The organism is Mesorhizobium sp. WSM3868 (assembly GCF_002294785.1).
Taxonomy (GTDB): Bacteria; Pseudomonadota; Alphaproteobacteria; order Rhizobiales; family Rhizobiaceae; genus Mesorhizobium.
Map to the genome: position 1 here is coordinate 1 of NZ_NSGB01000003.1, position 418714 is coordinate 418714.

Annotated in this window: 389 protein-coding genes, 3 tRNA genes and 1 pseudogene; 178 read left to right on the forward strand and 215 right to left on the reverse strand. The window is 63.8% G+C overall.

Annotation, left to right across the window (positions count from 1 at the left end; all coding sequences use genetic code 11):
• Positions 1-180: 180 nt before the first annotated feature.
• The 9 genes from CK221_RS06245 to CK221_RS06285 form a co-directional block, all read right to left on the reverse strand.
• Complete coding sequence (locus CK221_RS06245) at positions 181-1296, reverse strand: ABC transporter ATP-binding protein (RefSeq protein ID WP_067325879.1); 1116 nt, start codon at positions 1294-1296, stop codon at positions 181-183.
• A 22-nt stretch (positions 1297-1318) separates the two neighbouring features.
• Positions 1319-2263 carry a carbohydrate ABC transporter permease gene (locus CK221_RS06250; RefSeq protein WP_067002549.1) on the reverse strand — a complete coding sequence of 315 codons (945 nt, stop codon included), beginning with the start codon at positions 2261-2263 and terminating at the stop codon, positions 1319-1321.
• Positions 2260-3219: a sugar ABC transporter permease gene (locus CK221_RS06255; protein ID WP_067002547.1), complete on the reverse strand. Its 960-nt coding sequence runs from the start codon at positions 3217-3219 to the stop codon at positions 2260-2262. The genes CK221_RS06250 and CK221_RS06255 overlap by 4 nt, the downstream gene beginning before the upstream one ends.
• Positions 3220-3406: 187 nt before the next feature.
• Entirely contained in the window at positions 3407-4660 is a 1254-nt protein-coding gene (locus tag CK221_RS06260; RefSeq protein ID WP_067002546.1) for an ABC transporter substrate-binding protein, read from the reverse strand.
• A gap of 59 nt (positions 4661-4719) precedes the next feature.
• A complete protein-coding gene (locus CK221_RS06265) occupies positions 4720-6231 on the reverse strand; it encodes an aldehyde dehydrogenase family protein (RefSeq protein WP_095777114.1) in 1512 nt (503 codons plus the stop codon).
• 10 nt (positions 6232-6241) lie between these two features.
• Positions 6242-7018: an enoyl-CoA hydratase/isomerase family protein gene (locus CK221_RS06270; protein WP_067327025.1), complete on the reverse strand. Its 777-nt coding sequence runs from the start codon at positions 7016-7018 to the stop codon at positions 6242-6244.
• Positions 7011-8612 carry an acyl CoA:acetate/3-ketoacid CoA transferase gene (locus tag CK221_RS06275; RefSeq protein ID WP_095777115.1) on the reverse strand — a complete coding sequence of 534 codons (1602 nt, stop codon included), beginning with the start codon at positions 8610-8612 and terminating at the stop codon, positions 7011-7013. The genes CK221_RS06270 and CK221_RS06275 overlap by 8 nt, the downstream gene beginning before the upstream one ends.
• On the reverse strand, positions 8609-9625 hold the full coding sequence (locus CK221_RS06280) for a Gfo/Idh/MocA family oxidoreductase (RefSeq protein ID WP_095777116.1): 1017 nt from the start codon (positions 9623-9625) through the stop codon (positions 8609-8611). Before CK221_RS06280 ends, CK221_RS06275 begins: the two co-directional genes overlap by 4 nt.
• Positions 9622-10674 (reverse strand): LacI family DNA-binding transcriptional regulator, encoded by a 1053-nt coding sequence (locus CK221_RS06285; RefSeq protein ID WP_067002537.1) that lies wholly within the window; start codon positions 10672-10674, stop codon positions 9622-9624. Before CK221_RS06285 ends, CK221_RS06280 begins: the two co-directional genes overlap by 4 nt.
• 230 nt (positions 10675-10904) lie before the next feature.
• On the opposite strand from CK221_RS06285, the gene CK221_RS06290 reads away from it, so the two are divergent.
• Positions 10905-12059 carry a dihydrodipicolinate synthase family protein gene (locus tag CK221_RS06290; RefSeq protein ID WP_067002534.1) on the forward strand — a complete coding sequence of 385 codons (1155 nt, stop codon included), beginning with the start codon at positions 10905-10907 and terminating at the stop codon, positions 12057-12059.
• Between the two features lie 772 nt (positions 12060-12831).
• On the opposite strand, the gene CK221_RS06295 is transcribed toward CK221_RS06290, so the two are convergent.
• Positions 12832-12906 (reverse strand) — tRNA-Val (locus CK221_RS06295).
• A gap of 215 nt (positions 12907-13121) precedes the next feature.
• On the reverse strand, positions 13122-13484 hold the full coding sequence (locus CK221_RS06300) for a response regulator (protein WP_006199474.1): 363 nt from the start codon (positions 13482-13484) through the stop codon (positions 13122-13124).
• Positions 13485-13649: 165 nt separating this feature from the next.
• Between CK221_RS06300 and CK221_RS06305 the strand changes: the two genes are divergently transcribed.
• The gene (locus tag CK221_RS06305; protein WP_095777117.1) at positions 13650-14591 is read left to right on the forward strand and encodes an N-formylglutamate amidohydrolase; all 942 of its coding nucleotides are present in this window, start codon (positions 13650-13652) and stop codon (positions 14589-14591) included.
• Positions 14592-14894: 303 nt separating this feature from the next.
• Positions 14895-15668 carry a histidinol-phosphatase gene (hisN, locus tag CK221_RS06310; protein ID WP_095777118.1) on the forward strand — a complete coding sequence of 258 codons (774 nt, stop codon included), beginning with the start codon at positions 14895-14897 and terminating at the stop codon, positions 15666-15668.
• A gap of 20 nt (positions 15669-15688) precedes the next feature.
• Here the strand turns inward: hisN and CK221_RS06315 are convergent, their stop codons facing one another.
• Positions 15689-16645, reverse strand: coding sequence for an alpha/beta hydrolase (locus CK221_RS06315; protein ID WP_095777119.1), 957 nt, complete (start codon positions 16643-16645; stop codon positions 15689-15691).
• 465 nt (positions 16646-17110) lie between these two features.
• On the opposite strand from CK221_RS06315, the gene CK221_RS06320 reads away from it, so the two are divergent.
• On the forward strand, positions 17111-17578 hold the full coding sequence (locus CK221_RS06320) for an Hsp20 family protein (protein ID WP_067002526.1): 468 nt from the start codon (positions 17111-17113) through the stop codon (positions 17576-17578).
• 181 nt (positions 17579-17759) lie between these two features.
• Here CK221_RS06320 and CK221_RS06325 read toward each other — a convergent pair whose 3' ends face one another.
• Positions 17760-18812: a low specificity L-threonine aldolase gene (locus tag CK221_RS06325; RefSeq protein WP_095777352.1), complete on the reverse strand. Its 1053-nt coding sequence runs from the start codon at positions 18810-18812 to the stop codon at positions 17760-17762.
• A 490-nt stretch (positions 18813-19302) separates the two neighbouring features.
• Between CK221_RS06325 and gltB the strand changes: the two genes are divergently transcribed.
• Complete coding sequence (gene gltB, locus CK221_RS06330; protein ID WP_095777120.1) at positions 19303-24021, forward strand: glutamate synthase large subunit; 4719 nt, start codon at positions 19303-19305, stop codon at positions 24019-24021.
• Positions 24022-24175: 154 nt separating this feature from the next.
• Positions 24176-25630: a glutamate synthase subunit beta gene (locus CK221_RS06335; RefSeq protein ID WP_095777121.1), complete on the forward strand. Its 1455-nt coding sequence runs from the start codon at positions 24176-24178 to the stop codon at positions 25628-25630.
• A 38-nt stretch (positions 25631-25668) separates the two neighbouring features.
• Here CK221_RS06335 and CK221_RS06340 read toward each other — a convergent pair whose 3' ends face one another.
• Both CK221_RS06340 and CK221_RS06345 read right to left on the reverse strand, forming a co-directional pair.
• Positions 25669-26883: a DUF459 domain-containing protein gene (locus CK221_RS06340; protein ID WP_095777122.1), complete on the reverse strand. Its 1215-nt coding sequence runs from the start codon at positions 26881-26883 to the stop codon at positions 25669-25671.
• Between the two features lie 116 nt (positions 26884-26999).
• On the reverse strand, positions 27000-28220 hold the full coding sequence (locus CK221_RS06345; protein WP_095777123.1) for a lytic murein transglycosylase: 1221 nt from the start codon (positions 28218-28220) through the stop codon (positions 27000-27002).
• Between the two features lie 224 nt (positions 28221-28444).
• Between CK221_RS06345 and galU the strand changes: the two genes are divergently transcribed.
• The gene (galU, locus tag CK221_RS06350) at positions 28445-29350 is read left to right on the forward strand and encodes a UTP--glucose-1-phosphate uridylyltransferase GalU (RefSeq protein ID WP_095777124.1); all 906 of its coding nucleotides are present in this window, start codon (positions 28445-28447) and stop codon (positions 29348-29350) included.
• Between the two features lie 69 nt (positions 29351-29419).
• On the opposite strand, the gene CK221_RS06355 is transcribed toward galU, so the two are convergent.
• Entirely contained in the window at positions 29420-31210 is a 1791-nt protein-coding gene (locus CK221_RS06355) for an outer membrane beta-barrel protein (protein ID WP_095777353.1), read from the reverse strand.
• Between the two features lie 161 nt (positions 31211-31371).
• Between CK221_RS06355 and CK221_RS06360 the strand changes: the two genes are divergently transcribed.
• On the forward strand, positions 31372-32373 hold the full coding sequence (locus CK221_RS06360) for a KpsF/GutQ family sugar-phosphate isomerase (protein WP_095777354.1): 1002 nt from the start codon (positions 31372-31374) through the stop codon (positions 32371-32373).
• 71 nt (positions 32374-32444) lie between these two features.
• Here the strand turns inward: CK221_RS06360 and CK221_RS06365 are convergent, their stop codons facing one another.
• The 12 genes from CK221_RS06365 to CK221_RS06420 all read right to left on the reverse strand — a co-directional run bounded on the left by CK221_RS06365 (position 32445) and on the right by CK221_RS06420 (position 45660).
• Positions 32445-32909, reverse strand: coding sequence for an NfeD family protein (locus tag CK221_RS06365; RefSeq protein ID WP_095777125.1), 465 nt, complete (start codon positions 32907-32909; stop codon positions 32445-32447).
• 28 nt (positions 32910-32937) lie between these two features.
• The gene (locus CK221_RS06370) at positions 32938-33888 is read right to left on the reverse strand and encodes an SPFH domain-containing protein (RefSeq protein ID WP_067002512.1); all 951 of its coding nucleotides are present in this window, start codon (positions 33886-33888) and stop codon (positions 32938-32940) included.
• Positions 33889-34021: 133 nt separating this feature from the next.
• Complete coding sequence (gene hemH / locus CK221_RS06375) at positions 34022-35086, reverse strand: ferrochelatase (protein WP_095777126.1); 1065 nt, start codon at positions 35084-35086, stop codon at positions 34022-34024.
• Positions 35087-35233: 147 nt separating this feature from the next.
• Complete coding sequence (locus CK221_RS06380) at positions 35234-37321, reverse strand: 5'-nucleotidase C-terminal domain-containing protein (protein ID WP_095777127.1); 2088 nt, start codon at positions 37319-37321, stop codon at positions 35234-35236.
• A gap of 190 nt (positions 37322-37511) precedes the next feature.
• Positions 37512-37883 carry a hypothetical protein gene (locus CK221_RS06385; protein ID WP_095777128.1) on the reverse strand — a complete coding sequence of 124 codons (372 nt, stop codon included), beginning with the start codon at positions 37881-37883 and terminating at the stop codon, positions 37512-37514.
• Between the two features lie 186 nt (positions 37884-38069).
• The gene (locus tag CK221_RS06390) at positions 38070-39515 is read right to left on the reverse strand and encodes a homospermidine synthase (RefSeq protein ID WP_095777129.1); all 1446 of its coding nucleotides are present in this window, start codon (positions 39513-39515) and stop codon (positions 38070-38072) included.
• Between the two features lie 125 nt (positions 39516-39640).
• On the reverse strand, positions 39641-40561 hold the full coding sequence (locus tag CK221_RS06395) for a DUF3445 domain-containing protein (RefSeq protein ID WP_095777130.1): 921 nt from the start codon (positions 40559-40561) through the stop codon (positions 39641-39643).
• On the reverse strand, positions 40558-40845 hold the full coding sequence (locus tag CK221_RS06400) for a YciI family protein (RefSeq protein ID WP_067002501.1): 288 nt from the start codon (positions 40843-40845) through the stop codon (positions 40558-40560). The genes CK221_RS06395 and CK221_RS06400 overlap by 4 nt, the downstream gene beginning before the upstream one ends.
• A 19-nt stretch (positions 40846-40864) precedes the next feature.
• Positions 40865-41527, reverse strand: a complete 663-nt coding sequence (locus CK221_RS06405; protein WP_095777131.1) for an aminotransferase class IV family protein — start codon at positions 41525-41527, stop codon at positions 40865-40867.
• Positions 41476-42621 (reverse strand): aminodeoxychorismate synthase component I, encoded by a 1146-nt coding sequence (locus tag CK221_RS06410; RefSeq protein ID WP_095777132.1) that lies wholly within the window; start codon positions 42619-42621, stop codon positions 41476-41478. Before CK221_RS06410 ends, CK221_RS06405 begins: the two co-directional genes overlap by 52 nt.
• A 153-nt stretch (positions 42622-42774) precedes the next feature.
• Positions 42775-43494, reverse strand: a complete 720-nt coding sequence (locus CK221_RS06415) for a proton-conducting membrane transporter (RefSeq protein ID WP_095777133.1) — start codon at positions 43492-43494, stop codon at positions 42775-42777.
• Positions 43495-43821: 327 nt separating this feature from the next.
• Positions 43822-45660 (reverse strand): M3 family oligoendopeptidase, encoded by a 1839-nt coding sequence (locus CK221_RS06420; protein WP_179295088.1) that lies wholly within the window; start codon positions 45658-45660, stop codon positions 43822-43824.
• Between the two features lie 144 nt (positions 45661-45804).
• Here CK221_RS06420 and CK221_RS06425 point away from each other — a divergent pair, with 144 nt between their 5' ends.
• The 4 genes from CK221_RS06425 to CK221_RS30160 all read left to right on the forward strand — a co-directional run bounded on the left by CK221_RS06425 (position 45805) and on the right by CK221_RS30160 (position 50044).
• Positions 45805-47346, forward strand: coding sequence for a sigma-54 dependent transcriptional regulator (locus CK221_RS06425; RefSeq protein WP_067002495.1), 1542 nt, complete (start codon positions 45805-45807; stop codon positions 47344-47346).
• A gap of 378 nt (positions 47347-47724) precedes the next feature.
• A complete protein-coding gene (locus CK221_RS06430) occupies positions 47725-49569 on the forward strand; it encodes a DUF882 domain-containing protein (protein WP_095777134.1) in 1845 nt (614 codons plus the stop codon).
• Positions 49570-49672: 103 nt separating this feature from the next.
• Positions 49673-49746: transfer RNA gene (locus tag CK221_RS06435), tRNA-Gln, on the forward strand.
• 121 nt (positions 49747-49867) lie between these two features.
• Positions 49868-50044 carry a hypothetical protein gene (locus CK221_RS30160; protein WP_082980697.1) on the forward strand — a complete coding sequence of 59 codons (177 nt, stop codon included), beginning with the start codon at positions 49868-49870 and terminating at the stop codon, positions 50042-50044.
• Positions 50045-50156: 112 nt separating this feature from the next.
• On the opposite strand, the gene CK221_RS06445 is transcribed toward CK221_RS30160, so the two are convergent.
• Positions 50157-50792, reverse strand: a complete 636-nt coding sequence (locus CK221_RS06445; RefSeq protein ID WP_067002491.1) for a 2-dehydro-3-deoxy-phosphogluconate aldolase — start codon at positions 50790-50792, stop codon at positions 50157-50159.
• 142 nt (positions 50793-50934) lie between these two features.
• Between CK221_RS06445 and CK221_RS06450 the strand changes: the two genes are divergently transcribed.
• The 3 genes from CK221_RS06450 (at position 50935) to CK221_RS06460 (ending at position 53725) form a co-directional block, all read left to right on the forward strand.
• Complete coding sequence (locus tag CK221_RS06450) at positions 50935-51864, forward strand: rhodanese-related sulfurtransferase (protein ID WP_095777356.1); 930 nt, start codon at positions 50935-50937, stop codon at positions 51862-51864.
• Between the two features lie 121 nt (positions 51865-51985).
• Positions 51986-52693: a tellurite resistance TerB family protein gene (locus CK221_RS06455; protein WP_067002750.1), complete on the forward strand. Its 708-nt coding sequence runs from the start codon at positions 51986-51988 to the stop codon at positions 52691-52693.
• Positions 52694-52972: 279 nt separating this feature from the next.
• Positions 52973-53725, forward strand: a complete 753-nt coding sequence (locus tag CK221_RS06460) for an SDR family oxidoreductase (protein WP_082953977.1) — start codon at positions 52973-52975, stop codon at positions 53723-53725.
• 13 nt (positions 53726-53738) lie between these two features.
• On the opposite strand, the gene CK221_RS06465 is transcribed toward CK221_RS06460, so the two are convergent.
• Positions 53739-54923, reverse strand: a complete 1185-nt coding sequence (locus tag CK221_RS06465; protein ID WP_095777135.1) for a pyridoxal phosphate-dependent aminotransferase — start codon at positions 54921-54923, stop codon at positions 53739-53741.
• Between the two features lie 83 nt (positions 54924-55006).
• Between CK221_RS06465 and CK221_RS06470 the strand changes: the two genes are divergently transcribed.
• The 4 genes from CK221_RS06470 to denD are packed head-to-tail and all read left to right on the forward strand — an operon-like array spanning position 55007 to position 57913.
• On the forward strand, positions 55007-55693 hold the full coding sequence (locus tag CK221_RS06470; protein ID WP_095777357.1) for a GNAT family protein: 687 nt from the start codon (positions 55007-55009) through the stop codon (positions 55691-55693).
• 13 nt (positions 55694-55706) lie between these two features.
• Positions 55707-56687: a cation diffusion facilitator family transporter gene (locus CK221_RS06475; protein ID WP_095777136.1), complete on the forward strand. Its 981-nt coding sequence runs from the start codon at positions 55707-55709 to the stop codon at positions 56685-56687.
• A gap of 43 nt (positions 56688-56730) precedes the next feature.
• On the forward strand, positions 56731-56937 hold the full coding sequence (locus CK221_RS06480) for a hypothetical protein (RefSeq protein WP_095777137.1): 207 nt from the start codon (positions 56731-56733) through the stop codon (positions 56935-56937).
• 1 nt (position 56938) lies between these two features.
• The gene (denD, locus tag CK221_RS06485; RefSeq protein WP_095777138.1) at positions 56939-57913 is read left to right on the forward strand and encodes a D-erythronate dehydrogenase; all 975 of its coding nucleotides are present in this window, start codon (positions 56939-56941) and stop codon (positions 57911-57913) included.
• A 15-nt stretch (positions 57914-57928) separates the two neighbouring features.
• Here the strand turns inward: denD and CK221_RS06490 are convergent, their stop codons facing one another.
• From CK221_RS06490 to CK221_RS06505, 4 genes are all read right to left on the reverse strand, one after another.
• Positions 57929-59146, reverse strand: coding sequence for a nickel/cobalt transporter (locus tag CK221_RS06490; RefSeq protein ID WP_095777139.1), 1218 nt, complete (start codon positions 59144-59146; stop codon positions 57929-57931).
• Between the two features lie 6 nt (positions 59147-59152).
• On the reverse strand, positions 59153-59821 hold the full coding sequence (locus tag CK221_RS06495; protein WP_095777358.1) for a DUF1007 family protein: 669 nt from the start codon (positions 59819-59821) through the stop codon (positions 59153-59155).
• A 181-nt stretch (positions 59822-60002) separates the two neighbouring features.
• Entirely contained in the window at positions 60003-60902 is a 900-nt protein-coding gene (locus tag CK221_RS06500; protein ID WP_067002475.1) for a LysR family transcriptional regulator, read from the reverse strand.
• Between the two features lie 2 nt (positions 60903-60904).
• Positions 60905-62104: an amidase gene (locus CK221_RS06505; protein WP_095777140.1), complete on the reverse strand. Its 1200-nt coding sequence runs from the start codon at positions 62102-62104 to the stop codon at positions 60905-60907.
• 539 nt (positions 62105-62643) lie between these two features.
• Here CK221_RS06505 and odc2 point away from each other — a divergent pair.
• Together odc2 and CK221_RS06515 are read left to right on the forward strand one after the other, a co-directional pair.
• The gene (odc2, locus tag CK221_RS06510; RefSeq protein WP_067002471.1) at positions 62644-63777 is read left to right on the forward strand and encodes an ornithine/lysine decarboxylase; all 1134 of its coding nucleotides are present in this window, start codon (positions 62644-62646) and stop codon (positions 63775-63777) included.
• Positions 63778-64108: 331 nt separating this feature from the next.
• Complete coding sequence (locus CK221_RS06515) at positions 64109-64603, forward strand: N-acetyltransferase (RefSeq protein ID WP_095777359.1); 495 nt, start codon at positions 64109-64111, stop codon at positions 64601-64603.
• Positions 64604-64687: 84 nt separating this feature from the next.
• On the opposite strand, the gene CK221_RS06520 is transcribed toward CK221_RS06515, so the two are convergent.
• From CK221_RS06520 to CK221_RS06535, 4 genes are all read right to left on the reverse strand, one after another.
• The gene (locus CK221_RS06520) at positions 64688-64972 is read right to left on the reverse strand and encodes an SCP2 sterol-binding domain-containing protein (RefSeq protein ID WP_067002744.1); all 285 of its coding nucleotides are present in this window, start codon (positions 64970-64972) and stop codon (positions 64688-64690) included.
• Between the two features lie 203 nt (positions 64973-65175).
• Positions 65176-65700 carry a hypothetical protein gene (locus tag CK221_RS06525; protein ID WP_095777141.1) on the reverse strand — a complete coding sequence of 175 codons (525 nt, stop codon included), beginning with the start codon at positions 65698-65700 and terminating at the stop codon, positions 65176-65178.
• Between the two features lie 31 nt (positions 65701-65731).
• On the reverse strand, positions 65732-66154 hold the full coding sequence (locus CK221_RS06530; RefSeq protein WP_095777142.1) for a hypothetical protein: 423 nt from the start codon (positions 66152-66154) through the stop codon (positions 65732-65734).
• An 8-nt stretch (positions 66155-66162) separates the two neighbouring features.
• Entirely contained in the window at positions 66163-66732 is a 570-nt protein-coding gene (locus tag CK221_RS06535; protein ID WP_245430581.1) for a rod-binding protein, read from the reverse strand.
• Between the two features lie 222 nt (positions 66733-66954).
• On the opposite strand from CK221_RS06535, the gene CK221_RS06540 reads away from it, so the two are divergent.
• Positions 66955-67542, forward strand: coding sequence for a transglutaminase-like cysteine peptidase (locus CK221_RS06540; RefSeq protein WP_245418651.1), 588 nt, complete (start codon positions 66955-66957; stop codon positions 67540-67542).
• Between the two features lie 118 nt (positions 67543-67660).
• Here CK221_RS06540 and CK221_RS06545 read toward each other — a convergent pair whose 3' ends face one another.
• From CK221_RS06545 to flhA, 3 genes are read right to left on the reverse strand one after another with little or no spacing between them, the layout of a single operon-like run.
• Positions 67661-68044: a hypothetical protein gene (locus CK221_RS06545; RefSeq protein ID WP_095777144.1), complete on the reverse strand. Its 384-nt coding sequence runs from the start codon at positions 68042-68044 to the stop codon at positions 67661-67663.
• A 5-nt stretch (positions 68045-68049) separates the two neighbouring features.
• Positions 68050-68802 (reverse strand): flagellar biosynthetic protein FliR, encoded by a 753-nt coding sequence (gene fliR, locus CK221_RS06550; protein WP_067326000.1) that lies wholly within the window; start codon positions 68800-68802, stop codon positions 68050-68052.
• The gene (flhA, locus tag CK221_RS06555; RefSeq protein ID WP_095777145.1) at positions 68799-70886 is read right to left on the reverse strand and encodes a flagellar biosynthesis protein FlhA; all 2088 of its coding nucleotides are present in this window, start codon (positions 70884-70886) and stop codon (positions 68799-68801) included. Before flhA ends, fliR begins: the two co-directional genes overlap by 4 nt.
• A gap of 121 nt (positions 70887-71007) precedes the next feature.
• On the opposite strand from flhA, the gene CK221_RS06560 reads away from it, so the two are divergent.
• Positions 71008-71307 (forward strand): putative quinol monooxygenase, encoded by a 300-nt coding sequence (locus CK221_RS06560; protein WP_095777146.1) that lies wholly within the window; start codon positions 71008-71010, stop codon positions 71305-71307.
• Here the strand turns inward: CK221_RS06560 and CK221_RS06565 are convergent.
• Complete coding sequence (locus CK221_RS06565; RefSeq protein ID WP_095777147.1) at positions 71304-71774, reverse strand: MarR family transcriptional regulator; 471 nt, start codon at positions 71772-71774, stop codon at positions 71304-71306. The genes CK221_RS06560 and CK221_RS06565 overlap by 4 nt on opposite strands.
• Positions 71775-71821: 47 nt before the next feature.
• Here CK221_RS06565 and CK221_RS06570 point away from each other — a divergent pair, with 47 nt between their 5' ends.
• Positions 71822-72565, forward strand: a complete 744-nt coding sequence (locus tag CK221_RS06570; protein WP_245430582.1) for an NAD(P)-dependent oxidoreductase — start codon at positions 71822-71824, stop codon at positions 72563-72565.
• Positions 72566-72887: 322 nt separating this feature from the next.
• The gene (locus CK221_RS06575) at positions 72888-74669 is read left to right on the forward strand and encodes a chloride channel protein (protein ID WP_067002454.1); all 1782 of its coding nucleotides are present in this window, start codon (positions 72888-72890) and stop codon (positions 74667-74669) included.
• Between the two features lie 8 nt (positions 74670-74677).
• Here CK221_RS06575 and CK221_RS06580 read toward each other — a convergent pair whose 3' ends face one another.
• Both CK221_RS06580 and CK221_RS06585 read right to left on the reverse strand, forming a co-directional pair.
• Positions 74678-76756, reverse strand: a complete 2079-nt coding sequence (locus CK221_RS06580) for a bifunctional diguanylate cyclase/phosphodiesterase (protein ID WP_095777149.1) — start codon at positions 76754-76756, stop codon at positions 74678-74680.
• The gene (locus CK221_RS06585) at positions 76717-77217 is read right to left on the reverse strand and encodes a molybdopterin-dependent oxidoreductase (RefSeq protein WP_067002450.1); all 501 of its coding nucleotides are present in this window, start codon (positions 77215-77217) and stop codon (positions 76717-76719) included. The genes CK221_RS06580 and CK221_RS06585 overlap by 40 nt, the downstream gene beginning before the upstream one ends.
• A gap of 230 nt (positions 77218-77447) precedes the next feature.
• On the opposite strand from CK221_RS06585, the gene CK221_RS06590 reads away from it, so the two are divergent.
• From CK221_RS06590 to CK221_RS06620, 7 genes are all read left to right on the forward strand, one after another.
• Positions 77448-78113 carry an XRE family transcriptional regulator gene (locus CK221_RS06590; RefSeq protein ID WP_095777362.1) on the forward strand — a complete coding sequence of 222 codons (666 nt, stop codon included), beginning with the start codon at positions 77448-77450 and terminating at the stop codon, positions 78111-78113.
• 37 nt (positions 78114-78150) lie between these two features.
• Positions 78151-79227: an extracellular solute-binding protein gene (locus CK221_RS06595; RefSeq protein ID WP_067326018.1), complete on the forward strand. Its 1077-nt coding sequence runs from the start codon at positions 78151-78153 to the stop codon at positions 79225-79227.
• Between the two features lie 19 nt (positions 79228-79246).
• Positions 79247-80116: an ABC transporter permease gene (locus tag CK221_RS06600; RefSeq protein WP_095777150.1), complete on the forward strand. Its 870-nt coding sequence runs from the start codon at positions 79247-79249 to the stop codon at positions 80114-80116.
• Positions 80116-80913, forward strand: coding sequence for an ABC transporter permease (locus tag CK221_RS06605; protein ID WP_067002444.1), 798 nt, complete (start codon positions 80116-80118; stop codon positions 80911-80913). Before CK221_RS06600 ends, CK221_RS06605 begins: the two co-directional genes overlap by 1 nt.
• Entirely contained in the window at positions 80910-82019 is a 1110-nt protein-coding gene (locus CK221_RS06610; protein ID WP_095777151.1) for an ABC transporter ATP-binding protein, read from the forward strand. The genes CK221_RS06605 and CK221_RS06610 overlap by 4 nt, the downstream gene beginning before the upstream one ends.
• A 31-nt stretch (positions 82020-82050) precedes the next feature.
• A complete protein-coding gene (locus CK221_RS06615) occupies positions 82051-83436 on the forward strand; it encodes an FAD-binding oxidoreductase (protein WP_095777152.1) in 1386 nt (461 codons plus the stop codon).
• A gap of 85 nt (positions 83437-83521) precedes the next feature.
• Positions 83522-83878, forward strand: a complete 357-nt coding sequence (locus tag CK221_RS06620; RefSeq protein WP_067002437.1) for a cupin domain-containing protein — start codon at positions 83522-83524, stop codon at positions 83876-83878.
• 34 nt (positions 83879-83912) lie between these two features.
• On the opposite strand, the gene CK221_RS06625 is transcribed toward CK221_RS06620, so the two are convergent.
• The 31 genes from CK221_RS06625 to CK221_RS06775 form a co-directional block, all read right to left on the reverse strand.
• Positions 83913-85556, reverse strand: a complete 1644-nt coding sequence (locus CK221_RS06625) for an MFS transporter (RefSeq protein WP_095777153.1) — start codon at positions 85554-85556, stop codon at positions 83913-83915.
• A 197-nt stretch (positions 85557-85753) separates the two neighbouring features.
• Entirely contained in the window at positions 85754-86020 is a 267-nt protein-coding gene (gene fliQ / locus CK221_RS06630; RefSeq protein WP_027165133.1) for a flagellar biosynthesis protein FliQ, read from the reverse strand.
• 21 nt (positions 86021-86041) lie between these two features.
• Positions 86042-86452: a flagellar hook assembly protein FlgD gene (gene flgD / locus CK221_RS06635; RefSeq protein ID WP_067326039.1), complete on the reverse strand. Its 411-nt coding sequence runs from the start codon at positions 86450-86452 to the stop codon at positions 86042-86044.
• 2 nt (positions 86453-86454) lie between these two features.
• Positions 86455-86892 carry a flagellar biosynthesis repressor FlbT gene (gene flbT / locus CK221_RS06640; protein ID WP_095777154.1) on the reverse strand — a complete coding sequence of 146 codons (438 nt, stop codon included), beginning with the start codon at positions 86890-86892 and terminating at the stop codon, positions 86455-86457.
• Positions 86889-87236 (reverse strand): flagellar biosynthesis regulator FlaF, encoded by a 348-nt coding sequence (flaF, locus tag CK221_RS06645; protein WP_067002429.1) that lies wholly within the window; start codon positions 87234-87236, stop codon positions 86889-86891. The genes flbT and flaF overlap by 4 nt, the downstream gene beginning before the upstream one ends.
• 31 nt (positions 87237-87267) lie before the next feature.
• Positions 87268-88317, reverse strand: a complete 1050-nt coding sequence (locus CK221_RS06650) for a flagellar hook-associated family protein (protein ID WP_095777155.1) — start codon at positions 88315-88317, stop codon at positions 87268-87270.
• A 3-nt stretch (positions 88318-88320) separates the two neighbouring features.
• Positions 88321-89775, reverse strand: a complete 1455-nt coding sequence (flgK, locus tag CK221_RS06655; RefSeq protein WP_095777156.1) for a flagellar hook-associated protein FlgK — start codon at positions 89773-89775, stop codon at positions 88321-88323.
• Positions 89776-89807: 32 nt separating this feature from the next.
• A complete protein-coding gene (locus tag CK221_RS06660; protein ID WP_095777157.1) occupies positions 89808-91064 on the reverse strand; it encodes a flagellar hook protein FlgE in 1257 nt (418 codons plus the stop codon).
• Between the two features lie 90 nt (positions 91065-91154).
• Positions 91155-91823 carry a response regulator transcription factor gene (locus CK221_RS06665; protein WP_067002421.1) on the reverse strand — a complete coding sequence of 223 codons (669 nt, stop codon included), beginning with the start codon at positions 91821-91823 and terminating at the stop codon, positions 91155-91157.
• A gap of 221 nt (positions 91824-92044) precedes the next feature.
• On the reverse strand, positions 92045-92638 hold the full coding sequence (locus CK221_RS06670; RefSeq protein ID WP_095777158.1) for a lytic transglycosylase domain-containing protein: 594 nt from the start codon (positions 92636-92638) through the stop codon (positions 92045-92047).
• The gene (locus CK221_RS06675) at positions 92568-93848 is read right to left on the reverse strand and encodes a flagellar hook-length control protein FliK (RefSeq protein WP_179295089.1); all 1281 of its coding nucleotides are present in this window, start codon (positions 93846-93848) and stop codon (positions 92568-92570) included. The genes CK221_RS06670 and CK221_RS06675 overlap by 71 nt, the downstream gene beginning before the upstream one ends.
• A 113-nt stretch (positions 93849-93961) precedes the next feature.
• Positions 93962-95389 carry a chemotaxis protein MotC gene (locus tag CK221_RS06680; RefSeq protein WP_095777160.1) on the reverse strand — a complete coding sequence of 476 codons (1428 nt, stop codon included), beginning with the start codon at positions 95387-95389 and terminating at the stop codon, positions 93962-93964.
• A complete protein-coding gene (locus tag CK221_RS06685) occupies positions 95386-96831 on the reverse strand; it encodes a MotB family protein (protein ID WP_095777161.1) in 1446 nt (481 codons plus the stop codon). Before CK221_RS06685 ends, CK221_RS06680 begins: the two co-directional genes overlap by 4 nt.
• Positions 96828-97454: a hypothetical protein gene (locus tag CK221_RS06690; RefSeq protein ID WP_095777162.1), complete on the reverse strand. Its 627-nt coding sequence runs from the start codon at positions 97452-97454 to the stop codon at positions 96828-96830. The genes CK221_RS06685 and CK221_RS06690 overlap by 4 nt, the downstream gene beginning before the upstream one ends.
• A gap of 3 nt (positions 97455-97457) precedes the next feature.
• Positions 97458-99116 carry a flagellar basal-body MS-ring/collar protein FliF gene (gene fliF, locus CK221_RS06695; protein ID WP_095777163.1) on the reverse strand — a complete coding sequence of 553 codons (1659 nt, stop codon included), beginning with the start codon at positions 99114-99116 and terminating at the stop codon, positions 97458-97460.
• Positions 99117-99303: 187 nt separating this feature from the next.
• Positions 99304-100188, reverse strand: coding sequence for a flagellin (locus tag CK221_RS06700; protein ID WP_067002412.1), 885 nt, complete (start codon positions 100186-100188; stop codon positions 99304-99306).
• Between the two features lie 282 nt (positions 100189-100470).
• Positions 100471-101355 (reverse strand): flagellin, encoded by an 885-nt coding sequence (locus CK221_RS06705; RefSeq protein ID WP_067002410.1) that lies wholly within the window; start codon positions 101353-101355, stop codon positions 100471-100473.
• Between the two features lie 235 nt (positions 101356-101590).
• Entirely contained in the window at positions 101591-102322 is a 732-nt protein-coding gene (gene fliP / locus CK221_RS06710) for a flagellar type III secretion system pore protein FliP (protein WP_095777164.1), read from the reverse strand.
• Positions 102319-102813 (reverse strand): flagellar basal body-associated FliL family protein, encoded by a 495-nt coding sequence (locus CK221_RS06715; RefSeq protein WP_095777165.1) that lies wholly within the window; start codon positions 102811-102813, stop codon positions 102319-102321. Before CK221_RS06715 ends, fliP begins: the two co-directional genes overlap by 4 nt.
• A gap of 18 nt (positions 102814-102831) precedes the next feature.
• The gene (flgH, locus tag CK221_RS06720) at positions 102832-103536 is read right to left on the reverse strand and encodes a flagellar basal body L-ring protein FlgH (protein ID WP_095777166.1); all 705 of its coding nucleotides are present in this window, start codon (positions 103534-103536) and stop codon (positions 102832-102834) included.
• Complete coding sequence (locus CK221_RS06725) at positions 103533-104066, reverse strand: MotE family protein (RefSeq protein WP_179295090.1); 534 nt, start codon at positions 104064-104066, stop codon at positions 103533-103535. The genes flgH and CK221_RS06725 overlap by 4 nt, the downstream gene beginning before the upstream one ends.
• Before the next feature lie 62 nt (positions 104067-104128).
• The gene (locus CK221_RS06730) at positions 104129-105217 is read right to left on the reverse strand and encodes a flagellar basal body P-ring protein FlgI (protein WP_245430588.1); all 1089 of its coding nucleotides are present in this window, start codon (positions 105215-105217) and stop codon (positions 104129-104131) included.
• Positions 105218-105366: 149 nt separating this feature from the next.
• Entirely contained in the window at positions 105367-105909 is a 543-nt protein-coding gene (gene flgA / locus CK221_RS06735) for a flagellar basal body P-ring formation chaperone FlgA (protein WP_095777169.1), read from the reverse strand.
• 7 nt (positions 105910-105916) lie between these two features.
• Positions 105917-106705, reverse strand: a complete 789-nt coding sequence (gene flgG, locus CK221_RS06740) for a flagellar basal-body rod protein FlgG (RefSeq protein ID WP_095777170.1) — start codon at positions 106703-106705, stop codon at positions 105917-105919.
• Positions 106706-106714: 9 nt separating this feature from the next.
• Positions 106715-107044: a flagellar hook-basal body complex protein FliE gene (locus tag CK221_RS06745; protein ID WP_095777171.1), complete on the reverse strand. Its 330-nt coding sequence runs from the start codon at positions 107042-107044 to the stop codon at positions 106715-106717.
• Positions 107044-107460, reverse strand: coding sequence for a flagellar basal body rod protein FlgC (gene flgC / locus CK221_RS06750; protein WP_095777172.1), 417 nt, complete (start codon positions 107458-107460; stop codon positions 107044-107046). The genes CK221_RS06745 and flgC overlap by 1 nt, the downstream gene beginning before the upstream one ends.
• A 2-nt stretch (positions 107461-107462) precedes the next feature.
• Positions 107463-107843, reverse strand: a complete 381-nt coding sequence (gene flgB / locus CK221_RS06755) for a flagellar basal body rod protein FlgB (protein ID WP_067002392.1) — start codon at positions 107841-107843, stop codon at positions 107463-107465.
• Between the two features lie 89 nt (positions 107844-107932).
• Positions 107933-108592 (reverse strand): hypothetical protein, encoded by a 660-nt coding sequence (locus CK221_RS06760; protein ID WP_067002390.1) that lies wholly within the window; start codon positions 108590-108592, stop codon positions 107933-107935.
• Entirely contained in the window at positions 108573-109979 is a 1407-nt protein-coding gene (fliI, locus tag CK221_RS06765) for a flagellar protein export ATPase FliI (protein WP_095777173.1), read from the reverse strand. Before fliI ends, CK221_RS06760 begins: the two co-directional genes overlap by 20 nt.
• 4 nt (positions 109980-109983) lie before the next feature.
• The gene (gene flgF / locus CK221_RS06770; protein ID WP_067002386.1) at positions 109984-110706 is read right to left on the reverse strand and encodes a flagellar basal-body rod protein FlgF; all 723 of its coding nucleotides are present in this window, start codon (positions 110704-110706) and stop codon (positions 109984-109986) included.
• Positions 110707-110713: 7 nt separating this feature from the next.
• A complete protein-coding gene (locus tag CK221_RS06775; RefSeq protein ID WP_067002383.1) occupies positions 110714-111490 on the reverse strand; it encodes a DUF1217 domain-containing protein in 777 nt (258 codons plus the stop codon).
• Positions 111491-111634: 144 nt separating this feature from the next.
• Here CK221_RS06775 and motA point away from each other — a divergent pair, with 144 nt between their 5' ends.
• The 6 genes from motA to CK221_RS06805 are packed head-to-tail and all read left to right on the forward strand — an operon-like array spanning position 111635 to position 116518.
• Complete coding sequence (gene motA, locus CK221_RS06780) at positions 111635-112510, forward strand: flagellar motor stator protein MotA (RefSeq protein ID WP_067002381.1); 876 nt, start codon at positions 111635-111637, stop codon at positions 112508-112510.
• Between the two features lie 34 nt (positions 112511-112544).
• Positions 112545-113477, forward strand: coding sequence for a FliM/FliN family flagellar motor switch protein (locus CK221_RS06785; RefSeq protein ID WP_067002379.1), 933 nt, complete (start codon positions 112545-112547; stop codon positions 113475-113477).
• Between the two features lie 30 nt (positions 113478-113507).
• Positions 113508-113894: a flagellar motor switch protein FliN gene (gene fliN, locus CK221_RS06790; protein ID WP_067002376.1), complete on the forward strand. Its 387-nt coding sequence runs from the start codon at positions 113508-113510 to the stop codon at positions 113892-113894.
• A 43-nt stretch (positions 113895-113937) separates the two neighbouring features.
• Entirely contained in the window at positions 113938-114954 is a 1017-nt protein-coding gene (locus tag CK221_RS06795) for a flagellar motor switch protein FliG (protein WP_095777174.1), read from the forward strand.
• A gap of 24 nt (positions 114955-114978) precedes the next feature.
• Positions 114979-116061 (forward strand): flagellar biosynthesis protein FlhB, encoded by a 1083-nt coding sequence (gene flhB, locus CK221_RS06800; RefSeq protein WP_095777175.1) that lies wholly within the window; start codon positions 114979-114981, stop codon positions 116059-116061.
• A 19-nt stretch (positions 116062-116080) separates the two neighbouring features.
• Entirely contained in the window at positions 116081-116518 is a 438-nt protein-coding gene (locus CK221_RS06805) for a hypothetical protein (RefSeq protein ID WP_095777176.1), read from the forward strand.
• Positions 116519-116553: 35 nt separating this feature from the next.
• On the opposite strand, the gene CK221_RS06810 is transcribed toward CK221_RS06805, so the two are convergent.
• From CK221_RS06810 to CK221_RS06820, 3 genes are all read right to left on the reverse strand, one after another.
• Entirely contained in the window at positions 116554-117324 is a 771-nt protein-coding gene (locus CK221_RS06810; protein WP_067326107.1) for a helix-turn-helix transcriptional regulator, read from the reverse strand.
• Entirely contained in the window at positions 117321-118031 is a 711-nt protein-coding gene (locus tag CK221_RS06815) for a helix-turn-helix transcriptional regulator (RefSeq protein WP_095777177.1), read from the reverse strand. The genes CK221_RS06810 and CK221_RS06815 overlap by 4 nt, the downstream gene beginning before the upstream one ends.
• A 429-nt stretch (positions 118032-118460) precedes the next feature.
• Complete coding sequence (locus CK221_RS06820; RefSeq protein WP_095777178.1) at positions 118461-119492, reverse strand: histone deacetylase family protein; 1032 nt, start codon at positions 119490-119492, stop codon at positions 118461-118463.
• Positions 119493-119660: 168 nt separating this feature from the next.
• On the opposite strand from CK221_RS06820, the gene CK221_RS06825 reads away from it, so the two are divergent.
• The 8 genes from CK221_RS06825 (at position 119661) to CK221_RS06860 (ending at position 130307) form a co-directional block, all read left to right on the forward strand.
• On the forward strand, positions 119661-121319 hold the full coding sequence (locus CK221_RS06825; protein WP_067002731.1) for an amidohydrolase: 1659 nt from the start codon (positions 119661-119663) through the stop codon (positions 121317-121319).
• Between the two features lie 143 nt (positions 121320-121462).
• Positions 121463-122563, forward strand: coding sequence for an ABC transporter ATP-binding protein (locus tag CK221_RS06830; RefSeq protein ID WP_095777179.1), 1101 nt, complete (start codon positions 121463-121465; stop codon positions 122561-122563).
• Positions 122563-123510 (forward strand): ABC transporter permease, encoded by a 948-nt coding sequence (locus CK221_RS06835; RefSeq protein ID WP_082953946.1) that lies wholly within the window; start codon positions 122563-122565, stop codon positions 123508-123510. Before CK221_RS06830 ends, CK221_RS06835 begins: the two co-directional genes overlap by 1 nt.
• Positions 123503-124315 carry an ABC transporter permease gene (locus CK221_RS06840; RefSeq protein WP_095777180.1) on the forward strand — a complete coding sequence of 271 codons (813 nt, stop codon included), beginning with the start codon at positions 123503-123505 and terminating at the stop codon, positions 124313-124315. Before CK221_RS06835 ends, CK221_RS06840 begins: the two co-directional genes overlap by 8 nt.
• Positions 124316-124362: 47 nt before the next feature.
• Positions 124363-125391 (forward strand): extracellular solute-binding protein, encoded by a 1029-nt coding sequence (locus CK221_RS06845; protein ID WP_176477866.1) that lies wholly within the window; start codon positions 124363-124365, stop codon positions 125389-125391.
• Positions 125392-125456: 65 nt separating this feature from the next.
• Positions 125457-126653: a serine hydrolase gene (locus tag CK221_RS06850; RefSeq protein ID WP_095777182.1), complete on the forward strand. Its 1197-nt coding sequence runs from the start codon at positions 125457-125459 to the stop codon at positions 126651-126653.
• 30 nt (positions 126654-126683) lie between these two features.
• Positions 126684-127862 carry a serine hydrolase gene (locus tag CK221_RS06855; RefSeq protein WP_095777363.1) on the forward strand — a complete coding sequence of 393 codons (1179 nt, stop codon included), beginning with the start codon at positions 126684-126686 and terminating at the stop codon, positions 127860-127862.
• Between the two features lie 123 nt (positions 127863-127985).
• Entirely contained in the window at positions 127986-130307 is a 2322-nt protein-coding gene (locus CK221_RS06860; protein WP_095777183.1) for a Tex family protein, read from the forward strand.
• Here the strand turns inward: CK221_RS06860 and CK221_RS06865 are convergent, their stop codons facing one another.
• Positions 130308-131219 carry a LysR family transcriptional regulator gene (locus CK221_RS06865; RefSeq protein ID WP_095777184.1) on the reverse strand — a complete coding sequence of 304 codons (912 nt, stop codon included), beginning with the start codon at positions 131217-131219 and terminating at the stop codon, positions 130308-130310.
• A gap of 106 nt (positions 131220-131325) precedes the next feature.
• Here CK221_RS06865 and CK221_RS06870 point away from each other — a divergent pair, with 106 nt between their 5' ends.
• The 11 genes from CK221_RS06870 (at position 131326) to CK221_RS06920 (ending at position 146546) form a co-directional block, all read left to right on the forward strand.
• Entirely contained in the window at positions 131326-132516 is a 1191-nt protein-coding gene (locus tag CK221_RS06870) for an acyl-CoA dehydrogenase (RefSeq protein WP_067002729.1), read from the forward strand.
• A 105-nt stretch (positions 132517-132621) separates the two neighbouring features.
• Complete coding sequence (locus tag CK221_RS06875; RefSeq protein WP_095777185.1) at positions 132622-135981, forward strand: transglutaminase family protein; 3360 nt, start codon at positions 132622-132624, stop codon at positions 135979-135981.
• 6 nt (positions 135982-135987) lie between these two features.
• Positions 135988-138399: a circularly permuted type 2 ATP-grasp protein gene (locus CK221_RS06880; protein ID WP_095777186.1), complete on the forward strand. Its 2412-nt coding sequence runs from the start codon at positions 135988-135990 to the stop codon at positions 138397-138399.
• Positions 138400-139275: a transglutaminase family protein gene (locus CK221_RS06885; RefSeq protein ID WP_095777187.1), complete on the forward strand. Its 876-nt coding sequence runs from the start codon at positions 138400-138402 to the stop codon at positions 139273-139275.
• Between the two features lie 105 nt (positions 139276-139380).
• Positions 139381-140316: a glycosyltransferase family 2 protein gene (locus tag CK221_RS06890; protein ID WP_095777364.1), complete on the forward strand. Its 936-nt coding sequence runs from the start codon at positions 139381-139383 to the stop codon at positions 140314-140316.
• A complete protein-coding gene (locus CK221_RS06895) occupies positions 140316-141155 on the forward strand; it encodes a glycosyltransferase (RefSeq protein ID WP_095777188.1) in 840 nt (279 codons plus the stop codon). The genes CK221_RS06890 and CK221_RS06895 overlap by 1 nt, the downstream gene beginning before the upstream one ends.
• A 28-nt stretch (positions 141156-141183) precedes the next feature.
• Positions 141184-141927, forward strand: coding sequence for a hypothetical protein (locus tag CK221_RS06900; RefSeq protein WP_095777189.1), 744 nt, complete (start codon positions 141184-141186; stop codon positions 141925-141927).
• A gap of 75 nt (positions 141928-142002) precedes the next feature.
• Positions 142003-143094: a DNA topoisomerase IB gene (locus CK221_RS06905; protein ID WP_095777190.1), complete on the forward strand. Its 1092-nt coding sequence runs from the start codon at positions 142003-142005 to the stop codon at positions 143092-143094.
• A gap of 108 nt (positions 143095-143202) precedes the next feature.
• Positions 143203-143577, forward strand: a complete 375-nt coding sequence (locus tag CK221_RS06910) for a YciI family protein (protein WP_095777191.1) — start codon at positions 143203-143205, stop codon at positions 143575-143577.
• Positions 143574-144848: an RNA polymerase sigma factor gene (locus tag CK221_RS06915; RefSeq protein ID WP_095777192.1), complete on the forward strand. Its 1275-nt coding sequence runs from the start codon at positions 143574-143576 to the stop codon at positions 144846-144848. The genes CK221_RS06910 and CK221_RS06915 overlap by 4 nt, the downstream gene beginning before the upstream one ends.
• A gap of 183 nt (positions 144849-145031) precedes the next feature.
• Positions 145032-146546 (forward strand): aldehyde dehydrogenase family protein, encoded by a 1515-nt coding sequence (locus CK221_RS06920; protein ID WP_095777193.1) that lies wholly within the window; start codon positions 145032-145034, stop codon positions 146544-146546.
• 189 nt (positions 146547-146735) lie between these two features.
• Here the strand turns inward: CK221_RS06920 and CK221_RS06925 are convergent, their stop codons facing one another.
• A complete protein-coding gene (locus CK221_RS06925) occupies positions 146736-147602 on the reverse strand; it encodes a hypothetical protein (protein ID WP_095777194.1) in 867 nt (288 codons plus the stop codon).
• 335 nt (positions 147603-147937) lie between these two features.
• Here CK221_RS06925 and CK221_RS06930 point away from each other — a divergent pair, with 335 nt between their 5' ends.
• The 3 genes from CK221_RS06930 to CK221_RS06940 all read left to right on the forward strand — a co-directional run bounded on the left by CK221_RS06930 (position 147938) and on the right by CK221_RS06940 (position 150470).
• Positions 147938-148771 carry a GNAT family N-acetyltransferase gene (locus CK221_RS06930; protein ID WP_095777195.1) on the forward strand — a complete coding sequence of 278 codons (834 nt, stop codon included), beginning with the start codon at positions 147938-147940 and terminating at the stop codon, positions 148769-148771.
• Between the two features lie 132 nt (positions 148772-148903).
• Positions 148904-149674, forward strand: a complete 771-nt coding sequence (locus tag CK221_RS06935; RefSeq protein ID WP_095777196.1) for an SDR family oxidoreductase — start codon at positions 148904-148906, stop codon at positions 149672-149674.
• A 34-nt stretch (positions 149675-149708) separates the two neighbouring features.
• Complete coding sequence (locus CK221_RS06940; protein WP_095777197.1) at positions 149709-150470, forward strand: SDR family NAD(P)-dependent oxidoreductase; 762 nt, start codon at positions 149709-149711, stop codon at positions 150468-150470.
• Positions 150471-150507: 37 nt separating this feature from the next.
• On the opposite strand, the gene CK221_RS06945 is transcribed toward CK221_RS06940, so the two are convergent.
• The 4 genes from CK221_RS06945 to CK221_RS06960 form a co-directional block, all read right to left on the reverse strand.
• Entirely contained in the window at positions 150508-151611 is a 1104-nt protein-coding gene (locus CK221_RS06945; RefSeq protein WP_095777365.1) for an alcohol dehydrogenase family protein, read from the reverse strand.
• A 67-nt stretch (positions 151612-151678) separates the two neighbouring features.
• Positions 151679-153058 carry an aspartate aminotransferase family protein gene (locus CK221_RS06950; RefSeq protein WP_095777198.1) on the reverse strand — a complete coding sequence of 460 codons (1380 nt, stop codon included), beginning with the start codon at positions 153056-153058 and terminating at the stop codon, positions 151679-151681.
• A gap of 36 nt (positions 153059-153094) precedes the next feature.
• The gene (locus CK221_RS06955; RefSeq protein WP_095777199.1) at positions 153095-154588 is read right to left on the reverse strand and encodes an NAD-dependent succinate-semialdehyde dehydrogenase; all 1494 of its coding nucleotides are present in this window, start codon (positions 154586-154588) and stop codon (positions 153095-153097) included.
• 128 nt (positions 154589-154716) lie between these two features.
• A complete protein-coding gene (locus CK221_RS06960) occupies positions 154717-155202 on the reverse strand; it encodes an Lrp/AsnC family transcriptional regulator (RefSeq protein ID WP_095777200.1) in 486 nt (161 codons plus the stop codon).
• An 81-nt stretch (positions 155203-155283) separates the two neighbouring features.
• On the opposite strand from CK221_RS06960, the gene CK221_RS06965 reads away from it, so the two are divergent.
• The 10 genes from CK221_RS06965 (at position 155284) to doeB (ending at position 165064) form a co-directional block, all read left to right on the forward strand.
• Positions 155284-156669, forward strand: a complete 1386-nt coding sequence (locus tag CK221_RS06965; protein ID WP_095777201.1) for a PLP-dependent aminotransferase family protein — start codon at positions 155284-155286, stop codon at positions 156667-156669.
• A gap of 134 nt (positions 156670-156803) precedes the next feature.
• Positions 156804-157589, forward strand: a complete 786-nt coding sequence (ehuA, locus tag CK221_RS06970; RefSeq protein ID WP_095777202.1) for an ectoine/hydroxyectoine ABC transporter ATP-binding protein EhuA — start codon at positions 156804-156806, stop codon at positions 157587-157589.
• A 154-nt stretch (positions 157590-157743) separates the two neighbouring features.
• Complete coding sequence (ehuB, locus tag CK221_RS06975; protein WP_245307596.1) at positions 157744-158544, forward strand: ectoine/hydroxyectoine ABC transporter substrate-binding protein EhuB; 801 nt, start codon at positions 157744-157746, stop codon at positions 158542-158544.
• 183 nt (positions 158545-158727) lie between these two features.
• The gene (ehuC, locus tag CK221_RS06980; RefSeq protein WP_095777203.1) at positions 158728-159387 is read left to right on the forward strand and encodes an ectoine/hydroxyectoine ABC transporter permease subunit EhuC; all 660 of its coding nucleotides are present in this window, start codon (positions 158728-158730) and stop codon (positions 159385-159387) included.
• A 16-nt stretch (positions 159388-159403) separates the two neighbouring features.
• Positions 159404-160063 (forward strand): ectoine/hydroxyectoine ABC transporter permease subunit EhuD, encoded by a 660-nt coding sequence (ehuD, locus tag CK221_RS06985; protein WP_067002307.1) that lies wholly within the window; start codon positions 159404-159406, stop codon positions 160061-160063.
• A 5-nt stretch (positions 160064-160068) separates the two neighbouring features.
• Positions 160069-160845: an ectoine utilization protein EutA gene (eutA, locus tag CK221_RS06990; protein WP_095777366.1), complete on the forward strand. Its 777-nt coding sequence runs from the start codon at positions 160069-160071 to the stop codon at positions 160843-160845.
• Between the two features lie 11 nt (positions 160846-160856).
• Entirely contained in the window at positions 160857-161852 is a 996-nt protein-coding gene (gene eutB / locus CK221_RS06995) for a hydroxyectoine utilization dehydratase EutB (RefSeq protein WP_095777204.1), read from the forward strand.
• Complete coding sequence (locus CK221_RS07000; protein ID WP_095777205.1) at positions 161849-162841, forward strand: cyclodeaminase; 993 nt, start codon at positions 161849-161851, stop codon at positions 162839-162841. Before eutB ends, CK221_RS07000 begins: the two co-directional genes overlap by 4 nt.
• 37 nt (positions 162842-162878) lie before the next feature.
• Positions 162879-164057, forward strand: a complete 1179-nt coding sequence (gene doeA, locus CK221_RS07005) for an ectoine hydrolase DoeA (RefSeq protein WP_095777206.1) — start codon at positions 162879-162881, stop codon at positions 164055-164057.
• 5 nt (positions 164058-164062) lie between these two features.
• Entirely contained in the window at positions 164063-165064 is a 1002-nt protein-coding gene (gene doeB, locus CK221_RS07010) for a N(2)-acetyl-L-2,4-diaminobutanoate deacetylase DoeB (RefSeq protein WP_095777207.1), read from the forward strand.
• Positions 165065-165125: 61 nt separating this feature from the next.
• Here doeB and CK221_RS07015 read toward each other — a convergent pair whose 3' ends face one another.
• From CK221_RS07015 to CK221_RS07060, 10 genes are all read right to left on the reverse strand, one after another.
• Positions 165126-166403, reverse strand: coding sequence for an L-fuconate dehydratase (locus CK221_RS07015; protein WP_095777208.1), 1278 nt, complete (start codon positions 166401-166403; stop codon positions 165126-165128).
• Positions 166404-166416: 13 nt separating this feature from the next.
• Complete coding sequence (locus CK221_RS07020; protein ID WP_095777209.1) at positions 166417-167148, reverse strand: SDR family oxidoreductase; 732 nt, start codon at positions 167146-167148, stop codon at positions 166417-166419.
• A gap of 18 nt (positions 167149-167166) precedes the next feature.
• On the reverse strand, positions 167167-167619 hold the full coding sequence (locus tag CK221_RS07025; protein WP_095777210.1) for a MaoC/PaaZ C-terminal domain-containing protein: 453 nt from the start codon (positions 167617-167619) through the stop codon (positions 167167-167169).
• A gap of 8 nt (positions 167620-167627) precedes the next feature.
• Positions 167628-168701 carry a Gfo/Idh/MocA family oxidoreductase gene (locus CK221_RS07030; RefSeq protein WP_095777211.1) on the reverse strand — a complete coding sequence of 358 codons (1074 nt, stop codon included), beginning with the start codon at positions 168699-168701 and terminating at the stop codon, positions 167628-167630.
• Positions 168694-169023 carry an L-rhamnose mutarotase gene (locus CK221_RS07035; protein WP_095777212.1) on the reverse strand — a complete coding sequence of 110 codons (330 nt, stop codon included), beginning with the start codon at positions 169021-169023 and terminating at the stop codon, positions 168694-168696. The genes CK221_RS07030 and CK221_RS07035 overlap by 8 nt, the downstream gene beginning before the upstream one ends.
• A 2-nt stretch (positions 169024-169025) precedes the next feature.
• Positions 169026-170147: a mandelate racemase/muconate lactonizing enzyme family protein gene (locus CK221_RS07040; protein WP_095777213.1), complete on the reverse strand. Its 1122-nt coding sequence runs from the start codon at positions 170145-170147 to the stop codon at positions 169026-169028.
• Between the two features lie 2 nt (positions 170148-170149).
• On the reverse strand, positions 170150-171247 hold the full coding sequence (gene ugpC, locus CK221_RS07045) for a sn-glycerol-3-phosphate ABC transporter ATP-binding protein UgpC (RefSeq protein ID WP_095777214.1): 1098 nt from the start codon (positions 171245-171247) through the stop codon (positions 170150-170152).
• Positions 171248-171251: 4 nt separating this feature from the next.
• On the reverse strand, positions 171252-172118 hold the full coding sequence (locus CK221_RS07050) for a carbohydrate ABC transporter permease (RefSeq protein WP_095777215.1): 867 nt from the start codon (positions 172116-172118) through the stop codon (positions 171252-171254).
• Between the two features lie 2 nt (positions 172119-172120).
• Positions 172121-173017 (reverse strand): sugar ABC transporter permease, encoded by an 897-nt coding sequence (locus CK221_RS07055; RefSeq protein ID WP_095777216.1) that lies wholly within the window; start codon positions 173015-173017, stop codon positions 172121-172123.
• Positions 173018-173114: 97 nt separating this feature from the next.
• A complete protein-coding gene (locus tag CK221_RS07060; RefSeq protein ID WP_067002278.1) occupies positions 173115-174428 on the reverse strand; it encodes an extracellular solute-binding protein in 1314 nt (437 codons plus the stop codon).
• Positions 174429-174584: 156 nt separating this feature from the next.
• Between CK221_RS07060 and CK221_RS07065 the strand changes: the two genes are divergently transcribed.
• Both CK221_RS07065 and CK221_RS07070 read left to right on the forward strand, forming a co-directional pair.
• Positions 174585-175364 carry an IclR family transcriptional regulator gene (locus CK221_RS07065; protein ID WP_095777217.1) on the forward strand — a complete coding sequence of 260 codons (780 nt, stop codon included), beginning with the start codon at positions 174585-174587 and terminating at the stop codon, positions 175362-175364.
• 125 nt (positions 175365-175489) lie between these two features.
• A complete protein-coding gene (locus CK221_RS07070) occupies positions 175490-176326 on the forward strand; it encodes an amidohydrolase (protein ID WP_067002721.1) in 837 nt (278 codons plus the stop codon).
• A 25-nt stretch (positions 176327-176351) separates the two neighbouring features.
• Here the strand turns inward: CK221_RS07070 and CK221_RS07075 are convergent, their stop codons facing one another.
• The 3 genes from CK221_RS07075 to CK221_RS07085 are packed head-to-tail and all read right to left on the reverse strand — an operon-like array spanning position 176352 to position 179196.
• On the reverse strand, positions 176352-177473 hold the full coding sequence (locus tag CK221_RS07075; RefSeq protein ID WP_067002719.1) for an extracellular solute-binding protein: 1122 nt from the start codon (positions 177471-177473) through the stop codon (positions 176352-176354).
• A gap of 14 nt (positions 177474-177487) precedes the next feature.
• On the reverse strand, positions 177488-178645 hold the full coding sequence (locus CK221_RS07080; protein ID WP_095777218.1) for a CaiB/BaiF CoA-transferase family protein: 1158 nt from the start codon (positions 178643-178645) through the stop codon (positions 177488-177490).
• Positions 178642-179196 (reverse strand): MaoC family dehydratase, encoded by a 555-nt coding sequence (locus tag CK221_RS07085; protein WP_095777219.1) that lies wholly within the window; start codon positions 179194-179196, stop codon positions 178642-178644. The genes CK221_RS07080 and CK221_RS07085 overlap by 4 nt, the downstream gene beginning before the upstream one ends.
• 499 nt (positions 179197-179695) lie before the next feature.
• On the opposite strand from CK221_RS07085, the gene CK221_RS07090 reads away from it, so the two are divergent.
• Positions 179696-180580 carry a hypothetical protein gene (locus CK221_RS07090; RefSeq protein ID WP_245430583.1) on the forward strand — a complete coding sequence of 295 codons (885 nt, stop codon included), beginning with the start codon at positions 179696-179698 and terminating at the stop codon, positions 180578-180580.
• A gap of 40 nt (positions 180581-180620) precedes the next feature.
• Here the strand turns inward: CK221_RS07090 and CK221_RS07095 are convergent, their stop codons facing one another.
• The 3 genes from CK221_RS07095 to CK221_RS07105 all read right to left on the reverse strand — a co-directional run bounded on the left by CK221_RS07095 (position 180621) and on the right by CK221_RS07105 (position 185488).
• Positions 180621-182144: a hypothetical protein gene (locus CK221_RS07095; protein WP_095777221.1), complete on the reverse strand. Its 1524-nt coding sequence runs from the start codon at positions 182142-182144 to the stop codon at positions 180621-180623.
• A gap of 66 nt (positions 182145-182210) precedes the next feature.
• A complete protein-coding gene (locus CK221_RS07100; RefSeq protein ID WP_095777222.1) occupies positions 182211-183317 on the reverse strand; it encodes a cellulase family glycosylhydrolase in 1107 nt (368 codons plus the stop codon).
• Positions 183318-183337: 20 nt separating this feature from the next.
• The gene (locus CK221_RS07105; protein WP_095777223.1) at positions 183338-185488 is read right to left on the reverse strand and encodes a GumC family protein; all 2151 of its coding nucleotides are present in this window, start codon (positions 185486-185488) and stop codon (positions 183338-183340) included.
• A gap of 238 nt (positions 185489-185726) precedes the next feature.
• On the opposite strand from CK221_RS07105, the gene CK221_RS07110 reads away from it, so the two are divergent.
• Together CK221_RS07110 and CK221_RS07115 are read left to right on the forward strand one after the other, a co-directional pair.
• Positions 185727-187139: a lipopolysaccharide biosynthesis protein gene (locus tag CK221_RS07110; protein ID WP_245418647.1), complete on the forward strand. Its 1413-nt coding sequence runs from the start codon at positions 185727-185729 to the stop codon at positions 187137-187139.
• Positions 187136-188230 (forward strand): glycosyltransferase family 4 protein, encoded by a 1095-nt coding sequence (locus CK221_RS07115; RefSeq protein ID WP_095777224.1) that lies wholly within the window; start codon positions 187136-187138, stop codon positions 188228-188230. The genes CK221_RS07110 and CK221_RS07115 overlap by 4 nt, the downstream gene beginning before the upstream one ends.
• Here CK221_RS07115 and CK221_RS07120 read toward each other — a convergent pair.
• The gene (locus CK221_RS07120; RefSeq protein WP_095777225.1) at positions 188216-189691 is read right to left on the reverse strand and encodes a hypothetical protein; all 1476 of its coding nucleotides are present in this window, start codon (positions 189689-189691) and stop codon (positions 188216-188218) included. The two genes, CK221_RS07115 and CK221_RS07120, sit on opposite strands and share 15 nt — an antisense overlap.
• A gap of 280 nt (positions 189692-189971) precedes the next feature.
• Between CK221_RS07120 and CK221_RS07125 the strand changes: the two genes are divergently transcribed.
• Positions 189972-191129 carry a GNAT family N-acetyltransferase gene (locus CK221_RS07125; RefSeq protein ID WP_095777226.1) on the forward strand — a complete coding sequence of 386 codons (1158 nt, stop codon included), beginning with the start codon at positions 189972-189974 and terminating at the stop codon, positions 191127-191129.
• A gap of 99 nt (positions 191130-191228) precedes the next feature.
• On the opposite strand, the gene CK221_RS07130 is transcribed toward CK221_RS07125, so the two are convergent.
• From CK221_RS07130 to CK221_RS07145, 4 genes are all read right to left on the reverse strand, one after another.
• Positions 191229-192455: an NAD(P)/FAD-dependent oxidoreductase gene (locus CK221_RS07130; protein WP_095777227.1), complete on the reverse strand. Its 1227-nt coding sequence runs from the start codon at positions 192453-192455 to the stop codon at positions 191229-191231.
• A complete protein-coding gene (locus tag CK221_RS07135; protein ID WP_245425805.1) occupies positions 192452-193132 on the reverse strand; it encodes a WecB/TagA/CpsF family glycosyltransferase in 681 nt (226 codons plus the stop codon). Before CK221_RS07135 ends, CK221_RS07130 begins: the two co-directional genes overlap by 4 nt.
• 670 nt (positions 193133-193802) lie before the next feature.
• A complete protein-coding gene (locus CK221_RS07140) occupies positions 193803-194588 on the reverse strand; it encodes an SDR family oxidoreductase (protein ID WP_095777229.1) in 786 nt (261 codons plus the stop codon).
• 17 nt (positions 194589-194605) lie between these two features.
• Positions 194606-195337 carry an FCD domain-containing protein gene (locus CK221_RS07145; RefSeq protein ID WP_245430584.1) on the reverse strand — a complete coding sequence of 244 codons (732 nt, stop codon included), beginning with the start codon at positions 195335-195337 and terminating at the stop codon, positions 194606-194608.
• A 189-nt stretch (positions 195338-195526) separates the two neighbouring features.
• Between CK221_RS07145 and uxuA the strand changes: the two genes are divergently transcribed.
• The 4 genes from uxuA (at position 195527) to CK221_RS07165 (ending at position 200728) form a co-directional block, all read left to right on the forward strand.
• Positions 195527-196711 (forward strand): mannonate dehydratase, encoded by a 1185-nt coding sequence (gene uxuA / locus CK221_RS07150; RefSeq protein WP_095777231.1) that lies wholly within the window; start codon positions 195527-195529, stop codon positions 196709-196711.
• A gap of 57 nt (positions 196712-196768) precedes the next feature.
• A complete protein-coding gene (locus CK221_RS07155; protein WP_245430585.1) occupies positions 196769-197044 on the forward strand; it encodes a hypothetical protein in 276 nt (91 codons plus the stop codon).
• A gap of 19 nt (positions 197045-197063) precedes the next feature.
• On the forward strand, positions 197064-198308 hold the full coding sequence (locus CK221_RS07160; protein WP_095777232.1) for an MFS transporter: 1245 nt from the start codon (positions 197064-197066) through the stop codon (positions 198306-198308).
• A gap of 215 nt (positions 198309-198523) precedes the next feature.
• Positions 198524-200728 carry an adenylate/guanylate cyclase domain-containing protein gene (locus CK221_RS07165; protein ID WP_095777233.1) on the forward strand — a complete coding sequence of 735 codons (2205 nt, stop codon included), beginning with the start codon at positions 198524-198526 and terminating at the stop codon, positions 200726-200728.
• Between the two features lie 178 nt (positions 200729-200906).
• On the opposite strand, the gene CK221_RS07170 is transcribed toward CK221_RS07165, so the two are convergent.
• Complete coding sequence (locus CK221_RS07170) at positions 200907-201767, reverse strand: FecR domain-containing protein (protein ID WP_095777234.1); 861 nt, start codon at positions 201765-201767, stop codon at positions 200907-200909.
• A 672-nt stretch (positions 201768-202439) separates the two neighbouring features.
• On the opposite strand from CK221_RS07170, the gene CK221_RS07175 reads away from it, so the two are divergent.
• The 3 genes from CK221_RS07175 to CK221_RS07185 are packed head-to-tail and all read left to right on the forward strand — an operon-like array spanning position 202440 to position 206054.
• The gene (locus tag CK221_RS07175) at positions 202440-203654 is read left to right on the forward strand and encodes a glycosyltransferase family protein (RefSeq protein ID WP_066994049.1); all 1215 of its coding nucleotides are present in this window, start codon (positions 202440-202442) and stop codon (positions 203652-203654) included.
• A 1-nt stretch (position 203655) separates the two neighbouring features.
• Positions 203656-204900, forward strand: a complete 1245-nt coding sequence (locus CK221_RS07180; protein ID WP_095777235.1) for a glycosyltransferase family 4 protein — start codon at positions 203656-203658, stop codon at positions 204898-204900.
• Positions 204897-206054 (forward strand): glycosyltransferase family protein, encoded by a 1158-nt coding sequence (locus CK221_RS07185; RefSeq protein WP_066994055.1) that lies wholly within the window; start codon positions 204897-204899, stop codon positions 206052-206054. The genes CK221_RS07180 and CK221_RS07185 overlap by 4 nt, the downstream gene beginning before the upstream one ends.
• 73 nt (positions 206055-206127) lie before the next feature.
• On the opposite strand, the gene CK221_RS07190 is transcribed toward CK221_RS07185, so the two are convergent.
• Entirely contained in the window at positions 206128-206799 is a 672-nt protein-coding gene (locus CK221_RS07190; protein WP_082980460.1) for a class I SAM-dependent methyltransferase, read from the reverse strand.
• Positions 206800-206882: 83 nt separating this feature from the next.
• Between CK221_RS07190 and CK221_RS07195 the strand changes: the two genes are divergently transcribed.
• From CK221_RS07195 to CK221_RS07210, 4 genes are all read left to right on the forward strand, one after another.
• Positions 206883-207236, forward strand: a complete 354-nt coding sequence (locus tag CK221_RS07195) for a hypothetical protein (protein ID WP_095800379.1) — start codon at positions 206883-206885, stop codon at positions 207234-207236.
• A gap of 15 nt (positions 207237-207251) precedes the next feature.
• Positions 207252-209966 (forward strand): ABC transporter ATP-binding protein, encoded by a 2715-nt coding sequence (locus CK221_RS07200; RefSeq protein WP_095777237.1) that lies wholly within the window; start codon positions 207252-207254, stop codon positions 209964-209966.
• Between the two features lie 102 nt (positions 209967-210068).
• On the forward strand, positions 210069-210515 hold the full coding sequence (locus CK221_RS07205; protein ID WP_095777238.1) for a cyclic nucleotide-binding domain-containing protein: 447 nt from the start codon (positions 210069-210071) through the stop codon (positions 210513-210515).
• Between the two features lie 36 nt (positions 210516-210551).
• Positions 210552-211397, forward strand: coding sequence for an MBL fold metallo-hydrolase (locus tag CK221_RS07210; RefSeq protein ID WP_095777239.1), 846 nt, complete (start codon positions 210552-210554; stop codon positions 211395-211397).
• Positions 211398-211448: 51 nt separating this feature from the next.
• Here the strand turns inward: CK221_RS07210 and CK221_RS07215 are convergent, their stop codons facing one another.
• Both CK221_RS07215 and CK221_RS07220 read right to left on the reverse strand, forming a co-directional pair.
• A complete protein-coding gene (locus CK221_RS07215; protein ID WP_095777240.1) occupies positions 211449-212225 on the reverse strand; it encodes a polysaccharide deacetylase family protein in 777 nt (258 codons plus the stop codon).
• Positions 212222-213310: a glycosyltransferase family 4 protein gene (locus CK221_RS07220; protein WP_095777241.1), complete on the reverse strand. Its 1089-nt coding sequence runs from the start codon at positions 213308-213310 to the stop codon at positions 212222-212224. Before CK221_RS07220 ends, CK221_RS07215 begins: the two co-directional genes overlap by 4 nt.
• Positions 213311-213385: 75 nt before the next feature.
• Between CK221_RS07220 and CK221_RS07225 the strand changes: the two genes are divergently transcribed.
• The 8 genes from CK221_RS07225 (at position 213386) to CK221_RS07260 (ending at position 224404) form a co-directional block, all read left to right on the forward strand.
• The gene (locus CK221_RS07225; RefSeq protein ID WP_066994080.1) at positions 213386-214564 is read left to right on the forward strand and encodes a DUF3095 domain-containing protein; all 1179 of its coding nucleotides are present in this window, start codon (positions 213386-213388) and stop codon (positions 214562-214564) included.
• A gap of 108 nt (positions 214565-214672) precedes the next feature.
• Complete coding sequence (locus tag CK221_RS07230) at positions 214673-216016, forward strand: nucleotide sugar dehydrogenase (RefSeq protein ID WP_095777242.1); 1344 nt, start codon at positions 214673-214675, stop codon at positions 216014-216016.
• A gap of 267 nt (positions 216017-216283) precedes the next feature.
• Complete coding sequence (locus CK221_RS07235; RefSeq protein ID WP_067326319.1) at positions 216284-217624, forward strand: adenylate/guanylate cyclase domain-containing protein; 1341 nt, start codon at positions 216284-216286, stop codon at positions 217622-217624.
• 142 nt (positions 217625-217766) lie between these two features.
• Positions 217767-219662: an ABC transporter ATP-binding protein gene (locus CK221_RS07240; RefSeq protein ID WP_095777243.1), complete on the forward strand. Its 1896-nt coding sequence runs from the start codon at positions 217767-217769 to the stop codon at positions 219660-219662.
• Entirely contained in the window at positions 219659-221557 is a 1899-nt protein-coding gene (locus tag CK221_RS07245) for an ABC transporter substrate-binding protein (RefSeq protein ID WP_095777244.1), read from the forward strand. Before CK221_RS07240 ends, CK221_RS07245 begins: the two co-directional genes overlap by 4 nt.
• A gap of 2 nt (positions 221558-221559) precedes the next feature.
• Positions 221560-222558, forward strand: a complete 999-nt coding sequence (locus CK221_RS07250; protein ID WP_066994096.1) for an ABC transporter permease — start codon at positions 221560-221562, stop codon at positions 222556-222558.
• Positions 222555-223736, forward strand: a complete 1182-nt coding sequence (locus CK221_RS07255; RefSeq protein WP_095777245.1) for an ABC transporter permease — start codon at positions 222555-222557, stop codon at positions 223734-223736. Before CK221_RS07250 ends, CK221_RS07255 begins: the two co-directional genes overlap by 4 nt.
• Before the next feature lie 188 nt (positions 223737-223924).
• A complete protein-coding gene (locus CK221_RS07260) occupies positions 223925-224404 on the forward strand; it encodes a class I SAM-dependent methyltransferase (RefSeq protein WP_067326330.1) in 480 nt (159 codons plus the stop codon).
• Positions 224405-224425: 21 nt separating this feature from the next.
• Here the strand turns inward: CK221_RS07260 and CK221_RS07265 are convergent, their stop codons facing one another.
• Positions 224426-225841, reverse strand: coding sequence for an adenylate/guanylate cyclase domain-containing protein (locus tag CK221_RS07265; RefSeq protein WP_066994105.1), 1416 nt, complete (start codon positions 225839-225841; stop codon positions 224426-224428).
• A gap of 203 nt (positions 225842-226044) precedes the next feature.
• Between CK221_RS07265 and CK221_RS07270 the strand changes: the two genes are divergently transcribed.
• The 3 genes from CK221_RS07270 (at position 226045) to CK221_RS07280 (ending at position 229053) form a co-directional block, all read left to right on the forward strand.
• On the forward strand, positions 226045-226869 hold the full coding sequence (locus tag CK221_RS07270) for a hypothetical protein (protein ID WP_095777246.1): 825 nt from the start codon (positions 226045-226047) through the stop codon (positions 226867-226869).
• 74 nt (positions 226870-226943) lie between these two features.
• Positions 226944-227468 carry a GNAT family N-acetyltransferase gene (locus tag CK221_RS07275; RefSeq protein ID WP_095777247.1) on the forward strand — a complete coding sequence of 175 codons (525 nt, stop codon included), beginning with the start codon at positions 226944-226946 and terminating at the stop codon, positions 227466-227468.
• A gap of 199 nt (positions 227469-227667) precedes the next feature.
• Positions 227668-229053 carry a hypothetical protein gene (locus CK221_RS07280; RefSeq protein ID WP_095777248.1) on the forward strand — a complete coding sequence of 462 codons (1386 nt, stop codon included), beginning with the start codon at positions 227668-227670 and terminating at the stop codon, positions 229051-229053.
• An 81-nt stretch (positions 229054-229134) separates the two neighbouring features.
• Here the strand turns inward: CK221_RS07280 and CK221_RS07285 are convergent, their stop codons facing one another.
• Positions 229135-230907: an adenylate/guanylate cyclase domain-containing protein gene (locus tag CK221_RS07285; protein ID WP_095777249.1), complete on the reverse strand. Its 1773-nt coding sequence runs from the start codon at positions 230905-230907 to the stop codon at positions 229135-229137.
• A gap of 243 nt (positions 230908-231150) precedes the next feature.
• Between CK221_RS07285 and CK221_RS07295 the strand changes: the two genes are divergently transcribed.
• Positions 231151-234453, forward strand: a complete 3303-nt coding sequence (locus tag CK221_RS07295) for an adenylate/guanylate cyclase domain-containing protein (RefSeq protein WP_143749028.1) — start codon at positions 231151-231153, stop codon at positions 234451-234453.
• 19 nt (positions 234454-234472) lie between these two features.
• A complete protein-coding gene (locus CK221_RS07300) occupies positions 234473-235153 on the forward strand; it encodes a redoxin domain-containing protein (protein ID WP_095777250.1) in 681 nt (226 codons plus the stop codon).
• 62 nt (positions 235154-235215) lie between these two features.
• On the opposite strand, the gene CK221_RS07305 is transcribed toward CK221_RS07300, so the two are convergent.
• Complete coding sequence (locus CK221_RS07305; RefSeq protein ID WP_095777251.1) at positions 235216-238113, reverse strand: trifunctional glycosyltransferase/class I SAM-dependent methyltransferase/polysaccharide deacetylase; 2898 nt, start codon at positions 238111-238113, stop codon at positions 235216-235218.
• Positions 238114-238368: 255 nt separating this feature from the next.
• Here CK221_RS07305 and CK221_RS07310 point away from each other — a divergent pair, with 255 nt between their 5' ends.
• On the forward strand, positions 238369-239463 hold the full coding sequence (locus CK221_RS07310) for a branched-chain amino acid ABC transporter substrate-binding protein (protein ID WP_066994132.1): 1095 nt from the start codon (positions 238369-238371) through the stop codon (positions 239461-239463).
• An 80-nt stretch (positions 239464-239543) separates the two neighbouring features.
• On the forward strand, positions 239544-242009 hold the full coding sequence (locus CK221_RS07315; protein ID WP_095777252.1) for an adenylate/guanylate cyclase domain-containing protein: 2466 nt from the start codon (positions 239544-239546) through the stop codon (positions 242007-242009).
• Positions 242010-242097: 88 nt separating this feature from the next.
• On the opposite strand, the gene CK221_RS07320 is transcribed toward CK221_RS07315, so the two are convergent.
• A tRNA-Met gene (locus CK221_RS07320) sits at positions 242098-242174 on the reverse strand.
• 229 nt (positions 242175-242403) lie between these two features.
• Between CK221_RS07320 and CK221_RS07325 the strand changes: the two genes are divergently transcribed.
• On the forward strand, positions 242404-243369 hold the full coding sequence (locus CK221_RS07325; protein ID WP_095777253.1) for a Gfo/Idh/MocA family oxidoreductase: 966 nt from the start codon (positions 242404-242406) through the stop codon (positions 243367-243369).
• A 53-nt stretch (positions 243370-243422) separates the two neighbouring features.
• Here the strand turns inward: CK221_RS07325 and mnmA are convergent, their stop codons facing one another.
• Positions 243423-244613 carry a tRNA 2-thiouridine(34) synthase MnmA gene (mnmA, locus tag CK221_RS07330; RefSeq protein ID WP_095777254.1) on the reverse strand — a complete coding sequence of 397 codons (1191 nt, stop codon included), beginning with the start codon at positions 244611-244613 and terminating at the stop codon, positions 243423-243425.
• Positions 244614-244870: 257 nt separating this feature from the next.
• On the opposite strand from mnmA, the gene CK221_RS07335 reads away from it, so the two are divergent.
• Entirely contained in the window at positions 244871-245146 is a 276-nt protein-coding gene (locus CK221_RS07335) for a DUF1153 domain-containing protein (RefSeq protein ID WP_006203587.1), read from the forward strand.
• A 69-nt stretch (positions 245147-245215) separates the two neighbouring features.
• Here CK221_RS07335 and CK221_RS07340 read toward each other — a convergent pair whose 3' ends face one another.
• Positions 245216-246142 (reverse strand): NADP-dependent oxidoreductase, encoded by a 927-nt coding sequence (locus CK221_RS07340; RefSeq protein ID WP_095777255.1) that lies wholly within the window; start codon positions 246140-246142, stop codon positions 245216-245218.
• 90 nt (positions 246143-246232) lie between these two features.
• Between CK221_RS07340 and CK221_RS07345 the strand changes: the two genes are divergently transcribed.
• The gene (locus tag CK221_RS07345) at positions 246233-246640 is read left to right on the forward strand and encodes a helix-turn-helix domain-containing protein (protein ID WP_095777256.1); all 408 of its coding nucleotides are present in this window, start codon (positions 246233-246235) and stop codon (positions 246638-246640) included.
• 79 nt (positions 246641-246719) lie between these two features.
• Here CK221_RS07345 and CK221_RS07350 read toward each other — a convergent pair whose 3' ends face one another.
• Complete coding sequence (locus CK221_RS07350; RefSeq protein ID WP_095777257.1) at positions 246720-247097, reverse strand: flagellar export protein FliJ; 378 nt, start codon at positions 247095-247097, stop codon at positions 246720-246722.
• Positions 247098-247546: 449 nt separating this feature from the next.
• Here CK221_RS07350 and ctrA point away from each other — a divergent pair, with 449 nt between their 5' ends.
• Positions 247547-248242, forward strand: a complete 696-nt coding sequence (gene ctrA, locus CK221_RS07355) for a cell cycle two-component system response regulator CtrA (protein WP_006203583.1) — start codon at positions 247547-247549, stop codon at positions 248240-248242.
• 63 nt (positions 248243-248305) lie between these two features.
• On the opposite strand, the gene CK221_RS07360 is transcribed toward ctrA, so the two are convergent.
• The gene (locus tag CK221_RS07360) at positions 248306-248674 is read right to left on the reverse strand and encodes a response regulator (RefSeq protein ID WP_095777258.1); all 369 of its coding nucleotides are present in this window, start codon (positions 248672-248674) and stop codon (positions 248306-248308) included.
• A gap of 232 nt (positions 248675-248906) precedes the next feature.
• Positions 248907-249536 (reverse strand): histidine phosphotransferase family protein, encoded by a 630-nt coding sequence (locus CK221_RS07365; RefSeq protein WP_067326376.1) that lies wholly within the window; start codon positions 249534-249536, stop codon positions 248907-248909.
• 386 nt (positions 249537-249922) lie between these two features.
• Between CK221_RS07365 and CK221_RS07370 the strand changes: the two genes are divergently transcribed.
• Positions 249923-250459 (forward strand): EipA family protein, encoded by a 537-nt coding sequence (locus CK221_RS07370; protein WP_245299591.1) that lies wholly within the window; start codon positions 249923-249925, stop codon positions 250457-250459.
• A 137-nt stretch (positions 250460-250596) separates the two neighbouring features.
• On the forward strand, positions 250597-251742 hold the full coding sequence (locus tag CK221_RS07375; protein WP_095777259.1) for a hypothetical protein: 1146 nt from the start codon (positions 250597-250599) through the stop codon (positions 251740-251742).
• Between the two features lie 42 nt (positions 251743-251784).
• Here CK221_RS07375 and CK221_RS07380 read toward each other — a convergent pair whose 3' ends face one another.
• The 6 genes from CK221_RS07380 to CK221_RS07405 all read right to left on the reverse strand — a co-directional run bounded on the left by CK221_RS07380 (position 251785) and on the right by CK221_RS07405 (position 256529).
• Entirely contained in the window at positions 251785-252582 is a 798-nt protein-coding gene (locus CK221_RS07380; RefSeq protein ID WP_095777260.1) for an RNA methyltransferase, read from the reverse strand.
• A 56-nt stretch (positions 252583-252638) separates the two neighbouring features.
• The gene (locus CK221_RS07385; RefSeq protein WP_066994170.1) at positions 252639-252977 is read right to left on the reverse strand and encodes a metalloregulator ArsR/SmtB family transcription factor; all 339 of its coding nucleotides are present in this window, start codon (positions 252975-252977) and stop codon (positions 252639-252641) included.
• Positions 252978-253142: 165 nt separating this feature from the next.
• A complete protein-coding gene (locus CK221_RS07390; protein ID WP_095777261.1) occupies positions 253143-253913 on the reverse strand; it encodes a HugZ family protein in 771 nt (256 codons plus the stop codon).
• 36 nt (positions 253914-253949) lie between these two features.
• On the reverse strand, positions 253950-255125 hold the full coding sequence (locus tag CK221_RS07395; protein ID WP_095777262.1) for a CaiB/BaiF CoA-transferase family protein: 1176 nt from the start codon (positions 255123-255125) through the stop codon (positions 253950-253952).
• Between the two features lie 6 nt (positions 255126-255131).
• The gene (locus CK221_RS07400; RefSeq protein WP_095777263.1) at positions 255132-255893 is read right to left on the reverse strand and encodes a 3-hydroxyacyl-CoA dehydrogenase; all 762 of its coding nucleotides are present in this window, start codon (positions 255891-255893) and stop codon (positions 255132-255134) included.
• Positions 255894-255923: 30 nt separating this feature from the next.
• Positions 255924-256529 (reverse strand): N-acetyltransferase, encoded by a 606-nt coding sequence (locus CK221_RS07405; RefSeq protein ID WP_095777264.1) that lies wholly within the window; start codon positions 256527-256529, stop codon positions 255924-255926.
• A 273-nt stretch (positions 256530-256802) separates the two neighbouring features.
• On the opposite strand from CK221_RS07405, the gene CK221_RS07410 reads away from it, so the two are divergent.
• Complete coding sequence (locus tag CK221_RS07410; RefSeq protein ID WP_095777265.1) at positions 256803-257789, forward strand: glutathione S-transferase family protein; 987 nt, start codon at positions 256803-256805, stop codon at positions 257787-257789.
• A gap of 1 nt (position 257790) precedes the next feature.
• Here CK221_RS07410 and CK221_RS07415 read toward each other — a convergent pair whose 3' ends face one another.
• Positions 257791-258291: an NUDIX domain-containing protein gene (locus tag CK221_RS07415; RefSeq protein ID WP_095777266.1), complete on the reverse strand. Its 501-nt coding sequence runs from the start codon at positions 258289-258291 to the stop codon at positions 257791-257793.
• A gap of 68 nt (positions 258292-258359) precedes the next feature.
• Between CK221_RS07415 and CK221_RS07420 the strand changes: the two genes are divergently transcribed.
• Positions 258360-259298, forward strand: a complete 939-nt coding sequence (locus CK221_RS07420) for a metallophosphoesterase (RefSeq protein ID WP_095777267.1) — start codon at positions 258360-258362, stop codon at positions 259296-259298.
• Here CK221_RS07420 and CK221_RS07425 read toward each other — a convergent pair.
• From CK221_RS07425 to leuA, 4 genes are all read right to left on the reverse strand, one after another.
• Positions 259288-259905 carry a hypothetical protein gene (locus CK221_RS07425; protein ID WP_066994190.1) on the reverse strand — a complete coding sequence of 206 codons (618 nt, stop codon included), beginning with the start codon at positions 259903-259905 and terminating at the stop codon, positions 259288-259290. The two genes, CK221_RS07420 and CK221_RS07425, sit on opposite strands and share 11 nt — an antisense overlap.
• A 68-nt stretch (positions 259906-259973) precedes the next feature.
• The gene (locus CK221_RS07430; RefSeq protein ID WP_095777268.1) at positions 259974-260774 is read right to left on the reverse strand and encodes an alpha/beta fold hydrolase; all 801 of its coding nucleotides are present in this window, start codon (positions 260772-260774) and stop codon (positions 259974-259976) included.
• A 227-nt stretch (positions 260775-261001) separates the two neighbouring features.
• Positions 261002-262786: a tetratricopeptide repeat protein gene (locus CK221_RS07435; protein WP_066994195.1), complete on the reverse strand. Its 1785-nt coding sequence runs from the start codon at positions 262784-262786 to the stop codon at positions 261002-261004.
• A gap of 197 nt (positions 262787-262983) precedes the next feature.
• Positions 262984-264660, reverse strand: coding sequence for a 2-isopropylmalate synthase (gene leuA, locus CK221_RS07440; protein WP_066994872.1), 1677 nt, complete (start codon positions 264658-264660; stop codon positions 262984-262986).
• A 528-nt stretch (positions 264661-265188) separates the two neighbouring features.
• On the opposite strand from leuA, the gene CK221_RS07450 reads away from it, so the two are divergent.
• Positions 265189-266355 carry an ATP-grasp domain-containing protein gene (locus tag CK221_RS07450; protein WP_095777269.1) on the forward strand — a complete coding sequence of 389 codons (1167 nt, stop codon included), beginning with the start codon at positions 265189-265191 and terminating at the stop codon, positions 266353-266355.
• Between the two features lie 4 nt (positions 266356-266359).
• Positions 266360-267136, forward strand: coding sequence for an alpha/beta hydrolase-fold protein (locus tag CK221_RS07455; protein ID WP_095777270.1), 777 nt, complete (start codon positions 266360-266362; stop codon positions 267134-267136).
• Between the two features lie 249 nt (positions 267137-267385).
• Here CK221_RS07455 and CK221_RS07460 read toward each other — a convergent pair whose 3' ends face one another.
• From CK221_RS07460 to CK221_RS07480, 5 genes are all read right to left on the reverse strand, one after another.
• Positions 267386-268138 (reverse strand): SDR family NAD(P)-dependent oxidoreductase, encoded by a 753-nt coding sequence (locus CK221_RS07460; RefSeq protein ID WP_066994875.1) that lies wholly within the window; start codon positions 268136-268138, stop codon positions 267386-267388.
• A gap of 53 nt (positions 268139-268191) precedes the next feature.
• Entirely contained in the window at positions 268192-269295 is a 1104-nt protein-coding gene (locus tag CK221_RS07465) for an AbrB family transcriptional regulator (protein WP_066994203.1), read from the reverse strand.
• Between the two features lie 76 nt (positions 269296-269371).
• The gene (locus CK221_RS07470; RefSeq protein ID WP_066994206.1) at positions 269372-269683 is read right to left on the reverse strand and encodes a putative quinol monooxygenase; all 312 of its coding nucleotides are present in this window, start codon (positions 269681-269683) and stop codon (positions 269372-269374) included.
• 52 nt (positions 269684-269735) lie between these two features.
• A complete protein-coding gene (locus CK221_RS07475) occupies positions 269736-270521 on the reverse strand; it encodes an SDR family oxidoreductase (RefSeq protein WP_082980440.1) in 786 nt (261 codons plus the stop codon).
• Positions 270522-270604: 83 nt separating this feature from the next.
• Complete coding sequence (locus CK221_RS07480; protein ID WP_095777271.1) at positions 270605-271039, reverse strand: DsrE family protein; 435 nt, start codon at positions 271037-271039, stop codon at positions 270605-270607.
• Positions 271040-271146: 107 nt separating this feature from the next.
• Between CK221_RS07480 and CK221_RS07485 the strand changes: the two genes are divergently transcribed.
• On the forward strand, positions 271147-272229 hold the full coding sequence (locus tag CK221_RS07485) for a hypothetical protein (protein ID WP_066994215.1): 1083 nt from the start codon (positions 271147-271149) through the stop codon (positions 272227-272229).
• Positions 272230-272491: 262 nt separating this feature from the next.
• Here the strand turns inward: CK221_RS07485 and CK221_RS07490 are convergent, their stop codons facing one another.
• The 5 genes from CK221_RS07490 to CK221_RS07510 all read right to left on the reverse strand — a co-directional run bounded on the left by CK221_RS07490 (position 272492) and on the right by CK221_RS07510 (position 278913).
• Positions 272492-273439: a cation diffusion facilitator family transporter gene (locus CK221_RS07490; protein WP_066994218.1), complete on the reverse strand. Its 948-nt coding sequence runs from the start codon at positions 273437-273439 to the stop codon at positions 272492-272494.
• A gap of 5 nt (positions 273440-273444) precedes the next feature.
• Entirely contained in the window at positions 273445-275634 is a 2190-nt protein-coding gene (locus CK221_RS07495; protein WP_066994221.1) for an anthranilate synthase, read from the reverse strand.
• Positions 275635-275869: 235 nt separating this feature from the next.
• Positions 275870-276925, reverse strand: a complete 1056-nt coding sequence (locus CK221_RS07500) for a succinylglutamate desuccinylase/aspartoacylase family protein (protein WP_095777272.1) — start codon at positions 276923-276925, stop codon at positions 275870-275872.
• Between the two features lie 153 nt (positions 276926-277078).
• The gene (locus tag CK221_RS07505; RefSeq protein ID WP_095777273.1) at positions 277079-278455 is read right to left on the reverse strand and encodes an FAD-containing oxidoreductase; all 1377 of its coding nucleotides are present in this window, start codon (positions 278453-278455) and stop codon (positions 277079-277081) included.
• On the reverse strand, positions 278452-278913 hold the full coding sequence (locus CK221_RS07510; RefSeq protein ID WP_095777368.1) for a DUF4126 family protein: 462 nt from the start codon (positions 278911-278913) through the stop codon (positions 278452-278454). Before CK221_RS07510 ends, CK221_RS07505 begins: the two co-directional genes overlap by 4 nt.
• 133 nt (positions 278914-279046) lie before the next feature.
• Between CK221_RS07510 and CK221_RS07515 the strand changes: the two genes are divergently transcribed.
• The gene (locus CK221_RS07515) at positions 279047-279604 is read left to right on the forward strand and encodes a sugar O-acetyltransferase (protein WP_066994230.1); all 558 of its coding nucleotides are present in this window, start codon (positions 279047-279049) and stop codon (positions 279602-279604) included.
• On the opposite strand, the gene CK221_RS07520 is transcribed toward CK221_RS07515, so the two are convergent.
• On the reverse strand, positions 279591-280574 hold the full coding sequence (locus CK221_RS07520; protein WP_095777274.1) for a helix-turn-helix domain-containing protein: 984 nt from the start codon (positions 280572-280574) through the stop codon (positions 279591-279593). The two genes, CK221_RS07515 and CK221_RS07520, sit on opposite strands and share 14 nt — an antisense overlap.
• 127 nt (positions 280575-280701) lie before the next feature.
• Here CK221_RS07520 and CK221_RS07525 point away from each other — a divergent pair, with 127 nt between their 5' ends.
• On the forward strand, positions 280702-281343 hold the full coding sequence (locus CK221_RS07525) for a cysteine hydrolase family protein (RefSeq protein WP_095777275.1): 642 nt from the start codon (positions 280702-280704) through the stop codon (positions 281341-281343).
• A gap of 174 nt (positions 281344-281517) precedes the next feature.
• On the opposite strand, the gene CK221_RS07530 is transcribed toward CK221_RS07525, so the two are convergent.
• The 7 genes from CK221_RS07530 to CK221_RS07560 form a co-directional block, all read right to left on the reverse strand.
• Positions 281518-283197, reverse strand: a complete 1680-nt coding sequence (locus CK221_RS07530) for a formate--tetrahydrofolate ligase (RefSeq protein WP_067326468.1) — start codon at positions 283195-283197, stop codon at positions 281518-281520.
• Positions 283198-283574: 377 nt separating this feature from the next.
• On the reverse strand, positions 283575-284699 hold the full coding sequence (locus CK221_RS07535; RefSeq protein ID WP_095777276.1) for a DUF2333 family protein: 1125 nt from the start codon (positions 284697-284699) through the stop codon (positions 283575-283577).
• A gap of 15 nt (positions 284700-284714) precedes the next feature.
• Complete coding sequence (locus CK221_RS07540) at positions 284715-286022, reverse strand: DUF6638 family protein (RefSeq protein WP_095777277.1); 1308 nt, start codon at positions 286020-286022, stop codon at positions 284715-284717.
• Between the two features lie 138 nt (positions 286023-286160).
• Positions 286161-288071 carry an ATP-binding protein gene (locus tag CK221_RS07545; protein ID WP_095777278.1) on the reverse strand — a complete coding sequence of 637 codons (1911 nt, stop codon included), beginning with the start codon at positions 288069-288071 and terminating at the stop codon, positions 286161-286163.
• 24 nt (positions 288072-288095) lie between these two features.
• A complete protein-coding gene (locus tag CK221_RS07550; RefSeq protein ID WP_095777279.1) occupies positions 288096-289241 on the reverse strand; it encodes a hypothetical protein in 1146 nt (381 codons plus the stop codon).
• A 34-nt stretch (positions 289242-289275) separates the two neighbouring features.
• Positions 289276-290364, reverse strand: a complete 1089-nt coding sequence (locus tag CK221_RS07555) for a hypothetical protein (protein ID WP_066994250.1) — start codon at positions 290362-290364, stop codon at positions 289276-289278.
• Between the two features lie 324 nt (positions 290365-290688).
• Positions 290689-291300, reverse strand: coding sequence for a thymidine kinase (locus CK221_RS07560; protein ID WP_066994253.1), 612 nt, complete (start codon positions 291298-291300; stop codon positions 290689-290691).
• Between the two features lie 87 nt (positions 291301-291387).
• Between CK221_RS07560 and CK221_RS31050 the strand changes: the two genes are divergently transcribed.
• The 5 genes from CK221_RS31050 (at position 291388) to CK221_RS07580 (ending at position 295768) form a co-directional block, all read left to right on the forward strand.
• Positions 291388-291510 carry a hypothetical protein gene (locus CK221_RS31050; RefSeq protein ID WP_259979959.1) on the forward strand — a complete coding sequence of 41 codons (123 nt, stop codon included), beginning with the start codon at positions 291388-291390 and terminating at the stop codon, positions 291508-291510.
• A gap of 23 nt (positions 291511-291533) precedes the next feature.
• Positions 291534-292469, forward strand: coding sequence for a choline ABC transporter substrate-binding protein (locus tag CK221_RS07565; RefSeq protein WP_066994256.1), 936 nt, complete (start codon positions 291534-291536; stop codon positions 292467-292469).
• Positions 292470-292590: 121 nt separating this feature from the next.
• A complete protein-coding gene (gene choW, locus CK221_RS07570) occupies positions 292591-293445 on the forward strand; it encodes a choline ABC transporter permease subunit (RefSeq protein WP_066994259.1) in 855 nt (284 codons plus the stop codon).
• Positions 293442-294623, forward strand: a complete 1182-nt coding sequence (gene choV / locus CK221_RS07575; protein ID WP_095777280.1) for a choline ABC transporter ATP-binding protein — start codon at positions 293442-293444, stop codon at positions 294621-294623. The genes choW and choV overlap by 4 nt, the downstream gene beginning before the upstream one ends.
• Positions 294624-294730: 107 nt before the next feature.
• Positions 294731-295768, forward strand: a complete 1038-nt coding sequence (locus CK221_RS07580; RefSeq protein WP_095777281.1) for an MBL fold metallo-hydrolase — start codon at positions 294731-294733, stop codon at positions 295766-295768.
• 78 nt (positions 295769-295846) lie between these two features.
• On the opposite strand, the gene CK221_RS07585 is transcribed toward CK221_RS07580, so the two are convergent.
• Entirely contained in the window at positions 295847-297913 is a 2067-nt protein-coding gene (locus tag CK221_RS07585; protein WP_095777282.1) for a BTAD domain-containing putative transcriptional regulator, read from the reverse strand.
• 171 nt (positions 297914-298084) lie between these two features.
• Here CK221_RS07585 and CK221_RS07590 point away from each other — a divergent pair, with 171 nt between their 5' ends.
• The gene (locus CK221_RS07590; protein ID WP_095777283.1) at positions 298085-299170 is read left to right on the forward strand and encodes a pyridoxal-phosphate dependent enzyme; all 1086 of its coding nucleotides are present in this window, start codon (positions 298085-298087) and stop codon (positions 299168-299170) included.
• Positions 299171-299248: 78 nt separating this feature from the next.
• A complete protein-coding gene (locus tag CK221_RS07595) occupies positions 299249-300730 on the forward strand; it encodes an aspartate aminotransferase family protein (protein WP_095777369.1) in 1482 nt (493 codons plus the stop codon).
• A gap of 19 nt (positions 300731-300749) precedes the next feature.
• On the opposite strand, the gene CK221_RS07600 is transcribed toward CK221_RS07595, so the two are convergent.
• Positions 300750-302762, reverse strand: coding sequence for a BTAD domain-containing putative transcriptional regulator (locus CK221_RS07600; protein WP_095777284.1), 2013 nt, complete (start codon positions 302760-302762; stop codon positions 300750-300752).
• 160 nt (positions 302763-302922) lie between these two features.
• On the opposite strand from CK221_RS07600, the gene CK221_RS07605 reads away from it, so the two are divergent.
• On the forward strand, positions 302923-303159 hold the full coding sequence (locus CK221_RS07605; RefSeq protein ID WP_040996927.1) for a hypothetical protein: 237 nt from the start codon (positions 302923-302925) through the stop codon (positions 303157-303159).
• A 21-nt stretch (positions 303160-303180) separates the two neighbouring features.
• On the opposite strand, the gene CK221_RS07610 is transcribed toward CK221_RS07605, so the two are convergent.
• From CK221_RS07610 to CK221_RS07620, 3 genes are all read right to left on the reverse strand, one after another.
• Positions 303181-303549: a YciI family protein gene (locus CK221_RS07610; protein ID WP_066994274.1), complete on the reverse strand. Its 369-nt coding sequence runs from the start codon at positions 303547-303549 to the stop codon at positions 303181-303183.
• Between the two features lie 206 nt (positions 303550-303755).
• Positions 303756-305165, reverse strand: a complete 1410-nt coding sequence (locus CK221_RS07615) for an ATP-binding protein (protein ID WP_095777285.1) — start codon at positions 305163-305165, stop codon at positions 303756-303758.
• Positions 305162-305878 (reverse strand): response regulator transcription factor, encoded by a 717-nt coding sequence (locus tag CK221_RS07620; RefSeq protein WP_066994281.1) that lies wholly within the window; start codon positions 305876-305878, stop codon positions 305162-305164. The genes CK221_RS07615 and CK221_RS07620 overlap by 4 nt, the downstream gene beginning before the upstream one ends.
• Positions 305879-306116: 238 nt before the next feature.
• Here CK221_RS07620 and CK221_RS07625 point away from each other — a divergent pair, with 238 nt between their 5' ends.
• The 4 genes from CK221_RS07625 (at position 306117) to clpS (ending at position 307604) form a co-directional block, all read left to right on the forward strand.
• Positions 306117-306419 carry a hypothetical protein gene (locus CK221_RS07625; protein ID WP_066994286.1) on the forward strand — a complete coding sequence of 101 codons (303 nt, stop codon included), beginning with the start codon at positions 306117-306119 and terminating at the stop codon, positions 306417-306419.
• 40 nt (positions 306420-306459) lie between these two features.
• The gene (locus CK221_RS07630) at positions 306460-306708 is read left to right on the forward strand and encodes a hypothetical protein (RefSeq protein ID WP_066994288.1); all 249 of its coding nucleotides are present in this window, start codon (positions 306460-306462) and stop codon (positions 306706-306708) included.
• 144 nt (positions 306709-306852) lie between these two features.
• Entirely contained in the window at positions 306853-307194 is a 342-nt protein-coding gene (locus tag CK221_RS07635; RefSeq protein WP_245430586.1) for a hypothetical protein, read from the forward strand.
• Positions 307195-307298: 104 nt separating this feature from the next.
• Positions 307299-307604, forward strand: a complete 306-nt coding sequence (gene clpS / locus CK221_RS07640) for an ATP-dependent Clp protease adapter ClpS (RefSeq protein ID WP_095777286.1) — start codon at positions 307299-307301, stop codon at positions 307602-307604.
• Positions 307605-307757: 153 nt separating this feature from the next.
• On the opposite strand, the gene CK221_RS07645 is transcribed toward clpS, so the two are convergent.
• From CK221_RS07645 to CK221_RS07660, 4 genes are read right to left on the reverse strand one after another with little or no spacing between them, the layout of a single operon-like run.
• Positions 307758-309845 (reverse strand): hypothetical protein, encoded by a 2088-nt coding sequence (locus CK221_RS07645; protein WP_095777287.1) that lies wholly within the window; start codon positions 309843-309845, stop codon positions 307758-307760.
• 3 nt (positions 309846-309848) lie between these two features.
• Positions 309849-312665 (reverse strand): DUF4159 domain-containing protein, encoded by a 2817-nt coding sequence (locus tag CK221_RS07650; protein ID WP_095777288.1) that lies wholly within the window; start codon positions 312663-312665, stop codon positions 309849-309851.
• A complete protein-coding gene (locus tag CK221_RS07655; RefSeq protein ID WP_095777289.1) occupies positions 312662-313621 on the reverse strand; it encodes a DUF58 domain-containing protein in 960 nt (319 codons plus the stop codon). The genes CK221_RS07650 and CK221_RS07655 overlap by 4 nt, the downstream gene beginning before the upstream one ends.
• The gene (locus CK221_RS07660; protein WP_066994299.1) at positions 313621-314625 is read right to left on the reverse strand and encodes a MoxR family ATPase; all 1005 of its coding nucleotides are present in this window, start codon (positions 314623-314625) and stop codon (positions 313621-313623) included. The genes CK221_RS07655 and CK221_RS07660 overlap by 1 nt, the downstream gene beginning before the upstream one ends.
• 153 nt (positions 314626-314778) lie before the next feature.
• Here CK221_RS07660 and CK221_RS07665 point away from each other — a divergent pair, with 153 nt between their 5' ends.
• Genes CK221_RS07665 through CK221_RS07675 form a run of 3 tightly spaced genes read left to right on the forward strand, consistent with a single transcriptional unit; the run spans position 314779 to position 317305 of the window.
• Positions 314779-315408 (forward strand): DUF1285 domain-containing protein, encoded by a 630-nt coding sequence (locus CK221_RS07665; RefSeq protein ID WP_095777290.1) that lies wholly within the window; start codon positions 314779-314781, stop codon positions 315406-315408.
• Positions 315408-316040, forward strand: coding sequence for a CoA pyrophosphatase (locus CK221_RS07670; protein WP_066994302.1), 633 nt, complete (start codon positions 315408-315410; stop codon positions 316038-316040). Before CK221_RS07665 ends, CK221_RS07670 begins: the two co-directional genes overlap by 1 nt.
• Positions 316037-317305, forward strand: coding sequence for a CCA tRNA nucleotidyltransferase (locus CK221_RS07675; protein ID WP_095777291.1), 1269 nt, complete (start codon positions 316037-316039; stop codon positions 317303-317305). Before CK221_RS07670 ends, CK221_RS07675 begins: the two co-directional genes overlap by 4 nt.
• Before the next feature lie 24 nt (positions 317306-317329).
• On the opposite strand, the gene CK221_RS30720 is transcribed toward CK221_RS07675, so the two are convergent.
• The 5 genes from CK221_RS30720 to hemF all read right to left on the reverse strand — a co-directional run bounded on the left by CK221_RS30720 (position 317330) and on the right by hemF (position 321152).
• Positions 317330-318310: a S8/S53 family peptidase gene (locus CK221_RS30720; protein WP_095777292.1), complete on the reverse strand. Its 981-nt coding sequence runs from the start codon at positions 318308-318310 to the stop codon at positions 317330-317332.
• Between the two features lie 88 nt (positions 318311-318398).
• Positions 318399-318977, reverse strand: coding sequence for a hypothetical protein (locus CK221_RS07685; protein WP_066994307.1), 579 nt, complete (start codon positions 318975-318977; stop codon positions 318399-318401).
• 267 nt (positions 318978-319244) lie between these two features.
• Complete coding sequence (locus CK221_RS07690) at positions 319245-319430, reverse strand: DUF1059 domain-containing protein (RefSeq protein WP_066994310.1); 186 nt, start codon at positions 319428-319430, stop codon at positions 319245-319247.
• Between the two features lie 304 nt (positions 319431-319734).
• The gene (locus CK221_RS07695; RefSeq protein WP_066994313.1) at positions 319735-319995 is read right to left on the reverse strand and encodes a DUF1344 domain-containing protein; all 261 of its coding nucleotides are present in this window, start codon (positions 319993-319995) and stop codon (positions 319735-319737) included.
• Positions 319996-320237: 242 nt separating this feature from the next.
• Positions 320238-321152 carry an oxygen-dependent coproporphyrinogen oxidase gene (gene hemF / locus CK221_RS07700; RefSeq protein WP_095777370.1) on the reverse strand — a complete coding sequence of 305 codons (915 nt, stop codon included), beginning with the start codon at positions 321150-321152 and terminating at the stop codon, positions 320238-320240.
• A 118-nt stretch (positions 321153-321270) separates the two neighbouring features.
• Between hemF and CK221_RS07705 the strand changes: the two genes are divergently transcribed.
• A complete protein-coding gene (locus CK221_RS07705) occupies positions 321271-321528 on the forward strand; it encodes a hypothetical protein (RefSeq protein WP_066994316.1) in 258 nt (85 codons plus the stop codon).
• A 7-nt stretch (positions 321529-321535) separates the two neighbouring features.
• Here the strand turns inward: CK221_RS07705 and soxR are convergent, their stop codons facing one another.
• On the reverse strand, positions 321536-321979 hold the full coding sequence (gene soxR, locus CK221_RS07710) for a redox-sensitive transcriptional activator SoxR (protein WP_095777293.1): 444 nt from the start codon (positions 321977-321979) through the stop codon (positions 321536-321538).
• A gap of 148 nt (positions 321980-322127) precedes the next feature.
• Entirely contained in the window at positions 322128-322586 is a 459-nt protein-coding gene (locus CK221_RS07715; RefSeq protein WP_066994322.1) for a tRNA (cytidine(34)-2'-O)-methyltransferase, read from the reverse strand.
• Between the two features lie 482 nt (positions 322587-323068).
• Here CK221_RS07715 and CK221_RS07720 point away from each other — a divergent pair, with 482 nt between their 5' ends.
• The 5 genes from CK221_RS07720 (at position 323069) to CK221_RS07740 (ending at position 329594) form a co-directional block, all read left to right on the forward strand.
• Positions 323069-323464: a hypothetical protein gene (locus CK221_RS07720; protein WP_082980461.1), complete on the forward strand. Its 396-nt coding sequence runs from the start codon at positions 323069-323071 to the stop codon at positions 323462-323464.
• A 25-nt stretch (positions 323465-323489) separates the two neighbouring features.
• Entirely contained in the window at positions 323490-325370 is a 1881-nt protein-coding gene (locus CK221_RS07725) for an ABC transporter ATP-binding protein (protein WP_066994328.1), read from the forward strand.
• Positions 325371-325499: 129 nt separating this feature from the next.
• A complete protein-coding gene (locus CK221_RS07730) occupies positions 325500-327392 on the forward strand; it encodes an ABC transporter ATP-binding protein (protein WP_095777294.1) in 1893 nt (630 codons plus the stop codon).
• The gene (locus tag CK221_RS07735) at positions 327389-329272 is read left to right on the forward strand and encodes an ABC transporter ATP-binding protein (RefSeq protein ID WP_095777295.1); all 1884 of its coding nucleotides are present in this window, start codon (positions 327389-327391) and stop codon (positions 329270-329272) included. Before CK221_RS07730 ends, CK221_RS07735 begins: the two co-directional genes overlap by 4 nt.
• 10 nt (positions 329273-329282) lie before the next feature.
• On the forward strand, positions 329283-329594 hold the full coding sequence (locus tag CK221_RS07740; protein ID WP_095777296.1) for a DUF6665 family protein: 312 nt from the start codon (positions 329283-329285) through the stop codon (positions 329592-329594).
• On the opposite strand, the gene CK221_RS07745 is transcribed toward CK221_RS07740, so the two are convergent.
• A complete protein-coding gene (locus tag CK221_RS07745) occupies positions 329591-330445 on the reverse strand; it encodes an alpha/beta hydrolase (protein WP_095777297.1) in 855 nt (284 codons plus the stop codon). The two genes, CK221_RS07740 and CK221_RS07745, sit on opposite strands and share 4 nt — an antisense overlap.
• 91 nt (positions 330446-330536) lie before the next feature.
• Positions 330537-330881: a cupin domain-containing protein gene (locus tag CK221_RS07750; protein ID WP_095777298.1), complete on the reverse strand. Its 345-nt coding sequence runs from the start codon at positions 330879-330881 to the stop codon at positions 330537-330539.
• 313 nt (positions 330882-331194) lie between these two features.
• Here CK221_RS07750 and petA point away from each other — a divergent pair, with 313 nt between their 5' ends.
• The 5 genes from petA (at position 331195) to CK221_RS07775 (ending at position 335541) form a co-directional block, all read left to right on the forward strand.
• Complete coding sequence (petA, locus tag CK221_RS07755; protein WP_066994342.1) at positions 331195-331755, forward strand: ubiquinol-cytochrome c reductase iron-sulfur subunit; 561 nt, start codon at positions 331195-331197, stop codon at positions 331753-331755.
• A gap of 17 nt (positions 331756-331772) precedes the next feature.
• The gene (locus CK221_RS07760) at positions 331773-333077 is read left to right on the forward strand and encodes a cytochrome b N-terminal domain-containing protein (RefSeq protein ID WP_066994345.1); all 1305 of its coding nucleotides are present in this window, start codon (positions 331773-331775) and stop codon (positions 333075-333077) included.
• A 19-nt stretch (positions 333078-333096) separates the two neighbouring features.
• Positions 333097-333954 carry a cytochrome c1 gene (locus CK221_RS07765; RefSeq protein ID WP_066994348.1) on the forward strand — a complete coding sequence of 286 codons (858 nt, stop codon included), beginning with the start codon at positions 333097-333099 and terminating at the stop codon, positions 333952-333954.
• Between the two features lie 140 nt (positions 333955-334094).
• A complete protein-coding gene (locus CK221_RS07770) occupies positions 334095-334790 on the forward strand; it encodes a phosphatase PAP2 family protein (protein ID WP_095777299.1) in 696 nt (231 codons plus the stop codon).
• A 205-nt stretch (positions 334791-334995) separates the two neighbouring features.
• Positions 334996-335541 (forward strand): adenine phosphoribosyltransferase, encoded by a 546-nt coding sequence (locus CK221_RS07775; RefSeq protein ID WP_066994354.1) that lies wholly within the window; start codon positions 334996-334998, stop codon positions 335539-335541.
• 57 nt (positions 335542-335598) lie between these two features.
• On the opposite strand, the gene CK221_RS07780 is transcribed toward CK221_RS07775, so the two are convergent.
• From CK221_RS07780 to CK221_RS07800, 5 genes are all read right to left on the reverse strand, one after another.
• Positions 335599-336069, reverse strand: coding sequence for a MaoC family dehydratase (locus CK221_RS07780; protein WP_095777300.1), 471 nt, complete (start codon positions 336067-336069; stop codon positions 335599-335601).
• Complete coding sequence (locus tag CK221_RS07785; RefSeq protein WP_066994904.1) at positions 336066-336527, reverse strand: MaoC family dehydratase; 462 nt, start codon at positions 336525-336527, stop codon at positions 336066-336068. The genes CK221_RS07780 and CK221_RS07785 overlap by 4 nt, the downstream gene beginning before the upstream one ends.
• Positions 336528-336630: 103 nt before the next feature.
• Positions 336631-337734, reverse strand: coding sequence for a redox-regulated ATPase YchF (gene ychF, locus CK221_RS07790; protein ID WP_095777301.1), 1104 nt, complete (start codon positions 337732-337734; stop codon positions 336631-336633).
• Positions 337735-337828: 94 nt separating this feature from the next.
• A complete protein-coding gene (gene pth / locus CK221_RS07795) occupies positions 337829-338551 on the reverse strand; it encodes an aminoacyl-tRNA hydrolase (RefSeq protein ID WP_095777302.1) in 723 nt (240 codons plus the stop codon).
• A 24-nt stretch (positions 338552-338575) separates the two neighbouring features.
• Positions 338576-339220 (reverse strand): 50S ribosomal protein L25/general stress protein Ctc, encoded by a 645-nt coding sequence (locus CK221_RS07800; protein ID WP_066994365.1) that lies wholly within the window; start codon positions 339218-339220, stop codon positions 338576-338578.
• 457 nt (positions 339221-339677) lie between these two features.
• On the opposite strand from CK221_RS07800, the gene CK221_RS07805 reads away from it, so the two are divergent.
• The gene (locus CK221_RS07805) at positions 339678-340349 is read left to right on the forward strand and encodes a glutathione S-transferase family protein (RefSeq protein ID WP_095777303.1); all 672 of its coding nucleotides are present in this window, start codon (positions 339678-339680) and stop codon (positions 340347-340349) included.
• A gap of 109 nt (positions 340350-340458) precedes the next feature.
• Here CK221_RS07805 and CK221_RS07810 read toward each other — a convergent pair whose 3' ends face one another.
• Positions 340459-340902, reverse strand: coding sequence for a MarR family transcriptional regulator (locus CK221_RS07810; protein WP_066994371.1), 444 nt, complete (start codon positions 340900-340902; stop codon positions 340459-340461).
• 150 nt (positions 340903-341052) lie between these two features.
• Between CK221_RS07810 and CK221_RS07815 the strand changes: the two genes are divergently transcribed.
• Complete coding sequence (locus CK221_RS07815) at positions 341053-341916, forward strand: alpha/beta hydrolase (protein WP_095777304.1); 864 nt, start codon at positions 341053-341055, stop codon at positions 341914-341916.
• 72 nt (positions 341917-341988) lie between these two features.
• Here CK221_RS07815 and CK221_RS07820 read toward each other — a convergent pair whose 3' ends face one another.
• Positions 341989-343218, reverse strand: a complete 1230-nt coding sequence (locus CK221_RS07820) for an MFS transporter (protein WP_067327132.1) — start codon at positions 343216-343218, stop codon at positions 341989-341991.
• Positions 343219-343350: 132 nt separating this feature from the next.
• Between CK221_RS07820 and CK221_RS07825 the strand changes: the two genes are divergently transcribed.
• Positions 343351-344235 carry a helix-turn-helix transcriptional regulator gene (locus CK221_RS07825; RefSeq protein WP_095777306.1) on the forward strand — a complete coding sequence of 295 codons (885 nt, stop codon included), beginning with the start codon at positions 343351-343353 and terminating at the stop codon, positions 344233-344235.
• Here the strand turns inward: CK221_RS07825 and CK221_RS07830 are convergent.
• The 6 genes from CK221_RS07830 to lgt form a co-directional block, all read right to left on the reverse strand.
• On the reverse strand, positions 344232-345167 hold the full coding sequence (locus CK221_RS07830; RefSeq protein ID WP_066994382.1) for a ribose-phosphate pyrophosphokinase: 936 nt from the start codon (positions 345165-345167) through the stop codon (positions 344232-344234). The two genes, CK221_RS07825 and CK221_RS07830, sit on opposite strands and share 4 nt — an antisense overlap.
• Positions 345168-345330: 163 nt before the next feature.
• Positions 345331-345945, reverse strand: coding sequence for a hypothetical protein (locus tag CK221_RS07835; protein WP_066994385.1), 615 nt, complete (start codon positions 345943-345945; stop codon positions 345331-345333).
• Positions 345946-346000: 55 nt separating this feature from the next.
• Positions 346001-347152 carry a Xaa-Pro peptidase family protein gene (locus CK221_RS07840; RefSeq protein WP_066994388.1) on the reverse strand — a complete coding sequence of 384 codons (1152 nt, stop codon included), beginning with the start codon at positions 347150-347152 and terminating at the stop codon, positions 346001-346003.
• The gene (gene pgeF / locus CK221_RS07845; RefSeq protein WP_095777307.1) at positions 347153-347941 is read right to left on the reverse strand and encodes a peptidoglycan editing factor PgeF; all 789 of its coding nucleotides are present in this window, start codon (positions 347939-347941) and stop codon (positions 347153-347155) included.
• Between the two features lie 106 nt (positions 347942-348047).
• The gene (locus CK221_RS07850) at positions 348048-349115 is read right to left on the reverse strand and encodes a class I SAM-dependent methyltransferase (RefSeq protein WP_095777308.1); all 1068 of its coding nucleotides are present in this window, start codon (positions 349113-349115) and stop codon (positions 348048-348050) included.
• Positions 349112-349966 carry a prolipoprotein diacylglyceryl transferase gene (gene lgt, locus CK221_RS07855; protein ID WP_095777309.1) on the reverse strand — a complete coding sequence of 285 codons (855 nt, stop codon included), beginning with the start codon at positions 349964-349966 and terminating at the stop codon, positions 349112-349114. Before lgt ends, CK221_RS07850 begins: the two co-directional genes overlap by 4 nt.
• Before the next feature lie 132 nt (positions 349967-350098).
• On the opposite strand from lgt, the gene CK221_RS07860 reads away from it, so the two are divergent.
• The 3 genes from CK221_RS07860 (at position 350099) to CK221_RS07870 (ending at position 351601) form a co-directional block, all read left to right on the forward strand.
• A complete protein-coding gene (locus CK221_RS07860; protein ID WP_095777310.1) occupies positions 350099-350401 on the forward strand; it encodes an accessory factor UbiK family protein in 303 nt (100 codons plus the stop codon).
• A 321-nt stretch (positions 350402-350722) separates the two neighbouring features.
• Positions 350723-351223 (forward strand): YbjN domain-containing protein, encoded by a 501-nt coding sequence (locus CK221_RS07865; RefSeq protein ID WP_066994911.1) that lies wholly within the window; start codon positions 350723-350725, stop codon positions 351221-351223.
• 18 nt (positions 351224-351241) lie between these two features.
• Positions 351242-351601: a tRNA-binding protein gene (locus tag CK221_RS07870; protein ID WP_066994400.1), complete on the forward strand. Its 360-nt coding sequence runs from the start codon at positions 351242-351244 to the stop codon at positions 351599-351601.
• Here the strand turns inward: CK221_RS07870 and CK221_RS07875 are convergent.
• The 4 genes from CK221_RS07875 to CK221_RS07890 all read right to left on the reverse strand — a co-directional run bounded on the left by CK221_RS07875 (position 351593) and on the right by CK221_RS07890 (position 355567).
• Positions 351593-352657, reverse strand: coding sequence for a glycosyltransferase family 1 protein (locus CK221_RS07875; RefSeq protein WP_095777311.1), 1065 nt, complete (start codon positions 352655-352657; stop codon positions 351593-351595). The genes CK221_RS07870 and CK221_RS07875 overlap by 9 nt on opposite strands.
• 203 nt (positions 352658-352860) lie before the next feature.
• Complete coding sequence (locus CK221_RS07880; RefSeq protein WP_067327137.1) at positions 352861-354204, reverse strand: ATP-binding protein; 1344 nt, start codon at positions 354202-354204, stop codon at positions 352861-352863.
• Between the two features lie 123 nt (positions 354205-354327).
• A complete protein-coding gene (locus CK221_RS07885; protein ID WP_059188911.1) occupies positions 354328-355047 on the reverse strand; it encodes a response regulator transcription factor in 720 nt (239 codons plus the stop codon).
• Positions 355034-355567, reverse strand: a complete 534-nt coding sequence (locus CK221_RS07890; RefSeq protein WP_095777371.1) for a MarR family transcriptional regulator — start codon at positions 355565-355567, stop codon at positions 355034-355036. The genes CK221_RS07885 and CK221_RS07890 overlap by 14 nt, the downstream gene beginning before the upstream one ends.
• Positions 355568-355829: 262 nt before the next feature.
• On the opposite strand from CK221_RS07890, the gene CK221_RS07895 reads away from it, so the two are divergent.
• Both CK221_RS07895 and CK221_RS07900 read left to right on the forward strand, forming a co-directional pair.
• Positions 355830-356723, forward strand: a complete 894-nt coding sequence (locus tag CK221_RS07895) for a branched-chain amino acid aminotransferase (protein WP_095777313.1) — start codon at positions 355830-355832, stop codon at positions 356721-356723.
• 344 nt (positions 356724-357067) lie between these two features.
• Positions 357068-357709 carry an MBL fold metallo-hydrolase gene (locus tag CK221_RS07900; RefSeq protein ID WP_095777314.1) on the forward strand — a complete coding sequence of 214 codons (642 nt, stop codon included), beginning with the start codon at positions 357068-357070 and terminating at the stop codon, positions 357707-357709.
• Positions 357710-357775: 66 nt separating this feature from the next.
• Here the strand turns inward: CK221_RS07900 and CK221_RS07905 are convergent, their stop codons facing one another.
• The 3 genes from CK221_RS07905 to CK221_RS07915 all read right to left on the reverse strand — a co-directional run bounded on the left by CK221_RS07905 (position 357776) and on the right by CK221_RS07915 (position 359040).
• A complete protein-coding gene (locus CK221_RS07905; protein ID WP_066994411.1) occupies positions 357776-358186 on the reverse strand; it encodes a BA14K family protein in 411 nt (136 codons plus the stop codon).
• 189 nt (positions 358187-358375) lie between these two features.
• On the reverse strand, positions 358376-358588 hold the full coding sequence (locus CK221_RS07910; RefSeq protein ID WP_006202521.1) for a cold-shock protein: 213 nt from the start codon (positions 358586-358588) through the stop codon (positions 358376-358378).
• 239 nt (positions 358589-358827) lie between these two features.
• Positions 358828-359040 (reverse strand): cold-shock protein, encoded by a 213-nt coding sequence (locus tag CK221_RS07915; RefSeq protein ID WP_006202520.1) that lies wholly within the window; start codon positions 359038-359040, stop codon positions 358828-358830.
• Between the two features lie 457 nt (positions 359041-359497).
• Between CK221_RS07915 and CK221_RS07920 the strand changes: the two genes are divergently transcribed.
• Complete coding sequence (locus CK221_RS07920) at positions 359498-359893, forward strand: Kazal-type serine protease inhibitor domain-containing protein (protein ID WP_066994414.1); 396 nt, start codon at positions 359498-359500, stop codon at positions 359891-359893.
• Positions 359894-360063: 170 nt separating this feature from the next.
• Entirely contained in the window at positions 360064-361704 is a 1641-nt protein-coding gene (locus tag CK221_RS07925; RefSeq protein WP_095777315.1) for a tetratricopeptide repeat-containing sulfotransferase family protein, read from the forward strand.
• A gap of 143 nt (positions 361705-361847) precedes the next feature.
• Here CK221_RS07925 and CK221_RS07930 read toward each other — a convergent pair whose 3' ends face one another.
• The 6 genes and pseudogenes from CK221_RS07930 to CK221_RS07960 all read right to left on the reverse strand — a co-directional run bounded on the left by CK221_RS07930 (position 361848) and on the right by CK221_RS07960 (position 369595).
• The gene (locus CK221_RS07930; RefSeq protein WP_095777316.1) at positions 361848-362201 is read right to left on the reverse strand and encodes a DUF1428 family protein; all 354 of its coding nucleotides are present in this window, start codon (positions 362199-362201) and stop codon (positions 361848-361850) included.
• Positions 362202-362310: 109 nt separating this feature from the next.
• The gene (locus CK221_RS07935) at positions 362311-362727 is read right to left on the reverse strand and encodes a glyoxalase/bleomycin resistance/extradiol dioxygenase family protein (protein ID WP_066994423.1); all 417 of its coding nucleotides are present in this window, start codon (positions 362725-362727) and stop codon (positions 362311-362313) included.
• Between the two features lie 163 nt (positions 362728-362890).
• A complete protein-coding gene (locus CK221_RS07940; RefSeq protein ID WP_066994426.1) occupies positions 362891-363073 on the reverse strand; it encodes a hypothetical protein in 183 nt (60 codons plus the stop codon).
• A gap of 158 nt (positions 363074-363231) precedes the next feature.
• A pseudogene (locus CK221_RS07945) lies at positions 363232-364757 on the reverse strand (ABC-F family ATP-binding cassette domain-containing protein).
• A 391-nt stretch (positions 364758-365148) separates the two neighbouring features.
• Positions 365149-368226 (reverse strand): excinuclease ABC subunit UvrB, encoded by a 3078-nt coding sequence (gene uvrB, locus CK221_RS07955; RefSeq protein WP_095777317.1) that lies wholly within the window; start codon positions 368224-368226, stop codon positions 365149-365151.
• Between the two features lie 118 nt (positions 368227-368344).
• Complete coding sequence (locus CK221_RS07960) at positions 368345-369595, reverse strand: hypothetical protein (protein WP_095777318.1); 1251 nt, start codon at positions 369593-369595, stop codon at positions 368345-368347.
• A 118-nt stretch (positions 369596-369713) separates the two neighbouring features.
• Here CK221_RS07960 and CK221_RS07965 point away from each other — a divergent pair, with 118 nt between their 5' ends.
• Positions 369714-370757 carry a CapA family protein gene (locus CK221_RS07965; protein ID WP_095777319.1) on the forward strand — a complete coding sequence of 348 codons (1044 nt, stop codon included), beginning with the start codon at positions 369714-369716 and terminating at the stop codon, positions 370755-370757.
• Positions 370758-370831: 74 nt separating this feature from the next.
• Here the strand turns inward: CK221_RS07965 and CK221_RS07970 are convergent, their stop codons facing one another.
• Positions 370832-371356, reverse strand: a complete 525-nt coding sequence (locus CK221_RS07970) for a DUF2314 domain-containing protein (protein ID WP_348628426.1) — start codon at positions 371354-371356, stop codon at positions 370832-370834.
• A gap of 250 nt (positions 371357-371606) precedes the next feature.
• Between CK221_RS07970 and CK221_RS07975 the strand changes: the two genes are divergently transcribed.
• Positions 371607-372095, forward strand: coding sequence for a hypothetical protein (locus tag CK221_RS07975; protein ID WP_245430587.1), 489 nt, complete (start codon positions 371607-371609; stop codon positions 372093-372095).
• A gap of 56 nt (positions 372096-372151) precedes the next feature.
• Here the strand turns inward: CK221_RS07975 and CK221_RS07980 are convergent, their stop codons facing one another.
• Positions 372152-372673, reverse strand: a complete 522-nt coding sequence (locus tag CK221_RS07980) for a hypothetical protein (protein ID WP_095777320.1) — start codon at positions 372671-372673, stop codon at positions 372152-372154.
• An 829-nt stretch (positions 372674-373502) separates the two neighbouring features.
• On the opposite strand from CK221_RS07980, the gene CK221_RS07985 reads away from it, so the two are divergent.
• Entirely contained in the window at positions 373503-374441 is a 939-nt protein-coding gene (locus tag CK221_RS07985; RefSeq protein ID WP_095777321.1) for a diacylglycerol kinase family protein, read from the forward strand.
• Between the two features lie 72 nt (positions 374442-374513).
• Here the strand turns inward: CK221_RS07985 and CK221_RS07990 are convergent, their stop codons facing one another.
• Genes CK221_RS07990 through CK221_RS08000 form a run of 3 tightly spaced genes read right to left on the reverse strand, consistent with a single transcriptional unit; the run spans position 374514 to position 378258 of the window.
• Entirely contained in the window at positions 374514-375437 is a 924-nt protein-coding gene (locus CK221_RS07990) for an NAD(P)-dependent oxidoreductase (protein WP_095777322.1), read from the reverse strand.
• Positions 375434-376645, reverse strand: a complete 1212-nt coding sequence (locus CK221_RS07995) for a mandelate racemase/muconate lactonizing enzyme family protein (RefSeq protein ID WP_095777323.1) — start codon at positions 376643-376645, stop codon at positions 375434-375436. Before CK221_RS07995 ends, CK221_RS07990 begins: the two co-directional genes overlap by 4 nt.
• Positions 376642-378258, reverse strand: a complete 1617-nt coding sequence (locus CK221_RS08000; RefSeq protein ID WP_095777324.1) for a GMC family oxidoreductase N-terminal domain-containing protein — start codon at positions 378256-378258, stop codon at positions 376642-376644. The genes CK221_RS07995 and CK221_RS08000 overlap by 4 nt, the downstream gene beginning before the upstream one ends.
• Positions 378259-378446: 188 nt before the next feature.
• Here CK221_RS08000 and CK221_RS08005 point away from each other — a divergent pair, with 188 nt between their 5' ends.
• Positions 378447-378842: an acyl-CoA thioesterase gene (locus CK221_RS08005; RefSeq protein WP_066994459.1), complete on the forward strand. Its 396-nt coding sequence runs from the start codon at positions 378447-378449 to the stop codon at positions 378840-378842.
• A 481-nt stretch (positions 378843-379323) separates the two neighbouring features.
• Here CK221_RS08005 and CK221_RS08015 read toward each other — a convergent pair whose 3' ends face one another.
• Positions 379324-379692, reverse strand: a complete 369-nt coding sequence (locus CK221_RS08015) for a helix-turn-helix domain-containing protein (protein WP_066994462.1) — start codon at positions 379690-379692, stop codon at positions 379324-379326.
• A 92-nt stretch (positions 379693-379784) separates the two neighbouring features.
• Between CK221_RS08015 and CK221_RS08020 the strand changes: the two genes are divergently transcribed.
• Positions 379785-380390 carry an NADPH-dependent FMN reductase gene (locus CK221_RS08020; protein ID WP_067326641.1) on the forward strand — a complete coding sequence of 202 codons (606 nt, stop codon included), beginning with the start codon at positions 379785-379787 and terminating at the stop codon, positions 380388-380390.
• Positions 380391-380564: 174 nt separating this feature from the next.
• Here CK221_RS08020 and CK221_RS08025 read toward each other — a convergent pair whose 3' ends face one another.
• Positions 380565-381008, reverse strand: coding sequence for a gamma-glutamylcyclotransferase family protein (locus CK221_RS08025; RefSeq protein ID WP_095777325.1), 444 nt, complete (start codon positions 381006-381008; stop codon positions 380565-380567).
• A gap of 36 nt (positions 381009-381044) precedes the next feature.
• On the opposite strand from CK221_RS08025, the gene CK221_RS08030 reads away from it, so the two are divergent.
• Positions 381045-381467 (forward strand): GNAT family N-acetyltransferase, encoded by a 423-nt coding sequence (locus CK221_RS08030; RefSeq protein ID WP_095777326.1) that lies wholly within the window; start codon positions 381045-381047, stop codon positions 381465-381467.
• 35 nt (positions 381468-381502) lie between these two features.
• Here CK221_RS08030 and CK221_RS08035 read toward each other — a convergent pair whose 3' ends face one another.
• From CK221_RS08035 to CK221_RS08055, 5 genes are all read right to left on the reverse strand, one after another.
• Positions 381503-382816 carry a hemolysin family protein gene (locus CK221_RS08035; protein ID WP_095777327.1) on the reverse strand — a complete coding sequence of 438 codons (1314 nt, stop codon included), beginning with the start codon at positions 382814-382816 and terminating at the stop codon, positions 381503-381505.
• A 94-nt stretch (positions 382817-382910) separates the two neighbouring features.
• Positions 382911-383618 carry an LssY C-terminal domain-containing protein gene (locus CK221_RS08040; protein ID WP_095777328.1) on the reverse strand — a complete coding sequence of 236 codons (708 nt, stop codon included), beginning with the start codon at positions 383616-383618 and terminating at the stop codon, positions 382911-382913.
• 72 nt (positions 383619-383690) lie between these two features.
• Positions 383691-384443, reverse strand: coding sequence for an extensin family protein (locus CK221_RS08045; protein WP_245430589.1), 753 nt, complete (start codon positions 384441-384443; stop codon positions 383691-383693).
• A 185-nt stretch (positions 384444-384628) separates the two neighbouring features.
• Positions 384629-385663, reverse strand: coding sequence for an extensin family protein (locus CK221_RS08050; protein WP_095777373.1), 1035 nt, complete (start codon positions 385661-385663; stop codon positions 384629-384631).
• Between the two features lie 193 nt (positions 385664-385856).
• Complete coding sequence (locus CK221_RS08055; RefSeq protein WP_095777330.1) at positions 385857-386282, reverse strand: DUF3775 domain-containing protein; 426 nt, start codon at positions 386280-386282, stop codon at positions 385857-385859.
• Positions 386283-386460: 178 nt separating this feature from the next.
• Between CK221_RS08055 and CK221_RS08060 the strand changes: the two genes are divergently transcribed.
• On the forward strand, positions 386461-387000 hold the full coding sequence (locus CK221_RS08060) for a tetratricopeptide repeat protein (RefSeq protein ID WP_095777331.1): 540 nt from the start codon (positions 386461-386463) through the stop codon (positions 386998-387000).
• A gap of 276 nt (positions 387001-387276) precedes the next feature.
• Positions 387277-387750, forward strand: coding sequence for a transcription elongation factor GreA (gene greA, locus CK221_RS08065; RefSeq protein ID WP_027168132.1), 474 nt, complete (start codon positions 387277-387279; stop codon positions 387748-387750).
• Between the two features lie 3 nt (positions 387751-387753).
• Here the strand turns inward: greA and waaC are convergent, their stop codons facing one another.
• From waaC to CK221_RS30170, 4 genes are all read right to left on the reverse strand, one after another.
• Entirely contained in the window at positions 387754-388728 is a 975-nt protein-coding gene (gene waaC, locus CK221_RS08070; RefSeq protein ID WP_095777332.1) for a lipopolysaccharide heptosyltransferase I, read from the reverse strand.
• Positions 388725-389732, reverse strand: coding sequence for a lipopolysaccharide heptosyltransferase II (gene waaF, locus CK221_RS08075; RefSeq protein WP_095777333.1), 1008 nt, complete (start codon positions 389730-389732; stop codon positions 388725-388727). Before waaF ends, waaC begins: the two co-directional genes overlap by 4 nt.
• Complete coding sequence (rfaD, locus tag CK221_RS08080; RefSeq protein WP_095777334.1) at positions 389705-390655, reverse strand: ADP-glyceromanno-heptose 6-epimerase; 951 nt, start codon at positions 390653-390655, stop codon at positions 389705-389707. Before rfaD ends, waaF begins: the two co-directional genes overlap by 28 nt.
• A 252-nt stretch (positions 390656-390907) precedes the next feature.
• The gene (locus CK221_RS30170) at positions 390908-391270 is read right to left on the reverse strand and encodes a hypothetical protein (RefSeq protein WP_179295092.1); all 363 of its coding nucleotides are present in this window, start codon (positions 391268-391270) and stop codon (positions 390908-390910) included.
• A gap of 106 nt (positions 391271-391376) precedes the next feature.
• Here CK221_RS30170 and CK221_RS08090 point away from each other — a divergent pair, with 106 nt between their 5' ends.
• The 4 genes from CK221_RS08090 (at position 391377) to CK221_RS08105 (ending at position 394852) form a co-directional block, all read left to right on the forward strand.
• Positions 391377-392009: a LysE family translocator gene (locus tag CK221_RS08090; protein ID WP_095777335.1), complete on the forward strand. Its 633-nt coding sequence runs from the start codon at positions 391377-391379 to the stop codon at positions 392007-392009.
• Positions 392010-392156: 147 nt separating this feature from the next.
• Entirely contained in the window at positions 392157-393647 is a 1491-nt protein-coding gene (gene rfaE1, locus CK221_RS08095; RefSeq protein ID WP_095777374.1) for a D-glycero-beta-D-manno-heptose-7-phosphate kinase, read from the forward strand.
• Between the two features lie 7 nt (positions 393648-393654).
• Positions 393655-394227: an SIS domain-containing protein gene (locus tag CK221_RS08100; RefSeq protein ID WP_066994501.1), complete on the forward strand. Its 573-nt coding sequence runs from the start codon at positions 393655-393657 to the stop codon at positions 394225-394227.
• Entirely contained in the window at positions 394220-394852 is a 633-nt protein-coding gene (locus tag CK221_RS08105; RefSeq protein ID WP_095777336.1) for an HAD family hydrolase, read from the forward strand. The genes CK221_RS08100 and CK221_RS08105 overlap by 8 nt, the downstream gene beginning before the upstream one ends.
• A 68-nt stretch (positions 394853-394920) precedes the next feature.
• Here the strand turns inward: CK221_RS08105 and CK221_RS08110 are convergent, their stop codons facing one another.
• Positions 394921-395397, reverse strand: a complete 477-nt coding sequence (locus CK221_RS08110) for an Lrp/AsnC family transcriptional regulator (protein ID WP_095777337.1) — start codon at positions 395395-395397, stop codon at positions 394921-394923.
• Between the two features lie 220 nt (positions 395398-395617).
• On the opposite strand from CK221_RS08110, the gene trxB reads away from it, so the two are divergent.
• A complete protein-coding gene (trxB, locus tag CK221_RS08115) occupies positions 395618-396592 on the forward strand; it encodes a thioredoxin-disulfide reductase (protein WP_095777338.1) in 975 nt (324 codons plus the stop codon).
• Positions 396593-396664: 72 nt separating this feature from the next.
• Positions 396665-397561 (forward strand): LysR family transcriptional regulator, encoded by an 897-nt coding sequence (locus tag CK221_RS08120; protein ID WP_095777339.1) that lies wholly within the window; start codon positions 396665-396667, stop codon positions 397559-397561.
• 821 nt (positions 397562-398382) lie between these two features.
• Here the strand turns inward: CK221_RS08120 and CK221_RS08125 are convergent.
• Positions 398383-400434 carry an elongation factor G gene (locus CK221_RS08125; RefSeq protein WP_095777340.1) on the reverse strand — a complete coding sequence of 684 codons (2052 nt, stop codon included), beginning with the start codon at positions 400432-400434 and terminating at the stop codon, positions 398383-398385.
• Between the two features lie 273 nt (positions 400435-400707).
• Here CK221_RS08125 and CK221_RS08130 point away from each other — a divergent pair, with 273 nt between their 5' ends.
• Entirely contained in the window at positions 400708-401103 is a 396-nt protein-coding gene (locus CK221_RS08130; RefSeq protein ID WP_095777341.1) for a cupin domain-containing protein, read from the forward strand.
• 59 nt (positions 401104-401162) lie between these two features.
• On the opposite strand, the gene CK221_RS08135 is transcribed toward CK221_RS08130, so the two are convergent.
• The gene (locus tag CK221_RS08135) at positions 401163-402365 is read right to left on the reverse strand and encodes a pyridoxal phosphate-dependent aminotransferase (protein WP_095777342.1); all 1203 of its coding nucleotides are present in this window, start codon (positions 402363-402365) and stop codon (positions 401163-401165) included.
• Between the two features lie 205 nt (positions 402366-402570).
• Between CK221_RS08135 and CK221_RS08140 the strand changes: the two genes are divergently transcribed.
• From CK221_RS08140 to CK221_RS08150, 3 genes are all read left to right on the forward strand, one after another.
• Positions 402571-403470: an EAL domain-containing protein gene (locus CK221_RS08140; RefSeq protein ID WP_066994525.1), complete on the forward strand. Its 900-nt coding sequence runs from the start codon at positions 402571-402573 to the stop codon at positions 403468-403470.
• A complete protein-coding gene (locus CK221_RS08145; protein ID WP_095777343.1) occupies positions 403467-404342 on the forward strand; it encodes an EAL domain-containing protein in 876 nt (291 codons plus the stop codon). The genes CK221_RS08140 and CK221_RS08145 overlap by 4 nt, the downstream gene beginning before the upstream one ends.
• Before the next feature lie 86 nt (positions 404343-404428).
• Positions 404429-405043, forward strand: a complete 615-nt coding sequence (locus CK221_RS08150) for a glutathione S-transferase family protein (protein ID WP_095777344.1) — start codon at positions 404429-404431, stop codon at positions 405041-405043.
• Positions 405044-405319: 276 nt separating this feature from the next.
• Here CK221_RS08150 and CK221_RS08155 read toward each other — a convergent pair whose 3' ends face one another.
• Positions 405320-405532, reverse strand: coding sequence for a cold-shock protein (locus CK221_RS08155; protein ID WP_066994534.1), 213 nt, complete (start codon positions 405530-405532; stop codon positions 405320-405322).
• 273 nt (positions 405533-405805) lie between these two features.
• Between CK221_RS08155 and CK221_RS08160 the strand changes: the two genes are divergently transcribed.
• Positions 405806-406135, forward strand: coding sequence for a hypothetical protein (locus tag CK221_RS08160; protein ID WP_095777375.1), 330 nt, complete (start codon positions 405806-405808; stop codon positions 406133-406135).
• Between the two features lie 20 nt (positions 406136-406155).
• Here CK221_RS08160 and CK221_RS08165 read toward each other — a convergent pair whose 3' ends face one another.
• Positions 406156-406725 carry a methylated-DNA--[protein]-cysteine S-methyltransferase gene (locus tag CK221_RS08165; RefSeq protein ID WP_095777376.1) on the reverse strand — a complete coding sequence of 190 codons (570 nt, stop codon included), beginning with the start codon at positions 406723-406725 and terminating at the stop codon, positions 406156-406158.
• Between the two features lie 175 nt (positions 406726-406900).
• Between CK221_RS08165 and CK221_RS08170 the strand changes: the two genes are divergently transcribed.
• From CK221_RS08170 to CK221_RS08195, 6 genes are all read left to right on the forward strand, one after another.
• The gene (locus tag CK221_RS08170) at positions 406901-407878 is read left to right on the forward strand and encodes a lytic transglycosylase domain-containing protein (protein ID WP_095777345.1); all 978 of its coding nucleotides are present in this window, start codon (positions 406901-406903) and stop codon (positions 407876-407878) included.
• A 44-nt stretch (positions 407879-407922) separates the two neighbouring features.
• Positions 407923-408420, forward strand: a complete 498-nt coding sequence (locus tag CK221_RS08175; RefSeq protein ID WP_095777346.1) for an N-acetyltransferase — start codon at positions 407923-407925, stop codon at positions 408418-408420.
• A gap of 401 nt (positions 408421-408821) precedes the next feature.
• Positions 408822-410090, forward strand: a complete 1269-nt coding sequence (locus tag CK221_RS08180; RefSeq protein ID WP_095777347.1) for an ABC transporter substrate-binding protein — start codon at positions 408822-408824, stop codon at positions 410088-410090.
• 5 nt (positions 410091-410095) lie between these two features.
• Positions 410096-411034 carry a sugar ABC transporter permease gene (locus CK221_RS08185; RefSeq protein WP_095777377.1) on the forward strand — a complete coding sequence of 313 codons (939 nt, stop codon included), beginning with the start codon at positions 410096-410098 and terminating at the stop codon, positions 411032-411034.
• Between the two features lies 1 nt (position 411035).
• Positions 411036-411860 (forward strand): carbohydrate ABC transporter permease, encoded by an 825-nt coding sequence (locus CK221_RS08190; RefSeq protein ID WP_095777348.1) that lies wholly within the window; start codon positions 411036-411038, stop codon positions 411858-411860.
• 209 nt (positions 411861-412069) lie between these two features.
• A complete protein-coding gene (locus CK221_RS08195; RefSeq protein ID WP_095777349.1) occupies positions 412070-412627 on the forward strand; it encodes a DUF4142 domain-containing protein in 558 nt (185 codons plus the stop codon).
• A 28-nt stretch (positions 412628-412655) separates the two neighbouring features.
• On the opposite strand, the gene CK221_RS08200 is transcribed toward CK221_RS08195, so the two are convergent.
• Positions 412656-412976, reverse strand: coding sequence for a DUF1476 domain-containing protein (locus CK221_RS08200; protein ID WP_066994550.1), 321 nt, complete (start codon positions 412974-412976; stop codon positions 412656-412658).
• Positions 412977-413202: 226 nt separating this feature from the next.
• Between CK221_RS08200 and CK221_RS08205 the strand changes: the two genes are divergently transcribed.
• Together CK221_RS08205 and CK221_RS08210 are read left to right on the forward strand one after the other, a co-directional pair.
• Positions 413203-413586, forward strand: coding sequence for a DUF6152 family protein (locus CK221_RS08205; RefSeq protein WP_066994553.1), 384 nt, complete (start codon positions 413203-413205; stop codon positions 413584-413586).
• Positions 413587-414054 carry a hypothetical protein gene (locus CK221_RS08210; RefSeq protein ID WP_095777350.1) on the forward strand — a complete coding sequence of 156 codons (468 nt, stop codon included), beginning with the start codon at positions 413587-413589 and terminating at the stop codon, positions 414052-414054. It begins immediately after the preceding gene.
• Positions 414055-414082: 28 nt separating this feature from the next.
• Here CK221_RS08210 and CK221_RS08215 read toward each other — a convergent pair whose 3' ends face one another.
• Positions 414083-414418 (reverse strand): hypothetical protein, encoded by a 336-nt coding sequence (locus CK221_RS08215; protein WP_095777378.1) that lies wholly within the window; start codon positions 414416-414418, stop codon positions 414083-414085.
• Positions 414419-414865: 447 nt separating this feature from the next.
• Positions 414866-418357, reverse strand: a complete 3492-nt coding sequence (carB, locus tag CK221_RS08225; RefSeq protein WP_095777351.1) for a carbamoyl-phosphate synthase large subunit — start codon at positions 418355-418357, stop codon at positions 414866-414868.
• Positions 418358-418714: the final 357 nt, after the last annotated feature.

The window sequence follows — 418714 nt, forward strand, 5'->3', positions numbered from 1 at the left end:
TCCACGGTCCCCAAATCATCAGGGCAACCAGTGAATCACGCTCCAAACAACCGCGCCAGAACTTCTTCAACAGCCTGCTAAAGCGCGTCGTGTTTGAACTGACGGGGACCACGCGCTTTAGATCTTTGTCTTGACGCATGTCGCTGCCCCAAAACCGGATCCACTTTTGGGCGACATGCATCAGAGAATGCGCTTCTCGGTCGCCGGATCGAAGAACACCGCCTTGCTGAGATTGAAGGCCAGCGGCGTGCTGGTGCCGGGCTGGATCCTGGCGTCGGCGCGCAGCCGCGCCACCACGCCCTTGCCGCCGAGATTGGTGACCGCGAAGGTGTCCGATCCCGCCGGCTCGACCACTTCGATGTGGCAGTCGGCGGTGGCGATTTCGGATCCGTTGCGTTCGGCGCCTTCTGGATCGGTCAGCGCTTCCGGCCGCACGCCGAAGATGACCGGCTTGTCCTTGAAGGCCGCAAGGCCGGTCGGCGCGCCGGGCAGCGACAGCGTGATCGGCTGGCGCGCCTCACGATCGAGAACGACCGAGAGCCCGCTGCCATTGGCGCCAATCTTGGCCGGGATCAGGTTCATCGCCGGCGAGCCCATGAAGTCGGCGACGAAGATATTGGTGGGGTTGTTGTAGACTTCGGCCGGCGTGCCGAACTGCTGTACCTCGCCGTCGCGCATCACGGCGATCTTGGTCGCCAGCGTCATCGCCTCGATCTGGTCGTGGGTGACATAGACGATCGTGGTGCCGGTCGTGGCGTGCAGGCGCTTGATCTCGATGCGCATGTCGACGCGCAGCTTGGCGTCGAGGTTGGAAAGCGGCTCGTCAAACAGGAAGAGTTTCGGGTCGCGCACCAGCGCCCGGCCCATGGCGACGCGCTGGCGCTGGCCGCCGGAAAGCTGGCTGGGCTTGCGGTTGAGCAGGTGACCGATCTGCAGGATCTTTGCCACCTTGTCGATCGCCGCCTGGCGCTCCGCCGCCGGCACGCCGCGCATCTCCATGCCGAAGGCGATGTTTCCGGCAACCGTCATGTTCGGATAGAGCGCGTAGCTCTGGAAAACCATGGCGATGTCGCGCTTCGAGGGATGCAAATCGTTGATCGCGCGGCCGTCGACGCGGATCTGGCCCTCGGTGATGGTTTCCAGCCCGGCAATGGTGTTGAGCAGCGTGGACTTGCCGCAGCCGGACGGGCCGACCAGCACCAGGAAGCCGCCCTTTTCGAGCTCGACATCGATGCCCTTCAGGATCTCGACATTCCCGAAGCGCTTCTTCAGCCCATCAATTTCCAGAAAAGCCATGGTCGTTCCTTCAGAGATAGGGTCAGCCCTTGACCGCGCCGGCCATCAGCCCGCGCACGAAATAGCGGCCGGCGACGACATAGACGATCAGGGTGGGGAGCGCGGCAATCATCGCCGCGGCCATGTTGACGTTGTATTCGACGACGCCGGTCGAGGTGTTGACGACATTGTTGAGCGCCACCGTCATCGGCATCACGTCGCCGGTGCCGGCGTAAGCGGAAGCGAACAGGAAGTCGTTCCAGATGTTGGTGAACTGGTAGATAACGGTGACGACGAAGATCGGCATCGAGTTGGGCAGCATGATGCGGCGGAAGATCTGGAAGAACGAGGCGCCGTCGACCTGCGCCGCCTTCACCAGTTCGGTCGGAAAGGCCTCGTAATAGTTGCGGAAGAACAGCGTGGTGAAGCCGAGGCCGTAGACCACATGGACGAAGGCCAGGTTGACCGTCGAGTTGCCGAGGCCGAAGTTGAACCCCGTCGCGTTCTGCAGGCTGGCGCCGAAGCGGCCGATGCTGCCGAGGATGGTCGCCATTGGCAAGAGCACCGACTGGAACGGAATGAAGCAGGCAAACAGCATCATCGCGAAGACCAGCGTGTGGCCGCGGAAGCGCCATTTGGTCAGCACATACCCGTTGAGAGCGCCGAGCAGCGTCGAGATCAGCACCGCCGGCACCACCATCTTGATGGAGTTCCAGAAGTAGCCCTTGATGCCGGCACAAGTCAGGCCGACGCAGGTTTCGCCCCAGGCCTTGAACCATGGCGCGATGGTCGGCGACTGCGGCAGCGCCAGCATGTTGCCGTTCTGGATCTCGTCCATGGTCTTGAACGAGGTGACCAGCATGACGAAGAGCGGCATCAGGTAGAACAGCGCGAACAGCGCAAGCAGTCCGTAGATGACGATGCGGTTGATCGTCCTGGCGCTGACGCCGCTCGATGCCTGGCGGGCCGGTGAGGTGACGGCACTCATCGCGGCTTCTCCCTGAGCTCGGAATAGAGATAAGGCACGATGATCGCGGTCAGCGTCATCAGCATGATCACCGCGCTCGCCGAGCCGACCGCCATCTCGTTGCGCTTGAAGGTGAACTCATACATGAAGTTGGAGGGAAGCCAGGCCGAGCCGCCCGGTCCGCCGCTGGTCAGCGCCACGACAAGGTCATAGGACTTGATGGCCAGATGCGCGAGCACGATGAAGGCCGACAGGAACACCGGCCTGAGCAGCGGAATGACGATGCGGCGGTAGAGCTGGAAGGTGGTGGCGCCGTCGATCTGCGCGGCTTTCATGATCTCACCGTCGATGCCGCGAAGCCCGGCCAGGAACATCGCCATGATGAAGCCGGAAGCCTGCCAGACGCCGGCGATCACCACTGTGTAGATGACGAAATCCTTGTTCTTGATCCAGTCGAAATGGAAGCTCGTCCAGCCCCATTGGTGTAGCGTCTGCTCGAGACCGAGGCCGGGGTCGAGGAACCATTTCCAGGCGACGCCGGTGACGATGAAGGAGAGCGCCATCGGATAGAGATAGATCGGCCGCAGCATGCCTTCGCCGCGGATCTTCTGGTCGAGCAGGATGGCCAGGAACAGGCCGAGCGCCAGGCAGATCAGGATGTAGAGGAAGCCGAAAATCCCCATGTTGGTGATCGAGGTGTACCAGCTCGACGGCGGGTCGCTCTCGAAGGTCCAGCGCCACAGCCGCTGATAGGCGCGGGCGCCGGTGATGTCGTAGGATGGGAAGGTCTTGGAATTGGTGAACGACAGATAGATCGTCCACAGGATGAAGCCATAGACGAAGACGATCGTCGCCGCGAAGCTCGGCGCCAGGACGATCTTCGGCAACAGGTCCTGCAATCGCGAGCGGACGGAGGCGCCGGGACGGGCGTCATGTTCCGGCGTCAGCTTGATTTGGGTTTCGGCGACTGTGCTCATCGGCTCATCCAGTACCGGTTATTGGGGACCAGCCAGCGTGCGGCGCACACCAGGCAGCAATCCCGTATATCGTCTCGACAGGAGACCTCCCCCGCCGGAGCGGGGGAGACTCGAGTGGTTTTGTTTATGCAATTCCGAACGGAAAACCGCTATGCACTTTTCCTGGAATTGCTCCAGCAAAAACGCCTTACTTGGCGTCGTCGATCGCCTTGACCAATTCGGTCACGGCTTCGTCCGAGGTCTTGATCTGGCCATGGACGAACTTCGAGATGACGTCCTTGTAGGCGTTGGCGACAGCCGGGGGCGCGCCATAGCCCTGGGCCAACGAGCCGAACAGCTTGCCGCCTTCGTTAGCAGCCTTAAGGTCGGCGATGCCCTTCTTGCCGCAAGCATCGAAGTCGGTGTCCGGCACGTCGGTACGAGCGGGGACCGAGCCCTTCACGACGTTGAAAGCCGACTGGAAGCTCTTCGACAGGGTGGCGGTGGCCAGAGCGACCTGGGCGGCCTTGCGGTCGTCCGGAACGTTGAACATGCCGAACATGTCGGAGTTGTAGATCACCGAGCCGTCGGTGCCCGGGAAGCGGTAGCAGAGGAAGTCCGTGCCCGGGGTCTTGTTGGCGGCGTGGAACTCGCCCTTGGCCCAGTCGCCCATGACCTGAACCAGCGCATCGCCTTTGATGACCATGGCGGTGGCGAGGTTCCAGTCGCGGCCCGAGAAGTTCGGGTCGACATAGGTGACGAGCTTGGCGAGGTTGTCGAACGACTTCTTCATCGTGTCGGACTTGAGCGACTCCTCATCGAGGTCGTTCATCGCCTTCTTGTAGAATTCCGGTCCGCCGGTCGACAGCACGACGGAGTCGAACATGGTCGCTTCCTGCCAGTTCTGGCCGCCAAGCGCCAGCGGGATGACGCCAGCAGCCTTGGCCTTGTCGAGCAGGGCGATGAAGTCGTCGAAGGTCTTTGGCTCGGTGCCGCCGATCTTGTCCATCACGGCCTTGTTGATCCACAGCCAGTTAACCGAGTGGACGTTGACCGGAGCCGCGACCCACTTGCCGTCATAGACGGAGAACTTCTGCAGGGCGGCCGGAACGCTCTTGTCCCAGCCTTCCTTCTTGGCGGTCTCGGTGAGGTCGCCCATGACGCCAGCAGCGGCATAGTCGAGCACGGTGTAGCCCAGCATCTGCGAGGCAGTCGGATAGTTGCCGGCCGCGACCATCGCCTTCAGAGCGGTCATGGCGGCGTCGCCGCCGCCGCCGGCCACCGGCACGTCCTTCCAGGCATAGCCTTCCTTGGCCAGATCCTGCTTCAGCACGTTCAGAGCAGCCGCTTCGCCGCCCGACGTCCACCAATGCAGCATCTGCACTTCCTTGACGTCCGCGGCATGCGCCGAGAACGCAAAGCTCGTCGCAAGAGCCGTTCCGATAAGCAGTTTGCGCAACATGTACTACCTCCCTTGTTGCATTCACATAACCGGCGGGGTGACCGCCGGGGTCTCCCAACTCAGCCGAGCCACCATCCGGTGCGCTGGCCGCGATGAAACTGGATTGTCTTTTCCTCGGTATAGTCCTCGACGGCGCGTTTGCCGAGTTCGCGTCCGAGACCGGATTGCTTGTAGCCGCCGAAGGGCAGTTCGGGATAACCCTCCATGAACGTATTCACCCAAACCGTCCCCGAACGCACACCGCGCGCCACCGACATGCATGTGTCGATGCTCGCGCTCCACACTCCCGCAGACAGACCATAGGGCGTGTTGTTGGCGATGTGCAATGCCCTTTCAATCGTTTCAAAAGTGAGCACGGACAGCACCGGCCCGAAGACTTCCTCGCGCGCGATTTCCATGTCCTCGGTAACGTTGCGGACAATGGTCGGATCGAGATACTGGCCGGCGTTGGAGGCGAGCTGTCCGCCGCCGCTGAAGACGCTGCCGCCGCCGGTTTTGGCCGCCTTCACATAGCCGGCTACCTTCGCCATGTGGTCGGCCGAGATCATCGCGCCGACCTTGGTGCGGTCGTCAAGCGGATCGCCGACTTTCACCCTCTCGGCCAGCGCCTTGACTGCGCCGAGAAAGTCGTCCGCGATCGCCTCATGCACGATCAGCCGACTGCCGGCATTGCAGCATTCGCCGGCGTTGAAGAAGCCGCCGAAGACTGCGGCATCCGCCGCTGCTTCGAGATCGGCGTCGGGAAAGACGATCTGGCCGTTCTTGCCGCCGAGCTCCATCGACACCTTCTTCAGCGAACTGGACGCCGCCGCCATGGTCATCTTGCCGACGCGGGTCGAGCCGGTGAAGGACACCATCTCAACCAGCGGATGGCTGACCATTGGCGCGCCGACATCGCTACCCAGGCCAGCGAGGATGTTGACGACACCCGTCGGCAGGCCGGCCTGCAGCAGGATATCGCCGAGCACGAAGGTCGACGCCGAGGTCATCTCGCTCGGCTTGACCACGGCAGTGCAGCCGGCGGCGAGCGCGAAGGGCAGTTTCTGGCTGACGATCAGGAAGGGAAAATTCCACGGCGTGATGATCGAGACGACGCCGATCGGCTCGCGCAGCACCACGCCCAGCATGTCATCGCCGAGATTGGCATAGCTCTCGCCATGGAGCGTGCGAGCAAGCGAAGCGGCATAGCGCCAGATGTCGACGGCGCCGCCGATCTCGCCGCGCGCCTGCGCGATCGGCTTGCCGGATTCCAACGCGTCGAGCCTGGCAATCTCTTCCAGTCGGCCCTCGATCAGATCGGCCGCTTTGAGCAGCACCGCGGCGCGTTCCGACGCCTTCATGCGCGGCCATGCGCCGGCCTCGAAGGCCTTGTGAGCTGCCTGCACCGCAGCGTCGACTTCCGCAGCACCCGCCTGCGCATAGCGTGAAACCGCAAAACCGTGGCCGGGACTGTTGCGTTCGATCGTGCGGCCGTCCCGGGCATCGACATGTTTGCCGTCGATCAGAAGCTTGTAGCTCTTCGGCGCCTGAGACGCTTCGACCGGCATGGAAATGTTAAGCGGTGCGTTCATCGTATCTTCTCTAGGATCTCGAAAAGTCCGGCTTGTGCCTGGCCTTGAAGGCGCCGACACCGGCCTTGAGATCGCCGGTGAGCGCAATGAAGCCGCTGGCCAGCGCTTCCGTGGCGGCGGCGTCTTCCTCGCCTTCGGCAATGCCGATCATCAGCTTGGCGGCCTCGGTTGCGAGCGGACCACGCTCGGCGATCTTTTCTCCCCAGGCTTTTGCTTCATCCAAGGCCTTGCCGGTTTCGACGACGCGGTCGACGACGCCGAGGGCGAGCGCCTCGTTCGCCAGAAAAATCTCGCCGCCAAGCGCCATGCGCCGCACGATCTGTGCACCGAAGCGGCGCACAGCGCGCTGCGTACCAGACCAGCCGGGCACGACGCCGATCGAGGTCTCGGGAAAGCCGAGCTTGATCTGGGTTTCGGCGACGCGAAAATCGCAGGCGGCGGCCAATTCCAAGCCGCCGCCCAGCGCATGGCCGGACAGCACGGCGATTGTCGGTTGCCGAAGCCGCGCCAGCCGGTCGAAGACACGATGGCCGTAGCGCACCCATTGAACCTGGAAATCGGCGGCGCTTAATTGTGCCCAGGCCTCGACGTCGCCGCCGGCGCAGAAACCCTTGCCTTCGCCGCTGATGAGCACGACACGGACACCCTCGGCCAGTTCGGCCTTGTCGAGTGCGGCTTCGAGCGCGCGCAGCATCGGAATGTCGAGCGCGTTGAACTTTTCCGGCCGCCTGAGCGTCACGGTACCGATCACGCCATCCTGCTCGAAGGTGACGAGGCGCTCAGCCATGCGCTCCTCCAAGCGAAGCGCCGCCGTTGAGCGACAGGCCGATCGGCCGGTCCTGATAGAGCGACGCCGGCGTGATCTTGAGGTCGTTTGCGACGGCGAGCGGAGTGTCGGCCTGCGCCAGCACATCGCGTTCGAGATCGATGCCGGGCGCCAGCTCGGTCACCATCAGCCCGTCCTGGGTCAGCTTCATCACACAGCGTTCGGTGACATAGGTGATGTCCTGGCCTTGCGCGACCGCGCGCTTGCCGGAGAAGGAGATGTGCTCGACCTCGTCGACGATCTTTTTCACCTTGCCTTCCTGGTCGATGCGGATGGCGCCGCTCGCCAGCGAAAGCTTGGCGCCGGCGTTGAAGAAGCCGGAGAAGACGATCTTCTTCGCCCGCGCGGTGATGTCGACGAAGCCGCCGGCACCGGCCGTCACATGCGGTCGCGCCGAAAGCTTCGACACGTTGACCGAGCCGTGGCGGTCGATCTGCAGGAAGGACAGGAGCGAGGCGTCAAAGCCGCCGGCCTGGAAATAGATGAACTGGTGCGGCGAGGGCATGATCGCCTCGGCATTCGAGGCGCAGCCGAACTTGAAGTCGAGCAGCGGCACGCCGCCGACCGCGCCCTGCTCGATCACCCAGGTGACCTTGCCGTGCTGGCCTTCCTCGAGAAGAATGCGCGGCACGTTGGCGGAGATGCCGAAGCCGATATTGACGGCCATGCCGTCGCGCAACTCCATGGCGACGCGGCGCGCGATCACCTTCTGGATGTTCATCTCCGGGGTGCGGAAGGTGGAGAGCGGCCGGAAGATCTCGCCCGAGATCGCCGGGTCGTAAGCCGTCTGCGTCGTCTGCAGCTGATTGGGCGCGACCACGATATGGTCGACCAAGACGCCGGGCACGCGCACATCGTGCGGCTTGAGGGTGCCGTTCTCGACGATGCGCTTCACCTGCGCAATGACGATGCCGCCATTGTTGCGCGCAGCCAATGCCTGTTCGAGACCGCCGAGATAGGCGCCCTCATGCTCGTAGGTGAGATTGCCGCGCTCGTCGGCGGAGGTGGCGCGGATGATCGAGACGTTGGGGACGATGGCGCGGAAATAGAGCCACTCCTCGCCGTCGAACTGCTGCACCGAGACGATCGGCTCGCTGGCGGCGGCGTTCATGGCGCAGCCCTGGTGGCGCGGGTCGGCGAAGGTGTCGAGGCCGACCTTGGTCAGCACGCCGGGACGCTTGGCGGCCGCCTCGCGATGCATGTCGAAGAGGATGCCGGAGGGCACGTTGTAGGCCGCGACCGAGTTGTCGCCGATCATCTGCCAGATCCGAGGCGGCTCGGCGGAGGAGGGGCCGGATGGATACGAGCCGCAGAGCGTGCGCTTGAGCAGGCCAGGCTTGGCGAGATGGTCGATGCCCTTGATGCCGTACATGTCGCCGGCGGCGATCGGGTGCAGCGTGGTGATCGCTCTCGGATGCCCTTCCGCATCGAAGCGCTCGCCGATGGCGGCGAGCACGGCGTCGGGGCAGCCGAGGCCGCTCGAGGACGACACCGAGACAATCATGCCGTCCTTGATCAGGCTGGCGGCATGCGCTGCCGTGACGAGCTTGCTCACGCGAGGCTCCCGAGTTGCGGATCGATGATCACGGCCTTGCCGGTCTTCGAGGATTGCAGCGCTGCTTCGGCGGATGCCAGCGACCAGATGCCGTCCTCGCCGGTGGCCGAAGGCTGGCCTTCGCCGCGGATCGCGGCATGGAACTGGCGTAGCGAGCGGGTGTAGAGGTCCTCGCGATCGAAGCTCAGCTCTTCCTCGCCATTTGCAGTGCGCAGCAGCACCGAGCCGACCGGCTTCTGCGTCATCACATCAGTGGCGATCAGCGAGCCCTCCGACCCATGCACTTCGAAACCGATGCCGGCGAATTTGGTCGTGAAGCCTTCATGCGATTGCGCAATGACGCCGGACTTGAAGCGCCAGATGCACATCGCGCCGTCCTCCAGCCCGCCGCCGGCCATGCCGGCCGACTGTGTGAAGGCCGAGATCTCGACCGGATCGTCGCCGAGCACGAAGCGCAGCGTGTCGGCATCATGCACCGTGATGTCGAGCACCACGCCGCCCCCGGCTTCGGGCCTGGTGATGCGCCAGCCCTGCAGGCTTTCAGGCAGATAGACGGAATGGAAGACACGCGCGGCGATCGGCTTACCGATACGGCCGGTTGCGATCGCCTCGCGCATCGCCCGGTGCGCGCCGGCATTGCGCAGATGATGGTTGGTGCCGAACACGATGCCGGCTTTCCTGGCCGCCGCCACCATCTTGCGCGCATCGGCGCTGGTCAGCGCCAGCGGCTTTTCGCAGAGCACATGCTTGCCGGCCTTGATGGCGGCCAGCCCCTGTTCGAGATGCAGCTCATTGGTGGTCGAGATGTAGACGGCATCAATGTCCGAGCCAAGCAGCGCATCGAGCGTCGAGACGGCTTTAGGAATGCCGTTTTCCTTGGCGTAGCCTTGAGCCCGCTCTGCGCTGGAGCTCATCACGGCGGCAACCGCGCCGTCGGCCTGCGCGCGAATGGCGTTGACCATGAACTGCCTGGCGATCGTGCTCGCGCCGATCAGGCCCCATCTCACGCTCATGCCGCGTCTCCCATTCCAGTGCCGTGCGCGCTGCGGCTCGGGCCGCAGCTTTCCCTGACGACGAGGCTGACCGCGCCGATATGGTCCTCGGCGCGCGTCGTGCGCGACTGGATCATCTTCAGCATGACGTGCGCGGCGCGCTCGCCAAGGCCTGGGGTGTCGACGGCGACGCTGGTCAGCGCCGGCATGTAGTGCTCGGCTTCGGCCACGTCGTCGAAACCGACCACGGCGAAGTCGGCCCCGGCCTCCAGGCCGCGCTTGCGCAGCGCGAGCATGACGCCGAAAGCGACGGCGTCGTTGAAGCAAAGCGCGGCTGTCGGCGGCTCGGCTGCCGCAAGCGCGGTCTCCAGGCAGGCCATGCCGCCTCTGCGGCTGGTCTCGCCTTCGACAATCGTTCGGTTGGCGGTCGGGATGCCAAGCGCCTCGCAGGCCTCGATGAAGCCGCCGAGCCTGTCGTGATAGACAACGAGGTCGGACGAACCGCCGAAGAAAGCCAGCCGGCGGTGGCCCTTGCCGATCAGATGCTGAGTGGCGAGATAGGCGCCGCGATGGTTGTCGGGCGCGATTGCCGGGATGCGGCTCTCGGGCAGGCGGCGCATGGCGAAGACGACCGGCACGCCGGCAGCCTCGATGCGGCGGAAGGCGCCGGGCGTGGTGCCGCGCGCCGGCGAGACGATCAGACCGGCGACGCCTTGTTCCAGCAGCGACTTCAGCACTTCTTCCTGGCGGACCGGATTTTCCGCGGTGTTGGCGATGAAGGGCACGATGCCGGCGGCCTGAAAGACGCGCTCCATGCTGACAGCCAGCTCGGCGAAGAAGGGATTGGTGAGATCGTTGATCACCATGCCGATGACGTTGGAATGCGCCTTGCGCAGGTTGGCGGCGCCGCGGTTGTAGACATAGCCGACATCCTCGATCGCCTTGCGGACCTTGAGCGCGGTCTCAGGCCGGATCAGCCCGCTGCCTTGCAGCACGAGCGATACCGTCGATTTGGACACGCCGGCCTCACGGGCGATATCCAGGATCGTCGCCTTGGCCCGGCTGGCCATATCCGTGCTTCCCCCGTGTCCGGTGTTAGAATTTATTGGAACGTTCTAAACATTGCGTCAAACCGGAGTCAACTGGGAATCATGTTGATTTCGAAAAATTGATCGGCCTCCAGAGAACGCATGGGCTTAGGACCGCGATGCTGCGTTGGATCGCTTCAGCCGCGGGGATCATAAAGGTTCTTGATTTATTGGAACGTTCCATCTATAGGCTGCCGCAAAGGGAGAGTTCGATGGACATCATCCTGCCTGCGAAGAATGGCGATCGTGTCGGCTACCGGCTGGTCGGCCAACCGGCGCAGCCCATCATCGGCGCGGATTTCCCGCGCGTCGCCTATGCCGCTGCCCATGTCGTCGCCAACCCCTTCGCCATGACCGATCCCTGGTCGCGGCCGGCGGTCGACTGGGACAAGACCATGGCGTTCCGTCATCACCTGTGGCGGCTCGGCTTCCGCATCGCCGAGGCGATGGACACCTCGCAGCGCGGCATGGGTTTCGACTGGGCGAGCGCGAAAGAACTGATCCGGCGCTCGATCGCCGAGGCGCGCACGGTGAAAGGCGCCGATCTCGCTTCCGGCGCCGGCACCGACCATCTGGCGCCGGCCGCGGCAAAGTCGCTGGACGATGTGATCCGAGCCTATGAGGAGCAGTTCGCCTTTATCGAAGGCGGGGGCGGCAAGGCGATCATGATGGCAAGCCGCGCGTTGGCGGCCGTGGCCAAAGGCCCGGACGACTATGCCCGCGTCTACGACCGCATCCTCGGCCAAGCCTCCGGCAAGGTGATCCTGCACTGGCTGGGCGACATGTTCGATCCGGCGCTCAAGGGCTATTGGGGCAGCAATGATTTCGATACCGCCCTGGACACCGTGGTCGCCATCATCGAGCGGCACGCCGACAAGGTCGAAGGCATAAAGATATCGCTGCTCGACGCCCATAAGGAGGTGCTGCTGCGCGACCGCTTGCCTGAAGGCGTGGTGATGTTCACGGGTGACGATTTCAACTATCCGGAGCTGATCGCGGGGGACGGCAAGAGGCACTCGCATGCGCTGCTCGGCATTTTCGATGCCATCGCCCCGGTGGCCAACGCCGCGTTGGCCAGGCTCGCCGAGGGCGACCGGGCCGGCTATGACGCGCTGATGGCGCCGACCGTGCCGCTGTCGCGCAAGATCTTCGAAGCCCCGACGGAATTTTACAAGGCAGGCATCGTCTTCATGGCCTGGCTGAATGGCCACCAGGATCATTTCACTATGGTCGGCGGCATGCAGTCGGCGCGCGGCATCTGCCACTACGCCGATGTCTTCCGTCTCGCCGATCAGGCGGGATTGCTGGCCGATCCAGATCTCGCCGTCGCCAGGATGAAAGCGCTTTGCGCCGTCTCGGGCGTCTGAGAGGGTCGCCTCTCGCTTCCCTGCCGCTGGCGAAAATTGTAACCCTGATATCGGGCTTGGACCGGCAGCAGTCGAACTTCAACTGGAGGAGGTTGGCACCGCGGTCGTGGACCATCATTAGGCCGGCCGATCGGCAGTAGCGGCATGTTCCCGCAGGCCGAGGTCTAGACCCCAGTGGCTTTGCGAGAAATCCGCTTCAACCGGTGCGGATCGATCTGCGGTTCTGTGTCGATGAGCTTCTGCCTCGAACGATTGATCACATCTCGCGTTTGGGCGAGGAGTTTCCTGTCGCTCTCGGCTTGAAGAGGGCGCGGACGCGGATTGTCGGGAAATCGGTCTCGCATGGCGCGTCTCCGGTCTTGGTTCAGACGGGAGCGCGGTCGCTGTCTCTCAGCCGCCGGCGTCCTTTGCTAGTTGCCGACGATGAAGGTGAACTCGCGAGCGTCAGATCAGTTGCACGGTGCGTTAGAGATCTTCTGGGCCTTGCCGGAATATCCAGGCTCGCTCTCGGGCCGATTGCAGTTCGCTGCGGATCCGTCGCGCTTGTTACCGTTCGGCATCGACTTCGGCTCGAAGCCGATACCGCTCGGCGCGCAATTTGATGGAATCTATATAGACCTTCCAGAAACGGTCGTCGTCTTCGGCCATTGCAGCCAGTCCCCATTTGGGGTGCAACGGAACGCGTCCGCTTTGGTTCCGGGTCGCGGTTGGAAATCTTCGACCGGAGTTTCTGTGCAATCGGCACAACGGCTTAGCTAAGTTGTTGAAAGGATGGTGGGCGTGACAAGGATTGAACTTGTGACCCCTGCAATGTCAATGCAGTGCTCTCCCGCTGAGCTACACGCCCATCCGAAGCCGCGCATACACCATTTTTGGTCCGGCGCGTCAATAGCAGGAACAAGAAAAGAAAGCTCCGTTTGCCGCAGCGGCGGAAGCGCCGATGCCTAAAGCGCGTCGCGTCGAAACGGGTTCGAGTGACGCGCTTAGATCTTTGTTTCTGTGGATGTCGTTTTCCCAGCCGCTGCGCCGTTTTGGACGACATGCGTCGGCCGGAAAAACCCTTTAGGCGGCCTGAAGCATCTTCTCGACCTCGTTGACGAGATCGCGCAGATGGAACGGCTTCGACAGCACCTTGGCGTCCTTGGGCGCCTTGGAATCCGGATTGAGTGCGACGGCGGCGAAGCCGGTGATGAACATGACCTTCAGATCCGGATCGATCTCGGTGGCGCGGCGGGCAAGCTCGATGCCGTCCATCTCCGGCATGACGATGTCGGTCAGAAGCAGCGAAAAAGGCTCTTCGCGCAGCCGCTCATAGGCGCTGGCGCCGTTGTCGAAATCGCTCACCTGGTAGCCGGCGCGTTCCAGCGCCTTGACGAGGAACCGGCGCATATCGTCGTCGTCTTCCGCCAGAAGAATGCGTGCCATCGTATCCCGTCCGAATCACCCGCCCCAAGCCTGCCGCCGGGCAAGCCCGTTAACCATCCTGTATATGAGGAGGAGACGGTAAACATCAAGTGAACGTTGGCCTTGTCTCGACCACTTCGACTGTGCGTTTCGCGGGGCTGAAATGCTGGACATGCCGGACGCAAGATGGCAGTTTCGCATCATGATGCAGTGCTTCGTCCTGGTTCGTTCAAATTGAAGACGGCAGCCGAGGATTTTTCGGTCACACCACCCTTCGAAATCCGATCGGGCGCCGAGCAACGCGTAGCTTTCCTGTTCAACTCGCCGCATAGCGGCCGCCATTATCCCCAGCGCTTCCTGGCCATGGTGCGGCTCGATCGCAACGCCATACGCCGCTCGGAGGATTGCTATGTCGATGAACTGTTCGGCGGCGCCGTCGCGCTCGGCGCGCCGATGCTGGCGGCAAATTTCCCGCGCGCCTATCTCGACGTCAACCGCGAACCGTGGGAACTCGATCCGCGCATGTTCGCGGAGCCGGTGCCGTCCTTCTGCAATATCCGTTCGGCCCGCGTCGCGGGCGGGCTGGGCACCGTGCCGAAGCTGGTGGGAGAGGGGCTCGACATCTATCCCGGGCGTCTGCCGCTCTCCGAGGCCGTGGGACGCATAGAGGCCGTCTACAAGCCCTATCACGAGACGCTGAAGCGGCTATTGACCAGGACCCACGCCAGGTTCGGCTATGCCGTGCTGATCGACTGCCATTCGATGCCGGCCAGCGTCCGGGTCGGCGACAATGGCGCGCGGCCGGACTTCATCATCGGCGATCGTTTCGGCATTTCCGCCAGCGCGGCTCTAACCGAGAGGGCGATCGGCCTGCTCACCGGAATGGGCTACGCTGTCGCGCATAACAAGCCTTATGCCGGCGGCTTCATAACCGAGCATTACGGGCGGCCGGCGCGTCATCTCCACGCGCTGCAGATCGAGGTCAATCGCGGGCTCTACATGAACGAGCGGACATTCCAGAAATCGGCCGGCTTCGACGCTTTAGCCGACGACCTGACGCGGTTTTCGGCCGAACTGATTTCGATGCCCGGCCATCATTTCCTCGACCTGCCGCTCGCCGCCGAATGACGGCGGCGCTGGGAACCGCAGCTAAAAAAAGACCGCATCGTTTTCACGACACGGTCGAAGTCTAGGGAGGAAACGCCCAAGGAGGGCATGGACAGGATAAGCTGTCCGAGAACAAAAGTATTGTGCGATGCACAAATGTCAATCGACTTCAGGCTTTTTTAATTCAATATGATGTGCAAATCCGGTTTCGGCGCCTGACGTGTGACTTTGAGGCAACAGGCGAGGGCGCCTGACCCGGTTTTACGCTCCGGTCCGACAAGAAGACAGCGGCTGCGAGATGGTTGCCGCAACGGGGAGAGTGGTTTGGATATCAGCATCGACTTCATGAGGCGCATCGCGCGTGCCGCCGCCGCCGAAACCTTGCCTCGCTTCCGCAGCCAGGCCGCAGTCGCCAATAAGCTGGCGGAGAGCTTCGATCCGGTGACGGAGGCCGATCGCGAGGCCGAGCGGGCGATTCGGGCGCTTATCTCGGCGGAATATCCCGATCACGGCATCCTCGGCGAGGAGCATGGCAGCGAGAACATTTCGAGCCGGCATGTCTGGGTCATCGACCCGATCGACGGCACACGCGCCTTCATTTCCGGCCTGCCGGTCTGGGGAACGCTGGTCGGACTGACGATCGACGGCGATGCCGTAGCCGGCCTGATGTCGCAGCCCTTCACCGGCGAGCTGTTCTATGCCAATGCCTCCGGCTCGCATTACGAAGGCCCGGGTGGCCCGCGCAGGCTCGCGACGCGCAAGACGACGCAGCTTTCGCAGGCGACCCTGTTCACCACCACGCCGGCGCTGTTCAAGGGCGCGGCGCGCAACCGCTATGACGCGTTCGAGAAACAGGTGCAGCTCGCCCGCTACGGCACCGACTGCTACGCCTTCGCCATGGTGGCGGCGGGCAGCGTCGATATCGTCGCCGATCCGGGTTTGAAATCCTACGACATCGTGGCGCTGATCCCGATCATCGAGAAGGCGGGCGGCGTCGTCACCACCTTCGAAGGCGGGCCGGCGGAAAACGGCGGCGACATATTGGCGGCGGCGACGCCGGAGTTGCACGCCGCGGCAATGGCGGCGCTGAGCGGCTGATCCGCGGCGTCGTTCCGTGATCAGGCAGCGTCGCCGGTTCCCGGAACAAAAGCATCGAAGGCCGCCAGGAGCTGCTCGCGAAAGAGATCCCTCTCCTGCAGGATCTCATGATGCGCGCCGTCGATCATCAACAACGAGCCGACGCGCAGCCGTCTGGCATAGGATTCGACCGCCTTGGTCGAGACCACCTGGTCGGCGCCGGCGCCGACGATCAGCGTCGGTACCTGGATCCTTGCCATGAAATCGGGGTCGCTGACCGCCTCCGCGGCTGCGGCTGCGGCCTTCAGCCAGCGGATGGTCGGACCACCGAGTCCAAGGTGGGGCCAGGCCCTGTAAATGTCGGTATTGCGCCGGTAGCGCTCCGGGTCGGACGTCACCTTGTTCATTTCGAAGGGCGTCGGCAATTTCGGGCGCGGCCCCCAGGCGGCATAGAGGCGGCCGAGGCCCAGCGCGCAGAACACCGCGCAGACGCGCCTTATGGTGGCGATCGAAACCCGCAAGTCGGGCACGGCCAGGAAAGGCGCGATCAGCACCATGCGTCGCACCCGGTTGACCATCGACGGCGAGGCAAGCAGCGCGATCACCGCTCCCGTCGAATGGGCGAGGATGTAATAGGGGCCGCGGCAATCGGGCAGCACGATCTCCTCGAAGAACTGCTCGAGATCACGGGTGTAGTCGCGGAAGCTGCGGACATAGCCGCGCTGCCGGTCGCGCAGCAGGCGGCTGGAATCGCCCTGGCCGCGCCAGTCGAGGGTGGCGACGCCGAATCCGCGGTCGGCGAGATCGCGGATGGTCTCGAAATATTTCTCGATGCACTCGTTGCGGCCGGTCAGCAGCACCACCGTGCCCTGGAGCGGGCGGGCGACGGCGGCGAAAACGCCGTAGCGGATCTTCCTGCCGTCGCGGGTGGTGAAGAAGCCGCCGGCAGCGTTCTGCGGCGGCGGATTGCCCTCAGTCAGATAGAAAAGGTCCGTCATTCGGCGCTTCGTTGATTGCTTCTTGCCCGAGCGGGCCAGGCGTCGCCACGGTGATAGACGGCCATGCGCCAAAAGCAAAGGGTCCGGGTTGGCGCGCTTCCCTGTAAGGGAAGGCCGGAAGCGCCTGCGGCGCGCTTCCGGCCTCTGTCGACCCGGGAGGAAGGGACGTTGCACCCGGTTCGGCCTCGTCGCGGCGCACCGATCGAGGCGCCGCATGTCCGTATTGTCGACTGCAGCCTAGCGAGCCCAGGCTGAACGGATGCCGAAGCCTCGGTTCATCTGGCGTTCATCGAGCGAAAAAATCGAACGGAAAGTTGGTGCGCGAAGTTCTTGAAATGGGCTTTTCCGCTTCCCAAATGGAGGTTGCGGCCGCTGATGTCGGGGCCGCTGGCCTATCCGGAACGCCTTTCGAGGGTTTCGTACCGGGTCAAACGCAAACCATGTTGCTCAACAGGAGAACACATCATGCGTCACGTTGATTTTTCCCCGCTTTATCGTTCGACCGTCGGTTTCGACCGGCTGTTCACCATGCTCGATACGCTCGGCCAGCCCGAGAGCGCGCAGACCTATCCGCCCTATAACATCGAGCGCACCGGCGAGAACGCCTATCGCATCTCGATGGCGGTTGCCGGCTTCTCGGAAGACGAGATCTCGATCGAGGCGCACCGCAATGTGCTCACCGTCAAGGGTGAGCGCAAGGAAGAGAACAATGGCGAGGGTTCGGAGCTGCTCTATCGCGGCATCGCTTCGCGCGCCTTCGAGCGTCGCTTCCAGCTCGCCGACCACGTTGAGGTCGAGGGCGCCACGCTGAAGAACGGCCTGCTCTTCGTCGACCTCAAGCGCAACATTCCGGAAGAGCTGAAGCCGCGCAAGATCGCGATCACCTCGTCTTCGGACAAGGCCAAGCAGATCGAGGCCAAGGCCGCCGCGTAAGCCGCGGGCTCCATGTTAAGAAACGTCTCCCTCCCGAGACGAAAGCGGCGCCGAAGGGCGCCGCTTGTTTGTGACATTAATCCTGCGCCAGAAAATCAACGCGGCGACATTTCGCCGATGCTTTCTGGCTTTTTTGATCCTGCTTGGCCTCGAACTGTCGCTGGGGCCTTTGCTCACCTGATCATTGCGAGAGGAGTTGGCCGAGACGGTCGATCTCTTGTGCGGTGGTGACGAAGCTGGCGACGAAACGGTAGATCGCTTCCTTGTCGCCGAGATGGCCATCGAAACCCTGCGGAACGCCCCATTCATAGAATTTGGCGCCGGCGGTCTGCAGCTTTTCGGCAAGAGCGCGGTCGAAGATTGCGAACACTTCGTTGGCCTGCGGCAGCCAGGCGAGCCTGCCGGCCGGCGCGTCCTCGATCGTCTCGGCGAGATGTGCCGCCATCGCATTGGCATGCCGCGCCATCCTCAGCCAAAGGTCGTCGGTGAAATAGGCTTCGAATTGCGCCGAGATGAAGCGCGCCTTGGAAAAGGTCTGTCCGGCGCGCTGGCGAAGCAGGCGCAGATCCCGGCCGACTTCCGGGTTGAAGATCACCACCGCGTCGGCCATCCAGCAACCGTTCTTGGTGCCGCCGAAGGAGATAAGGTCGACGCCGCTCCTCCAGGTCATTTCCGCCGGCGTGACGTCGGTCGCGGCAATCGCATTGGCAAAGCGCGCGCCATCCATATGCAGCGGCAGCTTGTGCCTACGGCTGACCTCGGCGATCGCCTTGACGTCGTCGACGGTGTAGACGGTGCCCACCTCGGTCGCCTGGGTGATCGTCACGGCCATCGGCTGGCCGGCCGGCGCAAGATCCTGCGAATAGCGCTTGATGGCATTGTCGAGCGCCTGCGGGTTGATGCGCCCCAGGGGGCCCGCAACCGGCGCCGTACGAGCGCCGCCGGTGTAGAAGCCCATCGCGCCGAACTCGTCGACATTCATATGCGCTTCGGAATGACAAAGGGCGATGCCGCCGATACGGTTCAACGCCGCCATCGAAAGGGCGTTGGCCGCGGTGCCGGTGGCGACGAAGAACACCTGAACTTCCCGCTCGAAGATCTCGCTGAAGCGATGGTAGACGGCCCGGTCCAGGTCGCCGTCGCCATACGCGGTCGCGATGCCGGCCGCGTGGCGGGAGAGGTTCGCCGAAATGTCGGGATGAACGCCCGCCCAGTTGTCGGATGCAAAGAACATCGAGAGGTCCGTATTGTGATTGGCAGAAAGCGGCGCGACTTGACTGCTTTGGCGCGCGAAGCGCAAGGGCCAATCTTTCGCAAAACGGTGAAGCCAGCCGGGCCGTAACGACTGACCAGAGGTTGCGTTTTCCGATCCCTTCGCGAAATTTTGTGTCGCGGCACGCCCAAGAATTTTGTGAATCGGTCTTGTGCAGGTGCGGGATTTCTGCCATAAAAAATTTAGGACAGTAGTGCTGTCTTATTTTGTCGCACAAAACAGGCTGGACTGGCATATCATCGCTGCCATTCCGGCCATTGTCGCGAGCGGCGGGTAGACGGCTCCGCTCTGGCCTGTACGATACCGGATGCGAACCGGGCGTAAGGCCGCATAGTTCGGCAAGAATTTCGCGAGACGTGCAGCAAGGACGAAGGGAAGCATCGTGCTTCCCAAGGCAAACCAGCGCCCCGAGGGAAATCACCGCCAAGGGTGCGGAACGGAGGATAGGACGATGACGGAACTGACGCCATCTGCGATCAACGGCCAGGCCGCGCAGACGAAAGCGGCAGCCGTCAAAACTGGTACCACCGCCAATGGTTTGATCGCGCAGGGCCTCTACGATCCGCGCAACGAGCATGACGCCTGCGGCGTCGGCTTCATCGCCAACATGAAGGGCGTAAAGTCGCACCAGATCGTCGAGGACGGTCTGGCGATGCTGGAAAACCTCACCCATCGCGGCGCTGTCGGCGCCGATCCGCTGGTCGGCGACGGCGCCGGCGTGCTGGTGCAGATTCCGGATCGGTTCTTCCGCGATGAGATGGCCGCAAACGGCGTCGAACTGCCGCCGGCAGGCCAATATGGCGTCGGCCACTGGTTCATGCCGCAGGACGCAGCACTTCGCGCCCATATCGAGGACATCATCGCCGAATCGGCCCAGTCCGAAGGGCTGCCGCTGATCGGCTTCCGCGACGTGCCGGTCGATAATTCGTCGCTGTCGAAGGCGCCGGAGATTGTCGCCTCCGAGCCGTTCCATCGCCAGGTGTTCATCGGCCGCACGGCCGAGATTCCGGACGACGAGGAGTACGAGGCGAGGCTCTACCTGCTGCGCAAGGTGATCTCGGGCCGCATTTATGCCGAGAACGACAACAAGGATGTCGGCGCCTATTGCGTGTCGCTGTCGGCGCGCACCATCGTCTACAAGGGCATGTTCCTCGCCTACCAAGTCGGCGCCTATTACAAGGACCTCAAGGATCCGCGCTTCGACACGGCGCTGATCCTCGTCCACCAGCGCTTCTCGACCAACACCTTCCCGTCGTGGAAGCTGGCGCATCCCTATCGCATGGTCGCGCATAACGGCGAGATCAACACGGTGCGCGGCAACAACAACTGGATGGCGGCGCGTCAGGCCTCGGTCGATTCCGAGCTGTTCGGCAACAACATCTCGAAGCTGTGGCCGATATCCTATGAAGGCCAGTCCGACACGGCGTGCTTCGACAATGCGCTCGAATTCCTGTTTCAGGGCGGCTATAGCCTAAGCCACGCCATGATGATGCTGATCCCGGAAGCCTGGGCCGGCAACAAGCTCATGGATTCCGACCGCAAGGCGTTCTACGAGTATCACGCCGCGCTGATGGAGCCGTGGGACGGGCCGGCGGCGGTCGTCTTCACCGACGGGCGCCAGATCGGCGCGACGCTCGATCGCAACGGCCTGCGTCCGGCTCGCTACATCGTCACCGACGACGACCGCGTCATCATGGCTTCGGAAGCCGGCGTGCTGCCGGTGCCGGAGGAAAAGATCGTGCAGAAGTGGCGGCTGCAGCCCGGCCGCATGCTTTTGATCGATTTGGCCAAGGGCCGCATCATCTCCGACGAGGAGATCAAGTCGGAGATCGCGACCAGGCACCCTTACAAGACCTGGCTCGCCAACACGCAGTTGATTCTTGAAGAGCTGAAGCCGGTCGAGCCGCGGGCGCTGCGCAAGGATGTCAGCCTGCTCGATCGCCAGCAGGCCTTCGGCTACACACAGGAAGACACGAAGCTTCTGATGGCGCCGATGGCCACTACCGGCCAGGAAGCGGTCGGCTCGATGGGCACCGACACGCCGATCTCGGCGATGTCGGACAAGTCGAAGCTGCTCTACACCTATTTCAAGCAGAACTTCGCTCAGGTCACCAATCCGCCGATCGACCCGATCCGTGAGGAACTGGTGATGAGCCTGGTGTCCTTCATCGGGCCGCGGCCGAACATCTTCGACCTGATCGGCACATCGCGCCGCAAGCGGCTTGAAGTGCGCCAGCCGATTCTCACCAACGGCGATCTCGAGAAGATCCGCTCCATCGGACACACCGAGGACCGCTTCGACACCAAGACGATCGACATCACCTACGGTTCGAACGAGGGCGCTGCCGGCATGCAAGGCGCCATCGACCGGCTCTGCGAGCGCGCCGAGGCGGCGGTCGCGGGCGGCTACAACATCATCATCCTGTCCGACCGCCAGGTCGGGCCGGACCGCATCGCCATTCCGGTTTTGCTGGCGACGGCGGCGGTGCACCATAACCTGATCCGCAAGGGCCTGCGCACCGCGGTCGGACTGGTCGTCGAATCCGGCGAGCCCCGCGAGGTGCATCATTTCTGCTGCCTGGCCGGCTATGGCGCCGAGGCGATCAACCCCTATCTCGCCTTCGACACGCTGCTCGACATGCACAGGCGCGGCGAGCTGCCGGAGGAGGTCGACGCATACGAGGTCGTCTCCCGCTACATCAAGTCGATCGGCAAGGGCATCCTCAAGGTGATGTCCAAGATGGGCATCTCGACTTACCAGTCCTATTGCGGTGCGCAGATCTTCGACGCCATCGGGCTCAAGTCGGACTTCGTCGAGAAGTACTTCACCGGCACCGCGACGCTGATCGAAGGCGTCGGGCTGGACGAGATCGCGACCGAGACTCTCAGCCGCCATACCGATGCCTTCGGCAACGACCCGGTGCTGCGCAACAATCTCGAGGTCGGCGGCGAATACATGTTCCGCATGCGCGGCGAGGCGCATATGTGGTCGCCGGATGCGGTCGCCAGCCTGCAGCATGCCGTGCGCCAGGGCTCCTGGGACACGTTCAAGGAGTATTCGGCGCAGATCGACAGCGCGACGGCGCGCGCCCAGACCATCCGCGGCCTGTTCGAGATCAAGCTGGCGGAAGAGACCGGCCGCAACAAGGTGGCGATCGAAGACGTCATGCCGGCGGCCGAGATCGTCAAGCGCTTCTCGACCGGGGCGATGTCCTTCGGCTCGATCTCCCGGGAAGCGCACACCACGCTGGCGCGCGCGATGAACGCCATCGGCGGCAAGTCGAACACCGGCGAGGGCGGCGAAGAGGCCGACCGCTATCTGCCGCTGCCCGGCGGTGGCAAGAATCCGGAACGCTCGGCGATCAAGCAGGTCGCGTCGGGGCGGTTCGGCGTGACGGCGGAATATCTGGTCAATTCCGACGTCATGCAGATCAAGGTGGCGCAAGGCGCCAAGCCCGGCGAGGGCGGTCAGTTGCCCGGACACAAGGTCGACGCCACCATCGCCAAGGTCAGGCATTCGACCCCCGGCGTGGGCCTGATCTCGCCGCCGCCGCATCACGACATCTATTCGATCGAGGATCTGGCGCAGCTGATCTACGACCTGAAGAACGTCAACCCGGCGGCCGATGTGTCGGTCAAGCTGGTGTCGGAGGTCGGCGTCGGCACGGTTGCGGCGGGCGTCGCCAAGGCGCGTGCCGATCACATCACGATCTCCGGCTACGACGGCGGCACCGGCGCTTCGCCGCTGACCTCGCTCAAGCATGCCGGCAGCCCGTGGGAAATGGGCCTCGCCGAGACGCATCAGACCCTGGTGCTCAACGGCCTGCGCTCCCGCGTGGCGCTGCAGGTCGACGGCGGGTTGCGCACCGGCCGTGACGTCATCATCGGCGCGCTGCTTGGCGCCGACGAGTTCGGCTTCTCGACCGCGCCGCTGATCGCGGCCGGCTGCATCATGATGCGCAAGTGCCACCTGAACACCTGTCCGGTCGGGGTGGCGACGCAGGACCCGGTGCTGCGCAAGCGCTTCAAGGGCACGCCGGAGCATGTCATCAACTTCTTCTTCTATGTGGCGGAGGAGGTGCGCGCGCTGCTTGCCGAAATGGGCTTCACCCATCTCGACCAGATCATCGGCGACACCGACCTTCTGGAGAAGCGCGAGGTGATCCAGCATTGGAAGGCGCGCGGGCTCGACTTCTCCAAGATGTTCTTCAAGCCGGAGGCGCCCGCTGAGGCACTGCACTGGACCGAGCGGCAGAAGCATCCGATCGACGACGTGCTCGACCGCAAGCTGATCGAGCTGGCAAAGCCGGCGCTGGAAGCCAAGCAGCCGGTCAGCATCGAGCTGCCGATCCGCAATGTCGACCGCTCTGCCGGCGCGATGCTGTCGGGCGAAGTCGCCAAGCGCTTCAAGCACAAAGGCCTGCGCGAGGACACGATCCAGGTCAAGCTCACCGGCACGGCTGGCCAGTCTTTCGGTGCGTTTCTCGCGCGCGGCGTTTCCTTCGAGCTGGTCGGCGCCGGCAACGATTATGTCGGCAAAGGCCTGTCGGGCGGCCGCATCGTCATCCGGCCGCCGGAAGAGGCCAAGATCGTCGCGGCCGACTCGATCATCGTCGGCAACACGGTGCTCTACGGTGCGACCGAGGGCGAGGCCTATTTCGCCGGCGTCGCCGGCGAGCGCTTCGCGGTGCGCAATTCCGGCGTCGTTGCCGTCGTCGAAGGCGTCGGCGACCATGGCTGCGAATACATGACCGGCGGCATAGTAGTGGTCATCGGCAAAACGGGCCGCAACTTCGCCGCCGGCATGTCGGGCGGCGTCGCCTATGTGCTCGACGAGAAGGGCGATTTCGCCGAACGCTGCAACATGGCGATGGTCGAGCTGGAGCCCGTTCCGGAAGAGGACGACCTGATGGAGAAGCTGCTCCATCATGGCGGTGACCTCGACCATAAGGGCCGCGTCGACGTCTCCGGTGACATGACAAGCCATGACGAGGAGCGGCTCTATCAGCTGATCTCGAACCACGTCCATTACACGGGCTCGGTGCGCGGCCGCGAGATCCTCGACAATTGGGCAAGCTTCCGGCCGAAATTCCGGAAAATCATGCCGGTCGAGTATCGCCGCGCGCTGATCGAGATGGAGCGCATGCGCATGAGCGTGGCGGCGGAATAGGCTTTGGGCACGGCCGGGGAGGCAATCGCCGGGCCGGCATCCTCACCAACAATCCTGACCTCGGACCAAGGTTGCCACGGCGGCCTTATGAGGTTAACGGGTGCGCCGACAAGCTAGGCTTGCGAGCGCGCCTTCGGACAGCAGGGACTGGACTATGGGCAAGGTAACAGGGTTTCTCGAAATCGACCGGCAGGTGCAGAAGTACCAGCCTGCCTCGGATCGCATCCGGCATTTCCGCGAATTCACGCTGGCGATGTCGGACAAGGAGGTCGAGAAACAGGCCGCGCGCTGCATGGATTGCGGCATCCCGTTCTGCCATGGACCGACCGGCTGCCCGATCCACAACCAGATCCCGGACTGGAACGACCTCGTCTACAATGGCGACTGGGACAGCGCCATCCGCAACCTGCATTCGACCAACAATTTCCCGGAGTTCACCGGCCGCATCTGCCCGGCGCCCTGCGAGGAAGCCTGCACGCTGAACCTCGAGGACATTCCGGTCGCCATCAAGACGGTCGAGCAGGCGATCGCCGACAAGGCCTATGAGACCGGCCACATCCGGCCCTACCCGCCGGAAAAGAAGACCGGCAAGCGGGTTGCCGTCATCGGCTCCGGGCCGGCCGGCATGGCCGCCGCCCAGCAGCTCGGCCGCGCCGGCCACGATGTGCATGTCTATGAGCGCGAGAGCCGGCCGGGCGGGCTGATGCGCTACGGCATTCCCGACTTCAAGATCGAGAAGCATTACATCGATCGCCGCATCGAGCAGATGCAGGGCGAGGGCGTGAGTTTCCATTGCGGCGTCAATGTCGGCGTCGACAAGCCGGTTGCCGAGCTCCTCGCCGAGCACGACGCCGTGCTCTATTGCGGCGGCTCGGAAACGCCGCGCCCGGCCAACATCCCGGGCGACGATCTCAGCGGCGTCTATGACGCCATGCCGTATCTGGTGCAGCAGAACCGCCGCGTCGGCGGCGAGCCGATCCAATCGGTGGCCTGGCCGTCACATCCGATCATCGCCGGCGGCCAGCATGTCGTCGTCGTCGGCGGCGGCGACACCGCGTCCGACTGCATCGGCACCGCCTTCCGGCAAGGCGCGGTGCGCGTGACGCAGCTCGACATCCGTCCGCAGCCGCCGGAGAAGGAAGACAAGCTCGCCGTTTGGCCTTACTGGGCGACGAAGATGCGCACGTCTTCCTCGCAGGCCGAGGGCGCGGAGCGCGAATTTCAGGTGGCGACCCTCGAATTCATCGGCGAGGACGGACAGCTGACCGGCGTCCGCTGCTGCGAGGTCGATGAGAAGCGCAAGCCGATCGCCGGCACCGAGTTCGTCATCCGCGCCGATCTCGCCTTCATCGCCATCGGCTTTGCCGGTCCGGCGAACGACAGCGTGATGAAGGAGCTGGACGGCGAGATAAAAATGGTCACCGACAGCCGCCGCTCGCGCAACGTCGAGGCCGACGACCGCGACTACAGAACCAGCATAGACAGGTTCTATGCCGCGGGCGACGTCCGTCGCGGCCAGTCGCTGGTGGTGTGGGCGATCCGCGAAGGCCGCCAGGCAGCGCGCGCGATCGACGAGGCGCTGATGGGGTCTAGCGTACTCCCCCGCTGAGTCTACCTGCAGCCACGATGTGCTCTTCCGTTGCGGCCCTACCGACGCACCGCTGTCGAGGTCTCCGATGAAGCGGTCGGCGTCTTCGGCGGCCAGGAAAAATCGTCGGCTCGGCCGGGCGAGGCGACGGGCGCCTTGCCCTCGACGGTCAGCTTTTCGCCTGGAAGATTCGGATCGGCCTTGGCTGGCGGTGCGGCACCCAGCAGCTCGGTCCCGCCGTCGAGCGCGGGGTCGCTGAGCAGCATCGGCGCGGTGCGGTCGACGATGACAGGGGCCGCGGCAGGCTTCGACGCCTCGACCGGAGCGCCCGCCGGCGCGGAAACCGTGGTGACGCTTCCGGGTGCCGCCAGCCCGAGGATCTTGGCCAGCGGCTTTTCGGTGTAGAAGGCAAGCTTGCGCTTGCCGGCCTTGGTCACGTTGATGCCGTCGTCGGAGCGCAGGCGCACCGGCTGGCCGTTGATGTCCGGACCGGAGGTGACGAAGGCGCCGTTCTCGTCGACGAAGCCGTCCCAGACATCGACGAACTCGCCGCCATGGGTCTGTGCGGCTGAATGATAGATGTCGTTGAAGGCGAGCATGTCCGAGGTCATTTTTGCCGCCCCGAACGCCGGCATGCCGACCCACAGGAACGGCACCTTTGCATCTTGAATGGCCTTGCCCAGCGCATCGGTGCGGTGCTCGTATTCCTTGGTCCAGTTCTCGGAGCGCGGCTGCTCGCGCACGTCGCCGACGCGCATCTGCTGGCGGTCGTTGGAGCCAAGCATGACCACCACGACGGACGGCTTCTCCGTCTCGATCAGAGACTTGATCTCGACCGGCCAATTGTAGAAATCGTCACGCACGAAGCCCGACGAGCCGTTGCTGCGCGAAACGATCCTGACCGCCGGATTGTCGGCAAAGGCGACCTCCAGACCCTCGGCGAGCCCGCCCGCCAGGAAATCGCCGACCACCAGCACGACGCGCGCATCCGGCGCCTTTTCGACGACCGGCGCCTCCGGCTCGGCCGGCGGGCGCGGCTTGGGTTTTCTGGCCTTCGGCTTCGGCCTCACCGGCTGGACATTGGCAGGGGGTTCAATGCGCTCGCTGCGGCGCGGGAAAAGAAGATCGCGCAGCGACCAGCCGCGGTTTCCGTCTTCCTGCGCGAAAGCCGGGGAATGAAAGGCGCTTGAGCCGGCGACGGCAAGCACAGCGATGGCCAGGACGAGAATCGGCAGGCGGCGAACGATCAGCCAGACACGCGCGACCGTAACCAATGAAAGTCTCCCATCCTTGGCGCATGACAACGTAAAAAGCCGGCAAGTCATGCGCAGGCCGCAGCGCTACAGCATCCTTTCCGCTTTTGAAAGGATGCTTGACGCCATGGGCGGCTCTATTGCTTCCGGAGCCATTTCAGCACTTCCAGGCTCGGATAGCCATCCTGGCTCAAGCCTACCTTCGCCTGGTAGGCCATGATGGCGGCCTTCGAACCCTCGCCGATCTTGCCGTCGAACTTGCCGTCATAATAACCGTGCTCGGAAAGCCGCTTCTGCAGTTCCTGCCGTTGCTCGAAGCTGAGCTTGGTGAAAGGCCGCTGCCAGTCCTGCACCAGGCCGGTGCCACCGGCGATTTCGTCGGCGAGCAGGCCGACAGCCAAAGCATATTTGTCGGCATTGTTGTAAGCCTTGATGACCGAGAAATTCCTGATCATCAGGAAGGCCGGTCCGCCCCTGCCGTCCGGCACTTTGAGCGTCGCCTTGTCGCTCAGGTTCCTGAACGGCTTCCCGTTGGCCCTGGCGACCCCGAGCGCCTGCCACTGCGCCAGCGTCTTCGATCCGGCGGGCAGCTTGCCCGGCGGCAAGGTCACTTCATAGCCCCAGGTCTTGCCGGCCTGCCAGCCGTTCTTCCTGAGCAGGTTGGCGGCAGTCGCCAACGCGTCGGGTATCGAATTCCAGATGTCGCGCCGGCCATTGCCGTCCATGTCCACCGCGTAGTGCTGATAGCTGGTCGGGATGAACTGGGTCTGACCCATCGCGCCCGCCCAGGAACCCATGAGATGGCTTTCGTCGATGTCGCCGGTCTGCAGGATCTTCAGCGCCGCGATCAGCTGGGTTCGGGCATATTTCGACCGCTTCGGGTCGCCATAGGCAAGGGTCGCCAGCGAACGGATGACATTGCGCATGATGTCGTCGCGCTTGAGGATCTCGCCATAGTTCGATTCCATCGACCAGATGGCGAGAAGGATATGGCGATCGACGCCGAACCGCGCCTCGATCCGATCCAGCCATGGCTTCCATTTGCGCGCCATTGCCTGACCGTTGGTCACCGACTGGTCATGCACGCGGTTGTCGAAATAATCCCAGGCGGGGGCGGTGAATTCCGGCTGGGTGCGGGCCTTTTCCAGCACGACCGGGTCGGGCTCGATGCCCCTCATGGCCTTGTCATAGACTGCGCCGGAAACGCCGCCCGAAACCGCGGTGGCACGAAAGCCCGCGACCCACTGGCGGAAACCCGCATCGGCGAAAGCGGGTCCGGCGGGCATCAACAAGGCAAGCGTGAGGCTCGCGGCCGTCACAAATGCCGTCAGGCGCCTTGCGCTGTTGCGAACGGACATCCTTTTCCTCCTTCATCAAAATTAGGAAGGATCATTCAACGCCGAACCCGGTTAGTATTTAGTTTACCATAGGTGCCATTAGGAACGAAAAGAGAGGTCGGTGCTTTAACTTTCGATTTTCAGGCCAGCCGCTCGGGTAATTCAACATTCCGGCGCGAAAATGTTCGGGGGGATTGCGGAGCGGATGGCCGCGCGGATAATGGGCTTAAACGTATGGGTGGAGCATGAAGCGAGTTCGCAAGGCAGTTTTCCCGGTCGCCGGTCTCGGCACACGGTTTCTTCCGGCCACCAAGGCCATTCCGAAGGAGATGCTGACAGTCGTCGACCGTCCGGTCATTCAATATGTGGTCGACGAGGCGCGCGACGCCGGCATCGAGCATTTCATTTTCGTGACCGGGCGCAACAAGGCGGTCATCGAGGATCACTTCGACGTCCAGTTCGAGCTCTACGATACGCTCGCCCAGCGCGGGAAGGACGACCAGCTCGCCCGCCTGCAGCGGCTGCAGCCAGCGCCTGGCCAGACCAGCTTCACCCGCCAGCAGGTGCCGATGGGCCTTGGCCATGCCGTCTGGTGCGCGCGTGAACTGGTCGGTGACGAACCGTTCGCGCTGCTTTTGCCCGACATGATCATGCAGTCGGAAAAAAGCTGCATGAAGGATATGGTCGAACTCTATGCCGAGACCGGGAACAACATCATCGCCGTACAGGAATGCGACCCGGCCGAGGCCCATAAATACGGCATCGTCGGCCGTGGCGAGGACACCCATCACGGTTTTCGCATCACCGGCATGGTGGAGAAGCCGAAGGCGGGCACGGCGCCCTCCAATCTCTTCATCAACGGGCGCTACATCCTGCAACCGGAGATTTTCGGCATCCTCGAAAGCCAGGAGCGCGGCGCCGGCAACGAGATCCAGCTGACGGATGCGATGCTGAAGCTGGAGAAGCAGCAGGCCTTCTACGGCTATCACTATAAGGGGCGCACCTTCGACTGCGGCTCGCCGGAAGGCTTCGTCGAGGCCAATGTCGCCTTCGCGCTCTGGCGCAGCGACATGAATGCGAGCATGGCCGGGGTCATCCGCACGCTGCTGGATGAGGTGCGGCCGGCGGAGCGGATCGGCGCCGCTTCCTAGGTGCTGGCTAAGCGGAGCGGATCCTTCGGATCTCCGCGTCCGCATCGCTGGCGCGAGGATGACGAAGTGTCAGCGCTGCACCTTCAGGCCGAGATAGACGCTGTTGGCGACATAGTCGCGACCGGGAAGGTTGCTGGTGAGCTTCTCCGTCCTGATTCTTGTGGTGAGGCCGGCATAGCGGTTCAGCCACCAGGTCAGGCCGGCCTCGGCGCTCAGGATCAGATCGTGGCCATCGGAGCCGGTGTAGTCGCGCCAATCGAGCCCCAGCGCTGTATTCGCCGTCAGGTTGGCGCGGACCTGCCGCTCGCCGGTGAGCCGGCCCGAATAGAGGAGGTCGCCGCTCTCGTTAGCGATGGTCGTGGTCTCGACCGTGGTTCTTCCGGTCAGCCCGATGATGGTGCCGCGCTCGGGCGACCATTTGAGGTCGGCGCTGACATAGGGCCCCGCAATAGCCGGCAGACGGTCGTCATCGATGCCTTCGCGCAGCCAGCCGACGGAGAACTCGCCGGAGAGCTTCTCGCGCATGTCGAGCTCGAGGCCGGCGCGCGCACTGAGCCGCGTCGAGGAGCGCTCGAAATCGTTGCTGTCGAGGCGCAGATCGTAAATCCGCCGGCCGGCTTCCACCTCAACGAATGGCGTCATGGCCGGTGAGACCTGATAGCCGGTACGCAAGGTCGCAGAGTAGAGTGTCGAGTCGCGATCCTTCAGCGACAAGACGGTGCCGTCCGAGAGCTTGGCGTCGCCGTAGAAGTCATGCGAGACCGCGCCGGTCAGCGCGTAGCGCATCTTGCCGACATCCTTCTCGATGCCGAGGCTGCCGTCGACCGTCTGCCGCAGCGGCTGTGAGGTGACGCCGGCAATCGCATCCGGCGAGGACGCCGATTCCGGCACCGCTTCATACCCGAGCTTGGCGATGGCGCGCAGTTCATTGTCGAGGTCGACATTGAGCTGGCCTTCGATCCGGCCCTGCGCATCGTTGATCTTCTGGCCCGAAAGCGTGTTGCGAAAAAGGCCGTAGCCGTCGACGACGGCCGAATTCTCGCGCCAGTCGGAGGTGGCGGAGAAACGCAGCGCGGTTTCGGACAGCACAGCCGACCTGCCGCCGGCGCTGGCATCGGCATTGGAAGTCGCGGTGAGGCCTTGCTCGAGTGTCGGACGGAAGACAAAGGTTCCGAGCTTGATGCCGGGCGCGGCGAAGGGATCGTCCTCCAGCTTCGCTTTCTGGCCGTCAATCGAGCCTGTGCGCTCCGCGCCGGGATCGAGCTTCTGCCGGTCGACGCTGTCGATAGTGACGGCGCGGCGGTTCGCGCCGTCATCCTCGGTGGCCGCCGTTTCGGCCTGATCGCGGGTGGCGGCCTTGGCCGTGCTGTCGGTCGTCTGGCCAGGCTTCTTCTTGGCGTTTTTCTTGTCAGCCGCCTTGGCATCGCTTTTCGCGTTGGCACCCGCCGAGCCCTGCCTGGCAGTCGAAGGCCGGCGTGGCGCGGCAATTGTCTGATTGTCGGCGAAGGGGTCGTTGGTGGCTTGCGGCTGGTCGAAGATGCTGCCCGCCGCGCCCCCCGCCTGGTCGTCGTCGGGCACCGCGCCTGGGCTTGCCGGCTCATAAGGGTTTGCGGGCGTCTGGTCCTCAGCCGTCTGGGTCGCTGGAACCGCTTGATCCAGCGATCCCTGCGCGCGCAATTGTCTCGCCTTGCGTTGCTGGTCGGCCAGGATTGCCGATTCGGAGACCTCGCCGCGCAACTCGGTTTCCTGCGAAAATGCCGGCACTGTGCGCAGCAAGGCGACGATGCTTGCCGTCAGCAAAAGCGCTGCAACGGCAATGCACTTCCGGCCCTTTTTCGTATCTGGCTCGCCGCCGAACATCATCACCACTGCTTGCGCGGCGCAGGCGCGCCATACTTACCGGACCGTAAATGCGGATGGTTAACGGAGGGTTGAAACAGGCCAAGGCCCCTTGTCCGCGACGCACGCGAGACGGGAATTCCGTTGGACAGGCGGGCGACATGGCGCTAATGGCATCTGCCATGCACGCGGGGTCCTCAGAAAGAAAGCAGCCGGACAGGCAGGCAGCGATTGAATCGGCGCTGAGAACGGTGGCGACGGAGCAGGCCGGCATGGCCGCGCTTGCAGCCGCTCTCGGCAACGGCTTGTCCGAACCATTAGCAGCCGCAGTGGATGCCATCGCGCGGATCGAGGGCCGTGTCATCGTCACCGGCGTTGGCAAGAGCGGGCATATCGGCTCAAAGATCGCGGCGACGCTCGCCTCGACCGGCACGCCTGCCTTCTTCGTCCATCCGGCCGAGGCCAATCATGGCGATCTCGGCATGATCGCCAGGGACGACGCCATCATCGCCATGTCGTGGTCGGGCGAGAGCAAGGAACTGATGGGCATCGTCGCCTATTCCAGACGCTTTTCGATCCCGCTGATCGCCATCACCTCGGGCGAGAATTCGGCGCTGGCGCGCGCCGCCGACGTCGTGCTGTTGCTGCCGGCCGCGCCGGAGGCCTGTCCGCACGGGCTGGCGCCGACGACATCGGCGCTGCTGCAGCTGGTCATGGGCGACGCGCTGGCGATCGCGCTGCTCGAGGCGCGCGGCTTCACGCCGGACCATTTCCGCACCTTCCATCCCGGCGGTCAGCTCGGCGCCAACCTGGCCCTAGTGTCGGAGATAATGCGGACCGGCGATCAGGTTCCGCTTGCCCTTCTCGGCACCAAGATGCCGGAAGCGGTGATGACGCTGTCGCAGAAGAAGGTCGGTTGCGTCTGCATCGTCGATGCGGACGGCAAACTGGTCGGCATCGTCACCGACGGCGATGTTGCGCGCAATCTGCACCGCAATCTGGCCGACGTCACCGTTGACGAGGTCATGACGCGTACGCCGAAGACCATCGATCCGCAAACGCTCGCCGGCACGGCGATCGCCATGCTCAACGAGTACAATATCGGCGCCCTGGTGGTGACCAAGAACGACACGCCGATCGGCGTGGTTCACTTCCACGATCTGTTGCGCATCGGCGCTGCTTGACCGGCTAACTGATCACAGAACCGCCGCCAAACACGGGATGCCTGATACTTTGGAGCATCCCGCTCCAAACGTCAGACGGCCTCCACCGTCAGCTCCAGATCGGTGTCGGCGGCGCCGGTCACACGCACCTGGGTGCCGACGGGCAGGTCCGGGCCGGAGACACGCCACAGCGTGTCGCCGAGGCGGATGCGGCCGCGGCCATTCTTGATGGGCTCGGCCAATGTCGCCGTGCGGCCGACCATCTGAGCGCCGCGGCGGTTGAGCAGCGGCTGGTCCGCATTGACGGCACGATCGCCCACCAGCTTCTTGCCGACGAAGGCTGAGGCCAGGGAGAGCACGAGGAAGGCGAGCACCTGGAGCTGCCAGGTCCAGAAGGCAGCGTCCCAAACCAGCAGCGATACCGCGCCGATGATCAGCGCGGCGATGCCGATCCACAGCATGAACACGCCAGGCGCCACGATTTCCATCACCAGCAGCACGAAGCCGAGGACCATCCAGTTCCACGGGCCGAGTTCCGAGACGATGCGATCGATCATTGACGTTCTCCCACCCAGATGGCGTGACTCAATTGTCCGACGGTCGCACGAGCGGCGTGCGCGCGCCCTGACGTTGCGGGCCGGAAGGGCCGTCGGCCTTGAACACTTCGCGGGCGATCTCGCCGATGCCGCCGAGCGAACCGATCAGCGATGAGGCTTCGAACGGCATGAGCACGATCTTGTTGTTGCTGGACGAGCCGATCCTGGCCAGCGCCTCGGTGTATTTCTGCGCGATGAAGTAGTTGATCGCCTGCACGTCGCCCTTGGCGATGGCTTCCGACACCACCTGGGTCGCCTTGGCCTCCGCCTCGGCGGAACGCTCGCGCGCCTCGGCATCGCGGAAAGCGGCTTCCCTGCGGCCTTCGGCCTCGAGGATCTGCGACTGCTTCATGCCTTCGGCGGCCAGGATCTGGGCGCGCTTGTCGCGCTCGGCGATCATCTGGCGGCTCATCGAATCCACCAGATTGGCCGGCGGGTTGATGTCCTTGATCTCGACGCGGGTGATCTTGATGCCCCACGGGTGCGCGGCCTCATCGACGACGCGCAGCAGCCGTTCGTTGATCGCATCGCGGTTGGACAGCAATTCGTCGAGATCCATCGAGCCCATGACGGTACGAATGTTGGTCATGGTGAGGTTGAGGATGGCGTTCTGCAGCCCGGAGACCTGATAGGCGGCCTGCGGGGCATTCAGCACCTGGTAGAAGGCGACGCCGTCGACGCCGACGATTGCATTGTCGCGGGTGATGATCTCCTGCGTCGGGACATCGAGCACCTGCTCCATCATGTTCATCTTGGCGCCTACGCGCTCGAAGATCGGGTTGATGATGTTCAGGCCGGGCGTCAGCGTCTTGGTGTAGCGGCCAAAACGCTCCACCGTGTAGTTGTAGCCCTGCGGCACCGTTCTGATGCCTTTGAAAAGAAGGATGATGACGAGGAATACAAGAACAATGATGGCAATATCGAAACCGCTAAACCCCATTTCGTTTCTCCCTCAAAAGGCGGCGACGTCGCGGAATCACTTAAGTGTGTTTCCGAAGCGTTACAATCAGGTGATCGCGAATATTGGTTAGCGAAGGCTGTTGCGAACCGGTTCCGACGCCTATTATTGGACGTCAGACCCAGCCTGACAGTTCCCGCCGCACCAGCGCCTCGATCACCGCCATGCCCTCGGCGCTGTCGTTGAGGCAAGGGATGTGGGCGAAGTTCTTGCCGCCGGCATGGTGGAATGTCTCGGCGGCCTCGCGGCCGATCTCGTCCAGCGTCTCGATACAGTCGACGGAAAAACCCGGATTGACGACCGCGATCGATTGGACGCCGTCCTTCGCCAGCTTCTCGACAGTGACGTCGGTGTAGGGCTGGAGCCATTCCTGGGCGCCGAAGCGCGACTGGAAGGTGGTGATGAGCTTCTTCTCGTCCCAGCCGAGCCTTGCCCTGAGCAGCCGCGTCGTCTCGAGGCAATGCGCCTGGTAAGGGTCACCCTTGTCGGAATAGGGTTTTGGGATGCCGTGGTAGGAGGTGATCACTACCTCCGGCGCGACATCGAGCGTCGCCAGATTTTGCTCGATCGAACGGGCGAGGGCGTCGATATAGACCGGCTCGTCATAATAGGGCGGCACGCTGCGGATCGCCGGCGCTCGCCTGATCTTCATCAGCGCCCGGAACAGCTGGTCGTTCGCGGTCGCCGTGGTCGTCGCCGAATATTGCGGATAGAGCGGAAAAGTGAGGATGCGCTCGCAGCCCTGCTCGACCAGCCGTCGGAGGACGCTGCCGGTCGAGGGATTGCCGTAGCGCATGGCCCAGTCGACCACGACGTCCGGCAAATCAGCAAGCGCAACCGCGAGCTTCTCCGCCTGCGAGCGGGTGAAGGTGCGCAACGGCGACTCGTTCTTCTCCCGGTTCCAGATCCTGGCGTAGTTGGCGCCGGACTTTTTCGGTCGCGTTGTGAGAACCAGCCCATAGAGGATCGGATACCAGATCGCCTTGTTGAGCTCGATGACGCGCGGATCGGAGAGGAATTCTCTGAGATAGCGCCACATCGGCTTGAAATCGGTGCCGTCGGGCGTGCCGAGATTGATCAGCATGATGCCGATCTTGCCCGCTTTCACCAGCGCGGCACCCGCCGGCGCCGGACCGGCGGTCTTGGCGGCTTTCGCATCGGCAGGATTGGCAAGCGTCATCGACGGTCTCCGGTTGTCGGTGCGAAAACTAGCGATGCCATGCCGGTTTTGGAATGCTGCGTCTGGACGCACCTTACCGCGTTTGCGTCTGAAAACGGAACACCCGTCCGGTCTCCCGGACGGGCGCCATGAACTTCCGGCGCAAGATTACTTTGCGGCCGGCGGAATGGTCAGCGTTGCTCCGAGCGGCAGACGGCGCGGCCTGTAGTCCTTGTTGGCCTCGGAGATCAGCTTCCATTTGCTGCCGTCGCCATAGTTTTTCTTGGCCAGATCCCAATAGGTGTCGCCGGCGGCGATCACATGGCTGGTCTCTGGGCTGGCCTCCGGACCGGTCGCGGCCGGCTTGGCCTCGGCGGGCGCTGTTTCGGCCGGCTTGGCGGATCCGGTCGCAGGAGCGGCGGTCGCCGGGGCAGTCTCGGCAGGTTTTGCTGTCTCCGACGTTGCCGGTGCCGTCTCGGTCGGAACGGCCGGCGGCGTCCCGGCGATGTCGCCGGAATTGGACGGCAAAGCCGGCATGGCAGGCTCGGTGGCCGCCGGCGCCGTCTCGGCCGGCTTCGCGGGTTGGGCGGCAGGCGGCGTCGTGGCGGTCTCGGCAGGTTTTGCCGGCTCCGCGGCCGCTGTCGTGGCGCCGATCTCGGTGATGCGGCCGTCGAGCTTCGGTGTGTAGGGGCGGTGCGCGCCGAGATAGTCGGCCACCACCTGCTCCAGGCCCGGGCCGTAGTCATAGGCGTCCGTGGCCTTTTCGGCGAAGACCTTGTAGCCGTCGCCGCCCTGGCGGACGTAGTTGTTGGTGGCGACGAGATACTGCTTGTCCGGATTGATCGGCACCCAGGCGCCGTTCTCCATCACCTCGACCGATTTGACGCGGCCGGCATTGGGCGCGACCGACTTGTCGAAGGCATATTTCAAGCCGGCCACCTGCGGGAAGCGGCCGGCGCCGTCCTCGACCTGGCTGACGCCGCTTTCGAGACCGGCGACCAGGTCCTTGCCGGAGATCTTGAAGGTCGCCAGCGTGTTCTGGAACGGCAGCACCGTCAGCACTTCGCCCATGGTCACGGTGCCCTGGTCGATCGAGGCGCGCAGTCCGCCGCCATTCGAGATGACGATCTCGACGCCCTGACCCTTGACCCGATCGAGGACAGCGTCGGAGACGAGATTGCCCATTTCGCATTCGCGGGCGCGGCAGCTTTCACGACTGCCATCGATCGGTTTGGTGGTCTCCGCCACCTCCTTGTTCTTCAGCGCCTCGATCGGCGCGCCAAGCTCCTTGATGCGGGCGAGCACCGCCGGATCAGGGGTGATCGACTTGTCGAGAAAGATCGGGTCGCCGCTGGCCGACTTGACGACGCCGTTGTCGTCGAACACGACCTTGAATTCACCGAGATATTTCGAATAGGACGCCGCCTGCACCACCGGCACCTTATAGCCGTCGGGGTTGTCGACCATCGTCGGGTACGGGCCTGCCGCCTTCGGATCAGTGTTCGACAAAAGCGTGTGGCTGTGACCGCCGACCACCACGTCGACGCCGGGGATTTTCGCGATGACGTCGCGCTCGCGGTTGTAGCCGATATGGGTGACGGCGATGATCTTGTTGATGCCCTGCGCCTTCAGTTTCTCGACCTCGGCGGTGATCGACTTGACGTCGTCCGCGATGGCAATGTTGGGGCCGGGCGAGGCGAGTTCCGGAGTGTCGTTGGTGACAGCGCCGATGATGCCGATCTTCTGGCCGCCGACCTCGACCACGATGGACGGCTTGATCTTGCCGTGGGCGCCGGACTTGTCGTTGGGCACGACGTTGGCGCTGACCACCGGGAACTTCGCCTTGTCGAGATAAGGCACAAGCGCGCTTTCGCCGTCGTCGAACTCATGGTTGCCGAGCGTCACCGCGTCGGGCTTGAGCTGATTGAGGAATTCCTCCTCCGCTGCTCCCTTGTAGGTGATGTAGAACAGCGATCCCTGGAAGCTGTCGCCTGCATTGAGCAGCAGCACGTTCTGACCTTCGAGCTTCTTGCGCTCCTGCGCGATCGCAGTGACCAGCCGGCCGGCGCCGCCAATGCACTCGCCTTTGGTCTCCTCCTCCGCTGAACAGGTCGACTCGTATTTGTTGTTGCCTTCGATGCGGCTATGCCAATCGTTGAAATGCAGGATGTTGAGCGTGTAGTCGGCAAAAGACGCTCCGGCCGAGAGGCCAAGTGCTGATGCGGAAAGGGCGGCAATGGCGGCAAATTTCTTCATTCTCGTCTCCCGGATGAGCTGACTTGAAGTGCTTAAAGCCCTCGCTTGGCTGGAAGGTAACAGTCAGCTTCGGGTCATGTTCACATCGCGTTTTGGCCGATGCAAGCGGAAATCGGGAGGGGATTTGCCGGCACAAAAAAGGACGGCGGCTCGCGCCGCCATCCTCGACAAAGTCGATCTCTGCCTGAGCTCAGGCCCGGCGCGTCAGCACGAAATTCTGACCACTGGAGCTGGTGCAGTTGAGCTGGCTGGTAGAGACCATCAGGCAGTTGAAGCTGACCGGCGTCTGGCGGATCAGCGAGGTGCCGTGGATCTCGACCGAGGTCGCGCCGGTCATGGTGTAGCTGCCCTCGGACAGCTTCTGGCCGGTATCGGTCGCGACGGTGGTGAAGCTGCCGGCCGCGAAAGTCGAGAGGCCGGTGCCCTTGGCGTCGATCCAGTTGCCCTCGACGCCCTTGGGCGCCGCTGCAATCGGCTGCGAAGGGCCGGTGGTGGTGCAGGCGGCCGCGGCCAGAAGGCTTGCCGCGGCGCCTGCCGAAAGCAATTTGCGCGCAATGGTCATTTAGAATCCTCTCCTCTCGCGTCGGCCCGAAAACCGATCTCCGATCTTCGGAAAAGCACGATGCGTGCATTCAAAGTGCTAGAGTACTTTGTGCGTCCGAAGGAACGCCCGTTTCTCTAGGCCGCCCGTCTTCAATCGCCCGATTTCCGGGCGATTGCAAGGTGGAGACGCGGGTAGGCTTGGCTGCTATCGCACCAGGATGTTGCGGAACTGCCACGGATCGTCCTTGTCCAGATCCTCGGGGAAAAGCCCCGGGCGATTATCAAGCGGCGTCCAGTCGGTGTAGTAGCCCCTGACCGGCCCGAGATAGGGAAGCTGCACTTCCAGGCAGCGCCGGTAGTCCATCTCGTCGGCCTCCACGATGCCGGCCATCGGATTTTCCAAGGCCCAGACCATGCCGGCGAGCACCGCCGAGGTGACCTGCAGGCCGGTGGCGTTCTGGTAAGGTGCCAGCTTGCGCGCCTCGGCCAGCGACAGCTGTGAGCCGTACCAATAGGCGTTCTTGGCATGGCCGTAGAGCAGCACGCCGAGCTCGTCGACGCCGTCGACCAGCTCGTTCTCGTCGAGCACGTGATGCACCGGTTGCGCCTTGCCGGCGGCGCCGAACATCTCGTGCAGCGACAGCACGGCATCGTTGCAGGGGTGATAGGCATAATGGCAGGTCGGGCGATACTGAACCTTGCCCTTCTTGCCGCGCACGGTGAAGAAATCGGCGATCGAGATCGCCTCGTTGTGGGTCACCAGGAAGCCGTATTGCGGGCCGGGCGTCGGGCACCAGGAGCGCACGCGCGTGTTGGCGCCCGGCTGCTCCAGGTAGATCGCCGCCTGCGAGCCGTGCTTGTGCTTCTTGCCGTTCTTCGGCATCCAGGTCTCATGCGTGCCCCAGCCGAGCTCGGCCGGCTGCAGGCCTTCCGAGATGAAGCCCTCGACCGACCAGGTGTTCCAGAATACATCCATCGGCTTCGGCTTCTTGGTGCGCTGGGTATCGCGCTCGGCGATGTGGATGCCCTTGACTCCGGCCTTCTTCATCAGCTTCGCCCAGCCCTCGCGGTCGTGCTCCGCCGGGACCACAAACTCGAGCCCGAGATCGGTGGCGAGGTTGACCAGTGCCTGCTTGACGAACCAGGAGACCATGCCGGGATTGGCGCCGCAGCAGGAGATCGCCGTAGTGCCGCCGGGAGCCTTCTCCTTCTCCTGGCGCACGCTCTCGCGCAGCGCGTAATTGGTGCGCGAGGCATTGTCGGCCTTGTCGTCGAAATAGAAGCCGAGCCACGGCTCGACCACCGTATCGATATAGAGCACGCCGAGCTTGCGGCAGAGCTTCATCAACTCGAGCGAGGAGGTGTCGACCGACAGGTTGACGCACATGCCCTGACCGCTGCCATTGGTGAGAAGCGGGGTCAGAAGCTTCTTGTAGTTCTTCCTGGTCACCGCGTCCTGAACGAAGGCGATGCCGCGCTCGTCGAGCAGCATGCGGTCGCTGTCGCGCGGGTCGATGACCACCATGCGCGACTTGTCGAACTTGAAATGGCGTTCGATCAGCGGCAGCGTTCCCCGTCCGATCGAGCCGAAGCCGATCATCACGACAGGGCCGGTGATTTCACCGTAAACGGGCCAGTTCTCGTTCGCCATTTTTTCGCATACTCCTTCAAACACGGGAAAGTCCGGCATTTTTCGCCGGTAGCCCTACATCACAGATCATTGTCACAAACCAGCAAAAACCGCCAACCGACGGCCAAACCGGCCTGGCGGTTTGGTTAAGCCACCATGGCCATGCCGGCGAGGTACGAAACCAGCCGGTCGCGGTCCGCGCTCAAACCCTTGTAGTCGAGCTGCGCCTGATCGAGAGCATCGAGCTGGTCGGCGAAGGAGGCCGCAAGCGCGACCTTGTCGGGGTGTCGGGCAAGCACCGCCAGCGGGTCGAGATGGATGCGGATGGTGAAAAGGATGTCGCGCGACACCGGCAGCTTGCGCAAGGTCTGACGCTCGACGCGAATGAAGGCATGGGCGTTGATGTCACCATCCGGAAAACGAGTCGGACGGTTCGTGGCACGGTCGATCCGCTCCCCGTTGGAAAGTGGATGATAGAGCGCGTCGCCCGCCTGGATCGACCAGTTGAAGCGCTCGACCGCCTGGCCCTGCAGGCCGTCGAACATGCGGTTGATGAGGTCCGCAGGCCGTGTGCCGGGGCCGAAGCCGGGCACCGGCGCGTGGATCTGTTGCAGCGGTTTGCCGAATTTCTCCTGGAGCGACCAGGACGACGGAAAGCAGAGCGAGCCGGCGGCGAGCCGCCAGCCGCTGTCGTCGCGGCGCATCAGGATCAGGTCTTCCTGGATTAGCAGCGAGGCTGCGACCAGCGGGGCGTCGGGGCCCACATTGCTGCCTTCGGGGCCGGCTACCTCGATCCCGGCACCCTTGCGGCGGTAGGTTTCGGGATGTTTCGCCAGCAGGTGCGCTCCAAGCAGATCCAGCACCTCCTGCTGCGCCTCACGCGTGCCCTCCTCCTCGACAAAAACCCGGCTTGGGATTTCCGCGTAGAGACGGCGCTTTTCGGCGAGATGCGGCAAAAGAAACTCGTCGAGCTCGATCCATCGATCGAGATCGAGCGGTTTCAGCCCGATGGTGAAAAGCCTTGACGATCCGTCATAGGGCGTATGGGTCGGCGGGCGAACACTCATGCTTCCTTGAAGGCGTCCAGTTCGGTGGCGGTCAACCGCGCCGCGAATTCGGTGATTTCGTAGTCGGCCGCGCCTGCCTCGGAGAAAGGGTCGGCCGCCAGTCTGGCGTCAAGCACGTCGCGGGAACCGCGCGCGACGATGATGCCGCCGGTCCTTGGCCGTTTCGGTCCAGACGCAACAAAAATGCCTTCCGCGTAGCAGGCCTTCAGCCATTCGACATGCGCCGGCGCCAGCCGATCGATCTCGGTCAGCGGCACCTTGTAGTTCAGCGAAACGATGAACATTGCATTCTCCTGCTTGGCGTCATGCCAGCCTCGCCGGGATCAACCCACGTAGCGAATTGCCGACGTGAAGCGCCCTCGCCGACTTCAGATCGTCAAAGCTGTAGATCGCTTCGCGGGCGCGGCCATCGTCCAGCAGCTCGCCTCGCAATACGCCAGGCAAAAGGCCGCAGTCGAGCCGGGGCGTGGCCAACACGCCGTCGCCGAAATCGGCGAACACATTGGTAATGGTTCCTTCGCAGATTTCTCCGCGCTCATTGGCCAGCAGCACCTCGTCGGCCTGGGTGACGAGATATTCGGCGCGGGCACGCGTGTACAGATGTCGCCGGCTGGTCTTGTGGCGCAGCAGCATGTCGGCGGAATCAAGCCTGACCCGGGCCATTTGCAGCCGCCAGACCTTGTCGGCGACGAGCGGCTCATAGGGCTGCACGGATGCGGTCGCCTCGCCATTGCGCTGCAGGGCGAGGCGGGTACGCAGGATGCCCTGCTGTCCCCCGACCGCGCTCATCAGCACTTCGCCGATCCGATGCGGATCGCAAGCAAAGCCGAGCTCCGCGGCCGAGGCATAAAGCCGCGCAAGGTGGCGCTCGAAGCGCAGGAAGCCCGAGCCAGGCTCCCAGCGCATGGTCTCGATCAGCTCGAAGTCGGCACGGTTCCCGTCGCGAAGCGCGCTTTCAGAAGACACTCCCGGTACTCCTCTTCGGCGGTGGAATCGAAGACGACGCCGCCGCCGACATTGTAGACAGCCTCGCCGTCGGCAAAGAGCGAGATGGTGCGGATCGCCACCGAGAACCGCATCGTGCCGCCGGGCGCGACCCAGCCGATGGCGCCGCAATAGACGTCGCGCGGCACGCCCTCCAGATCGTGCAGGATCTCCATGGCGCGGATCTTCGGCGCGCCGGTGATCGAGCCGCAGGGAAAGAGCGCTGCGAAGACTTGGCGAATACCGATATCAGGCAGGAGCTTCGCCCGCACCCGGCTCACCATCTGGTGCACCGTCGGGTAGGTCTCGATGCGGAATAGCTCCGGCACTTCCAGCGTGCCGACCTCGCTGATCAGCGAGATGTCGTTGCGCAGGAGATCGACGATCATCCGGTTCTCGGCCTGGTTCTTCTCGTCGTTGCGCAGGAACGTCTTCAGCCGCGCGTCCTCGGCCTTGGTGGCGCCGCGCGGCGCCGTGCCCTTCATCGGGTGCGTCTCGATCATACCGTCCGCGTCGATCTCGAAGAAGAGTTCCGGCGAGCGCGACAGCACGATCGGATCGCCGAACGAGATCAGCGCGCCGTATTTCACCGGCTGGCGCCCGGTCAGCGCCTCGAAGGCGGCAAGCGGATCGCCCGACCATTGCGCATGGACCGGAAAGGTCAGATTGCCCTGATAACAGTCGCCCTTGCGGATATGGTGGTGGAGGCGCGCGAAGCGGACGGCGTAGTCCTCGGCGGACCAGGATGCGCGGGCGTCGAAGATCGGTCCGTTGCTGGCGGGGCCTTCATTCCGCGGCACAGCCTGTTCGAGCGGCGCATCGAAGACACCGAGACAGATCAGCGGCGCGCGGCGGCCCTCTGGCAGCAACGGCACCAGTTTCGGCTCCAGCAGGTAGCCTGCCTCATAGGAGAAATAGCCTGCCAGCCATTTGCCCGCGTCGGAGGCGGCCTGAGCCGCTTCCAGCGCCGGCGTGAATTCGTCCGCGGTTCGCGCCGTGATGACCTCATGCGGCCCGTCAAAGACGAGCTGGCGGCCGGTCTCGTCATTGCGGAATATTGCTGAGGGCAGGGACATAAGCCTCGGATGGGGTCGATTAAGTCGATCGCTCTACATGGGGGCGCGGCGAGGCGCAATCGAGAGAACGGCGTCGGAGGACGTAAAGGCATCTGGTCCAAAGCAAAAACGGCGCCCAATGGACGCCGCCTGCGCTGGGAAGGCACAGCGAGATCAGTTGTTGTTCGAGGTCGCCGCCGTGGGGAACCGGCTAGCGAATTCGGCCTCGTCGCCCGCGGCCAGCAGTTTCGCCTGCTCGATCCATTTCTCGCGCGCGATCCGGCCGTCGAAATTGAGCACCTCCTCGACGCGCTTGACGTCGGCATCGGTCCAAGCGGCGATCTGGGCATAGGACGTGACGCCCTGCGCCTTGAGCAGCTTTTCATTGACCGGGCCGATGCCGATCAGGCGGCGCAGATTGTCCGCCTTGCCGGTGGTCGCCTTCGGGGCGGCGGCTTTCTTCGGAGCCGGCGCCTTCTTTGGCGCCGCGCCGGCCGTCTTTGCCGCTGCCGTTTTTGCCGCTTCCGGCTTGGCCGCGGCGGATTTGGTCGAAGCCGATTTTGCCGCTGACGGTCTTGCAGATGAGGATCTGGCTGGGGTCGGGGTCGACATCAGCGCCGCCGGCGCAGGCGCGGAGGCTTTGTCGGTTTCCGCCTTGGCGGAAGAGGTCGGCGTTTCGCGCAGCTTGCGTTCGAGATCGGCGCGGCTGCGGCCGCATGCGTCGAGCTCGCCGCTCAGGCGGTAGGTATCGGCGCTAAACCGGTCGCGTTCGCTCTTGGCGCGACCGAGTTCGCCGCGCAGGCTGTCGAGCTCGCCACGCAGGCGGCCCCAGATGAACCAGCCAACCAGGACACCGACAACGAACGCCAGGAGCATATAGAAGAAAGTGCTCATTTCCCTCTCCAGTTCGATCGGGCCGCGGCCGCAAACGGCGGCCTTGCCGCAGGGATCGTCAATCGTTCCGCGCTGGGCGGAACCGCCCCTCCAATCGCTGGCGGCGGGCCCTCCTCCGGCTGCGGCCCGACGGCCGCTATCGCTCTCGCTGAAGCAACACTAGGGCCGCCTCCGGCCTTGCTGTCGCGTCCGGTTGAGCTTGGGGTCTGACGCTAGCACACGGCCTGCGCAAAGCTAATTGAAAAGTGCGGGCAGAGTTATTGAAGAACAGCACAAGTATGCGTTCCGGCCAAACTGTTCCGGTCTATGCCGCCAGGCGAGCACCCGTCATTTGTCGAGCGCCTCCAGCTCGTCGATCAGCGCGCCGATCACACCCAGGCCGATCTGCCAGAAGGCCGGATCCGTGGCGTCGAGGCCGAAGGGCGCCAGCAGTTCCGAATGATGCTTGGTGCCGCCGGCGCGCAGCATCTCGAAATACTTCTCCTGAAAGCCGCGCTCGGCGTTCTGGTAGACGGCGTAGAGCGAGTTGACCAGGCAGTCGCCGAAGGCATAGGCGTAGACGTAGAAGGGCGAGTGGATGAAGTGCGGGATATAAGTCCAGAAGACCTCGTAGCCATCGCGCAACTTGATCGCCGGCCCCAGGCTTTCAGCCTGAACCTCAAGCCAGAACTGGCCCAGCCTGTCCGAGGTCAGCTCGCCGTTGCGGCGCTCGGCATGCACCTTGCGCTCGAACTCGTAGAAGGCGATCTGGCGCACGACGGTATTGATCATGTCCTCGACCTTCTGGGCGAGCATGGCCTTGCGCTCGCGCTTGTCGGAGGTCTGGTCGAGCAGCGAGCGGAAGGTCAGCATCTCTCCGAAGACGGAGGCCGTCTCGGCCAGCGTCAGCGGGGTGGACGCCATCAGCGCGCCCTGGTCGGCGGCCAGCACCTGGTGAACGCCGTGGCCCAGCTCATGCGCCAGCGTCATCACATCGCGCGGCTTGCCCATGTAGTTGAGGAGCACGTAGGGATGCGCCGATGGCACAGTCGGGTGGGCGAAGGCGCCGGGCGATTTGCCCGGCCTGACCGGCGCATCGATCCATTTGCGATCGAAGAATGTCCGCGCGATTTCCGCCATCTTCGGCGAGAAACGCTGATAGGCTGACAGCACCGTGTCCCTGGCGTCGTCCCACCGGATCACCGACTGCGGGGTCTCGGGCAGCGGCGCGTTGCGGTCCCAGTGGTTCATGACGTCCATGCCGAGCCAGCGCGCCTTCATCTGATAGTAGCGGTGCGACAGGCGCGGATAGGCTTCGCGCACGGCCGCGGCCAAAGCATCGACCACGCCGCGTTCGACGCGGTTGGCGAGATGGCGTGAATCGGCGATGTCCTCGAAGCCGCGCCAGCGGTCGGAAATTTCCTTGTCCTTGGCCAGCGTGTTGGTGATGAGCGTGAAGGTGCGCAGGTTCTTGCGGAAGGTCGCGGCGAGTGCCTCGGAGGCGCGGCGGCGCACTTCGCCATCCGCGTCCTGCAGCCGGTTCAGCGCCGGCTCCAGCGTCAGCTCCTCGCCATCGACGTCGAAGCGCAGATCGGTCATCGTCTCGTCGAACAGGCGGTTCCAGGCGCCGCGTCCGGTGACCGACTTCTCATGGAACAACTGCTCGACCCGATCCTCGAGCTGGTACGGCTTGTCCTTCCTGAGATCGAGCACCCACGGGCGATAGTGGGCGAAGGCCGGGTCGGCCACGAGTGCTGCTTCGATCACCGAGTCGTCGATCAGGTTGAGCTCCAGCGCGAAGAACAAAAGATGCGCGCTGGCGTCCGTCATCTTCTCCTGGATGTCGCCATAGAGCTTGGCGCGCTGCGGATCGGCGGTGTTGCCGGCATAGACAAGTCCGGCATAGGAGACGATGCGGCCGATCAGTTCCTCCAGCGCCTCGTAGGCCCTCAGCGCCTCGCCGAGCCGGCCGGCGGCGCCACGCTCGGCTTCGGCGGCCAACGTGCCCTTCCAACGGACCTCGAAGGCAATGGCGTCGCTTGCCGCCCGGGCGATGTCACGCTTCAGCTCCGGCGCTTCCATGCCGGAATAGAGATCGGCGAGATTCCACTCCGGCAGATCGCCGAGCTCCGCCGCGGACTGGCCAGACGCCGTCGCCGCAAGCCGCTGACCAAACATCATGCGCATCGAGAATACCTTCTTCGAATCAACGGGAAAGGAGAAGCCGGTCAAATCCTAAGGAATTCGTTCACCGGGTTTTTTGAAACCTTATTTAGAACCCTGTGCCAAGATGATCCATGGGGATTTATCGGGCGGATAATTCAAAGAGTCATGACAGGTTCCGTACTCATAGTCGATGACGATCCCGTGCAGCGCAGGCTGCTCGAGGCGGCGGTGACGAAATTCGGCCACAGCGCCATCGTCACCGACGGCGGCGAGGCGGGCCTCGATGTGCTGGACGGACCGAACGCGCGCGATGTGTCGGTCGTCATCCTCGACCTGGTCATGCCCGGTCTCGACGGCATCGGCGTGCTGAAGGCGATGCGCGAGCGCGCCATCAATCTCCCGGTCATCGTGCAGACCGCGCAGGGCGGCATCGAAACCGTTGTCTCGGCCATGCGCCACGGCGCTTTCGATTTCGTCGTCAAGCCGGCCTCGCCCGACCGGCTGCAGACCTCGATTTCCAATGCTTTGAAGGTGGAAGCGGTCGAGGACGAGGTGAAGCGCTCGTCGCGGCGTCGCGGCGGCCATCTCACCTTCAAGGATCTGATCACCCGCAGCCCGGCGATGGACCGGGTGATCCGGCTCGGGCAAAAGGCGGCGGCCTCCAATATTCCGATCCTTATCGAAGGTGAATCGGGCGTGGGCAAGGAATTGGTGGCGCGCGCCATCCAGGGCAGCGGCGACCGCCGCTCGAAACCCTTCGTTACCGTCAATTGCGGCGCCATCCCCGACAATCTGGTGGAATCGATCCTGTTCGGCCATGAGAAGGGTTCCTTCACCGGCGCCACGGACAAGCACACCGGCAAATTCGTCGAGGCGCATTCGGGCACGCTGTTCCTGGACGAGATCGGCGACCTGCCGCTCGACGTCCAGGTCAAGCTGCTGCGCGCCGTGCAGGAGGGCGAGGTCGACCCGGTCGGCGGCCGTTCGACCGTCAAGGTCGACATCCGGCTGATCTCGGCGACGCATCGGAATCTTTTGCAGCAGGTCAAGGACGGCAAATTCCGCGAGGACCTATTTTATCGCCTGAACGTCTATCCGATCTTCGTGCCGCCGCTGCGCGACCGGCGCGAGGACATCCCCCATCTGGTCAGGCATTTCATGGAGAAGGTGGCGCCGGCCGATCCGCGTCATCGTCTCACCGGCATATCGGCCAAAGCGCTGGCGATGCTGCAGGCCTACGATTGGCCGGGCAACATCCGCCAGCTCGAAAATGCGGTGTTCAGGGCGTCGGTGCTCGCCGAAGGCGAGTTGCTGACCGAAGAGGAATTCCCGCAAATCCGCGCGCAGGTCGAAGGCACGGTGAAGCTCGATGCCGAGCCCGCGCCTGCCGTGGCACCGGTCGCGGACGAGCTGCAGTCGGGCGATCAGGCCGCCTCCGGCGGAGTGGCGTCAGGCTCGCACGAGGCCGAGGCGCCGGCGCGGCTGCAGCCGCGATTCGGCACGCTGAGGGCCTTGGACGAGCGCGGCAATGTGCGGGCGCTGGCCGATGTCGAGTTCGAGATGATCAAGCTTGCGATCGACCACTATAACGGCCAGATGAGCGAGGTGGCGCGCCGCCTCGGCATCGGGCGCTCTACGCTCTACCGCAAGTTGAAGGAATATGGCATTGACCCCGAAGCGGGTCGGCTTGATCGACTTGCCTCTTGAGACGCAAGCCCAGCCCAGCCTACCGGTTTATACTCCGACTTAAATCGTCGCTTTTTCGTTTCTGAAGGCGCTTTTTCAGTCGCTTGCGTGTTCGCGATCACGCATTTAACGCAATCGGTAACAGATTGTGTTTGGGCCAAAGCCGAATTCTCGATCTAAACCAGCGATTTACCACGAAACGTGGTGCATCATTTTTGACGGGATATCGCCACGGTGTTACCGCATTTCGGCTCCAATAAGCGATGATTAACCATTAGGATCGATATTCGGATGTGAGAACCACGCATCCGTTTGGGCAAATCCGGGGACAAACGGCAGCCTGCAAGGCCTTTTGATTTGAACCAAGTCGAACGACACACGAACGGGCGGCATTTTCACATGAGCGTCTGGCCACGGTGGCTGACGTTTGTGATTTTGGCCGTAGGGTTCCTTTCGGCAGCCGCCTCTGGCGCGAAAGCCGAAGTCCGTTCGCTGAAGCTCTATCACCTGCACACACACGAAAAGGCCGAGATCGTCTACAAGCGTAACGGCCGCTACGTTCCCGAAGGCCTGCGCAAGATCAACATCATCCTGCGCGACTGGCGCCGCAACGAGCCGACCAAGATGGATCCGCGGCTGCTCGATCTGGTGTGGGAGGCCTACCGGCAGAGCGGAGCGACCGACTACATCCAGGTCGTCTGCGGCTATCGCTCGCCATCTACCAATTCGATGCTGCGCAGCCGCAGCCGCGGTGTCGCCGAGAAAAGCCAGCACATGCTTGGCAAGGCGATGGACTTCTACATCCCCGGCGTGCCGCTGAAGAAGCTGCGCAACATCGGCCTCAAGATGCAGGGCGGCGGCGTCGGCTACTATCCGAATTCCGGTTCTCCGTTCGTCCACATGGATGTCGGCAATGTCCGCCACTGGCCGGGTATCAGCCGTCAGGAACTGGTCAGCCTGTTCCCGAACGGCAAGACGCTGCACGTGCCGAGCGACGGCCGGCCGCTGCCTGGCTATGAGCAGGCTCTGGCCGCCTACAAGGCGCGCAAGGGCGCCGGCACCCCCAATATCGAGCTGGCCAGCGCCGGCGGCTCGACCAAGCGGTCCGGCGGACTGTTTGCGGCCTGGTTCGGCGGCGGCGACGACGAGGCCGACGACAGCGCCGATGTCGCGAGCGCCCAACCCGCACCCCAGCCGAAAGCTGTGAAGCAGGTGGCGGCCGCCAAGAGCGGCAACAGCGGCAGCCTGCCGGGCATCGCGATCGTCTCGCCGCAGGATGCCAAGCGCGCCAACATCCCGCAGATCGCCGATGACAGCTCGGACGATTCGCAACCGCAGCAGGACACGCCCGAAACCATCATTGCCGCGCTGCCGCCGAAGGAGGTTCCTCTGCCCGCCTTCGCGCCGAGGCCCAAGGCCGATGTCGGCCAGCAGACGGCTGAAAACGTGCCGTTCGCCGTGGCGGACGCCTCGGCCACGGCTGAGCAGGCGGTGGCGACGGCGCATGCTCCGGCCAACGTACCGTTCGGCATGGCCGCCGGCGCGGCGCAGGCCGCAGCCGATCCCGCGCAGGGGGCGTTCAACAATGTTCCGCTGCCGACGAGGCGGCCCGATCTGCCGAGGGAACTTGCGCCCAAGGACAAGGGCGTGCTTCTGGCGCTGGCGGAAACCGCCTCGCAGGACAAGAGCGCGACCGATGCCTTCTCGGTGCTGCCGACCGCGAGGCCCGACACGGGCAAGCCGGATGAGATCAAAGCGGTGCTCGAGCAGGCCAGCGCGACCACCGTGGCCGGCTCGAGTGGGGCCGAATACGAAGTCGCTTCGCTGACTGCGCCGGAGCCACGCTCGGCATTCAACGATCCGTCGGGTCTCGATGCAGCTTCGCCGCGTCAAGCCATTGCCGCACGCCCCGCCGGCACCGATCCGGCGCAGGCGATCGGCGCCGGCGTGAAGACGACGCGCAAGGAGGCCAGGGCGTCCGCCAACGACCTGAAGCCCGGCCCGAAGGCAATGGTGGTGGCAACGCCGCCGCAGGCAGCGCGCTGGGCGCTGGGCAGCGGCGACAACATCGCCACCGTTTCCGATCCGACCACGGCACCGCGCTATGCCTACAATATCGTGCACACGCCGCCGAGCGAGGTCTACACGGCCGGCTTCCAGACGGATGCGCAATTGCCGGACGCCAGCCGGTTCACCGGCAACGCGGTGAAGTTCCTTTCGGTCGCCCGCTTCCAGACGAAATAACGAGCCTGCCAGTGCCGCAACAGCCGCGTTGAACAACAGCGCGGCTTTTGCTTTTTATCACGGCGGCATAGTTTGAACGGCGCGGGTTTCCCGCGTGGTCTTTTCCCGCTTCGTCTAACGGTAGGACAGCGCCCTTTGAAGGCGTGAATCGTGGTTCGAATCCATGAGCGGGAACCAGCCGGCGGCTGGTTTTCGGCCCGCACCGGCATGCCATCACGCACGCTTAAACTTCTCGTGAGACCGGAACGGGCCGCGCTTTTTCGGGTTAGGATGCGTTCGTTCCAAACTGGGGATATTCATGAAGAAGATTCTATTGGCGTCAGTTCTCGCTTTGGCCGCGGCATCGGCTGCCGTGGCTCCAACGCAGGCCGAAACCGTTATCGTCAAGACCGGCAAGCATCACTGCAGAACCAAGGTGGTCACCCATTGGGTTCACCACCGCAAGGTCGTCGAGAAGGTCAAGGTCTGCCACTGACCGCATGTCCAGCCCTGGAGCGGTTCAGCGTTTGATAGACCGCTGAACCGCTCCAGGTGTTCTTTACACGATCCGCACGGAAGAACCGGTGCCCACTCTTCCTGGAATTGCGTTAGGCGAGCTTGCTCGCCTCGCGCGCCAGGGCTTCGATCTCATCCCATTTGCCGGCCTTGATGAATTCGTCGGGCGCCACCCACGAGCCGCCGACGCAGATGACGTTGGGGAGGCTCAGATAGTCGGCGGCGTTCTTGGCCGTTATGCCGCCGGTCGGGCAGAATTTCACGTCGGCGAGCGGCGAGGCGAAGGCCTTCAGCGATGCGATGCCGCCCGACTGTTCGGCCGGGAAGAATTTCAGGAAGCGCAGGCCGGCTTCGCGCGCAGCCATGATCTCCCCGGGGGTGATGGCGCCGGGCAGCAGCGGCACGGGGCTGTCCTTGGCCGCGTCGAGAAGCTGGCCCGTAATGCCGGGGCTGACGATGAATTTCGAGCCGGCGCGTGCCGCCTCGTCGAACTGCTTGGCATCGAGAATGGTGCCGGCACCGACAACCGCATCCTCGACTTCGGCCGCGACGCGGCGGATCGCTTCCAGCGCATCGGCGGTGCGCAGCGTGATCTCGATCGCCCTCAAGCCGCCGCGCGACAGAGCGCGGGCGAGCGGCACGGCGTCGGCGACATTGGCGATCTTGAGCACCGGGATGACCGGCTGGCCGTTGAGGAGCGACAGGAGCTTTTCGGTCTTGCTGGTCATTGGCTTGTCTCTCCGTTTCGGTCGATTTCAACCGATTAGCAGAAGGGGTATTCCGAGTCCACGAAGGCGGGCGTGTCGCAATGTCACGCGGCCCGTCCGCTCCGCCTTGAAACGGCTTTCAGCACGGTCTAGTGGCATGGGCATGACAACAACCAAGGAAACTCAGCCGGTCCGCGTTGCCGCGCTCTACAAGTTTGCGCGGCTCGACAATTACCAAGCGCTGCGCGCGCCGCTCGCCGCCTTCTGCTGCGGACGCGGCATCAAGGGCACTCTGCTTTTGGCGCATGAGGGCATCAACGGCACGGTCGCCGGCAGCGAGGCAGCGATCGCCGCGCTTATCGATCACCTAGAGGCGATCGAAGCGCTTGCCGACCTGGAAGTGAAATACAGCATTGCTGCTGACATGCCGTTCCATCGCATGAAGGTGCGGCTGAAGCGCGAGATCGTCACCATGGGCGTCGACGATCTCGATCCGGCGAGCAGCGCCGGCACCTATGTCGCGCCAGTCGATTGGAACGCGCTGATCTCGGACGCCGACACGTTGGTCATCGACACGCGCAACGCCTACGAGGTGTCGATCGGCACCTTCAAGGGCGCGGTCGATCCCAAGACCGCCAGCTTTCGCGAGTTCCCGGCCTGGGTCGAAGAGCACCGCGAGGAGCTCGAAGGCCGCAAGGTGGCGATGTTCTGCACCGGCGGCATTCGCTGCGAGAAGGCGACCGCTTACGTGAAGTCGCTGGGCTTCAGGCAGGTCTTCCATCTCAAGGGCGGCATCCTGAAATATCTCGCAGAGGTGCCGGCCGAAGAGAGCCTATGGCAGGGCGAATGCTTCGTCTTCGACGAGCGGGTATCGGTGTCGCATGGCCTGGCCGAGGGCGAAGCCGAACTCTGCCGCGCCTGCCGCCATCCGCTCACCGTCGAGGACCGGCTCTCGCCGAAATATACGGTCGGCGTCTCATGCCCGCGTTGCTTCGAAGCGCGCTCGGACGAGGACCGCGCGCGCTACGCCGAGCGCCATCGCCAGGTGGAACTCGCGCATGCGCGGGGCGCCAAGCGCCACATCGGAAGCTGAGCAGCCCAGGTTTCGTCAAATCATCCGCCCGTTCATTGTAATGTCAATGCGCGGGGCCTACGTCTTGCCGATCCGAAACCCCGCCCGGGCGCATTCGGCCGGGCCAATTCTGGAGGCATTGATGCTCGACCCCAAGAAGCTGCTCGACGACCTTTTCGGCTCGCAAATTCCCGGCACGGGATCGACCGTTCGCGACAAGGCGGGGCAGGCGGTGCAGATGGCGAAGGACAATCCGCTCGCCGCCGGCGCGCTGGCGGCGGTGCTGCTCGGCACCGGCCCCGGTCGACAGGTGACGGGCGCTGCCATGAAGCTCGGCGGCCTGGCAGCCATTGGCGGCCTCGCCTACAAGGCCTACCAGAACTACAAGGCCGGCAATGTGCCGGCACAAGAACCCGTGGCCGGCGAGCCCGAGTTGCTGCCGCCGCCCAAGGACACCGCCTTCCATCCCTCGCAGGCGCCGCAGGGCGAGGCCGAATTCACGCTGACCCTGGTGCGGGCGATGATCTCCGCAGCCAAGGCGGACGGTCATGTCGATGACGAGGAGCGGCAGAAAATCGCCGACAAGCTCAAGCTCGCCGGCATCGGTGCCGAAGCGGAAAAATTTCTGCTGGATGAGCTTGAACGCCCGCTCGATCTCGACGTCCTGATCACCGGCGCCAAGACCGATGCGCAGAAGGTTGAGCTCTACACCGCCTCGCGCCTTACCATCGATCCCGACACCCGCACGGAGCGCGGCTATCTCGACCTGCTAGCCGGCCGCCTCGGCCTGCCGGACGCGCTGGTCGACCATGTCGAGGCGACGGTCTCGGCGGCGAAGGCGCCGGCTTGAACCGCGCCCGATCCGCGCCAGCAAATTGCCGGTTGGTAAACGGGCATGGGACGTGCTGCTGGCCGTTAATCTTTCGTTAACCCAGCAAGCGCATCATTCTAACCAGTCGGACCGGCTTATCCTCCTCCCAAGCGCGGTTCAGATGAGGGGCGGTCGCCAATGACCGCCCTTTTTGTCGGCTCCGCTTTCTTGCCGACAATAGCCGCTTGCCACGCCCTCTGTCATTTGCGATGCCACGTCTTCTTCCAGCAGTGACGGGGAGCGAGGACGATGACCGCCATGACAGAGAAAACAGCCATCGTAACCGGCGCGGGCACCGGCATCGGCAAGAGCGTCGCCACCACGCTGCTCAAGGCAGGCTGGAACACCGTGTTCTGCGGCCGCCGCAAGACGCTGCTCGAGGAGGCGATCGCCGAGGCCGGGAAGACCAGCGCCAGGGCGCTTGCCGTTGCATGCGACATCAGCAAGGCCGGCGAAGTCGACGACATGTTCGAGACAGTGGTGGAGGCGTTCGGGCGCGTCGACCTGCTCTTCAACAATGCCGGCATGGGCTACAAGTCGACGCTGATCGACGAGATCCCGGTCGAGGTCTGGAACGATGTCGTCGGCGTCAACCTGACCGGCTCGTTCCTATGCGCCCGTGCCGCCTTCGGCGTCATGCGCCGGCAAAAGCCGATGGGTGGGCGCATCATCAACAATGGCTCGGTGTCGGCCTATGCGCCGCGGCCGGGCTCAGCGCCCTACACGGCGACCAAGCATGCCATCACCGGCCTGACCAAGACCCTGGCGCTCGACGGCCGGCCCTATGACATTGCCTGCGGCCAGATCGACATCGGCAATGCGCTGACCGAGATGGCGCAGGCGATGACCGTCGGCGTGCCGCAGGCCAACGGCTCCATCGCCGCCGAAGCGGTGATGGATGTCCAGCGCGTCGCCGACGCGGTGCTTCACATGGCGAGCCTGCCGCTCGACGCCAATGTGCTGTTCATGACGGTGATGGCGACGAAGATGCCGTTCGTCGGCCGCGGGTGAGGGGGCTGAGGCTCTATTTCGTCAAGAACCCTTCGATCCGCTCCAGCGCGCGCAATATGTTCTCCTCGGAATTGGCGTAGGAAAGCCGGACATAGCCTTCGCCGAGCACGCCGAAATCGGGGCCGCCGATCAGCGCTACGCCGGCATCCTCCAACAGCGCCGAGGCAAGCTTCTTGGCCTTCCAGCCGGTCTTCGAAACATTGGGGAAGGCGTAGAAGGCGCCCTTCGGCGTGATGCAGGAAATGCCGGGGAGCGCGTTCAGCCCTTCGACCACGATCTTCCTGCGGTTGTCGAAGGCGAGCATCATCTTTTCGACATCGTCCTGCGGGCCATCTATCGCGGCGATGCCGGCATACTGGCTCGGCGCGTTGACGCAGGACCAGCAGTTGACCGCAAGCTTGCGCACCTTGTCGTAGAGATAGGCGCCCTTTTCGCCGTTTGGCCAGATCGACCAGCCCATGCGCCAGCCGGTCATCGCCCAGGTCTTGGACCAGCCGTTGAGCACGATCAGCCTGTCGCGGAGTTCCGGAAAGTTGAGCAGCGAGCAGTGGGTCTCGCCGTCATAGGTCATGACATCGTAGATTTCGTCGGAGAGGATCGCGACCTCAGGGTGCTTCTCCAAGCCCTTCACGAGTTTGGCGATCTCGTCCCGCGCGGTCACGCCGCCGGTCGGATTGGCGGGCGAGTTTAGGATCAGCAGCCTCGTCTTCGGCGTGATCAGCGCCAGCGTCTCTTCCGCCGAGAAGGCAAAGCCGTTCTCCTCGCGGATCGGCACCGGGATTGGAGCAGCACCCGTGAACTCGATCATCGAGCGATAAATCGGAAAGCCGGGATCGGGATAAAGAATCTCCGCCCCCGGCTCGCCGAACATCAGGATCGCGGCGAACATGGTCGGCTTGCCGCCGGGCAAGATCATCACGCTCTCGGGCGATACTTCGACCCCGGTGGTGGTCAGCGTTCGGCGCACGACCGCCTCGCGCGTGGCCAGAAGGCCGTTGGCAGGCGTGTAGCCGTGGTGGCCGTCGCGCAGCGCCTTGATCGCCGCCTCGACGATATGCTGCGGCGTCTTGAAGTCGGGCTGGCCGATGCCGAGGTTGATGATGTCGCGGCCCTGATGGGCAAGCGCCGTTGCCCGCGCGAGCACCGCAAAGGCATTTTCCTCGCCGAGACGATCGAAGGCCGCGATGGTGTGGAGCATTTTTCCCGTCCCTGTGGTTCTTTCTGTGGGCGAGCGTTTTTGTGAGCGTGCGCCAGGAAAAGTCAAACGGATTGGAGCGGTCGGTGTCGGAAAATCTGAAGAATTGGCAGGCACGCCCGCGCCCCGAACGCAAGGCGCTGGAAGGTCGCTATGTCCGGCTCGAACCGCTGAGCGCGTCAAAGCACGGCGACGGGCTCTTTGAAGCGTCGTCGGTGCCGGATGCCGGTGGCCGCTTCGCCTGGCTGCCGGACTATCCGCCCGAGAACCGCGCCGCCTTCCAGCCATGGCTGGACAAAGTCGAGGCGAGCGAGGATCCGCTGTTCTTCGCCGTCATCGATAAGGCGAGCGGCAAGGTCGCCGGACGTCAGACGCTGATGCGGATTGATGCCGCCAACGGCGTCATCGAGATCGGCAACATCTATTGGGGGCCGCTGATTTCGCGCAGGCCGCAGGCGACCGAAGCACAGTTCCTGTTCACCAAATATGCCTTCGACGAGCTCGGCTATCGCCGCTACGAATGGAAATGCAACAACCGCAACGAGCCGTCGAAACGTGCGGCGGAACGTTTCGGTTTCAAGTTCGAAGGCATTTTCCGCCAGCATCTTGTGGTGAAGGGCGAAAACCGCGATACGGCGTGGTATTCGATCATCGACAAGGAGTGGCCGGCGCTGCGCAAGGCCTATGAGGCCTGGCTCGATCCGGCGAATTTCGATGGCGAGGGCCGCCAAAAGCGACGGCTCGAGGATTTCCGCGCCGAGTCCGGCGCGTAGCAGGAGTTGCGCGATGGCGCATGATCACGGCTCACACGGCCACAGGCACGGCGCCGATCACGTGCACGGGTCGACCGACAAGAAGCGCGTTCTCGTCGCGGGCTGCCTGACAGCGGGCTTCATGATCGCGGAGGCGCTCGGCGGCTTGCTCACCGGCTCGCTGGCGCTGCTTGCGGATGCCGGCCATATGCTGGCGGACGCGATCGCGCTCGGTCTCGCCTGGTATGCCTTCCACCTCACCGGACGTCCCGCCACCGGGCGTCTCACCTACGGCTTCGCTCGCGTGAAGACGCTGGTCGCATACACCAACGGCATCGCAATTTTCGTCATCGCGCTTTGGATCGTCTACGAGGCCTGGGGGCGGCTGATGCACCCGGCGCCGGTGCTGGGCGGGCCGATGCTGGTGGTGGCGGTCGCCGGCCTGCTGGTCAACGTCGCCTCCTTCTTCGCGCTGCATGGCGGCGACCGCGAGAGCCTCAACATGCGCGGCGCCATACTGCATGTGCTGGGCGACCTGCTTGGCTCGGCCGCGGCAATCGCTGCGGCCCTCATCATCCTCGCCACCGGCTGGACGCCAATCGATCCGATCCTCTCCGTGCTGGTGGCGCTGCTGATCCTGTCGACGGCGTGGTCGCTGATGCGCGAGGCCGCCCATGTGCTGCTCGAAGGCGTGCCGGCAAGCCTCGACCGCGATCTCATCGCCAAGGATCTGGAAGCCGCGGTCAAGGGCGTGCGGGAGGTGCATCACATGCATGTCTGGTCGCTCGACGGCACCAGCAACATGGCGACGCTGCATGCCTGCCTGAATGACGGCGTCGATGCGCATGCTGCGGTGAGCGCCATCAAGAAGCGGCTTGCGGCGAAGCACGGGATCGATCATGCAACGGTGGAGCCCGAGTTCGGCCTGTGCGCCGACAGCCATGACGAGCACGATCATCACCATGATCACGACCATGCGCATGATGCGCCTCGCGATCGCCGCCACTATCACTGAGCCGGGCGATGCCTTTGAGTTGCCTCGGAGCGAAGGGTGAATAATGGACCGCGAGACGCGCAACGCGGCGATCGCCGCGGCCTGGATACTGCTCCTGTTCGGCCTCGCCGCCTATTTCCTGCCGACCATCATGCTGGCCGCCGGCAAGGTCTCGACGGTCCTTGCGGTCGTCATCGCCGCGCTCTTCATGGTGGGGCTGTTCGTCGTCCTGTGGCTGCGCGGACGCAGCCAACGCAAGAAGGGTCTATGAGATGAGAGTTCTGATTACCGGCGCCGCCGGCATGGTTGGCCGCAAGCTGATCGCAAGGCTGGCCAAGGACGGTGTGCTGCGCGGGCGCAAAATAACCGCGCTCGATCTGCATGATATCGTGCCGCCGCAGGCGCCGACGCTCGCCGGAGTCGATGTCTCGATCCACACCGGCGATCTTTCCACGCCCGGTGCGACGGCCAAGCTCGTTGCTTCCCGCCCGGACGTGATTTTCCATCTCGCCGGCATCGTTTCCGGCGAGGCGGAGGCCAATTTCGACCTCGGCTACCGTGTCAATCTCGACGGCACACGCGCTTTGTTCGACGCGGTGCGGGTGGCGGGCTTCGCGCCGCGCCTTGTCTTCACCTCGTCGATCGCGGTGTTCGGCGCGCCGTTCCCGGATGTCATCCCGGACGAGTTCCATCCGACGCCGCTCACCTCCTACGGCACGCAGAAGCTGATCAGTGAGGCGCTGCTTGCCGACTACTCACGGCGCGGATTCTTCGACGGCATCGGCATCCGGTTGCCCACCATCTGCGTGCGGCCGGGCAGGCCGAACAAGGCGGCGTCGAGCTTCTTCTCAGGGATTATCCGCGAGCCGCTCAGCCGCCAGGAGGCGATCCTGCCGGTGCCGCGCTCGGTGCTGCACACGCATGCCAGCCCGCGATCGGCGGTGAATTTCCTGATCCATGCGGCCGAAATCGATGGCGATAAGGTCGGGCCGCGGCGCAATCTCACCATGCCCGGCGTGGCGGTCACGGTTGGCGAGCAGATCGAAGCGCTCGGGCGCATAGCCGGCGCCGAGGTGGTCAAACGGATCCGCGAGCAGCCCGACGAAACGATCTGGGCGATCGTCAGAGGCTGGCCGACGCGCTTCGAGGCGCGCCGCTCGCGGGAACTGGGTTTTGTCGCCGAGAAGAATTTTGACGAGATCATCCGCGCCCATATCGAGGACGAACTCGACGGAAGGATCGGATGACAGTTTCGGTCGGCTTCAGACGCCGCCCGTCAGGCTGGCCGACAAGAGCAGCAGGCCAACGAGGAAGATGAAGGCGGCGCCGCCGATCTCGACGATCGAATGGATGCGGTTGCCGATGCGTCCGTCGCCGGCGAAATAGACAGCCCAGTTCTTGGCCGTCACCGCGATCGTCGCCAGCGCGGAGACGGTGATCGCGGTGCCGATCGACATGGCGAGCACCGAGAGGAGGCCGCCGAGCCAGAGGCCGTTGAGGAGCGCGAAGCTCAGCACGATCAGCGCGCCGGAGCAGGGGCGGATGCCGACGGCGGCCACCGCCGACCAGGCGGTCTTCCAGTCGAAGCGATCGCCCGAAAGCAGCGCCGGATCCGGCGCGTGCGAATGGCCGCAGGTGTCGCAGACTTCGCCCGGGCCGTGGTGATGTTGCCCAGCATGAGCATGGTCGTGCGCCGCGTGGTCGTGATCATGCGCCTTGTGATCAGTCGCCTCATCGCTGTGCGCATGCGAATGCGCGGCATGATCATGGTCGTGATGCGCGTGCGAGTGCGTCGAGTGGGCATGCGCGGAATGCGAATGGGAGTGGGAATGACCGGCATGGGAATGCGCGTGAGCATGCGAGTGCCCGCCACGCGAGTGGCCGGCATGGGCCGCCGACAGGCTGTAGGCCGGACCGGCGCCGAACCGCCGAAGAATGGCCGGGCCCGCCTTGCGCCACAGTAGCCAGGCGCCGAACAGCGTCACCAGCACATAACTGGAGATCTCAAGAAACCATGCCGCGTCGGTCATCGACACCGCCGTGCCGCGCAGCACGAAATAGGCAAGCATCATGACGACGACCGCGGTCAGCCCCTGCAGCAGCGCCGAGACGAAGGACAGCATGATCCCGCGCTTCAGCGCCACTTCGTTGGCGACCATGTAGGATGAAATCACCGCCTTGCCGTGGCCGGGCCCGGCGGCGTGGAAAATGCCGTAGGCGAAGGACAGGCCGACCAGCAGCCAGAGCTTGCTGCCGTCCTGGCGCATGGCTTTCATCGCGGCCGCCAGCGAATGGTAGAATTCCTGCTGCCTGAGATTGATCCACATCAGGATATGGGCGAACGGACCCGTCGTGCTCGGCGCCATGCCGTCATTGGTGCCGATGCCGAGCGAGCTCTGGGCATGAGCGACGCCGGGTAGATGCGTCATGACCAAAGTGGCGGCCGCGAGGCCGAGCGCCAGGCGCAGCGACGGTTTCATCACCGATTATCCTTCCGGCGGACAGTTCAGTTCGAGCTTGGTGGCGAAGATCTTGCTCATGTCGGTGCCCGTCGGATCGTTGAAGAACGCTTCCGTTAGGGTCTTCTGGTTTTCCTTGATCGCTTCGTCCGGATCGGGACGGATCACCTTCTTGGTGCAATTCGCGGGCAATCCCTCAACGGTGAGGTTGGCGTCGTCGGTGAAGTCGATCGCCGTGTAGAAGGTCGGATCGTAGACGCCGATGTCGATCTTGCCGGCGAGCTTGATCGGCGTCTTCGGCTGCGACTCGAACAGAATGATCAGCTGGTCGTTGTCGAAGCTCGCCATCAGATGCGGCGGAGGGACCATGGGCACGTCCTTGCCGTCCTGCGTGACCAGCTGGAAATAGTTGAACTCGGCCAGCGAGGAATGGACGGTGTCGGCCACTTCCTTGAGCTCTTTGTCGTCAAGCTTCAGATCGGAGTTCTTGTCGAACTCCATCATCACTGTACTCGAAAACAGATCGTCGAAGCGCCAAAGGTGGCGCAGCGCCGTCACACTTTGGTGATCCGCGCTGAGGATGACGTCGAGGCGAGCCTCGGCGAAGACGTGCGGGTGCACCTGGGCGGGCTCTACCGCGGCAAAGGTGGCCGCAATTGCCGAAGCCAGTACGATTGCTTGCCGTTTCAGGTGCATTCCGGGCCGCGATTCCATCGACTTTGGGAGTGGGCTCCGAGAGTTAACAGAAAGGGGGCGAAATTGGGACGCGCTCTCGGAGAGCGTTGCGCTCTTTCCAGATTCGCTCGATGCGCTTTTAGGCTCTGATTCTGCGCATGTCCTTGTGCCGAAAACGGTTCCCACCTTCGGGGGACGTGCTTCACGCAGCGTCGCGCGTCCTGAACCAGTGCACCAGGAAATCGACGAAGACACGGACCTTGGCGGGCAAATAGCGGCGATGCGGATAGACCGCGAAGATGCCGCTGCCCGATAGGATGCGGTCGTCGAGCACCGTCACCAGCTTGCCCGACGCGACTTCGGGCGCAGCGATGAAATCCGGCAGGATGGTGAAGCCCAGGCCCGACACGGCGGCTGCTCTCGCCGCCATCGGACTGTTGACCTCGATCGGCCCCGACACGGTGACGCTCACCGAATCCTCGCCGTCTCCCTTGAAGCGCCAGTTGGCTAAAGAGCGGCCGTTGGTGTCGACGATGCAGGGCATGTTGGAAAGATCCTGCGGGCGGGTCGGGGTGCCATGCTTTGCGAGCAGGTCCGGCGACGCGCAGAGCTTGATGGAAAACGGCCCGAGGCGCCGCGCGATCAGCGACGAGTTCTCCAGCCGAGAAATGCGCACGGCGACATCGAAGCCTTCCTCGACCAGATCGACGAAGCGGTCGTCGAGATGGATGTCCAGAACGATGTCCGGATGTTGCTTGGCAAAATCGATCAGCGACTGGCCAATCGGCGCGTCGGCGAAGGTGCGCGCAGCCGAGAGCTTGATGCGGCCGCGCACGTCGCCGGAAGATTCGCGCACGGCATCGGCCAGGCTGTCGACCTCGCGCACGATTTCGGAGGCGCGCTGATAATAGGTGTGACCGGCTTCGGTCAGCGAGAACTGCCGCGTGGTACGGTTCAACAACAGCGCGCCGAGTTCGTCCTCCAGCTCGCGCACATATTTCGACAGCAGCGCCTTGGAACGGCCGATCTTGCGCGCGGCGGCCGAGAAGCCTTCGGCCTCGACCACGTCGATGAAGGCGCGCATGCGGGTCAATGTATCCATGATCAGACCTTTCGGGCCGCATCCAGAATCGTGCGGCCGAGCCCTATCAGGGCGACGTCGCTGCCGAAAGGGCCGAGCAGCGACAGGCCGAAGGGCGCGCCGTCGACGGAACCGAGCGGCAAGGTGATCTGCGGGAAGCCCGACAACCCGGCCAGGCACAAAAGATGCAGCGCCCTTTCGCGATAGGCCTGGAACTGCTCCGGCGTGCTGGTCTTAAGTGGCGCTGCGCCCGGCACCGTCGGCAGAACAAGAAAGCCTTCGTTGCCGAGCAGCTTGCCGAACTCGGAACGGAAGGCTGCCCGACGCGCCGTTTCGGCTTCGACCGTCTTTGCATCGATCGTGCGGCCGAAGCCGAAACGCTCGTCGACACCCGGACCCAGCCCGTGATCGCCTGCCGAAATCCAGCCGCCATGCACCTGCCAGGCCTCAAAGGCCTGCAGCCGACGAAAGCACCAGTAGAGATCATCCGGGGAGGAGGCGAAGGCGTGTTCGGTTTCGGTCGGCTCGCCGAGGACGGCTGCTGCCTGTGCCTTCATCCGCGCATATTCGGCGGCTTCCGTCGGCCCGGAAACAAAGGCATCGAGCCAGCCGATCGACAGCGGACGGTTGAGCGGATGCTGGTGTGGATCGCGTCCGAGCAGAAGCTTGCCGGCCATTTCGTAAGCTTCTATGTCGCCGGCGAACCAGCCGAAGGTGTCGAAGCTCGGCGCGAGCTTCATGGCGCCCTCGAGCGATACCCGGCCGTGACTGGTGCGCAGCCCGATCAACCCGCAGAAGCTCGCCGGCGCGCGGATCGAGCCGCCGGTGTCGGAGCCGACGGCGATGTCGGCAAGGCCGCCGGCGACCGCTGCCGCCGAACCTGACGAGGAGCCGCCGGTCACGCGATCCGGAGCGGCTGCGTTCACCGGAAACGGGAAATGCGAATTCTGGCCGAACAGCGAGAAGGCGAGCTCGTCGGTTTGCGTCTTGCCGACGAATCGCGCACCGGCATCGAGAATCAACTGCACAGCCTCGGCCGTCCGCGAGGCGGCGTGAGCCTGTTCGAACTTGCGCGGGTTGCCGCAGCCGGTGCGATAGCCGGCGACGTCATAGATGTCCTTCACGGCTAGGCGCAGGCCGGCCAACGGGCCAAATTCCGCATTGGCCACGGGCATTTGACGCAGATCGAGGAAGGCGTTGAGAGGGCCGTGGGTGCCTGGCATTGTTCGATTTCCGAATACGGTCCACAAACATTGTTCGATGCTGCAATTTTTACAACCGGCGCTGACGATTTTTATTGATTGTGAAACCCTTCGCTCTTATATCGCGCTTGCCCAAAGTCGCACGTGCCTGTGGGTGTCCGCCGATCCTCGAATGGTGAGGGCAATCGGTAAGGTAACTGGAGCCAACCCCTCCAGTCGGTCAGTGGCCAACCACAAGACCGAGGACACCTTGAAGCAACGACGGTGCGGGCCTTTCTGGTGTCTGCCGGTCGTCCAAAGACCGGGGTTACTGAAGAGGCACACCTTCATTGCCGGCAGTGCGGACGGGTCCTCCCATCCAAGCCAAGGCAGACAAAGCGAACCGAGGCCGGGCAAGGCCAGGTTCACCGCCGCGAGACGGCGATCCGTGGTTCCGGGGTCTCCACCGGCTGGTTCCATGGATTTTCCGTCCCGCCTTTGTCCACCGCGAGTTCGCGAGGCCGAGCGCCCGCGTCCCGCAGCCTTTGTGCGCGCCGAAAGGCGCAGATGGAGAGACCTCGATGGCCACCCAGCGCATCCTTGACTTTCTCGCCACCCGACGTCCGAACGGTCCCTGCCTCGTCGTCGACCTCGATGTCGTGCGCGACAATTTCCGCGCCTTCGAGAAGGCGTTGCCCGATTCCAAGATCTACTATGCGGTGAAAGCAAACCCGGCGCCGGAGATCCTGCGCCTGCTTGCTGCGATGGGCTCGTCCTTCGACACCGCATCGGTTGCCGAGGTCGAGATGGCGATGGATGCCGGCGCGCCGGCGGATCGCATTTCCTTCGGCAACACCATCAAGAAGGAGCGCGACATTGCGCGCGCCTACCAGCTCGGCATCCGCCTCTACGCGGTGGATTGCGTCGAGGAGGTCGAGAAGATTGCCCGCGCCGCTCCGGGCTCGCGCGTGTTCTGCCGCGTGCTGACCGACGGCGAGGGTGCCGAATGGCCGCTGTCGCGCAAGTTCGGCTGCGTGCCGGCGATGGCCGTCGACGTGCTGCGTCACGCCAAGAGCCTCGGCCTCGACGCCTATGGCGTGTCGTTCCATGTCGGCTCGCAGCAGACCGATCTCTCGGCCTGGGACCGCGCGCTGGGCGATGCCAAGAAGGTGTTCGCCACGCTCGCCGAGGAAGGCATCGTCTTGAAAATGGTCAACATGGGCGGCGGTTTCCCGACCCGTTACCTGAAGGACGTACCGGCGGCGCAGGCCTATGGCCAGGCGATCTTCTCGGCGCTGCGCAGGCATTTCGGCAACGCGCTGCCCGAGACGATCATCGAGCCGGGCCGCGGCATGGTCGGCAATGCCGGCGTCATCAAGTCGGAAGTCGTGCTGATCTCGAAGAAGGCCGACAATGACAATGTGCGCTGGGTGTTCCTCGACATCGGCAAGTTCGGCGGCCTAGCGGAAACCATGGATGAGGCGATCCGCTATCCGATCGTGACGCCGCGCGACGGATCGGAGACCGCACCCTGCGTGCTCGCCGGCCCGACCTGCGATTCGGCCGATGTGCTCTACGAGAAGACGCCTTATCCCCTGCCTCTGTCGCTCACCATCGGCGACGAGGTGCTGATCGAAGGTACTGGCGCCTACACGACCACCTATTCGTCGGTCGCCTTCAACGGCTTCGAGCCTCTCCGATCCTACGTGATCTGAAGGCGCGAGCCTTCAGATCAACTGGCGTGGGTGACATCGCCCGCCCGGGCTCGCTTGTGGAACAGATCTCCGCTCGTGAAGGATCGCGGAAATGGACTTTGCAGATTTCATCATCGAGGGCGCTGCGCGCCGGGTCTTCCCCCTCGAGGGGGAGATGGCCGTGCAGCGGTCAGAGGGGGGCGTCGCGCGTGGAGCGCCAGCGCCGCTTCTCGTCACGCTGGGCGCCGGTATTACATGCGCAACGACCCCCTCTGTCGCCTTTGGCGACATCTCCCGCTCGAGGGGGGAGATTGCGCCGGGCTTCGTCATCGTTGCCGAAGGCATCGGTGATATGCAGGCGCGCGAAGCGCTGCTCGACCGCGCCATGGGGCCGAAGCGCAGGAAGAAGTCGTCCGAGAGACTGCGGCGTGGCCGCCGGCCGTCGGAAGGCCTGGCCTTTGTCGCGCGCGACCCGTCGGGCGCGCTCGTCGGCACGGTTCGGCTGTGGGACGTGACGCTGGGCGAGGGTGGTCCGGCAGCGCTCCTGCTTGGGCCGCTGGCAGTCGAGCCCGGCCTGAAGAGCGGCGGCATCGGCTCAGCGCTGATGCGGCACGCGACCGCCGAGGCCGCGCGGCTCGGTCATGGCGCGATCCTGCTCGTCGGGGATGCGCCATATTACGGGCGGTTCGGTTTTTCGGCCGATCGCACCGGCTCGCTCGCCATGCCTGGTCCCTATGAGCGGCACCGCCTGCTGGCGCTCGAGCTGAAGGAGGGCTCGCTCGACGGGACCGCGGGCACGATCAAGGCCGCCGGCCGCAAGGTCAAGGCCTTGGACTTCGTGGCCTGAACACCGCGGAGAGGCGCAGTCGCGGCGTCGCGCGTTCAAAGAAGCGCGGTGCCGAATCGCGTGGTAATTGCGTCTCGACGCCAATCAGCCGAGCAACTGGCTGAGCGCCATGGCGACCGTCATGTCGCCCTCGACCTTCAGCTTGCCGGCCATGAAGGCCATGGTCGGGTTGAGATCGCCGGCGATCAGTGAATCGAGATCGTCGAGCGAGAGCTTGATCGTGCAGTCGGTCGGGGCATCGGCGGTCGAAACGGTCGCGCCGTCGATAACGATGACGCCGTCGCTGCCGGTGTCGAACTTGACCGAGTGCTCGAAGCCGGCGCTTGCCACGCGCGACCTGATCTTGTCGGCAATCTCCTGAACGCCCATGGCGGTTCTCCTCGTTTGGTTGCGTTTGACGCGCACCGGCCTTGGCCGCTGGGCGAGGCGCCGCGTCGCGCGGGAGCGCGGCGACAGCCACCGGCGCATATAGCTTCGGGTTGACGTTTACGTCAACGTGGCCGCCATGCGGCATGTCGCATCACCGGACAAGCATGTGAACCCCTGGCGGTGCCAAGTCGATCCAGAGCCGATCAATGCTCCGGCTGGAACGGCTTGGTCATCGCTTGCGCGGTCTCGCCGGCTGTCTTGCGGCGGCGGATGGCGTTGTCGCGGATTTCGTCCTTGGACAGGAAGTTGACCTGGTCGATCAGCACGTCATGCACCAGCTCGACGCCGACGCGGGCGTTGACGGTCTCGCGGATCGCTTTGCGGAAAGCCTCGAGATCGATCGTGTCCTTCTTGGTGAAATCGATCTGCGGATTGGAATAGAGGTAGGAATAGACCTGATCGGTGATGATCGCCGGCGCCGGGATCGACAGTTTCTTTATCTGATCCGGCTCCACCGTGTAGACGAGTTTGGTGAGAAAATAGCCGTCGATCTTGGCATCGCGGACGAGCGGTACCGAAATGATGTCGGTCTTGACGTAGTCGAGACCGCCCAGCATCGGCTTCGGCGGCTCACCGACGCCGCGCTCGCCCGCCGCCTGGAACGAATAAAACACCGCGCCGAGGGTTACGGCGCAGATCCAAAGCGCTGCGGCGAAGAATTTGATCACCGGATCCTACCTTGCTCCGCAGTCATCTCGTTCAAGCCCGGGCATATCCGAATTCGCCTGCCGAATAGGTGCCGTCGGCATCGGCGCGCTGGATGGCGTTCTTCAACAGCGTGGCGATCTCGTTGACGGCATTGAGATGGGCAAGAATAGCCGCCTCGTTCTTTGCCAGCTTCTGGCGCAACCGCGCCAGCCCTTCGCGATGCTGCTCGAGGAACTCGATCTCATTGGCGCCCTTCAGCGCGCGGGTCAGTTCGTAGAGATAGCGGCTTTTGCGGGCATTCGAGGCCTTGAGGTCGTAGCTGGTGCCGCTGCGGATACCCGCCGTCTCCTCGTCCACCGCCTCCTCGATCCGGCCAATGATGGCGGCGAGGTTGCCAGGCCGTGCAGCTGCGATCGGTGCTTCCGCGGCGGTGGTTCGTGCAGGCAGGTTGGAAAGGTCCGTTTGGTCGGCCATGTAGGTCCCTAGATCTTGATGTCCGTTTTTATGGTTGTGTCGTCACCGGTCATAGACCGGGCGGCCTTACGCTCGAGCTCGTCGACCAGGGAGGTCGAAAGCCTGGTCTGCTGGTCGATCTCGGCTTTCTCCGGTCCGCCCCCAACGGGCCCGACCGGCACCTTGTGTTTGCCGTCCAGATAATGGTCGGCAAGCATCGATCTCGCGATGCCGATCCCGCCATGCGCGGCCATGACATCGGCTACCTTTTCGGCAAGCTGCGATTTCCACATGTCGCCGGCCAGACCCTTGCCGTAAACGCCCTCGGTGTCCTTAGACATCATGTTCTGGATGAAAGTGGTCAGCACCATCGCCTCGAAGCGCTGGAACTTTTTGGCTGGATTTGCCGCCTCGGCCTTGTCGGCAGCGGCGCGCGAGAGCACCGAGCCCGCCTCGACCGAGGCAGTCTGGTCGATCGAGAAGGTCTCCCCGGCACCGCCAGCCCGCCTCGCGAGTGCTGCCCGCGCGGCCTCGACGTCGGCCGGCTCCGCCGCACGGGCGACGTCCATCACGATGTCGCTGGGAGGTGAAATCGCCAAGAAAGCACTGCCTTTTACCGGTTTTGTCCGTTGCACAATGACGCAACAAGCTTGTGGCAGGCTTGCGGGGGCGGCGAGGTGCAGTGCAGCGCTCAAATCTTATTTTAGCAGGTATTAATATTTTAACGGTGTTGCCCCGCCGCCGGCGCAATTCGGGGTTTTGAAAACGACTAATTAACCCCGCCCCCTCATCCTCGAGACCACGCCTTGGAGACGTTGATCGTGAAAAGCGATGTCGTGCTGATCGCATTTCTGCTGTCGGTTGCCAGCCCATTTGCCGCCCAAGCCGGAACGGCGATGCAAACCAAAGGCAAGGCGTTCGCACCGCCGGCCTTCTATTCGTTCTGCAGCCGCCAACCCAGCCTCTGCAGCACGGCCGGCGGAACAAAGGTCGTCGCCCTGCGGCCTCAGCTCAGCGCGCAATTGAACGAGATCAACCTTTCGGTCAATTCACGCATTACCGAGGTCAGTGATCGAGCCGTTGTCGGCAAGAACGACGACTGGCGCGTGCCGACCGTGTCCGGCGATTGCGAGGATATCGCGATACTGAAGAAGCTCGAACTGATGAAGCGCGGCTGGCCGGCCTCGGCGCTGCTGTTGACCGTGGCAAGCTATCACGGCGAGGGACACACGGTGCTGACGGTGCGCACCAACGAGGGCGACCTGGTGCTCGACAACCTCACCAGCGCGGTCCGTGATTGGTCCAGCACGCCCTACAACTATTTCGCCCGGCAGGCGCAGGGCAATGGCAGGCGTTGGGAGCGGATCGGGGCGGCCAAGTCGGTCGGCACGACGGCGACCGGCACCTGACAGCCTCGCTCGCCGCCCGCCGGATCCACCGCTCTATCTCCTTGGTTTGACGCAAGTCCGGACGGGAGGCCACGGCGAAGTCGCCGAGCCCAACCGTTTCATGCTTTTCCTGATTGCCCTAGTCATGTCCCCGCTTCTGGGCAATGAGGTCCAGCCGCTCGCGGTCTGAGCGTTCGCGGTCGTCGCGGCGGCGAGCGTCCCTATAGGCGCGCTCGACCATGTTGGTCCGCGCGGTCGCGGCGGCGATCAACGTCGCCTCCTCCCGGGCGCTTTCAAGATTCTGTTTTTGTTGGCCGAGCGCGTTCGCAATCCGGCGATGGTAAAGTTCCGGGAACAGGCCGGCCAGCGAGCTATCAGCGTCGAAATGCCCGATGAGTTCCTTTGCTTCCGATTCGGCCGCCGCGGCCGCGGAGAGGAAGCCGGCATGACGGGTTTCGTGCACCGCCTTCAACTGCTCCTGCACCTTGACCAACTTCTTCAGTCTGTCCTTGCGCGAGGCCATCGCGGCTACCTCGCTAGCGTCAGGTCGACAAAGCCGTCGACGAACAACGACAGCAAGGTGCCGATGGCAAAGTAGAAGATGATCAGCCCGCCGGCGATGACGAAGGGCAGCGAGATGAAGTACACCGGGATCTGCGGCGTCAGCTTGTTGACGAAGCCGATCGTCAAATTGACCAGAATGGCGTAGGCGACGAAGGGACTGCCGAGCCGGATGACCAGGAAGAAGGCGTCCGACACCGTGTCGGTGACGTCGACCAGCGCCGCCTGCGGGTTGAAGAATACATTGACCGGAGCAACCGTGTAGGAGGCGACCAGCGCGCGCACGATCTCGTGGTCGAAGTCGAAGACGAAAAGCAGGAGCAGCGCCGAGAACGAGATGATGGCGGCGAGTGCAGCCTGCGGCTCCGGCTCCTCGATCGCCGGGCCGCCTGAGCCGCCATAGCCGATCATCATGGCGATGGCCGAGCCCATGAACCGCAGCGCTTCCATATAGAGCCTGGTCATGGCGCCGATCAGCCCGCCGACCAGAAGCTCGGAAACGATCATCGGCACCAGAACCTGCGGGCGCGGGTCGACATAGGGATAGATGCGGTCCCAGAGGAAGGCGAGCAGGCCGCCGGTGGCGGCGATCGACACGAACAGCCGGACCTGGAGAGGCACGCGGGCGCTCGATAGGCCGGGCATCAGCATGAAACAGGCGCCGATGCGGCAGAAGGCGAGGAAGGCGGCGATGACGACGCCTTGCGAAAGCGCGTTCACGAGATCGTTCCGAGCACCTTGATTTCGACGCCCTTGGCGATCTCGACGTGGCTGAGCACGGGCAGCGTGGTGAACAGCCGCTCGATGATCATGCGCACATAAGGCCGCGCGTCCGGCGCGGTGACCAGCACGAAGCGCTCGCCGGCTTCGAGATGCTTGCGGATCGCCTTGGTGGCGTCCTGGCCGAATTCCTCGAGCTGGCGCGGATCGATGTCGAACTCGCGCACCTCGCCCTTGGCGTCCCGCTTGAGGCTCTGGTGAAAGGCGAGGTCCCATCGGTTGCCGAGGCGCAGCACCTTGAGCATGCCGCCCTCGGAGAGATCGCCGCAGATCTGCTGCGCCATGCGGATGCGGACATGCTCGACGATCTGCTCGGTGCGGCGCACATGCGGCGCGATCTCGGCGATGGCTTCGATGATCAGGTGCAGGTTGCGGATCGAGACGCGCTCGGCAAGCAGAAGCTTCAGCACCGCCTGCAGGCCGGGATAGGAGATGTGCGAGGTGCAGATCTCGTCGGCGAGCTTGCGGTATTCGGGGTCGAGCCGCTCGAGCAGCGCCTTCATGTCCTTGTAGGACAGAAGCTGCGGCAGGTTGTTGCGGATCACCTCGGAGAGGTGGGTGAGCAGCACCGACATGTTGTCGGCAAAGGTGTAGTTCTCGCGCTTCAGATCTTCGGCGAAGGTTTCCAGCACCGAATAGGCGCGCATGCCGAAAGCCGGCTCGCGGATTTCCTCACCGGGGATGTCCGGCACGCCGCGGGTGCCAAGCAGCACCATGATTTCGCCCACGCGCATCTGGTATTCGGCAACGACGGTGCCGTGGACCTTGATCTGATAGCTCTTCGGCGGGATGGCGAAGTCGTCGGCAACGCGCACCTCCGGCACCACGAACCCATATTGCTGGGCGAATTTCTTGCGCATCTTCGACATGCGGAACACCAGCTCCTGATGTGCGACCAGCAGCCTGGTCGAGAGCTGCTTGCCGATCAGCAGCTCGATCTCGGCAGTCGCAAGCGAGGCCTTGACCGAATTCTTCTCCTCCTCGACCTTGTCGGCCTTCTCCTTGTTCTTCTGCGCTTCGGCTGCCGCCAGCGCGCGGTTGTGGCGCAGCGGGATGACGTAGCCGAGGCCGGCCATGGCGCCGGCAAGGGCAAAGAACGGGAATAGCGGCAGACCGGGCATAAGGCCGAGGATGACGAGCAGCGAGGCCGCGACATAGAGCGCGCGCGGATGCGCGCCGAGCTGGCCGAACACCGCCTGATTGGCGGAGCCCCGCGTGCCGCCCTTGGAGACGAGCATGCCGGCGGCGAGCGAGACGATGAGGGCCGGGATCTGGGTGACGAGGCCGTCGCCGACCGACAGCTTGATGAAGACGTCGGCCGCCTGGCCGAGGCCCATGCTGTGGCGCAGATAGCCGATGGCGATGCCGCCGACGATGTTGATGGCGGTGATGATGAGGCCGGCGATGGCGTCGCCGCGCACGAATTTCGACGCGCCGTCCATCGAGCCGAAGAAGGAGGATTCTTCTTCCAATTCGCGGCGGCGAAGCTGCGCCGTCTTCTCGTCGATCATTCCGGCGGAAAGGTCGGCGTCGATCGACATCTGCTTGCCGGGGATGGCGTCGAGGGTGAAGCGCGCACCGACTTCGGCGATGCGGGTGGCGCCCTTGGTGATGACGATGAAGTTCACCACGATCAGGATCATGAAGACGATGAGGCCGATGACGAAGTCGCTCGACATCACCAGCTTCGAGAAACCCGAGATGACGTAACCGGCGGCATGCGTACCCTCATTGCCATGCGACAGGATCATGCGCGTGGTGGCGATGTTGAGCGAGAGCCTGAGCATCGTGGCGATGAGCAGCACGGTCGGGAAGGAGGAGAAATCCAGCGGCCGCTGGATCCAGAGCGCCACCATCAGGATCAGCACCGAGAGCGCGATCGAGAAGGCAAGGCCGATGTCGATGAGGAAGGCCGGGATCGGCAGGAACAGCACCGCCAGGATGACGACGATGCCGAGCGCGAAGAAAACGTCGCGGCCGTTCTTGGCCGCCAGGCCGGACGGGATTGTTTCGCTGATCGCCATATCGTCCTCGAATCCAGACTTGCCCAGCGCAAAGGCAGGCTCCCGACCTTAACCGGTCAAGCTTGCGCGAAGGTGGGAGAGAGGCTACGGGATTTGAGCCGGCTGGCGAAAGGAAAGGCGCATGCTCCTCATCATCGGCACGATTCGGCTGCCACCCGACAGGCTCGAGCAGGCAAGGCCGGCGATGGAACGAATGATTTCAGCGAGTCGCGCCGAAGCCGGCTGCCTGGCATATTCGTATGCGCAGGATGTTCTCGATCCCGGCCTGATCCATGTCTCGGAAGCGTGGCGGGATCGTGCGGCGCTCGAGTTGCATTTCAAGTCAGCGCATATAGCCGAATGGCGCGCGAGCTGGGCGGAGCTCGGCATTGGGGATCGGAAGCTGACGCTCTATGAAGCGGGTGGGGGTGCTGCGATCTAACCGGCCGCGCCCGCGATCGCGACGGCGACCAGCCAGCGCCGGACGGCGCGCTCGTCGTTGGCCGAAAGTCCGGCGGTCAGCTGGCGTTCAAGCCGCTGCACGCGCTCGCGACATTTCTTCAGCAAGGCACGGCCGCTGTCGCTGAGATCGAGGTGCTGGATGCGCCCGTGCACCGCATGCGGCTTGCGGACCACGGAACCGGCCTTTTCCAGATTGCCGACGATCACGCTCACCGTCTGCGGCGTCAGCACCGCGAGCCGGGCGAGGTCGGCATTGGAGATGCCTGGATAGGCCGACAGCATGGTCAGCGTCGCGAATTGCGGCTGCGTGACGCCGAACTCATCCAGCGCCCGCTCGACCCGCAGCCTGTAGGCGCCGGCGGCCTGGCGCAGCAGGTAGCCGAGATAACCTTCCTCGCCGCGCTTGCCTTTGCCAGGGGGTGGAATTTCCGGTTTCTGCTTGCGCATGATGTAAGAGCTCTTATATGTTGTTCGAACTCTGATATTATCGCAAGATGGAATGGAAGACGATGGGCTATCGCATCTTTCTTGCCGGCGGTTCCGGCGCGATCGGCCGCCGCCTGATCCCGCAACTGGTCGCTGCCGGCCATCGGGTGACTGCGACAACGCGTCGGGCCGAGAAGGCCGAGAAGCTCCGCGCGATCGGGGCCAGCCCGGTGGTGATCGATGTGTTCGATGCCGGCGGCCTGCTTGCGGCGGTCGCCGCGGCGAGGCCAGAGGTCGTGATCCATCAGCTTACCGATCTGCCGGCCGGACTCGATCCCAATAGGATGGGCGAGTCCATCATCGGAAACGCGCGCGTCCGCGACGAGGGGACCCGCAATCTGGTCGAGGCCGCGACGTCGGCCGGCGCCCGTCGCCTGATCGCGCAGAGCATCGCCTGGGCCTATGCGCCCGGACCCGAGCCGCATGCCGAAACCGATCCGCTCGACAGCGGCGCCGAAGGCGGCCGCGGCATCAGCGTCGGCGGCGTGATCGCGCTCGAACGCCAGGTTCTCGAGGGCTCGAGCATGACAGGCATCGTGCTGCGCTATGGACATCTCTATGGTCCCGGCACCGGAGCTGAGATTGCGGCCGATCCGGCCGTGCATGTCGATGCCGCTGCTTATGCGGCGCTGCTTGCCGTCGAGCGCGGCGCGCCGGGCGCCTTCAACATCGCCGAGCCGAACGGCCATGCCGCGACCGACAAGGCCGTCAGCGAACTCGGCTGGCGGCCCGACTTCCGCCTGGCTATGTGAGGGACGAAGGAATTGCCGCCAAAGGACGAACCTGGTTCGAGCCGCCGGGCACCGGGTCATCTGTTCGCGGAGAAGGCGAGCGCAACGGGAGCCGGGGGACATGCTGGCGACCTTCGTCGCGGGGGACGATTGCGGGCCGCTGACCATCTTCGATCAGTGACATTTTCCCGTTCTCGCAGCGAGGGTAGCCAGCCCAACCGTCGCTAATCGACGCAACGCCAAAATGGCGCCACAAGCGGTCGGCATTGCGGTTGCCACTCCATGCCGTCGGGCGTATCAGGCGCGGCAGCATCCATCCTCCGCATACCGGCGAGCCGCTCCGTTGCCTGCCATAAACGAACCGCAAGTCTACGCCCGCCGGCTTCGGGCGGTGCTGATCAATTCCATTCCCGTGCTCGAGGCGCGCGGCATCGTCATTGTGCTGATGGCGGGGATGGTCGGCATGATCGCGGGCGCCCTGGTCACCGGCATGAGCGCGCTGGTGCAAGCCATGCACTTCCTGCTCTTTGACGTGCAGCCGGGCGGGCGCCTTTCGGCGATGTTTTCGCTGGCCAGTCCGGTGCAGGCGATGTTTCCGGCGATCGGGGGACTGCTGCTCGGCCTTTCGGTGATCTGGCTGAGGAGGCGGAAGTTCAGAACGCCTGTCGACCCGATCGAAGCCAACGCGCTCTACGGTGGGCGCATGTCGCTCACCGATACGTTCATCATCGTCGGCCAGACCATGATCTCCAGCGGCTTCGGCGCCTCGGTCGGTCTCGAAGCCGGCTACACGCAGGTTGGTTCGGGCATCGCCTCGCGGCTGGCGCGCGCCTTCCGGCTGCGCCGCAATGACGTGCGCATCCTGGTCGGCTGCGGCGCCGCCGGCGCGATCGCTGCCGCTTTCGACGCGCCGTTGACCGGTGCCTTCTACGGCTTCGAACTGGTCATCGGCATCTACTCGGTGGCCAATGTGGCGCCGGTCATGACGGCGGCGATCGCCGCCTCGCTGACGGCTGAGATGTTCGGCGGCGTGCCGTTTCCGCTCGAACTTTCCGGCCTGCCGACGCTGACCGCCAGCCAGTATGTGCCGTTCCTGCTGCTGGGACTGCTCGGTGGGGCGGCGTCCATCGCAATCATGCATCTGGTAAGCCTTATCGAGCGCGTCTTTGTGCGGCTGGCGATCGACGCTTCCGTCAGACCTTTCATCGGCGGCATCGTTGTCGGGCTGCTCGGGCTGGTCACGCCGCAGGTGCTGTCCAGCGGACACGGCGCGCTCCACCGCGAGTTCGCCATGAACTACGCGCTTCCCGTGGTGGCCAGCGTCTTCGTGCTGAAGCTTGCTGCCTCGGCGATCTCGCTCGGCTCCGGTTTCCGCGGCGGTCTGTTCTTCGCCTCGCTGTTTCTGGGGGCGCTGCTCGGCAAGGTCTTTGCCGGCGTCATGGCGATGGCCGCGCCCTCAACCGCGCTCGATCCGGCGGTCGCCGCCGTCGTCGGCATGACCTCGCTTGCCGTCGGTGTCGTCGGCGGCCCGCTGACCATGACTTTTCTCGCGCTGGAATCGACGCGGGACCTGACGCTCACCGGCGTGGTGCTGGCAGCGTCGATCATGTCGGCCATCCTGGTGCGCGAGACCTTCGGCTACTCCTTCTCGACCTGGCGCTTCCATCTGCGCGGCGAGACGATCCGCAGCGCCCACGACGTCGGCTGGATGCGCAGCCTCAATGTCGGGTCGATGATGCGCAAGGACGTCCGCACCATCGATGCCTCGATCACCTTGGCCGAGTTCCGCAAGGAGATTCCGCTCGGCTCGGCGCAGCGCGTCATCGCCGTCGAAGAGGGCCGGCATTATGTCGGCGTGCTGCTCGTGGCCGAACTGCACAGCGACCTCTCAGACGGCGAGACTCCGGTGCAGGCGCTCGCGCAGTTCAAGGATGCGGTGCTGGTGCCGTCGATGAACGTCCAGTCCGCCGCCGAGACCTTTCAGCGCGCCGGCGCTGAAGAGCTGGCGGTCGTTGAGGATTTCGACGACCGCATCGTGCTTGGCCTGCTCACTGAAAGCCATCTGATGCGGCGCTACGCCGAGGAGCTGGACAAGGCGCGGCGGGATCTTTCCGGCGAGGGCTGAGCCCTGATTTAATCGGCGGTCTTGCGGCCCTGCTTGGCGACTTTCCGCAGCATGGATGGGCTCAAGCGAAGAGACTCGGCCCGAACTTTTCCATCTGTTTTGCCACCCTGCCTTGCGACGAGATAGTTGGTCATCAATCTTGCCTCAACAGGCTCCGACATAAAGAACCCTTGTGCGCCGTGACAGTGTTCGTGGATCAGGAAGTCGAGTTGGGCTTCGTTCTCCACCCCTTCCGCGACAACGGTCAGACTTAGCGAATTGGCCAGCGCGATGATGCCTCGGACCACGTTCTGTTTCTTCGTGGAGGAAGCCAGATCGCTGAGGAACGAGCGATCGATCTTCAATTGGTTCAAGTCGAAATCGGCAAGGTATCCGAAGCTCGCATAACCTGACCCAAAATCGTCGAGTGCCAGGCTCACTCCGAGGTTTCTAATCTTGCCGATACTCTCCAGGGCATTGCGGCTGTTCTGGATGAATATCCCTTCAGTGATCTCCAACTGCAGACGCGATGGCAGCAACCCCGTTTGCCGCAGCGTCTCGGTGAGATGCGTCAGATAGGCATCGGTCTGGAGGCTTCTTCCGGAGACGTTGACCGAGCAGATGAACTCCTCGGTGGAAATAGGCATCCATCGGGCGGCTTGCTCGCAAGCCTTGCCCAGAACCATCTTGTCGAGTTCCAGGATCAGCTCACTTCGTTCCGCGATCGGAATGAACGATGCCGGCGCACGAACCGCTCCCGAGACCGGGTCGTGCCAGCGGACCAGCGCCTCGGCCCCGATCATGCGGCCGGTCGCCAGCTCGAACTGGGATTGCCAGACCAGGAAGAACTCGTCGCAATTGAGGGCCCGCTTGATGGCCGCTTCTTCACCGAGCTGCATGTCGATTTGACTGAGGATCGCGGGCGAAAACGTCACGAAACCGGACCGCCCTTCAGCCTTTGCCGTGTAGAGAGCGCTATCGGCACTGTGCAGCAACGTGGAAATGTCGGAACCGTGCTGAGGGAAACAAGCCATGCCGATGCTGGCGCCAATGCGCACCTGATGGCCATCCAACTCTGCGAACCTGTTCAGCCGTTCGCGCAGACGTTGCCCCAAATCGTCATGATCATTCCGATCGGCAATAGCCATGATGGCGAATTCGTCTCCGCCCAATCGCACGGCGGCTACGTCGCCGGGCCGCTCGACCGACTGAAGGACCTCGGCAACCGCCTTCAGCAGCAGATCGCCGACGTGATGGCCGAAGGTGTCGTTCACGCTCTTGAAATGGTCGAGATCGATCAGAAGCAGCTGAAGCTGCTTACCGGTCTCCCTCGCCCGGTCCAGCATGGCGTCCCTGTTGGCTGCCATCCAGGCGCGATTCTTCAGTCCGGTGGTCGCGTCGCGCCAGGCGAGAAATTCCAGCTTCTTTATCGTTTCCCGGCGCCCGATGAACAGAACCGCCGTCCCGATTGCCAGCAGCGACAGGATTGTCAGAGCAAAGGCTATCTGATAGTTGAACCGATTCAGGCTGACTTCCGACGCATAGAGATCGGCGTTAACGCCCTCGCCGTATTTGTAGTACTCGTCGTTCATCCGGCCAACGATCTGCTCGAGCTCCAGACCCAGTTCCTTCAAGCGCTGCTGATCGAACGGGAGTCCCGCCGCGATTACGGCGTCAAGCCGCGTTACCGCGTCGTTCACGCGCGGCACGATACCTGCATATGCGGGAATTGCGCTGATCGTTTCGCCGCCGTCGATCCGCTTGAAGCGGATGTAAACCAGGTCGTTTGCAGCGGCCAGATGATCTAGGCTCGCCTGAGAGTTGGGCGCGACCTCAGCGAGCGAGATCATATCCCTCAGGTGGGTCACGTCGCGTATGGCGATATGGAATTCGCGGATGGCGAAGAACCCGAACCGGGGCAGCGAAGACTCGATCTTGCTGATACTGACAAACAGCATGACGATGAGGATCGCGGAACCGACCGCCGCTAGCCCTATGGCACCGCCATAGGTAAGCGGAATTCGCCAGCCTCTCAGTCGAGATCCCACCATGGAGGCCTGCCAGCCGATCAGTTGTCGGACTCGATCGTCTTGATCAGCCAAATCCATCGCGGTTTGCGGATCGGCGTGTCGAAGGCGGGATAGTCCTTGAGAGGATAGACCAAGCGGGTCGGACCTTGTGTTCGTCGGGTGAGCAACTCCCCGTCCTGGCGCGTCGCGAGAAGCAGAGGACCTTCCGTCCAATCCTCGTGCGGAATCACCTGCACGTAATCGTCCGCGGCCCTTAGAGTGACGGAATCCCTATCCGCCAATCCCACGGACTTGAGCACGTCTCGGAACAGGACACCTTCAAACGTCAATTGCCCTTGCTCGAAAGGACTTGTGGTGATGACCTTATAGAGGCCGAGCTTTTCCAACTGCCGCAGCGTGAGCGGGATCTGCTTGCCGTCCTTTTGAACGGTGAAAGCTACGGAGTCCGGCGGCTCCGGATAGCTGGCCGGTTCCAACGCCCCTGCAGTCAGAGTGCCGATCGCCAAGACAGCCAGCATCAGCAGGCTGCGCATGAGCATCAACGGTCCGTTTCTTAGCCAGGATGACATATCGCGATCCCTTCCCGCTCAGCTGACCGACAATGGCCCTTGCTGTACGACATCTTGCCGGCCGACATTCGATACTGCCGTTGAATGCTTAATTTTTTGGTCGGCTTCCGTTTCGAGTCATGGGACAGCGGAAATGGCATCCGCCCCTATTGCCAGCTGTACAGTGGTACTGTACAAGGTGTTAAGTGGAGGAAAACGGGATGCGCGAGGCTTCGGAGGACGGCCAGGCTCCGGCGGCGAACGGTGCCGGCACGGCTGCAGCTCATGCGCAGCAGGTGCTGGGCGTGCGGCTCAAGGCCCTGCGCCTCGCTCGCCGCCTGTCATTGCGTGACCTCGCGGAAGCGACCGGGACCAGCGCCAGCTTCATCAGCCAGCTTGAACGCGGGCTGACCGGCGCCAGTACTGCCTCGCTCAACCAGATGGCTTCGGCGTTGGGCGTGAGCGTCGCGATGCTGTTCGAGGAAAGCGCGACACAGAACCATGGCGTGCTCCGGCGCAGCGAGCGGCCAAGTCTTCCGCCCAGCAACGGCTGCCGTAAGATGCTGCTTTCCCGCCCGCCGCTGAGCGACATGGAGGTCTATGTCGGCGAGTTCGATATCGGCGGCTCGACCGGCTCCGCGCTTTACACGCATGGCGACGCGCAGGAGATGCTGATCGTCCTTCGCGGTGTCGTCGAGGTCTCTCTTGGCGACGCCCGCCACGTCCTCGAAGAAGGCGACAGCATCGAATACGCGACATCGACACCACATCGCAGCGAGAACATCGGCAGTGGCCGGGCCGAGGTGATGTGGATCATCGCACCGCCGACCTCGGCACGCGCCGAACTCGATCAATACAAGCCCTGGAAACCGCTCGCGGCCAGGTAGTCCGATTAAACGCGGGCATAATGGGAGAGTCAGAGTTATGTTGAAGTCGAAACTTGCAGGTCTTGGCGCCGTGCTGGCGCTCGGAATGCTGACAACCACCGCTTTCGCACAGGAAAAGCCTGTCGCGGGCGAGGTGAAGGAAGGCTCGCTCAAGGGCAAGACCCTGACCTTCGTCTCCTATGGCGGCATCTATCAGGATGGCCAGGTGGCGGCGCTGAAGGAGTTCGTCGAGAAGTCCGGCGTCAAGCTGCTCAATGACGGGCCGACCGAGATCGCCAAGCTGCAGGCCCAGGTCGAATCCGGCAACGTCACCTGGGACGTGGTCGATACCGGCGATCTGCCGCCTTACGTCCATTGCGGAAAGCTGTTCCAGAAGCTCGATCTCTCGAAGCTCGACGTCTCGAAGATACCCGAAGGACAGGTCGGCGAGTGCTCGGTTCCGGCGATGAACTACGGCGTCGTGCTGATGTACAATAAGGAGAAGTACAAAGATAACCCGCCCAAGAACTGGGCCGACTTCTTCGACACCGAAAAATTCCCCGGCGTGCGCGCCCTGGACGGATCCGGCGATCCGACCGGTGGCCTGCTCGAACAGGCCTTCAAGGTGGCGGGCGGCGATCCGAAGGCGATGACTGCTGCCGACATCGACAAAGCCATCGACGTGATTCGCAAGCTCGGCCCGGACACGATCTACTGGAAGACGGGCGCTGAATCGCAGCAGCTCGCGGAGTCCGGCGAAGCCGACATGCTGATGATGTGGACCGGCCGCGCCATGACGGCGGTCAAGAACGGCGCCAAATACGCGCCCGCCTGGCAGGACTGGCTGGTGGTGATGGACCAGATGACGATCCCCGTCGGCGTCAAGGATACGGATGCCGCCTATGCGCTGCTGAATGCCTATCTCGGCAAGCAGGCGCAGGAGATTCTCACGCAGCAGACCTCCTACACGCCGATCAACAACGATGCGAAGCCGAAGGTTGACGAGTCGGTCGCAGCTTTCCTGACCAACACGCCCGAGCGCCAGAAGCAAGGCTACAAGCAGAACATCAAGTTCTGGGTCGAGAACTTCCCGGTGGCGCAGGAGAAGTGGTCCGCGCTGATGGCCGGCAACTGAGCTGACGGAGGCAAGGCCCGTGAGCGCGCTCGAACCGACGATCCAGACTGCCGAAAAGCGGGCAGGATGGACCTGGCGACCGTTCGCGCTCACGCTGCCGGCACTGGTTCTGCTCGCAGCTGTGATCGGCTATCCGCTGCTCACCATCGTGCTGCGCAGCCTCTCGGAGCCGGAATGGGGCGTGCAGAACTATGCCTGGTTCTTTGGCGCGCCCGTCAATCTCGCGGTGCTCCAGCGCACCTTCACCATCTCGGCATGGGTGACGCTGGTCTGCGGGGTTTGCGCTTATCCTTATGCTTACCTCATGACCGCGGTGGGGCCGCGCGTGCGGCTCGTCCTGGTTCTCTGCGTGCTGATCCCATTCTGGGTGAGTGGCGTGGTGCGCACACTCTCCTGGGTGATCCTGCTGCAGGATTCCGGCGTCATCAACTCGCTGCTCAGATCAGCCGGCTTCGCGGGCGTCCGGCTGATCCGCACCCAGACGGGCGTGGTGATCGGCATGGCGCAGGTGCTTTTGCCCTTCATGATCCTGCCGCTCTATTCGGTGATGAAAGGCATCGACCTCAGGCTGGTGCAGGCGGCGCGAAGCCTTGGCGCCCGGCCGTCCCGCGCTTTCTTCACAGTCTACCTGCCGCTGTCGCTGCCGGGCGTCTATGCCGGCGCAATCATCGTCTTCATCCTGGCGCTGGGCTTCTACATCACGCCGGCACTGCTCGGCGGGCCGCGCTCGACGATGCTGTCGACACTGGTGCAGACCCAGGTGCTCAGCCTGCTGCAATGGGGACGCGGCGGCGCGATGGGCGTGGTGCTGCTGGTCACGACCTTCCTGTTGCTGGCGCTTGCAGCGCCGGTGATGCGGTCGCGGCACCGGGAAGCGGGGCGGCGCTGATGGAAATGAAGACGCTCACCCGTGTCGTTCTCGGCCTTGTCAGCCTGCTGGTGGCGATCTGGCTGGTGGCGCCGACGCTGGTCGTCGTGCCGATGTCGTTCAACGGCAACAAGTCGCTCTCTTTCCCACCGCAAGGCTTCTCCTGGCAGTGGTACGAGAATTTCGTCACGAATCCAGAATGGTCGACCAGCTTCCTCAATTCCCTGAAGGTCGCCTCGATCGTGGCGGTGCTGGCAACGGTGCTCGGCACGCTGGCCGCCTTCGGCCTCGACCGTATGAAGGCGCGGCCTGCCAATCTGCTGCGGATGCTGATGCTGACGCCGATGGTTGTGCCGGGCGTGGTGCTGGCCATCGGCATCTATGCCGTCTATCTCGATGCGCGACTCGTCGGCACGCTGCCCGGCTTCGTGCTCGCCCACACCATCCTGGCGCTGCCCTTCGTGCTGATCGCCGTCTCGGCCAATCTCGAAGTGTTCGACAAGCGGCTGGAGACGGCTGCGGCGAGCCTCGGCGCCGGCGCGCTCACCACGTTCCGGACGGTGACGCTGCCGCTGATCCTGCCCGGCATCCTGTCGGGCCTGCTGTTCGCCTTCGCGACGTCCTTCGACGAGATCATCGTCTCGCTGTTCATCACCAACCCCTATCTCAAGACGCTGCCGGTGCAGATCTTCTCTTCGATCACGCGCGACGCCGACCCGACGGTCGCGGCCGTCGGCACGATCCTTTTGTGCGCCACGACCATCCTGATCGGCGGCGGCATGCTTCTTCTTGGCCGCGAGCGGAAGGGACGCTTATGAACCCAAGACCGGACAATCGCGGCGCGGCGATCGACCTCGAATCCGTCACCAAGGCCTATGGCGCGTTCAAGGCGCTGGACGGCGTGTCGCTCAGGATCGAGCCCGGCGAGTTCATGACGCTGCTTGGGCCGAGCGGCTCCGGCAAGACGACGACGCTCAATGTGATCGCCGGCTTCACGGATGTGTCGAGCGGCAAGCTGCTGGTCGGAGGACAAAGCGTCGTCGGCGTGCCGGCGCACAAGCGCAACATCGGCGTCGTCTTCCAGCACTACGCACTGTTCCCGCATATGACGGTAGGCCGCAACGTCGCCTATCCACTGACGCTGCGCGGCGTTGGGCAGGACGATCGGAAGCGGCGCGTGGCCAAGGCGCTCGACATGGTCAAGATGGGCGACTTCGCGCATCGCTATCCGAGCGAATTGTCGGGCGGCCAGCAGCAGCGCGTGGCGCTGGCGCGGGCCATCGTCTTCGACCCGCCGCTGCTCCTCATGGACGAGCCGCTCGGCGCGCTCGACAAGAAGCTGCGCGAATGGCTGCAACTCGAGATCAAGCGCATCCATCGCGAGCTCGGTACCACCTTCGTCTATGTCACGCACGACCAGGAGGAGGCATTGGTGCTGTCGGACCGCATCGCCGTGTTCAACCGTGGCCGGATCGAGCAGGTCGGCACCGGACGGCAGCTCTATGACGAGCCGGCAACGCTGTTCGTCGGCCGCTTCATCGGCGACTCCACGGTGCTGCGCGGCGAAGCCAGAAGTGACGGCACCGGCACTGCGCTGACCATCGCCGGCGAGACGGTCGCCGCGCCGCGCCGGCTTGCCGGAGAAGCCAGCCCGGTGATGCTGCTGCGGCCCGAGAAACTTGCCATTCGCCGGCCGGGGCAAGCCGACGGCAGGAACCGCCTGGCGGGAACGATCGCCGAGGCGATCTATCTTGGCTCGGGATCGAAATACGAAGTGAAGCTCGGCGACGGCTCCACCGCGATCGTGCGGTCGCCGCTGACTGGCGAGAATTTCGCCCTCGGCGAGAAGGTCGAGCTTTGCTTCGACGGCGCTGACGCCAAGCTTCTGCCCGACGACAGCACGGCAGACACGACGCTCACCTGATCCCTCTCTCCGGTCTCCTGGAAGCCATCCCATGCAAGTCAAGCGCAACGGCGACATCTCGTTCTGGTATGCGGATCTGGGCGCGGTCCCAAGCCCGCGTCCGCCCTTGCCCGGCGACATCGAAGCCGATGTTGCGATCGTCGGCGCCGGCTACACCGGGCTCTGGACCGCCTATTATCTGAAGAAGGCGAAGCCCTCGCTTCGCATAGTCCTGCTCGAACGCGAATTCGCCGGCTTCGGTGCCTCGGGGCGCAATGGCGGCTGGCTTTCGGGCGGCTTTGGCTGGTCGCGCGAAAAATATCTGAAGACCTCGACTCGGCAAGGCGTGACCGCCATGCAAAAGGCGATGGCCGGCTGCGTCGACGAGGTGATCCGGGTGGCGGCGGCCGAAGACATCGACGCCGACATCCGCCGCGTCGACAATCTGACGGTCGCCACCAATGCCGCACAGCTCCAACGTGTGCGCGAGGCGTGCGAGACGACCCGCTCCTGGGACGCCGACCCCGAGCGCATCGAATTGCTCGACGCTGCAGCCACACGCGCGCGCATCAATATCGCGAATGTCATGGGCAGCTTCGTCATCCACGGCCAGGCGCGGGTGCAGCCGGCCAAGCTGGTGCGCGGGCTGGCGGAAGCGGTCGAGCGGCTCGGCGTGCCGATCTACGAAAAGACCACCGTGACCTCGATCGCCAAGGGCAGGGTGGCCACCGACCGTGGCACGGTGCGGGCCGAAACGATAATTCGCGCGACGGAGGGGTTCACGGCCGGCATTCCCGGGGAAGAGCGGACATGGCTGGCGCTCAACAGCGCGCAGATCGTGACCGAGCCGCTGCCACAAGAACTCTGGCGCGAGATCGGCTGGGACGGGCATGAGCTCCTCGGCAATGCGGCGCACGCCTATTGCTACGCCCAGCGCACGCGCGAGGGCCGTATCACCATGGGCGGTCGCGGCGTGCCCTACCGCTATGGCTCGCGCACCGACGTCGACGGCCGGACGCAGCAGGCGACAATCGACCAGCTGCACACGATCCTGACGACGCTGTTGCCGCAGACGGCCGGGTGCCGCATCGACCACGCCTGGTGCGGCGTGCTCGGCGTGCCGCGCGACTGGTGCACGACGGTGGGCCTCGACCCCAAAACGCGCATCGGCTGGGCCGGCGGTTATGTCGGGCTGGGCGTGTCGAGCTCCAACCTTTCGGGGCGCACGCTTGCCGATCTGATCCTCGGCAATGACACGGATCTTACGCGACTGCCCTGGGTCAACCGCAAGGTCAGACCCTGGGAGCCGGAACCGTTCCGCTGGCTCGGCGTCCACTCGATGTACCAGCTCTACCGCATCGCCGACCAACGCGAGGCCGCCGGGCTCAATTACACTTCGAAATTGGCCGCCCTGGCCGACAGCATCACAGGCCACTGAGACGGTTCGGCGTTTTGTTTTCGCGCAATTCCGGACGGAAAACCATTGCACTTTCCTGGAATTGCTTTTGACACTGGAGCCTATCTTGATCGACCTTTCGACCTTCCGCGACCTCGCCACGGCCGATATCGGCGTCTTTTCACCGAAGCCGACCTCGATCGAAGGCGATCAGGTCGAAGCGGTGCGCTCGTTCTTCCAATCGCCGGACGGGACCGTCGATATCGGCATCTGGGAATGCACGCCCGGCCGCTTCACCGCCGACCGCTCGGGTTCATCCGAGATCTGCCACATCATCTCCGGTCGCGTGGAAGTGAGCCGCGCCGACGGCGAGATGCGTGAGCTGGGGCCTGGCGATCTGCTCGTCCTGCCGAAGGGCTGGAAGGGCGAGTGGCTTATTCATGAGACGACGCGCAAGCTATATATGATCCACAGCGCTGGCTGATCGGAACTAGATATTCCGGGCCTCAAGACGCGGGTTAGTGATCGATCGGCCCCTTGGGTGAGACCAGCGCCGTGCCGGCGGTGGTCGGGCGTTCGATCATGCGGCGCACACGCGGCGGGTTCTCGCCGCTGTGCAGCGCGCGGATGCGCTCGCCGACAACGGCGTCGGCATGGGTGGCACGCCGGTTGTGGCGGATATACTCGACCCAGGTCGGCGTGTGGTAGTGCTCGATCCAGATGCCCGGATTTTCGAGATCGCGGGCGAGCGTCCAGTTGCGGGCGCCGTCGCGGCGGCGGATGCGGCCACGCTCGGCCATGGTTGCGAGGAATTCCGGCACGTCCTCCTCGCGAATGATATATTCGATCATGATGGCGATCGGGCCGCTGCGCGGCTTCAAATCGAGCGCCAGCATCGGCTCCTTGAACCGGTTGAGCGGATCGAGGTTGAGAGCGGTGTGCTGCGGCAGCGGCAGGATCAGGCCGATGGCGCCACCGACGAGCATGGTGACAGCGGCAACCATCAATGCAGTCTCCGCGCCATGGGCGTCGGCGACGACGCCCCAGATCCAGCTGCCCAGCGCGATGCCGCCGAAGGTTGCTGTCTGGTAGATCGACAGCACGCGCCCGACCACCCAGCGCGGCGTCGACATCTGCACCGTGACGTTGAAATGCGAGAGCGCGATCACCCAGCAGGCGCCGCCGATGAGCAGGCCCGCCGACGTCTGCCAGGCATTGTCGCTGACGGCGGCGTTGAAGGCGCAAAGCGCGAAACCGGCGAAGGCGGCGCGCACCATCGTTTCGCTGGAGAGCAATTGTCTGAGCCTGACGCTGATCAGCGCACCGCCGACCGCGCCTATACCGAAGGCACCGAGCATGATGCCGTAGGTCAGCGCGTCGCCCTTGATGACATCGCGCGCCACCAGGGGCAGCAGCGCCAGCACCGCGCCGGCGCTGAAGCCGAAGGCGAAGCCTCTCGCCAGCACCTTGCCGATGTTCGGCGACATGGCGACGTAGCGCAGGCCGGCTCCCATCGCGGCGCCGAGCGATTCCCGCGGCAGGGTCGGCGCGGGCACTTCCGGCTTCCAGCGGAACAGCACGACGATCAGGCCGATATAGCTGATGGCGTTGGCGGCGAAGGCCGCCGCCGCCCCCGCGGCGGCGACGATGATGCCGCCGATCGCCGGGCCGACGCTGCGCGTGATGTTGAAGCCCATTGAGTTGAGCGCGATCGCCGCCGGCACCTTGGCGCGCGGCACCATGTCGCCAACCGACGCCTGCCATGACGGGCTGTTCAGCGCCGTGCCGCTGTCGATCAGGAAGGTGAAGGCAAGCAGCGTCCACGGCGTCATCCAGCCGAACCAGGTGAATACGGTGAGCAGTGCCGAGACCACCAGCATGAAACTCTGCGCCACCAGCATGACCTTGCGGCGGTTGAAGCTGTCGGCAATGGCGCCGGCAACAAGCGCGAACAGCATGATCGGCAAGGTGGTCGAGGCCTGGACCAGCGCCACCTGGTAGGATGAGGTGGCGATCGTCGTCATCATCCAGGCGGCGCCCACGCCCTGGATCAAGCCGCCGAAATTCGACACAAGGCTCGCCGACCAGACGGCACGGAAGATGCCGTGCCGGAACGGCGCCAGCGCCGAGACGCGTTCGCTTTCCGGCTCGTCGTCGATCATGGTCGCTGTCCCGCCTTCATCTTGCTGTCTTGCGCTCGCCCGGCGCCATCATCGCGCGGGCGACTCGCCAAAGCATCCAGGTCCAACAACAAGAAGGCAAAGGCGAAAATGCGTCGGCGAAGCTTTAAGCCAAGCATCTTGCCGGTGTGGACCAAACTTTTGCCGGTCCGCTCGGGCGGGATGCCCGCGGCCGCAGGTCAGAAGCCGTGCTCGATGCGTTCGAAGATGACGTTGGTGAAGGCCGAGATCTGGCTGCCGATGAACGGGCCGGTCAGCGCCACGACCAGCATGATGGCGACGATCTTGGGCACGAAAGTGAGGGTGATTTCCTGAATCTGCGTCAGCGCCTGGATAAGCGCGATGCCGATACCGACGGCCATAGCCACGAGCACCACCGGCGCGGAGGCGGTAAGCACCGTCCACACCGCATATTGCACGATATCGAGGGCGTCGGCCTCGTTCATGGGCAGACCCTATGCGAAACTCTAGGCGGCCGGCTTGATCGATACGCCCGCGCCGACAGGGACCTCGGTGCCGTCCTGCAGCACTGCGATCAGGCCGCTGCTGGCGAGCTTCACCGAAGCCACGGTCCCTGTTGTCTTGCCGTCGGCGGCGGTGATCGAACGGCCGATCAGCGCGTCCGCCTGCGACAGCGCCGAGGATTGCATGATCTGGTCGAGCTTGCTGTTGGTCTGCACCGATTGCTCGACCTGCGAGAAGGTCGCGAGCTGGGCGACATATTCCGTCGAATCCATCGGCTTGGTCGGATCCTGGTTCTTCATCTCGGCGATCAGAAGCTTCAGGAACGACTGGTAGTCGACCGCCGTCTTCGAGGTCTGCTGGCTGCTGGCCTGGGTGGCGCCAACCGGGATCGTCGTTGTCATGTCCACGGCCATCTTTATGCTCCCACAGCCAGCGCGCGCGGCGCATCCGGAATGTCGTCATTGCCGCCAAGCGCCTGGCGCTCGAGCGGATAGAGCGCGCGGATCGCCTTCAGCGCCTCGTAGATATGATCCTCGCCGACCATGCGGTCGATCTGCTTCAGCGCGCTGCAGATTTCCTGGTTGTCAAAGCTTGCGATCAGCATCGGCAGCGAGCGGCGGAACATGTCGCGGGCCTCGGAGGCTCCCGGCGGGTTTATCAGCATGATCTGCACGATGAAATAGAGCTGCCTGAGCGGCGTCGAGGCCTGCTCGGCTTGGATGACGTGGCTTTCGAGCAGGAACTGAACGTCGTTCATCAGCTCGATCGTGACCTTGCGGTCGACCCGGACGACGGCGCCGTTGATGTAGATCTTCTCGTTCGGCTTCAGCGAGATCTTCAGCGTGTTGCTCATTGGATGCCGTCTCGGATGATCTGGGAGACCTCGATCAATCCTTCGAAATTGTTGGTGCGGCCCTGCCGGATGTCTTCCGTTTCGCGCAGCAGCCACAGGCCGATCGAGATCAGATTGGCGCGCAGTTCCTTGGGCAGCGCATTGTCGCTGGAGCCGAGATCCTCGACGAAGGTGGTCCAGATGCGGTTGGTGAAGTGCAGCGCCTCGACCGCCTCAATCGACTCCGGCCCAACGGAAGCAGCCGTGGACAACATGTCGATCGATCGGGTGAGCAACTGCCGCTCCCGGTCCTTGGCGTCGGCGACGGAGTCAGTCTGGATGTCGGCGTAGGAGAATTGATACATCGTCGGAGCTCTGGCGTTCCGGTGAGAGTGTTCAGGTGAGATAGTTCAACAGGCTCAGTTGCTGCAGTCGCGCGGTCAATGCGAAGGACGTTTCTATATGCTGCGTCAGGTCGGCCACGCGGGTGGCGGCCTCCGAGGGATCGACGCCTTCGAGGTCGATGATGTGCTTCTCGAACAGATCGACCTGGGTCTTCATGCGATCGCTGGCGTCGGACACGCGCTTCTGGGTGAGGCCGGCTTCGGACTGCACCTGGACGATGCCGCCGATGGCCTCGCCGGCCAGCTTTTGCGCGCGGCTGACGATCGTGTTCTGCCCGGCCTCGCTGATGTTGCCGGCAAAGAGCGTGCCGACCATGGCGGCCGCCATGGCGAGCTTGCGGATGCCTTGCTCGTTGGCGCTGACCGACGTCTGCGTGGTCTCGTTCAATGAAATGCGGCTGGTGATCTGGTCGTCGGTGGCGTTCGACCAGTTGGCCTGCCAGCCGGACCCCAGGAACTGCGGCTCGACCGCGGCGGTGATGAAGTCGTCCATCTGGGCGGCGGTGATGTTGGCGGCCGCCGGGTCGTTCTGGGTGAAGCCGAAATAGCTGGTGAAGGCGGCGTCGAACGCCGCCTTGGCGGGCGAGCCGGCGGCGCTGAAATCGTCGATCGGCTTGACGTCGGTGTTGGTCCCGGCAAACAGGTATTCGCCGTTGACGCTGGTGTTCAGGATGCCCGTCATCTGCTGCAGCGCCGTGGCGCCGGCGGTCTGGGTGATGCTGGTCGAGGAGTCGCCCGACACGGCGCTGGTCAGCGCCGTCAGCAGATCCTGCGCGACATCGGAGAGCTGACCCAGCGAATCCTGTGTCGAAGTCAGGCGTGCGGCGACCAGCGAGTTCGAATCGACGATGCCGTTCAACCGGTCGAGATCGCGCTGGAAGGTGACGGCCTGTGTCGTGCGCCCGCCGAGCGCCAGGCCGACATCCGCTACCTTGCCGGTCTGGGATTCCGTGGTCGCCTTGACGAGATCGGCCTGCATGCGCATCTGCTGATAGCGCAGGGCGTTGGAGATGGCGGCTGAGGAGACGGCTGTCGCTTTCATCGATTATCCCACCGCGCCCAACAAGGCGTCCAGCATGTCGTCGACGGTCTTCATCATGCGCGCCGACGCCTGATAGGTATGCTCGAGGTCGAGAAGCAGAGACATTTCCTGGTCGACATTGACGCCGGTATCGTTCGATAGCGCTTCGGCGGTGCGCGTGGACAGCGCTTCCTTCGCGTCGGCGTTGGTCGATGCCTGCTGGCGCACGCCTTCGAACCAGCCGATGGTGTTGGCCGCGTAATCCGAGACGCCGGAGCTGACCGTGATGCCGGCGGAGGTGTCGAATGCCATCGGCTGGTCGAGCCTGTTGCCGTAGGCGATCAGCAGGTCAGAATAGGAGGCGCCGCCGCCGGTGTTGGAAACATAGGCCGCGCCGTTGGCGCCGCCGTCACGCAGCAGCGCCGCGCTGCCGCCGGCGCTCGGGTCAAACGCGGCGTTGACGCTGATCGAGCCGGCGAGGCCGTCGACCAGGGTGCCGGCAGCGGGAACAGCCGGCGCGCCGGACCAGGTGAACAGGCCTGCGGCGTTGGGCTGAGACGGCGCGGTCTCGGCAAATGCCGTGATCAGGCCGCGCGCGATCTCGTCGAGCTGGCTCTGCATGGTCGCGGCAACGCCGTCGCGCAGCTTCAGCATGCCGGCAAGCTTGCCGTCGGCGCTGGTATTGTCGCCGGTGTCTGCAGAAAGCGGCACATTGTCGATATAGATCGTGTTGCCGGGCGTACCGGCGGTGTAGCCGGCCGAGGGCGTGAAGGTCACCGACCGCGGCACCGTCTCGAACAGCGTGGTGCCGTCCTTGGTGGTGATGACCATGTCGTTGTCGCCGCGCGTGAAGGTCGAGACCGGGACATATTCGGCGATCTTCTTGAGAAGCGCGTCGCGCTGGTCGAGCGCGTCCGACACATCCGTGCCGGAGCGTGTGCCGGCGATGACGGCCTTGTTGGCGTCCTGGAACTGGCTGAGCAGAGAGTTGAGGCCGTCGACCGCGGTGGCGATCTGGCCGTCGGTTTGGGTGCGGAAATCCTGGATCGCCGTGGTGCCGTCGTTCAGTGAGCTCACCACCTGCTTGGCTGCGTCGATGACGCTGGCGCCGAGATTCTGGTTCGACGGCGTGGTGGCGTAGAGCTGCAGCGCCTGCTGCAGATTGCCGATCGCGGTCGACGCAGACGACGCATTGTCGACTCCATTAACCGATAGGTCGAGCTGATCCATGCCGCTATAAAGCGCGCTCTGCCCGCTCCATGCCGACAGCGCGGAAAGGTTCTGCCGGAACAGAAGATCATTGGCGGCGCGCTGGATCTCTACCGATCGCGCGCCGGGCGCCGTGCTGGTGACGACGGCGACGCGACGGGCATAATCCGGGTTGGACGCGTCGGCCACATTGCGCGACACGACGCTGGTTTGCTTGGATGTGGCCAGGAGCGCCGACTGGGCGATGCTTAATGCGGTGGAAAGCGACATGCGGGTCTTTCACGGGCTGGCGCCCGATGGGGTTATCTCTTCAGGTTGACCAGGACGTCCATCAGGTCGGAACCGGTCTGGAAGACCTTCGAGTTGGCGGTGTAGCTGCGCTGCGCCGCAATCATGTTGGTCAGTTCCTCGGCGATATCGACATTGGAATTTTCGAGCGCGCCCGAGACGACCGAGCCAAGCTTCCCTTCATTGGCAAAGCCGATGCGAACAGCACCTGAGTCCGCGCTTTGCACATAGACGTTGCCCGGCATCGCGGTGAGGTTGTCGGGGCTCTGAACGTCGGCCAGCGGGATCTTGTAGAGCGGCTTGGTGGAGCCATCCTCGAATTGGGCGTAGATGACGCCGTCTTGGCTGATCTGGATCTTTTCGATCGTGCTCGGCGCATTGCCGTTGACGTTGGCGTCGGAGACCGTGAAGCCGGTTCCAAGCTGCGTCAGCTTGGAGAGGTCGAGGTTGAGAGTCGACCCGTTCGGCACCGTGAAGGACACGCCGGTGGTCGCGCCGGTGAGCTTGCCGGTGGTGGTGTCGAAGGTGAGATTGGCCGAACCCAGCGCGCCGCCCGCATAGGGGAACGACGTGCCGGCCGTGGCCTTCGACTGATCGAATACCGAAACCTGCCAGGTGCCGGTGCCGGCGTTGGTGAAGTAGACGTCGAGCAACACCTTGTTGCCGAGATTGTCGTAGGCGACCAGCGACGATTTCGACGTGTATTGTGACGAGGTGCTGTTGTCGGTGGGTAGGTTGCCGGCGGTGACAGCGGTGGCGCCAGCCGGCAGGTTGCCGGTGAATGTCCCTTCCGTGCTCGGCGTCGCCGTCATCTCCTGATCGGAAATCTGCACCGGCACGAGGCCTTCGAAGCCGTTGGCGGTCGCGGCCGGATCGCCATTGGCGTAGCTGTAGGCCATCAGCTGGTAGCCGGCGGCGTTGACGAGGCGTCCTTGAGCGTCCGGAACGAAGGCTCCGGCGCGGGTGAGATAGGGCGTTCCGCTCGGGTCCTGCACGACGAAGAAGCCGTCGCCATTGACGGCGAGGTCGGAGACCGAAGTGGTGTATTGCAGAACACCCTGCGAGCTGACGGCCGAACGGATCGTCGTTGTCACGCCCCCTGAATTATAGGCGCCGCCGGTGCTGGGCATGATCAGCGTCGAGAATTCAGCGGAGGAGCGCTTGTAGCCGGTGGTGTCGGAATTCGCGATGTTGTCGGCCACCGTGGACAAGCGGTTAGCCTGGGCGTTCATGCCGGAGACGCCGGTCCGCATCATTCCGTAGAGGCTCATCGATACATCTCCTCTGTGCCTTTCTGAGAGGCTACAAAACTAAGCCTCGTGTCTTGCGCGAGGCTGGCGCGGGATGTGCCGGCGACGCCATCAAAACACCAGCCGGTAGCCGAGGAACCTCTTGGAATCGATCGGGTCGTGGCCGAGCTTCTCGCGCAATTTCTTGCGCAGCTTCGAGATGTGGCTCTCCACCACGTTCTCCTCGACCTCCTCGTCGAAGATGCCGTAGATGGCGTTGAACACCTGCGTCTTGGTCACGCGCCGGCCGCGATTGCTGGCCAAATATTCCAGGATGCGCCGCTCGCGACGCGGCAGCGGCAGCGGCTCGCCGTCGATCTCCGGGTCGCGCCCGTCCATGAAGATGCGCATCGAGCCGACCTCGGTGTAGGCGGCCTCTTCGCGGGCGCGGCGGCGGATGGCGGTGATGCGGGCGAGGATCTCGCGGATGTGCACGGGCTTGCGGACGACGTCGTCGACGCCGCTCTCGAAAAGCCTGAGCGTGTGTTCCAGCGAGTGCTGTTCACTGAGCGCGATCACCGGCGCGCCGGTGCGGTCGCGGATCTGGCGCGGCGAGATCGCGCCCTCGCGGCAGTCGCCGATAAGGAAAGCCCTGACCGATCTTAAATCCGTGTCGGCGGCCGAGTTTACCCACTCGCCGAACTCGCCCGGCGCGAAGCCCGCGGTGGCGACGCCCTCGCGATCGAAAAGTGAGCTGTAGCCCTCAGTTACGAGCTCGCGCTCATCAACGATCACGATCATCGGCCCGCCCTCCGAATCATCTCATTTGCCCCGTGCGGAAAGCGGTATCCGGTGCGGTGAATCCTGAAAAACCGTCATTTCTTGTAGCTATTTTCTTGGGAGTTTTTTTGGGAGCCGTAATAAAGCCGGCCGTGAAGGGACTATTCGCGGCACTGGATAGAGGGCTGCCGGCGGCCGCTGTGAACCCCATCGCGGCGGACCAAAGGCATATGGTTTGGCAACTACGGGTTGCAGAACGCGCTGGCGTTCGGCGTCCATTTGCCGAAGCCGGTGGCGACCATGTTGGCGATGACGCGACAGACATACACCTTCTGCGCCGGGTCGTTGTCGGGGCCGGCATGATAGCGGGCGACGGCCATCGACCAAGTCATGTGGCGGGCGTGGAGGCTCGCCAGGAAGCGCGCGGCGTAGTCGACGTTCTGGTGCGGGTCTAGCATGTCCTCGACGCTGCGGAACTGCGCGCCATGATAGCGATGATTGATCTGCATGCAGCCGAGATCGATCAGCGTCTTGTCCTCGCGGCGGGCATTCTCGAACGTCGCCAGCGCTTCGTCCCTGCTGCGCGGAAAAACAGCCTTTCCTTCTACATTCAAAGCGTTGGGCTGAAGGCTGCCCTTCTTTCCCGTTTCTGTTAGGCCGACCGCGTAAAGGATACCGGCCGGCACGCCATAGCGATCGGCGGCGCGCAGGATTTCCGGCTCGCAAGGATTGGGCGCGGCTTTGGCGGCGACGGTCGCGGCCAGACTAGATGTAGATATCGTCGCCAGCGCGCTCGCCAAGAGGCGAAGCAGCGCGGCCGAATTCCTGTGCGCCATTGCCGTCGTTCCTTCCCGGTTGCCGATCGCCGCCGGCGCTGTTGCCGCCCGAGTTCCCGGGCTGGAACGAAGGCTGTTCGCGGCCCGTGGACATCGGCGGTGCGCCGCTCGCTTCGACGCGACCGGGCGAATGGACCGCTATCGAGGGTTGCATGATGGTGACGTGATCGACGTCGAAACCAAGACTGCGGAGCGACTTGACGATGGCGTCGGTGTCGGCGGTCAGACGGCGGTACGCCTCGTGCGTTTCCGGCTTCATCTCGATCGAAAGCTGCTCTCCGGAAAGACGCAGGCTGGCGGTGACCGTGCCGAGGTCAGCCGGGTGGAGCTCGATCTTCAGGACATGTGTCGAAACGGCAACAGAGTTGGTCGCGTGCGAGCCGATCGGAGCGCTCGAGTAGGCCTGCTGAACCCCGCTGTCAGAGGCGATCGCCTCAGCCAGCGCCGATACCGTCTGGCCGAAGGCGTTTTGGGCCGGCGCGGGGAAGCTCTGCTGGCTGACCACATCCATGCGCGCGGCGGCAGAGGATGGCTTGGCTTGATTGTTCGATGCGAGGGCTTGCGCCGTTTGCGCGGTCTTCTGGGCGGCCGCCGGACGCCAGCCTTGCGGCGTCGTTGCGTCGGTTGCGGCTCCTTGCGTTCCAGACAGGACGTCGTCCTTGCGGATCGACATGTCCGGGCCCTGACCAGCACCGGCCGGTTTCTCTCCGAAATCGGGCCCGGGCTTCTCGGTCGCCATCGTCGCGCGACCGGATCGCGGCAATGGCTCGCTGCCTTCGGAAGCGTCGGCCAACATGCGTTTGCCTTGACGGATCGACAGCGGCGAAGACGCGGCCTGGCCGATCGAGGGCTGGGTTCCTGCCTCTCCCTCTGCAGAAGATCCAGCGCGCTCGGCATTTGTCGACGTTGCGAAGTGGCGGATGTCGCCCAGCGCCATCAGCAGGGGCAAACCGTCCTGAAGCAGAGCGCTATCTGACGATTGCGCCGCCGCATCGGCATCGTCCGTGGCCTTTACATGGTCAGCCTCGGCGCCATTCTTCGCGCCCTTTCCGGCCGCCGGCTTCGGCGCGGCAGTCTTGTTCTGGCCATCCTGATCGGGTGGTGGCTTGGGCGGACCGGCGAGGGTGCGCCGCGCCGGCTGCGCATCGGAAGACACAGGCTCGGCCGGCTGCTTTGCCTGCCGCGCCGATTGTTCGGCGCCATGCACCATCTCGCCAAAATTCGAGCCGTTTTCCTTGCCGTCGGCAGGATGCTGCCGCGATTGGACGTGGGCGGATGCAAGTCCCGGCGTGGCCTGGCTCACGCTGTTCATTTGGGCGCTGGTCATTTGGGAGCGGCTCCAAGTAGCTGGTCGATCTGGTCGAGCTGGCGGCGCGCTTTGAGCATCGCGGCATCGGTGGGATCGTGCGGATCGAGGCTTGCTGCGGCCGCCGGCGTGGATGCAGGCAGCACAGATGGCGTTTCGGGCTGCGCAGGAGCGGGGGCTTGAGCCTCGGCCGCGGCCTGAGCCGTCGTCGGCGGAGCCGGCGGCGCGGACGTTGCGGCCGGCGCGTCCGCCGGCTTGACCGGGGCCGGCTGCTCGGCCATCGCGCCTTCCACCGGGGGCAACTCTTCGGCGTCGGCCTGGCTCGCAGCCTCGGTTTCAGCGGGTTTCGCGGCATCGCTTTTGGCCGGACCGGCCTCCGTCTCATTCATGGCGGCCGCACGCACAGGAGCGACGACCTCGCCGGCAACGGCCTGTGCCGCATCGAGCAAAGCGCGGTCGCTCTCCGAAAGCTTGCCGCGATCGATCTTGCCGAGCCTCGCGCGTACATCATCGATCGTGGCCGATGTCACCGTGGAGAGGCCCGAATAGAGCACGGCGCGCGGGTCGTCCTGATCGCCTTTGCCGTTGCGGCCCTGCTCGGCCCGGGCCGAGGCGAAGGCGGAGAGGTCGCTCAGCCCATCGATCGCGGCGCGGCGCGCGATGCGCAGAAAGATCACCTTCTCGCGCTCGGGGTCCATCATCGAGGTGATGTCGGCGAGCTTGTCTTGGCTGATCGACATGTGCAGCGCAATCACACCGGAGACGAAGGAATCGGCGAACTGGCTGGCATAGGGGGAATAGAGATAGCCGGCGACATATTGCGTCGAGGCAAGCGCGAAGCGCGCGGCGTCGCCTTGTGTCGCTGCGAGGCCGACCGAGCGGCGAAGCGCTGCCTCCTCGACCAGTGTGCCGGGGCTGAGCAGGCGGGCCTCGTCCAGCAGCGTCAGCGCCGTTGCGGGTTCATCGGTCGCAAGCAGCGAGCCCTTGACCAACGCCAGGAAGGCGCCGAGGTCGGCGGGCACGCTCATCGGGTCGATCGGCTTCAGGATTTCGATTGCCGCGGCCGGCCTGCCGTTGAGATAGGCGACGACCCCTTTGGCGATGGCGAGGCTTTGCGGGTCGGTCGCCGCGCGCGAAGCTGCCGCCTTGACAGTGACGGGATTGCCGCCGCTCATGCCATAGACGAGCAGAGCGCGGAAATTCTTCGGGTCCTTGAAATCGCCGGCATCGGCGGCGCGAAGCCTCGCATCGGTCATTTCCAGCAGCTTGGCCTGCATCGGCAGCGCCGCATGATCGCCTCCGGCGATGCGGTCCTGGACCAACTGCAGCGAGCGCACCAGCTGATAAGGCTGCAGGCCGTCATCCTGTGCAAAAACGGCAGCGGGCGATCCTGCGGCGAGCAGCAGCAGCCCGACTGCGCGGCCGATGGCGGTCCTGCCCCTCATCCGCCGGTCGCCATCAGGATCTCGATGCGGCGGTTGGCGGCGGCCAGCGGATCGGACGCGATCTTGGGCTGGCGGTCGGCGAAGCCCGCGACCTCGGTGATGCGGCTTTCGTCGACGCCGCCGCGCACCAGCATGTAATAGGCGGAGTGGGCGCGGGCGGTGGACAGCCGCCAGTTGTCGTAGGCGTCGCTGCGGAACGGCCGCGCATCGGTATGGCCGCCGATGGTGATGGTGCCCTTCTTCTCATTGATGATGCGGCCGATCTTCTCCATCGCCAGCACCATCTCGCGACGCGGCACGGCCGAGCCGATCTCGAACATGCCGAAGTCGAGCTGATCGGTGATCGAGATGACGACGCCCTTGTCGGTTGCCTCGACGGAGACGCCCTCGGCCAGCTTTTCACCGGGCGCAAAAGCCTTGGCCAGTTCCTGCTTGATTTCGGCGGCCGCCTTGAGGGCGGCGCTGCTCGGGACCTTCTTTCCCTTGTCGGAGGCTTGCTTCGGCTCCGCCTTTGCCGGCTCGGCCGTCGCCGCTTCGGCCCCCGCGGCTCCCGGCATCGCAGCATCGGTCGCAGCGGCCTCCGCCTTTTCGGCTTCTGCCTTTTCAGCTTGGGCTTTCTCGCCCTTGATCGCCTTGCCTTCGGCCTTCCCGACTTTTGTGTCGCCGTCCGATCCGGCGATCACCTTGGCACCGGGTTTTTCCGGTGCCGCCAGCGGCTCGAGCGGCGCATCCAACTGCGGCGGTGCCGGCGGAGCGGCCTTGACTTTCGGCACATCGGTCTCGGCGACCTTCTCGCCAGGCCTGGCCGGATCGCCTTCGATCCTCCTGCGTTCGGCGCTGGCTTCGGCGCCAGGCGTCGCAACCTGCTGCGACCAGAAGTCCGGCGCGAAAGGATCGCGATAGGATTCGCCGCCGGAAGCGCCGGTCGCCGGACCGGCGTTCTGAGCGCCGCCTTCACCCTTGGCGCTGACATTCTGCATCACGCCGGTATCGGTGGCGATCTCCGACAGCACGGCATAGGGATCGGCAAACAGATGCTCGTCGGAGAGATCGGATTTCTGCGAGGCCTCCTTCGTCTGCCTGCGGTCGGAGGAGCCGGCGCCGCCCTTGCCGTCCTCGCCGGCCTTGCTCGCGCCATCCTGCGGATTGTCGGCCGTGAGGCCAACCTTGCTCGGGCCGTCGCCAAGGTCTTCCAGGCCCTTGCGGCTGGAATTGCGATCGATCAGCTCGACCGGGTTGAAGTAGCTGGCGACCGCCGCCTTGGTCTGCTCGTTGGCGGCGTTGATCAGCCACATGACCAGAAAGAAGCACATCATCGCGGTCATGAAGTCGGCAAAGGCGATCTTCCAGACGCCGCCATGATGGCCGTCGTCATGACCGTCGTGGTTGCGCTTAACGATGATGATCTCGTGCCTGGCCTCGCCGTGGTCGATGGCGCTCATGACAGGACCTCCGACAGGGAAGCCGACCATTCGGCGATGCGCGTCTCGAAGACGGTTTCATCGATGGCCACGGTCAGGTCGAAGCCGGCGGCCTCGGTGAAATCGAGATTGGCCGCGCGATCTTCAAGCGCTGCCTTCAACGGCTCGAACAGCAACAGCGGCCCGCGCACGCCGATACGCACCGCCTCAGTGTCGGCAATCGCGGCGCTTAGGGTACGGGCAAGAGCTTCGATCGAGCGTTTCTGCAGATCATCGCTGACCACGCCGCCTATGATGCGGGCGACGGTGGCGGCGGTGAGCTCGGCCACACGCGCCTCCATGGCATCGATCCGTGTCGCGACCGCCGCGCCCAGATCGCCGCCGAAGCTTTCGAGGAACGCCTTTGCCGCATCGTCATTGGCCTGGCGTTCGGCCTCGAGCGCCGCCTCGTGGGCGGCCGCGAGACGTGCCCCGAGTGCTGCTTCCGCATCGGCCACCGCCTCGGCGATCAGCGCGCCGATGTCGGCCTGCGGTGGCGATACGTCTGGCTTGCGCTCGATGTCAGGCGCTGACGGTGCCTGGCCGGCGCGCGGGGCGCGCGAACCGAAATCGGGCAGGAGATCGAAAAGGGCCGCCGAAGCCATGGCTTAACCCGCGGCTTCAGGGACGGCCGCCCATTTGCGCAGGATCTGGGCGGTGCGTTCCTCGTTGAGGTCGACCATGCGTGCCAGCCGTTCCTGCGGCGCAGGCCTGATCTTCTGGCGCAGGTCGTCGAGCGGAGTGGCGCCCGGCCGGGCGCCCGGCAGGGCGCCGACGGCCGTGTCGGCCGCGATTGCGGCCACCGGCGCGTCGGGGGTCGGCGGCGAGCGCTGGACATCGTCGAAGCTCGGGCCGGAGAGGGCCGCGGGCTTGGCCGACGCCGTCAGCGCGGCCGCCATCGGCCGCAGGCCGAAGAAGGCGACCAGGAACACGACGACGATGAAGGCGCCGGCATTGATCAGCGTGCCGGTGTATGTGCCGATCGAGGCGAGGATGCCCGGCTGGTCGATCGGCTCACCGTCCAGCCCGTCGATGAACTCGACCGCCGAGACATCGATGACGTCGCCGCGCTTTTCCTCAAAGCCAGTGGCGGAGGCCACCATCTTCTGGATATCGGCGACGCGCTTGGCAATCTGCTCGGGGGTGGCGTCCTTGCCGAGGATGGTCTTCAGCCGATCCTGGTTGACGACGACGGCGATCGACATCTTGGTCACCGAGTAGCCGTTGGAAACGGTGGCGATCTTCTTGGAGTTGATCTCGTAGTTGGTGATCTCCTCCTTGCGGTCGTTCTGCGAGGAGGACTGCGGCCCTTCAGTCGTGGTCGTCTGCGTCTCGGGCAGGTTCTGCTCGACGCTGGTCGGGTTCGAGGCCTGCTTCTGGTTGCTGGCCTCGTTGGTGCGCACCGACTGCACCGAACGCTCGACGCGGGATTCGGGATCGAAGATCGTTTCTTCGGTCTGACGGGTGTCGGTATTGACGTCGGCCTTGACGCTGGCGCGGAAATTGTCGGGGCCGAGATAGGGCGTCAGCGCGCGGCGGATGTTGTCACCGATCTGCGCCTCGACCGTCTGCTCGACGCCGAGCGTGCGGGCAGCACTTGTGTTGGAAGTGTCGTCGCCGGCGGCGAGCAGATTGCCGTTGGAATCGAGCACGGTCACCTTGTCGGCCGACAGGCCGGGAACCGCTGCGGCGACGAGGTGGCGGATCGACTGGGCGCTCTTCTCGGCATCGACGCCGGCATAGCGGATGACCACCGAGGCCGAGGGCTGCTGCTCGTCGCGGCGGAAATTGGCACGCTCGGACATGACGATGTGTACGCGCGCCGCCTTGACGCCGGCGATCGACTGGATGGTGCGCGCGATCTCGCCTTCCAGCGCACGCACGCGGGTGATCTGCTGCATGAACGAGGTGAGGCCGAGCGAGCCGACATTGTCGAACAGCTCGTAGCCGGCGTTGGCGCTGGTCGGCAGGCCCTTTTCGGCCAGCAGCATGCGCGCCTGCGCGGTGGTGCCGGCCGGCACCAGCACCGATGTTCCGTCGGCGCCGACATCGAAGCCGATGCCGGCCTCGCCCAGCACCAGGCCGATCTGGTTCACGTCGCTGCGGTCGAGCCCGACATAGAGCGTCTCGTAGGCCGGGCGATTGAGATAGACCGAGCCGACGCCGATGACGGCCATGACCAGCGCGGCGATGCCGCCCATGAGAGCGAGACGCCTGACGCCGAAGCCGCGGAGGTTCGCGATGAGGCTCTGGATCTGTTCCGGCACGATTCAACCGCTCCCAGCATGACTTTCCGCCGGAAGACTAGACCGCGAAGCTTGTGCGAGGATGATAGCGCATGCGGCCAGGAGCTATGCGAGGCCCGAACGGCCCGGAGGCAGCGGTCCGACGCGCAAGAAAAAGGCCGCGCTCAGGACGCGGCCTTGCGATGGAGGGGTTGCCTCAGCGGAAATATCAGCTCTTGAACAAGGCCAGGATCGACTGCGAGTTGCCGTTGGCGATCGACAGCGCCTGGATGCCGAGCTGCTGTTGCACCTGGAGCGCCTGCAGGCGGGTCGATTCCTTGTTCATGTCGGCATCGACGAGGGCACCGACGCCCTTGTCGATCGAATCGGACAGGTTCGACAGGAAGCTCTGCTGGGTGTCGATGCGCGACTTGGCGGCGCCAAGGTAGGCAGCGCCGGTGGAGAGCTTGGCAAGCGCGGTTTCAACGCTGTCGAGCGCGGTGTCGACGGCGGTGTCGGAAACGGCCGCGGCACTCGGATCGAAGAAGGTCGTCGCAAGCAGCCCGCCGACGATGCCGCCCGTGCCGGCGGTGTCGAGAACCTGCGTGTCGGTCGCTGCCACGTCGATGGTGTCGATGGAGACGGTCGTGCCGGTGCGGTTGTACGAAGCCACGACATGCAGGTCCGAGGCGGCCGTTCCGTCATTCTGCAGCAGGTTCGAACCGGCATAGCTGGCATTGGTGACCGACGACCTGATCTGGTCCTGGATGGCCTTGATTTCGGTCGCGATCTTCTGCTGGTTGTCCTGACTGGCGCCGCGCGCGGTGACCAGCTTGGCCTTTATCGCGTCGACCTGGTCCTTGATGTCGGTGATGGCGGTGTAAGCTGTGTCGACCTTGCCGGCGCCGAGGCCGAGCGCGTCCTGGACGGCCGAGAGCGCCTTGTTGTCGGACCGCATCGAGGTGGCGATCGACCAGTAGGCGGCGTTGTCGGAAGCGGTGGCGACACGGTAGCCGGTCGAGATGCGGCCCTGCGTCGTCTCAAGCGCCTTGTTGGTGGCGTTGAGGCTCTGCAGCGCGGTGAGCGCGGCGGCGTTGGTCATGATGCTTGCCAAGATACACCCCTTCTCAAAGCAGGCATGCCTCGCGCATGCCGGTCAACTCTCTGGCGGGGGCGGTCATGCCTGTCGACCCGTCGGTCGGCCCGTCATAGCGATTGGTTAACCATAGCTAGCGCGTCACAGTTAACGGCGCGTTAAAAGCCAGCCTTGAAACCGCGGTGCGGTAATATTTCTCGAGGGAAGAGGCGCGCCTCGGAGGGGCAGCAGCATCAAAAATGAAAATCGGGCCGCGCTGGTGGCGCGACCCGACAAAGATGCCTGAATTTCGCTGGGCGATCAGCCGCGGAAGAGCGACAGGATCTGCTGCGAGTTGCCGTTGGCGATCGACAGCGCCTGGATGCCGAGCTGCTGCTGCACCTGGAGGGCCTGCAGGCGGGTCGATTCCTTGTTCATGTCGGCGTCGACCAGAGCGCCGACGCCCTTGTCGATCGAGTCCGACAGGTTCGACAGGAAGCTCTGCTGAGTATCGATGCGCGACTTTGCGGCACCGAGCGAGGCGGCGCCGGTGGACAGCTTGCCGAGCGCCGTTTCAACGGTGCCGAGCGCGGTGTCGATGGCGGTGTCGGCGACGGCGGCGGAGCTCGGATCGAAGAAGGTCGTCGCAAGCAGACCGCCGACGATGCCGCCGGTGCCCGCCGTGTCGAGGACCTGCGTGTCGGCAGAGGCCACCTTGATGGTGTCGATGGTGACGGTCGAGCCGGTGCGGTTGTACGAAGCAACGATGTTCAGATCGGAAGCAGCCGTGCCGTCGTTCTGCAGCAGGTTCGAGCCGGCGAAGTTGGCGTTGGTGACCGACGACTTGATCTGATCCTGGATGGCCTTGATTTCGGTCGCGATCTTCTGCTGGTCTTCCTGGCTGGCGCCGCGGGCGGTAACCAGCTTGGTCTTGATCAGGTCCACCTGATCCTTGACGTCGTTGATGGCGGTGTAGGCTGTGTCGACCTTGCCGGCGCCGAGGCCGAGCGAGTCCTGAACGGCCGAGAGCGCCTTGTTGTCCGACTTCATCGAGGTGGCGATCGACCAGTAAGCGGCGTTGTCGCTCGCGGTGGCGACACGGTAACCGGTCGAAATGCGGGACTGGGTGGTCTCGAGCTGCTTGTTGGTGTTGTTCAAGCTCTGCAGCGCGGTCAGCGCAGCGGAATTGGTCATGATACTGGACATGATACTCGTACCTTGGTTTTTACACGGATTTTTTTGACATACCGGCTTGTCCGGTATGACGGTGCGGCATCATGCCAATGATCGCTGAGACCCGATCACCCGCCATCTGGAGCGGACTATGCGGGCAAGTTCCTACCAAACGGCTAAACTGGACGGTTAATCCAAAATAATTCGCGCGGGCTTTAGCAGCCGAAGCCTTAGCGCTTTGAATGCAGTCCTGGAGCCCGGTGGGCGGTCAGGTAAAGGATCGCACCAGGCTGCCGACCAGAAGGTTCCAGCCGTCAATCAGCACGAAAAACAGGATCTTGAACGGCAAGGAAACCACCGTCGGCGGCAGCATCATCATGCCCATCGCCATGGTCACGGTGGCGACGATGAGATCGATCACCAGGAACGGCAGCACGATCAGAAAACCGATCTCGAAGCCGCGCCTGATTTCCGAGATCATGAAGGCGGGCACCAGAATGCGCAGGTCCACGGTGTCGCGCGAGACGGTCTGGCCGCGCTCGCGGGCGAGATCGGCAAAAAGATCGAAATCCTTGTCGCGCACATTGTGCAGCATGAAGCTGCGGAACGGATCCGAGATCTTCTCGAAGGCCTCGGCCTGGGTGATCTGGTTGTCCATCAGCGGCTTGACGCCGGTGTTCCAGGCTTGGTCGAAGGTCGGCGCCATGACATAGAAGGTCATGAACAGCGACAGCGAGATCAGGATCAGGTTGGCCGGGGTCGACTGCAGGCCGATGCCGGCGCGCAGGATCGAGAAGGCGATGACGAAGCGGGTGAAGCTCGTCACCATGATCAGCAGGCCCGGCGCCACCGAAAGCACGGTGAGCAGCCCGAACATCTGGATGAGATAGCCGACCGTGGTGCCGTCGGCCTTGCCTATGCCGCCGAGATCGAGCTGCTGGGCCGCGGCGACAGAGGTGGTGACGACGATGAGCGCCGTGGCGATGAGGAACTTTCTCATTCGAGCAGCATCGTCCTGATGAGAACCTGTTTGACGTGGCCGCCGCTGCGCAGCGCCGCACGCTCGTCGAGATCGGCCTTGAGATGCTGGTAGCCGCTGGCGCCTTCGATCTGATGCATCTTCAGCGTGCGCACGAACGCCAGCAGGTCCTGATGGATCTGCTCGGTCATATCCTGCGGCTGCGGCGCGTCGTAGAGCACCGATGCCTCCAGCCTTATCCAGACTTCGCTGGGTGCGGCGAGATTGGTGGTGATCGGCGCCAGTTGGACCACCGTCGGTCCGGCGATCTGTTTGCCCACTTCGGCCGACTTCTCCGGGTTGCCGGCGTTCTCAGGTGCGGCAGGAACAGGCGCCGGGGCTTCTCCCTGCTTGAGATAGCCGCCCGAGAACCAGCCCATGCCGACGGCCGCGCCCGTCATGGCCAAGAGCATGGCGAGCTGGACCACAAGGGAAGGTCCCTTCTTGGGCTGAGCCTGCTCGACATTTGACACGACAGCGATCTCCCCGGCCTAGAAAGGAAGGACCTGGTCGAGGATCTGCTGACCGTAGGCCGGCTGCTGGACCTCGCTCACGCGGCCGCGTCCGCCGTAGGAGATGCGTGCCTCGGCGATGCGCTCGTAGGGGATGGTGTTTTCGGCGCCGATATCGGAGGGACGCACCATGCCGGCGATGGTGAGGACCCGAAGCTCGTAATTAACGCGCACTTCCTGCGACCCCCTGATCATCAGATTGCCATTGGGCAGCACTTCGGTGACGACGGCGGCGACATTGAGCTCGAGATTCTCCGAGCGATTGATCTCGCCGTCGGCGTTGGTCTCGGTGCTGGAGCTCAAGCCGGCATCGCCCTTGCCGCTGGTGCTCTTGCCGTCCCAACCGAGCGTCACGTCGTAGCCGAGCTTGCGCGCGGCGGTGCGGCTGCGGTCGTTCTTGTTCTTGAAATTAGCCTTGTCGTTGAGCTTGATGTTGACGGTCAGGATATCGCCCTCGCGCAGCGCCCGCGGATCGGTGAAAAGCCTGCTCTGGCGATCATCCCAAAGCGAGAATTTCTTGACGGGTCTCGCCGGCGGCTCCGGATAGGAGTAGGGGGCAGCGCCGCCATTGCCGATGCCGGAGCCGACCGGTGAGAGCGCAGGCTCCCGGCCGACTTCCTTGAGATCGGTGCCGCAGCCGGACAGTGCCGCCGCCGCAACAAGGACGAGCAATTGCAACTTCATGACGGATCAACCCTTCGCGCCGCGCTGGCCATGATGCCGGTGAGCGTCGCCGCCGCCTTCTGGTCCATTTCGTTGAGGATGACGCCGGCTTTGCGCGCATCGAGCTTCATCAGGATGGCCGCAGCGAGCTCGGCGTTGACCATTGCCAGGCGCTCGGCTGCGGCGTCTGGCTTCATGCCGGCATAGATCTTGACGACGCTCTCTTCGGCGCGCGCCAGGAATACCTCGCGTCGCTTCAGCCACTGCTCGTACTCGGCGCGTTTTGTCTCCAGCGCCTTCATGCGCTCGTCGATGCCTGCCTGGAGCTGCTTCAGCTCCTCGGCCTGCAAGGCGTAGCGGCGGTCGCGAGCCGCATCGGCGATGTTGGAGCAGAAGCGCTGGATCTCGCTCTCGTCCGGCGCCTTGCCGCGCGCGAGATCAGCCGGCTGGGCGGGGGCCTGTCCGCCGGGCAGCACCTGGCGGACTTCTTCCGCGCGACCAGGATTGCCGCCCATCAGCGCAGCGATCGCGACAGCGGCTAGCAGCTTCATGGTCGTATGAAGTCTCGGGCGACGATGCGGGTTTGAGGAGAAGAGCTCGATCATCGGCATGCCTATTGGAGAACCAGGTCGGCCTGCAGGGCGCCGGCCGACTTGATGCCTTGCAGGATGGCGATGATGCCGTCGGGCTTCACGCCGAGACGGTTGAGACCGGAGACAAGCGTTTCAAGGTCGGGGCCGTCGAGCACGGCGACGCGGGCGTCGGGTCGCGAGGCCTCGATGGCGGTGAAGGGCTCGACCGCCGTCTCGCCCTTGGAGAAGGGCTCCGGCTGAACCACTTTCGGCGCCTCGGTGATGCGCACGGTGAGCGTGCCGTGGCTGATCGCGACGCGCGAGATCCTGACGTTGTTGCCGATGACGATGGTGCCGGTGCGCTCGTCGATGACGACCCGGGCAGGCGCATCCGACTCGACGACCAGGTTTTCGATCTCGGCATAGAAGCGCGCGGCCGATACGTTCTTCGGCCGTCTGATCTGCACGGTGCGGGCATCGCGCTCGGCCGCAACGCGCATGCCGAAGCGCTGCGAGGTGTAATCGTTGATGGCGTCCGCGATGCGGATGGCGGTCGAGAAATCGGGATTGCGCAATTGCAGCGTCAGCACGCCCTGGTCGTCGAACTCGGCGGGCACCGAGCGCTCGACGATGGCGCCGTTCGGCACGCGGCCGGCGGTGGGCACGCCTTGCGTCAGTTGCTCGGCCTGGCCCTGGGCGGTGAAACCGCCCACGATCACCGAGCCTTGGCCGACGGCGTAGATCTCGCCGTCCGCGGCCTTGAGCGGCGTCATCACCAGCGTGCCGCCGGCAAGCGAGGTGGCATCTCCCATCGAGGAGACGTCGATGTCGATGCGCGCGCCCGACTGGACGAAGGGCGGCATGTTGGCGGTGACGATGACGGCGGCGACGTTCTTGGCGCGCGCGCTGCCACCTTCGGTGGCGATGCCGAGGTTCTCCAGCATGGCGCGGATCGACTGTTCGGTGAACGGCGAGTTGCGCAGGCTGTCGCCGGTTCCCGCCAGGCCGATGACCAGGCCGTAGCCGACGAGCTGGTTGTCGCGCGCGCTCTGCAGCTGGGCAATGTCCTTGATGCGCGCGGCGACCTGGCCGGGCGGCAGCGTGCTCGGTCCCGTCGAGACGCGGAACATGCGGGTGGTGGTCGCCGGATCGTATTCCGGATCGTCGTAGACGCCGCCATTTTTCTGCGCAAGTTCGCGCTTGGCCTTGTACGTGAGCCCATCGGCGAATGCGGGCTGAAGACCGATCGCGGCGCTCAGCAGAAGGGCAAAGACGCGCCTCACGATGCGCCGACCCGAATCGTGCCGTCGGCCATTACCGTGCCGGAAATGATCTTGCCGCTGTCGACATTGCGGATTTTGATGAGATCGCCGGCGGCGCCCGGCTGCAGCGTGACGCCGGCGGCGGAGATGGTCAGCGCTCCGGCGGTGAAATAGACCTCCACCGAGGCACCCTGCTCGACCAGCCAGGCGTCGCGGATGGCGGCCGCCGGAATGTAGCGGCCGGGCACAAGGGTGCGCTTGGCGACCTTGCCCTGGAGTTCCTCGGAGCGCGTTGCCATGCCGTCCGGCGTGTGCTTGCCCGGGATCAGCGTCACCTGCTTCAGCGCCGCAAGTTCGATGGTCTCGCCGGGATAGATGACCCGGTTGGGGATCAGCACGGCTTCGCCAGCCGCTTGACCGGCGGCGAGCTGGTTGGCCGATTCTCCGGATCGCAAGTGAGATGGGCCCGTCTCTTGCGCAAGTGCCGGCACGCCGACGGCCACCAGCGCAAGGGCCAGCACGGCGCGACGGAAAGCAGGGCAGGAAGCCGGCATGGCCATCGTCGGGTTACCTGATGTTCTTGGAGACCACCGAGGCCATGTCGTCGGCGGCTTGGATGACCTTCGAGTTCATTTCATAAGCGCGCTGCGCCGAAATCAGCTCGGTGATTTCCTTGACCGGATCGACGTTGGAGGACTCCAGATAGCCCTGCTCGATGGTGGCGAAGCCCGGATCGCCTGGAACGCCGACATTGGCCGGGCCGGAGGCCGCCGTCTCCTGGAACAGATTGTCGCCGAGCGGCGCCAGGCCCGCCTCATTGGCGAAGTTGGCGATCTGAAGCTGGCCGAGAAGCTGAAGGTCGGTCTGGCCGTCGATACGGGCAAAGACCTGGCCGGTCTTGTTGACGATGACCTCGACCGCGTCGGTCGGCACGGTGATCGCCGGAATGATGGTGGCGCCGTCGGCGGTGACCAACTGCCCGGTGGCATTGGTGTTGAAGGCACCGGCGCGGGAGTAGAGCGTACTGCCGTCGGCGCCCTCGATCTGGAACCAGCCGCGGCCGGTCAGCGCTAGGTCGAAGCTGTTGCCCGTGCTGGTCAGCTCGCCCTGTGTGTGGACGTTGCGCACGGCCGTCGTCTTGACGCCGAGGCCGATCGAAACGCCCTCGGGCACAAGCGAGGTGTTGGAGCGGTTGGGCACCCCTTGGGTGCGATCGACCTGGTAGAGCAGGTCGGAGAATTCGGCGCGCGCCCGCTTGTAGCCGGTGGTGTTGATGTTGGCGATGTTGTTGGCGATGACTTCCAGATTGGTTTGCTGGGCGTTCATGCCGGTCGCGGCGATGGCAAGGGCTTTCATGACGCGGTCCTAGATACTCATGCGGCTGATTTCGAGAAAGGCCGAGACGACCTTGTCGCGGATGGCGATCGTCGTCTGCAGGGCCTGCTGGGCGCTCAACACCGCATCGGCCACCTGGCGGGTGTCGGCGTCGCCCTTCAGCGCCTGGATCGACATCTGCTCGGCGTTCTGCAGCGTGTTGACGGTCTTGGTCGCAGCCTGGCTGAGAGCCTCCGCGAAGCTGCTGCCGACGCTTTCGCCTGCTTTGGTGCCGACGCCGCCCTGAAGCAGGCCCGGCGAGGCGGCCTCCGCGCCGTCGATTGTCGGTTTGAACTGTAGTGCCCCGATACCGCCGATCATTACTGGTTCCTCATCAGGTCGATGGTCATGGAAATCAGATCGCGAGCCTGCTTGATGACCTGCAGGTTGGCCTCATAAGAGCGGTTGGCCTCGCTCATGTCGGCCATTTCGACCAGCACATTGACGTTGGGCATTTTCACGTACCCTTTTGCGTCGGCGGCCTCGTTGCCGGGCTGGAACTCGATCGGGAAGTCCGACGGGTCGCGCGCGATCGAGCTCACCTCGACCAGCGAACCACCGGACGCGCGGTCGAGCTCGGACTGGAAGCTGATCGTCTTGCGGCGATAGGGATCGGCGCCAGGCGTGTTGCCCGTCGATTGCGCATTGGCGAGGTTCTCCGACACCACACGCAGACGCTCCGACTGGGCGCCAAGGCCGGATGCCGCGACTTTAAGGGCTGCGGTCAGGGCGTCCATGGTCAGCTCTTCACCACCATCGTCATCATCGAATGGAAGGCTTTGACGATCGCCGTGTTGAGCTCGAAGGAGCGGCGAACTTCGCCGGCCTTCATCAGCTCGTCCTCGAGCACCACCGTGTTCTTCGACGGCATTATCGAGCCCGTGACATCCTCCGGCTTGAGATTGAAGCCGGCATTGGTCCCCTCAGCGCCCAGATGGCCGGTCTGGGTGGCCGCCAGCGTCACCGCAGTCCGGTCGAGGACCTTTTCGAACGGTTCGACGTCGTTTGCCGTGTAGCCCGGCGTGTTGGCATTGGCGATGTTGGATGCGATCGCCGACTGGCGCACGGCCAGCCATTGCGATTGCCGGGTGGCGAGGTCAAAGAGGTTGACGGATTCCATGGGACTCTCCGGGCGAGTACGCACAAGACTAGGCCGCCAGTCTTGCGCGGACCTTGCGCGGAGCGAGCCCGCGGCCCGTTACGAGGCCATCACCTGGAAAGCTGGATCACCTTGTTGGCATCGGTGACGATCACCCACTTGCCACCGCGCTGCTCGATCGCGGCGACGCGGCTGGAGTCCGGCAGGACGGAGCCGCGCTGGACGACCCACAGGCCGGTGTCGTCCTCGATCATCGCGCGGCCATTGGCGACATGCACCATCCTGAATTCCGCCGCGGCCGCAGGGAAGGGCTGGTCGCCAGGCGCCGGCGGGGGGTCGTCCTGCACCGTTCCGGTGGCCAGCAGGTCGATATCGGCGTTGGGAACGTCCTTGGCCGTCAGCGGTTCGCTGCGTTCGGCCGCAACGCCGCCGCCGTCGCGTCCCGAATTGCTGCCGCTGCCGCCGAACTTGATGGTCTGGACGCCGAACTGCTCCTGGTTGAAAAAGATATACCAGGGAAACAGCGCGCAGATCAGGCCGAGCGTGATGCCGAGCGCTGCGACGACGAAATCGCTGCGCCGGTCCGCTTTCCTGTTGGCCAGGCGGGGGAACTGGGCCGGCGGCGGCTGGGGCCACTCCACCTTTTTCGGGAACAGGCCGTTGATGAGCGAGTCGCGGCTGGCGTCGGCCTCCTCGGCGGCCTTGGCCTCGGCAATCATCTCACGCAGCATGCGCTCGGTCTGTTGCAGGTCAGTCTCCTTGATCGCCATTCTGCTTCCCCTTGAGATGGCGGGCGAGATCGGTGAACGGATCGGCCGATGCGCGGTCCCTCGGCGACTGCGTGAGCGCGTCGTAGATCAGCGGCACCTGGCGCACGGCGATGTCGAGCTCGGCGTCGGCGCCGCCCTGATAGGCGCCGAGCAGACGGATATCGCGCGTGTCCTCGAAGCGCGCGATCATCGCTTTCAGCCTTGTCACCAGCATGCGCTGCTCCGCGCTCCAGGCCTTGTCGGCGAGACGTGAGATCGACGACAGCGGATTGACCGGCGGGTAGCGTCCCTGCTCGGCGATCGCGCGGTCGAGCACGACGTGGCCATCGAGGATGCCGCGCACCGAATCGGCCACCGGATCGTTGTGGTCGTCGCCGTCCACCAGCACCGAGATGATGGCGGTGATCGAGCCTTTGCCCTCGGCGCCTGGTCCGGCGCGCTCGAGCAGCTTCGGCAGATCGGTGAAGACCGATGCCGGGTAGCCGCGCGCGACCGGCGGCTCGCCGGTGCCCGTCGCCACCTCGCGGAGCGCATGGGCAAAGCGGGTGATCGAATCCAGCACCAGGAGCACGCGATGGCCCTGGTCGCGGAAATGCTCGGCCACACGCATGGCTGTGTCGGGCGCGCGCCGGCGCATCATGGCGCTCTCGTCGCTGGTGGCGACGACCGCGACGGTCTTGGCCATGCTGTCGGCGCCGATCGTGTCCTCGAGGAATTCGCGCACCTCGCGGCCGCGCTCGCCGATCAGCGCCACGACCACCGTGTCGAAGGCCTCGGCGCCGGCGAGCATGGCAAGCAGCGTCGACTTGCCGACGCCGGAGCCGGCGAAGATGCCGAGCCGCTGGCCGAAGCAGAGCGGCGTGAAGATGTCGATCACCCGCACTCCGGTCAGGAAGCCGGTGCCGACCCGCTGCCGCGACATGGCGCCGGGCGTCAATGTGTCGGCGCTGCCGGCGGCATTCGGCCTGACCAGCGGCGGGCCGCCGTCGATGACGCGAGTCAAAGCGTCGATGGCGCGCCCGCGCCAGGAAACATCCGGCGCGACCGCGAGTGGGCCGCGCCGGAAAACGGTGTCGCCGATGCCGGCATCGGCGTGGCGCTCGAACGGCGCGACCACCACCTCGTCGCGGCCTATCCTGACGATCTCGCCGCGGCGCGTGCCGGTCTTGCCGCGCTGCTCGACGATGTCGCCGAGCCTGGCAATGTCCGAAAGGCCGCGCACCTTGTAGTGAGTGGGCGAGATCTCGACGACGCGGCCGCCGCGGCTGAGCAGCGTTTCCGGGTTGTCGAACCGCCGCCAGATGCGTTCCAGCGCGGCAAGCCGGTCCGTGGGACCGGCGTCTGCAAGCTTCTCGGGCGCGCGGAGCAGGGACGAGCCGTTCGCCATCCCGTTACTTGTCGCCGAGCGTCTTGATCGCATCGTCGGTGGACGAAGCACTCTGCCGGATCAGCGCAGCCGTATTCTCGAAGGCGCGCTGCACCTGGATCAGCCGGGTCATCTCCAGCACCGGATTGACGTTGGATTCCTCGAGAAACCCTTGAGCTACGCCGACATCGGAGCGGTCGGTGACCGGTTCCGGGGTCCGCGCGGGAACGATGCCCGAATTGCCGTAGCGGACGAAATTGGCGCCGGGGTCGAAATCGTAGAGGCCGATGGCGCCGACGAGCTGGTCGTTTTGGCGTAGCGAGCCATCGGCGCCGGCCTTGGGCGGACCGTTGCGCGGATCGAGCTGGATCGGTGCGCCGCCGCTGTCCAGCACCGGATAGCCTTCGATCGACATCAGCTCGCCGTTCTCGTTCATGGAGAAACGGCCGTCGCGGGTCATCACCGTGCCGGCCGGCGTCTCGATGGCGAACCAGGCGTCGCCTTGTATGGCGAAATCGAAAGGATTGCCGGTTTCGGTCAGCGACCCGTGCGCGCTGGAAAGATAGGTCTTGCCGGAGGATGCGAAGGATACCGACTTCGGCCCGGTGCCGGAGACCACGTCCTCGAATTTCACGCCGGTGGCGCGAAAGCCGATGGTCGAAGCGTTGGCGACGTTGTCGGCGATGGTGTCGAGACGGCGTTCGAGCGCAATCTGCGAGGAGAGGGCGACGTAGAGACTGTCCTGCATGGTGTTCTCAGAACTTCAGCTTCTGCATGGCCATCATCAGATCGGTCGAGATGCCGACCGTGGTCGGTTGCGCGAACAGCACGCTGACCGAGGTCACGGCAGTGGTCGTCGGATTGTTGATCTCCCACAGGCTGGTGAAGCGGGTAAGGAACGTGTTCAGCTTATCGGGATCCTTGAAGTCGGCGATATCGAGCTTCTGCTCGAACATCTGCGCCTGCTTGTCGATGTCGGCGGACGCGATGGAGTCGGGCAGGCCGAGAGCGGTGCGCACCACGCTCGAAAGGGCCGTGTCGGCGAGCACGTCATACCAGCTGTTGATGTCAGGCGCCTTACGCTGGAAATAGAGCGCCAGCCGCACGCCCTGATTGGTCTCGCCGGCATTCTCCTCCAGCGTCTGGCGCATGTATTTGTCGACCGCGCCTTGCTGGGCGGAAGGATAGAGCGTGGCGGTCGAGCCGTAAGCCGCAAAGTTGAACGCTTTGACGAAGTCGGCGTAACGCTTGTCGCTCAGCTTGTTGGCGAAGCTGTCGGAGTCGGACACGCCTTCCTTGAGCGCCTTGACCATGAATGCCTTGGCATAGGCCATGTCTTCCAGCCCGTACGCCTTCATCGCGTAGTTGAACAGCCGAGTGTTATTGACGAAATCGTCGATGCTTTTGACGTTGCCGATATTGGCCAAATAGTAGTCGGTCTCACGCTTGACGACGGGCTGCGACTCGACCTGGTCGATTGCCTTTGGGATGTCCTTGGCGATGAGCTGATAGCTCGTATAGGTGTTCAACATCTGCGCCTCCGGCCGAAGCTTTCCGGTGACGATAGCGATGCTTCCTTGTGCGAGGCTGAATCGGTTTCCGCATCGCGATTCAAGCCTCACACAAGGCACGAGGACTATCCCTGATCCCCGACGTGACATGCGGAAGGACCTGTCGTGGGTATTCTGATCGGACTTGTGGTGACGCTTGGCTGCGTGCTCGGTGGCTTCATGGCCATGGGTGGGCATCTGCATGTGCTGATCCAGCCTTGGGAAGCGGTGGTCATCTGCGGCGCAGCGCTCGGCACTTTCCTCGTCGCCAACCCGATGAAGACGGTCAAGGACACCGGCAAGGGCATTCTCGAGGCCTTCAAGCAGGCCGTGCCGAAGGAGCGCGACTATCTCGAAACGCTGGGCGTCCTGCACAGCCTGATGCGCGAGTTGCGATCGAAGTCGCGCAGCGAGGTCGAGGCGCATATCGACAATCCGGAAGAGTCGGCGATCTTCCAGGCGTTCCCGACCGTGCTCAAGAACCACGACCTGACGCATTTCATCTGCGACTATTGCCGCATCATCATCATCGGCAATGCGCGCTCGCACGAGATCGAGGCGCTGATGGATGAGGAGATCCAGACGATCCGCACCGACAAGCTGAAGGCCTATCACGCGATGGTCGCGGTCGGCGACGGCCTGCCGGCACTCGGCATCGTCGCGGCCGTGCTCGGCGTGGTGAAGGCGATGGGCGCGCTCGACCAATCGCCGGAAATTCTCGGCGGGCTGATCGGTGCTGCGCTCGTCGGAACCTTCCTCGGCATCTTCCTGTCCTATGCCGTGGTCGGTCCGGTCGCCACCAAGATCAAGACGGTGCGCGAGAAGAAGAACCGCCTCTACATCATCGTCAAGCAGACGCTGCTCGCTTACATGAACGGCGCCTTGCCGCAGGTCGCGATCGAGTTCGGCCGCAAGACCATCTCGTCCTATGAGCGTCCGACGATCGATGCCGTCGAGCAGAGCACGATGAACACCGGCACCGCCGAGAAGAAGGCGGCCTGAGCATGCAGAACTTCAGCCGGGGCCGTTTGGCGTCATGACCAGTCCGGCAAGTCCGTCGCAAACCCGGGCTCTCATCATCGAGCGTCTCGTCGGCGACAGCGGCGAGGCCGCGCAGGTGATCGGCGTCGGCCGCGGCATGGCCGAGCGCTCGCTGCCGCTGCTGCAGAAAGCCCTTGGAGAGCTTGGCGCGCCGGTCACCGTCGACCTGCAGGCGGTCGAAGTGGGACGTGTCCCCGATGCGCGTATGCGCGCGGGCGAAACCTTCGCCATGACCATCGTTCCGTCGCCGACGTCGGCCGACGCTATGACGCTCGTCATGGACGCGTCGGCGATCGCCGTCATGGTCCAGGCGCTGTTCGGCGGCGACCCGGATCAGCCGGTGGCGCCGATCGAGCGCGACCTGTCACAGATCGAGACCGACGTCGCCACCACGGTCTTCCAAGAGGTCGCGATGGCGCTGAACGGATCGGGCCGGCGTTCTCTCGAGCTGCGCCAGCCTGTCCCGAGGGCGATGTCCGGCAACGAGGCGAAACGGCGCGTGCTGCGCGACGGGGCGGCGGTTCGCATCATCTATGGCATCTCGACGCCGACCGACACCGGCACGGTGACGGTGATGATCCCGCAGCGAATCCTTTTGGCGACCCGCGGCGCCACCGCCGATCACGGCGGCGACCAGACGACGGAATTCGACTGGCGAGCCCGCTTCTCGGAAGAAGTGATGCGCTCGGCCGTGCGGCTCGAGGCCACCATGCCGCTCGCCCGGCTGTCGCTTGGCGATCTCGCCGCCTTCCAGCCCGGACAGGTGATCGAGTTCGAGGAAGATGCGCAGCTGCAGGCAAAGCTCAGCGCGCGCGACAAGACGCTGTTTGTCTGCGAGTTCGGCAAGCTCGGGCAGAACTACACGGTCCGCATCCGGCATCCTCACGATGGCGGGCAGGATTTCATCGACGGATTGGTGCCGGGCTGAGGCCTGGCTTGGGATTATTGGAGACGAGGCATGGCAAAGACCAACTTGGAAGCCGAACCCGAAGCCGACCAGCCGGACGAGCAGCTCGACCGCGCCATCGAGGAATTGCGCGGCGTGCTGCGGGAGGAGGAGAACCGCCCCGACGCCGCCCTGCAGGCCGGCGCCAATTCCTCGATCATTATGACGATTCCGGTCGATGTGCAGATCATTCTGGGCAGCACCGAAATGCCGGTGTCGGAGCTGATGGCGCTGCAGAAGGGCTCGACGGTAGCGCTCAACCGCCGCATAGGCGAGCCTGTCGACGTGGTGGTCAACGGCCGCAGAATCGCGCGTGGCGAGATCACGGTGCTTGAACACGATCCGACACGCTTCGGCATCAGGCTTACCGAAATCAACGCTGCTACCAAGAGCGCCTGAGCATGGACGGCGAGAGCATTCACCGGCAGCGGAGCCATGCCCAATGACGTCGTTGACGCTGACGCGCCCACAAAAGGCCGCCGCCATCCTGGTGGCGATGGGCAAGCCCTCGGCCAGCCGGCTGCTCAAATTCTTCAAGCAGGAGGAGCTGAAGGCGTTGATCGAGGGCGCGCGGCTGCTGCGCACCATTCCGCAAACCGACCTGGAGCGCATCGTTGCGGAATTCGAGGCAGAGTTCACCGAGGGCGCAGGCCTGCTCGATTCGGCGGACCGGATGGACACGATCCTCAACGAATCGCTGTCGCCGGAGGAAATGAGCGCGATCATGGGCGAGAAGAAGTTCGAGCCCGCTCCTGAGGGACCGCCGCCGATCTGGCCGGATCTCGAAAACCTCGAGCCGACGCGCCTGGGCACCTTCCTCGCCGGCGAACATCCGCAAACGTCCGCCATGGTGCTGTCGAAGCTTGCGCCGCAGACCGCGGCCAATGTGCTGCTGACGATGGAAAAGCCGATACGCAGCCAGATCATCAAGCGCATGGTGACGATGGCCAACATTCCGGAAGCGGCAGCCAGGATCGTCGAGAACCAGTTGCGCGCCAGCGTGCTTTCGCAAAAAGCGACTAGGGACACGTCGGTCGGTCAGGAGCGCGTCGCCAGCGTGCTCAACGAGTTGGCCAAGCCCGAGCTCGACGAACTCATGCAGGATCTGGAAGAAGCCGGCACCCCCGATCTGGCCGGAGTCAGGTCGCGGCTGTTTGCCTTCGACGACTTGCCGCTGCTCGCCCAGAAGGCGCGCGTGCTTTTGTTCGACGGGCTGTCGACGGAGCTCGTCACACTGGCTTTGCGCGGCGCGCCGACGGAGCTAACCGAATCCGTGCTGTCGGCGATCGGCGCTCGCTCGCGCCGCATGATCGAATCCGAGCTCGGACAGGGATCGGAAGGTATCGCGCTGGCCGACATCATGGCGGCGCGAAAGACGATCGCCGTGGCGACCATTCGTCTCTCGCGGCAGGGAGCGTTCGAGCTTCCCTCGATGCAGACCACTGCCGAAGCCGCCTGACGACAGCAATGCGGTCAGGGCATCATGGCTGAGGCGGTCGACAAGGATTCCAAAACCGAGGAAGCCACAGAAAAGAAGATCCGCGACACGATCGAGCAGGGCAAGCTGCCTCACTCGCGCGAGACGGCGATCTTCGCTTCCTTCCTCGCCATACTGGTGTTCAGCGTCTTTTACGCCAAGGACGCCATCGTCAATCTCGGCATGTTCCTCGCCATGTTCCTGGAAAAGCCGGAAGCTTGGCCGATGGACACCGAGACCGACGTCATCGAGCTCTACAAGACCGTGCTGTTCGAAATCGGTCGCGCCGTCGTCAGCCTGCTGGTGCTGCTGGTGGTCGCCGGCGTCGGCGCTTCGGTGTTCCAGAACATCCCGCAATTCGTCGGCGATCGGATCCGGCCGCAGCTGTCGCGCATTTCGATCGCCAAGGGCTGGAGCCGCCTGTTCGGCGTGCAGGGCTTTGTCGAATTCGCGAAGTCGCTGGCCAAGCTTGTCTTCGCCATCGCCGTGCTGGCCTTCACGCTGTCGGAAGATCACCGCAGGCTGCTCGCCGGCATGATCACCAACCCGGTGTCGTTCGGCATGGTCATCCGCGGCATCTTCGTCGACATATTAGTGGCGATCGTCTTCGTCATGGGGGTGATCGCGGTCGCCGACATCGTCTGGTCGCGCTTCCACTGGCGGCGCGACTTGCGCATGACCAAGCAGGAAGTGAAAGACGAGCTGAAGCAGTCGGAAGGCGATCCGATCGTGAAGTCGCGCCTGCGCTCGCTGGCGCGTGACCGGGCGCGGCGGCGCATGATGACGGCGGTGCCGCGCGCGACGCTCGTCATCGCCAATCCGACCCACTATTCCATCGCGCTGAAATATGTGCGCGAAGAGGACTCCGCTCCGCTGGTGCTCGCCAAGGGCCAGGATCTGGTGGCGCTGAAAATCCGCGAGATCGCGAGAGAGAACAACATTCCGATCTTCGAGGACGTGGCGCTTGCCCGCTCCATGTACAAGCAAGTTTCAGTTGATAGCGTGATCCCGTCGCAATTCTACCAGGCCGTCGCCGAATTGGTGCGGATCGTCTACTCGAAGAAGGCCGAGCGAAAAGTAACCCAATGATCGGACGCTGTTTCTATCCATGAACCGGCAACCACACGCCAATTCACGCGAGCAGATCGTCGCCAATGCCATCCAGGACGTGGTGGGCGAGCTGCGCCTGATCGAGGTCGCGGATTATATCGCCTTTATCCGGCTGGAGCATTTCGCCTGCCTGTCGGACCTGGTGGACTCGGCTGCGGAGCTCTATTTCCAGCCGGGCACGCTCAGGCTCGGTCATGGCGGCGAAGCGCATGTCGACTGGAGCGGCAGCCCGCGCATCGTGCTCGATCTCGAGCTTCGGCCGCGCGGCGTAACCGTCTATTTCCAGCTGATGCTGACCGGGCAGGGCACGTCCGTGATCGTCAATTACGTCTCTTTCGAGAAGCCCGGCGAGACGCCGGAGCACAACACCGCCCTGCTCGAGGACGCGATCGACGAGGCGCGCATCCGGAGGACCGAGCCGCTCGCTTTTTCCTGACGATGTTTCAGGTCTCGGCGCCTGGCCTGGGCGAGCTACTCGATCAGGCCAAGGCGCAGCGCCTTCGCGACCGCCTGGTTGCGGTTGACAGCGTTGAGCTTCTGCGTCGACTGGGTGAGATACTGGTTGGCGGTGTGCACCGACAGTTTCAGGAGCTTCGCGATCTCCTCGCTGGTGTTGCCGTTGGCGGTCAGCTTCAGGCATTCGAGTTCGCGCTTGGAAATGGCGCGCGTCCTGCCGGTTTCGCTTGGACGGATGCGGGCAACCGACGCAAACAGGGCAAAGCAGCGCGCGTGGATTTCACATAGCGTGTCGTCCGAAAGGGTCATATCCGGCCCCAGGAAGACGACAAGCCCGCACTGGCCGCGCTCCGCATGCACCGGAAAGGCGATGCCGTCGGTGCCGGGCGCGAGCGGCGCGGTCGGTTCGGACCATGCCAGGCTCTCCAACCTCTGCTGCGAAACGGCCATGCCGCTGTCGGCCCACCAGCGCGGCGTCGTCGAGATGCGGCTGTGGCGCACCATTTCCTCGCCGCTGGCGCCCGAGATGAATTTGGTGGTGAGGCCGGTCGACGGATAATCCGAATCGAAGCAGGCGACCAGGCGCGCTCGCTCCAGCGAGGGGCTGACGAAGAACAGTCCGAAACCAGAAGCGTTGATATCGACCGCGATCCAGCGGCAGCGGCGCACGGCGTCCGGAATGGTCACCGCGTGATGCGTCTCCGATCCGAGCGAGAAGGCGCCGAACGGATTGCGCTGCTCGTTGAAAAGGGCGGCAGCGGCCTCTTTGATCTGTGCGTGCTTCAAATGATGCCGCTCCTGATAGCGGTCGCAATCGCCATCGCGCGGTTCGAAGCCGCGAATTTCTGGATGGCATGCGTGATGTAGCTGTTGACGGTGTTCGACGAGACGCCAAGGATGAGGGCCACCTCGTCGGTGGTCTTGCCCTCCGATACCCAGAACAGGCATTCGCGCTCGCGGTCCGACAGCGGATCCTGCATGGATGCCGCGGCGATCAATTGCGGGATGCTGGATAACGCGTAGCAGCATTTCAACTGCGCCTTCATCAAGGCCGTAAGGTCGATCTTGGCGGGCTCGGCGGCGGAAAACAGCACGAAAAGGCGCTGGCGGCCGACATTCAACCTCAGCGAATAGATCTCGGCGTGGCCGAGCACATCGAGCAGCCGCGCTTCCTCGCCGCTCAGTAGCGCGCCGGCGTCGGGCGCATGCGCCGCGACCAATGGCTTGGGGCGCACGCCCGGCGCTGCCGTCAGCGGGCCGAGCGCGAGATTGGCAATCAGCCGCTTGCCGATCAGCTCGATGGCGTCGAAAATCCAGTTCGACGACACGATACGCGCGTCGTTTCGATCCTGATCGTGCACCATGGCGACCAACATATAGCTGTCGGCGCCGATATCGGCTGAAAGCTGCATGAAGAAACTGGTGAGATCGCCGCGCGACGCCAGGCGCGAGCCTGAAGCATCGGAATGAAGAAGCGCGGCGGGACTGCTCATTTTGATATTCTGACCGGAATCGATCCTTGCGCCCGGTGCTGGCATTGGCCAGCGCTCGGACCCGAAACGCGTCACGTTTACGAAGACACACCCACGGGCGCGCACAGCGCCCAACCGAGCCGAATCCTTACAGGGAACGCGAAGCCGTCCGCGTCTGGTACCGGCAGGACGCCGGAACTTGAGACTTTGGGTGGTCGCCGCGCCCCCCGTGGACCGGCTGATTCGGGTCTAATCTACCCGCAGATGAATCCGACATCAAACGCGATTTGACAAAATCGAATCCGCTGGACTCGTGTTGCGACTCAGCGGCTGCTCATCGCGTTGCTTGTGGGTGGCTTCAGAGCTGCATCGAGCCGATGATTTCCCGGTGAAATCGAAAAAATAACGCTCCGTTGCAGGCGGAAGCGCGTCCTTTCAATCAGATATGGCTCAGCGGTCCTCGAAGCCGGTCAGCACGCCGACGGCGTTGATGCCGATTTCCTCAACCGCGTAGCCGCCTTCCATGACGAACAGCGTCGGCAGGCCGAGCTTGGCGATGCGGCGGCCGATCTTGGGATAGTCTTCGCTCTTCAGCTTGAACTGGCTGATCGGATCCTTCTCGAAGGTGTCGACGCCGAGCGAGACCACGACCACGTCCGGCGCATAGGCGGCAAGCTTGGTGCAGGCGTCTTCCAGCGCCGCGTTCCAGCCGTCCCAGTCGGTGCCGAAGGGCATCGGGTAGTTGATGTTGAAGCCTTCGCCTTCATCCTCGCCGCGCTCGTCGGCATGGCCGAGGAAGAAGGGGTACTCGACCATCGGATCGCCATGCAGGTTGAGCACCTGGACGTCGCCGCGGCGATAGAAAATCTCCTGCGTGCCATTGCCGTGGTGGTAATCGACATCGAGGATCGAGACACGGCTTGCGCCCTGGTCGCGGAACCATTGCGCGACGACGGCGGCGTTGTTGATGAAGCAGTAGCCGCCCATGAAGGCAGCGCCGGCGTGGTGGCCGGGCGGGCGGCAGAGCGCGAAGGCGGTCCGCTCGCCGCCCTTGACCAGGGCGGCCGCCGTCAGCGCGACGTCATAGGATGACTTGATCGCCTTCCATGTGCCTTCGACGAAAGTGGCGCCGGCATCGAAGGAATAGTAGCCGAGCAGGGCGTCGATGCGCTTCGGCGGGACATCGCCGCGCAGGCCGCGCGTCGGCCAGGTGAAGCCCATGGCCGAGCCCTTGAAGCCGGCGGCGACCCATTCCGGCCAAACCGTCGGCAGGAAATCGATGTAGTGCGCTTCATGCACGCGCTTGGCGGCGGCGAGGTCGTGCTCGACCGGCCCGATGATCGGCCCCAGTTTCTCGCTTTCCACCCTTGCCTTGATGAATTCGGCCCGCGAGGGCTTCTCGAAACCCGGCACGATCGCCGAGGTGACCAATTCCATCTGGCCGGCGTGACCGGCGTGAAGCGGTGAAAAAACTGTCTTCATTTTGGGAGTTGGCTCGCTGTTCGAGTTCTGGTTACGGGGCTTCAAACAGCTTTGTGGCAGAGAGTTCCGGCGCCGCCAAGGGGCATTTCAGTTTGTCGTTCGGGCCAGCATGGGACGGCTTGCCAGACGCCAATACTCTGCTAGCCTAGGCACAAATGGGAGAAAAGGATGCCGCAAACGGCCGATCTTATCGTCGAGAACGCCAGCATATTGACGATGGATCCGGATACCCCCGCCGCCCAGGCCATTGCCATCAAAGGTGATAAGATAATTGCGATCGCAGATCGCGATAGCGTCCGCGACTGCAAAGGCCCTGCCACTCGTGTCGTCGATGCTCAGGGCGGCTCCGTCCTGCCGGGCTTCATCGAAGCGCACATGCATTTGTTCGGCGGCGCGGCCGAGCTCGACAATCTGCATCTGGCAGGCGTGCAGGGCTTCGACGCGCTTCGCGACGCGATCCGGGGCTTTGCGGCGAAGCGTCCGAAAGCCGGGCTGCTGCTCGGCGCCGGTGTAGACTATGCGATCCTGCCCGAGCCGGTGACCCGCCATCACCTCGACCGTATCATTCCCGACCGGCCCTTCGCCATGTCGGCCTCCGACCATCACACGATGTGGGCGAACACCAAGGCGCTGGAAGAGGCCGGCCTGCTGCATGGCAAGCAGGTGGGACCAGGCAACGAAATCGTCATGGGCGCGGACGGACTTGCCGCCGGCGAGTTGCGCGAAGGCGAGGCGTTCGGTCCCGTGCTCGACCATTTCGGCGCGAACCGGACACGGCTCGGCCTCGAAGGTGCGGAGCCGGATCCCTATCCGTCGGCAGCGGAGCTTGCCGCCGACGGCGATCTCATGCACCGCGGGCTCGAGTGGTGCGCAAAGCACGGCATCACTTCGATCCAGAACATGGACGGCAACCTCTACCAGCTCGAGCTGCTCGCCGGGCTGCAAGAGGAAGGACGGCTCATCTGCCGCACCAAGATCCCGTTCCACTTCAAGAATTTCATGAAGCTGGACATGCTGGAAAAAGCCTCGCGCATGGCGGCGGCGTACAATTCCGAGTGGCTGTCGTCCGGCATGGTCAAGGTCTTCTACGACGGGGTGCTGGATTCCTGGACCGCGGTGATGGTCGACGATTATGCCGACCGTCCGGGCTGGCGCGGCGAGCCGCTTTTTTCCCCCGAGCATTTCGCCGAGGTTGCGGCCGAAGCCGACAGGCGCGGCCTGCAGATCGCCGTTCATTCGATCGGAGACGGAGCGGTGCGCGCCGTGCTCGACGGTTACCAGGCGGCAGTGAAGAAAAACGGCAGGCGCGACAGCCGGCACCGCATCGAGCACATCGAAGTAATCACCCCGTCCGATGTGCCGCGTTTCGCCGAGTTCGGCGTGCTCGCCTCGATGCAGCCGCCGCATCCGCCGGGCGCGATGAATTTCCCGCTGGAGCCGACGATCTCGCGCATCGGCCGCGATAAGTGGCCGCTGAGCTATGCCTGGCGCACCTTGAAGAATGCCGGCGCGCGGGTCGTCTTCGCATCCGACTGGCCGGTCTCGCCGGTTGACCCGATCCTGGGCATCCAGGCGGCGGTGATGCGCAAACCTTGGGCAGAAGGCCTGCCGGACCAGAGCTTCTCGCTGCATGAAGCGATTGCCGGCTACACGGTCGAAGGCGCCTATGCCGAGTTCATGGAACACCGCAAGGGGCGCCTGAAGCCCGGATACCTCGCCGATATCGTGGTTTTGTCGGCCGATATCGAGAAGACGGCGCCGGAGGCGCTGCACACCGTGCGGCCGGTTACCACCATCTGTGGCGGCAAGATCACTTTCCAAGCTTAGGATTGTCCAGGCCTGAGGCTGGCATGGGTATTGCGTTAAAAAAACGAGTAGCAGCTCCGCAGTTGCCAAGCCGGCCGGCTTATGGTGACAATCAAACAGGAACGCACCTGCCGCCAAGAGCAGGCTCTCTCAATGGGGTAATCGTGCCGGAACAACCGGGTAAGAACGCGATCGAAGTTCGCGGCGTAAGCAAAGTTTTTGGAACCGGTGAAAACCAGGTAGCGGCTCTCGACACGGTGTCCGTCTCGATCCGCGAGAACGAGTTTTTCACGCTGCTCGGCCCGTCCGGATGCGGAAAGACGACGCTTTTGAGACTGATTGCCGGCTTCGATTTCCCAAGCGCCGGCGAAATCCTGCTGCACGGCCATGACATAGCGCCGCTGCCGCCGTTCAAGCGACCCGTCAACACCGTCTTCCAGAGCTACGCGCTGTTCCCGCATATGACGGTGGCGCAGAACATCGGCTTCGGTCTGGAGATGCTCGGCAAGCCCAAGGGCGAAATCGAGGCACGCGTCGCTCAGATGCTGAAACTGGTCAAGATGGAGGCGCTCAAGGCGCGCCGCACCAGCCAGATCTCGGGCGGCCAGCAGCAGCGCGTGGCGCTCGCCCGGGCGCTCGCGCCACAGCCGAAGGTGCTCTTGCTCGACGAGCCGCTCTCGGCGCTCGACTACAAGCTGCGCAAGGAGATGCAGATCGAACTGAAGCGTCTGCAGCACGAGACCGGCATCACCTTCATCTTCGTCACTCACGACCAGGAAGAAGCGCTGACCATGTCCGACCGCATCGCGGTGATGTCGGCCGGCAAGATCCTCCAGGTCGGCACGCCGCGCGACATCTATGATCGCCCCGCCGAGCGCTTCGTCGCCGACTTCATCGGCGAGACGAATTTCTTGGCCGGCACGGTGGTTTCGAAGAAGCCAGGGATGGCGACGGTCAAATTCGCCAGCAACGCGACGATCGCCGCCGGCTATCCGGAGGGCTTCGATCCGACAGGCGAGGTGACGCTGGTGGTGCGCCCCGAGCATGCCGACCTGGTGCCCGATCCGGCCAAGGGCACGATCGCTGGCACGCTCTCCAACATCGTCTATTTCGGCACCGATACGCATTACCACGTGAGGCTCGATGGCGGTGAAAACTTCATCGTGCGCCATCAGAACAGCCGCTCGTCTCCGGTGACCTACGAGACCGGCGCCAAGGTCGGCATCCAGTTCGAGGAGGGCGCCGCGCGCGTCCTGAAAGACTGATGACGACAGCCACGCTCTCCCCGACCATGCCTTCCAAGGCCGCGTTGTTCGAAGCCCAGGCGGTGAAAGCCGGCGCGCGACGCAACCGCCTGCTGTCGCTGCCGGCGCTGCTCATCATCGGCATTTTCGGCGTGCTGCCGCTTTTGATCATCTGCGTCTATTCGTTTCTGGCCGCCGCGCCCTATGGCGGCGTGCAGTGGCGGTTCTCGACCGACGCCTATCTGAACTTCCTGTTCCAGCGCGACATCTTCGACGACACCCTCCAGTTCACGCCGGACTTCCTGATCATCTATCTGCGCTCGTTCCTGTTCGCGGTGGTGACGACGATTATCTGCCTGCTGCTTGGATTTCCGACGGCCTATTTCATGGCGACGCGACCGCCGGCGCAACGCAACTGGTGGGTGCTTCTGATCACCATCCCGTTCTGGTCGAACCTTTTGGTCCGCACGCTGGCGATCATGTTCATCATCCGCGACGAAGGGCTGATCAACAACGCGCTGCTGGGGCTCGGCGTGATCGATAAGCCGATCACCATGCTCTACACCAATTTCGCCATCCAGCTCGGCCTGCTCTATGCTTTCCTGCCGTTCATGGTGCTGCCGCTCTATTCAAGCCTGGAGAAGCTCGATTTCCGGCTGATCGAGGCGGCCTACGACCTCTACGCGACGCGCCGCCAGGTGCTGTGGCGGGTGATCATCCCGCTGTCGAAGCCGGGCATCATCGCCGGCTGCCTGCTCGTCTTCATCCCGGCGCTCGGCGCCTACGTGACGCCGCTGATACTCGGCGGCGGCGTCCACCTGATGATCGGCGATCTCATCGCCCAGCAATTCGGATCGGGGCGCAACTGGCCGCTCGGCTGCGCGCAGGCGCTGATCCTGATGGCCGCGGTGTTGGTGGCGCTGTTCTTCTACGTCCGCAACACGTCGGGGAAGGTGCAGCATGGCTGAGCCCCGCAGCATCGACATCAAGGAGCAGCCGGGCTTCCGCTCGATTGCTGTCATCTGCCTGCTGGTGCTCTACGTGCCGGTGCTGATCCTGATGATCTTCTCGCTAAACAGCGGCTCGCTGGTCACGCATTGGGAGGGCGTCACGCTCGGCTGGTACGGCAGCGCGTTGCGCAACGAGGAATTCCACAACGCTGCCCGCAACACGCTGATCATCTCGATCAGCGCCACGATAATCTCTACCGTGTGCGCGACGCTCGCGGCGATCGGCATGACAAGAGTGAAGCCGTGGCGCGGGCTGGCGGCGGCCTTCATGGTCATCAATCTGCCGCTGATGGTGCCGGAAATCATCACGGCGGTGGCGACGCTCTCCTTCTTCGCGCTGATCGCCGGCACGTTCGGGCTGAATTTCGGCATCGGCAATCTGATCCTCGCCCACACCGTGTTCTGCATTCCGTTCGCCTACATGCCGATCCGGGCGCGGCTGGAAGACATGGACCTGACGCTGGAATATGCCGCCGCAGACCTCTACGCGACGCCGTGGAAGGCCTTCAAGCGCATCACGCTGCCGTTGCTTGTTCCCGGCATCATGTCGGGCGCAGCACTCGCCTTCATCGTCTCATTCGACGATTTCACCATCACCCAGCTCGTCGCCGGCCCCGGCCAGACGACTTTGCCCCTCTATATCTGGAACCAGATCCGGCGGCCGATGACGCCGGAGATCAACGCCATCTCCACCATCCTGCTTTTGGTGTCGATCCTGTTCGTCTCGGTCTCGTTCCTGATCGCGCGCAGACGCGCCAAATGATCCGTGAGCTCCAACACAAAACAATGGGAAGGCAAGGAGAACATTAAATGTCTGGAAAACTGATGGCGGCCGTTTCCGCGGCCGTGCTGTTATGGGCCGTTCCGGCGCTCGCCGACGGCGAATTGCATATCTACAACTGGGGCGACTACACCAACCCCAAGCTGATCGAGAAGTTCGAAAAGCAGTACAACGTCAAGGTGACGCTGGACGACTACGATTCCAACGAAACCATGCTGTCCAAGGTGCGCGCCGGCAATTCCGGCTACGACATCGTCGTGCCGTCCGACTACACCGTGAAGATCATGATCGAGGAGGGCCTGCTCGAAAAGACCGAGCCCAACGCGATGCCGAACGGCAAGAACATCGATCCGCGCTTCCTCAATATCTACTGGGACTCCGGACGCCATTACACCGCGCCGTGGCAATTCGGCACGACGGCGTTCTCCGTCAATACGGATAAGTTCAAGGGCGACATCAACACGCTGGCCATCCTGTTCAACCCGCCGGACGAACTGAAGGGCCAGATCAACGTGCTCGACGACGTTAACACCGTCATGCACGCGGCCGAGCGCTATGCCGGCGTGCCGCGCTGCGGCGCAGACAAGGCCAGCCTGAAAAAGATCAACGATATACTGATGGCCGCCAAGCCGTCATGGAAGACGTTCAGCTACGACACGATCACCAAGATCACTTCCGGCGACGTGATCGTGACAGAACAGTGGAATGGTGCGGCTTACCGCTCGCGTCAGAAGATCCCGGCGATCAAATATGCCTATCCGAAGGAAGGCATCGAGGGCTGGATGGACAATGTCGCCGTGCTGAAGGGCGCCAAGAACCTGGAGAACGCCAAGCTCTTCCAGGATTTCGTCATGGCGCCTGAGAACGCGGCGCTGATCTCCGAGTATGCCGGTTACGACAACGGCATCGCCGGCAGCCACAAATTTCTGCCGGCAGAGTTCGCCAACTCGCCGGAAATCAGCCCGCCGGCCGGCTCGCCGACGCCGGAATTCGTGCCGCCGTGCCCGCCAGATGTGGTGGAGATCTACAACAAGATCTGGACCAACCTGCGCAAGTAACTGAGCGGGAACGCATGAAGGGAGGGGAGGCTCCGGCCTCCCTTTCTTATGTGCAGGGAGGATTGATGGCATCTTACCGCAACTCCGATCCGCGGCCGCCGATCATGCAGGGCTCGCCGCCGGCCATGGCTCTGCCGAAGCTCGACTGGGATCGGCCACCGTGGAACCGCTGGGCCTTCCAGCACGTGCGTGAGTTTTTGCCGACCGTCGAGGTCTGGCGCGGCCAAGGTCATCGCCGTCGGCTCGATCGCGCCGAGGTCGATCTCGATGACCTGGCGGTGGCGGATAGCGAGGGCCGGCCGACAACGCTCGCCGGCCTGCTCGACGAGACCTACACGGACGGTTTCCTGGTGTTGAAGGACGGCACGGTCGCCTATGAGCGCTACTTCAACGGCATGAACGAGCGCACGCTGCATCTGTCGCAGTCTATGGCAAAGTCGGTCACGGGATCGGTGTTCGGCATCTTGGTCGGGCGCGGCCTGATAGACCCGGCCAGGCTGGTGACGGATTATCTTCCGGAGCTCGGCGAGACCGCCTGGGCCGGAGCCACCGTGCAGCAAGTGCTCGACATGACGACCGGCGTTCGCTTCTCGGAAGAGTACACCGATCGCTATTCCGAGATCGGCCAGGTCGATGTCGCCACCGGCTGGAAGCCGATACCGCCGGGCAGCGATCCTGATTTCCGGTGGCCCGCACATCTGTTCGATCTGATCCTGCGGCTGAAGGACAAGGTGCGCGAACATGGCGAGGCCTTCGAATACCGCTCAATCGAGACCGATGTGCTTGCCTTCATCATGGAGCGGGTGAGCGGCAAGCGCCTGGCGCAGCTGGTCTCGGAAGAACTCTGGCAAAAGCTCGGCGCCGACGAGAGCGCCTGTTTCACCGTCGACAGCGCCGGCTATGCGCTGGCCGATGGCGGCTTCAACGCGACGCTGCGCGATTATGGCCGCTTCGGCCAGTTGATCCTCGACAATGGCGGCGGAGTCATCCCTGCCGAGTGGATCGAAACGACGCGTAACGGCAAGCACGGACCGGATTTCAGCCCGAGCCTTCCGGACGGCAGCTACCGCAATCAGTTCTGGATCGAGGATCCACGCTCTCGCGCACTGATGTGCAAGGGCGTGTTCGGCCAGATGATCCATATCAGCTGGGAGCACAGGATGGTCGTCGTGAAGCTTTCGACCTATCCGGATTTCCTCAACGCCGCCTATTCGGTGGCGACGCTTAAGGCCGTGCACGCCGTAGCCGCCGCGCTAGGCTGAAAGTCAGAAATGGACGACCGGGAGACAATCGTGACCGGCAACATCGCGTTCGAGACCAGATACGGCTTTTCCCGCAAGGATGTGCGGCTCGACAATTGGCGGCTGAGGCCGTTCTGTCAATGGTCGTTCCAGAATGTCGGCGAACTGGTGCCGAGCGTCCACGTTGCCGCCGCGTCCGGCGGCGAGGAACAGGTGAAATCGCTCGGCGCGCTGCTCGAGGAGAAAGTCACCTTGGCTGGCGGCGCCGAAACAGTCGAAGCATTCCTGAAGCGCTCCGACACTGACGGGCTGACGATCCTGAAGGGCGGCAGGCTGGTCGGCGATTGGTCGGCCCCGCATATGGCGTTCGGTCAGCGCCACATCATCTTTTCGATCAGCAAGTCGATGACGGCGATCCTCGCCGGCATCCTGCAAGGCGAGGGGGTGTTCGACCCGGAAGCGCCGGTGACAGAGTACATCCCCGAAGCCAAGGGCTCGGCCTATGGCGATGCGAGCGTGCGCAATGTGCTCGACATGACGGTCAGCCTCGACTTCGAGGAGGCCTATCTCGATCCGGAAAGCGCCTTCGCCCGCTATCGCCGCGCGACACTGTGGAATCCGGGCGGCGGGTCGGAAAGCCTCGCTGCGTTTCTGTTGACGTTACCGCGCCTCGCCGAGCCGCATGGGCAGACCTACCGTTATCGCTCACCCAATTCGGATTTGCTGGGCATCCTGGTGGAGCGGGCATCCGGCAAACGCGTCAGCGACTTGCTCAGCGAGAAACTGTGGCTGCCGCTGGGCGCCGCGAGCGAGATGTCGGTGACGGTCGACATGGAAGGCACGGCGCGTACCGCCGGCGGCATGTCGATGACGCCGCGCGACCTTGCCCGCATCGGCGAGATGATGCGCCAGGGCGGCACGGCCAATGGCCGCCGCATCGTGCCGGAGGCCTGGGTGCGCGACACGGTTGCCAGCGGCGGCAGCCATGAAGCCTGGCGGCGCGGTACGATGGTGTTCCTCTTCCCCAAGGGCCGCTACCGCAACAAATGGTACCAGATGGGCACGCCAAGCGGCGCCTTCTGCGGCATCGGCATTCACGGCCAGTGGATCTACGTCAACGCGAGCGACGAGGTGGTCATCGCCAAGATGTCGTCGCAGCCGGAACCGGTCGACGATCAGCTTGATCTCGATGTCGTCGCCTTCTTCGAGGCCCTGAGCCGGATGGTTTGAGCCGTTCGGCTGGTCTTTCCTCGCAGCTCTTTCCTGTGGAGCTTTCCTGTCGGGTGGAGACAGCGCGGTTGGCGCAGCCGTCGTCCCGGCCTATTGTCGCCGCTCTTTTCGGCAGGAACCAGCATGGCATCGGACATCAAGCGCATCGCAGCAATCATCGCGGCCGAGATCGGCTCGCGGCCGGAGCAGGCGGCAGCCGCAATCGGGCTGCTGGACGAGGGCGCAACGGTGCCTTTCGTGGCGCGCTACCGCAAGGAGGTCACCGGAGGCCTCGACGACACGCAGTTGCGCGACCTTTCCGAGCGGCTTGCCTATCTGCGCGAGCTCGATGCGCGCCGCGACACCATCCTCGGTTCGATCCGTGAGCAGGGCAAGCTGACCGAGGACCTCGAGGCAAAAATCGCGGCGGCGACCACCAAGGCCGAGCTCGAAGACATCTACTTGCCATACAAGCCGAAGCGCCGCACCAAGGCCGAGATCGCCAGGGAACGTGGACTGGGGCCGCTGGCCGAGGCGATCCTCGCCGACCGTTCGGCGGTGCCTGCCGAACGCGCGCTAGCCTATCTCACAAACGAGGTTCCCGACGCCAAGGCGGCGCTCGAAGGCGCACGCGACATCCTGTCCGAACAGTTCGCCGAGAATGCCGATCTGGTCGGCAAGCTGCGCGCCTATATGAAGGAGCGCGCCTTCCTGCGCGCCAGGGTCGTCGACGGCAAGCAGGAGGCGGGCGCGAAATTCTCCGACTATTTCGATCATGTCGAGCGCTGGGCGAACGTGCCCAGCCACCGCGCCTTGGCCATGCTGCGTGGCCGCAACGAAGAGGTGCTGTCGCTCGACATCGAAGTCGATGCCGACGATCAATCGCCGGTGAAACCGGTCGAGCGGATGATCGCCAACGCCTATGCGATTGGTAGCACTATGCCGGGCGACCGTTGGCTGACGGAGGTCGCCGGCTGGACCTGGCGGATAAAACTATCACTCCATCTGACGCTTGATTTGATGCGCGACCTGCGAGAGCGGGCCGAGGACGAGGCCATCCATGTCTTTGCCCGCAACCTCAAGGATCTGCTGCTCGCCGCGCCCGCCGGCTCGCGGCCCACGATGGGTCTCGATCCCGGCATCCGTACCGGCGTCAAGGTGGCGGTGGTCGACGGTACCGGCAAGCTGGTGGCGACGACCACCGTCTATCCGTTTCCGCCAAAGAACGATGTGCGCGGCACGCAGGCGGAACTTGCCAGGCTCATTCGCTTCCACAAAGTGGAACTGATCTCGATCGGCAACGGCACCGGCAGCCGCGAGACCGAGAAGCTGGTGGCCGACATGCTCGCCAGCCTGCCGTCCGACGGCGGGCCGAAGCCGATCAAGGTGATCGTCAGCGAAGCCGGCGCGTCGGTCTATTCGGCCTCGGCGACGGCGGCCGCCGAGTTTCCCGACCTCGACGTGTCGCTGCGCGGCGCTGTGTCGATCGCGAGACGCCTGCAGGACCCGCTCGCCGAGCTGGTCAAGATCGAGCCGAAGTCGATCGGCGTCGGCCAGTATCAGCACGATGTCGACCAGTACCGGCTCGGCCGCTCGCTGGAGGCGGTGGTGGAGGATGCGGTCAATGCTGTCGGCGTCGACCTCAACACGGCATCGGCGCCGCTCTTGGCGCGCGTCTCGGGACTGGGGCCATCGCTTGCCGAAGCGATCGTCGCGCATCGCGACGTCGGCGGTCCGTTCGCTACGCGCCGCGATCTGCTGAACGTGGCGCGGCTTGGACCGCGCGCGTTCGAGCAGTGCGCAGGCTTCCTGCGCATCCCGAACGGCTCCGAGCCGCTCGACGCTTCATCCGTGCATCCGGAAGCCTACGGCGTGGCAAAGAAGATCGTCGCCGCCTGCGGCCGCGACGTGCGCGCGCTGATGGGCGACAGTGCCGCGCTCAAGGCACTCGACCCTCGTGTCTTCGTCGACGAGCGCTTCGGCCTGCCGACGGTACGCGACATCATCGCGGAACTGGAAAAGCCCGGACGCGACCCGCGGCCGGGCTTCAAGACTGCGACCTTTGCCGAAGGCGTTGACGACATCAAGGACCTGAAGCCCGGCATGCTGCTCGAAGGCACCGTCACCAATGTCGCCGCCTTCGGCGCCTTCGTGGACATCGGCGTGCACCAGGACGGGCTGGTGCATGTCTCGCAACTGGCCGACCGCTTCATCAAGGACGCGCATGAGGTGGTGAAGGCCGGCGATGTCGTGAAAGTTCGGGTGGTCGATGTCGACATCAAGCGCAATCGCATCGGCCTCTCGATGCGCAAGGATGGCGGCCAGGGTGGGGCGCCTCGGGTCGGCCAGCGCGACAGCGGCGGCGGCAAGCCCGAACCGCGCTCGCCGGCGCCGCAGCGCCAGCCCGAACGGCCGGCGCAGGGTGCGTTCGGCGCGGCGCTCGCCGAGGCGATGAAGCGGAAATAGCTACCACGCCAGAACAGCCGGCTCCTTCTCAACCTGGCCCCGCAGCCAGTCGCGAAAGCTGGCAACCGGCGGATGGCCGCGCTTGGCGTGCGGCACGACGAGATAATAGGCACTGCGGCTCTGCATCGGCTTGCCCGGCGCCGGCACCAACTGGCCGCGCTGCAATTCTCCGGCGATCAGGATCTGCGGCAGCAGCGCCACGCCGAGCCCCGCCAGGCAGGCCTGCGCGACCGTGCCGAACTGCTCGAACTGCATGCCGGGGCCGGTCGGCGCGTCGAGCTCCTGATGCTCGAACCATTCGCTCCAGGCGTCGGGACGCGTTGCCATGTGCAGCAACGGCAGGCGGCCGATATCGGCCGGCGTCGCGACCTTCCGCTGCGCCAGGAATTCGGGCGCGGCGACCGGCATCACGGTCTCGCGCATCAAAGGCGTGCAATCAGCGTCCGGCCAATCAGGCATGCCGTGGTGGATTGCGGCGTCGAGCCGCTCACGCGCGAAGTCGAAGCGGCCAATGCGCGTGGCGAAATTGATCGTGATGTCCGGATGACGGGCGACGAAATCTGGAATGAGCGGCATCAGCCAGCGCGTGCCGAAGGTCGGCAGGATGGCAAGGTTGAGAACACCGCTATGCCGATTGCTCATCAATCCAAGCGCCGCATCGCGCAATTGCGCAAGTGCTGAGCGCACCGCGCCGGCATAGATTTCGCCCGCCGTGGACAGCCTGACATTGCGGCTATCGCGTTCGAAAAGCCGGCGCCCGAACTGCTCTTCCAGCAGATTGATCTGCCGGCTGACGGCACCTTGCGTGAGATCGAGCTCGCGGGCCGCGGCGGTGAAGGAGCCGAGACGCGCCACCGCCTCGAAGGCGGCAAGCGCGCTGATGTTTGGCAAGAGGCGACGCTGGACGTTCATGATCTATTACTATCGCTCATTGATGCTTGATGCAATTTCGTTTGATTTTTTCCAGATGGAGGCGGATAAGCCGGGCCATCCAAGATTTTACCGGGAGACCCACCTCATGGCCGCCGAGAAGAACGCCTTCGTCTGGAACGATCCCTTCCTGATCGAGGACCAGCTTTCCGAAGACGAGCGGATGGTGCGCGACGGCGCAGCGGCGTTCGCCGCCGACAAGCTGGCGCCCCGCATCGAGGAAGCCTATGCCGATGAGAAAACCGATCCCTCGATCTTCCGCGAGATGGGCGAGGCGGGCCTGCTCGGCATCACCATTCCGGAGGAATATGGCGGGCTCGGCGCCAACTACGTCACCTACGGGCTGGTGGCGCGCGAAGTCGAACGCATCGATTCCGGCTATCGCTCGATGATGAGCGTGCAGTCGTCGCTGGTCATGTATCCGATCCATGCCTACGGCTCGGAAGAGCAGCGCAAGAAGTACCTGCCGAAGCTCGCCTCCGGCGAATGGATCGGCTGCTTCGGCCTCACCGAGCCGGATGCCGGCTCCGATCCGGGCGGCATGAAGACACGGGCCGAGAAGACGGCGAACGGCTACAGGCTTTCCGGCTCCAAGATGTGGATTTCCAACGCGCCGATCGCCGACGTCTTCGTCGTCTGGGCAAAGTCGGCCGCGCATGACAACCAGATCCGCGGCTTCGTGCTGGAAAAGGGCCTGAAGGGGCTGTCGGCGCCGAAGATCGGCGGCAAGCTTTCGCTGCGAGCCTCAATCACCGGCGAGGTTGTGATGGAAGGCGTCGAGGTCGGCGAGGAGGCGCTGCTGCCCAATGTCTCGGGCCTGAAGGGACCCTTCGGCTGTCTCAACCGCGCGCGCTACGGCATCTCGTGGGGCGCCATGGGCGCGGCCGAGGATTGCTGGCACCGCGCGCGGCAGTACGGCCTCGACCGCAAGCAGTTCGGCAAGCCGCTCGCCGGCACGCAGCTCTTCCAGAAGAAGCTCGCCGACATGCAGACCGAGATCGCGCTCGGCCTGCAGGGTTCGCTGCGCGTCGGCCGGCTGATGGACGAAGGCAAGATGGCGCCGGAGATGATTTCGATCGTCAAGCGCAACAATTGCGGCAAGGCGCTCGACATCGCCCGCCAGGCTCGCGACATGCATGGCGGCAACGGCATCCAGATCGGCTATCACGTGATGCGTCATGCCCAGAACCTGGAGACGGTCAACACCTATGAGGGCACGCATGACGTGCATGCGCTGATACTGGGTAGGGCGCAGACGGGGCTTCAGGCGTTTTTCTAAGCCGGCAACGCTGCTTAAATTAGGTGCAGCGCAACATCTCTGCTTGGAGAATGCCCAGCACTTATGTCAGGGTTCGGCGATTGAAACGTCGTTCCCCGGGGCACCATGGCAATTCTGGCAGCCGTCCACCACCTGACCCATTACAAATACGACCGGCCGGTCGTTCTCGGCCCTCAGGTGATCAGGCTGCAGCCGGCGCCGCATTCGCGCACCAAGGTGCTCAGCCATTCGCTGAAGGTCGAGCCGAAGAACCATTTCGTCAACCTGCAGCAGGACCCGTACGGCAACTTCCTCGCCCGCTTCGTCTTCCCGGAGCCGGTGACGGAACTGAAGATCCAAGTCGATCTCGTCGCCGATATGACGGTCTATAATCCGTTCGATTTCTTCGTCGAGGAATCAGCCGAGAATTTCCCGTTCGAGTACCCGGAAGAGATCAGGCAAGACGTCGCCATATACCGCACGCCCGAGCCGGCCGGCCCGTTGCTGTCGGCCTTCCTGAAAACCATCGACCGCAGTCCGACAAACACGGTCAACTTCCTGGTCGGCCTCAACGCGCGGCTGCAGCGCGAAATCGCTTATATCGTGCGCATGGAGACCGGCGTCTATTCGCCGGAGGAGACGCTGGCCGCCGGCAAAGGCTCGTGCCGGGATTCAAGCTGGCTGCTGGTGCAGATCCTGCGCAACCTCGGCATCGCAGCGCGTTTTGTCTCCGGTTACCTGATCCAGTTGAAGCCGGACCTCGTCTCGTTGGACGGACCGCCTGGAACCTCGGTCGATTTCACCGACCTGCACGCCTGGTGCGAAGTCTATATTCCGGGCGCCGGCTGGATCGGTTTCGACCCGACTTCCGGTTTGCTCACCGGCGAAAGCCATGTGCCTCTGGCGGCGACGCCGCACTTCCGCAATGCCGCGCCGATCTCCGGCATGGCGAGCTTCGCCAATGTCGATTTCGGCTTCGACATGCGCGTCCAGCGCATCGCCGAGCATCCGCGCATCACCAAGCCGTTCTCGGATGAAAGCTGGGAGGCGCTCGACGCCTTGGGCAACAAGGTCGACGCGGTTTTGCGGGAACAGGATGTGCGGCTCACCATGGGCGGCGAGCCGACCTTCGTGTCGATCGATGATTTCGAGGCTGCCGAATGGAACACGGCGGCCGTCGGGCCGACCAAGCGCGACAAGGCGGATCAGCTGGTCCGGCGGCTGCGCGAGCGCTTCGCGCCGGGCGGTTTCCTCCACTACGGGCAAGGCAAGTGGTATCCGGGCGAGAGCCTGCCGCGCTGGACCTTCTCGCTCTTTTGGCGCACCGATGGCGAGCCGGTCTGGCGCGACCCGTCGCTGATCGCGCGCGAAACGAGCACCGTCTCTGTCGGGCCTGAGCAGGCCGCAAGCTTGCTCACGGCGATCGCCGCCGAGCTCGGCATCGACAAGGCGATGGTCGGCGAGGCCTATGAGGATCCGGCCGAATGGCTGCTCAAGGAAGGCAAGCTGCCGGATAATGTCGACCCGTCCAACTCGAAGCTGGAGGATCCGGAAGAGCGCAGCCGCATGGCACGTGTGTTCGAGCGCGGCCTGACCAAGCCGTCAGGCTATGTGCTGCCGGTGCAGCGCTGGAACAGCCAGGCCGCCGGGCAGCGCTGGCGTTCGGAAAAGTGGAAGACGCGGCGCGGCCGGCTGTTCCTGGTGCCGGGCGATTCCCCGGTCGGTTATCGGCTGCCGCTCGGCGCGCTGCCTTACGTGCCGCCGGGGCAATACCCCTATATCGTGCCGGTCGATCCGTCGCTGCCGCGCGCTACGCTGCCGGCGCGCGACGCTCTCTTGCCGGAACCTGCCCCAGCAGAACTTGAGGGCCCCGACGAAATGGCGCGCCGCCAGCTGGCAGCGTCCTTCACCGCGACAACGGGCCAGCAGGACCGCGTCGAGCAGGAGATCACCGAGATCGGCGGTGCGGTGCGCACGGCGCTCACCGTCGAGCCTCGTGACGGGCGGCTCTGCGTGTTCATGCCGCCGGTCGAGGCGCTTGAGGACTATCTTGAGCTGGTGGCGGCGGCCGAGAACGCGGCCAAGGCGATCGGCCTGCCGGTGCATATCGAGGGTTATGGGCCGCCGCACGACCCGCGCCTCAACGTCATCCGCGTGGCGCCCGATCCCGGCGTCATCGAGGTAAACATCCACCCGGCCGCCGACTGGCGGGAATGCGTCGCGACGACCGCGGCGATCTATGAGGAAGCCAGGCAGTCGCGGCTCGGCACCGACAAGTTCATGATCGACGGCCGTCACACCGGCACGGGCGGCGGCAATCATGTCGTTGTCGGCGGCGCGACGCCCAACGATAGTCCGTTCCTGCGCCGGCCGGACCTGTTGAAGAGCCTGGTGCTGCAATGGCAGCGGCACCCATCGCTCTCCTATCTGTTTTCCGGCCTGTTCATCGGCCCCACCAGCCAGGCGCCGCGCATCGACGAGGCACGGCATGATTCCCTCTATGAACTCGAGATCGCGCTGGCCCAGGTGCCGCATCCCGACAAGGGCGAGGCGCCGTTGCCGTGGCTGGTCGACCGGCTGTTCCGCAATCTCTTGACCGACGTGACCGGCAACACGCACCGTTCGGAAATCTGCATCGACAAATTGTTCTCGCCGGACGGTCCGACGGGACGGCTCGGTTTGGTCGAGTTCCGCGGCTTCGAAATGCCACCCAATGCCCGGATGTCGCTCGCCCAGCAATTGCTGGTCCGCGCTATCATCGCGCGGGCTTGGAAGAACCCGCTCGACGGCCGCTTCGCGCGCTGGGGCACGTCGCTGCATGACCGTTTCATGCTGCCGCATTATGTCTGGGCGGATTTCCTCGACGTGCTGGAAGATCTGAAGCTCAACGGCTTCGACTTCCGCCCGGAATGGTTCGCAGCCCAACTCGAATTTCGCTTCCCGTTCTGCGGCGAGGTGCAGCATGGCGGCGTCAAGCTGGAGCTCAGGCAGGCGCTCGAGCCCTGGCATGTGATGGGCGAGCAAGGCGCGATCGGAGGCACCGTCCGCTTCGTCGATTCGTCCATCGAGCGGCTGCAGGTGAGGACGCAAGGCCTCAATCCGGAGCGTCACGCGGTCGTCTGCAACGGCCGCATCGTGCCGATGAAGGCGACCGACAGCAGAGAGGTCGCGGTGGCAGGCGTGCGCTTCAAGGCTTGGCAGCCGGCCTCCGGCCTGCATCCGGCCCTGCCGGTCAACACGCCCCTGGTGTTCGACATCTACGACCGCTGGTCGGGCCGCTCGTTGGGGGGCTGCGTCTATCATGTCGCGCATCCGGGCGGCCGCAACTACGAGACCTTCCCGGTCAACGGCAACGAGGCGGAGGCGCGGCGGCTGGCCCGCTTCGAGCCGCGCGGCCATACGCCGGGTGCCTATGTGCTGCGTGAAGAACAAGGTTCTGAAGAGTTTCCCATGACCCTTGACCTCAGGCGACCGGCGAGATTCTGATCGAGCATGGCCAAGGGGAATCAGAAACGGGCGGGCGGCAGGCCGCGGGCGCAGAGCCTGTTGGAGCATTACCGGCCGATCGAAGGCGTCGTCGACGAGATGGTCGACGCGTCGGGCAATCCGCGCCCGGCCTGGCGGTCCTTCATCGGAGCGCTGGACGATCTGGGGGCTGAGGCGCTCGGACAGCGCTTTGCCCGCGCCGACCAATATCTGCGCGATGCCGGCGTCTACTACCGCGTCTACGACAAAGCCGGCGCCAACGAGCGCGAATGGCCGCTGGCGCATGTCCCGCTGCTGATCGACGAGAAGGAATGGGCCGAGATCAGCGCCGGCCTCGTCCAGCGCGCCGACCTGTTCGAGGCGATGCTGGCCGACATTTACGGGCCGAACCGGCTGATCGAGAAGGGAATCCTGCCGGCGGGGCTGATTGCGGCGAGCCCGGAATATCTGCGCCCGGTGGTCGGCGTCCGTCCGGCCAGCGGCCATTTCCTGCACATGGTCGCCTTCGAGCTCGGCCGCGGCCCCGACGGCCGCTGGTGGGTTCTGGGCGACCGCACGCAGGCGCCGTCGGGCGCCGGCTTTGCGCTGGAGAACCGCGTTGCCACCACGCGCGCCTTGTCTGACATCTATGGCGAGCTGCATGTGCATCGCCTGGCCGGCTTCTTCCGCCGCTTCCGTGATGCGCTGAACGGCATGGCGAAGGATTCCGGCGGCCGCGTCGCCATCCTGACGCCCGGACCGCTCAACGAGACCTATTACGAGCACGCCTATATCGCGCGTTATCTTGGCATTATGCTGCTCGAAGGCGAGGACCTGACGGTGTCCGGCGGCCGGCTGATGGTGCGCACGGTTTCGGGCCTGATGCCGATCGGCGTTTTGTGGCGGCGGCTCGATGCCGCTTTCGCCGATCCGCTGGAGCTCAAACCGGACTCGCAGATCGGCACGCCGGGGCTGGTCGAGGCGATCCGGCGCGGCACCGTCTCGGCCGTCAACGGGCTCGGTTCCGGCTTGGCGGAAACGCGGGCGCTGCTTTCTTTCCTGCCGCGGATCGCGCGGGAATTGCATGGCGAGGAACTCAAGCTGCCGAACATTGCGACCTGGTGGTGCGGACAGCAGGCCGAACGCGACCATGTGCTGGCCAATATCGACCGCATGGTGGTTGGCCCGGCGCTGTCGACACGGCTTGCCTTCGAGGACGATGGCGCGACCAGGCTCGGTTCGGCGCTTTCGGCCGGCGAGCGGGCGGAGCTTATCGCGCGGATCGAAGCCGACGGGGTTGGCTTCGTCGGCCAGGAGGCGGTCACGCTCTCGACTACGCCGGTCTTTGCCGGCGGCCGCTTGGAGCCGCGGCCCGCCAGCCTGCGCGTCTACCTGGCGCGAACACACGAAGGCTGGACGGTGATGCCCGGCGGCTTTGCACGCGTCGGCTTCTCGCTCGACCCGACCGCGATGGCCATGCAGCGCGGCGGTCAGGCTGCGGATGTCTGGGTAGTCAGCGACAGGCCTGTCGAGCGGGAGACGCTGCTGCCGCAGGAGAGCGACGGCTTCACCCGCACCATGCCCGGCAGCCTGCCGAGCCGCGCCGCGGAAAACCTGACCTGGCTCGGCCGCTATATCGAGCGCTCGGAAGACACGGTGCGGGTGCTGCGCGCTTATCACGTCAGGCTGGCGGAGACATCCGATCCCGAGATGCCGCTGCTCGCCGACATCAGAGACTATCTCGAACCGTTCGGCATCGAGGTCGAAACCGCGATCCCGCTTGGATTGATCGGCACATTGGACAGCGCGGTCTACAGTGCCGGCCAGATCCGCGACCGCTTCTCGCCGGATGGCTGGCTGGCGCTGAAGGATCTGTCGAAGACCATCCACAAATTCGCTGAGACGGTCGCGCCGGGCGACGACGCGACGCGGGCGATGACCGTGATGCTGCGAAAGCTTGCGGGCTTCTCGGGGCTGCTGCACGAGAACATGTACCGCTTCACCGGTTGGCGCTTCCTGGAGATCGGCCGCCGACTGGAACGTGGCATCCAGATCGCGCGCACGCTAGCCAGGCTGACAAAGGCAGACGCGCCCGACGGCGCACTCGACATGATGCTGGAGATCGGCGACAGCGTCATGACCCACCGCCGGCAATATCCGGTTCAGTCAGGCCGGCGCACGGTTATAGACCTCTTGGCGCTCGATCCGCTCAACCCGCGCTCGATCCTGTTCCAGCTCGAGCGGCTCAAGGCCGAGATCGGCATGCTGCCTTCCGTCGGCGGCGAGGGACATATGTCGCCCGCGGCGAAAGAAATCCTGCAGCTCAACACGGCGCTCGCCGTGATGGAGCCTCAGGACATGACCGCGAAGGTGCTGGACGATCTCGCCATTCAGATCGGCGATCTCTACAACAGTCTCGCCAAGGCCTATTTCGGATAAATGCTCTACGACATCAGGCTTCATCTTCATTACGGCTATGCGGCCGCAGCCGGCGGCGGCAGGCACCAGGTGCGCGTGCTGCCGCAGACGATCGCCGGCGTGCAGCGGGTTATCGCCGCCTCGCTGTCGTTCCAGCCGAATCCGGCCGAGCGCGCGGATTTTTCCGATTTCTTCGGCAACAACGTCACTGCGATCGCCGTTCGCGACGCGCATGAGGAGCTCCACGTCAGGATGAGCGCCCGTGTGTCGGTGTCGCGGCCGGAAGCCGGCCTCGACGTCTCTCCCGACATTCACGGCTTGAGGGCGGAACTCGACGCGGTGCGTTCGCTGTCCCCCGACGCGCCGCATCACTTCCTCGCCGCCAGCGACCACGCCGGCATCGATCCGGTAATCACGGATTATGCGCGGGAAAGCCTCGCCGGTTCGGCGATCGCCACGGCGGTCGATCTCTGCAATCGGATCCACCGCGATTTCACCTATGACGGCAGGGCAACTACCGTGCAGACGCGCGCCAGCGATGCCTTTGCGCTTCAGCGTGGGGTTTGCCAGGATTTCTCGCACATCATGATCGCCGGGCTGCGCGGGCTTGGCATCCCCGCCGGTTATGTCAGCGGCTTCCTGCGCACGATCCCGCCCAAGGGTAAGCCGAGGCTCGAAGGCGCCGACGCCATGCATGCCTGGGTCAAGGCCTGGTGCGGGCGCGATGCCGGCTGGCAGGAATTCGATCCGACCAACGGCATGCGGGCGAGCAACGACCATATCACGGTGGGATACGGCCGCGACTATTCCGACGTGGCGCCGATTGTCGGCGTCCTGAAAACCACCGGCGAGCAGATCGGCGAGCAGGCGGTCGACGTCATCCCGGTCGCTGCCTGAAGGCGCACGATCGGTGATGCGGCTGCTTCTCAAATCGCGATCCCGCCGCTATCTTGCCGCCGGACCGTGGACCGGCCTGCCGGGCACTTGCGCGGAGTTCAATTGTTGACATCGGTCAGCATCATCATTCCAGCACACAATGCGTCGGCAACCGTTGCAGACACGTTGGCAACCTTGCGCTCGGAAGCCGAGGTCATCGGCGAAGTGATACTGGTCGACGATTCCTCGACGGACAACACGGCGGCCGTGGCCGCGGACGCAGCCTCGCGGCTGGCGCTGCCGTTCCGGGTCATCCGGTCCAATTGTCGGGACGCGGGCGGCTCCCGCAATCTTGCGCTGGCCGAGGCGCGCTTCCCCTGGATTTACATGATCGACGCCGACGATCTGCATATCGAGGGTGGGTTGCGGACGCTGCTGTCCAAGACCAGGGCCAAGCCAGGCGCCGACATGGTGGTCGGCGCTTACCGCCGGCGGACCGATGGCCGGGACCGACAGTTCAAAACGCCGGCCGGCTACATGACTGCCGGACTCGCCAATGCCTCCGCCTATGTGGATGGCAGGATACGGTCGATTGCCGTCGGCAGCGCGCTGGTGTCGCGGCATACGGTCGGCGACACGCGCTTCCCGACCGGTCTTGCCTACGACGAGGACACATTGTTTTGGGCGCGGGTTATGAGCAAGGCATCGCTCGCGGTCGTGAGGCAACCGATCATGATCTACTTCGTATCGTCGGACCGTTCGGATGACCGCTTCGCGATAAAGCCTGCGCGACGCTTCCTCGAATGGCGCCTGGCGCTGCGCGAACTCGCCGACTGCGGCATTGCGAAATCGTCGTTGAAAGCGAGGGAAGGGCTTGTGGCGCTCAAGATCGCCCGCGTACACTACGCTCGCGGCGATCTCGAAACGGCGGCAAAATTCCTGGCGGTTGCCGAAGCGGCGCCCAAGGTTTCCACCGACATCTGGCGCTGCATGCGCTACCGGCTCAAAATCGCGGCGCGGCGCCGGTTCCCAGCCCATTGCGTCCAGCTGCAAAGTGCCTGATGGCCGACGGGCCGGAACTTGCAGTCGTGGTGATAGGTTTTCGGGCTCCGACCGATCTGGTCGCGGCGGTCAGGTCGGTGCTCGGCCAGAACATCCCGCTCGAGGTGGTGGTCGTGAATTCCGGCGGCGGGAATGCCCAGGCGCTTCTGGCCAATGCCGGACTCGACGTGCCAGTCATCGAGTGCGAAGAAAGGCTCTTTGCCGGGGCCGCGAGAAATCGCGGCATAGCGGCGACGAAAGCTCCTTTCATCGCCTTTCTCGCGGATGATTGCCTGGCATGCCCGCGATGGGCAGAGGTCCGGCTGCGCCATCACCGGGAAGGCGTCGCGGCCGTGGCAAGCGCCATCGCCAACAGTCATCCGCGCAATCTGGTCGCGTGCGCGGCCCATCTCGTTACCTATATGCGGCGCCTGCCAGGTCTTCCCGCTCATAAGGCACTTCGCTACGGTGTTTCTTTCGACCGAAAATTGTTCGATCGGTATGGGCTATTCGACGAACAAATGGCGACGGGAGAAGACACGGAATTCCTGGAAAGACTGCCGAAGGCGATAGCGCCGCTATGGGAGCCGGCGGTGCTTACCGTCCATCGCAACGAGACACGGCTGATCCGAGTGATTGTCGACCAGTATCTGCGCGGATACCGATATGGGACCTACCTCAAATCCGTTGGGCACCGAAAGCCATTGCGGATTTTCAAAGGGGTGTTTCGGGACCGGCGCAATGTCGGCAAGTTCGCAAAAGAAGGCCTTTGCGAAGAGGATAGACGTTTCGCGATGTTATCGCTGCCGATCGTATGGGCGGCATTGTTCGCAAAATCTGGGGGGCAGCCGTCGGCGTAACGCATGGCGATAGGACAGGCACGCGGCCATGATCACCATGGAGATGAAGCAGCCGCGCCGGCGGCGCGGTCGATGGCTTTGGTCGCGGCAAAGGATCGTCGCCATTTTCAGCTATCGCTACGACGCGCATCTTGTGCCAGACCTCCTCGCCAATCTCGACGCAATCGTCGATGGCTGGATCGCCTATGACGATCGGGCGGCGGATGCGGTCTTCAGCAATGAACCGCAGAGGCGGCGCGCGCTCGTTGCCGCGGCTTATGAGGCGGGTGCCGATTGGCTTTTGGCAATCGATCCGGACGAAAGGCTGGAAGATGCCGTGGCCAGCCGGATCGGCCAACTGACCAGCGGGTCCAGGCGCAATGCCTGGGGATTTCGCCTAAGGGAGATGTATACGCCGGCAAGCTATCGCATCGACGGCGTCTGGGGCCAAAAGATGCAGCACAGGCTTTTCCCCGCCTATCACCCGGATCTGAGCCGCTCGCAAGGGCTGCATAAGGCCTGGTTCCCCGAAGATCTGCGCTTCAAGCTTCGGGACAGCGGCCTTAATCTTTATCATTTGAAGATGATCGAGCCGAAACGGCGCGTGGCACGTCGCGACCTCTACAATCATCTCGATCCGGAGCAACGTTTGCAGCAGATCGGCTACGACTATCTGACGGACGAGTCGGGAGCGGTTCTGGAAGCGATACCGGCCGGACGGGACTACTTTCCCACCCATGTCGACGACGGCAGGCTTTGGATGGCTGAGGTGTCCGCCGACCGGCGGAGCTGAAGGACGCCCTCTGGGGACGGGCGGAACCAGCCGCTGTCGCGCGGCTTATCTACGGAGCAGTTCCGTGGAGTTACCATGCTGCAACGAGCACAATCGTCGTTCGGCCGCCTGGCGGGTGGTCTGGAAATACAAGGGAACGGCGCGCAGAGTTCCGCCGAGCGCGCCGCGCTCAGCTATGTCAGCGATGCCGATCCGGGCATCCGGCGCCTGAGAAAAGGCAAGGGATTTTCCTATGTCGGCCCGAACGGGAGTGCGGTCACCGCGGCCACCCTTGACCGTATCAAGGCGATCGTCATTCCGCCCGCGTGGACGGATGTATGGATCTCGCCCGACCCGAACGGCCATATTCAGGCGACCGGCCGGGATCAGCGCGGACGCAAGCAGTACCGCTATCATCCGCAGTGGACCGAGGAACGGGACGGCGTCAAATATTCCAGCCTCGTTGCTTTCGCGCAAAGCCTGCCCTCCTTGAGGCGCCAGGTCGATGCCGACCTGCGCCGTCATGGACTTCCGCTGGAGCGCGTTGTCGCCTCTGTCGTCTGGCTGCTCGACAACACCATGATCCGTGTCGGCAATGCCGCCTATGCCCGCGACAACAAGAGTTTCGGCCTGACCACGCTGCGCGACCGCCATGTCGAAATCACCGGTTCCAGCCTGCGCTTCTCCTTCATGGGCAAGTCCGGCAAGGAATGGAAGCTGAAGCTCGTCGACCGACGCATCGCCAAGATCGTGCGCGGCGCGCAGGACCTGCCTGGCCAGAAGCTGTTTCAGTATCTTGATGACGAGGGAACACGCCGGCCGCTGCGGTCGGAGGACGTCAACCGCTATATTCGCGAGGCATCTGGCCCGGAGTTCAGCTCCAAGCATTTTCGCACCTGGGGCGGCACCATCCATGCGGCATCCCTGTTCGCGCAGGCGGAGTTGCCCGAGAGCATCACCCAGAAAAACCGCGTGATGAACAGTATCGTCGACAAGGTCGCCGAACGACTCGGCAATACGCGAGCCGTCTGCCGCCGGTGCTATATCCATCCGCTCGTATTCGAGGAGTGGGCCGAAGGGAAGCTGCTCGGCGAAATGGCCGAAGCCAACAAACGAAAGCGCCTTATACCGGGCCTCGACGAGGAGGAGACGCTGGTGCTGAGATGGCTGCAGGCGCGCGAAGCCTGACCACACCCGGGTGACAGTGTAAACCCGTGATCGCCCTACAACTTTTTTGTCGACCATGTGTCGGGAAGGGTCTTACTGTTGCGTCCTTTGATACGGAAAGGACGCGCCATGCTTTATGCCATTCTCTGCTATGCCTCCGAAGACGTCGTCTGCTCCTGGAGCAAGGAACAGGACGAGGACGTCATGGCAAAGCTCCTCAACGTACAGGACAAATACGCCAGGGCAGGCCGGCTGGGGCCGGTGGCGCGCCTGCTGCCGACCACAGCCGCGACGACGCTTCGCAAGGTCAAGGGCGAATCGGTGGTGCTCGACGGCCCGTTCGCCGAGACCAAGGAGCAGTTCCTCGGCTTCTACACGCTCGAATGCAATCACCTGGACGAAGCCGTCGAGTTCGCCCGCGAACTCTCCGAGGTCAATCCGAGCGGTGGTTCCTACGAGATCAGGCCGATCTCGGTCTTCAATCCGACAAAGGTTCCCGCATGACCGAACTTGCCTGGATCAGCAACGCGATCAGCACCGCCCGTCCGCAGGCGATGGGCGCGCTGCTGCGCTATTTCCGCGACCTCGACGCCGCGGAAGAAGCTTTCCAGGATGCGTGCCTGAGGGCGCTGAAGAACTGGCCGAAAAACGGGCCGCCGCGCGATCCGGCGGCCTGGCTGATCTTCGTCGGCCGCAACAGCGGCATCGACGCGGTGCGCAAGCGCGCCAAGCAGGCGCCGATGCCGGAAGAGGATCAGATCTCCGATCTCGAGGATGCCGAAGGCGATATGGCCGAGCGGCTCGACGGCGCGCATTATCGCGACGACATCCTGCGGCTCCTGTTCATCTGCTGCCATCCCGATCTGCCGGCGACGCAGCAGATCGCGGTCGCGCTGCGCATCGTCTCCGGCCTGACGGTCAAGCAGATCGCGCGCGCCTTTCTCGTCGGCGAGAGCGCCATGGAGCAGCGCATCACCCGCGCCAAGGCGCGCATCGCCGATGCCGGCGTGCCGTTCGAGACCCCAGGCGCGATCGAGCGTTCCGAGCGCTTGGCGGCGGTCGCGGCCATGATCTATCTGATCTTCAACGAGGGCTATTCGACCAATGGCGGCGAGGCGCCGGCCCGCGCGCCGCTCTGCGAGGAGGCGATCCGGCTCGCCCGGCTGCTGCTCAGGCTGTTTCAGCAGGAACCGGAGATCATGGGGCTGACGGCGCTGCTGCTTCTCCAGCATGCGCGCGCGCCGGCGCGCTTCGACGCGCATGGCGAAATCGTGCTGCTCGAGGATCAGGACCGGTCGCTCTGGAGCCGCAAGATGATCGACGAGGGCCTGGCGCTGGTCGACAAGGCGCTGCGTCATCGCAAGCCTGGCCCATACCAGGTGCAGGCGGCGATCGCGGCATTGCATGCGCGGGCGGCAAAACCCGAGGATACGGACTGGACCGAGATCGACCTGCTCTACGGCTTGCTCGAGCAGATGCAGCCGTCGCCGGTGGTGACGCTGAACCGCGCGGTTGCGGTGAGCAAGGTGCGCGGCCCCGAAGCGGCGCTGGCGATGATCGAACCGCTCGAAGATCGGCTGGCAGGCTATTTCCACTTCTTCGGCCTGAAGGGCGGCCTGCTGATGCAGCTCGGCCGCGGCGAGGAGGCGCGCGTGGCCTTCGATCGTGCGATCGCTTTAGCCAACACCGCCGCCGAGGCCGCTCATATCCGCATGCATATCGACCGGCTGATCAAGGAAAGCACCGAGAAGTCGCAGGCCAAGAAGGCGCGCTGAATCCACTTTCACTGCTGGCCCAATTTTGCGCGCCGGGGTTGGACCATGCCGGGGTGGCGGTTTTTCCCCGAAACGAGTAATGCCACGCCATGAAAGCGCCGTCGTGCCTCAGGGCGCCGACAAGACGTGGCGCAAGGCTTCGACGCTCGCCATATCCAAGGCGAGATCTGAAAAGGAACAAACATGACGATAGCGAAGGAAACGGCCTCACTTCTGGAGCAACTGGGCGTCGCCAAGGATGCGCTTTCCGGCGGCGACCTCATCGTGCGCAGCCCGGTGACGGGCGAGCAGATCGCGGCACTGAAGTCGATCTCGACGGTCGATGCCGGCAAGGCTATCGATGCCGCGCACAACGCCTTCCAGGCCTGGCGGCTGGTGCCGGGGCCGAAGCGGGGCGAGCTGGTGCGCCTGCTCGGCGAGGAGTTGCGTGCTCACAAGGCGGAGCTCGGCCGGCTGGTGTCGATCGAGGTCGGCAAGATCCCGTCCGAGGGCCTCGGCGAAGTGCAGGAGATGATCGACATCTGCGATTTCGCGGTCGGTCTTTCGCGCCAGCTCTACGGCCTGACCATCGCCACCGAGCGCCCTGGACACCGCATGATGGAAACCTGGCATCCGCTCGGCGTAGTCGGCGTGATCTCGGCCTTCAACTTCCCCGTCGCGGTGTGGTCGTGGAACGCGGCACTTGCATTCGTGTGCGGTGACGCGGTGGTGTGGAAGCCGTCGGAAAAGACGCCGCTGACGGCGCTTGCCTGCGGGGCGATCTTCGAGCGCGCCGCCAGGCGTTTCGGCGCCGATACGCCGGAAGGACTACTCCAGGTGCTGATCGGCGACCGCGCCGTCGGCGAGGTGCTGGTCGACCATCCGAAGGTGCCGCTGGTCTCGGCCACGGGCTCGACCCGCATGGGCCGCGAGGTCGGTCCGCGGCTGGCCAAGCGTTTTGCACGCGCGGTGCTCGAGCTCGGCGGCAACAACGCCGGCATCGTCTGCCCGAGCGCCGATCTCGACATGGCGCTGCGCGCCATTGCGTTCGGCGCCATGGGCACCGCCGGCCAGCGCTGCACGACGCTCAGGCGTTTGTTCGTGCATGAGAGCGTCTATGACGCGCTGCTGCCGCGCCTGAAGAAGGCCTATCAGAGCGTTTCGGTCGGCAATCCTCTGGAGACCTCGGCGCTGGTCGGTCCGCTGATCGACAAGGCCGCCTTCGACAATATGCAGAAGGCATTGAAACAAGCGGAAGCGCATGGCGGCAAGGTGACCGGCGGCACGCGGTTCGAGAACGGCCATCCCGATGCTTACTATGTGCATCCGGCGCTCGTCGAAATGCCGAAGCAGGTTTCGCCGGTGACGGAAGAAACCTTCGCGCCGATCCTCTATGTGATGAAATATGCCGATTTCGACGAGGCGCTCGACCTGCACAACGCGGTCGGCGCCGGCCTGTCGTCCTCGATCTTCACCCGCGACCTGCAGGAATCGGAGCGCTTTCTCGGCGTCGACGGTTCGGACTGCGGCATCGCCAATGTCAATATCGGCACGTCGGGCGCCGAGATCGGCGGCGCATTCGGCGGCGAGAAGGAAACCGGCGGCGGCCGCGAGAGCGGCTCGGACGCCTGGAAGGCCTATATGAGGCGCGCCACCAACACGGTGAACTTCTCGAAGGCCCTGCCCTTGGCGCAAGGCGTATCCTTCGACATCGACTGAGGACATAGAGCGGTTCACCGTTTCACGGAAACGGCAAACCGCCCTATCTCTTTGATTTGACAATTCCGGACGGAAAACCGTTTCGCAATATCCTGGAATTGCTCTGAGCGCCGCGTCATCGTCGAAGCGGCTCAACGGCGCGTCTCTTTGCGCGCCGTCACGGCAAGCTCGGAGCAGGCGCCGCGGCGCTCAGCCTTCGCCCGCTCCGGAAAAACACGCCTCGAAGGCTGCGTCGACGATCGCGAGCTTGGCTGCCTGAACGGCCATATACTCGTCGAAGAACTGCCGCGACACCCACATGACGGAATGTCCGCGCTGCCCGACCCAGCCGATGCTGCCGAGCGCCTCGGCGTCGCGGAGCTTGCGCGCCAGATGCGTGCGCGACAGTTTCAGCCAATGCGCGAATTCGCTGATCGAAATGACGCCGGTCGGAATCTTCTCGAGGCTGGCGTCCTCCGGATCGATACCCGACATCAGCCAGTCCATGACGATGCCGCCGTTGTTGAGCCAGATGAACAACGAGAAGGTTTGCTGGGGTTCCCGCACCGGAATGGATGCGAGCAATCCGTCGCAGATCAATGGCTGCAGCTTGGCCAGCATATCGGGGTGTTCGAGGAAAGTCGTCAGCCGGGCTCCGCCATCGATGCGGTCGAGCGTTCGCAAATGGGCATGGATCCAGCCGGTAAAGGTCTCGATGGTGGCCGCGGTCACCCGCAAGGGATGAGCTCGGCCATCGCCACGCGACGAAATGTATTCGGCGACGTTGTAATGGAGCATTTCCTTGACGAACGCTTCGGCGGTGTTGCGGCTGGCAACTGAATTGCGGCGCACGACCTCGATGAAACGCGCTACGGTCATTTCGGTGCGGCGGTCATCGGGGTCGCGCCTGAAATGCAGCGCAAGTCCGACATGGCCGAGTAGCCAGCGCTGCTGGGTGGCAAAAACGGCGGCAAGGCGCGGGCTGGTTTCGTAGATATGGATGAGCGCGCGCGACTGCTCCTTGACACCGCGCAGAGCTGCCGGATGACTGGCGATTTCTTCGGCGCTCAGGGGCATTTCCTCGGGCACTCCATTCAATTCGAAGCAACGACCAAAGAAGATTCCCCGCCTTCGACGGTCGTGTCCAGTTGCCCATTGGAACAACGGCTGATGTTTCGGGCGCGTTCTTGCTAACCCTTTGCATCGATTCGAAAAACCCGGATAGCAATCCGCTCGACGGTCTAGCGTTCAATGGGCGGCCTCTTCGCCGAATCGGCGAAGGAGCATCGACGGTTGGGCTTCGTGGCGTGGACAGGTCGGCAACGTCCAAAACCGGTCTTTGCAACCTGCTGGCGGCGACCTATCCTGGAGGCTTGAAATCCGTTGCCTCTAGGCCGCCGCCGAGTGAAGCCATGCCGAGAACGATCCGGACGCTGACCGCCAGCGAGGTGGAAACGCTCGTCGAGTGGGCGGCGGGGGAGGGATGGAATCCGGGCATCGGCGATGCCGCCGCGCTCAGGGCCGCCGATCCGGAAGGATTTGTCGGTGCCATCGTCGGCGGCGAGATGGTGGCCGGCATCTCGGCCGTCGCCTATGGCGCGGAGTTCGGTTTCATCGGCCTCTATATCTGCCGGCCCGATCGGCGCGGTGAAGGCCATGGCAAGGCGGTCTGGGATGCCGGCATGGCTCGGCTCGGCGACCGCATTGTCGGCCTCGACGGCGTAGCCGAGCAGCGGGCCAACTACCAACACAAAGGGTTCGTGCCGGCTTATGAGACCGTCCGCTTCAGCGGTCGTCCGGCGGGACTGACCGGGGGGCGGGAAATCCGGTCCGTTGAGGCCGCCGAGACAGCCGAGATCCTGGCCTATGACCGCCAGTGCTTTCCGGCGCCTCGGGAGGCCTTCCTGCGGGAATGGCTGCGGCCGCCCCGGATCGCGATGATGTCCACTGGCTCGACCGGCCTTGCCGGCTACGGCGTGGCGCGCCGATGCCGCGAAGGTTTCAAGGTCGGTCCGCTGTTCGCGGATGACATGGAAACAGCTCTGGCTTTGATGGTGGAACTGACGGGAAGGACGGCGGGCGAAGCCTTGCATATCGACGTGCCGGCCACTCAGATCGGCTTTACCGCCGTGCTTCAGGCTGTCGGCATGGTCCCCGGTTTCACGACGACCCGCATGTACCGCGGCGGGAAACCAGGCAATGCGCCGTCGAAGGTTTTCGGCATCACGACGCTGGAGCTGGGGTGATCGCGAAGCGAATGGCTTCGGTCCTGTGATCATTGATTGTCGGGCTTGGCGCATGCGAGATGTCTCTCCGACGTGGTTCGGATGCCGGACTGTGTCTCGCCGCAACGCTCATCGCACAGCGGAGGTTATCGAATGGCTGGAAGAACCGTCCTGATCGCGGGCGGCGCCGGGGGAATGGGTCTTGCGACGGGGCTGCGCCTGGCGGCTGACGACGAGCGGATCGTGCTCGCCGACCTTCCCGGCGCGAAACTCGACGAGGCCGTGTCAAAGATTGCTGCGACCGGTGCGAACGCGATCGGTCTGCCGCTCGACGTCCGTTCCGTCGCCGCCTGCCGGGAGGTTGTGGACAAGGCGCGCGAGTGGGGAGATGGCCTGGACATTCTCGTCAACGCCGCCGGCGTCTGGCTCGAGGGAGCGGCAAGCGAGGTCCGCGAAGAGCAATGGGACCTGGTGCTGGATGTCAATCTCAAAGGCGCCTTCTTCCTGATCTCGGCCGCCATTCCGCACCTGTCGGCGGCGCAGGGCGTTATCATCAATATCGCCTCCGACGCGGGCATCGTCGGCAACAGCGGCGCGGCGGTCTATTGCGCCTCCAAAGGCGGGCTGGTGCTGCTGACCAAGGCTCTCGCCCTAGAGCTTGCGCCGCACGGCATCAGGGTCAACGCCGTTTGTCCTGGCGACACGGCGACGCCGATGATCGAGTATCAGGCAAGGACCTATGGCGGAGATGACCCGGACGGCTACAAGCGCCGGCTCCTTGGGCACTACCCGCAAGGGGAAAGAGCACGGTTCATCGGCGTGGAAGAGATCGCCTCCTTCATCCATTATCTTTGCCAGCCCGGCGCGGCGCCGATCACCGGGGCCGCGCTTTCGATCGATTTCGGCATCAGCGCCGGATACTGACTCGCGGCATTGGCGTCATCACCTTGGAGGGCTCATGACCACGTTTCGCAAATCCCGCACGGCGCTGGTGACCGGCGCGGGCGCCGCCGACGGCATCGGCGTCGCGGTGGCGCGCGCACTCGGCGACGCCGGGCTTGCGGTCGCGATCACCGCCTCGTCGCATCGCGTCGAGCAGCGCGCTGAAGAGCTGCGGGCGGAGGGGCTCGACGTTCGTGCGGTGGTGGCCGATCTGACGCGTGCAGCGGATGTCGAGCGGCTCTGCTCGGAGGTCGGCGAGATCGATATCCTCGTCAACAATGCCGGGATGGGAACGGTCGCTCAGCCCGCGCTGCAGCGGCGATTTCTCGATCTCAGCGAAAGCGACTGGGACCGCGGCATCGATGTCAGCCTGAAGACCACATTCCTTGCCACACGCGCATTTCTGGCCGGCATGGTCCGGCGCGGCCATGGACGCGTGGTGAACATGGCCTCGGTCACCGGCCCTTACGTTTCCAACGAAGGCGAGGCCGCTTATTCCGCCGCCAAGGCAGGCATGGTCGGGCTGACGCATGCGCTTGCGCTGGAGGTCGGCCGCAGCGGCGTCACCGTGAATGCCGTGGCGCCGGGCTGGATCGCGACGGGCGCCTCGACCCCGGAAGAACTCCTCGCGGCGCAAAACACGCCGCTTGGACGCGCCGGCACTCCGGAGGAGGTCGCCGCGGCTGTGCTGTTCTTGGCGTCCGACGGCGCCAGCTATGTCAACGGAGCCGTCATCGTCGTGGATGGCGGCAACACCCTTCAGGAGCGCAAGGGCTGACCGCCAAGGTCAACCCGTCGACCGCCGCCATCGGCCGCTACTTGTTCGTGTCGGCAATCGCGTCCGGCACCACCACCAGCTTGCCGACGAAGTCCTTGGCCATGAAGTCGGTCTGGGCGCGGTGGAAGTCCGACAGCTTGTAGACGCCGCCGACCAGCGGGCGGATCTTCTTCTCCTCGATGTAGCGCACGATGCGGCGGAAATCGGCCCTGGTGCCCTGGCTCGAGCCGTGCAGCTGAAGCTGCTTCAGATACATGGTGCGCAGGTCCAACTGCACCACCGGCCCCGCGATGGCACCTGCGGTGGTGTAGCGTCCCTCGGGCCGCAGGATGCACAGCAGATCATTGAAAATGGCGCCGCCGACAAGGTCGGCGACCACGTCTATGGGTTGGCCAGCGGTCGCTTCGTTGACGGCGGCAGGCAGGTCGGCCACGCCGCGCGTGACCACTTTCTCGGCGCCGATGTCGAGCACCGCTTGCTCCTTGCCCTTGCCGACCACGGCATAGGGAATGGCGCCCCGCGCCCGCGCCAGCTGCACGATGCCGGAGCCGACACCGCCGGAGGCGCCGGTGACCAGCACCCGTTCGCCGGCCTTCAAGCCTGCACGTTCCAGCATCTGCTCGCCGGTGAGATAGGCGCAGCAGAAGGTGGCGAGCTCGACATCGCTCAAATCGGTATTGACGACATGCGCGTTCTCGGCCGGCAGCGTCTGGTATTCGGCATAGCCGCCGTCACGGCCGTGGCCCATATAGTCGATGTCGGCAAGCGAATCGTCGTCACGGTTGTAGATGGAGAAGTCGACCATGACGCGTTCGCCGATGCGCTCGGAGGGTACGCCGTCACCGACGGCGACGATGGTGCCCACCGTATCGGTGCCCTGGATGCGCGGAAAGGTCAGCGTGTTGCCTTGCCGGCGCCAGGTCGACACGGCGGCCGCGTCTTCCTCGGTGCCGTAGGCGCCCTGGCGCACCCAGACATCGGTGTTGTTCATGCCGCAGGCGCTGACCTTGACCAGCACCTCGCCGGCAGCCGGCGGCGGCACCTTCACATCGGTGCGATAGACGAGTTTTTCCAGGCCGCCGTGGCCGGTGAGTTGCACGGCGGCCATCGTGGCGGGGACGGTTCTGGTCATGGCATTCATGTCGGTCTGTTCCTTTGCTTTCACGCAACTCCGGACGGAAAACCGTTCACACCTTTCCTGGATTGCTTCAGAGGCTGGTGAACACGCTGTTCACGGCGTCAGCGGTCTTGGCGACGATGGTGTCGGCCTCCTCGCGCGTCAGGCAAAGCGGCGGCGCGAAGCCGAGGATGTCGCCCTGCGGCATGGCGCGGCCGATGACGCCGCTTGCCGCGAGCGTCGTGGCGATCTGCGGGCCCACTTTGAGCGCCGGATCGAAGAAGACGCGATCGTCGCGATCCCTGACGAACTCGACCGCAGCCAGCATGCCGTCGCCGCGGACCTCGCCGACGTTTCTGTGGCCGCCGACGGCCTTGGCCAGCTCGGCGCGGAAATAAGCGCCGGTCTCGCCGGCATTCCTGACCAGATCCATTTCGTCGATAAGTTCGAGATTGGCGACGCCCGCGGCGACGCAGATGGGATGCGCCGAATAGGTCCAGCCGTGGCCCAGCGAGCCCAGCTTGTCGGAACCCCTGACCAGCACCTGCCAGACCTTGTCGGAGACGATGACGCCGGAAAGCGGCGCATAGGCAGACGTCAGGCCCTTCGCGATGGTGATCAGGTTCGGCTTGATGCCGTAATGGTCGGAGCTGAACATGGTGCCGAGACGGCCGAAGCCGGTCACCACCTCGTCGGCGACAAGCAGCACGTCGTATTTGTTCAGCACCGCCTGGATCTTTTCCCAATAGCCGGCGGGCGGCGGCACGATGCCGCCGGTGCCGAGGATCGGCTCGCCGATAAAGGCCGCGACCGTCTCCGGGCCCTCGGCAAGGATCATCTCCTCGAGCTTGTCGGCGCAATATTGCGAAAACTGCTCCTCGCTCATCGAGCGGTCGGTGCGGCGGAAATAATAGGGTGCCTCGGTGTGCATGATCGGCGCGCGCGGCAGGTCGAAGGCGTTGTGAAACAGGTCGAGCCCGGTCAGCGATCCGGTCATGACGCCGGAGCCGTGATAGCCGCGCCAGCGCGAGATGATCTTCTTCTTCTCCGGCCGGCCGAGAACGTTGTTGTAATACCAGATCAGCTTGATGTTGGTCTCGTTGGCGTCGGAGCCGGAGAGGCCGAAATAGACCCTCGACATGCCCTTCGGCGCGCGGTCGATGATCATCTTGGCGAGCGTAATCGAGGCCTCGGTGCCGTGCCCGACATAGGCGTGGTAATAAGCTAGGTTCTTGGCCTGATCGGCAATGGCATCGGCGATCTTCTGGCGGCCATAGCCGACATTGACGCAATAGAGCCCGGCAAAGGCATCGATGCTCTTCTTGCCGGTGTTGTCCCAGACGGTGACGCCTTCGCCGCCGGCCATGATGCGCGCCGGGGACTCGCCCCGCGCATGCGTGCCCATATGCGTCGAGGGATGGAAGAAGTGGTCGCGATCCCAGGCCGAAAGTTCGTTGGACTGTTCGAGCATCTTTTTTCTCCTTGCAGGGAATTCTTCCGGCGTGCGCTAGGCGACGTCCAGACAAAGGTATTTCAGATCGGTGAAGGCTTCGAGGCCATGGCGCGAGCCTTCGCGGCCGATACCCGACTGCTTGACGCCGCCGAACGGGATCGGCGCGCCGGTGATCTTCACCCGGTTGATCGCGACCATACCGTATTCCAGCGCGCGACCCATGCGCGCCTGGCGCGCGCCGTTCTCGGTCACGACATAGGCGACGAGGCCATATTCGGTAGCGTTGGCGCGGGCGACGACTTCCGCTTCCTCGTCGAACGGGGTGACGGCGGCGACCGGGCCGAAGGTTTCCTCATGCATGATCAGCGCCTCGTCCGGCACATCGACGAGCAGCGTTGGCTGATAGAACAGCGGCCCGGCCGCATGGACCTTGCCGCCGATGAGGCAGCGCGCGCCGCGAGCCAGCGCGTCTGCGACCTGCTCCTCCACCTTCTTGACGGCGCGCTCATGCATCAGCGGGCCGATATCGGCGTCGGGTGAAAGCCCGTTGCCGGTGCGCAGGCGCTCGATGCAACGGGCGAAGGCGGCGCAGAAGCGGTCATAGATCTGGCGCTGCACATAGATGCGGTTGGCGGCAAGACAATCCTGGCCGGAGGTGGCGAATTTGGCGTCGAGGGCGATCGTCACCGCCTTTTCGATATCGGCATCACCGAAGACGATCAGCGGCGCATGGCCGCCGAGCTCCATGACCAGCCGCTTCATCGTCGGCGCGCTCTGCGCGGCAATCAGCCGGCCGACGTCGGTCGAACCGGTGAAGCTCATGGCGCGCACCCGGGCGTCAGCGCACATCGCGCCGACGATGGTGCGCGCATCCCCGGTGACAACGTTGAAGACGCCGGCGGGCAGGCCGGCACGCTCGCCGAGCTCGGCCAGCGCCAGCGCCGAAAGCGGCGTTTCCGAGGACGGATGCGTCACCACGGTGCAGCCGGCGGCAAGCGCCGCAGCGGCCTTGCGGGTGAGCATGGCCGACGGAAAGTTCCATGGGGTGACGACGCCGACGACGCCGAGCGGCTCGCGGCGAACGGTCATCTGAGCATTCGGCAGATGGCTGGTGACGCTTTCGGCATTGAGGCGCTTTGCTTCCTCGGCATACCACTCGACGAAGGAGGCGGCGTAGTCGATCTCGCCCAGCGATTCCTTTAGCGGCTTGCCCTGTTCAAGCGTCATCAGCAGCGCCAGGTCGTCCTTGGCGGCGACGATCAGCTCGAACCATTTTCGCAAGATTCTGGAACGCTCTTGCGGCAGCGCGGAGCGCCAGGCCGGCAGGGCACGCGCTGCAGCGTCGACAGCCTCCGCCGTTTGGCTTGCGCCGAGGGCGGCAACGAAGGCGACTGTAGCGCCGGTGGCCGGATCGGTGACTGCGAAGCTCGCGGCCGAGTCGCCGGCCGTCCAATGTCCCCCGATATAGCCGAGATCGCGCAGCAGCCGGCGATCGGCGAGACGATCCAGTGCTTCGTGGCGGTGTGGGCGTGCAAAATGCGCGGACATCGTTTGTCTCCCGGTGCCAGTCGATGCGGAGAGATTAGCCGCGCGACCGAGACAGAGAGGCTTTTTCGGCAGCCGCCAGGAGAGAGATTGTCTCCCATCGCCCGTCGCGCCAGACGATCTCTCCGGCTTCAGCCTGGCAACAGGTCGGCGACAGGCACCACGGACTCCTCCTTCACCGTCTTGGTGACGATGTAGGTGAAGTAGCGGTCGATGCCGATCTCGCGTTCCAGAAGGGCGTCGACAAGCCGCTGATAGGCGTCGATGTCCCGCGCCATCACTTTCAGCACATAGTCGACGCCGCCGCCGACCGACCAGCAGGCGACGATCTCGGGCACGTCGCGGACGACCCGCTCGAAACGGTCGAAATCGGCTTGCCGGTGGCTGGCCAATGTCACCTCCATCAGCACGGTCGCCACCGGCGCGATCGCGCGCATGGCGATTGCGGCGTGGTAGCCGGAGACGATGCCGGCCTTCTCCAGCTTGCGCAGCCGCATCCAGCAAGGCGTCGGCGACAGGCCGACCTTCTCGGCCAGCGCCAGCTTGGTGATGCGCCCGTCGCGCTGGATGGCGTCGAGGATCTTGAGGTCGATCGGATCGAGTTTCGCTGCCGCCATGCTCCGCCTTTTTGTTCCGGACACCATGACGATGCATTATTTCGATTGTCAATTGCACTGATTTCGATCTCTAATAAAGTCATGACATTATGGCAGCCAGATCCTGCGCTCATCCGCCGCCCGGCCTACCTCTCGCTGGCCGATCAGTTCGCGCGCGCCATCCATGATGGAAAGCTCGCCAATGGCGCGCGACTGCCGACGCACCGGCGGCTTGCCGACGACCTGAAACTTTCGGTCCAGACGGTCAGCCGCGCCTATGAGGAACTGATCCGCCGCGGTCTGATTGCCGGCGAGGTCGGGCGCGGCAGCTTCGTGCAGACGCAGCGCCGGGAGCCGGAGCCGCCCTACCTCCCGGAACGGTTGGGCGAGGTCATCGACCTCTCGATCCTGAAGCCGGTCTGCGAGCCGATGCATCTGGAGAAGCTGAAGCAGGCGTTGGGGTGGCTGGCCGAGAACCTGCCGTCGAGTTCGGCGCTGTCGTTCCGGCCGAACATGGTGTTCCCGCGTCATCGCACGGTGGCGGTCGAATGGCTGAAGCTCTGCGGCCTCGACGCCTCACCGCAGAACATCAGCCTCACCAACGGCGCCACCGCCGGCATGACGGTAGCGCTGATGAGCGTCGCACCGCCCGGCTCGACGGTCGCCACCGAGGCGATCGGCCACCACACGCTGGTGCCGCTCGCCCGCTATCTCGGCTTCAATCTCGAAGGCCTGCCGATCGACGACAACGGCCTGATCCCGGAAGCGTTGGATGAGGCCTGCCGTCTCTCCGACATTCGCGCCGTTTTCGTCCAGCCTTCGGTCATCAACCCGACGGCGAGCTTGATGGACGCCAGCCGGCGCGAGCAGATCGCCGCGGTCGCGCGCAAACATGACATCGCCATCATCGAGAACGACGTGCTCGGGCCGCTCGTCGAAGGCCGGCCTCCGGCGGTTGCCGCCTTCGCGCCCGAGCGGACGCTCTACGTCACCTCCTTCACCAAGATCACCGTGCCCGGCCTGCGCATCGGCTATCTCGCGGTGCCCGACCGCTATGTCGCGGCCGTCGCCAACCGCCATCTCGTCTCGAATTGGATGGCGACGCCGATGGTGGCGGAAATCGCGACCCGGTGGGTGAACGACGGCACGGCTTTTGAGTTGGTCGACTGGCAACGCCGGGCGCTGAGACGCCGGCAGGAAATCGCAGCCGAAATGCTGGCCGGCGTCGACTATCGCTCCCATCGCGACGGGCTGCATCTGTGGCTCCAATTGCCGGGCGACCGCGCCGAGGAGAGCTTCGTTGCGCAGGCGCGCCTGCGCGGCGTGGCGATCGCGCCGGGCACGTCGTTCCGCATCGCCGACACGCCGTGGCATCCCGCCGTGCGCATCTCGCTCGGCTCGACCACCGAAGGGGAACTGCGCGCGGGCCTGAGCGTTGTCGCCAAGCTCCTGCTGGGCGATCCGGAGCATCTTCTGCTCGCCATCTGATGCAAAAGCGGAGCGCCAATTGCCCCAATTGTGCAGCGCTCGAAAAATTGTCATGATATTATTTTCCTAATTGACATGATTTAGCGCGTTTCGCATCGTTAGGAGCATAGGCCGCTTCAGAACGGGGAAATGGATTGCCCGCGCCCATCATCAAGGTCGACGCCATTTCGAAGAGCTTCGGCGCCTTCAAGGTGCTCGACGGCCTGTCGATGCAGGTCATGCCAGGCGAGAAGCTGGCGCTGATCGGCCCATCCGGATCGGGCAAGACGACGATCCTGCGCATCCTGATGACGCTGGAGAAGATCGACGGCGGCCATATCCAGATCGACGGCGAGCAGCTCTATCACATGGAGCGCAACGGGCAGCTGGTACCGGCCGACGAGCGGCACTTGGCCAAGATGCGCCAGAAGATCGGCATGGTCTTCCAGCTCTTCAATCTTTTCCCGCACAAATGCGTCATCGACAATGTCACGCTGGCGCCGATGCTGACCAAGGGCGTGGCGCGAGCCGCCGCCGAAAAACGGGCGATGGAACTGCTCGACATGGTGGGCCTCGCCGATAAGGCGAAGAGCATGCCGGCACAGCTTTCCGGCGGCCAGAAGCAGCGCGTCGCGATCGCCCGCGCGCTGGCGCTGTCGCCCAAGATCATGCTGTTCGACGAGGTCACCTCGGCGCTCGACCCCGAGCTGGTCGAGGAGGTGCTCAATGTCATGCGTAAGCTCGCCGCCGAAACCGACATGACGATGCTGCTCGTCACTCATGAGATGGGCTTTGCCCATGACTTTGCCGATCGCGTGCTGTTCTTCGATCGCGGCAGGATCGTCGAGGAGGGCAAGCCCGATGAGATTTTCCGCCATCCCAAGCAGGAACGCACGCAGGGCTTCCTGAAGAAGATCATCGCGGCCGGACATCGCGTCTGACCGCCATGCCAGGGCGGCGAAGCCGTCCCGAAAGCCAGAAACGGGTGGCAAGTACGCCATCCGAACCGAGCGAACCAAGAAGAGAAACAAGGAGTTGGGAACGATGAAGAAACTTGGCATCCTGGCTGGCGTCGCCGGTCTCGCCGTAAGCACCATGCTGCTCGCCTCCGGCGCGCGTTCAGCAGACGACGCAAAGCTCGAGCAGCTCAAGCAGCAGGGCTTCGCCCGCGTCGCCATTGCCAACGAGCCGCCCTACACCGCGGTCGCCGCGGACGGCAAGGTCTCGGGCGCCGCACCCGACGTAGCGCGCGAGATCTTCAAGCGCCTCGGCGTCAACGATATCGTCGCCTCCATCTCCGAATATGGCGCCATGATCCCCGGCCTGCAGGCCGGCCGCTTCGATGTCGTCACCGCCGGCCTGTTCATGAAGCCCGAGCGCTGCGCGGCTGTCGCCTATTCCGAGCCGGTGCTGTGCGATGCGGAAGCGATGCTGGTGAAGAAGGGCAACCCGAAGGGTTTCAAGAGCTATGAGGACGTCGCCAAGGACACGTCGGCCACTATCGGCGCGCCGGGCGGCGGCACCGAGGAGAAGCTGGCGCTCAATGCCGGCGTGCCGCGCGACCGCGTCATCGTCGTGCCGGACGGCCAGAGCGGCCTGAAGATGGTGCAGGACGGCCGCATCGACGCCTATTCGCTGCCCGTTCTGTCGATCAACGACCTCATCAAGAAGGCCAATGATCCGAATCTCGAAGTGATCGCGCCGGTGCAGGGCGCGCCGGTCTATTGCGACGGCGCCGCCTTCAAGAAGGGCGACGAGGCGCTGCGCGATGCCTATGACGTCGAGCTCGCCAAGATGAAGAAGTCCGGCGAGTTCGCCAAGATCATCGAGCCCTACGGCTTCTCGGCCAAGGCGGCGATGTCGACGACGCGCGAGAAGCTCTGCGCGGCGAAGTAATCTCCCTTCTTACCACCTGCGGGGAGAAGATGGCTCGAAGAGCCGGATGAGGGGCGGCGCGCCAGCATTTCAAGGTCAGCGCTGCCCCTCATCTGCCTGCCGTCATCTCCTCCCCGTGGGCGGGGACAAGGCTGTCGGAGCCGTCTCGCAACGACTGCAAACGTTAGGAAAATTTGAAACTCAATGACCCAGTGGTCCGGCTATCTCGGCCTGATATTGCAGGGAGCGCTTGTCACCATCGAGCTGACGCTGATGGGGTCGGTGCTTGCGCTCGTCATGGCCTTTCTCGCCGGCATGGGACGTGTGTCGCGCTTCTTCATCGTGCGCGCGATTGCCACGACCTATATCGAGTTCTTCCGCGGCACCTCGATCTTCGTGCAGCTGTTCTGGGCCTATTTCGTGCTGCCTTTCGCCGGTCTGTCGCTGACGCCTTTGCAGGCCGGCGTGCTGGCGCTGGGGCTCAATGTCGGAGCCTATGCGGCGGAAGTCGTGCGCGGCGCCATCCTGTCGATCGGCCGTGAGCAATATGAGGCCTGCACGGCGCTTAATCTCGGCCGCTGGCAAGGCATGCGCCACGTCATCCTGCCGCAGGCGCTGCTCATCATGCTGCCAACCTTCGGCAACAACGCGATCGAGCTGCTCAAGGCGACTTCGGTCGTATCGCTGATCTCGCTTGCCGATCTCACCTTCCAGGCGCAAGTGGTGCGCTCGCAGACGGGCAGCACGCTGATGCCCTTCCTCTCCGTTCTCGTCATCTATTTCGCGCTCGCGCTGATCATCTCCTGGGGCGTGCGCTCGCTGGAGCGCCGCATGGCGCGCGGTCTCGACGGAGTGCGTGTCTGATGGAATGGGCCCGCTGATGGAATGGGATTGGAACTTTGTCTGGGAGATCATGCCGACCCTGATCCAGGGGGTGAAGATCACGATCCTGGCGACCGTGCTCGGCTCGATCCTGGCCGGGATCGTCGGTCTGGCGATCGCGCTGGCGCGGCGCTCGCCTAACCGCACGGTGTCGCGCAGCGTCGGCTGGTTCGCCGAATTCATCCGCGGCACGCCGCTTCTGGTGCAGCTCTATTTCATCTTCTACGTGCTGCCCGATATCGGCATCCTGCTGCCGCCCTTGGTGGCGGGCGTCATCGGGCTTGGACTGCACTACGGCACCTATACGGCCGAGGTCTATCGCGCCGGCATCGACAATGTGCCTCGCGGTCAGTGGGAGGCCGCCAAGGCCTGCAATCTTAACGGCCGCCACACCTGGACGCATGTCATCCTGCCGCAGGCGATCCCGCCGATGATCCCGGCCTTGGCCAACTATTTCATCGCCATGTTCAAGGAGACGCCGCTGCTTTCGGCGATCACCGTGCTGGAGCTGATGAACCAAGCCAAGAGCGTCGCCAATACCTATTACCGCTACATCGAGCCGATGACGCTGGTTGGCGCCTTCTTCCTCGTCATCAGCCTCTGCTCCGTCGTGCTGTTGCGCTGGCTGGAGCGTCGTTACGGCAGGATCGAGAGATGAAAGTCATGAAACCGTTGCCCGAAATCGAGCTGGCATCGACCCGGCCCGCACTCGATGCGCGTCCGCTCGAAAAGCGCGTCGGGCTGATTGCTTTGGCCACCGATCATACCAGCGAGGTCGACTTCCGCCGCATGGTGGCGAGCGAGCGGATCGGCGTCTATGTCGCGCGCATCCCCTACGCCAATCCGACGACGCCGGACAATCTGCGCAAGATGCAGCCCTCGCTTTCGACGGGCGCGGCACTGATCCTGCCGGACGAGACGCTCGATGCCGTCTGCTATTCCTGCACGTCTGCTTCCGTGGTGATCGGCGACGCCGAGATCGAGCAGGCGATCCAGGCGGCCAAGCCGAATGTTCCCGTGGTCACGCCGCCCATGGCCGGCGTGCGCGGCCTCAACGCTTTTGGCGTGAAGCGGATCAGCATTCTCACTCCTTACACCGTCGAGACCAGCCGGCCGATGGCCGCCTATTTCGCCGCGCACGGCTTCGACATCGAGAGCGTCACCTGCCTCGGCTTCGAGGACGATCGGGAGATGGCACGCATCGAGCCTACCTCGCTCGTCGATCTGGCGCGCAAGGCGACGCATGCGCAGGCGGATGCGCTGTTCGTTTCATGCACCGCGCTACGCGCGGCGCTCGCCGTTCCAGGCATGGAGGAGGCAATCGGCCGCCCGGTCGTCACCAGCAACCAGGCGAGCGCCTGGAACTGCCTGCGGCTTTGCGGCGACGACACGGCGCGGCCGCAGTTCGGCCGGCTGATGACGAAGCCATTGGCCCAGTGAGCGGCATGCCAATGACCAAAACGGAAGTCACGCTTCAGCATATCCGCGTTGCGCGCGAACGCATTGCCGGAAAGGTCGAGCGGACGCCGACTGTGTTGTCGCAAAGCCTCTCGGATCGCGTGGGCCATCCCGTTCACCTCAAGCTGGAACATCACCAGACGACCGGCGCGTTCAAGCTGCGCGGCGCGTCCAACGCGATCGCCGCGTTGAGTCCGGAGGAAAGGTCGCGCGGCGTCGTCGCGGCATCGACCGGCAATCACGGCCGCGCGCTGGCCCATGCGGCGAAGCTCGAGGGCATGCGGGCGGTGATCTGCATGTCGAAGCTGGTGCCCGAGAACAAGCTCGATGCAATCCGCCGCCTTGGCGCGGATATTCGCATCGTCGGCAACAGCCAGGACGATGCCCAGCAGGAGGTGGACAGGCTGGTTGCGGAGGAGGGGCTGGTCATGCTGCCGCCCTTCGACCATCCGGACATCGCCGCTGGGCAGGGCACGCTGGGGCTGGAGATATTGGAGCAGGTTCCGGACGCAGCAAGTGTGCTCGTGCCGCTCTCCGGCGGCGGCCTTGCGGCCGGAGTTGCCGCGGCGGTCAAGGGGGTGAGCCCAGCCACCAAAGTCGTCGGCGTCTCGATGGCGCGCGGTGCCGCGATGAAGGCGAGTCTCGATGCCGGCCGCCCCGTGCAGGTCGAGGAATTGCCGACGCTTGCGGACTCGCTGGGCGGCGGCATCGGCCTCGATAACCGGCTGACCTTTGCCATGTGCCGTGAGCTGCTCGACGACGTCATCCTGCTTTCCGAGGACGAGATCGCCGCCGGCATTCGGCATGCCTATGAGGAAGAGCGCGAGATCGTCGAAGGCGCGGGCGCGGTCGGCATCGGCGCGCTGCTTGCTGGGAAGGTCACTGCGAAAGGACCGGTGGTGGCCATCCTGTCTGGCCGCAACATCGACATGAGCCTGCATCGCCGCATCGTCTGCGGCAACGCTGCACTGACGGAGCGCCCCACATGAGCCGCATGACCATCCTCACCGAAGCCGAGCTGCGCAAGATCGTGACGCTCGATCTGGATGCGGTCGCCTGCGTCGAGAACGCGTTTCGGGCTTTGGTGACAATGCCGGTGGCGATGCCGCCAATCTTGAGGCTTGACATTCACGAGCATCGCGGCGAGGTCGACGTGAAGTCCGCCTACGTGCCCGGCATAGATGGCTTCGCCGTCAAGATAAGCTCCGGCTTCTTCGACAATCCGAAGCTCGGCCTGCCGAGCGGCGGCGGCATGATGGTGCTGCTTTCGGCCAAGACCGGTGTGGTCGAGGCGCTGCTGCTCGACAATGGCTATCTGACCGATGTGCGCACCGCCGCAGCCGGCGCGGTCGCGGCCAAGCATCTGTCGCGCGAAGACTCCAGCATAGCGGCGATCTTCGGCGCCGGCTTGCAGGCCGGCCTGCAATTGGAAGCGCTGCGCCTCGTCAGGCCGATCGCGGAGGCGCGCGTCTGGGCGCGCGATGCGGCCAAGGCCGAGGCGACCGCGGCCCGCTTGCGCGAGAGACTGGGCATCATGGTGCGTGCCGAGCCGGATGCGGCGAGGGCGGCAGCGGGCGCCGACATCATCGTCACCACCACGCCTTCGACCGAGCCGCTGATCAAGGCCGGGTTCGTCTCGGCCGGCCAGCACATCACCGCGATGGGCTCGGATGCCGAGCACAAGAACGAGATCGCGCCGGCGATCCTTCGCCTGGCAGATCTCTATGTCGCAGACAGCGCGAAGCAGACGCGGCGCTTGGGCGAGCTTCACCACGCCATCGAGGCAGGGGCGATGGCGGCCGACGCGGAAGTCACTGAGCTCGGCCAGGTCATCGCCGGGAAAAAGCACGGACGACGATCGGCCGGCGACATCACCATCGCGGATCTCACCGGCACCGGCGTGCAGGACACCGCGATCGCCACCTTAGCCCGCGACCGCGCTGGGGCGGCGAAGACGGGAACGATTTTCGAAAGCTGAATATGGCCGCGAGGCCCAACAAACGAGGACCAACAAAATGCAGCCGAACCTGAAATTCTCGCGGGGCGAATTTGCCGATCGCCTGGCAAAGACGCGGAAAGCCATGGAGGCCAAGGGGGTCGATCTGCTGATCGTCAGCGATCCGTCCAACATGGCGTGGCTGACCGGCTATGACGGCTGGTCCTTCTATGTGCATCAGGCGGTCATCGTGCCGCCTTCGGGCGAGCCGGTCTGGTATGGCCGCGGCCAGGACGCCAACGGCGCCAAGCGCACCGCCTATCTCGCGCATGACAACATCATTGGCTACGCCGACCACTACGTGCAGTCGACCGAGCGGCACCCGATGGACTATCTCGCCAGCGTGCTTGCCGATCGCCGCTGGGACAAGCTGACCATCGGCGTCGAGATGGACAATTATTGGTTCTCGGCGGCTGCCTTCGCCTCGCTGCAGAAGCACCTGCCCAACGCCCGCTTCCTCGACGCCACCGCGCTGGTCAATTGGCAGCGCGCGGTGAAGAGCCCGACCGAGGTCGACTTCATGCGCAAGGCCGCCCGCATCGTCGAGGCCATGCATCAGCGCATCGTCGACAAGATCGAGGTCGGCATGCGCAAATGCGATCTGGTCGCCGAGATCTATGATGCCGGCACGCGCGGCGTTGAGGGCATCGGCGGCGACTATCCGGCGATCGTGCCGCTCTTGCCATCGGGCGCCGACGCCTCGGCGCCGCATCTCACCTGGGACGACCAGCCGATGAAGGTGGGCGAGGGCACCTTCTTCGAGATCGCCGGCTGCTACAATCGCTACCACTGCCCGCTGTCGCGCACCGTCTTCCTCGGCAAGCCGACGCAGGCCTTTCTCGACGCCGAGAAGGCGACGCTAGAGGGCATGGAGGCGGGCCTTGCGGCCGCCAAGCCGGGCAATGTCTGCGAGGACATCGCCAATGCCTTCTTCGCCGTGCTGAAGGAGTACGGCATCGTCAAGGACAACCGCACCGGCTACTCGATCGGTCTTTCCTATCCGCCGGATTGGGGCGAGCGCACGATGAGCCTGCGCCCCGGCGATCGCACCGAGCTCAAGCCCGGCATGACCTTCCATTTCATGACGGGTCTGTGGCTCGAGACAATGGGACTTGAAATCACCGAATCGATCCTGATCACCGAGACCGGCGTCGAGTGCCTGGCCAATGTGCCGCGCAAACTGTTCGTGAAGGATTGAGGCCTATGCCAGCTCTGCCTCCATCGCCGATAACGCCGACCGTCGATTTCGAGCGCGACGGTGTCCAGCACGGCTTTCTGCGCCTGCCTTACAGCCGCGACGATTCCGCCTGGGGCTCGGTGATGATTCCGATCTGTATCGTCCGCAACCGCAACGGGCAGACGGCGCTGCTTACCGGGGGAAATCACGGCGACGAATATGAAGGCCCGCTGGCGCTCTACGAGCTCGCTCGCACGCTCGACCCGAAGGATGTCACCGGCACCGTCATCATCGTGCCGGCGATGAACTATCCGGCGTTCCGCGCCGGCAGCCGCACCTCGCCGATCGACAAGGGCAACATGAACCGCAGCTTTCCCGGCCGGCCGGACGGTACCGTGACGGAAAAGATTGCCGACTATTTCCAGCGCGAATTGTTGCCGCGGGCGGACATCGTGTTCGACTTCCACTCCGGCGGAAAGACGCTGGACTTCGTGCCGTTCTGCGCCGCGCATACGCTGCCGGACAAGGAACAGGAGAAAGAGGCCTTCGCCGCGGTCGAAGCCTTCTCGGCTCCGTTCTCGATGCGCATGACCGAGATCGATACCGTTGGCATGTATGACACCGCGGCCGAGAAGATGGGCAAGGTCTTCGTCACTACCGAGCTCGGCGGTGGCGGCACGGCCCGGGCCGAGACGGTGCGCATCGCTCGCCGTGGCATCCTCAATGTGCTTCGCCATGCCGGCATCGTTGATGGTGCTATCGAGAAAAATCGAACTCAATGGCTCGACATGCCCTCGGGGGACTGCTTTGCGTTTGCCGAGGACGAGGGCATGATCGAGACCATGATCGATCTCGGCGAGAAGGTGGAGGAAGGCCAGGTCGTGGCGCGCATCCATTCGACCGGTCGCACCGGCACCGCGCCCCAGGAGATCAAGGCCAGGATGTCAGGGCTCCTGGCCGCGCGCCATTTCCCCGGCCTGGTCAAGGCCGGCGATTGTGTTGCGGTGCTTGCCGTCGAGGTTGACTGAAGCGCGCCAGGTAGAAGCGACGCCGTAACGCCGCCAAGGCCACCTGCGTTACGGCTCGCATTCAACTGTGGAATAGGTAGGCGGCAATCGAGTCCGGCTTCATCTCGATCGAGAAGCCCGGCGCCGTCGGCGGCATGTACGCCGCATTCTCAATGGCACAGGGCTCGAGGAAATGCTCGTGCAGGTGATCGACATATTCGATCACCCGTCCATCCTTGGTGCCCGACACCGCGATATAGTCGATCATCGACAGATGCTGGACATATTCGCACAGGCCGACGCCGCCGGCATGCGGCCAGACCGGCAAGCCGAACTTGGCGGCGATCAAAAGCACGGCCAGCACCTCGTTCAGGCCGCCCATGCGGCAGGAATCTATCTGCACGATATCGATCGCGCCGCCGGCGATGAACTGCTTGAACATGATGCGGTTCTGGCACATCTCGCCGGTCGCAACCTTGATCGGCGCCACCGCCTTGCGGATCTTGGCATGGCCGGCGACATCGTCCGGGCTGGTCGGCTCCTCGATGAAGAAGGGCTTGGCGAAGGCAAGATCGCGCAGCCAGTCGATCGCCTGGTCGACCTCCCAGACCTGGTTCGCGTCGATCATCAGGTAACGGTCCGGACCGATCACCTCGCGGGCGATCCTGAGACGGCGGATGTCGTCGGCGCGGTCGCGGCCCACCTTCAGCTTGATGTGATTGAACCCCTCGTCGACTGCTTCCTGGCAGAGGCGCCTCAGCTTGTCGTCGGGATAGCCGAGCCAGCCGGCCGATGTGGTATAGCAGGCATAGCCTTCGCGCTCGAGGCTGGCGATGCGCTCGGCCTTGCCGGCCTCGGCCTTCCTCAGGATCTCCAGCGCTTCGGCCGGCGTGATCGCATCGGTGAGATAGCGGAAGTCGACGATGCGCACGATCTCTTCCGGGCTCATGTCGGCGACAAGGCGCCAGACCGGCTTGCCGGCTTCCTTGGCCCACAGATCCCAGACCGCATTGACAACCGCGCCGACGGCGAGGTGCATGGCGCCCTTGTCCGGGCCGATCCAGCGCAACTGGCTGTCGCCGGTCACGTGATGCCAGAAGCGGCTGGGATCTTGCTTGACCCAGTCGAGGTCGATCCCGACAACAAGATGGCGCAGCGCCTCGATCGCCGCGCAGCAGATCTCGTTGCCCCGGCCGATGGTGAAGGTGAGCCCGTGGCCGCTGAGCCCCTCGCTATCGGTGTCGAGGATGACATAGGCGGCCGAATAATCGGGGTCCGGATTCATCGCGTCCGACCCGTCGAGGCTCTGCGACGTCGGGAAGCGCAGATCGAAGACGCGAAGATCGGTAATGCAGGTCATGCTCGGTGCCTCATCAGATCGACCAGCCGCCGTCGATATTATAGGCCTGCCCGGTCGTATAGGTGGCGCCGGCGAGATAGACGGCAAGATCGGCGATCTCCTCCGCCGTGCCCAACCTTCCCATCGGCTGGCGGGCGATGAAGGCGGCACGGGCGGCCTCATAGTCGCCTTGCGCCCGCATGCGGCTTTCGAGCGAGGGGCTCTCCACCGTGCCGGGGCAGATCGCGTTGCAGCGAATGCCTTTACCGACATAGTCGGCGGCGATCGATTTGGTCAGCCCGATCACGGCCGCCTTGGTCACGCCATAGGCGAAGCGGTTCGGCACGCCTTTCGGGGCGCCGGCGACCGAGGACATGTTGATGATCGCCCCATCGCCGCGCTCCAGCATGCCGGGCAGCACGGCGCGGATGGTGCGGATCATGGCGCGCACATTGAGGTTGAAGGCAAAGTCGAGGTCCTCGTCCTTCATGTCGAGGATCGAGCCGGAATGGACGAAGCCGGCGCAGTTGAAAAGCACATCGACGCGGCCGATTTCGGCGAAGGCGGCCTGCACGGCGTCGTCGTTCAGCACGTCGAGCTTGCGAGTCTTGATGGCCGAGGTGTTGCCGAGCTCGGCCAGCGCCGCTTCGTTGATGTCGGTGGCGTGGACGATCGCGCCAGCCTTGGCGAAAGCCAACGCGCTAGCCCGACCGATGCCTTGCGCAGCGGCCGTCACGACCACCACCTTGCCTGTCAGATCAGCCATGTTGTTTTGTCTCCGTCTTCAGCCGAGCCGGGGGCGCCGCTCGACGATATAGATGTGATCGGCGGCCAGCACGACCTCGTCGCGCTGGTTCAAAACCTCGACGCGCTCGATGACGCGCCCGGAGTCCGGCCGCTTCGGATCGTCTTCCTTCGCGGCGATCGTCGTGCGCGTGCGGATCGTGTCGCCGATAAAGACCGGCTTGATGAAGCGCAGCCTGTCATAACCGTAGGAGAAGGCGACCGGGTTGATGACGCTCGCGGTCAGGCCGACGCCGACCGAGAACACCAGCGTGCCATGCGCGATGCGCTGGCCGAAGGGCGTCGTCTTCATGAACTCGGCGTCCATGTGGTGCGGAAAGAAATCGCCGGTGTGGCCGGCATGGACGACAAAGTCGGTCTCGGTGATGGTGCGGCCGCTGGTCAGCCGCGACGAGCCGATCTCGTAGTCGTCGAAATAGGTGACCTGTTCCATGCCGTTCCTTACGGTTTTGCGGTGAGCGGCGTCGCCGGCGCGGCGCTCGAACGATAGGCGGCTTCCACCAGTGCCATGGTGTTCCAGGCATCTTCGACGGAGCTGACCAGCTCTTTGTCTTCCCCGGAGGCGAAGCGCTGCACATTGGCCATGCGCCCGACAAAGGCGTCGGGGAACCATTCGCCGGTGAGCGGCACGCCGACCCAATCGGAGCCGCCTTTAGGGTGGATTTCCAGCACGTCGGGCTCACCGCGCGGATAGTCGAGATTGAGGCCAAGCTTGACGTAGGCGGCGCCCTCGGTGCCGCAGATACGGAACTCGCAGGCCTGATGCCGCCGTCCGAACTTATGATCGTGGTTGATCGAGAGCGCGCAGCGCACCGTGTCGCCATAGTCGAGGATGGCGCTTGTCCGGGTCTGCGCTACCTTGTGATTGGGATTGCCGAGCGTCTTGGCATGCACGCCCCTCGGGTCGCCGAGAAGCTGCCGGATCAGGTCCAGATAGTGGATCGAATGCATGGCGATCTCGACACGCGGCGCCGCGAGCAGGAATTCCCAGAGCTGCCACGGCGTTGCGAGCGCCAGCCAGGCATCGAAGTCGACGACCTCGCCAAGCCAGCCCTTGGCGATCGCGTCCTTCAGCGCCAGCATCATCGGCGCAAAGCGAAGCTGGAAATTCACTGCAGCCTTGAGCTTCTTGGCGCGACAGATTTCAAGGATCTCGGTTGCCTCGCCAAGGTAGTTGCCCATCGGCTTCTGGATCAATGCGACCGCGTCGTCGGGCAGGGCCTTCAGCACCTCGGCGTGCCGGCCGGGCGGCGTTGCGAGATCGAAGATCGCATCCTTGACGGCAGCCGCTTCGTCCACCGAGCCGAATGCCGTCACGCCCCATTGTTCGGCCAGTTTCCGAGCCTTGGCCTGGTCCGGATCGTAGAGACCCACCACTGGAAAACCAGCCTTGCGATAGGCCGGGAAATGCGCATCGCCGACGATCGAGCCGGCGCCGAAGGTGACGATCGGACGCGGCTTTGCAGGCATCGGCCAGGATTGCGCCAGCGAGGCGGGATCGAAGGCATCAGTCATGGTGGAAGACTTTATCCATCGTCGCCCACCACTCGCCATCCTGCCTTGTCGGCAAGGGTTCCTGGCATGGCATGCAGACCGACCACCATTCCTGGGTCTTCGGATCGGCCGCCATCTTGGCCATGTCGGCGGCATAGTCGGTGCCGTGATACTCGAAATAGGAGAACAGCAGGTTCTCCGGCCGCTTGAGGTAGATCGAGTAGTTCTTGATGTTGCAGGCGGAGATCATCTCGAGCACGTCCGGCCAGACGGCGGCGTGCAGGCGCACATATTCCTCGACCTTTTCCGGCTTCAGGCCAAGCACCATGCCAATTCGCTGCATTCTCAGTTCCTCCGCTCCGTGACGGTGACGCTGAATTCGACGACGCTCAGCGCCTTGATCGCATCGAAATCCCAGTCGATGCCGAGGCCCGGCTCGTCCGGCGGCAGGGCGTGGCCGTTTTCGATCACCATCTTCTTGCCCGTCAACTCATCCAGCTGCGGGATATATTCCACATATTTGCCGTTCGGCACCGCGCAGGCCAGGCTGACATGCAGTTCCATCAGGAAATGCGGGCAGATCGGCATGTCGAAGGCTTCCGCCATATGCGCCACCTTCAGCCAGGGCGTGATGCCGCCGATGCGGCCGACATCGACCTGGACGATGCTGCAGCCGCCCTTCTGCATATATTCGCGGAAATGGCGGATCGAATAGAGCGACTCGCCGACGGCGATAGGCGTCGCCGTCGAATTCGATAGCCGCACATGGCCGTCTATGTCGTCGGCCGGCAGCGGCTCCTCGATCCAGGCGAGATCGAGATCGCGCAGCCGCTCGGCGCGCCGGATGGCTTCGTCGACGGTAAAACCCTGGTTGCAGTCGATCATGATCTCATAGCCGTCGCCGACCGCCTTGCGCACGGCCGACAACCGGGCAAAATCCTCGGCGCCGTGCGGCTTGCCGATCTTGACCTTCGAGCCGGTGAAGCCTTTCGCCTTGGCGGCCAGCGCATCTTCGACAAGCGCTTCAGTCTCGATGTGCAGCCAGCCGCCTTCGGTGGTGTAAAGCGGACAGCGGTTCTTGGCGCCGCCGGCAAGCTTCCAGAGCGGCAGCTTCTGCTTCTTCGCCCGAAGGTCCCAGAGCGCAGTGTCGATGGCGGCGAGCGCGATGGCCGTGATAGCGCCGATGGTGGTGGCGTGCGTGGCGAATTCAAGATCGTGCCAGATCGCCTCGATCCGGTCGGCATCCTCACCGATAAGGCGCGGCGCGAGGTGGTCGGCCAGAAGCCGCATCACCGAAGAGCCGCCGGTGCCGATCGTGTAGCTGTAGCCCATGCCGACCGCCCCGTCGACGTCGGTGATGGTGACGATCGGCGTCTCCTGGCTGACGAAACTCTGGATGGCGTCGGTGCGCTTCACCTTCGGCACCAGATCGACCATTGCAAGCTCGACTTTCTCGATCTTCGCCATCGTCAGGCCCTCAAGGATTTGCCGGTTTCCGCGGAAAAGAGATGCGCCTGCGACAGGTCGAAGCTCATCGCTACACGATCGCCCGCCCGCAATGGCCTCGGGTTCAGCATCCGCGAAACCCAGTCGCGGCGGTCGAATTCGGCGAACACCAGCGTCTCGTTGCCGAGCGGCTCGGTCACCGTCACCGGCAGCTCGATCTCGTGGACGTCAGCGGCATCGCCCGAATGCAGGCCGTGGCCCACGGGGTAGAGGTCGTCGGGACGCAGGCCGAACACTACCTTGTCGCCGGCGTTCACCTTGGCCTTGAAACGGCCGGGCAGCGGCAGGCTCTGTCCGCCGGAAAAGACGATCTTGCCGTCGTCCACGGTTGCCTCCTGCAGGTTCATCGGCGGCGAGCCGATGAAGCCCGCCACGAAGCGTGTCGCCGGCCGCTGGAAGACCTCGTCCGGCGTGCCGACCTGCTCGATGTTGCCGTCGCGCATGATGACGATGCGGTCGGCGAGCGTCATCGCCTCGACCTGGTCGTGGGTAACGTAGATGACCGTGGACTTCACCTTGGCGTGCAGCTTCTTGATCTCGGTGCGCATCTGCGTGCGTAGCTTGGCGTCGAGGTTGCTGAGCGGCTCGTCGAACAGGAAGACGTCCGGGTCGCGCACGATGGCGCGGCCCATGGCGACGCGCTGGCGCTGGCCGCCGGAAAGCTGGGAGGGGCGGCGCTCGAGCAGCGCGTCGAGGCCGAGAATGGCCGAGGCCTCGGCGACGCGACGGTCCATCTCTTCCTTCGGCGCGCCGGCTATCTTCAGGGAGAAACCAAGATTTTCGCGCACCGTCATGTGCGGATAAAGTGCGTAGGATTGGAACACCATCGAGATGTTGCGCGAACGCGGCGGCAGATCGTTGACGATGCGGTCACCGATCTCGATCGTGCCGCCGGAGATGTCTTCCAGCCCGGCGATCATGCGCAGCGTGGTCGACTTGCCGCAGCCGGACGGCCCGACCAGCGCGATGAATTCGCGGTCGGCGACATCGAGGTCGATGCCGTGCACGATCTCCATGTTGCCGTAACGCTTGGTCAGTTTCTTGAGCGAAACAATCGCCATCGGATCAACCTTTCACCGCGCCGGAAGTCAGGCCGCCGACGAGGTGTTTCTGGACGATGAAGGTAAGGAGCAGCGCCGGGATGATCATCACCACCGCCAGCGCGCACATGCCGCGCCAGTCGATGGTGAATTCGGCGGTGTAGTCGAGCAGCCCGACGGGGAGCGTCTTGGAATTGATCGAGCGCGTCAGCTGCGAGGCGAGCGCGAATTCGTTCCAGGAGGTAAGGAAGGCGAAGATGCCGGCCGACGCGATGCCTGGCCCGGCGAGTGGAAACTCGACCTGCCAGAAGGCCTGCCAGCGCGTGCAGCCGTCGATTTGCGCGGCCTCGGCGAGATCCTTCGGCACCTGGCGGAAGAAGCCGTCGATCAGCCAGATGGTGAACGGCACATTGAGCGCGACATAGGCGAGGATCAGGCCGAAATGCGTGTCGATGATGTCGAGCCGCGCATAGACGAAAAACAGCGGCAGCGACAGCGCGATGCCGGGCACGGTGCGGGTCAGCATCAGGCCGAGGAACATCGCCGACTTGCCGCGGAAACGGTAGCGCGCGAAAGCGTAGCCACCGGCCATGCCGATGGCGATGGCAATGACGGTCGAGGTCACCGAGATGATCAGGGAATTGCGGAAATAGTCGAGGACGGGAATGCCGCCCTTGCCGACACCGCTGAACATGGCGACGTAGGCATCGAGCGAGACCTGCTGCGGGATCCAGACCGGCGGCTTGGCAAGGATCTCGACCGTCGGCCGCAGCGAGGACAGCACGATCCAGATGCCGGGCAGACAGATCAAAAGCATGGCGAGGAACAGGCCGACGCGGTGGGCGACGACGCCGGCGCGGCGCCTCAGACGGGCGGATGCGTTGGCGTCCATCGTCACCACTCCGCGCCGATCTGGGTCCGCGCCGCTGCGAGCTTCTTGAAGAAATAGACGGTGAAGACGATCGACAGCAGGATCGAAAAATAGGCCATCGCATTGGCCACGCCCATGCGCGCGTCACTGTATGCGGTGCGCGCGACCAGCGTCCACAACAGTTCCGTGCGGCCGGCCGGGCCGCCATCGGTCATGATCTTGACGATGTCGTAGGCGCGCGCAACGTCGAGCGAGCGGATGGTCATGGCGATATAGGCGAAGGGCATGATGAAGGGCCAGGTCACATAGCGGAAGGTTTGCCACGGCGTGCAGCCGTCGACGCGCGCCGCTTCGACCGGCTCCTTCGGCATGGCGAGCAGGCCGGCGAGGATCAGGATCGCGAAGATCGAGGTCGACGACCAGATCTCCGCGACTGAAATGGCGATGAAGGCGAGATGGCCTTCGATCAGCCAGGGAATGGCGTCCCGCGTGATGCCTAGCGACTGCAGCGCGTTGTTCACCAAGCCGATATTGTCGTTGAACATGAACTTGAACTGGAAGCCGACCAGGATCGGCGAGAACATCATCGGGAACATCATGATGGTGCGCAGCAACCGCTGGCCGCGGCTTGCCTTCTCGACCAGCAGCGCGAGGCCGAGACCGAGCAGCATTTCGAGATTGAGCGCGATGGTGAGCAGGAGCACGGTGCGGCCGAAGGCCCACCAGAAATTCGCGTCGGACAGAATGTTGCGATAGTTGCGCAGGCCGATGAAGGTGAAGAAGGTTTCCGGCCGCGTCAGCCTGAACGGCGTGAAGCTCGAATAGAATGACAGGCAGAGCGGCACGACCACCACGGCCGCCAGAACGAGCACGGCCGGCAGCAGAAGAAGCGTTGGCGCGGAAAGCCGCTTGGCCGTCATCCAAAGTCCCAAAATTGTTTGCACGGCCGGCGATGGGCGGCCGCCTCGGTCAAAGCGGCGCCGGTCGCGAAGACCGGCGCCGCTGGGAGGATAGTCCTTAGAGCTTGCCGGCGTCCTCGAGGATCTGCGTCGCCTTGGCGGCAGCGTCGTCGAGCGCCTGCTTGGAGGTCTTGTCGCCGAGGATGGCGGCCTGAAGTTCGGGATAGACCGCGTTGGAGATCTCGATCCATTCCGGCGTCTGCGGCACCGGGAAGGCGTTCTTGGCGGCTTCCTGGAAGGCCTGCAGCACTTCGGTTTTGTAAGGATCGGACTTGGCCTGCTCGAGGTCCCATTCCCACACCTTGGTGCGGGTGGGCAGCGGGCCGGCCGCGGCTTCCAGCTTCTGGCTGTCCTCGTTGGTCAGCCACCAGACGAGGGAGGCGGCGGCCTCCTTGTTGGCGCAGTTTTCGGTCACCGAGAAGCCATGCGCGCCGGACCAGCCCGAGCGCTTGCCGGACGAGCCTTTCGGCTGCACCTTGACGCCGACATTGCCGGCGACCTTGGACGACTTCGGGTCGTTGAAGAAGCCGGCCCAGCCCGGCCAGTCGAGGTTGAGCGCCACCGTGCCGGACGCGAACCCCTGGCCGAGATCATCCCACAAATAGTTGGTCGTGCCGGCGGGCACAGCCTTGGCCTTGTAGAGCTTGACGAACCAGTCGAGCGCCTTGACGCCGGCCTCGGAGTTGAAGGCAGGCTTGCCGTCCTTGTCGAGATATTCGCCGCCGTCGGCGATCAGCATCTCGTAGAAGCGGCCGTTGATCGCCTCTTCCTTGCCGGCATATTGCGTGCCGTAGAAGTCGGGCGGGCTGGCGAAGAATTCCGCCTGCTGGGCCATCTCGTCGAAGGTGTCCGGCGGGGCGAGCTCCTCGCCGTATTTCTCCTTGTAGGCCTTCTTCTTGGCTTCGTCCTGGTAGAGGCTCTTCTGGTAGTAGAGCGCCGAGACGTCGAACTGCGCGCGCGGCAGCATCACCAGCTTGCCGTCGAGCGTGCCGGCGGCGATGTTGGCCGGGACGAAAGCGTCGATCTCCTCCTTCGGCAGCAGCTTGGCGAGGTCGGTGTAGATGCCCGGATATTGCGGCGCGAACGAGGTGTGGTTGGAGCCGACGCACCAGGTGATCGAGTTGGAGGCGATGTCCGACTTGATCTCCTTGTCGAGATCGAAATGGTTCTTCTTGGAGATGACGTTGACCTTGGCGCCGGTCGCCTTCTCCCACTCGCCGATGCGCGCGTAGAGTTTTTCGTATTGCTGGCCGCCGATCAGCTTGGCGTCGATCGTGACGCCGGTGAACTTGCCCGGCAGGTCGGCAGCAAAGACCGCACCCGATGCCATGAGCAATGCGCCGGCGGCGACGCCGGAAAGCAGTCTGTTCATGAATATCCTCCCTGGAACGGCCGCAGGCCGTCGTGGCTGAAGCTCCATGCTTCATTCATATGCAAACAAATTATTCATAAGTCGTCAAGCCGAAACTTCTTCCCTATGAAGGCTGTCTTGCGTATATGAAGATCACAATTCACCAGAGGGCATCGGGTGCAGGACGACGAGGAAGATCGCTATCGCGCGCCGGCACTGGACAAGGGGCTGGACATTCTGGAACTGCTCGCCAGCGTCGATGGCGGCCTGACCCAGGCCGAGATCGCCAAGCGGCTCGACCGCAGCCCGAACGAATTTTACCGGATGCTCGACCGTCTGGTGAAACGCGGGTACGTGACCCGGCCAGACGGCGACCGCTACTCGCTGACGCTGAAGCTGTTCGGGCTTGGCCAGCTGCATGCGCCGGTGCGCAGGCTGGTCTCCTACGCCACGTCGATCATGCGGGAACTGGCCGAGACCTCTTGGCAGGCAAACCAACTCGTCGTGTTCGACCGGGGCAGCGCCGTGGTCATTGCCCAGCAGGAAGCGCCGCGATACTGGGGCATCTCGATCCGCGTCGGCTCGCATATCAGCCTGTTCGACACCGGCTCGGGACATGTGCTGCTGGCCTTCCGCTCACCGGAAGAGCGCGAGATGATGATCGCCGAGCATTTGCGCAGCAACGAGGAGATGAAGTTGTCGCCCGACTTCTTCGCACGCCTCGACCAGGTGCGCGATCGTGGCTACGAGATGATGGCTTCGTTGCAGACCGCCGGCGTCTACAATCTGTCGGCGCCGGTGCTCGGTTCCGACGGGCACGGCATCGCCGCGCTCACCATACCTTATATCACTCTGGTCAACGCGCCGGCAGCGCCCGATATCACCAGGACCATCACGCTGCTCCAGGCAGCAGCGGCCCGCCTGTCGCAACTCGCCGGGTCGGATGTGAGGTCATAGGAACAATTCTTATTTGAATGATGAATTCTCCCGTGAGATGATCGAGCTCATTTTTGAAGCATGTCGTTTGCGCAAAAGCCGCTGCGCAATTCGGCCACGTGGATAGCGCGACAAGGGAGGAAGCCATGATCGTCGATACGCACCTGCATCTCATCGACAGGGCGGCGCTACGCTATCCATGGCTCTCCGGCGTGCCGGCCCTCGACCGCGATTTTTCCCACGACGAATATGCCACCGAGGCGCGCCGCGCAGGCATAGAATTGGCGCTCCATATGGAGGTCGACGTCCACCCGGCCGATATCGCGGCCGAGACAGCCCTTGTCGAAGGACTGTCGAAGAAGCCCGGCAGCCTGGTGCGGGGCGCGATCGTGTCGTGCCGGCCGGAAGAACCTGGCTTCGCCGCCTGGCTGGACAAGGTGAAGGCCGATCCATTTGTCAAAGGATTCCGCCGCGTGCTGCATGTCGTGCCCGACGACGTCTCCGAGGGCGCCCTGTTCCGCGAGAACATCAGGCGCATCGCCGGCAGCGGGCTGACCTTCGATCTTTGCGTCCTGCCGCGACAGATGAGCCAAGCGATCGCGCTGGTCGATCTGGCGCCTGACGTGCAATTCGTTCTCGATCATTGCGGCGTGCCCGACATCCGGGGCAAGGCCGAGCATCCCTGGCGCGAGCAGATCGCCGAGATCGCCCGGCGCCCCAATGTCGTCGGCAAGATCTCCGGCGTCGTCGCCTATGCCGATCCGGCGAGCTGGACCGTCGAGACCCTGCGGCCTTATGTCGAGCACACGATCGGCAGCTTCGGCTGGGATCGCGTCGTGTGGGGCAGCGACTGGCCGGTCTGCACGCTCGGTGGCGGGCTGCTCGGCTGGGTAGCGGCGACGCACGCGCTCCTTGCCGGGGCGAGCGAAACCGAGCGCGCGAAACTGCTCTCCGGCAACGCGAAGAAGCTCTGGCGGCTGTGAGCCGCAAGGCCGATGCCCGACTGTATTAGCGGGGCGCCGCGAAGCTCTGCCGGAACAGGCGATTGATGTCGGCGACGACGCGGGGGGCGTCCTGCCGGCCGGCAAGACCCTCGTTGAGGCGATCGGACGCCGCCTGCTGAAACGCCATGTAGCCGTCGTGGCGCGGGCGCACCCAGGCGCCTTCCAGCGTCGCCCGCGTGCCGCGGTAGAAGTCGCCCGTCGCGACATTCACGGCTTCGTCCTCCCAGGCGGCGGCATGGCCGGGCTGGCCGCCGGCGGCGGCATAGAGGCCGCGCTGCACGTCGCCGTTGGCGATCCAGTAGGCGAAGTCGATCGCTTCCTCGCCGGCAGCGGAAAAGGCGGAGACGGCGATGCCGGTGCCGCCGAGCGCGGAGCCGACCGGGCCGTTGCCGCCCACAGTCGGCATGTCGCAAAAGAAGAGCCGGTTCGGCCGGAAGCCTGCAGTGGCATAGGGCACGTAGCCATAGATCAGCGGCGCGCAGGCGATGCGCGAGCCGGCCTCGGCCATCTTTTCGAACACCGCAATCGGATCCATCGTCAAGCACTCGGGATCGAGAAGTGCCGCGATCTCACGCAGCATTTCGAAGACGGTCTCGCCGGTATCGGGATCGATCAGATCGCTCGGGCTTTCGACTGCACATGGCCGGCCGAGATCGGCGGCAAGCGTGAAGAAGCACATCAGCGAGTGCGGCGGCCTCAGCGGCAAGAGCACTCGGCCCCGCTGGGCAAGCTCCAGCACTTCGGTCCAGATCTTCGGCGCGGCGTCTATCAAATCGGGTCGCCAGGCCTGCACCTGCGTCGCGGCGTCGATCGGAAAGGCCCATTGCCGGTCCTGCCAAGTGTAGCTCGGATAGGACCGGCCGACGCTTGCCTTCGCCAGCGCTTCGCGCTCCGCCTCGCGGCCGGGCACGTCGAGCGGGGCCAGGCACTTCTCGGCGGTGATCTGGCCGACATGCGGATGATCGATGACGATCAGGTCGTAGGCGCGGGCGAGTTCTTCGACAGAGAAGGACTCGAAGTCCTGCAGCGAGCGCTTCTCCCACTCGATAGAGACGCCGGTCTTTTCCCGCCAAAGCCGGGAGCAGGCGACCATCGGATCATAGCCGCGCGGATGGTTCCAGGTCATGCCCTTGAGTGTCGTCACAGGCCGAACTCCTTGCGGATTTTTGCGCTGTGCTCGCCGACGCGCGGCGCCGCCTGCTCGACTTTGGCGCGCATGCCGTCGATCCTGAGCGGTGACCGGGTGGTGTCGATCGAAACACCGTCCTCGCGCGTCACGGTCTGCAGCAGGTCGAGCGCCTTGAAGCCGTCGCTTTCCAGCACCTCTTTCCAGTTCAGCACCTTCGCGCACCAGATGTCGGCGGGCTCGAGGATCGCCAGCCATTCGTCGACCGACTTCTGCGCGATGCGCTGCGCGATGATCGCCTTGATCTCGTCGCGCGCCGTGAACCAGGTCGCCGGCTGGTCGCGATAGGGCGCCAGCGCCTCGATCTCGAGCAGGTCGGCGAGCTTCGGGATCGGCGTCATGGCGATCGCCAGGAAGCCGTCCTTGGCCGGATAGACTCCGTAGGGCGCCGCCAGATAGGCGTGGGCGCTATGGAACGACGAACGGCGCGGCAGCCGCCGGCCGTCATTGAGATGCGTCGTCAGCACCTCGAACTGGAGGTCGATCAGCGCTTCGAAGAGGCTGGTCTCGATATGGCCGCCCGCGCCGGTGATGCCGCGCCGGACCAGTGCTGCGAGGATGCCTTGCGCACAGGCGGCGCCGGCCAGCATGTCGGCGATTGCCAGGCCGAACGGCACCGGACCCTGATCTTCGTCGCCGTTCAGCCACATGACGCCGGAGCGCGCCTGGGCAAGCAGGTCCTGGCCCGGACGCTTTACCCACGGTCCTTCCTCGCCATAGCCGCTGATCGAGGCGTAGACCAGGCGCGGATTGATCGTGCGCACATGCTCGTAATCGAGGCCGAGCCGCTCGATGACGCCGGGGCGGAAGTTCTGAATCAGCACGTCGGCCTTGGCGAGCAGCCCGCGCAGCGCTTTAAGGTCGTCGTCGTTCTTCAGATCGACCGCAAAGCTTTCCTTGGCACGGTTGATGGCGTGGAAGATGGTGGAATCACCACCGATCTCGGTGTCGCTTAGATAGAGCCGGCGCGACAGGTCGCCACCATCGGGCCGCTCGATCTTGATGACGCGGGCACCAAGGTCGAGGAGCCTCAGCGAGCAGTAAGGTCCCGACAGGAACTGGCTCATGTCGACGACGACAAGGCCGGACAGCGGCAGGTCGGCGACCATCATTGCTTCTCCGTCTTGCCGGCGAAGTCGGCCGGGTCCCTGTATTTCACCGTCTGCAGATGCTCGCAGTAGAGCACCAGCTCGCCTTCGCCCTTGAACACTTCATAGCTGGCGCGGATCAGCCCCATGTCCTTGTAGCGGGGCTTCTTTTCCATGTTGGTGCGGATCGAATAGATGGTGTCGCCGATGAAGACCGGCTTGATGAAGCGGAGCTTGTCATAGCCGTAGGAAAAGGCATTGACGCAGTTGGTGGCGACTAGACCAAGCCCGGCCGAGAAAACGAAGGCGCCCGCCACGAGGCGCTTGCCGAAGATACCTTCGCGCTCGGCGAACATCTGGTCCTGCACATAAGGGTGGATGTCGAGCACCAGGGTGTTGAAGAGATGGCTGTCGCCTTCGGCCATAGTGCGCCGGAGCGAGCGGATTTTCTGACCGATCGGCCAATCCTCAAAGAACCAGTTTTCGGCATTCCATACCGGCAGCAGGGCGTGATCGGCCGGCATGTCGGCAGGGCAGGTCGAAGCGACGCCGACGGTGGGCGGGAAGCTGGTCATTGCGCTGTTCGTCCGCTCCGGGAGAATGGCCGCACCGCTCCGGCAAGCCGGAGTCGGATGCGATCGACCCTCCAAATCTTCTTTTGTGAATACTATATTCACATATGAGATTCCACAAGCCGGTCAGGTAGAAATTTTGCGCCTTGGCAGAACCGGCTCGCCGGCAGCGTGAAAGCGTAGCGAGCGCTTCGGCCGTGCCTCGCGGCGGAATGCATTTGCACTCCAGCGCAAGGGGTCGCGGCGGGCTAGGGCTGGGCAGAGCAGATCCATGTGACGGGTTTGCGAGAAATCCCGGGGAAGACATATTAACTAATTGTACAAGCATTAACTGCCAAAAGGTTGTAAAGCTTGGCTTGTCGGTTGCACGGGCGCAGAGTGACGTAGCATCGCCAAACGGATCAGCAAAATTGACTTCTGTGACGATGCAATTCGTTGGTAATCGATCGCCAAGGATAATACTGACTTCGGCGACATCCAGTGCTTTTCTCTTGAGTCGACTATGGCGGTTCTCGGCGCATTCCCTCCCGGTATCGGTTGCCGGCCCTTCGACGAGGGGGATTGGGGAGGCGTGGCGGATTGCCTGCACCGAGGGTTTCCGGAGCGCAGCAGGAGCTATTGGATAGAAGCGCTGACCCGCCTGTCGCAGCGGCCCGCGGTCGCCGATTTTCCGCGATATGGGTTCGTCCTGGAGAAGTCGGGCCGGATCGTCGGCGCGGTGCTTACGCTCTATGCCAGGCACAGAAGCCTGGAAGGCGATGAAATCCGCTGCAATCTCTCGAGCTGGTCCGTGGACGCGGAATTCCGGCCCTATGCCAGCCGGATGATCGCGACGGTTATCCTGCGCAAGGACGTGGTCTACACCAATATTTCTCCATCGCCCGGGACAGTGAGGCTCAACAAAGCCTTCGGTTTTCGCCTGTTTTCCGGCGGACAGATCGCCTTCTTGCCCATTCTGAACGGTATGCCGCGTCCGGACCGGGTGTTGGAAGCCCATGCGGACCTCGCCGAAATGGCTGAACTCACCGACAACGAAAGATACATATTGCTCGAGCACGCCGCGTTGGGCTGTCTTTCGCTGATCTGCGTCTGCCACGGTCTGGCGTTGCCGCTTGTTCTGAAGCCGCGCCGGATATTGCATGGCCTCGTGCCGTGCTGCCAGATCGTCTACTGCCGATCCCACGCGGATCTGGTCAGGTGCGCCGGGGTCGTGGGCCGCTTTCTCCTGCGGCGCGGACAACTGATTTGCCTCGTCGATGCGATGGGGCCGGTTCCCGGTCTGTCCGGCAGGTATTTTCCGAACAAGGGAATCAAATATTTCAAGGGTCCGAAATCGCCTTCTCCGGGAGACCTGACGTTCACCGAAATGGTGCTGTTCGGTTCCTGAACGAAATCGCGAAGCCGGTCTGGAATCAGCCGATCCGAAGTCAGCCCGCCGCTTCGGCTCTTGCCGCCGCGGCCATGCGCCAGCGTGTTCCCAGCGAGACGCCCACGAGCAGCAGACAGAAGGCGAGGGCAAGAGGGGAGTAGAAAGCCTCCTCCTGCAATACGGCATTGGCCGAAATGGTGACGATGCCGACAAAGCCGAACAGGAAATCCGGGTCGCCGGTCTGGATAAGCTGCCGTCGCAATGCCACGGCCAGCGCCGCCAGGAAGCCGAAGAAGACGAGGCTCCCCACGCCCATCTGGTAAAGCATGACACCGACCGCGCTCTCGACCGGCACGGAGGCGGCGCCTTCGGCCTGGGCGGTTTGCCAGTTGAGATTGATGCTGGTGCTCGACAGGTTGCCGCCGAGACCCAAGCCCTGGCCGAGCGGATCGGCCAGGAAATCGCGCATGCCGGCAATCAGACCGAGGACGTGATAGTCGCCATGGGTGGCGCCATAGCCGATCGCCGCCGTCGTCCAGACCACTGCCAGGGCCATCGCGGCCATGAGCGCCAGACCGGCGCGGGAGGGGCTGTAGATCAGCCGCACGGCAATTGCGACGAAAAGCATGAAGGTCGCGCCCTTGGAGCCGATGACGAGCAGCAGCGGCAGAGCCGCGAGAGGCAGCACCCATCGTCCTTTGAAGAGCAGCCAGGCCGAAATGATGCTCAAGGCGTAAGCATAGCTGATCGGATGGAAATTCGGGCCGCCGATGCGGAAGACGCTTGGCAGGATGTCGTTGAACAGGGGCGTGTTGAAGAATGTCGTGGTCATCACGTCTTCGATCCCACGGTAAACGAAACCGGTTTCCTGAAGCGCTTTTTCCCACACGCCGGTCTCGACCTGCCGCGAGATGCTGCGCTCGACATATTGGTCACCGTGGAACAGTCCGAGGAAATCCATGGTGAAGGTCAGTTCCGCATAGCCATAGACGATCGCGCCGGCGCCGAGCCACAGCATGCTCTTGCGCAGATCGACGGGATAAAGGCTGGCGGCGAGGACCGCGACGTGGAAGCAGGCGAGCGGCGTGATCGTGTTGCGGAAATAGACGACCGCGTCCTTGGGGCCGCCATGCACGACGCCGAGAGCGAAATAGAAACAAATCGTTCCGCACAGGACCATGCTCAGCAGCAGCCACGGGCGCAACTCGGTCAGCGCGCGGACGCGGTACTGAAATGAGGCGGCCAGGAAAATGCCGAACGCGGTCATCAGGATGATGAAATTGGTGCCGCGCAGCGCGTCGAACGTGTCGTTGTCGGGAATGTAGGGGGTGAACCAGGCGACCACGAGGTTCTGAAAGAGAAAGGCGCAGATGATCAGCACCGGAACGCCCGCCGGCATCGCGTTCGAAACGATCAGCGTCAGCACGAATGTTGCGGCAATCCCGAACGGCGTCCACACGGCAAATGCGGAGACGGCCAGCGCAACGACAAGCAAGGCCGTGCCGACATGGAGCATGGTTTCGGGCGTATTCCTGCCCGGCAAACCCAGTCCGACGGGCGAAGAGACCTGCGTCGTGCTCATCGCTGATCCGCTCCGCTCGTCACTTGTCCCAGCAAGCGTAGATGGCGCCTGTCGTCCATTTCCGGCTTAACCTCCAAGGAGCGCGGCAATCATTGAGCCGTCGAAACCCTCGACGCTCTGCCTGGTCCTGATGAAGCCGAAACCCTGATCGAGCTCCCAATAGGTCCATGCCACATGGTTCGCTTCAGCCGCCTTGCGCACGGCGCGTACCCAGGAGGCGCGGCTTTCGGCATCCACGCAGAAGTTGAGCACACCGAATTCGTTCAGCATGACCGGGCAGCCGTTGGTCGTGGACCAGCGCGCCAGATCGGCAAAATCGGAGCCGATCCGCGCGCCCGTCCAAGGCGCCGACAATTCCTCTTCAACGAGGTTGGCGGCTTCTTCGTCGCCGGCCGACCGCAGTTTCGAGATAAGCCGGCTCACCTGGGCCATTTCCTTGCTTGCGGGAAAGGGCAGGTCCGCGATGCGGGCAAGCGGCGAGGCATCCCAGGTCTCGCACTGGTGGGTGAAGGCCAAGGGGGCGTAATAGTGAACGGCGGCAATCTGGTTGTCGTCGGCGAGCGGCGGCGTGTCGGCGATTTCCCAGATACCCTGAAACCGTGCCGGTCCCCAGATCAGCGTGTGGTGCGGACATTTCGCCCGCAGCGCCGCGGCGATCCGTTCCCGCAGCACCAGCCAGGCGCTCCGTTCCATCGGGGGCTCGTTCAGCAGCTCGGGATAGACCCACTCCGCAGGCAGATCGGCAACGACCACACGCAACGCCATCCAGGCCTGAAGCACTCGTCCTGCAGCCGCCTCGGGATCGTTTCGAAAAGCCGCTACGAGCTCGCCAGAAGGATGCATGTCGAGGAGGACCGAAAAGCCCAGCCCGACAAGATCCCTGATCCCGTTCTGGATGCGGCGTAGCGTTGCCGGGTCGCCGCTGGAGACGAGATCGCCGTTGACCGGCAGCCGGATCGTTTCGAAGCCTGATTGCCGCAGCTTCTCAAGCGTGGCCGTGGCGGGAGCAAGCCCATCGTTTCGGTCGAGCCATCCGGGAAGGTTGAAGCCGCGCGACGGAACTTGGCCGGCCGTCGCGAGCGCAGCGGATTGCGGCGGAGGGGAGGCGGCGAAAACGGCTCCGGCGGCAAAGGCCAGCGCCTGTCGCCTCGACACCTTGGGCGGCGATGTCATCGATGCACCGCCTCCACGGTCTAGCCCCGGGCGGCGGCGCTGCGGCGCTGCTCGCCGGCCGCTCGCGGACTGTCGATCGCCGCGGCTGGCCGCGCGTGGGCCGACGCGACGACAAGAGTGGCACTGCGACCGATCTGGCCGGCACCGAATTTTTGCGCGAGCAGCCTGGCGGCTTCCGAAGGCTGCTCGGAAGGGCTGAGCGCCAGAAGCGCAAGATCGGCTTTGGCGAAGAGCTCAGGATTCCAGCCGTTCTCATTGAGCGAGGGCGCGATCACGAGGACGAAATCGAACGCGCTCCCGGCTTCGGCCAGAATGCCACGGAACGAGTTGCGATCGGCAACGCCAGGACTTTTTTCCGCCACTGAGCTGCACACGATCGTCTGCAGACCGGTCGCGCCATCGATGAACAATCCGGCGCCGTCTGTCGTCGCGCTGGACAGACGATCGCCAATTTCCACCATCAGCACGTTCTGATCGGCCCGTTGCAGGCCTATGCCCAGCATCGCGCCCGCAATCCTTGCCTCGAAACTGCTGTGGATCGAAGACACGAGGATGACGAACGGTTTGCCGTGGTCGTTCAGGTGCAAGACCATCTGCCGCATGATGTTCAGGACGGCGAGCGACAGCGTTTCGTTTCCGGTCTGGAAGAGCTGTTTCCTGATCGCCTTGATGTTTGAATAGGCGGTCCCACCGGCGACGCCGGGCAGACGGTACTCGCCGAAATTGGCTGGCATCGGCAATGGCCGGGGGCTGACCGGCGCGCTGTCCTTACGGTCCACGACCGGCTCCGGCACGGCCGCCTTCGGCGCCTGCGGGTCCTCTTGCGGCTGCGGGACCGGACCAAGCGCCAGAGCGAGGCCGCATCCGGCGAGGAGCCCCAGAACGGCGCTCACCAAGAGAAGCAGGGCCGGCTTCGGCCATGTCGGCTGGACAGGCGGCGAAGCCACGCCGATCTTGCGCGCTTCGGAAGTCTGCACGCCCTGCATCTGCGACGTTTCCTGCGCCCGCTTGAGATAGTCGTCGAGCACGGCGCGCGCCGCCTGGGCTTTCGATTCCAGCTGCCGCAGTTGTACCTGCGCGATGTTCGAATTCGTCGACTGTTGGCGCAAGGCTTCGAGCTTGTCCTGCAGCTTGCCGACATTCTGCACGGCGAGATCATAGCTGGCCTTCAACTGCTGCCTTATGCGATCCGCCTCGGCGGCCATCAGCCGCTTCAACCTATCCAGCTCGGACTGCAGCCGCCCGATGGTGGGGTGGCGCGGCCCGTACATGGTTTGCAGGCTGGCAAGCTCGGTGGCGCGCTGGTTGTAGTCGTCGCGCAATTTGATGGCCGAGGTGGACGTAAGAATATCCGCAAGCTTGGCGAGCCCGGCCGGCGAACTGCCCGCAGCCAGCGCCTGATTGTAGCGGTCCTTGGCCTGGTCAGCGTCGCCCTGGGCGGCGATCAACTGCGTCGTCAGCTGATCGAGCTGCGACTGCAGCGTGCCGCCGTCCGTCGAATTGACGATATTGTGTTTCGTCTTGAAGTCTTCGACCGTCCGCTCGGCGTCGCTGACGTCCTTTTGCAGGCCGGAGATCCTGTCCGTGAGCAGCGTATTCACGTCGCTGTTGGCGCTCTCGCGTTCTCCCACCAGGCCTGCCCGGTACTGATCGACGATGGCATTGGCGATGCGCGCGGCCTTTTCCGGCGACGGCGACGTGAAGCTGACATTGATGACGTAGGTCAGCCCTTCGCGCTCGACAGAAACCTTGCTCTGGAAGCGCTTGAAGGCGGCGTCCTGCGGCGCGCTTGCGCCGGCTCCGAACAGACGTGAAGCAAGGCCGCCGCCGGCGAATTCCGGATCGCTGTCGAGCTTCTGGCTTTTGAAGACGGCGCCGAGCAGGTCTGGCGACTGGATGACGAAGACCTGGCTGGCGATAGCGGCGCTGTCGGAGCCGATCCCCGGAAGCACGTTGTTGAAATTGGTCGCGCGCGTGTCGCGGGGGTCGATCAGTATCGAGGCCGTTGCGGTATAGCTTGGTTTGGTCACCGCAAGATAGGAGAGCGCCAGCAGCACTGCCGCGCCGGCGATGGCAAGCACCATCACGCGTCGCGCCCAAAGGATGGCCCACACTGCACCTATGTCGAACAACGGCGTTAGAGTGCGCTCGTCGATACTGGCTGGCTTCATCGATTTTCCTCGTCGAGAGCCGCGACTTCACGACCTCACTCGTCTCCACAGTATTAAGGATTATCGTTAGCCATCCGTTAAGCTTGGCGGCGTGACGATGCGCTCGGCGCTGGCGATGCCGGTAACCATGCGAAGCGTTCGCGCTGGCGCGGTTGCGGCATTTTGCTTATGCAGGATCGGGTTTTGAGCGTCGTCGTAGGTGCGGGTAGCCCATCGCCGATCGTCTCAGGAGGCGAGGTTGAAGGACACTAAAGGGAACCGCGAGGCCGCCCCCGGGGCAGGGGCCAGCCCGGCGACCGACATACGCATGTCGGTCACGGCGCTTGCCAAGAGCGGCGCCGTGGCCGGCATCATCAAGCTTGCCAGCGCGGGCCTGTCCTTCCTGATGTTCGTGGCCGTGGCGATGGTGACGAACGAACGCGAGTTCGGCCTTTACAGCGCTACCTATGCCGGCGCGAGCCTGGTTTCCTTCTTCGCTTCGGTGGGCCAGCAGAGCACCGTGCTCAGGTTCTGGCCTCAATATGCCGGGCTGGGCGATCTCGGCTCGGCTCACGGGCTGATGGCGCGTGCCATTCTCGTGGCGCTGGCCGGGCTTGTCGGCACCAGCCTGCTCATCATCGTGGTGGGATTCCTGCCCTTCGTCGGCAGGGGAACGCCGGAATGGCTGCCGCTATGCGTGGCGGCGGCGGTGCTGTCGTTCTCGCTCGGCTGGTCGGAGTTTACCTCGGGCGCCTTCCGGGCCAAGAACGCGCTGATATCGGGCCTGCTGCCGCGGGACATCATTTGGCGCGCGGCGACAATCGCCGCCGTTGCGGCGCTGCACTTCATGCAAGTGAAGATCGATGCGATCGCGGCGACATATCTGACGGCGCTGCTGCTCATCCTCTCGGTCGTCCCGCAAACAATTGTGCTGTTGCGCGACACGGCGCGGGCAGATCGCGGTGGTCTCACGGAAGGGCAAAAGCAGGAATTCAAGACGGTGACGCTTGGCCTGTGGGGCGTCACCTCGCTGCCGCCCGCGCTCGGCCAGGTCAGCACCCTGCTCGTGGCGATGATCCTCGGGCCAGAGGCGGCAGGCGCGATCTTCGTGGCGGACCGGACCACGCGCTTCGTGACCCTTGCCCTCAACGGCATCAACCAAGCGCTGGCGCCGCAGATATCGGCGGCCTTCTACAGCGGCGACAGGGCTCACGTTCAACGCATCACCAGCCTCGCCGCGCTTGGCGGCTCGGCCATTGCGCTGTGCGTGCTGGCGTCCTTCTGGATATTCGGCGACTTCATCCTGTCCATCTTCAATCCGGCCTATGCGACGCCGACCATGAGGGCGACGCTGGTCATCTTCGGCATCGGGGCGACGTTCGGCACCGCTTGCGGCCCGATCGAAGTCCTGTTGCAGTTGACGGGTCTGCAGCATGCGCTCTTCAAGGTGCTGGTCATCGTCAACGTTGTCGGACTTTGCGTGACGGCCGTGGCAACTTACTACCTCGGGTCCATAGGAGCGGCCCTCAGCATTGCCGGAACCGTCATCGCATGGACGGCTTTCGGGGTATTGATCGCCCGGCGCAGAATCGGCATCAACCCGTCGATCCTCGGCTTGTCCCTGGACAGGATCGGGCTGGTGCCTCATGCCCTCCTGAAAGGGCGCACGTGAAGATCGTCCAAGTGCAGACCCAGGCGGAGGCTGCGGGGGCGCAGCGCATCTCCGACATGGTGGGCGAGGGATTGCGGGTGCGGGGGCACGAGGTGCGCACCGTCTTCATGTACCGCAAGACCGAAGCCTACGACCGCGATCCCAATGTGGATTTCGTCCTGACGGATAGACCGCGCGGATTGCCCGGGCAGATCCGGGCGACCGTCGGCTTGGCGCGATATCTGCGCGCGGCACGCCCCGACGCAGTCATCACTTACCAACACTATGGCAACATCTTCGGCACGCTCGGCGCCCGGCTGGCCGGCGTCAGGCACATCGTCGCAAACCAAAGCGGCGCCCCGCAAAGCATCGGCGTCATGGGGCTGCTCTCCCAGATCGACAAGCTGATGGGCACGGTCGGCCTTTACCAGGCGAATGTCGTCAATTCCGGCTGGACGCAAGCGCAGTTCGATCGCTATCCGCGCTCCTATCGGCGGCGCATGCGTCGCATCGATCACGGCGTACCCGCGCCGGGCGAGGAATTCGACAAGGCAGCGGCGCGCGCCGCCTTCGGCTTACCGCAGGACGTTTGGCTGGCCGTATCATCGGGCCGCCTGACGCGGATGAAGAACCAGATCGCGCTTGTCGGCGCGCTCGATCGACTGCCCGACGTCCACGTCGCGCTGGCAGGCGCGGGGCCGGAGCGCGAGGCGCTCGTCGCCTTTGCCGAAAGCCGCGGCGTTGCCGACCGCCTGCATCTCGTGGGCGAGGTTCCGCCGGCGCGCATCTTCGAATTCCTCGCGGCTGGCGATGCCTATGCGTTTGCCTCGATGACGGAGACCTTCGGCCTCGCCTGCGTCGAAGCCGCCATTTCCGGGCTGCCGGTCGTGGCGAGCAACCTCGACGTCTTGCGCGAGGTGCTGACCGCGGAGGACGGCTCTCCCGCCGCACTGTTCGTCGAGGCCGACGCTGCCGGCATGGCCAGGGGCCTTGGCGATCTGTTTGCGCGGCCGGAAGCCAAGGCCAGGCTTTCAGACGCGGGACGGCGGCTGCGGGACAAGTATTCGCCGGCCAGGATGTGCGCGGGCTACGAGGCGCTACTGCTTGCCTGACCGCTTGCGCACGGCGGCGATCCCGTCGATCACTTCCAGGCGCCCGGCCCGATTGAGTGTGTGGATTTTCGGATAAGGAAAGTCGCCAGCCGCATCGATCGGCCGCGGCGGCGACAGCCGCACCGTCTGCTGGTTGAGCTCCAGCAGCTTCGACAGGCCCAGCCCGCCGCCATAGCCCAGCGTTCCGTCCTGAACCGGAAGAAGCACGCGGCCGTCGCGGTTGCGGACGAAGGCTCCGCCGGGGCGGGCCATGCGGTGGTCGATCAGGATCGGGTTCGCCGGATGCGGCCGCCACGGACCGGCAAGCGCGGGGGCGGAGAAAATCACCAGCGTGTCGGAAGTGCTTCCATGGCCGTCACGATCCGTGGCGAACAGCCAGAGCATGCCTTCATGCTCGAACAAGGTGGCATCGGAAATCTCGCCTTCGACCAGCACGGTCTCGGCAAGCCAGCTGTCCGGGAAGCCCGACGCGCGGTAGAGCGTGAGCTTGCCGCCGGCGCTCGCCTCCGGCAGCATCCAGATCGCGCCGTCGCGCTCGAATACCTGCGGGTAGGAGAGGTGGTGAGCCTCCTCCAGCACGACGCGAGGCTCAACTGGAACGCCATCCGCATCAAACGGAACAACGGAAATGACCGCCTTTCCGGTCGCGTGCGGATAGTCCTCGACGAACACGAAGGGCTGACCCTGCCACCAGAAGGGGAACGGGTCGGCATAGAAATGATCGCCCGGGTCCGGCAGCACCGACCAGCCGGTGCCGAGCTTGCCGGTATCGGCGACGCCCAGGGCATCGGTAAAGCGATAGCCGACACGCCAATGCGCGTGGCGGAAGCGCGCGCGCCGAAGCGCTTCCCGGCCGAGCCGCGGCAGCGCCGAGCCGAGATAGGCGGATGTGAACCCGTCTCGCTCGCCACGACCATGGATTTCAGCCGCTGCCTCTCGTGGCAGCCGGTCCGCCGCGAACGCGCGGGTGACCGACTGAACCAGAGTAATGGCACGGGCGAACACGTCCTCGGTGCCGAGTGCGGTGGATTCCCGCTTGTCGACCATGGGCCGCGCCTGGCCGACCACCGTCTTCCTGTCGAGCACGGCCTCGATCACCGGGAGCCTGCCGGCCGCGACGGCAATTGCAGCCGAGAGATCGGCGCTGGATCCGTCGAAACGAAGGCCGATGGTGGGAACATTCGACAAGGCCGCATCGCCGGCAAGATCGAGCCTCAGCGCGGCGGGGCGATTGCCGGGCCGTGCCGGGATTGCTTGCACCGCGGAGCCGAGAAGGGGTCCGCGCCGGCGGAAAAGACGTTGCTCGAACTGGAAGGCGGCTTTTGCCGCGGCCGGCCAGGTCGCCGGCCCGGGCTGATGCGCCACCGCGACATCGTGGCCGTTCGCCTCCAGCCGCTCTATGGCGAGCCGCTGCCAATGGCGGGGCGCCGATTGCGGAACGATGACCTCGATCGCCAGCATGTCTTGGGCGGCTATGTCCTGCTCGGATTTCCAACAATGAGGAACGAGAGACTGGCCGAAAATACTTACATCGGCGTTACACGCAAAACCGGATTTCTACTTTTTCGGCATGATTTTCGACTTGCGATCCCGAAGCGGTTGTGGTCGTCCGCCCGGCCTGCCATGCAACGCAAGATTAGCGGTTTCGGCATATACCAAGATTCCAACAATCGCGGCGACCGGTCTTGACCTGGAACGTAAGAAGTCGTCGATAGCCGCTGTCCCTGCCGGTTCGGATCACATGTTTGAAGTCACTGCCGAGGATGCGTTCGATTTCCGTTCGACGGAGTACGCCGAGCTCTTCGCCAGCTCGGCGGCAACCGCTTTTCAGCATCCGATTTGGCTCGCGCAACTTTATGAGAGGCTCGTGCGACAAGGCGCCGCCACGCCACTGATCATCGTCGTCCGCGTGCGTGCGAGCGGAAGGCTCGCGATGGTCCTGCCGCTGGTGAGGCGCCGCTACACGCTGCTGAAGGTCGTGGAATTCGCGGATATGCGGGTTTCGGACTATGTCTCGCCCGTCGCCGACGAGGAGACCTTCTCCCGCATTCTTGCCGACGCCCGCACCGTCGCCGCCATCCGCAAGCATCTGCGGCCATACGATCTCCTGCGCATCGGCAAGCTGGCGGACCGCTCCCTGGCGATGGAGCGCCTGCTTGGCGTCGACAAGCGCGACAGCATGGGCATGAGCGCCTATTCCAGCAAGCTGGAGCGGACATTCGCCGGCTGGCGCGAGCAGCGGCTGGACCAGTCCTATCGCAAGGAGCTGGACAAGAAATCCCGGCAGCTCAACCGCATCGGGGAGGCGCGCTTCGAATGCGTTGACGGCCCGGCCGCGGTCCGCACGACATTCGATGCCCTCAAGCTCTATCGCGGCAAACGCTTCGACGGCAGCAACGGTCCCGCCGACCTTTTGCAGCTGCCTTCCTATTTCGATTTCTACCTGGCCGTGGCCAATGAAGGATGCGGCGGCTTCGCCCGCACCTATGCATTCTGGATGAACGGCCAGCCGATCGCCGGCGCGCTCGGGCTCGAGCACCGCGGCTCGCTCCTGGTCATCCTCGGCGGTTTCGACGAGGCCGGCTACCGGAAGCAGTCGATCGGCAGCCTGATGTTCGAGCAGATCGCCCGCGATTGCATCGAGCGCGGCGATCAACACCTCGATTTCACCATCGGCGACGAGCCCTACAAGCGCGTGTTCGGCGGCCGGCCTTCACCGATGTGGCAAATCTACCGCGCAGGGAGTCCGCTCGGCTATGCGGCGCATCTGACGGTGGAGAAATTGCCGGCGGCCAAGGCGCTGGCGCGGCATATCCTTGAGGCCGCGCATGTCAAGAAGGCCAAGCCTTCGGCTGTCATCGTGCCGCCGGCTGCCGATGAAGCCGCCGAGTCGTCCTAGTTGAAGCGGGTCGGTTCGGACGCCTTACGCTAGCTTCAGGCGGTCGCGCACGCCTATGCCGAAGCGTCCTTTGAACGAAATGCGCCGGCTGACCCGCAATCAGGTCACGGCTTCCACTTGCGGCCGCTTGAGACCGCGCAGCCGCGCGGCAAAGCTCGGGCTGAACTTGTCGATCTCGTGCAGGATGCGGCGACGGCTGAAATGAACCTGCCGGCGCGCGCGCCAGCGCAGGTCCGTGTCGATGGTCAGGCTGCGGCGGAAATTCGCCAACTCGAGCCCCCGTTCATCCATCGCCTGCTTCATGGGATCATCATAAAAGGCGGCGATCTTCGCTGCCGCCATGCCGGGCGAGGCCATCCACTGCGGCACGTGCACCATGCACAGGCGCTCCACATCGGTGAGAAGGCGGCTGACACCTGTTCCGGCGGCCGGACAGGATGTCTGATAAGCGTCTCCGATCAGGACGACGCCGTCGCGCTTGCAATTTTCGGCGACGGTGATGTCGGTGAGCCAGCTCGAGACGCGGTCGATGACCTCGAAATCGCCAAAGGTCTTGAGGAGTCCCGGAAGCGTTTCAATGAGCGTTTCGCGCGGGCGGTCGCGCAGCGCCTTGACCCACGGGTCGGTATGCTCCCGGAAAACAAAGAGGTTGGCGCGGGTAACGCCGCCGGCCGGGAAGAAGTTCAGGTAATCGATGCCGTCCGAAACGCGTTCGCCGTAATAGGTCAGTGCCGGATGCTTGAACGCGCTTGCTCCCGCCGGCCGGACATTAAAACCGAAAGTCAGCGATTGGCGCTGGTGGACGAACCGGCGCTCGATGCCGACGTCGCGGCGCAGGATGTCGCCCATGCCGGTGGCAAGCACAAGCAGGCGAGCCGTCACATCCGGCTGCCCGATGATCGACACACGCTGCCGCTCCGGCCCGGCCTGCACCGCGCTCACCCTGCCGGCGACGAAGCGAACGGTCTTGGGCAGTTCGGCCCGCATCGCCGCGACGAGGTCGTCGTAAAAGATGCCGTAATGGCGGGCTCGCGTGCGGTCGAGCACTCGCCCCCTGCGCACGTTGACGATCTCGTCGAATGCCGCGGCCGCCGTGGAAAGACTGTCGAGGAGGCCGATCCGGCGCAGCTTGTCGATCTGGTCGCCGGCGATCTTCTCGACACGGAACTCGCGCGGAAAGACGGGATGGCGGTCGATCAATGTGACACGGTAGCCCGACCGGCCGAGGAGAGTCGCGGCAAGTGTCCCAGAGAGCCCGCCGCCGACGACAGCGATCTCCGTGTCGGTTCCCTCCGGCAGCGGACCAAGCGGATGTTCGGCTGTCATTGGGAATACCTCAACAGGGCATAAAGGGCACGGGGATTGGTGGTGAAGTAGCGCCAGAACAGCCGGCGCGGCTCCATCAACATGCGCCACAGCCATTCGAAACCCGCCTTCTGGACCCAGAGCGGGGCGCGCCGGACCTTGCCGGCAATATGGTCGAACAGCCCTCCGGAAGTCTTGATCACACCGACATTCGAGAGCCGCGAACCAAAATCGCGGACAAAGATCTGCTCGCGCGGCACGCCGAGGCCGAGCCACAAAATGTCCGGTGCAAGCGCGTCGATCTCTTCGAGCTTTTTCTCGAGCGCTTCGCCGGTGAGGTAGCCATGGCTGTGGCCGACGATGCGCAGGCGCGGATAGCTGGCTTTGATGGCGGCCACGGCCTTGGCGTTCCCGGCCTCCGTCGATCCAAGCAGGTAGAAGGTCGCGGCCTCGTTCTCGGCGAGCTTTGCCACATCGTGGAACAGATCGGTGGTGGCCACCCGTTCCGGCAACCGCGTGCGGCACAATAGGCGCGAGGCGAGAACAAGCGGCTGGCCGTCGGCGAAGATCTGATCGGCTTCCCGGAAGAGGGCGGCGATCTCCGATTTCGCGCGAGCCTGGGCGATGACGTCGCCGTTGGCGGAGGTGAAGTAGTAGGGACGGCTGCCATGGCGGTGCTGCCGCGCCGCCGCGAGCATCAGGCGGGCGGCGCCCTGCCGGTCGATCACGGTGACAGGCAGCCCGCCAAGCTGCACCGTCGGCAATGCAGGCAGGTCCTGCCGGGAAGGAGCTGCTTCCAGCGCTGCCACGGCGGTCACGCTTGGACGTCCGGTCGAAGTCTGGTGCTGCAACCGGGGAAAACGAGAGGTCTCATGGTTCGCGGACGTCAGATGTTGGCTGGAGTGGAGCGGATCCGATCCGCCGGTCGTAACGCTGTGTTGTTCAAAATCTCTTTTTGAAGTTTCTAAAACTTTTCGCATAGGAGAAGTCGCCCCACTCTCCGGTAGTTCGAACTACCTCCTTCATGGCACCATACGTAAAAAAATCAAAAAGTTAAGCGACATGTTAATAGTTAGTTAATATGGACAATTTGAATCGAAATATAAATCAGTTTAACCTTTTGACCTCGACTTCACTTGCTTTTTGGGTGATTTTGAAGCTGCGTTTTCAACACGAATGCGATGCGATCGCCACTGGTGCGACCACATTGCAATGCCAACGAGCTCCTGATCTATCCTGGGTGATCGTCGGGGCCACGAAATAGTTGGTGAGGCGGGTAGCGACATGCATGGCGCCCGCCAGACGCGCAAAGCGGAAATCGTCCGGCGTCAGCTACTCCGGCAAAGGCCAAGACCGATCTTCATGGCTCTATTTCACACCGATGCCGGCGGTCAGGCCGCCGTCTATCTTGTAATCCGCGCCGGTGCAGAAGCTCGCTCTGGAGGAGCACAGAAAGGCGATGAGTTCGGCCACTTCTTCCGGTTCGCCGATGCGGCCAAGCGGATGCGCCGCACCGAAGCGCCTGTACGCTTCCTCGACATCGGCATCGCTGCCGGTTTCGCCACGCGCGGCCTTCTCCAGGATCGGTGTGCGGATCGAGCCTGGGCTGACCGAATTGACCCGGATGCCGGCCGTCGCGTAATCGAGCGCCAGCGAACGCGTCAGCGTGTGGATGGCGCCCTTGGTCGTGGCATAGGCGGCGACGTTCTGCTGACAGGCGAAACCCTGCACCGAGGCGACATTGACGATGGCGCCGCCACCGCGGCGGATCATTTCGGGGATGCCGAAATGCGCCGTCAGGTAGATCGAGCCGACATTGACCGTCATGGTCTTGTTCCATGTTTCCCAGTCGGTCGTGGTCGCGGTTCCGTAGGGATGGACGGCCGCCGAATTGACGATCACGTCGAGGCCGCAGAACCGTGCCACCCCGGCAGCGACGGCATCGCGGACCTGGTCCGCCACGGAGACGTCGGTGTCGACGACTAGCGCGCCGGCTTCGGAGCTTTCCAGCTCCGCTCTCATTGCCGCATTGGCCGAGCGGTCGATGCCGCAGGCGATGATCGCAGCACCCCCCGCGGCGAGGCGCCTGGCGGTTGCCAGACCGATTCCCGTCGTCCCCGTCACCAGGGCGACCTTGCCAACAAAATCCTTCATTGCGGGAACTCCTTCAGTCACGTGTCGGAACCCGGCTCTTCCGGCAGGAATCGCAGGGCGAAATCCAGATGGCGGCTCATCAGGTAGGCGTAGGCCACCCTGTCGCGCGCGCGGAGGGCGGCGACGATCTCGCCATGCGCGGCGCGGGTGTCGGCCAGGACCGGGCGCATCTCCTTGCCGATGGTCATGATCCGCAGGATCACCGGGGAAAGGAAGGAATACATGTCCGACAGCATGCGGTTGTTCGCCAGCCCGATCAACGCCATGTGGAAGTCGAAATCATTCTCCGCGGCCTCCTGGATCGAGCGGCTCTCGACGATCCGCGCGTTGACCGCATCGAGCGCTTCGATCTGCTCGTTGTTGGCGTTGAGCACGATGTGGTCACCGATGCCGACTTCGATGATGCGCCTGAAGCCCTGAATGTCGGCGAAGGAGGAGCGCGAGACATCCATATGCGCGGCAAAGAAATTCTGGATGGCGATGCTATGCCCGTCGGCGAGCACCGCGCCGACGCGGGGTTTCGGTTCGATCAGCCCGTAGGTCCGGATGGCGCGCAAAGCCTCGCGCACGGTGTTGCGACTGGCGCCGGTGATCTCGCTGAGCTCGCGCTCTGTCGGCAGCACGTCGCCGACATTGAGCTGCCGCGAGCGGATGAGATCGAGGATACGCCCGGCCGCGGCATCGACCGCCGAGCTGCCGCCGGCGTGGCGGCGGGCGACGCTCTCGCGCACGGCGTGAGAATTTTCCAATGACGAATCTCCCAAATTGTTGGACCAGGATATCGCAAGATTCCGGGAAAACAATCGAGTTGGACGCCGTCTCGATCAGTTTACCGCGCTACATGTCGGCCATTAGGCGTCCGATAAAGCCCAAATTGTCATTGACTCTCATCGTGGTCCAACAATAACTTGCCGCTCTCTCTCAAAGGAAGGCGGAAAATGGAGCAGTGCTGGCGTTGGTATGGCCCGGACGATCCGGTGACGCTCGATCACGTCAAGCAGACCGGGGCGACCGGAATCGTCTCGGCGCTTCACGACATCTATGACGGGCGCGCCTGGCCGCTGGAAAACATCCTGGAGCGCAAGCGGATCATCGAGGCGGCGGGGCTGACCTGGTCGGTCGTCGAGAGCATCCCCGTCCACAACTCGATCAAGATCGGCTCGCCGGAACGGCTGCGCTATGTCGGCTTTTACAAGGATACGATCCGAGCGCTGGCGAAGGCCGGCATCGCGACGATCTGCTACAATTTCATGCCTGTGGTCGACTGGACCCGCACCGATCTGGCGTATCGCCTTCCGACGACGGGTTATGCATTGCGTTTCGACGCGATCGATTTCGCGGCCTACGACCTGTTCGTGCTGAAGCGACGGAATGCCGAGGCCGGCTACAGCGCCGCGCGCATCGCCGAAGCGGAAGCGCGATTGAAAGAGCTCAGCGACGAGAAAATCGACCGGATCGAGCGTAACCTTATCGCCGGACTGCCCGCCACCGAGCGCAGCTACCACCGGGACAGTTTTCGCGAGGCTTTGGCCGAGTACGATTCGATTGGGCCAAGGGAATTGCGCGACAATCTCGCCTGGTTCCTGCGCGAGATTATTCCGGTCGCCGAACAGGAAGGGGTGCGCATGTGCATCCATCCCGACGATCCGCCCTTCTCGCTCTACGGCCTGCCGCGCATCGTTTCGACAGCTGAAGATGCGCGATTCATCCTCAATGCCGTGGACAGCCCAGCAAACGGCCTGACATTCTGCACAGGCTCCTACGGCACGCGCGCCGACAACGACATCGTCGCCATGGTCAAGGAGTTCGCCGGCCGCATCCATTTCGTCCATCTGCGCAACATCACCATCGAGGATGACGGCTCCTTCTATGAGGCCGAGCATCTCGAGGGCGGCACCGACATGGCGCATGTCATCCTCGCCCTGATGCAGGAGGAAGCGCGCCGTCGGAAGGAAGGCCGCGCCGACTGGCGCATTCCGATGCGGCCCGATCACGGACATCTGCTCGCCGACGACATCGGCAAGACCAGGATCAATCCCGGTTATTCGCTGATCGGCAGGCTGAAGGGCCTCGCCGAACTGCGCGGCATCATGCGGGCCGTCGAACGGTTCGGGCTGGCATAGGAATCGAAGCCTTCCACCGACGCTACCGGCGAGCGAAATCCGCTGCATGATGACCGCGTGCCGACCGACCAATCGGTGTTCGGCAAGCTGATCCTCCACGGCGGCGTCAGTTCTGGTATTCTCAATGCCCTGGTCGCGGAGGATTTGCCCTGGCCCGGGACGGTCTTTCTCGAAATCGCATGGAAGTCCGTCAAGGCGGTCGGCGTTGAGGAGGCGATCATCGGACGCGTGGAGGTCAAGAAGTTGCGCCCCGACAAGCCGATCTGCAAGATCGAGACCAGCCTACGCAACGGCCAGGGGAGCTTTGTCCCACCGGCGCGGCGACCGTGTTGACCGTGCCGCTGCAAGGCGCATGAGCGCGGTGAGCGGCAGCCCGCTTGGCATGGCCGCCGACAGCGGCCGCTGGCGCGTGCTGTTGCTGCTTTGCCTGGCGGTCGTTCTGTCGCTGACCACCTGGTTTTCGGCGACCGCCATCCTGCCCGAACTGAGGCAGGAGCTTGCGCTCGGCGCCGGCGGGGAAGCCTGGCTGACCAACGGCGTTCAGGTCGGCTTCGTGATCGGTGCGCTGGGGGCGAGCCTGGTCAATCTTCCCGATTTGGTGCGGCTCAGCCGGCTGATGGCGGCCGCCGCTTTTGTCGCCGCGCTCGCCAATGCGAGCCTGCTGCTTCATCTCGGGCCGGGCGGCGTGATCGCCGCGCGTATTGTCACCGGCGCAGCACTTGCCGGCGTCTATCCGCCGGCGCTGAAGCTGGTCGCCACCTGGTTCACGCGCGACCGGGGGCTGGCGCTCGGCGCAGTCATAGGCGCGCTCACCATCGGCTCGGCGCTGCCGCATCTTTTTCGCGCTGTCCTGACCGCGCTCGACTGGCGGCCGGTGGTCGCGGCCGCCAGTCTAGCAACGACGGTCGGCGCGCTCCTGTTTCTCTTGTTCGCAAGGGAGGGGCCCTATCCTTTCGGCAAGGCGGTGTTCGAGCCATCGCGCATCGGGCAGGTGTTTCGCGAGCGGCCGCTGCTCCTGGCCAATCTCGGCTATCTCGGCCATATGTGGGAACTCTACGCCATGTGGGCGTGGCTGCTTGCCTATACGCGCTCGGCATTCGAGGCGCAGGCGATCGGATCGGCCGCTGCCGCCTCGCTTTCGACCTTCTTCGTCGTCGCCTCCGGCATCATTGGCTGCCTGTTGGGCGGCTATCTGTCGGACCGCATCGGCAGAACCGCGACCACCGCCGGCATGATGATCGTCTCGGGAAGCTGTGCGCTGCTGATGGGCTTCCTGTTTGCCGGGCCGCTTTGGCTCTTCATGCTGGTCGCCGTCGTCTGGGGTATTTCGGTGATCGGCGATTCGGCGCAATTCTCCGCCGCAGTGACCGAGCTTGGCGATCGCCGCTTCGTCGGCACGGCGCTGTCGGTGCAGCTTGGCGCCGGCTTTGCGCTGACGGTGCTCGCCATCTGGCTGACGCCGCGCTTCGCCGACTTCATCGGCGGCTGGCGCTGGGCCTTCCTGCTGCTGGTGCCGGGCCCGCTTCTCGGGGCGGCCGCTATGCTGTGGTTGCGAAACTTGCCGGAGAGCGTGAAAATGGCCGGCGGCCTCCGCTAGCGCTCTTGCTCCTCGACTATCTAGCGCTGGAGCCGATTGAGAACTTCGTCGCTACGCAAATCGCCAGCGCTGGGCCCACGCTGCTCCGTTGGGCGTAAGGTTGGCGATTGCACATTTGCCGGGAACAATGCAGCCTAGCTTCGAGGCTCGAAAGCTGCCTCCCGGAGCGGGGCCATGCAGGCAGGATACGCGGCACAGTTACTGGTGCAGATGTCATGACACGCGCCCAGTTGGCCGGCGTCATCCTGGGTCTGTCGCTGGTCGCAGCGCTTACCATTGTCCGGGCGAGCGACCCGCACCCGTTGAGACTCGCCCGCGAAGCGACGTTCGACCAGTATCAGAGGCTGGCACCTCGCCGCTTCGAGTCGATGCCCGTCCGCGTGGTGGACATCGACGAGGCCTCATTGCAGCAGTTCGGGCAGTGGCCGTGGCCCAGGGATCGCATGGCGGCCATGGTCGAAAAGCTGACGGAGCTTGGTGCGGCAGCCATCGCATTCGACATCCTTTTCGCCGAGCCCGACCGTCTGTCGCCTCGCACTGTTCTCCGCGACGTGCCGGGCATCGATCCGGCCCTGCTCGACCAGTTGCCCGACAATGACGAGATCTTCGCCCGGTCGATCGCCGGCAAGCCAGTTATCCTGGGTTACGGCATCTCCAACGAAGGGAACTATCGGCCACAAATCAAAGCTGGCATTGCCTTTGCGGGCGAGAGCCCGGTCGCCGCTCCTCCCCATATCACGGCAGCCACGCCGCTGCGGCCCCAGCTTGAGGCCAATTCAGCCGGCATCGGACACATCAGCCTCAATCCCGGCAGATCGACCGCCGTGGTGAGGACAGCCCCACTCTTTCTGACTGATGGCGAGCAGCTTTATCCGGATCTTGCCCTCGAAGCCATAAGGGTAGTGCAGGGCGCCTCCACCTACCTCATTGCCGGCGCGCCGGATCGGCAGGGCATAATGACCTCCGTCAAGATCGGCGACTTCGTTATCCCGGTGACCTCGGCCGGCGAACTCTGGCTCTACGTCAGCCCCGACAGGGCCGAACGTTATGTTTCGGCGAAGGACGTGCTTGCACCCGGCGGCGTCTCGTCCGAAACGAGGGCCGCGATCGAAGGCAGCATCGTGTTTGTCGGCACCTCGGCCGCCGGGCTGCAGGATATTCGTGTCACCGCGCTCGGTGAGAACGTGCCGGGCGTCTCGATCCACGCCCAGATCGTCGAACAGGTGCTGTCCGGCCACTATCTGTCTCGGCCCGATTGGGCAAACGGGCTGGAAATCGCGTCGATCGCGATGCTCGGCAGCCTCCTGGTGATTCTGACGATTTTCGTAAGCCCCGCGATTGCGCTCGCCTGCGGCCTTGCGATCACGGGACTGGCGCTCGTCGCATCATGGTTTGCCTTTTCGCTTGCGGGACTGCTGTTCGACCCGTTTGCGCCGATCCTCATGGGCACGATCACGCATTTCGCGACAACCTCTTTCCGCTTCCTGGTGACTGATCGAGAGCGGCGCGCGATCCGGCGGGCCTTCGGTCAGTATTTGTCGCCATCGCTTCTCTACCGGATCGAGCACACGCGCGACGCGCTTCGTCTTGGCGGCGACGACCGAGAGCTGACCGTGATGTTTGTCGATGTGCGAAACTTCACGGAGATCAGCGAAAGACTGCCGCCCACCGCCGTCGTGCGGTTTTTGAACACGCTTCTCGACGCGCTCAGCCGTCATGTCACCGCCAATGAAGGCACGCTCGACAAGTTCATCGGCGATTCGATCATGGCCTTTTGGAATGCCCCGGTCGACGTCACCGATCATCCCCGCAAAGCCGCTCGCGCGGCATTGGCGATGCGCGAGACGATTGCCCGCCTCAACGAAAGCGATGCATTCGGATTCGGGGCCGGGCAGACGGTTCGCATCGGTATCGGAATCCATACCGGCGTCGCCTGTGTCGGAAATATGGGCGCGGAGTCGCGTTTCAACTATTCGGCCGTTGGCGACGCGGTGAACATCGCAGCGCGTATCGAGACAACGTGCAAGACGGTGAGTTTCGATATCCTCGCGTCCGACGACACAGTAAGATCGCTGCAAGGCTGGGCCTTGCTCGACGCGGGATCGCTGGAACTCAAGGGAAAGAGCACGAGGACCAGAATCAATGCCGTCGTAGGCGATGAAAACGTTGGGTCGTCGCCGGATTTTGCCGAATTGCGGCTTCTCCACGGCAAGCTCGTGGAGGCGTTGCAATCGCGCTTGCCAGGCACCCGAAAGATGATCGCGGCGGCCAAAGTCAAGGCTGCGGGCCTGCCGACAGGGTTGCAGGAATTCTATGGCCGGATCTCGCGCAGAGCGGATGATTTTGTTGGCAAGCGGGCGGGAGCGGCGATGGAAGCGAATGCCGGCTATGCGGAGCAACAATTCGGCTCCGGTTCCTGACCTTCATTGATGTAGGGCGGTCGACCGCTCGACTCGGTGGTGTTCAAGGGCAACAATTTCGTCCACCCCGACGTAGGGGCGAGTTGGCCCAGACCGGTTGGCGAAGTCGGATACGGACGCGCCGAGAAAAAGAGCGGCTATCCGTTGCTCTTGCCGCTGCCGGCCACCGCCGTCGTCGCTACTTTTTGCCAGGACCCTTGGATTTTCCGGGATTGCTGGGATCGTGCTTGCCCGGATCATTTCCATGGCCGTTGTTGCCGTCCTCTTTGTCGCCCCGCGGCGGGCTCGGCGGATCGGGGGTGCCCGGACCGGGTGGTGCCGGTGAGTTGCGCCGCTGCGGCCGCGCCGTATGCTCCTGCTGAATGGCAGCCGTAAGCCCGCAATTTCCGCCGATTGCGTCAAAGCCTCCCGAGAGCTGCTGATTGCCGGTCAGAAACGGCAATGCCCGCGAGGTCCCGAGTGTGGTGAGCACAGATCGATTGACCTTGACAACGTCGGTCATTGAGCCTGACGGCGTCGCGACCACACAATCGCAGCGCCGCTTCAGTTCCCTGCATCCGCCGCCGCTGCAGAATCGGGCCGACCCCTTCAGCAGCACGACGGCGGTTTTGCCGTTGGGCGCGATGTGGACATCGAATGCTGTTCCCCGCACGCCTATTGTGCCTGCGGGCGTCACAATCTGGTAGGCGGACGAAGGCGAGTTCCCGCTTATCCAGCGAAACGTTCCCTTGGCAGCGCGGATGGTGAGCTTCTTCACCGAATTATCATCGTTGAAGACGTATTTGTCGAGGACGACGGAAGAACCCCACCCCACCGCCAGCTTGGTGCCATCCCGGAACACGAATTGGCCAAGCCCGGTGTTGGATGTCCTGATACGTTCGTCCCGATGAACGGGTGCGCTGACCACCAGTGGTCCGGTTGCGCCGGTAACGGCAGTCTTGATCACGACTGCCCGGCCCACTGCTTCGGCGGCTATGGTCGGCGCATTGATGAGATTCGCGGCAAGCGCGACAACTGCAGCCCACCTCAAGGACGGCATGGCATCCTCCCCGAAACGCCTTTATTAGCACATGCTTGAAAGGCTGTCCCCGCGGAGTCATACCTCAATTTGAGTAGGACATGGCTCTTTCGCTCGGGCGACGCTCGAAGGCACAATTGTCGACGTTAGGTCCTGCGCTTGGGTGGGCCGCGCGGGTTGCCCCCTCGCTCATCGGGTCGGAGGTGGGATAACGCCAATGCTGTTACTGAATTCGTCTGGCTGAGGGACAAGGCGATGTTCTGCGTGGGCGGCGCGAGAGCGCCCGCATCTGGGGCATCGATCACGGTTTGTGTCGGCGCGCTGTCTTTGCAGATCTTCAGCCCATTCTTGGGCAGTTTAGCCGCGTCGGCCACGAGGGAGGAGCGCCATCGCCCTGGCCGCATTTCTGAAAGCAAGCAATCGGCCAGCCCGCGACCCGTCTCGATACGAGTGCATGTATCCACCGTGATCTATCTGCAGCGCACGAGGCCGACAAGGCAAATAGGCTGGGCATCGGATCCAATGTGCATAGCAGCTGAGCAGACGCTGCTCAGCATATGAACCCTCTTGGGTAATATAATTTGAAAAAATTGCTCCCTCATGTTCAAAACAGGTCGATAGACCCGCGAGAAATGGGTTCGAATCCTGCGGGGGCCCGCGGTCCTCAGGCGAGAATTCTAAAGAGGTTCGACAATGACCCAGCACGTACAAGATGCTCGAATTCTCATGTACAGCCACGACACGTTCGGGCTCGGCCACTTGCAGCGCTGCCGCACGATCGCGCATTCCCTGGTCGAGGATTTCCACGGACTTCAGGTGCTGATCATTTCGGGCGCGCCTATCGCCGGCGCCTTCGACTACCGCGCCCGCGTCGACTTCGTGAAGATCCCGAGCGTCATCAAGTTGCGCAACGGCGAATACACTTCGCTGGAAAAGGATATCGATCTGCATGAGACGCTAAGAATGCGCCAGTCGATCATTCGCCACACAGCCGAGACGTTTCGGCCGGATATCTTCATCGTCGACAAGGAACCGCTCGGGCTGCGCGGTGAGATCGAGGACACGCTGTCCTACCTCAAGACGCGAGGCACTACGCTGGTGCTTGGCCTGCGCGAGGTGATGGATGCGCCGCATCTGCTGGAAGCAGAGTGGGAACGCAGGGATGTGATGCGCAAGATAGGCCTGTTCTACGACAAGGTCTGGGCCTACGGTCCGCCGGATTTTTACGATCCGTTGACCGGCCTGGATGTGCCGCCGGCTATCAGGGCAAAGATGAAGTTCGTCGGTTTCCTGCAACGGAGCCTGCAGAAGAACGAGTTGCCCGGCCACCGCCCCGAGGGCGACTATATCCTCGTTACGACCGGTGGCGGCGGCGACGGCGCCGATCTGATCCACAACGTTATCGATGCCTATCAGCAGGATCCGCAATTGCAGCATAGGGCGTTGATCGTGCTTGGGCCCTACATGCCGGCGCGCAAGCGCAACAAGTTTCTTAAGAAGGGGTCCAAAATCCCATATATCAAGATCATCGAATTCGACAACCGCATGGAAGAGCTGATTGCCGGCGCCAAGGCGGTAGTGGCGATGGGCGGTTACAACACCTATTGCGAGATACTGTCTTTCGACAAGCCGGCGCTGATCGTGCCGCGCGTCAAGCCGCGCGAGGAGCAACTGATCCGCGCACGGCGAGCAGCCGAACTCGGTCTCATCAAGATGCTTTCGCCGGAAGAAGCCGAGGATTCCCAGCGGTTTGCCGATACACTGAAGGTGCTGCCGGATCGGCCCCGCCCATCGCAGAGCAATCCGCATCTGAGGCTGGAAGGGCTGCCTCATATTTCCGCGATCGTCGCGGAACTGCTCGACAGGCGGGCGGGCCATCATCTTTCGGTCATTGAAGGCATCAACTGAGTTGCAACATCGCAAGATCGTCGTGGTTCTGAAGGGTTATCCGCGGCTGTCGGAAACCTTCATCGCGCAGGAACTGCTCGGGTTGGAGCGAGCGGGGTTCGACCTGATACTCGTTGCGCTGAGGCGGCCAACCGACGCAAAACGCCATCCGGTGCATAACGAGATCAAAGCGCCCGTCCATTATTTGCCGGAATACCTGCATGAAGAACCGCTGCGCGTGGCTCGCTCGCTGTTTGCTTGTCTGCTGCGGCCAGGCTTCTGGCGCGCGCTCGGATCGCTGGCTGCCGACATCCCCCGCGACTTTACGCGCAATCGCGTGCGCCGCTTCGGGCAAGCGCTCGTGCTGGCGGCCGAATGGCCGGAAGATGCGGGCTGGCTGCATGCGCATTTCGCGCACACACCGGCATCGGTGACACGCTATGCCAGCCAGCTTCGCGGTCTGCCCTGGAGCTGCTCGGCCCATGCCAAGGACATCTGGACTTCGGCTGACTGGGATCTGGCCGGCAAGCTTTCCTCGGCGCGCTGGACGGTCACCTGCACGAAAACCGGCTTCGACCGTCTAAAAAAACTCGCTAACGGCAACTCGTCATTACATCTGAGCTATCATGGGCTCGACCTTGATCGCTTCGGCAGCTTCCGCGGGGCGCGGAAACCGCATGACGGCTCGGCACCGGACGAACCGGTTGTCGTTCTGAGTGTCGGGCGCGCCGTTGAAAAGAAAGGTTACGATACGTTGCTGGAGGCGCTTGCCCTCCTGCCTGGTGATTTGGCGTGGCGTTTCGAGCATATCGGCGGTGGCGACGAACTGGAACGGCTCAAGGCGTTGGCGCAAAAGCTCGGCCTGGATGGTCGCGTCTCTTGGAAAGGCGCGCTTGCTCAGGAGGAGGTGCTTGAGCACTACCGCCGCGCCGACATCTTCGCCCTGGCCTGCAGGATCACCGCAAATGGCGACCGGGACGGTCTGCCGAATGTTCTGGTTGAGGCGGCCAGCCAGCGGCTTGCCTGCGTGTCGACCGATATTTCCGGCGTGCCGGAGCTTTTATCTTCGGATGAAACCGGGCTGCTGGTCCCGACAGAAAATCCAATTGCCCTGGCACAGGCGCTGGAGCGCCTTATCCGTGATCCCCTGCTGCGCGCCCGCCTCGGTGACGCTGCAGAGTGGCGCGTGCGCGCCAATTTCGATCATATGACAAGCATTGGGCAGCTCAAGGAACTGTTCGAGCGGGAGTGGCGGGCCGCCGAATGAAGCGACTGCGCGCCTTCTTCTATGTCCAGCACCTCCTCGGTATCGGCCATCTTGCGCGCGCCAGCCGCATTGCGGCGGCTCTGGTCGATGACGGGTTTGACGTAACCGTGGTGACGGGCGGCGCGCCGATCGCGGGGTTTCCAGGATCGGGCGTCAAATCTGTATCTCTGCCTCCCGTCACCTCCGGCGATGAAGGATTTTCCGGACTTGTCGACCTGCAGGGCAAACCCATCGACGATGCTTTCAAGAAATGGCGTTCGGAGATGCTGTTGCAGGCCTATCGGGATTGCGGGCCCGATATCGTCATCGTCGAGGCGTTTCCATTTGGACGCCGGCAGATGCGTTTCGAACTCCTGCCGCTGATCGAGTCCATCGAGGCGACATCACCCAGACCGCTGCTGGCGACGTCCGTCCGTGATATCCTTCAGGAGCGCGTCAAGCCGGGCCGAAACGAGGAAACGGTCGATCTCATCAACAGGCATTTCGACCTTGTCATGGTCCACGGCGATCCGGCTTTCGCAACCATCGACAAGACCTTTCCATTGGCTGGGGCGATCAGGGCCAAGGTTGCCTACACTGGGCTCGTTGCCGCGCCGCCACCGCCCGCGGTCTCCGAGCGCTTCGACGTTCTGGTGTCGGTTGGCGGCGGGGCTGCCGGAAAGAGCCTCGTCAGTGCCACTGTCGCAGCGGCGCGGAATGCCAACGGCGCTTGGAAATGGTGTTTGATCACCGGTCCAAACCTGCCGAAAGGCGAGTTCGATGCGATCGCACGCGATGCCACGCCGGGCCTGTCGATCTTCCGGTTCCGCGAGGATTTCGCCAGCCTGCTGAACGGCGCCCGCCTGTCAGTCTCGCAGGCGGGTTACAACACGGTCTGCGACGTCCTGCGCGCGGGTTGTCGCTCGCTGCTCGTTCCGTTTGCAGCGGGCGCGGAAACCGAACAGACGGTTCGCGCCCTGATGCTCGAAGAACTCGGTCTTGCAACGGTGCTGACGGAAAAGGACCTAACGCCTGAAGGTTTGGCACGAGCGATCGAACAGGCGCTTGCTGGACCGAGGCCGTCCGCGCATCGTCTCGATCTGGAAGGCGCGCGTCGCTCAGCGCAAATCCTGCGCGAGCGACATCGAACATGGTCCCTGAAAACGGAACTCTAGCTAACGCGCGTCGCCCCGGTGAGATTCGCGCGACGTCGTTATTCGAGAGCCGCCACGCTTTGAGCGAAATGCGTTAAACAGTTCCAATCAGCATGAAGCGCGTATAATTTTTTGTCGGCAGTTCGCCCGAGAACCGCACCTCCCGTAGCGCCGCCATTGCTTCGAAGGCTGCCAGTGAAGCCACGCAGTTGATGTGGGTCGGCTCGCTGAAATAATCGTTCGATTGCAGCAATACATTCGTGCCCCGCGGAAGCAGGGCAAGCCAGGCGCGCAGATCGACTATGTGTTCGCAGCTCGTATTGACCACCAGGTCGGGCTGCGCGGCCGCATAGTCAACGGCGTACATATCTGCCGTCAGCGCCCGGAACCGGTCAACGGCATCCCGGTTGAGGGTCCGGGCGACCGGCGCGACTTCGGGATCGATGTCGACGCTATCAATCGCCCCGATGTCGAAGCGAGCATCGTTGAAAAGCATTGCCGGCAGTACGCCGTACCATCCACCCAGAACACATATGCGCCCGAACCGGCCGCCGCAGCTGTCGAACAGCTTGTCGAGTGCCCACATCTTGCAGGCGACCTGCTTGTGGTTGAAGGCGTTGGCGATATCGGCCTGCGGATGCCTGGCGATGACGCGCGCCAGCCCTGCCACGAGAGGGTGGTTGACATAGGCGGCAATTCCCCGCGTGAGGTCCAAGGCCTGTTCGTGCCCGTCCATGCCCGCATTGCGTGGTTGCGTGACATCCATCATACTCGTCTTGTAGGTTGGGATTTCGGGCGACACAACGCAATCTTGCCCCGGCAAGGCTGGTTGGTTCGCGGACGTTGATCATGCTGCACGCCGCTTCGCCATTGCCCCGTGCCGGAGAGGGGCTGTCGCATCAGTCCGGACCATCGGCGTTCATGCGCCAGCATCAGCAGCGCAGCTGTGGCGGCCGTTCGCCAAAACGCCACGGCAGCCGTCAATCGTTTGGCCAGCTGCTTTCTTCGCTGATCAACAATGCCCGTGTTGCGGTCATCGACCATGCGCCTGAACTGGATCGCGCCGCCTCGCAGCGTCCTTTCATCGTTGAGCGCAGGACAATCACGGTGCACTGTGGCTCGAAGCATGTCGTTGGCGATGAAGAAATTGCCGATGCGCCATTAGCCAGCAGGTGCTTCTATGTCCTGCAGCCTTGCAATTGAACGGTCCACGGTCGGATGGAACCCAGTCTAGCCCGCTATATCTGGACGCACACCAAGAAGCAGCAGGTCTGGATATTGATGATCGTCGTGCTTTCGATGATCCCCTATTTCATATCCTTCGATCTGCCGAAGCTGATCGTCAACGGCCCTATCCAAGGTAAGGGTTTCGGAGAACCCGGCGCGACCCAGCCGTTCATGAGGCTGCACTATGACCTGCCGTTCATTGGTGAGGTGCAGTTCTTCTCCGGCTTTCAGCTCGACCGCACGGAGACGCTGTTTGCGCTGAGCATTGTTTTCCTTTTGCTAGTCATCATCAACGGCCTGTTCAAACTCTACATCAACACATACAAAGGCCGACTTGGCGAGCGCATGCTGCGGCGTATCCGTTTCGATCTGATCGATCGCGTGCTGCGGTTTCCGCCGATTTACTTCAAACGCGTGAAATCCGCCGAAGTGGCGACCATGGTGAAGGACGAGGTGGAGCCGCTGGGGGGCTTCATCGGCGATGCCTTCCTGCAGCCGGTGCTGCTCGGCGGTCAGGCGCTGACGGCCATGCTGTTCATCATGGTGCAAAACTTCTGGCTCGGAACGATTGCGGTCGTGATCGTGGTGATCCAGATCGTGCTCATCCCGCGCATGCGGCGGCGGCTGATCGTGCTCGGGCGCGAACGGCAGTTGACGGCGCGCGCGCTCTCGGGCCGGGTCGGCGAAATCGTCGACGGCATCGGCGCGGTTCACGTCCACGACACATCAAACTACGAGCGCGCCGACATAGCTGCCCGGCTCGGCCTCATCTTCAAGATCCGCTTCGATCTTTACCAATGGAAATTCATGGTGAAGTTCCTCAACAATTTTCTGGCGCAGCTCACGCCCTTTCTGTTCTACATGATCGGTGGCTACCTGGTCATCCGGGGGCGGCTGGACGTCGGCCAGCTGGTGGCCGTGATCAGCGCCTACAAGGACCTGCCCGGACCGATGAAGGAACTGATCGACTGGGATCAGGCTCGCCAGGACGTCCAGGTCAAATACCAGCAGGTCGTTGAACAATTCACCGTCGAGGGTCTCATCGCGCCGAGAATTGGAGCGTTGAGGATCGACGCTCCCGGTCCGATGACCAACCCGCTGTCGGCGATCAATCTGTCCATAGCGGACGATGGCGGTGGAATGCTCCTCGACCGGATCTCGCTCCAGGTCAAGCCGGGTGAGACGGTGGCGCTGGTCAGCACCGCAACAGGTGGAGCGGAGGCGCTGGCAGAAGCCTTCGCGCGGTTGAACTGGCCGGACAGCGGAAAGATCGCTTCGGGCGCCGACGACCTGCTTGAACTTCCCGAAGCGGTGACCGGGCGGCGCATGTCCTACGCCTCGTCGGATGTTTTCCTGTTCCATGCAAGCCTCCGCGATAACCTGCTCTACGGGTTGAAGCATGCGCCGCTGACATCGGTGCCTTATGAGGGTGCTGCGGCAGACCAGCAGCGCTGGAACATTCACGAGGCGCGGCGGTCGGGCAATTCGGACCTCGATATCCGGAGCGACTGGATCGACTATGCTTCCGCCGGGGCCACCGGCCCGCACGACCTCTTTGAGGCAGTGCGCCGGGTGCTCGACGCGGTTCTTCTGTCGCGCGACATTCTGGATCTCGGCTTGCGCTCCTCGGCTGACCTGACGCGTCACACGGAACTCGCCAGGCGTATCGTCGAACTGCGTGCGGCGCTGCGAACCAGGCTGGAACAGGAAGGGCTGAGCGGACTGGTGGTTCCTTTCGAACCAGGCGCCTACAACAAGGAAGCATCGATCGGCCAAAACCTGCTCTTCGGCGCCGCCGCCGGCCCCGAACTGGCCGACAAGGCGCTAGCGGCCAATCCCTATTTTGCTTCTGTGCTGAGACAAGCCGGGCTCGACCGCACGCTTTTCGAAATGGGCATGGAGATCGCCGAACAGGCGATCGAGCTGTTTGCCGACCTGCCGCCCGATCACCAGTTCTTCCAGCAGCTCGCCTTCATGGGCGCCGAAGAGATACCCGCCTACGAAACCTTGCTACAACGGCTCAAGAACCGTCCCTACGAGGCAGTTTCGGAGAACGATCGCGCCATGATCGTTACACTGAGCTTTGCCTATATCGAGCCCCGGCACCGCTTCGGCCTGCTGAGCGAGGATCTGATGAGCAAGATCGTCGCTGCACGCAACCGGTTCTATGAAACCCTGCCGTCCGAGCTGCAAAATGCGATCGAACGCTATGATCCTGCCAAATACATTGCCGCGGCCAGCGTCATGGATAATGTCCTGTTCGGGCGTGTGGGCAACAACCATCCCGACGCGCCGGATCGCATCCGCTCCATCGTCTATGACATTCTCGACGAGTTGGGGCTTTATGCCGAACTTCTGGATGTTGGCCTGGACTTCAACGTCGGCGCCGGCGGCAGGCGGCTGACCGCTGGACAGCGGCAGAAGCTCGATGTTGCCCGGGCCCTGCTCAAGCGTCCCGATTTTCTCATTCTCAACCGGCCGCTGTCGGCGCTCGACCAGCGTGCGCAGGACAAGGTGCTGCGAAACGTGCTCGACGAAGCCAGGTGCGACGGCCATTCGCCGGCAATTGTGTGGGTCGTGACGAATCCGGCAATGGGGATGATGTTCGATCGCGTTATCGTCTTCGACTCGGGTAAATTGGTGGAAGACGGAACGCTCGAGACACTTTTGGCAGGGAAGGGTATCTTCAAGGAACTGCTGTCTTAGACCAACGGGCATTGAGATGGGATCGTTCTGTCGGTGGGAATTGGCTGCAAGGCCACGGGATACGGCGCCTGGCAAACGCGAATTTTGAGAAGGTTTGCGACAATGCTGCTCAAGGATGAAGTTGGAATGCTGCAACGCGTTCCCTTGTTCTCCGGCATCGAACCGACAAAGCTCAAGCTGCTTGCGTTCACATCCGATCGCGTGAGCTACAGCGCCGGCCAGATCCTTTTCCGGCAGGGCGACGAGGGAGACGCCGCCTATGTCATCCTCTCAGGCAGGGCGGATGTTCTGGTCGATTCCGACAGCGGGCCGATAAAAGTTGCCGAACTGCTGCCAAATTCGATCGTTGGCGAGATCGCCATCTTGTGCAACAGCTCCCGCACTGCCACCGTCAGAGCGGCAAGTCCGCTGGAAGCCTTGAAAATCAGCAAGGATCATTTCCTGAGGCTTATGAAGGAGTTCCCGGAGATGACCATCGAGATATTGCGGGTTCTTGCCGATCGTCTAAGCCATACGACCGCGGACCTGATCGACGCACGAAACGCCTAGCAGCAGTTGTTTGGCCACGACGGGCGAAGGAGCAGCATGGATTTCCTGGTCAGGTTTTGGGGCGTGCGCGGCAGCATTTCGGTATCGGGACCAGAATTCTCTCGCTATGGCGGTAACACGAGCTGCATTGAGATGCGATGCGGCAAGCATATGCTTCTGTTCGACGCCGGTTCTGGCCTAGGGCTTGCCGGCAGGGCGTTTCGGGCCTCGGGCGTGACCGATTTCGAGCTGTTCTTCACCCATTGCCATTACGATCACATCATCGGGCTGCCGGCTTTCAAACCGATCTATGACCGGAGCGTCAAGGTCAGGCTTTGGTCCGGCCATCTTGCAGGACGCATGACGACCCGTCAGATGGTCGATGAATTCATGCGGCCGCCGTGGTTTCCGGCCAAGCTCGACATCTGCAAGGCAAGCATCGACTGCCGCGATTTCGTATCCGGAGACGTTCTACGGCCGCGCGAAGGAGTGGTGGTCCGAACCGGCAGTCTCAACCATCCGGGAGGCTGCATAGGCTACCGCGTCGAATGGGGCGGCCGTATCGTGGCGGTGATCACAGACACTGAGCACGAGCCGGGTAAGCTGGATCAGGCGGTGCTCGACCTGATCGAAGACGCCGACCTCGTCATCTACGATTGCACCTATACCGAGGACGAAATGGAAGACCGCCGTGGCAACGGGCACTCGACATGGCAACAGGGCGTCAAACTGTGTGAGGCAGCCGGTGCCCGAGGGCTTGGGCTGTTCCACCACGATCCGACACGCACCGACGAGCAATTGGACGAGATCGAGAAACTGGCCAAAGCCAGGTTTGCCGGCGCTTTTGCCGCGCGGGACGGCCAGACGCTCAAATTTCCAGTCTCATTGCACAAAAAGCGCTGAGCTATTTTGCTCTATCTTATTGTTTTGACGCAATTCCGGACGGAAATCCGCTCACACTTTTCCTGGAATTGCTCTACCGCCGCCACGCCGGATCAATGTCCTGATCGGAAGCCATGCGCAGGCTTTAGTCTGTGCGGCGACTGTGAACAGCCGTTCGAGAAAAAGCCAGGCCGATTCATCGTGGACGAGATGATGGGTGAGCAGGCCGGCCGGTTCGCCACCGTCGAATGCATGCCGCAATTGCGCAATGATGGCCTGAACCAAGGACCCATGATCGCGACAGCCGCGCGTGCCATGCCAATCGATGATGTCGACATTGCTGTTGATGACCGGCACTGGGGCCGGCTTCGGCGGCCCAAAGACCGACAATGCCGCAAATCCTACCGATCCAAGCTCCGATACCAAGCCGGGGTCGATTCTGTTCCAGGGTGGCACCAGCATCGGAACGGCACGCGCGCCGTGCAGCCCGGTTAGGCGCGACAGCCCGCGAGCCATATCATCGAGCACCGCCTGGCGTGGCCGATGCGCGCCGAGTTCCTGCTTTTTCTGGTCCTCCGGCGCATAGTTTCGGTGCGCCCAGCCATGGATGGCGACCGAGGCATGCGGCGCCTCGTCAAGCCGGACGACAAGCCTCTCGTCAGTCAGCGCCGGAATGACGGCCAGAGTGAGCGGAACCGCGAATTCACGGGTGAGGTCCAGCAGCCGATCAAGCGCAGCCGTCGGATCCACAGCGTCGTCGTCGCGCAACCAGAACTCCGCCTTGCGGTCCGCCCGTCGCCAGCACGCCAGTTCTTCCACCAAGGGCTGCCAGATCTGATCGAATGTCATGCGACCGCGATCTTCGCAAGGAGTTCGGAAAGACACGCCGCTGCAGTAGCGAGGGAGCGTTCTTCGAGGATGAAACGTCTGGCGTTGCCGGCCATGGCGGTTCTTTCGTCGTCACGGACCAGAAGCCTTTCAATGGCAGACGTGAACGCTGCCACATCGCCCGGCGGGGTGAGAAATCCGGTCTGGCCATCCCGCACGACCTCCGGCACGCCGGCGATGTCCTGCGCCACCACCGGAAGGCCGGCAGCTTGTGCTTCAAGATAGGCAACGCCATAGGCTTCGCCGCAACCCGGCCAGACGTAAATCCCTCCACTGTAGAGGACATCCGGCACGGCGGCTGGCTCGATCGCGCCAAGCCATTCGATCCGGTCGGCGGGAAGGCCGGCGAATTGCGCTTTGACCTCGTCACGGGCAGGCCCGTCCCCGACGACCGACATGGTCCAGGGCAGGTGGCCGATCGGAGCGAGGGCGTGCGCGAGCATGCGATAGCTATCGACCTTGTCGCCCGGTCGCATCATGGCGACGGTAACGAGACGCGTCGGACAACCACGCGCCGGCAGTTCCCGGAATACCGATGTGTCGATGAAGGGCGAAAGCATGCCGAAAACGGCGTCTGGAAGAGCGTCTGTCAGTCCCCGACGATCCCTTTGCGTGAAGCAGATGTTCAGCGCCGCCTGTTCGACGGCTCGCGCCACCAAGGCTTGCATATCGGCCCAAAAACCGACGTTGCGCCGCCTCGAATAGGAGGCTTCCGCGGTCACATAGGGGATGGCAAAGGCCGACGCCAGCTCTGGCCCGATCAGGTCGGGCGCCTTGTAATAGAGATGATAGGAGAACCAGAGGTCGGGCTTGCCGTCACGCTGCCAAAGCTCTGTCAGTCGCGCGACTTCCTGTCGGGCTTCGACCTTGAGCGCATCGAAACTTTTCGACTCCGGTTCGCGTAGATAGAAGCGCAATTCGGATGCCAGATCGACGCGATGCCCTCCATGCTCAAGCGCCTTGATCAACATCCGTGCCATCTGACGATCGCCAGAGGCAACGGCATGATTGGGCGACTTCAGCGGCGCGTAGAAGGCAATTCGCATCGCCGGAGCCTATCATTGGAAAGCCTGCGCAAGTCAATTTCGAAGCATGATCGAGTTTCACCTTCAAGCAGTGGAATGTGCTATTGCATGCTCATGGAAACAGCCGCAGCGTCCGACCCGTTCGTCGCTTCCTTGCCGGTATTCGCGAAGTTCGAAAGCGTTGCCGATATCGACAACTATCGGCCGCTCCCCGATGGCTGGGCGCTGGCCACCGCCGACATCGTCGGCTCGACCAAGGCGATCGGGGCCGGGCGCTATAAAACCGTGAATATGGCCGGCGCCAGCGTCATTTCGGCGCTGCTCAATGCCCTGGGTCGGCAAGATCTTCCCTTTGTCTTCGGCGGCGACGGCGCGCTCGTGGCGTTTCCGAGCTCGGCCCTCGAGATAACGCGCAACGCCCTGGCGGCGGTCCAGCGATGGGTGGCGGACGAGTTGGCCCTGACCTTGCGCGCCGCAATCGTGCCGATAGAGGATATAAGAGCGCAAGGCCTCGACGTTCGGGTAGCGAGGTTCCGGGCCTCCGAAGCGGTGTTCTATGCCATGTTTGCCGGCGGCGGCGGCAGTTGGGCGGAAGCCGAGATGAAAGCGGGGCGCTACCTGATCGATCCTGCGCCGGCAAACGCGCGGCCGGATTTGACCGGTCTCTCCTGCCGCTGGAGCCCGATCGAAGCCCGGCATGGCGAAATCGTCTCGATCATAGCCGTTCCGGGGGCCTCGCGCGATGTGCGCGGCTTTCAGGTTCTGGCTTCCGACATCATCGCCCTGGTCGGCCGACAGGAGCGCGATGGCCATCCGGTGCCGGTGAACGGGCCGGCCTACGGTTTTTCGCCCGCCGGCCTCGATCTCGAGGCCCGGGCCGTCGCGCCCGCGGGAAGGCGGTGGTTGTCGAAGCTGTGGATAGTGTTCCTGTTGTCGCTTGCGGCTGTCACCGATCGATATGGCTGGACGATCGGGAGGTTCGATCCGAAGATCTACAAACGCGACGTGGCCAGCAATTCGGATTTCCGGAAGTTCGATGACGGCTTGAAGATGACCATCGATGTAGATGCGGATTTGTTGCAGCGGATCGAGCACCGGCTGCAGCAGGCCGAAGAGGCAGGCATTTGCACCTATGGCCTGCACCGCCAGCAATCGGCGTTGATGACGTGCCTCGTCGCCTCGCCGCTGCAGCGCGATCATGTTCATTTCATCGACGGCGCCGCCGGCGGTTATGCGATGGCTGCCGCAAGCCTGAAGGCGAAGGTGTCGGCCTGACGACGGCTTGCGGAGATCCATTTTCCGCAATATGCCTCGGGGTTGTTGGACCCACATGAGCCTCGCCGTGGAAGCGGGCAGTCTGTCCACATTGAGGAAAACAGATTTTTGGACGCCTCACGATCGACATATGACAGTCTGCTGAACCGGATTTCGACGCGCACCGCGCAAGTCGGGGTGATCGGACTGGGTTATGTCGGATTGCCGCTGGCGGTCGCGGTAGCACGCGCCGGCTCCCCGGTTTTCGGCTTCGACATCGAAGCCCAGAAGGTCGAGAATCTGAACAGCGGGCAATCCTACATCGAGGCGGTGACGTCCACCGCCCTTGCCGTCGAGGTGTCGAGCGGACGGTTTCGCGCCACTGCGGATTTTGCCGAACTGGCCGTCTGCGATGTCATCATCATCTGCGTTCCGACGCCGCTGACGAAAAACCGCGAGCCAGACCTCTCCTTTGTCAGGAACACGGCAGGCACCATCGCGAAGCATCTGCGTCTCGGCCAGCTGGTCGTGCTGGAATCGACCACCTATCCCGGCACCACCGACGACGTGATCAAGCCCATCCTGGAACAAACCGGCTTGCAGTCGACAATAGACTTCTTCCTTGGCTTCTCGCCCGAACGCGAGGATCCCGGCAACCGCAGCTTTGAAGTCGCGACGATCCCCAAGGTCGTGGCAGGCGACGGCATTGAAGCGGCGGCGCTCGTGAAGGCCTTCTACCAAGGTGTGGTCAAGACCGTCGTTCCGGTTTCCACCACCGCGACCGCCGAGGCGGTCAAGCTGACGGAAAACATCTTTCGCTCGGTCAACATAGCCCTGGTCAACGAGTTGAAGGTCGTGCTCGGTGCGATGGGCATCGACATCTGGGAGGTGATCGAGGCGGCAAAGAGCAAGCCCTTCGGCTACATGCCTTTCTATCCTGGGCCCGGACTTGGCGGGCACTGCGTCCCGATCGATCCTTTCTACCTGACGTGGAAGGCGCGCGAATACGAACTGCCGACCCGCTTCATCGAGCTGGCGGCAGAGATCAACACGGCTATGCCGCGTCATGTGGTCGATGAACTGGCCAGGGCGCTGGATCGGCGTTGCGGCAAGGCGCTCAGCCGCTCGCGCATTCTCATCATTGGGCTCGCCTATAAGAAGAATGTGCCGGACATCCGCGAGAGCCCTTCATTGCGGCTCATTGAACTCATCGAGGAATGGGGCGGCAAGGCCGAATTCCACGATCCGCACGTCAGAGAAATTCCGGCGACACGGGAGCATATGCCGATCAAGGGGCGTCGGTCTGTCGAATTGAGCGAGGGGACCTTGAAGGATTTCGATGCTGTCGTCGTTGCAACCGACCACGACGCGATCGACTATCAGGCGATCGCCGATCACGCCCTTCTGATCGTCGACACGCGCAATGTTTTCGGCCGCCTCGGGCTAGCCCGAGAGACGGTGGTAAAGGCCTGACGGCGGTCTGAGCCGGCGAATTCTTTGCTCGATGTCAGGATCGTGGTTGCACTCGGCCGGCAGCGTCGACACATAATGCCGCGAGTAAATAGATACAGTTAGCCTGTCGCTCGCCCGCACGGACAGCCAGTTGCGAAGTTCTTCGCCGGCTTTTCCTGCCAAAGCTGGCTTGATTGACTTCGGGGATCTCTTCTTGGGGTCGTTGGCGGACTGTGTTGTGGGCGGATCAAACGACAATGCCTCGTCTTCGAGGAGTTTCGAGATAGCATGAGCACAACGCAAGCAGAAATTTCCACCATCCTCATGGATAAGGTAGCCGATTGGCTGAACCAATCGGTACTTGCCGGCAACGACCTGGAAACATTGGTAAAAGGCTTTTGCGAACGGCTGGCTGCTGCCGGCCTGCCGTTGAAGCGGGTGCATTTGAGCTTTTCGATGCTTCATCCGCTTTATGATGCGCTTGGCTTCACCTGGGTTCGCGGCCGAGGCTTAGAAATCGAAAGCTTCCGCAATGAGCCCGGCGCGCCGTCCGACAGGTTCCTGACCAGCCCATACTATCATCTGCTCAGCAACAAGCTCGACCACCTGCGACGCCGGCTCGACCCGTCGCTGCCATCGGAGTTTCCTGTTTTCGATGATCTCAGGCTTATAGGCGTCACCGACTATTTGGCTTTCGTGCATTCCTTCAACGGCAACGCCAGTCAGGGCATGATGGGGTCCTGGTCCACCGACAGTGCCGCAGGGTTCAGCGACAGCATGATTTCGGCGCTGCTGCGCATCCAGAACCATCTCGCTATGGCAACCAAGATGGCGGTGCTCACCAAGCTCGCCGACAACATGATGACCACTTATCTCGGCGGCGACGCCGGCAGGCGCGTGCTTGACGGTCAGATCAAGCGCGGCGAGGGCGATACAATCCGGGCCGCGCTGGTCATGGGCGACATGCGCGGGTCGTCAAGGCTTGCCGAAACCTCCGGCCGTGAAATCTATATCGATACGCTGAACCAGTTTTTCGACGCCGTTGCTGCACCTTTCAATCGCAAAGGTGGGCAAATCATGAGTTTCATCGGGGATGGCTTCATCGCCGTTTACCCTTGCGAAAGGCATCGCTCGCAGTCCGAGATCGCCTGCCAGGCTGCTCTTGCGGCAGCGCGCAGCGCCACAGCGCGCGTGACGGATCTCAATCTGCGCAGAAAGGAAAAGGGGCTAACCGACATAAAATTTGGTATCGGCCTACATGTCGGCAATGTGATGTTCGGCAATGTCGGGCTTACCGACCGGCTCACATTCTCCGTCTTCGGCTCGGCTGTAAACGAGGTCCAGCGCCTCCAGGTACTGACCAAGAAATATCCGCACAGCATTCTCGCCAGCAAGGAATTCGCCAGCTATTGCGGCGCCAGCAACTGGCTGACGCTCGGCAGCGAGGAACTGGCTGGCATCAAGCAGAAGCTGACGGTGCTCTCACCCGATCTGTCGGGTGCTCTCGCAGTCGATGAAGACGGTGCGCTGGAGCCGGTTTATGACCGAAGATCGGACGCCGAGCAGGTCATGCTGCTTCACCGCGATGCCGCGCGGCTGTCGGCGGGCGACCCGAGCAAGCTCCAGTAACCGCCACGACCTGATCGGAATGCCCCAGGTAGACAGTCCGCTCGCCGGTTACGCCACTGGCGACCGTTCCGAATCCAAGTTGCTCTAAGCTGGCAATAGGTTAGTCTCGCTTCCGAACCTGCCAGATTGGGGCTGGTGTGGAATGAATTCGGGTGTTGATCTGCTGCGGATCGAGGATGTTGGCATCTCTTTTGCCATCATCGGCGGACCGTTGCATGCCGTCAGGCGCGCAAATCTTCGCGTCCTGCCCGGCAAGGTTACCGCGCTTGTGGGCGAGTCCGGCTCCGGAAAATCGGTTCTCAGCCAGGCAGTGATGGGCATTTTGCCGGGATCAGCCCATGTTCGCGGCCGTATCCTATTCTCCGATCCTGAAAGGCCCGGCACGACGCAAGATATCCTGAAGATGCCGCGTGACGGACCCGAAATCCGGGCATTGAGAGGCAGCCGCATCGGCAAGATCTTTCAGGAGCCGATGACATCGCTGTCGCCTCTGCACACAATCGGCAACCAGGTCAGCGAATCCTTGGAGATTCATACCCGCATGGCTCGGGCGGAGCGCAAGGCGCGGACCGAAGAAATGCTCGGTCTTGTCGGCTTTCCGAATCCCAAACGCGCCTATGATATGTATCCCTTTGAGCTTTCAGGAGGATTGCGTCAGCGCGCCATGATCGCCATGGCGCTTATCTGCCGGCCCGCCCTGTTGATCGCCGACGAGCCGACGACGGCGTTGGACGTCACCATCCAGGCGCAAATCCTCCATTTGCTGCGCGGCCTTCAGACCAAGCTAAACATGGCGATGCTGCTGATCACCCACGACCTTGGCGTGGTCGCCAACGTCGCCGACGAGGTGGTGGTCATGTACCATGGCGAGATCATGGAAGCGGGACCTGTCGAGGCGATATTCCGCCGACCAGGTCACCCTTACCTGAAGGGCCTGATGGCGGCCGTTCCGCATTTTGACCTGAAGCCTGGCGAAAGGCTAAAGGCGCTGCGCGAGGTGCCGGTGAATGTCGAGAACCTGCTCGGCAAACAGACGGCGCCGCCGTCGAAGGGGCCAGACGATATCCTGTTGTCGGTCAGGGATCTGAAAAAGACCTTCACAATCCGCAAGTCCGGATTGTTCGGCGGGGATCATCAAACCACGGTTCGCGCCGTGGGCGGCGTGAGCTTCGATATCAGGCGGGGCGAGTGCCTGGGGCTGGTCGGCGAAAGCGGCTCCGGCAAAACCACGGTCAGCAAGATCCTTATGCGGGCTATCACCCCTAGCGGCGGCTCTGTGACGTTCAACGGCCGCGATGGAGCGATCGACGTCTTGCAAGGCGAGGGAGACGCCCTGCGCATGCTGCGCGCGAAAATCCAGATGGTCTTCCAGGATCCGGTTTCATCGCTGTCACCTCGCATGACGGTGGAGAACATCCTGAGCGAGCCGCTGGAGATTCATCAACGTGGCGATGCCGCGTCCCGACTCGCCACCGTCAAGAGCCTGATGCAGGCGATCGGGCTCGATCCGCGCTTCATCAAGCGCTATCCGCACAGTTTCTCCGGCGGGCAGCGTCAGCGTATCGGCATCGCGCGCGCGTTGGCGCTGGGCCCTGAACTGCTGATCTGCGACGAGCCGGTTTCGGCGCTCGACGTCTCTGTCCAGGCGCAGATCTTGAACCTGCTGAAGGACCTGCAGAAGGAACTGGGCCTGACCTACCTGTTCATATCGCACAATCTGGCGGTGGTGGACTACATGGCAGACCGAATCGCGGTGATGTGCGGCGGGCGTATCGTCGAGCTTGCGCCACGCGAAACTCTGCTGAGGAAACCGATCCACCCCTACACGCGCTCACTCGTCGCCGCAGTACCTTTCCCCGACCTCGACAGGCCGATGGATTTCAAGACGCTGAAGCTCAGCGGCGCTTCCGACACCAGCGCATGGGGACCGCAATTCCGCGACGAGGGCGACGAGGATGTACTGTCGCCGCTCGATCTTGGTGGCGGTCACCTGGTGCTGGCCCGACGTTCGGCCGATGCCAGCGAGCTACGCCATTGATCAGCCGGCGCACCGTCCTTGGACTCATGGCTTCGGCGTTTGTGCCGGGCACGTTGCGCGCAGGCGATCTGGAGCCGGAATTTCTTCAGCCGCTGCTGAAGGCCCTGGCCCTGCCGGCACTCTCCGAGCGCTTGCCCAAGAGCCCGCGCGTGTTGAATCTCGCTGCGATGGGGCGGCAGCCCGGCCAGTATGGCGGCACGCTGCGCACGATCATCGGCAGTCAGAAAGATATCCGGATGATGACGATCTACGGATATGCTCGCCTCGTCGGCTATGACGAAAAGCTCAACTTGCAAGCCGACATTCTTGAAAGTTTCGAGGTGGCAGACGATCGCGTCTTCACCTTCAAGATACGGGAAGGACATAAATGGTCTGACGGTAGCCTGCTGACGCCGGAGGATTTTCGCTATTGCTGGGAAGATGTCTGGCTGAACGACGAACTTTCGCAAGGCGGGCTCGCCCCGGCCCTGCTGGCCGACGGCAAACCGCCACGCTTCGAGATCGTCGATCCGTTGACGGTCCGTTATACCTGGGATGCGCCGAATCCCGACTTCCTGCCCAAGCTCGCTGCTGCTTCGCCGCTATCGCTTGTTCTGCCGGCCGCCTATCTCAAGCAGTTCCACAAGAAATACCAGGATCCATTCCGGCTCGCCGGCCTGATGGAGGAGAACAGGGCCAAGAAATGGACGCTCCTGCATATCCGCATGTCGCGGCAGTATCGCCCGGAGAACCCGGAACTGCCGACGCTCGATCCCTGGCGGAACCGGACCAAGCCGCCGGCTGAGCAGTTCGTCTTCGAGCGCAATCCGTTCTTTCACCGCATAGACGAGAATGGCCGGCAACTGCCCTATGTTGACCGGATTGTCATGAATGTGAGCTCGTCGGCGATTATTTCCGCCAAGACCGGCGCGGGCGAGAGCGACCTGCAATGCATGGGAATTGATTTCAGCGATTACTCCTTCCTGAAGGACGCGGAGAAGCGCTACCCGGTCAAGATGCATCTCTGGAAACGCACACAGGGTTCGCGACTGGCGCTGCTGCCCAATCTGAATTGTGCCGACCAGGTCTGGCGTGGCCTTTTTCGCGACGTGCGCGTGCGTCGAGCACTGTCGCTCGCTGTGCACAGGCGCGAGATCAATATGGCCGTGTTCTATGGATTGGCGCAGGAAAGTGCCGATACGGTCCTGCCGGAGAGCCCGCTCTACCGGCCCGAATTCGCGAAAGCCTGGGTCACCTACGATCCTGATCAGGCCGATGGCCTACTCGACGAGGTCGGGCTTCAGACGCGTGACAATGACGGCCTGCGGATACTTCCCGATGGACGCCCGGCGCAGATCGTCGTGGAAACGGCCGGCGAAAGCACGCTGGAAACGGATGCGCTCGAGCTCATCAGCGATCACTGGCGCCAGATCGGTATCGCCCTGTTCATCCGGACTTCGCAGCGCGACATCTTTCGCAGTCGCGCGCTTGGCGGCCAGATCATGATGTCGATGTGGTCAGGCATCGACAATGGCGTGCCGACCGCCGATATGAACCCGTACCAGCTGGCCCCCACCATTGACGACCAACTGCAATGGCCGCTCTGGGGTGCTCACTACTTGTCTCGTGGCAGGCTCGGCGAGGCGCCCGATCTTCCGCCTGTGGTCGAGTTGATGACCTTACTCAAGCGCTGGAACGCATCGACCGAAGCCACGGAGCGCGCTGAAATCTGGAATTCAATGCTGTCGATCTACACCGATCAGGTGTTTTCGATCGGCACGGTGAACGGAACATATCAGCCGGTTCTGGCCTCCTCGCGGCTGCGCAATCTGCCTGACAAGGCGCTCTACGGCTACGACCCGACCGCCTATTTCGGTGTCTACATGCCCGATACATTTTGGCTTGGAGAGTCCTGAGCGTGCTTCGATATATTGTCTGGCGCCTCGCCGTAATGGTTCCAACGCTGCTGATCATATCGGCGCTTGTGTTCACGATCATCGAACTTCCCCCAGGCGACTATTTCGACAGCTATGTTGCCGAGCTTCGGGCTCAGGGCGAAGCGGTGGATTCCGACCGCATCGAGATGATGCGGAAGGACTATGGTTTCGACAAGCCGCCGGTCATTCGCTACTTCTACTGGGTCGGCGGGATGCTGCACGGCGATTTCGGCTATTCCTTCGAATATGAGCTGCCGGTTCGCGACGTGATCGGGGACCGAATGTGGCTGACCGTGCTGGTTTCCTTCGTGACAATCCTCTTCACCTGGCTCATCGCCTTTCCGATCGGCATGTACTCGGCCACGCATCAATACAGCTGGGGCGACTACGGCCTGACTTTCTTCGGCCTTCTCGGCCTTGCCATCCCGAACTTCATGCTGGCGCTGATCCTGATGTATTTCGCCAATATCTGGTTCGGCACGTCCGTCGGCCATCTCATGGACCAGCAATATCTCGGCGAGCCGATGAGCTGGGCCAAGGCGAAGTCGATCCTCGCCCATCTCTGGATCCCGGTCTTGATCATCGGCACCGGGGGCACGGCAAGCATGATCCGGCGGCTGCGCGCCAATCTGCTCGATGAGCTTCACAAGCAATATGTAGTGACCGCGCGCGCCAAGGGCCTTCATCCCTTCAGGACCCTGGTCAAATACCCGCTGCGCATGGCGCTCAATTTCTTCATTTCGGACATCGGCTCTATCCTGCCGGCCATCATCTCCGGCGCCGAAATCACGGCGATCGTGCTGTCTTTGGAAACGACCGGGCCGATGCTGATCAAGGCGCTGCAAAGCCAGGACATGTATCTGGCAGGGTCGTTCCTGATGTTCCTTGCCTTCCTGACGGTCATCGGCGTGCTGATTTCCGATCTGGCGCTGGCACTGCTTGATCCACGAATTCGTTTGCAGGGCGGCAGTACCAAATGAACACGCAATCGCCACTTCCCGCTCCGGGTGCTCCGCTGCAACACTATGTTTCCATCGCGCCCTTTGACCTGCAGTCGGTCGAGGCAATGACGCCGGAGCAGTCGAAGGTCTTTCAGGCGTCGCAGTCGCGGCTGATGTGGTGGAAATTTCGACGGCACCGGCTTGCTCTTGTATCCGGCATATTCCTGGCGGTGCTCTATTTCGCGATACTGATCTGCGAGTTCCTGGCGCCCTACAATCTGCACACGCGCAACATGGACTACATCTATGCGCCGCCGCAGCGGGTGCACCTGTTCCACAACGGCCAGTTCGTCGGGCCGTTCGTCTACGGCCGCCAAATGACGCTGGATATGGACACGCTGAAGCGGAACTACATCGACCAACAGGATGATGTTCAGCGGATCCGTTTCTTCTGCAAGGGCGACAGCTACCGGTTCTGGGGCCTGATCGAAGGTCACAGGCATTTTGTCTGCCCTGCCGAAAACGGCCAGCTCTTTCTGGCCGGCACTGACAGGTTGGGGCGCGATGTGCTCTCGCGCATCATCTATGGTGCACGCATTTCACTGACGATCGGCCTCGTCGGCATCAGTTTCAGCTTCCTGCTCGGTATAGTCATCGGCGGACTGGCCGGCTATCACGGCGGCATCTTCGATCTGATCGTTCAACGGATAATCGAAGTTCTGCAATCGATCCCCAGCATTCCGCTATGGCTGGCTCTGGCAGCGATCATGCCGATAACCTGGAGTCCGATCCTGATCTATTTCGGCATCACCGTCATCCTCGGGCTGCTCGACTGGACCGGATTGGCGCGGGCCGTGCGTTCAAAGCTTTTAGCGTTGCGCGAGGAGGATTACGTTCTGGCCGCGCAATTGATGGGCGCCAGCAGCGGCCGCATTATCCGGCGGCACCTCATTCCGGGCTTCATGTCGCATCTGATCGCGACGGCGACGATCTCCATACCCGGCATGATCCTGGGCGAGACGGCGCTGAGCTTCCTCGGGCTCGGCCTGCGGGCGCCGATAACCAGTTGGGGCATCCTGCTCACCGAGGCGCGCAGCGTCAGCGTGATCGCGTTTTATCCATGGCTACTTTTGCCGATCCTCCCCGTCATTCTCGTCATTCTGGCGTTCAATTTCCTGGGCGACGGCTTGCGGGACGCGGCGGACCCCTACAAATGACATCGCCAGTCCGCCGCGCTTCAAGGCGCAGACTCCGCCCGGTTCGTCGGGGGCCTGTTCTGTTGCTGTGTTGACCGTTCGCCTCTATATGCGGCGACGCCGGATCGGGCTAACACGTTGCTCTCGGGCTTCATCCTGGTCGCAGGCATTGCCGGTCTCTTGAGCTGGTTCAGGACACACAAACGCATATGAGTCGCCTCGAAAGTTTCATCCGCAGGCTGACCGCACAGCGCGACATTCTCGATCAAGTCTGCGCGGAGGTGGCGAAGATCGAGGGTCCCATCCTTGAGCTCGGCCTCGGCAATGGCCGGACGTTCCACCATCTGCGCGAGCGTCTGCCCGGCCGACGGATCGTGGCGTTCGACCGCGCACTTGCCGCACACGCCAGCTCAATTCCCGAAGCTGAAAACCTCGTGCTCGGCGAAATCCGCGAGACGGCGAGCAGGTTCATCGGCATCGAGGCCGCTCTTGTTCATGCCGACATCGGCACCGGCTATGAAGATCGCGATGCAGTGACCTCTACCTGGCTCCCCGAACTGACCGCGCGCCTGCTTCGCGTCGGAGGCATTGCGGTCAGCGGCACGCCGCTCGATCACCCGCAGTTGCAACGCCTTCCACTGCCGCCTTCGGTACCCGCCGATCGCTATTTTGTCTGCAGGCGCGTCTGAGGTCCGCAACGGCCCAAGTCTTCAGGGGATCGTGTAAACCGCTATCTCCCTCTCGATGCCGCGCAGCGAGACCTCGTGTGGCACGGGCGTCAGCGCGTTCCTGTGCAACAGATCGGCGGTGAGATTGTCGTCGACCACCGCGCGCGTGGCGAAGATCGCCTGTGCGTTGGCAAGGTTCTGAACCCGCGAAGCAATGTTGACCGTCTGGCCGAAATAGTCCTGTCGCTCGTTCATAGACACGGCAATGCACGGGCCGGCATGGACTCCGATCTTGAGCAGCAGATCCTCGCGCCCGCTCTTCTCATTGAGCGCACGCATGGCATCGCGCATCCTCAGGGCCGCGGCAATCGCACGATCCGGCGTCGCGAAGGTCGCCATCACCGCATCGCCGATCGTCTTCACCACCGCGCCTGCCTCGGACGCGACGATCTCGTGCAGGACCTGAAAATGCACGCGCACGAGATCGAAGGCTGAAAGATCGCCCACCCGCTCGTAAAGCTCGGTCGATCCGCGCAGGTCGGTGAACAGGAAGGTGAGGCTAGTGATCTTCAGGCGCTGGTTGATGTCGAGCGTATCGGTGCGATAGAGATCGCGGAAGGTCTGGTTGGTGAGCAGGCGCTTGGCTGTCAGGAACGGCCGGCGTTTGCCCAGGAGATCATGCAATTCCTGGCCGGCGATGAAGACCGTCGGCAGCACGCGGGTGTCGGTCCTGTTTTCCAGCGAAATGCGCAACGGGCCGGGTTGCATCTCCAGCGTCTGGTTCTGGACATGCTCGCGGTCGAAGACCAATGAGAGGCTTCGGCGCTCTCTTGTCGGTTCGCCCTTGACGTCGATGAACTGCACTGAATGGGTGACCGGCTCGAAGACGATGATGAATTCGGACGGAAGCTGTACGGGCAGAACAGCCTTTTCACCGGGCGCAAGCTCGATATCCTCCAGCGAGAACGCTTCCATCGTCTTGGCGAAATCCTCTTCCGGCAGGTCGACGCCGGACGCCCAGTAGATCTGGCGGAAATATTCCACCAACGGCAGTTCGTGTGGATTGTGGGCGGCAATCTTGCGCACGCGAGGACTGACCGTGAATGTCACCTCGACCATCTCGTCGAGGGTCGGTGAATAGCCTTCGGAACACAGCGCGCAGGTATATTCGTCCTTCTGCAGGGTTTTCAGCGTGGCGTTGCTGTCGAGCACGCCGCCACAGCCGGGGCATAGAACATTCCAGGAAATGTCGAAGAGGCCCACGCGCGCCGCATGCAGAAAGGCGCCTATGGCGCGTTCCTCATCGAGGCCATGCTTGCTGGCGAAGGCTAGAGCATTGATGCGGCAAAGCTCGCGGTCCTTGCCCTCCGCGATGGTTCGCTTGATCGCATCGATTGCCGCCGGATCGACATCGGTCGATTGCCGCAGAAGCGAGAACAGATCTTGAGCTTCGTTCATCGTGCAGGCTCCGGAAGAAGTGCGCCGCCGAAACGTGTTGACCGGACCGGTCTTGGTCCGAATGCGCCATTTTACTTCGAAACGGACCCTACGGCCATTCGAATAGACAAGCCGGGCGATAGCTCAAGTCCGTTTGGCGGATTTTCGCCGGCCGCAAGCGGCACTATGATGATCCATGGCCATTTATCTACGCGGGCTCTCCGATGCCGACATCCGACAATCCGCCGTTTCCCGCCACCCTGCGCCTCTTTTCCTTGGTGGTCATTATCGTCCTGGTCGTAGGCGCCGGCCTGTTCTTCGCGCCCGTGCTGGTCAAGCCGCGCTGGCCGTGGGCCGTCACCCCGTTCAATGCCCGCTTCCTTGGTGGCTTCTACACCGCCGAAATGGTCGTGATGGCGGCGCTGCTGTTCTGGAATCGCTGGTCGCCTGGCAGGCTCGTGCTCGTCATGGCGCTCATCTTCACCGTCTTCGTGTCGGTGGCGTCGTTCATCAATCTCGGCTATTTCAACTTCGGGCGCAAAGCGCCCTGGCTCTGGTTTCTGGTCTATCTTGGTTCGGTCGCGGTATCCGGGCTGTTCCTATGGCGGGCCAGGGCCCGTCCTTCTGCAAAAGGCGTGACCTTAAGGCCCGCATGGCGCCGCTACATGCCGGTGGAATCGGCAGTCCTTGGGCTCTATGGCGTCGGCCTGTTGCTGTTCCCCCTGACATTCGGCAGCTTCTGGCCATGGCCGGTCGATGGCTTCCACGCTCAGGTCTACAGCGCCATCTTCCTCGCGGGGGCGGGCGGCATATATGTCGTCTGGAGAAGCGCGCCGCGCGAAGAACTGCTGGTGCTGGGCTTGGCGCAGTTGCTGGTTGGCCTGCTTGCCATTGTTGGACTCGTCATCACCGACGCTGCCGTGCACCGGATCGACTGGACGGCGACCGGGACATTGTGCTGGCTCGCCCTTTTCGCCTGGATCGGCATCAGCGGCGTCTTCAAACTTTTCGCCGCCACTCGGTATTTTAGCTCGCAATCGGCATCATAGGTTGCAGAGACGGCTGGATTTTCAGGTGACGTAGGGTGCATCGTACCGTGCCGATCGCCTTCGCAGGGAACGTTATGACCAGCACAACCTCGCCATCCCCCGAGAAAATCCAGCCGCAGCTCCGATCCGTTCGGCTAAGCGATGCGGAGGCGCTTTGCGCCATCTTCAACATGCCGGGCTTCCGCTGGGGCACGCTCAGGATGCCTTTCGAGATGGTGGAGCAGGTGGAGCGGCGCATCGCCAAGTCCGGCCAGGAAACCACCTGGATCGTTGCGGAGCTGGAGGGCAAGGTCGTCGGCCATGGCAGCCTGGTCGTGCAGGGTTCGCCGCGCCGTTCGCATATCGGTGAGATCAATATCGGTCTTGACGATGCCTTTGTCGGCAAAGGCATCGGCTCTGCCATACTTGGCGCGCTGCTCGACGTGGCCGACAACTGGCGCGCTCTGAAGCGGGTCGAATTGACCGTCTATGCCGACAACGAACCGGCCATGCGCCTCTACAAAAGCCATGGCTTCGAGGTCGAAGGTCGGCATGTGAAAGCCGGCTTTACCGACGGCCAGTACCACGACCTCCTCAGCATGGCCCGGCTGCGATTCTGAAATCGGCTGTTCGGTCTTAACTGTTTGGCCAATCTAGCAATTCAAGCCGAGTTGGCGAACTGGTGGTTGCCGATGGAGAGCTCTGTAGGATAACTTCGTCTCACACCGTTCTGATCGAGTTGACGATCCATGTGTGGGCCGGCATCCAGAAAGTCTGGTCTCCCTTGGCGTTTGCACCGCGAGCCGCCAGACGGGACAGATGACCGCCGTGGCTGATCCAATCCCTACGCCTCCAGTGGAAATTCTGGCTGTGCTGTCGCTGCTCTGCCCGGAGGTCGTGCGTGACATCGAGCAGAACTGGAACGCACCGGTTTCCGATTATGCCCGCCATCTGTGGCGGCCGGTGGTAAGGCCTGCATCGGACCCGGCGATCGCTGCCCGCTCGATCCTGCGCGACGTGCTGCATCGGCGTCTTGGTGCGATCATGCAGCCTGAAGAGGTCGGCAAGGCCTTCGAAGTGTTCGAGCACAGACCGGTCATTCAGTCGGGCCTGCACTGTCTGCTTCTGATGGACCGGATCACCTTCGACGCCCTCCTGCTTGCCTGGCTCGGCGCGGTCGAAAGCGGGCTCTCGGCCTTCTTCTGCTTCATGGGAACGACGATGACCATGGAGACAATCGGCCGGGAGGGGCCCGGATGGCTCGATATCGGCGACGACAAGGTCAACCTGTTTGGCATGGGGCGCCACAAGCTTTGCCGCAAAAGCGCCTGCGTGGCCGGTCCCGTCTTCCTCAACAAGCGTGCGCTCGAAGCGGTGGGTGATGAAACGGATGCCAGCCGCTGGCTGGGCACACTGCTTGCCAGCCGGGACAAGATGTTTGCAACCGCGGCCGACGCGGTGACAGCCCTCAACGAGGATCTGGTCGCCAATTGGGACTGTTCCGGCATGGCCAAGCCGGTTTTCATCGATGATCGGCTGGCCGCGGCCGCCATGGCTCGGCATCTGGAATATGACGGCAGCCTTCTTTCCAAGCTGCTCTTTGAGCCCGCGAGGCGCCAGCGTCTCGAACGTGCCCTGCAAGAGACCGCATCGAGACCATTTGGCAGATTCCTGCCCAATGCCACAGCCTATTTCTGGGGCATCCGCGACGAGCGCGTGCGCAAGCTCGTCCTCGAGAACGGGCACCTGATCGAGCCCGACAGGCCGCATGGTCTTTCCATCCCGTTCGAGCGAACGCATCTCAAGCAGGCGCTACTGGAAGGCGTGCTGCTGCCGAACTTGTTCCTCACGTTCCTCGTGCTCGCCATATTGCCGCGCGTGCGGGTTGTGGGCGGCCTGAGACAGATTGGCTATGTGGCGCTTTTCCACTCGATCCTGCTGGCCGCGCTTGACGAGAACGCGCCGGAAGAGCGCGATCTGGCTCAGGAGCTGCAGGTTCGGGAAAATGCCTGGGGCGTGCGGGTCATCGATGAAAAGATCTCGGTCCGCGAGCAGCTTGCCGGCCTGCCGCAAGGGGCGCTCTTCGCGGATCTGCTGCGGCAGTATCGCTTGCAAACATTTGCCGAGACGACCGACGACCTGAAACTGGTTCGAGAAGACGCCCGATGGCGCAAGATCGGCCAGGCAGAGATCAAGGCGACCTGAGCTTCGCATCAGGTTTTATTCGCGGAGAGTCCATTCGCGATCGGCCGCAGTTCAAGGCCTGACCTGACATGGCCTCACCTGTCATTGCACGATACCGGCCTTGCGGAGCCCGTCGACGATGAGTTCGAAATCGGCAGGGTTCTTGTAGGGCAAGACCTTGCGTCGGTAGTCCAGCGAATAGTCGGGATTGACGCGAAGCACCTCCTGCCATGCCTCGCGGGCCTCGGCGAAACGGCCCAGATGGCCGTAGCTGGCGGCCAGAAGCGCGCGCGAGACATCGGTGACAACGTTGCGAGCCAGCCGCTGCAGCAAGAGGTCAACGGCCTCTTCGTACCTTCCGAGTTGAAACGATGCCAAAGCCTGGAAATGCAGAAGCACATCCGGAAAGTATGGATTCAAGGTCTTGCCCCGGGCGTAACTCTCGAGCGCCTCTTCGGATCTGCCCGAATAGTGCAGCGCCTCGCCGAGGATCACGTGCCCTTCGGCGAAGTTCGGGTTGAGAGCTATCGCGTGCTCGGCCTCGTCGATGGCCTCATCGTGCCGTCGTGTATACAGCTTGACGATAGCCAGCGCCCAGTGGGCCCAGGGATCGCTGTCATCCAGCGTCACCGCTCGCGTTGCAGCCTCTTCCGCTTGCGCCATCGATTCCGGCGGCGACGCACTCCACCTGTTCAGGTAATCGAGCCCGTGCGTGAGGGCGAGGAAGGCGTGGGCAGAGGCAAACTTCGGGTCCAGTTCGATCGCACGTTGCAAGAGGTCGCGGGCTGCGACGTTCGTCTCCTTCGTCAGCCGGTGCCACAGCTCCCGGCCCCGCAGGAAATAGTCATACGCCTGCGTGTTGCGCGCATACTCGGGCGCCAGCCGCTGACGGTCGCCTTCGGTGAGATTGAGCGCCAACGCTCCGACGATCTGCTGCGTCACGTCGTCCTGCACGGCGAATATATCGGTCAGGTCGCGATCGAACCGCTCCGCCCAAAGATGGCCGCCCGAGGTTGCATCGATGAGCTGCGCGGTGATGCGCACCCTGTTCCCCGACTTGCGTACGCTGCCCTCGAGTACATGCCGCACGCCGAGCTTCGAGCCCACCTCCTGCACATGGACGTTCTGGCCCTTGAAGGTGAACGACGAATTGCGTGCGATGACGAAGAGCTGCGACAGTTTGGACAGCGCCGTGATGATGTCCTCAGAAATGCCGTCGGCGAAGTAATCCTGTTCGGCGTCACCGCTCATGTTGGCGAACGGCAGGACGGCGATCGACAGTTTCGGCGGCGCTGCCGTCGCGGGCCGGCTCGCCGCGCTTTCCGGGGTCGCGGCCGCCTTGGTCCCGGCGCTGCCGACTTGCAGCGAATAGACCCGGATCGGCTCGGCGATGTTCTTGAGCTGTGTGCTGCCGAGATCGCTGACCGAGAGGTCGAGCCGCGCCTTGACCTGGCGATAGGCATCCTCGGACAGGCAGATGGCGCCGGGCGCCGCGACGCCCTCCAAACGCGAGGCGATGTTGACGCCGTCGCCCATCAGGTCGCCGTCGCTCTCTTCGACCACATCGCCCAGATGGATGCCGATCCTGAACTCGATGCGGCGGTCCTGCGGCACGCCGGCATTGCGCTCGACCATGCCGTTCTGAACCTCAACGGCGCAGCGCACGGCATCCACCACGCTGCGGAACTCGACCAGCGCTCCATCCCCCGTGCGCTTGATCACCCGCCCGTTGTGCACTGCGATGATTGGATCAATCAGGTCGCTGCGCAGTGCCCGCAACCTCGCCAAAGTACGATCTTCGTCCTCGCTCGCGAGCCGGCTGTATCCAACCACATCTGCAGCGAGGATTGCGGCCAGCTTCCGTTTTTCGCTCATGGGCACGTGTCCTCGGCTCCATAATAGCAGGAAGGCGGAGGCTAAGAGGGAATTTTCGTGGACGACGGCTACGCAGACGCGCGAGTCGGCAGCGCTCTGCCACCGGGCCTGGACCGATCGCTCGATGCCCCATTTGCGCTGCCGCTTGCTGGCCGACGACTATCGGTTCATTCTTGTCTGAATACCCGGCCGTGAAGTGCGTGACGAGATCACGCCGTCATGGCTCCAGTGAGGTCTTGCTCGATGGACTGCTCGGGCTGCGGTTTCGAGGTCGAGGGCGGTTTCGCTTTCTGTCCGAAGTGTGGCAGGCGCCAGCCCGTGCCATGCGCCAGCTGCGGCTACCTGTGCGCACCCGATTTCGAGTTCTGTCCGAAATGTGGGGCAAGCGTCGGTGCGACGGCAAAAGCCGTCGAATGGCCTGCTCCGACACCAAGCCGGACCATTGTGCCGCCTTCTCGAACTCCGTCGCTGCTCGCGAACATCGAAAGCGAAGATGATGGGTTGCATCCCGTCTCTGAAGCCGATCGCAGGACGGTGACGGTCCTGTTCGCCGACCTTTGCGGCTTCACGACACTGAGCGAGCAGCTCGACCCCGAGGTGATGCAAGCGCTGCAGAACCAACTGTTCAAGGAATTGACGGCAGCCGTGCGAAACTTTGGCGGTTTCGTCGACAAATTCATCGGCGATGCATTGCTTGCCTTGTTCGGTGCCCCGGTCGCGCATGAGGACGATCCGGAACGTGCGCTTCGCGCCGCTCTCGACATGATGGCCCGGACGACGCGGCTCGGCGAAAGCGCTCCCCACTCCGGCTCGCCTCTGTTGCTCCACATCGGCATAAACACTGGTCCGGTCGTCACTGGCGGATTGGGCATCGGCACCGCCAAATCCTATTCGGTGACCGGCGACACAGTGAATACGGCGCAACGCTTGCAATCGCTGGCCGCACCGGGTGAGGTTCTGGTAGGCGAACTCACTCACAGGCTGACCCGGCATGCCTTCTCTTTTGAGCCGCTGGGTGATGTTGTGCTTCGCGGCAAAGCAGGCAGTGTGCTCGTCCATCGACTGGACGCACCGCTTGCGTTGCCGCGCGCAGCGCGTGGGCTCGAGGCGCTCGGCCTCAGCGCGCCGATCATAGGTCGTGGTGCGGAGCTCCATAGAATGCTGGCCAGCCTTGACCAGGCGTGCGGCGGCTCGGCCCAACTTGTTCGCCTCGTCGGAGAAGCCGGTATCGGGAAATCGCGGCTGGTGAAGGAGTTTGTCGCCCGCGTCGGCGACGAGGATCGTTTTCGCAACGTCGCCGTGCGGCAGGCCACATGCTCCCCGCTGGGCGAACAATCCTTTGGCGCCTTGGGCGCAGTGGTGCGCAGCGCTGCCGGGATGATGCAAAGCGATAATGGGGACGAAATGCGGGCGAAGCTCGCAGGCTTGCTGACTGACCTCGGCCTGCAGGGCGAGGAGGCGAAGCGGCTGATGCCTTTGCTCTACCATGTGCTTGGCCTTGGCGACCCCGATGCCACCTTGCAGCATGTCGAGCCCGAGCAGCTGCGGAGGCAAATTCTCTACGCAGTCCGCACGATCATCGAACGGCGGCTTGCGTTGTCGCCGCTGTTGATTGTCGTCGAAGATCTGCACTGGGCCGACGCCGTGTCGCTCGAGGCGCTGCGTTTCGTGATGGACAGGTTGGAACGCACGCGGTTGATGTTGCTGGTCACGCATCGTCCGGCGCCGGACAACGACCAGCTCGACTCAAGCCGGGTCAGTCACACAGCGCTCAGGCTTTCGCCGCTCAACACTGATGACGGACGCGGGCTGCTGGCGGCGCTGTTCGGTGAGAGCTGGGTAAAGTCCGCAGGCAGGCTTGTCGACCAGATCCTCGAGCGCGCCGGCGGCAACCCGCTTTTTATAGAGGAGATCGTTCGCGGCCTGATCGATCGCGGTGTGCTGATGCGCGAGGGCCAGCGATGGCGGACTGCGGCAGGCGAAGTCGCAACCGGCATTCCCGCCACTATCCAGGCAATGCTGCTTGCCCGGGTCGACCGGCTGCCCCAGGAGGTGCGCCGGTTGGCCCAGGAAGCCGCGGTGATCGGCCCGCGCTTCGATGCCACACTTTTGAAAGCCGTGACAGCCGAACCCGGCCGGCTGGAAGCCGGCTGCGAACTGCTTTGCGATGCCGAAATCATCGAGGAAGTCGCCGGATCAGGCTCGATCTCGACGCCAAGCTACCGCTTTACGCAAACGTTGCTGCAGGACGTGATCTACCAGAATCTGCTGTTGCAACGCCGGACCGATATCCACGGGCGGGTCGGTGCCGCCTTGGAGCAGCTGTGTGGCGACAAGCCGGAACGGCTCGAGGATTTGACCGTGCTCGGTCATCATTTCGCGCAGAGCACGGAGCGGGAGAAAGGCGCGCATTACTTGCAGGCGGCGGGCGATCGCGCTCGCATGATATACGCCAACGACGACGCCCTTCGTTTCTACGAGCGAGCGCTGACTGCGTTGAGCGCGATCGGGCAAACGCCGCTCAAACTGGCAATCGCGGAGCGCATTGCCGATTTGAGCGGCCCGGTGGGCCGCCGCGAGGTCGCGCACCAGCACTACGAAACGGTGCTGCAGGCATATCGCGAGTCAGGCAATCGCGTCGCGTCGGCACGAGTTTTGCGCAAGATCGGTCGGCTGCTCTGGGACGTCGGCAAGCGGGACAACGCAGAAACCCGCTATGCTGAAGCCGCAGCGCTCCTCGAAGGAGCGGACGCCCCGATCGAGCAGGCGCAGCTGTGGCAAGAACGTGGCCGACAGGCGTTCCGTAGCGGAGATCACGCTCGCGCAGCAAAATGGGCAGACGCGGCGCTGGACGGCGTACGCACTCTGACAACGGAGCATGTCTCCGAGGAAGGGCGTGACGCCACTCTTGTGACCGCCGAGGCACTCAACACCAAGGCTGTCGCGCTGGCTCGCCTTGGGCGAAATCTTGAAGCGGTGCGCCGGATTGAGCGTAGCATTGAATTGGCCGAAGCCGCCGGCCTGCTGGGCACGGCCTGCCGCGGCTACACCAATCTCGGCGTGCTTTACACGACCATCGATCCGGCACAGGCCATAAAGGTCTGTCGGCGCGGTCTTGAAGTGGCGCGCCATATTGGTGATTTGGGCTTTCAGGCGCGCCTCCTCGCCAATCTGGCGGTTGCTTGTTGTACTTTCACGGATCGCTGCCCAACGGAGGGCGTGCCTGCTGCCGAGAAGGCCATCGAGATCGACCGGGCACTCGACCAGCGCGAGCATCTGCCGGTGCCGTTGATCGTGCTTGCGCAGATCCACCAGTGCAACGGTCGTCCGGAACTGGCGGTTGGCTTGTTCCACGAAGCACTGGACGTAGCGCGCGAAACGAGTGAACCCCAACTGCTGTTTCCGTGCTATGATGGTCTGGCAACGCTTAATCTCGACCTCGACAATCTGGCCGAGGCCGAACGCTACTTTTCCCTGGCGCAGGGTATATGCGCCCAGCACGGGCTAGACCCGGAAGCGCTTGTGGTGCTGCCTTTTCTCGACTAGCCGGGTGGGAGGTTGAACAATGTCCGCGCGTATTGACTTGGTACCGCTTCAGCCAGGCGATCGTGCGCCGAACGTGGTGCTCGACGCCATTACCCAGGAAGGCAAGATCGCCCTTGACGACTTCCGCGGACAAAAACCGGTGCTGGTTGGCCTGTTTCGAGGTCTGCATTGTGCGTTTTGCCGGCGCCATATCGCCGCCCAGGCGCGGCTTGATCCGGAACTGCGCGAAAAGGGGGTGGAAAGCCTGACGGTGGTCAACACGCCGATCGAACGGGCGCGTCTCTATTTCCGCTACCACCCGATGCCGAATCTGCTTGCGGCTTCCGACCCTGAACGCGCTTCGCATCGTGCTTTTGGACTGCCCAATCTCGAATTCACCCAGGACGACACGAACTGGCCGTACAAGGTCTCGATGGCAGCGGCAAAGGATATGCGGGTCGACATACCAGGCGAGTTGCCCGCTCCCATGGATCCTTTTGCGGCCAGCGAATTCCTCGACAAGAAGGACCAATACGAAGTGACCCAGGCCGACCAGCAGATGATGGCAACGGGACACGGACAACTGATCGGTCAATTCCTGCTGGACCGGCAGGGGGTGGTCCGCTGGAGCTTCACGGAGGTTCCAGAGGGTGGGCGATACATGTTTGGGGCGCCAAACCCGCAGGAGCTGATGTCAGCCGTGTCCCAGGTCGTTCAATAGACTTGCGAACAAGGTAGTCGGGCGGGACACCGACAAAAAAGCAGAAGCGGTTTGTTCACAATTCATCCGAGCGCGGCCTCGAGACGTGCAACAAAGTCATCGAGCGAGCGATCCCCGCGAACCTCGATGCGCGGAAGGTCGATGGGATCGCAATCGAGGCCCGCCGGCCCGTGTTTGCCGCCGAAGCCGATCCGATAGCCGCACTCCTTGGCCAGCCGGCCAAGCCGTCGGTCGGTGACAGAGAAGGGTGCCGCGAACGCCGTGGTCGGCCGACCGGTCCACCGTTCGACGAACATGCGAGAGCGCAGGAGCTCGGCGGCCAAATCAGAACTCGACAGACCATCGATCGCGCGATGCGTCGCCAGATGGCTTCCGAAGAACGCACCTTCGCCGGCGAGACGTCGCACCTTCCCAGCGTCCATAAGCTGCGTCGGCGGACCGCTGTCGATGTCCCACCGTGCACTTTCCCCTACCAAGTCCGTTACCAGGAACACTTCCGCGGTCAGGTCGTTCGCGCGCAAGATCGGCCAGGCATGGTCGGCAAAATTCTGGAAGCCGTCATCGAAGGTGATGAGCACCGGGCGGCCAGCGAAAGGTTCACGGTTGGCGATGGACCATCCCAGCTCCTCGGACGTGATGGCGTGAAAGCCATTGGCGCGCAGCCATGCCATCTGGCGGTCGAATGCGGCGGGCGTGAGCCGAAAACGGGCGAGCGCGGCTGGACCATCATCGGCGATGCCGTGGTACATGAGGACAGGGACATGCTGCCGCCGCTCGCTACGCGCGACGTCGCGGCGCAAGGCCCGTGCCCCGCCCCAGACGATATTTCGCGCGACTCCAACACCGATGGGCGCGTGGATTGGCACATGATCAATCACCGGGGCCGTCGCCACGCCGTCCCGTGACAGGCGGCGGAAGCGGTCTATGCGATAGAGCTCGGTCTGGATCGACCGCTCGAGGAAGAGCCCTTCGGTCGCCGCCAGCGTCTCCGAGATCGCTTGTGCGCCGAATGTGTTCCAGTCGAAGCCCGTCCTCTCAACATTGTCTCGGAGCACGAATGCGTGTGCGCTGACGACACTGCCGCCAGGCGTCAACGCCTCAACAAATTTCTTGGCGATGCGCCGCAACTCAGCGAGATCGTCCAGGTAGTAGAGCACTTCCGAACAGACGATCAGATCCATCTTGCCCGGAAGCGTTTCCGCGGAGAAATCCAGTACGCCGAAGTCGACATTCGGCTGATCGCTGCATCGCGCGCGCGCCCGCTCGACGGCTACGCTGGAGATGTCAGTTGCGGTCAAATGGCCGACTCGCGGCGCCAGCTGCCGCGTGAAGTGGCCCTCCGCGCAGGCCAGCTCAAGCGCCCGTCCGATGAGACCGGCAGGCAGAATTTCGAGCTGCCGCTCATACTTTTCCTGCTCATAGGGCGAACGATAGTTCCAGGGATCCTCGGTCGCGAAACGGCGATTCCAGAACGACGTGCGATCAGTACCGTTGTCATCCGCGGCCGGTTTACGGCGCGGTGCCGCAAATGGCTCTGCAGGTTCGGCGCTCGACCGAACCAGTTCCTGCGCTTTCGCGGCCAATCGCGCCAGCTTGCCGAAGTGGCTGTCCGGATCGGACGGAGGCTCCGCCATGGACAACGATGCCCCGGCTTCAGACATGTTTGACTTGTCGGCAACGCCGCTCTGCGAGGCCAACTCGATCCAATGGCTCCTTGTCACTTTCCCGAGCGCGCCGAACTGCACGCGAGCCTCGATCCGGCCGTCCATCATCAGATAGGCATAAATTCGATCGATTCCTTCCGGAAGTTCGGTGGAGGCCGGATTTCCGGCGTCGACGCGAATTCCCAGTGTCCGCGCCAATCTGCGCGGCGCGGCGAGATCGTCGGAGTCGAGAAGCATTTGCTCAAGGTGATACTGGACGCGGCGACCCGCTGCGGGATCGTCCCAGACCCTGCCGAGTTCGACGATCAACTCGGTGAGGGGGCCACCGAACCTGTCCCACCTGGCAGCCAATTGCGCTGGCACCGACAGGCTTCCTACCATAAGGCCATCGAAGACCACCCTGGCGATCTCACGCGCCCATTTGCGTGCTGCCGGGACCGCGCGCAGGGACTGCGCGTCGATTGAGCAGGCGCCGCGGCCGCAATCCGACGCGGCGTTCCACAGCGCGAACCACGCGAGTGCTTCGGCAGCGGAGCAGCCGTTCGCGTCGATCGCTCCATTGGCGTGAGCCGATGCCGGGTGTTCGACCCTGGGATCAGGAGAAAAGCCGCGGACGATCACGATTTCCGCATCTGCCAGCATCTGCGTCGAATTGCGGGAGAGCGAGTTGGCGTTGACCCGATGGAAAGCGAGAGGCTCGTCGACCATCACCCAACGTTTGCCCAGACGTGCGAGGCGCTGCCACAGGTCCCAGTCCTCGCAGGTGCGCAGCGACACATCGAAACCGCCCAACTCGACAATTGTCTTCCGATCGACCAGCAGCGCGTGAGTGCGGATGGCGCACCGGCGCGCGAAAGTTTCGAAGGGCTCGATCGCAACCTCTGTTGAGATGCTCGACGGGGTCAACTCGCCGTCGGGCATCACGCGCCGAGAACCGCAATAGGCGGCCACCGCATCGGGAGCGGTTTTCAGAGCGGCCAGCATTTTTGCAAGGAAGCTGGCATCCACCCAATCGTCCGCATCCAGAAACATGAGCCATTGGCCGCGCGCGACCGAAATCCCGCTGTTGCGCGCGCCGGCGGCGCTATATGCGCAAGAGTTCAATGTGCGAAATCGGGCATCGTGCTCAACATAACCGGCGATGATCTCGGGGGTTTGGTCCGTGGAGGCGTCATCGACGATGATCGCCTCCCAATCCGCTATATCCTGACCGAGAAGGCAATCGAGTGCGCGCGCCAGCGTTGCCTCGGCGTTGTGCGCAAGAACCACGATTGAAACCAGAGGACTATGCGCCACGCCGTCTTACCCGCGCCTGCTTCCGAAGATAGAACAAGAGGTCCCAAACCATACCCGGCGATTTCCTGCAGGCAAACAAGACTTGAAAACAGGCTTGAGTGGCCCAGCGCGCTCATGCCCCACGATTTGGTCTAGCGTCAGGCCGATGCGCCGGGACGCTGTTTTCGCGTCACATCCCGAGGCACTCGCGCTTACCGAAGGGGCTGTCGGGGCAGACTGGATTAGCGTAAGCTGTTGTCCACAGGGGGTGCAAGCATGCACCGTGTCATCGCCCTAGCGATCCTAGTTCTGGCGGCCGTGTTCAGTTCCGCGAGGGCTGAAGTGCTGATCGGGGTCTCGTCTGCGATGACAGGGCGGCTTGCCTGGATCGGCGAGCAGGGGCAACGCGGCGCGGAGAGGGCGGTGGCCGACCTCAACGCGGCGGGTGGCGTGCTCGGCCAGAAGGTGAGGCTGATCTCGGTCGACGATTTCTGCGATCCCGAGCAGGCGGTCGCGGCCGCCCAGAAGCTGGTGGCCGACGGGGTGGTGCTCGTCGTCGGGCATTATTGCTCTGGAGCCTCGATCCCCGCATCAAAAGTGTATGAGGCGGCGGGCGTCGTGCAAATATCCCCAGGCTCGACCAATCCGCAGCTGACCGAACAGGGCCGTGGCAATGTCTTCCGCACCATTGGCCGCGACGACGCGCAGGGTTTCATCGCCGGCAACTACCTTGCCGATCACTGGGGCGACAAGAAGATTGCAATCCTTCACGACAATTCGACCTATGGGAAGGGTCTCGCCGACGAGACCAGGAAGCAGCTGAACAAACGGGGCGTGACTGAAGCTTTTTACGACGCATACAGGCCTGGGAAGGACGACTATTCAGCCGAGGTCGCTGCGTTGCAGACCGCCGGCATTTCGGCCTTGTATGTGGGCGGGTATCATGCCGACGTTGCGCTGATCGCTCGCGCTGCAGGCGACCGGGACTACACGCTTCAGCTCATATCCGGAGATGCTTTGGCTACCGAGGAATTCGCCCTGATCGCAGGCTCAGCGGCGGAGGGGACCCTGTTCACCTTCCCGGCGGACGCGCGGCGAAACGCCGGCGCGGCCGCGATCGTGGAGCAGTTCCGTGCGGACAACTTCGAGCCCGCGGGCTATACGCTGTTGAGCTACTGCGCGGTGCAGGTCTGGGCCCAGGCGGTGGCGAAGGCAGGTTCGCTGGCGCCAAAGGCGGTCATAGCGGCACTGCGCGAACAGCAATTCGACACCGTCATTGGCAGGGTCGATTTCGACGCCAAGGGCGACCTCACGAGGCAGAGCTGGGTTTGGTACGTCTGGCGGGGCGGGGAGTACGTGCCGGTTGAATAGGGTGCGCCGAACGCCGGCGTGACGCTGAGACGTCTAGTCTGATGCAGACCAGTGTGGCTGGATTGTTCCGACTCCCCACGATGCTTGAACGCCTCGGCATACGCGGTCGGCTGTTGCTCGCCTTTTTCGGGATCAGCGGCCTTGCGGTGCTGGCTACCGCCGCGGCGCTTTATGCCTTCCTCGGAGTCGGCGACGTTGTCGACCGAATTACCAGGGATCGGGTGCCGTCGGCGTTGGCTTCCCTCCAGCTGTCGCGCCAGGCCGAACGGGTCGCTGCTGCCGCGCCATCGGTGCTGGCGGCGACAAGCAGGGCTCAGCACAGCAAGGTCTCGGCGGCCGTCGCGCTCGAGATGTCCCGCCTCGAGGCCCTGCGTACGGATCTCAGAGATGCTACGCTGGGCACAGTGCCTTTAGCTGAGATCGAGGAAGCTGCGGTTGTTTTGAGGCGCAACCTGAAGGAGCTCGACTCTCTTGTTGTCGCCCGCCTCGATGTGGTCGCCCGAAAGGAGGAGCTTCTGAACCGCCTCGCCGCGACGACGACCGGCAGCCAACGCCTTCTGGCCACCGGCATCGTGGTGATGGATTCCAGGCTCCCGCAATGGCGGGCGGTCGCGGCCGATACGTCGCTGTCGCCCGATCGACGCGCAGCGGCAATGGCCGACATGGTCCATGCGATTGCGGCTTACATCCCCCAGCAGAAGGCGCTGCTGGAGATCTCGGCAGTCAACGACGCGCTGGTGAAGGCCGCGACCGCGCCGACGCGAGGCGACCTGGCGTTGATCCTGTTTCCGCTGCACCGCTCGCTCGCCGCTCTGGAAACGGCTTCCTCGGAGATCGACGAAAAGCTGCAAACCCGTTTTCGGCTGCGGGTGGACGAGTTCGAGGCACTCACCGATGGTGAGAGCAGCATCCCGAAGGCACGGGAGGAGGAGCTTGCGGTCCTCGCGCAGGGCGAAAAACTTCTGGCCGAAAACAATCGGCTGTCGCGCAGTCTGACCGCAGCCGTCGACCGTCTTGTCGCCGCAGCGGACCGAGAGATCGCTGCCTCCGGTCGCGAAGCCGCGCTCGTCCAGCGCTACGGCACCGGAGTTGTCCTCGGCTCTGCCTTTCTCAGCCTGTTGAGCTCGGTTCTGGTCGTCTGGCTCTATGTCGACCGCAGCCTTCTCGCCCGTCTGGGAGCGGTGAGTCAGGGCATGCTCGCGATCGCGGGCGGCGATCTTCGTGCGCCGCTGCCGGCGGCGGGCAGCGACGAAATCGGGCGCATGGCCGAGGCGCTGAGTCTCTTCCGGGATACCGCTGTCGAGGTCGAGGAAAAGAACCTGCGCGACGTTGCAGAAGCGCGTCAGCGGCTGGTCGATGCCATCGAAAGCATTTCCGAAGGTTTCGCTCTCTATGACAAAGAGGACTGGCTTGTCCTTAGCAACAGCCGCTACCGCGAACTGCTATACGCCGGTCTGGAGGCAGAGCTAACCCCCGGCATGGCATTCGAGGAGATCATTCGCCGATCCGCGGAGCGTGGCTACATCAGGGATGCCGAGGGTCGGGTCGATGAGTGGATCGCGGAGCGCCTGTGGCGGCACCGTAACCCCGGCGAACCGTGGGTGCAGCGGCGGGGCGACGGACGATGGATCATGATAAGCGAGCGGCGGATCAGCGCCGGCGGCACGGTCGCCGTCTATTCGGACATCACCGAGCTGAAGCAAAGGGAGGAGAACCTCGCCGAGAAGTCCGCTGCCCTGGAAGCGCTTTCCAGCAAGCTGGCCAAATATCTGGCGCCCCAAGTGTACAGCTCGATATTCACCGGCCGCCAAGACGTCAGAATCGCCAGCCAGCGTAAGAAGCTGACCATATGCTTCTCCGATATCGCCGGCTTTACCGAGACCACCGACAAGATGGAATCCGAGGATCTCACCCAGCTCCTCAATCACTACCTGACGGAAATGTCGAAAATCGCGTTGGATCATGGTGCCACGATCGACAAGTACGTCGGCGACGCGATCCTGATGTTTTTCGGCGACCCTGAGACGCGCGGCGTCAAGCAGGACGCGCTGGCTTGCGTGCAGATGGCGCTTGCCATGCAAAAGCGGATCAGCGAGCTTACGGAAGTCTGGCGGGACATGGGGATCGAAACACCGCTGCGCTGCCGCATCGGTATCCATACCGACTACTGCACCGTCGGTAACTTCGGCAGCGAGGACCGGATGGACTACACGATAATCGGCGGCGCCGTGAATCTCGCCTCGCGCCTGGAACAAGAGGCGGCTCCGGGGACCATCCTCATTTCCTACGAGACGTTTGCGCAAGTGAAGGACACGATCGATTGTGAGGAGATGGGGCACGTCCAGGTCAAGGGCATCGCCTATCCGGTCGCTACCTACCGTGTCATCAAGGCCAATCTAGCGGGCGCCTGTCGCGTTGTTCGAACCGAGCTGCCGCACTTCAGGCTGGAACTTGAACCGGGGCTCATGTCCGCCGATGAGCGTGGCGGTGCCGCCACTGCGCTTCGAGACGCGCTGGACCGGCTTTCCCACAAGCCCGGGCAGTAGGAGTTGGGCGCCGGGCCTGCCGGCAAATCACCGAAGCCGCGTCCGAGCAAGTCACGACATATGTATCCGGGCCGGACATGGGTTGAGATGGTAGCGGAGGAGGGACTTGAACCCCCGACCCCAGGATTATGATTCCCGTGCTCTAACCAACTGAGCTACTCCGCCAGGAGCGGCGAAGAGGCTCGAAGAACCACACCGGTCGTGGGCAATTCGAGGCGTTCGCCAAGGTCGCGCGGATATAAGGTTGGCAGGGCAAAGCTGTCAAGCCGCACGCATCAGCATAATCTCATCCCGGAAAAGCCGCGCCGGGCAGACGCTGAAGCGCATGCATCGGGGTTGAGTTCGACGGGGCACGTCGCTATGTCTCGGCCACGAAATTCTAGAGTTTGAACGAATGAAGCCGCGCATCGCCGTCCTCGGTTGCGGATACTGGGGCAGCAACCACATCCGCACCCTCAAGGCGCTTGGCGCGCTCCATGCCGTTTCCGACGTCAACCGTGCCCGCGCCGAAGGCTTTGCCAGCGAGCAGGACTGCCTGGCGATCGGGCCGGACCAGTTGTTCGAGCGCGCCGATGTCGACGCCATTGTCATGGCGCTGCCGCCGCAATTCCATGCCGACATGGCGCTGCGCGCCATCGAGGGCGGCAAGGATGTGTTGGTGGAGAAGCCGATCGCGCTGACGGTCGCGGACGCCGAGCGTTCGGTGCAGGCGGCCAGGAACAATGGCCGCGTCTTCATGGTGGGCCACGTGCTGCGCTTCCACCCCGCCTTCGAGACGCTGAAGGCGTTGATCGACAATGGCGAGCTCGGCGAGGTGCGCTACATCCACTCGCACCGGCTCGGCCTCGGCAAGTTTCACACCGAGAACGACGCGCTCTGGGACCTTGCGCCGCATGACCTCTCGATGATCCTCGCCATCACCGGCACCGAGCCGATCGAGGTCAGGGGCGAGGGCGCGGCACTGCTCGACAACCTCAGCGACTTCGCGCATCTGCACATGCGCTTTCCGAACGGCGTGCGCAGCCATCTGTTCGCTTCTCGTCTCAATCCCTATCGCGAGCGCCGGCTGACCGTGGTCGGAACCAAGGCGATGGCGGTGTTCGACGATGTCGAGCCGTGGGAGCGCAAGCTTGCGGTCTACAGGCACGCGGTCTGGCAGGACAGTGGCCAGTGGGCCTTCACCGCCAACGAGCCTTCCTACGTTGCGGTCGGCGAAGGCATGCCGCTGACGCGCGAGCTCGCCCACTTCATGCAGTGCATCGAGACGCGCGCCGAACCCCGCACCGACGGCGAGGAAGCGATCCGGGTGCTGCGCATCCTGACGGCTGGGACGGTGGCGCATAGCGGGTCGCCCGCTTAAGGCGCGTCCACAAAAGGGAATCCTGAGGCAAAGCGCCCGATTGAAGGCGTGGGTTACTCGGCGGGGACGTGCGCGGGCCGCTGCGCAAGCCTGGACAGCATCGCCTCGGCCTCGGCGCCGCGCTCGGAGCGCTCGATAAAGCCGCCGCCATAGACTCGCGCCTCAGCGCCGTCATCGGAATAGAGCACGCAGGCCTGTCCGGGCGCGATGCCGGATTCGCCGTCGACCAGCTCGACCGAGGTCACGCCGTCGCGGTGATGCAGCACGGCCGGGCGCGGCGGCCGGGTCGAACGGACTTTTGCGAAAAGCTCGATCCCGCCGGCCGGAACGTCGGAGAGCGGGCCGTCGCCGAGCCAGTTCATGGCGCGCAGGTAGATCCTGTGCGTCTCCAGTGCCTCGCGCGGGCCGACAATGACGCGGGCGCGGTCGGCGTCGAGATGGACGACATAGAGCGGCTCGCCCGAAGCGATGCCGATGCCGCGGCGCTGGCCGATCGTGTAGCGCAAGATGCCTTCGTGACGCCCGAGCACGCGACCGTCGATATGGACAATATCGCCCGGATTGGCGGCCGCCGGCTTCAGCTTGGCGATAATGTCGGAGTACTTGCCCTGCGGCACGAAGCAGATGTCCTGGCTGTCCTGCTTGGCGGCGACCGTCAGCCCCATCTCCTCGGCGATCGCCCGCACCTGCGGCTTGGGAAGTCCGCCGAGCGGGAAGCGCAGATAGTCGATCTGCGCCTGGGTCGTGGCGAACAGGAAATAGCTCTGGTCGCGGTCTGCATCGACCGGCCTGTAGAGCGCGCGATGCGCGCCATTGGCGCGCGAGCGGATGTAATGGCCCGTGGCCAAAGCATCGGCGCCGAGATCCTGGGCGGTGGCCAAAAGGTCCGCGAACTTGACCGTCTGGTTGCAGGACACGCAGGGGATAGGCGTCTCGCCGGCGACGTAGCTCTCGGCGAAGGGATCGATAACCGCCTTGCGGAAGCGCTCTTGATAGTCGAGCACGTAATGCGGGATGCCGAGCGTCTCGGAAACGCGGCGGGCATCGTCGATGTCCTGGCCGGCGCAGCAGGAACCGGCGCGGTGCGTTGCCGCGCCGTGGTCGTAAAGCTGCAGGGTGACGCCGACAACATCATAGCCTTCGCGCTTCAGGATGCCGGCAACGACCGATGAATCGACGCCGCCCGACATCGCGACGACGACGCGGGTTTCTTCTGGGCGTCCGGGAAGATCGAGGCTGTTCATGGTTCTTTCAATCTGCGTGGCGCTGGCTGCCAATAGCCGGAATATAGGTCAAGCATCCCGGCGGCGCCAGCTTGGCTCCTCAAGCGATTTTATCGGGCAAAATCAGGGCCGGACCGCGATTATCTCAAATGCCGAACGAAAACCTAACGCGACGTTCACGATCCTTACCTAGTCATTAGGCTTCGCTTAGGCAATTTTTAAAGCTGTGGCGGTACGGTGGCGGGGATTGGGTCTTTGAGTTTTTAGTAGAGAGTACGATGACCGATCTGGTTAGACCTAGAGTCAAATATGTTATCGGGCCCGACGGCAGCCCTCTCACGATAGCCGATCTACCGCCGACGAATACACGGCGCTGGGTTATCCGGCGCAAGGCGGAAGTCGTCGCGGCGGTCCGCGGCGGACTGCTCAGCCTGGAAGAGGCCTGCCAGCGCTACAAGCTGACCACCGAGGAGTTTCTCTCCTGGCAGGCATCGATCGACGAATATGGCCTTGCCGGGCTGCGCACGACGCGGATCCAGCAATATCGCCACTAGGCTCCGACTGCCGGAAACCAAAGAAGGGCGCGGAACTCCGCGCCCTTTTGCTTCCGGGATCTGCGCTGATCAAACCGTCAGCACAACCTTGCCGATCGGTCGGGTGGCGAGGAAGGCATGGGCGGCACCTGCCTGGTTCAGCGGAAAAGCCTTCGCCACGTGCACGGCGAGCTTCCTGGCATCGACTAGCCTGGCGAGTTCCACCAGCCCCTCGCGATCCGGCACCACCGACATGCGGTCGACGCGGATGTTGCGCTCCCCGGCCTTGGCCCTTGTCGCATCATGGACGTTGAGCAACGACACCAGCACGCCGCCTTCGCGCAGCACTTTCAGCGACCGGTCGGCATGGTCGCCGCCCATTGCGTCCAGCACTAGGTCGATATCGCGGACCCGTTCGGTGAAATCGCCGTTGGTGTAGTCGACGACCTCATCGGCGCCGATCGAGCGGACGTAATCAAGCTTGTCCGGGCTCGCAGTGGCGATGACCCAGGCGCCGCGCGCCTTGGCGATCTGCACAGCGAGATGGCCGACGCCGCCGGCGCCGGCGTGGATCAGGACGCGCTGGCCGGATTGCAGGCCGCCGTGGCGGACGAGACCCTGCCAGGCGGTCAGTCCGGCCAGCGGCAGCGCCGCGGCTTGGGCATGGTCGATGGCGGCAGGCTTGGCTGCGATCTCGTCCACCGGCGTGGCGACGAACTCGGCATAGGCGGCGGCCTGCTTGGGGAAGCGCGGCATGCCGAAGACCGCATCGCCGACCTTGAAGGCGGTCACGCCGGTGCCCAGCGCCTCGACGGTGCCCGAGATATCCCAGCCGAGAATGAAAGGTGGTTCGCCGATGAGAGGGAAGTAGCCGGCGCGCACCGCGCCATCGACCGGGTTGATGCCCGCGGCCTTGACGCGGACCAGAACCTCGCTGGCCTTGGGCGAGGGGGCCGGCTGTTCGGCGACGAAGAGGACGTCGGGTTCGCCAACGGAATTCTGGGTAACGGCACGCATTGGATGGTCTCCTGCTTGATTGCTGCCGCTATCATTTGGATAGTAACAATCTCTTGTCTAGTATGCACCTTTCGGATATATAGGTACCTCATGGATAGTGAAGACAGCGGTTCCTTTGGCTACGACGCATTCCGGCGCACATGCCCGTCGCATACGGTGCTCGAAATGCTGGCCAGCAAATGGGTCTATCTGACGGTCTGCGCGTTGCGGCGCGGTCGCCTGCGCAATGGCGAGCTCGCCCGCAAGCTGGAAGGCATCACGCCGAAAATGCTGACGCAGACGCTGCGCGTGCTGGAGCGCGACGGGCTCGTCCGGCGCGAGGTCTATCCGGTCATACCGCCGAGGGTCGAGTATGAATTGACGGAGCTCGGCCAGAACCTTGCGGGACTTCTCAGCCAGATCAGGTCCTGGGCGGAAGAGCATGCCCCCGACATCAAGGAAGCCCGAGCGCGGGCATCGGTGGACCATCAGGATGATGAAACGGCGATGCTGCCCTAAGCCGGAGGCCGGGCTTTTTCGGCTTGTGGTTCGAAACGGCGATCAGGCAGCGCTCCGAGGGATCAATTGCGCTCGGCGGTCAGCCGATCATGGCGCTGCGGCCGCCCACTTCCGCGTCGCGGATCTTGCTGTCGCGCGATTCCAGCATCTCCGCCTTGGAAAGCTCCGCTTCAGCTTCGCCGAGTAATGATTCGGCCATGGTTCGCTGCTGGGCGAGATCGTTCTGCGAGTTCCTGAGGTTGTCGCGGCGCAGGCGTGCCGCCTTGGCGAAGGTCGGATAGGCAAAATGATTGATGTCGGTGATGCCGGCTTTTTTCTCTTCGGCGACGATTTGCGCCTCCAACTCGACGGCCATGCGTTCGAATTCGGCGATCATCATGTCCAGCTGCAACAGCTGGCGCCGCTTCTCATTCACCTGAAACTGCTTCAGCCGAACGAGGTTTTCACGTGACTTCATGACTCGGTACTCCGCAAAACGCACACCTGCATATCGTCCCATCGACCTCGAGAGGCCTACGCGTCGCCCGTTTCCACCGGCTTTCCCCACTCTATGGGAAACAAAGCCCTAAAGATTTTTGCCGGCGGTAACCATTCGTTTACGGGCATTGTTAATCATACGGGCGAGGACTTAAGGCCGGGTAAAAATTCCGGACAGCGGCAGGAAGCGCGGCCTGCGAGTCTCTGGAGTCACTTAGGCTTGCTTATTAATGTGGTACATGAGCGATTTGGGTCTACGATTCGTTATTAGATTCAAGTGGGTGTAGAAAGCGGTTAAAAAATCTGATATCGTGACCGACACGAAATTAGGATTTGTTAACCAGTCGGTGGCACCTTCTGTTCAGGCAATCACTGCTCCGGGTTCGGGACGGGTCGTGACGCGACCCGGCGGCAGAAAAGGGGAATGAAATGCGTGTTCTGCTGATTGAAGACGACAGTGCAACCGCACAGAGCATCGAGTTGATGCTGAAATCGGAAAGCTTCAACGTCTATACGACCGACCTTGGCGAAGAAGGGGTCGATCTCGGCAAGCTCTACGATTACGACATCATCCTCCTCGATCTTAACCTTCCCGACATGTCGGGCTACGAGGTGCTGCGCACGCTTCGCCTCTCCAAGGTCAAGACGCCGATCCTGATCCTCTCCGGCATGGCCGGCATCGAGGATAAGGTGCGCGGCCTCGGCTTCGGCGCCGACGACTATATGACCAAGCCTTTCCACAAGGACGAGCTGGTGGCGCGCATCCACGCCATCGTGCGCCGCTCCAAGGGCCACGCCCAGTCGGTCATCACCACCGGCGACCTAGTGGTCAATCTCGACGCCAAGACGGTCGAGGTGGGCGGCCAGCGCGTGCACCTGACCGGCAAGGAATATCAGATGCTTGAGCTGCTCTCGCTGCGCAAGGGCACGACCCTTACCAAGGAAATGTTCCTCAACCACCTCTATGGCGGCATGGACGAGCCGGAACTGAAGATCATCGACGTCTTCATCTGCAAGCTGCGCAAGAAGCTCGACGCAGCGTCCGGCGGCCAGAATTACATCGAGACGGTGTGGGGCCGCGGCTATGTGCTGCGTGAGCCGGAAGACATCCGCGTCAGCGCCTGATCCTCTGCCAATTCACACAAAAACCCGGCTCAGGCCGGGTTTTTGTTTGGGGTGTCGAAAAGCTCAGGCCGCGATTTTCAGGAAGCGGAAGCTCTCGAGCAACTGCGCGCGGTTGAAGGGCTTCAGCAGGTAACCCTGGGCGCCGGCACGTTTCGCCCGCATGATCGAGCCGACATCGACTTCGACGAGCGAGATCAGGATCTGCGGCTTGACGGGGTTTTCGATGGCACGGATGCGGCGAATGAGGTCGACCGCCTGCATATCCGGCAGGCCGCCGTCGACAACAATGACATCGGGCATGTCGCCGGAGCAGATCTCGATCGCATCAAGCCCGCTGGCCGCCTCGACGACCACGATGTCCGAGCCGCCAAGGATACGCTTCGCGACCTTCCTGATGACGCTCGAGTCGTCCACGAACAGGCAGCGTTTCATTTCCGGGTCCTCTTTGCCATCTGCCGAACCGGCAATCCGGTAACCGTGAGGCACCCTAGAACAATCTGGTAAAGAAGCCGAAAAGCGGTTAGGTAAAGTTTTTCCAAAGAACCGCTTTGCGCGTTTTTGCCCAGCGATGCATTGCAGTGCCAAGCGGCAGGCAATGCTTCGATCGCACTGCCAGATGCAAGATCAGTGACAATGGATACTTGACCTGTTCTTGGCTGTCGCCTCAGGCCGCCGACAACACGATCTCATCGGCCGTCGCATGGATCGAGATCGTCATGTTCGCCTCGCGCGCCAGAAGCAGCGTGTAATAAGGCTGGACCGAGTGGGCGTCGATCGGCTCCTCGGGCTTGTGGCCCGAATGCAGCTCGAGGAATTTCGGCGGCACCCGCAGCATGGGGCCGCTCGCCGACAGCGAGAAACGCGGTTCGGTCTCGAGGTTCTCCAGCGTGACAACCAGCCTGCCGCCACGCGGTATGGCGGCATTGGCGACAAGAATGAGATTGAGCAGAAGCTTGACCTTGTTCTTGGGCAGCAGCGCGCGGGCGCCGTTCCAGACAAGTTCCGGCTTCTCGTTCTTCAGGAAGGCAATGGCCACGGCCTCGGCGTCGCCGGTATCGATCATCATGCCGGCGGAGCCCGCGGCGCCGAAGGCGATGCGGGCAAACTGCAGCCGCGCCGAGGCGTTCCTGGCGCTCTGGCGAATCAGCTTCATGGCGTCTTCATCGGCGCCGCCCTCATCGAGCAGTTCGAGGCCGTTGTTTATGGCGCCGACCGGCGAAATGATGTCGTGGCATACGCGGCTGCACAAAAGCGCAGCCAGATCGGGGGCGGAGAGGGTGAAGAGCTCGGCCATCGGAGAAATCCCTGCTGGTTCACATGTCATGGCCGAACGTTGTCGCGCCCGCTACGCGAATCACGCTCTTTTCCAAGGCCTTCTGAATACACAGCGCCCGTCCATGCATCAACAAATCCACAGCTGCGGACAGCGAAAATGGTGCGTGATGCCGCGAAATTGAGGCTGATAGAGATCGTGTCAGGCTCTTCAGCCCTCGAACCGCCATCTTCCCGCGCCAGCTTAATGGTTGAAAAAGGATTACGGCATAGTTTGCCCGTAACAGTCATCTCGAAACGGCCGCCAAGAGCCGTAGGGATACGAGGCGTCGGCGAAAGTGCTCCCTGACGGAGATTGGAAGCATGTTTTCCCGATTCTTTGACCGGATGTTCGTCCGCGTCCTCACCATGACGATCGCCCTCTCGGGTGCTCTCATCCTCTCAACCTCGGCGTCGCGGGCCCAGGAATACACCGCGCAAGAGATTGTCGATTCCGGCCACAAGTTCTTCGGCGCGACGTCGGGAGGCCTCGCCACCGTGGTCGAAAAGGTGTTCGCGTCCTACGGCCTGCCAAACGGTTATCTGCTCGGCGAGGAGGGTTCCGGCGCGCTGATCGGCGGCCTGACCTATGGCGAGGGCACGCTGTACACCAAGAACGCCGGCGACCATAAGGTGTTCTGGCAAGGCCCATCGCTCGGCTGGGATTTCGGCGGCGAAGGCTCGCGCGTGATGATGCTGGTCTACAATCTCGACGATATCAGCAGCCTCTACAACCGCTTCGGCGGCGTCGCCGGATCGGCTTATGTCGTGGCGGGCGTCGGCTTCAACGTGCTGCAAAGCAACAGAGTGCTGCTCGTTCCGATCCGCACCGGGGTCGGTGCCCGGCTCGGCGTCAATCTCGGCTATCTGAAGCTGACCGAGCGGGCGACGTGGAATCCGTTCTGACCGGACAGGATTGCCACAGCCGCTCGGATAAGACTGATCGTGCCGCGGCGTGCTCTTGCCGCGGCGCTGGATTTCCGCCATGCCAAGGTGGCACAGTCGGCATGGCGGGTTGCCGCCTCGCATACGGATAGTCCACCTTGGTCCAGTCGATCCTGTTCTTCGCACTCGGCTTCCTCTGCGCGGCCTTTCTGGTGTCGCTGATCGCGCCGGCCGTCTGGCGGCGGGCCGTCGTGTTGACACGCCGGCGCCTTGAGGCCTCGATGCCGCTGACGCCTGCCGAGATGCTGGCCGAGAAGGACCGTATCCGCGCCGAGTTCGCCATGAACACGCGCCGACTCGAGATGAACATCAAAAATCTGAAGGAAAAGGTGGCCGAGCAACTGGTCGAGATCGGCCGCGCCCAGGAGGCCCTGAAGGGACTGGCGGTCGAGAAGAAGGACAAGACTCAGGCGCTTTCCGATCTGCAGGCCAAGAACGCGGAGCTCAGGCTGCGCGAGGAAGAGTTGCACAAGCTTACGGAAAAGCTGGCGCAGGCGGAGCGCTCGCTGGAGAAGCGCGCGCTGGAGCTGCAAAAGCTCGAGCAGATGTATGACGAAGCCAGCTTTTCTTCCTCAAACCGCCAGATCGAGCTCGTCGCCCGCGAATCGGAACTGGACAAGCTTGCCAATGACATTGCGGTGCTGCGCAGCCAGCGCAAGGAAGCGGACCGGCGCAATCAGGAACTGGCAGCGGAAAGCAAAGCCGCCAGGGACGCGCTCAAGGCGGAGAAGAAGCGGACGGCCGAGCTGGACAAGAAGGTCGAACGGCTGCTTGCAACCCTTGCCGACCGCGAGGAAAAGCTGGACAGGCGCGAAAAGGAGCTTGCGCGGATGCGCGAACGCCCAAGCAAAGATCATGCGGTAAATGGCGGAACGCATAAGGCCGACGAAGTCCAAGGGATCGACAATGCCATCGCCAAGCTCGAAGGCGATCGCGAGCGGCTAGAGGCGCGGCTGACGGCGCTTGCGCGGGAGAACAAGCGGCTCAAGACCGATCTTGCCGCGCTCGAAACGGCACAGCCCGAACAGGCAGGCGAGGCACCGCGCGCCGGTGCGGCGCTTCGCGAACAAATGAACGAACTGGCCGCCGAGGTCGTCAACCTGACGATGAGGCTGGAAGGGCCGGATTCTCCGATCGCCAAGGCCTTGGCGACCCCTCGCGACGAGCGGCAAGATATTGGCGAGCGCGGCATCAGCCTCGCGGACCGTGTCAGGGCCTTGCAGAAGGCCAACGCAAGCAACTGATCCGAATGCCGTGGCGAGCGGAGCGTCTTGGTCGCTGCGCCGCTATCGTTTCGAGAAGTGATGCAGGGCAATGGCCGATGCGGCTGCAACGTTCAGGCTGTCGAATCCCTCCGCCATGCCGATCCGTACGGTCCGGAGGCGACTGAGCAGGGTCTCGGGCAGGCCTTCGCCTTCCGTGCCGAGAAAGAGGGCCAGCCGAGACGTTCTTTCCGCAGCGCGGATGTCCGTTTCGCCGCGCGGCGAGAGCGCGAACTGGCCGAAACCCATCCGGTCAAGCGTTGCGGTCACGCTCATCGCATCGTCGAAGGAGCCGAAGGGCACCTTCAGCGCCGCGCCGACCGAAACGCGGATCGCCTTGCGGTAAAGCGGATCACAGCAGGTGGGGTCGAGAAGCACGGCGTCCGCGCCAAAGGCTGCGGCGTTGCGGAAGATCGAGCCCATATTGTCGTGATTGGATATGCCGACCAGAACCACGACCAACGCGCTTGCCGGCAAGCTTTCGAGCAGCACCTCGGCCGGTCGAGGAGAGCCCCGAACGCCAATCGCCAATACGCCGCGATGCATGTGGAAGCCGGCGATCCGGTCCATGACGTCGCCGTTGACGACATAGATCGGGAAGTCGGCTGGCGCCTTGCGCAAGACACCTTCAAGGCCTGCCCGCCTGTTCTCCAGAATGAGGGCCGATTCCGCCGCGAAGCGTCCGGCCGACAGCAGAAGATCCAGCACGACCTTGCCTTCGGCGACGAAGCGCCCATGTCGTCCGACGAGATCGCGCTCGCGGATATCGAGATAGGCGGCGACACGCGGATCCCGCGGGTCGTCGATAGGGATGAGGTTCATAGAAATCTCGCCGGCGAACGGTCGTCAGCAAGGTAAGGGGCTTTGCAGAGCCCGGGTCAAGTCCCGGCGCGGCGCATCCTGTAGGCCATCTGAGACAGGTCGCCGTCGCCGAAAATGCCTTCCAGCGTGCGAAGCAGCTCGCGCACCGCGTCGGAGTTGCAGGAATAATAGATCATCTGGCGATCGCGACGCGTCTCGACGATATCAAGCGCTCTCAGCTTGGCCAAATGCTGCGACAGAGCGGACTGGCTCAACTGGACTTTCTCGGCGATGGCGCCGACGGACATTTCGCCCTCGATCAGATAGCTGACGATCAGCAGCCGCTTTTCATTGCCCATGAGCGTCAGAAACGCGGCAGCCGATTCGGCGTTGGCGACTAGCTTGCTTGAGATCATGGATCCCCCATGTTTTCTGGCTCATCCAGCTGCCATGGGGGCAATGGCGGCTGATTTCCACGATATTCAGGTCAGGGAGCGCCGCTGAATCGGCGCTGCAACAAAAGGTAGATCATTTTACCTAAATCTCAAGAGTTGCTTTCGATCCGGGACGATTAACTTTCGCTACTGTGCCCGGCCTGCGGCGCGCCCGGCCTTTGCCATCTCGACCAGCACGGACCGCAACTCGCCGGCAGTGCCGAGAGGCCGAGGGAAGAAGACCCTGCAGGTGGCATCCGGAGAAGCCAGATCCATGCCGTCCGCATCGAAACCCGTAGCGATCCAGCCATCGCCTTCGGCCCGGCCGAAATGGCGCGCATAAATGCAAAGCGCATCGCGATGGTCGGCATTCATGTGGTCCACCGCCGACTGTTCGCTGGCCGCCAGCTCCTCGACGATCGGGCCGCCGGCGATCAGGTCGGCGCGATCCAGAAGATAGGCTTTGCCGAAGCCGCCATTGAGACTGGCGCGTTCAGGCTCGAGCCGGAATATCGAGAAGTCGCCGAGCCCGGCATAGAGTTTCGCCTTCGGATTGCGGTTGAGATAGCGCCGTTCGGCGCGGGCGTGACCCGCCGATCCGCGCTCCAACCGCAGCGCCTGGCATACAAGCGAGATGCGGGGATGGGCGAGCGGATCGCCCTTGCCGGGTTCGCCGACGAGCAGCGAGCAGCGCGGGTCGGCGAGAAGCGCGCCGGTATGCGCCGACAGCATCGAGACCAGGATCAGCGGCGCGCCGTCGATGTCGGTCGCCACGCCGACCCGGCTTGCCAGCGGCGCCCCGGTGCCGGGCTCGATCGCCGCAAGCGCGCCGAAGCGGGCCGAGCGGACCAGAGTCTTCGCCAGCCTGACGGCCTCGGTGTCGGTCTCGCGGATGACATCCTTCCTGGTCTCGGTCACAGCGCTCACCGCGATAAGTTGATTTCTACTCTCCGGCTATCTGCCAAACAGGCCGGACCTGACAAGGGCTTCAATTTCAGTCTCGTCGATGCCGAAGCGTGCCAGCACAGCCGAAGGCCGGCGGTCGGCGACGGTCGGCGCCGCGGCAAGCGTCGAGGCGGCGTTGGAGAAGCGCGGCGCCGGCGTCGGACGTTCGAGCTCGCCCGATCTTGCAAAATTTTGCCGGGCACGGCCCTGCGGATGATCCCTGGCTTCGGTCAGCGACAGGACCGGAGCGACGCAGGCGTCGGTCGGTCCAAACACCTCGGCCCACTCGTCGCGTGTCTTCTCTCTGATCCTCGCGGCAATGGCAGCGCGCATGTCGGGCCACGATGTCCTGTCATATTGACCGCCGACAAAACGCCGGTCGAGCGGCAACAATCGGGCGAACTCGGCAAAGAATTGCGGTTCGAGGCAGCCGATGGCGACATGCCGTCCGTCCGCCGCCTCGTAAACGTCGTAGAAGGGGGCCCCGGAATCGAGCAGGTTCTCACCGCGTCGCTCGCTCCAGAGGCCGGCCGCCATGAAGGCATGGATCGGAGCCGCGAGCATCGATGCACCCTCGACCATGGCGGCATCGATCACCTGACCTTTGCCGGTGCGCGAGCGCTGGAACAGGGCCGCCAGCACGCCGGCGATCAGCATCATGGCGCCGCCGCCCTGGTCGGCGACAAGGTTCAGCGGCGGCACGGGCGGCGCTCCCTGCCGGCCGACGGCATGCAGCAGGCCGGCATAGGCGAGGTAGGTGATGTCATGACCGGCGCGGCGCGATAGCGGCCCGTCCTGGCCGAAACCCGTGAGGCGGCCGTAGATCAGCGCAGGATTGCCTTCCAGCACGACATCAGGCCCGAGGCCCAGCCGCTCCATGACGCCTGGGCGAAAACCTTCGATGAGAACGTCGGCCTTTTCCGCAAGGCGCAGCAGAAGCTCCGCGCCGTCCGGCCGCTTCAGGTCGAGCCTGAGGATGGAGCGGCCGTGGCGGTCGAGGTCGTAAGCCTCGGGCAAGGACAGAAGCGGCTCTTTGGCGTCCGCCCGCTCGATGCGCAGGACGTCTGCGCCCATCTCCGACAGCATCAAGGCGGCGAGCGGCACCGGGCCGAGGCCCGCCATCTCGATCAGCCTGAGGCCAGCCAACGGCCCTGTCTTGTCGGCGGCTGTCGGCGGCGTGCTCATTCGCTTTTATTTGGGCGCCATTCGGATCGCGCCGTCGAGGCGGATGGTCTCGCCGTTCAGCATCTGGTTCTCGATGATGTGGAGCGCGAGTGCTGCATATTCCGAGGGCTCGCCGAGGCGAGGCGGGAAGGGCACCGAAGCGCCGAGCGAATCCTGCACCTCTTGCGGCATGCCGGCCATCATCGGGGTCTTGAAGATCCCTGGGGCGATGGTGCAGACGCGAATGCCTGAGCGCGCCAGGTCGCGCGCCACCGGCAATGTCATGCCGACGACGCCGCCCTTGGACGCCGAATAGGCAGCCTGGCCGATCTGGCCGTCATAGGCGGCGACCGACGCCGTGTTGACGATGACGCCGCGTTCGCCGCCGGCGAGCGGGTCGAGTTTCGCCGCCCGGTCGGCGACCAGGCGGATCATGTTGAAGGTGCCGATCAGGTTGATCTCGATCACCTTGCGGTATTGATCCAGCGGGTGCGGGCCATCCTTGCCGACCGTCTTCACTCCAATGGCAATGCCGGCGCAATTGACCAGGATGCGCGGTTCGCCGAGCTTTGCCGCCACTTCGGCGATCGCCGCGCTGCCACTGTCTGCGCTGCTGACATCGCATCGAACCGCGATGCCGCCGATATCGGCGGCAACCTTGGCCGCGCGATCGATACCGATATCGAGTATCGCTATCTTGGCGCCCTTGGTGGCAAGGGCGCGCGCCGTCGCTTCGCCAAGGCCGGAGCCACCGCCAGTGACGATCGCGATCTGGCCGTTCGGGGTCATGCCGGCGTCCTCCCAGAATTTCGGATCATGCTACGAAGCGCGCTGCTGCGGCGCAACCTGAATGACCGGATCGATCGAGGACTGCGGATTGGCCGAGGCGCGGACCGCGACCTGGGCCAGGTCGGCAACTCGCGCCGTATCGGCATGACAGACCTCACCGACGAACCGGGCCACTGCGCCAGGCCTGATTTCGTGATGGAGCAGCCGGTCGAGATCGACCGGACGAGGCATGGTGATCTGCCCGCGCGGGAAGCGCTTGAAGCCGAGCGGCCCGTAGTAGGGCTCATCACCGACCAGCATGACGGCCGGCGCGCCGGCCTTCGCGGCGGCTTCGAGCGCGATCGCGACCAGCCTGCGGCCTATACCGAGATTCTTGAAGGCGGGCCGGACGGCAAGCGGGCCAAGCATCATGGCGCGTCCGGCGCCTGCCGCCACGCGCGTCATGCGCACCGAGGCGATCACCGTCTCGTCCTTGACGGCGACAAAGGACATCGAGCGGTCGTGCCCGCCCGCCTCGCGGATCTTATAGGCGGCCAGCACGAAACGGCCCGGCCCGAAGGCCTCGTCGTTGATGGCTTCGATTTCAGGATCGTGCGCCGGGGTCTCCGGCAGATATTTCACGTCGGCAAGGCTCATGGTCTTTGCGTTCCGGTATGCGAGGAAAGGTTTGCTGCAAGCGGCAGCGTTCGCCAGTCAGCGCTTCATCAAGCGCGGGCGTCCTTTCGTCGTCGGTCGAACCGGATCGTGGCAAAGTCAAACATGGGCGCTTCCGCTAGCATCAAATGTTCCCGGCTGCAATCGGCCCTTTTCACCTTTCTTTTCGTCGTTTGACGAACTGTTCAGCGCCTGAGGGCTTCGACATTCCGGGTAAGCGCCTAGATGTCTGTTGGAACCTCAAGGAGATTTCGCATGGGATTGCTGGTTGAAGGCAAATGGCAGGACCGCTCGACCGTTGCCGACAGCAGCGGCAGGTTCGTGCGTGCCGAAGCGCAATGGCGCGACTGGGTGACGCGCGACGGTGCGCCGGCGCAAGGGCGCAAACGCGGTTTCAAGGGGGAGCCCGGGCGCTATCACCTTTACGTCTCGCTCGCCTGCCCCTGGGCGCACCGGACCTTGATCTTCCGCGTCTTGAAGAAGCTGGAAGACATCATCTCCGTCTCCGTGGTGCACCATTTCATGGGCGAGAACGGCTGGACCTTCACAGCCGAGGACGGCGCAACCGGCGACACGCTCTACGGCCTCGACTTCCTGCACCAGATCTATGCCAAGGCCGATCGCGGCTATTCGGGCCGCGCGTCCGTACCGGTGCTGTGGGACAAAAGACAGGAAACCATCGTCAGCAACGAGTCGTCAGAAATCATCCGCATGCTCAATTCCGGCTTCGACGAATGGGGTGATGCGAGCCTGGACTTCTATCCGCCGGCGTTGCGTTCCGAGATCGACAGGATCAATGCGCTGGTCTATCCGGCGATCAACAACGGCGTCTATCGCGCCGGCTTCGCCACCTCGCAGGAAGCCTATGAGGAAGCGTTCGGCGAGCTCTTCGCAGCACTCGACACGTTGGAAGAGCGGCTGTCAAAGCAGCGCTATCTTGTCGGCGAGCGGATCACCGAAGCTGACTGGCGTCTATTCACCACGCTGGTGCGCTTCGATCCGGTCTATGTCGGCCACTTCAAATGCAATCTGCGCCGGGTCGCCGACTATCCGAACCTGTCGAACTATCTGCGCGACCTCTACCAGGTGCCTGGCGTGTCAGGCACGGTCAGCCTGCATCACATCAAGTCGCATTACTACGGCAGCCACAAATCGATCAATCCGACGGGGATCATCCCGGTGGGACCTGAACTCGACTATGCCGCGCCACATGATCGCGGCCGGTTCAGGAAGGCGGCATGAGTTACCAGTAGGGCGAGACCTGCTCGCCGCCGAAAATTTCGGCAATCCGACGTCGCGTCGCCGGCGTCGCATCTGCCGGCAATCGGTCGAGCGGAAAGAACGCCGCCTCGGCGATCTCATGGTCCGCCGATTTCGGCGCCGTCTGGTTGAAGGCTTCGACCAGATAGAGGCCGACGTGGTCGCGTGTGCTGGCGCGACGGTTGAAGTGCATCGATCTCAGCACCGGCGGAGCCGTCAACGCGATGTTGCCCTCCTCGGCGAGCTCGCGCGCCAGCGCCTCGACAAGCGTCTCGCCGACCTCGACGCCGCCGCCAGGCAACTGCCAGCCCGGAACATAGGTGTGGCGGATGAGGAAGATGGAGTTGGATGCGCGGTCGTAGATCAAGCCGCGCACGCCAAGCGTCATCGGGCGCCGCAGCAGGAAATAGAGATGGAACAGCCTTGCCCGCAGTCCCGCCCAGCCGGTCTGGCGGAACGCCTGTTCCGGATCGGCGCCGGTCATCCACGAAACCGCGAGCGGACAGGAAACGTTGAGTAGAAAGCCCGGACCGGGTCGCTTAAGAAGGGGCTATGCTCAGGCTTGCACATATTTCCGATGTCCATCTGGGGCCGCTGCCCGATGTAACCTATCGCGATCTCGCGTCCAAGCGCGTGCTGGGTTACGTCAACTGGCAACGCAACCGCCGCCGCCATATGCACGATGCGGTGATCGACACGATTGTCGGCGATATCAAAGCCAACGCCCCCGACCACCTCGCCGTCACCGGCGATCTCGTCAACCTGGCGCTCGATGGCGAGATCGAGATGGCGAAACATTGGCTGGAGACGCTGGGCTCTGCGAACGACGTATCCGTGGTGCCGGGCAATCACGATGCCTATGTGCCGGGCGCCTTCGACAAGGTCTGCCGGTCATGGGCGCCGTGGATGACGGGCGACGGCATCAACAGCCCAATCGACCGCAATTCCTTTCCCTATTTGCGGGTTCGCGGTGATGTCGCTCTGATCGGCGTCACGACGGCGCGGGCCACGGCGCCCTTCATGGCCAACGGCTTCTTCATGGAGGGCCAGGCGGAGCGGCTCGGCAACATCCTAGACGCGACGGCCAGACAGGGGCTGTTTCGCGCCATCATGATCCATCATCCGCCGGTGCGCGGCGCGGTCTCGCAGCATAAGCGGCTGTTCGGTATCGCGCGCTTCCACAAAGTCATTCGCCGGTATGGCGCCGAGCTTGTGCTGCACGGCCACTCGCACTTGCCTTCGCTGTTCACCATCGGTCCGCGCGGCGCCAAGGTGCCGGTGGTCGGCGTGGCCGCCGCCGGTCAGGCGCCGGGCGGCGATCATCCCGCCGCTCAGTACAATCTGTTCGAGATCGGCGGAAAAAAAGGTGGTTGGATCATCCGCCTGACACGGCGCGGCCTGACCGGTCCGGCACTGCCGCCGTCGGACATTCAGGTGATCGAGCTCGGTGCCGATATGCCGGTGGTGCGCGAGCCCGTCGTCAGAAGCTGATCTTCATCTGGGCGATGCGGTCCCAGAACAGCACCAGCGATACCGCCAGGCCGACCAGGGCGCCGGCGGCGATCAAGCCAAGGCCGGCAAAGAAGGTCGTCCAGCCGTTGCGGCGCGTTGCAGCCTGCAAGGGCGGCTCGGCTTCCTGGACCTCGGCTCTATGCAGGCCAGTCACCGCGCTCTCGACCGCGCCCTCCATCATCCGCTGCCGCTCGACGACACGCTCGGCCACGTATCGCGTAACGGCATCGGCGACGGGCTTCATGTCGGTCGATTCGGCCAGCACCACGCGGCCGATGCGCGTGTCCTTAAGGAAGCGGAAGGTGCGGCGATCCCGCCCCATGGCGACATGGCTGACGGCATCGACCCACAGCCGCGGCTGCAGGCCGGAGGAGACGGCGAAGTCGAAATTGTCGATATCCGCCGGCACGTCGGCGAAAACGGGGGCGAGCTCCGCGGCCAGCAACTCGAGCCGCATGCGGTGCGCCTCGCGCATGTCGACCACCACATCATCGCGGTCGGCGAAGGCGTTCTTGACGTCGCGGATCGCGTCCGCGAGCTTTCGCGATGGCTCGATCGGGGTGATTTTGTCGCCTGCATCCTTCATGGCGCTGCCTCGCTGTTGGTAAACAGCGAGTTAACACAGTCGCCGGCAAAATGCACTGCGAGATGGGCTCAGCTTGCGGCTGCGCTGAACACCGGTCTCTGGATTCTGCTGCGGCGACGCGTGTTGCGGCGCACGGCCTCTGCAATCAGGTCAGGCGCCTCCTCGACCAGCATGTGGCCCGCCTCCAGCACGTGGTGCAGGTGGAAATGCGGCGGCAAGTCCTCGGCCTGGGCGACGGGCAGGACGGGATCGTCCGTTCCCCAAAGCACCATCACCGGCATGCTCAGGGTTTCCAGACGTTCGCTCGGGATGATACCTTGTCGGTCTTCCCTGGTGATCACGGCTGCAGCACCGACGAGGGTCCGCAACTGGCCCGGCCGTTTGCGCATGCCGCACAGCGCCTCCACCACGTGTTGAGGAGGAGAACTTTGCGGCCCCGACATGGCGGCAAGACAGGCGCGGATCTCATCTCGATCGGCCGCGGCCGCATAGCGCCGCAGCAACGGACCGTTGATCTCGGGGCCGAAGCCGCCGGGCGCCAGCAAGGTCAGCGAGGCCACCCTTTCGGGATCGGCAGATGCCATCAATGTCGCGATCGCGCCGCCCATGGAATGGCCGACGACGTGAACTTTGCCCAGGCGGCGCTTGCCCAGATCGGTCAGGATAACCCCAGCGGCCTGCTTGACTCCTGCCGCCTGGCACTCCAGGGAGTTTCCGTGGCCCGGCAGGTCGTAGGCCAGTGTCCTCACATCGGGCGTCAATCCCGCAATCACGTCGCGCCAGATCGAATGGCAAGCGCCGAAGCCGTGCAGGAAGACGATCGTCTTCGAGCCAGCACCGCTTTCGGCGACGTGAAGAGAGTTAAGCATCGAGATTGTTGGCTGTGAAGCAGTATGAGGGGCAATTCAAGATTGTGGCTGAATTGCTCCCTGAGCAGGTCGATAGCCAGTAAAATCTTCGCGAATTCGCCGTGCGCGCCCCAATCGAACGCGTAAGCAGGCCTAAGACTCGTTGAGTGTCGACGCCCGCTGTGCCGAGCAGATCCGGCGAGCGAATTCAACAGGCTCGCACGCGTCAGCGAATGCTCCACGTTCGCTCAGCTCGGATTGCCGATGCCCGCAGAGCGCAAGGATTGCACCAGCCGGTCGATGAGATCGGCGGGGTACTTCCTGTCAACAAAAGTGGCGCGCGGATTGGCGGCGAATTTCGGGAATTCGGCCGTGAGCTCGTTCGCCAATTCGTTTGCGAGCTTGTCGCGGCCTGAGATCTTGGCGCCGATCAGGCGTGCCGCCAAATAATGCGACTTGGACGCGGTGGTCCGCAGCGACTCGCTGGCAATCGCTGCCCTCTGGGTGTCGCCTTGCATGAAGGCTCCGACAAACAGGCCATAGTCCCACCAGGTCGGATGACCGCCGAAGGCCTCGACGGCATGGCCCAGGATCGGCGTCCCTTCCTGGTATCTGCCAGCGAAGATCAGGCCATAGCCATAAGCGGCGGCCATGCCGAGATCGTAGGGGTTGAGCTCATAAGCCTTGCGCATCCAGCGGATCGCTTCGTCGGTGTTGCCGAGGCGCGAGTTGAGGTAGCCATAGGCGCGATGCGCGTGCGGGCTCATCGGTGCCATCTGAATGGCGCGGTGGGCAAACGACATGGCCTGCTCGACCGTTGCGCCGGGCGGATAGGCGTAGCGGTTGTTGACGGCTTCCAGATGCAGGGAAGCCAGTTCCGAGTAGACGAGCGATGATTTGGTGCTTTCCCTGACCAGCTTCTCCAGACAGCGATACGCAGCTTCGTGCGCCTTGGCGCTCTGGTCGAGATAGTAGAGGTCGTCGAGCACCAGACATCCGATCTGGCTGGTCCGGATATCGCTCTGGTCGATATAGCTGTAGATAGCGCCCGAAGCGGGGACGGTAGAGGTCAGGAGATTGGCGATGTTGCTTTCGACCGCACCAGGCGCGCTTTCGGCCGGTGTCAGGTTGCGTGACAGGAGAACCCGTCCCGTCGCGACGCTCTGCAGCTCGATCATGACGTCGCCGGCGGCTGTCCCGGGGATAAGATCGAAAACGAAGCTGATCGGATCGGCGGAACGGTTGCGCCTAGAGTCGGCGTCGCGTCCGATGAAGTCTATCGTATCGAAGCCGGCGAGACCGGCGCGCAGCGAGGAAGCAACACGGGCCGCCTCGGGTCCGTCGGCTTTGATGGCCAAGTAGATCAAAGGCAGGCCGTCGAACGTTTGGGAAGCGACGCTGCTGGTCGCGCCTGCCGTTTCGACTTCAACCGGCGCGGCCGCGTCGTCACCACGAAGAAAGGCGTTACCCTGGCGGACGACAAGGATACCCAGCATGGCGATGACCAGCACCATGGCGGCCCAGAAGAACCGCAACTGGCGCGTCAGCGATGACGCGGATTCGGTCGGTGCCGGGGTCGTCGTCAGCGGCACGGCGTCGACCGGTGCGGCGGCGGCCTCGGGCTTCTCGAAATGCTTGGAAGGCCGGGCGATCGGGTCATCCGCGGGTTTGGCGTCGGCTGGGAGCCGTATGGCGTTCAACTCGTAAGAAGGCACATAGCCGCCGCGCGGAATGGCGATGCGCACCGGCTCGCCAATACCTTCGCTGGCGAAATATTGATCCAAAAGCTCGCGCAGCCGCCCCGCCTGGACCCTGACGACCGCGTCGGTCGATCCGTCGAAATCGCCGTCCTTGCCGAAGACATCCATGGCAATGGACACACCCTTCAGCCGGTCGGCTTCGCCTGCCTGCTCGCGTTCGACCAGATAGCGTAACAGCCTGCGGGCCCGCTCGGATCGTCCGAACGTTTCGCTGGCAAGCAGTCGCTCCAATGTCTCGCGCACTGCGGGGGCGGCAGGCGTGGCAGGCTCCAAGTGTCGGACCTTTCAGAGTCGGCACAGGTTAGGGCGCGATAATATAGCGCGCGCTCCAGCGCACAAGGAACCTTCTGTTATGTGATCGCGTAAGCCACGGGAAATTTACCGGCCGGTTAACGAATTTGAACGCGGCTCGCGCCTGCCATGAAGCGTGGCACGTCCGATGAACGCGCCACGCTTTATCAATCGAACAATCAGGCGGGCTTGCGGCCCAGGATGCGGTTGGCGGCCGAGACCACGGCCTCCAGCGAGGCGGCGACGATGTTGGTGTTTATGCCTGCGCCGAACAGCTTGCCGCCGGGATATTCCATCTCGACATAGGAAATGGCCGAGGCGTTCGAGCCGCGCTGCAAGGAATGTTCGGAATAGTCGAGCACCGACATGTCGACGCCGATATGGCGCGAAAGCGCATCGACGAAGCCGTCGATCGGGCCGGTACCGGTGCCGGTGATGGTGACTTCCTTGCCTTTGTCGACGATTTCGGCCTCGACCACACGACGGCCCTTTACCGCGGTGTCCGGATAGGTGCGATGGTCGAGGAATTTCAGCCTGGCGCCGGGCTGGTCGACATAGGCTTCGAGGAAGCGCTCGTGGATGCGCTTGGCCGGCACTTCCTTGCCTTCGGCGTCGGTGATCGCCTGGATGTCCTGGCTGAACTCGATCTGCAGGTTGCGCGGCAGATTGAGGCCATAGTCGGCCTGCAGCACGTAGGCGATGCCGCCCTTGCCCGACTGCGAGTTGATGCGGATGATCGCCTCATAGGTGCGGCCGACATCGGCGGGGTCGATCGGCAGGTAGGGCACTTCCCACACCGGCGTGTTGGCTTTGCGCAGCGCCTTCATGCCCTTGTTGATGGCATCCTGGTGCGAGCCGGAGAAAGCGGTGTAGACGAGCTCGCCGACATAGGGGTGGCGTTCCGGGATCTTCAGCTGGTTCGAATATTCGTAGACGTCCTTCATCCGGTTGATGTCGGAGCAGTCCAGCTCGGGATCGACGCCTTGCGTGTACATGTTGAGCGCCAGCGTCACGATGTCGACATTGCCGGTCCGCTCGCCATTGCCGAACAGCGTGCCCTCGACGCGGTCGGCGCCGGCCATCAGGCCGAGCTCGGTGGTGGCGATGCCGGTGCCGCGGTCGTTGTGCGGATGCAGCGAGATGATCAGCTTGTCGCGGTTGTCGAGATTGCGGCACATCCACTCGATGCGGTCGGCGTAGACGTTGGGCGTCGACATCTCGACCGTCGACGGCAGGTTGACGATCAGCTTGTTGTCGGCCGTCGGTTTCACGATCTCGGTGACGGCGTTGCAGATCTCCAGCGCGACCTCGAGCTCGGTACCGGTGAAGCTCTCCGGCGAATATTCGAAACGGAAGCCGCCGCCGGCCTTGGCGGCCATGTCGGTGATCATCTTGGCGGCATCCGTGGCGATGCGCTTGATGCCGGCGACGTCCTTTTCGAAGACGACGCGGCGCTGCAGCTCGCTGGTCGAGTTGTAGAAATGCACGATCGGGCGGTGGGCGCCCTCGAGCGCCTCGAAGGTCCGCGTGATCAGCTCGGGCCGGCACTGCACCAGAACCTGCAGCGACACGTCCTTGGGCACGCCGCCCTCCTCGACGCACCAGCGGGCAAAGTCGAAGTCGGTCTGCGAGGCCGACGGGAAGCCGATCTCGATCTCCTTGAAGCCCATGTCGAGCAGCAGCGCGAACATGCGCGCCTTGCGCTCATGGCCCATCGGGTCGATCAGCGCCTGGTTGCCGTCGCGCAGGTCGACCGAGCACCAGATCGGCGCCTTGTCGATCACCTTGGACGGCCAGGTGCGATCGGCGAGGTTGACGGTCGGGTAGGGCTGATATTTGCGGGCGGCATCGGCCATGTGGCCGGGCGCTTGCGCCCCCGTTTCGGCCTCGCCGGCGCGGATTGCTTCTCTTCTATTCATCGTCGTTTCTCCCGGCGGCTCGTGGGACCGCCTTCAGGCGGATCGGTGCCGAGCGGCGCCTTTACCAAAGAGTTGCGTTTGCTTGATGTGACTTGCCAATCTAGCCAAGGAGCAGGCGCCCAAAGCGGCGGTTTTCGACCGCCGGGCGCTCCTTCAGCGAACCCGGCGATCGCCAATAAGGCCGAGAAGGAGCAGGGTCGAAGCAAGCGCGCGCACGGTCTCGCCGGCAAAGCCGGGGCGAGGAGAAGCGACGGAGCGGGTGCGCGTGGTCATGCCGGCTCTCTTACAGGAGCGGGCATCCGGAGGCAAGTGCCGGCCCGGCTTTAAGTCTTTGGTTTCATGCATATCGTCTTCCTAAGACCGCTGCACAGTTTTGGTCGACATGCTTTGGCGCAGCTCTTCCCCGCATCAGGCAAATGCGCCACACTCGCTTCCGGAGGACCTGATCCGAGGGGGAGGTCGTGCATGAATTTCGTGTTCTTCTCGCCGCATTTTCCGGCCAACGGCGCCGATTTCTGCGACCGGCTGAGGAAGGCCGGCGCTACCGTGCTCGGCATCGGCGACGCGCCCTATGAGACGCTGAACAGCAAGCTCAAGGCGGCGCTTTCGGAATATTATCGGGTCGCGGACATGGAGAACTACGATGCCGTATTCCGGGCGATGGGCCATTTCATCCACAAATGGGGCCGCATCGACCGCTTCGAGTCGTTGAACGAGCACTGGCTGGAGCTCGAGGCCAATATCCGCACCGACTTCAACATCTTCGGCACCAAGCTCGACTTCGTGAAGAACTTGAAGCGCAAGAGCCGCATGCGGGCCTTCTTCCGCAAGAGCGGCGTCGAGACAATCCCGCAACGCAAATGCTCCGATCGCGCCGGCGCTATGACCTTCATCCGCCGGGTCGGCTATCCGGTGGTGGTGAAACCGGATTCGGGCTCCGGCGCCTCGAACACGTTCAAGATCTCCAACGCGAAGGAGCTCGACCAATTCTTCAAGGACAAGCCCGAAGGCGTGACCTTCGTCATGGAGCAGTTCATCGAGGGGCTGGTGGTGACCTTCGACGGGCTGGTCAACCGCGACGGCGAGGTGGTGCTGGCGGCGAGCCACCGCTACGACCAGAGCGTCATGGAGGTGGTCAACCGCGACCGCCATATGAGCTACACCTGCTTCCCCGAGATCAAGCCCGCGGTCGAGGAGGCAGGCCGCAAGATCCTCATGGCGTTCGACGTACGCGAGCGCTTCTTCCACATCGAACTGTTCGAGACCAGGGACAAGCGCATCATTGCGCTGGAGGTCAACATGCGGCCGCCAGGCGCCTGGATGACGGATGCAATCAACTACACTTTCGACATCGACGTCTACGCCGAATGGGCCAACATGGTGGTGAAGGACGCGGCCGGCGGGCCCTACAAGGGCAAGTATTTCACGGCCTATGCCAGCCGCAAGCGGCACCTCGACTATTTGCACAGCCATGAGGACGTGCTAGCCGCCCACGGCGACAAGATCGTCCGCCATCAGGCCATCGAAGAGGTTTTCAGCCGCGCCATGGGGAACTACGCCTACCAGATGCGCTCGAAGGACCAGAAGGCGCTGCGTCACGCGGTCGACTATATCCACGCGGAAAAGGCGTGAGCCGATGGACGTCTCCTATCACAAGGCCCATGCCCGCAATCTCGGCCGCGACATGGAATACAAGCGCTACGGCCATGCCGGGCGGCCGGTGGTGGTGTTTCCCACCTCGCAGGGGCGTTTTTACCAGTTCGAGGATTCGGGAGGCGTCGCAGCACTCGCAGAATTCGTCGACACCGGCCGCATCCAGCTGTTCACGCTCGACGGCATCGATTCGGAATCCTTCTTCGACAAGCATGGCGATCCCGTCAGTCGCATCGCCCGCCACGAAGCCTATTTCCGCTATGTGCGCGAGGAGGCGCTGCCGGAGCTGCAGGCGGTTGCCGCCAAGGCCAATGGCGGACGCGCCCTCAAGCCGCTGTTCTGCGGCTGCTCGATGGGCGGCTACCACTCGTCGAATTTCGTGTTCCGCTTTCCGGAGCTGGCGAGCGGCGTGATCTCGCTATCCGGCGTCTATTCGACCCGCGACTTTTTCGGTCGGGTGCTGGAGGGCAGCATCTTCTACAATTCGCCGCTCGACTATCTGCCGGGCATCGTCGACCAGAAGCTGCTGGGGCGGCTGAGGGCGCTGAGGCTGATCTTCTGCTGCGGGCAGGGCGCCTGGGAAGAACGAATGCTCGTCGAAACGCGCGAACTGGAGCAGGTGCTGCGCGAGAAATCCATTGCGGCCTGGGTCGACTATTGGGGCGGCGACGTCAGTCACGACTGGCCGTGGTGGCACAAGCAACTCGTCTATTTCTTTGGCCGCTGGCTGGATGACGACCTGATGCACAGGATCGACTGATGACCGCGCCCGACCCGATCCGCCGCTTGTCGAAGCCACCAACGCCGGCGACCCGGGGCCTTTCTCGAACCCTCACCGCCGATGCCTTGCTCACCGGTTGGGGCCGTTCCTTCCGCGGACGTAAGAGATCGCGCGCTGGAACCAATCCGACAGTATGGGCCTGCAATCCCTTTTGATGCGCGTCGCGGGGTTGGCCGCCACCTCGGGTCATGTGGAATGGCGGCGTGGGCGCGCTGTCGCGATCCTCGCTCAGTAGGTCGCGCGCCCGCCGGACAGATCGAAGGTGGCGCCAGTGGTGAAGGAATTCTCGTCCGACAGCATGAAGGCGACCATAGCCGCAGCCTCCTCCACCTCGACGAATCGACCGCGCGGCACCTTGCTGAGCATATAGGTCACCTGGGCCTCGGTGAGCTGTTCGAGGATGCGGGTGCGGGCGGGCGAGGGGGTCAGCGCGTTGACGGCGATGTCGCGGCCGGCGAGTTCCTTGCCGAGCGACTTGGTCAGCGCAAGCACGCCGGCTTTGGCGGCCGAATAAGCGGCGGCGTTGGGATTGCCTTCCTTGCCGGCCACCGAAGCGACATTGACGATGCGGCCGTAGTTGCGCGCGATCATGCCGGGCACTAGGCGTCGGCAGCAGTAAAAGACGCCGTTGAGGTCGATTTCGATGATCTGCCGCCAGGCGGCGGGGTCATAGTCCACCACGGTCGCGGCTGGCCCGGCAATGCCGGCATTGTTGACAAGGAGATCGACAGGCCCGAGCGCCTGCTCGGTCTCGATGGCGGCGCGGTCGACGGCCTCGATCTGCGACTGGTCGCAAAGCAAGGCTTCGACCCGGCCCAAGGGAGCAAGCTCGGCCACAGCGCTCGCCATCGCGGCCTGGTCGATGTCCCAGATGGCGACGCTTGCGCCCGACGACAGCAGGCGTCGGGCGACCGCAAGGCCGATGCCTTGCGCGCCGCCCGTCACGACCCCGACGCGGCCAGAGAGATCGACAGCATTCAAACGACGGTTCATGGCCAATTCCTCTGCTTCTCCATGCACTTGGTTAGCGCGGATCAGTCCCTGACGTTTCGCGCCACAAGCTTGGCGACGCTTGGCCCAACAAGCAGCACGACGAGGAAACGGGCCGATTGCAGCGCCATGACGAAGGAGATGTCGACGTTCTGCGCGGCGGCGGCGATGATGGCGACGCTGTCCATGCCGCCGGGGCTGGTCGCCAGATAGGCGGTCAGCGGATCGATGCCGAGCACGCGGCTGATGACGAAAGCCATGCCGCCGCAGAAGGCGATCAGCGCTACGATCGAGGCGATGATCTGCGGCAGGGCGCGTGCCGCGTGGCGCAGGATCGGCCGGGTGAAGTTCAGCCCGATCGACCAGCCGACAATGGCGTAGCTGACGGCCAGCAGCCAGGGCGGCAATTGCATCGGCACGCTGAAGCCGAGATGGATTACCGCGCCAAAGATGAAGGTGCCAAGGAAGAAGGGCGAGGGCAGTCTGAGCAGCTTGCCGAGCAGGCCGCCGACGACCGCGATGCCAAGGGTGGCGCCAAAGGCCAATGGATCGATCGGCGGAAACCAGATGATGGGCGGCACTTCGACGCCCGACGTGTCGACCCACATCTTGGCGACGAGCGCCGCCGTCACCGAAACGAAGATGACGCGCAGATATTGCATGAAGGCGACGAGGCGCTGGTCGGCACCGAAGGCGCCGGCCATCAGCACCATGGCGGTGGCGGCGCCCGGCGAGGAACCCCAGACCGCCGTGGTGCCTGGCAGGATGCGCCAGCGACTGATCAGCCAGCCTAGCAGGCTGGAGGCGGTGAGCGTCGCCACCACCGTCCCGAAGAAGAGCGCCCATTCGGCGTAGAAGACCGGAAATATGTCGACCGAGATCGAATTCGCCACCAGGCAGCCGACCACGGCCTGAGCGGAACCGAACAGCGCGCGGGGTACGCGCACCGTGGCGCCGTTGGTGCCGGCCAGGATCGCGGCAAGCATCGGGCCGATCAGCAGCGCCGCAGGCAAGGCGGCCAATTCCAGCGCGCCGGCAAAGAGCAGCGAGAGCACCACCAGCGCCAGCCACTGCTGCAGCGGGCGCAATCGCGTCATGCGTTGAACAGACGGTTGCTCCAGTGACGGTCCTTCTGATGAAGAGTCCATATCCGGCTCTTAGCCCGGACACGGACAAATGCGAACCCATTTTCCCGCGGAAGTGCCGTTCGCGCCGGTCTCGTGCTCAGCTGCCCTTCTCGGAGGCCGGAAGGCCGAAGCCGCCGACAGGATGGGTCTCGACCTGGAATTCGAAGCCGGCGATGAAAGGACGCGCCTTGGCGATTGCCGCCTGGACTTCAGGCAATTGCAGGGACGCCTTATGGCTTGCCTGATCGGTCCACACTTCGGTGACCCAGATCGCGTCGGCATCGGCCGGATCGGTGGCGATGATGTAGCTCAGGCAGCCGGGCAGGGCACCGGTCGTCTCACGCAGCACGTCCATGACTGCATCGCGCTGGCCGCGTGCCGCCCGCATCTTGCCGATCAGTCCGAACATTCCCTTCCTCTCCCTCCAGGTTGCACGCTGAGCTGAGTATGCAATCGCCAGCTCACGGCATCAACTGGCCACCATTGACCTCGATCACCTGGCCGATGATGTAGCCGCTCAAGCGGTCGGAAGACAGGAACAGGTAAGCGCCGACGCAATCTTCGGCCGTTCCGGCGCGACCCTGCGGAATGGTGGCGACCATGCCCTTCATCTGCTCGGCGGTGGAATAGCGCTCGTGGAACGGGGTCAGGATGGTGCCGGGCGCCACGGCGTTGACGCGGATGCCGAAGCCGATCAACTCCTTGGCCATGCCGCGCGTCACGTTGGAGACGAAGGCCTTGGACGAGCCATAGAGGCCGGCGCCGCCGCCGGCGCCGTTGCGGGCGGCGATCGAGGTGGTGTTGATGATGAAGCCGCCCTGGCGCTTCAGCCATGGGATCGCTCTGCGCGAGGCCGTCAGCACCGAGCGCGCGTTGAGATCCATCACCGCATCGTAATGCGCCTCGGTCTGGTCGGCATAGGCAACGCGGCCGAGCATGCCGCCGGCATTGTTGACCAGCCCGTCGAGCCGGCCGAAATGTTCAGCGCTCTCCTCGACCACACGCTCGACGTCGGCGGGAACCGAAAAATCGCCCTGCGTCAAGAACACCTCGCCGCCGTCGTCGCGGATGGTTTTGGCGACCTCTTCGGCGGCTTCCCGGCTTGAATTGTAATGCAGCGCAACGCGGCATTTCTGCCGGGCATAGGCGAGGGCGAGGGCTGCTCCTATCCCGGTCGACGCGCCGGTGACCAGCACCGCCTTGCCGGCAAGATCGGGAATGACAAGCGTGGTCGGGTCAGTTGGCACGTCGATATCTCCAGGATTGCGCTGGCAATTGGTAGACGCTTCCCGGCCAGGTGTTCAAGTCAAGGCAAGATCAGGGCGCGAATTCAGGGCCGCAGATAGAAATAGCCCTGGCGCTGCAGCTCCGCGAGCTTGACCACCCCGCCTTTCTCCGCGACCTGGAAGCCGGCAAGCAGGTCGGTCAGTGCGATGTCCATGCCATGCATTGTGTTGCCGCAGGCCTGCGGAACAAGTCCCTGCTGGACGAGGCCGGCAAAGCGGCTGGAGGTCGCTCCGGAAGCGCTCTTTGCCTTGAAGGCCGCAAGCGCCGGCCCGTGCACGACCAGCACGACCTCGACATTGCCGCCGGTGCCCTCATAGTGGTTCTTGATGTTGCCGAGGACGAAGTTGACCTTGTCGGCGTCGCTGAGATGGTAGGCGACCTTCAGCCTGTCTTCGGCGGCGGCGGCGCTCGCCTGTCGCAGACCGAAAAAACCGCCCACTCCGGCAAGACCGGCGCGGAAAACGTCACGGCGCAGCATCGCATCCTCCTCGATCCGGCGGCCCTCGCAAGTTTGCGTGGCCCAGCCTTCGTGCCTAGACTAGCATGAATCGCAATCACGTCCTGTCGGTGCGAGGAGAGGATCACATGACGTCGAGGATGGTGGCAGGTGCGGTGCTGGGTGCCGCGCTGTTCTTTGCCGGCGCGGCGCTCGCAGATGATGCCCCCAAGCTGACCGAACTCAGCCCGAACGGCGCCGACGTCTGCTTCGGCCGGGTCTATGATGCCGCCCATCTCAAGGCGCATCCGCACCAGAAGGTGGCGCGCATCTTCTTCTACCATGGCCACGATCCGGTCAGCCGGCCGAACGAGGAGCCGAGCTCGATGTCCGACGCTGCCTATAACGGCTTTCTCACCACCACGGTGCGCGGCGCCAAGAAGCCGGAATGGGCGGCTGGCTGGTGCAACAAGGAGGATCCGAGCGACAAGGCGAGCGGCATTCGCTGCGGCATGGAATGCGACCGCACGCTCGCCTCGCTGAAAGTCGACGACAAGGGCCGGCTGATCCTCTCCAACGTGCAGCGTGACGTCTATCTCGACGCCGGCGCGGAGGAGGATCTCGGCAAGGCGAAATACAACGAGCAGGCGCTGGGCAGCGAAGACGATAATTTCCGTCTCGATCCGATGCCGGCCGACACCTGCAAGGCGGAGTTCGCGCGCATCGATCCGATCGACCCGGCGATCGGGGCCCCGCTGCGCGAGCGGCTGAAGCCGGACCAGCCCTTCTGCTACGGCCGCGACTATGACGACGCGCATCTGAAATCCCATCCGGACCAGATGACGCAGTCGATCCGCGTCTTCCGGGGGCCGATCGAGCTCGCTTCTTTCGCCGCCGGTGGCGATGCCGCCAACTGGCCAGACGGCGCCGACATCGCCATCTCGGTGACGACCAGGCAGAAAGAGGCCAAGGTTACGCAGACCTATTCCTGCCAGGGCGAGGCCGATCAGTGGCGCTGCTCGGCCAGCTCCAAGATGAGCGACTTTGCCTGCGACATCTCGCAGAAGGAGATATTTCTCAAGCGCGGCGCCAGCGGTACGATGCTACTGGCCAACCCCAACAATGCGCTCGCCATCATCGACCTCTGCTCGAAGATGGCGGGCGGCAAGACCAAGTCCGACGACAAGGTGTATAGGCTCAATCCGATGCCGCTGTCGGCCTGCACGCCGTGAGTGTGCCACTTCGTCACTCTAAAGTGTGGCGCTTCGTCATCCTATGGCGGAGCAAGGAGCGAAGCGACGCGGCGCAGCCATAGGATGCAGCCGTTATGCTAAGGCGTTGAAACGGTGCAGAATTCTGCTCCGCTGCATGCTTCGGCCAAGGTCACGACATGGGTCCCAGGGTCTCCGCGACGGAGCTTCGCTCCTGCTTCGCCCAGGGATGACGACACCGCGGAGGCCCGGCCAATTTTCCAAGGCGTGCCTGGAAATCGCTTCAGGCGAAAGGCACTGCCGCCGTGCCTTTCGGCAGCTTCGCCTCGTCGTCCGGCTCGACATGGATGGTGACGCGCACCGAAGGGATCTCGGCCTTCAGCGCGTCCTCGATGCGGTCGCAAATGACATGGCTGGCGCCGACCGTCATGTCGGCGTCGACGACGAGGTGGAACTCGATGAAGGTCGCTCGTCCGGCGATGCGGGTTTTCAGGTCATGCACCTCCAGCGCACCCTTCGAATTGGCCGAGATGATATCGCGGATCTGCATGTGCTCCTGGGTGTCGACGGCACGATCCATCAATCCGCTCAGCGACTCTCCGGTAAGCTTCCAGCCCTGATAGAGAATGTTCAGTGCAACAAGGAGCGCAAGCAGTGGGTCGAGGATATGCCATCCAGTCATCACCGCGGCGACGAGGCCCACGATGACGCCCACCGAGGTAAGCACGTCGGTCATGATGTGCTGGCCGTCCGCGACCAGGGCGGGCGACCGTTCGGTGCGGCCATTGCGGATCAGCACGAATGCCCAGACGGCATTGACGAGCGCCGCGCCGGCATTGATCGCCAAGCCCTGCCAGGGCTGTTCGAGCGATGCGGGGCTCTGCAGCGATTGCCACACCTTGGCGATGATCAGCAGCGCCGCAACGACGATCAGAACACCCTCGAGCACAGCAGAAAAATACTCGGCCTTGTGATGGCCGAAGGGATGGTCGCTATCGGCCGGCTTATGGCTGATGCGGATCGCCCAGAGAGCGGCTGCCGCAGTGATGACGTTGACGATGGATTCCAAAGCATCGGAATAGAGGGCTACGGAGCCGGTCATCTGCCAGGCAACGAATTTCAGCCCCATCACCAGGAAGGCGATGACGATCGACCAGAAAGCGAGGCTGGCGATCTTGCGCTTCGCGGCGGCTCTTGCGGCCGCCGTCGCCGTGTCTTCCACCGCGGCCATCGTTGCTAGGCAGCCTTTTCCTTGGCCTTGCGCGGCAGATGCGCAACGATGTTCTCGATGATGCGCATGCCGGCATTGTGGCCGAGCGTCATGATCGATTCCGGGTGGAACTGAACGGCGGCGATCGGCTCCTTGCGGTGCTCGAAGGCCATGATGACGCCGTCCTCGGTCTCGGCCGTCACCACGAAACCTTCGGGCAGGCGCACCGGATCGGCGAAGATCGAATGATAGCGGCCGACGGTCACTTCCTTGGGCAGCCCCGAGAAGATGATGCCCGGCTTCGAGACACGGATGCGCGAGGGCTTGCCGTGCATCGGAATGTGCAACTGCCGCAACTCGCCGCCATAGGCTTCGGCCAGCGCCTGCAGGCCGAGACAGACGCCGAAGACCGGCAGGTCGCGGGCGCGCGCTCGTCTGATGGTCGCGGCGCAATCGAAATCCTTCGGCGTACCCGGGCCGGGGGAGAGCACGACGAGATCGGGCTTCAGCCGCTCGAACACCTCTTCCGGCACCGGCGTGCGCACGGTGGAAACAGTGGCGCCGGTCTGGCGGAAGTAGTTGGCCAGCGTGTGGACGAAGGAGTCCTCGTGGTCGACGAGCAGGATGTTGACGCCGTCGCCGACGCGCGCGGTGGTGCGTTCGGTGCCTGCGGCGTTGCCGGTCTTGGCGTCGCGTATGGCGGAGAGCATGGCGGATGCCTTCAGTTCGGTTTCGGCTTCTTCTTCCTCAGGAACGCTGTCGAAAAGCAATGTGGCGCCGGCGCGCACTTCGGCGATACCGTCCTTGATGCGGATGGTGCGCAGCGTCAGCCCGGTGTTCATGTCGCCGTTGAAATTGACCATGCCGATCGCCCCGCCATACCAGGCGCGCGGGCTCTTTTCGTTCTGCTCGATGAAGCGCATGGCCCACAGCTTCGGCGCGCCGGTGACGGTGACCGCCCAGGCGTGCGACAGGAAGGCGTCGAAGGCGTCCATGCCTTCGCGCAGCCGTCCCTCGATGTGATCGACGGTGTGGATCAGGCGCGAATACATCTCGATCTGGCGGCGGCCGATGACGCGCACCGAGCCCGGCTCGCAGACGCGCGACTTGTCGTTGCGGTCGACGTCCGAGCACATGGTGAGCTCGGACTCGTCCTTCTTGGAGTTGAGCAGCTTGAGGATCTGCTCGCTGTCGGAGATGGCGTCGTCGCCGCGCTTGATGGTGCCGGAGATCGGGCAGGTCTCGACCCGACGGCCGTTGACGCGCACGAACATCTCCGGCGAGGCGCCGATCAGGTACTCGTTTTCGCCGAGATTGATGAAGAAGGAATAAGGTGAGGGGTTGATCGACTTCAGCTTGCGGGAAATCTCGGAGGGCTGGGTCTCGCAGCGCTCGTAGAACATCTGTCCAGGCACAACCTCGAACAGGTCGCCGCGCTTGAAGCTCTCCATCGCCCGGCGCACCAAATTGGCATATTCGCCGGGTTCGTGATCGCCGCGCGGCGGGATACGGTCGGCGGTCCTGAACGGCTCGACATGAGCATCGCGCACCAAGCCTTCCGTGGAAAACCCTTCGCCGGAATAGTCGTAGCGGTCGGTCCAGGCCTTGGTCGAATAGTGGTCGACGACGAGGATCTCGTCGGGCAGGAACAGCACCAGGTCGCGCTGGCTCTGCTTACGCTCGAGCTTGTAGTCGACCGGGTCGAACTGGAAGGCGAGATCGTAGCCGAAGGCGCCGTAAAGGCCGAGATTGGCGTCCTCGGCGGTCTTGAACAAAGCCGTGATGGCGCGCAGCACCGTGAAGACGGACGGCACGCGGCTGCGCTCCTCCTCGGTGAAGACGCGGCCGGGCTTGGCGACATCGAGGCGGATCAGCTTTCTCGAGCTCTCGGCAATCGCCACCTCGCTCAGCTCGCCAAGCGCCTTGCCGATCACCGGCAGCAGCACTTCGCCGCGCTGGTTGAGCGCCTCGATGCGCATGGCGCGGCCGCGCGCCGAGATCACCAGCGGCGGATCGATGATGGCCGTGTCCCAGCGCGTGTAACGGCCCGGATATTCGTAGTTCGAGGAGAACACCGCGCCGCGGCGGGAATTCAGGCCGTCGACATAGGCGTCGATCGCGCCTTCATAGGGCTGGTCATGGCGTTCGCGGGTGATCGTCACCCCGCCCGCGGTGACGAAGCGCTCCGCCCCGTTGTCCAGAACTGTAGTCGTCATTGCCGTCTCCACCAGCGTTTTGGGCAACGGACCCGGGAATGGCTTGAAAAAACAAATGGCCGCCCGGACATTCCGCTGCGGCCACCCTCATTTTCACGCATGCGCGTTCGAACCGGCCGCTGTCAGCGAGCCCACCACCAAACGGTCTTGTTCGAACGCATGTTCATGGCGACTCCCATAGCGGCGAATGACGGCCCGCGCAACTGGATTTCACGCGAACGGTAAAGCCGGCCCGTCAGTCCTCCAGCGTGCCGGAGCGCGCGTCGGCGCTCCTCTCGTCGCCGGCAAGCTTCAAAAGATCCTCGCCGGCGCGGATGATGCGGCGCGAACGACGGGTCAGGATGAAACCCGACTGGGGCGCGAACACCTCGGTGCGGCCGCCGGCTTCGCCGGGCGCATGGACGATCGTCGCCAGCCGGTCGCCCTTGTTGACGCGGTCGCCGGGCTTGACGTCGTAAAGGATGGCGCCGGCCTTGGGCGAAGGCATCATCTCGATGTTTTCCAGCGGTACGACGGCGCCGGAGAAGCTGCTCGCCTTCGGGACGGAAGGGTCCTGAATGACGCCGCGCGTCACCAGCAAGCGGTAGAGGCCGCCGGCATCGGAGGCGGCCAAGCCGCTGTCGACATCCAGCATGCCGCGATATTCGACCGTGGTGGCGACGCGCCGGTCGAAGCGCGCGACGCTCGCAGGCACATTTTGATAGGGCATGATCGAGGCGCCCTCGAAGGTGCCGCTACTGTCCTCGCTCCACAGCAAGACGGCATCGATGCCCATCGCAGCCGCGCAGTCGGCCATATGCGGCCACAGGCTGGTGTGAATGTAGAGATAGGCAAGGCCTTCATCGTCGCAGTGGAGATCGAGCACGATGTCGTTGCCGAGCGAGAGTTCGACGAGCCGCTTCTTCAGCCGGCGGTCGGCGCCGCCGAGGTTGACATCCGCTAAAAGCCTGGCGTCCGGCGCGGCAAGCAGCGGGAAGGCACGGTTGAAGTTGGTGCGGGTGCCGAGATTGAAGCGGCCCTGGTGCTCGCCGAAATGGTATTGCGCCCGACCGATTGGATTGGCCCAGGGCACCAACGTGATGGCGCCTCTAATGCGGCCTTCCGCTTCCGCCTTGGCAAGCATCGGCATCAGCGCGTCGATGGCGACGACACCCGGCAATTCTCCGGCATGAAGCGCCGCCTGCAGATAGACCGAGGGCGCCGACTTGTCCGTGCCCTCGAAGCGGAAAACTGGGAACTCATAAGCAACGCCTTCGCTGTCGCCTGCGATGCGCTCGATGGTCTTTTGCATGGGGTTCCTCCGGTGGGTGGCCAGACATGCATGGTTACGGCCAGGGTGTCAGTGGTCCAGTCCGCCCGCGCGATAGGCGCAAGCCGACCGTCGGACGCCTTGAGCACTGTTTGCCAAGATCGAGAAGCCCCGACGTGGAGCGGCGATCTGCCGTTACGCCAGCGGCTTCAAGTCCTGGGCGATGGTCGGCAGAAGCTCCGAGACGTTGGGGTGGATGTGCATGGCGCGCGCCAGCGTCGAGATCGGCGCCTTGGCATACATCAGGTCGAGCACAGAGTGGATCGCCTCGTCGCCGCCCGGTCCGAGCACCGAACAGCCGAGGATCTCGCCGGTGTCGGCGTCGGCCAGGATCTTCATGAAGCCTTGCGTCTCGCCCTTTTCGACGGCGCGGCCGACACGGGTCATCGGCCGCTGGCCGACAAGCGCGCGGCGGCCGGATTTCTTGACAGCGGTCTCGGTCATGCCGCAGCGGCCGAGCGGCGGATCGATGTAGAGCGCATAGGCCTCGATGCGGTCGCTGACCTTGCGCGGATCGTTGTCGAGCAGATTGGCGGCGACGATCTCGTAGTCGTTGTAGGAGGTGTGGGTGAAGGCGCCCTTGCCGTTGCAGTCGCCCATGGCCCAAATGCCGGGCACATTGGTGCGCAACTGGTCGTCGACGACGATGTAGCCGCGCTTGTCGACCTCGACGCCGGCCTTGTCGAGGCCGAGGTCGTCGGTGTTGGGGACGCGGCCGAGTGCCAGCAGCACATGCGAGCCGACCGCCGGCGGCTTGCCGGCAGAGAAGGTCACGGCGATACCGTTGCCCTGCCTGGCAAAGCCGATGTCCTCCGCGCCGACATGGACGGTGACGCCTTCGTTTTCGAGGATGGACTGGATCGCGGCCGAGACGTCCTCGTCCTCGCGGCCGGTCAGCCGCGGCGCTTTCTCGATCACCGTGACCTCGGAGCCGAAACGGCGGAACATCTGGGCGAATTCGAGCGAGATATAGCTGCCGCCGACGACGACCAGATGGCTGGGCAGCACATCGAGATCCATCATCGAGGAGTTGGTGAGATAGGGGACGTCGTTGACGCCGGTCAGGTCCGGCACGGAGGCCCGGCCGCCGGTGTTGAGGAAGATTTTTGGCGCGGTCAGCAGGTCGTCGGCGACGCGCACTGTATTAGCGGATTCGAATCTGGCATGGCCGCGATAAAGCGTGCAGCCCTTCATCCCCGCGATCCAGCTTTCGAGATTGCCGCGGGCGTCATTGGTCACCTTGTCCTTGCGTGCCTTGATTCTTTGATAGTCGACCCCGACCGGACCGGAGAGCGCGACGCCATAGTCGGCGGCGCGGCGGGCAAGATGCGCGGCGTAGGCGCTCGCCACCATCGCCTTGGTCGGCATGCAGCCGGTGTTGACACAGGTTCCGCCAATAAGCTTGCGCTCGATCAGCGCAACGCTCATGCCGGCGGCGTCGAGCCGGCCGGCGAGCGAAGGGCCGGCCTGGCCGGCGCCGATGACGATGGCGTCGAAGTTTTTCGCGCTCATGCGACCGCCGCCACGATCAGCAGGCCGCCGATGATCGCCACCGCGTCCTCGATGAAGGCGGCGGGCGGATCCTTGCCGAAGGCGGCAGCCATCCTGGCGCGTGCTTCCGCGCCGCCCAGCGTGCCGATCACCGCGCCGATCGCGCCGGCGATGAGGCCGCCGATGGTGGCGCCGACCGTGGCGCCGATCACCGCGCCGCAGAAGGCGCCCGTGACGATGCGCGCGCCGAACTGCTGCGGCACCTTGCGGCTCGGCGTCGACGGCAACTGGTCGGTGACGAGTTCGACAATCGCCAGGACGGTGAAGATGCCGACCGCGATCCAGTGGCTCATGAAGCTTGCCCAGGTGCCGGCAACCGGGATCCAGCCGAGATACGAACCCCAGGCAACGACGGCCGGCGCGGTCATGGCGCGAAGGCCGGCGACGACGCCAATCAGCAATGCCAGAATGTAGAGCATCATCACCCCCTCAAATTCGGAGCCCCGCACGGCTCCGCGGATGGCAAGCTAGCATAGGCCTGGCGTTTGGCCATGGGCTTTTCCGGTCGGGCGGATTGTGCTTTGGCAGCGGGACGGGAATGGAGGAGCAGCCATGACGACAAGCGAGCGCATGAAGATGGCGGCGGGTGAATGGTACAGCTGCATCGACCCGGAGCTGGAGGCGATGCGGGTGGCCGCCCGCGACGCAGTGTTCGAGCACAACAGCATGCCGCCCCGGCAGCGCGGCGACATCGGCGCGGCCCTGCAAGCGCTGCTCGGCGGCCTAGGCGAGGGCGCGCGCATCGAGGCGCCGTTCCACTGCGCTTACGGCTTCAACCTGTTCCTCGGCGAGGGCGCCTTCCTGAACGCCGGTTGCACCATTCTCGATACCGCTCCGGTGAAGATCGGCAGGAGGACGCTGCTTGGCCCCAATGTGCAGATCTATTGCGCCGAGCATCACCGCGAGGCCGCCGGGCGGCTGGCCGGATTGGAGATCGCCAAATCGGTGACGATCGGCGACAACGCGTGGATCGGCGGCAGCGCGGTGATCCTCGCCGGCGTCAGCATCGGCGAAGGCGCCATCGTCGGCGCCGGCGCGGTGGTGACGCGCGACGTGCCTGCCAATGCGACCGTGGTCGGCAACCCGGCGCGGGTGGTTACACGCTGCTGATGGCGACCTGTGCGCCGCCCTTCGAGAATTCGCGCCGGTACTGCATCGGGGAGGTTCTGAGCCGCGCCGCGAAATGCTGGCGCAGCGACGTGGCGCTGCCGAAGCCGGCCTCGAAGGCCACCATGTCCATCGACTTGTCGGTCTGTTCCAGCAGCCTCTGCGCCAGCGCCACGCGCTGTTCGGCCAGCCAGTTACCGAAGCTGGTGCCGGTCGTCTTCTGGAAGCGACGCGTGAAGGTGCGGCGGGTGAGGCCAGCTGATTCGGCGACGCTGTCCAGGGTGTGAGCTTCGCCAAGCGTTGCCCGCACCCCGTCAAGTGCCTTTGTGAACCGGTCGGCGTTTGGCGTCGGCGCGAGCGGGCGCTCGATGAACTGAGCCTGTCCGCCCTGCCGGTGCGGCGACAGCACGACGTGGCGGGCGAGCCGAAGCGCTGCCTCGGCGCCGTAGCGGGCGCGCACAATGTGCAGGCAGCAGTCCAGCCCGGCGGCGACGCCGGCCGAGGTAACGATGTCGCCTTCATCGACATAGAGCACGTCGGCATCGACGGCGATATCGGGGTGCAGCGTCTGCAACTGGTCGGTATGGGCCCAATGGGTGGTGGCCTTGCGTCCCGCCAGCAGTCCGGCGGCGGCGATGGCGAAGGTGCCGAGGCAGAGGCCGACGATCAGCGCGCCGCGCTTATGTGCCCGTTCGAGCGCATGCTTGAGCGCCGCGGCCAGAGGAGCATCGAGATCTTTCCAGCTTGGGATGATGACGATGTCGGCCTGGTCGAGCGCCGAAAGATCGTGCGGGACCGAAATGCTCAAACCGGCATCGGTATGGATAGGTCCTTGCTCCGCCGCGCAAACGCGGAAGTCGAAGCGCGGCAGACCGAGCTTGGTGCGGTCCGTGCCGAAGACCAGGCAAGGCACGGAAAGGTGGAACGGGCTGATGCCGTCGAAGGCGACGACGGCGACGATCGGATTGCGCATGGCAGACATCACCAGGTTACGGCAAAGAGTGTCCCAATTCTTTCGAATAATGTCAATTGGGCCACTTTCTGGGAATAGATGCTCGGCCTAGCTTCGCCACCTATCAACCCGCTCGAAAGGAACCTCCATGTCAGCACCAGCCACCCAGCCACGCCGCGCACTCGTCGTCGTCGATGTCCAGAACGACTACAATGGCGGCAATCTCGCCATCCAGCATCCGCCCTTCGCCGACAGCGTCGCCAACGTGGCGCGCGCCATGGACGCCGCCAATGCTGCCGGGATCAAGGTCGTTGTCGTGAAGCAGATGGCGCCGGAGACTTCGCCGATCTTCGCCGAGGGCAGCCATGGCGGCGAACTGCATCCCGAGATCGCCGGGCGCGCCCGCGACCACTATGTCGAGAAGACGCTGCCCTCCGCCTTCACGGGAACCGACCTCAAGAACTGGCTGCGCGCCAACCACATCGATACGATCGCGGTCGTCGGCTACATGACGCATAATTGCGACCTGTCGACCATCATCCATGCGGTGCATATGGGCTTTGCCGTCGAGTTCCTCTCGGATGCCAGCGGCTCGGTTCCCTACGCCAACAGCGCCGGCTACGCGTCTGCCGAAGACATCCATCGCGTGGTGAGCGTGGTGCTGCAGTCGCGCTTCGCCGCGGTGCTCAAGACCGCCGAATGGATCGATTGCCTGAAGACCGGCGCCCTGCCGGAGCGCGACACGATCTATGCGTCGAACCAGCGGGCGCTGAAGCGGAACGCTGCCTAAAGCGTTCACCGTTTCACGGAAACGGCGAAATGCTCTGGCTTTTTGTTTTTGACGCAATTCCGGACGGAAAACCGCTCACACTTTTCCTGGAACTGCTCTAGCCGCACCAACTCCGAAAGAAAAAGGGCGCCGCAGCAGTGCGGCGCCCTTGGTCGTTTCAGCTCCCAACGCTGCCTAGAACAGGCCCTCGATCTGGCCCTGCTCATTGAGGAAGATCTTCTCCGAGGAGGGCGACTTGGGCAGGCCGGGCATGGTCATGATCTCGCCGCAGATGATGACGACGAAGCCGGCGCCGGCCGAGAGCCTGACCTCGCGCACCGGCACGGTATGGCCGGTCGGCGCGCCGCGCAGGTTCGGGTCGGTCGAGAAGGAGTACTGGGTCTTGGCCATGCAGACCGGCAGATTGCCGTAGCCTGCCTGTTCCCACGCATGCAACTGGTCGCGGATCGACTTGTCGGCGATCGCCTCGTCGCCGCGATAGATGCGCTTGACGATGGTGTTGACCTTCTCGAACAGCGGCATCTCGTCCGGGTAAAGCGGCGAGAACTGCGAGGCGCCGGATTCGGCGATCTCGACAACCTTCTTCGCCAGGTCCTCGATGCCGGCCGAGCCTTGAGCCCAGTGCTTGCACAGGATCGCCTCGGCGCCCTGCGCCTTGACGAAGTCCTTCATCGCCTGGATTTCGGCGTCGGTGTCGGTGGTGAAGTGGTTGATCGCCACCACCGCCGGCACGCCGAACTGCTTCACGTTCTCGATGTGACGGCCGAGGTTGAGGCAGCCCTTCTTGACCGCTTCGATGTTTTCCTTGCCGAGATCTTCCTTCTTGACGCCGCCATTCATCTTCATGGCGCGCACGGTGGCGACGATCACGGCGGCCGCCGGCTGGAGCCCGGCCTTGCGGCACTTGATGTCGAAGAATTTTTCGGCTCCCAGGTCGGCGCCGAAGCCGGCTTCGGTCACGACGTAGTCGGCAAGCTTCAGCGCCGTCGTGGTGGCGACGACCGAGTTGCAGCCATGCGCGATGTTGGCGAACGGGCCGCCATGCACGAAGGCCGGGTTGTTCTCCAGCGTCTGCACCAGGTTGGGCTGGATGGCGTCCTTCAAAAGCACGGCCATGGCGCCGTCGGCCTTGAGATCGCGGGCATAGACCGGCGACTTGTCGCGGCGGTAGGCGACGATGATATCGCCGAGGCGCTTCTCGAGATCCTTGAGGTCGGTGGCAAGGCACAGGATCGCCATGACTTCCGAAGCGACGGTGATGTCGAAGCCGGCCTCACGGGGGAAGCCGTTGGCGACGCCGCCCAGCGAGCAGATGATCTCGCGCAGCGCCCGGTCGTTCATGTCCATGACGCGGCGCCAGGCGACGCGACGGGTATCGATGCCGAGCTCGTTGCCCCAGTAGATGTGGTTGTCGATCAGCGCCGAAAGCAGGTTGTGGGCCGTGGTGATGGCGTGGAAGTCGCCGGTGAAGTGGAGGTTCATATCGTCCATCGGCACCACCTGGGCCAGGCCGCCGCCGGCGGCGCCACCCTTCATGCCGAAGTTCGGGCCGAGCGAGGCTTCGCGGATGCACACGATCGCCTTCTTGCCGATGCGGTTGAGGCCGTCGCCGAGGCCGACCGTGGTGGTCGTCTTGCCTTCGCCGGCCGGCGTCGGGTTGATGGCGGTGACGAGGATCAGCTTGCCGTCCTTGTTGCCCCGCACCGATTTGATGAATTCGGCCGAGACCTTCGCCTTGTCGTGGCCATAGGGCAGCAGGTGCTCGTAAGGGATGCCGATCTTGGCGCCGATCTCCTGGATCGGTTTCTTCCTGGCGGCGCGCGCGATCTCGATGTCGGACTTCACTTCGGCCATGACGGCTTTCCTCTGGATTGGGCGGTGGAGGGGAGGGGTTCGATCACTACAGCAATTCCAGGAAAAGTGTGAGACGGTCTGCCGTCCGGAATTGCGTTAAAACGAGGAAACAGGGCGGTTCTGCGTTTCCGCCCGGACGCAAGGGCATGTTCTAACCCTATCGCTGTCACGGCGTCAACTTTCATGCAACTATGTTTCCTGCGAAGAAATTATTGCGTTCCCGGCCGACCTTCCCAAGGGTCTTTGGCGCCCGGTCGTTGCGAGCGTATAGAAGCCAGAGCAGGGATCGTTCCGCCGTCTCAAAACAGCCGCGCAATGCACGGAATGCGACAGACGCGACGACGCAAATCCGCCACCCTCCTGCTGTGGCGGCAGCGCTATTGGCTGAGCACGTTGCTGATCTCGACCATGTTGGAGCGCACGCGCAGGATATAGAAGCCCATGGTCGTCAGATGCGTCGGCAACAGCCAGCCGTCCTCGCGGCCGTTGGCGATGATGAAGGGCTGGATGCGCAGTGCCGAGACGAATTGCGCGTCCATGGTGTCCCACAAATTCTGCAGGTGCTTTTCCTTGATCACGTCCTCGAAGTCGGCCTGCGCCGCTTTCATCAGGCCGTAATAGGCGTAGAGCTGGCCATAGGCGAACCAGAAGCGGTCGTCGGCGCGGAAGTCGAACCAGCCGTCATTATGGTTCTCGGCGCGCTCCTTCAAGATCGCGGAGGTCGAGCCGATGTCGCTGGCGATGCGGTCGATATATTGCTTCAGATTGTCGGCGCGGGCATCGAACGTCGCCTGACAGCTGGCAAGGCGAGCGTTGAAGGAGCGCAGCTTGCGCACGGCGTCGCGGTAGTAGCTCGGCGTCGGCGTCTTGGGACCGAACGGGTTGAGGCCGAAATACCAGGTCTCTTCGTCGAATTGCAGATTGCCGCGTGCATCCTGCAGGTCGGCGTCGATCTGCGAGGTGGTGCGCACGCGGCCGAGATTGTCGGCAAGCTCGGTGGCGGTGCGCCGGACCGCCTGGTTGATGCCGCGCTGAAAAGAGGCCTTGTTGTCCATCCACGGCGTATGGTCCCAGTCGATGCCGAACAAGCCGAGCTTGTAAAGGATCATCGAGGAGACCCAGGCATTCTGGTTGACGTTGAAGTCCGTCAGATCGGCAGCCACCTGGGCTATCCCTGAGTTGCCGCAGGTCTTGGCGGTGTCGGTGCCAGCGCCGGCGGAGACCTGCTCGCCGGCCGAGACGCTGCGCTTCTCGAAGGTGTATTTGTCAGGATAGTTCGGGTCGAAATTGTTCCACCACTGGGTGGCGTAGAAGAAGTTGGCGTAAAGGCCGATCAAAACCAGCAAGGCAAGGCCGACCACCGCCTTCAGGATCCAGCCGCGCTGGCCGTACCAGCGGCCGGCCCATATGAACGGCCAGAGAATAATGCCGACGACGAAGCCTATGCCGCGGCCGATCCACTGGAAAATCCGGGTGAAGAAACTCACGATCGGATCAAGCATGGCTCTCGTTCCCCCTCAGTCCGTCAAGCCGTAAAGGCGCGCGCGGAATGCCGCCTTGTCCTTCAAATATGTGGTTTTCAGAACGTCCACAACATGCGATCGCCATGCATCGCTGAAGCCGTCGAAGTCCTTGTAGAAGCCCGGTTTATTGAAGACGTAGCGCGAGACGAAGTCCTGCGGCACGAAATCCGAGATCAACTGATTGGTGAGCCAAGCATCGGGATGATCGGGCTTGGCGCGCACAACCAGGAAGCGCTGGCGCGGCGGCACATCTTCAAGCTTGAGGTGGCCGAACTGGGCGATCTCGCGCTTGGCGGCGTTGAGGAAGGGGAAATTGCCGTCGCTGGCAATCAGGTCGGCATGGCTGTGGATCCAGGTCTGCAGCCAGACCTTGTCGACGTCCGTCAGGTTGCGGTTGGGCTCGGCATCGCGGATCAGCGCCCGAACCACCATCTCGGCGCGGTGCTCCAGATAACCCGAGGTCTCGATCCAGGAAGCGCGCGGCAGGTCAAGACGGCCGGTGGCGGCGAGGAAGCGGAACACCCTGTCGGCGTCGTTGATCGACAGATAGCTCACCTGCCAGGGCCGCGAGCGGCGGAAGCCGGGCGCAGCCGGATCGCTGATCACCGTCGTCATGTCGGGGTCGACGAAGACGTAGAGCCCGCCGAAATGGCTGGTCCAGTAGGCGTTGTGGCGGAAGATCACCTGATCGGGCACCAGCGCGTTCTCGCGGATGTCGCCGCAGACCTTGGCGAGGCCGACCATGCGCTCGAGCATGGCGTTGTCGCGCCAGGCGTCGGGCTCCTGCTTCAGCCGGTCGACCAGCTTGCCGAGCTCGGCCGCCTTGCCGAGCACGTCCTCGGCCGACAAAACCTTGAACTCGACCTGATTGATCGACAGCAGGTCCTCGATGTCGTCGACCTTGGGGACGGAGTCCTCGATCTCGCCGTAGATGACGTCCTTGATGGTCAGCGCGTCGATGGCACGCTGGTTCTTGGACATGAACTCGAACATCAGCTGCGAGGTGTTGGAGAAGGCGGTGTGCACGACCGGCAAATCGATCTGCGACGGGGTCAGGATGATGAAGCGGCGGTTGACCTCGTTGGGATCGAGATAGCCGTAATCGCCGCATTCCTCGGCCACCTCGGGCGAGAAACCGGTGCGGTCGATCTGGAAGCTCGTCAGCTTGGTCGGCTCGAGGCCGAAGGCGACGAGAGCCTTGTTGTAGCGCTGGATGAGATGCGGCTCATCGACGACGAGCAGCCTGCCATAGATCAGCTCGTTGTCGCGCAGAAGGTCGGGCTTTTTGGCGGGACGGGTCATTGGCAAAGGTCCGACGGATGTAGCCTCGAAAGGCGAAGCGGCGACGCCGACGCCCCCCTCTCCCCCGTGAAGGACGGGGAGAGGGAGGCGCCGACGTTGGCACCACATCCTTCCGCACTTGCGGGCAGCGAAGGAAGCCTACGCATTCCAAAGCCCCTTGTTCTTCAGCTCCTCCATCTCGCGCGCGGCGCGTTCGCGGAGCCGCGCGTCGCGCAAAAGCTTCTCGACCGCCGCGTCGTCGGACTTGTCGGAGTAGCGGAATTCTGAATCGGCGTAGCGGTTGATCTCCTGCATGACCATGTCCATCGAGAACGGCCCGCGCAACTCCTCGATCATCGCCTTCTTGTCGTCGTAGCTCTTGTGCATGAAGGCTTCCGGCTTCTCGAACCAGTCGTCCGGCAGCTCGATGTCCATGGCGCGCATCTTGATGGCGTCGGTCACATTCTTGATGGCGCGGCCGGTGAAGCGCGGCTCGGCATCTTTGATCATGTGCAGGTAGGTGCCGATATCGGCCATCGTCTTCGGCGCGCCGTTCTCCTTCATATAGTGCTCATAGACCTTCATCAGCCCATCTTCCTGCGGCTTCTCGTGCTCCTCATAAGCCGCAGTCACCGCACGCTGGATTTCCTGCGCGGCATAGAGCTCGTGCTCGCCCAGCGGGATCTTGTGGTTCTTGCCGGCGAGCAGCACGAAGATGTCGATGTAGTCGTCGCGGCTCTGCGGGCCGTCGACCAGCCAGCGGGCGCCGGCGCGCTGGCGCAGTGCGTCGTCGACATTTTCGGGGTAGTTGGAAAACATGCCGAAGGAGCAGTTGCCGCGCACCACGGTGGAAGCGCCGGCAAAGGCGTCCATGAGGACGCCCGTGATCTCCTGCTGGCCGGCGGATGCGCGGTCGTCGGAGCGGCGCGCCGCCACCTGGTCGATGTCGTCGATAGTGCCGAAACCGATGGTTCGCGGATTGAGCACATTGTTGATGAACTGGCGGCAGTTCTGGCCGGATTTGCCCTGGTAGGAAGAAATCTGGTCGACCCCGAAATTCTCGTAGACGAAGGGATAGCCGGCGACCTGACAGTAGTTGTTGACGAGGCCGGCGATCATCTGGATCAGCGTCGTCTTGCCTGTGCCTGGCGCGCCGTCGCCGATGAAGGTGAACAGAAAGCCGCCGAGCTCGACGAAGGGGTTCAGCTCGCGGTCGAAATCATAGGCCATCAGCATCTTGGCAAGCTTTACCGACTGGTATTTGGCAATGTGATTGCCGACGACCTCTTCCGGCTTCTTGAAGGTCATCACCAGCGGCTTCAAGCGCTTGCCGGGCGCGACGTCGAAACCGTCGAGGGTGAAGTCGTCGGCATCAATGCGGATATGCGCGTTCTCGAACGGACCGATGCCGTCGAAGCGCCCCTTGCGCGCGAGCAGCCCGTCGATGGCGACGCGGGCGAATGCGCGCGCCCTGGTCATCAGATCGGCATCGTCCTTGGAGCCGGCAATCGCCTTGTCGAGGCCGGCCACGATCGACTTCACCGCGTCCTGTGGCGTGTCGAACAGGAAGTCGGGTTCGGGACTGTCGTTCGGCGCCTCGCCGTCGCTGTCGATGAGCTGGAACAGGTAGGAGGCGAAGCTGAAAGCCGAAACGTAGGCGGAGGCCGACAGCAGCTTCTTGAATGTCGCCGCCTCGTCGCCTTCGAGCGGGGCACGCGCGTTCTTGGCCTGCAGGCTTTCGAGATCGGATCCCTCGGCAAAGACATCCGATATGGCCAGCGCGATCGCCAGGCCGCGGCGGGCGCGGTAGAGAAGCATGTGCTGGGGGATGCTCATCAGCTGGTCGTCGGGATGGATCGCGGCGACCGTTTTCGACAGTTCGACCTCGCGCGTGCGGCGCACCGAACCGGCCGAGACGGTCGAGACGAAGCGCCGGTTGGTGCCGGCGAGCGCGGTGCCGGACTCGCGCGATGGATCCTCCAGCACGACGATGCGGGTGATGAAGCTCTGCGCGGTGGCGCGATGCTTTTCGATTGTCGATTCCGAGATCGTGGTCAGCCCGGTGTCCATTACGGATGCTCCGCGGTTCGACGGTCACACATCGCTGATGACCTGCCCTTTGGACAGGATGTGGACCTTGTAGCCGGAAAAGATCTTCTGCGCTTCGTCCGCGGCATAGAGCGCCTGATAGGCCTCGTGCGGGATCAGCGCGTGGTTTTCATAGCTGGAGACGCCTTGGCGCGCGGCTTCGAGGTCGTCGGTGTTGATGAAGAATTCCTGCGTCGTCTTTTCGCTGGAGAACAGCCCCTTGCGGCCGGGCTTCTCGGACTTGGAAAAGACTTCCTGGATGGTCCAGGTGAGCAGCCAGGCGTTCTCCGGCTTGCGCACCTTGGCCAGAACCTCGGTCACGGTCGAATTGTTCTCGGTGATCCCGGCCGAATAGAACGGGCCGAGCACGACGCGCCGCAACTGCTTCGGGTGCAGCGGCTCGAAATCCTTGTCGAGATTGACCGCGATGGTCGCCGGCGACAGCGTGTAGGCGGAATTCTTCTCGGTGAAATCGTCGAAGCGGTGGGCAAGCTCGGGGTTGAGCAGGCCATCGACAGGAAGCGGAATGTCGATCTTCTCGTTCAGCTTGCCGTTCGCGTCGACGAGCTGTCGCACCATGCTCTCGGAGGAGTCCTCGACCGTCACCATATAGATCAGCGGCAGGTTGGCGCTGCCGTCGAACGAGGCCCAGTGGACGAGGTAGTAAGGCCGCATGGTCTTGGGATTGACCGAGACTTTGGCCGTCTGCGCCAGGGTGAACGGACCGAAGGTGGTCTCGCTCTTGACACCCTCCAGATAGAGCCGCTCGGCCATCGACCTTTGCAGCGCCACAGGAAATTCCTTGTGGCGCAGGATGAAGTCGGCTATCTCCTCGCGCAACTCGCCGGCCTGCGGAATGTTGGCCAGCCGGCTGTCTGCCTGACGGCGGTCGTTCTCCAATTCGAGCAGGTTCTGGAACACCGGATAGCCGCTGTCGGCGCGCGAAATGCGGAACGTATCCATGAAGCCCAGCCGGTTGCGCCAGCAGTCGAATGAGTTCTCCAGCCGGGCGATATATTGGGCGACGATCTTGGCGACGATGCCGTGCCGGTAGAGCGGCGAGCGGTCGTCGCGCATGAACACTTCCAGCCCGCTCAGCGCCGCGGTGATGGCGAAGAAGTAGCGCGCCGCCGCTTCATTTTCGGGGGTCATGGCACCGCCGTGTCGAAGAATGCCGTCACACCGCCTACTGCTGCACGTAGGTCGCCGAATTGTGCTTCTTCATCACCTCGTCGAAGCGGCGGGCGAAGGCATCGTCGGCGAGTTTTTTGCGGCGCTGGATGTCGGCGGTGGCCACCATATTCTTCTCGTGCATCTCCAAGAGATCGCCGATGTGCTTCTGCGAAGCGGCGCCGATGCCGGCCATCGTCTCCTCGGCCGTGTTGTCGACCTGGCTGCCCAGCGTGTTGATCTTGTGGGCGACGTCCTGCTGGGCGGCGGTCTTCAGCGAGTCTTCCAGAGCTTTGTAGAGCACGATGCGCTGCTCGGTGTCGATTGTCAGCTTGTTGATCAGCGTCGACTGCGCGGCGATCTGGTTGTTGAGGGAATCGACAAACGTCTGAAACATCGAGGTGTAGCGCTCCAGCGTCTGGCTTTCGGCCAGCAGCTCCTGCTCCTTGGCCTGCTTCTCGTTGTACTCGGTCGCCATCTTCGAACGCTCGCCCTCGAGCTGGGTGCGCTCCTTCTGGCTGGTCGAGGCGGCGATCTTGTTCTCGACGTCGAGCAGCATCGGGTTGAGTTCCTCGATGCGTTTCTGCACCGCCTCGAGATTGGTCATGGTCGCCTTGCGGCGCTCGATCACCTGCGACAGGCTTGCTTCGGAGGTCTTGTAGCGCTGGTCGAGGATCTGCTTCTGGGCTTTCAGGATGCCGACGATGGTGTCCGATTTCGCCAGCAGCTCCTGCAAATTGCCGGCGAGCGACATGTTGCGCACGCGGTCGGTGCGCATGCGCTGCTTGCGCTGCTCGGAGAAGACGCCGACCAGATTTTCCCAGCCGGTGTAGCTCTTCATGCTCTCGAATTCGGCGCCGAAGACATTGGTGGCGTCCTCCAGCCCGATGATCAGGTCGGCGATATTGCCTTCCATGACCTTCTGCTGTTTCAGCACGTCCTCGATGCGGGCGTTCTCGAGGTCGAAATTGGCATCGCCGATCTTCCTGTCGGCCTGCGCCAGCGTGTCGAGCACGGTTCCGGACTGCTCGATCTTGGTGCGCATGTCCTCGACGACCTGCTTGGTCTTGGCAATTTCGGCATCGAAATTCTGCAACGTCGCCATAGGGGCCTCCCGCTTCGGCATCCGGTTTCGTGTCGCACGTCGCCGAATATATGTGGGGGCTCAAGCGATTGAAAGAAGGAAGACAGGGAGACGTGGCAAAACAAAAGAATTGGCCAGGTCCTTGAAAGATAAGGCAAGCATGCTCATGCCGGAGTAATGCGCGCCGCCTTCAGGCAGCTTTAGCTGGTATGCCTTAAGCTCTTGTTTTTGCGGACAAGCTGCGGCGCTGGGAAGTGTTGTGCCGAATCGTGGCAATCAAGCGGCCATCAGCCGGCCGATGGCAGCGATTGCCCAACTTAGTCGAAAGTCGCGAGGCTCCCCGTCTCAGTTGCGGGCAAAGCCGATGAAGTCGTCGGGCGCAGCCCTGCCCATTTCCTCTTCCCAGTGCCGGCGGCAGAGCGAGACATAGACGTCCTTGCCGATCGCCACCTGCTCGCCTTGCTTTGCCACCTTGCCGTCGGGACCGAGGCGAACGACCATCGTCGCCTTGCGGCCGCAGCGGCAGATGGTGCGCACTTCGCGCAGATCGTCGGCGATGGCGAGCAGCGCGCGCGAGCCGGAAAACAACTTGCCCTGGAAATCGGTGCGCAGGCCGTAGCACATGACCGGGATGTTCAGCCGGTCGGCGATGCGGGCCAGCTGCCAGACCTGCTCCTCCTCGAGGAACTGCGCCTCGTCGACGAAGATGCAATGCACGGTGGTATGCTCATGATGCTCGGCGACGCGGGCGTAGAGATCGTCGCCGTCGCGGAACATCTCGGCCTCGGTTTCGAGACCGATGCGCGACGAGATCAGTCCCTTGTCGCCGTTGCGATAATGGCCGGCGACGAACAGCATCGTCGTCATGCCGCGTTCGCGATAGTTGTAGGATGCCTGCAGGAGCATCGTCGTCTTGCCGGCATTCATCGTTGCGTAGTTGAAGTAGAGCTTGGCCATATGGGTGTTTAAGCTCAATTGCCGCGGCGCGGGGAAGGGGCCGCGGGCTCCTTCCACCAAAAAAGCGGGCCCGCCGGAAAGCGCGGCATGTCGCTGAATGGCAAGCGCGCGCCGTTGATCGCGGTGTGGAACCGCTTGAAACCGCATCAAAATGGTGTTTGGCTGGCGAAACAAGGCGGGCGCAAGAACCGTGACTTCGCGCCGCTTTAAAAAACCGCAATGGGAGAAAGTTCATGTCGCGTATGAAATCCTTCGTCGCCGGCCTCGGGCTGGCGGCGCTTCTGTCCACGACCGCGGCCTATGCCGGCGATCCGGCGAGCTGCAAGGCCGTGCGTCTGTCCGATGTCGGCTGGACCGATATCCAGGCAACCACCGGGGTGGCTTCGGTGCTGCTCACCGCGCTCGGCTACGAGCCGCAGGTGATCCAGCTTTCGGTGCCGGTAACTTATGCGTCGCTGAAGAACAAGGACCTCGACGTCTTTCTCGGCAACTGGATGCCGTCGATGACCAATGACATCAAGGACTATACCGCCGACGGCTCGGTCGAGACGGTAAGCACCAATCTGACCGGCGCCGGCTACGGCATCGTCGTGCCGACCTATGTCGCGGATGCGGGCGTCAAGACGCTGACCGATCTCGGCAAGTTCAAGGACAAGTTCAACGGCAAGATCTACGGCATCGAGGCCGGCAATGACGGCAACCGCATCATCCTCGACATGATCAAGAACCCGAAGGACAATCTCGAAGGCTTCGAGCTGGTCGAGTCCTCGGAAGCCGGCATGCTGACGCAGGCCGAGCAGTCGATGAAGAACAATGAGTGGATCGCCTTCCTCGGCTGGACGCCGCATCCGGTGATGGGCGCCATGAAGATCACCTATCTCGACGGGATGGGCGACAGCGGTTTCGGCGCCGCCACCGTCTATACGAACACGCGCAAGGGCTACACCACCGAGTGCCCGAATGCCGGCAAGTTCATCTCCAACCTGAAATTCAATCTCGACATGGAAGGCGAGATGATGGACGCGATCCTGAAAGGCGGCGATGCCCAGACGGTCGCCACCGACTGGCTGAAGAAGCATCCGGACGCGATCGCGCCCTGGATCGCCGGCGTGACCACCTTCGACGGCGGCGATGCGGCTGCGGCCATCAAGACTGCGCTCGGGAGCTGAGCCGGCTTTGAGTCCGGCATGATCTCCGGAAAGGGGCAGCCGCTGGAAAAGGCTGCCCTTTTTCATATGCTGTGAGAAGGTGACCGCTCGGCAAGGGCGGCAAGGATCAAAGAGGGGAAAGATGGATCCGATCTCGAAATTTCTGGTCGCCTACAAGATTCCCATAGGTCCATGGGGCAAGGCCTTCTTCGGCTTCCTCACCGAGAATTTCGATACCGTCTTCAGGGCCTTTTCGAACGGCCTGAACTTCATCCTCGACGGGGCGGTGGACCTCCTGCTGATGCTGCCGCCGGTTCTGCTGGCGCTGGTCGTCGCCGTCATCGCCTGGTTCCTGCAACGCTCGCGGCCGCTCGCCATCGGCGTCTTCATCGGCCTCATCTTCATCATCAACCAGAACCTCTGGAAGCAGACGGTGCAGACACTGGTGCTGGTGGTGGCCGCCGCCGCCATGGCAATGGCGATCGGCGTGCCGCTCGGCATCTGGGCGGCGCACAAGCCGAAGGTCTACCGCGTGATGCTGCCGGTGCTTGACCTGATGCAGACGCTGCCGACCTTCGTCTACCTGATCCCGGTGCTGACGCTGTTCGGGCTGGGCAACGCGCCCGGCCTCATCGTCACCATCATCTTCGTCATCCCGACGGCGGTGCGTCTCACCCATCTCGGCATCGTCTCGGTGCCCAAGGCGATCATCGAGGCGGGCGAGTCCTTCGGCGCCACCAAGAACCAGCTTCTGTGGAAGGTCGAATTGCCCTCGGCGCTGCCCACGATCATGGCGGGGCTGACCCAGTCGATCATGCTGTCGCTGTCGATGGTGGTGTTCGCGGCGCTGATCGGCGCCGGCGGTCTGGGCACCGAAATCAACCGCGCGCTGGGCTCCCGCAAGATCGACCTCGGGCTTGAAGCAGGCCTTGCCATCGTCGTGCTCGCCATCGTGCTCGATCGCATGACCCGCATCGGCGTTGGAGGCAAGAAATGACCGTCGCCGTCGATTTCAAGAATGTCGATATCGTCTTCGGTGCCGACCAGGCGCAATCCCTCGCGCTGATCGACCAGGGCGCAACCCGCGCCGAAATCCTCGAAAAGACCGGCAACGTGCTGGGCTGCGCCGGCGCCAACCTCACCGTGCATGAGGGCGAGATCTCGGTGCTGATGGGGCTTTCCGGCTCCGGCAAGTCGACGCTGCTGAGAGCCGTCAACCGGTTGAACGTGGTGTCGCGCGGCCAGGTGCTGGTCAATGACGGCGACCGCACGGTCGACGTCGTCACCTGCGACGAGCCGACGCTGAGACGACTGCGGCAGAAGCAGGTGGCGATGGTGTTCCAACAGTTCGGCCTGCTGCCATGGCGCACGGTCGAGGAGAATGTCGGCTTCGGCCTTGAACTCGCCGGCGTGCCGGAGGCCGAGCGCAAGGCACGGGTGCAGAAGCAGCTCCAGCTGGTCCATCTCGACCAGTGGTCGAAGAAATACGCGCATGAACTTTCTGGCGGCATGCAGCAGCGCGTCGGCCTCGCCCGCGCCTTCGCCACCGAGGCGCCGATCCTGTTGATGGACGAGCCGTTCTCGGCCCTCGATCCGCTGATCCGCACCAAGCTGCAGGACGAGCTCCTGCAGCTCCAGGCGGCGCTGAAGAAGACCATCATCTTCGTCAGCCATGACCTCGAGGAGGCGCTGAAGATCGGCAGCCACATCACCATCATGGAAGGCGGGCGCATCGTCCAGACCGGCGCGCCGGAAGACATCGTGCTCAGGCCGGCCAACGACTATGTCCGCGACTTCATCGCCAATGTGAATCCGCTCTCGGTGCTCACCGCCTGGAACGTGATGCGCGATCGCCGCGATCTCGAGCAGGGCGAGAATGGCTGGGTCTGGCTCGACCGGCGCAAGACGACGCGCTTCAAGATCGACGAGCATGGCCTGGTGGCGGCGGCCGAACGCGACGGCAAGCCGGCGGTGTGGGTATCCTGCGCCGAGGTCGAGAGGCAGCCGGAGGAGGGTGCGCAGGTGTTCTGGGCCAATCCCGGCACGTCGCTGAAGACGGTGATGCTCGCCATGCACCGCTCGCAGACGGCACCGGTGGCGCTGTTCGACGAAGGCTCGCGCTTCGTCGGCGCGATCGGCATCCGCGACGTGCTGAGCGCGGTGCTCAGGCGGTAGGAGCTCGGCCTTAGCTCAAGCATGAAGTGTTCGCTGGCGGGCACCTCATGCTTGATCTAGACTTGGTCGGCAGCCGGGGTGGGCCGCTCGCGCATGGGGCCGATAAAATGATCTTCCGTCAGCTTTTCGATTCCGTTTCGGGCACTTATTCCTATCTCCTCGCCAGCCGCCGCGGCGGCGAGGCACTGATCATCGATCCGGTGCTGGAGAAGGTCGAACGCTACCTGCAACTGGTCAACGAGCTCGACCTCAGACTGGTCAAAGCGGTCGACACACATCTTCATGCCGACCACATCACCGGGCTCGGCGCGCTGCGCGACAGGACGCATTGCGTCACCGTGATGGGTGAGCAGACCAAGGCCGACGTCGTGTCGATGCGGCTTGCCGACGGCGACAAGCTTGCCATCGAGGGACTGGCGCTGGACGTCGTCTATACGCCCGGCCACACCGACGATTCCTACAGCTTCGTCCTGCCGGACCGCGTCTTCACCGGCGACACGCTGCTCATTCGCGGCACCGGCCGCACCGACTTCCAGAACGGCGATCCGCGCCAGCAATACGAATCGATCTTCGGCCGCCTGCTCAAGCTTCCCGACGAGACGCTGATCTTTCCGGCACACGACTACAAGGGCGAAACCGTGTCGACGATCGGCGAGGAAAAGGCCTTCAATCCGCGCCTGCAGGTGAAGTCGGTGGACGAATACGTGAACATCATGAACAACCTGAAGCTGTCCAATCCGAAGATGATGGATGTGGCCGTGCCGGCCAACATGCGGGTGGGGCTGCATCAGGACGACATCGCCAGTCGCGGCTGGGCAGTGACCGCCGAACAGGCGCTGGCGCTGGTCGGTCGGCCCGACGTGGCGCTGATCGACCTGCGCGAGCAATCCGAACGGGATCGTCACGGCGTCATCCCCGGCGCGATCCATCTGCCCTATGCGCGGCTGCAGGAGAATATCGCCGCCGGCGGCATGCTGCACGAGCTGGCGAAATCGACAGCCAAGCAGATCCTGTTCTATTGCGCCTTCGGCGAGCGCTCGGCGATGGCGGTGCAGGCGGCGCAGGATCGCGGAATATCGAGCGCCCGCCACATCCAGGGCGGCATCGATGCGTGGCGGAAGGCCAGCGGTCCGCTGATCCACTAAGGTCTATTGATATTCAGTTGATGCCGGCCTGCAAACGCCGCGTTCCTGGTCGCCATTCTCGGCTCGGCCAGACCTCGGTCAATTCAATCCGATCAGCTTCGCGCCTCTGCGGAACAGGGCCTCGGCGTCCCGGTCGAAGCGGAAGGTGGCAATGAAATCGTCCGCCCGATAGTCGGGCCACGTGGTGCGGATCGCGGTGGCGAAGTTTCGTGCCTCGTCCTGGCGGCCGGCCAGCGCCAGGCAATGCGCGGCGATCGCCAGGATGATGACATGGGCGTTGGGCCTGGCCGCAGCTTTCAGCGCCCATTCGGCGGCTTCATCGTATTCGCCCAGCCGCGCATGGGCCATGGCCCGCGCGCCCATCATGCCGAACAGCAATGGGTCAAAGGGGCTGAGATGGCGCGAGTGATCGGAGGAGCCGATCGCCGATTGCGGATCGCCCGACTGCGAATGGACAAAGGACAGGGCATAGTGGCCGAGCGCGAAGTTCGGGCTGAGGTCGACGGCCTTCGCCAGCTCAAGCAGCGAGCCGTCCTGCTCGCCGCGCAGCCACAAGGCGCGGCCCATCGCCCAGTGCGCGGCCGGATTGCGGTCATCGACCAGGAGGCTGTGACCCGCGGTTGAGAAAGCCAGCGACGCCTCACGGTCGCGATCGCCCCAACGCTGAAAGGCATTCTGCCAATGCGTGAAGGAGAGGCCTGCATAGGCTCGGGCGAAGGTCGGGTCGAGCTTCAGGGCGTCATTGAAGAACTGCTGCGCCAGTTCGTTTTCCTGGCGGGTGAAGCGGTACATGTGCCAGAGCCCGCGATGATAGGCTTCCCACGCATTCAGCGAATTCGGCGCCTTAAGCATTGCCCGGTTTCGCTCGACGGTCGCGATCTCGGCGGCGATCGAAGAGACGATGCTGTTGCCGATGTCGTCTATCACCGTGAAGATCTCGTCCGGCCTGTGCTCGAAGGTCTCGGCCCACACAATCCTCGCGGTGCGGACCTCGACGAGCTCGACCGAGACGATCACCCTGCCCGAAAGGCTGCGGACCGAGCCTGTCGCCACATAGTCGACATTCAGCCGGCGCCCGGCGTCCTCCGGCGCGATGTCCTTCTCGGCCAGCGCGAAGACCGATCCGCGGGCAATGACGAAGAAATCGCGAAGCTTGGCGAGCCGCGTTATGATGTCGTGGGTCAAGCCGTCGGCAAGCCCGCCACGGAAATTGACGTCGCTTTCCGCGAACGGCATCACCGCCAGCGAGGCCCGGCGCACGGCGGCGGGTTCGGATTCGACGGCAACGATCGGTGCTTGCGTGGCCGGAAGAGCTAGCCCGGATCGCGCGCATGGCGTTGCGCTGGAGTGGCGTGCCTTTATCTCATGCCATGCTTCCCGCAAGGGAGCGACATCCAGCTCCTCGGAGCGGAAGAGTTCCCCTGCGGTCGCAATATGCTCCTCACCGGCGCCGATCTGTCCCCGCCGCGCAAGGTTTTCCAGCAGCGCCACATGGGCGCGGCCATCGAAGGGCGCGAGTTCCAGCCATCTGTCCAGATAGGCGCCCGCTTCATCGGCTCCCTGGGGGAGCAGGCCGATGATGTGCTCCAGAACGGCGACGTGGCACGAGCTGAAACGGCGGCGTTGCGCGGTCAGCCAACTGGTGAAATGCGGGCTCCGATCGAGCTCCAGCCCGTCAAGGAAATCGCCGGCGAAGAGCTGCGCAAGCGCCCGAAGACGCCCGAGGCTGAGCGTCTCGATCCCTTCGGCGACCGCTGCGGCGGCTTCAACGGCATCGACGTTCGTATCGGCAAGACGAAGCGCCACGGTGTCGCCCTCGGTCTCGACCCTCTGCCGGCCCGGTTGGTTAAGCGCGCCGCGAAGCTTGCTCAGGCACCAGCGAAGCTCGCCGCGCGGATCGTTCGGCACGTCCCACAGAAGCTCGCAAAGCCGGCTGCGGCTGACGGGATGTGGCGCGAGCGCCAGATAGGCCAGCAGCGCGCGCAACTTGCGCGAAGAAGGCAATTTAACCGGCTCGCCGCCACGCGCGATCGTCAGTTGCCCAAGCAGTCGCAAGGACAGGCCGGCGGCAGTGTCGTTCGGGCTCGATCGGCTGGATTCCACGTATGTTCCCACGCTTTCTCCAACGCTCACCAGTTGGTCCATGTTCTATCACCAAAGACGACAGGAAGCATCCGGCAGCCCAATTCCATGCCGGAATGCCGCCGTTGCCGCATTCGCGGCAGGTCAAGCAACCTAACGCGGCAAGGTGTCGAAACCGCGCCGCCCAAGCCGCCGGTCTGTAACCGGCGCGTGAGATCGCGAGGAGAAAAGCCCATGTTGCAGAAATTGAAAATCAGGACCACTGCCGGTCGCGGCCGGCTGTTCGACAGCATTCTCGACACCGTCGGCGACACGCCGGTCATCCGTATCAACAATCTCGGCCCCGGCCACGCGACCATCTATGTGAAGGCCGAGTTCTTCAATCCGGCGGCCTCGGTGAAGGATCGGCTGGCGCTCAACATCATCGAGGAAGGCGAGCGTAGCGGCAAGCTGAAGCCGGGCCAGACCGTCATCGAGGCGACCAGCGGCAACACCGGTATCGGCCTTGCCATGGTCTGCGCGCAGAAGGGCTACCCGCTGGTGGTGACGATGGCCGACAGCTTCTCGATCGAGCGCCGCAAGCTGATGCGCATGCTTGGCGCCAAGGTGGTGCTGACGCCGCGCGCCCAGAAGGGTTTCGGGATGTACAAGAAGGCGGTGGAACTCGCCGACGCCAACGGCTGGTTCCTGGCGCGCCAGTTCGAGACGGAAGCCAATGCCGCCATCCACGAGGCGACCACGGCGCGCGAGATCATCAACGATTTCGCAGGGTCGCGCCTCGACGTGCTGGTCACCGGCTACGGCACCGGCGGGACCGTGGCCGGCGTCGGCCGGGTGCTGCACCGCGAGCGGCCGGATGTCCGCATCGTGCTTGCCGAACCGGCGAACGCGCAGCTTATCGGCAGCGGCAAGCCGCAGGAGCGTGGCCAGGGCGGTGCGCCGTCCGCCAGCCATCCGGCCTTCGAGCCGCATCCGATCCAGGGCTGGACGCCGGACTTCATCCCCAACGTGCTGCAGGAGGCGATCGACAAGCGCTACTATGACGATGTGGTGCCGATCGCCGGCCCGGAAGGCATTAAATGGGCCAAGGCCCTGGCGCAGCAGGAAGGCATCTTCACCGGCATTTCAGGCGGCGCTACCTTCGCCGTCGCGCGCCAGATCGCGGGCACCGCTCCGGCTGGCTCGGTGATCTTGTGCATGCTGCCCGACACCGGCGAGCGCTACATGTCGACCCCGCTCTTCGACGGCATCGAGGCTGAGATGGATGCCGAGGAGACGGCACTGTCGCGCTCCACACCAGGCTGCCAGTTCGACGCCTGAGGACAAATCGCGGCGCTGCTGTCCACTCGGATGGCGGCGCCGCGCGACGATCCAGGAATGATGGCGGGGGAGCAGCGAATGGACACTTTGCAGGAAGCAGCGGTGATGGATGAGACGCTCGACCCGCCAGACTGGGCCGAGATGCAGGCCCTGTCGCATCGGATCGTCGAGGATGCCGTCGCTTATCTCAAGGATGTCCGGGACCGTCCGGTGTGGCGCCAAATGCCGGTCGAGGTTCGCGCCTTCTTTTCGGCGCCGCTGCCGCGCTCGCCGGCACCGATAGTCGAGGTCTATGGCGATGTCGCCCGCAACGTCATGGCCTATCCGATGGGCAACATCCATCCGCGCTTCTGGTCTTGGTATATGGGGTCAAGCAATTTCACGGGCGCGCTGGGCGATTTCCTGGCGGCGATCCAGGGCTCGAACCTCGGCGGTGGCAATCACGCCGCCGGGCTGATGGACAGCCAAGTGGTCGACTGGTGCAAGGAGATGGTGGGCTTCCCGGCTTCGGCCAGCGGCACGCTTGTCAGCGGCGGCTCGATGGCCAACCTCATCGGTTTGACCGTGGCGCGCAATGCCAAAGCAGGCGTCGACGTGCGCGAAAGGGGTGTCGGGGCGATCCCAAAACCGTTGCGCTTCTATGCCTCGGACCAGGTCCATTCCTGCCACCGCAAGGCCATGGAAGCGCTCGGCCTCGGCAACCGGGCGCTGCGGCGGGTCGCGACCGACGCCGATCTGCGCATCGATGTCGATGCGCTCAAGACCGCCATCGCGGATGACCGCGCGGCAGGTTTCAAGCCGGCTTGCATCATCGGCACCGCAGGAACCGTCAACACGGGCGCGATCGACGACTTGCGGGCGCTGGCCGTGTTGGCGGCAGAGGAAGACCTCTGGTTTCATGTCGATGGCTGCATCGGCGCCCTGATCGCCATCGCGCCTGAAAACAGATCGCTCGTTGCCGGCATCGAACGCGCCCATTCCATCGCGCTCGACCCGCACAAATGGCTGCACGCGCCCTTCGAAGCGGGCTGTGCGCTGGTTCGCGACGCCGTCGCCCACCGCAACGCCTTCGCCGTCACGCCGGAATATCTGGAATCGACGCCGCGCGGCCTCGCCTCGGGGCAATGGCTGCACGACTATGGCCTGCAGACATCGCGCGGTTTTCGCGCGCTCAAGATCTGGATGTCGCTCAAGGAGCATGGCATCGAGAAATTCGGGCGGCTGATCGACCAGAACATCGCCCAGGCCGGCTATCTGACCGAGCTGATCCGGGCCGAGCCGGCGCTCGAGCTGACGGCGCCGACCACCATCAACATCGTCTGCTTCCGCCATCGCCTGGACGGCGCCTCCGAGGAACAGCTCAAGGCGTTCAACACCGAAATCATGCTCCGGGTGCAGGAAGAAGGCATTGCAGCCGTCTCCGACACCACGGTGCACGGGCAGCATTGCCTGCGGGTCGCGATCACCAATCACCGAACGCGGCGCGACGACCTCGATCTCCTGCTGCGTGAGACGCTTCGCATCGGAGCGGAAATCAGGGCCGCGGCGCTACCAGACTGACGAGATTGCGCAAGATATGTCATTCCGGCAGGCCGGCCAGCCGTAGCGCTTCGACATATTTGGCGAAATATTCTGGCCTGATCTGCCCCACCCGGTGCTTGAGGTTGGAAAGCTTCAGTTGCGGGTCGAGCTCCAGTGAGCGCGCGATGTGCCTGCTCGCGGCATCCCGCCTGCCGGCCATGGCGTTGCTGGCGGCCGCCACACGCAGGCCGGTGAGATAATAGGGCTGCGCGCGCGACGCCGCCTCGGCGAGCGGCCAGGCGGCGTCGTAGCGGCCGGCCACGAAGTGAGCGAAGGCAGTGAAGGTCTGCATGAAGAAGGTCAGCGGATCGAGCGGGCTCAGCCGCCTTGCCCGCGACATGTGCTCGATTGCGATGTCCGGGTCGTCATGGCAGGCCTTGAGGCAGCCGCTGGCGCTCCAGGCGGCTGCGCAGTTCGGGTTGAGCACGAGCGCGCGGTCGGCCAGTGCCGATCCGGCCTCGTAGTCGCCGGTGACATAACCCAGCGCCAGGCCGCTGAAAGCCAGCGCCACCGCATCGTCCTTGCCGGCGATAGCCACGTCGCCGACGAGCCTGGATACCTCGGCTGTTTCCTTCTGCCGGTCGGTCATCCAGCCATTCGCCATGCGCCAGAAATAGCACCAGGCGGCAGCGCCTTCCGCGGCGGCAAAATCGGGGTCGAGCTGGATGGCCCTGTAGAACTGTGGCAACGCCTCCTCCAGCCCTTCTCTCGTCCAGCGGTAAAGGCTCGCCATGCCGCGCAGATAGTGGTCATAAGCGTCGAGGCTCTCGGTGGGCTTGCGCTTGGCCCGCGCCATCTCGGCCTGTTCGAGTCTGGGTGAAATTGCGCCGATGACACTGGAGGCAACGAGGTCCTGCAGTTCGAACACCTCCGAGACATCGCCTTCGAAGCGGTCGGCCCAGAGATTTACTCCCGCCGACGCCTCGATAAGCTGACCTGCCACCCGAAGCCGGCTGCCGGCCTTGCGGACACTGCCCTCCAGCACATAGCGCACCCCGAGCTCGCGTGCCACGCGGGTGACGTCGACCGCCTGGCCCTTGTAGGCGAAGGCGGAATTCCGCGCGATCACGAACAGCCAGCTGACATGCGACAGCGCCGTCGTGATCTCCTCGACAACGCCGTCAGTGAAATATTCCTGCTCGGCGTCGCCGCTCATGTTCTGGAACGGCAGGACCGCGATCGACGGCTTTTCCGGCACCGAAACGACAGGGCGAGGCGCCTTCGCTTCCAGGCGGGAAAGTTCGGCCTCGGGCTGGCCATAGTCGGCTATCGAACCCTTCAGCTCCATTGGCGCCTCGATGCGTTCGATCAGCGCCCGCGTCGCTTCCTCAGGCTCGACACCGAGCTCGCGCTTGAGCGCTTCCTTACAGGCCAGGAACTGACGAAAGGCGTCGTTGGTCCGGCCGTGGCGGCGGAAGACGCGGATCAGGGCGCGGTGGGCCTGCTCGGCGCATGGGTCGGACGTCACTAGCCGCTCAGCCAGTCTTTCGCAGGCCTGCTCCTCGCGTTCACCGAGTTCCGGCAGGAGGCTCAGCCGTTCGGCCAGGTCCAACGCCTTGCGGGTGTAGTTCGCCCGAAGCGGCGCAAGCCATTCGTCGATTTCGCCGGGGGATGGCAGTCCGTCCAGCAGGTCGCCCCGGTACAGGTCGGCAGCTGCCGCGAGGCTCGCGCCGTCATCGGCCTGGCAGTTCCGGTCGAAAATCCAGATGTCGGCCTCGTTGTCATTCGCCACCAGCCAGATGGTGTCGGCATTGCCTTCGATGCGAATGGCCTCGTTGCCGGTGGACGGAAACAGCCGCCTGATGTCGACCAGGGCCTGGCGCAGGCTGTTTCGCGCCTGCTGCTCGCCGCTGCCGGTCCACAGCATCGCCGCCACCTTCTCGCGGCGAAGCCCTTTCGGGCCGGCCAGAACCAGCGCGGCAAAGAGCAGCGACGTCTTGCGCGTCGCGAAGTGCAGAGGTTGCCCGCCTGCGGAGACAGCCTCGATGCCGCCAAGCAATCGAATGTGCATCCGGGGCCCCGTGAAACAGCGTTAAGCAGAATACCATGTCCCGCCGCCGACTTAACGACGATTTTGCGGGGTTTTTCCTGCGGTTTCACGCCTGGACGAACGTTGCCAAAGCGCGCCGATGAGACACTGCCCTCGTGAGTTCGAACGAGGGAGAATGACAATGACCTACATCAATATCAGAACCTGCCAGCCGAGCACCCGAGTTGCCGGCACGCTCGCCGCCAAGATCGCGTTAATCTTCGCCGGGTTCCAGCGCCGGTATCAGGACGCCATGCAGCGCAGGGCTTTGGCCGGTCTGTCCATTTCGGAGCTGAAGGATTTCGGCTATCCGGCCGATGAAGCCCCCGCGGATGCTGCGGCGCGCAGCCGCACCGCCGGGCGCCGCCCGCTGCGGTGAATCCGTCGCTTCTCCCGGAATTCAGGCCAGCGGCGCGCCCGGCAGATAAAGCGCAATCGGCCGGATCTCGTAGACGGCGGTGGGATTGACGCGCCTGAGATCGCGCGCCACCGCTATCGCCTCGTCCTGGTTGGCGCAATCCAGCACATAGAGGCCCAGCAACTGCTCCTTGGTCTCGGCAAAGGGGCCGTCGATCACCATGCCGTCGCCCGGACCGCGCAGCGTGACGGCTTTCGCCGTCTCGCCCAGCCTTGCCGCCGGGCCCAGCTTGCCGGCGCGGGTCAGCCTGTCGTTGATCTCGAGCAGGTCTTTCATGACGGCTGCATCCTCGTCGGGCGTCCAGGACTGGACGGTCTCTTCGACGTGATAGGCAAGGATTGCGTAGAACATGGTTCGGTTCCTCGTGCGGGGATCCGAAAATCAGAATCGATTTTTGCGTCGCTGACCTTCGGTTCGGTAAGGGTCATGCACCAAATTGAAGTGCTACAGCATCCCGCGTCCTGGAGTACGCACGGCGCTTTAGGGCGGGCTGCACTATCACAAGGATGGCGCGGTTGATCCAGTCCTCTGGAGCAGCCGGGAAAGCGCTTGCTGACTCAAGCTGCCAGCGGCAGGCGCAGCTCCGTCAGCAGGCCGCCGCCGGGATGGTTGGAAAGGCTGATCTCGCCGCCGGCGCCGCGGGCGATGTTGCGGGCGATGGTCAGGCCGAGGCCGAGCCCGCCGGTCTCGCGGTTGCGCGACTGTTCGAGGCGCACGAAGGAACCGAACACCTGATCCAGCTTTGCCTGCGGAATGCCCGGCCCTTCATCGCGGATGCTGAGCGTGATTGTGTCGCCAGAGCGCTGCACGCCGATATGCGCCTTCTTGCCATAGGTGACGGCGTTCTGGACTAGATTGGTGATGCAGCGGCGCAGCGCCACCGGCCGCGCGATGCAGACCAGGCCGCGCGAAGGCGTGGCGTCCTCGTCGAACGAAGCGTCCTCGAACATGTCGGCGACCGCCTCCACCAGCGACCAGAAGTCGATCCGCTCGGCCTTTTCCTCGGTGACCTCGAATTTGGCGAAGTCGATCACCGAGCTCGCGATGCTCTCGATGTCGGCAAGGTCATGCGCCAGCGCTTCACGGGCCGGCGATTTGCGCAGCAGCTCGAGACGCAATCGCATCCTGGTCAGCGGCGTGCGCAGATCATGCGCCAGTGCCGCCGCCAAGTGCTCGCGGTCTTCGACATAGTCGCGCAGGCGCATCTGCATGGCGTTGACTGCCTTTGCCGCGGCGCGGATCTCGCGGCTGCCGGTCTCGGCGATGGGCGGGCTTTTGAGGTCTTTGCCGATGCGGTTCACCGCGGTCTCCATCATGCGATAGGGTGCGGTCAGCCGGCGCAGCGACCAGATCGACATCACGATGATCAGTCCCGCTATCAGCGAATAGAGCGGCAGGCTGTCCCAACTCAGGATCGGCCCAGCCGGCGTGATCGGCTCGGTGAAGTTCAGCCACTGGCCGTCGGAAAAGCGCAGCGATGCCGTCAGCTTGTCGCTCTGGGCGAAATCCGCGGCCAGCACCAGCAGATCGCGCTCGACCTGGCCGACATCCTTGTTCATCACCTGACCGTCCGGGACATCGGCTTCCTGCGTTGCCGGATCGCGCCGCACACGCGCGTCGGTGATGCCGAACTTGGACAGGCGGCCGACCAGGATGTCCTCCAGCTCGGCTAGCTGGTCATCGCCGGCGATCGAGGAAGTGACGGCGGGGGTATCCGAAACGGTCAATGCGTAGGTGGCATTGAACAGGCCGGACGCGGTCGTCTTGCGTTCTTCAGGCGTGGCGTCATGCATCAGCTGCACCAGCGAATAGGCGCGGTCGTTCAGCCGGTAGAGATCAACCACATCGTTGGCAGCGGCGCGGTCGCGCGCCACGATATAAAGCGTCGCGATCTGGCTGATCATCAGGCCGGCAATGACGATGAGCAGAACCCAGACAGGCAGGGTTTGCGGCAGCAAGCGTCTCATTCGGAGGTCGTTTCGGGCAGAAACTGATAGCCACCGCTGCGAACAGTCAAGATCAGTTTCGGCGTCTTGGGATCGTCCTCCATCTTGCGGCGCAGGCGGCTGACCAGGATGTCGACGCTGCGATCGAAGCTGTAACCGGTGTCGCCGCCGGACAACTCGATGAGCTGCTCGCGGGTGAGAACGCGTTGCGCGCTCTTGACGAAGGTCTGCAGCAGGTTGAACTCCGCCATCGTCAGTTCCACCCGCACGTCGTCGGGCGCCGTCAGCCGGCGGCGCGAGCAATCCATGGTCCAGCCGGCAAAGCGGTAGATCTGCTTGGCTGTGGGCCGGCGCGGCTCGGCCGTGCCGTTGCGCCTCAGCACCGCTCGGATGCGGGCGAGCAATTCGCGCGGATCGAAGGGTTTCGGCACATAGTCATCAGCCCCCATCTCGAGCCCGACGACGCGATCCGTCGTCTCGGTCACCGCGGTCAGCATGATGATCGGTGTCGTGTGATTGGCGCGGATCTCGCGGCACAGTTCCAGCCCGCTTTTACCGGGAAGCATCACATCGAGCACGATCAGGTCGACCTGCGCCCGGCGCAGGATCGACTCCATCTCGGTGCCGTCGGCGGCCACTGTCGTGCGCAGCCCCCGCTTCTGGAAAAATTCCTGAAGCAGGTCGCGTATGCCCTTGTCGTCATCGACGATCAGTATGTGCGAGTCGGATTTCACGAGAACCCCGCGATTTGCTGTAGCCAAGCCGCCCTTCGGTGAGCACCCACACGATAGAATTCGGGCCATATCTTGGCCAGTGGCGGCCACGTGGGACGGAATGACTTCCCCAGAAACAATTCAGAAACAAAATTCTACAGTCGGGAAAAACTCGTGAAAAATTTCAAGGGCATAACTGGTGCCGTGGCGGTCAGGTCATCGGCTGCGACGCAAGTTTCCGGAGTAACGGGCAAGACCGATGCAGAGGTTCTGGATCAGCGTGATGGGTGCTTTGCTTAGCATGTCGCTCATCACAGCCGCAGTCGGGGCCTCCAACGCAAAGGTAACGCCGCTGACCCGGACCGAGCGCTGCACCAATCTCAACCGTCAAGTTGACGAAGCCCTCGAAACCCATGCCGCGGCAACGCAGGTCACCGCGGCGAAGGCGCTTCAAAGAAAGGGAAACCGGTTCTGCGCTGCCAAGAAACAGGCGCAGGGCATCCGGATGCTCGCAAACGCTTTGAAGCTGCTTGGAGTGACACCGATCGACCCGGTTCAGTGACGCTCAACTCCTCGACCCGCATGAAAAAGGAAATGAAGCCATGACAAAGTCCCTCCTCTCCGCCCTCGGCCTCGCTGTTGCTCTCGCTTTCTCGATGCCGGCTGTCAGCAACGCCGCCGCCACGACGACCGCCGCTCCGGCCGCCTCGACCACGACCACGGCTCCGGCCGCTGACGCTACGGCGAAGACCGCTCCGAAGAAGGTCGCCGCCAAGAAGGCCTGCAAGGTGACCAAGACCCACAAGTGCCCGGTCAAGAAGGCCCCGAAGAAGGACGCGAAGAAGTCCTAATCCCGGCTTCGATCCTGATCTTTCAAGACCGCTCCGGCCGAAACCGGCCGGGGCGGCTTCCGGCGGCCAGATCCTGACACCGGCAGCCTGCGCCCCGCCACTTCCTTAACCCGATCGCAATGCCGGTGCCGTAGGACAATCCGCATGAAGAAGCGGCTTTCGTCCATGATGCGCTCGCTGGCTCTCGGCGGCTTGGTTGCCACCGCGGCAGCAAGAGCGCTGATCATCTTGACAGCCAGCCCAGTGCCGGATCCCGCCAGCGGCAGGACCGAGCCGGAACTTTTCGCGCCGGCCATCTCATCGAGCTTCGACTACATCACGCCGGCACAGAGCTGGATCCTGATCGTGCTGACGGGCGCAACGCTGATCGGCTTCGCCGCCTGGATGATTGGCGCGTTCATGGAGCGCGGTTCCAACATGGACGACGGTGCGTCGCACGATCGGTCGGCAGGGGCGTTGAAGCGCAAACAACGCTATCCCACATAAGCTTCATCGTCCCTCGATTCTCCGCCCTCCAGCGGACAAATGGGCAAATGCTTCCCTGACTGAGGGAGTGCAAGCCAGACCCAGTTTCCAACTGGTGAATTCCAATGTCTGAGACCGTCCTCAAACCGCGTACCAAGACGCAGCCGAAGACCGAGCGGCCGAAGCTCTACAAGGTCATCCTGGTCAATGACGACTTCACGCCGCGGGAGTTCGTGGTGACGGTGCTTAAAGGCGAGTTCAAGCTCAGCGAGGATCAGGCGCATCGCGTGATGATCACTGCGCATACGCGCGGCGTCTGCGTGGTCGCCGTCTTCACGCGCGACGTTGCCGAGACCAAGGCCGCGCGAGCAACCGACGCCGGCAAGGCCAAGGGCTATCCGCTGCTGTTCACGACCGAGCCGGAAGAGTAGGGCGGCTCTGCCTCGCCCGTGTACTGAGAGGGAAAGCGAGGCCGCGGCCGAGCAGGGTGAGGGTGGGACCAAGCCGCCATATTCGATTGGTGGACGACGCCCCTCATCGGCGCTTCGGGCACCTTTCCCCGGAAGGGGGAGACGGAAAAGGCTCTACCTTCCTTCTCGATACCACATGGAGCCGATGGCCAGGAGCAGCAAGCCGAGGCCGAGGAAGCCGCCGAACAGCGGCACGCGCGAGACGGCCTTCAGCGTGCTGTCGTCGGTGGTGCGCAGCCCGATCCAATCGTTCCCCGATGCCGCCCCCGAGGAGCGGACCGGTACGATCGAAGGCAATGCCACACCGCCGGCAAGATCGCCAAGCATGGAGGATGGCGCGAGCCGGCGCACGCTGCCGCCGGTCGCCTCGGCCGGCGCCTTCAGCCTGTCCTCGGTGGAAACGACATCGGCGAATTCAGGCGCATTGATCGGGCCGACATGGGCAAGCGCGGAGAGGTCGCCGTTGCCGACCTGATAGAGGCCGATCTCGCTGGTCTGCAGGCTGCCCGTGAAAATCCCTGGTTCGGCTTTTTCCAGCTTGACGGTCATCGTCTTGCCGGAAGGCGTGATCACCTGAGCGGGGCCGGGATCGTCGCTCATCGTCTGGCGGCGGATTTCCAGCACCATGCCGCGGCCGTCGGCGGTCAGCCGCTCTTCTTCAAGTTCGGGTTCCTTCATCAGCCAATGGGCGATGCGCCGATAGAGCTGGACATGCGGCCCGCCGCCTTCGAAGCCGCGCGCCCACAGCCAGCCCTGATCGGAAAGCAGCATGCCGACCCGGCCTTCGCCCTTGCGGTCGAGCACAAGCAGGGGGCGGTCGTCGGCCCCTTTCATCACCACCGCGCCCTCGGGATTCTTGACGCCGATGGTGCGGAACCAGCGGCTCCAGCGGGGCGGATCGGCGGCGGAGCCGTCGAGCCCGCGCGTGACCGGGTGGCGCTGGCCGAGATCGGTGAGACGCGGATAGAAGGCCTTATCGACGACCTCGCCGCTCGGCATCGCGGGCAGGGCCGACATCAGCGGCGTTCGGGCGATGGAGCTTTCGCCGGCATATTCGGGGCCGGCGGCAATCAGCAGCGCGCCACCCTTTTCGACATATTCGGAGATGTAGTCGTAATACAGGATCGGCAGCACGTCGCGGTGCTGATAGCGATCGAAGATGATCAGATCGAAATCCTTGATTTTCTCGACGAACAGCTCGCGCGTCGGGAAGGCGATCAGCGACAGCTCGTTGATCGGGGTGCCGTCCTGCTTTTCCGGCGGTCGCAGAATGGTGAAGTGGACGAGGTCGACCGAAGCGTCGGATTTCAACAGGTTGCGCCAGGTGCGCTCGCCGGCATGCGGCTCGCCGGAGACCAGAAGCACGCGCAGATGATCGCGAATGCCGTCGACCAGCGCGATGGCGCGGTTGTTGGTGTCGGTCAACTCGCCCGGCTCGTGGTCGATCGAAAGCTGGACGATGTTGCGGCCCGCGTTGGGAATGGTGACTTCAAACTTCATCGGCTGACCGATGGTCGCATGCTCGACAGAGACCTGCTCGCCATTGACCGAGACCCGCACGTCGACCGGGCCGCCCTGACCTTCCGTGGAAAGCACCCGATAGCTCATGTCGAGCGGCTTGCCGACGAGGCCAAAGCGCGGCGCGTTCTCGAAGCGGATGCGGCGGTCCTTCTCGTGCTCGTTGCCCGTGATCAGCGCATGGAGCGGCGCGTTGAATTCCGGAGCGCCGGCCGGCGCGTCATGCACCTCGCCATCGGTGATCATGATGGCGCCGCCGATGCGCGAGGGCGGCACATCGCGGAAAGCGCTTTCCAGCGCGCCGAACAGCCTGGTTTCCGTGCGCTCATCGGCGGCCTCGGATTTGCCGGCCTCGACGACGCGGACGTCGAATTGCTTGAAGCGGCCGAGGCGCTGCTGAAGGCCCGTCAGCGCTTCGTCGGTCTGCTTGGTGCGGTCGCCGATGTCCTGGCTCTGGCTGCGATCGACGATGACCGCGACGACGCTCTTCAATGCCTCGCGTTCCTCGTCGAGGAAAACGGGATTGAGCAGTGCCGCGCCCAGCGCAAGCAGGGCGATGAAGCGCAGGACAGAGCCGCGCTGACGGAACCACAGGCCGGCCAGCGCGAGCAGCGCGAGCGGCACGATGACGACCCAGAACAGCGGCCAGGAAACGAGCGGCTCGAAGGAGATCGACCAGTTCATGAACTACTGTCCCAGCCGTTCGAGCAGGACGGGCACATGCACCTGGTCGGATTTGTAGTTGCCGGTCAGCATGTACATCATGATGTTGACGCCGGCGCGCAGCGCGTAGACGCGCTGCATCGGATCCGGCGGCACGGTCGGCAGCATCGGATCGCCGTTCTCGTCGACCGCCCAGGCGCCGGCGAAATCATTACCGGTGATCATGATCGGGGAGACGCCGTCGCCGGTGCGCACGGGACGGTTCTCGGTGTTGCTGGCATCGAGCGAGGCTTCGACCCAGAGCGGACTGCCGTTGAAGCGGCCGGGAAACTCGGGAAGGATGAAGAAGGACTTCGTCAGCACATGGTCCGAGGGCACCGGCTCCAGCGGCGGCACGTTCAGATTGCCGAGAATATCGCGCAGCCGCTCGGTGGCCGGGCTTGCCGAGCCGGCGCCGATGCCGTTGGAGAACTGGTCGCGCGTGTCGAAGAGAACCGTGCCGCCCTGCTGCATATAGGCGTCGATGCGGGCGATCGCGGCTTCGCTGGGCATCGGCGCGGTAGCGTCGATTGGCCAGTAGATCAGCGGATAGAAGGTCAGTTCATCCTTGGAGATGTCGACACCCGCCGGCGGGCCGGGTTCCAGCGCGGTCTTCTCGATGAGGAAGCGGGTGAGGCCCTCAAGGCCGGCGCGGCTGATTGAATCGACGCCGGGCTCGCCGGTGATGACATAGGCGATGCGAGTTTTCGAAATGTCCTCGATGGCCTGGGCATCGCCCGGCTTCGAATCATCGGCGCGGGCAAAGTCGGCGTGGCCGAAGAGCCCGCCGAACACGATCAGCAGGGCAGCGGCGGTCGCCGCGGCGCGGCGCGGCCGGCGCGAGAACAGCCCACCCATCCAGAACACGGCAAGCGTGTCGAGCACCATCAGCAAGAGGGCCAATGTGACCAGCGGGCCTTTCAGGTTCTCCGATTCGTCGAAGGCGTAAGGGATGGCCGTCACCGGCAGCGAGACCTGTGGCCGAGCAAGCGGCGTGAATGTGCTCGAGGCGTTGAGCAGGTTGTGCGCGAAAACGCCGGTTTCCGAACCGTAGAGGCCGGGGGGGTTTTCCAGTGTCACCGGAAGCGGGCCGGCGGCGGGCACGAGCGGCCGCGCATCGGGCGTCGGCGGCACCAGCGCGCCGTCGGCGCCGATCATGCGATAGGGCGCCAGCGAGGCGGCGGCGGCCTCGGCATTGGCGACCGCGGCGCCCTGGTTGCGCGACAGTTGCACGATGCGCCTCAGCATTTCGACAAAGCTGCCGGAGATCGGCAGGTTCGACCAGGTCGCCTCCGGTGTCACGTGGAAGAGCACCAGCGTTCCCTTGTCCTTCTTCATGCCCGTGACCAGCGGCGTGCCGTCGGCAAGCGTCGCCCAGGTGCGCTCGACGATGTCGGGCGTCGGCTCGGCCAGCACCTGCCGGCTGACCGTCACCTCCGTCGGCGGCGCGAGGTCGGCGAACGGGCCGTTCTTCGGGAATTCGGTGACCGGTTGCGGCGTCGTCCACGAAAGCGCGCCGCCCAGCGCGCGCTCGCCGCTGCGCAGCCGGACCGGCAAGAGATCATCGTCGTTGCCGGCGGCAGCCAGCCTTGAACCGGCAAAACGCACCAGCGTGCCGCCATTGTTCACCCAGTCGACCAGCCGTTGCCGGACCTGCGCAGGGATGGTGCCGACATCGGCCATGATGATCATCGCCGGCTTCTGGTCGAGAAGCTGCGGAATGGCATCGGCCAGATCGGCGCTCGACGGCTCCACCAGATCGGCGAAAGGCTGCAGGGCGCGGCGAATGTAATAGAGCGGCGACAGCAGCGGCTGCGCCTGGTCTGCCTCGGCCTGCGAAAGCAGACCGACGCGGCGGCGCTTGGAGCTCTCGTCCAGCACGCGAACGGCACCGGCCTGGTGCTCGCCATCGAGAGCTATCGAGGCGAAGTCGTTGCGCAATTCGAACGGCACCTTCATCGTTCCGGTGGCGGTGGCCTGACCCGGCGCGAAGGTCAGAGCCGCGTCGGCGATGCGGCGGCCCTTGTCGTCGAAGGCGCCCGCGGTGACCTGCGCCGGCGCCGGATCGCCCGGCGCGCGGATGGCGGTGAGCGTGAAGCCGTCGACCTGATTGTCGGCGCCGGTCAGGCCGGTGAGCGAGAGCCGGTCCGAGGTAGCCCAGACCAGCCTCGCGGCATTCCTTTCCAGGAGCGTCTTGAACGCCGCTTCGTCGCCGGTGGCGGCAAGGCCATCGGCAAGCACGGCGACGCTGGCGCCGGGCAGGCGCTCCAAAGTGGCTGCGACGCGGGCATAGACGGCGGGGCGGTCGGTCGGGATCGGGCGCGGCTTTGCCGCGCGCAGCCGGTCGAGTGCGGCCGATGCATCGAAGGGGCCGATCTCGGCATTCGGCTTCTCGGCGGTAAAGGCGATGACGACCGGCACGCCGTTCGAGCCGGCGTCGGCAATCAGCCGCTCGGCGGTGGCGACGCGCTTGCCCCAGTCGGCGGCGCTTGCCCAGTCATTGTCGATGACCAGCGCGAGCGCCGAGCCCTCCGCCGGCAGCTTTTCGCGCGGATTGAAGATCGGCTCGGCGAGCGCGGTGACGACAAGGGCGGCCATCAGCAAGCGAAGCAATGTCAGCCACCAGGGGCTTTGATGCGGCGTCTCCTCGCGCCTCAGGACGCGGGCGAGGATTCTCAGCGGCGGAAAGACCTCGGTCCGCGGCCTGGGCGGCGTCAGCCTCAGCAGGTACCAGATCACCGGCAGGGCCAGCAGACCCCACAGCACCATCGGCGCGCCGAAGGAAAGCGGCAGCCAACTCATGCGACCGCCTTTCCGGCGTCGCCGCCTGCGGTCAGCCCGGCATGACCCGAGGTCAGTCCCGGACGGCTGCTGTCGGCGGTCATCGCCATGTGGACGCGCACGAGCGCCTCGGAGGCGAGGCGGTCGGTATGATTGACGGTAAAGCTCCAGCCGAGGCGCTTGCACCAGCCGGCGAGTTCCTGGCGGCGAGCGATATAGAGCAGGCGGTATTCGTCTTTAAGCGTTTCGGCGCGGCCGGCGGTCAGCTTGTCGCCGGTCTCGGGATCGGTGAATTCGGTGCGGCCGGCATAGGGGAAGGTTTCCTCGGCCGGGTCGGCGACCTCGATCAGATGCGCGCGCACGCCGTGACGGGCGAGCACGTCGAGCCAGGCCATGGTCTCCTCGACCGGATCGAGAAAGTCGCTGACGATGACGATGTCGCAGAAGCGGCGGATGGTGGAGAGATCGGGCTTGGCCGCCAGGTTGCCGGCATGGCTGAGCTGGGCTGCGATGCGTTCGGCGCCGTTGCGGGCGGTGAACGGGTCGGTGAGGCCCGGCCAGGCGATGCGCTCGCCGCTGCGCGACAGGAGCTCGGCCAACGCAAGCGCCAGCACCAGCGCGCGCGATTCCTTGGAAACGCCGGCTCCCGAGGATTTGTAGAGCATCGACGGGGAAGGATCCGACCAGAGCCAGACGGTATGGGCCGCCTCCCACTCGCGGTCGCGCACATAGGTGTGGTCGTCGCGGGCCGAGCGGCGCCAGTCGATGCGTGAGGCATCGCCTTCGACATAGGGGCGGAACTGCCAGAAATTCTCGCCGATGCCGCGCTTGCGGCGGCCATGCCAGCCGGCGATCACCGTGTTGACGATGCGGCGCGCCTCGACCAGCAGATCCGGCACCAGAGAGGCCCGCAACCGGCCACGGGCGAGCGCGTCGCGCGTCGCAACCGGTGCCTGGACCTCGCCTATTCGACCCATCAGATGCCTTTTGCCAGTTTCGCCACCACGTCGCGCACGGATGTGCCTTCGGCGCGGGCGGCGAAGGTCAGCGCCATGCGATGCTGCAGCACCGGTTCGGCGAGGGCACGGATGTCGTCGACCGACGGCGCCAGCCTGCCATCATATAGAGCGCGTGCTCGGGCGCACAGGGTCAGCGCCTGGCTGGCGCGCGGACCAGGGCCCCAGGCGACATGCTTGTCGGTGTCGGCAATCCCCTGACCGGGACGAGCCGAGCGCACCAGCTTGAGGATCGCTTCGACGACGCTTTCGGGCACCGGCATGCGGCGGATCAGCGTCTGAATTTCCTTCAGCCTGGCTGGCTGCAGCACATTGTCGGCCTTGGCCTCCTCGACGCCAGTGGTTTCGAGCAGGATGCGGCGTTCGGCCTCGATCTCCGGATAGAGGATGTCGACCTGCATCAGGAAACGATCGAGCTGCGCTTCCGGCAGCGGATAGGTGCCTTCCTGCTCCAGCGGGTTCTGCGTCGCCAGCACGTGGAAGGGCGACGGCAGGTCGTGGCGAGCGCCGGCAATGGTGACGTGATATTCCTGCATCGCCTGCAGCAGCGCAGACTGGGTGCGCGGCGAGGCACGGTTGATCTCGTCGGCCATCAAAAGCTGCGAAAAGATAGGCCCGCGGAGGAAGCGGAAGGATCGTTTGCCAAGCTCATCCTGCTCCATGACTTCGGAGCCGAGGATGTCGGACGGCATCAGGTCGGGCGTGAACTGGATGCGGCGGGAATCGAGGCCGAGCACGATGCCCAGTGTCTCGACCAGCTTGGTCTTGGCGAGGCCTGGCACGCCGACGAGGAGCGCATGCCCGCCGGCAAGCAGCGCAACCAGCGTGCGCTCGACAACGGCTTCCTGGCCGAAGATCACGCGGCCTACGGCGTCGCGGACCTTGGAGATGTCGGACAGCGCCTTCTCGGCCTGCTCGATCATCGCCTTGTCGCTCAACGGGCTTTCCTTGATCATCACGCTCATGCCGTTCGATCCTTGTGGTTGGAAATACCGGCTTGCATTCTCGATTCGCAGAATGCCGCGATTCGGCCTCGCCCGGCGCCTGCGATTGAACTTAAATCACAGGCTTGGGCTGACAAGGCTGACAATCCGGACAACAGTGACTATTTCGTGACCATGACGCATCGCACAGAATCCGGTGAAAAGGGCCTGACCAGCGCCACCGAGGCGCGCGGGCTGGAGGCGCTGATCTCGCGCGCGGCGCGCGCCGGCAAGGGGCCGGCTCCGGTGGAGCGCTGGAATCCGGACTTCTGCGGCGACCTCGATATGGAGATCAGGGCCGACGGCACTTGGTTCTACCTCGGCACGCCGATCGGGCGCATGCCGCTGGTGCAGCTTTTTTCCAGCGTGTTGCGCAAGGACGCCGACGGCAAGACCTACCTGGTGACGCCGGTGGAGCGCGTCCGCATCCGCGTCGCCGACGCGCCCTTCATCGCCGTCGAGATGAACGTGTCCGGGACCGGCGACGGCCAGGTCATCACGTTCCGCACCAATGTCGGGGACGTGGTTACCGCCGGGCCCGGCCATCCGCTGCGCTTCGTCGACGAGGACACCACCGGCGGGCTCAAGCCCTATGTGCTGGTGCGCGGGCGGCTGGAAGCCTTGGTGGCGCGGCCGGTGATGTACGAATTGGTCGAGCATGGAGAAGTGATCGACGTCGGCGGCAGGGCAATGTTCGCCGTCCGCTCCGGCGGCGAAGTCTATCCGATCATGCCGGCCGAAAAGCTCGAGCGGCTAAGCGCGTGATGGACCAGGTGGCTCCGGTGCCGTTCTCGATCGCGGATTTTCGCGCCCGCGCAGCGGCGCAGGCCGAGGTGCAATCCGGCGACGAGTTCGGCGACCACCGCTTCAATCCAGGGCATCCCAGGCTGAAGCATATAAAACCGCTGCGCGACGCCGCGGTGCTGATCCCGGTCGTGGATCACGCCGACGGCGCCACGGTGCTGCTCACCAAGCGGGCCGAGAAGCTGCGCAGCCATTCCGGCCAGGTCGCCTTTCCCGGCGGCACCATCGATCCGACCGATCCCAGTCCTGAGGCCACAGCGCTGCGGGAGACATTCGAGGAGATCGGCCTCGACCGCGATCACATCGAAATTGTCGGCCGCATGCCCGACTATGTCTCCGGCAGCGGCTACCGCATCGTGCCGGTGCTTTCGGTGGTGCGGCCCGGCTTTTCGCTGATGCTCAACGCCGACGAGGTCGACGCCGCCTTCGAGGTGCCGCTGCGCTTCCTGATGGACCCTGTCAACCACGCGCGCGACAGCCGCATGTGGAACGACCTCGAATGGTTCTTCTACGAGATGCCCTATGGCGGCCAGCGGATCTGGGGCGTCACCGCCGGTATCATCCGCACACTCTATGAAAGGCTCTATGCGTGAGCGCTGAGGTGTCTCTCTCGGGCAGGGCCGATTGGCTGGGCGAAAAGCATCTGCAGAAGCTGCTTGCCGCGCTGAAGGAGGGCGGCGAGGAGGCGCGGGTGGCCGGTGGAGCGGTGCGCAATGCGCTGATCGGCCAGCCGGTCGCCGACATTGACATTGCCACCACGACGGTGCCCGAGGACACGATCCACCGCGCCCAGGCCGCCGGCTTCAAGACCGTGCCGACAGGGATCGAGCACGGCACCGTCACGGCAATCGCCGGCGGCAAGGCCTATGAGGTCACGACGCTCAGGGCCGACATCGAGACCGACGGTCGGCGGGCGAAAGTCATCTTCGGGCGCGACTGGAAAGCCGACGCCGCGCGGCGCGACTTCACCATCAATGCGCTTTATGCCGAAGCCGACGGCGCCATCGTCGACCTTGTCGGCGGCGTCGCCGATATCGAGGCGCGGCGGCTGCGCTTCATCGGCGATCCGGAAGCGCGCATCCGCGAGGATTATCTGCGTATCCTGCGCTTCTTCCGCTTCTTCGCCTGGTATGGCGATGGCCGGCCCGACGCCGAGGGCTTGAAGGCCTGCGCCAGGCTGAAGGACGGGCTCGGCAGGCTTTCGGCCGAACGCGTGTGGTCCGAACTGAAGAAGCTGATTTCGGCGCCCGACCCCTCGCGCGCCCTGCTGTGGATGCGTCAGGCCGGCGTCCTCACCGCCGTGCTGCCGGAGAGCGAGAAATGGGGCATCGACGCCATCCACGGGCTGGTCAGGACCGAAAAGGATCTCGGCTGGGATGCCGATCCGCTGCTCAGGCTGGAGGCCGTCGTTCCGCCGGATGCCGCGCGCATGAAGACGCTTGCCGAAAGGCTCAGATTTTCAACCGCCGAGGGGGAGCGCCTGCGACACTGGGCACTGACGGTTCCGCCTGAACCCAAGACGACCGAGACGGAATTGTCGAAGAAGCTCTATTTCGGCGACCGCGAAGGCTTCGTCGATCGCCTGCGGCTCGCGCTCGCCGCCGCGCGGACACGGGCCATCGAGGACGATCGGGCGATGATGGAAGCCGGCAGTTTCTCGCGCCTGCTCGGCTTCGCCTTGAAATGGCAAAAGCCGAGCTTTCCGATAAAGGGGGCCGACCTGACCGAACTCGGCGCCGCGCCCGGCCCGAAGCTTGGCGCCACGCTGAAGAATCTCGAAAGGGAATGGGTGGATTCAGCATTCGCCATGGATCGCGGCGCGCTGCTCAAACGCGCCGCGCAGGCACTCGAGGCTTAGATGAGTCCTACATCGTGGCGCCGCTCAGCGTATCGCGACCGGGGCCAGGGCGCGCGAAAGGCTTGCCTCGCCCTTGCCGTAGACTGAGGGGTTGTAGTTGACCAGCGTGTCGGTGCGAGCCGTGTTGAGCAGGTCGTTGGTGATCTGAACCGGGGTCGCCTTGGTGAATTTGCTGCCGATGATTGCGGCATATCCGGAGACGATAGGCGCGGCGAACGACGTGCCGTAAAGGCCGGTCTTGTCGCCTTCGACGCCGACCACCAGGAAATGGCTCTGCACGGTCGGGTCGGAGCCGGCGTAATTGGAATACCAGGCAAGCTGAGCCTTGTTTGACGCCGTGCCGTTTGTGGACAGCGCGCCAACAAAGATCGCCGTCGGTTTGCCGATCAGAGCGAGATCGAGATAATCCTGCTGTCCGCTGGTGACGCCGCCGACCGCAACCGAATCGTTGCCAGCCGCTTTCGAGACGATGGCCGATCCCTTGCTGGCGTAGGAGATGATCGATTGCTCCTCCGGGGCCCAGCGGATCTGGTTCACGCGGTAACCCGCGTTCGCGTACATGCCGTAGCTGAGGTTGAGGACGTTGCGGCCACTTGCCAGCGGGACGGCCGAACCCGTCGAGAAGTCCTTGGAGCGGATGGTCGCCGCAGGAGCGATCATGCTTGCTTCCTCGCGCGTCCACTCTCCGTGCCGCTGATATTGCGTGCCGAGGCCGAAATTGCCGGAGAAGCGCGATGAGCTGCTGAAGTCGTCGATGATGGTGATGGTGACGCCCTTGCCCTTGTAGCCAGCCGCCCACGCGGCGCCGACATCGGGGCTCATCCAGCTCAGCACCGCTTGTGTCGTGCGCGCAACCGGTATCTTTGCGCTTACGCATATGGACCCGCCGCCGTGGCACAGCGCGGCCGCCTGGTCCGCGTCGAGAGCTTCCTGCGCCGACGCGATGGATGCCGGCAGAATGGTCAGTGCCGCGGCAATGCCGAGCTTCCAGAAATTACCAGACATGGTCTTACTCCCGGTCAAAGCAGGAACGAGGACGGACGCTCGCGAAGTTCGGGAGCAGGAAGATTTCTCATGCGCGGCATCCCGGCGATCAGAAAGTAACACGGTAGTTGAGCCACAGGCGCAGCCTTTCGGGGGTAGCGTTAACCAGATATTTCAGCGTGTCCTCAGGCGCCGTCTCCCCGGCCGCAAGCCGGCAGTTGACGCTGTAGGTGCCCAGATCCCCATAGTCGGCCACGCAGGGCTTTTCGCTCAGGTTGCCGCCGAAGGTCGAGGTAACGGAAAGGGAGAGAGTGCTGTTGAGGCTCGGATGGGTCTGGGTGAGAAAACCGAGCTTGAGGCTCGGCGCGATGCGGTACTTCTCGGCTTGTTCCCCGGTTCCCACTCCCCACAGAAAGCCGCTGTCTTCGGTAAGTTGCGTGATGAAGTCGACGTGCATGTCGACCCAATCGCTGTGGTACCAACGATTGAACGAGACCCAGCTCCCGTCCTGCAGCTCATAGCCGCCATTGCCGAGAGCTCTGGCGCGGTCGCTGAGCCATGACCCCTGGTGGATGTTCACGAGGGACGTGGTCATTTCCTGGGCCATCGACGGCGAGGCGCCAACGACTAGGCACAGCAACAGTGCGGCTGCGCCGAAACCGTCTCGTTTGTTGGATCTTTCGCGCATGCGCGAAGCACCTCGCCCCACCGGATCCAGACGCGCCTTGTGGCGGACGGCTCCTCGAGCAGCCGCGGTCGCCGGATCATGCGCGACGATCGCATGGAGACCGTTACCGCGGGGTTATCCAAGCCGGTACGAATATAAGTTTTTGCTTGAATTCGGCGAAGCCAGGCCGTTGCCAGCGATCAGACGCAAACGAAGCGAGATGCGCCGGATGCTGCATCCAACTCGCCGGCTTTGCCAATGGTCGTCCGAAAACGGTGACCCGATGCCTCAGGCCGCGTCGCGGACCTTTTGGATGCGCGAGCGGATCGCCTCGATCATGGTCTCGCGGATGGTGGTTTCGCCATGGGTTTCACGCATGTGCTCGACGGCGCGGCGCATGACCTCGGCTTCCTCCTCGGCGCGCGTGTGCCAATCGCAGCCCGGGACGAGTGTCCCGCATTGGAACTCCTTCATGGTTTTTCCTTTCCTAGGTCCGGAGCCCTGATTCCGCTCCTTGTTGTCATGCAATTCCGCATGGAAGCCGCATCGCATTTTCCTGAAATTGCCCCGGTGGAAAACCATAACACATGTCGCCGGCTTCGGTTGCATTGGAGCCGGTGGCGAATTGTTTTTTCACGGTCTCCGCGCGAAATCAAAGGCGGAGCATTGCTGCTCCGCCCGTTGCCACCTGGTTTCCGTCAAACGATGAACCGCTCTGTCTTTTTGTTTTGACGCAATTCCGGCGGAACCGCTTCAACTGTTCTGCAATTGGAGGCCGTCACTTCATGATCTTGACAGCCTCGGCAATCTTGTTCTTGCCGCTCATATCCCAGGAAACGCGAACCTTCTCGCCCGGCTTGATGCCCGGATCCTTGAAGGCCTTGGACAGCGTGAAGGTCGATCCGTTGTCCAGAACAAGGCTCATGGCCGTTCCATCAAAGCTCTTCACTGTTCCCGTGGTGTGCTTGACCGCGGCGAACGCGGCGCCACCGGAGGCGAGAAAGGCGGCGGTTGCCGCCGTCACAATAAGCTTGCGCATAGGATCTTCTCCTGGGATGCGGGCACCATTGGGAAGGCACTCCGCTCGATCAGGGCCGTCCGGACGCGTCGGGTCGCGGCTCGTAGCAGTGACGAGCCGCCGGCGCTTCCCGACCCGGCACGTTAAATAGATCAATTTTTTCAAAAGGATATTAGACGAAAAAGAAATCGCCCCTGCCACATTGCCGGTCAAAATTCGGCGAATGAGACAGCAATGCGGCTGGCCTTCCGCTCACCGGATTTTTACGGCCACTTTACCTCGGGCGGCAGGCTGGAGAGGATCGAGGCGACATTGCCGCCGGTTTTCAGGCCGAAGATGGTGCCGCGATCGTGAAGCAAGTTGAATTCGACGTAACGGCCGCGCCGGACGAGCTGTTCCTCGCGGTCGCCGTCGGTCCAGTTCTGGTTGAAATTGCCACGCACCAGATGGGAATAGACGACGAGGAAAGAGCGGCCGACATCCTGGACGAAATTGAAATCGGCGTCCCAGCCGCCCTTGCCCTCATCGGAATGCAGCCAGTCGAAAAAGATGCCGCCGACTCCGCGCGCCTCGTTGCGATGCGGCAGGAAGAAGTACTCGTCGCACCACGCCTTGAATTTCGGATAGTCGGCCACCCCGGCGTTCTTCTCGCAGGCGAACTGCATGGCGCGGTGGAAGGCGATCGTGTCGGGATCGTCCTGGGTACGGCGGCGGTCGAGCACCGGCGTCAGGTCGGCGCCGCCGCCAAACCAGTGGCGGGTGGTCACGACCATGCGTGTGTTCATATGCACGGCCGGAACGTTGGGGTTCCAGGGGTGCGCGATCAGCGAAACGCCGCTCGCCCAGAAGCGCGGATCCTCGTCGGCGCCCGGGATCTGCTTGCGGAATTCGGGAGAGAATTCGCCGTGGACGGTCGAGGTATGCACGCCGACCTTCTCGAAGACGCGGCCGCGCATCATCGACATGGTGCCGCCGCCACCTTTGCCGCCGTCGCGCTCCCACGGCGTCTGATCGAAATGCCCGGGCGACCATGCCGATTGCGGTCCAGTGAGTTCCTGCTCGATCTGCTCGAAGGCGGCGCAGATGCGCTCGCGCAGCGCTTCGAACCAGAGGCGGGCCTTCATCTTCTTCTGCTCGATGTCGTCAGGCAAGCCCACCGCAATGTCGGGTCGTTCCAATTCCGTCTCCAGTCCAGGCTGCTTGCCCGACAAATGACTCGTTTTTTCTGCGCGCGATCCCTAATCTCTTAAGGGCAAGGGTCAAGTCCTGTCTGACCAAGGTGCAAGGAGTTTGCTCGTGCGCACCCCGGCAAGACCGCCGCTGGATGGCTTGAAGAAGAGGCTGGAGCGCTCACGGGCCGAGCGCGAAAGAGAGCCGCGCGACGGATTTTTGCGCGAGACTTTCGTGCTGCCGCGGCCGGCCGCGCGCCTCAAAGCCAAGGAATGGTTCGAGCGCTTTCCCAAGCAGGCCTATTGGACCGAGATCGAAAGCTGGTTCGAGCGCCCGGGCGACGTCATCGAATTCACCATGCGACGGCTGCCGGCGGCGGATTGAAAAATCCTCAGGGCACCAGTAGCCGTCTCGCTCCAGTTCCCTCTCTGGCCAGTCGGTCCTCCTTGTTCCGAAGCGGGCATTTGTCGATCGACATGCAACCGCAGCCGATGCAGTCGGTCAGGCCGTCGCGCAGCTTCTTCAATTGGGCGATCTTATGATCGAGGCCGTCGCGCCAAGCCGTTGAAAGCAGATTCCAATCCTCGCGCGTGGGCGTGCGGCCCTCGGGCAGGGAGTGGAATGCGGCGGCGATTTCGGCGAGCGAGATGCCGACCTCCTGGGCGACGCGGATGATCGCCACCCGTCGCAGCACGTCGCGGCCGTAGCGCCGTTGGTTGCCCGCGGTGCGATGGCTGCGGATCAGCCCGCGCCCTTCGTAAAAATGGAGCGCCGAGACCGCGACGCCACTGCGCATCGCCACCTGACCGACCGTCAATTCCTTCACCGGAGCCATCTCGCACTTTCCGCTTGACCTCAAGTTAGGTTGAGCTTGTAGCGAGGAAAGCCTGACAAGGCAAATTGAGGAGAAGGCGATGTGCGCCTGGGTGAGACTGACGCCGCAAGTGGGAGGCGTTCGCGACGACGAGCAGGGCTTGAGCAGCCTATCCGAGCTGGCGGAGCGCTTCGCCCGCGACCATCGCGACGGACAGCGCGACATTGATGCTGCGGGCGCCCGGCCGCATCGGAATGGTCAGTCGCGCGTCCGCCGCCTGATGAACCTCTTCCGGCACGCCAGCGGATTCGCGGCCGAACAGAAGGACGTCGCCGGCGGCGAAAGCAAACTGCGTGTAGGCGGTCTCGGCCTTGGTCGTGAGCAGCACAAGACGGCGCGCGTTCGTTCGGCGCCATTCCTCGAAGGCGTGCCAGTCGGCATGGCGGGTAAGCGCCGCCATTTCGAGATAGTCCATGCCGGCGCGTTTCAGCGCCCGATCGGAGAGCGGGAAACCGGCCGGCTCGATGATGTCGACGCCAAGATCAAGGCAGGCGGCGAAGCGCAGGATCGTCCCGGTATTGCCGGCGATATCCGGTTGGTAGAGCCCGATGCGGAGACGGTCGTTCATTTCCGCATCCTTCTAATAAGTGGCAGAACGGCCACAGGCGGCTCCGGCTTTTGGCGATTTCTAGACTGGCGGGTGGCCATTTTCTGCGAAGTCGAGTATACGCCCATCATCGTCAACCCGAACCGAAGGAGAGGGACCACATGATGACCATGCACTTCCAGCCCTTCTCCGGGCAGCTCCTCTTTGGGGCCCACGTATGCCCAACGGCGGTTTCGGTACGACGATTCTTCTGACACTTTAAGACCTCATCGCACCGATTCCCGCCGAACCCAGTTTTCGGCCTTCGAAGGAATCTTGCGATGTTTCTCAAACTGCCAAAGCGGCGCCGCGCCCCGCCTGAACGTGTCGACACCGACGCTGGCCGTCATGTCGGGACTGACGCTTGCCGTCATGTCGGGACTGCGTCGCGTCCCTCCGGCCGAATGCCGGAGGTCGAGCTCGCATCACCCTTTTTAACGCATCTGCACATGGAGGACGGACCGATGTTCGATCCCTTTAAAATACCGGGTTCAAGAAGCTTGCATGAGCGCAAGGTGGCGACCTGGGCGCTGCTGATCGGCGAGACTTACTCGTCGGCGGTGCACGCCGAGACGCGCCGGCGTCCGCATCGCGGCATGCTGCCGGACGTCGACTTCTCGCGCGCGGTGCCCGATCCCGGCCGACCCTCGCTGGTGCGCCGGATCATCCGCATGGTCCGGCCCGGCAAAACCAGCGCTGGCGACAGCTTGTCGTCAGGATCCTCTGGCAAGCCTGTCGGCGAAAAGCCCGCGACACCCTATATTGCGCGAAGCAGGGCCGGCGATACGGACAATTCCGTATCGCCGGCCCGCGGCGCCGTGCGGCCGAACGGCCTTACCAATCAACCCCGCGCCGCGTGAGCGCACAGACCGTCGAGTGCCTCGAATGTTCCGCTGGTTTGAGAAGAGGCTCGATCCGTTTCCCGCCGCGGAGCCGGTCGAGCCGCCGAAGACGCTGGTCGCCTTCTGCGTGCATTACACGCGCGGGGCCTGGCCCTATATCCTCGTCGATGCCGTGCTTGTGGCAGCGATAGCCCTTGCCGAAGCGTGGATGTTCGGTTTCATGGGCCGCATCGTCGACTGGCTGTCGGCGCAGAACCGCGAAACCTTCCTTGAGACGGAGCGCTGGAAACTCGCCGGCATGGCCTTCATCGTGCTGTTCGCGCTGCCGGGCACGGTATGGCTGCATTCGCTGCTCAACCAGCAGACGCTGATGGGCAATTATCCCATGCGCATCCGCTGGCAGGTGCATCGCTACCTGCTCAAGCAGTCGATGGCCTTCTACCAGGACGAGTTTGCCGGCCGTATCGCCACCAAGCTGATGCAGACCGCTCTTGCCGTGCGCGAATGCGTCATCAAACTGATCGATGTCCTAAACTATGTCGTCGTCTACTTCCTCAGCATGCTGTTCATCGTCGGCTCGGCAGACTTGCGACTGGCTGTGCCCTTGGGTGTATGGCTGGTCGGCTATATCGGGCTCTTGCGCTTTTTCATCCCGAAGCTCGGCAAGGTCGGCGAGGAGCAGGCCAATGCGCGCTCGACCATGACCGGCCGCGTCGTCGACAGCTACACCAACATCCAGACGGTGAAGCTGTTTTCGCATGCCCGCCGCGAGGCAACTTTCGCCAGGGAGGGCATGGCGAGCTTCCTCGATACGGTCTACCGCTCGATGCGGCTGGTGACGCAGTTATACGGGATGCTCTACATCCTGAATTCGCTGCTTCTGTTTTCCGTGACGGCGATCTCGCTGTGGCTATGGCTGGGCGAGGCGGTGACGATCGGCGCAGTCGCCGTGGTTATCGGCCTGGTGCTCAGGATGTGGGGCATGTCGCAGTGGATCATGTGGGAGATGTCGAGCCTGTTCGAGAATATCGGCACGGTGCAAGACGGCATCCAGTCGATCTCGCTGCCGCGGCTGGTCGAGGACCGCCCGGGCGCCAGCGACATCGCCGTCAGCCAGGGCGAGATCCGTTTCGAGGAGATCCGCTTCCACTACGGCAAGCAGAAGGGCGTCATCGAGAACCTGTCGCTCACTGTGAAACCCGGCGAGAAGGTCGGCATCGTCGGCCGCTCCGGCGCCGGCAAGTCGACGCTGGTCAACCTTTTGCTGCGTTTTTACGACCTGGAAAGCGGCAGGATCCTCATCGATGGCCAGGAGATCGCCGGGGTAACGCAGGATTCGTTGCGCGCGCAGATCGGCATGGTGACGCAGGACACCTCGCTGCTGCATCGGTCGGTGCGGGAGAATATCCTCTACGGGCGCCCTGACGCCACCGACGAGATGCTGATCGAGGCGGCCCGGCGGGCGGAGGCGCTCGATTTCATCGGCGCGCTTTCGGACCATAACGGTCGCAAGGGATTCGATGCACATGTCGGCGACCGCGGCGTCAAATTGTCCGGCGGTCAGCGGCAGCGCATCGCCATTGCCCGCGTCATGCTGAAGGACGCACCGATCCTCATCCTCGACGAGGCGACGTCGGCGCTCGATTCGGAAGCCGAGGCGGCGATCCAGGAGAACCTCTACAAACTGATGCAAGGCAAGACCGTGATCGCCATCGCGCATCGGCTGTCGACCATCGCTGCGATGGACAGGCTCGTCGTCATGGACAAGGGGCGCATCATCGAGGAAGGCTCGCACGAAGAGCTTGTCACCAAGGGCGGCCTTTATGCCCAGCTCTGGCAGCGCCAGTCGGGTGGGTTCCTCCTCGATGATGCGCAGGCTGAGTCCGATGCCAAAGGGTCTCACTCCGAGATGGCGGCGGAGTAACGCGATCGCGACTGGCATCAAGGTTACGGCAATTGCGGGGAATCGATCCCGGGCGTAACCACGACCTGTCAGAGGCCTGCCGGGGACCAAATTGGGTGCCGGCGGGGTTCCGGCATCTACGAGAGAAAAATGTTCGACCGCATCTTCACCTGGTTCGAAAGCCACTATTCGCCGGTGGCGCTGGCCGAAGACAGGCAGCCGCCAATGGGACTTTGGCGGTTCTACTGGTATTTCATAAGACAGTTTCGCGCCGCCTATTGGCTGCGCATGATCATCGTTGCCGTCGCGGCAATAGTGGACGCGATGCTGCCGATTTTCGTCGGCCTGATCGTGGGCCTGCTCTCCAACACCAGGCCGGGCGATTTCTTCGCCGCGCATGGGCCGCTGCTCGTCATCATGGCGATCGTCGTGCTGCTGCGTCCGCTGTCCATGGTTATCGACGCGCTCATCCGCAACCACGCCATCGCACCGAACCTCATCGACCTCATCCGCTGGCAAAGCCATTGGCATGTCGTGCGTCAGGACTGGTCATTCTTCCAGAACGACTTCGCCGGCCGCATCGGAACGAAGGTCATGCAAAGCGGCGACTCGGTGGAGATGAGCGTCAATCTCACCGTCGATGCCGTCTGGTACGCGCTGGTCTTCGTCGCGGTCGCCATTGTTGTGCTGGCGCGGCTCGACCCGCTTCTTCTGGCTGTGGTGGCGGCCTGGCTGGTGTTCTATTGCATGATCTTCTGGTTTGCGATGCCGAGGATCACCCAGCGCTCGTCCCAACTGTCGGAGCGGTGGTCGCAGGTGAGCGGCCGCATGGTCGACAGCTACACGAACATCCTGACGCTCAAGACATTCTCGACCGGCGAGCACGAAGACAAATATGTCTCGCAAGCCGTCGTCGAGCACGCCGACACGTTTTACCAGCTGATGCGCGTTTTCACACTGATGTGGTCGGCCCTGTTCGTCCTCAACGCTGCGCTGCTTATCGCCATAAGCTGGCTTGCGCTGGCCGGCTGGAACGCCGGCGCCATGACCACGGCGGCCGTGGCGACGGCGATACCGTTCGCGCTGCAGATCGCCAACATTTCCGGCAGGATCCTCGATGTCGGCGCCAACGTCTTCCGGCAGATCGGCGTCGCCAGCAATTCGATGACGACGATCGCGCGCCCCATCACAATGCAGGACCAGCCGGACGCGCCGGCCCTCGTGGTCAAAGCCGGCGGCATCGAGTTCGAGCAGGTGAACTTCAACTATTGGCGCAAGGACGGCAAAGGCGGCGTCATCGACAATCTGTCGCTGAAGATCGCGCCGGGCGAGCGGGTCGGCCTGATCGGCCGTTCCGGGGCCGGCAAGTCGACATTGGTCAATCTCGTGCTGCGGCTGTTCGACGTGCAGGACGGCAAGGTGCTGATCGACGGACAAGACATCCGCAACGTCTCGCAGGAAAGCGTTCGCGCGGCGATCGGCTTCGTCAATCAGGATACGTCGCTCTTGCATCGATCGGTTCGCGAGAACCTCAAATATGGACGACAGTCCGCCAGCGATGAGGCGATGTTCAGCGCCGCCAAGGCCGCGCAGATCGACGATGTGATCGCGGGGCTGACCGATCCGCATGGGCAAAGCGGCTATGAGGCGCTCGTCGGCGAGCGCGGCGTGAAGCTGTCCGGCGGCCAGCGGCAACGCATCGCCATTGCCCGCGTTATGCTGAAGGACGCGCCGATCCTCATTCTCGACGAAGCTACGTCTGCGCTCGATTCCGAGGTGGAGGCCGCCATCCAGGAGAACCTCTACAAGCTCATGCAGGGCAAGACGGTCATCGCCATCGCCCACCGCCTGTCGACCATCGCGGCAATGGATCGGCTCGTCGTCATGGACAAGGGCCGCATCGTCGAGGACGGCTCGCATGAGGCGTTGATCGCCAAGGGCGGGCTCTATGCCCAGCTCTGGCGGCGCCAGTCGGGCGGCTTCCTGCTCGAGGAAAAGCAGGCGGCCGACGATCTGCCGACGAAAGGTGAAGCCGCGGAATGATGAAGGCCGTCTATCGCTGGTTCGAAAGCTGGGTCTACCCGTTCCGCGAGCCGACGAACCTTCGTCCACCTGCCAGCGTCGGCGGCTTCCTCTGGCACTATGTCGGGCAAGCGAAGCTCGCCTTCTTCGCCATGCTGATCATCGGCGGCATCGCGCCGCTGGTCGAGGCCGGGCTGTTCTATTTCGTCGGACGGCTGGTCGATATCCTCGACCAGCTTCCCGGCGAACGCAGCTGGCACGCGCTGTGGGGGGCCGCCGGGCCAGAGCTGCTGTTCATGGGCGCGGTGGTGCTGATCATCCGCACGCTGGTGGTCGGCCTTTCGGCGCTGGTCGACGAGCAGACGATCACGCCGGGCTTCTACAGCCTGGTGCGCTGGCAGGCGCATCGGCATGTCTCGCGCCAGTCCTACGCTTTCTTCCAAAACGACTTCGCCGGGCGTATCGCCACGAAGGTCTGGCAGGCGGGGCAGGCCACTGGCGACCTCATGGAAAGCTTCATCGAGGTCGTCTGGTTCATGATCGTCTACACGGTGACGACGCTGGCGCTGGTCGCCGGCCTCGACCTCAGGCTGGCGGCGCTGGTGGTGATCTGGATCGTCGCCTTCGGCTGGCTGGCCAGGCTCCATTTGCCGGCAATCCGCAAGCATGCCGAGGCGACCGCCGAGGCCGGCTCGATGATCACCGGCCGCTTCGTCGATTCCTATTCCAATGTGCAGACGCTGAAGCTGTTCGCGGCCGACGGCGACGACCGCTACATCCGCAACGGCTTCGACATCTATCTCGATGCGCTGCGGCCCTTCACGCGGCGGCTGACCGGCGTGCGCGTGGCGCTGACGACGCTTTCCGGCATCATGATCACGGCGATCGCCGCCTTTGCAGTCTATCTGTGGGTGGAAGGCTCGATCACCGTCGGCGCCGTCGCCTTCACGCTCTCGCTTGTGCTGAGGCTCAACATGCTGCTGGGACGGCTGATGATGCAGCTCAACAGTATCCTCAGGAATCTCGGCGTGCTGGAAAATTCCAAGGCGCTGATCTCGCAGTCGCTCGGCCTGACCGACGCCCCGGATGCCAAGGAGCTGGTGGTTGCGGGTGGCCGCATCGACCTCAAGAACGTCACCTTCCACTACGGGAAAGGGGCAGGGGTCCTCGAAGGCATCGACCTTGTCGTGCGTCCAGGCGAGAAGGTCGGGCTGGTCGGTCCGTCCGGCGCCGGCAAGACGACGCTGGCCAATCTCATCCTGCGCCTCTACGACCTCGAGGGCGGCAGGATCCTGATCGACGGCCAGGATATCGCCCGTGTGACGCAGAATTCGCTGCGCGCCAATATCGGCGTGGTCAGCCAGGACACGGCGCTGTTCCACCGCTCGCTGCGCGACAACATCAAGCTCGGCATGCCGGACGCTGCCGACGCTGAGGTGATCGCCGCGGCGCGCAAAGCCGAGTCGCATGACTTCATCATGGGGCTGCGCGACAATCGCGAGCGCCTTGGCTACGAAGCCTATGTCGGCGAGCGCGGCGTCAAGCTCTCCGGCGGCCAGCGCCAGCGCGTGGCGATCGCCCGCCTCTTCCTCAAGGATGCGCCGATCCTCATCCTAGACGAGGCGACCTCGGCACTCGATTCCGACATCGAGGCGGCGATCCAGGAAAACCTGGCAAGGCTGATGGAGAACAAGACCGTCATCGCCATCGCCCACCGGCTTTCCACCATCGCAGCGCTCGACCGGCTGGTCGTGCTCGACGGCGGCCGCATCGTCGAAGAAGGCACGCATGATGAGCTGGTGGCGCTGGACGGCCTTTATGCGCGGCTCTGGAAACGGCAGTCCGGCGGCTTCCTCTTCAATGAGGAAAGCGCGCTGGAAGAGACGCGCCCGGCGGAGTAGAAACGCAGCCATGTCGGTCAGAATGCCCAGCAATTTCGGACGGTCAGGCGCGCAGGAAAGCGCTCTCGATCTGCTCGGCCACGAAATACTCGCTGAAAAGGCGGCCGCCCTCGGTCGCGCCGGCCAGCGCGTCGAAGAGGCCTTGACGAAGCTGCGCGAAAATGGGGAAGGCAGGGATCGCAACCGGCTGCTCAAGCAAGCCGCGGCGGCCGTCCACGCCTATTTCATTCAGCGCGAACTCTGCGGGCTGCGCAAGCACGACGCCGTGATCCGCGAATACGACATCCCGCGGGCGGTGCTGGTCAGGCTCGGCGCCAGCTAGGCGCTGACTTCCTTCCGAAAGCGCGCGAGGCGCAAGGCGAGCGCTCCGGGATTCTCATCGGCGACGAAGTGCCCGCTATCGGGGATGATGTCGCCCTCCACATTGGAGAGGCCGGCGGCCTTCAAGCCATTGAGGTAATCGCTGATCTCGCCGGTCTCGGCAGCACCCCTGAGGCAGAGCACCGGCGTGTCGATCGGGCTTGCCGGCGGAACGGCATTGGCCTTGGCGTCCTCGGAAAAGGCGCGGTACCAGTCGAAGCCGGCCTTGAGGCTTTCCGGCCGCGAATAGGCCTTGGCGTAGATGTCTCTTGCTTCGGCCGGGATGGCGGATTTCTCCTTCGAAAGGGTGTCGAAGAAGAAGTCGAAATAGGCGCGCTCGTGACCCCCAACCAGCAGTTCCGGGAGAGCAGGAACCGCGTGGAACGCGAAATGCCAGAGGTTTGGATTGCGGATGACCTTGTCCCACGGCGCCACGCCCGGAACGACAACATCCATGATCGCGGCGGCGGAGAGGATTTCCGGATGGTTGCGCAAAAGCGCGAAGACGATCTGGCCGCCGACGTCATGGCCGGCCACTATGACCTGTCGCAGGCCGCAGGCGTCAATCAAGGCCGCTATCACCCTGGCCAGATGGGCTTTCTCACCGGTTTTGCGCGTGCCTTGCGAGCCGCCTATACCCGGCAGGTCCGGCGCGATCACGCGCTGATCGGTGGCCAGCCGACCGATCACGTTCTCGAAGGCATGGGAACTTTGAGGCCAGCCGTGGAGCAGCACGAGGCCGGGCGCATCCCGTGGTCCGGCTTCGCGGATCGCAATGGTCAGTCCTTCAACCTCGATGCTGGAAGTTTCCATCCGCCCGGCCTTCACCTGTCCGATCGCTCCGACCGACAGAACTAGGCGGGAATCGGTCCGCGGACAGGGCCTGTTTCTCGAATAAGCCGCATCACTCCAGCCATTCGGTGATGAAGCTGCCGTTCTCGTGGATGTCGGTGGTCTCGAGCGGACCGGGGCCGAGATTGGTGAATTTGTGCGGCGTGTCGGCCGGCACGATCAGAATTTGGCCTGCGGTGGCCGTTATCTGCCGATCGCCGACCGTGAACAGGCCGGTGCCGGAACGGATGACGAAGATCTCCGCGTAAGGATGCTTATGCAGACGCGGGCCGCCGCCGATCTCGGGCTGATAATTGAAGATCAGGCAGGAGTTGGAGCCAAATGCGCCGCATTGCAGCTCACCTTGCCAACGGCCGGGCGTGCTCGCCCATTTGTCGCGGTCGATGACATGCGCCATGGCTCGACAATAGACCGGGCCGGCGGTCGCTGTCGAGGCAAGCGGAGTTCCGATTTACCGCTGAAGTTAGCGCTATTTAGCGCTGTTCGGCGGCCCGATCATCAAGCCGTTGCGCGGGCCGCGGCATGTGCCCGCGACAATGTGCCCTTGTGCCTCCACGCGTCTGGACAAAAACGGGCTTCACGCATAAACCGAACCTCCAAATGCCGGAGGAATTCGCTAGCCTGTTCGCCATGCGCTGTCGGGCCGGCGCGATTGAGCGGGGACAAGGCTCGGCCGCCGGCACGGAAAGAGGCGAAAGGATCAGGCACCCGTGAGCGCAACCGACATCCACGATCCCAACCGTCGCGATTTTCTCTACATCGCCACCGGCATGGCCGGCGTGGTCGGCGCTGGGGCCGTCGCCTGGCCGTTCATCGACCAGATGCAGCCGGATGCCTCGACGCTGGCGCTGGCTTCTGTCGAGGTCGATGTCTCCTCGCTGCAGCCCGGCAGCTCGCTGGTCGTCAAGTGGCGCGGCAAGCCGGTCGTGGTGCGCAACCGCACCGACAAGGAAATGAAGGACGGCGCGGCGGTTAGCCTCAACGATCTCAAGGATCCGATCGCCCGCAATGCCAACTTGCCGGCCGATGCGCCGGCGACCGACGCCAACCGCACCACGCCCGGCAAGGAAGCCTGGATGGTCATGGTGCAGGTCTGCACCCATCTCGGCTGCATCCCGCTCGGCCAGGAAGGCGATTTCGGCGGCTGGTTCTGCCCGTGCCACGGCTCGGTGTACGATACCGCCGGCCGCATCCGCAAAGGCCCGGCGCCGGAGAACATGGCGATCCCGGTGTTTAAATTCATTTCCGATACCAAGATCCTTATCGGTTGAGGCAGGGGGATATTTCGATGAGCGAGGGACACTCCACCTACACACCGAAGACGGGTCTCGGACGCTGGTTCGACGCCCGTATGCCGCTTCCCCGGCTTGTCTATGACAGCTTCATTGCCTATCCGGTGCCGCGCAACCTCAACTACATGTGGACGTTCGGCGGCATCCTGTCGATCATGCTGGTATCGCAGATCCTCACCGGCATCGTGCTGGCCATGCACTACACGTCCGACACCACACTCGCCTTCGATTCGGTCGAGAAGATCATGCGCGACGTGAATTCGGGATGGCTGTTGCGCTATCTCCATTCCAACGGCGCCTCGTTCTTCTTCGTGGCCGTCTACATCCACATCTTCCGCGGGCTGTTCTACGGCTCCTACAAGGCGCCGCGCGAGCTGCTCTGGATCCTCGGCTGCATCATCTACCTCCTGATGATGGCTACCGGCTTCATGGGCTATGTGCTGCCATGGGGACAGATGAGCTTCTGGGGCGCCACCGTCATCACCGGCTTCTTCAGCGCCATCCCGCTGGTCGGCAACTGGATCCAGGAACTGCTGCTCGGCGGCTTCGCCGTCGACAATCCGACGCTGAACCGCTTCTTCGCCCTGCATTACCTGTTGCCGTTCATGATCGCCGGCGTCGTCGTGCTGCACGTCTGGGCGCTGCATGTCGTCGGCCAGTCGAACCCGACCGGCATTGAGGTCAAGTCGAAGACCGACACCGTCGCCTTCACGCCCTATGCGACCATCAAGGACGCGTTCGGCATGATCGTGTTCCTGTTCTTCTTCGCCTATTTCGTCTTCTACCTGCCGAACTACCTCGGCCATCCGGACAACTACACGGTCGCCAATCCGCTGAAGACGCCGGCCCACATCGTTCCGGAATGGTACTTCCTGCCGTTCTACGCGATCCTGCGCGCCATCACCTTCAACATCGGGCCGATCAACTCCAAGCTCGGCGGCGTGCTGTGTATGTTCGGCGCCATCGCCATGCTGTTCCTGGTGCCGTGGCTCGACACCTCCAAGGTGCGCTCGGCGGTCTACCGGCCCTGGTACAAACTGTTCTTCTGGCTGTTCGTGGCCGACGCCATCCTGCTCGGGTGGCTGGGCTCGCAGCCGGCGGAAGGCTCATACGTGTTCATGGCGCAGATGGCGACGCTGTTCTACTTCGCCTTCTTCCTGGTCGTGATGCCGGTGCTCGGCCTGATCGAGACGCCGCGGCGGCTGCCGAACTCGATCACCGAGGCGGTGCTGGAAAAGAAAAACAAGGGAGCCGGCGGGCATCCGGCAGGCGCGGTCAGCGCGCCGGAAACCAAGGGCTGAGAATCTGAGGGGATTTGGCATGAAGAAGATTCTCACCGCGCTGGCGCTGCTTGGCCTGGTGGTCGCGGGCACCGCTGCCATCGCCGCCGAAGAGGAACACAACGCGGCGGCCCCGACGCATTTCCCGATCAATGAACCGAAGGAAATGAGCTGGAGCTTCGCCGGGCCGTTCGGCACCTACGACAAGGCCCAGCTGCAGCGCGGCCTGAAGGTCTACAAGGAAGTCTGCTCGGCCTGCCACTCGATGAACCTGGTGGCGTTCCGCACGCTGGAAGGCCTCGGCTACTCGGAAGCGCAGGTCAAGACGCTTGCCGCCGAGTACACCATCCATGACGGCCCGAACGATGCCGGCGACATGTTCGACCGCCCGGGCAAGCCGTCGGATCACTTCCCGTCGCCCTTCCCGAACGAACAGGCCGCCGCGTCCGCCAATGGCGGCGCCGCTCCGCCCGACATGTCGCTGCTCGCCAAGGCGCGCGGCGTCGAGCGCGGCTTTCCGCGTTTCATCTTCGACATCTTCACCCAGTATGCTCAGGGCGGCCCGGACTACATCCACTCGCTGCTCACCGGCTACGACCAGACGCCGCCGGCCGGCATGGTCATCCCCGAAGGCACGCACTACAATCCATACTTCCTGTCCGGCGTGTCGCTGAAGATGCCGAAGCCGCTTTCCGACGGCCAGGTGACCTATGACGACGGCTCGCCGCAGACGGTCGACCAATATTCGCGCGACGTGTCGGCGTTCCTGATGTGGGCCGCCGAGCCGCATCTCGAAGAGCGCAAGAAGACCGGCTTCCGCGTGCTGGTGTTCCTGCTGCTGTTCGGCGCGCTGGTCTACCTGACCAAGCGCAAGGTGTGGGCCGAAGTGGCGCACTGAGCCGCGATCGGTCCGACACTTTCGAGGGGCGCCGCAAAGGCGCCCTTTTCATATTTCGGGACCGCTTTGATCCGGCCGTGTCACATGGCTGTCATTGCGCATCGCGATCCTGCGTTGGCTCACCTCAAAGGATCGTTCCCATGAAAAGACTTGCGCCGCTTGCAGCCGTGGTGCTGCTTCTTGTCGCCTCCTCGGCAGTCCGCGCCGAGGACGCCCAGCCCTTCGTCACCAACAAGGACATCGACCTGACGATGATCCTGCCGCCGCCGCCGGCCAATGATTCGGCCGAGACCAAGGCAGAACTCGGCGAGGTGCTGACCCTGCAAGTGACGCGCACGCCCGAAATGGAAAAGCGTGCTATCGCCGATGCCGAAGAGGATGTCTGGCGCTTCGCCGATGTCATGGGACCGAAATTCAGCAAGGAGACGCTGCCGAAGTTCAGCGCCTTCTTCGACCGCGTGGTGGCGACCGAAGGCGCGGTCGTCGATCCGGCCAAGGATGTCTGGAAGCGGCCGCGTCCGCATCAGCTCAGTGATCTGGTCAAACCGGCGGTGAAGCTGTCGAATTCCGGTTCCTGGCCGTCGGGCCATGCGACGGTCGGCACCATGATGGGCATCATCCTGTCCGACATGGTGCCGGAGAAGCGGCCCGAGATCATGGCCCGCGCGGCCGAATATGCCCATAACCGCGTGGTCGGCGGCATCCACTATCCGTCGGATGTCGAGATGGGCAAGATTTCCGGCAGCGCGATCGCCGCGGTCCTGCTCAGCCGGCCCGATTTCAAGACCGAGTTCGAGGTGGCGCGATCCGAGCTGCGGTCCGACCTCGGCATGTGAGCCGTCCGTCGCCGACGTTTCTGCAAGGGCGCCAGCGGGCGCCCTTTTCGCTTGCGGCGCCGGCACGGGAGCAAGGCAGGCGATGCCGATCCTTTGCCGGATGCGCTTGTCTCCCGGGCTCCATCGCGGTAGCCGTTGTTGTTTGCGTTGCGCCGGGCGCGACGACGCCGTTATACCCGACAGCCGGACACGCGGAGCTCGTCTCATGAAACCCTCGCTCGAAGACACGCTGCTTGCGGCCATCCGCACCATTCCGGATTACCCCAAACCCGGCATCCTGTTTCGGGATATCACCACGCTGCTCGGCGACGCTCGCGCCTTTCGCCGCGCCATCGACGAGCTTGTGCATCCTTACGCCGGGCTGAAGATCGACAAGATTGCCGGCATCGAGGCGCGGGGCTTCATCCTGGGCGGCGCAGTGGCGCATCAGCTTTCGGCGGGTTTCGTCCCGATCCGCAAGAAGGGCAAGCTGCCTTACGAGACCGTGCGCGTCGCCTACAGCCTCGAATACGGTCTGGACGAGATGGAAATGCACAAGGACGGCGTCTCGCAAGGCGAGAAGGTGATCCTGGTCGACGATCTGATCGCCACCGGCGGCACGGCGGAGGCGGCCGTCAAGCTGCTCAGGCAGATCGGCGCCGACATCGTCGCCGCCTGCTTCGTCATCGACCTGCCGGATCTCGGCGGGCGCCAGAAGCTGGAAGCGCTCGGAGTTCCGGTGAGGACGCTGATCGGCTTCGAGGGGCATTAATCAGTGTTGAATGGTGAATGGTGAATGGCTCACCATTCATGAATGGCTCACCATTCACTATTCCACTTTCACCAGCACCGCGCTGTCGAACTCGATAACCTTGTCGCCGGTGGAGTCGAAACCTTCGGAACGCAGCGTGAGCAGGCTCCAGCCGGGGCGGCCGGCAAGGGGTCGATGGGCAAGCGGTGTGCGGGTGAAGGTTACGGTTTCGCCGGCATAGACCGGCTTCAGCCATTTGAGGTTGCGAAACCCGGGCGAGGGGCCGAATTCGGGCTGCGGGCCGGGACCGGTCCAACGCACGCCCTCGGTCTCCATGCGCTTTTCGAGGTTGTATTTCATCCAGGTGGCGGCGGTGTGCCAGCCGGAGGCGCAGAGACCGCCAAGCATGCTCTTCTTCGCCGCCTCCTCGTCGACATGGAAGATTTGCGGATCGTATTTCCTGGCGAACGCCTTGATCTCGTCGGCCTCGAATTTGTGCGCGCCGAGGGTGACGGTTTGGCCGATGAGGAAATACTCGTCCAGGGTCACGCGACGGCCCCGCGGGTCAGAAACATGCCGGTGTTCTCAAGCTCGAAGACGCATTCGCCGCGCTGGTTGAACAGCTCGCTGCGCATGCTGACCAGGCCGATCTGCGGCCGCGACTTGGACTGGCGCTTGGAAAGCACGGTGACCTTGCCGGTGAGACGGTCACCAGCCAGAACCGGCTTCTTCCATTTGACATGCTCGATGCCGGGTGAGCCTTGCGAGGTCGAATCGAGCAGGAAGGCATCGCACAGCATGCGCATGAACATCGCGCAAGTGTGCCAGCCCGAAGCCGAAAGGCCGCCCAGGATGCTGGCCTTGCCGGCCGCCTCGTCGAGATGCATCGGCTGGGCATCGAATTCGCTGGCAAACTCGATGATCTCGGCGGCGCTCACATTCTTGCTGCCGAGGTCGAGCGAGGCGCCCTCGACGAAATCCTCATAGGCCCAGGTCTTTCCGGTCATGTCGGCAATCCGGTTGACGAACGCGTGATCCCGAAGGTCGGGCATCCCGGATGGAGGCCCGAGCCAATTTGGTCAAGTCCTTTCTGGTGAGCCAGCCAGGCACTCAGGTGTTGAACTTGAACAGCATGATGTCGCCGTCCTGGACGACATACTCCTTGCCTTCGTCGCGCGCCTTGCCGGCTTCCTTGGCCGCCACTTCGCCGCCGAGCGTGACGAAGTCGTTGTAGGAGATCGTCTGGGCGCGGATGAAACCACGTTCGAAGTCGGTGTGAATGACGCCGGCAGCTTGCGGTGCCTTATCGCCCTTGTGGATCGTCCAGGCGCGCGTCTCCTTGGGCCCGACGGTGAAATAGGTGATCAGATGCAAGAGCTCGTAGCCGGCGCGGATCACCTTGTTGAGGCCCGGCTCGTCAAGGCCGATCGAGGCGAGGAACTCCATTTCCTCCTCGTCGGAAAGCTGGGCAACTTCCGCCTCGATCGCCGCCGAGATCACCACCGTGCCGGCGCCCTGCGCGGCGGCCATCTTCTCCACCGCCTTTGTATGCTCGTTTCCCGTGGCAGCGTCCGCCTCAGCGACGTTGCAGACATAGAGCACGGGATGCGATGTGAGCAGGTTCAGGCCCTGCAGGATGCGCAGATCCTCCGCCGCGATGCCATTGAGCAGGACGCGGGTCGGGCGACCTGCCTGCAGCAGTTCGAGCGCCGCCTCCATCATCGGCAGAACGGTCATTGCTTCCTTGTCCTTGCCGGCGGCGCGCTTGCGGACCTGCACGATGCGGCGCTCCAGGCTTTCGAGATCGGCGAGCATCAGCTCGGTCTCGACGGTCTCGGCGTCGGCGACCGGATCGATGCGGCCCTCGACATGGGTGATGTCGTCATCCTCGAAGCAGCGCAGTACATGCACGATGGCGTCGACCTCGCGGATGTTGGCGAGGAACTGGTTGCCCAGACCTTCGCCCTTGGAGGCGCCGCGCACCAGTCCGGCAATGTCGACGAAGGAGATGCGGGTCGGGATGATCTCCTTCGACTTGCCGATCGCGGCGATCTTCTGCAGCCGCGGGTCCGGAACCGCCACCTCGCCGGTGTTCGGCTCGATGGTGCAGAAAGGATAGTTGGCGGCCTGCGCGGCAGCCGTCCTGGTCAACGCGTTGAACAGCGTCGACTTGCCGACGTTGGGCAAGCCAACGATGCCACATTTGAAACCCATGTTCGTCCGGTCCTATCGGGAATTCGAGATTTGGTGAGGGCTATGGGCGAAAGCGCGGACGATCGTCAAGCCCTTGGCATGATCGTTTCGACGCTCAGTCTTTTCCGAACAGCTTCTTCAGCATCGCGGCCATCGGCCCGCTCTCGGGAACCTTCGCCGGCGGCTGCTGCGGGCGGGCCTGGCGGATATGGCTCTGCTGTTTTGGCGCCTTGGGCGGAGGCCGATCGTCATCGCCGGTCGGCACGAGCTTTTCGCGCAGCGCCAGGGTGATGCGGTTCATGAAGGAGTTGTCATCGCCCTTGGCCAGCAGTGCGGCGTCGTCGGCGATCGCGTCGAGCAACACGTCGAGCCATTCACGGTCGGCCTTGGCGAAATCGCCGAGCACATGGCCGTGCACCATCTCTTTGACGCCAGGATGGCCGACGCCGATGCGCACCCGGCGATAGGCATTGCCGACATGCTGGTCGAGCGATCGGATGCCGTTGTGGCCGCCGGAACCGCCGCCGACCTTGACCTTGAGCTTGCCGGCGGCAAGATCGATCTCGTCGTAGAAGACGGTGAGGGCGGCGGCATCGAGTTTGTAGAAGCGCAACGCCTCGCCGACCGACTGGCCGGACAAATTCATGAAGGTCTGCGGCTTGATCAAAAGGATCTTCTCGCCGCCCAGGACGCCCTCGGCGATCAGGCCCTGGAACTTCTTCGACCAGGGCGAAAAGGAATGGCGGCGGGCCATCGCGTCCGCCGCCATGAAGCCGACATTGTGCCGGTTGTTCTGATATTTCGCGCCCGGATTGCCGAGGCCTGCAAAGACAAGCATCGTCGTCTCCTGGCGCCGAGAGAATTACTTCTCTTCGGCCTCAGCGGCCTCAGCTTCCGGCGCCGCCGCTTCGGCAGTCTCCTCCGTCTCCGGCTTCATTGCTGCGGAGCCGGCGATGGTCGCGATGGTGAAGTCGCGATCGGAGATCACCGGCTTGACGCCGGCCGGCAGGGCAACCGCCGAAATGTGGATCGAGTCGCCGATTTCGGTGCCGGCGAGATCGACGGTGATGAATTCCGGGATCGCGTTGGCAGGGCAGTGGAACTCGACTTCGTGACGAACGATGTTGAGCACGCCGCCGCGCTTGATGCCGGGCGACTTGTCCTCATTGATGAAGTGGACGGGCACGTCGACATTGACCTCGGTGTCCTTGCCGATGCGCAGGAAGTCGACATGGACCGGGAAGTCCTTGACGGGGTCGAGCTGAAAATCCTTGGGCAGGACCTGGATCTTCTTGCCGTCGACATCGATCGTAGCGATCGTGGTCAGAAACCCGCCGCCGTGGATCTTGTAGAAGATGTCCTTGTAGTTGAGGGCGATCGCCAGGGGGGGCTGCTTGTCGCCGTAAATAACTGCAGGCACTTTGCCGTTGCGGCGAACTGCACGGGCGGACCCCTTACCGACCTGTTCGCGCGCTTCGGCCTTGAGCTCGTAAGCCTCGTGGCTCATGGCATTTCCTTTCGCGTGTTATGGAGCGTTCGCGGCGGGCAAGCCCATCCGTAAACGTCGAAAGCCGTCGCGGCCTTGCATGGTCGATCCAACGCTTTTGGCTGTCCAAACGCTTCGGGGATCATGCAGGCCTGGCCGGCCTTCCTCCGCGTTGCCTCCAAGGGTGTCTACGCGGGTGGCGGCTCTATAGCGGAAGGCGGGCAGGGGCGCAAGCCGTTGGATCGCAAGGTGTCGTAAGCACATGAGTTGTCCGGATTAGGTAGCACGAGTTGTCCGGTTTTATCGGCAGTCGGATGGAGGCTGCGCGATGATATCCGGTCGGGGAGGCATAGCCGACGCGTTGCTTCGCTGCAAAGTCGGATCTGGCGAGTTGCGCCGGGTCCCGCCCGCATGCGTCATGTAGCATCGGGCCGGTTTCAAACGTCCTTGGCAGGCAATCGAAGGACTGGAGATCGACATGAAACTACTGTTTAGCCGCAATCCCAATCCTCGCCTCGCGGTCGCGGCGGCGCGCTATCTGAAGGCCGATGTCGCCTTCGAATTCGCCTCGCCCATGGCGCCGGGGCAGGCCGAGCGCTACCGCGCGCTTAACCCCAATTTGACTTTGCCTATCCTGGTCGGCCCAGGATGGAGCCTGTGGGAAGCCGATGCGATCGCCTGCCGGCTCTCGCGCGACATGCATTCGGATTTCTGGCGCACCGGCGACGACGAGCCGCAGATGATCCGCTGGCTGAGCTGGGGCAAGGAGAATTTCGTCAGGGCCTGCGACATGGTGCATTTCGAGCGCGGCACGAAACAGCGCTGGGGACTGGGGCCGATCGACAAGGCGTTGGTCGAGGAGGGGCTGAGGCAGTTCCACATGACAGCCGCCATCCTTGAAGCAGAGCTTTGCGGGCGCCAATGGCTGGTCGGCAATTCGGTTTGCTATGCCGACTTTCGTATGGCGACCTTTCTCGCGTTCAATGATGCTGCCCGGTTGCCGCTCGATGACCATCCATCGCTCAGCCGCTGGTATCGGCGGATCGAGCATATCGATGCCTGGCGCGACCCGTTCCAGGGGCTGGATGCGCCGCAACTGCCGCCGGTCAGCAGCGAGGAGCAAGCAAGTATTTTGAACGTTCCGTCTTGAAAGGACCATTGTCGAGGATGCCTGCCAAGCCGCGGCGGAAATGGCTCGCCCCTGCGATGGGACGCGGGCCGTAGCCTGCACTAAGCAGACTTTGTCCGGCGTTTGGAGGTCAGGCAGCATCAGCCGATTGGTCGCCGCTCAACGCATCGCGCAACGCCCGGACTTTTCGCGTGAGAGCATCGATCTCGGCCGAGGTCATGCCTGAACGCTCGACCAGCGTTTCGCCCAGACAGCTGCATTGCGTGAGCAGCGCCCGGCCTGCCGCGGTGAGATCGACCTGCACCTGCCGCTCATCGTCATGGCTGCGCTGGCGGGTCACCAGACCCGCCTGCTCCATGCGCTTGACCAGCGGCGTGACGGTGCTCGATTCCAGCGCCAGCCGGCGCGCTATGGTGCCGACCGACATGCCATCGGCCTCTCCAAGCGCATTGAGCACGAGATACTGGGGATACGTGATCCCCATCTCGTCGAGCATGGGCTTGTAGGTACGATTGATCGCCATGCTCGTGGCGTAGAGCGCGAAACAGAGCTGATTGTCCAGGGGCAGAGGCATCGCGCCATGATCCTTTTGTCGACGTCGTGAGGCTCTTTAGCACAAAAAATCATATCGCGATACATATTATCGTGGACAAGAAGTCATCGTTGCGCTAAACATATCATTATCGCGATATCATTTATCGCGGCATCTAAAACGGAGATTGAGATGACTGAAGCTTCACATGCGAAGGCCGGCTCGGGCAGCGGCACGATCACCACCAAGGACGGCACGCAGATCTACTACAAGGATTGGGGCACCGGTCAGCCGGTCGTCTTCCACCATGGCTGGCCACTGAGCAGCGACGACTGGGATGCCCAGATGCTGTTCTTCCTCTCCAAGGGCTATCGGGTCATCGCCCATGACCGCCGCGGCCATGGCCGCTCCAGCCAGACTGACACCGGCAATGAGATGGACACCTACGCCGCCGATGTGACGGCGCTGGTTGCGCATCTCGACCTCAAGAGCGCCATCCATGTCGGGCATTCGACCGGCGGTGGCGAAGTGGCGCGCTATGTCGCGCAGTACGGTTCCGGAGGCCGTGTCGCCAAGGCTGTGCTGATCGGCGCGGTGCCGCCGATCATGCTCAAGACCGCTGCCAATCCCGGTGGCTTGCCTATCGAAGTGTTCGACGGCTTTCGCTCGGCGCTGACGACGAACCGCGCCCAGTTCTTCCGCGACGTTCCGGCCGGCCCTTTCTACGGCTTCAACCGTCCAGGCGCGACGGTGTCGGAAGGTGTGGTCGACAATTGGTGGCGGCAGGGCATGATGGGCGGCGCCAAGGCGCATTACGACTGCATCAAGGCGTTCTCGGAAACCGACTTCACCGAGGACCTGAAGAAGATCGACGTGCCGGTGCTGGTCATGCATGGCGACGACGACCAGATCGTGCCGATCGCGGATTCGGCGCTGCTCGCGATCAAGCTGCTCAAGAAGGGCGAGCTCAAAGTCTACAAGGGCCTTCCGCACGGTATGGCCACGACCCATGCGGAGGTCATCAATGCCGACCTCCTGGCTTTCTTCCAGGCCTGAGTCCCAGCGCCAGAGAAGCACCCGCCATCGCGCGGGTGCTTTGCTCTCTGGAGCTCGTCCGGAGTGGCCGGCTCAGGCTTTCCTGGCCTCCTTCATGTTCGGCAGGAACACGGTCAGCAGGCCGAGGAAGGGCAGGTACGAGCAGACGTGGTAGACGAAGTCGATGCCTTTCATGTCGGCGATGACGCCGAGCACGGCCGCAGCGATGCCGCCCATGCCGAAGGCGAAGCCGAAGAAGATGCCGGCGATCATGCCGACGCGGCCGGGAACCAGTTCCTGCGCGAAGACGACGATGTTGGAGAAGGCCGACGACAGGATCAGGCCGATCACAACGGTAAGCACCATCGTCCATTCCAGATTGGCGTAAGGCAGCGCCAGCGTGAAGGGCAGAACGCCGACGATCGAGAACCAGATCATCGCCTTTTGTCCGTAGCGGTCGCCGAACGGGCCGCCGAGCAGGATGCCAAGCGCCGAGGCGCCGAGGAACAGGAAGAGCATGACCTGCGACATCTGCACCGAAACGCCGAACTTATGGATGGCGTAGAAGGTGTAGTAGCTGGACAGCGAGGCGATATAGGCGTTCTTGCTCAACACCAGCAGCGTCAGCACCGCCAATGCCCCCATGACCTTTTTGCGTGGGAAGGGCGAGACGTGAGCCGCCGGCTTGCGGCTGGCCATCGAGGCGCGCAGCCGGCTGTACCAGCCGCCAACCTGCCACAGCACGACGATGCCGATCAGCGAGCCGACGGCGAACCAGGAAATGCTGGTCTGGCCGAAAGGCACGACGATGAAGGCGGCGAGCAGCGGGCCCATTGCCTGGCCGAAATTGCCGCCGACCTGGAACAGCGATTGCGCGAGACCGAAGCGGCCGCCCGAGGCGAAGCGGGCGATGCGCGAGGATTCCGGATGGAAGATCGCCGAGCCGATACCGATCAGCGAGGCGCCGATCAGGAGCAGCCAGTAATGGCCGGCATGCGCAAGCACCACCAGCCCGACCAGTGACGAGGCCATGCCCCAAGGCAAGGAATAGGGCATCGGTCGCTTGTCGGTGATCATGCCGATCACAGGCTGCAGCAGCGAGGCCGTTACCTGGAAAGTGAACGTAAGAAGGCCGATCTGCCAGAAATCGAGACCGTAATTCTCTTTGAGCAGCGGATAGATCGCCGAAAGCAGCGACTGCATGATGTCGTTGACGCAGTGGCAGAAGCTCACCGCAAGAATGACGGTGAAGGCCGTCGCTTGCGCCGAGGCGTGGCTTGCCGGCGCTGGGGTGGCGACGGCGGTGGCGGTCGTATCGGTCAAGGCAATGCTCCGGGTCGTTTTTGGCGGCGAACCGCAGCCAGCCAGCTTTATTGGCCGCTTGTCTTATAATCGGCTTGAATGGCGACTTCTTTCGTGGTTTGGTCCAATAGTTTCGCAAGTGGGCCACATCGAATGCCGCATGGCCGGGAAATCTTCAGGGGCGATGCCGCCGAGCTCGGCCGGCTGCATGAAAGCCGCTGGCAGTGGCTGGAGCAGGCGGTCGGGCCGGCGGTCGCGTTGCCGACCGAATATCCCGACGGCTACCACGTGCCGCGGCACCGCCACAGCCGCAGCCAGTTGCTGCATGCGCTTGTCGGCGTCGTGCTGGTGACGACCAAGCACGGCCGCTGGATGGTGCCGCCCGACCATGCGATGTGGATACCGGCCGGCATCGAGCATTCGGTCGAGATGCTGGGCGACGTCTCGATGCGCTCGGTCTATGTGGTGCCGGATGCAATTCCCGGCCTGCCGGAGGGCTTGCGCGTCGTCGGCATCACCGAGCTGATGCACAGCCTGATCGTGGAATCGGAGAAGCTGCCTCAGGGCGGCGAGCTCGAAGGACGCGCCGGGCTGATCATGGGGCTCCTGCTGCATGAGATCCCGAACCTGCCGGAGCGGCCGCTCGGCCTGCCTTTTCCGTCGGATCCGAAGCTTGCGGCGCTCTGCCGGCGCTTTGTCGCGGCGCCTTCGCCACATGCGACGATCGACGAATGGGCGGATGCCGCTGGCATGAGCCGGCGCTCCTTCACACGCGCCTTCCACCGCCAGACCGGGCTGTCGCTCTCCACTTGGCGCCAGCAGGCCTGCCTGTTCGCGGCGCTGCCGAGGCTCGCCGACGGCGAGCCCATCACCAGGGTGGCGTTCGATCTTGGCTATGACAGCGTGCCGGCGTTCATCACCATGTTCAAGCGCATGCTCGGCAGTTCGCCTCGCGGCTATATGCGCGGCGCGCGCGAGTCAGGCGAGGGGGCAAAGCGATCAAGCGGCCCGGTTCAGGCCAGCAGCGGCGCGGTCTAGTCGAACAGGCTCGAGACCGATTCTTCTGTCGCCGTGCGCGAGATCGCCTCGCCCATCAGGTCGGCGATCGAGATGACGCGGATGTTGGGCGCGTCGAGCACGGCCTGGCTGGGCTGGATGGAATCGGTGATCACCAGTTCCTGCAGTTTCGAGCCACTGATGCGGGCAACGGCGCCGCCCGAGAGCACGCCATGGGTGATGTAGGCAGTGACGCTAGTCGCGCCGTTGGCGAGCAAGGCATCGGCCGCGTTGCAGAGCGTGCCGCCGGAATCGACGATGTCGTCGATCAAGAGGCAATCCTTGCCGGCGACGGCGCCGATGATGTTCATCACCTCGGATTCGCCGGGCCGCTCGCGGCGCTTGTCGACGATGGCGAGCTGGGCATCGAAGCGTTTTGCAAGCGCGCGCGCCCGCACCACGCCGCCGATGTCGGGCGATACGACGACGACATTGCCGAGCTGCTTGTATTTCGCCTTCACATCCCGGGCCATCACCGGCACCGAGAACAGATTGTCGGTCGGGATGTCGAAGAAGCCCTGGATCTGGCCGGCGTGGAGGTCGAGCGTCAGCACGCGATCGGCGCCGGCGCGGGTGATCATGTTGGCGACGAGCTTGGCCGAAATCGGCGTGCGACCTGATGCGCGGCGGTCCTGCCTGGCGTAGCCGAAATAGGGAATGACCGCCGTGATGCGCCTTGCCGAGGAGCGCATGAACGCGTCCATCATGATGAGCAGCTCCATCAGATGGTCGTTGGTCGGATAGGAGGTCGACTGCAGGATGAAGACATCCTCGCCGCGCACGTTCTCCTGGATCTCGACGAAGATCTCCTGATCGGCGAAGCGCCTGACGCTGGCCTTCCCCAGCGGGATGTTGAGATAGCGAGCGACCGCTTCGGCCAGCACCCTGTTGGAATTGCCCGCAAAAAGCTTCATGCACCGTTCCTGGTGAAGGATGGAGAGACCGGACAGACTCTCATGAGCCTTTATGCCGGGCTTTTAGCGGCCCGCGCCGGTATTGCAAGCCTCGTGATCGGGAATCGTTCGACAAGGCGCAACAAAGGCCGGCTGGATCGCAAGCCGGCAACAGGTTGGTCGATCAACCGGCGCCGCCGCTGCCGAGCCACGCGGTGAACTGGTCGATCGTCTGGTCGGCGATGGCCTGCATGGTGGCCGGCGCTACCGCCGGCCAGCCTTCGCCGCTGCCGACGGAAACCGCTTTCTGCTGGCCATTGATGCGATGCAGGCGGTTGCCCGACGGATCGTAGATATCCCAGACATAGATGACTGTGGTGTCCTTGCCTTCGGACATCGTCGAGAAATAACCCTTCAGCACATGCGTCGCCGTCTGGTCGGTGCTGCCGACAAGGGTCACGCCGCGCTGCCTGGCGCGCGTCTGCAATTCCGCCGTCAAGGGTGCTGCGGCCTCCACCGAGGCGCCGACGATCGGCGCTACCTGCAGCCGGGTCTTGGCGATGGCGGCGGCCTGAGCCGGCGTGGCAGGCGTTGAAGCCGCCGCGGTCGCTGTGGGCGCGGGCGCGGTGGTCGTTGTTGGCGATGCGGTGGCCGACGTGCCCTGGGTGGCCGGCAGAGCCTGGGCCGAACCCGCCGGCGGCTTGACGGCAGAAGGATCGAGGACGTCCTTGGCGTTGGTGCAGGCGGCCAGCGCCAGCGCCGCAAGCAATGACACGGTCGTCACCTGCGATCGTCTCATTTGCCCGACAACTCCCTGGTGGCGAACGCCCCCGCGTGAACCAACCATTATGGATTCACTGCACGATCAAGTCGAGATCATGGCGCGAGAGCGGCTTCGGCGCCGATTCCGTGGTAAGATAGGTGCGGCCGAGCGTCATCGCCGTATCGGTTTCCGAATCCATGATGATCATATGCGCGAACAGCGTCATGCTGGGCGCGATCGGCTCCGGATTGCCCTGGTAGAACATCGGCATGTCCATCCAGGACGGCGTGAAGCGGGCGCCGAGCGAATAGCCGCAGGCGTTCAGCCGGTGCTTGGTCAGATTATGCGCCTCGAGCGTGCGGGCATGCGCGTCGAAGACGTCGCCGAAGGAATTGCCCGGCGTCATCGCCTTCTCGACGGCAAGCAGAGCCGCGCGGGCGGCATCGAACAGTTCCTGGTGGCGCTTCGAGACCTTCCCGGTCAAAACGGTGCGCATCATCGCCGCGTGATAGTGATGGAAGACGCCAGCCCATTCGAGCGTCAGCTGGTCGTTCTTGGTGAGCTTGCGGCGGCCGGCCTTATAGCGGCAGAGCAGGGCATCGGCGCCGGACCCGATGATGAATTCGTTGGCGGGATAGTCGCCGCCGCCGGCAAAAACTGCTCCTTGCATGGCGGCCAGGATCAGCGCCTCGTCGCCACCCTGCTTGATCAGCGGCAGCGCGGCATCGAGCGCATCGTCGGCGAGGCTTGCGGCTTTTTCGGCCTTGGCGATCTCGGCCGGACTCTTGAAGAGCCGCAGCCGGCCGACGATCCCGGAAGCATCGGCGATCTGGCCGAAGGTCTGCAACTGCTCGTCCACGCGACGGCCATTGTAGGCCGTGAGGCCGTGCGTATCGTATTCCACGCCGATGCGGGCGCCAAGCAGATCGAGATCGTTGAGCAGGTTGCGCAGGTCGATCGCGGGATTGGCGCCATCACGATCGGTCCACAATACGATATTCTCGATGGTCGAGGTGTTTCGCGCCTGCCTCAAATCGGCCGAGCGGGTGAGCAGCACCATCGAGCCGTCGCCCTTTACCACCAGGCACTGGAAGAAGCAGAAGCCGAAAGTGTCGTAGCCGGTCAGCCAGTACATGCTCTCCTGCGCGAACAAAAGCACGGCGTCGAGCTTCTTCTCGGCCATCTCGATCAGCAGCCGGTCGCGCCGCGCGTCGAATTCCGAACGTTCGAAATGCAGCGCCATTTACTCTTTCTCCAGAACGATTGCCGAAACCTGCCGCCCGTAATCCGCTTCCTTGCGGTGGGTGGTGCGGCGGTAGGAATAGAAAAGGTGTTCTTCGGCGTAAGTGCAGCGGCCGAGCCCGTCTGCGGTCACGCCAGCCTTGCGCAACCGGTCGACCGTATATTGGTTGAGGTTGAACATCGAGTGGCCAGGGTTCTGCGACGACTTGAAGTAGCGTTGATTGCCGGCGTCGGCCTCGATGAAGCGAGCGACGAATTCCGGTCCCACCTCGTAATTGTCGGGTCCGATGGAAGGGCCGAGCACGGCGACGATGCGATCGCGGCGGGCGCCGAGCCCTTCCATCGCGGCTACGGTGTTTTCGAGCACGCCGCTGAGGGCGCCTTTCCAGCCGGCATGGGCCGCGCCGATGACGCGCGCCTCCGCGTCGGCGAACAGCACCGGTCCGCAATCGGCCGTCGAGGCGCCGACAGCGATGCCCGGCCGGTCGGTGACGATGGCGTCTGCCTTGGGGCGAGCGCCGGCAAAAGGCTCCTTGGCAATGACGACATCGGGAGAATGGACCTGGTGCGCGGTGAGGAGATGATCCGCCGGCACGCCCATCCAGTAGGCAACGCGGCGGCGGTTCTCGGCAACCAGCGTCTGATCATCGCCGGAGCCCGTGCCGATGTTGAGGCCTTGATAGATGCCGCCGGAGACGCCGCCGATGCGGGTGAAATAGCCGTGGCGTATGCCTGGCGCCTTCGCAAGCAGCGGCGAGCGTACTGGATCGGGTCTGGTCTGATTCAGCATGGAAGGGTTTGTTGTCCGCGTGGGCGATTTCGTCAAGGTGGAGTTCGGGTGGGGTATGTGGCTCGGGCAAGTGGCAGGGCCAGCTTGCACGGGTTGCCTGCCGATGTCAGCCAGTTTTCGCGGCTGGCAGGATCTTCATCACCTTGAACAGCTCGCCCATCGCATCGGGGCCGGCAAGGCGCTTGACCGCCTCGGAAATCGCCTGACGCGCGACATCATCGGCCCGGGCGCCGAGCGCGCCGGCGCGCTCGAGCAAGCCCATGCCGAGCAGGAATTCGCTCTGCGTGGTCAGTTCCGCCTGGAGGCTGTGCTCCCGGACGGCTGCGGCCAACGCGGCGAAATCGACATGAGCGGTAAGATCGGCCCCGCCGGGATTGGCCAGCACGTCTTCGTGATCGTGCCTGCGCACAGCCTGCAATGTGTCGCCGAAGCCCGGCTCAAGATGGCCGTAGTCGATGAACAGCCCGGCGCCGCCATGGCCGGCGATACGCTCGGCAATCGCTGCCATCAGCGCGGCGCGGGCCGGCGCCACCTCGACGATCGCGCCTTGCAGAGCATCGGCCGCGCCGGCCGGCAGCAGCGTCGGGTCGACGGAACCCGCGCCGGCGAAGAAATGAAGATTGTCTTTCTCGTCGAGCCCGACCACGCGCTCGCGCCAGCCGGCGCCGACATAGACGAACTGGCGGATCGGCACCGCGTCGAACAGTTCGTTGCCGACGATGAAGAGCGGCTGCTGCGGCAGCGTGTCGATGGTTTGGTGCCAGCTCAGGGCCGAGTTCTGGCCGGCAAGCGTCTCTTTCTGGATTTCGGCCAAGCGCGGACTGGTCTCGATCATGGCGAAGGAAGCCTCGGCGGCAAGCGCCGGATCGAGGCGGGACCAGGTGCGCAGCATGTCCTTCATCAGCGTGCCGCGACCGGGGCCGATTTCGGCGAAGGTGGCTGGCAGCGGACGCCCGGCGCCTTGCCAGGCCTGGTAGAGCCAGACGGCGACAAGCTCGCCGAACATCTGGCTGATCTCCGGCGCGGTGACGAAGTCACCGGCGGCGCCGAAGGGCTCGCGCGTCGTATAATAGCCGTCCTCAGGGTCGAACAGGCAGAGCGCCATGTATTCGCTGATTGGGATCGGCCCCACCGCGCCGATCAGGCCGACGATGCGCTCCTTCAGCCTGGTCATGCCGGCTGCGTCTGCGTCGTCGGCTTTGCGGTGGCCATGGCCCAGATGCCGGCAAGCACCATCGGCGAGGACAGGACCATGCCCATGGTCAGCCAGTTGGTGCCGAGCAGATAACCGAGCTGCTGGTCAGGCTCGCGGAAGAACTCGACGAAGATGCGAGACAGGCCGTAGCCGCAGATGAAGGCGCCGCCGACGAAGCGCGGTGTCTTCAGCTTCAGCCGCGAGTGGGTGAGAAAGCGCAGCACCAGGAAGAGCACAAGACCTTCCAGCAGCGCCTCGTAGAGCTGGCTGGGATGCCGGGTGAATGGGCCGCCATTGGGGAATTCGATCGCCCAGGGCACGTCCGACGGACGGCCCCACAGCTCCGAATTGATGAAATTGGCCACACGCACCAGCCCAAGGCCGACCGGCACGCCGGCCGAGACGACGTCAAACAGCGTCCAGGTATGAATGCCGCGCTTGAGCGAAAAGAGGGTCATGGCGAGGATGACGCCGAGCAGTCCGCCATGGAACGACATGCCGCCCTGCCAGACCGCCAAGATGTCGAGCGGATGCGCGATATAGCGTGGAAGGTCGTAGAAGAGGACATAGCCGGTCCGCCCGCCGAGCACCACGCCGATCGCCGCCCAGACGATGAAATCGTCAAGATCCTCGGGCTTCATCGGCAGCTTGCCGTCCGGCCAAAGGCTGGCATTGCTGGCCAGGCGCTTGGCGTACCACCAGGCGAACAGAATGCCGACGATGTAGCCGACGCCGTACCAATGCACCGCCAGCGGCCCGATATGGACGATGACCGGGTCGATATTGGGGAAGGGCAGGGAGGCCAGCGGCAGCAGGAAATATTCGCTCAAACTGGGTCGCTCCGGTTGCGGTCGTCTATCGGGCGCGGACCATGCGGCAGGGTTTTGGCGGGGTCAAGGCACGCTTCGCTTGCAATCCGTGCCGCGCGCCACTACGTCAAAATAATCAAGCGAGGATTTGCCATGTCGACCGGAACGAACCGCATTCTCGACGAATTCGCCAAGCTGATGACCGATGCCGCGGGGGCAGCCCAAGGCGTCAGGCGCGAGATGGAGACGGCCTTCCGCAGCCAGGCCGAGCGCCTGCTCAACTCCATGGATGTGGTGAAACGCGAGGAGTTCGAGGCCGCGCGCGAGATGGCCGTCAAGGCAAGAGAAGATAACATCCAGCTTGCGGTGCGCATCGAAGCGCTCGAGGCCAAGCTCGCCGAATTGACCGGGCAGGCCGCACCTGCGGCTGCGGCGAAGCCCAGATCAAAAAAATAATCGTAAACTTTTCCACAAAGCACGATCCGAAAAATCGCTTTGCCGTGAATCGCTTACCGGCATTGCATGAATCTTTTTGACAGCGCCTTTCCACATGCGAATGACGCAGTGCGAAAAATTGGGCTGTTCACGCGACTCCCGATCAATAGACTGAATTTGTTGCATGATTCGAAGCAGGGTCATGCGCCGGGCGGTGGGGTCCGGTTGGGGTCTTTGCGTTTGGAAAGTCCTGGCCGTCCGAGTTCTAGACAAGATTGTTCGTTGTGCGTGCCCTCTCTCGCGGAGCGTGTGGCGGCGCTCTCAGAACGACAGGAAGCATTCATGGAACTCCTCGAACTCGAATTCTCCCGCGAAATCCACCCGGTGGACGTCATCGAGCAGGTGGCCCACAACAATGACTGGTCCTTCGAACGCGCCGGCGACGACGAGATCTCGATTTCGGTGACAGGCAGCTGGACCGACTATCATGTCTCCTTCTCCTGGATGGAGGATTTCGAGGCGCTGCATCTGGCCTGCGCGTTCGACATCAAGGTGCCGGAAACGCGCGCGCTGGAAGTGATGCGGCTGCTTTCGCTGATCAACGAACAGATGCTGTTTGGCCATTTCGACCTGTGGGAGCAGGAGGGCGCGATCATGTTCCGGCAATCGCTGCTGCTCGCCGGCGGGGTCGAGCCGTCGAGCCAGCAGGTCGAGGTGCTTCTGTCTTCGGCGTTAGAGGCCTGCGAATGCTATTTCCAGGCCTTCCAATTCGTCGTCTGGTCGGGTACGTCGGCCAAGGACGCGCTGTCGAGCGTGCTCTTTGAAACCCATGGAAGCGCCTGAGCGAAGCCAATACCGCCGATGAGTTCCAGCAGCGAGCGCAAGCCGGAGATCAGCTTTGCCGATTTCGATCGTGTCGACATCCGTGCCGGCACGATCGTCGAGGCTGAGCCCTTTCCGGAGGCGCGCAAGCCGGCATTCAAGCTGAAGATCGATTTCGGCCCGGCGATCGGGGTGAAGAAGTCGTCGGCGCAGATCACCAAATATTATGCGCCGGAGACGCTGATCGGCCGGCAGGTCTTCGCGGTGGTCAATTTCCCGCCGCGCCAGATCGGCCCGTTCATGTCGGAAGTGCTGACGCTTGGCTTTCCGGACGAGGAGGGCGCCGTCGTGCTCGGCGCCATCGAGCGCAAAGTGCCGGACGGCGGGCGTCTATTCTAGAACTAGCCTGGGCCGGCTTGACGTCACCGCATCCCGATCGGTGCGCTTGCGCGGCATTCCCAGCGCCTCTTCGACCACGTCCAGGAACATCTCGGCGCATGCCTTCCAACTGTAGCGCAGGGCGCGCTGGCGCGCCTCCGCGCGGTCAATGTGAAGCGCCTTGAGCGCCGCCTCGCGCAAATCCCTGGACACGGCCCCACCGACGCCGTCGCCGACGATGTCGATCGGTCCGGTCACCGGATAGGCGGCTACCGGCGTGCCGCTGGCCAGAGCCTCGATGATGACGTTGCCGAAGGTGTCGGTGCGGCTCGGAAAGACGAAGACGTCAGCCGAAGCGTAGATTTCCGCCAGTTCGTCGTTCGGGCGATGACCGAGGAAATGCGCGTTCGGATAGCGGGCGCTGAGCTTTGCCAGTTCCGGCCCTTCGCCGACCACCACCTTGCTGCCGGGGAGATCGAGATCTAGGAAGGCGGTCAGGTTCTTTTCGATCGCGACACGGCCGACGCAGAGGAAGATGGGGCGGGGAAAGCTGGTTTCCTTGCGTTTGTCCGGGCGGAAATGATCGGTGTCGACGCCGCGAGTCCAGGGCCTCAGCTTATCGAATCCGCGCGAGGCAAGGTCGTCCGCCAGCGATTGCGTGGCGACCAGCGTGCCCTGTCCGGAATTGTGGAAGTCGCGCAGCCAGTTATAGGCCCACCTCTCCGGCACCGGCAGGCGGGCGCTGAGATATTCGGGAAAACGCGTGTGGTAGCTGGTGGTAAAGGGACGGCCCGCCTTGCGGCAGTAGCGGCGCGCCATGATGCCGAGCGGCCCTTCGGTGACAATGTGGATGTGGTCGGCCTTTCCCGCTGCGATCAGCCGCGCGACATGACTGGGGGTTGTCAAGGCGAGCCGAATGTCCGGGTAGGTCGGCAGCGGCAAGGTGCGGAAGATGTTCGGCGTCAGAAAATCGACCTGGACGTCGAAGGATTTCAGCGTTTCGGTAAGCCGCTCCAGCGTGTGAACCACGCCGTTGACTTGCGGTCGCCATGCGTCGGTGACCATCAGGATTCGCATGACGACCCTTCGCACAGATTCTTGGGCGCGCCGGCACGATGGCGGAACGGCAGCCAGGCTGCAGCTCGCGCTTCGCTCCAGCGCACCCGGGCGGGTGCGGGATCGAAGCGGGGCGGCATAACCGAATCGATAAAGGTCGCGCGCTTCATGCGCGCTCTTGACCATGATTTCATGACGGGGGGATGAAGGCCGTCTTTGTCCGACTAAGCCGGCACCTTGATCACGGCTCGCAGACCGCCCAGCGGGCTGTCTTCAAGCATGATGTCGCCGCCATGGGTTCGGGCGATGTCGCGGGCGATCGACAGACCAAGGCCGGTGCCGCTGGCATCGAGATTGCGCGCTTCGTCGAGCCGCAGGAATGGCTTGAACACTTCCTCGCGCTTGTCCGGCGCGATGCCGGGACCGTCATCGTCGATGGTGACGGTCAGCGAGCCGCGGCCATGATTGGCATGCACCTCGACCGTCTTGGCATATCGGAAGGCATTGCCGATGACATTGGACATCAGCCTGGCAAAGGCGTTCGGCCGCACATGCACGGTCGGATCGCCGGTCAGTGTCGTCGACAGCTTGCATTTGCGAAGTTGCGCTTCCTCGCCAAGCTTCTGGAAATAGGCATCGAGATCGAAGCGGCCGGTGTCTTCCGCCGCCTCGCCGCGGGCAAAAGAAAGATAGCCCTCCAGCATCGACTGCATGTCGTCGATGTCCTGGTTCAGCGCGGCCTTGGTCTCGGCCTTGCCGCCGGCCAGGGCCAACTGCAGCTTGAAGCGGGTTAGAATGGTCCTGAGATCATGGCTGACGCCGGTCAGCATGGCGGTGCGCTGCTCGATCTGGCGCTCGATGCGCTCGCGCATCTGGATGAAGGCGAAGCCGGCGCGGCGCACTTCCTCCGCGCCGCGCGGACGGAAATCGCGCGGCATCGGCCGGCCCTTGCCGAAGCTCTCGGCGGCTTCGGCCAAGGTCAAGATCGGCCTTATTTGATTGCGCAGGAAGGGGATGGCGATCATCAAGAGCACCAGCGAGGTGCCGACCATCCAGATCAGGAAGATATGGGTGTTTGAGGCATAAGCCTGGCTGCGACGCACGAAGACGCGCAGCACCTTGCCTTCGAGCTGGACGCGGACCTCGACGACATTGGAGTTGCCGACCGTGTCGATCCAGAAGGGACGGTTGATCTGTCGGGTAATCTCCGATGACAGGGCCGTGTCGAGGATTGAGAAGAACGGCTTCGGCCCGGGGGCCGGCAGCGGATCGGGCGGCAGCAGATCCACTTTCAGCTGCATGCGGTCTTGGGCGATGCGGATGATGTTGGCGTAATCGGCGTCGTGGGGGTAGGTCTCCATCATGTCGATGATGGCGGCGATGTCTGCGATCGTCGCCTGCGACAGGCGTTGGGTAACAGTCTGCCAGTGGCGCTCCATGAAGACGAAGGCGACGACCGACTGCAAAAGGATCATCGGCGCGATGACGATGATCAGGGAGCGGGCATAAAGCCGCTTCGGCATGTAGAGCGCGACCAGGCGCCAGAACCGGTTCCAGGCGCGCGGCATCGCCCTCAGCGTCCGCAAAGCGAGATCGCCGGGGCTCCCGGTCTTGGGCTTTTCCAGTTGCGTGGTCGCCATTCGCCCTTCCGCTCGTAGACGGCCATTCAGCCAAGGCCGTCTGCGAGCATGTTATTCCACGCTGAGCCGATACCCAATACCGCGCACGGTCTGCAGCCACACCGGATTGGACGGATCGCGCTCGATCTTGCGGCGCAGCCGGTTGATCTGGACGTCGATGGTCCGCTCGCCGACATCCGATTCGTCGCCGACGAGCTCGTGCCGCGGTATGGTTTCGCCCGCCCGGGCGGCGAAGATCGCCAGGATTTCCTGCTCGCGGTCGGTCAGCTTCAGCGCCTCGCCGCCACGCTTCAGTTCGCGCTTGGCGATCTGGAACGTGTAGGGGCCGAAAACGAGCTGCTCGACTTTCGGCGTCGCCGCCGGGCCGCCGCGGCGCAGGATGTTGTTGATGCGCAGGATGAGCTCGCGCGGATCGAAGGGCTTCGGCAGATAGTCGTCGGCGCCGGCCTCGAGCCCGGTGATACGGCTGTCGGTTTCCGACAGCGCCGTCAGCATCAGGATCGGCACGTTCTTCTCGGCCCGCAGCGCCTTGGTGAGGTCGACGCCGGTTTCGCCGGGCATCATGACGTCAAGCACGAGCAGGTCGAAGTCCAGCCCCGCGAGCTTGCGCCGGGCCTCGCCGGAGTTGCCGGCGACGGTGACCCGAAAACCGTTCTCGGACAAATATTGCTTGAGCAGATTGCGGATGCGGGTGTCGTCGTCGACCACCAGCAGATGCGGCGCATCATCGCCGGGCGCTGCCGGATGATCAACCTTCTCAGTGGTCTCCATTTTTCTTCCCCGATGTTTGCGCAGGCACAATGTCGATCTGCGCTCTAAGTTCCGGATTGACCATCGCCTCGAGGAATCTCTCGATCGAGGCGCGTTCGGCGGTCCCGGAATCTTCCAATGCAGCACGGATGCGGCGCGACTGTGGCCGTGCCAGCGCCAGTGCCAGCGCGCGGCCCTTGGCAGTCGGATAGAGCTCGCGCTGCCGGCGGTCGCGCAATCCTTGCACCTGGACAATATGGTCCGTGTCGATCAGCTGCTTCAACACCCGCGCCAGGCTCTGCTTGGTGATCTTCAGTACGTCGAGCAGCTCGGCTACCGTCAGTCCGGGCCTGCGGTTGACGAAATGCAGGACGCGGTGATGGGCACGGCCGAAGCCGTAATCGGCAAGGATCTGGTCGGGATCGGAGGTGAAGTCGCGATAGGCGAAGAAAAACAGCTCGATGATGGCAAAGTCGATGCCGTCCTCGTCGGTGATCGCCGTCCTGATCGGTTTTCCGGCTGCGGGGCTTCGTTCCGTCATCATCTCTCCATGCCAAGCGGGAATTACGTCAGTACTGTTGACGTAATTTCCCGCAAATGATAATTTTTGACAAGCTTTTCGGCGGATTGCGAACGAAAAGGCAAGCGGAAGCCGTTTTTCCGGAACTTCCTAAGTTTGCCAGGGATTGAATATCCGCCTACGCTTCCAGACACAGGCCGGCGGTTTCGGACCCAGTGGCGGGGCCGATACGAAAGGCCGTATGACACAACGATTGGCGGGCGCCCGCCCGCGGGAGGTTTCCATGGCATCCGTTCCCTTCGATCAACTGGACGGCTTCATCTGGATGAACGGGGAGTTCGTCAAATGGGGCGAGGCCAAGATCCACGTGCTGACCCATGGCCTGCACTATGCCAGCGCGGTCTTCGAGGGCGAGCGCGCCTATGGCGGCCAGATATTCAAGCTCACCGAGCACAATGAGCGCCTGCATGAATCGGCGCGCCTGCTCGGCTTCAAGATTCCCTACTCGGTCGGCGAGATCGACGAGGCTTGCCGCACGCTTCTGAAGAAGCAGGGTTTCAAGGACGCCTATGTGCGTCCGATCGCCTGGCGCGGCAGCGAGCAGATGGGTGTTTCGGCGCAGAACAACCGCATCAACTGCGCCATCGCCATCTGGCAGTGGCCGAGCTATTTCGACCCGGCGCAGAAGCTGAAGGGCATCCGCCTCGACGTCGCCGAATGGCGCCGGCCCGACCCGCGCACCGCGCCATCCAAGTCCAAGGCCGCCGGCCTCTACATGATCTGCACGCTCTCCAAGCACGCCGCCGAGGCCAAGGGCTACGCCGACGCCATGATGCTCGACTGGCGCGGCCAGGTGGCGGAAGCCACCGGCGCCAACATCTTCTTCGTCAAGGACGGCAAGATCCACACGCCGACGCCCGACTGCTTCCTCGACGGCATCACCCGCCGCACCGTTATCGGCCTGGCCAAGGACCGCGGCATCGAGGTGATCGAGCGCGCCATCATGCCGGAAGAGCTCGATGGCTGTGAGCAGTGCTTCCTTACCGGCACGGCTGCTGAAGTCACGCCGGTCTCGGAAATCGGCCCGTACCGATTCGAGGTTGGCGAGATCGCTAAGACGTTGATGAACGACTATTCTGCCGCGGTGCAGCCAAAGCACGCCATCGCCGCAGAATAGGGATAGTCACAGCCTTTTTGTGCAACGGGGCGGTTTCAAGCCGCCCCTTTTATTTAGGCGCCTGCGCAGCAATTCGGCGTCTCATGAGTGCGGGCGATCCGGCGACGGCAGCGGAGCAGCCGGTGGGACTGGCAGGGCGATGGACAATACAAAGCATCATCGTCGGCGCCGGCGCCATCCTCACCGACATCATGCGCGCGGTCATGACCGTGATGAAGAATAGGCTTGGCAGAATTTCAGGGTTCCCATGGACGGCTATGGCCGCCCATTTCTTTTGGAGGGATCACCGGTGGACGCAGTCGGCTGTGCTCTCTACATCAGGGCAACGCCTCGAAAGGAAAGCCATGGGTCAGCTCAATGCCGGCATCGTGCCGGTCACGCCCTTCCAGCAGAATTGCACCATTCTCTTCGACATGGACGACAAACAAGGTGTCGTCATCGATCCCGGCGGCGACGTCGACAAGATATTGGCGGTACTCAAGGACAACGCGATCAGGGCGAAGGCGATCTGGATCACTCACGGCCATATCGATCATGCCGGCGGCGCGATGGATTTGAAGGATGCACTCGGCATCGACATCATCGGCCCGCACGAGGCCGATCGGCCGCTGCTTGCCAATCTCGAGACCCAGGCCAAGCGCTTCGGCCTTACCGATCCGGTGCGCAATTGCATTCCGGACAGTTTTCTCAGCGAAGGCGACACGGTCTCGTTCGGAGAGCATGTGTTCGAGGTGCTGCATTGTCCGGGGCACGCGCCGGGCCATGTCGTCTACTACGACCGCGCGGCCAAATTCGCCCATGTCGGCGACGTGCTGTTTCGCGGCTCGATAGGCCGCACCGATCTGCCGGGCGGCGATCACGCCGCGCTGATCGCCTCGATCAAAGACAAGCTGCTGCCGCTCGGCGACGATATCGGCTTCATCTGCGGTCACGGTCCGGGCGGCCGCTTCGGCGAGGAGCGCCGGACGAATCCCTTCCTGACCTGATCCTCTGCGCAAAGAAAAAGCGCCGCTGGAGGGCGGCGCTTTTGCCTGGACTGGAAACCGTAAGTCTTAGTTGGCAACACAGAAATGCTGTTCGCCATCGTTGCCCGTGAATGTGCCGGTACGCGAGTTGAAGGTGCGGTACCGGTCGGAGCAATACTCGTACCATTCGCGGGTCCACGGCTCGGCATAGCGGTCGGCATAGACGACGCGCGGCTGTACATAGTAGCGGCGAACGGGGCGGTCGACATAATAGCCGTCATCATAGGCGGGATCGTAGTATCTCGGCCCAGGGTTGCTGAGAGCACTACCGATCAGGGCGCCCGCCGCCAGGCCGACAACGCCCGCGGCAAGGGCGTCGCCGCCATTGTGATGATGACGACGCCAGCGCCAATCATCAGCATTTGCCGCCGAGAAGGTGGCCAAAGTGGTCGCGGCGACGCCGGCGGTCACAATGGCGGTCTTGAGAATTCGGTTCATTTTCGGTCTCCTTCGCGCCGGCCCGCGTATTTCAGGGGATGCGGGTCGGCTTTAGCAGGGGTTAATAGAAGACCGTGGCTGAACGGAGGCTGAACGGCACTGCGCGAACGATTTCGCGGCTCGACAAAATTCCGAGCTCTGCGGGAGCGCCCCGCCTGCTCAGTCTCCGTCGGATCTGTCTTGAGCCGGCTAGCCGATAGACAGATTGACGGCCTTCGGACCCTTGCCTCGCTTGTCGGGCTCGGTGTCGAATGTCACTTTCTGCCCATCCTCAAGACCGGGAAGGCCCGACGCCTGCACGGCCGAAATATGGACGAAGACGTCCTTCGCGCCATCGTCGGGCGTGATGAAGCCGAAGCCCTTGGCATGGTTGAAGAATTTGACGGTGCCGGTCTGCGGCATGGGAAGCTCCTTTGATCCCATCAAGTCAGTCTCGGGCCGGCAAATTGCCCGAGAGGAAATTTGTCCTTTATTTTAGCGCTATCGGCAAGAGAAAGTTTTCGCCTGCCAATACAACTATTTGCCGGACAAAAAAGGGCGCGACGGAACCGTCGCGCCCTCGAAAACTCAAGCTTCCTGCGAAGCCGATTCATGATCCTGCCGCGCCGTTCATCAGCGGAAGGACAGGCAGCGTCGCCCGCTCAGGCGGCGCGGAGGTTGACCGCCTTCGGACCCTTGCCCATGCGGTCAGGCTCGACGTCGAAGGTGACCTTCTGGCCGTCGACGAGCGTACGCAGGCCGGAGGCCTCGATCGCGGAGATGTGGACGAACACGTCCTTGGCGCCGCCGTCAGGCGTGATGAAGCCGAAGCCTTTGGTGGCGTTGAAGAACTTTACGGTGCCGGTCTGGGCCATGGGGGAAACTCCTTCACCCGTATCAGTCTCGTGGGCTCGCCCGCTTCCTTGGGCTGATCCCGGTGTTGCTTCGGCAGTCATGCATTCGCGCATGGTCAAAGCCCCCGCCGAAAAACGGGGCCGTCAGAGATTCACACTATCGGGGAAAGGTCGTCCAAAACGTGCCGCTCTCCGGGTCGCAAATGCCCGAACACCAAATTTATTACACGGAAATGTGATGGTTGCAAGACAGCACCGCGGGCGGCCCTCGGCGCGCCCAACGCGAGGCCATCGATAGACCCGGCGCCATGACCGGTCATCGGCCAGTGAAAAGCCGGGCATGGGCCAATGCGAGAAGCCGACCGGCGATGAATTTCGCCCCGGGCAATGCACAAGCCGGGGTTGCGTTCGATCCCAAAATGGCGAGGAATTGCGCGAGCTGGCGCGATCGCGCCTGAGCCAGATAGGAGAGGGACCTATGCGATTTCTTGCGGCAATCGTTTCGCGGCAGGGCCTTGTCGCCCTGCTACTGTCGGCATTGCTGGCGGCCTGTACCGTGGTCGTCGACGAAGGACCGCGTCCGCGTCCGCCGAGACCGCATCCGCAGCTCTGCACGATGCAATACGAACCGGTGTGCGCAAGACGCGGCGGCGACCGCCAGACCTTCGCCAATGCCTGCCTGGCGGAGAGGGCAGGGTATCGTATCGTGCGTGACGGGCCTTGCCGGGATGGCGGCGGTGGCGGCGAGCAAACCTTCTGCACCCGCGAATACGCGCCGGTCTGCGCCAGACGCTACGGCGAGGTGCGCACTTTCCCGAATGCGTGCGAGGCCCGCGCGGCGGACTATCGCATCATCGGCGACGGGCCTTGCTAGCGGCATTGGGGGCAAGTCCTCGGAGCGCTGCCCGCAGACTTGCATCTGCCGCCCGCTTGGCTTAGGTCCGGCGGACGGACAAACACGGCAGGTTTCCCATTAACAGAGATCAGAGAAGAGCGGCAAACGCGGGCGGCAAGCCAGGATCGGCGAGCCCCCTCGATGCCTATGTGCAGCGGGCGCTGCAGCTGCACCAGGCAGGACGGCGGCAGGAGGCGGAGTCGCTTTACCGGCAGGTGCTGGGGCAGCAGCCTAATCATGCCGCCGCGCTGCATTTCCTCGGGCTCCTCCTGCACCAGACCGGTCGCAGCGAGGAAGGGCTGGACCTCATCGAGCAGTCGGTCACGCTGCAGCCCCAAAATGCCGATTTCCTCAACAACATGGGCACGGTGATGCGCGACCTCGGCCGCGTTGCCGCCGCCGTCGATTTCTTCCGCGGCGCGGTGGACATCCGCCCGGACCAACTCGCGGCGCGCGACAATCTCGGCTCGTCGCTGAAGCAGCTCGGCCAGCTCGAGGGCGCTGAGGAGATCTACCGCGGCACGATCGGCCGCAACCCGTTCCATGTCCGCGCCCGCATCGGCCTTGCCGAAACGCTGCAGGAAGCCGGGCGGCTCGATGAGGCGATTGCGCTCTTCCGCGAGTCGCTGTCGATCCGGCCCAAGGATGCCGAGCTGCTCTACGGGCTGGGCGTCGCCCTGATGGAGAAGGGCAAGCTCGCCGAGGCCGCCGATCTTGCCCGCCAGGCGGTGGCGATCGCTCCGGCGATGGCGAAAGCCTGGCTTCTGCTGACCCAGGTCAAGCGCCAGACCGAGCGCGACGCCGAGCTTGCCGGCATGGAGGCCGAGCACGCCAAGGCGCCGCAGGACAGCCTTGCGCGCATGCAGCTTTCCTTCGGCCTCGGCAAGGCCAATGACGATCTGAAGGATTATGGCCGCGCCTTCGACTATTTCGCCGAGGGCAATGCGATCCGCCGGAAGGGCATCGATTACGACCCGGTGAGAACGCGCGACGAGTTCGAAGCGATGAAGTCGGCCTTCGACAAGGCCTTCTTCGAAAAGCACAGGCCGAGCGACATTTCCGACGACACGCCGATCTTCGTCGTCGGCATGCCGCGTTCCGGCACGACGCTGGTCGAGCAGATCATCGCCAGCCATCCGCAGGTCTTTGGCGCGGGCGAGCTCAGCATCCTGAAGTCGGTCGTCGGCAAGCAGTTTCCGATGAGCATGCCGGGCGGTTTTCCCTCAGGGATAGCCGACATGCCGGACAAGGCCTTTGCCGAGGCCGGGCAGGCCTATATCGACATGCTGCATGCCCGGTATCCGGGCTTCCGCCATGTCACCGACAAGATGCCGGGCAACTTCCTGCTGGTCGGCTTCCTGCACATGATGCTGCCGAAGGCGAAGATCGTGCATTGCGCGCGCGACGCCGCGGCCACGTGCCTGTCGATCTTCAAAGTGCATTTCCGCGGCGACAGCCATCGTTACGGCTACGATCTCGGCGAGCTCGCCGATTTCCATAACCTCTACACCGATATCATGGCGCATTGGCACAAAGTTCTGCCCGGCGTCGTCCACGACGTCCGCTACGAGGATTTCGTCGCCGATCAGGAAGGCCAGACGCGGGCGCTGATGGCGCATCTCGGCCTGCCTTGGGACGACAAGGTGCTGGCGTTCCACGAGACCGACCGGCCGGTGCGCACGGCGTCGGCCGCGCAGGTGCGCCAGCCGATGTATCAGGGCTCGGTCGACCTGTGGAAGCGTTATGGGGAGCGGCTGAAGCCGCTGCTCGTCAAGCTCCAGAACGGATAGGGCCGGGTTGGACTGGTAGGCCCGCTTGCTCTCAGCCATCGCAGGCCTGTGAGATTAGCCGCTGCCTCGCAACCTCGTCATTCCAGGGGGAAGCAGGAGCTCCGCTCCTGCTCCGCCCTGGATGAGGACCGAATCGGCTGTGCTCAAACCTCGATAAATGGCTGGAAGCCGCCGAAGATCATGCGCTTGCCGTCGAAGGGCATTGTTGACCAGTCCATCTTGAGACGTTCGTCGGCCATCACTTTCGCCATGACCGCGTCGCGGCTCTGCCTGGATTCGTAAACGACCCAGGCAAAGATGACGACTTCGTCATCCTTCGCTTGCACGGCGCGCGGGAACGAGGTCAGTTCGCCATAGGGCACGTCGTCGCCGATGCATTCGACATAGGCGAGCGCGCCGTGCTCCTTCCAGACGGCGCCGGCATTCGCAGCCATTTTCTTGTAGTCATCGAGATTTGCCTTCGGCACGGCAAGCACGAAACCATCGATATAGGACATGGGTAAACTCCTTCGCTGAAAACGAGCGCCGGGCCGGCGGGGATACGACCCGGCGCGGGTGAGCGCGTCAGCCCTAGGATTGGCGGGCGACGCTTGCTCGCTCGGAAACCTATTTTACCGGCGCGTTCATCGCCCAGGCGACGCCGAAGGGATCCTTCACCTGGCCCCAGCGGTCGCCCCAGAACATTACCTGGAGGGGCGTGACGACTTCGCAGCCGGCGTCTACCGCGCGCTTCCACCAGGCATCGACGTCGTCACTACCGAGATGGAGCTGGAGCGTATAACCCTGCGCCGCCTGATGCGGATGGCCGTGCTCGGGATAGGCGTCGCCCAGCATGAGCGTCGAGCCGTTGACATAGAGATGGATATGCATGGTGCGGCCCTTGTCGTCCGGCGGATAGGCAAAGACTTCCTCGGCCCCGAAAGCCTTCTTGTAGAACTCGGCCGCCTTGATGGCGCCGTCGACCTGCAGATAGGGGGTCAATCCGCCAAGAACTTTGGCGCGGGGCGGGTTCTGGTCGGTCATTTCACGTGTTCCTCTTCACGGGTTGATTGGGCGTTGCGATCAAAAGACGGACGAGGCGACAGCAATCCTACACGGGCAGCGGAATTTTTTTAGCGGGGCCGGGCCCGGACCGGCCGCGCAGCCGGTGAAGCCGATGACCGTCGCATGAACCCGTTGGTCACTTTCAAATGACGTCGGTCGAGAAGGTGGCTGTGCAGCGGCCGTTTCGCGTGTCGAGAATTTCCGGAAAACCGATGTCCTTGCGCAGGTCGGCCGGCAGCGAAAGCAGAATGCGCTCGCTGCGGTAGCGGGCGCGCGCCGCCGCATATTGGCTGGCGATGCGGCTGATGGATGACAAGATGGACATGATAAACTCTCCCTGGTTGGTGCCGTCAGCATCGTGTCGGCATCCCAAGGACGAGGAATGCTGCGGCAATCCGACAGGTCGCCCGAATTTTTCATGCGCGCCCGGAAAGCCGGCCCGTATAGGCCGGCGCCCCGTCTAGACTGGCCTTGTCGTGGCTATCAGTGCTCCGTCGCGGCCACCGAGCGGAAGAACCCTTCGGGACTGTCGACTTCGGTCAGCCGCCGCTTCTCGATCAGCCAGAACCGATTGCCGATCGCGCGGATGAAGGAGCGGTCGTGCGAGGCGAGCAGGCAGCTTGCCTGATGCTTCAGCAACTCGTCCTCCAGCGCTTCCTGGCCGTCAATGTCGAGGTGATTGGTCGGCTCGTCGAGGAGGTAGAAATTGGGGTTGAGAAGCCGCAGCACCAGCAACATCAGCCTCGACCGCTGTCCGCCCGACAACGCGGCGATCCTTTTCTCCTGCATCTCTATGGCGACGCCGGCGCCGGCGAGAAGCGAGCGCGCCCGCTGTTCGCCGATCTCGAAGCGGCGCGAGACCATCGCCAGCGGGGTGTCGCCGCCGCCGATGCCGGTCAGCGCCTGGTCGGTGTAGCCGAGCACAGTCGACGGCGTCACCTTGATGCTTTCTTCTGACCCCGGTTCGGCGATGGCGGCGCGGATCATCGCAATGAAGCGCGATTTGCCGACACCGTTGCGGCCGAGCAGCACGATGCGGTCGCCTTGGCAGATATGGCGCTTGCCGGTCCTGAACAGCAGCGTGCCGTCGGGCGTTTCGACCGCCGCGTCGTCGAGCGTGATCAGCACCTTGGCGTGAGTGCCGCGGTTCGCCAATCGGATCGCGCCGGCCGAACGCTCGCGATGCGCTGCCACGGCTGCATCTTCCAGCCTTTCGGCCCGCTCCCTGAGCTGCTTGGTTTTGACCGTCAGCAGGTCGCTGCCGGAATTGATGCCGATGTTGTTGAGCTTGGCTGCCTGGCGGCGCAACTGCTGCGCGACCTTCATGTCGCGCTCGAACCGCCGGGCCGTCGAGGCGTCGACCTCGTCGAGCGCCCGCCGGGCGCGCGAATAGGGCAGCGAAAACACCGGCGATTCTTCCGGGCGCAGGAAGAGCGTGCGGTTGGTGGTGGCGTCGAGAAAGGCGCGGTCGTGGCTGGCGATGATCACCGGCACCTCGCGTGGCAGCGCGTTGAGCCAGGTTTCGAGCTGGCCGATCTTGGCGAGGTCGAGATGGTTGGTCGGTTCGTCGAGCAGAAGCACGTCCGGGTCGGTGACCCAGACGCGGGCGATCAGCGCCAGCCTTTGCCAGCCGCCGCTCAAGGCCCGCATCGGCCTGTCGCGCATGTCCTCGGGCACATCGAGCGAATCCAGCACCACGTCGACGCGCCAGAGCTCGCTGCCAAGCTGCTCCGGCGGCAAGGCATCGGCAACCACCTGATGGAAGCTACGGTCGAGCTGCGCGCCGGGGACGGATTGCTCGACATGGCCGACGCGCAAGCCGCGCGTCCGGGTGATGTCGCCGCTCGTGGCGGCCAGATCGCCCGCCAGGCATCTGAGCAGGGTGGTTTTGCCACGGCCGTTCGCCGCGAGGATGCCCAGCCGGTCGCCGGCACCGATGATGAGGTCGAGGTGGAGAAGAGCGGCGCACTCATGGTGACGCCGAGGGATTTGAGGCTGATCAGGGCCATGTCGATTTCTCTGGTCTTGCCGGAGCCCGGCTCAATGCACTTTGACGGTGCGCCGGTAGGCCATCAGGCCGAGATCAGCGGCACCACGAAGGGCAGACCAAAAATCGAAGCGGGGGAAAATTCCCGGACCGTCCTGGTCAGCCCTGCAAGCAAGCTCGCAGGGCACAGACAGGGCCGCGCTGACGGTGGTGATCGATAGACACGCAGCCCTCCTTTCCAGATGTTCGAGTTGGGGAAACTGGTACACCTGGGGAGGGGGCATGGCAAGGGGCGGCAGGACAGAGCGGGGGCGCTGAAACTACCGATCTCCCCTCTTGTGGGCCCATTGTGGGCGAGATGTCCGGCAGGACAGAGCGCTGTCCCGCCGGCAACATATCAATCTCTTCAGAAATCAGTGCCCCGGCCGCCCAGTCTTGCTCGGCCGGCGCTTTTGACGGCGCTCATCGGCTGCGTCTTCGTAAGAGCCGATGCCAGAGCGCTGGCGGACGATGGGTTTATCGTCGCGTTCCTTCGCGCCCCCCTCTGTCCTGCCGGACATCTCCCCCACAAGGGGGGAGATTGGCCGTGGCTTCGTAGGCACCGTTCCTTCGACGGGTTTTTCGGTCCGGCGCACCGTCATCTCGTCGAGCGAGTTCTTGCGGAACAGCGACCCCGTGCGGTCGCCCGGGATGCCGAAGTCGGAGCCATGCGCTTCCTGCGCCGATTGCTTCTTGAACAGCGAACGCGAGACCGCGCCAGCCGGCGTCGGCATGTCGGTGCCCGGTCCCATGTCGTCGATCGACGGCTTGGCGAAAAGCGGATTCTTCACCGGCACCGCGCCGTCGGCGCCCATCTCGTCGAGATGCGGCTTGCGGAACAGGCCCTTGGCGTCGTCATCGACGGAGCGGTGCACCGCACGTCCCTTGTTGTGCCTGCCTTTCTCGCGGCCGGAAACCGGGCTTTCCATATCGGCGTAGCGGGCAAGCGGGTCGTCCGAGATGGACAGTTCCATCTCCCGCAGCCGCTTGATCTCGTCGCGGATGCGGGCGGCCTTCTCGAAGTCGAGATTGGCGGCGGCATCGCGCATCTGCTTGTCCAGCGCCTCGAGATGGGTTTTCAGATTGTTGCCGATCATGGCGCCGGCATCGTCGGTGAACTGCGAGATGTCGGCGCGCACGTGGTCCTTCTCGTAGACGGAATCGAGGATGTCGGCGATGCGCGACTTGACCGATTCCGGCGTGATGCCGTTGGCCGCGTTCCACTCCATCTGCTTCTCGCGGCGGCGGTTGGTCTCCGCCATCGCCCGTTCCATCGAGCCGGTGATCTGGTCGGCGTAGAGGATGACCTTGCCGTCGACGTTGCGCGCGGCGCGGCCGATCGTCTGGATCAGCGAGGTCTCGGAGCGCAAAAAACCTTCCTTGTCGGCGTCGAGGATGGCGACGAAGCCGCATTCGGGAATGTCGAGGCCTTCGCGGAGCAGGTTGATGCCGACCAGCACGTCGAAGGCGCCGAGGCGCAGGTCGCGCAGGATCTCGATGCGCTCCAGCGTGTCGATGTCGGAATGCATGTAGCGGACTCGAATGCCGTTCTCATGCAGATATTCGGTGAGGTCTTCGGCCATGCGCTTTGTGAGAACCGTGACCAGCGTACGGTAGCCCAGCCTGGTCGTCTCACGGATTTCGCCGACGACATCGTCGACCTGGCTCTTGGCGGGGCGCACCTCGACCGGCGGGTCGATCAGCCCGGTCGGGCGGATGACCTGCTCGGCGAAGACGCCGCCGGACTGGTCGAGCTCCCAGCCGCCCGGCGTCGCCGAGACGGCGATCGACAGCGGGCGCATGGCGTCCCATTCCTCGAAGCGCAGCGGCCGGTTGTCCATGCAGGAGGGCAGGCGGAAGCCATACTCGGCCAGCGTCGCCTTGCGGCGGAAGTCGCCGCGATACATGCCGCCGATCTGCGGCACTGTGACGTGGCTCTCGTCGATGAAGATCAGCGCATTGTCCGGCACATATTCGAACAGGGTCGGCGGCGGCTCGCCCGGCTGGCGACCGGTGAGATAGCGCGAATAATTCTCGATGCCGGCGCAGGAACCGGTCGCTTCGAGCATCTCGAGGTCGAAGCGCGTGCGCTGCTCGAGACGTTGCGCTTCAAGGAGACGGCCAGCCTTTTCAAGCTCTTGCAGGCGGTATTGCAGCTCTTCCTTGATCGACTTGATAGCCTGATTCAAGGTCGGCCGCGGCGTCACATAGTGCGAATTGGCGTAGATCTTGACGCTCTTCAGCTCACCGGTCTTCTGGCCGGTCAGCGGATCGAACTCGGTGATCGCCTCGATCTCGTCGCCGAACATCGAGATGCGCCAGGCGCGGTCTTCGAGGTGGGCCGGAAAAATCTCGATCGTGTCGCCGCGCACGCGGAACGAGCCGCGCACGAAGTTGATGTCCTGGCGCTTGTATTGCTGGGCGACGAGGTCGGCAAGCAAGGCGCGCTGGTCGAGCCGGTCACCGACCTGCATCTGGAAGGTCATCGCCGTGTAGGTCTCGACCGAGCCGATACCGTAGATGCAGGAGACGGAGGCGACGATGATGACGTCATCACGCTCCAGCAGCGAGCGCGTCGCCGAGTGGCGCATGCGGTCGATCTGCTCGTTGATCGAGGATTCCTTCTCGATATAGGTGTCGGTGCGCGGGACGTAGGCTTCCGGCTGGTAGTAGTCGTAATAGGAGACGAAATACTCGACCGCGTTTTCGGGGAAGAATTTCTTGAACTCAGCGTAGAGCTGCGCGGCCAGCGTCTTGTTCGGCGCCAGGATCAGGGCAGGGCGCTGCGTTTCCTCGATCACCTTGGCCATGGTGAAGGTCTTGCCGGAGCCGGTCACGCCGAGCAGCACCTGGGTGCGGTCGCTTTGCTCGACACCCTCGACAAGGTCCTTGATGGCGGTCGGCTGGTCGCCGGCGGGCTCGAAATCCGACACCATCTTGATGGCGATGCCGCCTTCCGATTTTTCCGGCCGGGCAGGCCGGTGCGGCGTCCAAAGCTGGCCATCCTTGTGCAGCGGATTGCCGGATTCGATGAGCCTCGACAGTGCGGCGACGGTCGCGGTCACACCGCTCGAGGAAACCTGCTCGGCGTCCTCCAGGCTGATGTCGAGGCCGGCCACCGGGTTGAGGCCGGCGGCGGCGCGTTCTTTCGCGGATGCCGCGCCGCCCATCGAGGTGCCGCGCGCCGTGCGCCCGGGCGCAGCAGAGCGCTCGGGGACCTTCTTCGGCGCTTTAGCCTTCGGCTGCTTTTGCGCCTCGCGCTCGATCTGCCCGGCCCAATCGGAGATCGAGCCGGTGAGAGGCGCGCCGGAGAACTCGCTTTGCGGTGCTTCGGCGAAGCCGCCGCGCTCCAGGGGCTCGGCGGCGTCGAGGAATTCGGTCAGCGGACTGCGCCGTTTCGGCGCGCCCTCTTGCGCCGGCGAGGGCGTTTTCTTGTCGGTGCGTTTGGCCATGGCCCGAATATGGGAGGACTCGGCCGAAATGGAAAGAGCGGAGTGAAATGGCGGGTGCGCGCTGCCGAGCCTGCTGACAGAAGGCTGTCAGGAGGCATGTCGCACGCGCGGTTTCGTTTCAGTTGAACCACAGCGCGAAGGTCAGGAAGCCGGCGCCGCCGAACTCGCGCTGAATCTGATTGAAATCGTCGCTGGTGAGGATTTTTCCACTTTCGAGATAAGGCGCGATGGCCGTGCCGGTGATCGACAGGACGAGGTCGAAAGGTTTCGGCTCGTCGAAGAAGCGCTTCATGTTGATGCCTTTGCCGATGATGCGGAAATGCGGCAGCAGCACGCGGCCTTCAAGAAGGTCCTCAGCCATGGTCAGGGCGGCAAGCCATGCCTGCACTTGCGCCTCGCCGACCTCGAGGCCGGTGAGCGGGTTGACGCCCTTCTGCTGCGGTCCCGGCAGCCATTCGCGGTCATTGTCGGTTTCGGCGCGTATCGCTTTCCAGTCCTCGCGCGAAAGCCGGATCATCTCCAGCAGGTGACGGCGCGCCGCCTTCCGGCGCTCCGGCTCGATCACCGGCCAGTTGACGAGATGCACCAGCGAGATGAAGTCGGCAAAGCGCCATTCCGAGGCGAAGATGCTGCCGCTCATGCCGCCATCCGGCGGGACCAGCGCGTCCTGCAGCGGCAGTTTCGCGTGCGGAAACAGCATGTGGAAAGAGCCGTCGAACATGGCTTTGAAATCATGCGCCAGCCAGAAATCGGCCTGCGCCATCAGGAACTCGGCGTAACCTTGCAGCCAGAAGCCGTCGGCGCGGTCGAAGCGGAAGGCAAGCGAAGGGGCGGCATCGCTCGCGTCGACGCCGCGTGAGAGCGAGGCCATGATCGCGGCGATGCTTTCGTCCGGCGCGATGTTGCCGTCCTCGTTGAGATCGATACCGGCATGAGCGAGGTCGACCACCATGCCGATATCGGCATCGGCGGACACCGAGCCCAGCGTGGCGGCGGATTTCTCCAGACGGTCGCGGAAAGCGATCAGGATGGCGCGGAACTTTTCATAGGTCAGCGGCTCGGGACTGGGATTGTCCGGCACGGGCAGCCGCATCAGCGGCAGCATGAAGGATTGCGGGCTCTCGAAACCGTGCCGATGCAGACCGCTGGCCAGGATTTCCAGCGCGGTAAAGAATTCGCCGGCGCCGGCGGCATAGGCCGATGCCGGATCGCCCGGTGCCGCCGCCTCCAGTGCCGCCAAGGCAGTATTCCGATCCGCTACGGTCTTCGCCTCGAACAGGGCGGCCGGGTCGGGGCTAGCCGCTTTGGCGTAAGCAAAGGGCAGGAGCAGCAAGAGTGTGAGTGCCACAAGGCCCGACAGTCGCTTCACGATGGATCCTCCCGTCCCAATCCCGCCAGCCACAATATACGGATTTGCGGCGCTTCGCCTGCAGCTTTCTCCTGTCGCGCAGACGGTCTACACACGATGGCAAACGGTTGGGCATCGCGTGTCGAATTATCCGCTCTCCTACAAATTGTCGTGGCTGCCGCGTTTTCTGAAGCCGTCGCTTGGCGGCGACAGAAACGGTTTCGCGGCGCCGGCAGCGACGCTGATGGTGCCGGGGCCAACGCAAACTGTGCGGCTTGCCTTCATCGGCGACCTGTCGGCGGTCGCCAATCGCAGGGTGCCGGAATGCGACCCTGCGATCGCGGCGCTGCTCGCTTCGGCCGATCTCGTGGTCGGCAATTGCGAAAGCCCGATCGTCGAGCGGCCGAGCGCGGTGGCGGGCACGCGGCTTGGCACGCATCACGCGATGAGCGAACGCTTCCTGGCGGATTCGCTGGCAGCCGTCGGCATTGCCCGTGACAGGATCGTGCTGTCGCTCGCCAACAATCATGTCCTCGACCAGGGCGTTGCCGGCTTCGACGAGACGGTGGCGGCGCTGAAGCGGCTCGGCATCCGCACCATCGGCACCGCGGCCGGCGGCCCGGTCCAACACCAGGCCGCCGGGCCGCTGACGATCGGCTTCGCCGCGTTCACGCTTTGGCGCAACGCTGACGAGGCCGAATTTCGGGCGCGGATTTGCATGGCGGGCGATCCGGCCGAATGGCCGCTCGGGATCCTCGCGGACGTCGACTTGCTCTGCGCGGTGCCGCATTGGGACTGGGAGTTCCGACATTTTCCGAGACCTGCGACGCGGGCACTGGCACGACGGCTGGCGGGTCGCGGCGTCCGGCTGATTGCCGGCCACCACGCCCATGTCGTACAGCCGCTCGAGCGCATCGGCGATGCGCTCGTCGCCTACGGTCTCGGCGACTTCCTCGGCACGGCTTTTGCCAGGCAGCCATGGCCCGGCCGCATCGGTTCGATCCTGGTCGTCGACGTCCGCACGGACGCAGCCGCGCGAGGCAAGATTGCCGCTTACAAACTGCATTTCTTCATGCGCCTCGCCAAAGGCGGCCATGAGCGGCTGGTGCCGGTGGAGGCGCTGGAGGAGGGATTGTTGAAGCGCAAGGTTACCGAACGCCTGAGCGCGATCTTTTCCGGCTGACAGCCGACTTCTGACCGGACCGACTGGTCGCGGCGAGCTTGCCGCAAATGCAGCTGTAATGCGTTGGATGCAGTTCAGCAGTCGAAGCCGTATTGGGTGCGCATGTAGTCCGCCTCTTCCTTGGACATTTTCTTGAACATCACGCAGACGGTGAAGCTGCCGACCTGATGGCCGTCCCTGGTGTATCCCCAGTCGGAGATATCGTCCTTGGAGAATTCGATGTTCTGGCCGAATACGACGTTGCGGACGAGTTCCGGCTCGTTCGCCAATATGCCGACAAAGCCAGTGGCGGTCCGCTTGAAGGGGATGACCCAGAAATGCTCCGTCGCATGTCCGTCGACCACCATGACCTTCAGCTTGAACCTGCCGGTTCCCGGCGGCGGCGCGTCGGACAAAGCCAGGAAGTCGTCCAGGCTGGATCGTGCCCTTGCAATCGCCGCCGCCATTTCGGCATCGTCCGGGGCTACCATCACCGTTTTGTCGTCACCCTGATCGGTGTCCTGCGCTCGAACAGGCAAGGGCGCGAGTGCCAGTAACAAGCTTAGTGTGGCGCGAACGGCAAAGGTCATGAAGCCCCCCAACTCCAGGTAGGCGCTCATCTTCCCGCATCGTGCCGGCATTATCAATCAGGCACTGCATTGTTCCGACGCGCCAGCGGCGGCCTTCGTCTGCAGCGTTCCGGTACCCCTATGGTTTTTGCCGGGTGGTCAGTCTATCCGTCACGAGCGGATGGTAACGGGAACGGAAGCGCTCTCGGTCGTCAAAGAGTCGAAAGCGCCGAGCGCCGAGAGGACAGGACATGCGAATGAAACTTGGTGCCACGGCGATGATCCCGGCGAGGATGCAGACGTGACCTTGCCCGGCGGCAAGACGGCCAGGGTGCGGCTCGACCGCAACGACTTCGCCACTTTCTCCGGCGGCAGGTTTTCCTTTGTTCATCCGAGCAGCATTTCCGTCACCAAGACGGATCTCGGCGAGAGCATCACCCAATACCTCGCTGCCTCGGCCCTCGGCACCGTCGTCGTGGTGCAGGAATACGGCAAGATGATTCCGGTGTCGCTCGATCAGCTGATGCTGCAGGAGATGACCAAGGAGTCGGTTGAGGCGGGCGCCACGCTGATACAGGAGCCGACGACCCGCAAGCTCGCCGACGGCAAGCAGTTGACCGGTATCAAGGCCACGGTGAAGACGCGTACCGACAAGGCCGATTTCGAGATCGTCGGCTTCGGTCTTGCCGATCAGGGGCTGCTGTTCATCACGCGCATCGGCGATCAGGACACCGCAACCGAGCAACCGATGATCGACAAATTCTGGCAGACGCAGAAGGTCAAACTGTAAGGCGCGCTGATATTCAAGTGCCTGGAATACCAGTTTCGTGCGCTTCCGGTGCTGGATTACAGCCCGCTCGGCACCAGTCCCGCCAGCCAGTTCGCCGATCGCTTTGCCATGTCCACCGTCGCGTTGGCCGCGCGGCCGAGATCGGTCTTGACCACGGCATAACCAGCCTTGGTGCGATAGAGCACGGGGCTGCCGCCGTCGACCGCGGCCTCGAAGGCAACAGGCCGCGCAGCTCCCGTCTCGCTGGCCGTCACCGTCGTGCCGACCGGGACGCTCGGCCGACGGCTGAGCTCGGGCGGCAGCGGGGCGATGGTTTCGACGACGCGGTTCGGCGGCCCCAGCTCCGGCCTTGACGCCTTGGCTGCGAGCTCCGAAGTCGATGCCGACCCTTTGGTGCGGCAGATGCCGGAAACCAGCGGATAATTGAAATTGCGCTGATGCAGCATCTGGCTCTTCATCGCCGCTTCGCAGTCGGCAATCGTCGCCCATTTGGCGGGAGTCTCGCCGATATACTCGCAGAGCTTGGCGTCGCAGTCGCAGCCGACAATGGTCATGGCGACAAGGGCGGTCTTGATCACGGTCTTGTCCCTTTGAACTTCGTTCCCAGGCGATCAATCGCCGGGGAACAAGGCGGGATTTGGCCGCGATTGTGAATTGAGAGTGTCGGCGCATTGCTTGGCTTGCGACTGTGGCGGGGAAGCATCAGTGGCAGATGCTGGGGAGGTGCAGGACGCTGGGAAAAGGGCCGGTGAAAGGGCAGCCCAAAAAACAGTCGGCGCTGGGATTGCTCCCAGCGCCTCCCTGTCAGATCAGGAACCGGTTACGGCAGCAACTTCCGCAAAGTCGTCGCGCCAGGCCGGCCTTGATTTTGACGGTCCTGCCAGTCGCCACCCGAAGGCAGCGTCCGTTCCAGACCACGCCGATCTCCACCCTTGCGGGCTTTGCCGGCGCACCATCGAAGGTTTCACCCGCCTTCATGGCAGCATCGGTCCGCCGTCGGCGTTCGCACGCTTTCCGCGGCACCCGTAGGTCTCGGCATCCGTCCCTCCAGCAGGCGAACCTGCTCTCGTTCTGGGCCGTACGGGCCTCAGGAAATCCGCCTTGCGCTTCTGCCTTTCGGCCGGGGCGTTCGGTAGCCGCCTGAGATGGGTTCAATGTATGCCGGGTAAGGAATTTGCGGAATAGACGCGGACCTGTGGATAGCGGGATTATCGGGGACCGATGCGACAAGTCTCGGAATTTGCGGGCCGAACGCCTTAGACAGCCTGTCCCCATTTTCCGCGGTCCTTTCGACGATGAGCCTTGCCCCGCCAGTCGGCCCGCGTTTGAATGCCGGCAAAGTGCTGTGGCGCTGCATCAGCCGAGTCGCCTTGCGCTTCCACGCAATATGCCTCGGGGGAGATCAGGTTGAAGGTCGGGGTGGTTCTCAATCCGATAGCGGGAGGGGGCAAGCTCAAGCGGCATTGGTCCGAAGCCGCCGCATCGCTCAAGAGGCATTTCGGCGATTTCGAGCTGCGCGAGACGCAGACCAGCGGCGACGCCGAGCGATTGGCAATCGACCTCGCGGCCAGCGGGTGCGATCTGGTGATCGCGGCCGGCGGCGACGGCACCGCCAGCGAGGTGGCGGACGGGCTGCTGCAGGCAGAGCATGAGACCGGCCGAACCAGCGCGCTCGGCCTTTTGCCCTGCGGCACCGGTATCGATTTCGCCAGAGGGCTCGGCCTGCCCGACGAAATCGAGGAAGCACTGGCGCGTATCGCCGGCGCCGGCGCGCGCAAGGTCGATGCCGGCCGCGTCTGCTACATCGACGACCACGGCGCGCTCGCCAGCCGTCACTTCATCAACATCGCCAGCCTCGGCCTCTCCGGCGCCACCGATCGCGCGGTCAATGCGGACAAGCGCAAGGGCAGGGTCTCGGCCAAGGCGCTGTTCTTCTGGCGCACCGTGCTCGAATTCGTCCGCTATCGCTTCCAGGAGGTCAGGATCACCATAGACGACGGCAAGCCGGTCGAGGCGCGCATGGCGCTGGTGGCGGTAGCCAACGGGAAATTCTTCGGTGGCGGCATGATGATTGCGCCGGACGCCGATCTGTCCGACGGCCAGTTCGATGTCGTCATCCTGCGCGCCGCCGGCAAGCTTGGGCTGATCCGCGACATCCGTCTCCTCTATGGCGGGCGCCACCGCAACCATCCGGCGATCACCATCCTGCGCGGTCGCAAGGTGCTGGTCGAACCGCTGGGCGACGTTGAGAAGAACGGAGCGCTGGTCGACATAGACGGCGAGTCGCCCGGTCGGATTCCGGCGACGTTCGAGATACTGCCCGGCGCATTGACGCTCAGGTGTTGAATCACCTGCCTGAAGGTTTGATTCCGCCGGTGTGATTAGGCGATTGAAATAGCTGGCTAAAGTTTTGGCGGATTACAGTTCGAGCTTGGCCGGGAAGCCTGGCGCGCGAAGCTCCGTGCCGACCGCATCCTCCAGAAGCTTGACGATCTGGGTCGACCAGGCGCCACCGCCATACTCCCGCCTGCCGACCTCGAAAATCTGGTTGACGAGTGGTGCCAGTTGCAGCGGCACGCGGAAATCCCTGGCCATGCCCAACGCGAAACCGAGATCCTTCAAGGCCAGGTCCATGGTGAAGCCGACGTCGTAGGAGCCGTTCAGGATAAGCTGGCTTTCGGTCTCGTGGACGAAGCTGTTGCCGGAAGACGCGACGATGGCGTGATAGGCTTGGGCGAGGTCGAGCCCGCCCTGGTTGGCGAGCATCAATGCCTCGCCGGCGGCGACCAAATGAATGAAGGCTAGCATGTTGGTGATGACCTTGATCACCGCCCCCGAGCCGACCGGTCCCATCAGGAACGATTTGGCGCACATTGCCTGGATCGCCGGCCGGTGGCGCTCGTAGAGCGCGGCGTCCCCTCCTACCAGCGCGGTGATCTTTCCTGCCGCCGCCAAGTGCACGCCGCCGGTGACCGGACATTCCAGCGTCTCGACACCTTTCGCCGAAGCAAGTGCGGCCAGCCGCAGGATCTCGTCGCGGCCATTGGTCGACATTTCGATCCAGGTGCCGCCGGCGGCCAGGCCGTCCAGCAATCCGTCAGAACCGGCGAGCACAGCTTCGCTCACTTTCGGCGAGGGCAGGCAGGTGATCGCATTGCCGGCGCGGGTCGCGGCATCCGCCGGGCTCGCCGCCGCCGTAGCGCCGAGCGCGACCAAACGCGCAACCGCCGCTGGGTCACGATCGAAAACGGCAACAGCGAAGCCGTGGCGCAGCAGGCTGGCGGCAAGGTTGCCGCCGAGATGACCAAGGCCGATGAAGGCGTAGGCGAGGCGCGCGGTCACGGCATCAGCGGCGTCTGCATCATCTGCAGATGCAGGTCCTTGCCGCTATAGGGGTGCGCCTCGCAGATTTTCTCGTTGAGCTCGACACCGAGGCCTGGCTCCTTCGACGGGATGACGTGGCCATCCTGCCATTCGATCTTCTTCTTGAGCAGCGTGGCGTGAAAATCGTCCCACTGCTTCAACGATTCCAGGATGAGGAAGTTGGGCAGAGTCACCGCAAGCTGGATGTTGGCGGCGCCGACGATCGGCCCGCAATAGCAATGCGGCGCGACCTGGATGTGGTAGGCCTCGGCCATGGCGGCGATCTTCTTGGTTTCGAGAATGCCGCCGGAGCGGCCGAGATCCGGCTGCAGGATGGTCGCGGCGCGGTTCTCGATGACGCGCGCGAATTCGAATTTTGTCGTCAGCCGCTCGCCGGTGGCGATAGGAATCGAGGTGCCGCGAGCGACCTGCGCCATCACCTCGGGCATGTCCGGCGGCACCGGCTCCTCGAACCACAGCGGATCGTAGGGCTCGATTGCACGGGCCATACGAAGCGCACCGGAGGCGGTGAACTGGCCATGGGTGCCGAACAGGATGTCCGCCCTGGTGCCGACCGCCTCGCGGATCGCCTTGATCATGCGGGCGGAGAGGTCGATGTCGATCAAGCGCGGCTGATGGCCGTCATAGGCCGTGTAAGGCCCGGCCGGGTCCAGCTTGACGGCGTTAAATCCCTGCTCGACATATTCCAGCGCGCAGGCCGCGGCCATGTCGGGATCGTTGTAGACGTTCTGGCCGTGGGCGTCTTCCGAATGGACGCTGCCGGTGTGCGGATAGAGATAGGTGTAGGAGCGCAGCGTCTCGTGCACCTGGCCGCCGAGCAGCTTGTAGACCGGCTTGCCGGCCTCCTTGCCGATGATGTCCCAGCAGGCCATTTCGAGTGCCGAAAAGCAGCCCATCCCGGAAACGTCGGGACGCTGGGTGAAGCCGGAGGAATAGACGCGGCGGAAGAGGTTCTCGATATCGTGCGGATCGCGGCCGATGAGGTAACGCTCGGCCATATCCTCGATCATCTTGGCAGTGACATGCGCCGAGAAGGTGGCGTTGTAGGCCTCGCCATAGCCGACCACGCCGCCATCGGTGGTGAGCTTGACGAAGATGAAATACTTGCCGCCGATGCCGGGCGGCGGGTTGCCGACAACCCAGGTCTTGACGTCGGTGACTTTCATTTCTGATCCTCCAGAACCCGCTCGGCGCCTTTCCATCCGGTGAGGATTGCGGCGGCGTTGGTGTTGCCCGTGATGTTGTCGGGAAAGATCGATGCGTCGATCACACGCAAGCCCTCGAGCCCATGCACCCGAAGCCGTGGATCGACGACGGCGCGCGAAGCGTCCGGACCCATGCGACAGGTCGAGACGGGATGGTAGACGGTGCCGGAGCGCTTCCTGAAATCCTGAATCAGATCGGCATCGGAAGTAATTGACGGACCAGGCAAAACTTCTTCCTCGATGATCTCGGCCATCGCCGGCATCGAGGCGATCTTGCGCACGAACTTCACCGCCGCCAGCATCTCGTCGACATCGGCGTTGGTCGAATAGGCGTTCGCGGTGATCTTCGGATGGTCGCGCGGATCCTTCGAGCGGATCATGATCTCGCCGCGACTCGACGGCCGGCAATTGGAAAGTCCGATGGAGAAGCCCGGCCACGGATCGGGCGTCAGGATCGGGCGCTCGCCGCTCTTGGGGATGACGGTGGAGAAGGCCTGGAAATAGAGCTGCATGTTCGGCCGCGCCATCGACGGGTCGGTGCGGAAGAAGCCGCCGGCATTGTTCATCGACAGCGACAGCGGACCGGAACGCAGCAGGATGTACTGCATGCCGACCAGCAGCTTGCCCCACCAGGGCCGCAGGATCTGGTTCAGCGTCGGCAGCTTGCCCTTGAAGGTGTAGTTGATGCCGACATGGTCTTGCAGGTTGGCCCCGACATTGTCGTTGGCGTGGACGACCGGGATGCCGAGATCGCCGAGCAGCGCCGACGGGCCGACGCCGGAGAGCTGCAGCAGTTGCGGCGAGTTGACCGAGCCGCCGGAGAGGATCACCTCGCGGCCCGCGCGGACCCTCTTGGCTTCGCCGTTTTGCTGGTACTCGACGCCGACGGCGCGCTTGCCCTCGAACAGGATTTTCGTCGCCAGCGCGTTGGTCTCGACGCGCACATTGTTGCGCTTCATCGCCGGGCGCAGGAACGCGCGGGCGGCGGACATGCGGCGGCCGTTCCTGGTGGTGATCTGGTAGACGCCGACGCCCTCCTGGGAGGCGCCGTTAAAATCCGGATTTAACGGCAGTCCGGCCTGCTGGGCGGCCGCCAGATAGCGCCTGGTCAGCGGATGCACCGCATTCGAGCAATCGGTGATGTGCAAGGGCCCGCCGACCCCGCGCCATTGATCGGCGCCGGCCTCGTTGTCCTCCAACGCTTTGAAAGCGGGGAGCAGGTCGTCATAGCTCCAGCCCGGATTGCCGGCGGCGGCCCAGGCATTGAAGTCCTCGCGCGCGCCGCGGATGAAAACCATGGCGTTGATCGAGCTCGAGCCGCCGAGCAGCTTGCCGCGCGGCCAGTGGTCGGCATTGTTGCCGAGGCCGGGATCGGGATCGGCCTTGTAGTTCCAGTTGACGGCCGGATCGAAGAAGGTCTTCCCGTAGCCGAGCGGCATCTGGACATAGAAGCGGCGATCGCTGCCGCCGGCTTCAAGCACCAAGACCGAGAAGCGGCCCGAGGCCGAGAGCCTTTCCGCGACCACCGAACCGGCCGAGCCGGAGCCGACGATAATGAAATCATAAGTCTGCATGATGCGCGGGCGGGCTCCGAGATCCGGCGCTTACCCTAGACATTGCCGGCTCACGTCGTCGCTGGGGCTTCCGGCATGGCTTGTGAAAAAAGCGACCGAGCCGCGACGCGTCCTTCGCCTTCAGCAAAGCTTGCGACATCGCGATGGCATTGGTACGGCTTCAGGAAGCAGCGGCTGGAGGACCCCTCATGGTGCACTACGCGGACGGCAAGCCGCTCGGCGACCTGACATTGAGGACGCTCGCCATGCCGTCGGATGCCAATGCCGCCGGCGACATATTTGGCGGCTGGGTGATGGCGCAAATGGACCTGGCCTGCGGCATCCGCGCGGCCGAACGGGCCAAGGGCCGTGTGGTGACGGCGGCGGTCAAGGAGATGTCCTTCGCCAAGCCGATGAAGATCGGCGACACGCTCTGCATCTACACCCATGTCGAGCGCGTCGGCCGCACCTCGATGACGCTCAAGGTCGAGGCCTGGGCGCAGCGTTATCTCGCCGACCTGATGGAGAAGGTCACCCATGCCGATTTCGTCATGGTGGCGCTCGACGGCGACGGCAAGCCGAAGCCGGTCCCAGCCGAAAGCTGACGGCGAACGATTCCCCGGACAGGCAAATTTGTAACAACTCTTGCGCGGGACGTGCGTCCGACGACGTCCGATGGTTGCTTCCGCGCCCGAGGGTGCGTGCCGCTGGAGGAAAGACAATGCGTCAACATATGCTGAACGGCTGGCTCGTGGCAGCCCTTCTCGCACTCGCCTGTCTGCTCGGCATAACTGCCTATGTAGAAGTGAAAAAAGAGCTCCCGCGCACAGTGTGGATGCATGGCCTCGGGGCGGAGCAGAGTCAGGGAGCGATGCGCGCAATCTGCTCCTTGGCGCCGCGTGGCAGTACCACGTCAAAAGCCTGAATGGTCGTCTCAGACGCGACCAAAGCCGTCAGGGTCGGGCGGGGCACTAAAGGTTGATGTGCCCTCCGAATACGACAGGTCAAAAAGACACAACTGCAGACTCCTTGCGCAGTCAGCAACGCTGCGACGCGATGCTTGCAACACGTTGAGCTTCAAGGCTTTCAGGGATGCTCGCCATCGAATTTCGCGCGTGCCGCGCGTACTCGATTGGTATTCTTTCGTGCCCATTCGCCGAGTGCGCCAACCGGCACCAGCAACTCGTGGCCGAGCTCGGTCAGCTCGTAATCGACGCGCGGCGGAATGGTCGGGAAAACCTTGCGCGTGACAAAGCCGTCGCGCTCCAGACCGCGCAAGGTGATGGTCAGCATCTTTTGTGAGATGCCGCCGACGGCCGTGCGCAATTCATTGAAGCGCATCGGTCCGCCGCCCAGCTTGCCGACCACCAGAACGGTCCATTTGTCGCCGACCCGTTGCAGGATTTCCGATACGGCCCGGCAGTCCTCAGTGTTGTACGGGTGCCTCGGTAACAAAAATGTGCCTCCTTGCGCGCCACTTTGTCAGTATCACATATAGCGCCGGTATCCAAACGATACCGAAATTCCCCCGCAAGGAGAGCCCCCTTATGTCCAAGCCCAAAATCGCCATTGTCGTCGGTTCGACGCGCGCTGCCCGCTTCGCCGACGTCCCGACGCAGTGGATCGCCAAGATTGCCAAGACGCATGCCGACATCGACGTCGAAGTCGTTGATTTGCGCGACTGGCCGCTGCCGTTCTTCGATGAGGTCGCATCCTCCGCCTGGGCGCCGTCGCAGAACGAGGTGGCGCAGCGCTGGCAGAAGAAGGTCGCCGAGTTCGACGGCTTTATCTTCACCGCGGCCGAATACAATCACGCGCCGACCGCCGTCTTGAAGAACGCCATCGATTACGCCGCCAATGAATGGAACAAGAAGCCGGCCGGTTTCGTCGGCTATGGCAGCGTCGGCGGCGCGCGCGCCGTCGAGCAGCTTCGCCTGATCGCCGTCGAGCTGCAAATGGCGCCGGTCAAGTCGGCAGTGCACATCGCCTGGGGCGATTTCCTTGCGGTCCGCCAGGGCGACAAGAAGCTGGAAGAGATCGAACATCTGAACCAGGCGGCGGCGGCGCTCATCAATGACGTTGCCTGGTGGGCGAAGGTGCTGAAGGCGGCGCGCGCCGCCGACGCGATCGCCAGTGAAGCCCAGGCGGCTTAAGCCGCTTCATCCTCCCAAAATATCATCTACGGGCGGCGCTTGCGCCGCCCCTTTTATTTGCGGAAGCCTCGGTCGTCGACAGACGATCGCTCAAGGATTTCGCTCTGCTGCCGCTTTCATGTCAGACATACTGGAGAAAGTCGGATTTCAATTGGGCATCCTTCGGGCGCAACCTTAGTCGTTCGCGTGAAGTTTGAAACGCCGATCGTCGTAGAAATCCAGATATCCCGAATGGACGGGATCCGCGAGACGGCGGGATTTCATGTAAGCCTGCGCCACCACATGCGGACCGCCTTCAATGGGCTCAACCTCGATCGGGACGCGCAGGTTGCCGGGCTTGCCAACGGATTCGATCCGGTCAAGCCCAGCCAGGGCGCGGTCGTCGACCGCGTAGAGCTCGCCCCTGACGTGGAAGCCGAGACCCGGTTCATTGAACATCATCGGAGCGAAGCGAGGTCCGGCAATCAGCATCGGGAAACGCTCACGGGTCCTGCAGGCACCGATGCACGCGGCCCCGGACAAACCCGCCTTGTGAAGAGGAAACCCTCTCTTCAAGGTTCCGAACACGAAGAGGTTGACGAGCATTCTCCGGAACGCCGGCCGAAGCTGGAAGTTCATCCGTTTTCGCCATGTTCAGGGCAGGTGCAAATCCGCATGACTCAAGAATTCTCAATTATCCTGTCTGCGGACGAAGCCGCGAAAGCGGAGGCCGCCGCGGCGCTCTACCGCTATAACGTCGCCATCACAGGGACGGACGACCGCATTCCCATAGGCGCCGTATTGTGTGATGGCTCGGGCAAAGCTTTGGGCGGCCTATGGGGAAGGACCGAACTCGGCCTTCTGTTCTTGGACATGTTTTTCGTGCCCGCGCATTTACGCGGTCTGTCTTACGGCGCCCGGTTGCTTGCCGCCGTCGAAGAAGAGGCAAAGGCGCGGGGCTGCAGACGCGCCGTCGTGGAGACAAGCAGCTTTCAGGCGCCTGGATTCTACAGCCGCCACGCTTATGTGGAATTCGGCCGCGTTCCGTTCGGGTTCGATGGGCAGGCCCGCGTCTTTCTTCGCAAGGAACTGGCCTGAATGGACGTTGGGAAAACCCGGCAGATCCAGGCTCGCTATCGGCGCGCCATCGGACGGTGGCCGTCGGGCAGGCGGGTGGCGATCAGTTTGTCGATACGGCGGCCGTCGAGGTCGACCACCTCGAAGCGCCAGCCTTGCGCGTCCACGCATTCGCCGGTAGCGGGAAGGTGGTGCAGATGCGACAGCACATAGCCGGCCACCGTCTCGTAGTCGCGGTTCTCCGGCAAGTCGATGCCCAGCACCTCGGCCATCTCGTCAGCCTGCATGTAGCCGGCAAGCAGCCATGAGCCGTCCTCGCGTTTGACCGCGTTCTCTTCCTCGCCCGCATCGAGGTCCGAGCGGAAGACGCCGGTGATCGCTTCCAGGATGTCGGCGGGCGTGACGATGCCTTCAAAATGGCCGTATTCGTCATGGACGAGCGCCATGGGCACGTCCGATTCCCGCAGCCTTTGCAGCACGTCGAGCGCGTCTGCCTGATCATGGACGATTGGCGCGGTTCGCACATGCTGGCGCGGATCCAACACTCTGCCGGCAAGAAGGGCGGCCAGCACGTCGCGCGTCTGGATGACCCCTATCATGGCATCGACATTGCCGTCGCCCGCAGGCAGGCGCGAATGCTGGCTCTCCATCAGAAGCCGCTTGATGGCCGCCTCGTCGGATTGCAGGTTGATCCAGTCGACCTCGGTGCGCGGCGTCATCACTGCGCGCACAGCGCGGTCGCCAAGGCGCATGACGCCGGCGATCATGCGGCGCTCGTCGGATTCGATGGTGCCGTGATGCTCGGCCTCGGCGACCAGCATCTTGATCTCCTCGTCCGTGACCTTCTCTTCCGCCTCGCCGGCCTGGCCGAGCAACCACAAAACCGCGCGGCCGGAAATGTCGAGCAGAAAGACGAGCGGCGCCGATACCTTGGCGAGAATGGTCATCGCCGGCGCGGCGCGGACTGCGACGCGCTCAGGATCCCTGAGCGCGATCTGCTTCGGCACGAGCTCGCCGACGATCAGCGAGGCGTAGGTGATGACCGCGACGACAATGCCGACGCCGATGGGGTCGGCGATGTTGTCGCGGATGCCGGTCGAGGCCAAGTATTGAGCCAGTCGCTCGCCGAGCGTGGCGCCGGAAAAGGCGCCGGAAAGGACGCCGACCAGGGTAATGCCGATCTGCACCGAGGACAGAAACTTGCCGGGGTTGGAGCCGAGGGCCAGCGCGCGGCCGGCACCCCTGACATTGCGGTCGATCATCGCCTTGAGGCGGGCCGGCCGCGACGAGACGATAGCCAGCTCCGACATGGCCAAAAGGCCGTTCACCAGGATGAGGGCGGCCACAACGGCGATTTCGAGGTATAGCATGCGGCGTCAATAGCATTGCTGCGGTGCATTCGAAAATAGCGGGTTGGGCGTTTTTCGAATTGCGCGGTTTGCTGCTTCGAGAATGCCGGATGCGCTAGGGCAATTGCTTCAACACGCCAACCACCGCCATACCGTCGGTGAAATAGGGATCGCCGCCGCCGTTCCTGCCGTTTTTCGTCGCGCCGATCCCCGGGATCTCGCTGGTCGATGTCAGCATGCCTGCGGTGCTGAGGTCGCCGATCAGCAAGTTGCGCTCGGCGTCGATGTCCGCGCCGATATGGTGAGTGATGGCACCGGTGTCGTGGCTCAAGCCGACGCCGCGGTCGAAGCTGGCAGCGCCCAGCCAGAGCGGGCGGCCGTCGTCGCCGACGGTATTTGTCTGCCAGAAGCGGACGTGGTGGCGCCGGTCGGCGCTGTCGCCGACGGGCTTTTCGAAAGCGAGGTCCTGGGCGCGGCCTTCAAACAGCAGGCGGCTGATCGGCGCATCGGGATAGGGCCGGGAGAACAGGACGCTCTCGCCGATGTCGATCGCTGTCCTAAGCGTGACGGCGTCGGCCGTGTCCCAGCCGGCCACGGCAAAAGCGTGGACCACCTCCTTCTCGGTGCCGATAAGTCCGACATTGATCGGGTCGCCGGGAATGCCCTGCGGCGTATGCGTCACCATCTCGAAGCGCTGTGTGCGGAAGCCGCGCTCCCGCCACGTCCAGAATTCCGGCGCAGCAAGGTAGGCAAAGCCAAGATAGAAAGCACAGAAAGCCGCCAGCCAGATCGCCGCGCGTCGCCTAAGGCTTCGCTCACCCACGAGAGACCACTCCCAAGCCTGTGCCCGGCCCACTCTATGCGGTGTTGGGCCGGTTGGGCAGTAGGCCGAAGGTCAGCGGCAGGCGCGGTAGCCGTTCCTGCGATTCTTGACGTCGAAGTGAAAGTGGTTCCGGTGGTCGTAATTGTAGCCCGGGCCGAGGACCGTGTTGAAATATTGGCAGCCGTCGGCGCGAACATTGTTGAGGAAGCCGCGGGTGCGGAACGCAAACAGGCCAGGCTTGCGAACGTCGATGTCGTTGCCATTGTTGAGCTCGATGCTCATGACGTCGAGCGCATTGCCCTTGCCGTGCTCCGACAAGACGCCCTCGCCGGCGATCTTGCGGCAGGAATAGCTCGAGCCCTGGTGGATCGCCCTGACGCCGGAGAAATAGCGCCAGCGGGCTGCCGGCACGAGCTCGTTCCTGGTCCAGGCGGCGAAGGTCGCGGCCATGTTGCAGGTCAGTGTCGCTGCCGGTTTCATCTCGACGCTGCCGATGGCTGAAACTTTCACCGGGAAATCGATGCCGCACTGGCCTTCGTGGATCGGCTGGATGTCCTGGTAAACGACGCCAAGCCGTTTCAGTTCATTGCGGCAGTCGATCTCGCTGGCCGGCATCTGCTCGGGCGAAGACATCGGCTCATCCATACGCGGATAGGCTGCCTGGGTCAGATAGGGATCGGACGGAACAAGCCTCTGCATGCCGGAATATTGCGGAGCCTCGGGCATGGCGGAGGTCTGGCTGCCGACGTCGACGGCCGGCTGCAGCGAAAAGACATCGCCGGTGGTGCAGGCCGAGACCGCTGTGATTGCGAGCCCCGTTGTCATTCTGACGGCAACGGAGCGCGCACGAGTGCTTAGTCGCGCCAAGGCGAGGCTGGCGCCAAATATTGCGGCCATCGAAAGGCATCCTGTCCCCGGATGGCACAAGTCTAGTCGGCAAGAGTAAAGGAAAGATCAGCGCCGGCATTCACGCCTGGGGCCGAATTGCGGCATCTGTTCTTCGCACCCACTCATTGGCAGAACGTTCCGCCATTCCGTCTCGGTTCGAGGTCGAAGTGGAAGTGCAGCGCATGGTCCGGATCGCTGCCTGGGCCGAGCACCGTCTTGAACGGCCCGCAGGCGGCCTTGCGGATCGTGTTCAGGAAGTTTGCATCTTTTTCGGGCGGCACCGGGCCGACCTCGATCGTCCTGCCGTCGGAGAGTGTGAAGGACGCGATGTCCAGCGCATTGCCGAAGGCGTGCTCCGAAAGCTTTCCACCACCGTTGCGCGGGCGGCAAACAAAGGCGGAGGCCTGGCCGATCGATTTGAGATCGGCGCCAAATTCGGCCTTCGCGGCGGGTTGGATGACTTCGACGGCAAATCGTGCCGCAGCCTCCGCCATCTGGCAGTTGAGTTCGGCTCCGCCGCCTATACTGATCGATTTTCCTAATGTTTTCATGACGATGGGATAGGGAATGGAGCAGCCGATCTCGGCGTCGTGTTCGGCCTTGTGCTCCTCGAATTCGACGCCGAGCGTCTTGAGGCGCTCACGGCAGGCAACCTCCTCCGCCGGCATCTTGTCAGCTGGCAGCTCAGCGGAGCGCGGATCGGGCAGTATTTTGTTGTCGTGGGTATCAGCCGGCTTTTCAGGTGGCTTCGGTGCGGCAGCGGGCGGCTTCGGTTCCGCGATGTCGGGTCGTTGCGTCGGAATCGGCACCGCAGACGGCGCCTCAGGTTCGCCTTCCGTGTCGGTTGACGGCTCGGTGGCCGAAGGCTCGGGATGCTGCCGCTTTCCCTCACGAGACTTTTCCTGATTGATCGGGTCGGATGCGTCAGCGTCCTTTGGACCGGCAGCCTTCTGCTCTTCCAGCGTTGCGGTGCCGGCCTTTTGCGCTTCCGCGGGCCGTGGTTCTGGCACCGGAGCATCGGCGGGCAAGATCGGCTGGTCCTGCGTTTGCTGTTGCGCCAGCTTTGGCGCGACTTGCTGCTTGCCGCGCGATCTCACGCGGTGCTTGCTCCTCGGCCGCAGTGGTTGATCCGCCCGCTGCGTCAACGGCTGCTCCATGCGCGGTGTCAGCGGCTGCCTGTGACGATGCTTGGCATCGGCCGGCGTGACCAGCAAAATCCCCGCCGCCAAAGGCAGCGCCAGTCTGCAAAATCCGGAAAAGCTCAGCCTCGCCATCGGCCGGAAACGGGCCGGGCATCGCAAGGTTGCCTTGAACGCCGCGGCGCTGCGATCAAAATCGGTTACCGGTTCGTTACGCGCCGATCGCCTCCAGGCCTTCCTCCAGCCAATCGGCGAGCTGCGGCAGCCCGAGCAGGTACTTTGCGGTGCGCTTGTTGGCGCGCTCGCGCGCGGCCGCCACCGCGTCGACCCATTCGGAAGCTTCGTGGTCGCCGCGGCCCACCCAGGCCAACGCTACGAGCTCGGCCGCTTCATCGACGTTGAGGTCGTTGATCAGCTCGCGGAACTCCTCCTCGGTGAGGTCTTCCGATGCCTCCTCGACAAGGCCGTCGTGATGATGATTGTCGTGCCTGTCGCCATCGAACTCGACCTCGTGCTCGGCGCCGTCGTCGTAGTCCTCGTTGACGGCTGCGCTCAGCGCCTTGGCCTTCAGGATGAACAGGCGCACGGTATCCGGGTCGATGGAAAGCTCCCATTCCTTCTCGAGGCGCTGCTGCACTGGCCTTTCTCCTCGTCGTGCGCTCGACTGATGATAGCGGATTTGCGGCCCGCGTCACATCCGTTCGCAGAGGCGATGCGCTCCCCGACCTCCAAATAGTTTGGCTTTGACAGGTTTTCGGGATGAAACCGCATCGAAGCGGCGTTAATCTGCCGTTGTCACGCTCAAGGAGGCTCCGATGCGCAGACGTTTGCTTGTTCAGGTCTTGGCTGCTGCCGTTAGCCTGCCGCTGTTCGCGGCGCCTGCATTCACCGCCGGCGAGGGCGGTGGCGGTGGCAGCCAGACTACCACTCAATGCAAGAAGGGTCAGGTCTGGGACAAGAAAAAGAAGAAATGCGTCGTGCCGCAGTACGGCATGCTGGATGACGACAGCATCTACGAGGCAGGCCACGATCTGGCGATGGCCGGGCGCTACGACGAGGCGATCTCGGTGCTGGCGCTCGCCGCCAACAAGCAGGATCCGCGCATTCTCAACTATCTCGGCTATTCGCATCGCCATTCCGGCCGTGTCACGGTCGGCCTCGGCTATTACGAGGAAGCGCTGCGCATCGACCCCGACTACACGCTGGTGCGCGAATATCTCGGCGAGGCCCATCTGCAAATCGGCGATCTTGCCGGCGCGCAGGAGCAGCTCAAGGAAATCGAGAAGCGGACCGGCAAAGGCTCGCGCGAATACGGCATGTTGTCAGAGCAGATCGAGCGTTTCCTGAGGAGCTGATTCTTCTCAGATGCTTTTCGAGGCCGGCTGCGAGCAATCGCAGCCGGTTTTTTGCTGCCGGCATTGCGGATTTAGCGCCGGATGGCCTTGCGAAAGCGGTGGTGATTTTACTGAACTTCATTTTTGAGCGTGAAAATCGCGCGGAGATCGCTATATTCAGGGAAATTGTGGTGAAACGGTTCCGTTAGCCCGAGGCTGCCGGACCGTTTTCTTTTTGTACCCAACGACAAGGCTATTCCCGAAAAGCGGGGGTAGTGGCAGGAAAGGTCAGGCATCATGATCAAGGTCCCGATGACAGGCGAGGGGTTCGCGTCATTGAAGGAAGAACTGCGCTGGCGCCAGCAGGAAGAGCGTCCACGCATCATCGAGGCGATCTCCGAAGCGCGCTCGCATGGCGACCTGTCCGAAAATGCCGAGTACCACGCGGCTAAAGAGTCGCAGAGCCACAATGAGGGCCGTATCAACGAGCTCGAGGACCTGATCGCGCGCGCCGAGGTGATCGATGTCTCCAAGCTCAGCGGCGACAAGGTGAAGTTCGGCGCCACGGTCGTGCTCGTCGACGAGGACACCGAGGAAAAGAAGACCTATCAAATCGTCGGCGACCAGGAAGCGGACGTGAAGTCCGGCCGTATCTCGATCTCTTCGCCGATCGCGCGCGCGTTGATCGGCAAAGAAGTCGGCGATGCCATCGAGGTCAACGCCCCGGGCGGCGCACGGGGTTACGAGATCGTCCAGGTGCAATTTATTTGAGGGCTAGACTGGCGTTTCCGATCTGAGCGCCAGCAGCCGCTCTGCTTCAGCCATCACTTCGGCCGGCGTGACTTTGCCGCCGGCGGGCGCCAGCAGTGTCGATGAATAGGGCCCGCGCGGGCCGGTCAGGCCGGGCTCCGTCGCCAGGAATATGGCGACGGTCGGCAGGCCGAAAGCGCTGGCGAGATGGGTGAGGCCGGTGTCGGCGCCGATGACGAGCGTCGACCGGCCGAGGATCGCGGCGACATCCGCTAGCGGCGATTTCGGAACCAGCACCGTTTCCGGCACGGCGCCGGCGATCGCCTCGGCAACACGCTTCTCCGCTTCGTTCGACCAGGTGACGATCGGTGTAAATTGCTGCGACACCAATCGGCGCGCAGTCTCGACCCAGTCTTCGACCGGCCATTTCTTGTCTTCGCGGCTGGTGCCGTGCAGCAGGAAAGCCGTTTTACCTTCGACGCCGGAAAGTCCGCCTGCCGGCGGCACTATGCCGGAGCTGAGCGTCGAGAGGTCCGCCTGATACCCCAGCGCCAGGCCGAACAGGCGTCTGGTGCGCTCGATGGCGTGCAACTCGCGCGGCACGGCGTATTTGCGCTCGTAAAGCAGCGTCGCCGAGGGCTCGCGGGCGCTGGAGGGGTCGAAGCCGGCGATCGGCGCGCCGGATTGCTTGGCGACCACGGCCGATTTCAACAGCCCCTGTGCATCGATGACCAGGTCATAGCGGCGCGAGCGAAACGCACGTCGCAGGCCGGCCATCTCGCGCCATGTGCCGCGGTCGAACGGCTTCTTGCGCCAGCGCCGGATCGCCACCTTGTGGATGGTTCCGATCGCGGGATGCAAGGCGACGATGGCGGCAAAGGCCTCTTCCACGCACCAGTCGAAGCTTATGTCCGGGCGATTGCGGAGCGCGTCCTCGACGGCCGGGAAGGTGTGGATGACATCGCCCATCGATGACGTCTTGACGATGAGAACCCTCATGCGGCCGCAGGAATTTCAAGCAACCGGTCGGCGGCGGCGGCGACCCGCGCGACATCGAGCGTCTTAAGGCAGTTGAGATGGCCGAGCGGGCAGACCTTGCTGTGGCAGGGCGAGCAGGAGAGGTGCAGCCAGATCAGTTCCGAACGATCGGTCAGCGGCGGCGTGTTTTCGGGCGAGGTCGAACCATAGACGGCGACGATTGGCGTGTCGACGGCGGCAGCCACATGCATCAGTCCGCTGTCGTTCGAAACGGCTAGCTTCGCCGCGGCGATCAGGTCGATGGCATCCTCCAGCTTCGTCCGGCCGGCAAGGTCGACGGCGCCCGGCGCAAGCCTCGCGATCTCGCCGGTGACCTCAGCGTCATTCTTCGAGCCGAGCAAAGCGACGCCCAGGCCTTTTGCGATCATCCCGCGGGCTAGCTCGGCATAGTATTCGCTCGGCCAGCGCTTCGCCGGGCCGAACTCGGCGCCCGGCAACAGGGCGACGAATTCTTTTGCACCCAGCCCGAACCGCGCCAGCAGATCGGCCTGATTGGCCATATCGACGGTGAGCTTCGGCGGGCGAAAGGTGCCGCCGCGCGCCAGGCCGAAATAGGCCTGAGCCGTGCGCCGCTTCACCGCATCGGGCAGCGGAACGATGTCGGTCAGCAGGCCGTAGCGCATTTCCCTCAGATGGCCGACGCGGCGCGGAATCCGGGCGAAGAACGGGATCAGCGCCGATTTCCAACTCCCCGGCAGCACATAGGCCATGTCGTAGCGGCCGCGCAGCAGGCGACCGAAGCGCCTGCGGCTGCGGAATTCGAGCGTGCCGGGCATCAGTGGAAAGTCGATCTGGGAGCGTATTTCGGGCATGCGTTTGACCAGGGGCGCTGCCCAAGCCGGCGCGAGCACGTCGATGGCCGCATTCGGATGCTTTTCCTTCAGCGCGGCGAACAGGCACTGGGCCATGACCATGTCGCCCACCCAGCGTGGGCCGATCACGAGGATCGTTGGGCTTTCAGCCATTGGACATAGTCTCTGACGCCGGTTTCGACGGTGCGGAATTGGCCATTGTAGCCGGCCGCGCGTAAGCGGGACATATCCGCCTCGGTAAAACTCTGATAGCTGCCCTTCAGGTGTTCGGGGAAGGGAACGAACTCGATCTCACCCTTGCCGAGCGTGTCGATCACCGTCTCGGCAATGGCGCGGAACGGCTGGGCGCGGCCGGTGCCGCAGTTGAAGATGCCGCTTGAGCCCCGCTTCCATAGCCATAGATTGACGTCGGCGACGTCGCCGACATGGATGAAGTCGCGGCTCTGCTCGCCGGGGCCGAACCCGCCATAGGCGCCGAACAGCTTCGGGTTCTGGCCCTGCTCGACCTGGTTGAACAAATGGAAGGCAACCGAGGCCATGGCCCCCTTGTGCGCCTCGCGCGGCCCGTAGACGTTGAAATAGCGCAGGCCGGCGACCTGCGAGTGATCGGTGTCGAAGACATTGCGGCGGACATAGTCGTCGAACAGCTTCTTCGAATAGGCGTAGACATTGAGCGGCCGCTCGAATTCGGGCTCTTCGCGAAACTCGCTGCCGCCGCCATAGACCGAAGCCGAGGAGGCATAGAGGAAGGGCACCCGCAGCGCCAGGCAGGCGTGCAGCAGGCGCTTCGAATGAGCGTAGTTCACGTCCATCATGAACTTGCCGTTCCATTCGGTGGTGGTCGAGCAGGCGCCCTGATGGAAGACGGCCTCGATGCGGCCCAGCCCGCCATCCTCGAGCCGGGCCGGAAGCTCGTCCTTGTCGAGATAGTCGGTAATGCGGAGATCGGCCAGATTGGCGATCTTGTGGCCGTCGGTCAGATCGTCGACGACCAAGATATCGTCATGGCCTTCGGCATTCAGCGCGGCGACGATGTTGGAGCCGATCATGCCGGCGCCGCCCGTGACGATGATCATCCTTGTGAGCCTTGTTTCGTTGCCGATTCCGGCCCTTATAGGGGAGGCGCGAGCAGGTGTCGATAAAAGGTCCCCGGTTGTGGAGCATCGGCTACGACGAATGTAGGGATGGATCGGCAGAACGGCTCGCGAGATAAGCTCTGGCGCGCCGAACGGTACGTCTTCGGTCGAAGCAAGCTATGGTGCCTTTGAGGGCCGTGGCATGAGCCGTCGGTGTGCGTTCTTGCCGTTGGTATAGCCATGACATCCGATTTAAAGCCCGGCCTTCGCCACGTTCAAACCCTGCGGGTCGACGACTCCCTGACGGTTCCGGCAATGACAACGGCCTTTGCGGGTTTCGGCGACATGCCGCCGGTTTTCGCCACCGCCTTCATGGTCGGCTTCATCGAATGGGCATGCGTCGAGGCATTGCGTCCGTTCCTGAGCAGCCATGAGAGAACCGTAGGCACCCATGTCGACGTCAGCCATGTCGCCGCGACACCCGTCGGCATGACCGTCACCGCCGATGTCGAGCTTGTCGCGGTGCAGGGGCGAACGCTGCGCTTCAAGGTATCGTGCAGCGACGAGAATGGATTGATCGGCGAAGGTTTCCACGAGCGCGCGGTCATCGACCATGACAAGTTCATGGCCCGCGTTCTTGCCAATCAGGGCAGACCGGTTCGTCGCCACAGTGAGGCCGCAAAGCTCCCGCTTCAGTCGGCTCCTATCGTGAGGGATCAAGATGCCGTCGACCGAACTGCTTATCGCCTTCTTCGTCACCTCGGCTATCTTCGCCTACATTCCCGGACCGGCCATGCTCTATGCCGCCGCGCAGACCATGGCGCGCGGGCGTTGGTCGGGGCTGACGGCGGCGCTCGGCATCCATCTCGGCGGCTATGTCCATGTCCTTGCCGCCGCAACCGGACTGTCGGTGTTGTTCCATGCCGTGCCGCCGCTTTACATGGCGGTCAAACTTGTCGGCGCGCTGTACCTGATCTGGCTCGGTGTTTCGCTGTTCCGCGCCAAGATCGAGGGAAGCGGCACGCTCCCTGTGATCGAGCGAAAATCGGCGCGTCGCGCCTTTTTGGAAAGCATCACGGTCGAGGTGCTCAATCCCAAGACAGCCATCTTCTTCATGGCGTTCCTGCCGCAGTTCATCGATGCCTCGGCGACCTTTCCGGTTTGGCTGCAGTTCGTGGTGCTGGGAACCGTCGTCAACCTGATGTTCTCGTCGGCCGACATCGTTTGCGTCTTTCTCGCCGGCGCGATGATTGCGCGCCTGCGGCGCTCCGGTCGCGCGCAGCGCCTTATGCAGCGCGCAGGTGGCGCCGTGCTTGTCGGTCTCGGCGTCCATGTCGCCTTGCAGAAGAGCTGATTCGTCCGGCGCCTTGGCCGTGCGCCATACGGCCGCCGTTGCGCTGGCCCCGATTGCGGTATATCGGCATCGCGAAGAATGAAGAGCGCCGGTTTCCGGCGCTGCAACCCCGATCAAGAACCGCCTTTTTCGGCGCGTCCCAGTGAGATGATCAAGCACCATCTGCCTTCCCCGGAGCCCTTGCATCGCACCATCGCCCACTTCGGCGAGGTCACCGCGCTGGTGGTCGGCGATTTCATCCTCGACCGTTTCGTCAACGGCGTCATCGAGCGGATCTCGCCTGAAGCGCCGATCCCGGTGCTGCATGGGCGGGGCGAGGTGGTGGCGCTGGGCGGCGCCGGCAACGTCGTTTCCAACATCGTCTCACTGGGCGGCGCCGCCATCCCGGTCTCCGTGATCGGCGCCGACCAGGCCGGCGACAATCTCATGCGCATGCTCGGCGATCTTGGCGCCGATACGGACGGCCTTGCACAGCGGCAGGACCGCATGACCTCGTCGAAGAGCCGCTTCAGCGCGCTTAACCAGCAGGTGCTGCGTTTCGACGAGGAGGAAATCAAACCGTTGTCCAGTGGCGAGCGGGCGACGCTTGTCGAGCATTTCCAGGCTGCCCTTGCGCGCGCCGATATCGTCATCCTGTCCGACTACGGCAAGGGCATCCTGCTCGACGGCGTGGCGGCCGAACTGATCGCGATCTGCCGCGATGCCGGAAAACCGGTGCTGATCGACCCGAAGGGCCGCGACTATGCGCGCTATGCCGGGGCGACGGCGGTCACGCCCAACCGCAAGGAACTCGGCGAGGCGGTCGGACGCCCGGTCTTCGGCGATGACGAGATCGTCGCTGCGGCACGCGACCTGATTGCCGCGCATGACTTCGAGTTCATCGTCGCGACGCGCAGCGAAAAGGGCATGAGCGTGGTCTCCGCGGAGGATGCCCGCCATATCTCCACGCAGGCGCGCGAAGTGTTCGACGTCTCCGGCGCCGGCGACACGGTCATCGCCACCTTCGCGCTGTCGCTCGCCGCGGGCGCCGACCGGGTGCAGGCTGCTACAATCGCCAATGCCGCCGGCGGCGTGGTCGTTGGCAAGCGCGGCACGGCGCGGCTGACAGTGGAGGAGCTTTCCGGCGCGCTGTTCCGCTCGCATGGACCGGTCGCCCACAAGGACGCCATTCTCGACGCCAATGCGGCGGCCAGGATGGTGGCGGCCTGGAAAGAGGAGGGGCTGTCGGTTGGCTTCACCAATGGCTGCTTCGACATTCTGCATGCCGGCCATGTCAGCCTGCTGCACGCCGCGCGCAGCCGATGCGACCGGCTGGTGCTCGGCTTGAACAGCGACGCCTCGGTGCGCCGGCTGAAAGGGCCCGGACGTCCGGTCAACGACCAGCACGACCGCGCCTGCGTGCTCGCGGCGCTCGCCTCGGTCGATGCCGTTGTCGTCTTCGAGGAAGACACGCCGCTCAAGCTGATCGAGGCGCTTCTGCCCGACATCCTGGTCAAGGGCGCGGATTACACGATCGAGACCGTGGTCGGCGCCGACGTGGTGCAGAACGCGGGCGGGCGTGTGGTGCTGGTCGACCTCGTCGCCGGCAAGAGCACCACCAAAACCATCGGCAAGCTGCGCGCCGGCGGCGCGAATTGAGGGTTTCATGTCCGAGCTGAACGACTATCTGGTCCGCTCCGCGGCGGCGATCTCGGCAATGGTCGAGCGCGATCTCACCGGCGAGATGGAGCGCGCGGTGAGCGCGGTCGTGAAGGCGCTGTCACACGGCAAGGCGCTGCTGATCTGCGGCAATGGCGGCTCGGCGAGCGACGCCATCCACATCGCCGGCGAACTGGTCGGCCGGTTTCTTAAAGAGCGCAAGGCCTACAATGTCATCGCGCTGCCGGCCAATGCGGCGGTGCTGACCGCCTGGGGCAACGACTACGGCTTCGACACCGTCTTCTCACGCCAGGTCGAGGCGCATGGGTCGGAAGGCGCGGTATTGCTCGCTATCTCCACCAGCGGCAATTCGCCGAGCATCCTTGCCGCCGCCGAGCAGGCGCGGGCCATGGGCATGACGGTGATCAGCCTCACCGGCGACACCGGCGGCAAGCTCAAGCCGCTCACGGACATCTTGCTCAACGTGCCGTCGACCTCGACGCCGATCATCCAGCAGGGGCATCTCTGCCTCTATCACCACCTGTGCGAGGCGGTCGAAGCGCGTCTCAGCAATGGCTGACCGCGAAGGGGATTTTCCGCTCGTCGAGCCTGGCCTGTGGATCGAGCGGATTGGCGCCAAGGCGTTTCCGGCTGGCCTGCCGGCACTGTTTCTAGACCGTGACGGCACCATCAATATCGATACCGGCTATCCTGACGATCCGGACGCCATGGTGCTGCGCGACGGTATCGCGCCTGCCATAGAAGCCGCGAATCGGCGCGGCATTCCGGTCATCCTCATCACTAATCAGTCCGGTATCGCGCGCGGCTATTTTGGCTGGGACGCCTTCGCCCGGGTCAATCAGCGGGTGCTCGAACTGCTTGCCGAGAAGAACGCAGCCGTCGACATGGTGCTGGCCTGCGCCTACCACGAGGCCGGTTCGGGCCCGCTGGCGATCGCCGATCATGCGATGCGCAAGCCCAATCCGGGCATGCTGCTCGAGGCAGGGCGCCGCCTCGGCCTCGATCTCAAGCGATCGCTGATCGTCGGCGACAAGCCGGCCGACATGGAAGCAGGCCAGCGCGCCGGCCTGGAGCGCGGCTGGCTTGTCGATGGTGAAGCCATGGCGATGGGCGGGCTTTCGGTTTTGCCGCTGCGCGGGGCGCAGGACCTAGAGAGCCTGCTGACCGCGATACGGTCGCTCTGATCCCACATTGATTCAAGATTGATCGCCAAATCGCTGTTTTTCCAGCGGCTTCATCGGAAGCCGGCGCATTAAGCCGGAAAGGCGACCAGCCCCTCGTCCTTGACCCGGCGGATGGTCAGCGCGGTGCGCACCGTGTCGACATTGGGCGCCGAGGCGAGCTCCTCGATGACGAAGGTCTGGAAGGTGCCGAGGTCGCTTGCCACGGAATGCAGCAGGAAATCGGACTCGCCCGACACCATCCAGGCATCGCGAACGATCGGCCAGCCCCTCGTCCGCTCGGCAAAAGCCTTGAGCTCGGCGTCGGCCTGATGGTGCAGGCCGATCAGGCAGAAGGCGACGACATCCATGCCGAGCGCCGGCGCATTGAGGAGCGCACGGTAACCGCGGATGATGCCGGCCTCTTCCAGTCGCCTGACGCGGCGCAGGCAAGGCGGCGCCGAGATGCCGACGCGGCCGGACAACTCGACATTGGTCATACGACCGTCACTCTGCAGCTCTCGCAGGATCTTCCAGTCGATGGCGTCGAGATCGGCTTTGAGCGGCATGATCGGCTTTCGCGCAAGAATCTTTCGCGATTTTGTAATTTGGTTTCGCGCGCGAGGCCATCCCTTTGCGATGATTTTTCTGCAACTGGCTGCGATATGGCCCTGTATACCGCTATGAAGCTTTCCGGGGACGAAGGCCAAGCTGCCTTGCTGGCTTGGCGGGCAGCACTTACATTACCGGCAACAAAACCACGGCCCTCGCGCCGCAGGGGACTTTTTCATGAACACCAAACACGCGCCCGTTCTCATCATCGGCTCCGGGCCGGCCGGCTACACCGCGGCGATCTATGCCGCCCGCGCCATGCTGAAGCCGATGCTTGTCGCCGGCCTGCAGCAGGGCGGTCAGTTGATGATCACCACCGACGTCGAAAACTATCCGGGCTTCGCCGATCCGATCCAGGGCCCCTGGCTGATGGAGCAGATGCTCAAGCAGGCCGAGCATGTCGGCACCGAGATCGTCAACGACATCATCACCGAGGTCGACCTCAACGTGCGGCCGTTTCGCGCCACCGGCGATTCCGGCACCGTCTACACCGCCGACGCTTTGATCATCGCCACCGGCGCGCAAGCCAAGTGGCTGGGTATCCCGTCCGAGCAGACGTTCATGGGCTTCGGCGTCTCGGCCTGCGCCACCTGCGACGGCTTCTTCTATCGCGGCAAGGATGTCGCCGTGGTCGGCGGCGGCAATTCGGCGGTGGAGGAGGCGCTCTACCTCGCCAACCTCGCCAAGAGCGTCACCGTGATTCACCGCCGCAACGATTTCCGCGCCGAGCGTATCCTGCGCGAGCGGCTGTTCAAGAAGGACAATGTCCGCATCATCTGGGATAGCGTCGTCGACGAGATCACCGGGCAGCCGGGCAAGGCACCGCTGCCGCCTTCGGTCGACGGCTTGAAGCTGCGCAATGTGGTGACGGGCGAAGTGTCGCGGCTGCAGGTCGATGGCGTCTTTGTCGCGATCGGCCATGCGCCGGCGGTCGAGCTTTTCATCGGCAAGCTGAAGCAGAAGCCGAACGGCTATCTGTGGACGGCGCCCGATTCGACCCGTACCGACGTTCCCGGCGTTTTCGCCGCCGGCGACGTCACCGACGATGTCTACCGGCAAGCGGTTACAGCTGCCGGGCTCGGTTGCATGGCCGCGCTCGAGGCGGAGAAATATCTGGCGGGGATCGAGGTTCACCGCGAAGCGGCGGAATAATCGATCGGCTGAAAAAAGCCGTTTAAAAGCCTGATTTTTCATTCAGACGCCAAAGGCAACACGAGGGGAATCATGGCGCTGGACTGGGACAAGCTACGCGTGTTTCACGCTGCGGCGGAGGCTGGGTCGTTTACCCATGCCGCCGAAACGCTGCATCTGTCGCAGTCGGCGATCTCGCGGCAGGTCAGCGCACTGGAGCATGACGTCGGCGTGGCGCTGTTCCATCGCCACGCGCGTGGCCTCGTGTTGACCGAGCAGGGCGAGATGCTGTTCCGCACGGCACATGACGTGCTGATGAAGCTGGAGACGATCAAGTCGCGGCTGACCGAGACCAAGGATCGCCCGTCCGGCGTGCTGAGGGTCACGACAACGGTGGGGCTCGGGGCCGGCTGGCTGACCGAGCGCGTGCAGGAATTCATTGAGCTCTACCCCGAGATCAGCCTGCAGCTCATCCTCGCCAACGAGGAGCTCGACCTCACCATGCGCCAAGCCGATTGCGCCATCCGCCTGCGCCAGCCGCAGCAGCCGGATCTTATCCAGCGCCGGCTGTTCACGGTGCATTTCCACCTTTATGCGTCGCCTTCCTACGTGGCGAAGTTCGGCAAACCGGCCTCGATCGCCGAGCTCAGGAACCACCGGATCGTCACCTTCGGCGTGCCGGTGCCCTCGCATCTGTCGGAGCTGAACTGGCTGGAGACGGTGGGCGATTTCGAAGGCGGGCAAAGGGTGCCGACGCTGCAGATCAACGACATCCTGTCTATAAAGCGCGCGGTCCAGGGCGGCGCCGGCATCGCCATGCTGCCCGACTACGTCATCAACAAGGACTCGAACCTCGTCCAGTTGCTGCCCGAAACCGAGGTGCCGTCCTTCGACACCTATTTCGCCTATCCCGACGCGATGAAGAACCAGGCGAAGCTGCATGTGTTCCGCGATTTCATCATCGCCAAGGCGCGCAGTTGGTCCTACTAGCAGGACCTGCCGATGTTCGGGTGGTGCCGGCCTGACCTGGCCCACGACAGGGACTTAAGCGCGCCATGGCGTGGGGCAGCCAGCCGGAGACAGCGCGCCCGGGACGGAGACAAAGATCAAGGCGCTGCCGGCAATTGCCGAAAAAGTTCGCATCGGGCTCTCCTGCCGCAGAAATAAACGCGACCAGCCCAAGTTCGCATCATTGTGAATTTACCGTATTTCGGCACCGGAATCTGACCCGGTTTCCATATCAGCGATCGCTTTCAGTCCGGAACGGCTCTGGATTCGGCGATTTTTTCTGGTCCTATCGGTTCTCGCGACGGATTAGACCACAGCCTACCTCTTTTTGCATGCGTGTGTTGCAAAATAGATGCTTGTTTCTTGAGCATGATGAGCACATATATAGTTCATCTCCAGGGCGCGTTCTCCTCCCATTAGCGCCCTCGAGTGTTCCCCTCTGGAGGTTAGCCCTAATCGGCACTTCCAATCAAACTCAGCCGGATCTTTATTGATCCGGCTTTTTTGTTGCGCCGAAGTCACGCCGACACCAGAAATGCGTGCGCGCGGCCCGCGTAACAGTGACATGTAACATCGGGTAACATGTCGCAGACGCACTCTATCGATTAGGTAGATCATAGGACGCGGTTGGTCGGTCCGGGAGATGGGGGCATCACTCGGACAGGCCGGGCTCAGGCAGCTACCGCGTCCGATCCATTTCCTGATGCGGCGGACCTGCCGTTGCCTCCCAAGGAAGACAGTCCGCAATAAGAACGGCGCCCGGACGATCCGGGCGCCGTTTTCGCGTCTTCAACAAGATCCGATCAGGCGGCCTTGCCGTTGGCGTTCATCGCCTCGTCGGCGAGGCGCCCGGTCAGCTCGGCCATATGGTCGAAGACGGCCTTGTAGCTGGCGACGCCTGCCGTCGCCGAGCGCAGCTCGATGATCAGGTCGCCGATCTCGGCCTGGGGCATGGTCGCTTCGACCACGTCCCAGCCCGGCCAGCCGGGCCGCGCGTCATAGCCAAGGATCTGGCCGCGCCGCTGCGGGATCAAAGCGATAATCCTCGAAGTCGCATCTGAAGGCGTGACGATCTCGACCTTCATGATCGGTTCCAGCAGAACCGGCGAACAGGCCGCCATGCCTTCCTTCATCGCCAGCTTGGCCGCCATCTGGAAGGCCATGTCGGACGAGTCGACCGCATGATAGGAGCCATCCGAAAGGTTGACGGCGACATCGACCACCGGGAAGCCGAGCGGACCGGATTTCAGATAGTCGCGGATGCCGGTCTCCACCGACTGGATGTAGGTTTTTGGCACGACGCCGCCGGTGATGGTGTCGGTGAACTGGAAACCCGTGCCGCGCGGCAGCGGTTTGATCTCGATCACCACGTCGCCGAACTGGCCGTGGCCGCCCGACTGTTTCTTGTGGCGGCCGCGCTGCTGTGCGGATTTGCGGATCGTCTCGCGATAGGGAACCGCCGGCGAGTGGCCATCGATCGGGATCTGGTTCTTGCCCTCCAGCCGCTCGCGCACGACGCGCAGGTGCATTTCGCCATGGCCCGACAATACGGTCTCCGCGGAGTCCTGGTTGTGGTGCAGGCTGAGCGAGGGGTCTTCCTCGGCTAGCCTCTGGATCGCTGCCGACATCTTGACCTCGTCCTTGCGCTCCTTGGGGCGCAAAGCGAATGCGAACACCGGTTGCGGGGGCTCCAGCACGATCAGCGGCTTGATGCCGCCCTTGGCCGAACTCAGCGTTTGGCCGGTCCTGACATTGTCGAGCTTGCCGAGCGCGACGGTATCGCCAGCCTTGGCCGACGGCAGCTTCAACTGGTCTTTGCCAAGCATCTTGTAGATGCCGGAGACCTTCGTCGTGTCGCCGCTGGAGAGGAAGAGTTCGGCCGCGTCGGCCACCTGGCCGGAAAGCACACGCGAAATAGACAGTTTGCCGCCATGCGCGGTGTGGATGGTCTTCATCACCTGCACGACCGTCTGGCTGCCATCAGGCGCGCCAAGGCGCTTGCGCGTCGCCTCGACGTCAGGCGCGTCGTGGCGGATAGCCTTCAACAGGCGCAGCACACCGTTGCCCTTCTCGGCGGTACCGATCAGCACCGGCGTCACCGAGCCGGCGCGCAGGTCAGCGGCAAGGTCATCGAAGATCGCGTCCTTCGGCGGCTCGATCTCCTCCAGCAACTGCTCCATCAGCTGGTCGTCATGGTCGGCCAGCGTCTCCAGCATCGAGAACCGTGCCTCGAGCTCGCGCGCCTTGTCGTCGTCCGGAATCTCGGCGACCTGGCTTTCGGCATATTCGCGGTAGACATAGGCGCGCTCCAAGGCCAGATCGATCGAGCCGATGACGACACCATCCTTGCGCAACGGAATCTGGCGCAGCAGCAGCGGCGCCGAACTGGCCGGCTGCAGCATCTTTAGCGTCTCGCGCACGCCGGCGACCGCCTTGTCCACCTTGTTGAGGAACAGGATGCGCGGCACGCCGAGATCGTCGAGCTTGCGCATGATGAGCTGAAGCGCGGGTATCTTCTTTTCGTCCGCTTCGGCCACGACCACGGCGACATCGCAGGCGGCAAGCACCGGCTCCGCCTCGAAGGCGAACTCGATGGAACCGGGGCAATCGACGAAGGTGAACTGCTCGCCCATGAATTCCGTCGTGGCAAAGGTCGCCTCGACGCTCATGGCGTGGGCGCGGGCTTCTGGCGAATGATCGGAAACCGTGTTGCCCGATGAGACGGGATTCTGGCGGGGAATGGCGCCCGTGCGGGCGAGGATAGCTTCAAGAAGTGTCGTCTTACCGCTTGCGAAGGGACCGACTATGGCGATGCATTTCGGTCCCGTGCGTCGTCCTCCGGCGCGATTACCCATGGCTGACCTCCACTCAGGCGTTTCCCTGGGAGCGGCGGCCGGCCTGTTCAGCCGTCGCGGGCGGGGTTGTTGCTCACCACCTGCCAAGGCCATCGTCACACGGGTTAGCGGAGAGGGCAAGGAAAATAGGAAATGCGCCGGCTTTGGTTTTGTGCTCGGTTTCGAACAGCCCGGTGGCTCAAGCGCTCAAAGGCGATTGCGTCGGTCGCCATATAGCAAGAAAATGACCTCCCGCTGCGGCGGACGGTCCCTAACGATTTGAGAGTTTCTACGATGAAGATCATTGCGTGCGGCAGCGTGCCGACGATCATCGCGCCTGAAAAGTATTTCACCGGCAAGGTGCTGCAGACGCCGATCATCGAGAAGGAGGCGCCGGCGCGGCTGAGGGCAACCCTGGTCAGTTTCGAATCGGGCGCCCGCACGCATTGGCACACGCACCCGCTCGGCCAGACGCTCTACGTTACGGCCGGCGCCGGGCTTGCGCAAACGTGGGGCGGGCCGATCGAGGTGATCAGGGCCGGCGACGTCATCTCCTTCGCGCCGGGCGAAAAGCACTGGCACGGCGCCGGATCGAAGACCATGATGACGCATGTCGCCATGCAGGAAGCGCTGGACGGCGTCCATGCCGAGTGGCTCGAGGCGGTCTCCGACGAACAGTATGGCGGCTGATTGCCGTCCAACAAAAACCCGGCGCGAGGCCGGGTTTTTGTGGATGGCGGCGTTGCCGATCAGGTCAGCGACGCAGTGAAGCGCTGGATGCGGGTGCAGGCTTCCTCCAGCAGCGCCTCCGATGTTGCGTAGGAGATGCGGAAGTTCGGGCCGAGGCCGAAGGCCGATCCGAACACAACGGCAACGCCTTCGGCGTCGAGCAGCTCCGAGCAGAAGGCTTCGTCATTGTCGATGACCTTGCCGGCCTTCGTCTTCTTGCCGATCAGCTCAGCGCAGGACGGATAGACGTAGAAGGCGCCTTCCGGCGATGGGCACGAGATGCCGCGCGCCTGGTTGAGCATCGACACGACGAGGTCGCGCCGGCCCTGGAAGATCGCCTTGTTCTTGGCGATGAAGTCCTGCGGGCCGTTGAGCGCCTCGACGGACGCCCATTGCGCGATGGTGCAGGCGCCGGAAGTCTGCTGGCCCTGGATCATGTCCATTGCCTTGATCAGCGGCACCGGGCCGGCGGCGTAGCCGATACGCCAGCCGGTCATGGCATAGGCCTTCGACACGCCGTTCATGGTCAGCGTGCGCTCGTAGAGGCTCGGTTCGACCTCGGCGATGGTCTTGAAGACGAAGTCGCCATAGGTCAGGTGCTCATACATGTCGTCGGTCAGCGTCCAGACATGCGGGTGCTTGAGCAGCACGTCGGCCAGGGCCCTGAGTTCACGCTCGGTGTAAGCGGCGCCCGATGGGTTGGACGGCGAGTTCATCAGCAGCCATTTCGTCTTCGGCGTGATCGCCCTTTCCAGCACCTCAGCCGTCAGCTTGAAGCCGGTGTCGATCGAGGTGTCGGCAAAGACGGACGTGCCGCCGCAGATCGCCACCATTTCCGGGTAGCTCACCCAATAGGGGCGCGGGATGATGACCTCGTCGCCGGGGTTCAGCGTCGCCATGAAGGCGTTGAACAGGATCTGCTTGCCGCCGGTGCCGACGATGGTCTGCTCCGGTCGGTAGTCGAGATTGTTCTCGCGCTTGAATTTTTTGGCGATCGCCTCGCGCAGCGGCGCGATGCCGGAGACCGGCGGGTACTTGGTCTCGCCACGGCGGATCGCCTCGATTGCCGCGTTCTTGATGTTATCGGGCGTGTCGAAGTCCGGCTCGCCGGCGCCGAGGCCGATGACGTCACGGCCGGCATTTTTCAGCTCACGCGCTTTCTGCGTCACCGCGATGGTCGCGGAAGGCTTCACGCGGGAAAGGGCGTCGGCAAGAAAGGCCATGACAGAGCGTCTCCAAGAGAAGGGCGCGGCCAGGAGCGGCCGCGGCGCCTCTCATGTCGCATCATCGGGCCAAGCGCAAGCATTGTCGGATGATCCAGAGGTCAAGGTGGCGTGAGCGGCAACTATAAATTCATCAACGAGCGGTAAACCCTTGGCTGGCAGGATGGCAGATCGAATTGCGCTTACTCTGCGGAGCGAGGGACCTTTGTCGCGCAGCATCGGGCTTGCCCATATCATCCGTCATGATGACGGCACCTCAAGCGGTGTCTGGGGAATCTACACGCTGCAGAGCGCCTTCCAGCCAATCTTCGCCTTCGATGGAGGCAAGCTTTCGCTCGTCGCCTTCGAGGGGCTTATCCGCCCGTTCCGCGACGGTGAGCCGCAATCGCCGATGAGCTTCTTCGGCACTTGCCCCGCAGGCGACCGGCTGCACATCGAGGCGCTGACCAGGACGCTGCATCTGCTCAACGCCGGCGGCTGTCTGCCGCAAGAGGCGTCGATCTTCGTCAACTTCGATCCGTCGGTGTTCACCGACCGCGCCATCGTCGACAAGGCGCTGCGCGACATGCGGCTGGTGCTGCACGAGGCCGGTATCGACCCGCGCCGTATCGTGTGCGAGGTCACCGAGCAGAAATCGGCTTCGCAGGAAACGCTCTACAGCTTCGTCGAGGCGCTGCGCGCCAACGGGTTCCGCATCGCCGTCGACGATTACGGCGCCGACGAATCCGACATCAACCGCATCAAGGAATTGCGGCCGGACATCGTCAAATTCGACGCCAACTGGATCACGCAGCTGATGGAGTCCGGGGCCGGATTCGCGCTGCTGACGACGATGGTGACGAGCTTCGAAAATCAGGGCATCCGCACGGTTTTCGAAGGCATCGAGGAAGGCTGGCAGCTCGAGCTCGCCGAGAAATCCGGGGCGTCGATGGTGCAAGGCTATGTGCTTGCCCGGCCGGAGCTGGCCTCGACCAGTCTTCGCGTCTTCGGCAAGAGCGTGCAGGCGCCCGCGGCCGGGGAGGGCAAAACGATCGCGGCCGCCAGTCCCGCTCCGGTGGCGTCAGCTCGCCCGACCAAGGCGTTTGGGCGCAAGGTGACGCCATGATCGGGCGGCCCGACAGGCAGCGCCCCGAAAGGCGGCGAAGTGTCGCCGAAGCGATCTTCGAAGACGAGATCGGCCTTCAATTCGGCGTCTATGGCGAGTTCCGGCTGTGGAGCGCCTACCAGCCGATCTTCGCGCCGCGTGGCAGATCGCTGCAACCCGTCGCCGTCGAGGCGCTGATCGAGCCGCGGCGCGTCGCGACGCCCGTTGCGCCGCAAGTTTTCTTCGACAGCGTCGTGGCAAAGGACCGGCTGTTCGTCGAGACGATGTGCCGGATGCTGCATCTCGGCAACTACCGCAACATCGGCGTCGATGGCCTTACCCTGTTCTTCAGCTACAATCCGATGATCAACGATCATTTCGGGCGGGCGCTCGCCGAGATCCGGCTGATGGCCAGGCATCTCGGCGATTTCGGCCTCGAACCGGCCATGCTGGTCTGCGAGATCACCGAGCAGGCAGCCGACGAGCATGTGCTCGCCGGTCTCGTGCGCGAGATGAGGCGCGACGGTGTCCGCATCGCCATCGATGACTTCGGCACCGGACATTCGACCGAAGCGCGCATCGGCCTGCTGTCGCCCGACATCGTCAAGATCGACGGCGGCTGGTTTGCCGAGTTCTGCCGCCATGCCGCCGCCGAGCGGTTCTTCCGGCCGCTGGTTTCGACGCTGCACGACCGCGGCGCCAAGGTGCTGGTCGAGGGCATCGAGCATGCCACGCATCTGCGCGTCGCGCTCGATGGCGGCGTCGACCTCCTGCAAGGATATCACCTCGCCCGCCCGGCGATCGCCGGCACCATCTTCAACGAAGAGCCGCTGGCGATCGATGCGCTGCTCGGTATGGACAACAAGGTAGTGCCTCTGCATCAGCGCCGCTGATGCTTTCACTCAAAAACAAATCACTGGATGAACCCCGCACAGGCGAGTTAGAGGCCTCCGATCGTTCGTCGCGCGCGGAGAGGGCCATGATCCTTTATGACATGATCGACAGCGGCAATTGCTACAAGCCGCGTCTGTTGATGGCAAAGCTCGGCATTCCCTTCACCCGCATCGAAGTGAGCTCGCACACCGGCGAGACGCGCAAGGCCGACTATGTCGCCAAGAACCCCAACGCGATGGTGCCGCTGCTCGAGCTCGACGACGGCCGACGCATCGCTGAATCCAACGCCATTCTGCTCTATCTCGCCGAAGGCACGCGCTTCCTGCCGGCCGACAGATATGAGCGGGCGCTGGCCTATCAGTGGCTGTTCTTCGAGCAGTACAGCCACGAGCCCTATATCGCGGTACGCAAGGCGCTGCTCACATTTCCCGAGAGGGCTAAGGATGCGACGCCGGAACGGTTGGCGCTGACCTTGGAGCGCGGCAACAAGGCGCTCGGCGTGATGAACAAACATCTGGAGCAGAACGCCTTTTTCGCCGGCGGCATCTACAGCGTCGCCGACATTGCGCTCTATGCCTACACTCACACCGCCGAGATGGGCGGTTTCCAGCTCGACGCCTATCCGGCCGTGGTGGAGTGGCTGAAGCGGGTCGAGACGGACAAGAGGCACGTGCCGATCGAGTGGGTTGGGCCAATCTAGTTCTTCCCCACGCCGTTTCCAAATCTAAGCAACAAAAAAGGCGGGACAATGCCCGCCTTCCTATGCCGGTAGCCTGATCGGGAGCGTTGGGCCGGGCCGGCAGCTATCTGCTGTTCCAGCTTGTCGGGTCCTTTCGCTCCGGCGCGCTTATCGCACGACCGTCAGTACATCCGTGACTTGCCGCCCGCTCCAGGCTCTCGCCCGGTGCGCGTCGCTAACTAGGCGCATTGTGCAATGCCAGGCGATCACGCCCGGCTGCAAAATGCCAGCGCCAAATCAGGCTGCCTTGCTCAGAGACCCAGCAGCGGACTTGCCGGTGCGGCGGTCCTGCTCGATCTCGAAGCTGATCTTCTGGCCTTCAACGAGGGTGGTCATGCCAGCGCGCTCGACGGCGGAGATGTGGACGAAAACGTCCGCGCCGCCATTGTCGGGCTGGATGAAGCCATAGCCCTTGGTGGCGTTGAACCACTTAACCGTACCAGTTGCCATGTAGAGTCCTTCACATTTGCTTCGTTTGACCGGACCAAAGCCCGGCCGGTGGTATCGAAATTTTGGAGATAGACGTCAGCAAACGCGAAGATCGCGGCCCGATCGATCGGCCAAATTCAATGCGCCGGATATAGTATGGTTCGCGAACGAAAACAAGATGGCGTTACCGGCATGTGCCGCGATAGCGTCCAACGGAGCCCACTGCGCTTGGAAGGTTTGCAGCCGGGGATGCGTTGTGGAGGGAAGATACGCTTGCTGTTGCGGGAGAAGATCATGAGGAAAATTCTGCTTGCCGCCTGCCTGATGTTGGTGGCCGCCGAGGCGCAGGCCGTCTCGCGCTACGACCCGACGCGCATGAGCTGCGACCGCGTGCGGGCGACGATCGCCAGGCAGGGCGCGGTCATCCTGCGCTATCAGTCGACGCGCGTGCCGGGTCTGCCGCTTTATGACCGCTATGTGCGGGACGAGCGCTTCTGCAACATGGGCGAGGTGAGAGCGCGGGCCTATGTGCCGAGCGCCGATACTAAATCCTGCCCCGTCTATATCTGCAAACGGCCGGACTTCGACCGGCATTTCCGACGGCGGATCTTCCCACGCCATTAGAGTCCTTTCGGCAAGCTGTGTCAGAACGCGAATGATGCCTGAGCGGCCGGCGGCGGACCGACCCGCACGCCTTCCATGGCCAGCATCTTCTCCTTGGTGGCGGAGCCGCCAGTAGCCGAGAAGCCGCCGATCTTGCCCCCCGCGGCAAGGATGCGGTGGCAGGGAATGACCAGCGGCACCGGATTGGCGCCGAGGGCTGCACCGGTTTCGCGGGCAAGCCCGGCATGGCCGGCCCGCTTGGCCAGTTCGCCATAGGTGGTGGTCTCGCCGAAGCCGAGCTTGCGCGCAGCGTCATAGATGGCGAGGCGGAAATCGTCGACGCCGTCGAGATCGACCGGCACGCCGGAGAAATCGACATCCTCCCCGGCCGCATAGGCCTTGATCGAGGCGATCAGTTCGACCACCCATTGCGGCTGTTCGGTGGAGGTAGAGACGCCGGCATGGCGAAACAGGCGGCGCTCGACCGCTTCGCGGCTACGCTCGGGCAGGCAGAGCCGGATCAGGCCCTTTTCGCTCCAGGCGACGCCCATGAAGCCGATCACTGTTTCTAACACTGCGTGGCCGGCCGTGATTGGCAATGCCTTTTCCATGGTGCGCTCCTTTCCGCAAACTGCGAAAAACGGGTACATCTCCAGTACAGATGGGGAACAATATCGCAGTTTGCTTCGAGTCTCGCCACCCGAAAGCTGCACACTGGCCCTGATTGCCCGGTTGGAATCGCTGGTGTAAGGACTCTTCAACAACCGACAATCGGACCTGCAGGGCTTGGCAGCGAAAATCATCCTCACCGCGATCGGCGTGCTCGTTGCCGCTGCCGGCCTCAGCGGCTGTACCTCGACCTCACAGATGAAACCCTCGCCGGCGCTTGCGGCGGCATCGACGCCGGCCGCCGAGGACGACACACCGACCATCGCGCTGCCCGAAACCGTTGCTGTGCTGCCGGAGCCTTCCGGCCTCGCTCAGGTGCAAACGGCGGCGCTGACCGGCGATGCCGTGGCCCTGGCGACGGCACCTGGGGCGACGGCGCCTGGCGCGACGACGGCTGGCGCGCCGTTGCCGCCGCCCGCGCAACCCGGCGCCGCCCTTCCGCCGCCGGCGCAACCTGCCGCGTTCGCCGGCTCGACACCCGTCGCCGGGCAGTTTCCGCCGCCGCCGGTGCTGCTGGCCGGCGCATCGCCGACCGGCCCCGGTGCGCTCAAGCAGGCCGCCGCCTACAAGAGCGCCGCTGTTGCCATGCCGGTCACCGGCCAATCGGCGAAGGTGGCTCCCATGCCGGGCGTGCAGCAGGTCGCCTATGTGGTGCCGCAGAACCCGGCGCTGCTTGCCCAACCGGGCCAGCCCGAACAGCATGCCACAGGTCCGCGCGCCGAGATCGAGCGGCTGATCGAGAAATATTCGGCGATCTACGAAGTGCCGGTCGATCTGGTGCGCCATGTCGTCAACCGCGAGAGCACCTTCAATCCGAAGGCCTATAATCACGGGCATTGGGGGCTGATGCAGATCAAGCACGCGACCGCACGCGGCATGGGCTATGACGGGCCGGCAGCCGGCCTGTTCGACGCCGAGACCAATCTCAAATACGCTGTCAAATACCTGCGCGGCGCCTGGCTGGTCTCGGGCGGCAATGCCAAGCGGGCCGACCAGCTCTATCAGACGGGCTATTATTACGACGCCAAGCGCAAGGGCCTGCTCGATCAAACGGGTCTCGGCGTCGACCGGCGCCGCCTGCAGCCGGGCGCCTGAGCGCCGGCAACGAGGCGCGTCCCATCGGTCTTTGGGGCAGTTGCATGCGTGACACTGACAGCCGCCGGCCGCCGGCCCCCAACGATGTCCGCCTTCGCAAGCTTCTCGACGATGCGCTGACCGCGCCGCATTGGCCGGAAGGCTTCGTTATGCGCCCGTTCGAGCACAGGGATGCGCAGGCCCTGCACGCACTGCTGGAAGAGGCATTCGACGACGGCGCCGCAGGTCCGTTCGACGAATGGTGGCAGCGCATCTCTGGCGATACCGAGTTCGATCCGGACCTCTGTTTCCTGGTCATCGACGGCAAGGGGCTGCTGGCGGGCGCCGCGCTTTGCTGGGCGTCGGGCTTCGTCAAGGATCTCGCCGTTCATCCGGACTCGCGAAGGCACGGCATCGGCGAGGCGCTGATGCGGCACGTGTTCCTGACTTTCCGCGACAAAGGTGCCGCCCATGTCGACCTCAAGACCAACACGGTGAAGAACCCCGCAGCCTTCAGGCTTTACGAGCGGCTGGGCATGGTTCCGGTGGCCTGGGAAGGCTAGGCGCTTCGCAGCATTTGCCTTCAGCGACACAACCGAATGCAGGGCGCATTGTGAACCGCTTCACACAAGCTGACGTTAGGACATGCTAATGCGTCGTGGTGCAGGGCGGCCGATCGGCGGATCGACGCTGGCAAGGCGTCGGAGAGGCTGTGCCGGCATGCGTCAGCCACTCCAAGGCGGGCTCCGGGGCGGCGGGTTTCGGAGCCCGCCCGCTTTGGGCCTGCGGCCAATCGCGAGATCTCCCTAAACTGAGTGACTGGGGTCAGTCCGCTCCCGGACCCGTCCCCGATGGCCATGTCGGGAACCCCGAAGCGTCGCTCCGCATTCAATGCGGGCGGAGGGTCATCATCAGCCGACGCGGCAAGGTCCGCGTGGACGGTTCCGAGGCGAGGCCCACCAGCATGAAATTTTACCGCGCATTCCTTGCACTTGCCGTCGGCGTGATGCTCGCGGTGGCGCCGGCTCGCGGGGTCGAGCTGTCGATCGTGTCGGGCGACACGGGCAACGGCATCAAGGTCTTGCGCGAGATGCTCGACCGCTACCAGAAGCAGAGCGGCAACAAGGTCGACGTCGTGGTGATCCCGCCGTCGGGCACCGACCAGTTCGGTCAGTTCAGATTGTGGCTCGCGGCGGGAAACAGCGACATCGACGTCTACCAGACCGACGTGATCTGGGCGCCGCAGCTTGCCAGCCAACTCGTCGATCTCACCGCGGCGACCAGGGATATCGTGGCCGAGCACTTCCCGTCGATCATCCAGTCGCAGACCGTGAACGGAAAGCTGGTGGCGCTGCCGATCTTCACCGACGCGCCGGCACTCTATTACCGCAAGGATCTGCTCGACAAATATGGCGCCAAGGTGCCGACCACCTGGCAGGAACTGGCCGACACCGCCAAGCTCGTCATGGACAAGGAGCGCACCGCCGGCAACAAGGACCTGTGGGGTTTCGTCTTCCAGGGCAACGCCTATGAGGGGCTGACCTGCGATGCGCTCGAATGGGTGATGTCGAATGGCGGCGGCCAGATCATCGAGCCCAACGGCACGGTCTCCATCAACAATCGACAAGCCGCGGCCGCGCTCGACATGGTCAAGGGCTGGATCGGCACCATCGCGCCGCCGGGCGTGCTCGCTTACCAGGAGGAGGAATCGCGCGGCGTCTGGCAGACCGGCAATGCCGTCTTCATGCGCAACTGGCCCTATGCCTATGCGCTCGGCAACAGCGAGACCTCACCGATCAAGGGCAAGTTCGATGTGGCGCCGCTGCCGGCAGGAACCGGCGAAGACGCCCGGCCGACTGCAACGCTCGGCGGCTGGAACCTCGCGGTTTCCAAACATTCCAAGCACCAGGACGCGGCGATCGATCTGGTGAAGTTCATCGCCTCGCCCGAGATGCAGAAGTATCGGACGCTGAGGACGTCCAACCTGCCCACCATCAAGGCGCTCTATGACGATCCCGATATCGCCAGGGAACAGCCGATCGTCCCGCGATGGAAGCAGATATTCCTCAACGCGGCGCCGCGCCCTTCGGCGGTCGCCAAAATCAAGTACAACGAAGCCTCGAGCCAGTTCTGGACGGCCGTCCACAACACCATGTCGGGCGACGGCAGCGCCGCCGACAATCTGGCCGATCTCGAAGCCAGGCTGACCAGGCTGAAGGGCAAGGGCTGGTGAGGGCGATGCCTGTGAGCCGCTCGCGCCTGATGCGGCAACGCGTGCGCTCGGCCTGGCTGTTTCTGGCGCCGATGCTTCTGGTCCTTGCCGCCGTCGCCGGCTGGCCGCTCCTGCGCACCTTCTACTACAGCTTCACCGACGCCTCATTGGCCGATCTCGACGCCCGCCAATGGGTCGGCTTCGACAATTATTTCTCGATGCTCAGCATGCCGAGCGGCCGCGTGCTCTATGACGGGCTACTCGCCGATCCGGTCTGGTGGCGCGCCGTGTGGAACACGCTGCTCTTCGCCGTGGTGTCGGTGAACTGCGAAACGGTCCTCGGCATGATCGTGGCGCTCGTTCTCAACGCCGACTTCAGAGGCCGCGGCTTCGTCAGGGCGGCGATCCTCATTCCATGGGCGATCCCGACCATCGTCTCGGCCAAGATGTGGCAGTGGATGCTCAACGACCAGTTCGGCATCATCAATGCGGTGCTGCTCAACCTTGGCCTGATCGACGCCAAAATCGCCTGGACCGCGAGCACCGACACGGCGATGATCGCGGTGCTGATCGTCGACATTTGGAAGACGACACCGTTCATGGCGCTGCTTTTCCTCGCCGCGCTGCAGATGCTGCCGCGCGATGTTATCGAGGTCGCCAGGCTCGACGGCGCCAATCCGTGGCAGATCTTCTGGAAGGTGACCTTGCCGCTCATCCGCCCGGCGGTCATGGTTGCGGTGATCTTCCGCGCGCTCGACGCGCTGCGCATCTTCGACCTGATCTACGTGCTGACGCCGAACAACGTGCACACCAAATCGATGTCGGTATTCGTGCGCGAGAACCTGTTCGAGTTCGACAAGTTCGCCTATGGCTCGGCCGCCTCGACGCTGCTTTTCCTGATCGTCGCCATGCTCACCATTTCCTACATCCGCCTCGGCCGGATAGATCTGGAAGGAGGCCGCTGAGATGGCGATGTTGAAGCGCCTGGGCTTCTTCCTGCTGGTGGGGGCAATCGTCTTCGTCGCGGTGTTTCCGCTCTATTACGCCATCGTCACCAGCCTGAAATCCGGCACCGAGTTGTTCGAGGCGAGCCTCTGGCCGCAGGCGTTAAGCCTCGCCAACTACAGGAACGTGCTGGTCGAAGGTCCCTTCCTGCGCAATCTCCTGAATTCGCTGGTCGTCTCGGGCGCGGTCGTGCTCATCTCGCTGCTGCTCGGCGTCACCTCCGCCTATGCCCTTGCACGCGTCCAGTTTCGCGGCCGTTCGGCGCTGATGCTTGCCATATTGTCGGTGTCGATGTTTCCGCAGGTCGCGGTGCTGGCCGGTCTGTTCGAGATCATCGGCGCCTTTGGCCTCTACAATTCGCTCGTCGCACTGATCTTCTCCTACATGATCTTCACGCTGCCGTTCACCGTCTGGGTGCTCACCGCCTTCGTGCGCGACCTGCCGGTCGAGATCGAGGAAGCGGCGATCCTCGACGGCGCGACGCCGTGGATCATCGTCACTCGCGTCTTTCTGCCGCTGATGTGGCCCGCATTGGCGACGACAGGGCTGCTCGCCTTCATCGGCGCATGGAACGAGTTCCTGTTTGCGCTGACCTTCACCTCCAACAACGCGCAGCGCACGGTGCCGGTGGCGATCGCGCTGCTTTCCGGCAACTCGCAGTTCGAGATCCCCTGGGGCAACATCATGGCCGCTTCGGTGATCGTCACGGTGCCGCTGGTGGTGCTGGTGCTGATCTTCCAACGCAAGATCGTTTCCGGCCTAACCGCCGGCGGCGTGAAGGGATAGGCCGTGCTGATGTTCAGGTGATGCCGGGCTGCGAATGGCGGTGTCCTGCGCTTCGGTGTTCACGTACTTCAAGCACGCTCCGCTCCTCGGAACCACCATCCTCGGCTCGGCCTGACCCTGAATCTAAACACAGCCTTCTTCACGGCCCTCAACGCAACCGGCAGCGCCATTTCGCGTTGGAAGTGCAAGGGGCTGATCGGAGATTCCAGATGAAAACGCTTCTGACCGCGGCCGCCATGGCGCTCCTTGCCGGCGCGCAGGCCACTCTTGCTCAGTCGAGCGACAGCAACGATGTCGCGCCAATGGCGGCAGACAATAAGGTCGACACGCAGACTTTCGTCACCACCGTACCCAATGCCAATGAGTTCGAAATCCAGGCGAGCAGGCTGGCCGAGGAGAAGTCGCAGTCGGACGAACTCAAGGCTTTTGCCAACGAGATGGTCAGGGACCACACCAAGGCAGGGGAGGATTTCAAGGCGGCGATGAGCCAGGGCCAGACGACGGCTTCTATCAAGCCTGCCGGCCCCGCCCTGGGGCCTAAGGAACAGCAGATGCTAGGCGAGCTCAAACAGGCGAGCGGCACAGAGTTCGACCGGAAGTATATCAAGATGCTGATGGATGCGCACAGGGACGCGGTCGCGCTGTTCAGCACCTATGCCAATTCCGGCGACGACCCGGCGCTGAAGGAATTCGCCAAGAAGACTCTGCCGGTGCTGAAAATGCACGAGAAGCATGTGAAGGAACTGGCGGTGGCGTATCACGAGTGAGGGTGGTTTCTGCCCCCGCAGCGGATCCTCAGCTCGCCTTGATCTGCTCGACCGCCGTTGCCAGCAACTCGTCCATGGCCTGGCGAATCTGGGCATCCGACTGGACGACGCCTGCTGCGTCGAAGTCGGCACGGACCTTGCGGAACACGTCATTGTCGCCCGCTTCCTCGAAATCCGCGCGCACTACCTCTTTCGCATAGGCGTCGGCATCCACGCCGGATTTGCCGAGCTTTTCGGCGGCCCACAGGCCGAGCAGCTTGTTCCGGCGCGCCACGGCCTTGAACTTCGTCTCCTCGTCCATTGCGAATTTCTTTTCGAAGCCTTCCTGACGGTCCCTCATGCTGCTCATGGTTTGCCTCGCTCAGACGTGAGTTCGACCGCCTTCGATGCATGAGAAGAGCGGCCAGGAGAAGCGAAAATGGGGAGCATGAAGGCCTGTAGCAAGGCCTGATCGTGCTGTGGACGCCGCGGACCCGAAATTCGTGCCGTGCCGGGCCGAAGCTCCGATGTGATTTGACCTGGCCGTGCCGTAGCCTACTTTCGACCGCTGGCAGGAGGAGTGGAGGAGACGGGCGATGCAGTTACCGTTGAACCCCATGCAGGGCGTCGTGCTGGCGGCGGCGTTGATGTTTGGCACTGCCGCCTATGCCCATCACGGCTGGTCGTGGACGCAGGACGAGTTCTTCGAGCTCAAGGGCAAGATCGCGGCGATCTATATCGGCAATCCGCATGCGACGCTGGACGTCGATGCGCAGGGCGAGGTGTGGCGGGTGGAGATGGCGCCGCCGGCCCGCACCATCGCCGCCGGCTTCACCGAGGAGGTCGCCAAGCTCGGCGACGCGGTGACCGCGATCGGCCATCGCTCGCGCGAGGAGGCGGAAAAGCGCATGAAGGCGGTGCGCATCATCGTCGGCGGCAAGCGCTACGACGTCTATCCCGACCGCCTGCCGCCGGCCTAGATGGCGGAGTTTCTGGCCGGCATCGAGCAGCTTGCCTTGGCGCGGGGGCTGAAAGCCTCCTTCGTCGCCTATCCGATCGTCAACGCGCTGCACATCATGGCGGTCGGCGCGCTGCTCACCAGCGTCGGCCTCATGGATTTCAGCGTCCTTGGCGCCTTCCGCTCGCTGCCCCACGCGCCGTTCGTCGCGCTGCTGCGCCGCGTAGCCCTTGGGGCGTTTGGCGGCGCGATCATCACCGGGGCGCTGCTGTTTTCGGTAAAGGCGAGCACCTATGCGGCGATGCCGATCTTCGTTGTCAAGATAACACTGATCCTGCTGGCGGGGGCCAATTTCCTCGCCTTCACGCGCTTGACCCGCACGAGCGGGGTGGCCGAGTCGGCCGGGGGCATCGCGGCCGTCCTGGCCGTGATTTCGCTCGGCCTGTGGACCTGCGTGCTTTTCGCCGGGCGGTTCATAGGGTTTTTGTGAAGCAGTTCCACGAAGAGCCGGCTGCTGCTCAGATGTCCGGCGCGTTGCCGACTTTCTTCTTCATCTCCAGCGCCCAGGCGCGGCCTTCGTCGCCGCCCCACAGCAGCCAGGCGATGTAGCCGGCAGAGGGATTTTCCTCGTTGCCGTAGTTCTTGCCGCGCTTGTCGACCTCGTGGCGGGCGAAATAGCTGACAATGCGGCGGATGGTCGAGGGTGAAAGGTTCTTACGGTTCTTCAGCTCCGTCGCCCTCGCGATGCCGATCTCGGTGCCGCCGCGGCCGAACTCCTTGCGCAGGCGCAGCCCCTTGGCGGCGTTGTCGGCGACGATCTCAGGGCAGCGCAGGTCGATTTCGTCTTCGGACATGTCATCCATCGCAGATTTTTAGCCTACGGGCAGAATGCGGGGAACCGAGGGTTCCGGAGTTGCTAATCGGTGCCGGTACCAAAATGCGCTGAGATGAACGGGCACGAAGTCGCGCTCGACGGCGCGCCCCCCTCTGTCCTGCCGGACATCTCCCCCACTTGGGGGGAGATTGGCAGCTTCGCCGCCTCGCCGATCCTGCACCGTTGGCGATTGGCGAAAAGCCGCGATGACGGGTGATCTCCCCACTTGTGGGGGAGATGTCCGGCAGGACAGAGGGGGGCGCCGTAGAGCGCAATGGTGGCGGCATCGCTCCAATATCTTGGAGAATTCCCGCAAGCTGGCTCTGTGGATGCGCTCGCCGCGAACTAAACTGCGCCTCTGTGAAAGCAATTACCTAAACATTATCCCTTTAAATTGGTGATGTTCCTTACCCTGCCAAAGTTGCCCTCACCCAAAATACTCCTGCAGCGGCCGAACCTCGAGGTTTCCCGCGCGCAGCGCCGCGATCGCCTCGGCCACGGCCGCAGCGCCCGACAGCGTCGTGTAGTAAGGCACCTTCTGCATCAGTGTCGCCCGCCGCAGCGACTTCGAGTCCGACACGGCCTTCTGGCCATCGGTGGTGTTGAAGACGATCTGGACCTGGCGATTGCGGATGGCGTCTTCGATGTGGGGGCGGCCTTCGAGCACCTTGTTGATCTTTTCCGCCGTCACGCCGTTTTCGGCGAGGAAGCGGGCGGTGCCGGAGGTGGCTAAAACCTTGAAGCCCTGCTCGGCGAGGCGTCTTACGGCCGGCAGGATGCCCTTCTTGTCTTCGTCGCGCACCGAGACGAAGAGCGTGCCCGCGCGGGGGAGATCAACACCCGCCCCTAGCTGGCTCTTGGCGAAGGCCAGCGCAAAGTCGCGGTCGAGGCCCATGACCTCGCCGGTCGAGCGCATTTCCGGCCCGAGCAATATGTCGACGCCGGGGAAGCGGGCGAAGGGGAAGACGGCTTCCTTGACCGCGATATGGCCGGGATTTCGCGCGTCAGGCATGGCGCCGTAATGCGCGAAGGCGTTTTCCAGCGTCTCGCCGGCCATGATGCGGGCGGCGATTTTCGCAATGGGACGGCCGATGGTCTTGGCGACGAAGGGCACGGTGCGCGAGGCGCGGGGGTTGACCTCAAGCACATAGACCGTGCCGTCCTTGATGGCATATTGCACGTTCATCAGGCCGCCGACATTGAGCGCCCGGGCAAGTGCGGCGGTCTGGCGTTCCAGCTCGTCGACGAGGTCCGGCTGCAGCGAATATACCGGCAACGAGCAGGCGCTATCGCCCGAATGGATGCCTGCCTCCTCGATGTGCTCCAGGATGCCGGAGACGAAGGTTTCCTTGCCGTCGCAGAGGCAGTCGACATCGACCTCGGTGGCGCCGGTCAGATAAGTGTCGAACAAAAGCGGGTTCTTGCCGAGCAGCGTGTTGATCTGGCCGGTCTTGTCGGCCGGGTATTTCTGCTTGATGTCCTCCGGCACCAGGCCGGGCACGGTGTCGAGCAGATAGGTCTGCAGCATGCCTTCGTTGTAGATGATCTGCATGGCGCGGCCGCCGAGCACATAGGACGGGCGCACCACCAGCGGAAAGCCGAGCTCGGCAGCGACGAGGCGCGCCTGCTCGACCGAATAGGCAATGCCGTTCTTCGGCTGGGTGAGCCCGAGCTTGTGCAGCAGCTTCTGGAAGCGGTCGCGGTCTTCGGCAAGATCGATCATGTCGGGCGAAGTGCCGAGGATCGGGATGCCGGCCTTCTCCAGCGCGTCGGCCAATTTCAGCGGTGTCTGGCCGCCGAATTGGACGATGACGCCGACCAGTTCCCCGGAGGCCTGCTCGGCGCGCAGGATCTCCAGCACGTCCTCCGGCGTCAGCGGATCGAAATAGAGCCGGTCGGACGTGTCGTAGTCGGTCGACACGGTCTCCGGGTTGCAGTTGACCATGATCGCCTCGAAGCCGGCGTCGCGGAGCGCAAAGGCGGCATGGCAGCAGCAATAGTCGAACTCGATGCCCTGGCCGATGCGGTTCGGGCCGCCGCCGAGGATGACGACCTTCTTGCGCGACGACACACGCGCCTCGTTGGCGAGCTCGCCGGCGAAGGGCGTCTCATAGGTCGAGTACATATAGGCGGTCGGCGAGGCGAACTCGGCGGCGCAGGTGTCGATGCGTTTATAGACCGGATGAACGCCGAGCTTTTGCCTGGTCTTCTGAATGACTTCGGCGTCGGTTCTGGTCAGCGACGCGAGGCGTGCGTCGGAAAAGCCCATCGCCTTCAGCATGCGCAGGTTCGGCGCGTCCTGCGGCAGGCCGTGCTCGCGGATGCGCTCTTCCATGGCGATGATGCCGGCGATCTGCTCGAGGAACCACGGGTCGATCTTGCACATGGCGTGCACGTCTTCGAGCGAGGTGCCCATGCGGATCGCCTGCGCCACCATGCGCAGCCGGTCGGGGGTCGGCGTGCCGAGCGCGGCGCGGATGGCATTGCGGTCGTCGACGTGGTCTGCCGAGCCAAGGCCGGGGATCTCGATCTCGTCGAGGCCGGTGAGGCCGGTTTCCAGTCCGCGCAGGGCCTTCTGCAGCGATTCCTGGAAGCTGCGACCGATGGCCATCACCTCACCCACCGACTTCATGGCGGTGGTCAGCACCGGCTCGGCGCCCGGGAATTTCTCGAAGGCAAAGCGCGGGATCTTGGTCACCACATAGTCGATCGACGGCTCGAACGAGGCCGGCGTCGCGCCGCCGGTGATGTCGTTCTCCAGCTCGTCCAGCGTATAGCCGACGGCAAGCTTTGCCGCGACCTTGGCAATCGGGAAGCCGGTCGCCTTCGAGGCGAGCGCGGACGAGCGCGAGACGCGCGGGTTCATCTCGATCACCACCAGGCGGCCATCGGCCGGGTTGACGGCGAACTGCACATTGGAGCCGCCCGTCTCGACGCCGATCTCGCGCAGCACCGCGATCGAGGCGTTGCGCATCATCTGATACTCTTTGTCGGTCAAGGTCAGCGCCGGCGCGACGGTGATGCTGTCGCCGGTGTGCACGCCCATCGGGTCGAGGTTCTCGATCGAGCAGATGATGATGCAGTTGTCCGCCTTGTCGCGGACCACTTCCATCTCGTACTCCTTCCAGCCGAGCACGCTTTCCTCGATCAGCACCTCGGTGGTCGGCGAGGCGTCGAGGCCGGACTGGACGATGTCGTAGAATTCGGCGCGGTTGTAGGCGATGCCGCCGCCGGTGCCGCCCATGGTGAAGGAGGGGCGGATGATCGCCGGCAGGCCGACATGGTCGAGCGCTTGCGCCGCGATCGCCATGGCGTGGCTGATATAGCGCTGCTTGCGGTCGCCTTCGCCGAGGTTCCAGCGCGTCTCCAGCGCGTCGAGCGCGGCATCGAGGTTTTCGGGGTTCTCGGCTTTGAGCGCGGCGCGCTCGGCCTCGTGGATCTTGCGGTCGGCGTCCTTGACCTCGGTGGCATTGGCCAGCATCGAGCGCGGCGTCTCCAGGCCGATCTTGCTCATCGCCTGGCGGAACAGCGCGCGGTCCTCGGCCTTGTCGATGGCATGCGCATCCGCGCCGATCATCTCGACATTGTAGCGGTCGAGCACACCCATGCGGCGCAGCGACAGCGCGGTGTTGAGCGCGGTCTGGCCGCCCATGGTGGGCAGCAGCGCGTCGGGGCGCTCCTTGGCGATGATCTTCGCCACCACTTCGGGCGTGATCGGTTCGATATAGGTGGCGTCTGCCAGCTCCGGATCGGTCATGATCGTGGCCGGGTTGGAGTTGACCAGGATGACGCGGAAACCCTCTTCCTTCAGCGCCTTGCAGGCCTGGGTCCCGGAATAGTCGAACTCGCATGCCTGGCCGATGACGATGGGGCCGGCCCCGATGATCAGGATCGACTTGATGTCGGTGCGTCTTGGCATGGTCTATGGATTCCGTTCGGCGAGCGGCTTGCACGAAAAACCGGGCGGGGAGGACCCGGCCGGTTGTGCTTGCGATTCTGGTATCAGGCTAGGAGGGCCTTATAGGGAAGAGTTTTGGCGGATGTAACCCCGAAAATGAGGGTTTGCGGGTTGGCGTGACGGAACAAACCAGGCGTCTCATTCCTTCGCGCCCCCCTCTGCCCTGCCGGGCATCTCCCCCCTCGAGGGGCAGGGCTATCGCATATGAGTAAAGAGTTCATAGAAGAAGTCTTTGCTCCAATTGGCCCTGCGCATCTTGCTGGCGATTGGTTTGTCGAGCGGATGGGCAGCCAAGATGTTTTGGGCGAGCCTGCGGAT

Bases quoted from the DNA above. Each gene is read 5' to 3' on its own strand.
- CK221_RS06380 (WP_095777127.1), bottom strand. From the start codon at position 37,321: ATGAAGAAATTTGCCGCCATTGCCGCCCTTTCCGCATCAGCACTTGGC.
- CK221_RS06665 (WP_067002421.1), bottom strand. From the start codon at position 91,823: ATGATCGTGATCGTTGATGAGCGCGAGCTCGTAACTGAGGGCTACAGC.
- CK221_RS07625 (WP_066994286.1), top strand. From the start codon at position 306,117: ATGCAGAGGTTCTGGATCAGCGTGATGGGTGCTTTGCTTAGCATGTCG.
- CK221_RS06580 (WP_095777149.1), bottom strand. From the start codon at position 76,756: ATGGATTTGGCTGATCAAGACGATCGAGTCCGACAACTGATCGGCTGG.
- CK221_RS07075 (WP_067002719.1), bottom strand. From the start codon at position 177,473: ATGACCTGGAACCATCCGCGCGGCTATGATCCGATGGTCGCCTGCTCC.
- CK221_RS06565 (WP_095777147.1), bottom strand. From the start codon at position 71,774: ATGCGCAAGCAGAAACCGGAAATTCCACCCCCTGGCAAAGGCAAGCGC.
- CK221_RS07885 (WP_059188911.1), bottom strand. From the start codon at position 355,047: ATGGAGACCACTGAGAAGGTTGATCATCCGGCAGCGCCCGGCGATGAT.
- galU (WP_095777124.1), top strand. From the start codon at position 28,445: ATGAAGCGAGTTCGCAAGGCAGTTTTCCCGGTCGCCGGTCTCGGCACA.
- CK221_RS07720 (WP_082980461.1), top strand. From the start codon at position 323,069: ATGTTCGATCCCTTTAAAATACCGGGTTCAAGAAGCTTGCATGAGCGC.
- CK221_RS06255 (WP_067002547.1), bottom strand. From the start codon at position 3,219: ATGAGCACAGTCGCCGAAACCCAAATCAAGCTGACGCCGGAACATGAC.
- CK221_RS07920 (WP_066994414.1), top strand. From the start codon at position 359,498: ATGCGATTTCTTGCGGCAATCGTTTCGCGGCAGGGCCTTGTCGCCCTG.
- flaF (WP_067002429.1), bottom strand. From the start codon at position 87,236: ATGTATCAATTCTCCTACGCCGACATCCAGACTGACTCCGTCGCCGAC.
- ugpC (WP_095777214.1), bottom strand. From the start codon at position 171,247: ATGGCGATTGTTTCGCTCAAGAAACTGACCAAGCGTTACGGCAACATG.
- CK221_RS07285 (WP_095777249.1), bottom strand. From the start codon at position 230,907: ATGAGCGAAAAACGGAAGCTGGCCGCAATCCTCGCTGCAGATGTGGTT.
- CK221_RS06515 (WP_095777359.1), top strand. From the start codon at position 64,109: ATGCAGGCGCGCGAAGCGCTGCTCGACCGCGCCATGGGGCCGAAGCGC.
- CK221_RS07915 (WP_006202520.1), bottom strand. From the start codon at position 359,040: ATGGCCCAGACCGGCACCGTAAAGTTCTTCAACGCCACCAAAGGCTTC.
- CK221_RS06280 (WP_095777116.1), bottom strand. From the start codon at position 9,625: ATGAGCGTGAGATGGGGCCTGATCGGCGCGAGCACGATCGCCAGGCAG.
- CK221_RS06900 (WP_095777189.1), top strand. From the start codon at position 141,184: ATGATCACCATGGAGATGAAGCAGCCGCGCCGGCGGCGCGGTCGATGG.
- flgG (WP_095777170.1), bottom strand. From the start codon at position 106,705: ATGAAAGCCCTTGCCATCGCCGCGACCGGCATGAACGCCCAGCAAACC.
- CK221_RS07220 (WP_095777241.1), bottom strand. From the start codon at position 213,310: ATGCGAATTGCCTTCTACGCGCCGCTGAAGTCGCCCAATCATGCCGTT.
- CK221_RS07585 (WP_095777282.1), bottom strand. From the start codon at position 297,913: ATGGACCAACTGGTGAGCGTTGGAGAAAGCGTGGGAACATACGTGGAA.
- CK221_RS07555 (WP_066994250.1), bottom strand. From the start codon at position 290,364: ATGGCGACGTTGCAGAATTTCGATGCCGAAATTGCCAAGACCAAGCAG.
- CK221_RS07815 (WP_095777304.1), top strand. From the start codon at position 341,053: ATGACTGAAGCTTCACATGCGAAGGCCGGCTCGGGCAGCGGCACGATC.
- CK221_RS08165 (WP_095777376.1), bottom strand. From the start codon at position 406,725: ATGGAAAAGGCATTGCCAATCACGGCCGGCCACGCAGTGTTAGAAACA.
- CK221_RS06590 (WP_095777362.1), top strand. From the start codon at position 77,448: ATGCGCGAGGCTTCGGAGGACGGCCAGGCTCCGGCGGCGAACGGTGCC.
- CK221_RS06245 (WP_067325879.1), bottom strand. From the start codon at position 1,296: ATGGCTTTTCTGGAAATTGATGGGCTGAAGAAGCGCTTCGGGAATGTC.
- CK221_RS07325 (WP_095777253.1), top strand. From the start codon at position 242,404: ATGAAGCCGCGCATCGCCGTCCTCGGTTGCGGATACTGGGGCAGCAAC.
- CK221_RS07340 (WP_095777255.1), bottom strand. From the start codon at position 246,142: ATGCGTGCCGTTACCCAGAATTCCGTTGGCGAACCCGACGTCCTCTTC.
- CK221_RS07495 (WP_066994221.1), bottom strand. From the start codon at position 275,634: ATGACGACTACAGTTCTGGACAACGGGGCGGAGCGCTTCGTCACCGCG.
- CK221_RS07080 (WP_095777218.1), bottom strand. From the start codon at position 178,645: ATGATGGTCGCCGACCTGCCGCTGTCCGGCCTTGTCGTCGTCGACATG.
- CK221_RS08045 (WP_245430589.1), bottom strand. From the start codon at position 384,443: ATGACAACGGGGCTCGCAATCACAGCGGTCTCGGCCTGCACCACCGGC.
- CK221_RS06460 (WP_082953977.1), top strand. From the start codon at position 52,973: ATGACAGAGAAAACAGCCATCGTAACCGGCGCGGGCACCGGCATCGGC.
- CK221_RS07550 (WP_095777279.1), bottom strand. From the start codon at position 289,241: ATGACCCCCGAAAATGAAGCGGCGGCGCGCTACTTCTTCGCCATCACC.
- CK221_RS07470 (WP_066994206.1), bottom strand. From the start codon at position 269,683: ATGTTCGGACTGATCGGCAAGATGCGGGCGGCACGCGGCCAGCGCGAT.
- CK221_RS07370 (WP_245299591.1), top strand. From the start codon at position 249,923: ATGACGATCGCCCTCTCGGGTGCTCTCATCCTCTCAACCTCGGCGTCG.
- CK221_RS06545 (WP_095777144.1), bottom strand. From the start codon at position 68,044: ATGGCCTCGCGCAAGGACAGACTGAAGAAGTTGGTCAAGGTGCAGGAG.
- fliQ (WP_027165133.1), bottom strand. From the start codon at position 86,020: ATGAACGAGGCCGACGCCCTCGATATCGTGCAATATGCGGTGTGGACG.
- CK221_RS07170 (WP_095777234.1), bottom strand. From the start codon at position 201,767: ATGCCGTCCTTGAGGTGGGCTGCAGTTGTCGCGCTTGCCGCGAATCTC.
- CK221_RS07565 (WP_066994256.1), top strand. From the start codon at position 291,534: ATGTCGCGTATGAAATCCTTCGTCGCCGGCCTCGGGCTGGCGGCGCTT.
- CK221_RS07935 (WP_066994423.1), bottom strand. From the start codon at position 362,727: ATGACCGACCAGAACCCGCCCCGCGCCAAAGTTCTTGGCGGATTGACC.
- choV (WP_095777280.1), top strand. From the start codon at position 293,442: ATGACCGTCGCCGTCGATTTCAAGAATGTCGATATCGTCTTCGGTGCC.
- flgB (WP_067002392.1), bottom strand. From the start codon at position 107,843: ATGGAATCCGTCAACCTCTTTGACCTCGCCACCCGGCAATCGCAATGG.
- CK221_RS07875 (WP_095777311.1), bottom strand. From the start codon at position 352,657: ATGCGAATCCTGATGGTCACCGACGCATGGCGACCGCAAGTCAACGGC.
- CK221_RS07430 (WP_095777268.1), bottom strand. From the start codon at position 260,774: ATGCTTAACTCTCTTCACGTCGCCGAAAGCGGTGCTGGCTCGAAGACG.
- CK221_RS07695 (WP_066994313.1), bottom strand. From the start codon at position 319,995: ATGCGCAAGCTTATTGTGACGGCGGCAACCGCCGCCTTTCTCGCCTCC.
- CK221_RS07870 (WP_066994400.1), top strand. From the start codon at position 351,242: ATGAGTTCCAGCAGCGAGCGCAAGCCGGAGATCAGCTTTGCCGATTTC.
- CK221_RS08005 (WP_066994459.1), top strand. From the start codon at position 378,447: ATGGTGCACTACGCGGACGGCAAGCCGCTCGGCGACCTGACATTGAGG.
- CK221_RS08215 (WP_095777378.1), bottom strand. From the start codon at position 414,418: ATGTCCGAAGACGAAATCGACCTGCGCTGCCCTGAGATCGTCGCCGAC.
- CK221_RS08050 (WP_095777373.1), bottom strand. From the start codon at position 385,663: ATGGAGCAGCCGTTGACGCAGCGGGCGGATCAACCACTGCGGCCGAGG.
- fliN (WP_067002376.1), top strand. From the start codon at position 113,508: ATGGCAAAGACCAACTTGGAAGCCGAACCCGAAGCCGACCAGCCGGAC.
- fliP (WP_095777164.1), bottom strand. From the start codon at position 102,322: ATGAGAAAGTTCCTCATCGCCACGGCGCTCATCGTCGTCACCACCTCT.
- CK221_RS07060 (WP_067002278.1), bottom strand. From the start codon at position 174,428: ATGAACAGACTGCTTTCCGGCGTCGCCGCCGGCGCATTGCTCATGGCA.
- CK221_RS06475 (WP_095777136.1), top strand. From the start codon at position 55,707: ATGGCGCATGATCACGGCTCACACGGCCACAGGCACGGCGCCGATCAC.
- CK221_RS07905 (WP_066994411.1), bottom strand. From the start codon at position 358,186: ATGAACCGAATTCTCAAGACCGCCATTGTGACCGCCGGCGTCGCCGCG.
- CK221_RS07265 (WP_066994105.1), bottom strand. From the start codon at position 225,841: ATGAACGAAGCTCAAGATCTGTTCTCGCTTCTGCGGCAATCGACCGAT.
- CK221_RS07120 (WP_095777225.1), bottom strand. From the start codon at position 189,691: ATGCTGGCGATCGAGGTCATCGTTCCGCAATCGGCGCCCCGCCATTGG.
- CK221_RS07465 (WP_066994203.1), bottom strand. From the start codon at position 269,295: ATGGACTCTTCATCAGAAGGACCGTCACTGGAGCAACCGTCTGTTCAA.
- CK221_RS07880 (WP_067327137.1), bottom strand. From the start codon at position 354,204: ATGCCGCGCGCCTGGAACCGGTTCTGGCGCCTGGTCGCGCTCTACATG.
- CK221_RS06420 (WP_179295088.1), bottom strand. From the start codon at position 45,660: ATGCGCATGATGTTTGGTCAGCGGCTTGCGGCGACGGCGTCTGGCCAG.
- CK221_RS06680 (WP_095777160.1), bottom strand. From the start codon at position 95,389: ATGAGGGGCAGGACCGCCATCGGCCGCGCAGTCGGGCTGCTGCTGCTC.
- CK221_RS30720 (WP_095777292.1), bottom strand. From the start codon at position 318,310: ATGTCTGGTAATTTCTGGAAGCTCGGCATTGCCGCGGCACTGACCATT.
- CK221_RS07415 (WP_095777266.1), bottom strand. From the start codon at position 258,291: ATGACCGGCGCCGATCCGGAACAGGCGTTCCGCCAGACCGGCTGGGCG.
- CK221_RS07825 (WP_095777306.1), top strand. From the start codon at position 343,351: ATGCCGCATGGCCGGGAAATCTTCAGGGGCGATGCCGCCGAGCTCGGC.
- CK221_RS06260 (WP_067002546.1), bottom strand. From the start codon at position 4,660: ATGTTGCGCAAACTGCTTATCGGAACGGCTCTTGCGACGAGCTTTGCG.
- CK221_RS07035 (WP_095777212.1), bottom strand. From the start codon at position 169,023: ATGCAGCGAATTGGCATGGTGCTTGGCCTGAAGCCGGAAAAGGTCGAG.
- CK221_RS06360 (WP_095777354.1), top strand. From the start codon at position 31,372: ATGCACGCGGGGTCCTCAGAAAGAAAGCAGCCGGACAGGCAGGCAGCG.
- CK221_RS07745 (WP_095777297.1), bottom strand. From the start codon at position 330,445: ATGGAAACTTCCAGCATCGAGGTTGAAGGACTGACCATTGCGATCCGC.
- CK221_RS06815 (WP_095777177.1), bottom strand. From the start codon at position 118,031: ATGAGCAGTCCCGCCGCGCTTCTTCATTCCGATGCTTCAGGCTCGCGC.
- CK221_RS06660 (WP_095777157.1), bottom strand. From the start codon at position 91,064: ATGAGCCTCTACGGAATGATGCGGACCGGCGTCTCCGGCATGAACGCC.
- CK221_RS07310 (WP_066994132.1), top strand. From the start codon at position 238,369: ATGCACCGTGTCATCGCCCTAGCGATCCTAGTTCTGGCGGCCGTGTTC.
- CK221_RS07260 (WP_067326330.1), top strand. From the start codon at position 223,925: ATGAGTCGCCTCGAAAGTTTCATCCGCAGGCTGACCGCACAGCGCGAC.
- CK221_RS06250 (WP_067002549.1), bottom strand. From the start codon at position 2,263: ATGAGTGCCGTCACCTCACCGGCCCGCCAGGCATCGAGCGGCGTCAGC.
- CK221_RS08105 (WP_095777336.1), top strand. From the start codon at position 394,220: ATGGCTGACCGCGAAGGGGATTTTCCGCTCGTCGAGCCTGGCCTGTGG.
- CK221_RS07410 (WP_095777265.1), top strand. From the start codon at position 256,803: ATGGGATTGCTGGTTGAAGGCAAATGGCAGGACCGCTCGACCGTTGCC.
- mnmA (WP_095777254.1), bottom strand. From the start codon at position 244,613: ATGAACAGCCTCGATCTTCCCGGACGCCCAGAAGAAACCCGCGTCGTC.
- greA (WP_027168132.1), top strand. From the start codon at position 387,277: ATGATCAAGGTCCCGATGACAGGCGAGGGGTTCGCGTCATTGAAGGAA.
- CK221_RS08185 (WP_095777377.1), top strand. From the start codon at position 410,096: ATGCCTGTGAGCCGCTCGCGCCTGATGCGGCAACGCGTGCGCTCGGCC.
- CK221_RS06585 (WP_067002450.1), bottom strand. From the start codon at position 77,217: ATGCTCATGCGCAGCCTGCTGATGCTGGCTGTCTTGGCGATCGGCACT.
- CK221_RS06785 (WP_067002379.1), top strand. From the start codon at position 112,545: ATGACCAGTCCGGCAAGTCCGTCGCAAACCCGGGCTCTCATCATCGAG.
- CK221_RS07085 (WP_095777219.1), bottom strand. From the start codon at position 179,196: ATGACCAGCTTCCCGCCCACCGTCGGCGTCGCTTCGACCTGCCCTGCC.
- CK221_RS07540 (WP_095777277.1), bottom strand. From the start codon at position 286,022: ATGACCCGTCCCGCCAAAAAGCCCGACCTTCTGCGCGACAACGAGCTG.
- CK221_RS06450 (WP_095777356.1), top strand. From the start codon at position 50,935: ATGACAACAACCAAGGAAACTCAGCCGGTCCGCGTTGCCGCGCTCTAC.
- CK221_RS06775 (WP_067002383.1), bottom strand. From the start codon at position 111,490: ATGTTGAACACCTATACGAGCTATCAGCTCATCGCCAAGGACATCCCA.
- CK221_RS07165 (WP_095777233.1), top strand. From the start codon at position 198,524: ATGACACGCGCCCAGTTGGCCGGCGTCATCCTGGGTCTGTCGCTGGTC.
- CK221_RS06685 (WP_095777161.1), bottom strand. From the start codon at position 96,831: ATGAGCGCCATCGACCACGGCGAGGCCAGGCACGAGATCATCATCGTT.
- CK221_RS07805 (WP_095777303.1), top strand. From the start codon at position 339,678: ATGAAACTACTGTTTAGCCGCAATCCCAATCCTCGCCTCGCGGTCGCG.
- CK221_RS07505 (WP_095777273.1), bottom strand. From the start codon at position 278,455: ATGAGCGCGAAAAACTTCGACGCCATCGTCATCGGCGCCGGCCAGGCC.
- hemH (WP_095777126.1), bottom strand. From the start codon at position 35,086: ATGACGCTTGCCAATCCTGCCGATGCGAAAGCCGCCAAGACCGCCGGT.
- ctrA (WP_006203583.1), top strand. From the start codon at position 247,547: ATGCGTGTTCTGCTGATTGAAGACGACAGTGCAACCGCACAGAGCATC.
- CK221_RS07850 (WP_095777308.1), bottom strand. From the start codon at position 349,115: ATGACCAGGCTGAAGGAGCGCATCGTCGGCCTGATCGGCGCGGTGGGG.
- CK221_RS07910 (WP_006202521.1), bottom strand. From the start codon at position 358,588: ATGCCGCAGACCGGCACCGTCAAATTCTTCAACCATGCCAAGGGCTTC.
- CK221_RS07635 (WP_245430586.1), top strand. From the start codon at position 306,853: ATGAAGAAGCGGCTTTCGTCCATGATGCGCTCGCTGGCTCTCGGCGGC.
- CK221_RS06285 (WP_067002537.1), bottom strand. From the start codon at position 10,674: ATGGCCAGCCGGGCCAAGGCGACGATCCTGGATATCGCCCGTGAGGCC.
- flbT (WP_095777154.1), bottom strand. From the start codon at position 86,892: ATGAGCAACACGCTGAAGATCTCGCTGAAGCCGAACGAGAAGATCTAC.
- CK221_RS07590 (WP_095777283.1), top strand. From the start codon at position 298,085: ATGTTGCAGAAATTGAAAATCAGGACCACTGCCGGTCGCGGCCGGCTG.
- trxB (WP_095777338.1), top strand. From the start codon at position 395,618: ATGAACACCAAACACGCGCCCGTTCTCATCATCGGCTCCGGGCCGGCC.
- CK221_RS08190 (WP_095777348.1), top strand. From the start codon at position 411,036: ATGGCGATGTTGAAGCGCCTGGGCTTCTTCCTGCTGGTGGGGGCAATC.
- CK221_RS06845 (WP_176477866.1), top strand. From the start codon at position 124,363: ATGTCTGGAAAACTGATGGCGGCCGTTTCCGCGGCCGTGCTGTTATGG.
- CK221_RS07665 (WP_095777290.1), top strand. From the start codon at position 314,779: ATGACGCATCGCACAGAATCCGGTGAAAAGGGCCTGACCAGCGCCACC.
- CK221_RS08125 (WP_095777340.1), bottom strand. From the start codon at position 400,434: ATGGGTAATCGCGCCGGAGGACGACGCACGGGACCGAAATGCATCGCC.
- choW (WP_066994259.1), top strand. From the start codon at position 292,591: ATGGATCCGATCTCGAAATTTCTGGTCGCCTACAAGATTCCCATAGGT.
- CK221_RS06670 (WP_095777158.1), bottom strand. From the start codon at position 92,638: ATGGCGCACAGGAATTCGGCCGCGCTGCTTCGCCTCTTGGCGAGCGCG.
- CK221_RS06320 (WP_067002526.1), top strand. From the start codon at position 17,111: ATGCGTCACGTTGATTTTTCCCCGCTTTATCGTTCGACCGTCGGTTTC.
- clpS (WP_095777286.1), top strand. From the start codon at position 307,299: ATGTCTGAGACCGTCCTCAAACCGCGTACCAAGACGCAGCCGAAGACC.
- CK221_RS06465 (WP_095777135.1), bottom strand. From the start codon at position 54,923: ATGCTCCACACCATCGCGGCCTTCGATCGTCTCGGCGAGGAAAATGCC.
- doeA (WP_095777206.1), top strand. From the start codon at position 162,879: ATGCAGCCGAACCTGAAATTCTCGCGGGGCGAATTTGCCGATCGCCTG.
- CK221_RS06675 (WP_179295089.1), bottom strand. From the start codon at position 93,848: ATGGTGCATGGCGCCGAACAATCGGCGCGGCAGGCAAAGCAGCCGGCC.
- CK221_RS07860 (WP_095777310.1), top strand. From the start codon at position 350,099: ATGTCGACCGGAACGAACCGCATTCTCGACGAATTCGCCAAGCTGATG.
- CK221_RS07770 (WP_095777299.1), top strand. From the start codon at position 334,095: ATGAAAAGACTTGCGCCGCTTGCAGCCGTGGTGCTGCTTCTTGTCGCC.
- rfaE1 (WP_095777374.1), top strand. From the start codon at position 392,157: ATGATCAAGCACCATCTGCCTTCCCCGGAGCCCTTGCATCGCACCATC.
- CK221_RS07510 (WP_095777368.1), bottom strand. From the start codon at position 278,913: ATGCTCTACATTCTGGCATTGCTGATTGGCGTCGTCGCCGGCCTTCGC.
- CK221_RS06950 (WP_095777198.1), bottom strand. From the start codon at position 153,058: ATGCTCGAACAGTCCAACGAACTTTCGGCCTGGGATCGCGACCACTTC.
- CK221_RS07655 (WP_095777289.1), bottom strand. From the start codon at position 313,621: ATGGGTCGAATAGGCGAGGTCCAGGCACCGGTTGCGACGCGCGACGCG.
- leuA (WP_066994872.1), bottom strand. From the start codon at position 264,660: ATGGCCGATGCCGCCCGCAAATATCAGCCCTACCCGACCGTCAACCTC.
- CK221_RS06915 (WP_095777192.1), top strand. From the start codon at position 143,574: ATGACCGAACTTGCCTGGATCAGCAACGCGATCAGCACCGCCCGTCCG.
- CK221_RS07450 (WP_095777269.1), top strand. From the start codon at position 265,189: ATGAATTTCGTGTTCTTCTCGCCGCATTTTCCGGCCAACGGCGCCGAT.
- CK221_RS06920 (WP_095777193.1), top strand. From the start codon at position 145,032: ATGACGATAGCGAAGGAAACGGCCTCACTTCTGGAGCAACTGGGCGTC.
- soxR (WP_095777293.1), bottom strand. From the start codon at position 321,979: ATGGCTCCGGTGAAGGAATTGACGGTCGGTCAGGTGGCGATGCGCAGT.
- CK221_RS07295 (WP_143749028.1), top strand. From the start codon at position 231,151: ATGGACTGCTCGGGCTGCGGTTTCGAGGTCGAGGGCGGTTTCGCTTTC.
- CK221_RS07685 (WP_066994307.1), bottom strand. From the start codon at position 318,977: ATGCGCGAAAGATCCAACAAACGAGACGGTTTCGGCGCAGCCGCACTG.
- CK221_RS07600 (WP_095777284.1), bottom strand. From the start codon at position 302,762: ATGCACATTCGATTGCTTGGCGGCATCGAGGCTGTCTCCGCAGGCGGG.
- CK221_RS07215 (WP_095777240.1), bottom strand. From the start codon at position 212,225: ATGACATTCGATCAGATCTGGCAGCCCTTGGTGGAAGAACTGGCGTGC.
- CK221_RS08110 (WP_095777337.1), bottom strand. From the start codon at position 395,397: ATGCCGCTCAAAGCCGATCTCGACGCCATCGACTGGAAGATCCTGCGA.
- eutB (WP_095777204.1), top strand. From the start codon at position 160,857: ATGACCAAAACGGAAGTCACGCTTCAGCATATCCGCGTTGCGCGCGAA.
- CK221_RS07190 (WP_082980460.1), bottom strand. From the start codon at position 206,799: ATGGATGTCACGCAACCACGCAATGCGGGCATGGACGGGCACGAACAG.
- CK221_RS06270 (WP_067327025.1), bottom strand. From the start codon at position 7,018: ATGGCTGAGCGCCTCGTCACCTTCGAGCAGGATGGCGTGATCGGTACC.
- CK221_RS07520 (WP_095777274.1), bottom strand. From the start codon at position 280,574: ATGCGCAATCCGATCGTCGCCGTCGTCGCCTTCGACGGCATCAGCCCG.
- rfaD (WP_095777334.1), bottom strand. From the start codon at position 390,655: ATGATCATCGTCACGGGCGGCGCCGGCATGATCGGCTCCAACATCGTC.
- CK221_RS06290 (WP_067002534.1), top strand. From the start codon at position 10,905: ATGGACATCATCCTGCCTGCGAAGAATGGCGATCGTGTCGGCTACCGG.
- CK221_RS06795 (WP_095777174.1), top strand. From the start codon at position 113,938: ATGACGTCGTTGACGCTGACGCGCCCACAAAAGGCCGCCGCCATCCTG.
- flgC (WP_095777172.1), bottom strand. From the start codon at position 107,460: ATGGACGCCCTGACCGCAGCCCTTAAAGTCGCGGCATCCGGCCTTGGC.
- CK221_RS07760 (WP_066994345.1), top strand. From the start codon at position 331,773: ATGAGCGAGGGACACTCCACCTACACACCGAAGACGGGTCTCGGACGC.
- CK221_RS06595 (WP_067326018.1), top strand. From the start codon at position 78,151: ATGTTGAAGTCGAAACTTGCAGGTCTTGGCGCCGTGCTGGCGCTCGGA.
- CK221_RS08060 (WP_095777331.1), top strand. From the start codon at position 386,461: ATGCGCAGACGTTTGCTTGTTCAGGTCTTGGCTGCTGCCGTTAGCCTG.
- CK221_RS06835 (WP_082953946.1), top strand. From the start codon at position 122,563: ATGACGACAGCCACGCTCTCCCCGACCATGCCTTCCAAGGCCGCGTTG.
- CK221_RS07545 (WP_095777278.1), bottom strand. From the start codon at position 288,071: ATGGACACCGGGCTGACCACGATCTCGGAATCGACAATCGAAAAGCAT.
- CK221_RS07730 (WP_095777294.1), top strand. From the start codon at position 325,500: ATGTTCGACCGCATCTTCACCTGGTTCGAAAGCCACTATTCGCCGGTG.
- CK221_RS07420 (WP_095777267.1), top strand. From the start codon at position 258,360: ATGCTCAGGCTTGCACATATTTCCGATGTCCATCTGGGGCCGCTGCCC.
- CK221_RS06725 (WP_179295090.1), bottom strand. From the start codon at position 104,066: ATGAAGCTGCTAGCCGCTGTCGCGATCGCTGCGCTGATGGGCGGCAAT.
- CK221_RS07560 (WP_066994253.1), bottom strand. From the start codon at position 291,300: ATGGCCAAGCTCTACTTCAACTACGCAACGATGAATGCCGGCAAGACG.
- CK221_RS06850 (WP_095777182.1), top strand. From the start codon at position 125,457: ATGGCATCTTACCGCAACTCCGATCCGCGGCCGCCGATCATGCAGGGC.
- CK221_RS06530 (WP_095777142.1), bottom strand. From the start codon at position 66,154: ATGGCCGACCAAACGGACCTTTCCAACCTGCCTGCACGAACCACCGCC.
- CK221_RS06570 (WP_245430582.1), top strand. From the start codon at position 71,822: ATGGAATGGAAGACGATGGGCTATCGCATCTTTCTTGCCGGCGGTTCC.
- CK221_RS07425 (WP_066994190.1), bottom strand. From the start codon at position 259,905: ATGAAGGATGCAGGCGACAAAATCACCCCGATCGAGCCATCGCGAAAG.
- CK221_RS07630 (WP_066994288.1), top strand. From the start codon at position 306,460: ATGACAAAGTCCCTCCTCTCCGCCCTCGGCCTCGCTGTTGCTCTCGCT.
- CK221_RS07810 (WP_066994371.1), bottom strand. From the start codon at position 340,902: ATGCCTCTGCCCCTGGACAATCAGCTCTGTTTCGCGCTCTACGCCACG.
- CK221_RS06745 (WP_095777171.1), bottom strand. From the start codon at position 107,044: ATGATCGGCGGTATCGGGGCACTACAGTTCAAACCGACAATCGACGGC.
- CK221_RS07040 (WP_095777213.1), bottom strand. From the start codon at position 170,147: ATGGCGAAGATCGAGAAAGTCGAGCTTGCAATGGTCGATCTGGTGCCG.
- CK221_RS08020 (WP_067326641.1), top strand. From the start codon at position 379,785: ATGTCCAAGCCCAAAATCGCCATTGTCGTCGGTTCGACGCGCGCTGCC.
- CK221_RS06905 (WP_095777190.1), top strand. From the start codon at position 142,003: ATGCTGCAACGAGCACAATCGTCGTTCGGCCGCCTGGCGGGTGGTCTG.
- CK221_RS06400 (WP_067002501.1), bottom strand. From the start codon at position 40,845: ATGTTCATCGTTTCGCTGAACTACAAGGTGCCGCTGACCGAGATCGAT.
- CK221_RS06315 (WP_095777119.1), bottom strand. From the start codon at position 16,645: ATGACGGACCTTTTCTATCTGACTGAGGGCAATCCGCCGCCGCAGAAC.
- flgA (WP_095777169.1), bottom strand. From the start codon at position 105,909: ATGGCCATGCCGGCTTCCTGCCCTGCTTTCCGTCGCGCCGTGCTGGCC.
- CK221_RS07070 (WP_067002721.1), top strand. From the start codon at position 175,490: ATGATCGTCGATACGCACCTGCATCTCATCGACAGGGCGGCGCTACGC.
- CK221_RS07025 (WP_095777210.1), bottom strand. From the start codon at position 167,619: ATGGAACAGGTCACCTATTTCGACGACTACGAGATCGGCTCGTCGCGG.
- CK221_RS08210 (WP_095777350.1), top strand. From the start codon at position 413,587: ATGGCGGAGTTTCTGGCCGGCATCGAGCAGCTTGCCTTGGCGCGGGGG.
- CK221_RS07580 (WP_095777281.1), top strand. From the start codon at position 294,731: ATGATCTTCCGTCAGCTTTTCGATTCCGTTTCGGGCACTTATTCCTAT.
- CK221_RS07500 (WP_095777272.1), bottom strand. From the start codon at position 276,925: ATGCAAAAGACCATCGAGCGCATCGCAGGCGACAGCGAAGGCGTTGCT.
- CK221_RS06885 (WP_095777187.1), top strand. From the start codon at position 138,400: ATGCTCTACGACATCAGGCTTCATCTTCATTACGGCTATGCGGCCGCA.
- CK221_RS07830 (WP_066994382.1), bottom strand. From the start codon at position 345,167: ATGAAGCTTTTTGCGGGCAATTCCAACAGGGTGCTGGCCGAAGCGGTC.
- CK221_RS06305 (WP_095777117.1), top strand. From the start codon at position 13,650: ATGGCAGTTTCGCATCATGATGCAGTGCTTCGTCCTGGTTCGTTCAAA.
- CK221_RS08195 (WP_095777349.1), top strand. From the start codon at position 412,070: ATGAAAACGCTTCTGACCGCGGCCGCCATGGCGCTCCTTGCCGGCGCG.
- CK221_RS06345 (WP_095777123.1), bottom strand. From the start codon at position 28,220: ATGTCCGTTCGCAACAGCGCAAGGCGCCTGACGGCATTTGTGACGGCC.
- CK221_RS07055 (WP_095777216.1), bottom strand. From the start codon at position 173,017: ATGACGGCCAAGCGGCTTTCCGCGCCAACGCTTCTTCTGCTGCCGGCC.
- CK221_RS06865 (WP_095777184.1), bottom strand. From the start codon at position 131,219: ATGAACGTCCAGCGTCGCCTCTTGCCAAACATCAGCGCGCTTGCCGCC.
- CK221_RS07380 (WP_095777260.1), bottom strand. From the start codon at position 252,582: ATGAACCTCATCCCTATCGACGACCCGCGGGATCCGCGTGTCGCCGCC.
- CK221_RS07125 (WP_095777226.1), top strand. From the start codon at position 189,972: ATGTTTGAAGTCACTGCCGAGGATGCGTTCGATTTCCGTTCGACGGAG.
- CK221_RS07480 (WP_095777271.1), bottom strand. From the start codon at position 271,039: ATGCTGCGCCGTGACGTTTTCCGCGCCGGTCTTGCCGGAGTGGGCGGT.
- CK221_RS06840 (WP_095777180.1), top strand. From the start codon at position 123,503: ATGGCTGAGCCCCGCAGCATCGACATCAAGGAGCAGCCGGGCTTCCGC.
- CK221_RS08160 (WP_095777375.1), top strand. From the start codon at position 405,806: ATGAGGAAAATTCTGCTTGCCGCCTGCCTGATGTTGGTGGCCGCCGAG.
- CK221_RS06520 (WP_067002744.1), bottom strand. From the start codon at position 64,972: ATGGGCGTTCAGGAGATTGCCGACAAGATCAGGTCGCGCGTGGCAAGC.
- CK221_RS07750 (WP_095777298.1), bottom strand. From the start codon at position 330,881: ATGGCGCATGTCATCGACCGCGACAAATGGGCGAGCACGCCCGGCCGT.
- CK221_RS06455 (WP_067002750.1), top strand. From the start codon at position 51,986: ATGCTCGACCCCAAGAAGCTGCTCGACGACCTTTTCGGCTCGCAAATT.
- waaF (WP_095777333.1), bottom strand. From the start codon at position 389,732: ATGGCTGAAAGCCCAACGATCCTCGTGATCGGCCCACGCTGGGTGGGC.
- CK221_RS07195 (WP_095800379.1), top strand. From the start codon at position 206,883: ATGCTGCACGCCGCTTCGCCATTGCCCCGTGCCGGAGAGGGGCTGTCG.
- CK221_RS07135 (WP_245425805.1), bottom strand. From the start codon at position 193,132: ATGCTCGCGGCGGCGCGGCAGCACCGCCATGGCAGCCGTCCCTACTAC.
- odc2 (WP_067002471.1), top strand. From the start codon at position 62,644: ATGGCCACCCAGCGCATCCTTGACTTTCTCGCCACCCGACGTCCGAAC.
- CK221_RS06415 (WP_095777133.1), bottom strand. From the start codon at position 43,494: ATGAGCACTTTCTTCTATATGCTCCTGGCGTTCGTTGTCGGTGTCCTG.
- CK221_RS31050 (WP_259979959.1), top strand. From the start codon at position 291,388: ATGTCGCTGAATGGCAAGCGCGCGCCGTTGATCGCGGTGTGGAACCGC.
- CK221_RS07015 (WP_095777208.1), bottom strand. From the start codon at position 166,403: ATGACCTGCATTACCGATCTTCGCGTCTTCGATCTGCGCTTCCCGACG.
- flgK (WP_095777156.1), bottom strand. From the start codon at position 89,775: ATGTCGCTTTCCACCGCATTAAGCATCGCCCAGTCGGCGCTCCTGGCC.
- CK221_RS08145 (WP_095777343.1), top strand. From the start codon at position 403,467: ATGATCGGGCGGCCCGACAGGCAGCGCCCCGAAAGGCGGCGAAGTGTC.
- CK221_RS06965 (WP_095777201.1), top strand. From the start codon at position 155,284: ATGACATTATGGCAGCCAGATCCTGCGCTCATCCGCCGCCCGGCCTAC.
- CK221_RS07335 (WP_006203587.1), top strand. From the start codon at position 244,871: ATGACCGATCTGGTTAGACCTAGAGTCAAATATGTTATCGGGCCCGAC.
- CK221_RS06705 (WP_067002410.1), bottom strand. From the start codon at position 101,355: ATGTCCAGTATCATGACCAATTCCGCTGCGCTGACCGCGCTGCAGAGC.
- CK221_RS07315 (WP_095777252.1), top strand. From the start codon at position 239,544: ATGCTTGAACGCCTCGGCATACGCGGTCGGCTGTTGCTCGCCTTTTTC.
- CK221_RS08175 (WP_095777346.1), top strand. From the start codon at position 407,923: ATGCGTGACACTGACAGCCGCCGGCCGCCGGCCCCCAACGATGTCCGC.
- CK221_RS06895 (WP_095777188.1), top strand. From the start codon at position 140,316: ATGGCCGACGGGCCGGAACTTGCAGTCGTGGTGATAGGTTTTCGGGCT.
- pth (WP_095777302.1), bottom strand. From the start codon at position 338,551: ATGCTTGTCTTTGCAGGCCTCGGCAATCCGGGCGCGAAATATCAGAAC.
- uvrB (WP_095777317.1), bottom strand. From the start codon at position 368,226: ATGGCCAAACGCACCGACAAGAAAACGCCCTCGCCGGCGCAAGAGGGC.
- CK221_RS06410 (WP_095777132.1), bottom strand. From the start codon at position 42,621: ATGTCCCTGCCCTCAGCAATATTCCGCAATGACGAGACCGGCCGCCAG.
- CK221_RS07345 (WP_095777256.1), top strand. From the start codon at position 246,233: ATGGATAGTGAAGACAGCGGTTCCTTTGGCTACGACGCATTCCGGCGC.
- CK221_RS07365 (WP_067326376.1), bottom strand. From the start codon at position 249,536: ATGGCCGAGCTCTTCACCCTCTCCGCCCCCGATCTGGCTGCGCTTTTG.
- ehuB (WP_245307596.1), top strand. From the start codon at position 157,744: ATGCTGCTCGCCTCCGGCGCGCGTTCAGCAGACGACGCAAAGCTCGAG.
- pgeF (WP_095777307.1), bottom strand. From the start codon at position 347,941: ATGCTGAATCAGACCAGACCCGATCCAGTACGCTCGCCGCTGCTTGCG.
- CK221_RS06300 (WP_006199474.1), bottom strand. From the start codon at position 13,484: ATGGCACGCATTCTTCTGGCGGAAGACGACGACGATATGCGCCGGTTC.
- CK221_RS07490 (WP_066994218.1), bottom strand. From the start codon at position 273,439: ATGGCCGCGGTGGAAGACACGGCGACGGCGGCCGCAAGAGCCGCCGCG.
- CK221_RS08025 (WP_095777325.1), bottom strand. From the start codon at position 381,008: ATGAACTTCCAGCTTCGGCCGGCGTTCCGGAGAATGCTCGTCAACCTC.
- flhB (WP_095777175.1), top strand. From the start codon at position 114,979: ATGGCTGAGGCGGTCGACAAGGATTCCAAAACCGAGGAAGCCACAGAA.
- CK221_RS07280 (WP_095777248.1), top strand. From the start codon at position 227,668: ATGACCGCCGTGGCTGATCCAATCCCTACGCCTCCAGTGGAAATTCTG.
- CK221_RS06385 (WP_095777128.1), bottom strand. From the start codon at position 37,883: ATGACCATTGCGCGCAAATTGCTTTCGGCAGGCGCCGCGGCAAGCCTT.
- CK221_RS06930 (WP_095777195.1), top strand. From the start codon at position 147,938: ATGCCGAGAACGATCCGGACGCTGACCGCCAGCGAGGTGGAAACGCTC.
- CK221_RS07895 (WP_095777313.1), top strand. From the start codon at position 355,830: ATGGCATCCGTTCCCTTCGATCAACTGGACGGCTTCATCTGGATGAAC.
- CK221_RS07255 (WP_095777245.1), top strand. From the start codon at position 222,555: ATGAACACGCAATCGCCACTTCCCGCTCCGGGTGCTCCGCTGCAACAC.
- CK221_RS07130 (WP_095777227.1), bottom strand. From the start codon at position 192,455: ATGACAGCCGAACATCCGCTTGGTCCGCTGCCGGAGGGAACCGACACG.
- CK221_RS06820 (WP_095777178.1), bottom strand. From the start codon at position 119,492: ATGAAGACAGTTTTTTCACCGCTTCACGCCGGTCACGCCGGCCAGATG.
- CK221_RS07000 (WP_095777205.1), top strand. From the start codon at position 161,849: ATGAGCCGCATGACCATCCTCACCGAAGCCGAGCTGCGCAAGATCGTG.
- gltB (WP_095777120.1), top strand. From the start codon at position 19,303: ATGACGGAACTGACGCCATCTGCGATCAACGGCCAGGCCGCGCAGACG.
- CK221_RS06760 (WP_067002390.1), bottom strand. From the start codon at position 108,592: ATGGCGATCAAGGAGACTGACCTGCAACAGACCGAGCGCATGCTGCGT.
- CK221_RS06325 (WP_095777352.1), bottom strand. From the start codon at position 18,812: ATGTTCTTTGCATCCGACAACTGGGCGGGCGTTCATCCCGACATTTCG.
- CK221_RS08035 (WP_095777327.1), bottom strand. From the start codon at position 382,816: ATGCTATACCTCGAAATCGCCGTTGTGGCCGCCCTCATCCTGGTGAAC.
- flgH (WP_095777166.1), bottom strand. From the start codon at position 103,536: ATGAAGTTGCAATTGCTCGTCCTTGTTGCGGCGGCGGCACTGTCCGGC.
- CK221_RS06955 (WP_095777199.1), bottom strand. From the start codon at position 154,588: ATGTCCGCGCATTTTGCACGCCCACACCGCCACGAAGCACTGGATCGT.
- denD (WP_095777138.1), top strand. From the start codon at position 56,939: ATGAGAGTTCTGATTACCGGCGCCGCCGGCATGGTTGGCCGCAAGCTG.
- CK221_RS07140 (WP_095777229.1), bottom strand. From the start codon at position 194,588: ATGAAGGATTTTGTTGGCAAGGTCGCCCTGGTGACGGGGACGACGGGA.
- CK221_RS07395 (WP_095777262.1), bottom strand. From the start codon at position 255,125: ATGAGCACGCCGCCGACAGCCGCCGACAAGACAGGGCCGTTGGCTGGC.
- CK221_RS06935 (WP_095777196.1), top strand. From the start codon at position 148,904: ATGGCTGGAAGAACCGTCCTGATCGCGGGCGGCGCCGGGGGAATGGGT.
- CK221_RS06940 (WP_095777197.1), top strand. From the start codon at position 149,709: ATGACCACGTTTCGCAAATCCCGCACGGCGCTGGTGACCGGCGCGGGC.
- CK221_RS08150 (WP_095777344.1), top strand. From the start codon at position 404,429: ATGATCCTTTATGACATGATCGACAGCGGCAATTGCTACAAGCCGCGT.
- CK221_RS07615 (WP_095777285.1), bottom strand. From the start codon at position 305,165: ATGAGACGCTTGCTGCCGCAAACCCTGCCTGTCTGGGTTCTGCTCATC.
- CK221_RS08030 (WP_095777326.1), top strand. From the start codon at position 381,045: ATGACTCAAGAATTCTCAATTATCCTGTCTGCGGACGAAGCCGCGAAA.
- CK221_RS06805 (WP_095777176.1), top strand. From the start codon at position 116,081: ATGAACCGGCAACCACACGCCAATTCACGCGAGCAGATCGTCGCCAAT.
- CK221_RS06505 (WP_095777140.1), bottom strand. From the start codon at position 62,104: ATGCCAGGCACCCACGGCCCTCTCAACGCCTTCCTCGATCTGCGTCAA.
- CK221_RS07275 (WP_095777247.1), top strand. From the start codon at position 226,944: ATGACCAGCACAACCTCGCCATCCCCCGAGAAAATCCAGCCGCAGCTC.
- CK221_RS07095 (WP_095777221.1), bottom strand. From the start codon at position 182,144: ATGAGCACGACGCAGGTCTCTTCGCCCGTCGGACTGGGTTTGCCGGGC.
- CK221_RS07300 (WP_095777250.1), top strand. From the start codon at position 234,473: ATGTCCGCGCGTATTGACTTGGTACCGCTTCAGCCAGGCGATCGTGCG.
- CK221_RS07840 (WP_066994388.1), bottom strand. From the start codon at position 347,152: ATGGCGCTGCATTTCGAACGTTCGGAATTCGACGCGCGGCGCGACCGG.
- fliI (WP_095777173.1), bottom strand. From the start codon at position 109,979: ATGGCGAACGGCTCGTCCCTGCTCCGCGCGCCCGAGAAGCTTGCAGAC.
- CK221_RS07210 (WP_095777239.1), top strand. From the start codon at position 210,552: ATGGATTTCCTGGTCAGGTTTTGGGGCGTGCGCGGCAGCATTTCGGTA.
- CK221_RS07515 (WP_066994230.1), top strand. From the start codon at position 279,047: ATGACGACAAGCGAGCGCATGAAGATGGCGGCGGGTGAATGGTACAGC.
- CK221_RS07350 (WP_095777257.1), bottom strand. From the start codon at position 247,097: ATGAAGTCACGTGAAAACCTCGTTCGGCTGAAGCAGTTTCAGGTGAAT.
- CK221_RS07360 (WP_095777258.1), bottom strand. From the start codon at position 248,674: ATGAAACGCTGCCTGTTCGTGGACGACTCGAGCGTCATCAGGAAGGTC.
- CK221_RS08120 (WP_095777339.1), top strand. From the start codon at position 396,665: ATGGCGCTGGACTGGGACAAGCTACGCGTGTTTCACGCTGCGGCGGAG.
- CK221_RS07385 (WP_066994170.1), bottom strand. From the start codon at position 252,977: ATGATCTCAAGCAAGCTAGTCGCCAACGCCGAATCGGCTGCCGCGTTT.
- carB (WP_095777351.1), bottom strand. From the start codon at position 418,357: ATGCCAAGACGCACCGACATCAAGTCGATCCTGATCATCGGGGCCGGC.
- CK221_RS07595 (WP_095777369.1), top strand. From the start codon at position 299,249: ATGGACACTTTGCAGGAAGCAGCGGTGATGGATGAGACGCTCGACCCG.
- CK221_RS07030 (WP_095777211.1), bottom strand. From the start codon at position 168,701: ATGACTGATGCCTTCGATCCCGCCTCGCTGGCGCAATCCTGGCCGATG.
- CK221_RS07455 (WP_095777270.1), top strand. From the start codon at position 266,360: ATGGACGTCTCCTATCACAAGGCCCATGCCCGCAATCTCGGCCGCGAC.
- CK221_RS06960 (WP_095777200.1), bottom strand. From the start codon at position 155,202: ATGGCGGCAGCGAAACTCGATCCGATCGACCTCAAGATCCTCGACGCC.
- CK221_RS06445 (WP_067002491.1), bottom strand. From the start codon at position 50,792: ATGACCAGCAAGACCGAAAAGCTCCTGTCGCTCCTCAACGGCCAGCCG.
- flhA (WP_095777145.1), bottom strand. From the start codon at position 70,886: ATGGCGATCAGCGAAACAATCCCGTCCGGCCTGGCGGCCAAGAACGGC.
- CK221_RS07100 (WP_095777222.1), bottom strand. From the start codon at position 183,317: ATGACATCGCCGCCCAAGGTGTCGAGGCGACAGGCGCTGGCCTTTGCC.
- CK221_RS07610 (WP_066994274.1), bottom strand. From the start codon at position 303,549: ATGTTCTACGCAATCCTTGCCTATCACGTCGAAGAGACCGTCCAGTCC.
- CK221_RS08180 (WP_095777347.1), top strand. From the start codon at position 408,822: ATGAAATTTTACCGCGCATTCCTTGCACTTGCCGTCGGCGTGATGCTC.
- CK221_RS07660 (WP_066994299.1), bottom strand. From the start codon at position 314,625: ATGAGCGTGATGATCAAGGAAAGCCCGTTGAGCGACAAGGCGATGATC.
- CK221_RS30170 (WP_179295092.1), bottom strand. From the start codon at position 391,270: ATGGTCGATGACCGCGCGCTCGTGGAAACCTTCGCCGATCAATCCATT.
- CK221_RS06880 (WP_095777186.1), top strand. From the start codon at position 135,988: ATGGCCAAGGGGAATCAGAAACGGGCGGGCGGCAGGCCGCGGGCGCAG.
- CK221_RS07200 (WP_095777237.1), top strand. From the start codon at position 207,252: ATGGAACCCAGTCTAGCCCGCTATATCTGGACGCACACCAAGAAGCAG.
- CK221_RS07020 (WP_095777209.1), bottom strand. From the start codon at position 167,148: ATGGCTGATCTGACAGGCAAGGTGGTGGTCGTGACGGCCGCTGCGCAA.
- CK221_RS06690 (WP_095777162.1), bottom strand. From the start codon at position 97,454: ATGGCTTCGGCGGCCCTTTTCGATCTCCTGCCCGATTTCGGTTCGCGC.
- CK221_RS06265 (WP_095777114.1), bottom strand. From the start codon at position 6,231: ATGAACGCACCGCTTAACATTTCCATGCCGGTCGAAGCGTCTCAGGCG.
- CK221_RS06610 (WP_095777151.1), top strand. From the start codon at position 80,910: ATGAACCCAAGACCGGACAATCGCGGCGCGGCGATCGACCTCGAATCC.
- CK221_RS08000 (WP_095777324.1), bottom strand. From the start codon at position 378,258: ATGCAGACTTATGATTTCATTATCGTCGGCTCCGGCTCGGCCGGTTCG.
- CK221_RS06430 (WP_095777134.1), top strand. From the start codon at position 47,725: ATGAGCGTCTGGCCACGGTGGCTGACGTTTGTGATTTTGGCCGTAGGG.
- CK221_RS07970 (WP_348628426.1), bottom strand. From the start codon at position 371,356: ATGAGCGCCTACCTGGAGTTGGGGGGCTTCATGACCTTTGCCGTTCGC.
- CK221_RS30160 (WP_082980697.1), top strand. From the start codon at position 49,868: ATGAAGAAGATTCTATTGGCGTCAGTTCTCGCTTTGGCCGCGGCATCG.
- CK221_RS06875 (WP_095777185.1), top strand. From the start codon at position 132,622: ATGGCAATTCTGGCAGCCGTCCACCACCTGACCCATTACAAATACGAC.
- CK221_RS07940 (WP_066994426.1), bottom strand. From the start codon at position 363,073: ATGTCCATCTTGTCATCCATCAGCCGCATCGCCAGCCAATATGCGGCG.
- CK221_RS06425 (WP_067002495.1), top strand. From the start codon at position 45,805: ATGACAGGTTCCGTACTCATAGTCGATGACGATCCCGTGCAGCGCAGG.
- CK221_RS06925 (WP_095777194.1), bottom strand. From the start codon at position 147,602: ATGCCCCTGAGCGCCGAAGAAATCGCCAGTCATCCGGCAGCTCTGCGC.
- CK221_RS06605 (WP_067002444.1), top strand. From the start codon at position 80,116: ATGGAAATGAAGACGCTCACCCGTGTCGTTCTCGGCCTTGTCAGCCTG.
- CK221_RS07160 (WP_095777232.1), top strand. From the start codon at position 197,064: ATGAGCGCGGTGAGCGGCAGCCCGCTTGGCATGGCCGCCGACAGCGGC.
- CK221_RS08100 (WP_066994501.1), top strand. From the start codon at position 393,655: ATGTCCGAGCTGAACGACTATCTGGTCCGCTCCGCGGCGGCGATCTCG.
- CK221_RS07205 (WP_095777238.1), top strand. From the start codon at position 210,069: ATGCTGCTCAAGGATGAAGTTGGAATGCTGCAACGCGTTCCCTTGTTC.
- CK221_RS06870 (WP_067002729.1), top strand. From the start codon at position 131,326: ATGGCCGCCGAGAAGAACGCCTTCGTCTGGAACGATCCCTTCCTGATC.
- CK221_RS07995 (WP_095777323.1), bottom strand. From the start codon at position 376,645: ATGAAAGTCACCGACGTCAAGACCTGGGTTGTCGGCAACCCGCCGCCC.
- eutA (WP_095777366.1), top strand. From the start codon at position 160,069: ATGAAACCGTTGCCCGAAATCGAGCTGGCATCGACCCGGCCCGCACTC.
- CK221_RS07090 (WP_245430583.1), top strand. From the start codon at position 179,696: ATGGCGGTTCTCGGCGCATTCCCTCCCGGTATCGGTTGCCGGCCCTTC.
- CK221_RS07835 (WP_066994385.1), bottom strand. From the start codon at position 345,945: ATGAGACGATCGCAGGTGACGACCGTGTCATTGCTTGCGGCGCTGGCG.
- CK221_RS08090 (WP_095777335.1), top strand. From the start codon at position 391,377: ATGCCGTCGACCGAACTGCTTATCGCCTTCTTCGTCACCTCGGCTATC.
- CK221_RS08130 (WP_095777341.1), top strand. From the start codon at position 400,708: ATGAAGATCATTGCGTGCGGCAGCGTGCCGACGATCATCGCGCCTGAA.
- CK221_RS06945 (WP_095777365.1), bottom strand. From the start codon at position 151,611: ATGAATGCCATGACCAGAACCGTCCCCGCCACGATGGCCGCCGTGCAA.
- CK221_RS08135 (WP_095777342.1), bottom strand. From the start codon at position 402,365: ATGGCCTTTCTTGCCGACGCCCTTTCCCGCGTGAAGCCTTCCGCGACC.
- CK221_RS07605 (WP_040996927.1), top strand. From the start codon at position 302,923: ATGACCTACATCAATATCAGAACCTGCCAGCCGAGCACCCGAGTTGCC.
- CK221_RS08205 (WP_066994553.1), top strand. From the start codon at position 413,203: ATGCAGTTACCGTTGAACCCCATGCAGGGCGTCGTGCTGGCGGCGGCG.
- CK221_RS06625 (WP_095777153.1), bottom strand. From the start codon at position 85,556: ATGATCGACGACGAGCCGGAAAGCGAACGCGTCTCGGCGCTGGCGCCG.
- CK221_RS07485 (WP_066994215.1), top strand. From the start codon at position 271,147: ATGACGTCGAGGATGGTGGCAGGTGCGGTGCTGGGTGCCGCGCTGTTC.
- CK221_RS07105 (WP_095777223.1), bottom strand. From the start codon at position 185,488: ATGAAGCCAGCCAGTATCGACGAGCGCACTCTAACGCCGTTGTTCGAC.
- uxuA (WP_095777231.1), top strand. From the start codon at position 195,527: ATGGAGCAGTGCTGGCGTTGGTATGGCCCGGACGATCCGGTGACGCTC.
- CK221_RS06910 (WP_095777191.1), top strand. From the start codon at position 143,203: ATGCTTTATGCCATTCTCTGCTATGCCTCCGAAGACGTCGTCTGCTCC.
- CK221_RS06490 (WP_095777139.1), bottom strand. From the start codon at position 59,146: ATGAAACCGTCGCTGCGCCTGGCGCTCGGCCTCGCGGCCGCCACTTTG.
- CK221_RS06355 (WP_095777353.1), bottom strand. From the start codon at position 31,210: ATGTTCGGCGGCGAGCCAGATACGAAAAAGGGCCGGAAGTGCATTGCC.
- CK221_RS07900 (WP_095777314.1), top strand. From the start codon at position 357,068: ATGGGTCAGCTCAATGCCGGCATCGTGCCGGTCACGCCCTTCCAGCAG.
- CK221_RS07645 (WP_095777287.1), bottom strand. From the start codon at position 309,845: ATGAACTGGTCGATCTCCTTCGAGCCGCTCGTTTCCTGGCCGCTGTTC.
- CK221_RS06825 (WP_067002731.1), top strand. From the start codon at position 119,661: ATGCCGCAAACGGCCGATCTTATCGTCGAGAACGCCAGCATATTGACG.
- CK221_RS07800 (WP_066994365.1), bottom strand. From the start codon at position 339,220: ATGAGCCACGAGGCTTACGAGCTCAAGGCCGAAGCGCGCGAACAGGTC.
- ehuD (WP_067002307.1), top strand. From the start codon at position 159,404: ATGGAATGGGATTGGAACTTTGTCTGGGAGATCATGCCGACCCTGATC.
- CK221_RS07225 (WP_066994080.1), top strand. From the start codon at position 213,386: ATGTGCTATTGCATGCTCATGGAAACAGCCGCAGCGTCCGACCCGTTC.
- CK221_RS08200 (WP_066994550.1), bottom strand. From the start codon at position 412,976: ATGAGCAGCATGAGGGACCGTCAGGAAGGCTTCGAAAAGAAATTCGCA.
- CK221_RS07650 (WP_095777288.1), bottom strand. From the start codon at position 312,665: ATGAGTTGGCTGCCGCTTTCCTTCGGCGCGCCGATGGTGCTGTGGGGT.
- CK221_RS06480 (WP_095777137.1), top strand. From the start codon at position 56,731: ATGGACCGCGAGACGCGCAACGCGGCGATCGCCGCGGCCTGGATACTG.
- CK221_RS07535 (WP_095777276.1), bottom strand. From the start codon at position 284,699: ATGCTTGATCCGATCGTGAGTTTCTTCACCCGGATTTTCCAGTGGATC.
- CK221_RS07775 (WP_066994354.1), top strand. From the start codon at position 334,996: ATGAAACCCTCGCTCGAAGACACGCTGCTTGCGGCCATCCGCACCATT.
- CK221_RS07735 (WP_095777295.1), top strand. From the start codon at position 327,389: ATGATGAAGGCCGTCTATCGCTGGTTCGAAAGCTGGGTCTACCCGTTC.
- CK221_RS07690 (WP_066994310.1), bottom strand. From the start codon at position 319,430: ATGAAGGAGTTCCAATGCGGGACACTCGTCCCGGGCTGCGATTGGCAC.
- CK221_RS07525 (WP_095777275.1), top strand. From the start codon at position 280,702: ATGTCAGCACCAGCCACCCAGCCACGCCGCGCACTCGTCGTCGTCGAT.
- CK221_RS07865 (WP_066994911.1), top strand. From the start codon at position 350,723: ATGGAACTCCTCGAACTCGAATTCTCCCGCGAAATCCACCCGGTGGAC.
- CK221_RS07175 (WP_066994049.1), top strand. From the start codon at position 202,440: ATGACCCAGCACGTACAAGATGCTCGAATTCTCATGTACAGCCACGAC.
- CK221_RS06395 (WP_095777130.1), bottom strand. From the start codon at position 40,561: ATGAGTGTTCGCCCGCCGACCCATACGCCCTATGACGGATCGTCAAGG.
- CK221_RS06335 (WP_095777121.1), top strand. From the start codon at position 24,176: ATGGGCAAGGTAACAGGGTTTCTCGAAATCGACCGGCAGGTGCAGAAG.
- flgD (WP_067326039.1), bottom strand. From the start codon at position 86,452: ATGGCCGTGGACATGACAACGACGATCCCGGTTGGCGCCACCCAGGCC.
- CK221_RS07715 (WP_066994322.1), bottom strand. From the start codon at position 322,586: ATGAACGACCGTCTCCGCATCGGGCTCTACCAACCGGATATCGCCGGC.
- ychF (WP_095777301.1), bottom strand. From the start codon at position 337,734: ATGGGTTTCAAATGTGGCATCGTTGGCTTGCCCAACGTCGGCAAGTCG.
- CK221_RS07240 (WP_095777243.1), top strand. From the start codon at position 217,767: ATGAATTCGGGTGTTGATCTGCTGCGGATCGAGGATGTTGGCATCTCT.
- CK221_RS06370 (WP_067002512.1), bottom strand. From the start codon at position 33,888: ATGGGGTTTAGCGGTTTCGATATTGCCATCATTGTTCTTGTATTCCTC.
- CK221_RS07400 (WP_095777263.1), bottom strand. From the start codon at position 255,893: ATGACCCCGAACGGCCAGATCGCGATCGTCACTGGCGGTGGCTCCGGC.
- ehuC (WP_095777203.1), top strand. From the start codon at position 158,728: ATGACCCAGTGGTCCGGCTATCTCGGCCTGATATTGCAGGGAGCGCTT.
- CK221_RS07530 (WP_067326468.1), bottom strand. From the start codon at position 283,197: ATGGCCGAAGTGAAGTCCGACATCGAGATCGCGCGCGCCGCCAGGAAG.
- CK221_RS06650 (WP_095777155.1), bottom strand. From the start codon at position 88,317: ATGAAAGCGACAGCCGTCTCCTCAGCCGCCATCTCCAACGCCCTGCGC.
- CK221_RS06365 (WP_095777125.1), bottom strand. From the start codon at position 32,909: ATGATCGATCGCATCGTCTCGGAACTCGGCCCGTGGAACTGGATGGTC.
- CK221_RS08155 (WP_066994534.1), bottom strand. From the start codon at position 405,532: ATGGCAACTGGTACGGTTAAGTGGTTCAACGCCACCAAGGGCTATGGC.
- CK221_RS07890 (WP_095777371.1), bottom strand. From the start codon at position 355,567: ATGACGGAACGAAGCCCCGCAGCCGGAAAACCGATCAGGACGGCGATC.
- CK221_RS07235 (WP_067326319.1), top strand. From the start codon at position 216,284: ATGAGCACAACGCAAGCAGAAATTTCCACCATCCTCATGGATAAGGTA.
- CK221_RS06560 (WP_095777146.1), top strand. From the start codon at position 71,008: ATGCTCCTCATCATCGGCACGATTCGGCTGCCACCCGACAGGCTCGAG.
- CK221_RS07270 (WP_095777246.1), top strand. From the start codon at position 226,045: ATGCCGACATCCGACAATCCGCCGTTTCCCGCCACCCTGCGCCTCTTT.
- CK221_RS07405 (WP_095777264.1), bottom strand. From the start codon at position 256,529: ATGAGCCTTGCCGACGTGAAATATCTGCCGGAGACCCCGGCGCACGAT.
- CK221_RS07740 (WP_095777296.1), top strand. From the start codon at position 329,283: ATGTCGGTCAGAATGCCCAGCAATTTCGGACGGTCAGGCGCGCAGGAA.
- CK221_RS06615 (WP_095777152.1), top strand. From the start codon at position 82,051: ATGCAAGTCAAGCGCAACGGCGACATCTCGTTCTGGTATGCGGATCTG.
- flgF (WP_067002386.1), bottom strand. From the start codon at position 110,706: ATGCAGGACAGTCTCTACGTCGCCCTCTCCTCGCAGATTGCGCTCGAA.
- CK221_RS07670 (WP_066994302.1), top strand. From the start codon at position 315,408: ATGGACCAGGTGGCTCCGGTGCCGTTCTCGATCGCGGATTTTCGCGCC.
- CK221_RS06500 (WP_067002475.1), bottom strand. From the start codon at position 60,902: ATGGATACATTGACCCGCATGCGCGCCTTCATCGACGTGGTCGAGGCC.
- CK221_RS06390 (WP_095777129.1), bottom strand. From the start codon at position 39,515: ATGGCGAACGAGAACTGGCCCGTTTACGGTGAAATCACCGGCCCTGTC.
- waaC (WP_095777332.1), bottom strand. From the start codon at position 388,728: ATGAGGGTTCTCATCGTCAAGACGTCATCGATGGGCGATGTCATCCAC.
- CK221_RS07765 (WP_066994348.1), top strand. From the start codon at position 333,097: ATGAAGAAGATTCTCACCGCGCTGGCGCTGCTTGGCCTGGTGGTCGCG.
- CK221_RS07725 (WP_066994328.1), top strand. From the start codon at position 323,490: ATGTTCCGCTGGTTTGAGAAGAGGCTCGATCCGTTTCCCGCCGCGGAG.
- CK221_RS07930 (WP_095777316.1), bottom strand. From the start codon at position 362,201: ATGTCCTATATCGATGGTTTCGTGCTTGCCGTGCCGAAGGCAAATCTC.
- doeB (WP_095777207.1), top strand. From the start codon at position 164,063: ATGCCAGCTCTGCCTCCATCGCCGATAACGCCGACCGTCGATTTCGAG.
- CK221_RS07785 (WP_066994904.1), bottom strand. From the start codon at position 336,527: ATGACCGGAAAGACCTGGGCCTATGAGGATTTCGTCGAGGGCGCCTCG.
- CK221_RS07050 (WP_095777215.1), bottom strand. From the start codon at position 172,118: ATGGACGCCAACGCATCCGCCCGTCTGAGGCGCCGCGCCGGCGTCGTC.
- CK221_RS06730 (WP_245430588.1), bottom strand. From the start codon at position 105,217: ATGTTCCGCGTCTCGACGGGACCGAGCACGCTGCCGCCCGGCCAGGTC.
- CK221_RS07185 (WP_066994055.1), top strand. From the start codon at position 204,897: ATGAAGCGACTGCGCGCCTTCTTCTATGTCCAGCACCTCCTCGGTATC.
- CK221_RS06860 (WP_095777183.1), top strand. From the start codon at position 127,986: ATGGCATCGGACATCAAGCGCATCGCAGCAATCATCGCGGCCGAGATC.
- CK221_RS06495 (WP_095777358.1), bottom strand. From the start codon at position 59,821: ATGCACCTGAAACGGCAAGCAATCGTACTGGCTTCGGCAATTGCGGCC.